We start from the raw sequence: 336166 nt of genomic DNA, 5'->3' as shown, positions 1-336166 counted from the left end.
ACTGCGACCGAGATCCGCGAGACGATCAGAAGCACGTACCTTCTCGCCGCTGATCGTCAGCCCTCACCCAAGACGGACCACTGACGCATTTTCTCTTGTCACCCATTTTGGGTAGTAGGAGTACGCATTCTTCCCGGGCCTGGCCGGACTCCACCTGACCTCGGGTGGCTGAGATGAAGGAGACCAGATGACGACATGGATCGAGCGACTGAGGACCCGTCGGCACCGCGAGCGCGGCGACGTCCCCGGGTGGGTGATGATCACGCTGATGACGGCCGGCGTCGTCGCGGGCCTGACGGTCATCGCGGGACCGCGGCTGACCTCGATGCTCAACCAGGCGCTGTCGTCCGTCGGCGGCTGACGGTGCGGGCGCGCGACGAGCACGGAGCGGCCGTCCCGGAGTTCGTGATGGTGCTCCTCGTGCTCGTGCCGCTCGTGTTCGGGATCGCGCAGGTCGCCCTCGTGATGCACGTCCGCAACACGATGACCGCCGCCGCGTCCGACGGAGCGCGGGCGGCGGCGGGTCTCGACGGCTCTGTCGACGATGCCCGCACCCGCGCACGCGACGTGCTCAGCACGACGCTGGCCGACCGCTACGCCGACGGGGTCACCGCCCGCGAGACGCGAGTCGACGGGATGAGCGTCGTCGAGGTGCGGGTCAGCGGATCGGTTCCGCCCCTCGGGCTGTGGGGTCCACGGGTCGAGGTCGATGCGGTCGGCCGCGCCGTTCGGCAGGAGGCGCCGTGAGGCGCGAGCGAGGGAGTGCCACCGTGGAGTTCACGTGGCTGACGCTGCTGCTGCTCGTGCCCCTGGTCTACATCGTCGTGGCGGTCTTCCAGACCCAGCGCGCAGCGTACGGCGTGGCCGCCGCGAGCGAGGCGGCGGCGCGGGCGTTCATGCAGGCGGACACTCCCGAGCAGGGGCGGGCACGCGCCGCTCTGGCAGCTCGCCTCGTGCTGGCCGACCACGACGTGGTCGGTGCCGTCGTGTCCACCGAGTGCCGGCCGACGTGCTTCGCGCCCGGCTCCACCGTGGTCGTCCGCGTGCGCTCCAGCCAGCGGCTGCCACTCGCCCCCGACCTCTTCGGTGATCCCCTCGCGGCATTCGACGTGGCGTCCACCCACACCGAGCCCTTCGGCCGCTACCGGGCGGCTCCATGAGATCCGAGCGTGGCAACGTCACCGTCCTGACCGTCGGGTTCCTCGCGATCCTCGGCCTGCTCGTCGTCGTGGTCGTCAACGCCTCGGCCGCCTTCCTCGAGCGGCGCGAGCTGATGAACCTCGCCGACCGCGTCGCCCTGCACGCGGCGGACGGACTCGATCGCGACCGCGTCTACCTGCGAGGCATCACCGACGAGGCGACACTCGACTCCGCCGACGCCCGGGCCCTCACCGCCGGGATCGTCCCCGACGACGTCAGCCTCAGGCTCATGACCAGCGACGACCGGGTCGAGGTCCGCGTCATGCGACAGACGCGGCTGCCCCTGGTCCCACCCGGCTTCCCGGACACCGCCACGGTCCGCGCCGAGGCGTCCGCCCGGCTGCAGATCGCGCCCTGAGACGTATCCGTCACGCTGCTCGGCGCTCACGGTGAGGGAGGGCGGGCACCGTGCCCGCGCGGAAGGAGGCCGACGATGAGACGCTCACACCTGGTTCCCGCGCTCTGCGGAGCCGCACTTCTGGTGGGCGGCGTGGCCGCACCGGCCTCGGCCCAGACGGTCGACCGGAACGACCCTGCCGGCGACGCCCCGGCGCGCATCGACATCACCAAGGTTCGCTACACGCACCTGTCCGACCGCGTGCGTGTCGCCGCGAAGATCCCTGACCTCGGCCCGTCCGGCACCGCTGACTTCCTGGTCTCCCGGCACGAGATCTTCGAGGCGGGCTACGTCGTGCGGATCCGCCAGCACCGGGGCCAGCCCGCCAAGGTCTCGCTGCTGTACTACGACCACTTCAGCCTGAGGAAGCGCACCTGCAAGGGCATCTCCGGCAGCTGGGGACCCGAGGTCGTCCGGTTGAAGGTGCCGCGGTCGTGCCTGAAGGGCCACGCCACGAAGCACGTCTTCGCGCAGTTCGTCATCGCGTTCGGCGCGGGCGGCGAGCAGTTCGACGAGGCCCCGGCGGTCACCCGGCTGCGCCGGTCCTGACCGGCGACCCGGCCCGGGGGGAGAGGAGCACGGCTGCCTAGGCTGGTGGGCGTGACCGAGACCTTCGACGACGAGCCGTCCCTGGGACGGCGCCTCGTGGCGCTGCTGATCGACTGGGTGATCGCCTCGCTCTCCGCCGTGGCGATGTTCGCCTGGGCCGGCGTGACCTTCCCGCCCGAGGGCATCCGCGACCAGCTGATCATCAACGCCGTGTTCATCGTGGAGGTCGCGATCCTCGTCGGCCTCACCGGCTTCTCGATCGGCAAGCGGATCATGGGCCTGCGGCTCATCAACCCCGACGGCATGCCCATCGGCATCCCACGCGCCCTGCTGCGCACCCTGCTGCTCAGCGTCGTCATCCCCGCGATCGTCATGACCGACGACAAGCGCGGCCTCCACGACCTCGCAGCGGGCAGCAAGGTCGTCAAGGCCTGACTGGCGCAGGAACGCCCGCCACTCGACGAGTGGCGGGCGTTCCTGCGCCACTCGCGGGGAGCGGGTGGCGGCGGCTGGGGCTGGGTCAGCCGCGCATCATCTTGCGGGCGCCCTTCATGCTCGTGGGCACCGGGCCGCGCGGCATAGGAGCGGCGGGGCGCATCGCGTCGAGCGCCTTGAGCTTGTAGAGCACGTCGGTCTGCTGGGCCGGCTTGATGGCCTTCTTCAGCTTCTTGACCCGCTTCACCAGGTCGGGCAGGGGCACCTCGCCCTCGCCGCGGCCCACGATCAGCGTGGTGATCGGGACGCCGTCGCCGACGATGCGGCGGTGCTTCTTCACCTCGGCGCCGAGCAGGTTCTTCACGCGCGCGTGCTGGCCCTCGCCCACGAGCACGACGCCCGGGCGGCCGACGAGGCGGTGGATGACGTCCTGCTGCTTCGTGAACGCCACGGCCGGCTTCACGTCCCAGCCGCGACGCAGCATCTGCAGCGCACCCGCGCCGGCGCCCAGCTGGCCCTCGGCCTGCTGGTACATCGACTTCTCGGCACGCTTGCCGAACACGATCATCGTCACCAGCAGCGCGGTGGTCAGCGCCAGGATGGCGGAGATGACGATGCCCAGCCACCAGACCCCGAGGATGAGCAGCGAGACGGTCGCCATGGCGGCAGCGGACAGCACGAACACGGCGACGAGGAGCAGACCGAGACGAGGCTGGGTCCGCTTCGTCATCGTGTACGCCGAGCGCAGCTGCGCGATGCGTCCGGTGGGTGCGGCGGGGGCGGGGCTGGACATGACCCCGATTCTACGTCAGGCCCGTGCGTCCATGGCCTGCTGGTAGAGCCTTCCGGCGCGGTACGACGAGCGGACCAGCGGGCCGGACATGACGCCGGAGAAGCCGATCTCGTCGGCCTCCTGCTGCAGCTCGACGAACTCCTCGGGCTTCACCCACCGCTCGACGGGGTGGTGACGCGCCGACGGACGCAGGTACTGCGTGATCGTGATGAGCTCGCAGCCCGCCTCGTGCAGGTCGCGCAGCGCCTGCGAGACCTCCTCGCGCGTCTCGCCCAGGCCCAGGATGAGGTTCGACTTCGTGACCAGGCCGAACTGGCGCGCCTGCGTCAGGACATCGAGCGAGCGCTCGTAGCGGAAGGCCGGACGGATGCGCTTGAAGATGCGCGGCACCGTCTCCACGTTGTGCGCGAGCACCTCGGGACGCGACTCGAAGACCTCGGTCAGCAGCTCGGGGATGCCGTTGAAGTCGGGGATGAGGTTCTCCACGCCGGTGCCCGGGTTGAGCTCGTGGATCTTGCGCACCGTCTCGGCGTAGAGCCAGGCGCCGCCGTCGGGCAGGTCGTCGCGCGCGACGCCGGTGATCGTGGCGTACTTGAGCTCCATCGTGCGGACGCTCTCGGCGACGCGGCGCGGCTCGTCACGGTCGAGGTCGGCGGGCTTGCCGGTGTCGATCTGGCAGAAGTCGCAGCGGCGCGTGCACTGCTCGCCACCGATGAGGAACGTGGCCTCGCGGTCCTCCCAGCACTCGAAGATGTTGGGGCAGCCGGCCTCCTGGCACACCGTGTGCAGGCCCTCGCCCTTCACGAGCTTCATGAGCTCCTGGTACTCGGGGCCCATCTTGGCGCGCGTCTTGATCCACGCCGGCTTCTTCTCGATGGGGGTCTCGGCGTTGCGGACCTCGAGCCGCAACATCTTGCGTCCTTCGGGAGCGATGGTCACGGTGACCACCCTACGCCGCGGGACCCACCGCGCCCGCTCGGGCGACGCCCTACGGCTGCAGCAGCGGGACCGAGGCGTGCTGCACGCGCTCGATGTCGGGCGAGGGCTCGTAGGTGCGCCAGGTCAGGAGGTCGTCGAGGTGCGTGATCGCGCTGGGCGCCACGTCCGAGGGACGGAGGTCGCGGCCGACCTCGCGGTCGAGCGACGTCACGCCCGCGTCGGCGATCCCGCACGGGACGAACCGGTCGTACCAGTCGAGGTCGACGTCACAGTTGAGGCTGAAGCCGTGCATCGCGACGCCGCGCGAGACGCGGATGCCGATCGCGGCGATCTTGCGCTCGGGGCGTCCGGCGGACTCCGGCAGCCACACGCCCGAGCGGCCGGGCACGCGGCCGGTGGCGAGGCCCTGGTCGGCGAGGGCGCGGATGAGCGCCTCCTCGATCCGGCGGACGTAGTCGACGACGAGCACGTGGCCGGGCAGCTTCACGATGGGGTAGCCCACCAGCTGGCCGGGACCGTGGAACGTGATCTTGCCGCCGCGGTCGACGTCGACGACGGGGGTGCCGTCCTGCGGGCGCTCGTGCGGCTCGGTGCGGCGGCCGGCGGTGTAGACCGGCGGGTGCTCGAGCAGCAGCACGGTGTCCCCGATGCGGTCGGCCACACGGTCGGCGTGCAGGTCGCGCTGCAGCTGCCACGCCTGCGTGTAGTCGAGGGCGGCGTCGCCGTACCAGTCCTGGAGGTAGCGCACGAGGATCAGCCTACGACGCGGCGCAGGATCGTCAGGTCGAGCCAGCGGTCGAACTTGCGGCCGACCTCGGCGAGGCGCCCCGTCTGCTCGAAGCCGAGGTCCTCGTGCAGCTCGATCGACACGGTGTTGCCGGACTCGATCAGTGCCAGCACCACGTGCACGTCGGGGTTGTCGCAGGCGTGCCCGAGGAGCGCGACCATCAGCTGGCGGGCGATCCCGCGGCGGCGGTGGTCGTGGTGCACGTAGACGGCGTTCTCGACCGTGTGGCGGTACGACTCGCGCGGCCGGAAGACGCCGTAGCTGGCGTAGCCGGCCACCTCGCCGTGCGCCTCGGCCACCAGCACGGGGTGGCCGGCCTCGATCCGGGTCTCGTACCAGCGGACGCGGTCGGCGAGATCGACCGGCGTCTCGTCCCAGATGGCCGTCGTGTTGACGATGGCCTCGTTGTGGATCTCGAGGATCGCGGGGAGGTCGGCGGGGGTCGCCGCGCGGATGGTCGCCACGGGTCCATCGTGGCAGGGCTGTGGACGACGAGTCGACACGGGCGCACCCCGGCCGCGAGGCTGCGGCCATGGGGGAGTGGATCGCGGCTCTCGTCGCCCTCGCCGTGCCGTCCACGGCGGGCTGCGACGCGCTGGCGGCCCTCGACGTGGTGCGGGCGCTCGCATGGACCTCGGGCGACCGGCGGCTGCTGGCGGCCGCCTACGCGCCCGGCTCGGGCGTCGACGACACCGACCGCCTGAGGGCCTGGAACGAGCGAGGGATCCGGGTGGAGGGAGCCCGCACGCTGCGGGCGTCGTGCCGGGACCGCGGGGCACACGAGGTCGAGGTCGTGGAGCGGCTGGGACCCACGGTGGCCGTGCTGCCCGACGGCTCGCGGCAGGCCCTGCCCACCGACGCCTGGGACCGCAGGGTCGTCGCGCTGGGCCACCGGGGCGGCTGGTGGCGGATCGAGCGTGTGCGCTGAATCAGGCGCCGCGACCGAGCGCCGTGCGCAGCACCCGGTCGATGCCGGGATCGGCGAAGGAGAACTTGTCGTCCATCAGCGCCTGCGGCCGCACGCGCAGCGAGCCGAGCAGGTCGTCGGCCAGACCGCCGAGCGCGAGCCGGATCGCGAACGCCGGGGCGGCCAGCACGGCCGGCCGGTGCACCGTGGTGGCGAGGGTCCGGGTGAAGTCGCGGTTGGTGACGTCGTCGGGGATGGCCAGGTTCACCGGACCGCTGAGCTCGCCCTCGAGGACGTGGGTGACCGCGGCGATCCAGTCGCGTCGCGAGATGGTGGAGAAGTACTGGTGGCCGTCACCGAGGCGTGCGCCGAGGCCCAGTCGGAACGGCAGCAGCATGAGCTTCAGCGCGCCGCCGGAGCGGTCCATGACGATCCCGGTGCGCAGCCAGGCCACGCGGGCGCCGGCGTCGACCGCCGGGGCGGCGGCCTCCTCCCAGCGCTGGGCCACCTCGGCGAGGAAGCCCGGACCGGCGGCGGTGTCCTCGGTCAGCTCCTCGTCACCGCGGTCGGTGCCGTACCAGCCGATCGCCGAGCCCGACAGGAAGGCCGGGGGAGTGGGAGCCGCCGCGATCGCCCGCGCCAGCGTGGACGTGGCGTCGAGGCGCGACGCGAGGATCTCTCGTTTGCGTGCGGGAGTGCGGGGCCACTGCGAGATCGGCGATCCCGAGAGGTTGACGACCGCGTCGGCCTCGTCGATCAGCGTCTGGTCGATGAGGCCCTCGGAGGGCTTCCACCACGACTCGCCCTGCCCGGCCGTGCGCCGCACGAGCGCCGTGACGTCGTGCCCGCGCTGGCGCAGGTGGACGACCAGGGGCGCGCCGAGAAACCCCGACGCGCCCCCGATCACCACACGCATGGTCAGCCCAGCTCGCCTTCGAAGGCGCCGGCCTGCAGGCGCTCCTTGATGGCGGTCAGGAAGCGACCGGCGTCGGCACCGTCGATGATCCGGTGGTCGTACGTCAGCGCGAGGTACGCCATCGAGCGGATCGCGATGGACTCCGAGCCGTTCGCGTCGGTGATGACGACCGGGCGCTTGACGATCGAGCCGACGCCGAGGATCGCGACCTGCGGCTGGTTGATGATCGGCGTGTCGAACAGGGCGCCGTTGCTGCCCAGGTTCGTGATCGAGAACGTACCGCCGGAGAGCTCGTCCGGAAGGATCTTGTTGTTCCGGGTGCGATCGGCGATGTCCGCGATCTTGCGGGCCAGTCCGGCGATGTTGAGATCGCCGGCATCCTTGATCGTGGGCGCCAGCAGGCCGCGCTCGGTGTCGACCGCGATCGAGAGGTGCTCGCCGTCGGGATAGGTGACGGTGCCGCCCTCGAGGTCGAGTGCCGCGTTGACCTGCGGGTACTGCTTGAGCGCCTCGATGGCCGCCTTCGCGAAGAACGGCAGGTACGTCAGCTTGACGCCCTCGCGCTCCAGGAACGCGTTCTTGTGCTGGGCGCGCAGGCGGACGACCTCGGTGACGTCGACCTCGTGCACCTGCGTGAGCTGGGCCGCGACCTGCAGCGACTCGACCATGCGGTTGGCGATGGTCTTGCGCAGGCGGGTGAGCTTGTCGGTGCGACCACGCAGCGGCGAGGCCTCGGCCGGCGCCGGCGCGGCGGCAGCGGGCTTCTCCTCGGCAGGCGCCTCGGACGCCTTGTTCTTCTCGGCGGCGTCGAGGATGTCCTGCTTGCGGATGCGGCCGCCGACGCCGGAGCCGGTGACGGTGGCCAGGTCGACGCCGTGCTGCTTCGCGAGCTTGCGCACGATCGGGGTCACGTAGCCCTCGGACGAGCCGGAGTCGGACGAGGCGGAGACCTCGACCTTCGGCTCCTCGGCCTGGGGCTCCTCCGCCTTCGGCTCCTCCTTCGGAGCCTCCTCCTGCTTCGGCTCCTCGGGCTCGGGCTCGGGCTCGGGCTCGGGCTCCGGCTCGGGCTCCTCGGCCTTCGGCTGCTCGGGCTCGGACGACTCGGCGGGCGCGGCGCCCTCCTCGCCGATGATGGCCAGCTCGGCGCCGACCTCGACGGTCTCGTCCTCGTCGACCTTGATCTCCAGCAGCGTGCCGGCGATCGGCGACGGGATCTCGGTGTCGACCTTGTCGGTGGAGATCTCCAGGAGTGGCTCGTCGACCTCGACGGTGTCGCCGACGGACTTGAGCCACTGCGTGACGGTGCCCTCGGTGACGGACTCGCCGAGCGCGGGCAGCGTGACGGCCTGGCCGCTCGTGCTGCCGGACGAGGCGGGCTTGGCCTCCGGCTCGGGGGCGGGCGCCTCCTCGTCGGGCTCGGTGGCGGGCTCCTCGGCCTCGCTGGGCGGGTCCTCGGGCTGCGGCTCGGGGTCGGCCGCCGGCGCGTCCTGGTTGGTGTCGCCGGCGCCGCTGTCGGAGCTGCTCTCGCCCTCGTCGCCGATGATCGCCAGGACGGCGCCCACCTCGACGGTGTCGTCCTCCTCGGCCTTGATCTCCAGGATCGTGCCGGCCACGGGGGAGGGGATCTCGGTGTCGACCTTGTCGGTGGAGATCTCCAGCAGCGGCTCGTCGACCTCGATCGTGTCGCCGACGGACTTCAGCCACTGCGTGACCGTGCCCTCCGTGACGGACTCGCCGAGCGCGGGAAGGGTGACTTCGGTTGCCATGTGGGTGTCCTGTTCCGTTCTCAGGCGTGCGAGTGCAGCGGCTTGCCGGCCAGGGCGAGAGCGGCCTCGCCGAGGGATTCGTTCTGGGTGGGGTGCGCGTGGATGAACTCGGCCACGTCGTCGGGGTAGGCCTCCCAGCCGACCCAGAGCGTCGCCTCGCCGATCTGCTCGCCCATGCGAGCGCCGAGCATGTGGACGCCCACGATGGGGCCGTCCTTCTCGCGCACGACCTTCACGACGCCGGCGGTCTGCAGGATCTGGCTCTTGCCGTTGCCGCCGAGGTTGTACTCGACGGTCTCGACCTCGCCGTGCTTCTCCTTGGCCTGGGCCTCGGTGAGGCCCACCGACGCGAGCTCGGGCTCGCAGTAGGTGACGCGCGGGATGTTGGAGTCGATGACGGGCTGCGGGCTCAGGCCCGCGATCTCCTCGGCGACGAAGATGCCGTGGGCGAAGCCGCGGTGCGCCAGCTGCAGGCCCGGGACCAGGTCGCCCACGGCGAAGACGCCGTCGACGTTGGTGCGCAGGCGCTCGTCGGTGGGCACCCAGCCGCGCTCGACGGTGACGCCGGCCTCCTCGAAGCCCAGGCCCGCCGAGCGGGGGCCGCGGCCCACGGCGACCAGGACCACGTCGGTCTCGATCGTGTCGCCGTTCTCGAGGGTGACGACGGCGCCGTTCTCGTTCTGCTCGACCCCGGTGAACTTCACCCCGGTCTTGAAGGCGATCTTGCGCTTGCGGAACGCGCGCTCGAGGCCCTTGCTGAGGATCGGGTCCTCCAGCGGCACGAGCGTGGGCAGCGCCTCGACGATCGTGACCTCGGCGCCGAAGTGGTTCCAGACGGAGGCGAACTCGACGCCGATGACCGAGCCGCCGATGATGACGGCGCGCTTCGGGACCTCGTCGAGCTGGAGGGCCTGGTCGCTGGTCATCACGCGGCCGCCGATCTCGATGCCCAGGGTGCGGGGCTCGGAGCCGGTGGCGAGGACGACGTTCGTGCCGGTGTAGCGCTGGCCGTCGACCTCGACGGTCTTGGCGTCGACCAGGCGGCCCTCGCCCTCGACGACGGTGATGCCGCCGGACTTCACCAGACCGGTGAGTCCCTTGTAGAGGCGGTCGATGACGCCCTGCTTGTAGGCGTTGACCTTCGTCATGTCGACGCCGTCGAAGCTGGTGTGGACGCCGATCGAGTCGCCCTCGCTGGCGACGTGGGCGACCTCGGCGGCGTGGAGCAGCGCCTTGGTCGGGATGCAGCCCTCGTGGAGGCACGTGCCGCCCACCTTGGCCTTCTCGATCATGGCGACGGTCTTGCCGAGCTGCACGGCGCGCAGGGCGCACGCGTAGCCTCCGCTGCCGGCTCCGAGAATGACGATGTCGAACGAATGGGGTGCGTCGTCGGGCACGATGTCCTCCGGGTAGGTGGTCTGCTGTCATCTTGTCACCTGTCCGGTGAGGGCTGCCACCGGGGAGGGCCCGTGTCGATGTGACTTCGGCGTAGGTTCCGCGAGGTTCCCGCGGGGAGTGGGCGCGGTCCGGCAGAATTGCCGCGTGGGACTGTTCAAGCGCCGTCGACGCACCGCTGCGGGTGCCGTCGTGTCCGATCGCGACGCCAGCAAGGCCGACCTGGCCGCGCTGCGCGAGTTCGCCACGTCGCGGTCGGGGGTCGAGGCGTACGTCGAGCCCAAGACCACCGTCACGCAGACCACGGTGGTGTTCGTGGCCGCCGACGGCGAGTGGACCCGGCGCCGCGTCGCCAACGAGAAGGTCGCCTCCGACCTCGCGCGCAGCCTCAAGATCCCGCTGTACGACGCGAACCGCGTCGGCTACCCCCAGCGGATGCGCGACTACAACGCCCGCGCCACGGCCAAGAAGACCAGCGTCGAGGTCGAGCGGGGCGACTACAGCCCGGCGCAGTTCGCCGCGATCATGACGCTCGAGACGATCGCCGGCACCGAGCCGCTGCCGCGCAACCCCTCGAGGTCCGACCTCGAGCGGGTGCTGCGCGCCGCGCGCAGCAAGGCGCACCCCGACCGCACGGGCGGTGACCGCGCCCGCTGGGACAAGGTCGAGGAGGCCGCGCGCAAGCTCGGTCTGTGAGCCCTGGCCGGGCGGTGGGCAGTCAACCGGATGGCGTGCCGATTCGGTTCATGACTCACCGCCCTCAATCGGGAAGGGTTGACTGCTCACCGCTCCCTCCTGCGGGGGCGTCAGTGCCAGCCGCGGGGATCCAGGCCGCCGGGGTGCTCGACCGTCGGGTCGTAGGGCTCGCGGCCGAGGACGAACGAGGCCAGGTCCAGCGCGCCGTCGGGTCGCACCACGAGACGCTCGCCCGCGAAGTACGTGTCGAGCCCGCGCCAGCCGTCGCCGTCGCGCACGAACCGCGAGCGCCGGTTCCCGTTGACGTCGCTCAGGTGGAAGCCGTCGGGCGTGGCCTCGAGCCGGTACGGCACCGCGCCCCAGAACCAGTCGCCGACGAGCGCGGCGACGTCGGGGGCGGGCTCGACCGTCTCGCGACGGGGCGAGGACGGGTGCAGGGCGCCGGCCGCGTCGAGCAGGCTCGTGGCGAGGTCGCCCAGGTGCAGCGTGTCGTTGGCCAGCACCACGATGCCCCAGCCGGTGGCGGGCTCGGCGATCACGGTGGCGAGGAAGCCGGGCATCGATCCACCGTGACCCACGCGGCGACCCGAGCCGCTGCCGGGCCAGACGCGCCAGCCGAGTGCCTGCGCCGTGGCCCACGGGGCGTCGGGGCGGTCGTCCACCGCGAGCGGCACGACCATCTCCTCCCACGTGGAGCGGGCGAGGACGTCGCCGGTGTCGCCTGCGGCGAACGCCGCCCAGCGCGCCAGGTCCTCGACGCCCGACCACAGCTGACCCGCGGGTGCCATCGCGCCGGCGTCGTGGTGCGGCTCGACGAGCAGCCGCCCGTCGCGCGGGTGCCGCGAAAGGCCGGTGGCCGCGCCCTCGCCGGGGTGCTCGGAGATCGCGCCGATGCCCAGCGGGTCGAGGATGCCCGTGCGGATCGCCTCGAACCACGAGGTCCCGCGCAGCACCGCGACGAGGCGGCCCAGCACGGCGAAGCCCACGTTGGAGTAGTGGAACCGCGTGCCCGGGGTGTGCACGAGCCGCAGGCCCGAGCCGACCAGCTGGTCCCAGTCGCCACCGGGGGTGCGCTCCCACCACGGGCCGTTGGTCTCGGCCTGCAGCCCCGAGGTGTGCGTGAGCAGCTGGGCGATCGTGACGTGCCCGAACGGCACGTCCGGCAGGTGCCGGTCGATCCGGTCGGCGAGGTCGAGCCGGCCCTCGTCGCGCAGGCGCAGGACCTCGACCGCGACGAACGTCTTGGTGATCGAGCCGATCCGGTAGGGGGTGGCCGTGGTGGCGGGCGCGCCGCCACGGCCGTCGAGCGTGCCCACGGCGCCGGACCAGTACAGGCTGCCGTCCCGCACCACCGCGGCGGCGACGGACGCGGAGCCCGACTCCTCGTGCTCGGCGCGCAGCAGGTCGTCGAACGCCGACATCGCGGTCAGCCCAGGTCTCGGGCGAGCGCGACGAGCGTGCGCACGCCGGCGCCGGTGCCGCCGACGGGCGTGTAGTCGAAGACGCCGGCCTCGTTGAACGCCGGGCCCGCGATGTCGAGGTGCGCCCACGAGGCGTCCTTCACGAACTCGCGCAGGAACGCCGCGGCGTAGAGCGTGCCGCCGTAGGGCTTCGGGTTGTGCTGGCGCAGGTCCGCGATCGACGACGTGGTGACTGCCGCGCCGATCTCCTCGGTGATGGGCAGGCGCCACATCGACTCGCCGGTGAGCTCGGCGGCGGCGAGCACGCGGTCCTGGAGCTCGTCGTCGTTGCCCAGCACGGCCGTGGTGCGGGTGCCGAGCGCCACCATGGCGGCGCCGGTCAGGGTGGCGACGTCGATGACGTGGTCGGCCTTCGACTCGACCGCGAGCGCCAGGCCGTCGGCCAGCACGAGGCGGCCCTCGGCGTCGGTGTTGTGGACCTCGACCGTGGCGCCCGAGCGCATGCGCAGGACGTCGCCGGGACGCGTGGCGGTGCCGCTGGGAAGGTTCTCGGCGATGCACGCGAAGGCCGTGACGCGGATCGGCAGGCCGAGGCGCGCGATCGCGTGGGTGGCGGCCACGATGGCGGCGGCGCCGCCCATGTCGCACTTCATCGTCATCATCGAGGCGCCGGGCTTGAGCGACAGGCCGCCCGAGTCGAACGTGATGCCCTTGCCCACCAGGGCGAGGTGGGTCTTCGCGCCGTCGGGGCTGTACTCGAGGCGGACCAGGCGCGGCGGGGCGTCCGAGCCGGCGCCGACGCCGACGATGCCGCCGCACCGCTCCTTGGCCAGGCGCTTCTCGTCCCAGACGGTGACGCGCACGCCCGTCGGGGCGGCGGCCTTGATCGCGTCGGCGAAGGCCGGCGGGCGCAGGTCGCCCGGGGGAGTGTTGACCCAGTCGCGGGCCACGCACGTCGCCTCGGCCACGACGACGGCCTCGTCGACGAGGCGCTTCGTCGCGGCCTTGCGGGCGTCGGGGCTCAGGATCGTGGCCGTCTCGACGACCGTGGTCTTCTGGCGGGCGTCGTCGCCCTTGTAGTCCAGGTACACGTACGAGGTCAGCACGACGGCCTCGGCGATCGCGGCGAGGTCGGCGCCGGCCACGCGGCTGGGATCGATGCCCACACGGGTGGCCTTGGGCACGGCTCGCAGGCCCTTGGCGACGGCACGACGCTGCTGCTCCGCCGTGGGCTCGGCGGCGGTGGCGACCCACGCCGTCAGCTGGGCGTCGCCGCTGGCCACGACGGCCACGTCGCCCGCCTCCCCGGTGAAGCCGAAGGCCGCCCAGGGGACGTCGTCGGGAAGGTCTGAGCCCGAGGGGATCAGCGCGACGATCGCATCGACGGTGGGCAGGGTGGCACGCAACTGGACCGTGGACATGCCGCCACTGTAGTCAGCGGTAGTTTGGCTCGCATGGACCTGCTGCTGTCGCCCCTGCACCAGCGCCACGAGGCGCTCGGCGCCAAGTTCTCCGAGTTCGGTGGCTGGTCGATGCCGCTGGAGTACGCCGGCGGCGGCGTACTGACCGAGCACAAGGCCGTCCGCGAGGCCGTCGGTCTGTTCGACGTCAGCCACCTGGGCAAGGCGCTCGTCCGCGGCACCGGAGCGGCCGGATTCGTGAACCGCTGCCTGACGAACGACCTCGGCCGCATCGCGCCCGGGAAGGCCCAGTACACGCTGTGCTGCTCCGAGGACGGCGGCACCGTCGACGACCTCATCGCCTACCTGCGCAGCGAGTTCGAGGTCTTCCTCATCCCCAACGCGGCCAACACCGCCGAGGTCGTGCGCCGGCTGCGCGCCGCCGCCCCCGAGGGCGTCGAGGTCGTCGACCAGCACCGCGACTACGCCGTGCTCGCGATCCAGGGCCCGCTGAGCGACGAGCTGCTCGAGGCGCTCGGCCTGCCGGCCGACCATGAGTACATGTCCTTCACGAAGGGCACGATCGACGGCGTCGAGCTGACGGTCTGCCGCACGGGCTACACCGGAGAGCGCGGCTACGAGCTCGTCGTCGCCGCCGAGGACGCCGTCCCGGTCTGGGACGCGGTCATGGCCGCCGGCGAGTCACTGGGCATCCGCGCATGCGGCCTCGGCGCCCGCGACACCCTGCGCACCGAGATGGGCTACCCGCTGCACGGCCACGAGCTGTCGGCCGAGGTCAGCCCCGTCATGGCACGCGCGGGCTGGGCGGTGGGCTGGTCCAAGCCCGAGTTCTGGGGCAAGGCGGCGCTCGAGCGCCAGCGCGAGGAGAAGACCGTGCGCACCCTGCGGGGCCTGCTGGCCGAGGGGCGCGGCATCCCGCGCCCGGGCATGGCCGTGCACGACGCCGACGGCCACGTGCTCGGCGAGATCACCTCGGGCACCTTCTCGCCCACGCTGCGCCAGGGGATCGGCCTCGCGCTGCTCGACCGCACCGTCGCCGACGGCGACACCGTCTCGGTCGACGTCCGCGGCCGCGTCCAGGCCTTCACGGTGACCAAGCCGCCGTTCGTCCAACCGTCGACCAAGGAGAGCTGACATGGGCTTCACGTGGCAGTACGAGAACAGCGCCGGCGAGGCCGTCGGCACGTCGGAGGAGTTCGACCAGCGAGGTGAGGCCGAGTCGTGGATCGGCACGGCCTTCGAGGACCTGCTGGAGGACGGCGTCGAGCAGGTCCGCCTGCTCGAGGACGGGGCCGAGGTCTACGGCCCGATGTCACTGCGCCCGGAGTGACCTCCGTCGTCAGTACTGCTCGCGCAGCGGCTGGCCGATCTCGATGGCCGGCTTCGGCAGGCGCATGCGACGCAGCTGCGTGCTGCGCAGCACCGCGTAGAGCACCGCGCCGCGGCTCTCGGCCTTGGTGAAGCGCTTCTTCAGCTCGCGCTTGATCGTGGCGACCAGCCAGATCTCGTCGAGGATCGTGGCGAAGATCGTGACCGTCCACAGCGAGAAGACGATCGACGCCATCGCGGGGAAGAAGCTGAGCACGAGGATCACGACGAGCAGGGGGAGCATGAACTCGGCGACGGTGCGACGACGGTCGACGGCGTCGCGGGCGAGAGCCTTCGCGGGCCCGCGGTCGCGGGGCGGCAGGTCGGCCGTGGAGCCCGTGCCCATGAGCGCCTCGCGCTGCTTGTCACGGGCGGCGGAGCGGCGACGGCGCTCGCGCTCGGCCTGCTCGCGGCGGGTCAGCGGCCGCTTCATCTGCTGCCGGCGAGCCGCTTCGGCCTCCTTGCGGCTGCGGGTCGGTCCACCCTTGCGCTGGGGGGTGCCTTCGGGTGCGTCGTTCACGCGAACGACCCTACAAGGCCGGGCCTCGTGCTGGTGTGCACGGCTAGGGTGGTGCCATGGCTGAGGGCGGGTTCTGGACACGGACGAAGCGGCTGTTCCGTTCGCACACCGCGAAGGACGCCGGAGCCGATCCCGAGGAGGTGCGCGAGCGCCTCGACGAGGCCTATCGCACCCAGTCGCGACTGCTGGCCCAGGTGCGCCGCGGCGTGGCCGACGTCGCCACCAGCCGCAAGCGCGTCGAGATCCAGCTGGCGTCGCTGCGCCGCGAGATCGAGTCCGCGGGTGCCGAGGCCAAGGCCGCGGTCGACCGCGGCGACGACGCCTCCGCCCGCCTGGCGCTGGAGCGTCAGGTCGCGCTGGAGAAGGCCGCCACCGAGCTCGACGACCGTCGCTCCCAGCTGCGCTCCGAGGAGCAGCAGCTGATCGGCTCGGCCGCGGGCATCGAGCGCCAGATCGAGGACTTCCGCGTCCGCAAGGACACGCTGGCCGCGCGGTACTCCGCGGCGCAGGCGCGCACCGAGATCCAGGGCGCCACGGCCGGCATCGGCGCCGCCGCGGGCGACGTCGGTCGCGTCATGGCCGACGCCGAGCGGCACACCCGCGAGCTCGAGGCCACGGCCGACGCCGTCGACGAGCTCATGAACGAAGGCATCCTCACCCGACCGGGTGAGTCGCAGGACGAGGCGCTGCTGCGGCGCTTCGACGAGGCCCTCGGCTCGATCGACTCCGAGCCGCGCGCCGTGGAGGGAGACGGACATGGCCCGCACCAGATTTCGCAGTGACCGCGGGCTGACCCTGCGCATGGGCGGGGTCGGCCTGGGACTGGTCCTGCTCTACGTGCTGTTCGGCGCGATGCTGATCTCGGTCGCCGGCAGCCTGTGGGTGGCCGTCATCATCACGCTCGGCATGGCGTGGGGTCAGTGGTACTTCTCCGACTCGCTCGCGCTGAAGTCGATGGGCGCGCACGTCGTCACGCCCGAGCAGGCCCCCGAGCTGCACGCGATGATCGACCGGCTCGTCGCCCTGGCCGACATGCCCAAGCCGCGCGTGGCCGTCGCGGTCACCGACATGCCCAACGCCTTCGCCACCGGGCGCTCGCCGAACCACTCGGCGGTGTGCGTCACCACCGGCATCATGCAGCGCCTCGACGCCGACGAGCTCGAGGGCGTGCTGGCCCACGAGCTCGCGCACGTGGCCAACCGCGACGTCTCGGTCATGACCGTCGCCTCGTCGCTCGGCCTGCTCGCCGGCTTCCTCACCCGCTGGGGCATGTGGTTCGGCGGCGGCAGCCGCGACAAGAACAGCGGCCCCGCGATGATCGTCGTGATCCTGGTCAGCCTCGTCGTCACGGCCGTCAGCTTCTTCCTGACGCGGGCGCTGTCGCGCTACCGCGAGCTGAGCGCCGACCGCTCGGGCTCCTACCTCACCGGCCGCCCGTCCAAGCTGGCCTCGGCGCTGGTCAAGATCTCGGGCGACATGGGCCGCATCCCCACGTCCGACCTGCGCGAGGCGCAGTCGATGAACGCCTTCTTCATCGCCCCGGCGCTCAAGGGCGACACGGCACAGGCGCTGTTCTCCACGCACCCGCCGCTGCAGACGCGCCTCGACCAGCTCGCCCGCATCGGCGCCGACCTCACCGAGCGGCGCTGAGCGTGGGGTTCCTCGACGGGATCCTCGGCCGCAGCAAGCCGCCGAAGGCCAACCTCGACGTCCTGTTCGCGGTGCCGCAGGCGGCGCTCACGCTCGAGGCCGAGGGCTTCGCGTTCAGCGGTCACGGCGCGGTCTGCTTCCGTGACGCCGAGGGGCGCGCCGACGACGAGGTCATCGCCTCGGCGCAGGAGATGATCCGCACCGACCCCACCGCCACGGTCGAGATGCACCACGACGAGTTCGGCTTCACGTGGCTCGAGGTGATCCGGCCGTCCGGTGACGTGTCGGGCCTGGTCACCGACCTGCACGCCGTGAACTCCACGATGGCCGCCCAGGGCTTCGACGCGTCGATGCTGTGCTCCACGGTGGTCTTCGAGCACGAGGGCCACCGGTCGGCGCTGGTCTACCTGTTCAAGCGCGGCACGTTCTACCCGTTCGTGCCCGACCCCTCCGCAGCGCGTCGCCGGGACAACCCCACCGAGCTGAGGATGCGCGCGCTCGTGGAGAACGACGTGCCGATCGAGGCCGACCTCGGCCGCTGGCTCGCGATCTGGGGCGCCCCGGGACTGTGACGGACTCGGTCTAGACTCAGCGCCCATGGGGGAGCTGAGCCGGGTGCTGCGCGACGCGATCGCCGTGGTGTGGCAGGGATTCCGGCTGGTCGGGGCGCACTGGCCGGTGCTGGCCACGATCTACCTGCTCGGCGCCGCCGGGCGGTGGGGGTTCCTGTGGCTCGCCGTCTTGCTCAGCGACGAGCACTCCACGCTCGCCGGCCTGATCGTTCCGCTGGCGCCGCTGTCCACCCTCGTGGCGATCATCGTCATGCTCCTGGTCGTCTCGTCGTCGGTCACCGGACTGGTCGCCGACACGTCGGCTCCGGAGCCCGGCACCGGACCCCGCACCGACGGCTGGCTCGGCGTGCTCGCCGGCGCCCTGCTGCCGTTCCTCACGGTCTACGCCGCGCAGGGACTGCTCAAGGAGGACGTGCGCGCGTACGTCAACGAGGCCACCTACGACGAGCTGTACGGCAGCGCGGGATCCTTCTACGGCGAGGCCGCCGACCTCGACCGCACCGCGATCGCCACGGGCTGGCTGCTCGTCGGGATCGTCCTGCTGGCGCTGGTGCTGCGGTTCCTGTTCGACCGCTTCAACCTCCCGGCGCGCAGCCGGGCGCTCGCGTTCGGAGCCGCCTACGTCGAGACGCTGTGGATCGTCACGCTCGGTGTCTCGTTCGCGGCCTACCAGGACCGCGTCTGGGCGTGGGTCGCCGATCGGCGCTTCGTGCACTGGGTCCAGGACACGTGGGCCGACCTCATCGCGTTCCTCGGCCCGATCGGCGACCCGGTCGCCACGGTCGTGGGCTGGATCGGCACGTTCATCGACAACGCCGACGACGTCGTGCTGGTGCCGCTCGCGTGGCTCACGGTGGCGGCCGTCGTCTTCGGCCGCAGCATCGCCCCGCCCGCGCCGCGCGAGCGCCCGTCCCGACTCTCCCGCGTGCGACCGCTGGCCGTCGTCGGCTCACGGACCCCGGCCGTCGTCAAGCGCTGGGCGGGAGAGGCGACCTCGGGCTTCCGGGGCCGGTTCAGCGGCCTGCGCGACGGGTTCCGGGTGCTGGCGCTCGGCGGGCTCGTCCCGATGGTGATGTTCTGCCTCGTCTTCGTCATCGCCGACCAGGCGAACGCCTTGGCGAGCGAGGTCTGGCGCGCGGTCCTCGGCCCCCGCGACCGGGACACCGCGCTGGCGTTCTCGCCGTGGCTCGACATCATCTCATCGGGCGTCGAGTACGTCGTCCTCGCCGGCCTGCTCGCCGCGGCGATCGGACGGATCCTGTCGAACCAGCGGCGCTGGACGCAGCCGGATCAGGCGGCCGAGCCGTCCACCGGCAGCTCCACGTAGCGCGGGAGGAAGTACCAGAGCCGCACCGCGGTGGGCTCGGCCTCCGCGGGCAGCACGAACAGGGTCTCGGTGGTGAACGAGGCCGGGCGCGGCTCGTCGCCCTCGCGCAGCCGGGGCTCCTCGGTGCTGCCGAGCTCCGCCTGCGGACCCGGCGTCGCGTTCGGGACGCAGCTGGAGAACCGGGCGCCGTCCAGCGGCAGGCCCGAGTCGGACTCGCCGTGCAGGTTGCCGGCGGCGTCCACCACCGCGACGGTGCAGCCGACGAGCGACACGTCGGGGTCGGCGCTCACGTCGAGCCGCAGTCGCCACGCGCGCACGCCGTCGGGGAGCGGATCCCCGCCGATCAGGGTCACGTCGTCCGCCGGCTCGAACGCGTTGACGGTGTACCGCGCCTCGATCGGGTAGCGCAGGTGACCGTCGTCGTACTCGTCGACGAGGTGCGCCTGCGAGGCCTCGACGGGCGCGGGTGAGTGGAACCCCTTCGCCCACCAGTAGTCCTGGAGCCGCGAGCTGCCCGCCGCCAGCGCCAGCACGAGAGCGAGAGGAAGAGCCACGAGTCCCCAGCGGTTGCGCTGCCACCACGTGCGGCGGTGCTCGATCGTGCTCGTCACGACGCCTCCGTCCGAATCAGCTCGCGCGGGGCCGGCAGCTCGAGCGGCTCCTCGCGCTCCTGCCAGCGCTCGACGTCGCTCGCGTCGACTCCGAGCTCGACCACGGCCATGGAGTCCCAGCGCTCGTCGAGGCCCAGGGGCGCCAGTGCCACCGAGGCGCCGGGGACGCTGCGCGGATCCGCCTCGACGACGGCGACGCACCGCGCGGGCCGGTCGACCATGAGGCCGGTGCACGAGACGGAGCTGCGGCCGCTGGTGCCGAAGAACGGCAGCACGCGTCCGGCGTTGTCCCGCAGGGCGGCGTAGGTGAGGTCGGAGGACTCGCCCCGCGGGGTCCAGGCGAGCTCGACCGCGACGAAGACGCCGGGGGAGACCATGGTCGCGCCGCCGGCGGGCGCCACCGAGCGCGCGCCGTCGACCGACAGCACCTCGAGGTCACCGCTGCGCAGCGCGGCCGTGCCGCCGACCGCGACCGGCTCCTCGAAGGGGCGTGAGGACTGGGCACGCTCCGGCAGTTGCTGGTGCAGCCACTGCCCGAGCACGAGGGCGAGCACGACGAGGACGCCGGCGGTCGCGGGAGGCCGTCGCAGGCCGAGCACGCTCATGACGCACGCCCCTGCGACACCGCGAGCGTGCCCGCGTGGGTGACCGTCGGGTCGAACCACATCAGCTGGTCGTCGAGCGAGCTGCGGCGCCAGGTCCAGGCCGAGACGGCCACGGTGGCCTCGGTCGGCAACGGCTCGGACGCCGCCTGCTCCCACACGAAGGCGACCTCGTACTCGAGCCCGGGCGCGACGGCACTGAGCGGGCTGGCGTCGGCCAGCACGAGCACCTGCGGCGCGGCGTCGTCGCTCGGCCCGGTCTCCTCGCCGAGCAGCCCCGTGTAGAAGCCGTCGAGGCCCTTCAAGCGCACGGAGTCGCGGATGGTGCTGGTGTAGACGGGGTGGTCGGACGTGTTCTCCACCGTCGCGACGGCCACGAGGTAGCGTCCGCGGACGTCCTCGTCGAGGCCCAGGTCGTCCGACCACCGCAGCCGCTCGACGGTGAGGTCGAAGGGCTCGGCGTGGAACGGCTCGCCGGCCACGATCTCGGTGGGTCCGGCCGTCCTCGCGGTGGCGAGCCCGCCGAACAGCCCCGAGGCCAGCACGACCACCGTGGCGCCCGCGGCGAGCACCTGGCGCAGCGTCATCGTGCGGCTCAGCTGGCGCAGCCACCGGCGCACGCGTCCGCCCTCGTCCCCCGTCATGGCCCTGATGGTAGGGCAGCCCGAGCGGGCCGCGATGCCGGAGCAGGCACGACCGTGCTGCGCGATACCTTGGGTCCGTGACCCTCGACTCCCTCTCCCGTGACCAGCTCGACGCCTTCCTGGCCGAGCAGCAGCAGGCCTATGCCGACCTCCAGCAGGCCGGCCTGAAGCTCGACATCACGCGCGGCAAGCCGTCCTCGGACCAGCTCGACCTCTCCGAGGGCCTGCTGACGACGCCGGTCGAGGCTCACGTGTCCGGCGGCGTCGACGTCCGCAACTACGGCGGCGGCACGGGCCTGACCGAGCTGCGCGAGATCTTCGCCGAGCTGCTCGGCGTCCCCGTGGGCCAGCTCCTCGCCGGCAACAACGCGAGCCTGTCGATGATGCACGACTCGATCGTGTTCGCGATGCTGCACGGCGTCCCCGGCGGATCGGCCCCGTGGAAGGACGGCCCGGTCAAGTTCCTGGCCCCCGCGCCCGGCTACGACCGCCACTTCGCGATCTGCGAGCACCTCGGCATCGAGATGATCCCGGTCGAGATGCGCGAGGACGGGCCCGACATGGAGGCCGTGCGCGCCCACGTCGCCGACCCCGCGGTCAAGGGCATCTGGATCGTGCCCACCTACTCCAACCCCACCGGTGCCGTCGTGAGCGAGCAGGTCGCCGCCGAGCTCGCCTCGCTGGAGACCGCCGCCGACGACTTCCGGATCTACTGGGACAACGCCTACGCGGTCCACGACCTCACCGAGGAGCACGCGAAGTCGGCCGACATCCTCGGCCTGTGCTCGGCAGCCGGGCACCCCGACCGCCCGCTGATGTTCGCGTCCACGTCGAAGATCACGCTGGCCGGATCGGGCGTCAGCTTCCTCGCGGGCTCGCCCGACAACATCGCCTGGTACCTGTCGCACACGGCGATCCGCACGATCGGCCCCGACAAGGTCAACCAGCTGCGCCACGCGCAGTTCCTCGGCAGCGCGCAGGGCGTGCTCGACCTCATGGCGCGCCACCGCGAGATCCTGGCGCCGAAGTTCGACACCGTGCTGCGGATCCTGTCCGAGCGCCTCGGCCCGCACGAGGTCGCCACCTGGACCACTCCGAAGGGCGGCTACTTCGTCAGCCTCGACGTCGTCGACGGCACCGCGTCGCGCGTCGTGCAGCTGGCGAAGGAGGCCGGCATCTCGCTCACGCCCGCCGGCGCCTCGTTCCCGTACGGCAAGGACCCGCGCGACCGCAACATCCGCATCGCGCCCTCGTTCCCGCCGCTGCAGGAGCTGACCCTCGCGATGGAGGGCCTGGCCACGTGCGTGCTGCTCGCCGCGGCCGAGAAGGCCGCCTCGGCCTGACGTGCGCATCGTCGTCGCCCCGGACAAGTTCGCCGGCACCCTGACCGCACCCCAGGCCGCGCGCGCCATCGCCGAGGGGTGGCGGCGCACCGCGCCCGGCGACGAGCTCGTCGAGGCACCCATGGCCGACGGTGGACCGGGCTTCCTCGACGCCCTGCAGGGCGCGTTCGGAGCCGACGCGCGCCTCGAGGTCGTCACCGTGCCCGGCCCGCTGGGCGAGCCGGCGCCGGTCGGGCTGCTGGTCGCCGGTGACACGGTCTACCTGGAGTCCGCGCAGGCGTGCGGGCTGCATCTGGTGTCCGAGCGGCGTCCGATGGACGCCACCACCGTCGGCGTCGGCCGGGCGATCGCCGCGGCCGTCGACGGGGGAGCGCGGCGCATCGTCGTGGGACTGGGCGGCAGCGCCACCAGCGACGGAGGAGCGGGACTGCTCGCGGCCCTCGGCGCCACGTCCGACGTCCCCCTGGACGCCGGCCCCTCGGGGCTGGACGGCGTCACCGAGGTCGACCTGGCCCCGGCACGTGCGCGGCTCGAGGGGATCGAGCTCGTGGTCGCGGCCGACGTCGAGACCACCCTGCTCGGGATGTTCGGCGCGGCGCGCACCTTCGGTCCCCAGAAGGGCCTCACGGACGAGCAGGTCATCACCGTCGACCACCGCCTCGACTGCTTCGTCGAGGCCGCGTGCGGCTCCACCCCGGCCGAGCGCCGCGTCGCCGACCAGAAGGGCGCCGGCGCCGCCGGCGGCCTCGGGTTCGCGCTGCTGGTCCTCGGCGCCGAGGTCACGTCGGGCATCGGCCTGGTCGCCCGCGAGGCCGGACTCGCCGACCTCGTGGCGGGCGCCGACCTCGTGATCTCGGGGGAGGGGGCGTTCGACTACTCCTCCCGCGCGGGCAAGGTCGTGCACGGCGTTGCCTCGATCGCCATGGAGCACGCCACGCCGTGCGTCGTCCTGGCCGGCCGCGTCGACGTCGGCAGCCGCGAGATGCGCGCCCTGGGCGTCGAGTCGGCCTACGGGATGGTCGACCGGGTGGGCGAGGAGGCCGCGCTGCGCGAGCCCGACCGGCACCTGGCCGACCTCGCCGAGCGCGTCGCCCGGTCCTGGTCGGCCTGATCCGGCGCGCGCGAGCGGCCCGCGCCGCTCGACGACTTCGATTCGCCGCGTACCATGGGAATCGAATCCGATCGCGCCGTGTTGCACCTGACGGCATGATCCATCCGTAGACCGAGGAGCCTCGATGACCGCCACGGACCAGACCACCACCGAGACCACGCCCGCCGACGGTGTGACCCTGAGCGACGGCGCGGCCGGCAAGGTCAAGAGCCTGCTGCAGCAGGAGGGCCGCGACGACCTCGCGCTGCGCATCGCCGTGCAGCCCGGTGGCTGCTCGGGCCTGCGCTACCAGCTGTTCTTCGACGAGCGCACGCTCGACGGCGACGAGATCCGCGAGTTCGACGGCGTCAACGTCGTCGTCGACCGCATGAGCCTGCCGTACCTCCACGGCGCCACGATCGACTTCGTCGACACCATCGAGAAGCAGGGCTTCACCATCGACAACCCGATGGCCACCGGCTCCTGCGCCTGCGGTGACTCCTTCCACTGAGTCGCCCAGCAGCCCACGTCGATCGGGGCACGCCACCGGGGTTTCCGGCGGCGTGCCCCGATCGCATATGGTGGCGGCCGTGCACCTCGCCATCGCCGGGTCGGTAGCCACCGACCACCTGCAGACCTTCGCCGGCAAGTTCTCCGACTCGCTCGTCCCCGACCAGCTGGACAAGCTGGCGGTCTCGTTCCTGGTCGAGGACCTCGACGTCCGCCGCGGCGGATGCGCCGCCAACATCGCCTTCGGGCTCGGCAGCCTCGGGCTGCACCCCACGCTCGTCGCCGCCGTGGGCCGCGACTTCGACCTCGGCTACCGCGAGTGGCTCCAGGAGTCGGGCGTCGACTGCTCGAGCGTCCTGGTGTCGCCCACGCTGCACACCGCGCTGTGCACCATCACGACCGACGAGGCGCACGCCCAGATCGTGACGTTCTACCCCGGCGCGATGGCCCAGGCGCGCGAGATCGACATCGCCGCGCTGCATGCCGAGCGCCCGATCGACCTGCTCCTCATCGGCCCCGACGACCCCGACGGCATGCTGCGGCACACGCGCACCGCCCGCGAGCTGGGCATCCCGTTCGCCGCCGATCCCTCCCAGCAGCTGGCCTGGGCCGGGGGAGAGCTGATCCGCGACCTGATCGACGGTGCCGCGTACCTGTTCAGCAACGACTACGAAGCGGCCCTGATCGCCAAGAAGACCGGCTGGAGCGACGCCGACATCGCCGAGCGCGTGGGCGTCCGCGTCGTCACGCACGGCAAGGACGGCTGCGTCGTCCACGAGGCCGACGGCACGCGCCACCGGATCGGGGCCATCGAGGGCGTCACCGCCGTCGACCCGACGGGCGTCGGCGACAGCTTCCGGGCGGGATTCATGGCCGGCGTCGCCGCCGGGCTCTCGCTCGACCGCGCGGCCCAGGTGGGCTGCACGATCGCGGCCAGCGTGGTCGAGACGATCGGCACCCAGGAGTACGTGCTGGAACGCTCGGCGTTCCTCGATCGAGTGCGCTCGACGTACGGCGACGAGGCCTGCGACGAGATCGGCACGGCGCTGTCGATCACCCATGACACGGTCGTCAAGTCAGGCTGACCTAACCCGCTGGGCGACCGGTCGCCTGCGTTACTGTTCATCAAAACCCTGTGTGGTCGAGATCTTCTGAGAAAGGCGCTCCGTGGGTCGAATGAAACTGGCGGCGTTGACCGCCCTGGCCGCTGTCATGCTTGGCGGCTGCTCGCCCTTGGACGAGTCGGACCTGAACCGACTCGCGCTCCCCGTGGCCGGATCTGACCGATCCATCTACATGTGGAACCTGTGGCTCGGTACGTGGATCGCAGTGCTCGTGGTGTTCCTGCTGGTGTTCGGCATGATCCTCTACGCGCCCATCCGCTACCGCCGCAAGAACGCCGATGATCCCGCGCCGGTCCAGGTGCGCTACAACCTCCCGCTGGAGGCGCTGTACACGATCGCCCCGGTCATCATCGTCGCGGTGTTCTTCTTCCACACGGTCGAGTCGCAGAACGCGCAGCTCGAGGAGGTCGAGAACCCCGATCACACGATCGAGGTCGTCGGCAGCAAGTGGCAGTGGACCTTCAACTACCTCGAGGGCGCCCCCGGTGGGGAGTCGGTCTTCGACCAGGGTGACACCGCGAACCTGCCCGAGCTGTGGCTGCCCAAGGGCGAGTCGGTGAAGTTCGAGCTCATCTCGCCGGACGTCATCCACTCCTTCTGGGTCCCCGAGTTCTACTTCAAGATGGACGTCGTCCCGGGCAACATCCCCGGCAAGGACGGCAACAACTCATTCACGATGACGCCGAACCGCGAGGGCACCTTCACCGGTCGCTGCGCCGAGCTCTGCGGCGTCTACCACACCCGCATGCTGTTCAAGGTCAAGGTCGTCTCCCCCGAGGAGTACCGCGCCCACCTCGCCGAGCTCGAGGCCGCCGGCCAGGTCGGCGATCCGAAGGGCTCGACCACAGCTGACACCGTCGCCGGGCTGGACGCCAGCGGCGAGAGCGAACCGGAGGACTGATGGCCACCGCAACCTTCGACGCGTCCGAACCGCGCCGACCCGTCAGGGAGCGCTCCCTCGGGACGAAGGCCTTCACGCTGCTGACGACCACCGACCACAAGGTCATCGGTCAGATGTACGCCGTGACGACGTTCTTCTTCTTCATCTTCGGTGGCATCCTGGCGCTCATCATCCGTGCCGAGCTCGCTCGCCCGGGTGGCCAGTTCGTCGGCGACGAGACGTACAACCAGCTGTTCACGATGCACGGCACGATCATGCTGCTGATGTTCGCGACGCCGCTGTTCTTCGCCTTCGGCAACATGATCATGCCGCTGCAGATCGGTGCTCCCGACGTCGCGTTCCCGCGCCTGAACATGTTCAGCTACTGGCTGTACCTGTTCGGCTCGCTGATCGCCGTCTCGGGCTTCATCGTCCCCGGCGGCGCCGCCAGCTTCGGCTGGTTCGCCTACCTGCCGCTGTCGGACTCGATCCACAGCCCCGGCGTCGGTGGCGACCTGTGGGTCATGGGCCTGTACATGTCGGGTCTGGGCACGATCCTGGGCGCGGTCAACTTCATCACCACGATCTTCTGCATGCGCGCTCCCGGCATGACGATGTTCCGGATGCCGATCTTCGTGTGGAACACGCTGGTCACCAGCATCCTGATCATCATCGTGTTCCCGGTGTTCGCCGCGGCGCTGCTCGCGCTGGGCGCCGACCGCATGCTCGGGGCGCACGTGTTCGACCCCTCCACGGGCGGACCGATCATGTACCAGCACCTGTTCTGGTTCTTCGGTCACCCCGAGGTCTACATCATCGCCCTGCCGTTCTTCGGCATCATCACCGAAGTCCTGCCGGTCTTCAGCCGCAAGCCGGTCTTCGGCTACGTCGGTCTGGTCGGCGCGACCCTGGCGATCGCGGTCCTCTCGGCCGCGGTGTGGGCCCACCACATGTTCGTCACCGGAGCGGTGAACCTGGCGTTCTTCAGCTTCATGACGTTGTTGATCGGCGTGCCGACAGGCGTGAAGTTCTTCAACTGGATCGGCACGATGTGGGGCGGGTCCGTCTCGTTCGACACACCCCTGCTGTTCTCGCTGGGCTTCCTCACGACCTTCCTCTTCGGTGGTCTGACCGGCATCGTCCTGGCCTCGCCGGCCCTGGACTTCCACCTCTCCGACACCTACTTCGTCGTGGCGCACTTCCACTACGTCGTGTTCGGCACGGTCGTGTTCGCGATGTTCGCCGGCTACTACTACTGGTGGCCGAAGATCACGGGCCGGATGCTCGACGAGAAGCTGGGCAAGATCCACTTCTGGCTGCTGTTCGTCGGCTTCCACCTGACGTTCCTGGTGCAGCACTGGCTGGGCGTCGAGGGCTTCCCGCGTCGCTACGCCGACTACCTGCCCGGCGACGGCTTCACCCGCCTGAACGAGATCTCCACGATCGGTGCGTTCCTGCTCGGTGCCTCCACGCTGCCGTTCATCTACAACGTGTGGAAGTCCCGCAAGTCGCCCCTGGTCCGCCAGGACGACCCGTGGGGCTGGGGCCGCACGCTCGAGTGGGCCACGTCCAGCCCGCCGCCGCGTCACAACTTCGTGTCGCTGCCGCGGATCCGCTCGGAGAGCCCGGCCTTCGACCTGCACCACCCCGACGTGGTGGAGCTGGAGATGGCCCAGAACCCCGACGCCAACGAGCCGCTGGCCGACACCCCCGACCTCGAGGGTCGTGGCGAGGCGCTCGGCGGCAAGAACCCCAAGGCTGGTGAGTGATCGATGCGCAAGGAATTCTGGCTGTTCTTCAGCTGCGCGATCTTCTTCGTGATCGTCACCCCGGTCTACTGGGCCGTGGCGCACGAGGTCACCGGCACGGTCGCGCTGATCATGGCGATGCTGCTGTTCTTCATGATCAGCTTCTACCTGTGGTTCGTGGCCAAGGCCATCCCCGAGCGTCCCGAGGACCGTCTCGACGGTGAGATCGCGGAGGGCGCCGGCGAGCTCGGCTTCTTCCCGCCCTTCTCCTGGTGGCCGCTGTTCGCCGCCATGTCGTTCGGCTTCCTGGTCCTGGGCGTCGTCTTCGGCTGGTGGATGTTCATCCTGGCCCTGCCGTTCGGCGCGATCTGCGTCTGCGGCTGGATCTTCGAGTACTACCGCGGGATCCACGCTCACTGAGCCCGATCCCCGCACCTCACGCCCCCGGTGTTCCGACACCGGGGGCGTTTCGCTGTCCGGGCCGTGGGGTGCGATTGCCTAGACTTCCAGGCGTGAGCAGGTGGGGAATGCGGGCCGTGGGTGCCCTGGTCGTGATGGTCCTGGCGTCGTCGTGCACGAGTGGCGGCGGCAGCGGTGACCCCGCCGAGCAGGAGAAGGCCAAGGATCCGCTGACGATCACCGCGAGCGTCGAGAACGGTGCCGCGGACGTCCCCGTCGACTCGGTGGTCACGGTCGACGGCTTCGACGGCCAGCTGGCCGACGTCACGCTCGCGAGCGCCGACGGCGCGACGACGATCCCCGGCGAGGTGCACGGTGTCCGCTGGACCGCCGGGCAGCTGCTCGAGCCCGCCACCACCTACGTGCTCACCGCCTCCGGAACGGGTGACGACGGCCGGCAGGTCACCGAGACCTCGCGGTTCACCACGCGAGCCCTGAGCCTCGACGAGCAGACGTACCCGGCCGTGGCCCCGCTCCAGGGCGAGACCGTCGGCGTCGGCATGCCCGTCATCGTCAGCTTCGACATCGCGGTCAAGGACCGGGCCGCCTTCGAGAAGCGGATGAAGGTCACCGCCCAGCCGGCCACCGACGGTGGCTGGTACTGGCTCAGCGACAACACCGCCCACTGGCGGCCGAAGAAGTTCTGGAAGCCCGGCACGAAGGTCACGGTCGACCTCGGCCTGAACAGCGTCCACGCCGGCAACGGCATCTACGGCCAGCAGGACCAGCACGTGGAGTTCACGGTGGGTCGCTCGGTCGTGAGCGTCGTCGACACGCGGCGCCACCGCATGACCGTGAAGATCGACGGCAAGACCCGGCGGACGATCCCGGTCTCCACCGGCGACGCCGACCACCGCAGCCGCAACGGCATCAAGGTGATCATGGAGAAGCACCGCTCGATCGACATGGACGCGGCCACGACGGGCGTGGACTCCGACGACCCGAACTACTACAACCTCAAGGGCGTCAAGTACGCGATGCGCGTGACGAACTCGGGAGAGTTCCTCCACGCTGCCCCGTGGTCCGCCGCCTCGCAGGGCAACGCCAACGTGAGCCACGGCTGCGTCGGCATGAGCACGAAGGACGCCGCGTGGGTGTTCGCGCAGAGCAAGCGCGGCGACATCGTCAGCTACGTCGGCAGCCCGCGTCGCCTCGAGCCCGCCAACGGGTGGACCGACTGGAACCGCTCGTGGGACGAGTGGCTCGAGGGCTCCGCGCTGGGCGCGGACGCCGAGGACGCCTGAGCCTCAGCGCGCCTTCGCCGCCTTCGCCGCCGCCTTCTGCTCGCGCTTGAACTCGCGCACCTTCGCCAGCGACTCGGGACTGGTGATGTCCGCGACGCTGCGGTGACCGGGCTGGCCGTAGTCGCCGGCGGCCTCGCGCCAGCCGGCGCCGTCGAAGCCGTACTGCTTGCCGAGCAGGGCCAGGAAGATCTTGGCCTTCTGCTCGCCGAAGCCGGGCAGCGCCTTGAGCCGCTTGAGCACCTCGCCGCCGTCGGGGGAGCCCTGGGTCCAGATCGCCGCGGCGTCGCCGCCCCACTCGTCGCGCACGGCGGCCGCGAGCGTCTGCACGCGCCCGGCCATCGAGCCGGGGTAGCGGTGCACGGCGGGCGTCTGCCGGAAGACGGCCTCGAAGCCCTCAGGATCCTGCGTGGCGATCTCGGCCGGGTCCAGCGTGCCGACGCGCTCGAGGATCTTCGCCGGCCCGGAGAAGGCCGCCTCCATCGCGATCTGCTGGTCGAGCAGCATGCCTACGAGGAGGGCGAAGGGGTCGTCCGTCAGCAGCTGGTCGGCGGTGGCATCACCGGTGATCGAGAGGCTCATGGCCCCATCGTCGCATCCCCACCGAGGTGCCTCCCAACGTTCATGCCGCGTTCATCGCAGGTGCTCATCTCTCCGCCGCAGCGTCCCTAGAGTCACAGCCGTCGTTGTTCGGGGTCGAGAGCTTGGAGGTCGTGTGACCACGGTCCTGCCCACCCGGGTGTCGTCCGACGCACCGGACGTCCCCCGCACGATCCGAGGCGGCCAGGCCGGCGCCGACCGGGTCTTCGCCGTCGCCATGAGGGCCACCGGGACGACCGTCCTGCTGATCACCGGCGGCATCGGCCTGTTCCTCGCGCTGCAGGCGGTGCCGACGCTGCGCCACTACGGTGCCTCGTTCTTCACCGAGACGCAGTGGGAGCCCGACGCGGACGTCGTCGGCATCGGTGCCGTGCTGGTCGGCACGTTCTCGGTCGCGGCCGTCGCGCTCGTCGTGGCGTTCCCGCTGGCGCTCGCCACGGCGCTGTACATCAGCGAGTACGCGCCGGCGCGGCTGCGCGGCCTGCTGGTGTCGATGGTCGACCTCATGGCGGCCGTGCCGAGCATCATCTACGGACTCTGGGGCTTCTTCCTGCTCCAGCCGCACGCGAGCGCGGTGGCCCGCTGGCTGCACGAGTACCTGGGCTTCCTGCCGTTCTTCGAGGTGCAGGCCGATCCGCAGGCCGCGATCTGGGAGCAGAGCCGCTACACCGCGTCGGCGTTCATCGCCGGCCTCGCCGTGGCCATGATGGTGATCCCGATGGCGTGCGCCGTGATGCGCCAAGTGTTCAGCCAGGCGCCGCTGGGGGAGCGGGAGGCCGCCTATGCCCTCGGCGCCACCCGCTGGGGGATGATCCGCTCGGTCGTCCTGCCCTTCGGGCGGGGCGGCATCATCGGTGGCACGATGCTCGGTCTCGGCCGCGCCCTCGGTGAGACCATCGCGGTCCTGCTGATCATCTCCCCGGCGTTCGAGCTCAAGCCCCGCGTGCTGGAGATCGGCACCAACACCGTCTCGGCGCTCATCGCCGGGCGGTTCGGCGAGGCCAGCGGCGGCCAGCTCCAGGCCCTGCTGACGGCGGGCTTCGTCCTGTTCGTCATCACGCTCGTCATCAACACGGCCGCCGCGGTCCTGGTCTCACGGAGCCGATCCGGAGCGGGGACCGAGGCATGAGCACCACCATCGCCCGGCCCGACCTGGCCACGCCCCAGCCGCCCACCGGCACCCGCCGCCTGTCCACCGTGACGTCCGAGGACCGGTTCGTCGAGATCGGCTCGTGGGTCGCCGGCTTCGCTCTGGCGTGGATCGTCAACGCGCGGCTGCTGCCGTGGACGGGCCTGCTGCCCCTCGTGCTCTCGACCGTCGTCGCGGGCCTCGCCGTGCTCGCGGTGGCCACCGCCATGACCGAGCCGCGGCCCGTCGTCGTCGACCGGGTCGTCGCGGCCCTCGTGCACGTCGCGGCGCTCACGGTCGCCGTCGCACTGCTCTCCACCGTGGCGTTCATCGTCTACCGCGGCGCGGAGGCACTGTTCCACCTCTCGCTGCTCACGCAGGACATGTCCGGGGTCGGCCCGCGGGACTCCTTCGACCGCGGCGGCATCCTGCACGCGATCGCCGGGTCGCTCATCCAGGTCGGCATCGCCGTGCTCGTCACGGTGCCGCTCGGCATCGGCACGGCCGTGTTCATGACCGAGGTGGGCGGGCGCTACGCGCGCATCGTCCGCACGGTCGTCGAGGCGATGACGGCGCTGCCCTCGATCGTGGCCGGCCTGTTCATCTACACGACGCTCATCGTGGCGCTCGGGATCGACCGGTCGGGCTTCGCGGCCGCCATGGCGCTCGGTGTCATGATGCTGCCGATCATCGCCCGTGCGGCCGACGTCGTGCTGCGGGTGGTGCCGGGCGGCCTGCGCGAGGCGAGCCTCGCCCTCGGCGCGTCACGGTGGCGGACGGTCTGGCACGTCGTCCTGCCCACGGCACGCCCCGGCCTGGCCACCGCGCTCATCCTCGGCGTCGCCCGCGGCATCGGCGAGACCTCGCCGGTGCTGCTGACCTCCGGCGCCGCCTCGTTCCTCGTGCTCGACCCCACCGACGGCGTGATGAACTCGCTGCCGCTGTTCATCTACTCGACCGTGCGCAGCGGCGAGCCGATGTACATCGAGCGCGCCTTCGCCGCCGCCACCGTCCTCCTCCTGCTGGTGCTCGTGCTGTTCGCCATCGCCCGCCGCCTCGCCCGTCCTCGAAAGGGATCCCGATGACCCTGTCCCCCCTGCGCACGCGGAACCGCCTGGTCCTCGTGCTGGCGGCGCTCACGATCGTGACGCTGTCGTCGATCCGCCCCGCCCACGCGGCGTACGCCCAGATCGAGGGCTCGGGCTCCACCTGGTCGGAGGTGATCGTCCAGCAGTGGATCGCCGACGTGAACGCCAACGGCATGAAGGTCACCTACAACGGCGGCGGCTCGTCCCAGGGTCGCAAGGCGTTCGCCCAGCACGTCACCGACTTCGGCATCACCGAGATCCCGTACCAGGGCAAGGACGAGAGCGGCAACGCCGACACCGCGGGCAGCCGCGAGTTCGCGTACATGCCGATCATCGCCGGCGGCACGGCGTTCTCCTACCAGATCCGCGTCGGCGGGAAGCTGGTCAAGAACCTGCGGCTGTCGGGCGACACGCTGGCCAAGATCTTCACGAATCAGATCACCAACTGGAACGACCCGGCGATCGCGAAGGACAACAACGGGCGCAAGCTCCCCTCGCTCAAGATCATCCCCGTGGTCCGCTCCGACGGCTCGGGCACCACGGCGCAGTTCACGCGCTGGATGGACGCCCAGCACCCCAAGGTCTGGCGCGGGTTCTTCGGCACGTCCGGTCTCACGTCGTACTACCCGCGCCGGGGCGACACGATCGCGGCGGCCGGCTCGGACCAGGTCATGAACACGATCGCCGGCGCCGCGGGCAACGGCACGATCGGCTACGTCGAGTACTCGTACCCGGTGAACAAGAAGTTCCCGGTCGTGAAGGTGCTCAACGAGGCGGGCTTCTTCGTCGAGCCCACCCAGTACAACGTGGCCGTGGCGCTGACCAAGGCGCGGATCAACACCGACAAGGGCTCGCAGGACTACCTGACCCAGATCCTCGACGGCGTCTACAACGCGAAGGACCCGCGAGCCTACCCGCTGAGCTCGTACTCCTACATGCTGCTGCCCACCGGCGCGTCGGACCGGCGGATGTCGACGACCAAGCGGCAGACGCTCGCGGACTTCATGTACTACTCGCTGTGCGAGGGCCAGTCGAAGGCCGGCGCGTACGGCTACTCGCCGCTGCCGCTCAACCTCGTGAAGGCGGGCTTCGACCAGCTCAAGCGCCTCAAGACCGCCGACCCCAGGGTGGAGATCGCGGGGCGCGACGTGAAGTCGTGCAACAACCCGACCTTCGTGGCCGGTGACCTGTCGAAGAACAAGCTCGCCGAGATCGCGCCCAAGCCCGCTGCGTGCGACAAGGTCGGCGCGGGCCCGTGCGACGGTGGCACCGGATCGGCTCCGACCACGCTCGAGGAGGCCCAGAAGTCCAGCACGGACAAGGCCGCCTCGGACACCCCGGCGGGCGCCGGGACCGACCCGTCGGGCGCGGTCGACACCGCGCCCGAGGGCGGTGCCGTGGACCCCGTCACGGGTGACGCGGTCCAGGCGTCCGGCCAGGTGGGAGGGAGCGCCCAGGCCGTGCCGGTCGAGCTGACCTCGTCGCGGCCCGGCGACTCGCGGGTCTTCGGGACCGTGGCGGTCCTGGAGCTGCTCGCGATCGTCCTGATCCCCGGCATCGTGGCGGCGCTCCTGCGCCGGCGAGGAGACCTCCGATGAAGCGCCTCATGCTGCTCCTGCCCGCCCTGCTGGTGCTGGCCGCCGGCCTGCCCGTCACCGCGGCACCTGACGCCGAGGCCGCCCCGAGCTCCGCGTTCACCCGGACGAAGGAGGTCGACCGCGCCTTCGAGGACGACGGCGACACGATCTCGGTGGAGAAGCGCCGCGTGACGGTCAGCGTCGACCACACCGAGAACCTGCGCGGCCGCGAGCGCGTGCGGGTCAGCTGGAAGGGAGCCCACCCCAGCGGCGGGCGCGCTGCCAGCCCGTTCGGTGCCGCCGGCCTGCGCCAGGAGTACCCCGTGGTCATCCTGCAGTGCCGTGGTCGCGACGACGCGGGCCTCCCGGCCGCCCGGCGGGTCTCGCCCGAGACGTGTTGGACCTCGACGGCCCAGCAGCGCTTCCGCTCCACGTCGGACCGCCAGGCCATCTGGCGGCGCGACCTGCATGCCAGGCCTGGCGACACCGAGCAGAAGAGCGGCATCGAGCCGTTCCCCACGAGCGGGTGCGACGACGTGCCGAGCTTCTCGGCGCACGCCGTGCCGTTCGTGGCGGCCAGCGGCAAGACGTACACGTCGTGCAGCGCCGAGACGATGGCTCCGGAGGCCGCCGTGGACGCGGCCCTCCCGGCCGCCGAGCAGGCCGCCTTCACCGACACCGACGGCACCGGCTCGGTGAGCTTCGAGGTCCGCACCGCGACCGAGAACGAGTCGCTGGGCTGCAGCGACACCGTGGCGTGCTCCATCGTCGTCATCCCGATCATGGGGCTGAGCTGCGTGGACGGCGACGACGAGTGCACCCGCACGGGACGGTTCGCGCCCGGCTCCAGCAACTTCGCCGGCGAGGGCGTCGACGACGCCGTGTCCGCCGGCTATTGGTGGGCCGGCTCGAACTGGCGCAACCGGATCACGGTCCCCGTCACGTTCGGCACCGCGCCGAACGTGTGCGACGTGCTCGACTCGCGCGCGCCCACGGCCTTCTACGGCTCCGAGCTGATGTCCCAGGCCGCGCTGCAGTGGGCGCCGGCCTACTGCCTGTCGAAGAAGCGCTTCAAGTTCCAGCACAACCGGATGTCCGACGAGGCCGCCTTCGCCCTCGTGGAGAAGAACGTCGCGCCCGCGGCGCTGGTGTCCGGTCGCCGAGAGCAGGAGGACGAGACGCCGGTGGCCTACGCGCCGACGGCCGTCACCGGGTTCGCGATCTCGTACGTCATCGACCGGCCGGACAACGCGGGGGAGTACGAGCGACTCCGCCTGACACCGCGCCTGCTGGTCAAGCTGCTCACGCAGTCGTACACGGGATCGGCCTACGGGGCCCAGCACCCCGGGATGGGGCGCAACCCCCAGTCGCTCAACCAGGATCCGGAGTTCATCGCCCTCAACCCCGGGCTCGACACCACGACGCGCGAGGCGGCCGCCACGGTGCTGTCGCTCTCGGAGTCCTCGGACGTGATGACGTCCCTGACGTCCTACATCGCGGCCGACGCGGACGCGCGCGCGTTCGTGAACGGCACCGCCGACCCGTGGGGCATGGTCGTCAACCCGAGCTACCGGCGGATCAGGCTGCCGGTGGCGGAGTGGCCGCTGCTCGACACGTTCGTGCCCGAGTACGACCTCGACTGCCAGCAGCAGCTGAGCACGCCGTACCTCACCCAGCTCGCGGCGCCGGTGTCGAGCCTGCGCACGATCGCGGAGGCCGTGCTCGACGCGTGGCCGAACGTCCAGACGAAGTGCGAGCGACCCTCGAGCTCCGACCCGTACAAGTTCGGTCGGGCGGACCGCCAGGGCGTCGGCGCGAGGTTCATGCTGGGCGTGGTGAGCCTCGGCGACGCCGAGCGACTCGGCCTGAGGACCGCGGCCGTGCGCACCTCCGCGAGCACGTGGGTCGCGCCGACGCCGTCGTCGATGGCCGCGGCCGTGGCGGCCGCCACCGAGGTGAAGGGCACCACCGGTGCCTTCGCCATCACGCCGAAGGCGCTGGCGAAGCGACCGAAGGCGTACCCAGGGACGATGATCGTCTACACCGTGGCGCGCACGCGCGGCCTGGCCGCGAAGGACGCGAAGCACGTGGCGCAGTTCATCCGCGTGGCCACCACCGAGGGCCAGCGTCCCGGGTCGGCGAACGGCACGCTGCCCGCGGGCTACGTCCCGATCGTCGCGACAGGCGTCACGAAGCGCCTGTACGACGCAGCACGGCACGCCGCCGACCTCATCGCGGCGCAGCGGCCGGAGAGGGCACCGAGCACGACCCCCAGCGCGTCTCCGCCGTCCGGCGGTGGAGGAGGGTCCTCCGATGCCCCTGTCTCCGCACCCGGAGGCGACGTCCCCGAGGAGCAGGTCAAGGCGTCCGGGGCGACCAAGGTGACCCTCGTCGAGACCGCGCCGACCGGGGCGATCACGTCGACCTCGGGCCGGATGCTGCTGCCGCTGCTGCTGTGCGTCGGGCTGGCGGCCGCCGCCGTCGGACCGGTGCTCCGCGGGATCGCGACGGCGAGGGCACGCCGGTGAGCGCCTGGAGCGTGCGCGTGCCGGGACGGCGCGCCAAGCCGCGGGTCGCCGCCCAGCCGGTCGCGCTGCCGGCCGAGATCGCGATGGTGACCGAGGCGCTGACCGTGGTCGCGGTCGTGTGCGCCTGGGTCGTGCTGCAGCTGCTCGTGCTGGGCGGCGTCGCGCACGACCGCGCCCAGCACGTGCTCTACGCGCAATTCCGCACGGACCTCGCCTCGGCCACCGCCCCGGTCGGGGGAGTGATCGAGCCGGGGACCGCGGTGTCCACCCTGACGGTGAAGCGGCACGGGATCAGCGAGGTCGTCGTCGAGGGCACCGCCTCGAGCCAGACGCTCGACGGACCGGGTCACCGGCGGGACACGGTCCTGCCGGGCCAGCCCGGCACCTCGGTGGTCTACGGCCGCAGCAGTACGTTCGGCGCGCCGTTCGGCGGGCTGGCGGACCTGCGGGTCGGCGACACGATCACCACGGTCACCGGACAGGGCCGTGCCGCCTACGAGGTGAGCGGGGTGAGGCGCGCGGGCGACCCGCTGCCCCAGCCGCTCGTCCCCGGGCAGGGACGCCTCGTCCTGGTGGGCGCCGAGGGTCAGGGCCGACTGGCCGCGCTGTCCCCGGGGGCCGTGATCTACGTGGACGCCGAGCTCGTCTCCACGCCCCACGAGGCCGGTCCGGCCCGGATGACGTCCGTGCCCGCGGCCGAGCAGCCGATGGGGCGCGACACGGCCGTGCTGCCGCTGCTGGCGCTCGTGCTGGCCGGTCTCGGGGTCTTGGCCGGCGTCGCGACGTACGCCCGAGCCCGGCTCGGGCGCGCCCGGGCGTGGGTCCTGCTGTCCGCCCCGGTCGTGGCCCTGGCCTGGATCGCAACCGATCTCGGCATGAGCCTGCTGCCGAACCTGGTGTGAGCGCCAGATGGCCCTCCGGGTTTCACCTGCCGTTCACCGCAAGCGCCCCGAGTCCGGGGCACTCACTCATAGCGTGCCGCACGAGACCCGGCAGATCGCCGGCTCGAGGAAAGGGAACCCCCGATGAAGCGAAACCGTGTATCGGCCATCACGGCCGGTGCGGCCCTCGTGGTCGGCTCGACGCTGACCCTCATGTCGCCCGCCGTCGCGGCCGACGTGAACCCCTTCGATCCGACCTTCGTCCCGAACACCACCGACGACCTGGTCGGTGTCGGCTCGGACACGACCCAGATCGTCACCCATGACCTGGCCGTCGCCTACAACGCCGGCCGCGCCTCGGGCCGGCTCGCGTCGTTCGCGGCCGACGGCGCACCCGCCACGGTCACGCTGCGCAGCGGCCTCGCCGCCATCACCCGCCCGAACGGCTCGGGCGCGGGCAAGAAGCTCCTCTACTCGCCGGACAACAACGCGAGTGTCTCGTTCGCCCGGTCCTCGTCGACGCTCAGCCCGGCCGAGATCACCGGCGGCCTCAAGCAGGCGGCCTTCGCCGTGGACGGCCTCCAGATGGCCGTGAGCGCGACCGCCACGAACGCCCCGGCGGACCTGACGATCGACCAGATCCTCAAGATCTACAAGGGCGAGGTCACGAACTGGAGCCAGGTCGGCGGCAGGCCGGGCACCATCAAGGCGCTCATCCCGCAGTCCGGCTCGGGCACGCTCAGCTTCTTCACCTCGCAGCTGACCGCGGCCAACGGCGGCATCCCGTTCACGCCGGTCGCGACCTCCACGCAGGAGCACAGCGACGCCGACGTGAAGGGCGACCCCAACGCCATCGCGCCGTTCTCCAGCGCCCGCGCCACGATCACCTCCACCGTCGACGCGCTCGGCGGCTGGAAGGCCACCCGCGCGGTGTACAACGTCGTGCGCACCGCCGATCTCGCGAACGCGACCGTGGGCGCGCGCCTCACCAACGTCTTCGGCGAGGACGGCTGGATCTGCGGACCCGACGGCCGTGCCGTGATCGAGAAGGCGGGCTTCGAGCAGCTGGCCTCGACGGAGGACGGCGGCGCCTGCGGCCAGTTCGTCACCGACCCGGTCTCCAACCTCAAGACCTCCGACCAGGCCGACGCCGTCGTCACCACCACGACGCTCGCGGCCTCGGCGCCGGGTCAGCGCACCGTGGGCCTGCGCGCCACGGTCGGCACGGGTGGCGGCGCGCCCGCGGCCGGCAAGGTCGAGTTCCGTGAGGGCGACGTCCTCGTCGGCACCGCGTTCACGTCCGGCGGGGTCGCGTCCCTGACGCTCACCGGCGTCTCGGTCGGCACGCACCAGTACACGGCCTCCTTCGTGCCGACGCGCGTGAACGACTTCGCCCCGTCGCAGTCCACGGTCCAGCAGGTCGTCGTCAAGACGCCCGCCGCCGTGAGCGTCACCGGCGTCTCTGCGCCGTACGGCAAGGCCAAGACGGTCACCGTGAAGGCGACCGTCGGTGGCGCCGCGGCCACCGGCACCGTCCGCGTCGCGGTCGGCGGCGGAGCGGCCCGGGCCTACACGCTGTCGCGCGGCACGGCCACCGTGCCGGTCGCGGCCGCCACGCCGGCCGGCAGCCTGCGCGTCACCGCCTCGCTGCCCGGATCGGCCTCGGTCGACGTCGCCAGCGGCTCGGCCACCCTCCGGATCGCCAAGGCGAGGGGCGCCGTGACCGCGAAGCTCGTGAAGGCGAAGGTCAAGGCCTCGCAGCGCGGCGTGCTGCGCGTGGCGGTCAAGCCTGCCGGCGTCCCGGTCACCGGCAAGGTCACGGTGAAGGTCGGCTCGAAGGTCGTCGGCCGTGGCGTCGTCCGCAACGGCAAGGTCACCGTGAAGCTGGCGAAGCTGAAGAAGGGGACGCACCGCCTGGTCGTCGCCTACGGCGGCAACGGCAACGTCACGGGCGCCAAGGCCAAGGTCCTGAAGATCAAGGTCACCCGCTAACAGCCCCTCACCGAGGCCGGGGCGGCGCTCCCACCAGCCCGTCCCGGCCCTCGGCACCCATCGAAGGAACTCCCTTGAGCGTCACCACCGACACCTCGGTCATCCCCCTCGCCGAGACCGAGACCACCGTCGTCCCGGCCGTCGACGGCCCCACGCCGGCCGGCCTCCACGCCGTCGGCGTCTCGGCCTGGTTCGGCCGGCACCACGTCCTCGACCGCGTCTCCCTGGACATGCCGGCGGGTCACGTCACCGCCCTGATCGGTCCGTCGGGCTGCGGGAAGTCCACCTTCCTGCGCACCCTGAACCGCATGCACGAGCTCGTCGACGGTGCCCAGTTCGCCGGCGAGGTCCGCCTCGACGGCGACGACGTCTACGACCCGCGCCGCAAGCTCATGGACGTCCGCCGCAGCATCGGCATGGTCTTCCAGAAGCCCAACCCGTTCCCGGCGATGTCGATCCGGGACAACGTGGTGGCCGGTCTGAGGCTCACGGGCACCCGCGCGAGCCGCTCGACGCGCGACGAGCTCGTCGAGTCCTGCCTGCGCCGCGGCGGCCTGTGGAACGAGGTGAAGGACCGCCTCGACGCCCCCGGCGGTGGTCTGTCCGGCGGCCAGCAGCAGCGCCTGTGCATCGCCCGCTCGCTCGCGATCCGTCCACGCGTCCTGCTGATGGACGAGCCCTGCTCCGCCCTCGACCCGACCTCCACCCGGGTCATCGAGGAGACGATGGTCGAGCTCGCCAAGGAGGTCACGATCGTGATCGTCACGCACAACATGCAGCAGGCCGCGCGCGTGTCGGACCAGTGCGCGTTCTTCCTCGCCGCCCAGGGCACGCCGGGCGTCATCGTCGAGCACGGCGACACGGCGTCGATGTTCGGCTCGCCGCAGGACCAGCGCACGCACGACTACGTCAACGGCCGCTTCGGATGAGGCGCGCCGCCCGGCTGCGGCTGGCCGTCACGGTCGTCGTGGCCGTGGCGGGCGCGTCCGCGGTGGCGGTCGTCGCCGCGGCGGCCCTGACCGGGGGAGTGGAGACGCTCGCCATCGCGGACGACCGGGTGCAGGACCTCTCGGCGGAGGTCGTGGAGCCGGCACCGTCCCCTGTCGCCGGTTCGTCCCGATCCTCCGGCGTCGACCCGGACTGGGTGCTGAGGAGCGCCGAGCGCACGGGCATCCCCGGGGTCGCCGTGCGCGCCTACGCCGATGCCGCCCTCACCCTCGCGTCCGAGCAGCCTGCGTGCCACGTGGGCTGGACGACGCTCGCCGGCATCGCCACCGTGGAGTCCGACCACGGGCGCCACGGCGGGGGAGACGTCGACGAGCACGGCCGCACCAGCGTCCCGATCGTCGGGCCCGCGCTCGACGGCTCCCCGGGACTCGCGGCCATCCCCGCCGACGCGGCCTCGACCGCCCGGCACGGCGACCCGGTCTGGGACCACGCGGTCGGGCCCTTCCAGTTCATCGGCTCCACGTGGGAGCGCTGGGGCACCGACGGGGACGGCGACGGGATCGAGGACCCGCACGACCTCGACGACGCCGCCCTGGCCGCTGCCCGCTACCTCTGCGCCTCGGGCGAGGACCTGCGCACGGGCCCCGGGTGGAGCCGGGCGATCCACTCCTACAACCACTCCGACGAGTACGTCCTCGCCGTCCTGGCGGCCGCGGAGTCGGTGGCGCGCTGAGGCCCGGGCTCAGGCCTGCACGTCCGTCAGGTCGGCGGCCAGGTCTCGCATCCGCGCGACCAGTGCGTCCAGCCACGTGCCGACGCTGGCGCGGGCGACGTGGGTGTCGGGGTAGCGGCAGCGCAGGTGGACGCCCGAGTCGTCGATGATGAACCACAGCATCACGCCGTGCGTGCGGATGGCGGCGCCGACGTACTGGGCGTCCAGGCCGGCCGCGTCGATCCGCACCGGCAGCCGGCGCAGGTCGAGCCACGAGACGGCGAACATGCCGGGCTGCTCGGGCATGCCGCCCCACGGCGCCATGAGGTCGGCGAGGGGCCACGAGCCGAGCCGGATCGCCTGCTTGACGGCGGCGGAGCACGCGCGCGGGTCGGTGTCGGCGGACTCGAGCACCGAGTTCGTGATGAACCAGCCCACCGAGTCGTGCCAGCGGTCCTGGTGGCGGCTGTGCACGGGGAACACGGTGCGCAGGGGAGTGCCGGCCAGCTCGAGGGTGATCGCGGTCATCGCCGACACCGCGAGTGCCAGCGTGGACACGCGCTCGGCCGACGCGCGCGCCGAGAAGTCGGCCAGCTCGCGCAGGTCGAGGACGTCGCGGATCACGACGCGCTCGGGCTGGGGGGTGGGGTCGCCCAGGGGGAGCGGGAAGCGGGGCATGGCGCCGCCCCCGGCCTCGATCACGTGGTCCCAGCGCTCGCGGATCTCGTCGGGCGCCGGGGGACGCTGCGCGAGCTCGACGGTGTGCTCGGCGAAGGTCGGCACGGCAGGCAGCGCGGGCGACTCGCCCTCGCCGATCCGCCCGAGCGCCGCCAGCAGGTCGCGCGCGATGACGAGCAACGACCACATGTCCACATGGGCGTGGTCGGCCGCGATCACCAGGGTCGGGCCGTCGGCGGTCTCGATCACGCAGAACCGGTGGGACGGCCGTGCGTACGGCCGGCAGGTCGCGTCGAGGACGTCGCGCAGCGCGTCGTTCATGGCCTGACCCGGCAGGACCTCGTGCTCGGTCCACCTCCCGGCCTCGACGGTCACCTCGTGCAGGGCGGGCGTCCCGTCGTCGTCCGGCACGAAGACCGAGCGCAGCGTGCCGTGCGCCTGGACGACGGCGCACCACGCCGCCGCCAGGTCGTCGCGCGGCACGGGGGAGGGCAGGCGCATCGCGAGCGCCATCCACGAGCCGGGACGGTCGCCGAAGCCCACGTGGCGGGCCTGGTCGAACGACACGGGCAGCCGGGCGCCCGGCTCGGACACGATCGGGTCGTGACTCAGCAGGGGCCCGAAGGGGAGGCGCAGGTGCGCGACGTGCGTCAGTCGCATGCCAGTAACCTATTGCCCTCGCCGCCATCACGACTCAGGAGCAGCCCGTGCACCGTTTCTCCGTGCCGGACGCCGAGCTCGCCTGGGCGTTCAGCGACGAGTCCGGTCACCCCGTCGTGCAGCTGCACGGCCTGACCTCCAGCCGCTCGCGTGACCGCCTGCTCGACCTCGACCTCGGTCGCGGACTGTCCGACACGCGCCTGCTGCGCTACGACGCGCGCGGCCACGGGCACTCGAGCGGCCGACCCGTGCCCGAGGACTACCGCTGGGCGAACCTCGCGGACGACCTGCTGCGACTGCTCGACTTCTGGTTCCCCGACGAGGCCGTGCACGGGGTGGGCCCGTCGATGGGCACCGCCACGCTGCTGCATGCCGCCGTGCGCGAGCCCGATCGCTTCAGCGGCTTCACCCTGCTGCTGCCTCCCACGGCGTGGGCCACCCGCACGGCGCGCGCCGACGACTACCGGCGGCTGGCCGACCTCGTCGAGACCGAGGGGGTCGAGCCGTTCCTCGCGCTCGACCGGGTGGCGCCCAAGCCGCCGGCCACCCTCGGGCATCCCGACACCGTGCCTCACGTGCGCGGCGAGCTGCTGCCTTCGGTGCTGCGTGGCGCCGCGCTCAGCGACCTGCCTGCTCCCGAGCTCCTGGAGCGGATCGACCTGCCGACCACGGTGCTCGCGTGGATCGACGACCCGGCCCACCCGCTCTCCACGGCCGAGGCCCTCGTCGACCTCCTGCCGCAGGCGAGCCTGCAGGTCGCCCACACGCCCGAGGACGTCCGGCGCTGGCCCGGCGTCCTGGCCGCGGACATCGCGCGCCACACCGCCTGAGCCGCCCCTCTCGTCCCACCGAGCGAGGTTTCCCGTCACCTTGCGGGGGAAGTTCTCCCCGCAGGGTGACGGATTCCCCGGTGAACAGGGGAATCCTCGACCCTCCCCGCCTACAGCACGAGGGCCCCGACCGAAGCGGTCGGGGCCCTCGTGGGTGAGGTGCGATCAGTGGACGCGCGGGACGCCGGTCTCGGAGACGCCCTGGAAGTCGTCGCCGAGCTCCACCGGGTGCTCGCCGCCGCCGGCCAGGTGCTCGGCCGCGTGGTCCATGTCGTGACGGGTCGGCTTGTCCACCGAGCCGTCGTAGTAGAAGCGGCGCAGCTTCGCCCGGAGCGACTGCTTGCGGTACTTGGGGTTCCGCACGCCGTACGCGTCCTGCTGGTGCACTTCCTCGATCTCGGGCAGACGCTCGCGCGACGACGTGAGCTGGTAAGCGGCCGAGTCCGGCAGCGGGGCGTGACGCTCCGCGTACCCACCGTCGGGGGAGCGGTCGATGACGCCCGTCTCCCAGCCGTGGGTCAGCGTCTCGTTGTCCTTGCGCTGCAGCGAGATGCAGATGCGCTTCGTGACGATGAACGCGATCACCGGGAACACGAAGATGCCGATGCGCAGGACCCACGTGATGGCGAAGATGTCCAGGCCGAACTTCAGCGCGATGATGTCGTTGCCGCCGGCGATCCAGCCGCAGGCGTAGGCGGTCATCGCGGCCACGCCGAGCGCGGTGCGGACCGGGGCGTTGCGCGGACGCTCGAGCAGGTGGTGCTCACGCTGGTCGCCGGTGATCCAGCGCTCGATGAACGGCCACAGGGCGAGCGACGTGAACAGGATGCCCAGGCCACCGACGCCGGGGAGGAAGACGCTCCACGTCCACGTGCGGTTGAACCACGTGGTCTCCAGCGGCGGCATGAGGCGCACGAGGCCCTCGGACAGACCCATGTACCAGTCGGGCTGCGAGCCGGCCGTGACCTCGGAGGGGTTGTACGGACCGTACGCCCACACCGGGTTGATCTGGATCAGCGCACCCATGAGGGCGGTGAAGCCGAACACGACGAAGAAGAAGCCACCGGCCTTGGCCATGTACACCGGGAGCATGGGGTAGCCCACGACGTTCTCCTGCGTGCGTCCTGCGCCCGGCCACTGCGTGTGCTTGTGGTAGACGAGCAGCAGCATGTGCGCACCGATGAGGCCCAGCAGGATCGCCGGGATGAGCAGGATGTGTGCCATGTAGAGGCGGGGGATGATGATCTCGCCGGGGAACTCGCCGCCGAAGATGAAGAACTCCAGGTAGGAGCCGACGAGCGGGATCGAGCGGATCAGACCGTCGACGAACCGCAGGCCCGTGCCCGACAGCAGGTCGTCGGGGAGCGAGTAGCCCGCGAAGCCCTCGACCATGCCCAGCGCGAGCAGGCCGACGCCGATGAGCCAGTTGATCTCACGCGGCTTGCGGTAGGCGCCCGTGAAGAACACGCGCAGCATGTGGGCCATCATCGCCGCCACGAACAGGGCAGCCGCCCAGTGGTGGATCTGGCGCATCAGCAGGCCGCCGCGGATGTCGAACGAGATGTCGAGCGTGGAGGCGTAGGCCTGCGACATCTCGATGCCGTAGAGCGGCGCGTAGGAGCCGCGGTACTCGACCTCGCCCATGCTGGGGACGAACCAAAGCGTGAGGAAGACGCCCGACAGCAGCAGGACGACGAAGCTCCACAGAGCGATCTCGCCGAGCATGAAGGACCAGTGCTCGGGGAAGACCTTGCGCAGGTTCTTCTTGCCTGCGGCGGCCAGACCGAGCCGGTCGTCGAACCAGCCGACCGGGCCGGCCAGCTTCTTGCCGGTCGAGGAGTCCTCGATCCGGGTGAAGGTGCTCTGGCTCATGCGTCATCACCGGACTTCTTGTCGAGGTTCTTCTGATCGCGGGCGAGTTCGGGGTAGCTCGGCGCGACGATCTCGGGGAAGTCGCTGACCGCGATGAGGTAGCCCTCGCCGTCGACCGCGAGCGGCAGCTGCGGCAGCGGGCGGTAGGCGGGGCCGAAGATCACCTTGCCGTTGTCCGCCAGGTCGAAGGTCGACTGGTGGCAGGGGCACAGCAGGTGGTGGGTCTGCTGTTCCCACAGGCTGATGGGGCAGCCGACGTGGGTGCAGATCTTGGAGTAGCACAGGATGCCGTCGACACCCCAGTTCTCGCGCCCCTTCTTGGGGGTGATGTCCTCGGGGCGCATGCGCACGACGATGACCGCGGCCTTGGCCTTGGCGGCCAGCAGGTCGTGACCGTGCAGGACCGGGTGGCCCTCGTCGTCGGTCTCGAAGAAGATCGCGGGCTCGGCGTTGACGAGCTGGCCGACCTCGAGGTCGGACGGCTTGATGGGGGCGCCCGAGACGTCGTTGACGACGCGCATGCCCTTCTTCCACACCGTCTCGTCCTGGCTGTGGGGGAGGGGGCCCAGGTCGCGCAGCAGCACGATCGCGGGCAGGCCCATCGCGCCGACGGCGCCGAGGAGGCTGTTGCGGATCAGGGGACGACGGCCGATGCCGCTCTCCTGGACGCCCGCGTTGAGGTCGGCCAGGACGGCCGCGCGGTCCTCGTCGCTGGAGCGCGCCGGGTGACGGAGCTCGACCATCTCCTGATCGCCCATGAGCTTCTTGGCCCACTGGATGATGCCGATGCCGATCAGCAGCAGGGCGCCGCCGAGGGTCGTGCCGAACGCGAAGTTCTGCGCCGACCAGCCGCCGAAGGCGTTGCCGCTGTTCGGGTCGCCGAACGCGAAGATGCGCGTGTCGGCGTCGACCGTGAAGTACGCGACGCAGAAGCCCAGCAGCAGCAGCGTGGCCACGCCGAACATGCCGGCGATCTGGCGCTCGGTGCGGCGCTCCTGGTCGACGTCGACGTCCTGCGGGCGGTACTGGTGGGGAGCCAGTCCCGGATCGGCGACGGGATCGCCGGTGGGTTCGATGTCCGTGCTCATCGCTTCTTCGACCTCGTTCCGTGCATGCCGATCCAGACCGCGAACGCGGTGAGCCCGCCGATGCCGATGATCCAGACGAACATGCCGTCGACCACGGGGCCCAGGCCGCCGCCACCGATGCCGCCGTCGTTGCCCTGCTGCTGCACGGTCTTGACGTAGGCGATGATGTTGCGCTTGTCCTCGGGGGTCAGCACGTCCTCGGAGAAGACGGGCATCTGCTGCGGGCCGGTGAGCATGGCCTCGTAGATGTGGATGGCGTCGACGCCCTTGAGCGTCGGCGCGTAGCGGCCACTGGGGAGGGCGCCGCCGGCGCCGACCGAGTTGTGGCACGCGGTGCAGTTGGTGCGGAAGAACTCGCCGCCCTCGGAGATGCCCTCCTTGTCGACGCTCTGCCAGTCGAGGTCCTCCTCGGACGGACGCGCGGGTCCGGGGGCGAGGGAGGCGACGTAGGCGGCGATCTGGTCGATCTCGTCCTGCGTGTACTCGATGTGCTTGCGCGGGGCCTGCGGCGCGGTCTGCGCCATCGGCATGCGGCCGGTCTCCATCTGGAAGCCGACGGCGGCCGCGCCGACGCCGATCAGGGAGGGGCCGTAGTTGCCCTTCTCGTCACCGTCGCCGGCGGTCGTGATGCCCTCGGCGTTGAGGCCGTGGCAGCTGGCGCAGCCGACGACGAAGAGCTGGCGGCCCGCCTCGATCTGCGAGACCGAGGAGGCGGACTCGGCGGTGGCCGGTTCCGGCGCGACCGTCGCGTATGCCGCGCCGGTCAGCAAGAGGGCCAGGGCCAGCAGCGCCAGGAGCGCCATGGGGTGCCGGCGGCGTGTCGACAGTTTCCGCACCGAGAGAACCTCGTTCCTGAGAATCTGAGAATCGGGACCGGAGGTGGGGTCGGCGTCGCGACTTCGTCCCATCTCCGAGGGCCCGTGCATTCGCCTCAGACTAGCGAGGCACGAGCTCAGCCTGTGTAGTTAGGTCCGCCTATCCCCGAGGGGTCAGCGGATGATGTAGATGGCCGCGAACAGGGCCACCCAGACGACGTCGACGAAGTGCCAGTAGTAGGACACGACGATCGCGGAGACCGCCTGCTCGTGGGTGAACTTGCGAGCCGCGTAGGTGCGGCCGATGACGAGCAGGAAGGCCAGCAGGCCGCCGATCACGTGCAGGCCGTGGAAGCCGGTGGCGAGGTAGAAGAGGGAGCCGTACGCGGAGCTCTGGATCGTCAGGCCCTCGTGGACCAGCTCGGCGTACTCGGTGGCCTGACCGCCGATGAACACGGCGCCCATGATGAAGCTGATGATGAACCACTTGCGCATGCCGGCCGCGTTGCCCTTGGCCGCGGCGTAGACGCCGAGCTGGCAGGTGACGGACGACAGCACCAGGATCGTGGTGTTGACCGTGGCGAACGGGATGTTCAGGAGCTCGGTCTCCTGGGCCCACAGCTCCGGCGCGACGCTGCGCACCGTGAAGTAGGCCGCGAACAGCGTCGCGAAGAACATCAGCTCACTGGACAGCCACACGATGGTGCCGACCGTCACGTAGGACGGACGGCCCTCGACGCCGTGGAGCCGGGACGCGGGGATCGCAGAAGTAGTTGCCACGCCCTCATTATGTACGATGCCATCGTGAGCCAGCACCAGCCCCTTCGTGTCCTGCTCTACAGCGATGACGTCAAGGTCCGAACGGCCGTCGTCGCAGCGCTGGGCACCAGGCCGCACCCCGATCTGCCGCCGTTGGAATTCGTCGAGTGCGCCACCGAGCCGGTGGTCTGGCAGCAGCTCGACGCCGGGGGCATCGCGCTGGCGATCCTCGACGGCGAGGCCGTCCCGGCCGGCGGCATGGGCATCGCCCGCCAGATGAAGGACGAGCTCTACCAGGGCCCGCCGAGCCTCGTGCTGACCGGTCGCCCGCAGGACGCGTGGCTGGCCACATGGTCGCGCGCGGACGCGGTGGTCCCGCAGCCGCTCGACCCGTTCCGCCTCGCCGAGTCGGTCATCGCGCTGCTGCGCGGTGCCGCCGTCCCGGCCGCGCGTCCTTGAGCGGCGACCCCGCGGCGCTGTCCTGGCCGCACGTCCTCACCGAGCTGCTCGCCGGGCACGACCTCGACGCCGACGCCACCGCGTGGGCGATGGGCGAGATCCTCTCCGGTGACGCCAGCGGCGCCCAGATCGCGGGCTTCGCGGTCGCGCTGCGCGCCAAGGGCGAGACGTCCGCCGAGCTGCAGGGCCTGGTCGACGCGATGTACGCCAAGGCCACCACGCTCGACCTCGACGACCGCGTCGTCGACATCGTGGGCACGGGCGGCGACATGGCCAAGACGGTCAACATCTCCTCGATGGCCGCCGTCACCACCGCCGGTGCCGGGGTCGGCGTCGTCAAGCACGGCAACCGCGCGGCCTCCAGCCAGTCGGGCACGGCCGACGTCTTCGAGCGCCTCGGCGTGCGCCTCACGGTGCCGGCCGAGCACGTTCTCGACGTCTACCGCGAGGCCGGCATCACCTTCTGCTTCGCGCCGGTCTTCCACGCCTCGATGCGGTTCGCCGGCCCGGCCCGACGCGAGCTCGGCGTGCCCACGTTCTTCAACTTCCTCGGCCCGCTGACCAACCCGGCCCGCCCGGCGGCGTCGGCGATCGGCTGCGCCGACCCGCGCATGGCGCCGCTCATGGCCGAGGTGCTGGCGCGCCGTGGCAGCGACGCCCTGGTGTTCCGCGGAGACGACGGCCTCGACGAGATCACGGTGACCACCACCACGCGGTTCTGGCTGCCCGGTCCGGACGGCATCGAGGAGCACGTGCTCGACTCGGCCGACCTCGGCTTCGACCACGCGCCGGCCGATGCGCTGCGCGGTGGTGAGCCCGACTACAACGCCGACGTGTTCCGCCGGGTGCTCGACGGCGAGACCGGTCCGGTGCGCGACGCGGTCGTGCTCAACGCGGGCGCCGCGATCGCCGCCCACACGGGCTCCGAGGGCCCGCTCGTCGAGCGACTGCGCGCCGGCGTGGCCCGTGCGACCGAGTCGATCGACTCCGGTGCCGCCCGCGCGGCCCTGGCCCGCTGGGTCGAGGCGACCTCGCGCCACGTCGCCTGACACCGGTCGTCCCGGCCGGCGATAGCGTGGCGGCATGAGCATCGCCGGCGACCTCACACTCCTGGCCACCGATCCCGACACCGGCACGTTCCGGCTGGCGAGCTCGAACCCGACCGCCGTGTTCGCCGGTGCGCACCTCATCGACCTCGTGCAGCTGGGTCGCGTGGACACCATCGGAGAGAGACGTCGCGCGAAGGTGCAGGTGCTCGACCGGACCCCGACGGGCCGACCCGACGTCGACCACGCGCTGTCGCGGCTCAAGGACAGGCCGGTCTCGATCTCCTCGGCCATCTCGCGGATGGGGCACCAAGGGCGTCAGCGGGCCTACGCCGCCCTGGAGCAGGAGCACCGGGTGCGCTCGCGCACCGAGCGGGTGCTGCTGTTCGAGGTCACCCGGCACGACGTCGTGGACACCGAGCGGCGTGTCCGGCTCGTGCGCGACGTCCGCGCCGTGCTGGTCGAGGGCGCCGAGCCGGACGCCACCACGGGCCCGCTGGTCTCGCTGCTGGCGGCGGTGAGCCAGCTGCGGCTCGTCGTGGAGCGGTCGGAGCACAGGGCCGCGAAGGCGCGCGCCAAGCAGGTCTCGGCGGAGGACTGGGCGAGCGAGGCGGTACGCCGCGCGGTGGCGGGTGCCGAGGCCGCCGTCACGGCGGCGATCATCGGCGCCACGACCGCGGCGGCCGCCGGCGCCTCGTGAGCCTCGGTCCAGGCCACGCGGTGAGTGGTCGACCCTTCCGCGCAGCTCGCGGTGACCTGTCAACGGAATGGGACTGGGGTTCGGTTGCTGGGGCACCGGCGATGAGCGGGAAGGGTTGACAGCTCACCGCCTCACCAGTGGGCGACTCAGTCGAGGCCGATGCTGAACGCGTCCTCGAGGTCGTGCCGGCTGAACGCGCGGAAGGCGATCTGCGTCTGGGTGGACAGCACCCCGGGCACCTTGTTGAGCCGGTCGGCCACGACCGACGCGATCTCGTCGTGGGTGCGCACGCGCACCATCGCGATGAGGTCGTGGTCGCCGGTGACGGAGTAGACCTCGCTGACCCCGGGGATGTCGGCGATCGCTGCGCCGGTCTCGGGGATGGAGGAGACCTCGGCCTGGACGAAGACGATGGCGGTGATCACCGGGTCAGCCTAGCCGCGCTGTCAGGCCAGGCGCGCGACCTCGAGGTCGACGTCGAAGCGGTCGAGGTGACGTGCGGCGGCCGGCCATGCCGAGGCCCACGAGCCGCGCACCATGCGCACGCCGGGCGACTCGAGCCAGCGCAGCAGCACCTCGGTCTCCTCGACGAGCGCGGCGGGCATCGGCCGGGGCGCGGGCTCGACGGTCTCGGCGGTGGTGAGCAGCGTGTCGACCCAGCCGGCCGTGGCGCCGCGCGTGGTGGCGACCTGGCGCGGCAGGATCGCCGCGGCGGCGAGCCGGCCGTGGCGGATGACGTGGACCTGCCAGCCGTCGTCGTGTGGTGCCGCCGCGATGACCTCGGGCTCGGAGGCCAGCGAGTCGAGCCGCTGCGTGCGCCGCACGGCGCGGATCAGGCTGGCCGCGCGGTCGCGCAGGACCGCGGCGTCCTCGAAGCGCTGGGACTCGGCCAGGTGCGCCATCCGCTGCTCGAGGTGGGTGACGACCTCGACCGGGTCGGCGGTCATCGCCGTGCGGACGCGCGACACCTCGTACAGGTAGTCGGTGGGCGTGACGGCGCCGTCGCAGGGGGAGAGGCACTGGCCCAGCTCGGCCAGCACGCACGCGGCCCGGCTGGGCCTGATCGGCAGCCGGCCGGAGCACTGGCGGATCCGGAACGCGTCGTGGAGCGTGGCCAGCGCGGCCTCGGCCTGGCGGCGGCTGCGGAACGGGCCGATGTGGGTCGCGGCCCCCTCGGTGACCGAGCGGACGAGCGAGATCCGCGGCCAGGGCTCGTCGGTGAGGCGCAGCCACGACACGCGCTCGGGGAACTTCGACCGCCGGTTGTACGGCGGACGGTGCCGGTCGATGAGGCGCAGCTCGCGCACGCGCGCCTCGGTGTCGGTGGCGCACACGACGGTGTCGACGCGCTCGGCCAGCGCGATCATCTCGCCCATGCGGGTGCGGGTCTCGGCCTTGGTGAAGTACGACCGCACGCGCGTGCGCAGCGAGCGGGAGGTGCCGACGTAGAGCACCTCGTCGCGGGCGTCGCGGAAGAGGTAGACGCCCGGGGCGTCGGGCACGCTGTCGGCGAGGTGGCGCTTGCGGCGCTGCTGCGGGGTGACCTTGGACGTGAAGGACGCGACGTCCTCGACCGTGGCCACGTTCCACGTGCCGAGCCGCTCGAACAGGGCGTGCAGGACGTCGACCGTGGCCCGCGCGTCGGTGAGGGCCCGGTGGTCGGGCCGGACGGGGGAGAAGCGCGCCGCGAGCGTGGCGAGCTTGACGTTGGGCACCTCGTCGCGCAGCAGCACGCGCCGCGCGAGGACGGCCGTGTCGACGACGTCGAAGCCGGGCCAGGCGATGTCGAGCTCGCGCGCAGCGTGCTTGAGGAAGCCGGTGTCGAACGGCGCGTTGTGCGCCACGAGCACGCTGCCGTGCGCGAACTCGAGGAAGGAGGGGAGCGCCTCGGCGATCCGGGGCGCCTCGACGACCATCTGGTCGGTGATCCCCGTGAGCACCGTGATGAACGCGGGAATGAGCTGGTCGGGGTTCACCAGCGTCTGGAACTCGCCCAGGATCTCGCCGCCGCGCACCTTCACCGCACCGATCTCGGTGATCTTCGAGCCCTTCGCCGGCGAGCCGCCCGTGGTCTCGAGGTCGACGACGCAGAACGTGGTGTCGTGGAGCGGACGGCCACCCCAGTCGATGCCGGGATCGTCGAAGGCGGGTTGGTGCGGTGCCATGGGTGTGACCGTAGGTCGCCGGTCCGACGAATCCGGGCAGGCGCCGCCGCGGACCGAAATTGTCGGATGTCACACCTAGCGTCGCGGCCATGAACGAGATGGAACCCACGGCACCGGTCGTCGTCGACTGCGACAGCTGCCTCGTCCGCTGCCCCGCGGTGTGCGGCGACTGCGTCGTCTCGGTCCTGCTCGGACCGCCCGACGACGTCGCCTTCGACGCCGACGAACGCGCCGCCCTCGACACGCTCGCCGCCACCGGCCTGGTGCCCCCGCTGCGCCTCGTCGTGGGCCTGTCCGATCCCCAGACACACCTCGACGCAGGTTGATCGGCTGGGACGGGCGAACTACTGTTGCGTCTTGTGTCGCCGACGGCGGCACCGCCAAATCGTCCGGCCGCTCGCGGCCGCCGAACCGGGGAAACAAGTACGTGGGGTGAATCGACCGGCCCGCCGGTCGTAGGGCAAGACCGAGGCCCGAATCCGTCAGCTCACCTGGTAGGCGTCGAGGTACAGCAGGAGATTCTTTCGTGCGCTTTCGCACCGCAGCGGCCTCCGTGGCCGCGTCGGCCTTCGTGGCCGGCACGTTCATCGCCGTCTCCCCGGCCAACGCCGATCCCGAGGTGACCGAGGCCGACGTCGAGAAGGCCTTCGACCGCGCCGAGGCCGCCAACGAGACGCTCAACCAGCTGACGGCCGACGCCGAGGACCTGGACGGGCGCATCGACGAGGTCGGCTCCGAGATCCGCACGATCCGCAAGGTCTACCGCGTCCAGCGCGACGAGCTGGGCGCCGACATCGTGCAGCAGCAGCTCGAGCAGCCGCTCGGCCCGACGGTCGGCCTGCTCGGCAGCCAGGACCCCGACCTGTTCATCGAGGGCCTCAGCGCCATCGACGCGCTCAACACCACCCGCGCCGACGCGCTCGAGTCGTTCACGCGCACCCGCGTCGAGCTGGAGAAGCGCCAGGCGCAGCTGGCCGAGCACCAGCGCGAGCTCGACGGCAAGCTGGAGAAGGCCGAGAAGACCAAGAAGAAGCTGACCGAGTCCTACCAGAAGGCCAAGTCCGACTTCGCCCTCCTGTCGGCCGCGCAGCAGTCGCAGATGAACGCCGGCGACGTCACCGCCGTCCGCAACGCCGGCGCCGGTGCGGCCAAGAAGGCCATCGCCTTCGCCATGAACCAGCTCGGCGACCCCTACGTCTACGGTGGCACGGGGCCGGACAGCTGGGACTGCTCGGGCCTCGTGCAGAAGGCCTACGCCGCCGCGGGCGTCTCGCTGCCGCGCGTCGTCGGCCCGCAGATGTCGGCCGGTCGCAAGATCTCGGCCGGTGAGCTGGCGCCCGGCGACCTCGTCGCCTACCCGAGCATGTCGCACATCGGCATCTACCTCGGCGACGGCAAGGTCATCCACGCGCCGCGCCCCGGCAAGAGCGTCGAGATCACCAGCCTCTCGTCCGGCTTCGGCGTCTACGCGCGCGTCTCCTGACCCAGGCTCCACGCAGAACGGCCCCCGGCGATGCCGGGGGCCGTTCTCGTGCTCGGGGTGATCAGCGCACGTAGAGCGCCTCGATCGTGTCGTGCAGGTCGCGCACCACCATGTGGCGCTTCACCTTGAACGAGGGCGTCAGGTAGCCGTTCTCCTCGGTCCAGTCGTCCTCGACGATCACGAACTTGCGGATCGCCTCGGCGCGCGAGACCTGCGCGTTGGCGTCGTCGATCGCCTTCTGGACCTCGGCGAGCAGCTCGGGGTCGTCCAGGTCGCCCTCCCACGCCTCGGTGTCGATCGTGACGAGTGCGGCGACGAAGGGCTTGGCCTCGCCGACGACCAGGCACTGGCTGACCAGCGGGTGCGCGCGGACGCGGTCCTCGAGGATCGCGGGGGAGACGTTCTTGCCGCCCGCGGTGACGATGAGCTCCTTCTTGCGGCCCGTGATGCGGACGAACCCGTCCTCGGTGACCTCGCCCAGGTCGCCGGTGGAGAACCAGCCGTCCTCGGTGAGCACGTCGCGCGTGGCGCCCTCGGCGTTCCAGTAGCCCTGGAACACCTGCGGGCCGCGGAACTGCAGCTCGCCGTCGTCGCCGGTGCGGACCTCGACGCCCGGCAGGGGCGGGCCGACGGTGCCGATGCGCTGGGCGCCGGGGTGGTTCACGGTGAGGGCCGCGGTGGTCTCGGTGAGGCCGTAGCCCTCGAACACGTTGAGGCCGACGCCGCGGTAGAAGTGGCCGAGACGGTCGCCGAGGGGCGCGCCGCCGGAGATCGCGTGCGTGGCGCGACCGCCCAGGGCGTCGCGCAGCTTGCCGTAGACGAGCTTGCTGTAGAGCCCGTGCTTGGCCCGCAGCGCGAGCGACGCCTTGCCGGACTCGGTGGCGCGGCTGTAGGCGATGGCGGTGCGGACGGCCGCGTCGAAGATCTTGCCCTTGCCCTCGGCGTACGCCTTCGTGCTGGCGCTGTTGAAGACCTTCTCGAACACGCGCGGGACGGCGAGCACGAACGTGGGCTTGAACTGGCCCAGGTGCTCGACGAGGTTGGCGATGTCGGCGGTGTGGCCCAGCACCGAGCCGTAGCGGATCGCGCCGACCTGGACGATGCGCGCGAACACGTGCGCGAGCGGCAGGAACAGCAGGGTGGCCGCGTCGTCGGGGGCGAACATCACCTCGAGGCGCTCGTTGGCGCCCCACAGCTCGGCGCGGAAGTTGGCGTGCGTGAGCTCGCAGCCCTTGGGGCGGCCGGTGGTGCCGGACGTGTAGATCAGCGTCGCGAGGTCACCCTCGACCACGGCGGCGCGGCGGGCCTCGAGCGTCTCGTCGTCGATCGCGGCGCCCTCGGCGGCGAGCAGCGTCAGCACGTCCTCGATGGGACGGCTGGAGACGAGCTCGGGCGCCTCGGGTCGGGCCTCGTCGATGCGGGCGCGGTGCTCGTCGTTCTCGTAGAAGATGTGGGTCGCGCCGGAGTCGGCGAGGATCCAGGCGATCTGCGGCGCGGACGAGGTCTCGTAGATCGGCACGGTGACGGCGCCGATCCACCAGTTGGCGTAGTCGAGGACGGTCCACTCGTAGCGCGTCTTGGCCAGCAGGGCCACGCGGTCGCCGTGGCCGACGCCACCGGCCAGCAGGCCCTTGGCCGCCGCGGTCACCTGCTCGTGGAACTGGCCCAGCGTGACGTCGATCCACTCGCCGTCGACGACGCGGCGCAGCGACACGCGGTCGCGCTGGGCGTCGAGGCGGTCCAGGACGTCGAGGCTCAGGGTGCCCCAGGAGGCAGGGACGGGGTTCGAATTCTCCGTGGTCACAGACAGCACCGTACCGTCCCGCCACGCGGTGCCTCTGCGCCGATAGGCTGGTCGCCAGTCGAGGAGGTGGACATGGCGCGCACGGTCAGCGACATCGTGATCGAGGCTCCGGCCGGGGATGTGATGTCGGTCATCGCCGCGTTCGACGACTACCCCGATTGGGCCACCGGAATGCGCGAGGTCACGGTGCTGGCCACCGACGACGCGGGGCGTCCGCTCGATGTCCGCTTCGTGGTGGACTCCGCCCCCATCCGCGACACGTTCACGCTGCGCTACGACTGGCGCGACGAGCGGCTCGTCACCTGGAGCCTGGTGCCCGCCGACGAGACGATGCTGTCGGGCATGGACGGCTCCTACTCGCTGGACTCGGTGGCCGACGACAAGACCCGCGTCACCTACCAGCTGGCGGTCGACCTGAAGCTGCCGCTGCTGGGCATGCTCAAGCGCAAGGCGGAGAAGGTCATCGTCGACACGGCGCTCAAGGGACTCAAGCGCCGCGTCGAGAGCCACGCCGGTGGCTGAGCGCCTCGCCGTCGGGATCGACGTCGGCGGCACGAAGATCGCCGGGGGCGTCGTCGACGAGGACGGCCGGATCCTGGCGCGGTCGCGTCGCGCCACTCCCAGCACCGACCCGTCCGCCGTGCTCGACGCGATCGCCGACCTGGTCGAGGAGTTCCGCGACCAGTACGTCGTCCGCGCCGTCGGCGTGGGCGCGGCCGGCTACGTCGACGTCACGGGCTCCACCGTCGTGTTCTCGCCGCACCTGGCGTGGCGCAACGAGCCGCTGCGCGACGCAGTGGTCCGCCGCACGGGCCTGCCGGTCCTGGTGGACAACGACGCGAACGCCGCCGGCTGGGCCGAGTGGCGCTTCGGCGCGGCGCAGAACCTGCCCGACGTCGTCCTGGTGAACCTCGGCACGGGCATCGGCGGCGCGATGGTGCTCGACGGCAAGCTCTACCGCGGCCACTCCGGCATGGCCGGCGAGTTCGGCCACCAGCGGGTCGTCGATGAAGGCCGCCCCTGCGAGTGCGGCAACCGGGGGTGCTGGGAGCAGTACGCCAGTGGCCGTGTCCTCGAGCGCCGGGCGCAGGCCGCGGTGGCCGAGGGATCGGACATCGGCCGGGCCCTGGTCGAGGCGGCCGGGGGAGCCGACCGCGTCGACGGCGCCACGGTCGGACGCCTGTCGTCCGACGGCCACGAGGAGGCCCAGGCCTGGGTCGGCGACGTCGGCCGCTGGCTGGGCATCGGGCTGGCCAACCTGGCGGCCTCGCTGGACCCCGCGATCTTCGTCATCGGCGGCGGCGTCAGCCAGACTGGCGAGACGCTGCTGCGGCCGGCCCGGTTCGCCTTCCACGACCACCTGACGGGACGCGGCTACCGTTCCGAGGCGCGCATCGTCGCGGCCCACCTGGGCAACGACGCCGGCCTCGTCGGGGCGGCCGACCTCGCCCGGCTCAGAGCGCGGCGCCGTCGTCCGGCCAGTCCGGGTTACTCGGTCCGCGGTCCGGCAGTCGCGCGATCAGGTAGGCGACGGCGCAGACCGCGGCGATGACCACGGCCGCCACGAGCACGGGCGGCGGGGTCATGTCGGCGAGGCGCGCCAGGATCAGCAGTGCCGGGCCGCCGATGATGACGAGCCAGGCCGTCTTGGTGCGCTTGTCGGTGGGCAGGTCCGCCGGACCGACGTCGCGGTAGAACTGGTCGTCCTGCTCCTCGGGCTCGGCGGCGCGCCGCTGCTCCTCCTCGAGCTCCTCGCGCTCGCGGGCCGCGGCGGCCCGCGCGGCCGAGCGGTCGAAGTCGTCGAGTCCGCTGAGGTCGAGCTCGAGGCCTTCGACGATCCGGTCGAAGTCGTCGCGCGGTGATGCGGGGTCGGTCATGGCGACCTCCTCGGGACGGTGGAGCGGCTCACGCGCCGGGCGCGTGGTCGGCGATGAACTGTGCCGACCTCTCCATGATGAACTCCGCATCGTGATCGAGCGTCGCGACGTGGAAGCTGTCGTTCAGCTCGACCAGCTCGCGCTCGCCGGAGGAGACGCCCTCCATGACCAGGCCGACGGTGGTCTCGTCGACCACGTGGTCGTCGGCGGACCGGAACACCAGCAGGGGAGCGGTGACGCGGTCGAGGTTCTCGCGCACGTCGCGCCACAGCTGCAGCTGCGAGGCGAGCGCCTTCAGCGGCGTGCGGCTGTAGGCGATCTCGTCCTGGCCCGGCTTCTTGATGTCGTTGGACACGCCGCCGATCGACGGCAGCACGCGGCTCAGCAGGGGCACCAGCTTGAGGTCGAGACGTTTGAGCGCGATCGCGGGGTTCACCAGCACGAGCGCGTCGACCTCGTCGGGTCGCTGCTCGGCCAGCCGCAGCGCCAGCGCGCCACCCATCGACAGCCCGCACACCGCCACCCAGTCGCACTGCTCGCGCAGGTCGGTCAGCGCGGTGTCGACCTCGCCGTACCAGTCACGCCACGTCGTCGTGTTCATCTCCTGCCACGTGGTGCCGTGCCCGGGCAGCCGCGGCACCGACACCGTGTGTCCGGCCTCGGCCAGCAGCCGGCCCCACGGCGTCATCGAGGCGGGCGAGCCGGTGAAGCCGTGGCTCAGCAGGACGCCCACACGGCCGCCGGGGGAGAAGAACGCTTCGGCACCGGGACGGACGGGTGACGTGCCGGGGGCGAGGGACTCGGACATGACGCCATGGTGCCCCATGTCACGTCCGGTCGGACAGCGGCGCGGTAATGTCTCGTGCGTGTTCTACTGGTTCCTCAAGTTCCTGGCTCTGGGTCCGGTGCTCAAGCTGATCTTCAGGCCGTGGGCCGAGGGCACCGAGAACGTCCCGCGCGAGGGCGCGGTGATCCTGGCCAGCAACCACCTGTCGTACAGCGACTGGCTGTTCATGCCGCTGGTGATCCCGCGCCGCGTCACCTTCGTGGCCAAGGCCGAGTACTTCGAGGGCACCGGTCTCAAGGGCTTCCTGCAGCGCTCCTTCTTCTCCGGCTCGGGCCAGGTACCGATCGACCGCAGCAGCGGCAGCGCCGCCGCCGGCGCGATCCGCACCCAGCTGCGCCTGCTCGCCGAGGGCGAGGTCTGCGGCATCTACCCCGAGGGCACCCGGTCGCACGACGGCAAGCTCTACCGCGGCCGCACCGGCGTGGCCCGCCTCGCCCTCGAGGCCAAGGTCCCGGTCATCCCCGTCGCCGTCATCAACACCGACGTCGTCGCGCCTCCCGGGAAGATCGTGGGGCGCTACGCCCGGCCCGGGGTGCGCTTCGGCAAGCCGCTGGACTTCAGCCGCTACGAGGGCATGCAGGACGACCGCTACATCCTGCGCGCGATCACCGACGAGATCCTCTACGAGATCATGAACCTCTCGGGCCAGGAGTACGTCGACCTCTACGCGCCCGACGCGAAGAAGCGCGACAAGGAGCTGGAGCGCCAGGCCGCCAAGGAGCGCGACCGCGCCGAGGCCGACGAGGTCTGGGAGGAGATCGCCGAGTAGGGCTGTCCCGTCCTGCATGCGGACGTCGTCGGGGGCGCGGGAACCGGTCGCGTATCCTTTCTTGGTGAGCATTCCCAGCCTTGAAGAACTGCGTGCGATCGGTGCTGCGCAGCAGCCCACGTACCCCGATCTCGATGCGCGCGACGCCGCCGTCGAGAAGCTGCGGAAGATGCCCCCGCTGGTCTTTGCGGGCGAGTGCGACTCGCTGCGCGACAAGATGGCGGCCGTGGCACGCGGCGAGGCCTTTCTGCTCCAGGGCGGCGACTGCGCCGAGACGTTCGAGGGCGTCACCGCCGAGAACGTGCGCAACAAGCTGCGCGTGCTGCTGTCGATGGCCGTCGTCCTGACCTACGCCGCGAGCGTCCCGGTCGTGAAGGTCGGCCGCCTGGCCGGCCAGTACGCCAAGCCGCGCTCGAGCGACACCGAGACGCGCGACGGCGTCACGCTGCCGGCCTACCGCGGCGACGCGGTCAACGGGTTCGACTTCACCCCCGAGGCGCGTCACCCCGATCCGCAGCGCCTGCTCGACGTCTACCACGCCTCGAGCGCCACGCTGAACCTCGCGCGCGCCTTCACCACCGGCGGCTACGCCGACCTGCGCCAGATGCACTCGTGGAACACGGACTTCGTGCGCAACAGCCCCGTGCGCGAGCGCTACGAGCGCATCGGCGACGAGATCGACCGCGCCCTGGCCTTCATGGAGGCCATCGGCGCCGATCCCGACGAGCTGCACACCGTGGACTTCTACTCCTCCCACGAGGCCCTCGTGCTGGAGTACGAGCACGCGCTGACGCGCATCGACTCGCGCACCGACCGCCCGTACGACGTCTCGGGCCACTTCGTGTGGATCGGCGAGCGCACGCGCCAGCTGGACGGCGCCCACGTCGAGCTGCTGAGCCGCATCGCCAACCCGATCGGCGTGAAGCTCGGTCCTACCAGCACGGCCGACGACGCGCTCGCGCTCTACGAGAAGCTCAACCCCGACCACGTGCCGGGCAAGATCACGTTCATCACCCGCTTCGGCGCCGAGAAGATCCGTGACCTGCTGCCCACGCTCGTGGAGAAGGTCACGGCCGCGGGCGCGCAGGTCGCGTGGGTCACCGATCCCATGCACGGCAACACGTTCGCCACCGACAACGGCTACAAGACGCGTGAGTTCGACGCCGTCATCGACGAGGTCCGGGGCTTCTTCGAGGTCCACCGCGCCCTCGGCACGTGGCCCGGCGGCCTGCACGTCGAGCTCACCGGCGACGACGTCACCGAGTGCCTCGGCGGCGGCATGCGCCTGTCGGCCCAGGACCTGGAGCACCGCTACGAGACGCTGTGCGACCCGCGCCTGAACCGGGCGCAGTCGCTGGAGCTGGCCTTCCTCGTCGCCGAGATGCTCGCCGGCCGCTCCTGATCCTCGCTCCTGACCTCGCGCCCCGGCGCGAGGTCAGGAGAGGAACACGGTGACGGTCGAGCCGGGCTTGACCTTCTTGCCCACGGTCGTCATCTGGTACTGGACGCGGGCGTCGTCGCCCGAGAACGGGTTCTTCGCGGCGTTCAGCTTCAGGCCGAGCGCGGTGACGGCCGCGCGGGCCTCGTCCTCGGTCATGCCGCGCAGGTCGGGCACCGCGACGAGCTCGGGTCCCTTGGAGACCGTGAGCGCAATCGTGTCGCCGCGCACCCCAGTGCCTGCCGACGGGGTCTGCGAGATGACCACGCCCTTCTTGACGCTGTCGCTGAACTGCTCGACCTCGCGGACGACGAAGCCGGCGTCCTCGAGGGCGGCGGAGGCGTCGTCGGCCGCCTGGCCGGTGTAGTCGGTGATCGTGATGGGCTTGGGGCCCTTGCTGACGACGAGGTCGACGGCGGTGTCGCGCTTCACCTGGTCGCCGACCTTGTGGCTCGAGGACTTGATGATCCCGTCGGTGGGGACCTTGTCGCTGAAGGCCTGGGTGACCTCGCCGACGCGCAGGTTCAGCGAGCCCAGGATGGTCTCGGCCTCGGACACGGAGCGGCCCTGGATGTTCGGGATCTCGTAGCGCTCCTTGCCCTTGCTGACGACGAGCGTGATGACGTCGTCGGGCAGGGCACGCGACCCGGCGTCGGGGTCGGACGAGACCACGGCGCCCTTCTCGACGACCTCGGAGAAGGCGGGCTCGCCCAGCTCGGTGGTGAAGCCGGCGGCCTCGGCGGTCTTGACGGCCTCGGCCTGGTCGAGCGAGACGAGGTTCGGCACGGTCTCGTAGCGGCCGATCGCCAGGTACCAGCCGAGCAGGGCGGTGGCGGCCAGCGCGGCGAGCGCCACGAGGAGCAGGACCGGACCGCGACGACGCCGGCCCGCCGGGGCGGGCTCGGCCTCGGAAGGACGGTCGACCGCGGCAGGCGCGACCGGACCGCCGAACGTGGTGGTGGGCTCGGTGACGGCGGTGGTGGGCTGGTCCTGGCCGACGTCCCACAGCGAGGTGACCGGCGCGGTCATCTCGACGTCCGCGGGTGGGCCGTCGAGGACGGGCGCGACGACCGGCGTGGGCCCCGAGCCCGGGAGCAGGTCCTGCGTCAGCTCGGGATCGTCGGCGAGACCGGCGGCCAGGGCGCGCTGGACCTGGCGCAGCTGGTGCAGCAGGACGCGGGCGTCGGGGGAGCGGCGCTCGCGGTCGCGCGTCATGGCGCGACGCACCAGAGCGTCGAGGTAGGGCGGGATGCCCGGCTGCAGCGTGGAGGGCGGCGCGACGTCCTCGTTGACGTGCTGGTGGGCCACGGCCAGCGGCGAGTCGCCCGTGTGGGGCTTGGAGCCCGTGAGCATCTCGAAGAGCATCGCGCCGCACGCGTAGACGTCGGTGCGGGCGTCGGCGCCCTGGTGGGTGATGACCTCGGGCGCCAGGTAGGACACGGTGCCGACGAGGACGCCGTCGAAGGTCGAGTCGTTGGAGATCGCGCGGGCCAGCCCGAAGTCGGCCAGCTTGACCTCGCCGGTGGTGGAGATCAGCACGTTCTCGGGCTTGATGTCGCGGTGGATCAGGCCGGCGTCGTGGGCCGCCGAGAGCGCCATCAGCACGGGCTCGAGGTAGGACAGCGCCCGCCGTGGCGCCATCGGCGCCTCCTCGCGCAGCACGTCGCGCAGGGTGCGACCCGGGACGTACTCCATGACGAGGTAGATCGTCTCGCCGTCGACACCCTGGTCGTAGACCGAGACGATGCCGCGGTGGTTGAGCTTCGCCGCCGACTGGGCCTCGCGCACGAACCGCTCGGGGGTGTCCTCGAGGTCGGTGTCGGGGTGCATGATCTTGACCGCGACGATCCGGTCGAGCCGCAGATCGGTGGCGCGGAAGACGCTCGCCATGCCGCCCCGGGCGATGCGCTCATGGATCACGTAACGCTGGTCGAGCGTGCGCCCGACCAGTGCGTCGTCGTCCGTGACCGTCATGCTCGCCTCCTGGGACACCTCGATTCTAAGGGCTGGGCCCCCAGCACCCGTGCTCCCTCGGATCAGCGGACGCGTCGGATGGCCGCGTCGACCAGCGGCTCGAGCACCGGACCGGCCGACGGGCCGATCCGGGCGATGGCGCGCAGCGACTGCTCGACGAGCCGGTCGATGTCGGCCTCGACCTGCTCGAGGGCCCCGCTGGACTCGATGAGGTCGTGCAGCTCGGCGACGCCCTCCTCGGTGCCGAGGAGCGCCAGGACGCGCTCGTGGCCGACCGCGTCAGCGGTGCGGGCGACCAGGACGGTGCGCTTGCCCTCGCGCAGGTCGTCGCCGATCGGCTTGCCGGTGTCGGCCGGGTCGCCGAAGACGCCCAGGACGTCGTCGCGCAGCTGGAATGCCTCGCCGAGCGGCAGCGCGACCTCGGTCAGCCGGCCCAGCAGGTCATCGTCGCCGCCGGCCAGCGCCGCGCCCACGTGGAGGGGCCGCTCGATCGTGTACTTGGCGGACTTGAAGCGGATCACGTGCATCGCGCTGGCGACGTCGAGCCGGTCGCGGGTCTGCGCGAGGACGTCGAGGAACTGGCCCGAGACGACCTCGGACTTGCACGCGTCCCACAGTCGCGCGGCGCGGGCGTCGGGCTGGGCTCGACGCAGGTGCTCGTCGGCCCACGACAGCATGAGGTCGCCGACGAGGATCGCCACGCGGGCCCCGTACTCGTGGGCCTCGCCGTGACCGCCGGCCGCGACGTGCCGCGCCTCGAAGTCGCGGTGCACGCTGGGGCGGCCGCGCCGGGTGTCGGAGCCGTCCATCAGGTCGTCGTGGACCAGCGCGCTGCCCTGGAGCCACTCGAACGCCGCGCCCGCCGCGGCGATGCGCTCGTCCGAGGGGGCGCCGCCGGCGAGGAGCCAGCCGGCGTGGCAGAAGGTGGGCCGGAGCAGCTTGCCACCGGCGGTGAAGTCGACGGCGGCGTCGACGAGGTCGCCCACCGCGGGATCGAGATCGGTCAGCAGTCGCCGCTGCTCGCCGACGAAGGAGTCCAGCTGTCGAGCGACAGCTGTCCGAAAGGTGGAATCGGCTGCCGGGCTGTTCACGTCCGTGACGATACCGTTGGGACCATGCCCGCTTCCCCCGACGCCGCGTCCCACGACCCGATCCTGCAGGCGCTCGCCTCGGACCGGCCGGCCGTGTCGTTCGAGTTCTTCCCGCCGAAGGACGACGAGGGCGAGGCGCAGCTGTGGCGCACGATCGACGACCTCTCGCCGCTCGAGCCGACGTTCGTCTCGGTCACCTACGGCGCCGGCGGCACCAGCCAGGACCGCACCGTGCGGATCACCGAGCGGATCGCCCGCGAGGCGTCGATGCCGCCCGTCGGTCACCTCACGCTCGTGGGGCAGAGCCGCGGCGAGATCGAGACGGTGCTCAAGCAGTACGTCGCGGCGGGCGTCCAGCACGTGCTGGCCCTGCGCGGCGATCCGGCCGGAGGCCCGCGCGCTCCGTGGGAGCCGCACCCCGACGGCATGAGCCACGCGATCGAGCTGGTCGACCTCGTGCGCGAGGTCGGCGGGCTCTCCGTCGGCGTGGCGGCGTTCCCCGAGGGTCACCCCGACTGTGGCGGCCTCGACGAGGACGCCGACGTGCTCGTGGCCAAGTCCCGCGCCGGCGCGTCCTTCGCGATCTCGCAGCTGTTCTTCCGCGCCGACGACTACTTCGGCCTCGTCCGCCGCGTGCGCGACCGCGGCTGCGACCTGCCGATCGTGCCGGGCATCATGCCGATCCTGAACTTCGGCCAGGTGGCCCGCATGGCCGAGCTCTCCGGCGCCGACATGCCGCGCGAGGTGCTCGACCAGATCGAGCCGATCGCCGACGACCGCGCCGCCGTGCGCGCCAAGGGCATCGAGCTGGCCACCCAGCTGTGCCGCGATCTGCTCGCCGGCGGCGCCCCCGGACTGCACTTCATGACGCTCAACCGCTCGCCCGCGACGCGCGAGATCTTCGAGCAGCTCCGCGCCGACGGCCTCGTCTGAGCCGACCGAGCGGGGTTTCCCGTCACGATGCGGGGGAAGTTCTCCCCGCAAGGTGACGGATTCCCCGGTTGACCGGGGAATCCACACCTAGCGCGGCACGGCGCCGAGGTGGGCCGCCAGGGCGGCGGTGCCCATGCCGGTGATCTCGAGGCCGGCGCCGGGCGCGGCCGCCGCGCCGACGAGCCACAGGCCCTCGCGCGGGCTGCGGGCCGGGAGGGGCAGGTCGGAGACGGCCGGGGGAGCGGGCACGCTCTCGCGCCGTGTCACGTGGGGACGCAGGTCGTGGCCGTGCCGGGCGAGCACCTCGAGCGGGTCCGTGCCGGTCGGCGCCTCGAGCACCCAGCCGTCGTCGCCCGAGCGCCAGCCGCGCACCACGTCGCGACCGTGCACGACGAGGTCGTCGGCCGCCACGGCCCCGTCGAGCCGCACGGCGGTGAGGGTGCGCGCGCCGGAGGTCTCGGAGCCGGCGGCCCACACGACCAGGTCGGCCTCGCGCACGGATCCGTCGGCGAGCACGACGCCGTCGACGACACCGGAGGCCGCCGCGGGCTCGACCACCTCGACGCCGGTCTCGACGGTGACCCGTCGCTCACCGAGCCGCTTCAGCAGCGCGGCCGCGAGTCCGGCGCTGCCGCCGTCGAACCGCCACCGGCCGAAGTTGCGCTCGACGTAGTGCCAGACCGCCAGCACCGACGGGCCCGATTGGTCGACCCACCCGAGCTCGGCACCCACGCGACGCAGCCGTGCGTCGCGCACGGGACGGACCAGCCGCTCGAGGGAGACGTCCGCGAGCGGCACCTCCGGGGCGGGCGCGCCGAACGGGTGCGCCACCTCGAACACGGTGCGGCGGACGGCGTCCCACGGGTCGGCGAGCTCGTCCACCCACGGTGACCAAAGGTCCGAGCCGAGCGCCGTGGTCACCGCGTCGTGCTGGGCGCCCCGGGTACCGAAGGGCAGGTCGAGCTCGAGGCCCCGGCCGGGCCAGCGGCCGGCCACGACGTGACGGCGCGGTCCCGCGGGGGAGATCGCGATGAGGGCGTCCATCGGTCGGCCGGACTTGCGGAAGAGATCGCGGAAGACGCCGGGCAGGGTCACGCCGTCGGGCCCGGCGGCCCACCGGGCGCCGCCGATCGGGCGGCCGAGCAGCAGCCCGCCCGCCTCGCCGTCGCGCTCGAGCACGGTGACCTGGTGCCGCAGCTTCGCCAGCCGGGCGGCGGCGGACAGTCCGGCGAAGCCGCTGCCGACGACGATGATCCGGGCCACGCTCAGCCCCTCCGCTCGCGCCGCCGGGCGCGGGAGCGCCTGATCGCGCGCCACAGCCACAGGAAGAGGGAGACGCCGAGGACCAGCGCGACCGCCGTGACGACGAGGGCGACCCACGGGTGCGCGAGCGCCAGCAGCACGACGGCCACGACGCTCAGGTCCTCGCCGGTGCTCAGCGCGGCGTTGGAGAACGGCTCGGGGGAGGTGTTCGCCGCCGCGCGCACGCCCGCCTTCACGCCGTGGGAGGCCAGCGCGGTGCCGCCACCGAGCGCCGCGAGCAGCGCCGGGTCGAGCGTGCCGCCGTGCTCGGCCAGCTTCCACGCCACGACCGCGCCGATCGCCGGACGGACGACCGTGGAGACGCCGTCCCAGGCCGAGTCGAGCCACGGCACCTTGTCCACGACAAACTCGATCGCGAACATGCCCAGGCTCAGCCCGATGACCCACCAGTCGCCGAATCCGGCCGGCACCCACTCCGAGCCGCCGGCGCGCGCCACGATCCCGAGCACCGCCACGGTGGCCCAGGCGTTGACGCCGCTGGCCCATCCCGTGGCGAAGACGAGGGCCGCCAGATCCATGCCGCGACCGTACCGCGAGGCGCTGCGCCACCTCCCCTGTGGGAAGGTGACGTCATGGGTCCGATCCGTGGCGTGCTGGCGTGGCAGTCCGTGCTCGACGCGCTGGTGCAGGCCGGCGCGGCCCCTGACGGCTCCGGATCCCTCGACGTGCTCGACCTCGGTGGCGGCACCGGCTCGGACGCCGTGCGCGTCGCCGCGCTCGGTCATCGCGTCGTCGTGGTCGATCCCAGCCCTGACGCCCTGGCCGCCTCCGCCCGCCGCGCAGCCGAGGCCGGCGTCGAGGTCGAGGGCCGACTCGGCGACTCCGCCGACCTGGCGGAGCACGTCGCGGCCGCCAGTGTCGACGTCGTGATCTGTCACGGCGTGCTGGAGCACGTCGACGATCCCGGCCAGGCCGTGGCCGCGGCGCGCGAGGTGCTGCGCCCCGGCGGCTGGCTGAGCGTGATCGTCCCCGGCCGCGTCGCGGCGGTCGCGGCGCGAGCCGCGGCGGGCGACTTCGCCGGTGCCACCGCCCTCGTCGAGGCCGCTCCCGACGCCTCGTGGGACCTCGCAGGGCTCGGCCCGCGACGCTGGTTCGCCGAGGAGCTCGAGGACCTGCTCGTCGACCACGGACTGACCCCGGTCCTGAGCCAGGGCGTGCGGGCCCTGAGCGACGACGTGCCGGGGGTCGTGGTCGACGGATCGGCCGGTGCCCGCGAGGAGCTCTTCGCCCTCGAGCGCTCGATCCGCCGGATTCCGCAGTTCGCTGGACGTTCGGCTGGTTTGCAGACCATGGCCCGCCTAGAATCGACCTCACACCCCTGACCAAGGAGTCACCGTGCCACTGTCGGACGAAGAGGCCCGGCTGCTCGCCCAGTTGGAGCAGTCGCTGGCCGCAGAGGATCCCGAGTTCGCGTCCACGCTGCGCGGCTCCAAGTTGATCGCGCACAACCGTCGTGTCGCGGCCATCTGTGTCGTGGGCTTCCTCGCCGGCATCGCCATGCTGCTGGGCGGAGCCGTGTCCAAGATGACCTGGGTCGGCGCACTCGGCTTCGTCGCCATGGTGGCGGCCGCCTACTTCTTCGTCCGTGCCTGGCGACGCGGGATCAGCGGCGCCCAGGAGCCCAGCGGCCCCGCGCCCAGCTCGCCGAAGGGCTCCGGCTCGTTCGTCGAGCGCATGGAGGAGCGCTGGCAGCGCCGTCAGGACGACGGCATCTGATCGCTCCACCGCGCCCCACCGTCCACGAGACCCCGCCGATCGGCGGGGTCTTCGTCGTTCTCGCCCCCCTTCGCTCCACCAGCGGCTGAATTCCCCCCACTTCCCTCCACCGACCCGCCATCGCTGAGATGGCGGGCCTTTTGCGCTCTCGTCCCACGCGACACGCCTGACTCTTGACGAAATCAGGGTGGATGGTGGAGCGTTGTGGGTTAAGGTGGGGCGTAGTGGTGGAAACACCGGACTTCGACCTCGAGGGAGAGCGACGTGGAGCAGGGAGGACGCGATGGCCGCACCGGCATCGACGCACTTCTTCGGCACGTTCACGCCTCGCCTCGACGAGAAGGGCAGGCTCTTCCTGCCGGCGAAGTTCCGACCGCTGCTGACGGACGGCGTGGTGCTGACGCGTGGTCAGGAGCACTGCATCTACGGCTGGACGCCCGAGGCCTTCGACGAGTTCTCCGAGCGGGCGCGGCAGGCGTCGTTCACGAACCGACAGGCGCGCAACTTCATCCGCATGCTCTTCGGCGGTGCGGCGCACGAGACGCCGGACAAGCAGGGACGCGTGCCCGTGTCGCAGCTGCTGCGCGACTGGGCCGGCCTGGACCGCGACTGCACGGTCGTGGGCACGGGCGAGCGGTTCGAGATCTGGGACTCGGCGAAGTGGAACGACTTCTCCGACGAGCACGAGGAGGGCTTCGCCGACCTGTCGGAGGAGATCTTCCCCGGGATCTTCTGAGCACTCCCGCGGTGGGGCGCGATGCCCGCCTGAGGGGTTCTGACGTCACTTCCCCGGCGTCAGAACTCTGCAGGCGGGGATCGGGCCCCATCGGCGCGCCGTCGGTGACCGGGACGCTGGCATGAGCGCGCGGCACGTCCCGGTGATGCTGGACCGCGTCGTGTCGGAGTTCACCCCCGTCGTGGAGGGACGTGACCGGCCGGTCGTCGTCGACACCACGCTCGGACTGGGCGGGCACACCGAGGCGCTCCTGACCCGCTACCCGAGCCTGCACGTCATCGGCATCGATCGTGACCCCGAGGCCCTGCGCCGTGCGGGGGAGCGACTGGCTCCGTTCGGTGACCGCTTCGAGGCCGCGCACGCGGTCTACGACGAGATCGCCGAGGTCGTGCACGACTCGGGCCGCACGAGCGTCGACGGGGTCCTGTTCGACCTCGGCGTCTCCTCGATGCAGCTCGACCTGGCGGACCGCGGCTTCGCCTACGCGCAGGACGCGCCGCTGGACATGCGGATGAACTCCGAGGACGACCTCACGGCGGCCGGCGTGCTCAACACCTACGCCGAGGACGACCTGGCGCGGATCCTGCGCGAGTACGGCGAGGAGAAGTTCGCCCGCCGCATCGCCAGGGAGATCGTCGCCGAGCGCGAGCAGCGTCCGTTCGAGCGCAGCGAGCAGCTCGTCGAGCTGATCCGCCGCTGCATCCCGGCCCCGGCGCGGCGCACGGGCGGCAACCCCGCCAAGCGCACGTTCCAGGCGCTGCGGATCGAGGTCAACGACGAACTCGGCGTCTACCGGCGGGCGCTGCCGGCGGCGCTGGACCTGCTCTCGGTCGGCGGGCGCGTCGTCGTCCTGTCGTACCACTCCCTGGAGGACCGGATCACCAAGCGCGTGTTCACCTCCGCCACCACGAGCACGGCTCCGCGGGACCTTCCCGTGGTGCCCGAGTCCATGCAGGCCCGCTTCCGCTCCCTGACCCGGGGAGCCGAGCTGGCCGGCGAGGACGAGATCACCGACAACCCCCGCGCGCGTTCGGTCCGGATGCGCGCTGTCGAACGGATCGCCGCATGAACGACGCCCAGCGAGAGACCCGATGAGCACCGCCACCTCCCCCCGTGCCCTCAGCCGCACGGCCGCCGCGCGATCGTCCGCGCTCGCGTCCGGCATCGCCGCGCGCGGTCGTGACGCGCGTGACGTCGGGCTGAAGCTGGTCGGCCCGGTCCGCGTCCGCGCGCGCCGGGCGCCGTTCGTCGTCGTCGTGCTGTCCGTCCTGGCCGCGGGCCTCGTCGGCCTGATCCTGCTGAGCACCGCCATGCAGGCCCAGTCGTTCAAGATCGACGACCTGCAGCAGCGCGCCACCCTCCTGCAGGCGCAGAAGGAGCAGCTCGCCGCCGAGGTGGACCGCATGCAGAGCCCGTCGGGCCTGGCCGACCGCGCCCTGAGCGAGGGCATGGTCCCCAACGCCAACCCCGTCTTCCTGCGCCTCGCCGACGGCAAGGTCATCGGCGAGCCGGTCCCGGCCGAGCCCGACACGAACGTCAGGAGGGCCGGCTGATGCCCGTCTCGGTCACCCGGAACCGGCTGCGGGTCCTCGTGGTCTGCGTGCTCGGCCTCTTCCTGCTCTTCGCCGGCCGCCTCTTCCAGATCCAGGCGGTCGACTCGAAGGCGTACGCGGCGATGGCCGTCGAGGCCGGCACGCGCAAGGCCGTCGTGCCCGCGCCCCGAGGCGACATCGTCGACCGCAACGGCGAGGAGCTGGTCACCAGCACCGACGGACTCACGATCACGGGCGATCCGTCGATGACGGCCGAGAAGGCCCCCGAGATCGCGCGCATCCTGCACGAGAAGCTCGGCGACGAGATCGACTACTTCGACACGATCCAGAAGCTGCGCACGCCGAAGTCGCGCTACGTCTTCCTCGCGAAGGACCTGCCGGCGTACGAGGCCCGCAAGGCGGTGAAGGCCGTCGCCGAGGCCGGCTACACCGGCGTGTTCACCGAGACGGAGAGCCTGCGCAGCTACCCGGGCGGCTCGCTCGCGGCGAACGTCCTGGGCATCACCGAGGAGAACGGCAAGGGCATCGCCGGCCTCGAGATGCAGTACGACCAGCAGCTCACCGGCAAGGACGGCTCGTCGACGTACGAGGTCTCCACGACCGGCCAGCGCATCCCGATGGCCGACTCCACGGTCGAGGAGATGGTGCCGGGCGCGAACGTCAACACCACGATCGACCGTGACCTGCAGTGGTACGCCGACCAGCGCCTGCGCGACGTCGTCAGCTCCGCCGGTGCCGACTACGGCCTGGCGATCACGATGGACGTCCGCACGTGCCAGATCGTGCAGCTCTCGCAGGCGCCCACGTTCAACCCCGACAGTCGCGCCGGCGTCAACGACGGCACGCTCGTCAACCGCGCGGTGTCGAACGTCTTCGAGCCCGGCTCGGTCATGAAGACGATCACCATGGCGGCGCTGGCCGACCAGGGCAAGGTCACCGCCGACACCAGGATCAAGGTGCCGTCGGGCATGGTCATCGACGGCTTCCCGATCGGCGACTACTGGCAGCACGGCGCGATCCGGCTGACGGCTGCGGGCGTCATCGCGAAGTCCTCGAACCTCGGCACGATCGTCGCGGCCGAGCAGATGTCGGACTCGACGTTCTACTCCTACCTGCGCAAGTTCGGCTTCGGCGCCCACAGCGGCATCGACCTGCCCGAGGAGTCGGTGGGCATCGTCTCCCCGGCGCGCGACTGGACGAAGGCCAAGCACGCCACGACCTCGTTCGGACAGGGCGTCTCGGTGAACGCGATCCAGATGATCCGCGCGGTCGGTGCGATCGCCAACGGCGGCGTCATGTGCACGCCGCGGGTCGTGGACTCGCTGACGAAGGCCGACGGCTCGGTCGAGAAGACCGATCCGGGCGAGTCGCGCCGGGTCGTCTCCCGCGAGGCCGCGTCCGAGGTCACCCGCATGATGGAGGCCGTCACGGCCGACGACGGCACGGCGCCCGCCGCGCAGATCGAGGGCTACCGCGTGGCCGGCAAGACCGGCACCGCCTGGCGCGTCAACCCCACCACCGGCAAGTACGTGCGGGGCCAGAACACGATCTCGTTCATGGGCTTCGCGCCGGCGGACAACCCGCGCTTCATCACCTACGTCGTGATCGACAAGCCCCCGCGCAACGCCGGTGGTGGCTCGATGGCCGGCCCGGTGTTCCACGACATCATGTCGATGGCCCTGGAGCGCTTCGGCGTGACGCCCACGGGCGCCAAGCCGCCCAAGATCAAGCAGGACTGGTAGCCGTCGTGCCGCCCGGTAGGTTGGGGCGGGTGGACGAGATGAGGGTCAGGCCGTTCGACACGCCCACGTGGTCCCTCGCCGAGGTGGCCGCGGCGTGGTCCGGGGCGACGGCCGAAGGCGATGCGAGCGTCACCGGGATCAGCCTCTCCACCCGCGACGTCGTGGCCGGCGACCTGTTCGCCGCGCTGCCCGGTGCCAGCACGCACGGCGCCCGGTTCGCGCCCCAGGCGCTCGAGGCCGGGGCCGTGGCGATCCTCACCGACGCCGAGGGCGCCGCGACGCTGCCGGGCGACGTCCCGCGGGTCGTCGTCGAGGAGCCGCGACGCGGCCTCGCCGCGTTCGCCGCGCGGTTCTACGACCGGCCCAGCAGCCGGTTCACCACCGTCGGCGTCACGGGCACGCAGGGCAAGACCACGACCACGTACCTCGCCGAGGCCGCGCTGGGGGAGTCGCGCTCGGCCGTCATCGGCACGATCGGCACCCGCATCGCGGGACGCCCGGCGGCCAGCAGCCTGACCACCCCCGAGGCCCCCGCCCTGCAGGCGCTGTTCGCCGTCATGGCCGAGGAGCAGGTCGCCGCGTGCGCGATGGAGGTCTCGAGCCACGCCATCGTGCAGGGACGCGTCGACGGCTTCGTGCTCGACGCCGCGGTGTTCCTCAACCTCGGTCGCGACCACCTGGACTTCCACCACGACCTCGAGTCGTACTTCGCCGCGAAGGCCGAGCTCTTCACGCCCGAGCACGCCCGCCGCGCCGTGATCAACCTCGACGACGCGCACGGGCGCCGGCTCGCGCAGCAGACCGTGCTCCCGGTCACGACCTTCTCCACCGAGGGGGCGCCCGCCGACTGGCGTGCGGTGAACGTGCGGTCGCACCGCCTCGGCAGCGACGTCACGCTGATCTCGTCCGACGGCACCGAGACCGAGCTGTCCGTGCCGCTGGCCGGCGCCTTCAACGTCTCCAACGCGGTCGCCGCGATCGTGGCGCTGGCGGGGGAGGGCCACGACCTGCGTGAGCTCGTCCGCGGCGTCGCCTCCGCGCGGGGCGTGCCGGGCCGGATGGAGCGCGTCGACGCGGGCCAGCCCTTCACGGCCGTCGTCGACTACGCCCACAAGCCCGAGGCGGTCGAGGCCGTCCTGGCCGCGCTGCGACCCGTCACCGCGGGTCGGCTGATCGTCGTGATCGGCGCCGGCGGCGACCGCGACCGCGGCAAGCGACCGCTGATGGGCGAGGTCGCGGCGCGGCTCGCCGACCTGGTGGTCGTCACCGACGACAACCCGCGCAGCGAGGAGCCGGCGCGGATCCGCGCCGAGGTCCTGGCCGGCGCCGAGCGGGGCACCGCCGAGGTGCTCGAGGTGGGCGACCGACGCGAGGCGATCGCGGTGGCCGTCGGACAGGCGCGCACCGGCGACACGGTCGTCGTCGCGGGCAAGGGCCACGAGCGCGGCCAGCAGGTCGGCGACGTGGTCCACCCGTTCGACGACCGCGAGGTCCTCGTCGAGCTGATCGGAGGCGCCTCGTGACCCCCACCACCCTGGCCCAGGTCGCCGTCGCCACCGACGGCCGCGTCGAGGGCGACGACGCGCTCTCGGTCGAGGGCCCCGTCGCCATCGACTCCCGCCGGGTGACGCCCGGCTGCCTCTTCGTGGCGATCCCGGGCGAGCACGTGGACGGGCACGACTACGTCGAGGCCGCCCTCGAGGGCGGAGCCGTGGCCACGCTCGCCACGCGCGCGGTGCCGGGTCCCCACGTGATCGTGGCCGACCCCGTCCGGGCGCTCGGCCGGCTCGCCGCCGACCGGCTCGCGTCGCTGAGGTCCGAGACCGACCTGCAGGTGGTGGCCATCACCGGCTCGCAGGGCAAGACCTCGGTCAAGGACCTCGTCGCGCACGTCCTCCGGACCGAGGGCGCCACGGTCGCGCCCGAGGGCTCGTTCAACAACGAGCTCGGCGTGCCGCTCACCGTGCTGCGCGCCGACGCCGGCACGCGCCACCTCGTGCTCGAGATGGGAGCCCGCGGGATCGGCCACATCGCCACGCTGTGCGAGATCGCGCCGCCCGACGTCTCCGTCGTCCTGAACGTCGGCACGGCCCACGCGGGCGAGTTCGGCGGTCTCGACCGCACGGCCCAGGCCAAGGGCGAGCTCGTCGAGGCGCTGGACGAGCACGGCACGGCCGTCCTCAACGCCGACGACGAGCGCGTCGCGGCGATGGCGTCGCGCACGCGCGGTCGCGTCCTGACCTTCGGGCGGGCCGGGCAGGTCCGCCTCGTCGGCGACGTCACCCTCGACGACGCCGGGCACCCGCGCTTCGTCGTCGAGGCCGACGGCCTCACGCTCGACGCCACGGTCCCGCAGCTGGGCGCGCACCACGCGATCAACGCCGTCGCGGCCGTCGCCGCGACCTCCGCCCTGGGCGTGCCCCTCGAGGCCGCCGTGCACGCGCTGACCACCGCGACGGCCACCTCGCCCATGCGGATGGAGCGCCACGAGACGGCCGGGGGAGTCGTCGTCGTCAACGACGCGTACAACGCCAACCCCGAGTCCATGGCGGCGGCCCTGCGCACCCTCGCAGGACTGGCCCCGGGACGCGGCGTCGCCGTGCTCGGTGAGATGCTTGAGCTGGGCGAGGACTCGCCCGCGCAGCACCACAGGATCGGCCGGCTCGCCGCCGACCTCGGCATCGCCCGGGTCATCGCGGTCGGTGCCGGAGCCGCCGAGATCGCCCGGGGAGCCGGGTCGGCGGGTCTCCAGGTGGACGATGTCGAGGCAGCGGTGGACGCACTCTCCGCGAGCCTGGATGCCGGTGACGTGGTGCTTGTGAAAGCATCGAGGGGCGCCCGCCTGGAGCGGGTCGTCGAAGCGCTGCTGCGCAACTGACACGCACGGAAGGAACGAACGGAAGCGATGCTGGCCGTACTGATCGCAGGGGTCGTGGGACTCGTCGGCACACTCGTCGGCACCCGTTTCGCGATCTCCGTGCTCGTGGCCAAGGGCTACGGACAGCTCATCCGCGACGACGGTCCGACCTCGCACCACGTCAAGCGCGGCACGCCCACCATGGGCGGCCTCGTCATCATCATCAGCACGGTGCTGGGCTACGCCATCGCCAAGCTGGTCACCGGCTACGAGCCCAGCGCCTCGGCGGTGCTGCTGCTCTTCCTGTTCGTCGGCCTCGGCGCCATCGGCTTCCTCGACGACTGGATCAAGGTCGCGAAGCAGCGCAACCTGGGTCTGCGCAGCAAGGCCAAGATGGTGGGCCAGATCCTCGTCGGCCTCGTGTTCGCCGTCCTGGCGATCGGCTGGGAGAACGACAACGGCCAGACCCCGATCACCCACGCGATCTCGTTCACGCGCGACCTGTCGTGGGAGCTGCCCACGGTGCTGCTGATCGTGTGGGTGCTGCTGATGATCGCGGGTGCCAGCAACGGCGTGAACCTCACCGACGGCCTCGACGGCCTGGCCACCGGCGCCGCCGTGATGGTCTTCGGTGCGTTCATCCTCATCAACGTCTGGCAGTCCAACCAGAGCTGCTTCATGCTCGACCCCGGCCCGAAGTGCTACGAGGTGCGCGACCCGCTCGACCTCGCGGTGGTCGCCTCGGCCGTCACCGGCGCGTGCTTCGGCTTCCTGTGGTGGAACGCCTCGCCCGCCAAGATCTTCATGGGCGACACCGGCTCGCTCTCGCTCGGCGGCCTCATGGCCGGCTTCGCGCTGATGACCCGTACCGAGCTGCTGCTCATCGTGCTGGGCGGCCTGTTCGTCATCATCACCTTCTCGGTGATCCTGCAGGTCGGGTACTTCAAGCTCTCCGGCGGCAAGCGCATCTTCCGGATGGCGCCGCTGCAGCACCACTTCGAGCTCAAGGGCTGGGCCGAGATCACGATCGTGGTCCGGTTCTGGATCATCAGCGGCATCTGCGTGATCTCCGGCATCGGCCTCTTCTACTGGGAATGGGTCGTCGGTGCCTTCTGAGCGCGACGTCTCGTCGCTGCACCGCGACTCCTCGTGGGAGGGCGTCCGCGCCGTCGTCGCCGGCTTCGGCGTCAGCGGCTTCGCGGCCGCCGACACGCTGAACCATCTCGGTGCGAGCGTCGTCGTGCTCGACGAGTCCGAGGGCGACGCCCACCGGCAGGAGCAGGCGCAGCTGCTCGAGGTCCTGGGTGCCGACGTGCGCCTGGGCCCCGGCACCACCGCCGAGCTGCCGCGGGACGTCGACCTCGTGATCACGTCACCCGGCTGGCGCCCCACCGTGCCGCTGCTGGCCGAGGCCGCCGGCCGGGGCATCCCGCTCTGGGGCGAGGTCGAGCTGGCCTGGCGCCTGCGGGGCGCCGATCCCGCGCCGTGGCTGGCCGTCACGGGCACCAACGGCAAGACCACCACGGTGCAGATGCTCGAGGCGATCCTGCAGGCGGCGGGGCTGCGCGCCCAGGCCGTCGGCAACGTCGGCACCCCGATCCTCGAGGCCGTCATGGACCCCGAGGGCCGCGACGTGCTGGCCGTCGAGCTCTCCAGCTTCCAGCTGCACTGGACGCAGTCGATGGCGGCCGAGTCCGCCGCCGTGCTGAACCTCGCACCCGACCACTACGACTGGCACGGCGGGGCGCAGGCCTACGCGGCCGCGAAGGGCAAGGTCTACGAGCAGGTCCGGCGCGCGTGCGTCTACAACGTGGCCGACGAGGCCACGAGGCACCTGGTCGAGGAGGCCGACGTGGTCGAGGGCGCCCGCGCCATCGGGTTCACCCTGGGCATCCCCGAGCCCGGCATGGTCGGCATCGTCGACGACCTGCTGGTCGATCGGGCCTTCGTGGACTCCCGCGCCACGAGCGCCGCCGAGATGGCCTCGATCTCCGACCTCGACGACGACTCGCCGCACAACGTGCAGAACGCGCTCGCGGCCGCCGCGCTCGCGCGGGCCCACGGGGTCGTCCCGGTCGCGGTCCGCGACGGTCTGCGCGCCTTCCGCCTCGGACCTCACCGGATCAGCACGGTCGCCGAGCGCGACGGCGTCCGCTGGGTGGACGACTCCAAGGCCACCAACCCGCACGCCGCTCGCGCCTCGCTGCGCGCCTTCGACCACGTGGTCTGGGTCGCCGGGGGACTGGCGAAGGGCGCCACGTACGGCGACCTGGTCCGCGACGTCCGCGAGCACCTGCGGGCCGCCGTGCTCATCGGCGCCGACCGCGACCTCATCGCCGCCGAGCTGGCCGCCCAGGCGCCCGACGTGCCGGTCGAGCTCGCCGACGGCGACGACGCCGACGCGCTGATGGACGCCGTCGCGACCGCCGCCCGGCGCCACGCCCGTCCGGGCGACACCGTCCTGCTCGCTCCCGCCGCCGCCTCGATGGACCAGTTCCGCGACTACGCCCACCGCGGCGACGCGTTCGCGCAGGCCGTCGACCGCCTCGGCTGACCCCGGTCCGCTCGGAGGCGGTGAGTGGTCAACCACTCCCGGTCACCGCCGGTGACCGGTCAACCCTTCGGGGCTCCGTTCAGGTTGAGGGCTCACCGCCCCACCCCGGGTTCGGTTCCCCGCTCACCGCTCCCGCGGCCGGACGCGGCGACACGCGCCCGGAGGTCCACGCGGCACGCCGTCCCACGGGCCACACTGGGGAGCAGTTTCCCTTTCTTCCCCGAAGGAACGCCATGAGTACCACCGCTTCTCGGCGGTCGTCGAGCACGCTCGAGACCGTGCGGAACCTGCTGGAGCGACCGCTCGCGTCGTATCAGCTCGTGCTCGGCACGACCGGCCTGCTGCTCGGGCTCGGCCTCATCATGGTCCTCAGCGCCAGCTCGGTGTTCGCGCTGCGCGTCTACGGCAACTCCTTCGAGATCTTCAGCCGCCAGGCGATCTTCGCGGTCGTCGGGCTCGTGGGCATGGTCATCGCGATGCGCATCCCGCTCGAGCGGGTTCGCCAGCTGTCGCGACCCGTCCTGCTCGTGGTCGTCGTGCTGATCGGGCTGACCTTCACGCCGCTGGGCATGGACATCAACGGCAACCGGAACTGGATCCCGCTGTTCGCCGGCTTCAACCTCCAGCCGTCCGAGTTCGCGAAGCTCGCGATCGTGATGTGGATCGCCGACCTCTACACCCGCCGACACCGACACCTCGGCACGCCGCGATTCGTCATCACGCCCGTCGTCCCGATCGCGGGAGCCGTCTCGGCGCTCGTCGTGTTCCAGAAGGATCTCGGCACCGCGGTCATCCTGTTCGCGATCATCGCGGGCATGCTGTGGGTCGCCGGCCTGCCGCTCAAGCCGATGCTGGGCTTCGGCGCCGGCCTCGTCGTGCTGCTGCTGTTCTTCGTGGCCACGGCGCAGCACCGCGTCGACCGCTTCATGTCGTTCCTCAACCCGATGGCCGATCCCGAGCAGTCGGGCTACCAGGCGATCAAGGCGATGATGGGCTTCGCCCGCGGGGGCTTCTGGGGCCTGGGCCTGGGCAGCAGTCGTCAGAAGTGGGGCGCCCTGCCCGAGGCGCACACCGACTTCATCCTCGCGGTCATCGGCGAGGAGCTCGGTTTGGCCGGCAGCCTCGTGATCCTGGCCCTGTTCGGCCTGCTGGCGTACACCGGCTTCCGCATCGCTCACCGCAGCCGCGACCGCTTCGCGCGCTACCTCGCCGCCGGCATCACGATCTGGCTCACGACGCAGGCGATCATCAACATCGGCATGGTGCTCGGCCTGCTGCCGGTCATCGGCGTGCCGCTTCCGCTCGTCTCGTACGGTGGTTCCAGCATGCTCGCCACACTCGCCGCGCTGGGCCTCCTGGCCAACTGCGCCACCACCGAACCCGGCGCCGCCCGCGCCCTGTCCGTCTCGCGTCGCGCGAAGGCGCGCAAGAAGCAGCGGGCGGGTCGCTGACGATGCGTGTCCTGCTCGCCGGTGGTGGTACCGCCGGTCACACGTCTCCGCTGCTCGCGACCGCCGCGGTCCTGGCCGACGCGGGCGACGACATCGTCTGCCTGGGCACTCCGCGCGGCCTCGAGGTCACGCTGATCCCGCAGGCCGGCCACGCGCTCGAGCTGGTGCCGCCGGTGCCGCTGCCGCGCCGCCCCAACGCCGACCTGGTGAAGCTGCCCGCCAACCTGCGCCGCTCGGTCTCGGCCACGCTCGAGGTCTTCGACCGGTTCCGTCCCGACGTCGTCGTCGGCTTCGGCGGCTACGTCTCGGTGCCGGCCTACCTCGCGGCCCGCAGGCGCAAGCTGCCCCTCGTCGTCCACGAGGGCAACGCGCTGCCCGGCATCGCGAACAAGCTCGGCGCGCGCCTCACCCGTCACGTGGCGACCAGCTTCCCCGACACCGAGCTGCGCCACGGCACCTACACGGGCCTGCCGATCCGTCGGCAGATCGCCGACCTCGACCGGCACGCCTCGCGGGCCGAAGGCCGCCGGCGCTTCGGCCTCGACCCCGATCGCCCGACGATCCTGGTCACCGGAGGCTCGCAGGGCGCCCGTCGCATCAACACCACGATGGCCGCCGCCGCGCGTGACCTCGCCGACGCCGGCATCCAAGTGCTGCACGCGGCCGGTCGTCCCGAGGAGGTCGAGCTCGACAGCCGTGCGGACGACCCGCCCTACGTCGTCGAGCAGTACATCGACCGGATCGACCTCGCCTACGCCGCCGCGGACCTGGTGGTGTGCCGCTCGGGCGCCAACACCGTCACCGAGGTCGCGGCCGTCGGCCTGCCGGCCGTCTTCGTCCCGCTGCCGATCGGCAACGGCGAGCAGGCCCTCAACGCCCACCCGGTGGTGGGTGCCGGCGGTGCGCTGCTGATCGAGGACGGCGCGTTCACGCCGGCGTGGGTCGACAGCGCGATCGTCTCGCTCGTCACCTCGCCCGAGCGCCTCGAGCGCATGTCGCAGGCCGCGTCCGGCATCGTCCGGCGCGACGCCGCCGAGCGTCTCGCGCAGATGGTGCACGAGGCGGGGGAGGCCGGCCGGTGAGGATCGACCTGCCGTCCGAGGTCCTGCCCGCCGACCGGCTCGGCCGCGTGCACCTCATCGGCATCGGCGGCGCGGGACTCTCGGCCATCGCCCTGCTGATGCACGAGGCCGGCGTCGACGTGAGCGGCAGCGACGGCAAGGACTCCGCCGTGCTCGACCGCCTGCGTGCCGCCGGCATCACGTGCCACGTCGGTCACGACGCCGCGCACCTGGCCGACCGGGACACGGTCATCGCGTCCACCGCGGTGCCCGAGGACAACCCCGAGGTCGTCGAGGCGCGCCGCCGCGGCCTGCGCCTGTGGCCGCGCTCGGCCGGCCTCATGTCGACGATGCTCGGTGACCGCCGGATCGCGATCGCGGGCACGCACGGCAAGACCACCACCACCGCGATGCTGACGTTCGCGCTGCGCGGCGCCGGCGCCGACCCGTCGTTCGCGATCGGGGCCGAGGTCGCGGGGCTGGGCACCAACGCCCGCCGCGGCACCGGTCCCGAGTTCGTCGTCGAGTCCGACGAGAGCGACGGCGCCTTCCTGCACTACCGGCCGCACGCCGCCGTCGTCACGAACATCGACGCCGACCACCTCGACACGTGGGGCACGGTCGAGGCGTACGAGCTCGCCTTCGCCCAGTTCGCCGCCACGGTCGACGAGGTCGTCGTGGTCTCGGCCGACGACCCCGGCTGCCGTCGCCTGCGCGACACCGTGAGCAGCCCGCGGATCCTCACCGCCGGGTTCGCCGAGGACGCGCACGTCCGCGGCACGGACGTCGAGGTCGCCGGCTCGACCACCCGCTTCGCCCTCCACGTGCCGGGCCTGGAGCCCACCGAGGTCGTCCTCGCCGTCCCCGGACGGCACTACGCCGCCGACGCCCTGCTCGCGCTGGCCATCGGCCTCGAGCTGGGGCACGACCTCGCCGGGATGGTCGAGGGCCTGGCGGGCTACACCGGGGCCGCGCGCCGCATGGAGCCCAAGGGCGAGGCCGGGGGAGTGCGCGTCGTCGACTCCTACGCGCACCACCCCACCGAGATCGCGGCCGATCTGGCTGCCGCCCGCGCGCTCGCCGGCGACGACCGTCTCGTCGTGGTCTTCCAGCCCCACCTGGTCAGCCGCACCCGCCTGTTCGGCGAGCGCATGGGCCAGGAGCTCGCCGCCGCCGACCTCGTCGTGGTGGCCGACCTCTATCTCGCGCGCGAGGCCGCCGATCCCGCGGTCACCTCGGCCCTCGTCGTCGACGCGGCCGGCCCGGACGCCCACCTGGGCGGTCCGGTCGAGGACGTGCCCGCGTTCCTGCAGCCGATGCTGCGCCCGGGCGACCTCGTGCTGACGCTCGGCGCCGGCGACGTCACCACCGTGGGCCCGGCGCTGCTGGACCTCCTGCGGGACTCCGGCGATGAGTGACCGCTTCAGCGAGAAGCTCCGGCTCAAGCGGCGCAGGTCGCGCTGGCGCATCGCGGGGATCGTGCTGCTCGTCCTCCTCGTCGCGGGCGCGGTCTGGGCGATCTGGTTCTCGAGCCTGTTCGAGACGCGCGAGACCACGGTCTCCGGCACCGAGCACGTCCCGGTCGAGCGCGTGGTGCGCGTCGCCCAGGTGCCGCTCGGCGAGCCGGTGCTGCGCGTGGACACCGACGCGATCGAGGAGCGGGTCGCCACGCTCAAGCCCGTCCGGTCGGTGCGCGTCGAGCGCGACCTCCCGCACACGATCCGCATCGTCGTCACCGAGCGCACGGCCGTGGCGTGGGTCGACCGCTCGGGCACGCCGTGGGCCGTCGACGCGACCGGCGTGGTCTACCGGCCGCTGAACTCGCGCCCGGGCCACCTGCCGCAGCTGGACGTCGACGCCGACGACCGCCGCGTCGTCGCGGCCACCGCCCGCGTGGCGGCCGACATCGCCGACGGCGACCGCGAGCTGCTCGCCGACACGAACGCCATCACGGCCGAGACGCGCGACTCGATCGAGCTCGCGCTGACGAAGGACCGCACCGTCGTGTGGGGGAGTGCGGAGGAGGCCGGGCCCAAGCTCGCCGTCCTGCGACCGCTGCTCCAGATCGAGGCCAGCAGCTACGACGTCAGCGCGCCCGAGCGCCCGACGACGCTCGAGTAGACGCGCGTCCCCCGAGTAGACGAACAACACGCCGCCGGCGCGGCGTGTCGTCCGAGATCGATCCGGCGTACCCACCTAGTGTCAAGACATCGACGAGGTTGACATAACTATAAGCCTCGACTTGAACGTTAAGGTTTCGAAGGGGAAGACGACATGGCGGTCCAGAACTACCTTGCGGTGATCAAGGTCGTCGGCATCGGCGGCGGTGGTGTCAACGCCGTCAACCGCATGATCGAGGCCGGGCTCAAGGGTGTGGAGTTCATCGCGATCAACACCGACGCCCAGGCGCTGCTGATGACCGATGCCGACGTGAAGCTCGACGTGGGGCGCGATTCCACGCGAGGCCTCGGCGCCGGCGCCGATCCCGAGATCGGCAAGAAGGCCGCCGAGGACCACGCCGAGGAGATCGAGGCGGCCCTCAAGGGCGCCGACATGGTCTTCGTCACGGCGGGCGAGGGCGGTGGCACGGGCACCGGCGGCGCTCCGGTGGTGGCGCGTATCGCGCGCTCGCTCGGCGCCCTCACCATCGGGGTCGTCACGCGACCCTTCAAGTTCGAGGGCCGCAACCGCGCGGCCCAGGCGGACGTGGGCGTGCAGCGACTCCGCGAGGAGGTCGACACCCTCATCGTCATCCCGAACGACCGACTGCTCTCGATCAGCGATCAGAACATCAGCCTGCTGGACGCGTTCCGCCAGGCCGACCAGGTGCTCTACCAGGGCGTCTCGGGCATCTCCGAGCTCATCACCACGCCCGGCCTGATCAACGTCGACTTCGCGGACGTGAAGTCGATCATGAGCGACGCCGGCTCGGCCCTCATGGGCATCGGCTCGGCGCGCGGCGAGCACCGTGCTGCCACGGCCGCCGAGCTGGCCGTCTCCAGCCCGCTGCTCGAGGCCTCCATCGAGGGCGCCCGCGGCGTGCTGCTGTCCATCGCGGGTGGCTCCGACCTCGGCCTGTTCGAGATCAACGAGGCCGCCGAGCTGGTCCAGGAGGCCGTCCACGACGACGCCAAGATCATCTTCGGCACGGTCATCGACGACTCACTCGGCGACGAGGTGCGCATCACGGTCATCGCCGCCGGCTTCGACGGCGGCGAGCCGAAGCAGCGCGACGCCGCCCAGCCCGCGCTGCGGGGTCGCGACCAGCAGGCGCCCGCGAAGGAGTCGGCCCCGGCCGCCCCGAGCAAGCCCGCCGAGCGCACCGAGGCCTCCGAGCAGCGTGTCGTGTCCGAGCCCGTCCCGGTGTCCCAGCCCGCGGGCCAGGAGTTCGGCGACGGCCTCGACATCCCGGACTTCCTGCGCTGACCGTGCCCGACAGCACGCCCGGCTCCTCTGCGCCGTTCTGGTTCCGGTCCGACCTCGGGGTCGCGTCGTTCGGCTTCACCGACGCGCGCACCGACCTGGGTCGGGGCCCGATCGACGGATCACCCGCGGAGGGCCCGGGCGTCGTGGCCGCGGCGCTCGGGGGCCAGCCGGCCCTGATGCGCCAGGTCCACGGTGCCGACGTGGCCGTCGCCGACCCTGACGCCCAGCCCGAGGCCGACGCGCTCGTGCTCGACCGGCCGGGCGTCGTCGCGATCGTCCGGGTCGCCGACTGCGTCCCGATCGTCATCGCGTCGCCCGACCGGCCGCTGGCGGCCGTCGTGCATGCGGGTCGCGTGGGCATGGCGTCCGGCGTGGTCCCCGCGGCCGTGGCCGCCCTGCGCGAGCGCGGCGCCGACCGGCTCGAGGCGTGGGTCGGACCCCGGGCCTGTGGCTCCTGCTACGAGGTGCCGCAAGCGATGGCCGACGAGGTCGCCGCGGCCGAGCCCGCCGCCCGGGCCACCACCCGGCAGGGCACGCCCGGCCTCGACATCGGCGCCGGCGTGCTGGCCCAGCTCGAGCGCGACGGCGTGGTCGCCCACGACCTCGGTGGCTGCACGATCGAGGACGAGCAGTTCTGGTCGCACCGGCGTCAGGGTGAGGCCGCAGGACGCTTCGGCGCCGCGGTCGTCCTGCGCGAGGGGAGTGCCGATGTCGCGCCGTGACGAGCTCGCGCAGAACCTCGCGGCCGTCCGCGAGCGGATCGCCCGCGCCTGCGAGCAGGCCGGCCGCGATCCCGGCGAGGTCACCCTCGTCGTCGTCACCAAGACCCACCCGGCGAGCGACGTCGAGCTCCTCGCCGACCTCGGCGTCACCGACGTCGGCGAGAACCGCCACCCCGAGGCCGCCGACAAGCAGGCCGAGGTCGCGGCGAGCGGGGCCTCGCTGCGCTGGCACTTCGTCGGAGGGCTCCAGACCAACAAGGCCGGCGCCGTCGCCCGCTACGCCGACGTCATCCACAGCGTCGATCGCGCGAAGCTCGCCCGGTCGCTCGACCGCGGGGCCGAGGCCGCCGGGCGCACGCTGCGCGTCCTCGTCCAGGTCGACTTCGACACCACCGACCCCGGCCGCGCGGGCGTCCCGCCGGCCGACGTGCAGGCGCTCGCCGACGTGATCGTGGGGGAGTGCCCGCACCTCGAGCTCGGGGGCGTCATGACCGTCGCGCCGCTCGGGCAGGACCCCGAGCCGAGCTTCGCGCACCTGCGCGAGATCAGCGCCGACCTGGTGCGCACCGTGCCGTCCGCGACCACGATCTCGGCCGGCATGAGCGAGGACTTCGAGGTCGCGATCCGGCACGGCGCGACACACGTGCGCGTGGGTCGTTCGGTGCTGGGGCAGCGACCTGTACTGCAGTAGTCTCAACAACGTCAAGACCGAAGATCGGGAGTGAGCATGGCTGGCGCAATGCGGAGGATGGGCGAGTACCTCGGACTCGTCGAGCAGGCCGAGTACGACGAGGCGCTGGAGTACGAGCCGGAGGCCCCGGCACGCACCGCCGCGCCGGTGCGTCAGGCTGCCCCCCAGTCGGTCGCGCCGCGCACCGTGACGGCCCTCGACGACCGCCGTCAGCCCGGCCTGTCCGTGGCCGACCTGGCGCGCATCGAGACCGTCACGCCCCGCACGTACAACGATGCCCGCACCATCGGCGAGTCGTTCCGCTCGGGCGTGCCGGTGATCATGAACCTCTCCGACATCGGCGACGACGACGCGAAGCGTCTCGTCGACTTCGCCGCCGGACTGGTCTTCGCCGTCCACGGCACGATCAACCGGATCACGGCGAAGGTCTTCCTGCTGTCGCCCGAGGGAGTGCAGGTGTCCGACGAGGACCGCGCCACCCTCGCCGCCGGCGGCTTCTACAACCAGAGCTGAGGCCCCGTGTCACCGATCGGGACCATTCTCTACAACCTCATCTACCTGGCGATCATCTTCGTGATCGCCAGGTTCGTCGTCGACTGGGTGCAGCTGCTCGCCCGCCAGTGGCAGCCCCGCGGCTTCATCGCGGTGCTGTGCGAGTTCATCTTCACCGTCACCGACCCGCCGCTGCGCGCCCTGCGCAAGGTCATCCCGCCGATCCGTCTGGGTGGCGTCATGCTCGACGTCTCGGCGATGGTCCTGTTGCTCCTGTTGTTCATCGCGCAGTCCCTGGTGGTCGTCATCTTTTAGGTGATCGTTGAGACTTGAGCACCGGCCCGCTGCCCGGTGCTTAGGATGAGGCGGTACCGTTGACGAGGCCCCGAATCTTTCCCCCGACAGACCCGACTCACACGCAGAGGTGACCAGATGGCGCTCACGCCCCAGGACATTCGCGACAAGCAGTTCACTGCCGTGCGCTTGCGCGACGGCTACGACATGGGTGAGGTCGAGCAGTTCCTCGATGAGGTCGAGGTCGAGTTCGAACGCCTCGTCAACGAGAACTCCGAGCTGAAGGCCAAGGTCGCCGAGCTCGAGGCCGCGCTCGAGGAGGCCTCCAAGGCCCAGCCCGCTCCCGCCGCCGCCAAGCCCGAGCCCGTCAAGGAGCCCGAGCCGGTCAAGGAGCCCGAGCCCACGCCGGCCCCCGCCGCTCCGGCCCCCGCCGCTCCGCAGGAGCTGCGCGTCACCTCCACCGCCGAGGCCTCCACGGCCGCCGCGCGCCTCCTCGAGATCGCGTCGGCCAACGCCGACCAGCTCATGGACGCCGCGAAGGAGGAGGCCGACACGATCATCGGTGAGGCCCGCGTCGAGGCCGAGCAGCTCTCGGCCGAGGCCCGTCGCAACGCCGACACGCTGCAGTACGAGTCGCGCAAGCGCGCCGAGCAGCTCGACGTCGAGACCGAGCAGCGCCGCAAGGAGGTCATCTCCAGCCTCGAGCGTGAGCGTCAGGAGCTCCAGGGCGAGATCGACCACCTGCGTGCCTACGAGCGCGAGTACCGCGCCCGCCTCAAGGCCTACTTCCAGGACCAGCTCGCGCAGCTCGAGGGCAGCTCGCCCGTCGCGCCGCAGCAGGGCTCCGCGCTGGACAGCAAGGACTGATCTCGCGGCACCGCGTCACTGAGTCGAACGACGGCGCCCGATCCCTCCGGGGATCGGGCGCCGTCGTCGTTCGTTGGGGCCTCGCGTCCGCCGTCGCCGCGGTCACTCCCGACTTTCGTGACACCTATGCCGACTTTGGTGACGGGAATCGGTCCCCCGCGGCCATTCCGCCCCCATCCCGTCACGAAAGTCGGAGCGAGGCGGCCCGCAGACGTCAGAGCGGGGCGGCCCCGGTGGGGCCGCCCCGCTCCGCACGGGCGGTTTGGCTCAGGCGCGCGCCAGGCTCACCGCGAGGCCGAGATCCTCGTCGTGCACGTCGTCGGCCTCGCCGGGCGCGAACGCGACCGCCAGGACCTCCTCGGCGATGCTGTCGCCGTGCTCGCGCAGCGCCTCGGCGGTCTCGCCCTCGGCGGCCCACGTGAGCGTGATGCGGTCGGTGATCTCCAGCCCGGCGGCCTTGCGCGCCTCCTGGATCACGCGCACGGCCTCACGGGCCAGGCCCGCGCGGCGCAGCTCGTCGTCGATGGCCAGGTCGAGCGCGACGGTCTCGCCCTGCTCGTTGACGACCGACCAGCCCTCGCGCGGACGCTCGGTGATGATGACGTCGTCGGCCTCGACCTGCCACGACTCGCCGCCAGCCGTGACGGTGGCCTCGCCGGACTCGAGCGCCCGGGCGAGCTCGCCCGCGTCGGTCGCGGCGATGGCCTGCGCGACCACCGGGGTCTGCTTGCCGTAGCGCTTGCCCAGCTGGCGGAAGTTGGCCTTGGCCGAGAACTCCACGAGGTCGGCGCCGGCGTCGGCCAGCGAGCCGAGCTCGACGATGTTGAGCTCCTCGCACACCTGCGCGCGCAGGTCCTCGCCGAGCGACTCGAAGTGGGCCGAGCCGATGAGCGCACGGCGCAGGGGCTGGCGCGTGCGGACCTTGGCCTCGGCGCGGGCGGCGCGACCGAGCTCGGTGACGCGTCGGGCCAGGCCCACGCGTGCGGCCAGGCCCTCGACGCGCAGCGACGCGTCGGTCTTGGGCCACGACGCGAGGTGCACCGACGGCGCGGCGTCGGGGTCGACGGGGACCACGAGGTCCTGCCAGACCCGCTCGGTGACGAACGGGACGAGCGGCGCCATGAGGCGTGTCAGCACGTCGAGGACCTCGTGCAGGGTGGCCAGGGCGGCCGCGTCGCCGCGCCAGAAGCGCTTGCGCGAGCGACGCACGTACCAGTTGGACAGGTCGTCGACGAAGGTCGCCAGGACCGCGCCGGCGCGCTGGGTGTCGAAGTCCTCCAGGGCCGACGTGACGTCGGTGACCAGGTCCTGCGTCTGCGACAGCAGCCACTGGTCGAGGACGCCGCGCTCGGCCACCGGGGGAGCGTCGGTGGCCGGGCTCCAGTCGGCGGCGCGGGCGTACAGGACGTGGAACGCCACGGTGTTCCAGTACGTCAGCAGCACCTTGCGCACGATCTCGGTGAGCGCGGTGGGGCCGATGCGGCGCGCCGACCACGGCGAGCCCGCGCACGCCATGAACCAGCGCAGCGCGTCGGCGCCGTGCTCGTCCATGAGCGGCATGGGCAGCAGGATGTTGCCCAGGTGCTTGCTCATCTTGCGGCCGTCCTCGGCCAGGATGTGGCCCAGGCACACGACGTTCTCGTAGCTGGACTCGTCGAACACGAGCGTGCCGACGGCCATGAGGGAGTAGAACCAGCCACGGGTCTGGTCGATGGCCTCGGAGATGTACTGCGCGGGGTAGGCGCGCTCGAACTTCTCCTTCGAGCCCTCCACGTGCGGGTAGCCCCACTGCGCGAACGGCATCGAGCCGGAGTCGAACCACGCGTCGATGACCTCGGGCACGCGACGGTACGTGCCGGGCTCGCCGTCGACCGTGAAGGTGACGTCGTCGATGTACGGTCGGTGGGGATCGAGGTCGGACTGGTCGGTGCCGGTCAGCTCGGACAGGTGGGCCAGCGACTCGACGCAGACGACCTTGCTCGGATCGGCGTCGTTGCGCCAGATCGGCAGGGGCGTGCCCCAGAAGCGGTTGCGCGAGAGCGACCAGTCGATGTTGTTCTGCAGCCAGTCGCCGTAGCGGCCGTGCTTGATGGTCTCGGGGTACCAGTTGGTCTTCTCGTTCTGCGCGAGCAGCTCGTCCTTGCGCGCCGTGGTGCGGATGTACCAGGCGGGCAGCGCGAAGTACATGAGCGGCGTGTGGCAGCGCCAGCAGTGCGGGTAGCTGTGCTCGTAGTCCAGCGCGCGGAACAGCAGGCCGCGCGACTCGAGGTCGGCTACCAGCGTGGGGTCGGCCTCCTTGAAGAAGGCGCCGCCGACGAGCGGGACGTCGGCCTCGAAGTGGCCGTCGGGCGCGATCGGGTTGACCACGGGCAGGCCGTACGCCTTGCAGACCGCCATGTCGTCCGCGCCGAACGCGGGGGACTGGTGCACCAGGCCGGTGCCGTCGTCGGTGGTGACGTAGTCGCCCAGGACGACGAAGTGCGCGTCGGGGATCTCGACGAGGTCGAAGGGGCGACGGTACGTCCAGCGCTCCATGTCACGGCCGGTGACGGTCTCGACGGTCTCCCAGCCCTCGCCGAGGGCGGAGGCGACCAGCGGCTCGGCCACGACGACGCGGTCGGTGCCGTTCGTGGCCACGACGTAGGTGACCTCGGGGTGCACGGCGACGGCCGTGTTCGACACGAGGGTCCACGGCGTGGTGGTCCAGACCAGCAGGTCGGTGCCCTCCCACGGGCCCGACGTCAGCGGGAAGCGCACGTAGACCGAGGGATCGACGACGGTCTCGTAGCCCTGCGCGAGCTCGTGGTCGGACAGCGTGGTGCCGCAGCGCGGGCAGTACGGCGCGACGCGGTAGTCCTCGACCAGCAGGCCCTTGCCGTGGATCTGCGCCAACGCCCACCACACGCTCTCGACGTACGAGGCGTCCATCGTGCGGTAGGGGTCGGACATGTCGGTCCAGTACGCCATGCGCTCGGTCATGGTCTCGAACTGGTCGACGTTGCGCAGGACGGACTCGCGGCACTTCGCGTTGAACTCCGCGATGCCGAAGGCCTCGATGTCGGGCTTGCCGTTGAAGCCGAGCTCCTTCTCGACGGCGATCTCCACGGGCAGGCCGTGGCAGTCCCAGCCGGCCTTGCGCTCGACGTGGAAGCCCTGCATGGTCTTGAAGCGCGGGAAGACGTCCTTGAAGACGCGGGCCTCCACGTGGTGGGTGCCGGGGACGCCGTTCGCGGTGGGCGGGCCCTCGTAGAAGGTCCAGCGCGGCGCGTCGGCGCGGGTGCTCAGGCTGGCGGCGAAGGTGCCCTGCTCGGCCCACAGGTCGAGGATCTCGCGCTCCATCACCGGCAGGTCGACGTGGGCCGGCACGGGCCGGTATCGCAGCGACTCAGCGGGGGTGGCGGAGGGACCGGATGCAGCCTGTGCTGCGGGGGCGTTCGGGGCGTCCTGACTCACTCGGCCAATCCTACGGTGGGGCGACTTGCACGCGTCCCGTGGTCGGTCTACTGTCCCGGGCATGCCCAAGACCACGTTGGCCGTCCGCGCGGACGAAGAGCCCTGGACCCCTGCGGAGGCCAAGGCCGTGCGCGAGGAGCTCGTCGGGGACCTCGCCCGCCTGAGGACCGAGCTCGACCACTCCGCCCGTGATCTGCAGGACATCCTGGCCGGAGGTGTCGACGGTGCGGGCAACGACCAGGCCGACGTCGGCTCGAACAGCCTCGAGCGCGATGCCGAGCTCTCGCTCGCCGCGAACCAGCGCGAGCTGCTGCTGCAGACCGAGAAGGCGCTGGCCCGTCTCGACGACGGCACCTACGGCGTCTGCGAGCAGTGCGGCGAGCCGATCGGCAAGCTGCGCCTCATGGCGTTCCCCCGCGCGACGCTGTGCATGGACTGCAAGCGTCGCGAGGAGCGTCGCTGACTCCCGTGACCCCGTCCTCGGACCCGTCGACCGAGCCGATCGGCCGTCGCCGGGTCGGCCTGTTCGCGTTCGTCGCGATCGCGGTCGTGGCGCTCGACCAGCTCACCAAGTGGTGGGCGGTCGCGCGGCTCGACGGCCGTGACGCCATCCCGCTGCTGGGCGACCTGCTGAGCCTGCGCTTCGTGCTCAATCCCGGCGCCGCGCTCGGCACCGCCGCGGGCTACACGATCGTGCTGAGCCTCGTCGCGATCGCCGTCACGGTCACCCTCATCGTCATCGCGCCCCGGCTGCGCGACCCGTGGTGGGCCGTGGGCCTGGGGCTGTTCCTCGGGGGCGCCGTGGGAAACTTGATCGACCGGCTCTTCCGTGAGCCGTCGTTCCTGCGGGGCCACGTCGTGGACTTCATCGACTACGCCGGCTTCTTCGTGGGGAACGTGGCCGACATCGCCCTGACGGTGGCGGCCGTGGTCATCATCTGGCGGTCGTGGCGAGGACATCGCTTCGACGGCACCCGGGAGGAATCGTGACCGACGACGCCACGCAGGTGCGCAGCGTCTACATCCCCGAGGGCCTGGCCGGCGAGCGCGTCGACGTCGCCCTGGCCCGGCTCTTCGGCGTCTCGCGCACGCGCGCCGGCGACCTCGTCGCCGAGGGGCTCGTGCTGCTCGACGGCAGCCAGCCGATCAAGTCCGAGCGCGTCGAGCCCGGCGCGCTGATCGAGGCCACCATCCCCGCACCCCGGCGCGCCGTGGTGGTGCCCACCGAGGTCGAGGGCATGTCGATCGTGCACGAGGACGACGACATCGTCGTGGTCGACAAGCCGATCGGCGTTGCGGCGCATCCCGGCGTGGGCTGGGACGGGCCCACCGTCTCGGGTCACCTGGCCGGCGTGGGCGTGCGGATCTCCACCAGCGGCGCGCCCGAGCGCCAGGGCATCGTGCAGCGCCTCGACGTCGGCACCAGCGGCCTCATGGTCGTGGCCAAGTCCGAGCGCGCCTACACCGTGCTGAAGCAGGCGTTCCGCGACCGCACGGTCGACAAGACCTACCACTCGCTCGTGCAGGGCCACCCCGACCCGCACACCGGCACGATCGACGCGCCGATCGCCCGGCACCCCAAGCACGACTTCAAGTTCACGGTCCGCGCCGACGGCCGCGCCTCGGTCACGCACTACGACACGCTCGAGGCGCACCGCTTCGCGTCGCTGCTGGAGATCAAGCTCGAGACCGGTCGCACCCACCAGATCCGCGTGCACATGGCCGCCATCAAGCACCCGTGCGTGGGCGACCCGCTGTACGGCGCCGACCCGGTGCTGGCCAAGCGCGTCGGCCTCGAGCGCCAGTGGCTCCACGCGGTGCGGCTCGGCTTCACCCACCCGGCGTCGGGGGAGTGGGTCGAGTACGAGAGCCCCTACCCCGACGACCTCCAGCGCGCGCTCGACGTCGTCCGCGAGCTGGACTGACCCGCAGTTTCCCCGGTTAACCGGGGAAACCGTCACTTCACGAGGTTCGCGAACCTCGCGAAGTGACAGGAAACCTCGTTCAGTCGCCGCCGGGAGTCGCGGCCGGGAGGTGGAGGGCGTCCGGCACAATGGGCGCATGAGTCCTGTCGTGCGCCAGTCGGAGAAGTTGAGGGATGTCCTGTACGACATCCGCGGCCCCGTCAGCGCGCGAGCTGCCCAGCTGGAGGCCGAGGGTCATCGGATCCTCAAGCTCAACATCGGCAACCCGCAGCCGTTCGGGTTCGACGCGCCCTCGGAGATCCTCCAGGACGTCATCGCCGGCCTGCCCACGGCGCAGGGCTACTCCGACTCGCGCGGCATCCAGTCCGCGCGGCGTGCGGTGGTGCACCACTACCAGCTGCAGGAGGGCTTCCCGGCCCTCGACATCGACGACGTCTGGCTCGGCAACGGCGTCAGCGAGCTGATCCAGATCGCCCTGCAGGCGCTGCTCGACAACGGCGACGAGGTGCTGATCCCCACGCCGGACTACCCGCTGTGGACCGCGGTGACGAACCTCGCCGGTGGGCGCCCCGTGCACTACCGGTGCGACGAGGACAACGACTGGAACCCCGACCTGGCCGACCTCGAGGCGAAGATCACCGATCGCACCAAGGTCATCGTCGTCATCAACCCGAACAACCCCACGGGCGCCGTCTACAGCCGTGAGACCCTCACCGCGATCGCCGATCTCGCGCGCAAGCACGACCTGATCCTCATGGCGGACGAGATCTACGACAAGATCCTCTACGACGACGCCGTCCACATCCCCTTGGCCAGCATCGCGCCCGACGTCCTGACGCTGACGTTCAACGGCCTCTCCAAGGCGTACCGCGTGTGCGGCTACCGTGCCGGCTGGCTCGTCGTCACCGGTCCGCTCGAGCGCGCCCAGGACTATCTCGAGGGCCTCACCCTGCTGGCGTCGATGCGGCTGTGCCCCAACGTGCCGGCACAGAACGCGATCCAGGTGGCGCTCGGCGGCTACCAGTCGATCAAGGAGCTGATCCTGCCCGGCGGCCGCCTGCTGGAGCAACGCGACACCGCGGTCAACGAGCTGCGCAAGATCCCCGGCGTCAGCGTCGTCGCGCCGCGCGGCGCCCTGTACGCGTTCCCGCGCCTCGACCCCGAGGTCTACCCGATCAAGGACGACCAGCAGTTCGTGCTGGACCTGCTGATGTCGGAGAAGATCCTGCTGACCCAGGGCACGGGCTTCAACTGGCCCGATCCCGACCACCTGCGCATCGTCACCCTGCCGTGGTCGCGCGACCTGGCGGAGGCGATCCAGCGCATGGGCCATTTCCTCAGCACCTACCGCCAGGACTGACGCAGCCTCCCCAGCCAGCCGGGGCGCCGCTCGGGCTCCGGCGGGGGCGGCGTCGCCGCCTGGTCGGCGAAGTCCTTCTTGCGCCACCGGTGCTTGAAGGCCGGGTCGGGCGTGCTCCAGCCCGGACCGTAGATCGTCTCGAGGTAGCCCACGGGGTCGGCCGGCAGCGGCACCGTCACGCCGAGGAACTCCCGCTCGCTGGTGGGGAACATGGTCGCGCGGTCGAGGGCACCGCGCGTGCCGGGGTACCAGGCGATCCGGTCACCCTCGAACAGCGCCGAGAACACGTCGACGTTCTTGCCGCCCCCGGCGGGCGCGACGTGCCGGTGGCCGAAGAAGTCGCCCTTGACCGTGAAGCCGCGCGCCCGCAGGAAGTCCTCGACCAGCGCGTGGGCCTCGGGCAGCGTGGCGGCCTCGTGCGGCTCGAACGCCACGATGAGGTCGAGGTCGTCGTCGTGCGGGATGAGGTCGCCGTCGCGCACCACGGCCAGCGCCGCGCCGTAGCCGAAGCACACGTGAGGCGTCAGGTCCCGGAGCGCGTCGGCCACCGCGACGGTGGAGCGGACGTAGTCCTGCTTCTCCTCGGCCGACCAGAACCGGAAGGACCGCGTGGGACCGTGCGCCGTCCAGTCGAGGGAGCGGTCGTGGAGCACGCCCTCGCTCACGGTGCGGACGAACTCGCGGCGCGCCTCGTCGCTGAGCTGCTTCGCCGCCGACTTCATGGCCGTGCGGGCCGGCTGGTAGTGCCCCGCGACGGTGAGCGCGAGGGGTCCGGCGAGCAGCTCGAACGTCGGCCGCAGGTCGTCGGGGACGTCGACCGTCCGGGCCCGGACCCAGGCCTGCAGCTCCTCGGCGCGGCCGGGCGCGTCGTAGACCGTGACCCAGGGGCCGCCGGGGGAGCCGATCAGCACGCGCACGTCGCGGCTCTCGATCGCGGCGCGGGCCGCGATGCCACGCAGGTGCAGGGCGGTGAGCTCGACCGGCTCGGCGAACGCGACCTCGGCCCACGGCAGAGCCTCGTGCTCGGTGCGGATCTGCACGCCGTGCGGGTGCTCCGCGTCGAGAAGACGCTCGGGATCGAACGTCTCGCGGAACCCGTCGGCGAAGCTGCTCGCCGTGATCGTGACGCGCCCGGCCAGCTCGACGGGGGAGAGCGCCGGCGTGGTGGACACGCCCAGGGACTGCAGCCGCAGGATGGACGGCGAGGCCAGCTCGACGCGCACGCGGTCGACCGTGGTCGGTGGGAGGGCGACGTGCAGCTGGCCGGCGGGCCGGACGAAGTCGAGGTCGGGGAAGGCGGCGCGGGCCGACCGGACCGTCTCGGTCAGGAGCTCGCCGAGCGTCTCCACCTCAACGCCTCGTGAGCAGCGCCCGCGCGACGTAGGCGTCGTCCTCGCGGTACTTCGCGAAGCCGTAGCCCTCCACCGCGTAGGTGACGTCGAAGCCGTGCAGGACGGCCTGGGCGTTGAACGAGGTGGGGTCGACGAAGCGGCGGTAGTGGCGGCCGGTGACCTTGGCGCCGATGGAGTCGCGCAGCGTGCGGTACTCGACGGCGAGCCGGTCGCCGGGCGAGGTGAGCTCGGCGACCAGGCGCAGGAACGCCGCCTGCTCGTCGTCGGTGATCGCGTGCACGAAGAAGCGTGCGTAGACGAGGGTGTTCCCGGGCTCGACGCGCAGCTGCGCGGCCAGCCCCTCTTGGTCGATCGAGGCACTGACGAACTCGACGTCGAGCCCCAGCTCCTCGGCCAGCTCGGAGCACGCCTCGACCGCGGCCTTCGAGCCGTCGACGCCGGTCACGTCGTGCCCGTGCGCGGCGAGGAAGAGCGAGTCGCGTCCCGAGCCGCTGCCGAACTCGAGGATCCGCGTGGGCCCGTCGAGCTCGCCGGCCACGAAGGCGGCGAACTGGGACGGGACGGGACGCCGGGCGACGCCGCCGTCCGCGTAGAACGCGTTCCAGTAGTCCGTGCGCTCCGCCGGCACCACGCCGGACGGCTCGTCGGATCGACTCATGGGTCACCCCCTGCTCAGCACGCCCCGTGCGTCACGAGGCGAAATTCCGCTCACCGTACCGGCTCGGCGGGCCGTTCCGCGAGGGAATCGGCGGTCCGGCGTGTCAGCCGTTGCGGAAGCTGCGCCGCACCTCGCGGGCGCCGCGCTCGTCGAGCTCGCGCAGCTCGCGGGCGATGTCGGCGCTGGCCTTGCGGGCGTGGTTCAGGTCCTCGCGCACCTCCTGCAGGTGCTCCTTCCAGGTGCGCTCGAAGCCGTTCATGCTGCCGATCCGCTCGTCCTCGGGGGTGAGACGGCCCTCGCGGATCGCGAGGCGGATCTCCTGCAGGCGCTCGGCGGCCGTGTCGAGGGCGCGCGCGCAGTCCTGCAGCTCCTCGCCGACGGAGGCGATGTCGTCGGGGCGCGACAGCCGTGTGGGATCGGGCGTGGACTGGTCGTCCCCGGACTTCACCGGCCCGGCGATCGCCTGCCGCTGCCGGGGGAGCTGCTCGACGAGCTGGTTGTCGAGGCGGTTCACCCCGCGCAGCGCCTCGACGAGCTCGTCGAAGATCGCCTGCACGGTCTGGCGGTAGCGCTCGGCGATCTGGTCGGCCTTGCCGTCGAGCATGATCGCGACGGACCCGTGCCGGTCGGTGAACTCGAGGCCGGCGAGGCGCCGCAGCGGGCCCTCGACCTGGTTCAGGACCTGCTGGTCCGCCATCGTGATCAGGTCGCTCGCCTCGGTGGGCGGCTCGGGCTCGCGGCGTTCGTGGTCGCGATCGGCGCCGCCGCCACCGCCGCCGCCGCCCTTGCGGTCCCTCTCGGCCCGCTCGCGCTCGCGACGCTCGGCCCGCTCGCGCTCGGCCTCGCGGTGCTCGCGGGCAGCCTGCTCGTTGAGGTCGCCCACCTGGTCGCGCAGGTCCTGGCGGGCCTGACGCCAGCGGCGACGGGTCTCGTCGAGGGTGCCCAGGGCGTCGGTCATGCGATCGGCCTGGCGACGGATCAGCTCGACGAGATCGGAGAGCTGATCGGCGTCGGCCTCCAGGACCTGGCCGAGCGTGCCGGCGACGCGCGACATCGCGCGGACGGTGGGTCCGCGCGTCTCCTGCGGCGCGTCGGCCTCGCGCAGGCGCTTGCCGACGTCGGTCAGCTCGGCCACGAGGTCCTGGAGCTTCTCGGCACCGTGACGCAGACGATCCGGATCGCCCGGGACGTCGAGTGCGTCGGGATGGAAACGGATGACCTGCTGCAGGTCGACAGCCATGATGAACCCCCCGAGTTCGAGTCAGTGCTGGGCAATTTCTACCACTGACGGAACGAGTCGGCAGCCAAGGGCTGATTTCTGTCGGGTGTGTGGCCCATGATCGAGGGATGAGCGACATGATCCGCGCGACCGGACTGGTCAAGCGCTATGGCGACGTCGAGGCCCTCGCCGGGCTCGACCTGGCGGTGCCCGAGGGCACCGTCCTGGGACTGCTCGGGCCCAACGGTGCGGGCAAGACCACGGCGGTCCGCATCCTCACCACCCTGCTCACGCCCGACGAGGGCCAGGCCACGGTGGCCGGGGTCGACGTCCGGGCCGATCCCGACGGCGTGCGCCGGCGCATCGGCCTGTCCGGGCAGTACGCGGCGGTCGACGAGTACCTGACGGGCTACGAGAACCTCGAGATGGTCGGGCGGCTGTACGGGATGAAGGCCAAGGACGCCGGCGCGCGCGCCCGCGACCTGCTCGCCCGGTTCGGCCTGTCCGACGCGGCCGACCGGCCCTCGAAGACCTACTCCGGCGGCATGCGTCGCCGGCTCGACCTCGCGGGCGCTCTGGTCGCCGAGCCGCCGGTGATCGTGCTGGACGAGCCCACCACGGGCCTCGACCCGCGCAGCCGCCAGCAGATGTGGGAGGTCATCTCCGACCTCGTCTCCTCCGGCGCGACGGTGCTGCTCACTACGCAGTACCTCGAGGAGGCCGACCTGCTGGCCGACAACATCATCGTGATCGACCGCGGGCGGTCGATCGCCGAGGGCACGGCCGACCAGCTGAAGTCCCAGGTCGGCGGCGAGCGGATCGAGGTCGTGGTGGACGACCCGGCCCACGCGTCGCGCGTCCGCGACTTCCTCGCCGAGGTCGCCAAGGGCGAGGTCACGGTGCGCGAGCGCTCCGTGGCCGCCGCGGTCAGCGGCTCCGGCGCCGACGACCTCATGCAGGTCCTGGGCAACATCCGCGGGGCGGGCATCGACGTGCTCGACATCGGCCTGCGGCGTCCCACCCTCGACGACGTGTTCCTGTCCTTGACCGGCCACGAGGCCGAGGACGCCACCATCGATCAGGAGGTCACGCGATGACCACCCTCACCCAGCGCAGCGGTCCGCTGCGCGTGCTCAGCGACGGCTGGGTCTGCGCCAAGCGCAACCTCATCAAGATCAAGCGCGTCCCCGAGATCATGGTCTTCGTCCTGATCTCGCCCATCATGTTCGTCCTGCTGTTCGCGTACGTGTTCGGCGGCGCGATCGACGCCGGTCCGGGCCTGGACTACAAGGAGTTCCTGATCGGCGGCATCTTCGCGCAGACCGTGGTGTTCGGCGCCACGTTCTCCGGCGCGGCGATGGCCGAGGACATGCAGAAGGGCTTCATCGACCGGTTCCGGTCGCTGCCGATGTCCCGCTCGGCGGTGCTCGTCGGGCGCACGGGCGCGGACGTCGTCTACAACGTGCTCTCGCTGATCATCATGGCGCTGACGGGCCTGCTCGTCGGCTGGCGCGCGCACAACGGCATCCCGAAGATGCTCGGCGCCTTCGCGCTGCTGCTCGTGTTCGCCTACGCGATCAGCTGGATCATGGCGTGGATCGGACTCATCGTGCCCAGCGTCGACGTGATCAACAACGCGTCGTTCATCGTGATCATGCCGCTGACGTTCGTCTCCAACGCGTTCGTGCCCACCGAGTCGTTCCCCGACTTCCTCAAGCCGTTCGTCGAGTGGAACCCGGTCTCGGCCGTCACCCAGGCGGTGCGCGAGCTGTTCGGCAACGTCCCGGACGGCGTGCCCGTGCCCGACGCCTGGAGCCTGCAGCACCCCGTGATCTACACGCTCCTGTGGACCCTGCTGATCGTCGCGGTGTTCGTGCCTCTGTCGGTCCGCGCCTACCAGCGCGCCGCGAGCAAGTAGCGCACCGGGGGAGGACTCCCGCGCGGGCGTGCCCTACCGACTCCGGTCGGGCGCTCACGTAGGCTGGAGTCCTTCCCCGATCCCCGCCGCCGACCCTGTCTGCGGCTTCGACCACTGTCCCCGGATCCGGGACCAGAACGACGTAGCGGAGGCCGACGGCGACCATGGCGAGTGACTCGAGCTTCGTGCACCTGCACGTCCACACGGAGTACTCGATGCTCGACGGACACTCGTTGCTGGACGGGCTGTTCGAGCGCACGGCGCAGCAGGAGATGCCGGCCATCGCGATGACCGACCACGGCAACGTGCACGGCGCCTACGACTTCTGGAACACCGCTCGCAAGCACGGCGTCAAGCCGATCATCGGCCTCGAGGCCTACCTCACTCCGGGTACGCACCGCAGTGAGAAGAAGCGCGTCCGCTGGGGCCGTGGCAACGCGGCCGAGGAGGGCGGCGACGACGTCGCCGGCGGTGGCGCGTACACCCACATGACGATGTGGGCCTCGTCCACCGAGGGCATGCACAACCTCTTCCGGCTGTCGTCCCTGTCCAGCCTCGAGGGCTACTACTACAAGCCGCGCGCCGACCGCGAGCTGCTCGAGCGCTACTCCACCGGACTCATCGCCACCACGGGCTGCCCGTCGGGCGCCGTCCAGACCCGGCTGCGGCTGGGCCAGTACGAGGAGGCCCGCCGCGAGGCCGCCGAGCTGCAGGAGATCTTCGGCAAGGAGAACCTCTTCCTCGAGCTGATGGACCACGACATCTCGGTCGAGCGCCGGGTCCGCGAGGACCTGCTGCGCCTCGGCCGCGAGCTCGGCATCCCGCCCGTGGCCACGAACGACTCGCACTACACGCACCCGCAGGACGCGGCCGCGCACGACGCGCTCATCTGCGTCGCGTCGGGCAAGCGCATCAGCGACGAGAAGCGCCTGCGCTTCGACGGCGGTGGCTACTACATCAAGTCCGCGGCCGAGATGCGGTCCCTGTGGGAGGACAAGCACGGGATGAAGGAGGCGTGCGACAACACGCTGCTCATCGCCGAGCGCTGCGACGTCGAGTTCACCGAGTCCACGGGCGGCTACATGGCCCGCGCCGACGTCCCCGACGGCGAGACCGAGGAGTCCTGGTTCCGCCAGGAGGTCTGGCGCGGCATCGAGGCCCGCTACGGGAAGGACTTCGGCGACGACGTCCGCGCCCGTACCGAGATGGAGCTCGCGGTCATCGCCCAGAAGGGGTACTGCGGCTACTACCTCGTGGTCGCCGACTTCATCAACTGGTCGAAGGACAACGGCATCCGCGTCGGACCCGGCCGTGGCTCGGGCGCCGGCTCGATCGCCGCCTACGCGCTGCGGATCACCGACCTGTGCCCGCTGCAGAACGGCCTGATCTTCGAGCGCTTCCTCAACCCCGAGCGCCCCTCGATGCCCGACTTCGACATCGACTTCGACGAGCGTCGTCGCGGCGAGGTCATCCAGTACGTCACGCGCAAGTACGGCACCGACAAGGTCGCCCAGATCGCCACGTTCGGCCGACTCAAGTCCAAGGCCGCGGTGAAGGACGCCAGCCGCATCCTGGACTACCCGTTCGCGATGGGCGACAAGATCACCAAGGCGATGCCCGCCGATGTGATGGGCAAGGGCGTCAAGCTCGGCGACATCTTCGACGAGTCGCACAGCCGCTACAACGACGGCAAGGACTTCCGCGACCTGCATGCGCAGGACCCCGACGTCCGCAAGGTCTACGACATCGCGCTCGGCCTCGAGGGCCAGATCCGCAACTGGGGCGTGCACGCCGCCGGCGTCATCATGAGCAGCGACCCGCTGCTGGACATCGTGCCGATCATGAAGCGCGAGGCCGACGGTTCGGTCATCACCCAGTTCGACTACCCGATGTGCGAGTCGCTCGGCCTGGTCAAGATGGACTTCCTGGGGCTGCGCAACCTCACGGTCCTCAACGACGCCATCGAGAACATCAAGGCCAATCGCGACGTCGACCTCGTGCTGGAGGACCTGGGCTTCGACGACCCCGAGGCCTACGCGCTGCTGTGCCGCGGCGACACCCTCGGCGTCTTCCAGCTCGACTCGCCGCCGATCCGCCAGTTGCTCAAGCAGATGCAGCCGGACAACTTCGAGGACATCAGCGCCGTCATCGCGCTGTACCGCCCCGGACCGATGGGCGCGGACAGCCACACGAACTATGCGAAGCGCAAGAACGGTCGCCAGGAGATCGACTACATCCATCCTGAGCTGACCGAGGCGCTGAAGCCGATCCTGGGCACCACCTACGGGCTGATCGTGTACCAGGAGCAGGTCATGGAGATCGCCCAGGTGCTGGCCGGGTACTCGCTCGGACAGGCCGACAACCTGCGTCGCGCGATGGGCAAGAAGAAGCGCGAGGTCCTGCAGCAGGAGTTCGTGGGCTTCGAGGCGGGCATGATCGAGCGCGGCTTCTCCAAGGCCGCGGTCAAGACGCTGTGGGAGATCCTCGTCCCCTTCGCCGACTACGCCTTCAACAAGGCGCACTCGGCCTCGTACGGCGTCATCAGCTACTGGACCGCCTATCTCAAGGCGCGCTATCCCGCCGAGTACATGGCGGCCCTGCTCACCAGCGTCAAGGACGACAAGGACAAGTCCGCGCTCTACCTGGCCGAGTGCCGGCGCCTGGGCATCAAGGTGCTGCCGCCCGACGTCAACGACTCGGTCGCGAACTTCGCGTCGGTCGGCCCCGACATCCGCTTCGGCCTCACCGCCGTGCGCAACGTCGGCGCCAACGTCGTGGCCGGCATCATCGAGGCCCGTGAGACCAAGGGCGCGTTCACGGACTTCGCCGACTTCCTCGACAAGGTGCCCACGCAGGTGTGCAACAAGCGCGTGCTCGACTCGCTCATCAAGGCGGGTGCGTTCGACTCCCTCGGCCACGGCCGGCGGGCGCTCGCGTCGATCGCCGAGGAGGCCGTCGACCAGTACATCGACATCAAGCGCAACGCCGCGATCGGCCAGGACTCGCTGTTCGGCGCGTTCGAGGAGGAGTTCGACGGACTCGGCATCACGGTCCCCGACATCGCCGACTGGGACAAGACCCAGAAGCTCGCCTTCGAGCGCGACATGCTCGGCCTCTACGTGTCCGACCACCCGCTCGGCGGGCTCGAGCACGTGCTGGCCGCCAACTCCGACTCCTCGATCGGCACCCTGCTCGACGGCGACCGTCCCGACGGCGACGTCCTCAAGCTGTGCGGCCTGGTCACCAACGTGCAGCGCCGCATGAGCAAGAAGGGCGACACCTGGGCCACGATCACGCTCGAGGACCTCGAGGGCTCGGTCGACATCGCCGTGTTCCCGGCCGCCTACAACCTCGCGTCGTCGGTGCTCACGCAGGACTCGCTCGTGGTGGCCAAGGTCCGCGTGCGGCGCAACGACGAGGGCATGGACCTGTCGGCCAACGAGGTCACCCGGCCCGCGATCGGCGAGGGCCGCACCGACCAGCCGCTCGTCGTCAGCCTGGCGGCGTCGCGCTGCACGATCGACACGATCAACGCGTTCAAGCAGGTGCTGGGCTCGCACCCGGGCGTCACCGAGGTGCACCTGCGGCTCACGGGCCAGGGCAAGACCACCACGATGCGCCTCGACAAGGGCCTGCGCGTCTCCACGACGTCGTCGCTGTTCGCCGACCTCAAGGAGCTGCTCGGCCCGGGGTGCCTCGCATGACCCGCACCACCAAGGTGCTGCTGGCCGTCGTCGCCTCGGGAGCTCCCGCGGCGTTCGCCTGGTGGGCGTTCGCGCGGCCGTCGCAGTGGCTGGCCACCGAGCGCGGCCTCGTCCTCACCGAGGGCAACGCCGCCGGCACGTTCCAGGTCGTGGCCGTGTTCACGCTCATCGGGATCGTGCTCGGCGTCGTGTCGGGCGTCGCGGTGCACCGCATCACCCGGGCCGTCCGCTGGGAGATCGTGCTCGGCCTCACGGCGGCGTCCACCGCCGCCGCGCTGCTGTGCTGGCGCCTCGGCATCTGGCTCGGCCCCGGCCCGCTCGAGGACGTCACGGGTCTGAAGGCAGGGGAGCAGGTGTCGGCCCCGCTCGCGGTCGACGCCCTCGTCCCGTTCCTGGTGTGGCCGCTCGTCTCGGTGCTGAGCTACACGCTCTCGCTCTACCTCAGCACCGACGGGACCGAGGACGACGAGGAGATCGACGACGTCAGCGCGCGATCCGAGCGGTGACCGCCCGGGTGTGCGCCACGAGGTCCTCGGGAGCCAGCTCGAGGTCGAGGCCGCGCCGGCCGCCCGAGACGAACACGGTCGGGTGCGTCAGCGCGCTGACGTCGACCACGGTGCGGTGCAGCTTGCGCTGGCCGAACGGGCTGATCCCGCCCAGGACGTAGCCGGTGGCCCGCTGGGCCGCCGCGGCGTCCGCCAGCTGGGCCCGCTTGCCGTTCAGCGCCGAGGCGGCGCGCTTGAGGTCGAGGCTTCCCGAGACCGGGACCACCGCGACCGCCAGGAGGCCGTCGACGTCGATCATCAGCGTCTTGAAGACCCGCGCGTGCTCGAGGCCGAGCGCGTCGGCCGCCTCGTGACCGTAGGACCGGGCGCGGGGGTCGTGCTCGTACGTGTGGGCGGTGACCTCGACGCCGGCACGGTGCAGTGCCGCAAGCGCGGGGGTCGCCTCGCCGACCTTCTTGTTGGCCACGAGCGAGAGGCTACCTCCGTCCGGGGTCAGATTTCCGGCGTTACGGACCATTTCCTCGGCCGGCGAATCGTCAGGGGCGCTCGAGGGTGGCGCGCACCGCGAGGCCCAGCAGCAGGGCCCAGAACGCGGCGCCGACCGACAGCAGCGAGATCCCCGAGGCGGCGAGCAGGAACGTCAGTCCCGCGCTCGTGCGGTGCCGAGGCTGCTCGAACGCGCCCTGCAGCGATCCGACGAGCGCGCCGATCAGCGCGAGTCCGGCGACCGCCTCGATGATTCCCGGGGGAGCGACCGCGGCCAGCGCGACGACGAGTCCCGCGGCCGCCGCGATGACGAGGTACCCCACGCCGGCCGACACGGCGGCGACCCAGCGGCGCTCCCGGGGGCCGGCCTCGTCCCCGGCCGCGAGCGCGGCCGACAGCGCGGCGAGATTCATCGCGTGACCGCCGAACGGGGCGACGAGCGCGGTGCCGACGCCCGTCGCGACCACCGACGAGCGCCACGGCACGGAGAAGCCGAAACTGCGCAGCACCGCTGCGCCGGGCAGGTTCTGCGAGGCCATCGTGACGATCGTCAGGGGCAGCGCGATGCCGACGATCGCGGGCCACGTCCACGTCGGGGTGGTCCACTCCAGCCGCGGGACCAGAGAGGCGGTGTCGAGCGACTGTCCGGAGCGGTTCGCGGCCACCGCGATCGCGCCGACGGCGACGAGCAGCGCCACCGGGACGGCCCAGCGCGGAGCCACGCGGCTCGTCACGAGCCACGCGAGGATCACCGGCAGGACGTACCCCGGCGAGTCCGCGAGGGCGAGGAACGGCGCGAGGCACAGCTGCAGCAGGATGCCGGCCAGCATCGCCTGGGCGATCTCGGTGGGGATCCGCGCCACGAGGTCGCCCAGCAGGGGGACCGCGCCGATCAGCGCGATGAGCACGCCCGTGACGACGAACGCGCCCACGGCGGCGGGCCAGCCGCCCTCGACGGCCCCCGTGGAGACCAGCAGTGCGGCGCCCGGCGTGGACCACGCGAGGGTCACCGGCACGCGGTGCACGAGCGCGAGCCCGACGATGAGCAGGCCGAAGCCCACGGTCAGCGCGAGCAGGCCGCTGGCCGCCTGCGACGGCGACGCCCCGACAGCGCGCAGGCCCGCCAGCACGACGGCGAACGACGACGTGAAGCCGACGAGGGCGGTGACGGCGCCGGCCGTGACGGGCTGCTGCCAGCGCACGGCGTCGGGGGAGCGGGACACGCTGCGAGGCTAGGCCATGGCGCGACCTAGACTTCACACGTGCTTCGACGACTCGACCTGAGAGACCAGACCGACGGCTACCGCGACGCGGTGCCCCGTGCCGAGGTCGACGTCGAGCATGCCCTCGCGGCCGTCGTCCCGATCTGCGACGACGTGCGCGATCGAGGCGCCGAGGCGGTGCTCGACGCGGGCGAGCGCTTCGACGGCGTGCGCCCCGAGCGGCTGCGCGTCTCGGCCGAGGACATCGAGAAGGCCCGCGCCGGACTCGACGCGGCCGTGCTCGACGCGATCGACGAGTCGATCCGCCGGCTGCGCGCCACCTGCGAGGCCGAGCTCGAGCGCACGGTCGAGATCGAGGTCGCGCCCGGCGCCACCGTCGAGCGGCGCATCGTGCCGATGCAGCGCGTCGGCCTCTACGTGCCCGGCGGCCTCGCGCCGCTGGTCAGCACCGTGATCATGAACGCCGTCCCCGCCCAGGTCGCGGGCGTCCCGGGCATCGCCCTGGCCAGCCCGCCACAGGCCGAGTTCGGCGGTCTCCCGCACCCCACGATCCTGGCCGCCTGCGCGCGACTGGGCATCGACGAGGTCTACGCCGCCGGTGGCGCGCAGGCGCTGGCGATGCTGGCGTACGGCACGCAGGAGAGCGAGCCGGTCAACCTCATCACCGGCCCGGGCAACATCTACGTCGCCGCCGCGAAGCGTCACCTGCAGGGCGTCGTCGCGATCGACTCCGAGGCCGGTCCCACCGAGATCGCCATCGTGGCCGACGCCACCGCCGATCCCGCGTTCGTCGCGGCGGACCTCATCAGCCAGGCCGAGCACGACCCGATGGCCGCCGCGGTGCTGATCACCGACTCGCTCGAGCTGGCCGACGCCGTCGACGCCGAGCTGGAGCGCCAGGTGCCCACCGCGCGCCACGAGGAGCGCATCCGCACCGCGCTCGCGGGCCAGCAGTCGGCGACCGTCCTGGTGCGCAACACCGGCCAGGGCGTCGACGTGGCGAACGCGTACGCCGCGGAGCACCTCGAGATCCAGACCGCCGACTCGGCGGCCGTGGCCGCCAGGATCGTCAACGCCGGCGCGGTCTTCGTCGGGTCGTTCGCGCCCGTGTCGCTGGGCGACTACGCCGCCGGCTCGAACCACGTGCTGCCCACCGCGGGCTGCGCGTGCCACTCGTCGGGCCTCTCGGTCCGCGCGTTCGTCAAGAACATGCACGTCGTGACCTACAGCGACGCCGCCCTGCGCGAGGTCGGACCGCAGGTGGTCACGCTCGCCGAGGCCGAGGACCTGCCCTCGCACGGCGCCGCCGTGACCGTCCGCCTGGAGCGCGAGGCGACGACGCGATGACGGTCCCCGCCTGGGTGCCCATCCGTGACGAGCTGCGCGACGAGGTGCCCTACGGCGCCCCGCAGATCGACGTCCCGGTGCGCCTCAACACGAACGAGAACCCGTACGGTCCCAGCCAGGAGGCCGCGGCCGACATCGCCGCGGCCGTGCAGGAGGCCGCGCTCGAGCTGAACCGCTACCCCGACCGCGAGGCGTGGGCGCTGCGCGAGGCCCTCGCCGGCTATCTCGGGCACGGCCTCACGGCCGAGCGCGTGTGGGCGGCCAACGGCTCCAACGAGGTCATGCAGCAGATCCTGCAGGCCTTCGGAGGCCCCGGCCGCACCGCCGTGTCCTTCGCGCCGACCTACTCGATGTACCCCGAGTACGCCCGCAACACCCACACCCGCTGGGTGGCCGGACGCCGGCGCGAGGACTTCGCGATCGACGTCGCCGCGGCGGTCGCGCTGATCGAGGCCGAGCAGCCCGAGGTCGTCTTCCTGACCTCGCCGAACAACCCCACGGGCACCGCGCTGGCGCCCGAGGAGCTGCGCGCCGTGCTCGACGTCGCTCCCGGCATCGTCGTGGTCGACGAGGCCTATGCGGAGTTCCGCCGCGCCGGCACGCCCACGGCACTCGAGCTGCTGGACGACCACCCGCGACTCATCGTCACGCGCACGATGAGCAAGGCGTTCGCGCTGGCCGGTGGCCGGCTCGGCTACCTCGCGGCCGACGCTGCGGTCGTCGACGCGCTGCGCATCGTGCGGCTGCCGTACCACCTGTCGGCCGTCACGCAGGCCACCGCGCTCGGCGCCCTGCGGCACACCGACGAGCTGCTCGCTCAGGTCGACGCGCTGCGCGAGACCCGCGACGAGACGACCGACTGGCTGTCCGGACGCGGGTACGACGTGGCCGCCTCCGACGCCAACTTCGTGCTGTTCGGGCATTTCGCCGATCGCCACGCGGTATGGGAGGGTTTGGTCGACCGAGGCGTCCTCATCCGCGAGGTGGGGCCCGAGGGCTGGCTGCGGGTGTCGATCGGCACCCCCGAGGAGATGCAGGCGTTCCGCGCCGCACTGATGGAGGTAGACCCCCGATGAGCGAGCGCAGGACCGCACGGATCGAGCGGAAGACCTCCGAGTCGCACGTCGTCGTCGAGCTCGACCTCGACGGCAGCGGCCGCACGGAGATCAGCACGGGCGTGGGCTTCTACGACCACATGCTCACGGCGCTGGGCCGCCACTCGCTGATGGACCTCACCGTCCGCTCCGAGGGTGACCTGCACATCGACGCCCACCACACGGTGGAGGACACCGCGATCTGCATCGGCCAGGCGATCCGCGAGGCGCTCGGCGACAAGGCCGGCATCCGCCGCTACGGCAACGCGATGGTGCCGCTCGACGAGGCCATCGCGCAGTGCGTGGTCGACGTCTCGGGCCGTCCCTACTTCGTGCACACCGGTGAGCCGGAGCGCCAGATCACCGCGATCATCGGCGGCTCCTACATCGGCTCGCTGACGTCGCACGTCTTCGAGTCGATCGCGCACCACGCCGGGATCACGATGCACATGAACCTGCTGGCCGGTCGCGACCCTCACCACATCGCCGAGTGCCAGTTCAAGGCGCTCGCCCGCGCCCTGCGCACCGCCGTCGAGCCCGACCCGCGTGAGACGGGCATCCCGTCCACGAAGGGCGCGCTGTGAGCGGAGCGGCCCAGTGACCACGGTCGCGGTCCTGGACTACGGCTCGGGCAACGTGCGCTCCGCGGTGCGCGCGGTCGAGCGTGCCGGCGAGGCCACCCAGGTGTCGGTCGTGCTGACCTCCGACCGCTCGGTCGCCGAGCAGGCCGACGGTCTGCTGGTGCCCGGCGTCGGCGCGTTCGCGGCGTGCATGCGCGGCCTGCGCGAGGTCGACGGCGAGCGGATCATCGAGCGCCGGCTCATCGCGGGCCGTCCCGTGCTGGGCATCTGCGTCGGCATGCAGATCCTGTTCGCGGAGGGCATCGAGCACGGCGTGCGGACCACCGGCTGCGGCGAGTGGCCGGGCACGGTGGAGCGCCTCCAGGCGCCGATCGTGCCCCACATGGGCTGGAACACGATCGAGCCTCCCGCCGAGTCGCGGATGTTCGCAGGCCTGGAGTCCGAGCGGTTCTACTTCGTGCACTCCTACGGCGTGCGCGACTGGCTCGTCGACGCCGAGGGCACCGCGTTCACGCCGCCCGGCGTCACGTGGACCGGGTACGGCGGCGACCGCTTCGTCTCGGCCGTCGAGCACGGCCCGCTGTGGGCCACGCAGTTCCACCCCGAGAAGTCGGGCGACGCGGGCCGCCGCCTGCTCGAGAACTGGATCGCGACCCTCTAGCCGACGAACGATGAGGCATTCGGGTACCCCAGCGGGGCCGCATGCCTCATCCTGCGTCCCTCAGGCCCGGTAGCGCTCGGGACGGTGGTTGAACGCCAGCACGATGTTGAGGATGACCGCGCCCATCGCGGACAGCAGCACGTTGTCCCACGGCACGACGAGGATCGCCGCCAGCACCACCAGCACGTCGAGCGCCATCTGCACGTAGCCGGCGCGCAGGCCCGCCTGCTCCTGCGCGATGAGCGCCAGGACGCTGAAGCCGCCGAGGCTCGAGCCGTGCCGGAAGAGGATGAGGATGCCCGTGCCGGCGAGCAGGTTGCCGGTGACGATGCCGTAGACCGGGGCGAGGTCGGGGGAGGGGATCATCTCGGCGTGGATCGCGGTGAAGAACGAGAGCAGCGCGACGGCGATCACCGACCGGACGGTGAACTGCAGGCCCTTCTTCCACAGCGCGAGCGCGAAGAACGGCACGTTCGCCACGAGCAGGACCACCGGGAGCGGCAGCGCCACGGCGTAGGTGATCAGCAGCGAGAGTCCCGCGGTGCCGCCCGTGACGGCGTGCGCCTCGTAGAGCAGGTGCAGGCCCAGCGAGGCCAGCCACGTGCCCGTCAGGACGCCCAGGACGTCCTCGGCGGGAGTGTGGGGCAGGGTGACGGCGGTCGGCTCGGTGGGGTCGTCGTCCTCGGGGGACGGATGCTCGGCGTGGCTGTCGTTCATGGCCCGCTCACTCTACGGAGGTGCCTCGATACGATCGCGGGGTGACTCTCGAACTCCTCCCCGCCGTCGACGTCGCCGAGGGACGGGCCGTGCGCCTCGTCCAGGGCGAGCTCGGCAGCGAGACGTCCTACGGCTCCCCGCTCGACGCGGCCCTGCAATGGCAGGCCGACGGCGCCGAGTGGATCCACCTGGTCGACCTCGACGCCGCGTTCGGGAAGGGCAGCAACCGCGAGCTGCTGGCCGAGGTCGTCGGCCGCCTCGACGTGAAGGTCGAGCTGTCGGGCGGGATCCGCGACGACGCGTCGCTCGACGCCGCGATGGCCACCGGCTGCCGCCGGGTCAACCTCGGCACCGCCGCGATCGAGGATCCCGACTGGTGCCGCTCGGCGATCGCCCGGTACGGCGACCGCATCGCCGTGGGCCTCGACGTCCGCGGCCGCACGCTGGCCGCCCGCGGCTGGGTCAAGGAGGGCGGCGACCTCTTCGAGACCCTGGCGCGGCTCGATGCCGACGGCTGCGCCCGCTACGTCGTCACCGACGTCACGAAGGACGGCACGCTGTCCGGCCCCAACCTCGACCTCCTGCGCCAGGTCTGCGAGCAGACCGACCAGCCCGTCGTCGCCTCCGGCGGCGTCTCCAGCCTCGACGACCTGCGCGCGATCGCCTCCCTCACGGGGATCGGCGTCGAGGGCGCGATCGTCGGCAAGGCGCTCTACGCGGGAGCGTTCACGCTGCCCGAGGCGCTCGACGCGGTCCGGGACTGACATGGGCGCGCAGGTCGACTGGAGCCGCTTCAGCGCCGACCCGCGCCGTCCCGAGGTCGCGGGCGTGCGCGCGTCCGACGCCGACCGCGAGACCGCGATCGAGTGCCTGCGCGAGGCGTACGCCGACGGCCGGCTCGACCGCATCGAGTTCGACCGGCGCTCCGCCGACGCGCTCGCTGCGACGCTGCTCGGCGAGTTCGCGCCGCTGCTGCAGGACCTCGAGCCGCAGCTGCCGCAGGAGTCGTCGGTCCACGAGCAGGCGGTGCGGCGCTACCGCCGCGAGGCGCGCGACGCTCGCAACGGATTCGTGGGCATCAGCGTCCTGACCACGGGCATCTGGGGCGCCACGAACTTCGGTGACATCCTCGCGGGGCAGGCCGGCTTCTTCTGGCCGGTCTTCCCGATCCTGGGAGTCGGCGCCGGCTGGCTGATGCAGGTCCTCAAGCGCAAGGACCGCATCGAGCACCACGAGCGCCGCATCGTGCGGCACCGCCGCGAGACGACGGAGGACTGAGGCTCAGCAGCCGTCGCGCATGAGGTCGGGACGCGTGCCCGTGGTGACCTCGAGCATCAGGACCTTGCTGGTCGGGCCGACCGCCTCGGTGTCCTCGGCGAACAGGAAGCCCAGCCACGCGTCGCCCTCGGTGACGAACACCCCGGTCTGGCCGTAGCCGGCCTCGGTCATCTCGGCGGTCTCGTAGACGCCGGTGACGTCCTTGAGCGTGCTGCCGACACCGAGGCCGTCGGCGGTGCGCGGCTGCTCGCCCCGCACGCCCAGCGACACGACGGTGCCGTCCTCCTTCGTCAGCACGTCGAGCGAGGAGGCGTACGCGGACTTCCAGCCCAGCGGCTCGGTGCGGCCGCACTCCTCGCCGGGCACCTCGACGTCGGCGTCGAACAGGCCGGTGGCGAGCGCCTCGTCCTTCGACATCCCGGTGGTGACGGGGCCGACGGCGCCGGGCACGACGGTGAGCTCCTCGATCGCCGGCAGCGGCGCGGGCGCCTCGGTGGTGGGCGACTCGGTGGTCGCGCTGGGCGAGGCCGAGGTCGTCGACCCGGTGGGATCGGGCGTCTCCTCGGGCGAGTCGGAGCACGCGGCGAGGGTCAGGGCAGCGACCGCGGCGACCACCCACAGGCGGCTCGTCGCGACGGCGGACCCACGGACTACGCTCATGGCCGTGAGCCTAGCCGTCCGTGTGATCCCCTGTTTGGACGTGGACGGCGGTCGCGTCGTCAAGGGCGTCAACTTCGTCGACCTGCGCGACGCGGGCGACCCGGTCGAGATGGCGCGCGTGTACGACGCCGAGGGCGCCGACGAGCTGACGTTCCTCGACATCACCGCCTCCAGCGGCGACCGCTCCACCACCTACGACATCGTCGGCCAGACCGCCGAGCAGGTCTTCATCCCGCTCACCGTCGGCGGGGGAGTGCGCACCGTCGACGACGTCGACCGGCTGCTGCGCGCGGGCGCCGACAAGGTCGGCATCAACACCGCCGCGATCGCCCGACCCGACGTGATCGGCGAGATCGCGCACCGCTTCGGGAATCAGGTGCTCGTGCTGAGCGTTGACGCTCGACGTGCAGATGATCAGCCCAGCGGGTTCGAGGTGACCACCCACGGCGGCCGGCGCTCCGCCGGCATCGACGCGATCGAGTGGGTGCGCCGCGGCTCCGAGCTCGGCGCGGGCGAGATCCTGCTCAACTCGATGGACGCCGACGGCACGCAGGCCGGGTTCGACCTCGAGATGATCCGTGCCGCCCGCGGCGTCACGGACGTCCCCCTCATCGCCAGCGGCGGCGCCGGTCGCCTCGAGCACTTCGCGCCCGCGGTCGACGCGGGCGCCGACGCCGTGCTCGCCGCCAGTGTCTTCCACTTCGGCACGCTGACGATCCCCGCGGTGAAGGAGACGCTGCGAGCCGCCGGACACGTGGTCCGGTGAGCGCCCCGGCTCTCGACACCCTCAGCGGCGGCGGCACCGACCGGCTGACCCGGCGCGGCTTCCGCGTCATGGGGCGCGGCATCGCGCGCCAGAAGGTCATGTTCACGTGGGCCGCGCTGGCCTCGCTGCTGTTCGGCGTCATGACCGTCGCCGACGCGTGGGTGCTGGGCTGGGCCACCGACCACGTCATCACACCATCGGTCGAGGCCGGCGCGATCGACTGGTCCACGCTGTGGACCGGCGTCGGGCTGTTCATCCTCGCGGCGCTGCTGCGCACCGTGGGCGTCGTCGGCCGTCGCCTGCTCGGCGGCGTCGTCTTCTACCGGCTCGTGCGCGACGACCGCCTGCGCGTCACCCGCCGCTACCTCCAGCTGCCGCTGCGCTGGCACCACCGCCACCCGGCCGGCCAGCTGCTCAGCAACGCCAACGCCGACGTCGAGGCCACGTGGTCGGTGTTCATGCCGCTGCCGATGGCCCTCGGCACGATCGCGATGCTCGTCGCGGCCATCGTCACGATGGTGCTGGCCGACCCGGTCCTCACGATCGTCGGCCTCGTCGTGATCCCGCTGCTGTTCGCCGCGAACGCGGTCTACCAGCGCTGGCAGGGGCCGCGGATCGCGCTGGCCCAGAGCCTGCGCGGCGACGTCTCCACCGTCGCCCACGAGTCCTTCGACGGCGCCCTCGTGGTGAAGTCGCTCGGTCGCGAGGGCGACGAGACCGCCCGCTTCCGCGCCGCCAGCGAGCGGCTGCGCGACGCCGCGATCGGCATCGGCCGCGTGCGCGCGATCTTCGACCCCGTGATCGAGGCGCTGCCCAACCTCGCCGTGCTCGCGGTCCTGGCGATCGGCGCCTGGCGGGTCGGCTCCGACGCCGCCGACGCGGGCGACGTCGTGCAGGTCGCCTACCTGTTCACCGTGATCGGCATGCAGATCCGCTCGTTCGGCTGGGTGCTCGGCGAGCTGCCCCGCGCCGTCGTCGGCTGGGACCGCGTCTCGCGCGTCATCGACGAGGACGACGCGATGGACTACGGCACCCAGGACGTCCCGGGCGCCGGTCCGGTCGACCTCACCGTCGACGGCCTCGACTACAGCCACCCCGACGAGCCCGACACGGCGGTCCTGCGCGACATCGCGTTCGAGGTCCCCGCGGGGAAGGTCACCGCGGTCGTCGGCGCCACCGGCAGCGGCAAGAGCACCCTGACCTCGCTCGTCACCCGCCTCGTCGACCCCGACCGGGGCGCCGTGCGCGTGGGCGGCACCGATGCCCGCGACCTCTCGCAGCTGGCGCTCACGCGCGCCGTGGCCCTCGTGCCCCAGTCCACGTTCCTGTTCGACGACACCGTGCGCGCCAACGTCGCGCTCGACCTCGACGTCCCCGACGAGCGGGTCTGGGAGGTGCTGCGCATCGTGCAGGCCGACCGCTTCGTCAGCGCCCTGCCCGACGGCCTCGACACCCAGCTGGGGGAGCGCGGCACGTCGCTCTCGGGCGGCCAGCGCCAGCGCCTGGCACTGGCCCGCGCGCTCGTGCGCGACCCGCGCGTGCTCGTGATGGACGACGCCACCAGCGCGCTCGACCCCGAGGTCGAGCAGCGCATCCTGCGCGCCCTGGCCGCCCGGGCCGGCTCGCCCACCACGGTGGTCGTCGCCTACCGCAAGGCCACGATCGCCCTCGCCGACGAGGTCGTCTTCCTCGCCGACGGACGCGTGGCCGACCGCGGCACCGACGCCGAGCTGCGCGCGCGGTCCGCGGCCTACCGCAACCTCGTCGACGCGTACGACCAGGCCCGGGAGGAGGTCGACCATGAGTGACCCGAAGCAGCGCGAGGGCGGCATCTCCGTCCTGGTGCGCGGCATGCGCCGCAACCCCGAGATCACCGAGGGCATCTGGGTGACCCTGCTGCTGGCGCTGATCAGCACCGCCGGCGGCTCGCTCGTGCCGATCGTGGTGCGCGCCGCGCTCGACGACGGCTTCGCGGCCGGAGACGTCGACACCGGCCTCGTCACCCGCTACGTCGCGATCGCCGCGGTCCTCATGGTGGGCATCGCGATCGCCGGCTACTGGTCCAAGGTGCGGATCTTCACGGCGAGCGAGCGGGGGCTGGCCAACCTGCGCGTCGCGGCCTTCCGCCACGTGCACGACCTGTCGATGCTCACTCAGAACACGCAGCGCCGCGGCTCGCTCGTCTCGCGGGTCACGTCCGACGTCGACCAGATCAGCCAGTTCCTGCAGTTCACCGGGATCATGATGATCATCAGCGTCGGGCAGATGATCGTCGCCACGATCGTCATGGCGTTCCTGTCCTGGCAGCTCACGCTCGTCGTCCTCATCAGCTTCGTGCCGCTCGCGCTGAGCCTGCGGTGGCTGGCCGGCGCGATGTCGCGCGCCTACGACCGCGTGCGGGCCAGCGTGGGCGAGATGCTCGCCGTCATCGCCGAGCCGGTCGTCGGCGCCTCCGTCGTGCGCTCGTACGGCATCGAGGACCGCACGCAGCAGCGCGTCGACGTCGCCGTCCGCGCCAACTACCGCAACAACATCCGCGCCCAGACGATCACCGCGGGCGCGTTCTCGGCCGCGATCCTGGTCGGCGGCATCGCGAACGCCGCGGTGCTGGCGATCGGCGTGTGGCTGGGCGTCCTGGGCGACCTGTCCGTCGGCACGATCGTCGCGTTCGTGTTCCTCGTCGGCCTGTTCACCGGCCCGGCGCAGATGGCCACGCAGGTGATCTCCGAGGCGCAGAACGCGATCTCGTCGTGGCGCCGCGTGCTCGACCTGCTCGACACCCCGGCCGACGTCGTCGATCCCGGCGCCGAGGCCGAGCCGCTGCCCGCCGGCGACCTCGAGGCCCGCTTCGAGAAGGTCTCGTTCGCCTACCCCGAGGGACCCACGGTCCTGGCGGGCGTCGATGTGACCATCGAGGCGCGCCAGCGCGTCGCGGTCGTCGGCGAGACCGGCTCGGGCAAGACCACGTTCGCGAAGCTGCTCACCCGACTGATGGATCCCGTCGAGGGACGGGTCGTGCTGGGCGGGGTCGACATCTCGCGCGTGGCCTTCGAGGACCTGCGTCGTCACGTGCTGATGGTGCCGCAGGAGGGCTTCCTGTTCGACGCCACGCTCGGCGAGAACCTGCGCTACGGGGCCCGCGACGCCACCGACGCCGACCTCGTCTCCGCCGTCGAGCGGCTGGGCCTGGCCGACTGGTTCGCGGCGCTGCCGCGCGGCCTGGAGACCCGCGTCGGCCAGCGCGGCGAGTCGCTCTCGGCGGGAGAGCGCCAGCTCGTCGCGCTCGTGCGGTCGGCGCTGGCCGATCCGGCGCTGCTCGTCCTCGACGAGGCGACGAGCGCGGTCGACCCGCAGACCGAGCTGCGCGCCACACGCGCCCTCGACCGCCTGCTCGAGGGCCGCACCAGCGTCACGATCGCGCACCGGCTCTCCACCGCCGAGAACGCCGACCGGGTCCTCGTCTTCGACCAGGGGCGGCTCGTCGAGGACGGCCACCACCGCGACCTCGTCTCCGCCGGCGGCGTCTACGCCCGCCTGCACGCCTCGTGGGTCGCGCAGGCCACCCTCGCCTGATGCCGGCCGCCGGGCGCGGCCTGAGAGAATGAGGGACGTGAGCTCTCTCGATGCGACGATCGCCGGCCGGCTGAAGCGCGACGACTCGGGCCTGGTCCCGGCGGTGGTGCAGGACGCGACGTCCCGCGCCGTCCTCATGGTCGGCTGGATGGACGACGAGGCGCTGCACCGCACGCTGACCACCGGCCGCTCCACGTTCTGGAGCCGCAGCCGCGGCGAGTACTGGGTCAAGGGCGAGACGTCGGGCCACACCCAGCACGTGCGCGAGGTCCGCCTCGACTGCGACGGCGACACGCTGCTCGTCGTCGTCGACCAGGTCGGTCCGGCGTGCCACACCGGCGCCACGACGTGCTTCGACGCGGACCTGCTGACGTGAGGCGCAACCTCCTCGGCCCGTCCGTCCTCCTGCTGCTGGCGCTGGGCGGCGGCACGCTGCTCGCCGTCCGCGCGGCGTGGGCCACGGCCACCGCGCAGGCCGCGGGACTGCCCGAGGTCGAGCTGAGCGTCTCGGGCGCCGACGCGGTGCCCGGCGCCGTCGGCCTCGCCGTGCTCGTGATGGCGGCCGGCCTCGGCGTGCTCGCGTCCGGCCCGCGGCTGCGCCGCGCGATCGGCACGCTCGTCGCGCTGGCCGGTGTCGTCGGCGTCGTGTTGACGGCCCGGGCCGGCGACGCGATCGCCACCGCCCAGCGCCGCGCGATCGACGAGGCGGCCGCCTCGGGCATCGACGTGCAGTGGAGCACCACCGCCGCGCAGCCCCTCGCGGTCGCCGGGTTCGCGCTCGTGGTCGTGGTCGGCGCCGCGGTCGCGTGGCTGGGTCCGCGGTGGGCCACGATGGGCCGCAAGTACGACGCCCCGGCCGCGCGCGAGCCCGACGCGAGCGACCTCTGGAAGGCGATGGACGACGGCGTCGATCCCACCGCCTGACGACCGAGTAGGCTGTCGTCCGAACCACCCCGAGCACCTCTAGGAGCACACCCCATGTCGCACGGATCGTCGCCGGCCGCCTGGACCGCCGTCCTCGTCAGCCTCGCCGGCTTCCTCGTCGGCGGGATCGGCCTGATCCCCGAGCCGAACTGGGTCATCTTCACGATCGGCGTCGTGCTCGCGGTGGGCGCCCTGCCGCTCGGCAAGGTCATGTCGCTCGCCGGCTACGGCACCAGCCGGGTGAAGGAGCACTGACCAGCCCGGTCATCCCGACGACCGCCTCGCGCGGTCACCTGCTGCGCGGCCCGCTGATCGCGGGTGCCGCCGGCGCCGCCGCGCTCGCGCTGCTGCACGTGCGCGACCCCCACGTCCAGGGCTCCTACGGGTTCTGTCCGTTCCTGGTGCTCACCGGGGAGCCGTGTCCCGGCTGCGGGGGCCTGCGCGCGGTCAACCTGCTGACCCGCGGCGACCTCGTCGCCGCCGTGTCGAGCAACCTGTTCGCCGTCAGCCTGGTGGCGATCGCCGTGGTGGCGTGGGCGGTGTGGCTCGCGCGCCGCGCGCGGGGGATCCCGGCGCGCTATCTCACCTGGTCGGCCCGCACCGTCACCGTGCTGGGAGTCGCCGCTGCCGTCTTCGGTCTCGCCCGCCTCACCCCGTGGGGCGCCTGGCTCGCTCCCTGACGTGCGCCAGATGTGTAGCGCTGGCCACCGAAAGTCCCTCGGATCCACCGAATTCCGGGGGATACTGCTACAGATCTCGCGTCCCGGAGGGGCGTGACGATCCGCGAGTCCGAAGGAGTGCCGTGACCGACAGGGGGACGCCCGCCGCCGCGGGGGCCGAGGTCGCCGGGTCGGGTCGCGGTCGCGTGCCGCGGGTGCACCGCGCGTGGCTGGTCGCCGGGGTCACGTTCCTCGTCCTGCTCGCCTCGGCCGCGTTCCGGTCGAGCCTGGGCGTCCTGCTGGTCCCGATCGAGGAGGACCTCGGCTGGAGCCGCACCGACACCTCGATCGCGGTCTCGATCAACCTCATCGTCTACGGCGTCGCCGCCCCGTTCGCGGCGGCGCTGCTCGAGCGCATCGGCGTCCGCCGCACCGCCGTCGTGGCGCTCCTGCTCATCTGCCTCGGCTGCCTGGCGTCCACCGTCATGACTGCTCCGTGGCAGCTGTCCGTCCTGTGGGGCGGCGTGATCGGCGTCGCCACCGGCTCGGTCGCCCTCGTCTTCGGCGCCATCGTCGTCAACCGCTGGTTCGTCGCGCGCCGTGGGCTCGTGCTGGGCATCTTGGGCGCCGCGTGGGCCACCGGTCAGTTGATCTTCCTGCCGCTGCTCGCCGCGACGGTCGACGCCTTCGGCTGGCGCGCCGCCGCCTACGTCATCGCCGGCTGCTGCGCCGTGCTGCTGCCGGTGGTCACCCTCGTGCTGCGCGACCGTCCGTCCGACGTCGGGCTGGAGCCCTACGGCGGCGTCGACGACGAGGTGGTCGTGGTCGCGCCGCCCACCGCGACGGCCGCCGTCGTCCATGCCGTCACCGTGCTGCGCGAGGTCGTCGCCACCCGCGCGTTCCTGTTGCTGGCCGGCACGTTCTTCGTCTGCGGCTGGACCACCAACGGCATCATCAGCAGCCACTTCGTGCCGGCCGCGCACGACCACGGGATGGCCGCGACCACGGCGGCAGGCCTGCTCGCGGTCGTGGGCGTCTTCGACATCGTCGGCACGATCGGCTCCGGCTGGCTCACCGACCGCTACGACCCGCGCGTCCTGCTGGCGGCCTACTACGGGCTGCGGGGCCTGGCACTGCTCGCCGTGCCGGCGCTGCTGGGACCGTCGGTGGAGCCGCCGCTGCTCGTCGTGATCGCGCTCTTCGGACTCGACTGGGTCGCCACGGTGCCGCCGACCGTGGTGCTGTGCCGCTCGGCCTTCGGCGCCGAGCGCGGCGGCATCGTCTTCGGCTGGGTGTTCGCCGCCCACATGATCGGCGCGGGCGTCGCCGCGGCGGCCAGCGGCGCGATGCGCGCGGCGTCGGGCGACTACACGTCCGCGTGGATCCTGGCCGGCGCGCTCGCGGTGGCGGCGGCGGTGGGGGCGCTGCTGCTGCCCCGCCGGGTCAGCTGAGTGTGGCCAGGTCGATGAAAGCGCTGCCCATCGAGGCGAGGGTGCCCAGCACGCCCAGCACGATGGCGGCGACACCCACCCAGAAGGCGGCCGTGACCATCGACGTGTCGGCGTAGGGCCCGCCCCACTGCTGCAGCCGGCTGCGCTCGGCGCGAGCCAGCACGACGGCCACGATGCCGCCGGCGACGCCGAGGAGCCCGCAGCAGCAGCCGGCCGGGATGCTCACGATGGCGATGACCAGCGCCCACACGCCCTGGTTGCCGCTGTCGCCGGGGACCGGCTGTCCGTAGACGTAGCCGTACGGGGGCTGGCCGCCCGGCGGCGGGGGATGGCTCGACACCGGTCGAGCATAGGACGGCGCGACCCGGCTGCTCGCCGGGCCGCGCCGTGGGGGTCGATCAGGCGGCGACGGGCTGGTCCTGGAACTTCTTGTAGGCGTAGGCCGAGGCGATCGCCACGACGGGATAGGCGAGGAACAGCAGCAGGCCGCACGGGCAGGCGCCGATGAGGATGACCACGAAGGACAGGAGCGCCAAGAGGATCGAATTCCCGAGGTTGGCCCGGACGAGATCGATGCTCGCCTTGAGCGAGTCGACGGGGGAGAGCCCACGATCCACCAGGAACGTCATCGCGAAGTAGGTCAGGAAGGTCAGCACGAAGCCGACCAGCGACAGGATCGCGCCGAGGAACCCCGGAAGGAGGCTGCCGAGGTTGCCGATCAGCGCCAGGATCACCGACAGGACGATGACCGGCGCGAGATCGATCCGGCCCAGCGCGTTGCCGAGGTCGAATGCCCTTCCCTCGGTGGCGTCGAGCGCACCGCGGACGGCGACCGCATTGAGGATGGACAGGGCCACCGTCAGCGCGAATCCCATGAGGAAGAAGACGAGGAGACCGCCGAAGGAGGATTCGTCACCCGCCAGCGCGACGCCCACGGAGGAGAAGAAGATCGCGATGAAGAAGATGGCCATGAGGGCCAGGGCGATCAGGCCCAGGACCAGCCAGGGCCCGAGGTTCGCGGTGAGCTTGCGCCAGCCGTAGCCGATCGCGTCCGGGGCGCTGAACGGCTCGACGAACCCGGAGCCGGCACCGGGCGGCGGCGGGTAGCCGCCGTAGCCACCACCGCCGGGCGGCGGCGGGTAGGCGCTGCCGCCGTAGCCGGGCGCGTCGCCGGGCGGGGGCGGGTAGGCCGGCCCGTCGGACGGCGGCGGCTGCGGGGGCGGCGGGGGCACGGGACCGTCCGGGCGCTCGGGGTCGGGGCCGAGGGGCGGTTCGTTCGTCGACATGCGCCGAGCATAGGGAGGATCGAGGAGGCCGTATACCGCCTCCGCCCCGTGTTGTCGTCCCGAAACGGAGGGCGCGTGCCACTTCCGGGCGTCCCGGGGCTACGCTGGAGGTCAGTTCGGAGCCGAGTCCCGACAGGGGAAGGGAGAGTGCGATGACCGTGCTCGACGACATCCTCGCGGGGGTGGCCGAGGACCGGGCCGAGCGCCAGGCCCGGGTGAGCCTGGACGATCTCAAGCGCCAGGCCGACAAGCAGCCGCCCGCGCTCGACCCGATGCCCGCCTTCCGGTCCGACGGCGTCTCGGTGATCGCCGAGGTGAAGCGGTCCAGCCCCAGCAAGGGCGCGCTCGCCGACATCAAGGACCCTGCCGCCCTGGCCGGCGACTACGCCGCCGGTGGCGCCTCGGCCATCAGCGTCCTGACCGAGCAGCGCCGCTTCGGCGGCTCGCTCGACGACCTGCGCGCCGTCCGCGCCGACGTCCACGTGCCGGTGCTGCGCAAGGACTTCATCACCACCTCGTACGAGCTGTGGGAGGCCCGGGCCGCGGGGGCCGACATGGCGCTGCTCATCGTCGCCGCGCTCGACCAGAACGCGCTCGAGTCGCTCATCGATCGCGCGCGCTCGATCGGCCTGACGCCGCTCGTGGAGGTCCACGACGAGGAGGAGGTGCGCCGCGCCGTCGCGGCCGACGCCGACCTCATCGGTGTGAACGCCCGCAACCTCAAGACGCTCGAGGTCGACCGCCAGACGTTCGAGCGCCTCGCGCCGCAGATCCCCGACTCGATCGTCAAGGTCGCCGAGTCCGGCGTCCGTGGACCCCACGACGTCATCGAGTACGCGCGCTTCGGCGCCAACGTCGTGCTCGTGGGCGAGACGCTCGTCAAGGGCGACGACCCGCGCGCCACCGTCGCCGACCTGGTCGCCGCCGGGCTTCACCCGGCCCTGCAGCATCGATGGCAGCCCAGCTGACTCCTCCAGCTCCCTGCCGACCCCTCACCCAGGACGACCATGACTGACATCTCCGGCCGATCGCCGTCGCGATCGGCGCTCCCTGACGGGCCCGGGCACTTCGGCCGCTTCGGCGGCCGCTTCATGCCCGAGGCCCTCATCGCCCCGCTCGACGAGATCACCCGCGAGTGGGAGGCCGCGCAGGCCGATCCCGCGTTCCGGAACGAGCTCGACCGGATGCTGCGCGAGTACGCCAACGTGCCGAGCCCGCTGTACGAGGCGCACCGCTTCAGCCGCGCCGTCGGCGCGCGGATCCTGCTCAAGCGCGAGGACCTCAACCACACCGGCGCGCACAAGATCCGCAACGTCATCGGCCAGGCGCTGCTGGCCAAGCGCATCGGCAAGCCGCGCTGCATCGCCGAGACGGGCGCGGGCCAGCACGGCGTCGCCTCGGCCACCGCGTGCGCCTACCTCGATCTCGAGTGCACCGTCTACATGGGCCAGGTCGACACCGAGCGCCAGGCGCTCAACGTCGCGCGCATGCAGATGCTGGGCGCCGAGGTCATCCCGGTCACCACCGGAAGCGCCACGCTCAAGGACGCGATCAACGAGGCGCTGCGCGACTGGGTCACCACGGTCGACACCACGCACTACCTGTTCGGCACCGCGGCCGGCCCGCACCCGTTCCCCACGATGGTGCGCGAGCTCACCCGCGGCATCGGCGACGAGGCCCGGGCCCAGGTGCTCGAGCTCGACGGCCGGCTGCCCGACGCCGCGGTCGCGTGCGTCGGCGGCGGCTCCAACGCGATCGGCCTGTTCACCGCCTTCGTGCCCGACGAGGGCGTGCGCCTCGTGGGCGTCGAGGCCGGGGGCGACGGCTTCGAGACCGGCCGCCATGCCGCCACGATCACGGCGGGCGAGGTCGGCGTGCTGCACGGCGCGCGCTCCTTCCTGCTGCAGGACGAGGACGGCCAGACCATCGAGTCGCACTCGATCAGCGCCGGCCTGGACTACCCGGGCGTCGGCCCCGAGCACGCCTACCTCGCCGACACCGGTCGTGCCGAGTACCGCCCGGCCACCGACGCGCAGGCCATGGCCGCGTTCGACCTGCTGTGCAAGACCGAGGGCATCATCCCGGCGATCGAGTCGGCCCACGCGCTGGCCGGCGCGATGACCCTGGCCGAGGAGCTGGGCCCCGACGCCACGATCCTGGTCAACCTCTCGGGGCGCGGCGACAAGGACGTGCACACGGCGGCGACGTACTTCGGCCTGCTGGACGAGAACGACCGGGCGGAGACCGACCGATGAGCGTCACGAGCCCGATCGACGAGCTGTTCGAGCGCACGCGCGCCGAGAACCGCGCCGCGCTGGTGGGCTACCTGCCGGCCGGGTTCCCCACGGTCGACGGCTCGATCCGCGCGATCGAGGCGATGGTCGAGGCCGGCGTCGACCTGGTCGAGGTCGGCCTGCCCTACAGCGACCCCGTGATGGACGGTCCCACGATCCAGGCCGCCGCCGAGGCCGCGCTGGTGAACGGCACCCGCGTCGACGACGTGTTCCGCGTCGTGGAGGCGGCCTCCGCCGCCGGGGCCGTGACGGTCGTCATGACCTACTGGAACCCGGTCGAGCGCCGCGGCGTCGACCGGTTCGCGGCCGACCTGGCCGCCGCCGGGGGAGCGGGCCTCATCACGCCCGACCTGATCCCCGACGAGGCCACCGAGTGGGACCGCGCCTCGCGCGCCCACGGCCTCGACCGCATCTTCCTCGTCTCGCCGTCCTCGTCCGACGAGCGGCTCGCGATGACGGCCGACGCGGCCAGCGGCTTCATCTACGCCACGGCCGTCATGGGCGTGACGGGTCAGCGCGAGCAGACCAGCAGCCTCGCTCCCGAGCTCGTGGGACGGCTGCGCAAGGTCACCGACAAGCCCGTGGGCGTCGGCCTCGGCGTCAGCAACGGCGCCCAGGCCCACGAGATCGCCGCGTTCTCCGACGCGGTCATCGTGGGCTCGGCGCTCGTGCGCTGCCTGCTCGACCAGCCCGACGAGGCGTCCAGCCTCGCCGCCATCCGCGAGCTCGCGGCCGACCTGCGCGCCGGCGTCGAACGGGACTGACATGACGATCGCCACCTTCATCCCGTCGCCGGAGCAGGCCGTCTGGCACCTCGGGCCGCTGCCGCTGCGCGCCTACGCCCTGTGCATCATCGCGGGCGTCGTCGCCGCGATCTGGATCGGCGAGAAGCGCTTCGTGGCCGCGGGCGGCCGCCCGGGCGCGATCGGCGACATCGCGATCTGGGCCGTGCCCTTCGGCATCATCGGCGGGCGGATCTACCACGTCCTCACCGATCCCGAGCTCTACTTCGGCGACGGCCGCGACCCCATCGACGCGCTGAAGATCTGGGAGGGCGGCCTGGGCATCTGGGGCGCCATCGCGTTCGGCGGTGTCGGCGCGTGGATCGCCTGCAAGCGGTACGACATCGACTTCCTGAAGATGGCCGACGCGCTGGCGCCCGGCCTGCTCGTCGCGCAGGCGATCGGACGTCTGGGCAACTACTTCAACCAGGAGCTCTTCGGACGCCCCACCACGGTGCCGTGGGCCCTGGAGATCTCCGAGCGTCACCGGCCCGACGGCTACGAGCAGTTCGCCACCTTCCACCCGACGTTCCTCTACGAGGCGCTGTGGAACCTCGCGGCGGCCGCGCTGCTGGTGTGGCTGGGCAAGCGGTTCGCGCTGACCCACGGCAGGGTGTTCGCGCTCTACGTGATGCTCTACACGCTGGGTCGCGGCTGGATCGAGGCCCTGCGCATCGACACCGTGAACCACCTCGGCCCGTTCCGGCTGAACATCTGGACCTCGATCGTGGTCTTCTGCCTCGCCCTCGCGTACTTCGTGTGGGCGGGCCGCCACTACCGCGAGCGCGCTGAGCGTGACGTCTCCGGGGCTGACACGCCGTAATCGGCCCGCCAACGTCACTCCCAGCGCTGCGTCAGGCCTTCGGCTCGTCGTCGAGGCGCTCGGCGGCCTCCTTGAGCTTCGCCGCGGCGTCGTCGATCTTCTCGGTGAACTTGCCATCGGTGGCGCGGTCGGCGAGGTCGGCCACCTTGTCGATCGCGGCGTCGACCTCCTCGTCGCGCTGCGCGACCTCCTCCTTGACCCGGGCCACCATCTGCTCCGCGTCCTTGCCCTTGAACTTGTCCAGGAAGCCCACGGGGTTCCCCTCTCGTGTGTTGCGGTCCCGCCGGTCGGGTCCCGGTCGTCACGGTACTGCGGTCGGGCGCGGGCGGCCTGAAAGACTGGCCCCATGAGCGCGCCCCGTCCCGTCGTCGCCGTGGTGGGCCCGACGGCCTCGGGCAAGACGCGGCTCTCGGTCGACCTCGCGCGCGCCGTGCACGGCGAGGTCGTGAACACCGACTCCGTGCAGCTCTACCGCGGGATGGACGTGGGCAGCGCCAAGGCGACTCCGGACGAGCGCGGGGGAGTCCCGCACCACCTCCTCGACGTGCTCGACCCCGTCCAGGAGGCCAGCGTCGCCGCGTTCCAGCGCGAGGCGCGGGCCGCGATCGAGCAGATCCGCGCACGCGACGCCGTCCCGATCCTCGTCGGCGGGTCCTCGCTGTACGTGCGGGCCGTCCTGGACCCGCTGGACTTCCCCGGCACCGATCCCGCCGTGCGGCGCCGCTGGACCGAGCGCCTCGACGAGGTCGGCCCCGAAGCGCTGCACGAGGAGCTGGCGCGGCGCGACCCGGCCGCGGCCGAGGCGATCCTGCCCACGAACGGGCGCCGCATCGTGCGCGCCCTGGAGGTCGGCGAGCTCACCGGAGAGCCCTTCGCGGCGACGATGCCCGCGTACGCGTCGATCTACCCCGAGGTCGTGATGATCGGCCTCGACGTGCCGCGCGACGTGCTGGACGCGCGCATCGACGCCCGGGTCGAGCAGATGTGGGCCGATGGCCTCGTCGACGAGGTGCGAGGACTGCCCGGACTCGCCGGCTCGCCCACCGCGTCGCGGGCGCTGGGCTACCAGCAGGTGCTCGCGATGCTCGCGGGCGACCTCACTGAGGGGGAGGCGAAGGAGGAGACGAAGTCCGGCACCCGTCGCTTCGCCCGCCGCCAGGACCGGATGATGCGCAAGGACCCCCGGATCCACTGGCTGCCCTTCGACGATCCCGACCTGCTCGCGCGTGCTGTGGCACTCGCCGGAGCCCCGTAGGCTGAGGACATGGAATTCACGTGGTTCAAGGGACACGGCACCGAGAACGACTTCGTGCTGCTGCCCGACCACGACGGCACCCTGCACGGTGATCTCGACCCCGCCTTCGTGGCCGCCCTGTGCGACCGTCGCCGCGGCATCGGCGCCGACGGCGTCATGCGGGTCGTGCGGTGCACCGCGCTCGGTCACAACTCGCCCGCCGAGTGGTTCATGGACTACCGCAACGCTGACGGCTCGCTGAGCCAGATGTGCGGCAACGGCATCCGCGTCTTCGCCCGGCACCTGCTGGAGGAGGGCCTCGTCGAGGGTCCCGAGTTCCCCATCGACACCCGCGACGGACTGAAGTTCCTCACCGTCGTCGGCGACGAGATCGCCGTCGACATGGGCGCGTTCACCACGGGCACCCACTCGAAGGTCTCGGCCGGCGGCCAGTCCTGGGAGGCGCTCGAGGTCCACACCGGCAACCCCCACGCCGTCGCGTTCGTCGACCGCGTGACCGACGCCGGCCCCCTGCTCGAGCAGCCCGGCTACGCCGAGTCCGTCTACCCCGAGGGCGTCAACATCGAGTTCGTCGAGCGCCGCGGCACGCACCACGTCGCGATGCGCGTGCACGAGCGCGGCTCGGGCGAGACCCGCTCCTGCGGCACCGGTGCCTGCGCCGTGGCGATCGCCACCGCGAAGGCCGACGGCGCCCCCGACCCCACCACCTACCGCGTCGACGTCCCCGGAGGCACCTTGCACGTCACCGTCTCACCCGATCGCACGATCCTGAGGGGCCCGGCGCGCATCGTCGCCGCGGGCACCATGGAGTGGCGCGGATGACCGAGGAGACCCGTCCCGACGTCGAGCTCCAGCCCGGCGAGATGGACCTGCAGGACCGGTCCTCGCTGCGCCGCGTCGCCGGCCTGTCCACCGAGCTCGAGGACATCACCGAGGTCGAGTACCGCCAGCTGCGGCTGGAGCGGGTCGTCCTCGTCGGCGTGTGGACCGAGGGCTCGGTGGAGGACGCCGAGAACTCGCTCACCGAGCTGAAGGCGCTCGCCGAGACGGCAGGCTCCGACGTGCTCGACGCGCTCATCCAGCGTCGTCAGAAGCCCGACCCGGCGACCTTCATCGGCCGCGGCAAGGTCGACGAGCTGCGCGACGCCGTGCAGGCCACCGGTGCCGACACCGTGATCTGCGACGGCGAGCTCGCGCCCAGCCAGCTGCGCAACCTCGAGGACCGCGTCAAGGTCAAGGTCGTCGACCGCGTCGCGCTGATCCTCGACATCTTCGCCCAGCACGCGAAGAGCGCCGAGGGCAAGGCCCAGGTCGAGCTGGCCCAGCTGCAGTACCAGACCCAGCGCCTGCGCGGCTGGGGCGGCAACCTGTCGCGCCAGGCCGGCGGCCGGGCGGCCGGCGGCGAGGGCATCGGCGGCCGCGGCCCCGGTGAGACCAAGCTCGAGACCGACCGTCGTCGCATCCAGGCCAAGATGGCCAAGCTGCGCCGTGAGCTCAAGGAGCTGCGCGGCACGCGCGAGACGAAGAAGGCCGAGCGCCGCCGCAACAAGATCCCGTCCGTGGCGATCGCGGGCTATACGAACGCCGGCAAGTCGAGCCTGCTCAACCGGCTCACGGGTGCGGGCGTGCTCGTCGAGGACGCGCTGTTCGCCACCCTCGACCCCACCACGCGTCGCGCCGAGACCTCGGACGGCCGCGTCTACACGCTGTCCGACACGGTCGGCTTCGTCCGGCACCTGCCCCACCAGCTGGTCGAGGCGTTCCGGTCCACGCTGGAGGAGGTGGCCGACGCCGACCTCGTGCTGCACGTGGTCGACGGCTCGCACCCCGATCCCGAGAGCCAGATCGCGGCGGTCCGCGAGGTGTTCGCGCAGATCGAGGCCTTCAAGGTCCCCGAGATCATCGTCATCAACAAGGCCGACCAGGCCGACCCGCTCGTGCTGAAGGCGCTGCTGGCGCGTGAGCCGCACGCCGTCGTCGTGAGCGCCCGCACGGGCGAGGGCATCGTCGAGCTGCTGAGCGCCATCGAGGCCGACCTGCCGGTGCCCGAGGTGCTGGTCGACGCGGTCGTCCCGTACTCGCGCGGCGACCTGGTCAACCAGCTGCACCTGCACGCCGAGATCGAGACGCTCGAGCACGTCGCCGAGGGCACCCACGTGGTCGCGCGGGTGCATCCCGAGCTCGCCAACGAGCTCGCCCCGTTCGCGCAGCAGCCCTGAGCGGCCTCGGGGGCGGTGAGTCCTCAACCCTTCGCCGGCTGTCCCGGTGGGTGATCAACCATATGGCCGGGGATGAGGTCGAAGGGTCACCGGAGCCGTGCGGGAGGGGTCGAGGACTCACCGCTCACCCCAGCCGGCCCCGTGACGGGGCGGGCTGTGGATCGGTGGTCGCTGCCGGGGGAGAGCCGGGTAGCGTTCTCGCATGCCCTCCCGACCCGGTGTGACCGACGTCCTGGGTGCCGCCGTCGCGGCGGTCGGCGGTGCCGAGCGCCCCGGACAGGTCGCGATGGCCGAGGCCGTCGCCCAGGCCCTCGCCGACGAGCGCCACCTGCTCGTGCAGGCGGGCACCGGCACCGGCAAGTCGCTCGGCTACCTGGTCCCGGCGCTGCTCCACGACAAGCGCGTCGTCGTCGCCACCGCCACGCTCAACCTCCAGCACCAGCTCGTCGAGCGCGACATCCCCGCGCTCAAGGAGGCGGCCCGCGACACCATGTCCACGGTGCCGCACCATGCCGTGCTGAAGGGTCGCGCGAACTACGCGTGCCTGCACCGCGTGCGCCAAGGCGCCCCCGACGACCAGGGCGTCCTCGTCGAGGTGCCCGAGGGGTCGCTGGGGGCCGAGGTCGTCCAGCTGCGCGAGTGGGCCGAGGAGCAGGCCGAGGGCGGCCACACCGGCGATCGCGACGGCGCCCCGTCCCACGGCGAGCGGGCCTGGCGCCAGGTCAGCGTGTCGTCGCGCGAGTGCCTGGGCGCCTCTCGCTGCGAGTACGCGGCCGAGTGCTTCGCCGAGCGGGCGAAGGAGGACGCCGCCAACGCCCACGTCGTCGTCACGAACCACGCGATGCTCGCGATCGACGCGATCGAGGGCGTGCCGATGCTGCCCGAGTTCGACGCCGTGGTGGTCGACGAGGCCCACGAGCTGGCCGCGCGCGTCACCCAGGCCTCCACCGACGAGCTCGATCCCGGCCTCGTCGAGCGGGCCGCCCGCCGGGCCCGTCCGTACCTCGACGACGGCGGCACGGCCGACGACCTCGGCGACGCCGCCGACGCGCTGGCCGACGCCCTCACCCACGTCCAGCCCGGCCGCATCGACGCGATCGACCCGGCCCTGGCCGGTGCGCTCGCGCTCGTGCGCGACAGCGCCCGCGCCTGCTTCTCGAACTTCACGAAGGAGAAGGGCGAGGAGGCCGACCCCGGTCGCCAGCAGGCCCGCAGCACGATCGACGACGTCCGCCAGGTCGCCGAGCGGATGGCCGCCGGCCGCGAGACCGAGGTGCTGTGGCTGGGCGAGGTCCGCAGCGGTCTGCACCTGCGCATCGCGCCGATCGACGTGTCGGGCGCCCTGCGCGAGAAGCTCTTCGGTGAGAAGACCGTCGTGCTCACCAGCGCCACGCTCACGCTCGGCGGCTCCTTCGCCCCCGTCGCCGCCTCGCTCGGCCTCGACCTCAAGGGGTCGGACTGGACCGGGCTCGACGTCGGCTCGCCGTTCGACTATCAGCGCCAGGGCATCCTCTACGTCGCGAAGCACCTGCCGGCACCCGGCCGCGACGGGCTCGAGGCCGAGCAGCTCGGCGAGATCACGGCCCTCATCAAGGCGGCCGGAGGCCGCACCCTCGGGCTCTTCTCGTCGCGTCGCGCGGCCGAGCGCGCCGCCCAGTACGTGCGCGAGTCGCTGCCCGAGCTCGAGATCCTCTGCCAGGGCGACGCCCAGCTGCCCGAGCTCGCGCGTCGGTTCGCCGACGAGCCCAGCGCGTGCCTGTTCGGCACCCTCAGCCTGTGGCAGGGCGTCGACCTCCCGGGCGACACCTGCACCCTCGTGCTCATCGACCGGATCCCGTTCCCGCGACCCGACGACCCGCTCAGCAGTGCGCGCCAGCGGCTGGTCGAGCGTCGCGGGGGCAACGGCTTCATGCAGGTCGCCGCCCAGCACGCCGCACTGCTGCTGGCGCAGGGCGTGGGCCGCCTGATCCGGCGCTCCACCGACCGCGGCGTGGTCGCGATCCTCGACCCGCGCATCGCCACCGCACGCTACGGCGGGTTCCTCGCGTCGTCCCTGCCGCCGCTGTGGCGCACCACCGACCGTCAGGTCGTGACCGCCGCACTGCGACGCCTCGACGAGTCGGCGAAGGCGGGGGATCCGGCCGCGGTTTGATACCGTGGCCCGGACTCATCGCTCAACCAGCTCGGGGATCCCATGCCGTTCCGTCTTCCCTCGCTCGCCGCTGCATGCCTGGCGCTCGTCGGATCTCTCTTCGTCACCGTCGCACCCGCGGAGGCCGCGGGCACGCTGTCGACCAAGACGTCCCTCGTCGCCATGACCAACGCCGGCTACGGCTCGGTCTGGGCGCGCTGCACCAAGAAGAAGGCCTGCAAGGGCACGATCTGGGTCGAGGGCGCCTCCGCGCAGAAGCGCAGCTTCAAGGTCAAGGCGAGGTCGGCCGGCTACGTCACCTTCCGCAACACGAACTGGCGCGCCAAGCCCAAGGCCGTGGTGCGCATGAGCGGCGCGTCCCCGCGCCCCATCACCCAGCAGGCCAAGGTCACCTACGGCACGATCGCCGGCACCGTCGCCCGCACGGGCGGCGCGGCCGCCACCGGCGTCAAGGTCGAGCTGTGGCGCATCGGCTCGCGCAACCGCAACGTGCTGGTCTCCACCGCCTCCGACGTCGAGCGCAACGCCGGTCGGTTCGCGTTCCGCGTCCGCATGGGCGCGAACAACTCGCCGTCGGCCACGTACAAGCTGCACGTCATCGGCACCTCCGGTGGCGAGCGTCGCTCCTGGTGGTGGCGCGGCAACGGCAAGGGCGCCTTCGTCGGCGGTGCGCGCGACATGGGCGCCGGCACCAAGATCAAGGTGACCCGCGGCCTCAATTACCGCTACGTGGCCAACGCCCGCTACTCCTCGATCCGCGGCCAGGTCGTCAACGGCTCCAAGGCCGTCTCCGGCACCGAGGTCACGGTCGTCGGCCGCCCGCCGTACTGGTCGAGGTCCTCGCGCGTGCTGCGTGACCTCGACTTCATGTCCTGCGGCAACGTCTACGGCCGTACCCGCACGAACTCCAGCGGCCGCTACGAGGTCGGCTTCCTGCCCACCTCGGCGAACCGCATCTACGCGGTCAAGCCCGCGGGCAGCCTGTGGTTCGGCTCGAACGACCGTGCCTGGGGCACGTGCCACGCCGTCGTGAACAACCGCGGCGAGTCGCGCTCCACCGCGCGCATGCTGCACCTGCCGAACGCCGGCCTGACCGGCCGTGTGCAGAACATCGGCCGCGGCCGCACCACGGTCAGCGTCGTCGCCGGGGGCTACCAGGGCAAGGCCAGCTCGGCCAAGGTCGACCGCTACCTCACCGTCCGTGAGTACGCGAAGGGCCGCAAGATCCTGGCCTCCGACGTCGTGCGCGCCGGCACCGGCCGCAAGGTCAGCCTCGGCGAGGGCTGGTACTGGTTCGAGATGGGCCGCCGCACCGGCTGCCACGCCTGGTACAAGAGCCGCTACAAGAACAACGACGGCTACTTCAACGGCCTCGACCGTGGCTTCGAGAAGTGGAAGGCCAAGAACTACCGGATGTACCGCCAGCACTGCCGTGCCTGGACCTCGGGCACCTACAAGCTGGTCTACGTCAAGGGCTCGTCGATGCGGGTCGGCCTGAAGAACTACAAGGGCGGCTCGGTCAGCGGCCGCGTGACGGCGGCGAAGGTCAAGCCCCGCACCGAGCTGATGATCCGCCTGACGTCCACCGACGGCAAGAAGGTCTACCGCACCGCGATGACCGACGGCGCCGGCAAGTTCAAGGTCACCGGCCTGGCGTCGGGTCGCTACCGGATCGTTGTGAACGCCGACTCGTGGCGCGGCATCTCGCGCGGCTTCTCCGGGGCCAAGACCGTCAAGGTCACCCGGGGCAAGAACAAGTCGGTCGGCACCCTGCGCTTCCGGCAGTAGTCCGGCGTCCTAGGCTGCCACCATGGCGATCCTGGTCACCGGCGGAGCCGGCTACATCGGCGCGCACGTGGTGCGGGCGCTCGAGCGGGCGGGTCTGGAGTCGGTCGTCGTCGACGACCTCTCCAGCGGCCACCGCGAGTTCGTCCGGCCAGGCGTCCCGTTCATCGACCTCAACGTCCTGCACGCGAAGCAGCTGGTCGACCAGCTCGCCGATCACCCGATCGAGGCAGTCATCCACCTGGCCGCGTTCAAGTACGCGGGTGTGTCGGTGGAGCAGCCGGTGCACACGTGGCGCCAGAACGTCGGCGGCACGCTGAGTCTGCTCCGAGCCATGGAGCGTCTCGACATCGGTGCGATCGTGTTCTCCAGCAGCGCCGCGGTCTACGGCACGCCCGACGTCGAGGTGGTCACCGAGGACACCGCGACCCATCCGGAGTCGCCGTACGGCGAGTCCAAGCTCGTGGGGGAGTGGATGATCCGCGATCAGGGGGTCGCCACCGGACTGCGTCACACCTCGCTGCGGTACTTCAACGTGGTCGGCTCGGGTGAGCCCGACCTGTACGACTCGAGCCCGCACAACCTCTTCCCGCTGGTGATCAAGGCGCTCTCGCAGGGACACCGACCGAGAATCTTCGGCGAGGACTATCCGACGCCCGACGGCACGTGCGTGCGTGACTACGTGCACGTGGCCGACCTCGCCGAGGCGCACGTCACCGCGGTGCGCCGACTGCTGGACGGCCGGGACCTCGAGCCGGTCTACAACCTCGGCAACGGCGACGGCGTGTCCGTGCGCCAGATCATGCAGGCGGTCTCGACCGCCACGGGCGTGGACTTCGAGCCCGAGGTCATGGGACGACGCCCCGGCGACCCGGCCCGCATCGTGGCCTCGGGGGAGCGGGCGGCGCGCGACCTGGACTGGAAGCTCACGCACACCCTCGACGACATGGTCGCCAGTGCGTGGCAGGCCCGACCGGTCGAGCCTGCCGACGACTGATCGTCAGACGCGACGCAGGACCGCGGTGACCTTGCCGATGATCTGCGCGTCGGTGCCGTCGATCGGCTCGTAGGCCGCGTTCTGGGGGAGCAGCCAGACCTGGCCATCCTTGCGGCTGAGCGTCTTCACCGTGGCCTCGCCGTCGATCATGGCGGCGACGATCTCGCCGTTCTCGGCGACCTGCTGCTGGCGGATCACGACGTAGTCGCCGTCGCAGATCGCCGCCTCGACCATCGAGTCGCCCTTGACCTCGAGCAGGAACAGGGTGCCGTCGCCGACGAGCGAGCGGGGCAGCGGCATGACCTCCTCGACGCGCTGCTCGGCCAGGATCGGGCCGCCGGCCGCGATGCGGCCCACCATCGGCACGTAGGCCGGCTGGGGGACCGCGTCGCCGCTGTCGGTCTCGTCGACCTCGACCGGACGGCTGCGCATCGCGGGCTTCGCGTCGGGCAGGAAGATCTCGAGCGCGCGCGGACGGTTCGGGTCGCGGCGGATGAAGCCCTTGCGCTCCAGCATCCGGAGCTGGTGAGAGACCGAGGAGGTGCTGGCCAGGTCGCACGCGGCGCCGACCTCGCGCATGCTCGGCGGGTAGCCGCGCGACTCGATGTGGTCCTTCAGGAAGACCAGGATGCGCCGCTGGCGCTTGGTCAGTCCCGTCAGGTCGACCGGCTCGTCCAGGTTCTCGCTCATGGCACGACCGTAGCCGCGGGGCGACCGCGGATCAAACACGTGTTCGATACGGCGTGTCCGGTGTCGGTGGCCTAGGGTGTGGGCGTGAGCTACGTGGTCGTGGGTACGCGCGAGGGTGACGGCTGGACGGTCGACGTGTCGGGGGTGGGTCGGTCCACGGCCGACGACCTGGCCGAGATCGAGGCGTCGGCCCGCGAGGTGCTGCGCGAGCACGGCGTCGCCGACCACGCCGCGGTCGACCTGCAGCTGCTGCTGCCCGACTTCGAGGTCGACCTGCAGCGTCGCGGCGTGCCCGACCACGGGCTGCGCCCGGTCGAGATCGTCAGCGGGGTCATCGCGCTGGTCGTGGTGGTCGGCGCGCTCGCCTTCCTCCTCGGCCGCCTGCTCGGCTGAGTCCTAGCGCCGGGTCTGGTCGTCGAGCTCGTCGGTGAAGCGGTCGAGACCCGCCGCGATCTCGGCCTCGTGGGAGCGCCGGCGTGCCAGCTCCTCATCCTCGCTGAGGGTCTCGCGCGTGACGATGTGCTCGCGGGCGGCCTCGACGCAGGCGCCCAGCAGGATCGCGTACATGCCGATCCAGAGCCACAGCAGCAGCACGACCACGCCGGCGAGCGCGCCGTAGGTCTTCGAGTAGTTGCCGAACAGGTCGACGTACAGCGAGAAGCCCACGGACACCAGCAGCCACAGCGCTGACGCCATCAGCACGCCCTTCGTGACGATGCTGCCCGTGGCCGGACGGTCGGGCGCCACCCGGTAGAGCACGCCGATCGCCACGACGATGCCGCCGGCCAGCAACACCCAGCGCAGCACGTTGGCCAGCAGCCTGATCCCCGGCACGACGTCGACGAGGTTGAGGACGGCGGGCACCACGGCCACGAGGGAGATCGCGACGAGGCCGAACACCACGCCGGCACCCGTCAGGCCGAGGGCGAGCGCCTTGCTCCTCACGAACGACCGTCCGTCCTGCACGCCGTACAGCTGGTTGATCGCGGTGACGAGGTTGCCGATGCCGCCCGACGCGGCGTAGACGGCGAGCACGATGGCGATCACGGCGCTGAGTCCCAGCGAGCCGGACGGGGCGGAGGTCAGCTGCTCGAGCTGGCCGTTGACGAGCGACGCCGCGTCGGCGGGCAGGGCGTCGGAGATCCGGGTGGTCTGCTCGGCCACCGTCTCGGGGTCGGCGACCAGGCCGTAGATCGAGACGGCGGCGATGAGCGCGGGAAAGAGCGACGTGAACAGGTAGAAGGCGACGCCCGCGGCCAGCAGTGGCGCCTGGCGGGCCGAGGCCTGACGCCACGCGGTGAGGAAGGTGCGCACGATCGACATGCCTCGACGCTAGCGGCGCGTGCGGCGGCCCGCACGACACGCCGATTCGAACAAAATTTCGACGATGCTCGATTCTGTCGGAGCCGACCCGTACAGTCGTTCGTGTGTTCGATAGAACACCTGATCGAATCGAACAGCACGACAGCCCGAACTTCCCCGGAGGCCATCATGAGCATCACCCTCGACCACACCCCGTTCCCGGCGCTCGACCTGCGTCGCCCCGCCGTGACCCGCACGACCTACGTGTCGGCCGCCGCGCAGCCCGCGGCCCCGCTGCGGCTCACGGGCCGTGGCCGCGCCGTGATCGTGGCCGTGGCGCTCGCCGTCATCACGACGCTCGCGATCGTCTTCGGCTCCGCGGTCGCGGCCACCGACTCGGCCTCCGAGCCGGGCATCGTCACCACGGTGACCGTCCAGCCCGGACAGACCCTGTGGAGCATCGCCGCCGAGGCGCGTCCCAACGCCGACATCCGCTCGACCGTCGACGAGATCGTCAAGCTGAACGCGCTCGAGGACGGCGCCTCGCTGCCGATCGGCTCCACCCTCGCGGTGCCGGTCCAGGACTGACCTCTCCGGTCGTCCGCCGCGCCAGCACACGGCGCCCATCGTTGCCTCGGGGAAGGGGCCGGTGGGCGCCGTGTGCGTCTGTTCTTCCGTCGTTCGACACGCCTTCGTGCGGTAGTGGTCCCGCCGGACGCCGGGGCGGCGTAGCGTGGACGAGGACAACGATGTCGAGGAGGTCGTCGCCATGGCCATCGTCGCCCACGGTCACCACATCCACGTGATGACGCGGTTCCGCGGACAGGTGCTCAGTCGCGCCGCGGTGCTGCTGCTCGCCAGCGCGGTCACCTGGCTCGTGCCCGACCGCGCCGGGGCGCACGGGATCGACGCGCCCGCCACCTGGCTCGGCAGTGCGCTCACCGAGATCCTCTGGCCCGCCGCGGCCGTCCTGCTCGTCGTCCTCGCGGTCGTCGGCTGGGCCTGGCAGCGCGGTCGTCCCGCCGACATGGGCGCGTTGGCCTGGGTCGTGGCCGGGGGAGCGCTCGGCTTCGTCTCCCTGGCCATCGTGCTCGTCAGCGGGCTGGGCGAGGGACCGGTCTACTGGTGGCTCGGCTCGGCCGTCGTCATCACGTCGATGACCCTGCAGGTCCTCGCCGCGCTGGCCGGCCACGGGATCGCCGTGCTGCAGGCCCGGCGCTCCGCGGTCGCCGCCGCCTGACGCCCTGCACGCAGAACGCCCCCGGTCCGACGGACCGGGGGCGTTCTCGAGTGGGGGGGAGTGTCAGCTCTTGAGCTCGCCGCCAGCGCTCTCGAGGTGCGCGCGGACGAACCAGTGGAACAGCTCCAGCGTCTTGATCTGACCGATGACCATGTCCTCGGTCACGGGATCGAGGTCGGCGACGGCGGCCTGGGCCTTGCGGTGGTCGTCGATGAGGCCGATGTAGACCTCGTCGAGTGCCTTGAGGTGCTCGGTCGTGGTCGCGCGGCCCAGCGGGTAGTCGTCCCACGAGCGGCCCTCCACGATCGCGGCGGGCGTGCCCAGCGGCACGGCGCCGAGGGTGGCGATGCGCTCCGCGGTCTCGTCGACCATGTCGCGCACCTCCACGACGTGGGGATCGATCATCTCGTGCACGGCGATGAAGTGGGGGCCCACGACGTTCCAGTGCACATGCTTCAGGGTCAGCATCAGGTCGTTGAGTGCGTTCAACCGGTCCTGCAGCGTCTTCGCGATGCTCTCGCCATCGGCGATGCTGAGACCGGGAACCGTGTACTTGGGTTTGGTGGCCATGCCTCCACCGTAGGGTGCTCGCAGCGGCTCGCAACCGCAGCGGATGTGACGTGACTAGCGCTCGACCTCGCCGCGCAGCCTCTGGTGCTCCGACGCGCTGCGCGCGCGTGCGATCGCTGCGGTCCATGCTCGGTCTGCCTCCTCGGCGCGGCCCATCCGGCGCAGCAGCTCGGCACGGGTGGCGTGGAAGAGGTGCGTGTCGACGCCCATGCGCTCGACCGACTCCAGCGCGGCCTCGGGGCCCGTCACCTCGGCCACCGCGCACGCCCGCCCGAGCGCGACGGCGTCGGAGGGTGCGAGCTCCATGAGGCGGTCGTACAGCGTCAGCAGGCGGGGCCAGTCGGTGTCGGACGCCTCGTGGGCCGTGACGTGCGCGGCCTGGATGGAGGCGCGGACCTGGTAGGGCCCGGTGCGCCCCTGGCGCTGGCTGCCCCGCAGCAGGAACAGCCCTTCCTCGATCTCGGCGTGGTGCCACAGGTCGCGGTCCTGGACCTCGAGCGCGCGCAGGGTGCCGTCGGACTCCTGACGTGCGTCGCGTCGCGCCCGGGTGAGCAGCATGAGCGCCAGCAGGGCGCGTGGCTCCTGCTCGCCATGGAAGAGCTCGATGAGCACCCGGGTGGTCTCGACCGCCTCCCACGGCAGGTCGACGGGCGCGTGGGGGTGCACGACGCCGTCGTCGAAGATCAGCATCAGGACGTCGAGCACACGACCGAGCTGCGCCGAGACGTCCTCCTCGGCGATCGGCTCGCCGAGGCTCGGTCGCACCCGCATCTCGGCCCAGGCGATCCGCTGGGCCATGACCGACTCGGGGGCGGCGAACACGTGCCCGATCTCATCGGTGGACAACCCAGCGGCCGCGCTGAGCACGAGCGCGATGCGTGCCGCTTCGGGCAGGGATCGATGAGCGCACGTCGCCAGCAGACGCAGGACGGGAGCGGTGTCGTCCGCGGGGACCCTGCCGGGAGGCCGCTCCAGCCCGGCGACCTCCCACGCCCGCGCCAGGATGGCGTCGGGCTCCCAGTCGTCAGCGCCTCGCGGCGGCGCGGCCAGCGCGGCGTCGAGCGCTGTGCGGGCTGGGGTGACGTCGCCCAGGCGGTCGGTCAGGACGGCCAGGGCGCGCAGGCGTGCGGAACGGAGCTCGCGAGGCAGGGACGTTGTCATCGGGTGACGGGCGACGCGGTGGCGGCGCGCGGGCTCCTCTCGATTCTCGGGGCGGCGATCGCGGGCGGGTGACCCCTCGATGGTGGCCGACACGCCGGGACTCCGCGACTCGAGAGACCGTCGCCCCCGTTCCCACCAGCGCAAACGCCGGGGTTGCAGGGGCGTCGACGCATTCTGTCGGACGTGTCTGCGAAGTTGTTGCTTACGGGCTCACTGGCACGTAGAGTGACCACTACATCTAGTAGTTACACGGATGTGATTCTCCACATATAGGTCCACAGCAATCCTGCTGTTGCCCACAGCCCGCGAGGATCTGTCCACAGCTCGTCCCCAGGCCCGTCCACGGGGACCCCGATCCGCCCGACGCGAGGAGGAAGCCATGCACTGCCCGTTCTGCCGGAACACCGACACCCGCGTGCTCGACTCCCGCGTCGCCGACGAGGGCGGCTCGATCCGTCGTCGTCGCGCGTGCTCGCAGTGCGAGAAGCGCTTCACCACGATCGAGCAGATGCAGCTCATGGTCGTGAAGCGCTCGGGCGCCACCGAGCCGTTCGTCCGCGAGAAGGCGGTCGCCGGCGTCGCCAAGGCCTGCAAGGGCCGCCCGGTCTCCACCGACGACCTCGCGTGCCTGGGCCAGCAGGTCGAGGACACCCTGCGGGCCTCGGGCCAGGCCGAGATCAACACGCAGGACATCGGACTGGCCATCCTCGAGCCGCTGCGCACCCTCGACGAGGTCGCGTACCTGCGGTTCGCCTCGGTCTACAAGTCCTTCGACTCCGCCGACGACTTCGTCGCCGAGATCGCCGGGCTGATGGCCGACCACGCCGACATCTCCACGCTGGACGAGGCCGAGCTCGACGCGGCCGACCCCGGACACGGGTCTTGACGGACCCCCACCAGACGCCACACCCAACCACGCAGCACCACCAGGACAGGAGCACCACATGACCGAGACGGTCGGCGGGAACTCGGGACCCGCCCCTCGCACCAGCCGCAAGTCCGCCTCCAAGGCCGGACTCAAGATCGAGCGCGTCCACACCACCGAAGGCGTGCACCCCTACGACGCGGTCACGTGGGAGCGTCGCGACGTCGTCCAGACCAACTGGAAGACCGGCGAGACCGTCTTCGAGCAGCGTGGCGTGGAGTTCCCGGACTTCTGGAGCCTCAACGCCTCCACCATCGTCACCACCAAGTACTTCCGCGGCGCCGTGGGCACGCCCGAGCGTGAGCAGAGCCTGCGCCAGCTGCTCGACCGCGTGGTGCTCACGTACGTCAAGGCCGGCAAGGACTTCGGCTACTTCTCCTCCGACGCCGACGCCGAGATCTTCGAGCACGAGCTGACGTACATGCTCCTGCACCAGGTCTTCAGCTTCAACAGCCCGGTGTGGTTCAACGTGGGCACGTCCAGCCCGCAGCAGGTCAGCGCGTGCTTCATCCTGGCGGTCGACGACTCGATGGACTCGATCCTGAACTGGTACCGCGAGGAGGGCCTGATCTTCAAGGGCGGCTCCGGTGCCGGCCTGAACCTGTCGCGCATCCGCTCGAGCAAGGAGCTGCTCCGCTCCTCCGGCGGCACCGCCTCGGGCCCGGTCTCCTTCATGCGTGGCGCCGACGCCTCCGCCGGCACGATCAAGTCCGGTGGCGCCACCCGTCGCGCCGCCAAGATGGTCGTGCTCGACGTCGACCACCCCGACATCGTCGAGTTCGTCGAGACCAAGGAGCGCGAGGAGGAGAAGATCCGCGTGCTGCGTGACGCGGGCTTCGACATGGACCTGGGTGGCTCCGACATCACCAGCGTCCAGTACCAGAACGCCAACAACTCGGTCCGCGTCAACGACGAGTTCATGGAGGCCGTCGAGGCCGGTACCGCCTTCGGCCTGCGTGCCCGCACCACCGGCGAGGTCATCGAGGAGATCGACGCCCGCGACCTGTGGGGCAAGATGGCCCAGGCCGCGTGGGCCTGCGCCGACCCGGGCATCCAGTACGACTCGACGATCAACGACTGGCACACCACGCCGGAGTCGGGCCGCATCACCGCCTCGAACCCGTGCAGCGAGTACATGCACCTGGACAACTCCAGCTGCAACCTGGCCAGCCTCAACCTGCTGAAGTTCCTCACCGACGAGGGCACCTTCGACACGCAGAAGTTCGTCAAGAGCGTCGAGTTCATCATCACCGCGATGGACATCTCGATCTGCTTCGCCGACTTCCCGACCGAGGCGATCGGCGACACCACCCGCAAGTTCCGCCAGCTCGGCATCGGCTACGCCAACCTCGGCGCCCTGCTGATGGCCTCGGGCCTGGCGTACGACTCCGAGGGCGGCCGCGCGCTCGCCGCGTCGATCACGTCGCTCATGACGGGCACGTCCTACCGTCGCAGCGCCGAGCTCGCGGGTGTCGTCGGCGCCTACGAGGGCTACGCGGCCAACGTCGACGGCCACCAGCGCGTCATGCGCAAGCACCAGGCGGCCAACGACGAGATCCGCTCCAAGCACGCGATGGACATCGCCGTGCAGAAGGAGGCCACCAAGCAGTGGGCGGCCAACCTGAAGATCGGTGAGAAGAACGGCTGGCGCAACTCGCAGGCCTCGGTCCTGGCGCCCACCGGCACGATCGGCTTCATGATGGACTGCGACACCACCGGCATCGAGCCGGACTTCTCGCTGGTCAAGTTCAAGAAGCTCGTCGGCGGCGGCTCGCTGCAGGTCGTCAACCAGACGATCCCCGTCGCGCTGGAGAAGCTGGGCTACACCGGCGAGACCATCGAGGCGATCGTGGAGTACATCGCCGAGAAGGGCCACGTCATCGACGCCCCGGGCCTGCGCCCCGAGCACTACGAGGTCTTCGACTGCGCGGTCGGCGAGCGTGCCATCAAGCCGATGGGCCACGTCCGGATGATGGCGGCCTGCCAGCCGTTCCTGTCCGGCGCCATCAGCAAGACGGTCAACATGCCCGAGACCTCCACGGTCGACGAGATCGCCGACGTCTACTTCCAGGGCTGGAAGCTCGGCCTGAAGGCGCTCGCGGTCTACCGCGACAACTGCAAGGTCGGCCAGCCGCTGTCCAGCCAGAAGGCCCAGGACGACAAGACCGACGCGCCGAAGGCCACCGAGGTCCAGGTCGTCGAGAAGATCGTCGAGAAGCCGATCCGTCGTCGCCTGCCGAAGTCGCGCGCGTCGATCACCACCAGCTTCAGCGTCGGCGGTGCCGAGGGCTACATGACCTCCGGCGCCCACGACGACGGCACGCTGGGCGAGATCTTCCTCAAGCTCGGCAAGCAGGGCTCGACCCTGGCCGGCGTGATGGACGCGTTCAGCATCGCGGTGTCGATCGGCCTGCAGTACGGCGTGCCGCTGGAGACCTTCGTCAGCAAGTTCACGAACCTCAAGTTCGAGCCCGCCGGTCTGACCGACGACCCGGACGTGCGGATGGCGCAGTCGATCATGGACTACGTGTTCCGCCGGGTGGCGCTGGACTACCTGGACTTCGACACCCGTTCGGCGATGTCCATCCACTCGGTCGAGGAGCGTCAGCGCTACCTGGACACGGGCTCGTACGAGCCGGTCAAGGGTGACGGCACGACGGCGGCCGAGCTGGTCTCCGAGGAGCCCGCGGGCGCCTCGAGCGAGGCCGCGGCCGAGCTGAAGGCCGAGGCGCAGGTCGCCGACGCCGCGGCGGTCGAGGTCCAGATCGAGACGGCGCGTCCGGCCTCCGGCCAGGCGCACACGTCGGCGGAGCTGCTGGAGGAGATCACGGGCGCGGCGGTCGACAGCCCGCTGTGCATGACCTGCGGCACGAAGATGCGGCCGGCCGGCTCCTGCCACGTCTGCGAGGGCTGCGGCAGCACCAGCGGCTGCAGCTGACCGTCACGAGCCGCGGCGCGGTCGACCCTGGGGAAGGGGTCGGCCGCGCCGCTCTCGTGTGTCCGGGGTCGCGCGCTCAGGACAGGAGCAGGACGGTGGCCAGCGCCAGGAGCGTGGAGTCGATCCGGTCCAGCAGCCCGCCGGCGCCGGCCATCATGGTGCCGGAGTCCTTCGCCCGCACGCCGCGCTTGACCAGGGACTCCAGGAGGTCGCCGGCCGGGGCGCCGACGGCGACCGCGATCGCGGTGGGCCACGTCGGCGCGCCGAGCAGCGCGAGCACGGCGATGCCCGCCGCGGCACCGACCAGCAGGCCGCTCCACCGCTTCGCCGGGGACAGGGGCGACAGCCGTGGTCCGCCGAGTCGGGGCCCGGCGAAGAACGCGACGATGTCGGCCACCGACACGGCGACGAACAGGGCCAGCGCGGTGCCCCCGAGCGTCACGAGCCCGGCGAGCGGAGCCAGCCAGGCGAGCCCCAGGAGCCCACCGCTGATCCGGCGCAGCCCCTCGTCCGCGTCGCCCTGCAGGAGCGGCGGCGCCACGACGAGCAGCGCCCCGGCGCCCAGCGCGTGCAGGACGAGGTCGGGCTCGAGCCAGGAGGTGCCCACGACGCCGACCAGGGCGACGCCGAGCACCACGACGTCCTCGCGGCGCAGCCCGAGCAGGATCCCGAGCTCGATCGCCGCGACGATGCCGGCCACCGAGGCGAGCAGGGCCGTCCCGGGCTCGCCCCACCAGAACAGGGCCACGACGACCGGCACGGCTCCGGCCCAGATGAGCCAGCGACGGATCAGCTCCCCGCGCCGGGACGCCAGGACCGCGACCCCGCCGATCACCAGGGCGCCGCCGATCCAGGGGACGAGCGACTCGACGGAGACCATCAGCGGCCCAGCACCTCGGCGCAGGCGGCGACGATGCGGTCGTTCTCCTCCACGTCACGCACCGCGACCCGTACGGTCCGGCCCTCGTAGGCGGGCGAGAGCGGCGACAAGTCGCGCAGGAAGACGTCGTGCTCGCGCAGCGCGGCGACGAAGGAGGCCGCGCTCGGCCCGCCGCGGGGGAGGGTGAGGCACAGGAAGTTCGCCTCGGAGTCCTCGACCTCGAGGCCTCCGATCGCGTCCAGCCGCTTCGCGAGGTCGCGGCGCAGCTCATGGGTCCGGTCCCAGGCGTCGCGGTAGTGGTCGGGATCGCGCAGCGCCGCGACGGCGGCGACCTGCGCCGGGAGACTGACCTGCCACGGCGGGGTGAGGCGGCGCATCGCGGTCGCGGTCTCGGGGCGCGCCACGAGGTAGGCGGCGCGCATCCCCGACAGTGCGTACATCTTCGACAGCGAGGTGCACACGACGAGGCGCGGGTCGGTGGCGGCCAGCCCGGCCAGGGACTCCCCGGGGCCGACGTAGCCCAGGTAGGCCTCGTCGACCCACCAGCGGGTCCCGTCCGGCGATGCGGTGATCGCACGACGGAGGTCCTCCGCGGGCGTCAGCCGACCCGTGGGGTTGTTCGGGTTCACCACCACGACGAGGTCGTACGCGCCCGCGGCCACCGTGGCCGCGAGGGCCCCGGTGTCGACGCGCCAGCCGTCCTCGCGCCGGAGGACGAACCGCTCGACGTGGCAGCCGACGACGCGCTCGGTGACGTGGGCGTACTCGCCGTACCCGGGGTCGACGAGCAGCACCCGGCTGGACGGCGTGAGCCAGGACGTGAAGGCGCGGAAGATGAGGTCGGAGGACCCGGACCCCACCGCGAGCGCGTCGACCGGCAGACCGCGGTGGGCGGCGATCTCGGCGAGCAGTCCCTCGGCGTCCGACGGCGGGGACGTGCGGGCGAGCCACCCCGGATCCTCGGCGAGCAGGGCGCGCGCGCCGGGCGCCGGCTCGAACCAGGCGTCGAGGACGTCGGCGGCGACGACCTCGGTGCGGCGCTCGAGCGTGCGGAAGGCGGTGCCGATCGCGCCGAACGACGCGCCGCCGTGCTCGCAGCCGTCGGGGCGGGTGGCGAACGGGGCGTCGAGCTCCCACGTGACGGTGCTCCGCCAGCGCTCGACGAGCTCCGCGAACGGACCGAGCGCGAGCGCCGTGAGAGCGGCGACGGACGTGCTCATGACCTCGAAGTCGACCGAGCCGCTGCTCACCGTGCGGCCGGTGGGCACGAGCCCGACGCCGCGGTAGAGGTCCATGACCTCGCTGCGTCCCATCGCGACGATCGTGCGACCGCCGCGGCTGGCCACCCAGCGCATCGCGGCGTACATCAGCAGCGTGGCGACGCCGGTGTGCCGCTGGTCGGGCCGCACCGTGAGGATGCGGACCTCGAACACGTCGGGCTCGTCGAGCAGCGGGAGCTCCGCGCGGGTGACGTACTTGTCGAGGCCGAACCGGCCCACCCACGGCGGCGTGACGCTCACGAAGCCGACCGGCTCGCCGTCGCGGGCCGCGACGAGGTAGACGTTGTCGCCGTCCAGCGTGTCGGTGAGGAGGCCGTCGGCGTTGGTCGGGTGCTGCCCGAGCTCCTCCGCATAGACGCGGTGCCGCAGGGCGAGAGCCCAGGACACGTCCTCCGGTGTTGCGGTACGAATCGTCAGGTCGTCGTTCACGTGGATCTCCTCGCGGGGCGGCCGAGTGGCCAACCTACGGCACCGCGGGGGTGCGTGGGGGCACATCGTCTCCGCGCGCGGGGTTGCGTCGCGGCCCGCGGGGCGGACGATGGGGGCATGGAGCGACTCGTGATCGTCGGAGGAGGACTGGCCGCCGCGAAGGCGGTCGAGCGACTGCGTGAGGAGGGGTACGAGGGATCGGTGACCGTCGTGGGCGCCGAGGGGAGCCCGCCGTACGAGCGGCCGCCGCTGTCGAAGGACCTGCTGCTCGGCAAGGACACCGACCCGACGGTGCTCGACGCCGACTGGTGGTCCGAGCACGACGTGCAGCTGATGACGGGCACGCGGGTCACCGCGCTCGACCGCGAGGCGCGGCGGGTCGAGCTGGAGTCGGGGGACCGGCTCGAGTACGACCTGCTGGTGCTGGCGACCGGCGCCGAGCCGCGGGTGCCCGACCTGCCGGGCGCCGACCGGGCGCTCTACCTGCGCACCCTCGAGGACAAGGACCGCATCCTGGCCACGCTGGAGTCCGGGAGCCGGCTCGTCATTGTCGGCGCGGGCTGGATCGGGCTGGAGGTGGCGGCCGCGGCGCGCAGCCACGACGTCCGAGTCACGGTGCTCGAGCGCGACGACCTGCCCCTGCAGCGGGTGCTCGGCGACGAGCTGGCCACGCACCTGGCCGCGTTGCACCGCTCCCACGGGGTCGACCTGCGCACCGGGGTCACGGTGGAGGAGATCGTGCTGGGGGACGACGGACCCGTCGGCGTCCGCGCGTCGGGGGAGACCATCGAGGCCGACCACGTCCTCGTCGCGATCGGTGCGGTGCCGGCGACGGCGCTGGCCGAGGCGTCCGGCCTCGAGGTGGACGACGGCATCGTCGTGGACGAGCGGTTCCAGACCGCCGACGAGCACGTCCTGGCGATCGGCGACGTCGCGGGAGCGTGGAACGTGACGCTCGAGGACCGGCTCCGCGTCGAGCACTGGGACAACGCGATCCGGCAGGGCCGCGCCGTGGCCGACGTGCTGCTGGGCCGCGACACGGTGCACGACTGGTACCCGTACTTCTACACCGACCAGTTCGAGTTCTCGATGGAGTACGTCGGGCGCCCCGGACCCAAGGACACGGTGGAGATCCGCGGCGACCTCGAGGCGAATGCCTTCATCGCCTACTGGATCGACGAGGAGTCGCGGCTGACCGCGGGCATGAACGTGGGGATCTGGGACGTGAACGACACGCTGCGCGAGATGGTCGGCACCCGAGTGGACCGCTCGGAGCTGACCGACTTGAGCTGAGCGGGCCGCCGCCGGGGTGGGGCCCCGGTCTGCACCACACCGCCCGGGGCCCCGTCCCGAGCTGCGGGGGCGTGCGCGGGACCCCTCGACCGTAGGTGACGAACGACACGGGGGCAACTCGCAGTTACCGTCGCTCTGCACTGGTGCAAGGTTTGCACGACTGCATAGAATGCAGTTGTGCAAACTGAAGTCGTCAGCCCTCTCGTGGCCGAGCGCCAGCGCCAGACGTGGACCGCCATCCACCATGCCGCGGCCACGGCCGCCCTCGAGCACGGTCCCGACGCCGTCACGGTCGCGCAGATCGCGGCCACCGCCGGCATCTCTCCGCGCACCTTCTTCAACTACTTCGAGTCCAAGGAGGACGCCATCGTCGGCGTCCGTCCGGCGCGGGTCACCGAGGAGACGCTGCAGGCGCTGCGCGACTCCGAGGGCCAACCCGCGCTCAAGCGCGTCAGCCTCCTGGTCCTGGAGGTCGCCTCCAGCACCATCGGTCCCGAGGTCGACCTCGCCCAGCGCCGCGCGCTGTCCGCGGCCAACCCGCGGCTGCGCTCGCGACTCACCCAGGTCTTCACCGACGCGCGCAAGCTCGTCGTCGCCCGCTTCGTCGAGGACGTCGAGACCCCGTGGCTCGGCATCGCCGGCCTCCCGGCCGACCTGCACGAGGCCCGCGCCCTGATCCTGCTGGCCGGATCGGTCGTCACGCTCGCGTGGACGAACGACCCCGACCAGCTCATGTCCCACCGCGACGACGCCCTCGACGCGGCCATCGCCACCTTCCGGAAGGTCACCTCCACCGCCCTATGACCACGACATCCCCCTCCACCACGACGCACGAGAAGCGCACCGTCACCCTCGTCTTCGCCGCGCTCATGCTCGTCATGCTGCTCGCCTCCCTGAGCCAGACGGTCCTGTCGACCGCGCTGCCGACGATCGTCGGCTCGCTCGACGGCGCCGACCACATCGCGTGGGTCATGACCGCCTACCTGCTGGGCATGACCGTCACGATGCCGATCTACGGCCGCCTCGGCGACCGCGTCGGCCGCAAGCCCATGCTGCTGATCGCGATCACCCTGTTCACGATCGGCTCGCTCGTGGGCGCCCTCGCCCAGGACATGACCGTCCTGATCGCCGGCCGCGCCGTCCAGGGCCTCGGCGGCGGCGGCCTCATGGTGCTGTCGCAGGCCGCCATCGCCGACGTGGTGCCGGCCCGCGACCGCGGCAAGTACATGGGCATCCTCGGTGCTGTGTTCGGCCTCTCCTCGGTCGCCGGCCCGCTGCTCGGCGGCTGGTTCACCGAGGGTCCCGGCTGGCGCTGGACCTTCTGGATCAACGTGCCGCTGGGCATCATCGCGGCCGTCGCCGTGGTCGCGCTGCTGCACAAGCCCACCACCGAGCGGGCCCGGACCCGGGTCGACTTCCTCGGCATGGCGCTGCTCGCCCTCGCGACGAGCTCGCTGATCCTCGCCGCGACGTGGGGCGGCCACCAGTACGACTGGAACAGCCCGCAGATCATCGGCCTCATCGTGACGACCATCGTCGGCGCGATCGCGTTCGTCGCGGTCGAGCGTCGCGCGGAGGAGCCCGTCATGCCGCTGGCGCTGTTCCGCGACCGGAACTTCAACCTCACGACGGTAGGCGTCATCATCCTCGGCGTCGCGATGTTCGGGTCGCTGTCGTACCTGCCCACCTACCTGCAGATGTCGGTCGGCGTCGACGCCACCCACGCGGGCCTCATGATGATCCCGATGATGGGCGGCATGCTCGTCACGTCCATCGTCGTGGGCCAGGCCGTCAGCCGCACGGGCAAGTACCGCTGGTACCCGATCGCCGGCGCGCTGGTCACGGGTCTCGGCCTGTTCCTGCTCTCCACGATCGAGATCGGCGACTCGCGCTGGCAGATCGAGGGCTCGCTGCTGGTGCTCGGCATCGGCATCGGCCTGGGCATGCAGATCCTGACGCTGATCGTGCAGAACTCGTTCTCGCACCGCATCGTCGGCACGGCCACCGCGGCGAACAACTACTTCCGCCAAGTGGGCGGCACGCTCGGTGCCGCGGCCGTGGGCTCGATCTTCACGTCGCGCCTGACCGAGTCGCTCGCGACCAGGCTGCCGTCGGCCGGCGAGGCGCACAGTGGGTCGTCCTCGCTGACGCCCGACTCGGTGGCCCACCTCCCGCAGGAGATCCACGACATCGTCGTGACCGCCTACAACGGCGCGCTGATGCCGATCTTCCTGTGGCTGGCGCCGCTGACGCTGGTCTCGGCCCTCGTGCTGTGGTTCGTGCACGAGAAGCCGCTGCGCCACACGATTGAGGCGTCCAAGCAGGAGGAGTCGCTCGGCGAGCAGACCCTCGACGCCACGGAGGCGATGACCGGCGCCGAGCGCTGACCTACCCCACCGCTGCTCGGGCGGCGAGTCGCTCCGCGATCCCACTGGATCGGGCGACTCGCCGCCCGATCGCCGTCCGGATGTCCTCGGGCGTGCCGATCACGGTCACCGCGGCGACCGAGCGGGTGATCGCCGTGTAGAGCAGCTCGCGCGTCATGGCGCGCGAGTCCGGACCCGGCAGCAGGACGGTGACGTGCTCGAACTCACTGCCCTGGCTGCGGTGGATCGTCATGGCGTAGCCGGTCTGGACGTCGGGCAGCCGCGACGTCGCCAGCTCGCGGACGGGATCGCCGTCGAGGACGACCTCGACGTGCCCGTCGCGCGCCACCACGACGCCGCCATCGCCGTTGAACACGCCCAGCGGCGCGTCGTTGCGGGTGACCAGCACGGGTCGGCCCGGGTACCAGTCGTCGTAGCCGACGTCGGGTCGCAGCCAGGCGGTGACGTGGTCGTTCCAGGTGGTGGCACCTGTGGGCCCGTCGCGGTGGGCGCACAGCAGGCGGTGCCCGCCGAGCCGTCGGAGCGCGGTGGCGGCGTCGCCGGCGCGACCGGCGGCGACGAGATCGCGGGCCAGGGGGAGCAGCGTGCCCTCGAGCTCGGCCTGGGCGCGGGCCGGGTCGACGAGACGGATGGTCGGATCGCCGGCCGTCAGCAGGGCGACGGCAGTGTCGGCGTCGCCGTCGCGGACGGCCTCGGCCAGGCGGCCGATGCCCGCCCCGAAGCGATGGCTGCGGATGAGCCGGACGACGTGCTGGTCGGACCAGCCGGCCACCACGTCGTGGAGCACCGCGCCGGCCTCGACCGAGGCGAGCTGGTCGGCGTCGCCGACGAGGATGAGCCGCGTGTCGGGCCGCAGCGCCTCGAGCAGCCGCGCGACGTTCTCCAGCGACGCCATCGACGTCTCGTCGACGACCACGACGTCGTGCGGCAGCCGCCGCGTGCGGTCGTGGCGGAACCGCGTGTGGTTGTCGTGGCGCCAGCCCAGCAGGCGGTGCATCGTCGAGGCGGGCAGCGCCGTGAGCCACTCGCGCTCGTCGGGGGTGAGGTCGAGCCGAGCGGCGGTGGCCGCGACGGCCTCGCGCATGCGGGCCGCGGCCTTGCCCGTGGGCGCCGTCAGCGCGACGCGCAGCGGACGGCCGAGGGTGGCCAGCGACTGCGCCTGCAGGATCGCCAGGACGCCCGCCACCGTGGTGGTCTTGCCCGTGCCCGGCCCACCGGTGAGCACGATCGTGCCGACCCGTGCGGCGCGCTCGGCAGCCGCGCGCTGGTCGACGTGGTCGGCGCCGGGGAACAGCCGGTCGAGGTCGGCGACGAGCCGTTCCTCGTCGAGCGCCGGCGGCGTGGCGGCGGCCCGGGCGGCGAGGTCGTCGCACAGCGCGACCTCGAGCTCGCGGTAGCGGTCGAGGTAGAGCAGGTCGTGCTCGACCAGGAGCACGCGCCCGAGCCGGCTGGAGCGGACGGCGTCGAGCCAGGCCCGCGGGTCGGGCCAGGCCAGGCCGGGGACCCCGGGGTCCTGGCGCGGGTCGAAGCACGTGGACCCGTGCCGGACGGCACGGACCGCGAACGCCAGCGCGAGCAGCGGCAGCGGCGCCGTCTCGCCGGTGAGCCGCGCGAGGCGCGCCGTCATGAGCGCGTCGCCGGTGGTGAGCTCCTCGGCGGCGACGAAGTCGTCGATCGTGGCGGGGGCGGTCACGAGGCCTCCTCGCGGGTGGTGCCGTCGAGCAGGTCGGACAGGGCGAGGACGAGCCCGGTGGGCGGCCGCCACGAGAAGACGCCGTAGGGCACGCCGTCGACCCGCGGCGCGTCGGCACCGACCATGCCGCGCACGTAGAGGTAGAGGACCCCGCCGAGGTGCTCGTGCGGGTCGTAGCCGCGTACCCGCCAGCGCAGGAAGCGGTGCAGGACGACCGCGTACAGCAGCGCCTGCAGCGGGTAGGTACCCGAGTTCATCGCGGTGGCGAGCGCGTCGGGTCGGTACCCGCCGATCGTGAGCGGCGCGTCGGGCGCGCCGAGCCAGTTCGTCTTGTGGTCGACCACGAGGAACCGTCCGGACGGCAGCCGGAGCGCGAGGTCGATCGAGCCGGTCAGGTACCCCCGCAGCGGCTGGTCGGCCAAAGCGGGAGCGCGGAGCCGGTCGGCGAACGGCCGCAGCGGGTCGTCGGCGGGCAGGTGCTGCTCGAGCAGGTCGGCCAGCTGGCCCAGCCGTCCGATCGTGGCCACCGGGTGGTCGCCGCCGCCCAGGGGCAGCTCGAAGTCGAGCTCCTTGAACTGTCGCTCCGCCAGGACCGTCGCGAGGTCGAGGTCGTCCGCCAGCGGACCGAGCGGCGTGGTGAGGATGGCCTCGAACGCGGCGACCGTGGCGTCGACGTCCAGCTCGACCGGCCACAGGGCGATCTGCTCGAGGACACGCTCCTCGAGCTCGGCGCGCAGGTCGGCCGCCGTGACGTCGACCTCCTCGAGGACGGCGTGCACGAGACTGCCGAACGTGGCGCCCTTGGGCAGGTCGGCCATGGGGGAGGGCCGCTCGTCGCGTTCGGTGGCCACGACCGGCAGGTCGATCTCGTCCGTGGTGCCCTCGGCGTCGGGCTCGGTGCCGACGTGCGGTGCGGCCTCCTGCTCGGCACGGATGAGCCCGGAGTAGGAGGTGCGCCGCCACGTGGTGTCGAGCTCGCGGTCGAAGGTGCGCACGGCGAGGTCGGCGGGCTCGTCGCCCGGGGCGGTGGCGGGCACGGTGCGCGGGTCGACCCGCTCGAGCTCGGGCCCGCCGCGCTCGTGCCAGCCGCGCAGCACCGACCACGCCGTGGGGTCGTCGGGCGCCGGGACCTCGTCGGGCACCTCGGGGCGCGCGGGATCGGGCCGGAACAGCAGGCGGTGCAGGCCGGAGTTGCGGGCGTCGCGCGTGGGCGCCCACCAGGCGACCAGCTGCGACTTGGCGCGGGTCATCGCGACGTAGGCCAGCCGCAGCACCTCGCCGGCGTCCTCGGTCTGGGCGGCGCGGGAGTGCGCGGCGAAGTCGGGCGAGCCCGGGCCGCCGACGTCGAGGATCCGGGCGCCCGACGCGTCGTGGAAGCGCGGTCGCTCATCGCGGTCGGGACGCCAGCGATTGAACAGGAACGGCAGGTGGACCATGGGGAACTCGAGGCCCTTGCTGGCGTGGATCGTGAGCACCTGGACGGCCTTCGCGTCGCTGTCGAGGCGACGGGTCAGCTCGGCCGACTCGCCGGTCTCGGCCCGCTTGCGCCGCAGCCACTGGACGAGGCCCGAGAGGCCGAGCCGCTCGCGCAGGGCGACCTCGTGCAGCAGGTGCGCGACGTGGCGCAGGTCGGTCATCCGCCGGTAGCCGTCGGGTCGGGCCAGGATGCGTGCGGCGAAGACCTCGTCGGTGAGGGACTCGACGACCGCGGCCACCCCGCGGGCGCCCAGCAGGTCGGCCAGGTCGCGGACCCGGGTGGCGAGCGCGTCGGTCAGCCGGTCGCCGCCGGCGACGAGCGTGGCCGCGTCGTGGCCGAGGAGGTCGGTGAGCCCCGCGGCGCGCACCAGCCCGGAGCGCTGCGGCGACTCCATCGCCTCGAGCAGGGTGAGCCAGTCGTCGGCGGCCTGGCTGACGAGCACGTTGCTGCCGCCGCCGAGGACCGCCGGGATGCCGTGCCGGGCGAAGGTGCGGCGCACGAGGTCGGCCTCGACACCCGTGGCGACGAGAACGGCGATGTCGCCGGCGGCCAGGGGTCGCACCTCGGAGCCGGAGTCGTAGGTGGCGCCGGACGCCAGCGCCTCGGCGACGTCGAGCGCCAGGTCCTCGACGATCCGCTCGCGCGCGGCCGCCACGGGCAGGTCGCGCTCGGGCTCGTCGGTGTCCTCGCGGTCGAGCACCCGCAGCCGGAACGCCGCGGGGTGCGGCAGGCCCGTCAGCCGGCTGCCCGCGTGCCGCGCCCGGACGGGACGCACCGCGATGTCGGGGTGGCCCAGCTGCGCGCCCGCGAAGGTGGCGCCGAGCGATTCGACCAGCGGCGCGTCGCTGCGCCAGTTGACGGGCAGGGTGCGCCGCTCGGTGGCCGTGGCCGCCGCGCGCAGGTAGGTGTGGACGTCGCCGCCCCGGAACGCGTAGATCGCCTGCTTCGGGTCGCCGATGAGTACGAGCGTGGCCGCGCCGCTGAAGGCGCGGTCGAGCACGTTCCACTGGACGGGGTCGGTGTCCTGGAACTCGTCGACGAGCACGACCCGCCAGCGCGACCGCATGAGCGCGCGGGCGGGCGAGTCGGGATCCTCCAGCACGGTCTCGAGCCGCTTCAGCAGGTCGTCGTAGTCGAGCAGGCCGAGCTCGCGCTTGCGCTGGTCGAGCCGTCGCCGGACGGCGTGGGCGAACCGGACGCGCACGCCCGCCGGGGAGTCCGGGTCGGCCTCGGCCGGCACGAGGGCGGCGTGCGGGTCGGAGACGACGGCCTGGGCCAGCGTGCGGGCCTGGCCGTGCGAGAGTGCGGGCCCGTCCTCGTTCGCGTACTTCGCGACGTAGAGGTCGTCGACGATCTGGTCGACCAGTTCGGTGAGGTCGTCGGTCAGCTCGGCCGAGCCGTCGGAGTCGCCGGCGGTGCCCAGGCTGCGCAGGACGGTCTGGCAGAACTGGTGGGTGGTCGCGATCGTCGCGCCGTCGAAGTCGGCCAGCGCCGCGCGGAGGCGGGCACGGCGGGCGGCGAGCTCGGCCTCGGGGACGTCGACCAGCAGCGCGAGCAGCGGGTCGTCGCCGTCGCGGTGCGCCGCCGGGTCGGCGAGCGCGGCCTCGGCCGCCACGAGCTGGTCGCGGACGCGCTCGCGCATCTCGCGGCTGGCGGCCCGGCCGAACGTGATGACGAGGAGCTCGGGCAGCGTGACGACGCCCTCGGCGACGTAACGGGAGACGAGCGCGCCGATGGTCCAGGTCTTGCCGGTGCCGGCGCTCGCCTCGAGCAGTGTCGTGCCGCTCGGCAGCGGATCGGCGATGTCGAACGGACGCAGGTCGGTGGGGCGGTCGTCCGCCGGGGAAGTGGTCACAGCGCGGCCTCCTGCTGGTGGTCGAGCGCGCCGTCCCACAGGCGCGCGGCGAGCGACGTGAACCCGTCGGCGACGAGCGCCGAGAACGGCGCCTTCGGACCCCACACGCGCACGATCTCCTCCGCGTCGCGGTCGGCGGGTGGGCCGTAGGCCTTGGGCTCGCGCTGCCATTCGCGCGCGGCGATGCGGGCCGCGGCCTGCGGGCCGCGGGCCCGCTGCTGGAACGCGAACAGCCGGGCCAGCTCGACCGGCAGCGGCAGCGGCCGCACGAGTCCCGCGTCGCGCAGCTCGACGAGATCGGCGAGCAGGCCGAGCGCCTCCTCACGCGAGTCGGGGGCGCGGGTGACGACCTGGGCCGTGCCACGACCGACCTTGCCGGCGAGGTGGGCGACCCACGGCACCTCAGGACGCTCGCACGCCAGCGCGAGCAAGCGCACCCAGTCCCGCAGGCGGTGCCGACCGTGCACCGTGGAGTAGGAGACCGTGACGAGACGGTCGTCGTGCACGCCCTCGACCGTGCCGGTGAGGCGCCGTCCGTCGGGCAGCGCGACGTCGACGTCGATCGTGGAGGCGTCGCCGGTGCGCAGTGCGGCGGTGCCCGCGACGAGGGTGGCCACGCGCGTGCCGACGTCGGTGCCCACGGCCTCGCCCAGCCGGCCCGGGGGCATCATCCCGGCGCGCCACACGGCCGACCAGGCGTCGGCCGGGGCGACGCCGCGCACGGCGTCGTCGAGCAGGCGCTGGCCGATGCGCCACCGTTCGAGCCCGTCGAGCGTGATGGGCAGGTCCTCGTCGAGCAGGTCCTCCTCGCCCCGCAGCAGCACGTCGAGCCGCTGCCGCCAGAACGCCCGGACCGGGTTCTGCACGAACCCGACGAGGTCGGCCAGCACGAGGTCCTCGCGGGCGGCCGCGGGCAGCGGCTCGGACAGGAACGGTGGGGGCTCGGTGCGCGGCCGCAGGCTGGCCCGGGCCCCGGCCAGCGCGGCGGGGTCGAAGCTGAAGGGACGCCCGTCGGCGGTGATCGCGCCGGGACGCAGGTTCCGCGGGTCGAACGGCTGCAGCGGGTGATGGGTGACGACGTCGACCTCGCCCGCCGTGCGCCGCACCTGGTCGAGCAGCTCGCCGAGCGGGACGGCCGGCGGACGCGGCTGGCCGCGGTGCTCGTCGGCGCCGGTGTAGGTGACGACGAGGGTCTCGGTGGCCGACATGACCGCGTCGAGCAGCAGCTGACGGTCCTCGGCCCGCGCGTCGCGCTCGCCCGTGAGCGGACGGCGGGCCAGCACGTCGTCGCCGTCGACGTGGGTGGCCCGCGGGAACGTGCCGTCGTCGAGGCCGACCAGGCACACGACCCGGTGGGGCACCGAGCGCATCGGCACCATCGTGCAGACGGTGAGGCTGCCGGTGCGGAAGCTGGCGCGCGACGGGCGGCCGGCCCAGCGGTCGCGGACCATCGAGAGGACCTCGCCCGGGCGGAGCACCGTGGACTCGTCGTCGAGGCGCTCCAGCTCGCGCTCGACCTGCTGGCGCTGCCACGCGTCGCGGTGCGGGACCTCGGCGAGGTCGTCGAGCATCGCCGCGATCCGCGCCGACCACTGCGCCATGGTGGCGTCGCGCCCGAACGCCTCGACCGCCTGCTCGAGGCCGTCGACGAACGTGACCAGTCGACCCGCGAGGTCGACGTCGCCGCTGGGGACGTCGTCGAGCGGCAGCACGTCGGCCACGGGCCGGCTGGGGTCCTCGGTGGCCACGACGCCGGCGACGAGGCGGTCGAGCCCCGCGCGCCAGGTGTTCTGCTCGACCCGCAGACCGAAGCGCCGTCGGTGCTCGGCATCGAACCCCCAGCGCACGCCGCTGGACTCGACCCAGCCGGCGATCCGCTCGATCGCGTCGTCGTCGAGGTCGAAGCGCTGCCGCACGGGCTCGGTGCCGAGCAGGTCGAGCACCTCGGCGTTGGTGGCGCGGCCGCGCCGGGCGAGCTCGAGCACCGAGACGGTCAGCCCGAGCAGGGGATTGGTGCGCGAGGCGGCACGGTCGGCGAGCATGACGCGCAGCCGGTGGCCGGGATGGTGGGGCGTGTCGCCGAGGACCTCGGACTGGCCGAAGGCCGCGTGGAACAGCGGGGCGTAGGCCTCGATGTCGGGCACCATGACGAGCACGTCGCGCGGCTCGAGCGTGGGGTCGTCCTCGAGCAGGCCGACGACGACGTCGCGCAGCACGTCGACCTGCCGCGCGCGACCGTGGCAGGCGTGCACCTGCACCGAGCGGTCGGACGCCGGCGGGACCGGTCCGCCGGCACCGGGCCGATCGGCGGCGACGTCGGCCTGCAGCCGCCCCAGCAGCGTGTCCGGGCGAGGCACGGGGAGCGACGGGTGCGTGACGGCTTCAGGGGCAACCGAGGCGAGCGACCGCTGGAGCTCGCGCACGTCGCGGCCGAGGGCGGCCAGCAGGGGATTCTCGACCCGCTCGGCGGTGTCGTCGTCGCCGCGCGGGACGATCGCGGCGACGTCGTCGAGGCGGTCCCAGGCGACGGAGGAGGCGTGCGGCAGCCACAGGTGCACGTCGCGCTGCGCGGCGAGCGCCGCCAGCACCTGCAGCTCGCCGAGCGGGAGGCGGCTGTGGCCGAAGAGGCTGACGCGGGCGGGGAGGTCGGCGGCGGCCGCGGACGCGCCGAGGTCGGCGATCGTGGCGGCGATGCGCTCGTCGGGCGAGGGCGCGTCGATCCGCGCCCGCACACGGCGCCACACCTCGGCCTGCCAGCGCACGTCGGCGGGCAGCGCGGCGCCGGTGCCGTCCTCGTCGCGGCCCTGCGACCACGCCCGCGTCATCGAGGGACGCTGGCGCGCGTAGGCGTGCAGCCGGGCGGCGACGCTCCGCGCGACGCCCAGCCGCCGGTCGAGACGCAGCTCGCGCTCGAGGCCGGAATGGCCCTCACCGACGTGGCGCGCGACGGGCGCCAGCCACGGCTCGCCGAGCGACGCGTCGAGCACCTCGAGCACCCGCCACACCAGGGCGTCGGGTCGCCACGGGTCCTGCTCGTCCTCGCCGAGCAGCTCGGCGACGATCGAGTGCGGCCGCGCGAACCGGACGCCGGCCGTGACCCCGTCGCCCCCGCCGGGGGACGCGCCCAGCCGGTGACTGAGCCGCTGCGACAGCCAGCGCTCGGTGCCCAGGGCCGCGACGACGACGAGCTCGGTGGCGAACGGGTCGTCGGTGGGCTCGGCCAGCAGGGCGGCGAGGCCGTCGGCGAGCACGTCGGTGCGCTCGGCGCGGTGCAGGTGGAAGGTCATGTCGAGCCTCAGTCTGCCGTGTCCCACCGACACGCGGAGCGGCCCCGGTGAACGGGTGAGACCTCGGTCTCACACAATTCCGCGAAACCGCGTCATGGCGCGCCGGGAGGCGCGTCTCACTGGCATGAGCAGAAGGACGGTGCGCAGCGTGGACCCGCTGTCGCGCCCCAGACTGACGGTCGTGCGCGGCGAGGCCGCCGCCGAACCCACCCCCGCACCTGAGCGCGCCGACGCCACCGACGTGCTCTCCACGATCCTGATCGACGCCTTCGGCGATCGGGTCCTGTTCCTGTTCCACCGTCGCATCCCCGGCCAGACGGGCGACCTGCCGGTCATCGCCGTGACGTCCACGGGCGTCCACCTGGTCGAGCCGCGCTCGTACCCGGGCAAGAAGGTCCGCGCGTGCCGCGACGGCAGCACGTTCGAGATCGACGGCGTGCGCCACACCCGGCTCTCGGAGCAGATGGCCGAGCACGCCGAGGCGCTGCAGGCGGCCGTCTCGACGGGCCCGCTGCCCGAGGCGCCGGTGCACACCAGCTACTGCTTCGTCGAGGGCGAGCTGCCGATGCGCCCGCTCGAGGTCGACGGCGTGCGGGTGCTCTCGGTCCGCTCCACCCTGCGCCGGCTGCGGGCCGGCGGACCCCTGGACGAGCGCGAGGTCGAGGCGCTGCACCGCGACCTCGCGCGCCGCCTCGTGCGCAGCTGACGCGCGAAGACGACGATGGGGCGGCCTCTCGGGGCCGCCCCATCGTCGCGTCTGTCAGGTGCTCGTCCTCAGTGGTCGAGCGCCTTGCCCTCCGCGCCCGCACCGGTGAGGGCGCGGACCTCCATCTCCGCGGCCTTGATCTCCAGGTGCTCCTTGCTGGTGAGCGTGCCGATGATGCCCAGCAGGAAGGAGGCCGGGATCGACACCAGGCCCGGGTTGGCCAGCGGGAACCACGACCAGTCCTGGTCGGGGAACATCGCCGTCTCGGAGCCCGACACCGCGGGGCTGAAGACGATCAGCCCGACCGTGATGATGAGGCCACCGTAGATGCTCCAGAGGCAGCCGCGGGTGTTGAACCGCTTCCAGAACAGCGAGTAGAGGATCGTCGGCAGGTTGGCCGAGGCCGCGACCGCGAACGCCAGCGCGACGAGGAACGCGATGTTCTGGCCGTTGGCCGCGATGCCACCGAAGATCGCCACGATGCCGATGACGATCGCCGCGATGCGGGCGACCTTGACCTCCTGGCCGTCCGGCGCCTTGCCGCGGTGGATCACGTTCGTGTAGATGTCGTGCGCGAACGAGGCCGACGCGGTGATGGTGAGGCCGGCGACGACCGCGAGGATCGTCGCGAACGCCACCGCCGACACGATGCCGAGCAGGAGGGTGCCTCCCAGCTCGTACGCCAGCAGCGGTGCCGCCGAGTTGGCCGCGCCGGGTGCCGCCGCGATCCGCTCCGGACCGACGAGCGCCGCGGCGCCGTAGCCGAGGGTCAGCGTGAACAGGTAGAACAGGCCGATCAGCCAGATGGCCCACACGACCGACTTCCGGGCCTCCTTGGCCGTGGGCACGGTGTAGAAGCGCATGAGGATGTGCGGCAGGCCCGCGGTGCCCAGCACCAGGGCGACCGACAGCGAGATGAAGTCGATCTTCGTGACGCCGTCGAGGCCGTACTTCTTGCCCGGCTCGAGCGCGGCACCGGCGGCGGCGCCGTCACCGAGCAGGTCGGAGAAGTTGAAGCCGTACTGCGCCAGGACCCACACGGTCATCAGCAGCGCGGCGCCGATCAGCAGGATCGCCTTGATGATCTGGACGTAGGTCGTGCCCTTCATGCCGCCGACGAGGACGTACACGATCATCAGCGCGCCGACTCCGGCGATGACCAGGGCCTGGCCGAAGGAGTCGTTGATGTTGAGCAGCAGGGCGACCAGGCCACCGGCGCCGGCCATCTGGGCCAGCAGGTAGAAGAAGGACACGACGAGCGTCGAGACGGCCGCGGCGGTGCGCACGGGACGCTCCTGCATGCGAAAGCTCAGCACGTCGGCCATCGTGAAGCGGCCGGTGTTGCGCAGCAGCTCGGCCACCAGCAGCAGGGCGATGACCCAGGCCACGAGGAAGCCGATGCTGTAGAGGAAGCCGTCGTAGCCGGTCAGCGCGATGGCGCCGGCGATGCCCAGGAACGAGGCGGCCGACAGGTAGTCGCCCGAGATGGCGAAGCCGTTCTGGCGACCCGTGAAGGACGCGCCGGCGGTGTACATCTGCGACGTGCTCTTGTTGGTGCGGCTCGCCCGGATCACGAAGACGAGGGTCAGCACCACGAAGGCCGCGAAGATCGCGATGTTCAGGGTGGTGTTGCCGACCTGCTCGGACTCGGCGGCCCGCGCGAGGGCGGGCAGGGAGGTGGTGATCATGCGAGGCCCTCGGCTTCCATCTCGTCGCGGATCTTGGCCGAGCGGGGATCGAGCTCACGGTCGGCGTAGCGGACGTACGCCATCGTCACCACGAAGGTCGCGACGAACTGCAGCAGCCCGAAGACGAGCCCGACGTTGATGTTGCCGAACAGCTTCTGGCTCATGAAGTCGACGGCGTACGTGGACGCGAGGACGTAGACGAAGTAGAAGACCAGGGCCGCGCCCGTGGCCGGCAGGACCCAGTTCCGGTGCTTGCGCTTCAGCTCCTGGAACTCCGGCGACGCGAGGACGGCGATGTACGCGGCCTCGCGCTCGGTCGGCGCCGGGGACGCCGAGTCGGATTCGGTCGACTTGCTCACAGCTTCACCTCCAGGGTGATGATCGGAGTGCGTGACCGGCATCACAGTGACGGCGGTCACATCCGACGCTAGGTGGGGTGGCTCTCCGGCGCCGTCCCGCCACGGCCCGCGTGCGACGAACGACCGGATTCTGCGACGAACGGTCGTGCCGGGAGCCTTCGTCGCCGCTCGGCGGCGCGCTCAGCCCGCCGCGGTGGAGCCCGTGATCTCGGCCTCGAGGGCGGGCAGGACGCCCGGACCGAGCCGCGCCACGTGGTGCCCGGCGTGCATCAGGAAGCGCGCTTGCCGGCGCAGCTCCGCCGGCATCGGCGGCAGGTCGCGCTCGGCCTCCCCGAGTGCGCCCGCCACCTCGGGCCCGATCCGGTCGGACGCGGGCGTCGTGCTGCGCGCGTCCACGAGCCCGAGTCCGGCGCCCGCCTGGGCGGCGCTGCGCAGCACGTCGACCACGTGGGGCAGGTCGTCGGGGGAGGCGTCGATCGGCAGCAGCGGCACGAGGTGCGCGGTCAGCAGGTCGGCGACCTCGTGCGCCTCGGGCGTGAACGCGGCGTCCAGCCCGAGCCGGTGGGTCGTGGACGCATCGAATCCCGTGCGGGCGCCGGGGTCGTCGGCCGGCCAGGTGCGGCCGTCGAGCGTCGGGGTCGCGAGGACGACCGCGCGCTCGCGTCGCCGACGACGTGTGAACCAGCCCACACTCGTAGGGTACGCGGGACAACCAGGGTGACTCGTGGAAGAAATGTGACGAGAGTTGCGTCATGGGGCGCGTGCCGCGCCGTCTCACCGTCGCAGGCGACAGGACCGAGCGGCGGACGAAGGGAGGCGGGACGGTGAAGGTCGAACGCATCTGGTGGCGCGAGATCAGCCCCGAGGACTACTACTCGATGGAGAAGTCCACGCGGGTGCTGCGCGGGAGGACGAGCGTGGAGATCCGCCAGGTCGCCGACCTGCTGGAGTTCGCCGGCCTCGACCGCTTCGCCTCGCCCGACGGCTGGCAGGACGTGCGCATCGTCCCGCACGTCGTCGGCGATCCCTCCGTCTCCGCGCCGCTCGTGTTCAAGGCCCACCGGCGTCACGGCGTCTACGAGCTGACCGGGCAGAACCGCCACGACGAGCGGCACGAGCGTCACCCCGCGTGGCTCCCGCTGCACGGCTGGCCCGACCTGCGCATCCCGACCTCGGTCGAGGACGCCAAGGCCGTCCTGGCCGAGCTCGGCGGCCTGCACGTCTACGTCGCGCGCACCGTCACGGGCCAGTATTTCGCCGGCCACACCACGGGGGCCTCGCTGCCGCCCGGCTGGCCGTCGTCGTGCCAGCCGCTGTTCACCGGCTCGGAGTCCGGCGTCATCAGCGTCGGCAGCGGCTCGGTGCAGAGCCTGACGCCGCTCGCGCGCAAGATCCTCGACGCCTTCCGCGACCGCAAGAACGTCCTCATCTACGGACCTCCGGCCACCGGCAAGACGCATGCCGTCGCGCAGGTCCGGCAGATCCTCGACGACAAGTGGACCGGTGGCGAGGCCATCGAGATCGACCCCCACCGTGTCGACCAGCCGTTCAGCTCGGGCTTCGAGGCGTCGCCGGTCGTGCCGCCCGTCATCACCGACTGGGTCACCTTCCACCAGGACTACGGCTACGAGGACTTCATCGTCGGCCTGCGTCCCACCGGCGAGGGCATCCGCCTGGCGCCGTTCGCCGGCCGCCTGCTCGACCTCGCGATCCGGCTCGACCGTCAGGGCCGCGGCTCGGCGCTGCTCGTCATCGACGAGATCAACCGTGGCAACGTGCCGAAGATCCTCGGCGACTTCATGACCTACATGGACACGTCCTACCGCCGCGGCCGCGACGGGAACACCCGCTCGGCCATCCCGGTGAACCTGCCGAAGGTCCAGCGCAGCCCCACGGGCGACCCCGTCACCGAGCCCATCTGGATGCTCTCGGGCGACTCGTACATGCTGCCGCAGCCGTGGACCTTCCCCCACGACGTGCACATCCTGGCCACGATGAACTCGGTCGACCGCGCGGTCGCGCCGCTGGACTCGGCGATCGGCCGGCGCTTCGAGCGCATCGACGCCTACGCCGACCTGGACTTCCTCGCCCAGCACCTCGGGGTCAGCCTCGAGGTCGCGACGGCGCCGGACATCGACGCCGAGCACTGGACGCCCCAGGCCGCGGCCGTCGCGCTGCTGGCCTACCTGAACGACGAGATCACCGAGCGGCTCGGGCAGGACTACGAGCTCGGGCACCTGTACTTCTGGAAGATCGCGACATGGGAGGACCTGCAGCGCGTGTGGGACCACGACATCTGGCCGCAGATCCGGGACCGCTTCGGCGCCCGACCCGATCAGCTGGCCGACCTGCTGCGCGTGAACTCGCGCAACGCTCCGGCGAACTACCCCTTCCGCACGCGGACGGTCACGGGCCGGGCCTTGGCCGTCGACAGCCTCATGGGACAGTCCCACGAGGACACCGCCATCACCCTGGACTTCCTGGTGCGCGGATGATCGGCGCGCAGACCCTCCTCGAGGGCGGCCCCGCCCAGCCGTTCACGGGCACCGCGTCGGACCTCGCCGAGCTGCGCCTGCGCTCGTCCGAGCTGGCCACCCGACTGGGCCTGGCCGAGGAGCCGTTCGTCATCGACGAGGCCGCGGGCACGGTCGAGGTGCGCGGCGTCGCGGGCTTCGTCTCGCTCGGCGACTCGACGATCGAGATCATGCCGCACTTCCTGCGCCACGACCCGGGCTGGCGCGTCTCGATGCTGACGATCCTGACCACCGTGCACCACCTCGAGTGGGTGCCGCGGGTCGACCGCGGCACGCGCCACGCGGGCCTGTCGGACCTGCTCGGCATGATCGTCGCCGGTGCCATGGGGCGCGCCTCGTCCGAGGGCGTGCCGCGCACCTACGTCGAGCGCACGGCCGTCACGGCCTCGATCCGCGGCCAGGTCGACGCGGGCCGGATGTGGCGCCGCGTCGTCGACCCGTACAGCGTCGACTGCCGCTTCTCCGAGTTCGTCGCCGACGGCCCGATCACCTCCGCGCTCAAGTGGGCGTGCACCGAGCTCGCGGGCGCCGTGCAGCAGCCGTGGCTGGAGTCCGAGCTGCGCGCCTACGCCGACCTGTTCCCCGAGGCCTCCCGCGACCTGCCGCCACCGGCGATCATGGACGGCCTCCGGCTGACGCCACAGTTCGGCTTCCTCGGCGAGGCGCTCGACGTCGCGCGGATGCTGGCGATGGGCCCGCAGAACGGCACCGGCGGTCGCGCCGACGGCCCGACGCGCGCGTTCCTGTGGAGCACCGAGCAGCTGTTCGGCGACTTCGTCCAGGTCGTGGCCGAGAGGGCCGCGAAGTCCGCCGGCTTCACCGCCTACCGTGGCGGCCGCTCGCGCCGCCTCAACGACGCCTCCGCCGCCGCGGGCACCGTCGACACGATCGTCGAGTCCGACGCCGAGCTCGTCGCCACGTCGGTGTGCGCCCGCGACTACACCGAGGACCTCGCCGACGAGATCGCGGCGGGACTGATCTCCGCCGGACGCGGTCTGGGCGCCTCGGACGTCGCGATCGTGTTCCCCGCGAGCATGGGCCTGCGCCCGGGCACGCAGATGCGCGTGCGCGAGGCCGGCGGGCCGTCGATGCTGCACCTGCTCACCGTCGACCCGTCGGGGCTGGGCGAGAGCGGCGGCATGGCCCGCGTCGTCAACGAGTTCGAGCTCGATCTGGGGATGGTGCTGACCATCGCGCAGCGCCGTCCGGTGGGATCGCGCCGCCGTCTCGGCGGCACCGCCTGACCGCGGCGCTCAGTAGCGCAGCTGGACCAGGACCTCGAGCTCGGCGTCGGTGAGCTCGGTGAGCGCGCCCTCGCCGGCGTTGACGACCGCGTCGGCCAGCGCGCGCTTGGCGCTGATCAGCTCGGCGATCGACTCCTCGATCGTGCCCTCGGCCACGAGGCGGTGCACCTGCACGTTCCTCGTCTGGCCGATGCGGTGGGCGCGGTCGGTGGCCTGGTCCTCGACGGCCGGGTTCCACCAGCGGTCGTAGTGCACGACGTGGTCGGCACGGGTGAGGTTGAGGCCCGTTCCAGCGGCCTTGAGCGACAGCACGAAGACGTCGGTCTGGCCGTCCTGGAACGCGCGCACCATCTGTTCGCGCCGGCTGACGGGCGTGCCGCCGTGCAGGAAGTCGTGACGCACCTTGCGCTCGCCGAGCCGCCGCGCGAGCAGCCGGCCCATCTGCGCGTACTGGGTGAACACGAGCGCGGCGCCGCCCTCGTCGACGATCTCCTCGACGAGCTCGTCGAATGCCTCGAGCTTGCCCGAGCGCCCGGGCAGCCGGGCCTCGGGCTCGTGCAGGAACTGCGCCGGGTGGTTGCAGATCTGCTTGAGCTGGGTGAGCAGCTTGACGACCAGACCCCGGCGGCGGATGCCGGTGGAGTCGGCGATCTCGGACATCGTGCGCTGGACGACCGCCTCGTAGAGCCCCACCTGCTCGCGGGTCAGCGGCACGCGGTGGTCGGTCTCGATCTTCGGCGGCAGCTCGGGCGCGATGCCGGGGTCGGACTTGCGGCGACGCAGCACGAACGGCCGGATCAGCTGCGACAGCTGGGCGGCGCGCTCGGTGTCGTGGTCGCGCTCGATCTGGCGTGACCACTCGCGGCGGAACTGCTCGCGCGTGCCCAGCAGGCCGGGCGTGGTCCAGTCGAGCAGCGCCCACAGCTCGCCGAGGTGGTTCTCGACCGGGGTGCCGGTGAGCGCCATGCGGGCCTCGGAGTCGATCCGGCGCAGGGCCTGCGCGGCGCCGCTGCCGGGGTTCTTCACGTGCTGGGCCTCGTCGGCGACGACCAGGTTCCAGCGGTGACGGCGCAGCTCCTCGACGCTCGACCGCATCGTGGCGTACGTGGTGACGACGAAGCCGGTCTTGGCGTCGTCGAGGGTGCGGCGCGGACCGTGGTACCGGTACACGGGCACGCCCGGCGCGAAGCGCGCGATCTCCCGCTCCCACGTGGCCAGCACCGACGCCGGGCACACGACCAGCGTGGGCTCGGGGGAGTCCAGGTGCAGGTGCAGCGAGATGAGCATGAGCGTCTTGCCCAGGCCCATGTCGTCGGCGAGGATGCCGCCGAGTCCGAGGTCGACGAGCTGGCTCATCCAGCGCAGGCCGCGCAGCTGGTACTCGCGCAGGCTGCCGTCCAGGCCGTCGGGCTGCACGGCGGGCGCGATGTCGGCGTCCTGCTCGGCCAGTCGGCGTCGCACGTCCTCGAGCCAGCCGACCGTGTCGACCTCGGTCTCGAGCCCGTCGATCTCCAGGCTGCCCGTGACGGCGGCGCGCAGGGCCTCGCCGGCGCCCAGGGTGCGGCCGTGGCCCTCCAGCACGCGGGCGACCTGGGCCTGGTCGACCATGACCCAGCGGTCGCGCAGGTGGAGCATGCCCGACTGCGACTCCGCGAGCTGCTCGACCTCGGCTCGCGTGAGGTGCTCGCCGCCGACCGAGACGCTCCAGTCGAAGCGGAACAGCTGGTCGGACGTGAAGGCGCGGGGCCGGTCGTGCTCGCGGTCGAGGCGGGGCTCCTCGCCGTCGACCCGGCTGACGACGCCGGTGGCCTGCACGTCGCGACGCAGCCCCTCGGGCCACGCGATCTCGATCCGGTTGGCCAGCGCGGCGATGAGCGGCTGTCCCTGGCCGAGCGCGCCGAGCTCCTCGGGGGTCACCCGGGCGCGGCCCTCGCGGGCGAGCTGGTCGGCGGGCGGCCAGCTGACGGCGAGGCGCTCGAGCATGGCGACGAGGGCGGGACGGGCGGCCTCGCCGAGGTGGTGGTCGTCGCGCGTCAGCACGGCGGGCGCGGGCACGGACGCGCGGTTCAGGGCCTGCGGGCGCACCTGCAGCTCGAGGTCGGCCATCGCGTCGGCGTCCTCGCTGAGCGTGATGTCGAGGCGGTACGAGAAGCTCGTGGGCCGCTCGATCGTGGGGCGCGGCTGCTCGGTCTCGCGGCGGCGCTGCGGGGTGGTGGCCACGGCGGGCGCGCCCGCGACGAGCGCGGCGAGGAAGGCGCGGATCGCGGCCTGGCCCTCGGCCGGCGTCGGGCCGACCGACCGGCCGGCGTCGAGCATCTGCTGCAGCTCCGAGGAGCCGGGGGAGGCGAGCGTGCCCGTGGCCATGAGGCGCAGCGCGACGATCGACGGGGTGGCCCACGCCCGGACGCTGGGGTCGGCCGTGAGGGCGCGGATGCCGCCGCTGAGCGGGCCGACGGCCTCGTTCGCGGTGGCCTCGAGGGGGCCGCTCGGGGTGTCGAAGACGAAGACCGACCGGGACGGGTCCTCCTGGTCCTGAACGAACCTGACCGGGTGCCGGAGTGCGATCTGCAACTCGGTCGGGGTGGCCATCCCTCCATTGTCGCGCACGCTCTCAAACGTCCCGTCGTCTGGTATAGTTGAATCATCAACTATCAGGAGTCGATGATGAACCTGCGACCCGAGACCGTGCCCACGCACTCGCTCTCCGACCTCACGAACCGGCTCGTCCCGAGCCCGCGGATGCCCGTGCTGTTCGTCGGTCACGGCAACCCGATGAACGCGCTCGCGGACAACACGTTCACCCGCGAGTGGGAGCGCGTCGGCGCCGGACTGCCGGACGCCCAGGCGATCGTGGTCATCAGCGCGCACTGGCTCACGCCCGGCGGCACGCACATCACCGACGCGCCGAGGAACCCGATCATCTACGACTTCGGCGGCTTCCCCGACGAGCTCTACCGCGTGAAGTACGAGTCGCACGGCGATGAGCAGGTCGCGCGCCTCCTGGCCGAGCACCTCGTGGAGTACGAGGCGCGCCTCGACAGCCAGTGGGGCCTCGACCACGGCACGTGGAGCGTCCTGAAGTTCCTCGCGCCGGCGCCTCAGGTGCCCGTGCTGCAGATCAGCATCGACTACTCGATGCCGCTGCCGCAGCTGTACGACCTGTTCGCGCGCCTGCGCGACCTGCGCCGCCGCGGCGTCGTGTTCATCGGCAGCGGCAACATCGTGCACGCGCTCGGCCGCGTCCGCTGGGGCGGCGGACCCGCCTGGGACTGGGCGCAGGAGTTCGACACCCAGACCGCCGAGGCGCTCGCCACGCGCGACGTGGCCAGGCTGGTGGATCCGTACCGGAGATGGTCGGCGGCCCGCATCGCGGTGCCCACCGACGACCACTACCGCCCGATGGTCGCCGCCCTGAGCCTGCTCGAGGCCGACGAGGAGATCGGCTTCTTCAACACCGAGATCGACCTCGGCTCGATCGGCATGCGCTCGTTCATCACGGCTGCCTGACGTCCCAGCCGCCGAGCACGGTGCCGGTGAACGAGTCGAACGTGAGGTCGTCCGGGCTGGCGGGCTTCGGACCCAGCCGGACGGCGACGAGGTCCTCCGACGGCACCACCGCGAGGAGCTGGTTGCCCCAGCCCAGCGCCCAGAAGGCGTCCTCCGGCGCGGACGGGGCCAGCCGGCCCTCGTACGGCTCGCGGTCGACGTCGAAGCCCGCGGCGCGGCGGACCTCCACGACCCGACCCTGCGCGTTCGTCCACCACAGCAGGCCGTAGGCGGCGTTCCGGTCGGACGAGGTGGTGGTCAGCTCGGACACGGCCGCGGGGGACAGGATCTGGCGCCCCTCGAACCGCCCGCCGTCGCGCATCATGACGCCGAGCCGGGCCAGGTCGGCGCACGAGGAGACGATCCCGGCGTAGGTCTTCACGTTCCCGGCGGCGTCGCGCTCCCACGAGGTGTCGGCGAGTCCGAGCGGTCCGAAGAGCCGCTCGCGCGCGTAGGCCTCGACGTCGCCCACGGCGGACTCCAGGACGGCCGAGAGCACCTGGCTGGCCAGGTTGTCGTACCGCCACTGCTCGCCCGCGGGGTCCTGCTGCCCGGTCGCGAGTGCGGCGGCGGTCTGGTCGCCCGTGCGGATCATCGCGGCGTCGAGCGCCTCGGTCCAGGCCCGACCCGACGTCATGGACATGAGATGGCGAATCGTCACGTCGGCGGACTCGTCGGGCCACTGCGGCACGTGGCGCGCGACGGGGTCGTCGAGGTCGAGCTCGCCCTCGGCCGCGGCGGCGGCCAGCAGCACCCCGGTGACCGACTTGGTGATCGAGTAGACCCGACGGGTCGCGTGGCGCGAGTCGGCGGGGTGCTCGTGGACGACCTCGTCGCCGCGCAGCACGAGCGTGCACGTGGACCCGGACGCGTCGACGAGCCGGTCGAGCGCCGCGAAGTCCGGCGGGGGAGTCGGCTCCGGGCTCGGGCTCGGCGAGGCGGACACGGTGGGCAGCGAGGCGTCGGACAAGTCGGTCCTTCCGGGAGCGTCGGTGGTGCAGGCGGCCAGGAGCAGCGCCGCGGCGGCGAGCACGGGCGTGGCTCGCGCCCGCGCCCTCATCGCGCCGCCCGACGCCGAGTGGCGGGCCGTTCTGCGCCACTCGCGGGGAGGGGGCGGAGGGTGGCGCGGGAGGCGGGGGCGGTCGGGCGGCGGATCACATGCGGCCGGTGTCGAGGTAGCGCTGGTGCCACGAGAGGGCCTCGTCCAGCAGGTGCGGGGTGTGGCGGGCGTCGGGGCGCTGCGCCAGCGCGCGCTCGAGGTAGTCGCGCAGCCGTGGCCGGAAGTCGGGGTGCGCGCAGTTCGCGATGATCCGCTCGGCCCGCGCCCGCGGCGACAGGCCACGCAGGTCGGCCAGGCCGTGCTCGGTGACGACGACGTGCACGTCGTGCTCGGTGTGGTCGACGTGGCTCACCATCGGCACGATCGTGGAGATCGCGCCGCCCTTCGCCGTCGACGGCGTCAGGAAGAAGTTGAGGTACGCGTTGCGCGCGAAGTCGCCGCTGCCGCCGATGCCGTTCATCACCGAGCTGCCCATCACGTGGGTCGAGTTCACGTTGCCGTAGATGTCGGCCTCGATCATCCCGTTCATCGCGATGACGCCGAGCCGGCGCACGACCTCGGGGTGGTTCGAGATCTCCTCGCTGCGCATGAGGATGCGGCCCTTGTACCCGTTGATCCCGGAGTGGAAGCGCTCCATGCCCTCGCGCGACAGGCCGAACGAGGCCGTGGACGCCGCCCGCAGCGTGCCCGAGTCGAGCAGGTCGAGCATGCCGTCCTGGAGCACCTCGGTGTACGCCACGAGACTGGTGAACTCGCTGTCGTCGAGTCCCTGCAGCACCGCGTTGGCGACGTTGCCGACGCCGGACTGCAGCGGCAGCAGCTCGGGCGGCATCCGGCCGGCGCCGACCTCGCCGCGCAGGAAGTCCAGCGCGTGACCGGCGATCGCCCGGGAGACGTCGTCGGGGGCGGAGAACGCGGCGCCGGCGTCGGGCTCGCGGGTCTCCACCACGGCGACCACCTTGGCGGGGTCGACCTTGAGGTAGGGCTCGCCGATGCGCTGCATCGGCTCGGTCAGCACGAGGGGTCGCCGGTGGGGCGGCAGCGCCGTGCCGGGGTAGATGTCGTGGAAGCCCTCGAGCTCGCGCGGCTGCCAGTGGTTGACCTCGAGGATCACGCGGTCGGCCTGGTCGAGCCAGGTCTTGTTGTTGCCCACCGAGCTGCCCGGCACGAGCAGCCCGTCGGGCAGGACGGCGGTGACCTCGATGACGGCCACGTCGAGCGGGCCGTAGAAGCCGAACCACATCTGCTGCGCCGAGTGGCTCAGGTGGGCGTCGACGTAGTCGACCTCACCGGCGTTGATCTGGCGCCGCAGCAGCGGGTCGGAGTTGTACGGGAGGCGCTTGGAGATTGCGTGCGCCTCGGCCAGGACGCCGTCGGCCTGCGGAGCGGTGGAGGCACCGGTCCACAGGCCGATCCGGAAGTCCTCGCCGGCGTCGTGAGCGGCGCGCGCCTTCGCGGCGAGCGCGGGCGGGATCGCCTTGGGGTAGCCCGCGCCGGTGAAGCCGCTCATCCCGACGTTGTCGCCGGGACGGATGAACTCGACCGCCTCCTCGGCGGTCATGATGCGCGAGGACACCTCGGGGCACGTCACACGACTCATGACCCCAGTATCCCAGCGCGGGGACTCAGTTCTGCGAGGCCTCCGAGACGTCGGGCGACTGGGCCTGCTCCTGCTCGGCGATCTCGCGGCGCACCTGGTCCATGTCGAGCGCGCGGACCTGGCCGATGATCTCGTCGAGGGCGTCGGCGGGCAGCGCCCCGGGCTGGGCGTACAGCAGCACGCCGTCGCGGAACGCCATCAGCGTGGGGATCGAGGAGATCTGCACGGCGGCGGACAGCTCCTGCTCGGCCTCGGTGTCGATCTTGGCGAAGGTGATGTCGGGGTGGCGGTCGCTGGCGGCCTCGTAGACCGGCGCGAACTGCATGCACGGCCCGCACCAGCCGGCCCACCAGTCCACCAGGGTGATGCCGTCCGAGGTCACGGTGTCCTGGAACGTGTCGGCGGTCAGGTTGATCGTGGTCATGATGGCCTTTCGTCGGTTACTGCTGTCAACGTCCTCGTCCACTGTGCCATTCCACGACTAGGGCGAGTCCGCTGGTTGCGGCATGATCGGGTCATGGATCGCAGGAGCGTCATCGTCGGCGGAGCCGCGCTGGGCGCCGCCTGGCTGGCCGGGTGCAGCGGCGACGATCCCGAGCCGCGTCCCAGCCGGTCCACGGGCGCGAGCCCCTCCGCCTCGCCGACCACCACCGCCACCACCACGACCACCCCGCCGGCTCCGCAGGCCGTCGACCCGCGGATCGACGGCACCGTGGCCACGGGCCTGAACGTGCCCTGGGCGATCGCGTTCCTCGCCGACGGCACGGCCCTGGTCACCCAGCGCGACGACGCCTCGATCGTGCGGGTCACCGCCGACGGCGACGTCTCGAGGGTGGGCGACGTGCCCGGCGTGGCGCCGGGGGGAGAGGGCGGTCTGCAGGGCCTCGCCGTCGCGCCCGACGAGTCGGCCCTCTACGTCTACCTCACCGGTCCGGAGGACAACCGGGTCGTGCGGCTGGCGTTCGACGGCGAGCGCATCGGTCGCGCCGAGCCGATCCTGACGGGCCTCGCGAAGGCCTTCAACCACCAGGGCGGAGCGCTGACCTTCGACCGTCGCGGCCACCTGTTCGTCGCCGTCGGCGACGCCGCCAACACCGGCACGCCGCAGGACCGCGACTCGCTCAACGGCAAGATCCTGCGCATCGACACCGAGGGGCGCGCGGTCGACGGCAACCCGTTCGGCAACGAGGTCTGGTCGTACGGCCACCGCAACGTCGAGGGCCTCGCCTGGGACGGCGAGGGCCGGCTGTGGGCCAGCGAGTTCGGTGACCGCAGCCAGGACGAGCTCAACCGGATCGTCAAGGGCGGCAACTACGGCTGGCCGATCGTCGAGGGCGACAGCGACGACGGCCGCTTCGTCCGTCCGAAGGTCACGTGGCCCACCGCCGACGCCTCTCCCGCGGGGCTCGCGATCAGCGGCGACCGCGCGTTCGTGGCGGCGTTGCGCGGAGAGCGCCTGTGGCAGGTGCCGCTCGAGGGCACGTCCACGGGGGAGCCGCGCGCCTTCTTCACGCGTGAGCTCGGCCGGCTGCGCGCCGTGGCCGCCGCGCCCGACGGCTCGCTGTGGCTCGGCACCTCCAACACCGACGGCCGCGGCCGTCCCCGTGACGGCGACGACCGGATCGTGCGCGTCGCGATATCCGCCTGAGATTTCACTGGCGTTTCGAGGTGCGGGTCGGTTATCGTCATCGGTGGGGGACGACTCGGCTCGCCGACGTCATGGGGAATGCAGCGCCTCTGGGCCACGGGCCCGCGCGGCTTTTCGAATCGTCCTTCCGTCACCCCTCGTGACTGCTTCGGAGACGCGAGCGGGTGGAGGCGGTTCGCCGCCCTGTGAGTCCGGCTCCCTCCCGGCACTGACAGCAAGAACCCCACCACCTCGCGGTGGTGGGGTTCTTGGCGTTCAGCGTTCAGGCTGTGCAGCCGTCAGGCAGTGAGTCCGTCTCAGAGGGGACGGATGTTCGCGGCCTGGAGGCCCTTCTGGCCCTGCTCGACGTCGAACTCGACCTTCTGGTTCTCGTTCAGCGAGCGGTAGCCGCTGGACTGGATCGCGCTGTAGTGCGCGAAGACGTCCTCGCCGCCGTCGTCGGGGGCGATGAATCCGAAGCCCTTGTCGGCGTTGAACCACTTGACGGTACCGGTGGCCATGGTCTTTCTCCTCTTGATCCTTCTGGCGATGGTCGGACGCGATGGTCACGGCCGACGGTCGCGACGCACATCCAACCGCGAGAGGAACCACGCCCCGGAGGGAACCGCATCCTTTTGCTGTCCAACGTCGTGCAACTGGCACCACCCTACGACACGGGAAGGGGTCGGGGCAGGCCCCTGAGACACCGCGTCGGAGTGAATGTCGCGTGAACGCGGCGCGCCGCGACACCCACCCGAGTGACTACGTCGGTATAGTCAGGAAGAACCACCCGCCAGGGGTGGTGCCCGCCGGTCCGCCGGAGGGCCGAGCGGGGGGCGTGCATCCGGGGGGACGGCGCGTCCCCCGCACCTGTTCCGGCCCCGCTCAGCGGCGGTCCGCCGTCTCGAAGTCGTCGATCGCGCCGGGCGCCCCGCCGAGCTCGTCGGCGACCTCTCCCGCCACCTCACCGGCCTCGCGATCGGCGTGCGCGTCCTCGTCCATCCCGGCGTCCGCACGGCGCAGGGCGGCGTGGTTCGTGGTCAGGACGGCGATGGCCGCGAGGCAGGCGAGCGAGGCGATCGCGAACGGCACGTGCAGGTTCGTGGCCTCGACCAGCTGGCCCGCCGCGAACGGCGCGAGCCCGCCGCCGATGAAGCGCACGAAGCCGTACGCTGCCGACGCCACCGGGCGCTCGACGGGCGAGATGACCATGACGGCCTGGGTGGTGAGCGTGTTGTTGATGCCGATGAAGACGCCCGACACGATCACGCAGGTCACCAGGACCGCGCGGTCCTCGGGGAAGGCCGCGATGCACGCCAGCACCACCGCGAAGCCGGCGAGTGCTCCGTACAGCGACACGGCCGTGCCGAAGCGGGCCTGCAGGCGCGGCGCGCCGACGACCGAGAAGATCGCGACCAGCACGCCCCAGCCGAAGAACACCCAGCCCAGCTGCATCGCCTCGAGCTCCATCGGGAACGGCGCGTAGCCCAGCATCGTGAAGAAGGCCCAGTTGTAGAGCAGAGCGGTGAGGCTCATGAGCAGCAGGCTGCGGTGGCGCAGGGCGCGCAGGGGAGCGGACAGCGAGGTCGGGGTGGCGGGCTTCGGGGTGGCCGGCAGCAGCAGCGTCGTCGCGACGAGGGCCAGCGACATGAGCAGCGCCACGCCGTAGAACGGGCCGCGCCAGCTGATGTCGCCCAGCACGCCACCGAGCAGCGGACCGGCGGCGATGCCCAGGCCGAGCGCCGCCTCGTAGAGGATGATCGCGCCGGCGAAGCCGCCCCGGGCGCTGGAGACGATGGCCGCGAGACTCGTCGCGATGAACAGGGCGTTGCCCAGGCCCCAGCCCGCACGGAAGGCGACGATGCCGCCGATGCTGTCGGCCGAGCCGGCCAGCGCGCTGAAGACCACGATGATCGCCAGTCCGACGAGCAGCGTGCGCTTGGCGCCGATGCGGCTGGACACCCAGCCGGTGACCAGCATCATCACCGCGGTGACGACGAGGTAGCTGGTGAACAGCAGCGTGACCTGGCTCGGCGTCGCGTCCAGCTCGGACGACAGCGCCGGCAGGATCGGGTCGACCAGGCCGATCCCCATGAAGGAGATGACGCAGGCGAAGGCGACGGCGTACACGGCCTTCGGCTGGCGGAACAGGTGCGGGGCTTCAGCGTGACTCATGCGACTCCGTGAAGTGGGTGAGGGCGGACAGGGCGGCGGCGATCGCGGCGCGGTCGTCGGGGGAGAGGCGCGCGACGGTCGCGGCGATGAGCTCGTCCTGCAGGCGCAGTCGCTCGTGCAGCACGGCGAGGCCCTCGGGCGTGATCGAGATGAGGCTGGCCCGCGCGTCGGCGGGGTCGGCGGCGCGCGTGACGAGGCCCTGGGCCTCGAGCCGCTGCACGAGGTTGGTCATCGCAGGCTGCGACACCGCCTCGCGCTCGGCCAGGGCGGTGATGCGCTGGGGACCCTCGGAGTCGAGGATGGCCAGGCTGCTCGCCGCCGCTCGGCTGGTCTCCAGCCGGGGCGTGCGGCGCGCGATCGTGTTGCTCAGCCGACGCAGCACGTCGGTGATGTCGGCGATCTCTTCCATAGTCCCGTTATATCACGAGGCTATGTATCTCGCGCTCAGCCGAGGTCGTAGTCGATCGTGAGCGGCGCGTGGTCGGACCAGCGCTCGCCCCAGCTGGCTGCCCGGTCGACCGTCGCGGCGCGGGCCGACTGCGCCAGCTCGGGGGTCGCGATCTGGTAGTCGATCCGCCAGCCGGTGTCGTTGTCGAAGGCCTGGCCGCGCATCGACCACCACGTGTACGGGCCCTCGACGGGTCCGGCGAGGTGACGGTGCACGTCGTACCAGCCCAGGTCGCCGAAGAACTGGTCGAAGTACGCCCGCTCCTCGGGCAGGAAGCCCGCCTTCTTGCGGTTGCCCTTCCAGTTCCGGATGTCCAGCTCGGTGTGGCCGACGTTGAGGTCGCCGGTGACGAGCGCGTGCCCGTCCATCCCGCCGAGCTCGGCCATCCGCTTGGTCATCTGGTCGAGGAAGCGGTACTTCTCCTCCTGGCGCGGCGTGCCGGCCTCGCCCGAGTGCACGTAGACGCTGACGACCGTGAGGACCGAGCCGTCGGCCAGGGTGAGGTCGGACTCGATCCAGCGTCCGGCGTCGTCGAAGAACGCGTCGCCGTTGCCGACGCGGTGGCTGGTGGGCTCGAGGCGGCTGATCACCGCGACGCCGGCGCGGCCCTTCGCCGCGGCCTCGGTGTGCACCACGTGGTAGCCGGTGCCCTCGAGGATCTCGTGCACGATCGCGTCGGGCGCGCGCACCTCCTGCAGGGTGATGATGTCGGCGTCGCGGCCCTCGAGCCACTCTTTCATCCCCTTGCGCCACGCGGCGCGGATGCCATTGACGTTGACGGTCGAGATCCTCAGCACCCCGCGAGGCTACCGGCCCCCACCCACCACTTTCGGAACGGGAGGCACGCTTCCGGGCGGCGAAAGCGTGCATCGCGTTCCAGAAAGTGCGGAGGGCGGGCGAACGTCAGTCGGAGAAGGGCGGGCGCTCGTCGAGGCGGATCGAGCGGCGGCCGGCCCAGCGCCAGACGCGCGCGGTGAGGTCGTGGTCCTCGTCGGTGACGAGGTTGCCCATGACGCGCAGGGCGATCGTCATGAGGGCGTGCGAGCGCATGCCGATCGGGCCGGCGGCCGGCAGCAGGTGCGGCACGGTGAGCAGGCCCGCGAGACGCCGTGCGATCGAGAAGGCGGGGCCGTAGTGCGCGGTCAGCATGGCCGGCCACGCCGCGGCGGGGGAGTCGCCCGTGGCGAGCAGCTCGGCGCCGATGCGTCCGGTCTCGAGCCCGTAGTCGATGCCCTCGCCGTTGAGCGGGTTGACGCAGCCGGCGGCGTCGCCGATGACGATCCAGTTGGGTCCGGCGACGCCGGACACGGCGCCGCCCATCGGCAGCAGTGCCGAGGTGGGCAGGTGTAGGTCGGCGCCGAGGTCCCAGTCCTCGCGGCGCAGGGTGGCGTAGTACTCCATGAGCGGGCGGATCTGGACCTTCGCCGGGCGCTTCGCGGTGGCCAGCGCGCCCACGCCGAGGTTCACGCGACCGTCGCCCAGCGGGAAGATCCAGCCGTAGCCGGGCAGCAGCTCGCCGCTCTCACCGCGCAGCTCGAGGTGCGACGAGATCCACGGGTCGTCGCCGCGTCCCGACTTGACGTAGCTGCGGCCCGCGACGCCGTACGCGGTCTCGCGGTGCCACTCGCGCCCGAGCACGCGGCCCAGCGGAGAGCGGACCCCGTCGGCCACGACGAGGCGACGGCACGCGATCGTGTGGCGGCCGGCGGCCGTGTCGAAGACGACGCCGGTGACCGAGCCGTCGGGACCGCGCTCGACGTCGACCGCACGGGCGCCGTCGATCCCGGTGGCGCCGGCGTCGATGGCGCGCTGCCGGATGCGGTCGTCGAGCTCGGTGCGGGGGACCGCCGAGCCGTGGTCGGGCAGCGAGCCGCCGGGCCACGGCAGCAGCAGCTCCTGGCCGAAGCCGGCCGCGCGCAGGCCGCGGTTCACGGTGTGGCCGCGCACCCAGTCACCGAGGTCGAGACGCTCGAGCTCGGCGATCGCGCGCGGGGTGAGTCCGTCGCCGCAGGTCTTGTCGCGCGGGAACGTGGCCGCGTCGGCCAGGACGGTGTCCAGCCCGAGTCGCGAGGTCCACGCGGCGGCCGAGGAGCCGGCGGGACCGGCGCCGACGACGAGGACGTCGGTGGTGGTCGGCAGGCTCATGTGACGATTCTCCCACCGGGCCCACGCCGGGTCGGCGCGGGGCGCGCCGTGGGAGGATGGCGGTCGTGTCCCACACGTCCACGCCGAGCCCCGACGTCGTCCGGTTCGCCTCCCGCGGCTCCACCCACTACGACGTCCTGATCGCGATGTTCTGCGTCGTGATCGTCGTGTCGAACATCGTCGCGAGCAAGGCCGTCGAGATCGGCTCCGGCCAGGTGATGCTGGGTCCGGTGCAGCTGTGGCCGCTCGTCGTCGACGGCGGCGTCGTGCTGTTCCCGCTGGCCTACGTGCTCGGCGACGTGATCTCCGAGGTCTACGGCCTGCGCGCCGCCCGCCGAGCGATCCTCACCGGCTTCGCGGCCGCCGCGCTGGCCACCGCCACGTTCTTCGTGGTCCAGCTGCTGCCCGGCGCGTCCTGGTACGAGAACCAGGCGGCGTACGAGGCCGTCCTCGGCCCGGTCGCGCAGATCGTGCTGGCCAGCCTGGCTGGCTACGTCGTCGGGCAGCTCCTCAACTCGTGGGTCCTGGTGCGGATGAAGCAGCGCTCGGCCGAGCGTCGCCTCGTCGCCCGACTCATCGGCTCCACCGGAGTGGGCGAGGTCGCCGACACCCTGATCTTCTGCGCGATCGCCGCCTCGGCGATCGGCGTCACCACGTTCGGCGCCTTCGTGAACTACTTCGTCCTGGGCGTCGTGCTGAAGGTCGGCGTCGAGCTGCTGGTCATGCCCGTCACGGTGCGGGTCATCGCGGGGCTCAAGCGGCGCGAGCCCAGCTACCTCGCGGCCTGACTCAGCGCCGGCCCGCCAGGTAGCGGCCCAGCCAGTCCTGCTTCAGCTCGGCGAAGTCGCCGTTCTCGATGGCCGCGCGCATCGCGTCGACGAGCCGCACGAAGAACCGCTCGTTGTGGATCGAGCACAGCGTCGCGGCGTTGTACTCGTTCGCCTTGAACAGGTGGTGCAGGTACGCCTTCGTGTAGTGCGTGCAGGTGTAGCAGTCGCAGCCGTCCTCGATGGGCCCGAAGTCGCGGCGCGAGGCCGCCACCATGAGGTTGTAGCGACCAGTGGCGCTGTAGACGCGCGACGAGCGCGCCACCCGGGTGGGCGTGACGCAGTCGAAGGTGTCGCAGCCGGCCTCGACGCCCTCGAAGAGGTCCTCGGGCTCGCCGATGCCGAGCAGGTGCCGCGGGCGGTCGTCGGGCAGCTCGTCGGTCACCCAGCGCACGATCGTGCCGAGGCTCTCCTTCTCGATCGCGCCGCCGACGCCGTAGCCGTCGAAGGCCAGCTCGGCCAGGCCGCGGGCCGCGCGGCGCCGCAGGTCCTCGTGCTGGGCGCCCTGCACGACGCCGTAGAGCGCCTGGCGCGGACGGTCGGGGTGCAGCGCGCGCAGCCGCTCGATCTCGTCGAGGCAGCGCCGCGCCCACGCCTGCGTGCGCGCGAGCGACTCCTCCTGGTACTCGCGGGAGTTCATCAGCGTGGTCAGCTCGTCGAACGCGAAGATGACGTCCGCGCCGAGCTGGTGCTGGATGCCCATCGAGACCTCGGGCGTGAAGCGGTGCCTCGAGCCGTCGAGGTGGCTCTTGAACGTGACGCCGTCGTCGTCCACGTGGGCGAGGCGGTCCTTGCCGGGGGCGATGACGTCGTCGGCCTCGGTGCCCACCGCGTCCATCGCGAGGGTCTTCTTGAAGCCGGCGCCCAGGCTCAGCACCTGGAAGCCACCCGAGTCGGTGAAGGTGGGACCGCGCCAGTTCATGAAGGCCCCGAGCCCACCGGCGTCCTCGACGATGTCGGCGCCGGGCTGCAGGTACAGGTGGTACGCGTTGGCCAGCACGGCCTGCCCGCCCAGCTCGGAGATCGACTCGGGCAGCACGGCCTTGACCGTGGCCTTCGTGCCCACGGGGACGAAGGCGGGGGTCCGGATCGAGCCGTGCGGGGTCTCGATGGTGCCCGATCTTCCGGGGGCGTCCGGCAGGGTGCTTCCGACGGTGAACACGGCCCCATCCAAACAGACGGGGCCGTGCTCGCGGTCAGTCGGCGGGGCGGTCGACCAGCTCGACGCGCGTGGCGTCGCGCGCGCTGGAGCCCATCGCGGCGGCGAGGCGGTGGTGCACCGCGCCCTCGCGGTGACGACTCTGCCGGTCGAGCGACAGGCCGAGCGCGGTCTGCGCCCAGGCGCTCGTGGGCTCGAGATCGACCAGCGTGCGGAACGCCTCCTCGGCCGGGCCCAGGTGGGCGGCGGCGAAGTGCGCACGTCCCAGCAGCTCCCACACGGCGGCATTGCGCGGCTCGGCCTCGGTGAGCGGCCGCAGCACGCGGGCGGCCTCACGCGGGAAGCGCGAGTCCAGCAGCTCCTCGGCGTAGCGGAACGCCGCCAAGGGCTCCATCGCCTCGATCTTCTCGTCGGTCAGCGTGGGCTTCATCCAGATGGTCATTCCGCTCTCCTCTCGTCACCGCTTCCAACGGCGGGAGGGTGCGGAATGTTCCCGGCTACTCCTGGGCCCCGGCCGTGGGCTCCGGCGTGGGCTCGACGGTGGGCGCGGTGGTCGGATCCGGCACCTGCGGCGCGGGCGCGGGTGCGGTCGTCGGGGCCGTCGTGGGCGCCGTCGTCGGAGCCGTGGTGGGGTCGGCGGTCGGGTCCGCGGTGGGCCGCGTCGACTCCGAGGGCGCCGGTTCGTCGTTCGACTCGCCGCCGCTGCCGCGGTCCTGCCACGGGCGGCTGATCGTGGGGTTGTCGGCCTTGCCGAACGAGGACCCGGTGGCCAGCTCGTACCCGCCGATGACCAGCAGCGCCGTGCCCAGGCCCAGCGCGGTCCAGGTCAGGACGCGCTTCCACGAGAAGGCTCGCTCGGAGTCCTCGACGGCCACGGTCGACTCGTGCTCGGTGACGAGGATCTCGCCCTCGTCGACTCCCTCCACCTCGCCGGCGGGCGCCGCGCGCGAGACCACGGTGCCGCTCTCGGTGATGAACGTCGTGCCGCGGTCGAGGCCGCGCACGTAGAGGGCGCTGGCGATCGACGCCACGAGGCTGCCGACCGCCGCGCCGATGATCGTGCCGGCCACGCCGAGGTACGACGCGACCCACGCAGAGGTCATCGCGGCGAGTGCACCGGCCACCAGTTGGAGCCAGGACAGACCGGTGGCAGGACCTTTGCGGGACATGACGTCGAGCCTAACGAACGGCTGAGCGCCGCCGTAGTGACTCGAGTCTCAGGCCAGAGCCTGCTCCAGGTCCTCCAGGAGGTCCTCGACGTCCTCGATCCCGACCGACAGGCGGACCAGGTCCTCGGGCACCTCGAGCTGCGACCCGGCCGTGGAGGCGTGGGTCATCGCACCGGGGTGCTCGATGAGCGACTCGACGCCGCCGAGGCTCTCGGCGAGCGTGAACACCTTCGTCCGCGAGCACAGGTCGAGCGCGGCCTCGCGACCGCCGGCCAGGCGCAGCGAGATCATGCCGCCGAAGCGGCGCATCTGGCGCGCGGCCACCTCGTGACCAGGGTGGTCGGGCAGGCCGGGGTAGCTCACGTGGCTGACGGCGTCGTGGTCGACGAGCATCCGCGCGATCGCCTCGGCGTTGTCGCAGTGGCGGTCCATGCGGACGGCGAGGGTCTTGATCCCGCGCATCGTCAGGTAGGCGTCGAACGGACCGGGCACGCCGCCCGCGCCGTTCTGCAGGAACGCGAACGCCTCGTCGAGCTCGGCGTCCGACGTGACCAGCGCGCCACCGACGACGTCACTGTGACCGCCCAGGTACTTCGTGGACGAGTGCAGCACGATGTCGGCGCCGAGGGCCAGCGGCTGCTGGAGGTACGGCGAGGCGAACGTGCTGTCGACGAGCAGCCGGGCGCCGGCGTCGCGCGCGATCGCCGAGACGGCCTCGATGTCGGCCACGTTCAGCAGCGGGTTCGTGGGCGTCTCGAGCCAGACCAGCTTCGTGCGATCGGTGATCGCCGCGGCGATGGCCTCGGGGTCGTTGACCGGCGCCGGCGTGTGCTCGATGCCCCAGTGCGAGAACACCTTGTCGATGAGCCGGAACGTGCCGCCGTACGCGTCGTCGGGGATCACGAGGTGGTCGCCCGGACGCAGGATCGCACGCAGGGCCGTGTCGGTGGCCGCCATGCCGGACGAGAACGCCCGGCCGTACGTCCCTCCCTCGAGCGCGGCGAGGTTGGCCTCGAGCGCCCGACGGGTGGGGTTGCCGGTGCGGGCGTACTCGAAGCCCTCGCGCATCCCGCCGACGCCGTCCTGCGCGAACGTGGAGCTGGCGTAGATCGGGATGTTGACCGCGCCGGTGCGCGGGTCCGGGTCCTGGCCGGCGTGGATCGCGCGGGTGGAGAAGCCGCCGCCGTTCTCGCTCATACGTGCACTCCCAACAGGTCGTGGCGGGTGAGGACGCCGAGTGGCTTGCCCTCGTCGACGACCATCAGCGCGTCGCTGCCCTTGAACGCGTCGAGGGCGGCGGCGAGGTCCTCGCCGGAGCCGATGATCGGCAGCGGCGGCTCCATGTGCTGGGCGACCGCGTCGGTCAGCTGGGCGCGGCCCTCGAAGACGGCGCTGACGAGCTCGCGCTCGCTCACGCTGCCGGCGACCTCGCCGATCACGACCGGCGGCTCGGGACCGACGACCGGCATCTGCGAGACGTTGTACTCGCGCAGGATCTCGATCGCGTCGCGCACCGTCTCGGACGGGTGCGTGTGCACCAGGGCCGGCATCGCGCCGCTCTTGCGACGCAGGATGTCGCTCACGTGCAGGTCGGCGGCGTGGCCGTCGAGCGGCGTCCGCAGGAAGCCGTAGGACGCCATCCAGTCGTCGTTGAAGATCTTCGACAGGTAGCCGCGGCCGCCGTCGGGCAGCAGCACGACGACGAGGTCGTCGGGGCCGAGTCGCTCGGCCACGCGCACGGCGGCGACGACCGCCATGCCGCACGAGCCGCCGACGAGCAGGCCCTCCTCGCGGGCGAGGCGGCGGGTCATGTCGAACGAGTCGGCGTCCGAGACGGCGATGATCTCGTCGGGGATCGCGGGGTCGTAGGCCGAGGGCCAGAAGTCCTCGCCGACGCCCTCGACGAGGTACGGGCGACCCGAGCCACCGGAGTAGACCGAGCCCTCGGGGTCGGCGCCGATGACCTTGAGGTCGGGGTTCTGCTGCTTGAGGTAGCGACCGGCTCCCGTGATGGTGCCGCCGGTGCCGACGCCCGCGACGAAGTGCGTGACGCGACCGTCGGTGTCACGCCAGATCTCCGGGCCCGTCGTCTCGAAGTGGCTGGCGGGACCGGCCGGGTTCGAGTACTGGTCGGGCTTCCAGGCGTTCGGGGTCTCGCGCACGAGCCGGTCGGAGACGTTGTAGTAGGAGTCCGGGTGGTCCGGCGGGACCGCCGTGGGGCACACCACGACCTGCGCGCCGTACGCCTTGAGCGTGTTGCGCTTGTCCTCGCTGACCTTGTCGGGGCACACGAAGATGCACGAGTAGCCGCGCTGCTGCGCGACGAGCGCGAGGCCGACCCCCGTGTTGCCCGAGGTGGGCTCGACGATGGTGCCGCCCGGCTTGAGCGCACCGGACGCCTCGGCCTCGTCGACCATCTTGACCGCGATGCGGTCCTTGGCGCTGCCTCCGGGGTTCAGATACTCGAGCTTGGCCACGACGGTGGCCGCGCCTTCGGGTACGACGGAGTTCAGCCGGACTAGGGGAGTGTCGCCGATGAGGTCGACCACGTGGTTCGCGATGGCCATGACCCCATCATCGCACCGTGTGTCACACGCGTCCGATCAGGACCTGAGCGGGCGCCCGTTCGCGTCCTTGGAGTCCGACACGAGGATCAGGATCCCGTCGATGAACGGCCACAGCGCACCGATGCCGCAGGTGACGAGGGTGACCACCAGCTGGGCGACGCCCATGCTCGTGTGTCCGGTGTAGAACCGGCCGATCCCCAGCGGGATGATCAGCTGGAGCAGGCCCGCGACGATCTTGGACTTGTCCGAGAACGGGATGCCGGTCTTCGGGTCGATCCCGTACGGCGCCCCCGGGACGCCCCAGCCCGGACCCTGCCCCGGAGGGGGCGGGGGCGGGAAGGACGCACCCGGAGGCGGCGGCGGAGGCGGGGGAGGCGGGGGCTGTGCCCCGCCGAACCGCACCGTCGGATCGTGGTCGCCCGCGTGCGGATCGGGATCCGGCTGCGGGTCGTTCGGCGGGGTCGTCATGACCCGAACGCTACCGCGCGATCAGACGATCGCGCCCTCGTCCGGCATGCCGCGCCCGTCGACGATGTGGGCGTACGGATCGACCTTGTTCCGCGGGTCCTTGTCCGGGTTGTACGGCCAGCGCTCCTCCAGCAGCAGGCCGAGCGTGGCCGCCGTGAACACGGTGGAGAAGTGGCCGAACAGCAGGCCCAACAGCACCGCGATCGAGAAGTCGCGCAGCGAATCGCCGCCGAGGAACATGAGCGCCGCGAGGATGAACGTGGCACCCATGGCGGTGTTGATCGTTCGTGGCAGCGTCGACAGGATCGCCTCGTTGACCATCTCGCGCAACGGGATGTCCCGGGTGCGCGTGCGTTCTCGGATGCGGTCGAGGACGACGATCGAGTCGTTGACCGCCAGGCCGATGATGGACAGGATCGCGGCGAGGAACACGCCGTCGATCGGCTTGCCCCACCAGGCGAACACGCCGACCACGGCCAGCACGACCGACGCCATCGAGACGATGGCGGCCGCGGCCCAGGTCCAGCGGAAGCGCCAGGCGAGGTAGGCCATCTGGGCCGCCACCGCGATGAGGAACGCCAGGATCGCCTTGTTGCGCAGCTCCTTGCCGAGCGTGGGGTCGATCGTGTCGGAGCGGACCTGGACGGTCTCGCCGCCGACCTCGGCGATCGAGGCACGGACCTGCTCGGCCTGGTCCTCGTCGATGTTGGGCAGGCGCACCGAGATGTTCTCGCCGCCGTCGCCCGAGGACGACTGGACCACGGCCTCGGGGAAGCCGGCGTCCGCGACCGCCTCGCGGGCCTGGTCAGGAGTGATCTCCTCGGCGGTCGTGTACTCGATCTGGCGACCGCCGGCGAACTCGACGCCGAGGTCGAGGCCGCGCACCACGATGCCACCGATGGCGACCGCGGCCACGGCCAGCGAGACCGCGACCCACATGCCCGCGCGACGCACGAGGTAGGGGCCGTGGTCGTTCAGCCAGCGACGCACGCTGGAGATGCCGGCGATGCCGCTGACCTGCGGGTGCTGGCGCACCCAGCCGCGCTTGACCAGCCACTCGGTCAGCCAGCGGGCCACGACGAGCGCGGAGAACATCGAGGCGATGACGCCGATGGTCAGCGTGATGCCGAAGCCCTTGACCGGTCCGGCGGACAGGAAGAACAGGAGCAGCGCCGCGAGGACGGTGGTGACGTTGGAGTCGATGATCGCGGACCAGGCCTTGGAGAAGCCGGTGGTCAGGGCCGAGAGCAGACCGGCCTTCGGATTCTCGTGATACTCCTCGCGCGCTCGTTCGTAGACCAGGACGTTGGCGTCGATGGCCAGACCGATCGCGAGCACGAAGCCGGCGAGGCCGGGCAGGGTCAGGGTGGCGCCCAGCAGGACCAGTGCGCCGTAGGAGATGAGGGCGTAGACGCACAGGGCGATCGTGGCCATCACGCCGGTGAGGCGGTAGATGAAGATGATGAAGAGGCCGGTGAGGGCCAGACCGATGATCGAGGCCTGGATGGAGGCGTCGATGGCTGCGGCGCCGAGCGTCGGGCCGACGGTGCGCTGGTCGATGATCTCGACCGGCACGGGCAGCGCGCCGCCCTTGATCAGCGCGGCGAGGTCCTCGGCGCTGGCCTGCGTGAAGTCGCCGGTGATGCTGGTGGAGCTGCCGCCGCCGGACTGGCACAGCTCGGGGACGATGCCGGGCGAGGAGATGACCTCGTTGTCCAGGATGATCGCGATGCGGTTGCCCGCGGCGGTGTTCTGGCAGGCCGAGGTGACCAGGTCGCGCCACGGCCCGCGGCCGGTGCCGTTGAACTCCACGTTGACGACCCAGTCGCCCAGGCCCTGCTGGGGGAGCGCGGCGTTGGCGTCGCTGATGCCGTTGCCGTCGAACGCGACGGGGCCCAGGAGCAGGCTCTGGCCGGACTCGTCGGGCAGGACGACCTCGCCCTTCGCGGGCTTGGTGCTCTCGTCGGCCGGAGCCTTGACCTCACGGAACTCCAGGCTGGCCGTCTGGCCGATGACCTCGGCGGCCTTCTTCGGGTCCTGGACGTTGGGGAGCTCGACGATGATCCGCTTGTCGCCCGAGCGCGCGAGCGTGGGCTCGGAGACGCCGAGGGCGTCGACGCGGCCGCGCAGGACCTCGAGGGCCCGGTCGGTGGACTCGGCGTCGGCCGTGACGCGATCGGTGGACTTCGTCTCGAGGGTGAGCTGCGTGCCGCCGCGCAGGTCGAGGCCCAGGTTGGGCTTCATGGTGAACGCGACGGCGATCGACCCGACGATGACGGCGAGGCAGATCAGCCCGCGCCAGAAGTTGGTCTTGGAGCGCATGGGTGACTTTCGATGGGGGCCGCGGGGCGCGGCGAGGAAGAACAGGGGTGGCGGGACGGACCGGGGATCCGGTCAGGCCAGCGGCGGGGCGCGGCCGGCGGGCGCCGGGACGGCCCGACCCACCTGCGCGACGACGAGTGCCACGGCCAGGGCCACGAGGCCGGCCGCCGTGAGGGTCAGCGCGGCGTCGATCGTGCCCGCGGGCAGGTCGACGGAGATCGCGTGATCGTCGGAGGTCGCCTTCGCGACCGTGACCCGGGGCTGCGCGGGACCGTCCTGGCCGGCCGACATCGTCGTGCCGCTGGCCCGACGGTCCGAGCCGGAGAAGCCGGCGACGGCACCCAGTCCCAGCATGCCGGCGAGCAGCACGGCGGCCAGGGCCGCGACGAGACGTCGCGCGGCGTGGGTGGTCCGGATCACCCGGCGAGTGTAACCGTCCTACGGTGGGGGCGTGAGCACTCGACACGTCCTGGGCACGAGCGGCATCGAGGTCGGACCGGTGGGGATCGGCTGCAACGCGTTCGGAGCGCGCATCGACGGCGACCAGGTGGCCGCCGTCGTCGACGCGGCCTTCGAGCACGGGGTGCGATTCTTCGACACGGCCGACACCTACTCCCTCGGCGAGAGCGAGACGCTCCTGGGCGCCGCGCTGCGCGGCCGGCGCGACGACGTGGTGATCGCGACGAAGTTCGGCATGGACATGCAGGGACGCAACGGCGACGACGGCGGACGCCGCGGCAGCGCGGCCTACGTGCGCCGCGCGGCCGAGGCGAGCCTGCGGCGGCTCGGCACCGACGTCATCGACCTCTACCAGCTGCACACGCCCGATCCGGGCACGCCGGTCGAGGAGACCCTCGGCGCGATGACCGAGCTCGTCGACGAGGGCAAGGTCCGCGCGATCGGCTGCTCGAACTTCACGGCCTGGCAGCTCGTCGACGCCGACTGGGTGTCGCGCACGGCCGACCTCGCGCACTTCGTGACGGCGCAGAACGAGTACTCGCTCTACAACCCGGCGGCCGAGGTCGAGCTGGTCCCGGCGTGCGTCGAGCTGGAGGTGGGGATCCTGCCGTACTTCCCGCTCGCCTACGGGCTGCTGACGGGCAAGTACTCGCGCGACGCCGAGCCCGAGGCGGGCACCCGCCTCGCAGGTCAGCGGGCGCGCTGGGAGGGCGCGGACTGGGAGCGGATCGACGCGCTCCAGGCGTTCGCCGACGAGCGCGGGATCAGCCTGCTCGAGCTCGCGATGGGCGGGCTCGCGTCGCGTCCCGCGGTGGCCTCGGTGATCGCGGGCGTCTCGCGCCCGGAGCAGGTGGCCGCGAACGCGCAGGCGGCGCAGTGGACCCCCACGGCGCAGGACTCCGAGGGGCTCGACGAGCTGATGGCGCCCGCGCACTCGTACACGACGTTCGCGCCCCGCTGAGGGCGTGGAGGGGGAGGGGCGCGCCGGGTCGGGAGCGCCTCACGGCGCGTGGCCGCTCGTAGCGGCTGATGTTGGGACCCGGGGCTACCTCGACCCGGCGCGGGAACCAGCCTAGACGACCGGGCCCAAACTCAGTGCAGCTCTCCGTGTCGCTCGGCCTCGGCCGCGGCGCGCAGGTGGCGCGCCGTGTCGACGAGGCGCGCGGCACTGGCCGGATCGCTGTCGTCGATCTGTCCGCGGCCCACGCCGACGATGTGCGCGAAGGCCGCGGCCCGGTCGAGGGCGACGTCGAAGTCGGCCGTGACGATGCCCCGCACGACGGTGTCCGCGAGCTCGATGACCTCGTTCGGCCCGGGCGGGTCGACGACTCCGGCCAGGACCTCCTGCACCGGCGCGTAGGCGCGTCCGGCCGCGAACTCGCGCGACGCCTGCACGGGGTTGTTGCGCACCCACGTGCGCAGGACGTAGAGCCGCCACAGGGCGCCCGCCACGGTCTCGGGCGGCGCCTTGGACCACAGCTCGGCGATGACGCCCATGCCCTCGGAGTCGGCCAGGTGCAGGACGCGGTCGATCAGGTCACGATCGCTCGGGTCGTGCGCGCCGCGCACCAGCAGGTTCGCGATGCGATGGCCCGCCGCCGTGCGCTCGGCCGGGTCGTCCCGGTCGGGCACCGCGTCGAACAGGGCGGCACCGGGCAACGACGGCTTGTGGAAGTCGGCCATGCGTTCGAGCGTAGACCCGCGGCGGTGAGGTGACGCGCAGGTTCGTTCGGATGCGGCTCAGGGGTCGACGAGCGCCGCGGCGATGGGCGCCGCGACCAGCTCGATCTGCCAGTTCCGGCTGCCGCGCTCGCGCAGCTCGGCCGCGATCGACTCGGGATCGAGGTCGGCCGGCGGCTGCCAGGCGAGGCCGCGGACGAGGGCGGGCCCCACGAGGTTCTCGGCCGGCAGGTTGTGCTCCTCGGCGATGCCGGCGACCACGGCGCGCACCCGCACGAGGCGGGCCGCGGCGACGGGGTCCTTGTCTGCCCAGGCGCGCGGGGGCGGCGGGCCCTCGGAGCGCTGGCCCGAGGTGGGCAGCTCGTCCTCGGGCAGGCCGAGCGCCGACTCGATCGCCGTGAACCAGTCGTCGAGGAACCGGCGCGGGCCGCGGCGACGCATCGTGGGGTCGTCCTTCAGCGCCGAGAGGCTGGTCGGCGCCTGCGTGGCGAGCGCGACGATCGACGCGTCGGGCAGGATCCGCCCGGGGGTGACGTCGCGGTCGGCGGCGATGGCGTCGCGGGCGTGCCACAGCGCGCGCACGATGGCCAGCGACCGGCGGCTGCGGATCTTGTGGATGCTCGAGGTGCGCCGCCACGGGTCCTTGCGCTCCGGCGGGCCGGTGAACGACAGCAGGGCGTCGAACTCCTCGCGCGCCCAGCCGTCCTTGCCGGCGGCCACCAGGTCGGCCAGCACGAGCTCGCGCAGCTCGAGCAGGACCTCGACGTCGAGGGCCGCGTACTCCAGCCACGGCTCGGGCAGGGGCCGCGTGGACCAGTCGGCCGCCGAGAACTCCTTGGCCAGGCTCATCCCGAGGTAGTGCTCGACGAGGGCCGCCAGGCCGACGCGCGGCAGGTTGAGCAGGCGCCCGGCGAGCTCGGTGTCGAACAGCGACGCGGGGCGCAGGCCGACCTCGGCCAGGCAGGGCAGGTCCTGGGTGGCGGCGTGCAGGATCCACTCGGCGTCGCCGAAGGCCAGGCCGAGCTCGGTGAGGTCGGGGAAGGCGATGGGGTCGATCAGCCACGAGCCGGAGCCCTCGCGACGCACCTGCACGAGGTACGCGCGCTGGGAGTAGCGGTAGCCGGACGCGCGCTCGGCGTCGAGGGCGATCGGGCCCTCGCCCAGCGAGATCTCGGCGCACGCGCGCGCCAGGGCGTCCTCGGTGTCGACGACCGGGGTCAGCGGCTCGCGGAGGCCGAGGCGGGGGAGGACGGGCTCGGGCGCCTCGTCGGGGATGATCTCTTCCGGTTCGTTCGTCAACGGGCCGAGCGCCTACGCGTGAGGGGGACGACGCCGGGCGCCATCGGGGGGAGGCCGGCCAGCTTGCCGAGCAGCTCCATCCACGCCGCGGCGTGCGGCTCGAGGTCACCGTGCGGCGTCCACGAGGCCCGGACCTCGATCTGGGCGTCGGTCTCGTCGTCGGCCATCGCGCCGAACCCCTCGGAGCGGACCACGGTGATGCTGCCGGCCGGGTTCGCGTGCTCGGCACCGGCGCCGTCGAGCGCATCGGTCAGCCAGCTCCAGCCGACCTGCGTGATGAGCGGGTCGGAGGCCATCTCCTGCTCGATGTCGGCCCGGGCGAACGTGACGCAGCGGAACGTGCCGTCCCAGGCCTCGTTGCCGGCCGGGTCGTGCAGCAGGATGAAGCGACCGGTGCCGAGGTCGGCGCCGGCGACGACGACGTCGGCGGTCATGGCGTGCGCGAAGGGCGCGATCCGCTGCGGGGCCGGCATCTCGCCGATCTCGAGCTCGGGGCGCGCGACGGCACGCTTGACCTCCTCGACAGCCCGCGTGAACGGTGCCGGGATGCCTTCAAGCTTGGTTCGGGCGCCCACACCGTGATCTTAGGCACGGATCGCGGGGGCCGGGGGCTCGACACGCAGGGCGTGACAGACTCGGGACGTGACCACCGACGCTCGCACCACCCCCCTCGACGATGCCATCACGAGCCCGTTCCTGCGGGCCTGCCGGGGTCTGGAGCCCTCGCACACGCCGGTGTGGTTCATGCGTCAGGCCGGTCGGTCCCTGCCGGAGTACCTCGCGATCCGCGAGGGCGTGCCGATGCTGGAGTCGTGCTTCCGCACCGACATGGTCGTCGAGATCACGATGCAGCCGGTCCGCCGTCACGGCGTGGACGCGGCGATCTTCTTCTCCGACATCGTGGTGCCGCTGAAGGCGATCGGCGTCGACCTGGACATCGTGCCGGGCACCGGGCCGGTCGTGGCCGAGCCGATCCGCTCGGCCGAGCAGGTGGGCGCGCTGCGCGACCTCGAGCCCGACGACGTCACCTCGATCACCGATGCCGTGCGCGGCCTCGTGCAGGAGCTCGACGGCACGCCGCTCATCGGCTTCGCGGGCGCGCCGTTCACGCTCGCGTCCTACCTCGTCGAGGGCGGACCGTCGCGCGACCACCGCCGTACGAAGGAGCTGATGTACGGCAGCCCCGACCTGTGGCACGCGCTGCTGGGGCGGATCGCGGCGATCGCGGGCCAGTTCCTGCGGCTGCAGGTCGAGGCCGGGGCCTCGGCGATCCAGCTGTTCGACTCGTGGGCGGGCGCGCTGTCGCCGGCGGACTACGACACCTACGTGCGGCCGCACTCGACCGCCGTGCTCGAGTCGGTGGCCGACCTCGATGTGCCGCGCATCCACTTCGGCGTCGGCACGGGCGAGCTGCTGTCGCGGATGGGCGACGCCGGTGCCGACGTCGTGGGCGTCGACTGGCGCGTGCCGCTGGCCGACGCGATCGGCCGGGTCGGCCCGAGGGCGGTGCAGGGCAACCTCGACCCCACGCTGCTCTTCGCCCCCACGGAGGTCGTCCACGCACGGGCCGCCGAGGTCATCGAGGCCGGACGCGCCGCGCGCGGCCACGTGTTCAACCTCGGCCACGGCGTGCTGCCCGCCACCGACCCCGACGCGCTGACGCGCCTGGTCGACTTCGTCCACTCCTACGAGCCGGAGGCCTGACGTGCGGGTCGCCGTCGTCGGCGGCGGGATCGCCGGGCTGTCCGCCGCGTTCCACCTCGCGGCCGCGGGCGTCGAGCCTGTCGTGCTCGAGGGCTCGCCCGAGATCGGCGGCAAGCTGCGCCAGGCGCGACTGGGCGACCTCACCGTGGACGTCGGGGCAGAGGCGATGCTGGCGCGGCGGCCCGAGGCGCTCGAGCTGGTCGCCGCGGCAGGCCTGTCCGGCGACGTCGTCGCGCCCGAGCCGATCCCGTCGATGGTGTGGAGTCACGGCGCGCTCCGGCCGCTGCCGCCCACGATCATGGGCGTGCCGACCGACCTGTCCGCGTTGGAGGCGTCCGGGATCCTCACCGATCCGGTGACGTCGGTGGCGGTGCCCGTGCCCGACGAGGACGTCTCCGTGGCGCAGTTCGTCGGCGACCGGCTGGGCCGCGACGTCGTCGACCGCCTCGTCGAGCCGCTGCTCGGCGGTGTGTACGCCGGTCACGCCGAGCGCCTCTCGCTGCGGGCTGCGGCGCCGGTGATCTCCGAGCTCGGTCCCGACCTGCTGGCTGGTGCCGCCGAGCGTGCTGCCCTGCCGAAGGCCTCGGGCCCGGCGCTGGTGGGCGTGCGCGGGGGAGTCGGGCGCGTGCCAGGAGCGGTCGTCGAGACCGGCGGCTTCGAGGTGCGCACCGGAGCCACCGTCCGCTCGGTCCGTCGCGACGGTGACGGCTGGGAGCTCGTGGTCGGGCCCACGACCGCTGCCGTCCGCGAGCGCTTCGACGCCGTCGTGATGGCCACGCCCGCGCCGGCTGCCGCGCGACTGCTGGCCGAGGCCGCGCCCCGGGCCGCGTTCGCGCTGGCGGGCGTCGACTACGCCTCGATGGTGGTGGTGTCGCTGCTGCTCGAGGGCGCCGAGCTGCCCGCGGGCACCGGCTTCCTCGTGCCGCCGGTCGAGCCGCTGGAGATCAAGGCGGCCACGTTCTCGTCGCGCAAGTGGGCCTGGCTGGCCGAGGAGACCGGCGGCGCCACGGTGCTGCGCGCCTCGATCGGCCGCGCCGGCGACACCGCCGTGCTCCAGCGCGATGACCCCGCGCTCGTGGACCTCGCCGTCACCGATCTGCGGTCCGTGCTGGCGTCGGCCGGCTCGCTCGGCACGGTGTCCGCGTCGGCGGTCCAGCGGTGGGGCGGTGGCCTCCCGCAGTACGAGGTCGGGCACCGCGAGCTCGTTCGCACCGTGCTCGACGACGTCGCGACCGTGCCGGGTCTCGAGGTGTGCGGCGCGGCCTACGAGGGCGTCGGGATCGCCGCGGTGGTGGCTTCGGGGAGGGCTGCTGCCGAGCGAACCATGGCCGGGTGAGAATGGACGTATGAGTTCGCACGAGGTCGACCCCGAACAGATCAACTCCACCATCCGGTACGCGATGTACTCGGTGTTCCGGGTCGAGCGTCCACTCGGCGACGGTGACCGGGCCGCGATGGCGGCCGAGGTCGACGCGCTGTTCGACAAGCTCGACGACGTGGTCGTGCGCGGCACCTACGACCTGAGTGGCATGCGCGCCGAGGCCGACCTGATGATCTGGTGGCACGCGGCCACGGCCGACGCGTTGCAGGACGCCTACAACGCCTTCCGCCGCACCGAGCTGGGCTCGCACCTGGCGCCCGTGTGGTCGAACGCGGGCCTGCACCGTCCGGCGGAGTTCAACCGTTCGCACGTCCCCAACTTCCTCGCCGACGAGAACACCCTGAAGTACATCTGCGTGTACCCGTTCGTCCGCTCGTACGAGTGGTACCTGCTGCCGGACGACGAGCGCCGCCACCTGCTGCGCGAGCACGGCGAGGCCGCCCGCGACTACGCCGACGTCCGCGCGAACACGATCGCCTCGTTCGCTCTGGGCGACTACGAGTGGCTGCTGGCCTTCGAGGCCGACGAGCTGCACCGCATCGTCGACCTCATGCGCGAGCTGCGCGCCACCGGCGCCCGCAACCACGTGCGCGAGGAGCTGCCCTTCTACACCGGCCGCGCCCTCTCGCTCCCCGAGCTCACCCAGCTCTGGCCCTGACCGCCGCGCCGCGGTCACGCGGTCCCCGCGCGCGAGATGTGTAGCGGTATCCACCCTTTTTCGGGCCTGACGGCCTGAAAGGCGTGGATGCCGCTACACATCTTTCGCTAGCGGGTGAGGACGGGTCTGGCTTCGCGGATGCGCAGGGTCGTGGCGGGGCCGGTGGCGGTGATGGTGGTGTCGAGCTGCTGCCAGTCGCCGTCGTCGATGCGGTAGGTCACGCGGTAGGTGACGTCGACGCGTGCGCTGGCTCGCCCTGGCTCGCGGTAGCGGTGGACGATGTCGAGGGCGGGGTAGGGGCGGCCCGGGCTGCTGGTGGTCTGGGTGGTGCCGTCGCCGTGGTGCCAGGTGTAGCCGGCGGGCGTGGCGCGCAGGTCGACGGTGGAGTCGAGGATGTCGACTGATCGTTCGAACGGCGTGGCGCTGGTGTGGAAGATCGTCTCGAGGTTCACGAGCGTCGACCCCGCGGGCTGGACCGCCACCTGGAGCCGGGGGAGCCCGACGCGCTCGATCGCCTCGACGACGTCGCCGGGCCTGACCTCGCGCTCCGGCCCCTCGGTCGGGTCCGCCGGCTCGGGCCGGGTGATGCAGTCATCGTTAGGGAACGGTGCCTCGGGACGGCAGTAGAACGGATCGGGGACGTGCTCGGTCGGCGGGGCCGAGATGGGCTGGCCTGGATCTCCGACTCGGACGGGTGCTGGATCCTCAGGAACGCGCGTCTCGCGGTCTCGCACGACGACGCCAGGCTTGAACTCGTCGTCCGTAACGTCCGGACTACTCGCGAGAAGAGACGCAAGTACAAGGGTCGTGGCGATCATCCGACATCCCCGATGCCGAACTGCGTGATCGTCCATCCGTCGATGTACAGGAGCGCAAAGCTAACTCGGTCTTTGGACTCGGGAACTTGCTTTTCCTCAACGTCCGCGCTTCGGCGGTTGATACCAGCAGTTACCCGAACGGTGGTGGTGGCGAAGGACTCATCGTCCCGGTTTCGGTCGAATCTCAGATCCATCGGACCTGCAGTCCAGTCACGTCCTTTGAGGTATCCGCCCGACGCGTAGGTATCACCGAACAGCTCGATGTAGTCCTGACACCCGCCGCAATCCGGATCCGATAAGCGGTTGAGCTCGCTGACGTCTCCGGTCTTCGATGCGAAGTCCATCACGCCGACGTAGTGGCGGACGAACGTCGCCGCGCCGTTGGGCGTGAACTCCTTCGCCACGTCCGGCATGGGCGGGAGCGTGGCGTCCGGGTTTGCCGGAGTGGTCGCCGTCGTGCTGGGTTCGGGTGGCGGCGGGTCGTCCCCGCCGCAGGCGCTCAGTGTGAGCGCGAGTGTCGCCATGACGGCAGACGTGACCAGCCGCATCGTTCCCCCTGACTCGATGGTGTGAACCCGAGTTGCAGGAACCCTAGCGACCAGGCGAGCTCCGCGGGAGCCTCCGTCTCAGCCCTGTGGACGACCGATCCGACGACCCCAGAAAATGTGTAGCGGTATCCACCGGAATTCCGGCCGATGGGCCGGAAAAGGGTGGATACCGCTACAGATCTCGCGCGCCGGAGGCGCGAAGCCCAGGTCAGTCGGCCTGGAGGTCCAGGGCGATGCCGTTGATGCAGTACCGCAGGTCGGTCGGCGTGGCGAAGCCCTCGCCGGCGAAGACGTGGCCGAGGTGGGAGCCGCAGTTGGCGCAGCGGACCTCGGTGCGCTTCATGCCGAGCGTGGAGTCCTCGATGTACTCGACGCGGTCCTCGGCCAGGGGGGAGTAGAACGACGGCCAGCCGCACTGGGCGTCGAACTTGGTCTCGCTGCGGAACAGCTCGGCTCCGCAGCCGCGACAGCGGTACACGCCGACCGTGGGGTCGTGCTCGTAGTCGCTGCTGAAGGGTCGCTCGGTTCCGGCCTGGCGCAGCACGTGGTACTCGGCGGCGCTGAGGTCCTCGCGCCACTGGTCGTCGCTGCGGTCGACCGCGTAGGTCTTGTCGGTGGGGTTGCTCACATCTCCGCCTGTTCGTCGAAGGTCAGGTGTTCCAACAGGTGCAACGTCGGGACGTCCAGTTTTCTTCTCGCGCGCGACGTCCAGTCGAGGTGAAGGAACTCACGCACGACGTGCGGCTCGGTGAGGATGATGACCTCGTCGCAGGACTGCTCCTTCACGAGGTCGACCAGCGCGTCGATCGGGTCGTACTCCACGAGCTTCGTGGTGACCTTCTGCCCGCGCTCGACGAGCAGGGCCGCGGACGCGTCGAGCTCCTGCTGACCGTCCGCGCGCAGCTCGTCCTCGATGCGCGTGTAGGAGGCGGGCTCCTCGAGCGGGACGAACTGGGCCCCGCCGAACGCCGTCATGGACGCGCTCAGTGCCGCCGGGGACGAGTCCACGGGCAGCAGCATGTGATAGGTGACCTCGTCGTCGACACCCTCGTGCAGGGCGAGGATCTGGTCGGCGTCGAGGTCGATGAGCTGGCGCTCCACCAGCAGGGCCACGTTGTACATGTCCCCAGCCTAGGCCGCGCGCCGATCACGGACCCAGCGTGTGAGCAGCACGCCGTCGTCGTCGATCGCATGACCCAGCCGCATCGGCAGCTCCACGGGTCGCGCGCCCTCGGTCATCCGCTTCGCGGCGCCTCCGAGGAGGTGCGGCGACACGGTCAGGCAGACCTCGTCGACGAGGTCGAGGTCGACCAGCGTCCCGTGCAGGTCGGGCCCGCCCTCGCACAGGATCCGGTCGAGGCCGCGGGCGGCGAACGCGTCGAGCACGGCCGGCCAGTCGACCTCGTGCTCGCCCGCGACGATCACCTCGACGGACTGCGACAGCTCCTGCCGCCGCTCGGCGTCGGAGGCGGCCGGCGTGATCACCATGAGCCCGGGCGTCAGGAGCGACTCCGGGATGTCGAGGTGGCGGGTGACGACGGCCAGCTGCGGCACGCGGGGACGGTCCTGGCGCAGCGTCTCGTGGATGGCGTCCGCGCCGATCGGGCGGTAGCCCTCGGCCCGCGCGGTGCCCGCGCCCACGACCACGACGTCGGCGAGGCTGCGCAGCACCTGGAACAGCCGGGCGTCCTGCTCGCCGCCGAGCGTGCCCGAGAGGCCCTGCGAGTTCTGCACCCCGCCGTCGACCGAGGCGACGAAGTTCGTGCGCAGCCACGGCTTGTGGGACTCGGGGTAGGCGTACAGGTCGGCGAGGTCATCCAGATCCGGCATGGCTCCACCGTAGGGCGACCTGAGGCATACTGCCGAGATGACGGACCTGCGCTCGACCCTCGCGACCACCGGACCGATCGACCTGGCCGCGCACCCCTCCGACGCGACCCCCGGATTCACGGGGACGAAGCGCGACGCGAAGCGCCTGCTGCCCGAGATCGGCGAGCGGCTGATGGACCTGCAGGAGCTGCTGTTCGCCAACGGTCGCGCGGGCACCACCGACCGGAAGGTGCTCCTGCTGCTGCAGGGCATGGACACGTCCGGCAAGGGCGGCACGCTGCGCCACGTCGCCGGTCTCGTCGACCCGCAGGGCCTGGCGATCACCGCGTTCAAGGCCCCCACCGACGAGGAGCGCGAGCACGACTTCCTCTGGCGGATCGGCCGGCGACTGCCCGAGCCCGGCATGATCGGCGTCTTCGACCGCTCGCAGTACGAGGACGTCCTGATCGGTCGCGTGCGCGAGCTCGCCCCGGCCGACGAGATCGAGCAGCGGTACGAGCAGATCAACGCGTTCGAGCGCGAGTTCACCGGCGGCGGGGGAGTCCTGCTGAAGTGCTTCCTGCACATCAGCCCCGCCGACCAGCGCGAGCGCCTCGCCGAGCGGCTCGAGGACCCCACGAAGTTCTGGAAGTACAACCCCGCCGACCTCGACGAGCGCAGCCTGTGGCCTCAGTACCAGCAGGCCTACGAGATCGTCCTCGAGCGCTGCTCCACCGAGTACGCCCCGTGGCACGTCGTCCCCGCCGGCCGCAAGTGGTACCGCAACTGGGCGATCGCCACGATGCTCGGCGAGACGCTGGCCGAGCTCGGCCTCGACTGGCCGGCCGCCGACTTCGACGTGGAGGAGCAGAAGAGGCGCCTGGCCACGATGTGACCCGACGCCTCCCTCCGCCCTCGGGCGGTTGCTCTCAGACGTCGGCGAAGAGCGCGTCCATCGGGACCAGGTCCACCGCGCCCACGGCGTAGCGGGCCAGGATCACCTCGGCGACCTCGTCGGCGACACCGAGCGGCTCGGCGACCGCCACGGCGCCGGCCTCGAGCGCGAGCTCCCTGGCGCGGTCGGGCAGGACGCCCGGCGCCAGGAACAGCATGCCCACGGCGATGTGACGTCGACCGTCCGCGCGGTGCGCGCGCACGGCCTCGCTGGCCGCCGGCGGGACGCTCGAGGCGAACGCGGCGATCGTGGGCAGCTTGTGGTGCGCACCCCACGCGCGGGCGGCGCGGGAGATCATCGCGTTGGCCATCGGGTCGGACGAGCCGGCGCCGGTCAGCACGAGCGCGTCGAGCTCACGCACGCGGTTCTCGCGCAGCGCCTCGCGCAGGCGACGGTCGAGGACGTTGAGGAACGTGCCCTCGATGCCCAGGACCTTCGTCACCTCGATGCGGACGTCGTGCTTCGCCGAGGCGGCCTTCGCGACCTCCGGGACGTCGACCTTGGCGTGGTACGCCTCGGTCAGCAGCAGCGGCACGACGACGATCTCGCCGAAGCCCTCCGCGGCCAACTGCTCGACGACCTCGTCGAAGCTCGGGCCGCACAGGTCCAGGAACGCCGTCTCCACGCGCAGGTCGGGGCGCATGCACGCCACCACCTCCGTGAGGGCGTTGATGGTCTCGGCCGATCGCGGATCGCGGCTGCCATGGGCCAGGGCGATCAGTGCGGGTGCGGTCATCGTGCATTCCTCCCTTCCTGCGGTGCTGTGCTGGTGATGTCGGTGCGGGCCAGGTGGCCCAGGAACTTGAGTCGGAACGCGCGCAGACAGCTGCGGCACTCCCACTCGCCGTGCGTCTCGCCGTGAGGACGCAGGTCCTCGTCGGCGCAGTACGGGCACGAATAGGGGACGAGGCGTTCACTCATCGCGACACCGCCTCGAAGAAGCAACGGTCCGGCGATGTCGCGACTCGTGATGCTGAACGGTTCGCTCGCTGGCGCTCGCTCATCGCAAGACCTCCTCGTCGGCCCGGGCGACCCACGCGGCGAAGGACTCGCCGTCCTCGCGGTTCGCCAGGTAGGTGCGCGAGAGCTTCTCGACGTAGTCGGGCAGCTCGTCGCCGGTGACCTTGTGGGCGCGCAGCTTGCGGCCGAACCCGGCGTCGAGGCCGAGCGCGCCGCCGAGGTGGACCTGGAAGCCCTCGACCTGCTGGCCGTCCTCGTTCAGGACGAGCTGGCCCTTGAGGCCGATGTCGGCGGTCTGGATCCGTGCGCAGGAGTTCGGGCAGCCGTTGACGTTGACCGTGATCGGCGTGTCGAGCTCGGGGACGCGCTGCTCCAGCTCGTCGATGAGCGCCGCGGCGCGGTCCTTGGTGTTGACGATCGCGAGCTTGCAGTACTCGATGCCGGTGCAGGCCATCGTGTGCTGGCGCCACTGCGACGGACGCGCGTGCAGGCCGAGCTCGGCGAGCGCCGCGACGAGCGACTCGACGCGGTCCTCCTCGACGTCGAGGACGACGATCTTCTGCATCGGCGTCAGCGCGACGCGGGCGGAGCCATGGGCCTCGACGACGTCGGCGAGCCGCTGGAGCAGCGGACCGGAGATGCGTCCCACCGTGGTGGCGGCGCCGACGTAGAAGCGTCCGTCGACCTGGCGGTGCACGCCCACGTGGTCGACCGGGGTGTCGGGGACCGGGGGAGCGTCCAGGTCGACCAGCGGGCGCTCGAGGTACTTCGTCTCGAGGACCTCGCGGAACTTCTCGATGCCCCAGTCCTGGACGAGGAACTTCAGTCGGGCACGCGAGCGCAGCCGGCGGTAGCCGTAGTCGCGGAAGATGCTGACGACGCCCTCCCACACCTCGGGAACCTCGTCGAGCGGCACCCACGCGCCCAGGCGCAGGGCCAGGTGCGGGTTGGTGGACAGGCCGCCGCCGACCCAGACGTCGAAGCCGGGCCCGTGCTCGGGGTGGACCGCGCCGACGAACGCGACGTCGTTGATCTGCGGGACGACGTCGTGGCCGGGGTGGCCGCTGATCGCGGTCTTGAACTTGCGGGGCAGGTTCGAGAAGGCCTGGTCGCCGATGTAGCGGCTCTCGATCGCGTCGATCGCGGGACGGCCGTCGATCAGCTCGTCGGCCGAGACGCCGGCGACCGGGCTGCCCATGATGACGCGGGGGCAGTCGCCGCAGGCCTCCTGGGTGGACAGGCCGACCGACTCGAGTCGCTGCCAGATCGTGGGGACGTCGCGGACGTCGATCCAGTGGAACTGGATGTTCTGGCGGTCGGTGACGTCGGCCGAGCCGCGGCCGAAGTCGACCGAGACGTCGGCGATCGCGCGCAGCTGCTCGAGCGAGAGCTGACCGCCGTCGATGCGCACGCGCATCATGAAGTAGGAGTCGTCGAGCTCCTCGGGCTCGAGCGTGGCGGTCTTGCCGCCGTCGATGCCGGCCTTGCGCTGGGTGTAGAGGCCCCACCAGCGGAACCGGCCGCGCAGGTCGCCGCCGTCGATGCTCTCGAAGCCCCGGTGCGCGTAGATGTTCTCGATGCGGGCGCGCACGTTGAGCGGGTTGTCGTCCTTCTTGGACTGCTCGTTGGCGTTGAGGGGCTCGCGGTAGCCCAGGGCCCACTGGCCCTCGCCCTTACGGCGGCGGGGACGTGCGGGTGCTGCGGGGGAGGAGGACATCGTTGCTCTCTGTCGCGGTGCGGGTGCGCGGGCGTCGTCGCCTCGGCGCTGAGGACTGCGGGGTGGGGCAGATCAACGACACATCATGGAGCGCGCACGACCGAGGTCGACGTGGAGTCGTTCCACGAGCCAGGTGGTCTGTGCGGCGAGCATGCAGACAGTCTGTCCAGTGAGACGGTGGTCCAACAAACGGACGTCTCAAATGATGGAACCATTGTCCGTATGGCGAGACTCGCGAAAGCGAAGCGCCGAATTTCCAGGCTGAATTGATGTCGCGATTCAGCCGAGCCTGCGCGTGACGCACGTCTCACTCCAGCCCACGGTACCGCGAGGCGGGCGCAAGGTGCTGAGCGAACATTGCACGGGTGCTATGGACAGGCATAGCACGCGTGCGATACGGTCCCGGCATGCGAGGACCGATCGAGCACGACGACTTCTACGAGGGCATCGCCCGGCAGGTGGTCGAGCAGCGCACCGTGCGCCGCCTGTCCCAGCGCGAGCTGGCCGACCTGTGCGGCACCACCCAGTCGGCGATCGCCCGCTTCGAGACCGGCTCACGGCCGCCGAAGCTCGACACCCTGCTGCGGATCGCCGCGGCCCTCGACTGCGAGCTGGACGTCACGTTCCGCCCGCGCACCCGTCCCATGAAGGAGTCCCGATGAGCACCCGCGTCAACACCGAGGAGATCGAGTCCACGCGCAGCGAGCGGCTGCTGGCGGTCCTGCTCGCGGCCTTCCTGCTGGTCGGCACGGTGTGGTTCTACGTGAAGGTCCCGGCGTGGGTCGACGACGCGATGCCGTCGGTCGACGACTCCGCGGTGGTCCGGGCCGAGGACCGGCAGCAGGAGACGGCCGACGCCCGCTGGGACGCCGAGACCGCCCGCGACGAGGCGCTCGTCCAGCTCGACCTCGAGCGTGAGGAGTACAAGGTCGCCCTGCAGGAAGGTGAGGGCGTGCAGGCCGCGCGTGCCGAGTACGAGCAGGCCCAGGGCGAGTACGAGCGCGCTGACGCCGCCCTGACGACGGCCACCGAGCAGGCGAGCACGGCCGAGAAGGCCGCCGTCGAGGCACGCGAGGACTACGACCGGGAGAACCGCTCCGGGCTCAAGGCGTGGCTGGTCGCGGGCATCCGCCTCGCGTTCGTCGCGGCCTGGACCGTCGGCGCCTACCAGCTGATGGCGCGGCTGCGGCGGCGCGACTCGCGCTATCTCACCCTGGCGTTCGCGGGCGCCGCCGTCGGCGCGGTGATGGCGCTGGTCTTCGCGATCGACTACGTCACCGACTACATCGACCCGCTCGATCTCGGGCCGTTCGTGCTGTCGGCCCTCGGCGTCGCGGCCACGGTGGTGGCGTTCCGTGTCCTGCAGAGGTACCTCGCGGCGCGGCTGCCCGGGCGGCGGGTGCGCAAGGGGGAGTGCCCGTTCTGCGGCTTCCCGCACCAGGACGCCGGGATGCCGGGCGCCCACTGTGCCGGCTGCGGCCGCGAGGTCGTGGGCGAGTGCTCCACGTGCGGGGCACCCCGCCGCGTCGGCTCGCCGCACTGCGTGTCGTGCGGGGCCGCCTGATCAGGCCAGGCGGCTCACGGTGACCCACGCGGAGGCGCCGGACAGGACCTCCAGCTCGGCAGGCGTCAGCTCGATCGCCGAGTCGGCGCTGCCGGCGGCGGGGAACACCGTGTCGAAGCGCTTCAACGACGTGTCGAGGAACACGGTGGCGCTCTCGGGGTTCGCGAACGGGCAGACGCCGCCCACGGGGTGACCCGTGAGCGCCTCGACCTCGTCGGCCTTGAGCATCGTGGCCTTGCGGCCGAAGCGGGCCTTGAACGCGGCGTTGTCGGTGCGGGCGTCCCCGGCCATCACGACCAGGATGCAGGTCTCGGGGGAGTCGCCGCGGAAGGACAGGGTCTTGGCGATCCGGGCCGGCTCGACGCCGAACGCCGCGGCGGCCTCGGCCACGGTGGCACTGGATCCGTCGGTGCGGCGGATGTCGCCGCCGCGGCCGTGCTCGCTCAGGAACTCCTGCACGCTCTCGATCGACATGGGTCGATCCTGCCCGACGGCGTCAGACGCGGGGGAAGCGGTCGGCGAGGTCGGAGTTCTGCAGGACCTGGTCGCGCAGGAAGCGGCTGCCGTCGTTGTTGGGGTGGATGCCGTCGGGTGCCTGGGCCAGGGTCAGGGACTCGGTGTCCACCCACGAGAAGCCGTAGCGCTCGGCCGCGGCCTGCACGATCGGGCGGATGATGCGGCCCTTACGCGCTTTCGTGGTGCCCCAGGGCGTCATGACGTAGACCTCGGCGCGGGGATGACCGAGCTCGTCCCAGACGCCGGCGAGCTCGGCGAAGAAGCCGTCGGTCGCCCGCTCGATCTCGGTGCGGGTGGCCTCCACGACGCGACCGTCGCGCGTGCAGCGGCGCCAGTCGTTGCGGCCGCCCTCGATCATGAGGATGCGCGGGTCGACGGCGCGCACCGTGTCGAGGCGGGCCTTGAAGCGGGTGTGCGCGCAGCTGCTGCTGCGCGAGAGGAAGCCGGTGCCGCCCATCGCGTCGAGCTGCGGCTCGAGGCCCAGGTCGGTGGCGAGCATGGCCCACCAGCCGGGATAGCGGCTGTGGCGGTCGCCGTAGTAGGAGGAGTACGAGTCGCCGATGACGAGCATCGTCTCGGGCTGCGCCGGCACGGAGACCGGGGCGACTGTCGGGCTGGCCGCGGGCGTCGTGGACGGCGAGGCCGCTCCGGCGCCGGTGACGAGGGCGATCAGGGTGCCGGCGATGGCCAGGGCCACGAGTCCGAGGCGCCGCCAGGGCAAGTGAGCACGGCTCGTCACGCCGGTTCCTCCGAGGGTTCGTTACTGCTGAGTCAGTAGAAGATAGCGCGCCCGCCGCGTCCGATCGTGCCTCGGCACGCGGGAGTGAGACGGCGTGTCGTCACTGGGGGGCCGGATCCGCGACGAGGTCGCGAAAGGGCCCCGGAGATTGTCACATGCCGGGGGCCCCGCCCCCGAATCGCGACGGGGTCAGTGCCAGCTGAACCGTTGCACCAGCACGTCGACCCGCGTGAGCCGTGACAGCGCCGTGAGGAGACCGAAGCCGAGCAGCGCTCCCGCGACGTTGAAGAGGAGGTCGTTCACGTCGGCGACGTGGCCGCCGTGGAAGAGGTGCGCCGCGACGTACTGGGACACCTCGATCGCGAGGCTGAACGCCGCTCCCACGACCAGGACGCGCCGCCAGGACGCACCCGCCACGAGCAGCGGGACGAGCACCCCGACCGGCAGGAACACGACGATGTTCATCACCGCGTCGGCGAGCTCGTAGTCCACGAGGGGCACGGTGGACAGCGACGCGTGCCAGGGGCGGTCGCCGCCGGGCATGTCCAGGTAGATCGGGAACACGGTGTTCGCCACGACTCCGGCGGCGTAGACGCAGAGCACGAGCGCGACCGACGCCCGCGGCGCCGTGAGCTGCTCCCGACGGTGCAGGACCCACAGCAGGACGAGGAGGACGACAGCCGCGAGGGGCACGACCACGGGCAGCACGGGGACCTCGCCGAACACTCGGTGTCGCTCCTCCCGTGGGGACCAGCCCTGAACATGCGAGAACCCCCGGTCTCCCGGGGGTTCTCAGTGGGTGGGCGATACTGGGTTTGAACCAGTGACCTCTTCCGTGTCAGGGAAGCGCGCTACCGCTGCGCCAATCGCCCGTGGTGATGCAGTTTTCAGCGAGGTGGGTACGGGATTTGAACCCGTGTAAACGGATTTGCAGTCCGTTGCCTCGCCTCTCGGCCAACCCACCGCAGATGGGTCCGGCGAGACCCTCTCCGAGCGGATGACGGGATTCGAACCCGCGACCCTCACCTTGGCAAGGTGATGCTCTACCACTGAGCCACATCCGCGCTGGCCGCGTTACCGGCCGAGAAGAAACATTAGCCGATGGTCGTGGCGCACTCAAAACCGGGTCGGCCTACAGTCGAGTCATGAAGGCGTGGATCAACGGCAAGGTGCTGGAATCACCGGACGAACCGGTCCTGAGTGTGCTCGATCACGGGCTCGTCGTGGGCGACGGAGTGTTCGAGACGGCCGCCGTGATCGACGGCGAGCCGTTCGCGATGACGCGTCACCTCGACCGCCTGGTGACGTCCGCCGAAGGTCTCGGGATCGGCCGACCCGACGTCGAGGCGCTCCGCGAGGGGATCACGGCGACGATCGACGGCCAGGAGCTCGCGTTCGGACGCATCCGCATCACGGTGACCTCGGGGAAGGGCCCGCTGGGCTCGCCGCGGGGGAGCAGTGGCCTCACGCACGTCGTGGTCACCGAGCCGGCCGAGCGCCCGCCCGCCGTCAGCCGGATCGCGACCGTGCCGTGGACGCGCAACGAGCGGAGCGCGCTGGCCGGACTCAAGACCTCGTCGTACGCCGAGAACGCCAAGATGGTCGAGTACGCGAAGGCGCGCGGCGCCTCGGAGGCCGTCATGGCGAACACGCGCGGCCACCTCTGCGAAGGCACCGGCTCGAACGTGATGTACGTGCTGGACGGGCAGGTCGTCACGCCGACCCTGCACTCGGGCTGTCTCGCCGGAATCACGCGTGCGCTGGCCATCGAGTGGCTCTCCGGCGAGCTGGACGTGGTCGAGCGCGACGCGCCGCTGGAGGTCCTCTTCGACGCCGACGAGGTGATGCTCGTGGGGACCACACGCACGATCCAGGCGATCAGTCAGGTGGACGACCGCGAACTGCCCGCGCCCGGCCCGATCACCCGGCGCGCGCAGGAGATCTGGCGTGCCCGGGAGGCCGAGTCGACCGACCCGTGACGACGCCCTGAGTCGGTGTCGGTGGTCGTCCCTAGTGTCGATTCCATGACCTCGACGACCGCCGGCGACGCCGTGATCGCACGCCTGCGCGACGCCGCGCAGACGCTGCGGTCGGTCTCGTCGTCCGCCCTCGACGAGGTGCGCGCGATGGTCGCGGCGCGCGATGCGCTCGACGCGGCGATCTCCGAGTCGCTGCTCGCGATCGAGGAGACGGGCGTCCACCGCGAGGAGGACGCGTCCACGGTGCAGACCTGGGCGCGACGCGAGGTGCGTCTCGACGCCGCCGAGACCCGCTCGCGGTTGCGCTCGGCGCGGGCGATGCGACGGCTGCCGGCGATGGCCGAGGCCCACCGTCAGGGCCGGATCTCGGCCGAACACGCCAAGGCGTTCGACTTCGCGCTGCGGCACGTGGGGGAGCCCGAGACGGTCGAGCTCGAGCCGGCACTGCTCGACGTGGCCCTCGTGGCCGAGCCCACCGAGCTGCGCCGGGTGGCACGCCGTTTCAAGGACGTCATGCACCCCGAGGCGCTCGACGAGGCCTGGCTGCGCGGTATGGACCGACGTGACCTGCAGCTGCACCGGTTCGAGGACGGCTGGCACGTGAACGGCTTCCTGCCGATCCAGACCGGTGCACGCCTCCAGGCCTTCCTCACGGCCGCCTCCGCGCCCGGAGAGGCCTGCGACGAGCGCACGGCCGCGCAGCGGCGCGTCGATGCGCTCGACGACCTCCTTGACCGTGTCCTCGCCGAGGGCCTGCCCACGGACGGCACCGTGGCGCCCCAGCTGCACGTCATCGTCGAGGCCGGGACGCTGCGCGAGGCGCTGGCTCCGGGCGCGCAATCGTCCTTCGAGGCCGGCGAGCCCGCCGTGCTGGTCGGCTTCGGGATGATCGGCCGGAACCTGCTGCGCCATCTCGCGTGCGGCGCCACCCTCACGCCCGTGCTCGTCGAGCGGATCGAGCCGAACCTGAAGATCCTTGACGTCGGCCGGGCCGAACGTCTCGCCACCCGGAAGCAGCGGCAGGCGATCTGGCTCCGGCAGGGCGGGGAGTGCGCCACCGAGGGGTGCCGGAACCCGATCGACCACGTCCACCACGAGATCCCGTGGTCGCTCGGCGGACCCACGGACCTCGGCGTCATGACCGGACGCTGCGCCGTCTGCCACACCCACGTTCACTCGCGCGACGGCACGATTCGGGCGGTGGCGTAGGGACGAGGGGCATCGGGGATGCCCCCGTTCGTGCTGCGCCGGGGGTGTGCGTTAGTCTGGTCGTCGCACTCGGGCGATTGGCGCAGTGGTAGCGCGCTTCGTTCACACCGAAGAGGTCACTGGTTCGAACCCAGTATCGCCCACCCGAGGAGAGCCCCGGAACCGCAACGGTTCCGGGGCTCTCGGCATTGCTGGGTCCTCACCTCGTGCTCGCACGTCCGATTCCTGAGAAAAAACCTATTCACGTTGCTTGCCACATGAATAAGTTACGTAGTACGGTCGGACTACTCACCGAGTTGTGCACCCAGCTCGCGTCAGTACGCACCCCTGGGGAAGGGGCAGTTCCATGGTCAACATCAAGAGGCTTCCGTCGCCCATCATCGAGTCCTACGAATGGCAGTGGGAGGGCGCCTGCATGGGTGCCGACTCCTCGGTCTTCTTCTCGCCCGAGGCCGAGCGTGGGATGAAGCGGCACCGCCGTGAGGAGAACGCCAAGGCCGTCTGCGCCACGTGCCCGGTCATCGACCGGTGCCGTGAGCACGCGCTCGCGGTCCAGGAGCCGTACGGCGTCTGGGGCGGTCTCACCGAGTCCGAGCGCACCGAGATCCTCGCGGGCCGTCAGGTGGCCGTCGGCTGAGACCGACCCGGGTGCGGGCGGCGTGACCGGCGCCCGCATGGCCCATCGGGGTCATCTCTGCTGAATCCGCGGTCACGGCACTTGTCGTGATGCGAGCATCCACGCATGAAAGACCTGGTCAAGCGGCTCGCGGCCTGGATGGCCGCGAGCTCGCAGGACGCATCGCTGGTGTGCGGCACCGAGGGCTGCAACGGTGATGCGCGGTACTCGCCTCCCAGTCGGGGTCACGTCAAGACCTGCCTGTGGGTGGGCGACTTCTGAGGCGCCGATCACCCGTGAAGCACGTCGTCGTCGCGATCGCCGCCGCGGTCGCTCTCTCGCTCCTGCCCGGCGTCGCCCACGCGGCCACCTCGGTCGAGGTGGCCCGCGGTGCGCCGCCCTGCGAGCCCGAGTCTCGCACCGCCCGACCGATGTCGAAGTCCGCTCCGGCGACCTACCGACGCGCCGGGGCCTGGACGTACGGCGACTCGATCACGTTTCAGTCGCGGCAGCACCTGCGGCGGATCGTCACCGTCCGCACCGCCGTCGACGCGCACTGGGGCCGTGACACCGAGAGCGCGGTCGACGCGCTGGCGGCCGACGTGCGCCGGCACGGCGCTCCTCCGGTCGTCGTCATGGCGGTCGGCACCAATGACCTGAAGGACGTTCGCGCCTTTCGCGCCCAGGTGGTCCGGACGCGCCAGCTGCTGCCGCGACGCACGCGCCTGGTGTGGGTGGACGTCTACGCCGACGCCGTGACGGGGCACGACGCGGCGAACCGCGCCCTGCGCAGCGTTCGGGGCATCGAGGTGCTCGAGTGGTCGCGACAGAACACCCGGCGGCTGCGCGACGGCCGGTCCCGCCTGCTCGGCGACGGCATCCACGTCAACGCGCGGGGCTGCGAGATCCGCAACGACCTGATCGGCACGGCGCTGACCCGGGCCGCGCGTCGTTGACGCCCCGCGGGGCTCAGGCCAGGACGCCGACGAGCAGCGCGACGATGCCGAGCACGGGAAGCGTGCCCTGGGTGATCGCGGCGCGGGCCTTGCTCCGGTCCGAGAGCAGCAGGACGAGCGCGGCGGCGGCCATGGAGCCGATGCCGGCGAGCACGAGCGCCACGCCGGCGTCGTCCTCGTTCGACAGGACGAGGGCGATGCCGATGCCCGTGACGATGGCGAGGAACAGGTTGTAGAAGCCTTGGTTGTAGGCCATCTGCTTCGTCGCCTCGGCCTCCTGGGCGCTGAGTCCGAACGTGGCGCGGGTCCGCGGACTCGTCCAGGTGACGGACTCCATCACGAAGATGTACACGTGCAGCAGGGCGGCGAGCCCCGCGAGGACCAGACCGATCGTGACCATGGCCCGATCCTGCCCTGCAAAGGGCCCGAGCGCACGCACCGGCGTGCCGCGGTTGGGGGCGGCGCTTAGACTCGCCTCACTCTGATGGACGACGCCGTCGTCCGCCGTCTACCCGAGAGAGACATGGACATACACAGTACGAGCCCCCTGCCTGCACCTGAGGAAGACGCGGACGGGGGGAATGAGAACTGATGTGGGCGCTGACACTGCTGCTCGGCGTCGTGGTGGTCCTGGCGATCACCGCCGTCACCGGGTACTTCGTGGCGCAGGAGTTCGCCTACATGGCGGTCGACCGCGCTCGGCTCGGCGCCCTGGCCGAGAAGGGTGACCAACGGGCCCGGCGTGCGCTGGCCGTGACGCGCCGCACGTCCTTCATGCTGTCGGGTGCCCAACTGGGCATCACCGTCACCGGACTGCTGGTCGGCTACGTCGCCGAGCCGCTGATCGGCGAGTCGCTCGGCACCGCCCTCGGAGGCGTGGACGTCCCCACGGGCGTCGGGATCGCGATCGGCACGGTCGTCGCGCTGCTGCTGTCGACGTTCGTCCAGATGGTCTTCGGCGAGCTGTTCCCGAAGAACCTCGCGATCGCGCGGCCGGAGCCGGTCTCGCTGTGGCTGGCCCGCTCGACGACGATCTACCTCGCAGCGTTCGGCTGGCTGATCACGCTGTTCGACGCCGCCTCGAACGCGCTCCTGCGTGCGCTGCGCATCGAGCCGGTGCACGACGTCGAGCACGCGGCCACGCCGCGCGACCTCGAGCACATCGTCGAGCAGTCCGAGCGCAGCGGCGATCTCCCGCACGAGCTGTCGACGCTGCTCGACCGCGTGCTCGACTTCCCGCAGGCCGACGTGGAGCACGCCATGATCCCGCGCTCGCGCGTCGACGTGCTGCGCCCCGACGCGGGGCTCGACGAGATCCGCACGGTCATGGCCGAGGGTCACTCGCGCTACCCGGTGCTGAGCGAGGACGACGAGGTGCTGGGCGTCGTCCAGCTCGCGGACGTGCTCGAGGCCGACGTCAGGTCGGCCGAGCCCACCGCGGCCGACCTGCTGCGACCAGCGCTCATCCTGCCCACGACGATGGCGCTGCCCGCGGCGCTCCAGGCCCTGACCGGCGAGCGGCAGCAGCTGGCCTGCGTGGTCGACGAGTACGGCGGATTCGCCGGTGTGCTCACCGTGGAGGACCTGGCCGAGGAGCTGGTCGGCGAGATCACCGATGAGCACGATCCCGACGACCCGACGGCCGAGCCACAGCCCGACGACGGCAGCTGGGTGATGGGCGGCGACGTCCACATCGACGAGGTGGAGCGCGCGATCGGTCACGAGCTGCCGCCCGGCGACTACGAGACCATCGCCGGCTTCGTCATCGCCCACCACGGCGCCCTGCCCGAGCTCGGCTCGACCGTCGAGGTCGAGCTGCCGCTGCGCCCGTCCGACCTCGTCGGCGCCGAGGACGTCGCGCCGCCGCTGCTGCGCGTGGAGGTGCTCGCGATCGAGCGGCACGTCCCGGCGCTCGTCCGCGTCACCACCCCCGTCGACGACCAGGCCGAGGAGGCCCTCCGATGAGCAACCCCTGGCTGATCGTCGGCGCCACCGTCGCGCTCATCACCCTCAGCGCGTTCTTCGTGGCCGTGGAGTTCGCGCTCCTGGCCGCCAAGCGGCACCGTCTCGAGGACGCCGCCAGCACGAGCCGCTCCGCCCGGGCGGCCCTGCGCAGCTCGAGCGAGCTGACCCTGCTGCTGGCGGGGTCCCAGCTGGGCATCACCGCCTGCACGCTGGCGCTCGGTGCCATCACGAAGCCGGCGGTCCACCACTGGCTGACTCCGTGGTTCGAGACCTGGGGGATGGCCCTGTGGGTCGCCGACGTCGCGGGCTTCGTCCTCGCGCTGATCATCGTCACGTTCCTGCACCTCGTGGTGGGCGAGATGGCGCCGAAGTCGTGGGCGATCGCTCACCCCGAGCTCTCGGCGACCGTCCTGGCGCTGCCGATGCGCGGCTTCATGTGGCTCACGCGTCCGCTGCTGCGGGGGCTGAACGAGCTGGCCAACCGGTGCCTGCGCCGCGTGGGCGTCGAGCCGACCAACGAGGTCGCCTCGGGGCAGACGAGCGACGACCTGCGTCACCTGGTCGCGCACTCCGCCACCGCGGGCACGCTCGATCCGGCCTACTCGAGCCAGCTCTCGGTGGCGCTCGAGCTCCAGTCGCTGACGGTGGCCGAGCTGCTCGCAGCGGACTCGGAGCCCGTGGGCGTGCCCGCGGACGCGACCGTGGCCGACGTGCGCCGGGCGGCGCAGGAGTCCGGGCACCTGCGGATCCTGCTCCACCAGGAGGACGCGACGCACGGCTTCGTGCACGTGCGCGACACCCTGCTGCACGAGCCGGACGCCCCCGTGCGTGCGCTCGTCCGGCCGGTGCTCGCGCTCGACCCGACCACCCCGGTGTTCAGCGCACTCGCGTCGATGCGGGAGTCGCGCAGCCACCTCGCCGTCGTCGGCGCGCCGGGCACGAACGGGGTCCACGGCGTCATCACGATGACCGACGTCCTGGACCGGTTGTTCCCCACGCCGACGCAGGCCGTCTAGGCCGGCGCGGCACTGGAGCGTCGGGAGACTGGGAGACTGGTTCGCGTGTACGTGAAGATCTGTGGACTCCGCACGGCCGAGCACGCGCGCGCGGCGGTGGACGCCGGCGCCGACGCGATCGGCGTCGTCATGAACGCGACGAGCCCGCGCCGGGCCACCGACGACGAGGCTCGCGCGGTGGTCGAGGCGTCGGGCGCCGCCGACACCGTGCTCGTGGTGAACGACCTCCCGTCGGCCGAGGCGGCGAGGACCGCGCAGCGGCTGGGCTTCGACGTCCTGCAGCTGCACGGGCGTGTCTACGGCGAGGCCGACTTCGCCGCGGCCCTCGCGGTCATCCCGCGCGTGTGGCGGGCCACCTCGCTCGACCTCGACCCGCCGCTCGAGGTCGGGGCGTGGGGCGAGGAGGCCTTGCTGCTCGACGCGCCGAAGCCCGGCTCGGGCGAGCGCTGGGACCTGTCGGAGCTCGCCGAGCGCGCGCCCGACGGCCGGTGGCTGCTGGCCGGCGGACTCTCGCCGGCCAACGTCGCCGAGGCCGTGTCGGCGGTCCGTCCCGGTGGGGTGGACGTCTCGAGCGGCGTCGAGGTCGCGCCGGGGGAGAAGTCCTCCGACCTCATCCGCGCGTTCGTCGCGGCGGCGCGTCGGGGCTGACCCGGGCGGTCGGCCGGACCATTGCGGCCACGACCGCCGCGAGGGCGGCCACGACGAAGGTCGTCCGCGCGTCCGAGGCCTCGTCGACCGCGCCGAGGGCCGACGAGCCCGCGGCCTGCCCGAGGGCGAGCACGAGGAACGCCCAGCCCACGCCTGCGGCGGGACTGCGGGGGTGCACGCGCGTGGCCCACACCAGCAGCAGGCCGGTGACGGCGATGTAGGCGGCGCCGAAGGAAGCGGCGGCCACCGAAGCGGTCGCGAGCCGGCCCGGCGCGACGGCCAGCAGTGCCGTGGCGCCGGCGAGGAGGAGCGTCGCACCGGACCACGCCGCGGGGATCCCGAGTCGTGCGGCGAGATCGCCGGCGCCGGCGCCCAGGACGCCCAGGGCGCCGAGCAGGATCCACGCGACGGTGGACCCCTGCTCGTCCAGCCCCTCGGCGACCATGAGGTCGCGACCGAACGTCCAGACGGCGGCGCTCGCGGCCCCGGCGAGGACTGCGGCCACCGTGAGGTGCAGGCTCCCCGGCGGGAAGAAGGGCCGCGGCAGCAGTCCGGTCGGCGGAGCGTCACCGCGGTCGCCCGGGACCCGGACGGCGGCCCAGAGCGTCGCGAGCGAGGCGAGGATCGCGAAGGACAGCCAGGCCTCGCGCCACTCGTCGCGGGTCAGCAGGGCGATCGGGCCGGCGATGGCGACCCCCACGCCGGTGCCGGCGTTGACGACCGTCTGGACGCGCCCTTGTCGCTCCGAGGCCACCCGGTGCGCCACCGCGTGGGCGAGAGCGGGGGACACCAGTCCGGTGCTCGCCCCGCCCAGCAGGACGCCGAGCACCAGCGCGGGTGTGCTGCCGGCGAGCGCGATCGTCAACGTGCCCGCCGTCGCGAAGGCGCCGGCGGTCACCGCCACCCCCCGGGCGCCGAGCCGCGGCGTGAGCACCGACGCGGCGAGCACCGCCACGCAGTAGACGACGTACCCGCCGGAGGCGATGACTCCGGTGGCGGTCGCGTCGAGGGAGAACTCGTCGCGGAACGAGGGCACGAACAGGCCGTACGCGAACCGGGCGAGCCCGTAGCAGGCACCGATCAGGCACAGGCCGGCTGCGCTCAGTGCCAGCTCCTCGCGACGGGTCATCGGGCTCCTCACTTCACAGATCTGTGAATACGTCTCGACGCTACTACACTGATCGGTGAACAGCAGGGGAGCGAGGATGGACGCGATGACCACCGACGAGGGCGAGCTGGTCCTGCCCGACCTCACGCCCGCGGCCGGGCGCATCCTCGACGCGGCCGCCGAGCTCTTCTACCTCCACGGGATCCACGCCGTGGGGGTCGACACGATCGCCGACGCGTCGGGTGTCACCAAGCGCACGCTCTACGACCGGTTCGGCTCCAAGGACGTGCTCGTGGCCACGTACCTGCGCGCCCGGCATGCCGCGTGGTGGGCACGTCTCGACGAGCGACTGGCGGAGGCACCGGAACCGCGCGCCCTGGCGGTCTTCGACGCTTACGCGCAGGACGCGCCGTCGGTCGAGCGAGGGTGTGCGTTCCTCAACGCCGCGGGCGAGCTGCCGGCGGGCCACCCGGCGCACGCCGTGATCCGTGCGCACAAGCACGCGGTGCGGGTGCGCCTGGAGGAGCTCGTGCGGGCCGATCGGCCGGACCTCGACGCGGCCGCGACGGCCGAGCACCTGTTCCTGCTCCTGGAGGGCGGCGTCGCGCAGCGCGGGATCGACGGCGACGCGCGCCTCATGCGCTCGGCGCGCGAGCTGGCGGCTCGTCTCCTGGGCTGACCGGAGGGAAGCCGCCGAGCCGCACGAGGTTCCCGTGTGGATCGATGACGTGGAACTCCGTGGCTCCCCACGGCTCGTTCCGTGGCTCGCTCAGGACCGACGGGGCGGTCACCTCCACCCCGCTCCAGGCCGCGTGACAGGCCCGAGCGGCGTCCGGATCGGCGAAGCGGACGTAGCAGGCCACGTCGTTCGTCCACCGGTCCACGGCGAGGTCGCGCCAGAAGTGCAGCTCGATCCCGAGGTCCTCGTGACGCAGGACGAGGTACTCGTCCCACCGGCCCCGCTCGACGAAGCCGAGGTCACGCCAGAACGTCGCGGTGGTGTCGAAGTCCGCGCTGGGCAGGATCGGGATGGTTTCCGGCATGGGTCGAGTATCGCCTTCGGGCTGCCTTGGTCGTCGATCCCGCTGGGAGGAGATCAGCGGTCCCTCCGCATCGTCCAGACGTTGTGGTCGCCCTCCCGGGCGTAGTCGAGGGAGTCGAGCGCCGCCCACGCGAGCGCGAGTCCGCGACCGGACTCGGACATGAGGTCGGGCATCACGGTGCTGAGGTCGCCCTCGTACTCCTGCCCGTCGTCGGACAGTACGCCCTCGAGCACCTCGGGCAGGACCCGCAGCTCGAACGACCACTGCACGCGACCCGACGGGCGGCCGTGCTCGACGACGTTGCCGGCGATCTCGATGACGGCCGTCTCGAGCATCATGAACGCCGCGCCCTCCACCTCGGAGTGCGCGCTGCGGGCGCGCTCGAAGAGGTCGTGCAGCTCCTCGAGACCGTCGGGGACGGCCCACCCGCGCAGCGAGAGGTCGCCGTCCGCGTCACCACTCACGGCGCGCCTCGTCGACGTCGGCGAAGGGGCGCAGCACCCGGTCGAGGTTCGTCAGGCGCAGCGCCGCGAGGGCCTGCTCGGGCGCCCCGGCGATGCGCAGGTCGCCGCCGGCGACGCGCGCCGACTTGAGCCCGTTCACGAGCGCACCGAGCCCGGACGAGTCCACGAACGTCGTGGCGGAGAGGTCGACGACGATCCGCCGGCCGCCCGTGGCGATGCTCTCCTCCACGGCGGTGCGCAGGTGCGGAGCCGCGACCATCGTCAGGCGTCCCTCGCAGCGCAGGACGGCGACGTCGTCGGTGAGGGTCTTCTCGATCTGCATCAGGACTCCAGTTCCTCGGCGGGTTCGTCGGGGCGGAACAGCGCCGCCTTGTAGATGATGCTCAGCACCAGCAGGTCGTACGCCACCCACACCACGTTGACCGCGGTGCCGATCACGCTGTCGGCGGCGCCGGTCCACAGTCGCACGACGCCGATCACGCACGCACCGACGAGCACGACGGTGGCCACGATCTGTGGCCAGATGAGCCGCCACGGGAAGCCGCCGCCGGCCTGGCGGGTCTTGGGGGTCACGACGAAGCCGAGCGGTCGGTTCAGGAAGACGTTCGCGGCGGCCGTGGTGCACGCCCGGATCCACAGGGGGAAGAGGGCGAGGCTGTACTGGTGGCCGCGCCATGTCTTCACGCCGTACCCGACGACGAAGAAGAGCAGCTGGTTGAGGATCACGTAGGGCAGGAAGCGGGCCAGGAACTCCATCCCGTACGCGTGCACGGGCAGCACGCCGAAGCACAGGTAGAACACCGGCGCGGCCATGAAGATCACCGCGGCGAAGCCCGACAGGTAGCTCCACATCGTGCCGAAGTACATGAGGCGCTGGGCCGCCGAGAGCCCTTTCTGCACGAGCGGGTTCTCGCGCAGCAGGACCTGCAGCGTGCCCTGGGCCCAGCGCAGGCGCTGCTGGAGCATCGTGCGCAGGTCCTCGGGAGCGAGGCCGTGGGCGAGGATCTCGTGGTGGTAGACCGATTTCCAGCCCAGCGAGTGCAGCCGCATGCACGTGGCCATGTCCTCGGTGACCGAGACGGTGGCCAGCGGCATCATCGGCTGCGCCTCGTCCTGACGGTCGACGTCCACCGCGCGGATCAGCGCGGCGACGGACTCGAGCGCGCCGATCGGCGACCACTCGCGGTCGGAGAGCCGGTCGAGCGCCTGCTCGTCGACGACGAGGGTGCCGATCTCGTCGTCGAGGTCGACGGGGGAGTAGCGCGCGATGACGGCCAGGTCCTCGCGCATGGCGGCCAGGTCGCGGTCGACGGCGCTGCGGCTGACCCGGTCGACCTCCTGCTGGAACGCGAAGGTCACCTCCGAGACGGGCGCGCCCGCACGCAGGTCGCGCGATGCCCGCTGGGCGACGGCGCGCAGGCCCTCGAGGCCGGCCGCGACGTCGGGGTGCTGGGTCCGCGTCGCCCGCGCGGCCTTCGCGAGGATCCGCTGCGAGGCCCGCAGGGCGGAGTCGACGGCCGTCTCGACCTCGCGGACGTAGCCGACGATGCCCAGCTGCATGAGGGCCTCGCGTCGCAGCACCGCGTTCGACCCGCAGAAGAAGGCGGCGTTCCAGCCGTCCTTGCCCTGCTGGATCGGACCGTAGAACAGCGGCGCCTGACTGCCGAGGGGATCGGAGTCGGTGACGTTCGTGAACCACTGGGGCGTCTGCACGAGCGCCACCGCGGGATCGCGGAACCAGCCGAGGGTGCGGTCGAGGATCGCCGGATCGGGCACCTGGTCGGCGTCGAGGATCAGCATGAACTCGCCGTCGGTGGCGAACAGCGCGTTGTTGAGGTTGCCGGCCTTGGCGTGCCGGGGACGGTCGGTCCAGTCGTCCGTGCGGGTCAGGTAGCCGATGCCGAGCTCGGCCGCGGCGGCGGCGAGGTCGGCACGGCTGCCGTCGTCGAGGATCCATGTGCGATGCGGGAACGTGATGTTCTGCGCGCCACGGGCGGTCTCCATCACCATCTCGATCGGCTCGTCGTACGTCGTGATGAACACGTCGACGGTCGCGCCCTCCGGAGGAGGAGGGGCCTCCCCGCGCACCTTGATGCGCCACATCGTCAGGCCGAAGAGGAACGAGTCGACCAGTGCGTACGTCTCGGCCATCACGAGCGGCACGGCGATCCACCAGTTGTCCCAGTTGACCGACCAGCCCCACCGCCACACGACGTACGACGTGCCGGTGAGGAGGGTCAGCACGACGAGGATGCGGACCAGCAGCTGGCGCCTCACGAGGGCAGCCTCCTGATCGCGACCGCGGTGAGGTCGTCCGCGAGCTCGTGCGTGCGGGCGTAGTGCTCGATCCGCCCGATCACCTCGGCGGGCCGCTCGACGGTGCGGACGAGGTCGGTCGCCACGGCGACCACGGCGTCCTCCTCGGGATAGATGTCCAGGACGCCGTCGCTGACCAGCAGCAGGGTCTCGCCGGGCTCGAGACGCTCGGCGCGGGCGGCCCACGTGTCGTCGGGGAGCGCGCCGAGCGGGAGATCGGTGGACTCCAGCCGGCGCGCCGGGCCCTCCGGCGGCACGATCAGCGTGAGGCCGTGGCCCGCGTCGACGTATTCCAGGGCACCGGTCCCGGGCGTGATCCGGCAGGCGAACAGCGTCGCGAACGTAGAGGTCTCGGTGAAGTCCTCGGTCATCCCCACGGCGGTGCGGCGCACGGCCTCGGCCAGCGGGTTGAACGGCGAGGCCACCCGCATCATCGAGCGGATGCCGGCGGCGAGGACGGCCGAGGTCATGCCCTTGCCCATGACGTCGGCCACGACGAACTGGAAGGAGTCGTCCACCAGGCTCCAGTCGTAGTAGTCGCCGCCGACGAGTCGCGCGGGGACGCAGCAGCCGGCGATCTCGTAACCGGGGACCTCGAGCGGCCGGTACGGCAGCAGCCGGCGCTGGACCTCGCGGGCCTGCACCTCGTCGGCGTCCATCGCCAGCTCGCGCTCGACCCAGCGACCGAGGTCGCCCAGCAGGTCCAGCTCGGTGGGCGACAGGTCGCGGGGATGGTCGTCCACGAGGCACAGGGCACCGACGAGCTCGCCGCCCGGTGCCGCGAGCGGCTGGCCGACGTAGAAGCGGATGTCGCCGGCCTCGACGCCGGGATGCTGGGCGAAGCGATGGTCGAGGCGGGCGTCGCGGACGACCAGCGGATTCGGGTCGGCGACCGCGCGCGAGCAGAAGGACTCGTCGAGCGGCGTGTCGCCGAGGTCGAACCCGACGGCCGCCTTCGTGAACTGGCGCCGGTCGTCGACCAGGTTCACCGCCACCTTCGGCACGTCGAACAGCCGCTGCGCGAGGCGCACGACCTGGTCGAACCGCTCCTCGGCGGGTGTGTCCAGCACGTTCAGGTCGCGCAGCGCGCTCACCCTGGCGCGCTCCCGAGATGCATCCACGAGATCAGCCTTCGTCGAGGCCCCGGCGGGGCCTGTTCCGAACATCGTAGGCACCATCAGCCCCGATGGCCTCGCGGCGACACGCCTCGTTGCCGGTGGACCCCACCGTTCGGGACAGTGAAGGAGGGCATCCTGCCCTGCAATCACGGGAGGCGTGACATGGCGGACGGCGGAGCCGGCGCGGCGGCCGGCGGTGGAGCGATCTACGGCCTCGGGATCTTCGGGGCCTGGGTGTGGTTCTGGACCGAGGCCGAGGGGTTCTGGGAGCACGCATACGCGATCTTCCAGGGCCTGTTCTGGCCGGCGTACATGATCTACGACGCCTTCGCGGCGCTCGCGCGCTGACGGCCGGCGGTGATCAGCGCGACTGCCACGCCTCCGTGTGCTCGGTGCGCTTGAGCACGGACGACGGCAGGTTGCCCTCGGCGAGCTGCTCGATCGTGACCGTCTCCAGCACCTCGCGCAGGGCGTCGCGCGCGGCGATCCACACGGGCTTGAGGCTCTCGGCGCGACCGTTGTACGTGACCGCCTCGGGACGGAGGCCGTAGATCGAGACGATCGGGCCGTCGACCGCGCGAATGACGTCGGCGATCGTCACGGCGTAGGCGGGTCGGGCGAGCCTCCAGCCGCCGGACTGGCCGCGCTGGGCGATGAGGACGCCGGCCTTGCGCAGGTCGCCGAGGATCGACTGGAGGAACCCGTGGGGGATGTCCTGGCGTCGTCCGAGCTCGTCGGCGGTCACCGGCTTGTCGCCCGGCTCGGCCGCCAGCTCGATCAGCGCGCGCAGCGCGTAGTCGGCCTTCGTCGAGACTCTCACCCGACCAGTGTCCCAAAGCGGGTCGCCGGTGGCGTGACTATCCTCCGAGAGTGACCCGCGCCGACTCCCCGAACGACGTCTCGACCCTCACCGCCGCCCCGCTCGCGCACGTGGTGCGCGGCGAGCTCGTCGAGTCGGTGCACCTGGGCCATCTCGTGGCGCTCGGCGCCGACGGCGAGCCGGTGCTGGAGCTCGGCGACCCGGGCGTGACGATGTGGCCGCGGTCCAGCGTCAAGCCGTTCCAGGCGGTCGCGATGGTGCGTCACGGGCTCGACCTACCCGATCGGCTGATGGCGCTCGCCGCCGCCAGCCACAACGGCGAGCCCGACCACGTCGCCGGCGCGCTCGCGATCCTGGCCTGCGCGGGCCTCGACGAGGGGGCCCTGCGCAACACGCCCGACCTGCCGTGGGGATCCACCGCGATGCGCGACTGGCTCGCCGCCGGGCAGGGTCCCGAGCGGATCAGCCAGAACTGCTCGGGCAAGCACGCGGCGATGCTGCTGACCTGCGTCACCGCGGGCTGGGACACCGAGACCTACCTGCAGCCCGACCACCCGCTCCAGCGGGCGATCCGCGAGACCGTCGGCGAGCTCACGGGCGTGCCCGTCACGACCGAGACGGTCGACGGCTGCGGAGCGCCGCTGTTCGCCACGACGGTCACGGGCCTCGCGCGGGGATTCGCCCGCGTGGCGGCCGCTCCGACGAGCGATCCGGAGTCCGCCGAGGCTCGCGTCGCGCGCGCCATGGCGGCCCATCCCGACATGGTCGCCGGCGGTCAGCGGCCCACCACCACGCTCATGCGCGCGGTCCCCGGGCTGGTCGCCAAGGACGGCGCTGACGGGATCTTCGCCGCGGGCCTGCCCGACGGCCGCGCCGTGGCGTTCAAGGTGCTCGACGGCGGCGAGCGTCCCCTGGCTCCCGTCCTCGTCACGGCCCTCGACGCGCTGGGCGCGTTCGACGGGGACGGCGTGGACCACGAGGCCGTCGCGTCGCTGCGCGAGCGTGACGTGCTGGGCGCCGGGCGCCCCGTCGGCGCGATCCGCGCCGCGTTCTGACCTCAGGGCTGTTCGCGCACCCAGTCGATGACGACGGGGTCGCTGGTCCGGAAGCGCTCGACCTCCTCGCCTCCGTCGCAACGGCACAGGACGACGTCGGCCTCGGCGCCGAGCTCGACGAGCTGGCACGTGCCGCCGTGGGCGACCCAGCGCTCGAGCCGCGCGATCGCGTCGCTCACGGGAGTCCCGCCCACGTGCGGAGCTGGCGGTGCACGCTCCACGCGCCCACCAGCACGGGGGAGTCGCCGAGCTCGGGCACGGGCTCGGTCAGGTCGGGGTCGACCTTCCAGCCGCGCGGGTGCACGAGCACCGCGTGGTTCTGCGGACCGCCGATGCCGCCGTGCGAGCCGACCTGCCCCTCGAACGCGTGGATGCCGCCGAGCTCGTCCACCGTGGAGATCACGACGAGGTCGCCGCAGTCCTGCAGGCCGTGCAGCCGGGCGAGGTCGGCCGCGGTACGCGAGGGGTAGGCCCGCAGCGGGTCCTCGCCCGTCACCGTGCCGTCCGCGCCGAGCGCGCGTGCGCCTGCGGGCCCGAACACGATCGGCTCGCCCGTGTCGTCGGTGCCCATCACGAGTCCGACGCCCGGACTGGCCAACAGGCCCGGCACGAGGTTCGGCCACGTGCCGTCGACCTGCGACAGCGCGGGCCGCTCCGCCAGGCGGGGGAACCACACCATGCCGAGGTTGCCACCGCCGGTGACGACGACCTCGGGATCCTCGGAGTCGGCCACGACCTTCTCGGGGCGTCGCTGGCCCTCGCCGACGACGCTGGAGACCAGGGCGTTGACGGGACCACGCTCCTCGCCACCCTCGGTGGTGGTGAGCAGCGACGCGTCGGACTGGTCGGTGCGCATCAGCGCCGCCACGTGCTCGGGGAACGAGACGCCGGCGAGGTCGGAGAACGGGGCGCCCAGGCTCTGGCCGTGGTCCGAGACCAGGACGAGGTCGTACCGCGTCGCCACCGTGCGCGCCACGCCCTCGAGCGCACCGAGGACCCCGTCGAGGCCCTCGATCGCGCGCATCGACTCGGGGCGCTCGGGACCGGCGTGGTGGGCGATCTCGTCGTAGTCCACGAAGTCCACAAAGATCAGCGGCGAGCCGTGCGCCATCTCCTCGGCGACGAGCGACAGGTTGAGCTTGCGCAGCAGCACGTTCGTCACACCGCGCAGCACGACGTAGCCGCCCTTGCGGGGGATGCGCGGCTGCACGTCGCGAGCGCGCTGGCGGTACCCCTGGTACAGCTCCTTGAGCACCTCGCCGACGGTCATGACGATCGCCCCGGGCAGCAGGAAGGGCCGGATGAAGAACGCGAGATACGTGGAGCCGGACCCCAGGTCGCGGACGCGGGTGGCCTTGCTGATCGTCAGGTACGCGCGCGACGAGCCGCCCGTGTAGGTCGTGCTGATGGCGCTCCCGTCGCGCAGCAGGCCCGAGTCGGGCGGGAACCGCGACTCGACCAAGCGCGAATCGGCCGGGTTGCCCGCAGCGAGCAGACGACCCGAGCGCCGGTCCCACCAGCGGAACGCGGGCACGTCGGGGCTGCCGTGCAGGAAGCCCGCCATGCTGGCCGGCGTGGTGCAGGGGATCGTGGCCCACCAGCCCGTCAGCGCGTGGCTCGAGCCGATCCAGCGGGCGATGTTGGGCGCCTGCCCGCCGGCGATCGCGCGGCGCAGCACGGGCAGGGCCAGTCCGTCGAGCTGGACGACCAGCACGCCGCGGCCGCCGGGGTCGGACCGCGCCCGCCCGAGGGCACGCGCGGTGCGCGCCGTCGCGGCGCCGACGACGTAGCCGCTGTCGGTCGCGCCGGAGAACCAGCGTCCGACGGCCATGACCGCCGACGCGACGAGCAGGACGACGAGCGTCTCGCCGACGTCGAGGTCGGCCCGGGCGCCGAGGCTGATCGCCGTACCCAGCACGACCACCTGCGCGCCGAGGCCGAGCGCCATCGCCAGCAGCACGCTGCCACGCGAGGCCAGCAGCCGCAGCGGACCGGCGAGGACGACGTCGACGAGGAACATCGCGACGATCACGAAGACGATCAGCTGCACCTTGTCGTCGACGGTCTCGCCGACGGACCACAGGCCGAGGGTGACCGCGGCGGTGGTGACGAGGACCGTCCACAGCGCCTGCATCACGTCGGCGACGCGCGGCACCCACCGAGAGCGCCGGACGGCGACGACGCGCTCCTCGGCCCAGCCGACGGGTGCGATCTGGCTCACATCGGCATCGTCCCACGCGGCAGGGGCGTCCGGACGCCCATCGGCGGCGCCACCACGTGGTCGGCCAGGCCGGCCTCGGCGGCGGCCTCGAGGAAGCGGCCGGCCGGCCGGGTGAACCACTCCTCGTGTGTCGGCCCCGAGGACCGCAGCACCACGGGCCAGTAGGTGCCGTGGTGGACCGGCACGATCCAGCGCGCGCCGACCTGCCGCACGGCCTCGACGGCCTGCACGGGGTCGAGGTGGCCGTGGCCGAGGGACGGGCCCCAGCCGCCGATCGGCACGAGCGCGAGGTCCACGGGGCGGACGGCGCGGAAGTCCATCACCCCGGTGTCGCCGGGGTACCAGCACGTCGTGCCGTCGCGACCGAACCGGTAGCCGACCGATGGCGCCTCGGCCGCACCGGGTCGCTTGTCGCGCCGGCCGTCGTGGCGGGCGGGGAGGACCTCGATGTCGACGCCCGCGACCTGGAGACGGTCGCCGGGGGACACCTCGATCGTGACGAGCCGCTCGAGCGGTCGCACGGCGGGCACCGCCCCGCGCGGGACGACGATCGGGACGGTGTCGTCGAACCGCCGCAGCGTCGGCACGTGCAGGTGGTCGTGGTGCAGGTGGGAGACCAGGACGAGGTCGGCGCGGGTCGCCGCCGACGGCGGCGGGGGCGAGGCGCGCCGCACGTGGAACAGGCGGCGCACCATGAGCGGGTCGGTCACGACGGTCGCTCCGGGCAGCTCGACCGTGGCGAACGAGTGCCCCCACCAGGTCACCGCCGTCATGGCGTCCGGTCCTCCATGACGTCAGTGTGGACCGCCGGCGGGTCGCGACGGCGCGATGGACCGAAGTGACAAGCCGGGCCGCCAACTTGTGCACGAGTGACAAGAGGCTGGGGTGTCGCACCCTGGTTTGTCCGCCGTGCACAATTCGCGCCCCGAAGTTCTGCCGAAACGCGCCTGTTTGCGGCATGCGCGACTGGCCTACCGTCCGGAACTGTGGCCCACATCACACATCCGGACCGGAGGAACGACGCGATGACCCTGCCGTATCTCAGCGAAGCACTCGCCCAGCAGCACGGCGACGCACCGGCCGTCGCCGACGACCGGACGGCCCTGACGTTCGCCGAGCTCGACGCCCGGGCGTCCGCCGTGGCGGGACGTCTGGCCGCCGAGGGGTTCGGACGCGGCGACGTCCTGGCCGTGATGCTGCCGAACCGCGTCGAGCTGGTGGTCTGCCTGTTCGCCGCGTGGCGGCTCGGCGGGACGGCCACGCCGGTCAACCCCGCGTTCACCGAGGTCGAGGCCACGCACCAGGTCGCCGACTCCGGAGCGACCCTGATCGTCGTCGAGAGCGACGACGCACCGACCGGCGGCGCCCGACCCCTCACCGTGGCTTCCCTCGCCACGGCCACCCCCACGGGCGCCGCCCCGGTCGATGTCTCGCCCGACGACCTGGCGCTGCTGGTCTACACGAGCGGCTCCACCGGCCGGCCGAAGGGCGTCATGCTGAGCCACGCGAACGTCGACGCGATGTCGGCGACCATGGCGCGGCACATGGAGCTGACGGCGGACGACCACTGCATGCTGATCCTGCCGCTGTTCCACGTCAACGCGGTCATGGTCTCCCTGCTCGCGCCGCTGCGGGTCGGCGGCCGGCTGACGATCATCGGGCGCTTCAGCCCCCAGACGTTCTTCGGCGAGGTCGAGCGGCTGCGCCCCACCTACTTCTCGGCCGTGCCGACGATCTACGCGCTGCTCGCGGCGTTGCCCGAGGAGGTCCGTCCCGACACGTCGTCGCTGCGGTTCGTCGTGTGCGGCGCGGCGCCGGTGTCGCAGGAGCTGCTGGCGGCCTGCGAGCGTCGGTTCGGCTTCGTGATGGTCGAGGGCTACGGCCTGACCGAGGGCACGTGCGCCTCGGCCTGCAACCCGGTCGGCCCCGACGCCGTGCGCAAGCTCGGCACCGTCGGCCCGGCGCTCCCGGGCCAGCGCATCGCCATCGCTGGACCGGACGGCGAGCACCTGCCCCCGGGCGAGACCGGCGAGGTCCTCATCGCCGGCCCCACCGTCATGCAGGGCTACCTGAACAAGCCCGAGGCCACCGCCGAGACGGTCGTCGACGGCTGGCTGCACACCGGCGACGTGGGCCGGCTCGACGAGGACGGCTACCTCCAGCTCGTCGACCGGATCAAGGACATGATCATCCGCGGCGGCGAGAACCTGTATCCCAAGGAGATCGAGAACGCGATCGCGCGCATCGAGGGCGTCCTCGAGGTGGCGGTCGTCGGCCGCCACGACGACGTCCTGGGCGAGGTTCCCGTCGCGTTCGTCGTCGCCTACCCCGGCGCGGTGCTGACCGAGGACGACGTCCTCGCGCACTGCCGGCGCGAGCTCACCCGGGTGAAGGTCCCGGCTGCCGTCGACGTCGTCGAGGCACTGCCGAAGAACCCGGTCGGAAAGATCGACAAGCCCACCCTGCGCCGACTCGTGCGCAGCGCCTGACACATCGAGAAAGGTCGAGGTTCATGGGATTCACGACAGCGGACATGCCACCGGTCGATCCGGAGCGGTTCGAGCAGATGCCGGTGATGGACCGGATGAGGCTGCTCGCGGTGCACTGGGCCGACTACGGCTTCGGCGGGCCCAAGCAGATGCACGCGATCTACCTGGTCAAGACGATCGCCTTCATCGTCGGCGGCTGGCTCGTCGTCGGGCTCACCACGCCCGGGCTGGGCTTGCTGTCCCTCGGCGACTGGTGGGGCGAGCTGATCGTCTACCAGAAGCTGATGGTCTGGATCGTGCTGTGGGAGATCACGGGGCACGCGGCCTCGTGGGGACCGCTCTCGTTCAAGTTCGGGCCGTTCACCGGCGGCTGGAAGTACTGGACGAAGGTCGGCACCCTGCGCTGCCCGCCCTACGGGGACACGATCCCCGGCACGGGCGGCGCGGCCCGGAGCGTCTTCGACGTCGCGCTCTACCTGGCCCTCGTGGCGATGCTCGTCGTCGCCCTGGTCCTGCCCGGGCAGCAGACCGACGCGGCCTACTCCGAGGTCGGCATGATCGCGTCCTGGCCGCTCGTCGCCTACTTCGTGGGCCTCGTGGTCATGGCGTTCCGCGACAAGGTCGTCTTCCTGGCCTCGCGTCCCGAGCAGTACGCGCTGTGCCTGCTGGCCTTCGCCACGCTTTCCTCGCACGTCGACATGGTGCTGGTCGCCAAGATCGCGATGGTCACGATCTGGCTCGGCGCCGGCGTCTCCAAGTTCGGCCACCACCTGACGTTCGTCGTCCAGGCGATGATGAGCAACACCCCGTGGCTGACCTCGAAGCGGTTCAAGCGCTCGCTCTACCGCGACGTCGAGAACGAGGACCTCATGCCCACGAGGATGGCGTTCGGGTGGGCGCACATCGGCGGCACCGTCGTGGAGCTCGTGCTGCCGCTCGTGCTGCTGTTCTCGACGAACGCGACGATCACGTGGCTCGCGATCGCCGGCATGATGGCGTTCCACCTGTTCATCTACTCCACCTACCCGCTCGCGGTGCCGCTGGAGTGGAACATCTTCTTCATCTTCGTGACGCCGTTCCTGTTCGGCGGTTTCATGGCCGGCGACGGCTACGGCATCGGCGACTTCTCCAGCCCGTGGCTGCTCGCGGCCGTGCTGGTCGGCTTCCTGACCGGCCCGATCCTGGGCAACCTCAAGCCCGAGTGGGTCTCGTTCCTCATCTCCATGCGCCAGTACGCCGGCAACTGGGCGTCGGGCACGATGGCGTTCCGGATGAACGGCGCCGAGGACAAGCTCGACGCGGGTCTGGTGAAGGGCATGAGGATCCAGCGCGAGCAGCTCGCCGCCCTGTACGGCTACGACGTGGCCGAGGTCTTCCTGCAGAAGTGCGTCGCGTTCCGCAGCATGCACAGCCACGGCCGGGTGCAGCTCGCACTCATGCAGCGACACGTCGACGCCCTCGAGAACTACCGGCTCCGTGAGGGCGAGGTCGTCTGCACGGTGCTGCTGGGCTGGCAGTTCGGCGACGGCCACTTGTTCGACGAGCGCACGATCGCGGCGGTGCAGCAGCGCTGCGGCTTCGAGCCCGGCGAGTGGGTCACCACGTTCACCGAGTCGCAGCCGATCCACACCACGAAGGTGCAGTACAAGGTGATCGACGCGGCCCTGGGTGTCGTCGAGCGCGGGTGGTACGACGTGCGCGATGCTGTGTCCGAGCAGCCCTGGATCCCGAACGGCGTCCAGCACACGGTCACGTGGCAGGCGCCCGGCTACCGTCCGGCGGGGGAGCTGTCCGGTGAGGAGAAGGTGACGACGTGACGACGGCGGTGGTGGTCGGCAGCGGTCCGAACGGGCTCGCTGCCGCCCTCACCCTCGCCGCCGCCGGCGTCGAGGTCGAGGTGCTCGAGGCCGCCGACGAGATCGGCGGCGGCACCCGCAGCGGCCACTACACGGTCGACGGGGTGCTGCACGACGAGTGCTCGGGGTTCCACCCGCTCGCGGTCGACACGGCCTTCAGTCGAGCGTTCGACCTGGCGGCGGAGGGCCTGGCCTGGCGGTGGCCCGAGGTGCAGTACGCGCACCCGCTCGACGGCGGCTCCGGCGCTGCGGTGTGGCGCGACGTCGACCGCACGGCGCAGGCGCTGGGGGAGTCCGGCGCGGCCTACCGGAGGCTGTTCGGCCCGCTGTCCGACCGGTTCGACAAGATCGCCACCGAGTTCCTCCAGCCGATGGTCCACGTGCCGCGGCACCCGATCGCCCTGGCCGGCTTCGGCGTGGCCAGCCTGCTGCCGGCCACGTGGCTCGGCCGGATGCTGCGGTCGCCGGAGTCGGCGGCGCTGTTCGCCGGCGTCGCGGCCCACGCGTTCCGGCCGCTGGGCTCGCCGCTGTCGTCCGCGATCGGCGTCGCCCTCGGCACGGCGGCCCACCGCTACGGGTGGCCCGTCGCCGAGGGCGGCACCGCGGCGATCTCGCGCGCCATGGAGCAGCTGCTGGCGGAGCACGGCGGGAAGGTCACCACGGGCGTCCGCGTGACCGGCCGCGACCAGCTCGCGCACGCCGACATCGTCATGCTCGACACCACGCCGGGAGCCGCCGCCGACATCCTCGGGGACGCCCTGCCGCCGCGCGTGGCCCGGGCCTACCGCCGCTACCGCTACGGACCCGGCGCGTTCCAGGTCGCGCTCGCGGTCGAGGGCGGGATCCCGTGGACCCACGAGCCCACGCGTGCCGCGGGCACGGTCCACCTGGGCGGCTCGATGGCGCAGATCGCCACGGCTGAGCGCGAGGTCTGGCGCGGCCGGATGCCCGAACGGCCCTTCGTCCTGCTGGGCCAGCAGTCGCAGGCCGACCCGGGCCGCCGCGCGGGGGACGTGCACCCGATCGACGCCTATGCGCACGTTCCGTCCGGGTACGACGGCGACGCCACCGAGGCGATCCTGGCCCAGATCGAGCGGTTCGCGCCGGGCGTGCGCGAGCGCGTCGTCGGCATGTCGGTGCGCTCCACCGAGCAGATCACCCGCGACAACGCGAACTACGTGGGAGGCGACATCGTGACCGGCGCGAACACGCCGCGGCAGCTGATCTTCCGTCCGCGGGTCGCGCTCGACCCGTACGCCACCGGCGTCCCCGGCACGTGGCTGTGCTCGGCGGCCACCCCTCCGGGCGCGGGCGCCCACGGGATGTGCGGCCATCTCGCCGCCCGCAGGGCCTTGCGCCGCGCGGGCATCGCCGGGACCATCGGGCCATGACGCAGCCGCTGACCGGGGCGGGACCCGACGCCGCCGAGGTCCGACGGCTCGTGGCGACGATGGGACAGCGGCTCGCCGAGCAGCAGCCCTACCTGACCCGCGTGCTCACCGACAACATCCGGTCGATCAGCGACCTCGACCTCGACCAGCCGCTCATCGACCTGCTGGACGCCAGCGTCGACAGCAACATCAACACGATCGTCCACCTGCTCATCAACGCGATCCCGGTGGAGCGGATCCAGGCGCCCACCGCGGCCGTCGAGTACGCGCTGCGGCTCGCGCAGCGCGGCGTCCCGTCGTACTCCCTCGTGCGGGCCTACCAGCTGGGCCAGGAGTACCTCATGACCGTGGTGCTGCAGGAGTTCGAGCAGGTCGACGCCGACCGCGCCCACACCCTGCGGGCGGTCCGCGTCATCGCCGACGCGGTCTACCAGTACATCGACTGGATCTGCCTGCACCTGCTGGATCGCTACGAGGACGAGCGGGGCCGCTGGGCGACCACCTCGGGCAACGTCGCCTCGGCGATGCTGCAGGGCCTGCTGCGCGGCGTGGACACGTCGGTGCACGACTTCGAGTCCGAGACCGGCTACCGGATGGACCAGCACCACGTCGGCCTCGTGCTGTGGTCGCGCGATCCCGGCGGCATCACCGACGCGCTGCTCACGATGGAGCGGATCAGCCGCGAGCTCGACGCGCGGATCGGCACCGGCACGCCGCCGTTGTTCTCCGCCATCGACCGCACCACCGGCTGGCTGTGGATGGGCCGGGGGCGTCACGCCGAGCCGATCGACCGCGTGGTGGCCGAGGTGCTGGCGAAGTTCCCGGATCTCGGTGCCGCCGTCGGCCTGCCCGAGCCGGGCATCGACGGCTTCCGGCGCACGCACGCGCAGGCGCGCGACACGTTCGAGCTGGCGCTCACGGCCGGAGACCGCATCGGCCAGGTGGTGGGGTTCGGCGACCGGGGCATCGCCCTGATCTCCCTGCTGCTGCAGCAGCCCGGAGGCCTGCAGCGCTGGGTGCGCGACGTGCTGGGGCCGCTCGGCGAGGTCTCGCCCGCGGCTGCCCGGGCACGGGCCACGCTCGGTGCGTGGCTCGACCACGACCGGAACTTCCAGGCGACGGCCGAGGCGCTGCAGGTACACCGGAACACGGTGAAGTACCGCATCGAGCGGATCACGGCCGACCTCGACGACCGCCTGGGCGACCGTCGGGTCGACCTCGAGCTCGCGCTGCTGGCCTGCCGGCTGCTCGGCGACGAGCTGCTCGTGGAGCCGGACGGCCACCGCCGGCCCGGCCAGGGCTGAGCCCCGGCCGGGACGCGGCTCAGCGCGCGGCGGCGAGCGCGGCGCGGGCGCCGCTCATCATCATGAGGTCCGAGTCGTCCTCGGCCATGATCAGCTCGCCGTTGGCGAACGTGGCGTACACGTCGATGTCCTGCTTGCCGCAGCCCTGGTAGGTGCGGTCCTCGAGGACCGTCACGCCCTTGGCCTGCAGAGCCTTCACCTCCGCGATGGCCTCGTCGATCAGGACGACGATCTCGGGCATCTCGTCACCGAGCAGCACCTTGAGCGCCTCGAGCTGCGCGATCAGCTTGTCGGGCGTGTACGACTCGCCCGAGCCGCGCGAGTGCAGCTTGCGGGCGGTGTTGGCGATGCTGTCGCCGATCACGTCGGGGGAGAAGGCCGGGTCGACCTTGAGGCTGCGCAGGTTCTGCACGGTGGCGCAGCGGCCCTGCTTGACGACGAGGCGCTGCTTCTTCACGGTGGCGCGCTTCTTGCCCTTGTACTTGTAGGTGACCTTCGTGGTCACGCGGTAGGTGCCGGGCTTGAGCTTCACGGCGGTGCGGTTCTTGCGCAGCACCTTCCCGCCCTGGTGGATCGTCATGGCCTTCTTGAGGACCTTGACCTTCTTGGCCTTCGTGAAGGACGGCTTCACCAGCGCGGTCCCGTACCAGTCGATGGACTTGTTCGAGATCGTCTTGATGGTGACCGGCTTGGCGGCGGCCTGGGCCGGTGCGGCGACGAGCGTGGTGCTCGCGGCGACGGCGACGGCGGCGACGAGGCCGAGGAGGGTGCGGCGCATGCGATGACGCCTTTCCGAGAACGGGGACAAAGTCCACCCAGCGTACGCGAGCGGGGACGGTCGCCGGGGCAGAACGACGACGTCGGTAGGGTGAGGCCAAGAGCGCTGCCCAGCCGTAGGGGCCGCCCAGTCACCGAGGGGATCTCATGAGCCTGTCCGTCACCGTCAACGGAGCCCAGCAGCAGGTCGATCCCGGGACGCGGGTGTGGCAGCTGTTCTCCGACGAGCCCGAGGTCATCGCCGCCCGGGTGGGCGACGCGCTGGTCGACCTCGCGCGCGAGCTGGCCGACGGCGACGTCGTCGAGCCCGTCGCGATCGACTCGCCCGACGGCCTCGACGTGCTGCGCCACTCCACGGCCCACGTCATGGCGCAGGCCGTGCAGGAGCTCTTCCCCGACGCGAAGCTCGGCATCGGCCCGCCGATCGCCGACGGCTTCTACTACGACTTCGACGTCGAGACGCCCTTCACTCCCGAGGATCTCCAGAAGATCGAGTCGCGGATGAGGAAGATCGTCAAGGAGGGCCAGAAGTTCAGCCGCCGCGAGATCAGCGACGACGACGCCCGCACGGAGCTGGCCGACGAGCCGTACAAGCTCGAGCTGATCGGCCTCAAGTCCTCCGCGAGCGATGCCGCGGAGGGCGCCAGCGTCGAGGTCGGCGAGGGCGGCCTGAGCATCTACGACAACCTCAAGCGCGACGGCTCGCTGGCGTGGAAGGACCTGTGCCGCGGCCCGCACCTGCCCACCACGAAGCGCATCCCGGCCTTCACGCTCATGCGCTCGGCGGCCGCCTACTGGCGCGGCGACGAGAAGAACAAGCAGCTGCAGCGCATCTACGGCACCGCGTGGCCCACCAAGGAGGACCTCGAGGCGCACCTGCACCGCATCGAGGAGGCTCAACGCCGCGACCACCGTCGACTGGGGACCGAGCTCGACCTCTACAGCTTCCCCGACGAGATCGGCTCGGGCCTGCCGGTGTTCCACCCCCGCGGTGGCGTGATCAAGCGTGAGATGGAGGACTACGTCCGCCGCCGGCACATCGAGGAGGGCTTCGAGTACGTCGGCACCCCGCACATCGCCAAGGAGGGCCTGTTCCACACCTCGGGCCACCTGCCGTACTACGGCGAGGGCATGTTCCCGGCACTCGAGGTCGACGGCGGCGACTACCGCCTCAAGGCGATGAACTGCCCGATGCACAACCTCATCTACCGGTCGCGCCAGCGTTCGTACCGCGAGCTGCCGCTGCGGCTGTTCGAGTTCGGCCACGTGTACCGCAACGAGAAGTCGGGCGTCATCCACGGCCTCACCCGCGTGCGCGGCTTCGCCCAGGACGACTCGCACTCCTACGTCACGCCCGAGCAGGCGCCCGCCGAGGTGGCCCACCTGCTGAACTTCATGCTGAGCCTGCTCGACGACTTCGGCATGGACGACTACTACCTCGAGCTGTCCACCCGCGACGCCTCGAAGGACAAGTTCATCGGCTCCGACGAGGACTGGGAGACCGCGACGAAGGTGCTGGAGGAGGTCGCCACCGCGACCGGTCTCGAGCTCGTGCCCGATCCGGGCGGCGCGGCATACTACGGCCCGAAGATCTCGGTCCAGGCGCGCGACGCGATCGGCCGCACGTGGCAGATGGGCACGGTGCAGTACGACTTCAACCAGCCGTCGGCCGACCGCTTCAACCTCGAGTACGTCGCCGCCGACGGCTCGCGCCAGCAGCCGGTCATGATCCACTCGGCCAAGTTCGGCTCGATCGAGCGGTTCATGGGCGTGCTGGTCGAGCACTACGCCGGCGCGTTCCCTCCGTGGCTCGCCCCGGTCCAGGCGGTGGGCATCCCCGTGGCCGAGCGCCACGTGGAGTACCTCGAGCGGCTCGCGGTGCGGCTGCGCGCCGAGGGGATCCGCTTCGAGGTCGACGACTCCGACGAGCGCATGCAGAAGAAGATCCGCAACGCCCAGACGCAGAAGGTGCCGTTCATGGTGCTGGTCGGCGACAAGGACGTCGAGGCCAGTGCGGTGTCGTTCCGCTTCCGCAACGGAGAGCAGGAGAACGGCGTCTCGCTCGACGACGCGGTCGCCAAGATCGTGGCCGCGGTGCGCGACCGGGTCCAGGTCTGATGCCGGATCCGGACGGCCTCGAGCGGCTGTGGGCGCCCTACCGGATGGCCTACGTCCGCGAGGCCGGGACCGACGCCGGCCACGACGACGGCTGCCCGTTCTGCGCGATGGTCGCGGGGGAGCGCCAGACCGACCTCATCGTCGTGCGCGGCGAGCACTGCTTCGTGGCGATGAACCTGTACCCGTACAACCCGGGCCACCTCATGGTGCTGCCGAACCGGCACGAGTCCGGCCTCACCGAGCTCACGCTCGAGGAGTCCACCGAGCTGACGCTGCTGACGCAGCAGGCGATCCGCGCGATCGGCGAGGTCAGCTCGCCGCACGGCTACAACGTCGGCCTCAACCTCGGGGCGTCCGCCGGCGGCTCGATCTCGCAGCACCTGCACCAGCACGTCGTGCCGCGGTGGGGTGGCGACGCCAACTTCATGACCGTCGTCGGGCGCACCAAGACGCTGCCCCAGACGATCGCCGAGTCCGCCGAGCTCCTGCGCGCCGCCTGGCCGCAGTCGACCAGTGAGCAGGTGACCTGATGCTCGAACGCTTCCGCGCCTTCTGGAACCGGCTGTTCTCGCCGGTCGCCGACGGCCTGATCAGGATCGGCGTCACTCCGAACATGGTCACCTGGGTCGGCACGATCGGCGTGTCCTTCGGAGCGCTGTTCTTCTTCCCGCAGGGGATCTTCTTCTGGGGCACGCTGTTCATCACCGCCTTCGTGTTCAGCGACATCATCGACGGCACGATGGCCCGCAAGCTTGGCCGCTCCTCGAAGTACGGGGCGTTCCTGGACTCCACGCTCGATCGCGTCGGCGATGCGGCGGTCTTCGGCGGCATCGCGCTCTGGTACGCGTGGGAGGGCGACTCCAAGGTCTACCTGTGCCTCGCGCTGGCCTGCCTCGTCCTGGGCGCGCTGACGTCGTACATCCGGGCCCGCGCCGAGTCGCTCGGCATGGAGGCCAAGGGCGGCATCGCCGAGCGGTCCGACCGCCTGGTCTCGATCCTGGTGATGACGGGCCTGTCGGGCCTGTTCGACCTGCCGATCCTGCAGCACGTCACGCTGTGGGCGCTGGCCGCCGCGAGCCTGGTCACCGTGGCCCAGCGCATGGCGATGGTCAGGCGCCAGGCCGACGCCGCCTGACCCTCGTCTCGTCGACGACCGGCCGGGACGGGAGCGATCAGCGGGCCTCGTAGACTTGACCCGTGAGTACCGAGATCCCCAGCAACGACCAGTCCACGACCGGCAGCGCCCGGGTCAAGCGCGGCATGGCCGAGATGCTGAAGGGCGGCGTCATCATGGACGTCGTCGACGCCGAGCAGGCCAAGATCGCCGAGGACGCCGGCGCCGTCGCCGTCATGGCGCTCGAGCGCGTGCCCGCGGACATCCGCTCCCAGGGCGGCGTCGCCCGCATGAGCGACCCCGACCTCATCGACGGCATCATCGAGGCCGTCTCGATCCCCGTCATGGCCAAGGCCCGCATCGGTCACTTCGCCGAGGCGCAGGTGTTGCAGAGCCTGGGCGTGGACTACATCGACGAGTCCGAGGTGCTGACCCCGGCCGACTACGCCAACCACATCGACAAGTGGGCCTTCACGGTCCCGTTCGTGTGCGGTGCCACCAACCTGGGCGAGGCGCTGCGCCGGATCACCGAGGGCGCGGCCATGATCCGCTCCAAGGGCGAGGCCGGCACCGGTGACGTCTCCAACGCCACGGGACACATGCGCAAGATTCGCGCCGAGATCGCGCGTCTGCAGAGCCTGCCGAAGGACGAGCTGTTCGTGGCGGCCAAGGAGCTCCAGGCCCCCTACGAGCTCGTCGCCGAGGTGGCCGAGGCGGGCAAGCTGCCGGTCGTGCTGTTCACCGCGGGCGGCATCGCCACCCCGGCCGACGCGGCCATGATGATGCAGCTGGGCGCCGAGGGCGTGTTCGTCGGCTCGGGCATCTTCAAGTCGGGCAACCCCGCGCAGCGCGCCGAGGCCATCGTCAAGGCCACGACCTTCTACGACGACCCCGACGTGATCGCCAAGGTCTCGCGAGGCCTGGGCGAGGCCATGGTCGGCATCAACGTCGACGAGATCCCCGAGCCGCACCGCCTGGAGACCCGCGGCTGGTGACCCGTACCACAGCTGACGAGCGAACGCCCCCGGTTTCGACCGGGGGCGTTCGTTCGTAGGGGGGTCCTTGGTCACAAAGGACGATGTCATGGTCACAAAGAACCATGACTCTAGTCATGAATCGTTCGTGACGTGTGACTCATTTTCGTTATTTCTTCGCTAAATGGCATCAGAGTGCCGGTATTTCGTCGTTACATGGTGGTAGCAGGTGCAACAGATGCACCAGTTACGGATGTGATCGATGGTCGATCAGCCTCATGACGTAGGAGAAGAAGATGAACAAGTCCACCAAGGGCGCCATCGCCGCCGGAGCCGCCGCCGTCCTCATGCTCGGCGGAGCGGGCTCGCTGGCGTACTGGAACGCCGAGGGCGACATCGCCGGTGGCTCCATCACGGCCGGCGAGCTGAAGCTGACCGACCCGACGCCCGGCGCCTGGACGCTCAACGGCAGCCCCGTCACCAGCCTGTCCTCCGTGCGCGTCGTCCCCGGCGACGAGCTCGAGTACACCGCCGGCTGGGACATCACCGCGACCGGTGACAACCTCAAGGCCGTCGTCGACGTGACCGGCTTCAACGCCTCGGGCTCGCTGGCCTCCGCGGTCACCCTCACCGACACCTACCTCGTCGGCGGCACGGCTCCTGCGGGCAACCAGATCACGAGCGCCGACGACGGCGAGACCCTCGCCGCCACCCTGAACGTCGACTTCCCGTTCGGCACCTCTGCTGACAACACGACGCAGACGCTGACGCTCGACCTGTCCGACGTGAAGGTCGCCCTCACGCAGGTGCAGTGACCCGGGACTGAGCGAACCGACCGACCATCGAACGAGGAAGGCCCACGAGGATGACGACCACCACGACCACCCGCACGCACCGCACGGTGCTGGGGTGGGCCGTCCAGGCCCTGGCCTGGGGCGTCATCCTCGTGGCCACCTCGGCGATCGCCGTCGGCGTGCTCGTCCCGCGGATCGGGGGCGCGACGCCCTACACGATCCTCACCAGCTCCATGGAGCCGTCCTACCCGCCCGGCACGCTCGTGGTGGTCCGGCCGACGCCCGCCGAGGAGATCGGCGTGGGCACGGTCGTCACCTACCAGCTCGAGTCGGGCCGCAGCGACGTCGTGACCCACCGGGTCGTCTCGGTCGCCTACGGGGCGGACGGCCAGCCCGAGTTCACGACGCAGGGCGACGCCAACGACGGTGTCGACGCCGAGCCGGTCCAGCCGGTCCAGCTCAAGGGCACCCTCTGGTACGCCGTGCCGAAGCTGGGATTCCTCAGCACGGCGATCGGGCACGACCAGCGCGACTCGGCCGTGTACGTCGTCGCGGGTGGCCTGGGCCTCTACGCCGCGTGGATGTTCGCCGGCGCGATCCGCGACCGCCGCCGGAGCGACTCCGACGCCGAGGCGGTGACCACGCGATGAAGTCCGTGCGCACCGCAGCGGGTGCACTCGGGGCAGCCGTCATGCTGGCCGTGATGGTGCCCCTGGGGTCCTCTGCGGCCTCGGCGCCCGCGGCCCGCCTCGGCCTGAGCGCCGACGGGGTCGGTCCGTGGACCTCGACGCTGACCGAGCCGGTCTTCGCCGACGACACCCGCTGGGTGCCCGGTGACGCCCAGACCGGAGAGTTCTGGGCCCGCAACCAATCCTCCGACGCCGCGGAGATCGAGCTGGTGATCCTGCCCCGGGACGGCGCCCTTCACGCGTCCGGCGACTTCGACGTGCAGATCCGGACCGATGGCGAGGCGTGGCAGCCCCTCTCCACCGCCTGGACCGCGCCTCGCCCTCTGGCGGCGGGCGCGACGGCACGGGTCCAGGTCCGCGCCGCGCTGTCCGAGACGGCGTCCAACGCCGACCAGGCCCAGCACTTCGCGTTCGACGTCCGGACCCGGCTGACCCAGGTCACCGGGACCGAGCCGACCACCGGGCCGACCGCGGAGCCGACCGCGAGGCCCACCGCGGCCTCGCCGACCAGCGCGGTCGCTCCCGGCGATCGAGCCGAGACCGCGCCCGCGCGCGACGGCTCGCTGCCGAGCACCGGCGCCGAGCTGCCCTCGTGGCTCCTGCCCGCGGGCATCGGCGCCTCCATCACCGGCCTGTGGCTCGCTCTGGGCGCCCGCCGGAACCGAGAAGAGAGTGACGTTTCATGACGCAGTCCACGACCTCGCGTCTCGTCCGCACCCTGCGGTCGACCCGCACGCGAGCGATCCTGAGCCTCGGCATGGTGCTGGGCCTGACCAGCGTCAGCACGCTGGCGTACTGGACCGACGAGGCCCAGCTGACCACGGGCACCATCCAGGCCGGATCGCTCGACCTGCTGATCCTCGACGGCCGGCTCGACGGCCAGGGCGGCTCGGTCACGAACGCGGCCATGTCGGCCACCGCGATGATCCCGGGGGAGAGCTTCGCGTTCACTGTGCCGGTGCAGCGCAAGGCCAACACCGCGGGCTTCGCGCTCACCGCGACCGGCACGGCGGCGGGCACCCTGTCGCCCCACGTCCAGTGGTCGGTCTACGAGGGCACCGCCGGGACCCAGACCACCAACGCGAACGGTGTCCGCTCCAACACCTGCTCAGGAACGCAGCTGTCCACGAACGTCACGCTCGACGGCACCGCCAAGCCGCTGATCCCCACGGCCACGCCCGTGAACCTCGGCGGCACGACGTTCAGCAAGAACCTGTGCTTCCGGGTGGCGATGCCGTCCACCACCGGCAACAGTGCGCAGGGAACGACGGGCACCGCGACGTTCTCCCTCACCGCCAGCCAGCTGCAGTGACCCCGACCCGACGAACGAGTGACCTGACATGAACCGCACGCTCCGCGAGACGATCCTGTGGATCGGCGCCGGCCTGGGCACGCTGTGCCTGGCCTGGACCGCCGCCATGCTCGCCTTCGGGCTCACGCCACTGGTGTTCACGTCGGGCTCGATGTCGCCGGCGATCGAGGCCGGCGACCTGGCCTTCGCCACCACGGTGCCGGCCGACGAGCTCGCCGAGGGCGACGTCGTCAGCGTGATCGACGACCGCGGCGTGCGCATCACGCACCGCGTCACCGGGATCGATCCTCAGGACGACGGGGGAGCGGTGCTGCAGCTCCAGGGCGACGCCAACGCCTCGCCGGACGAGCAGGCGTACAACGTCGACGAGGTCGAGCGCGTGAGCTTCTCCGTGCCGAAGGCCGGCTACGTGATCAACGCCGTGAACTCGCCGTTCGGCATGTTCGTCATCGGATTGCTCGTGGCCGCGATCCTGGTGATCGCGTTCCGTCGTGACGGCGGTGGCGGTCCGGACGCGTCGGCCGAGGACGACAGCGACGACGCCGCACCCGACGATCGGGGGCTCGTCCCCGATCACGGCGTGGGCCACCGCGTGCGGCGCGCCATCGGCGTGGGGGCCGGTGCGGGCGCGCTGCTCGTGGCCTCGGGACTCGGGCTCCAGCCCACCATGGCCGCCTTCGGCGACAGCCCGACGATCGTCTCCGGCGCTCTCGGTGCCGCGAGCGTGCAGGCGCCGGCCACCTTCACGTGCACCAATGTCGGCGGCAGTGGCGCGTCGGTCAATCTCACGTTCCCGCACCAGGACGCCCGCTACGACTACGTCGTCACGATCGTGAACGACCAGACCGGTGCGACCGTCGCGAACCGGGGCGGGACGATCACCGGAGCGGGGACCGTGGGCGCTGCCCAGACCGTCAACGTGGCGCGCAACTTCACCCCGTGGGGCCTCTTCGACGCCGGTGCCGTCCAGTACACGGCGCGCGTCAGCAGCCGGCTCAAGTCGTCGACGACGTGGACGTCCTCCGACGTCACGCTCAAGCTCTACGAGACGCGCGGGCTCTTCGAGTTCAGCTACCGCACGTACTGCGGGACGGCCTGAGCTCTCCACACCCCCGATGGCCCCATTCGTCACACGAGTTACTCTCGTCACATCGGCCGGCGCCTGAGCCGGGCCGAGACGACTCCAAGAGCGCGGGTCGGACGACACGAGGACGTCGTTCCCGTTCCCCACGGGGAGGAGCTCATGAAGACCTGGACCAAGGGCGCGGTCGCCGGGGCCTCGGCGCTCGTGCTGCTCGGCGGCGCGGCGTCGCTCGCGTACTGGAACGGTTCCGGATCCGTCGCCGGCGGCACCATCTCAGCAGGCCGACTCACGCTGACGGAGTCCACGCCCGGCGCCTGGACGCTCAACGGCTCTCCGCTCGCCGACGTCTCGGCCGTGCGTGCCGTTCCGGGTGACACCTTGCTGTTCACCGGCTCGTGGACGATATCGGCGACCGGCGACGACCTCGAGGCGACCGTCGATGTCACGGGCCTCGAGGGTCAGGGCGGCCTGGCCGACGACGTCTCGATCACGGAGACGTACACCGTCGACGGGACGCCTCTGGCGGGCCAGATCACGGACGACCACGACGGCGACGTGCTCGCCGCGGAGGTCGTGGTCGACTTCCCGTTCGGCACGGGCTTCGGCAACACGTCACAGGGCCATGTACTCGACCTGACCGACGTCAGGGTCGCCGTCGCCCAGGGTGACTAGACTTCCGGGGTGACTTCCATCGGTGTGTTCGCCCTCCAGGGCGACGTCCGCGAGCACCTGCACGCGCTGCAGCGGCTGGGCGTGGACGCGTTCACGGTCCGTCGCCCGGCCGAGCTCGAGCGGTGCGACGGGCTCATCGTGCCCGGCGGGGAGTCCACCACGATGTACAAGCTGGCGCGCACGTTCGATCTGCTCGAGCCGCTGCGCCGGCGCGTGAAGGACGGCATGCCCACCTTCGGCACCTGTGCCGGGATGATCATGCTCGCCGAGCGGATCCGCGACGGTGCGGCGGGGCAGGAGACCGTCGGCGGTCTCGACGTCACCGTGCGTCGCAACGCGTTCGGGCGTCAGGTCGACTCGTTCGAGACCGACCTGCAGATGGCGGGCGTCGCCGACCCGGTGCACGCCGTGTTCATCCGCGCCCCCTGGGTCGAGGAGGTCGGGCCCGGCGTCGAGGTGCTTGCCGAGGTCCCCTCGGGCGAGGCCGCCGGTAGGATCGTGGCGGTGCGGCAGGGGCCGCTCATGGCGACGTCCTTCCACCCCGAGGTCGGGGACGACGACCGTGTGCACGGACTCTTCGTCGATCTCGTGAAGCAGAGCTAGGACTACGCAAAGGAACGACATGTCGGGCCACTCCAAATGGGCAACCACCAAGCACAAGAAGGCCGCGATCGACGCGAAGCGCGGCAAGCTGTTCGCCAAGCTGATCAAGAACATCGAGGTCGCGGCGCGCACGGGTGGTCCCGACCCTGACGGCAACCCCACGCTCTACGACGCGATCCAGAAGGCCAAGAAGCAGTCGGTCCCCAACGACAACATCGACCGCGCCGTCAAGCGCGGCGGGGGAGCCGACGGCGGCGGCGCCGACTACACCACGATCATGTACGAGGGCTACGGCCCCAGCGGCGTCGCGTTCCTCATCGAGTGCCTCACCGACAACAAGAACCGGGCCGCCATGGAGGTCCGCACCGCGATGACCCGCAACGGCGGCACGATGGCCGACCCGGGCTCGGTGTCCTACATGTTCGGCCGCAAGGGCGTCATCATCGTCCCCGCCGAGCAGGAGGGCGGTGCCACGAACGAGGACGACGTCCTGATGGCGGTGCTCGACGCGGGCGCCGAGGAGGTCAACGACCTCGGTGGCAGCTTCGAGGTGCTGTGCGACCCCAGCGACCTCGTCACGGTCCGCACGGCACTGCAGGAGGCCGGCCTGGACTACGACTCGGCCGACGCCTCGTTCGTGCCCAGCGTGACCGTCGAGGTCGATGCCGACGGCGCGGCCAAGGTCGTCAAGCTGATCGACGCGCTCGAGGACTCCGACGACGTGCAGAACGTGTTCGCCAACTTCGACGCGCCCGACGAGGTCATGGCCGAGCTCTGAGCCGGCCTCGGCCATGATGTGGCCATGGACCGACGCGTGCGCACCCCCGACGGCGTCGGGTGGACCGTCCGTGTCGGTCGTCCCGCGCTGCGCGGACACGAGGGCGACCTCGTCGTCGGCGGCACGCCGACCGGTGGCGGCTTCGGCCCGCTGCTCGTCGTGGCGGGGCTCGTCCTGCTCGGCGTCCTGACGCCGGTCCTGCTGAAGTCGGATCGCGGCTGGGTGCTCGCGCTCGTCCCCGTGCTGCTCGTCGCCGGCTGGCTGTTGCTCGCGCGGTATCCCGTCGAGCTGCGCCGCGACGGCTCCGAGCGGCCGCTGCACCGCACGCTCGTGGCGGGACGGCTGAACGCGCGCCGCGTCGCCGGCGAGCTGGCCGAGGAGATCGAGCGCACCCCGGACGACCAGCTGACGGGCTGAGCCCGGCGCGCGGCGTGCCTCCGCGAGGCCGTCGCCGCCACCGCCTACAGTGTCGAACATGCGTTCCCTTCGTGTGCTCGGAGTCGACCCCGGCCTCACTCGGTGCGGCGTGGGCGTCGTCGAGGGGATGGTGGGCCGCCCGCTCGACCTGGTCGACGTCGGCGTCGTGCGCACCCCGGCCGACCTCGACCTCGCGAAGCGGCTGCTGCGTCTCGAGCGCGCGCTCGACGACCTCGTCGTCCGGCTGCGGCCCGACGTCGTCGCGGTCGAGCGCGTCTTCAGCCAGCAGAACGTCCGCTCGGTGATGGGCACGGCCCAGGCCAGCGGCATCGCGATGCTCGTCGCGGCGCGCCACGGCATCCCCGTCCAGCTGCACACCCCGTCGGAGGTCAAGGCCGCCGTCACCGGCAGCGGCCGGGCCGACAAGGCCCAGGTCACCGCGATGGTCACCCGGCTGCTGCGCCTCGACGCGCCGCCGAAGCCCGCCGATGCCGCCGACGCGCTCGCGCTCGCGATCTGCCACCTGTGGCGCGGCTCGGCGCAGAACCGCCTGGCCGCGGCCGTCGCCGCCGCGGGAGGCGCCCGGTGATCGCGCACCTGCGGGGCTCCGTGGCCACCGTCTCGCTCAACTCCGCCGTCCTCGACCTGCAAGGCGTCGGCTACCACGTGATGTGCACGCCCTCCACGATCGCCGACCTGCGGATCGGGCAGGAGGCCACGCTGTGGACCTCGATGGTCGTCCGCGAGGACTCGATGACCCTCTACGGCTTCGCCGACGCCGAGGAGCGCGACATGTTCGAGCTCGTCCAGACCGCCAGCGGCGTCGGCCCCAAGGTCGCCCAGGCGATGCTCGCGGTGCTGCCACCCGAGCGCCTGCGCAGCGCGATCGCGTCGGCCGACCACGCCACGCTCACCAAGGTCCCGGGCATCGGTCGCAAGGGGGCCGAGCGCATCGTCGTCGAGCTCAAGGACCGCGTCGGCGCCGTCGCCGCGTCGGCCGCCGCGCCCGCCCGTGCGGGGTGGCGCGACCAGGTGCACGAGGCCCTCGTCGGTCTCGGCTGGTCGGCCAAGGACGCCGACGCCGCGATCGACCGCGTGGCCGACGGCGTCGGCGACGACCCCGACGTCTCCACCGTCCTGCGCGACGCCCTGCGATCGATGGACCGGCGCCGATGAGCATGGACGAGTACGACGACTTCGAGTCGATCGTGGCCGAGGCCGCCGGACCGCAGGACACCGCGTTCGAGCAGGCGCTGCGGCCCCGCACGCTGGACGAGCTGATCGGCCAGGAGCGCGTCCGCGAGCAGCTGGCCCTCGTGCTGGACGCCGCCGTCGCGCGCGAGCGCACCCCCGACCACGTGCTGCTGTCGGGTCCTCCCGGACTCGGCAAGACCACGATCGCGATGATCATCGCGCACCAGCTCTCCGCCCCGCTGCGGCTCACCAGCGGCCCCGCCATCCAGCACGCCGGCGACCTCGCGGCGATCCTCTCGGGCATCAACGAGGGCGACGTGCTCTTCATCGACGAGATCCACCGCATGTCGCGCCCCGCCGAGGAGCTGCTCTACATGGCGATGGAGGACTTCCGGGTCGACGTCGTCGTGGGCAAGGGTCCGGGCGCCACGGCGATCCCGCTGCAGATCCCGCCGTTCACCGTCGTCGGCGCCACCACCCGCGCCGGCCTGCTGCCGGGCCCGCTGCGCGACCGCTTCGGCTTCACCGCCCAGCTCGACTACTACGAGCCCGCCGACCTCGACCGCATCGTGCGCCGCTCGGCCGATCTGCTCGACCTGGGCATCAGCGCCGAGGCCTCGGCCGAGATCGGCTCGCGCTCGCGCGGCACCCCGCGCATCGCGAACCGGCTGCTGCGCCGCGTGCGCGACTACGCCGAGGTCCGCGCCGACGGCTCGGTCGACCACGCCATCGCGCGGGCCGCGCTCGACCTGTACGAGGTCGACGACCTCGGCCTCGACCGGCTCGACCGGGCCGTGCTCGACGTCCTGTGCCGCAGCTTCGGCGGGGGACCGGTGGGCATCGCCACGCTCGCCGTGGCGGTGTCGGAGGAGCGCGAGACGGTCGAGGAGCTGGCCGAGCCGTTCCTCGTCCGGCTGGGCTTCCTGGCCCGCACGCCACGCGGCCGCATCGCCACCGCAGCGGCATGGCGGCACCTCGGCCTCACCCCGCCGGCCGTGCCCGACACGCTCGACTTCGACGGGTGAGCGCTCAGAGCAGGCTCGGGTAGGCCGCGAACAGCGCGGCGGCGAGGGCCGCGGCGCCAAGGCGCAGCGCGAAGGCCAGCAACCCCGCCATCCCGAAGCGCAGGCGGGTCAGCGCCCGCCACGTCAGCACCAGGGTCGCGAGCGGCATGAGGATCCAGGCGACGTCGGCCCACGAGCCGTAGAGGTCGGGCGTCGACAGGCCGTACGCGCGGGCGCCCGCCATGACCCCGGCCGCGTACCACGGGAAGGCGAGTACCGCGGATCCACGGATGGCGGCTCCCAGGGCGATGCCCAGCGCTCGGCGCGGCGCGTCCGCGAGGAGCCGGAAGTACGCCCTCCGTCCGATCGCGACGAACGCGACGGCGAGGACGACCGCCGCCCACCACCATGCGGACGCGGTGGACTCGTCCATGACGGGCGGCCGGTGTTCGACGGCGGGCGACAGCGACGTGCTCGCCCACACGAGTGTCGGGACGACTGCGACGACGCCGGCGCTGAGCGCGAGGGTCGCGAGCGTACGAGCCGTGCGCGTGGTCCAGGCGAGACCGGGCTCGCTCGGCGCCGGGGCCGGCTCGGGCGTCACGCGGGACGACGGGACGACGGCGGTGACCGTCGGACCCGCCTGGGCGGCCCCGATCGACTCGAAGGGGGCGAGCGCCGCGGCGAAGTCGGCGGCGCTCGCGTAGCGACGGTCGGGATCGATCGCCATGGCACGGTGCAGGACGTCCACGAGCCCTGCGGGGATCGCCGGATCGACCTCGCGCGGATCCGGCCGGTCGGCCGAGCGGTGCGCCATCAGCTGCACCGCCGGCGGGCCGGGGAACGGCGTGCGGCCGGTCAAGGTCTCGAACAGCAGGCACGCGACGGAGTACACGTCACTGCGCCGGTCGACCCGGCCCTCGTACTGCTCGGGGGACATGTAGTGCGGAGTGCCGGCGATCGTGGCCGTCAGGTCGGAGGCTGCGCGGGAGATGCCGAAGTCGACGAGGCGCACGTCGCCTGCCGCCGTCAGCAGGACGTTGGCGGGCTTGATGTCCAGGTGCAGGATGTCCGCCCGATGGCAGGCGTCGAGAGCGGCCAGCACGTGCCGGACGAGTCGCACGGACTCGATGCTCGGTCCGTGGTCGGTGAGCAGCTGCTTCACGCTCGTGCCGTCGACGAGCTCCATCACGAGGTGCGGAGACTCCTCGCCGTCGCCGTCGGGCAGCATCACCAGGTCGTGGATCGTGACGACGTACGGGTGACTCACGCGGGCGAGGGCGTTGACCTCCCGCCGGATGCGGTGCATCGCCCGCGGGTCGTCGGTCAGGACGTGCGCGAACCGCTTCACGGCCACGTCCCGGCGCAGCTGGTGGTCGTGCGCGCGGTAGACGACGCCGTGACTGCCCGCGCCGATCCGCTCGAGCATCTCGAAGCGGGGTGCCCGGTCGAGGGCACCGACGGTCACGACCATGGGCTCATTGTCCCCCGAGCAGCGGCACGGTCCCGAACGCGTCGGCGCGCACGGTGAGTCGGACGCCGGCGAGCTCGATCGTGGAGCCGGGGCCGAAGGGCTGCCACGCGTCGTTCGACAGGCGCTCGCCGTCGACCAGCGTCCCGTTCGTGCTGCCCAGGTCCCGGATCTCCCAGCCGCCGCCGCGGTGGCGCACGGCGGCATGGCGACCCGAGACCTCCGGGGCGGTGAGCCGCACGGGGGACTGGTCGCCCCGACCCAGCACGACGATCGACCCCTTCTCCACGTGGGCGGATCCGTCGGGCCCCACCAGCTCGATCCCGGACCGGCCGACGGCCACGGTGGCAGGCTCGCGAGTCTGGTCGATCTGGGCCGCGGTCCAGGTGGCGGTGATCGGACCGGTGTCGTCCGTGGCGAGCGACACCGACCGCGGGCTCGCGACCCGCGCCCAGGCGGCCGCCCGTTCGGCGTCGGTGCCGGTCGGGGCCGACGCGACCGGCTCGGGAGCGGTGGGGCGGCCGACCCCGCGCGCCGGCGGGATCCAGCCGGGACGGAGGACCGGGTCGATCTCGATGGCCACCTGCACGTCCGTGGGCACCTTCCACTGGTTGCGGGCGGCGTGCTTGAGGTACAGCTGGACGGCATCGCGCTCGAGCCCCGAGAGCTCGCCTTCGGGAGCGAGGCGCTCGGCGTCCTCCGGGGAGATCCGCACGACGAGGCGCGGGTGGGCGTGCCGCTCGCCGCTGGGCATGACGACGTGCTGACTCGTCACGGCGCGGGCGAACCGGCGCCGCAGGGCGCCGGGCGTCGCGGTCGGCAGCGACGTGAGACGAGCGGCCGCCTCGACGGCCGTCGACCGGATCGAGACCGTGCCGAACACCGAGCGGGCGACCAGCAGCGCCACGACCACGACGCCGAGGAACACCGCGAGCACGACTAGATTGGATCCGAGGGTCGTCAGCGAGTCGATCATGACGCCAGCGTGCGGCCCCCGGATCGGTGGTGTCGAGCCGCCGTGGAACACGTTCCGCGCGAGGGGACTCACATGCGCATCGCCTGGTCGACCGACGCCGGCCCGTCCGGCACGGCCGAGCTCGAGCCGGGGCAGCGGTGCGTCGTCGCCCGCCGGATGGACCTGCCCACGGACCGGCTGGTCGCGGCCACGGAGATCGACGGATCGTGCTTCGTCTTCGTGCGGCTGCCGTACGTCAGCGACCCGGCCCTCGTGCTCACGGCCTCGGCGGACCGCCCGGCGCTCTACCGAGGCCAGCGCGCGAACGGCGCGATCGTCGAGGTCAGGACCGGCACCGGCGAGATCACCGTCCCCGCGGCCGGCCAGCACCTGTCGTTGCCGCACGCACGCACCGAGGTGTCGTTGCGCTTCCCGGACCTGGTCATGACGCTCGACATCGAGACACCGCAGCAGGCGCCGACGGAGGGCTCCGGGACGGTGCAGCTGGGCGTCGCCGCGCTGGAGGGCGATGACGGGTGGCTCGTCGGAGCGCTCGCCGTGGCGCTCTCGCCGCCGCACGGTGTGGTCGCCCACGGGGACCTGAAGACGGCGTTCGCGACGTGGCGTGGCATCCCCGAGCCGAGTGACGGCGCCTTCGACCGCAACGTCCTGCGCCCGGCGCTGGCGCGGCGCTCGATCGACCTCCCCGGGCCGCGGCTGAACAAGATCGTCTACCTCGTCGAGCGGTGTCGCGCGACGACCGAGTTCCCTCCCCGGATACTCGACGAGATCCGCGCGGGGCTCGACCCCTAGAATCGATCGGGATGAGTCCCGCTGACCTGATTCCCCTCCTCCTTCTTGCCGTCGTCTTCTTCCTGCTGATCATCCGGCCGATGCGTGCGCGCCAGAAGCAGTACACCGAGCTGCGCCAGATGCAGGACGCCCTCCAGCCGGGCGCCCGCGTCATGATCAGCAGCGGCATCCACGGCACCGTGCAGAGCCTCGCCGACGAGACGATCGACCTCGAGGTCGCGCCCGGCGTCGTCATCACCGTCGCCCGCGCCGCGGTCGCCGAAGTGATCGACCCCCAGGCATGAGCGACTTCCCCGAGGTCGCCGCGCGCCTCGTGCGCGCCATCGAGGACTGGCCCGAGGCCGGCGTCACGTTCCGTGACATCACCCCGTTGCTCGCCGCCCCCGAGGGCCTGCGCGCCACCGTCGACGCTCTCGTCGACGCCGCGCGCGCATTCGGCCCGCTCGACGTCGTCGCCGGCGTCGAGGCCCGCGGCTTCCTGCTCGCGCCGCTGATCGCCGAGGCGCTCGGCATCGGCCTCGTGCCGGTCCGCAAGGCCGGCAAGCTGCCGGCGCGGACCCTCGCGGAGAACTACTCCCTCGAGTACGGCGAGGCGGTCGTGGAGATCCACGCCGACGCCGTCACCGAGGGTGCCCGCGTCCTCCTCGTCGACGACGTCCTCGCCACGGGCGGCACGCTGGCCGCCTCCCGGCGCCTGTTCGAGCGCGCCGGCGCCGAGGTCGCCGGCGGGCTCGTCCTCATCGAGCTGCCCGCCCTGGGCGGCCGCGACGCCCTCGGCGACCTCGCCCTGACCGCCCTCCTGGAGTACTGATGAGCCAGAACACCGTCCGCATCGTCGCCATCATCGCGATCGCCGCGCTCGTGCTCGGCGTGTTCGCGTCGGTGATCTCCGGCGCGCTCTGACCGGGCCTCCGTAGGATGGACTGAAGGAGGCACGCGTGGCTGAGCGGACCGAGGGATCCTCGACGAAGCCGGCCGAGTCCAGGACACCTGACTCGGCGCGGACGTCCTCGCGCGTGCGCAGCCGCCTCGCGCGGATCGGCGGCCGGTCCACCGGCGCCGGCAACCCGGTGCTCGACCCGCTCATCAAGGTCTACCGCGACACGCATCCCAAGGGCGACGTCACCGCGATCCAGAAGGCCTACGAGGTCGCCGCGGCGATGCACGAGGGTCAGAAGCGCAAGAGCGGCGACCCGTACATCACGCACCCGCTGGCCGTCGCCACGATCCTGGCCGAGCTCGGCATGACCGCGCCCACCCTGTGCGCCGCGCTGCTCCACGACACGGTCGAGGACACCTCGTACACGATCGAGCAGCTGCGCAAGGACTTCGGCGACGAGGTCGTGCACCTGGTCGACGGCGTCACGAAGCTCGACAAGGTCAAGTACGGCGACTCGGCCCAGTCCGAGACGATCCGCAAGATGGTCGTCGCGATGGCGCGCGACATCCGCGTGCTGGTCATCAAGCTCGCCGACCGCCTGCACAACATGCGCACCCTGCGCTACCTGCGCCAGGACAAGCAGGAGCGCATCGCCCGCGAGACGATCGAGATCTTCGCGCCCCTGGCCCACCGCCTGGGCATGAACACGATCAAGTGGGAGCTCGAGGACCTGTCGTTCGCGACCCTGCACCCCAAGGTCTACGACGAGATCGTGCGCCTGGTCGCCGAGCGCGCGCCGTCCCGCGAGGCGTTCCTGGAGCGCGTGATCCGCGACGTGAACTCCGACCTCGGGCACGCCAAGATCAAGGCGAAGATCACGGGCCGGCCGAAGCACTACTTCTCGATCTACCAGAAGATGCTCGTGCGCGGCCGCGACTTCTCCGACATCTTCGACCTCGTGGGCGTGCGCATCCTCGTCGACGACGTGGCCGACTGCTACGCCGTGCTGGGGGTCCTGCACGCGCGCTGGAACCCGATCCCGGGCCGTTTCAAGGACTACATCAGCGTCCCGAAGTTCAACATGTACCAGTCGCTGCACACCACCGTGATCGGCCCGCAGGGCAAGCCGGTCGAGCTGCAGATCCGCACGTACGCCATGCACCGTCGCGCCGAGTTCGGCGTCGCGGCGCACTGGAAGTACAAGGAGGAGTCGCTGGCGGCGGTCGGCGGCAAGGCGTCCAAGGGCGCCCCCGGCGGCAACGAGATGGTGTGGCTGCGCGAGCTCGTCGACTGGCAGTCCGAGACCGAGGACTCGAGCGACTTCCTGGACTCACTGCGCTTCGAGATGCAGAACGCCGGCGTCTACGCGTACACGCCGCGAGGCGATCTCATCCAGCTGCCCGCCGGGGCCACGCCCGTGGACTTCGCGTACGGCGTGCACACCGAGGTCGGTCACACGTGCGTCGGCGCCCGGGTCAACGGCCGCCTCGTCTCGTTGGAGTCCAAGCTCGAGAGCGGCGACGTCGTCGAGATCTTCACGTCGAAGTCGCCCACGGCCGGACCGAGCCGCGACTGGCTCGACTTCGTCAAGAGTCCCCGCGCCCGCAACAAGATCCGCCAGTGGTTCACGAAGGAGCGCCGCGAGGAGGCCATCGACCACGGCAAGGACCTCATTGCGAAGCAGATGCGCAAGGAGGGCCTCCCGATGCATCGCCTGTTCCGGCAGGCGAACCTCGACACGGTGGCCAAGGAGATGGGCCACGCCGACATCGCCGCGCTGTACGCGGCGGTGGGGGAGAGCAACGTCGGCGCGCAGAACGTCGTCGACCGCGTCATCGACCTCGCCGGCGGCCGTGAGGGCGCCGAGGAGGAGGCGGCCGAGGCCACGGCGATGCCGTTGCGCACGAGCCGCTCGGTCACGTCGGTCCGCGGCGACGCGGGCGTCGAGGTCGTGGGCGTGTCGGGCGACGTCATGGTCAAGCTGGCGCGCTGCTGCACGCCGGTGCCCGGTGACGCCATCCAGGGCTTCGTCACGCGCGGCTCGGGCATCTCGGTGCACCGCACCGACTGCGTGAACTTCACCGAGCTGGCCCACCAGACCGAGCGCGTCGTGGACGTGCGCTGGATCGCGAACGCGAAGACGACGTTCCTGGTGGCGATGCAGGTCGAGGGCCTCGACCGCCCGCACCTGCTCTCCGACATCACCAAGGTGATCTCCGACCAGCACGTCAACATCCTGTCGGCCACCCTCAGCACCGGGCGCGACCGCGTCGCGAAGAGCCGCTTCACCTTCGAGATGGCCGACGCCAAGCACCTCGGCGCCGTCCTCAAGGCCGTCGGCAACGTCCCCGGCGTCTTCGACGCCTACCGCGTCACCCAGTAGCCCGCGCCTCCGGCGCGCGAGATGTGTAGCGCTGTCCACCGTCTTACCGGCAGAACCGGCTGAAAAAGGTGGACAGCGCTACAGATCTGGAGCCCGAAGGGCTCGGAGCCTCAGCTGAAGTCGGAGGCGGTGCGGCGGGCGATGTCGAGGAAGGCCTGGCGGGACTCGAGGTTCTCGCGGAGCTTCGCGACCTTCTTCGTGTCGCCGGCGGCCTCGGCCTTGGCGATGTCGGCCTCGATGCCGGCGATGGCGTCCTCGAGCTTGGTGATCATGTCGTCCGCGCGGGCCGACTTCTCTGGGTCGGTGCGCTTCCACTCTTGGTCACCGGCGTCGCGGATCGCCTTCTCGACGGCGCGGATGCGACCCTCGAGCTCCTTGATCTGGTCGCGCGGGACCTTGCCCGCGGCCTCCCAGCGGTCGGCGATGTCGTGCCAGGCGCGACGCGTGGCCTCGAGGTCCTTGATCGGCAGCAGCGCCTCGGCCTCGACGAGGATCTCGCGCTTGACCGCGGCGTTCTCGGCGAACTCGGACTCCTGCGCGGCGTTCGCGGCCTCGCGAGCCTGGAAGAAGACGTCCTGGGCGGCGCGGAAGCGCTTCCACAGCTTGTCCTCGACGTTGCGCGGCGCGGAGCCGGCGGCCTTCCAGCGCTGCATGAGGTCGCGGTAGGCGCCGGAGGTCGGCCCCCACTCGGTGGAGCCGGAGAGGGCCTCGGCCTCCTCGATCAGCTTCTCCTTGATCTTCTTGGCCTCGTCTCGACGGACGCTCTGCTCGCCGAAGTGGGCCTTGCGCTTCTTCGTGTACGCGGTGCGGGCGCTGGAGAAGCGGTGCCACAGCTCGTCGTCGGCGGCCTTGCTGAGCCGGGGGAGTGCCTTCCACTCGTCGAGCAGCGCGCGCAGCCGGTCGGCGCCGTTGCGCCAGTCCTGTCCGGCGCCGATCTTCTCGGCCTCGGCGACGATGCGCGTCTTGGCCTCGGTGGCCTCGGCGGTGCGCTGCTCGCGCTCGGCCTTGCGCTTGGCCCGCAGCTCGCCCAGGGCCGGCTCGAGCTTGTCGAGCCGCGCGGACAGCGACGCGAGGTCGCCGATCGCCTGCGCGTCGACGAGCTGCTCGCGGATGGTCGCGATCGCCTTCGTGGCGTCGTCGGGCGAGACGGTGCCGGCCTCGATCCGCTTCTCCAGCAGATCGACCTCGGTCTCGAGGTTGTCGAAGCGTCGCGTGTAGAACGCGAGCGCCTCGTCGGCGTCGCCGCCGGTCACCCATTGTCCGATCAGACGCTCGCCGTCGCCCTCTTTGACGTAGACGTTGCCGTCCGCGTCGACGCGGCCCCAGTCACTCATGGCGGTCAGTCTAGGAGGTTCGCGGCGCTGGGTCCTCCTCGCGTACCCTGACAGGCGTGCTTCTCACCGCCTTCCCCGCCGGACCGCTGCAGGCGAACTGCTATTTCGTCGCCTCCGGACCCGGCCAGCCGTGCGCGATCGTCGACCCCGGGATGCAGTCCTTCGAGGGCGTCCGCGCCGTCGTCGCCGAGCACGACCTGACCCCGGCGGCCGTGCTGGTCACCCACGGCCACTTCGACCACATGTGGGACGCCGCGCAGGTCGCCGACGCCTACGGCTGCCCGCTGTGGATCCACCCGGCCGACCGGCACCTGCTCGCCGACCCGATGGCCGCGATCTCGAACGAGTCGGCGGCGATGCTGCGCCAGCAGCTCGGCGAGATCGACGAGTCCCAGTTCTCCGAGCCCGCCGACGTCCGCGACGCCGTCGACGGCGCCACGATCGAGGTCGGCGACCTGACGCTCACGGTCGACCACTGCCCGGGCCACACGCCGGGCACGGTCGCGTACCGCGTCGACTACACGGGCCCCGAGCCCGTCTCGCAGATCATGTTCTCCGGCGACTTCCTGTTCTACGGCTCGATCGGCCGCACCGACCTGGTCGGCGGCGTGCACGCCGAGATGCTGCGCAGCCTGCAGTCCAAGGTGCTGACGCTGCCCGACGACGTCGTCGTCCTGCCGGGCCACGGCCAGCAGACCTCGATCGGCCGCGAGAAGGCCACGAACCCGTTCCTCGCGGAGCTGACGGCATGATCGAGCGCCAGCGAGATCCATTCAGGCACCTCATGTCGGCGCGTCCGTACCGTGCTTCTTCGACGGAGGTGTCGTCATGAGCAGACTGAGCGGCTTCCCGGAGTTCCTGCCGGCGGAGCGGAACGTCGAGCTCGCCGTGCTGGACCACCTCGCGCGCGTCTTCGAACTGCACGGGTTCGGCAACATCGAGACCCGCGCCGTCGAGCCGCTCGAGACGCTGCTGCGCAAGGGCGAGATCGACAAGGAGGTCTACGCCGTCCGCCGCCTGCACGCCGACGAGTCCGAGGCCTCCGAGCTGGCCCTGCACTTCGACCTCACCGTGCCGTTCGCGCGCTACGTCGTGGAGAACGCCGGCCACCTGCAGTTCCCGTTCCGCCGCTACCAGATCCAGAAGGTCTGGCGCGGCGAGCGCCCGCAGGCCGGCCGCTTCCGTGAGTTCACGCAGGCCGACATCGACATCGTCGGCGACGGCACGCTGCCGTTCCACTTCGACGTCGAGGTCGCCCGCGTCATGGCGGAGGCGCTCGCGGGGCTGCCCATCCCGGGCCTGTCGCTGACACTGCAGGTCAGCAACCGCAAGGTCCTCGAGGGCTTCTACCTGGGTCTGGGCATCGCCGAGCCCACGGCCGTCATGCAGGTGATCGACAAGCTCGACAAGCTGCCGGCCGAGCGCATCGCCGAGCTGCTGACCGAGCAGGGCCTCACGCCCGACCAGGCCGAGGCGTGCCTGGCGCTGGCCGAGATCGTCACCACCGACACGTCGTTCGTGCAGCGCGTGCGCGACCTCGGCGTCGAGCACCCGATGCTCGACGAGGGGCTCACCGAGCTCGAGGCCGTGGTCGCGGGCTGCGCCACCGTCGAGGGCGTCACCGTCACGGCCGACCTGCGCATCGCGCGCGGCCTCGACTACTACACCGGCACCGTGTTCGAGACCCGCGTGGCCGAGCACCCGGCGCTGGGCTCGATCTGCTCGGGCGGCCGCTACGACCAGCTGGCCAGCGACGGCAAGCGCACGTACCCCGGCGTCGGCCTGTCGATCGGCGTCTCGCGCCTGCTGTCCACGCTCACGACGAGCGGCATCACCTCCTCGCGCTCGGTGCCGTCGGCGGTCCTCGTGGCCGTCAACGACGAGGACTCCCGACCCGGCAGCGATGCGATCGCGCAGCGCCTGCGCGCCCGCGGCATCGCGTGCGAGGTGGCCCCGGCCGCCCAGAAGTTCGGCAAGCAGATCCGCTTCGCCGAGCGCCGCGGCATCCCGTTCGTCTGGTTCGTCACCGAGGATGGCGACCAGGTGAAGGACATCCGAACCGGTGAGCAGGTGTCGGCCGATCCCGACGCCTGGACGCCCCCCGAGACCGACCTGCGACCGCAGGTGACCCACAAGGAGACGACAGCGTGATCCGCACCCATGACGCCGGAACCCTGACGGCCGCGAACATCGGCGAGAGCGTCACGCTCGCCGGGTGGGTCGCCCGTCGCCGCGACCACGGCGGCGTCGCCTTCATCGACCTGCGCGAGGCCAGTGGCGTCGCCCAGGTCGTCGTCCGCGAGGACGTCGCCCACCAGCTGCGCAGCGAGTTCTGCCTCAAGGTCACCGGCACGGTCCAGCGCCGTCCCGAGGGCAACGAGAACCCCGCGATCGCCACGGGCGAGATCGAGGTCATCGCCGACGACGTCGAGATCCTGTCGCGCTCCGAGCCGCTGCCGTTCCCGATCGACGAGCACGTGGAAGTGGGCGAGGAGGCGCGGCTCAAGCACCGCTACCTCGACCTGCGCCGGCCCGCCCCGGCCCACGCGATGCGGCTGCGCTCGAAGGTCAACGCGGCCGCCCGCGCCGTGCTGGAGCGCCACGACTTCGTCGAGGTCGAGACGCCCACGCTGACCCGCTCCACGCCCGAGGGCGCGCGCGACTTCCTCGTTCCGGCGCGCCTGCGTCCCGGCTCCTGGTACGCGCTGCCCCAGAGCCCCCAACTGTTCAAGCAGCTGCTCATGGTGGGCGGGCTCGAGCGGTACTACCAGATCGCGCGCTGCTACCGCGACGAGGACTTCCGCGCCGACCGTCAGCCCGAGTTCACCCAGCTGGACATCGAGATGAGCTTCGTCGACCCCGACGACGTCATGGCGCTGGCCGAGGAGATCTACGTCGCGCTGTGGAAGCTGATCGACGTCGACCTGCCGACGCCGTTCCCGCGGATCACGTACGCCGACGCGATGAGCAAGTACGGCTCGGACAAGCCCGACCTGCGCTTCGACCTCGAGCTCGTCGAGCTGACCGACTACTTCAAGGACACGCCGTTCCGCGTGTTCCAGGCGCCGTACGTCGGCGCGGTCGTGCACCCGGGCGGCGCCTCGCAGGCCCGCCGCACGCTCGACGGCTGGCAGGAGTGGGCCAAGCAGCGCGGCGCCCGAGGGCTCGCCTACGTGCTGGTCCAGGAGGACGGCACGCTCGGCGGACCGGTGGCCAAGAACCTGTCCGAGACCGAGCGCGAGGGCCTCGTCGAGGCCGTCGGTGCGAAGCCCGGCGACGCGGTCTACTTCTCGGCAGGCCCGGTCAAGAGCTCGCGCCAGCTGCTCGGCGCCGCGCGCATCGAGATCGCGAAGCGCGAGAACCTCATCGACGAGTCGAAGTGGGCCTTCGCGTTCGTCGTCGACTGGCCGATGTTCGAGGCCGTCAGCGAGCTCGACTCCGGCGACGTCGCGGTCGGTGGTGGCGAGTGGACCGCGGTGCACCACGCCTTCACCGCGCCCCAGGACCCCGAGACCCTGGCCACGCCGGGCGACTCGCTCGCGCAGGCCTATGACATCGTCTGCAACGGCAACGAGGTCGGTGGCGGCTCGATCCGCATCCACCGCGAGGACGTCCAGAAGCGCGTCTTCGAGATCATGGGCATCGGCGCCGAGGAGGCCCAGGAGAAGTTCGGCTTCCTGCTCGAGGCGTTCAAGTACGGCGCCCCGCCGCACGGCGGCATCGCGTTCGGCTGGGACCGCACGGTCGCGCTGCTCGCCGGGGCCGACTCGATCCGTGAGGTCATCGCGTTCCCGAAGTCCGGCGGCGGCTACGACCCGCTGACCGCGGCGCCCGCGCCGATCACGCCCGAGCAGCGTGCCGAGGCCGGTGTCGACGCCGAGCCCGAGGCGGACGACGAGAACGCCGACGAGGCGTGAGCTCCGTCGGCGAGAAGGCCACCTACGTCGAGTACCTGGCCCAGTACCGCCAGACGCTGCTGCGCAAGTGCGAGGACCTCTCGCCCGAGCAGCTCGCGCTGCGCAGCGTGCCGCCCAGCACGCTGTCGCTGCTCGGCCTCGTCCGTCACATGGCGTACGTCGAGCACACCTGGTTCGTGCGCGTCGGTCAGCAGTCGTCGGAGGCACCGCTGTTCCTGAAGGAGCAGGACAGCGACGCGGACTTCAACGACGCGGTCGGCACGCAGGAGTGCGTCGACGAGGCCTTCGCCGCGCTGCGCACCCAGGTGGAGCGGGCCGAGCAGTGGCTCGACGGCATCGACGAGGCCGACTTCGGCCGCGAGCTGCCCCATCACCGCTCCGGCACGGTCGAGATCCGCGACCTGCTGGTCCACATGATCGAGGAGTACGCGCGCCACTGCGGTCACGCCGACCTGCTGCGCGAGTGCATCGACGGTCGCACGGGAGAGTAGGCGCCACGCGGGAGTGACGCCGTAGGCTCGTGGGGTGACCGACGGACTCTTCGACCTTCCCGAGGCGCCCGACACGAGCCGGCGCGACTCCAGCGGCACGCTCGCCGGCAACGCCCACTCCAGCGCGCCGCTCGCGGTGCGGATGCGGCCGCAGTCGCTGGACGAGCTGGTGGGCCAGCAGCACCTTCTCGCGCCGGGCTCGCCGCTGCGCCGGATGATCGAGGGCAGCGCTCCGCTGACCGTGCTGCTGTGGGGGCCTCCCGGCACCGGCAAGACCACGCTCGCCAGCCTCATCAGCCACCAGACCGATCGACGCTTCGTGGAGGTCTCGGCGGTCAGCGCCGGCGTGAAGGAGGTCCGCGAGGTCATCGCGGGCGCCCGTCAGGCGCTGTCGCGCGGCAAGGAGACCGTCCTCTTCGTCGACGAGGTCCACCGCTTCAGCAAGGCCCAGCAGGACGCGCTGCTGCCCGGGGTCGAGAACCGCTGGGTCAGCCTCGTCGCGGCCACCACCGAGAACCCGCACTTCAGCGTCATCTCGCCGCTGCTGAGCCGCTCGCTGCTGCTCACCCTCCAGCCGCTGACCGACGACGACATCACGGTGCTGGTGGACCGGGCGATCGAGGACGAGCGCGGCTACGGCGGCGCGATCTCGATCAGCCAGGAGGCGCGGGAGCACCTCGTACGGCTGGCCGGCGGCGACGGCCGCCGCGTGCTGACCTACCTCGAGGCCGCGGCCGGTGCCGCCGCCGACCAGGGCCACGAGGAGATCACCCTCGACGACGCCGCGCTCGCGGTGGACAAGGCCGCCGTCCGCTACGACCGCCAGGGCGACCAGCACTACGACGTGACGAGCGCATTCATCAAGTCGATCCGCGGCTCCGACGTGGACGCCGCGCTGCACTACCTGGCGCGGATGATCGAGGCGGGGGAGGACCCGCGGTTCATCGCCCGCCGCCTGATGATCCATGCCAGCGAGGACATCGGCATGGCCGACCCCACCGCGCTGCCGCTGGCCACCGCGACGGCGCAGGCGGTCGCGATGATCGGCTTCCCCGAGGCCCGCATCCCGCTCGCGCAGGCCGTGATCCACCTGGCCACGGCGCCGAAGTCGAACTCGGTCATCCGCGCGATCGACGCGGCGATGGCCGACGTGCGGGCCGGCAAGGTGGGCGCCGTCCCGCCCGCACTGCGCGACGCGCACTACTCCGGCGCCAAGAAGCTGGGCCACGGGCATGACTACGTCTACGCCCACGACGACCCGCGCGGCGTCGTGTCGCAGCAGTACGCGCCCGACGACGTCGACGGCTCCGACTACTACCGGCCGGGGCCCCACGGCGCGGAAGGAGCGATCGCGGAGCGGCTCGCCCGAATCCGCGCGATCGTCCGAGACCGGTAACCTCGTTCCCATGTCCGTGCAGCTCGCGATGCTCGTCGCCACCGCCGTCCTGGCGGTCGTCGCGGTGGCCGCGGCCGTGGTCGCGGTGCGCGCGCTGCGCCAGGCGAAGGCGCTGGCCGACCGAGAGCCGGCGAGCGTGGGCGAGCCGGTGAGCACGGTGCTCGAGCCGGTCCTGGTGACCGAGCCCAAGGGCGAGGGCGAGCGCGAGCCGGAGCTCGAGGTCGTGCGCGTCGTCGAGGGCCGCGTGATCGTGCAGCCCACCCACGACCAGGTCGTGTCGGCGTCGATGACGCGTCCTGCCGTCCGGCTGAACATCGTCGCGGCGGGCGTCGCGCACGCGCTGCGTCCCGAGAGCCGCGACCGGATCCTGGGCCTCATGCGCCGTGAGTACCGCGCCCGGAAGCGAGCTCGTCAGCGGGCCGCCCGTGCGGCGGCCCGCGCCACCAACGGACCGCCCCCACCGCCCGGCGGCCGGGGCTGGGTGGGCTCATGAGCGCCCGCCTCGCCTGGTTCGTCGCCGGCGCCGCGGCGGGCGTCTACTCCAGCGTCAAGGCCAAGCGGGCGGCCTACCGGCTGTCCATGCCCGGCCTGATCGACCAGGCGGCCGCGCTCGGCTCCGGCGTCCGTGCCTTCCGTGCCGAGATGGCCGAGGGCATGTCCGCCCAGGAGCAGCACCTGCGCCAGCACCTGCTCGACCACGAACCCCGGCTCGCCCTGACCGAGCCCACCGAACCCTCCGAACCTAAGGACCCCCACTGATGGAGACCGCTGAGATCCGGCGCCGATTCCTGAACCACTTCGAGAACGCCGGCCACACGGTCGTGCCCTCGGCGCCGCTGCTGTTCGACGACCCGAACCTGCTGTTCGTCAACGCCGGCATGGTGCCGTTCAAGCCGTACTTCCTCGGCCAGGAGACGCCGCCGTTCGACCGCGCCACGAGCGTGCAGAAGTGCGTGCGCACCCTCGACATCGAGGAGGTCGGCAAGACCACCCGCCACGGCACGTTCTTCCAGATGAACGGCAACTTCAGCTTCGGCGACTACTTCAAGGAAGGCGCCATCACGCTCGCGTGGGAGCTGATCACGAAGTCGGTCGACGACGGGGGCCTGGGCTTCGACCCGGAGAAGATCTGGGTCACGGTCCTGCACACCGACACCGAGGCGCGCGAGATCTGGAAGAGGGTCGCGGGCCTGCCCGACGAGCGCATCCAGAACCGCGGCCTGCTGGACAACTACTGGCACATGGGCGTCGAGGGACCGGGCGGCCCCTGCTCGGAGATCTACGTCGACCGCGGCCCCGAGTACGGCCCCGACGGCGGCCCCGAGGCCGACGAGGACCGCTTCCTGGAGATCTGGAACCTGGTCTTCATGCAGGAGGAGATCACCAACGTCACCGCGAAGGACCAGTTCGACGTCGTCCAGCCGCTGCCGAAGCAGAACATCGACACCGGCATGGGGCTGGAGCGCGTCGCGTACCTGCTGCAGGGCAAGGAGAACCTCTACGAGATCGACGAGGTCTTCCCGGTCATCGAGCGTGCCTCCGAGCTCACGGGCCGCACGTACGGCGCCGACCACACCGACGACGTGCGCTTCCGTGTGGTCGCCGACCACGTCCGCAGCAGCCTCATGCTGATCGGCGACGGCGTCACGCCCGGCAACGAGAGCCGCGGCTACGTGCTGCGCCGGCTCCTGCGCCGCGCGGTCCGCTCGATGCGCCTGCTCGGCTACGAGGACCCCGCGCTGCCCCAACTGCTCCCGGTGAGCATGGAGCGGATGAAGGCCTCCTACCCCGAGCTGGAGACCGACTTCGCGCGCATCAGCCAGATCGCGTACGCCGAGGAGGAGGCGTTCCGCCAGACCCTCGGCAAGGGCACGCAGATCTTCGACGTCGCCGCGGGCGAGACGAAGAGGTCCGGCGGCACGGTGCTGGGCGGCCAGCAGGCGTTCCAGCTGCACGACACGTACGGCTTCCCGATCGACCTGACCCTGGAGATGGCCGAGGAGCAGGGCCTCTCGGTCGACCAGGAGGGCTTCCGCTCGCTCATGGCCGAGCAGAAGGCGCGCGCGAAGGCGGACGCGAAGTCCAAGAAGGGCCTGCACGCCGACACCACGGTCTACCGCGAGACGATCGACGCGTTCGGCCCCACCGACTGGGTCGCGTACACGAACCTCATCACCGAGTCGAAGGTGCTGGCGCTGCTGTCCGGCGGCCAGTCGGTGCCGGTGCTGTCCGAGGGCCAGGTCGGCGAGGTCGTGCTCGACCGCACCGGCTTCTACGCCGAGTCCGGTGGCCAGAACGCCGACGCCGGCGTGCTGCGCTGGGACGGCGGCCGGGCCGAGGTGCTCGACGTCCAGCGCCCGATCCGTGGCCTCGTCGTGCACCAGGTGCGCGTGGTCGAGGGCGAGCTGACCACGGGCTTCGAACTGTCGGCCGAGGTCGACCACGAGTGGCGCGTGGGCGCCCGCCAGGCGCACTCGGGCACGCACGTCGTGCACGCGGCGCTGCGCGAGGTGCTCGGCCCCACGGCCCTGCAGTCCGGCTCGTACAACCGGCCGGGCTACCTGCGCCTCGACTTCGGCTGGGGCAGCGCGCTCGATCCCGAGCAGTTCCACCAGGTCGAGCAGGTCTCCAACCGGGCGCTGCGCGAGGACCTGCAGGTCTCGCAGCACTGGATGACGCTGCCCGAGGCGAAGGAGTTCGGCGCGCTCGCGCTGTTCGGTGAGACGTACGGCGAGGAGGTCCGCGTCATCGAGATCGGCGGCCCCTGGTCGCGCGAGCTCTGCGGCGGCACGCATGTCGAGCGCTCCAGCCAGATCGGCACCGTCGTGCTGACCTCGGACACCTCGGTGGGTGCCGGCAACCGCCGCATCGAGGCGCTCACCGGCATCGAGGGCTTCCAGTACCTCGCCCGCGAGCGCGACCTCGTGCTGCAGCTGACCGACGTGCTGAAGGCCAAGCCCGAGGACCTGCCGCACCGCGTGCAGGACCTCGTCTCGCGCCTGAAGGGCACCGAGAAGGAGCTCGAGAAGATCCGCACCGCGCAGCTCCAGGGCGCGGCGGGCGACGTGGCCAAGGCCGCCGAGGACATCGACGGCGTCGCGTTCGTCGGCCACCGTGCCGAGGGCGTCGGCGGCGGCGACGTGCGTCAGCTGGCGCTGGACATCCGTGGCCGCATCACGGATCGTCCCGCGGTCGTCGTGGTGATCGGCACGGCCGGTGACAAGCCGTCCGCCGTCGTCGCGCTCAACCCCGCGGCGATCGACCGCGGCCTGTCGGCGCAGCAGCTCATCGCGACGGTGGGCGAGCGGATCGGCGGTCGCGGTGGCGGCAAGGCCGACGTCGCCCAGGGCGGCGGCACCGACCTGGCCGGCATCGATCCCGCGTTCGCGGCCGTCCGGGACGCCCTGCGCGGATGATCGGGCACCGATGACCTGGCGCAGGGGCCGCCGGCTCGGCGTCGACGTCGGCGACGCCCGGATCGGGGTCGCGTCGTGCGACCCCGACGGGCTGATCGCCACGCCGATCGAGACGGTGCCCGCCGGACCGGCGGCGATCGGCCGTCTCGTCGCCCTCGCCGACGAGTACGAGGCGCTCGAGGTCGTCGTCGGGCTGCCTCTGGGCCTGTCCGGTCGCGAGGGGCCCGCCGCGGTCAAGGTGCGGGCCTTCGCGGCGGCACTCGCCACCGCGCTTCCGCGGGTTTCGGTACGGTTGATCGATGAACGACTCTCGACGGTGGCGGGCCAGGCCCAGCTGCACGCGAGTGGACGCACGACGAAATCGTCACGATCGGTCATCGACCAGGCAGCAGCCGTGGTGATTCTGCAGTCGGCCATCGACGCCGAGAAGATGCGCGGAACCGCGCCCGGCGAGCTGGTCGTGACGACGGAAGGAAACGACGCATGAGCGAGAGTGACGGCGGTCTGGAGATCCTGACCGGCGAGGAGGAGCCGAGACGCGCGCGTCCCGGCTCGCGTCGCAGGGAGGAGCCCCCGAGGAAGAAGTCGGGGATCAAGAACGTGATCGCCCTGCTCGCGGTCATCGCCATCCTCATCGGCGGGTACGTCGTCGTCACCAACGTCATGGACCGCATGGGCGGCGCCGAGGACTACTCGGGCCAGGGCACCGGCACGGCCGAGGTCACGATCCCGTCCGGCGCGAACGGCGTCCAGATCGCCCGCCTGCTCGCCGAGCAGGACGTCGTGAAGTCGTCCGAGGCGTTCTACCAGCTCAGCCTCACCGACGCGCGCGCCCAGAAGATCCAGCCGGGCACCTACACGCTGCGCCAGCAGATGTCGGCCGAGGCCGCGCTGACCGCGCTCGTCGACCCGTCGGCGCGCGTCCAGGCCAAGTTCACCGTGCCCGAGGGCGCCCGCGTGGGCCAGATCGTCGAGATCATCTCGAAGAACACCGAGCTGGAGGCCAAGGACCTCGAGGCGGCGCTCGACGACCCGTCGACGATCGGCCTGCCCGACTACGCGAACGGCAACCCCGAGGGCTACCTCTACCCCGAGACGTACTTCGTCGAGCCGGGCGACGACGCGAAGGCCGTGCTGACGCGCATGGTCCAGCAGACGCTCAAGGTCGCGAAGGACCTCGACATCGGCTCGCGCGCGCCCGCGCTCGGCCTCAACGGCGAAGAGGTCCTGACCGTCGCCAGCATCCTGGAGTACGAGGGCCAGAAGCCCGAGGACTACGCCAAGATCGCGCGCGTGCTCTACAACCGCATCGACCAGGGCATGCCCCTGCAGCTCGACTCCACCGTCTCGTACGTGAGCGAGCGCAAGGGCGACGTCTGGACCACGGCCGAGGAGCGCGCCAACCCGTCGCTCTACAACACGTACCAGCACGCGGGCCTGCCCCCGGGCCCGATCGGCTCGCCCGGCCAGGCCTCGATCGAGGCGGCGCTGAACCCGGCGGACGGCGACTGGCTGTACTTCTTCGCCAAGAAGGACGGCTCGGTCGTCTACAACCAGGACTTCGGCAAGCACACCTCGGACTGCCAGGCCGAGTACGGCGCCGGTTCGTGCGGCGGCTGACATGAGGTGTGCCGTCCTCGGCTCGCCGATCGCGCACTCGCTGTCACCGGCGATGCACCGCGCGGCGTACCGGGTGCTCGGCCTCGACTGGAGCTACGGCGCGTTCGACGTGCAGGAGGGTGAGCTCACCGAGTTCGTCTCGGAGCACCGAGACGGCTGGCGGGGCTACTCCGTCACGGCGCCGCTCAAGCGCGAGGCCGCCGCGCTGGCGGCCCGGCGCGACGCCGTCGTCGAGGCGCTCGGCGTGGCGAACACGCTCGTGGCGGTCGACGGTGGCTGGGCCGCGTCGAACACCGACGTGCCCGGGGCGGCCAACGCCCTCCGCGAGGTCGGTGTCGGGTCGCTCGCGTCCGTGCGCATCGTCGGCGCGGGCGCGACGGCCGCCTCGGTCGCGCTCTCGTGCTCCCGGCTGGGAGCGCGCGAGGTCGAGCTGCGCGTTCGCGACACCGCGCGCGCCGCGGCCACGGCGAGCGTGATCGAGTCGCTGGGACTCGCGGTGTCGGTCGTGCCGCTGCACGTCGACGTGCTCGAGTCGGTCGACCTGCTGGTCTCCACGGTGCCCGGCGACGCCCTCGCGGGTCGCGAGCACGCGTTCATCGGCTCGGCCGCCGCGGTGTTCGACGTCGTCTACGACCCGTGGCCCACGGGCCTCATGCGCTCGGCCCAGGCCGAGGGCCTCCCGCTCGCCACCGGACTCGATCTGCTGGCTCACCAGGCGGTGCTCCAGGTCGACCTCATGACCGGGCGCACGGTCGAGCCGGGCGTCCTGGTGACGGCGGCCATGGAGGCGCTCGCCAGCCGTTAGGGTGCACCTCGTGCCCCTTCCCGTCGCCTCGGTCGTCGCGATCCTGCTGGCCGGACTGCTGGCCGCGCTCTCGCCCCGGATCCTGGCCCGGCTGCCCGAGCCGACCGGGGAGCCGGAGCCGGACATGCCGCCGAAGATCCCGTACGCCGAGCTCGCCGGCGCGCGCTGGCTCGGCCTGTGGCTCGCGCTGCCCGCGATGGTCCTCGCCGGGGTCGCCGCCGCGACGATCAGCGAGCCCGCGCTGCTGCCCGTGTGGGTGCCCATCGCCGCCGCGACGCCCGTGCTGGCGTGGGTGGACTGGAAGGTCCACCTCCTGCCGTACCTGATCGTCGCGCCGCTGTACGTCGTCACGTGGCTCCTGACCGGCCTCGGGGCGTTGCTGATGCGCGACGCCTCGGTGCTGCTGGGGGCGCTCATCGGCAACGTGCTGGTGTTCGGCTTCTACTTCGTCCTCGCCCTGATCGGGCCGATGGGCTACGGCGACGTGCGGCTGTCGGCGGTGGTGGGCGTGGGCCTCGGTCCGCTGGGTCTCGTGGCCACCTACTACGGCGTGTTCTTCGGTCTGTGCATCGGCGCCGTCGTCGGGCTGGTGCTCGTCCGCGGACGCCTCGGCCGGAACATCCCGATCGCGTTCGGTCCGTACCTGCTGCTCGGTGCGTTCGCCGCGGTGTGGGTCTGAGAGAATCGCCCCATGCTTCGTTGGTTGACCGCCGGTGAGTCACACGGCCCCGCACTCGTCGCGACCCTCGACGGCCTCCCGGCCGGTGTGGAGGTCACGAGCAAGGAGATCCAGGCGGCCCTCGCGCGCCGCCGCCTCGGCTACGGCCGCGGCGCCCGGATGGCCTTCGAGGCCGACGAGCTCGAGATCATCGGCGGCATCCGCCACGGGCGCACGCTCGGCAGCCCGATCGCGATGCGGATCGGCAACAGCGAGTGGCCCAAGTGGGAGCAGGTCATGGCGGCCGACCCGGTCGACCCCGAGACCCTCGCCGGTCTCAAGCGCAACGCCCCGCTGACGCGTCCGCGCCCCGGCCACGCCGACCTCGCGGGCATGCAGAAGTTCGACTTCGACGAGGCCCGCCCGATCCTCGAGCGCGCGAGCGCCCGCGAGACCGCGGCCCGCGTCGCGCTCGGCGAGATCGCCGCGCAGTTCATCGCGCAGACCACCGGCGCCCGCATCGTCAGCCACGTCGTCGAGCTGGGCACCGTGAAGGCGCCCGCCGGCGTGCTGCCGGGCCACGCCGACGTCGAGCGCCTCGACGCCGACCCGCTGCGCTGCTTCGACCCCGCCACGTCCGAGCTGATGGTGGCCGAGGTCGACGCCGCCCACAAGGACGGCGACACCCTCGGCGGCGTCGTCGAGGTCATCGTCGAGGGCCTGCCGCCGGGACTCGGCTCGCACACGCAGTGGGACCGCCGTCTCGACAGCCGCCTCGCGGCCGCGCTCATGGGCATCCAGGCCATCAAGGGCGTCGAGCTCGGCGACGGCTTCGAGCTGGCGCGCACGCGCGGCTCGCTGGCCCACGACGAGATCGTTCCGACGCCCGAGGGCATCCGGCGTGTCTCCGGCCGTGCCGGCGGCACCGAGGGCGGCATGACCACCGGCGAGCTGCTGCGCGTCCGCGCCGCGATGAAGCCCATCGCCACCGTCCCGCGTGCGCTGCGCACCGTCGACGTGCAGACCGGCGAGGAGACGCGAGCCCACCACCAGCGCTCCGACGTGTGCGCGGTCCCGGCGGCCGGCATCGTGGCCGAGGCCATGGTGGCGCTCGTCGTCGCCGACGCGCTGCTGGAGAAGTTCGGCGGCGACTCCGTCGGCGAGACCAGCCGCAACGTGCGCTCCTATCTCGACAACCTGAGCCACCGGTGACCGGCACGCGCCCGGTCGTCGTGGTCGTCGGTCCGCCCGGCGCCGGGAAGACCACGGTGGCCGGACTGCTGGCGGATCGACTCGGGGTGCAGGTCCGCGACACCGACCAGGACGTCGAGGCCGCCGAGGGCGAGAGCGTGCAGGACATCTTCGTCGGCCGTGGCGAGCCCGTCTTCCGCCGGCTCGAGGCCGCCGCGGTGGCCGAGGCGCTGCGCACGCACGACGGCGTGCTCGCACTGGGCGGGGGAGCGGTCATGGACGACGGCACCCGCGCGCTGCTGGCCGACCACGTCGTGGCCCACCTCGACGTGGGTCTGGCGCAGGCCGCCGCCCGCGTCGGCATGAACTCCGGCCGCCCGCTGCTGCTGGGCAACATCCGCGGGCAGCTCAAGGCCCTCATGGACTCGCGCCGCCCGCTCTACAACGAGGTCGCGACGTTCACCGTGGACACGAACGACCTCTCGCCCGACCAGGTCGTCGACCGCGTCCTCGCGGAGCTGGGCCGATGACCCGCCGCGTCGCGGTCGAGACCTCCCAGCCCTACGAGGTCGTGGTCGGGCACCACGTCATGGCCGAGCTCGAGACGCTCGTGCCCGACGACGCGCTGCGCGTCGCGATCGTCCACGCCGGACCCGTCACCGGCGTCGCCGAGGGTCTCGCGCAGCACCTGGCCGGCCGCGAGGTGCTGCTGATCGAGACGCCCGACGGCGAGCAGGCCAAGACCGTCGAGTTCCTGGCGCACTGCTGGGACCAGCTGGGCCTGCGCGGCTTCACCCGCTCCGACCTCGTGATCGGCGTCGGGGGAGGAGCCACCACCGACCTCGCCGGCTTCGTCGCGGCCAGCTGGCTGCGCGGCGTCCGGTTCGTCACGGTCCCCACGACCGTGCTCGGCATGGTCGACGCGGCCGTCGGCGGCAAGACCGGCATCAACGTCGCGGCCGGCAAGAACCTCGTGGGCGCGTTCCACGAGCCGATCGGCGTGCTGTGCGACCTCGCCACGCTCGCGGAGCTGCCCGAGCGTGAGCTGCGCGGGGGACTGGCCGAGGTCGTGAAGTGCGGCTTCATCGCCGACCCGTCCATCCTCACCGACGTCGAGGCCTCGCCCGAGCGGGCGCTCGACCCCACCGACGACCTCCTCGCCGACCTCGTCACCCGCGGCATCGCCGTGAAGGCGCGCACCGTCGCCACCGACCTGCACGAGCGCGGCGCCGACGGCTCGATCGGCCGCGAGGCGCTCAACTACGGCCACACGCTCGGCCACGCGATCGAGCGACACGAGCGGTACACCCTGCGCCACGGCGAGGCGATCAGCGTGGGCATGGTGTTCGTGGCCGAGCTCGCCCACCGCACCGGCCTGGTCGACGACGCGCTGCTGGCCCGTCACCGTGACACGCTGGGTCTCGTGGGCCTGCCGACCAGCTACGACGGAGCGACGTTCGAGGAGCTGCTCGCCGGGATGCGCCTCGACAAGAAGACGCGCGGCGACCAGCTGCGGTTCGTCGTGCTCGACGGCCTCGCGAGCCCGCGCATCCTCGCCGGTCCCGACGAGGACGTGCTCCGCGCCAGCTGGGAGGCCGTCCGTGGCTGATCCGAGCCGGCTCGAGCGCCTCCGCGGCCTGCTGGCCGAGGGCGGCCATGCCGCGATGTACGTCTCCGACCTGGTCAACCTGCGCTACCTGACCGGCTTCACGGGGTCGAACGGCGCCGCGCTGGTGCCCACCGAGGGCGAGCCGCTGTTCCTCACCGACGGGCGCTACCGCGACCAGGCCGCGGCCGAGCTCGACGCCGCCGGACTGGGCGACGTCGAGATCGTCATCACGCGCGACCTGATCGGCGTGGCCGCGGGTCGTGCGCCCGCCGACCTCGTCGCCGAGACCCACCTGCTCGACGTCGACTCGTGGCAGCGACTCGACCGTCCCGAGGCCTCCGGTCGGCTCGTGGAGCGGCTGCGCGAGGTCAAGGACGAGACCGAGGTCGCCGCGCTGCGTCGGGCCTGTGAGATCTCCTGCGAGGCACTCGAGGCCCTGCTGGTCGGTCCGCTCGTCGGCCGCACCGAGCGCGAGGTGGCCCGCGACCTCGAGTGGCGCATGCTCGAGCTCGGCGCCGAGGACAAGGCGTTCGACACGATCCTGGCCTCCGGCGAGCACACCGCGATCCCGCACCACTCGCCGACCGACCGTGAGCTGCGCGCCGGCGACCTGCTCAAGATCGACTTCGGCGCGCGGTTCGACGGCTACCACGCCGACTGCACCCGCACGGTCGTCCTCGGCCCCGCCGCCGACTGGCAGCGCGAGATCCACGCCGCCGTGCGCGAGTCCCAGGCGGCGGGTCTCGACCGCCTGCGACCGGACGTCCCGGTGGCCGACGCGAACACCGCGGCACGCGCGTCGCTGGAGGCCTCGGGCTGGATCGACGCCTTCACGACCGGTCTGGGCCACGGCGTCGGGCTGCAGATCCACGAGGACCCGTTCATCGGCTCCGCGCACCCCGGTAGACTGGTCAGCCGCACCGTCCTGACGATGGAGCCGGGGATCTACCTTCCGGGCCGTGGGGGCGTGCGCATCGAGGACACCGTCCTCGTCACCGACCCCGACCACGGCGGTGAGCCCGACGTGCTCACCGACCTCACCAAGGAACTCCTGGAGATCGACTGATGGCAACCACGAACGACCTCAAGAACGGCATGGTCCTCAAGATCGACGGAAAGCTGTTGGCCGTCACCGAGTTCCAGCACGTCAAGCCGGGCAAGGGCCCCGCCTTCGTCCGTACGAAGCTCAAGGACGTCGAGTCCGGCAAGACCCTCGACAAGACCTTCAACGCCGGCACCAAGGTCGAGACGGCAACGGTCGACAAGCGCGACATGCAGTACCTCTACAACGACGGCACGAACTACGTCTTCATGGACATCTCCACGTACGACCAGATCGAGGTCACGCCCGAGTCGATGGGCACCACGGTCGACTACCTGCTGGAGAACCAGAACGCCGTCGTCGCCACCAACGAGGGCCGCGTGCTCTACGTCGAGCTGCCGGCCTCGGTCGAGCTCGTCATCGAGCACACCGACCCGGGCCTGCAGGGCGACCGCTCCAGCGGCGGCACCAAGCCCGCCCGCCTGGAGACCGGCAAGGAGATCCAGGTGCCGCTGTTCATCGACTCCGGCGAGAAGGTCAAGGTCGACACGCGCGACGGCAGCTACCTCGGTCGTGTGAAGGCCTGATGGCTGCACGCACCAAGTACCGCAAGCGGGCCCTGGACATCCTCTTCGAGTCCGAGTCCCGCGGCCTGGCGGCCGACGGCACGCTGGCCGACCGCCTCGAGGTCAACGACCCGCCGGTGAATCCGTACACGGTCGGGCTCGTCGAGGGCGTCGCCGCGCACGCCGCGCAGATCGACGCCCTCCTCGAGGAGCACTCGCACGCGTGGTCGCTCGACCGGATGCCGGCCGTCGACCGCAACCTGCTGCGGATCGGCGTCTACGAGATCCTGTGGGCCGAGGACGTGCCCGATCCGGTGGCGATCAGCGAGGCCGTCGAGCTGGCCCGCGAGCTGTCCACCGACGAGTCGCCGAAGTTCATCAACGGCCTGCTGTCGAAGGTCGCCGAAGTGAAGCCGCAGGCGCTGCGCGCGGCCGAGCAGGCCTCAGCCGAAGAGCCCGTCGCCGACGGAGCCGCCGGGCCTGATGCCGCGGGGGATCGCGAAGACGGCTGAGCCGATGTGGCGGATGTACTCGTTGAGTGCATCCGTCGCGAGCGACCGCTGGATGTCGATGAACTGCTGCGGCGAGCGTCCGTAGGCCAGGAAGAACAGTCCCGCATTGAGCTGTCCGAGGTCGTTGTTGCCCTCGACGTAGTTGTAGCCGCGCCGCAGCAGGCGCGCCCCGCCGTTCTGGTCGGGGTGCGCCAGGCGCATGTGCGCGGTCATCGGGATCGCCGGACCGCCAGCCTGCGTGGAGACCACGTCGAAGTCGGGGTCGGTGAACTCGCGGCCGCCCGACAGGGGCGCGCCCTCGCCCTTGTCGCGACCGATGATCGCCTCCTGCTCCTCCAGCCGGACGCGGTCCCACGACTCGATGAGCATCGCGATCTTGCGGGCCACGAGGAACGAGCCGCCCGCCATCCACGGCTGGTCGGAGCCGTCGGACCACACCCACCGCTCGAGGTCGGCGGTGTCGGTGCCGAACACGTTGGCGGTGCCGTCCTTGAACCCGAAGAGGTTGCGCGGGGTGGCCTGCGCCTTCGTCGTGGTGGACGTGCGCCCGTAGCCCAGCTGGGTCCAGCGCACCTGCGCCCGGCCGAACGCGATGCGCGAGAGGTTGCGGATCGCGTGCACGGCGACCTGCGGGTCCTCGGCGCACGCCTGGATGCACAGGTCGCCGCCGCTGTAGCGGTCCTCCAGCAGGTCGAACGCGAACGACGGCAGCTCGACGAGCTCGCGCGGGCGCCGGTCGGCGAGGCCGAACCGGTCGTCGAAGAGACTGGGGCCGAAGCCGAACGTCACGGTCAGGGCGTGGGCCGAGAGGCCGAGCGCCTCGCCGGTGTCGTCCGGCGGCTTGTAGGGGCCACCGCCGGTGGCGCCCTCGGCCGTGACCTCCTCGCCGCGCGTCATTCGCGCGGCCGCGTCGGTCCAGTCGGCCAGCAGTGACCTCACGTCGTCGCGGTCGGCGGTGGACGTCAGGTCGAACGACGCGAAGTACAGGTGCTGCTGCACGGGCGTGGTGATGCCGGCCTGGTGCGGGCCGTGGAACGGCACCACACGGTCCTCGGTGGCCGGCGCGTCGTCGCGGGTGGCGCCGGCGGCGAACCCGCCGGTGACGCCCACGGCGCCCGCGACGCCGATCAGCCCGAGGGCCGACCGGCGCGACAGCCGCGAGCCGGTCATGACGAGGAGACCCCGAGGACGGTGTGCGTGAGCTGCGACAGCGGCTCGCTCAGGGCGTTGAGCTGCGCGCCGAGCTCGTTGCGCTGCGGCTGCTCCACGGTGTCGTACGAGACGAAGCCCTTGTCGTAGTCGCCGTGCGTCTCGAGCAGCGCGAACATCGAGCCGAACTGCTCGTCGAGGTCGGTGACCAGCTGAGCACCGTCCTCGCCCTTGCTCTCGGCGATGTCGCGCACGGACGTGTAGGCCACCTTGGCGCCCTCGACGTTGGCGTAGAAGTCGTAGAGGTCGGTGTGACTGAACTCGTCCTCCTCGCCCGGGAGCTTGCCGTCGGGCGCGGCGACCTCGTCGAGCAGGCCGATGGCGCCGTTCGTGATGTCGCCGATCGAGAGCACGAAGTCGTCGGAGTGGACCTTGTCGTACAGCGCCTGGATGTCGGTGACGAGCTGCTCACCGAGCTCCTTCCGCGCGGCCGCGTCGAGCGGGGCGATCTTCTCGTCGGGGTAGTTCTTGCGAGCCTCGTCGAGCCACAGGTCCATCTCGATCCGGTGGAAGCCGGTGAACGGCAGGCCCTCGGCCTCGGCGCCGGGCTTGCGGTAGTCGATCTTCGGGTCGAGGTCGCCGAACTGCTCGGCCGTGGGCTCGATCCGCTCGTAGTTGATGCGGGTGATCGGGAAGAGCTCGCGCGCCTTCGCGTCGTCGCCGGAGGCGTAGGCGGCCACGAACTGCTCGACGTTGCCGACGAGCTCGCCGACCTGGTCCTTGGTGTACGCGGTGTAGGAGTCGACGGCCGCGTCGATGGCCTCCTGCTCGTCCTCGTCGACCGCGACGTCGTCGCCGGTGACCGTGAAGGCCGCGTTCCCGACGCCGTCGCCGACCATGCCGGGCTTGCACTCGGTGAAGTAGTCGCCGGGCTGCGCCTGCACCGTGAGGTTGCGCGAGGTGCCCGGGGCGATGTTCTCGACCTCGCCGATGATCCGCAGCTTGTCGCTGTCGAGCAGGTAGAACTCGGTGATCTTGTCGCCGTCGTTCGTCACCTCGAACGTGATGGTGCCGCTGGCGGCCTTCGCCGCCGAGACCTCGCAGCCGTCGGCGGTGCTGGAGACCTCGATCGCGGCGTCGCCGGACTCGGAGTTCTTGACGCAGGCGCTCAGGCCGAGCGTCGCGGTGAGGGCGACGGCCAGCACGGTGGAGCGGGAGCGACGGTTCATGCACGGGTTCCTTCGTTCGAGGCGGCGCGGGCCGCACGGCGGGGTCGACCGACGACCCGCGCGTACGCGGTGCCGACGACGACGAGGTAGATCGCCCAGACGGCGATCTCGAGCTGGGTCATGTCCGGGGAGAACCCCACCGTGCCCTTGAGGAGGGCAGCGGGCAGACCCGTGGGGTCGATGGTGTCGCTGAGCTGGAACGCCCAGCCGGTGGTGCCGGTCCACGGACCGGGAAGCACCCCGGCCTCCTGGAGGTCGTGCACGCCGTAGGCGAGGATGCCGGCGGCGACGACGATCAGCAGTGCGCCGGTCCAGGTGAAGAACGTCCCGAGGTTGATCCGCACGATGCCGCGGTAGATCAGCCAGCCGATCGCCACGGCGGCGAGCAGGCCGAGGACGGCCCCGATCCAGGCCAGGGGAGCGTCACCGCTGGACCGGACGGCGCTCCAGAGGAACAGCGCGGTCTCCAGTCCCTCGCGGGCGACGGCGACGAAGCCGATCGCGACCAGTCCCCATCCGGGACCGTCGAGGCGCGCGTCGACCTGGTGCTCGAGCTCGCTCTTGAGACCGCGGGCCGTGCGGGCCATCCAGAAGATCATCCAGGTGACGAGCCCGACGGCGAGGATCGACAGGGTGCCGCCGATGATCTCCTGCGCCTCGAAGCTCAGCCCGTAGGTCCCGAAGGTCAGCAGGGCGCCGAGGCCGAGCGACAGCGCGACCGCGATCGCCACGCCGGCCCAGATGCGGGGGACGACGTCGTCGCGCCCGATCTTGCGGACGTAGGCGATGAGGATGCCGACGACGAGCGAGGCCTCGAGGCCCTCGCGCAGGCCGATCAGGAACGTTCCGAGCATGACTCACCTTTGGTTTCGAGCAGCCCGGCTTAGGGCAGCCTCAGCAAAGGTACTCCCGTCCGGGCTCGCCTCCGATGCACCCCGGGTGTAGCAAGCGTCACAGGACTCGGTAGCGCTCGTGGCGGCTCAGGGGCGCGTCGAGGTGGCGGTCGTGGAGGTGACCGTGGGACTTCATGTTGTGGTGCTTGCGGCACAAGCATCTGAGGTTGGTGCCGGAGGTGGATCCGCCGGAGTCGTAGGCCTTCGCGTGGTCGAGGTCGGTCTCGTGGACCGGTGCCCGGCAGCCGGCGACGCGACAGGTGCCGTCGCGCCAGTGGAGGGCTTGTCGTAGTGACTCGGGTGGCCGGTAGCTGAGGACTTCGGTGTCGAGGACCCGGCCGATCGGGTCGAGAACCAGCCGTCGGAGCACGGCATGCTCGCTGCTGGCGAGCTCGCGGACCCATGCGGCGCCGACGGGCTCGCCGTCGAGCGTGAGGCCGGGGCCGTTGGTGTAGCCGAGCAGGTCGGTGGCGCTGATGCTGATGGCGATCTCGGCACGGAGGTCGCCGACGGTCCCGGTGTTGGAGGTCAGCCAGTCCGCGACGAGGTCGGCCTGCTTCTGGTCGCGGGTGCGGCGGTCGCGCTCACCCGTGACGGGGTCGATCGTCGGGATCGCGCGGGCGGCCTTGCGCAGCCGTTCGCCGATCGCGATCGCCAGCCCGGTGGGCAGCAGCGCGTTGAACCACGACGTGCCGTCGTCGTTGTGGGTGATCGAGACGCGTCGCTGCTCGACCGCACGGTCGGCCTCGGCCTGCGTCTCCTCGGGCTCGAGCCGTGCCCGCAGCCGACGCAGCCACGACCGCAGCTCGGCCAGCGTGTGAGTGGCCGCGTACTCCGGAGCCGAGTGCTCCAGCGCCGCCCACGCCTCGCGGGTCTGGAGCCGCTCGGCCGTCGACGCGATCGCCGACGTGCGGTCGGCGTCGATGTCACCGGACCGGAACGACTCCCACACCCCCGGAGCCCGTGTGTGCAGCGTGTCGGCCTCGTGGACCATGCCCCACACCTGGTGCTCGGTGGTCCGCAAGGCCCTGGCCAGGTCGAGCGTGACCTCACGACGAGCCAGGTCCTTCGACAGCGGAATGTCATCGACCCGGTCGATCTCGGCCACCCGCATCGCATGGTGGGAGACCACGAACTCCCACTCCTCGAACTCCGCGACCGCACGCGCGCGACGCACCGCGTCACCCGTGACCACCGCTCGACTCAACTCCATGAAGCCCAACCTAGTGGGTGCCACCGACAGATTCCGAACGTGAGGTCGAAGCGTCAGCTGGAGGCAGCCTCGGCGAGGGCGGCCACCGCGGCGCCAACGGCCCCAGGGTCGATCAGCTGGTGCAGGTGGGCACCGTCGAGGCGCTGGACGGGCCAGCCCGAAGTCCGGGCGAGGTCGTACTCGGCCGCGTAGGTGTCGCCGAAGGCGAGGTAGGCGGCCGGTCGCTCGGTCCAACGCTCGGGCACGGGGACGGTGCGCGTGAAGTAGGCGAGCGGCACCCGTGGCTGCTCGCGCTCGACGGCGGCACGCGTGCCCGGGTCGGGGAAGAGGTGGTCGACGGCGGGCCACCACTGGGTCCAGGGCGGCAGCGTGCCGTCGGGGTCCTCGAGGTCGCGCAGGAAGCCGAGGAACGCCTGAGGGGCGAGCCGGGCCTCGGTCGCCGTGGGCTCGGGCAGTGCCGCGTCGACGTAGACGGTGCCCGTGACGGACAGGACGGTGCCCAGGTGTGCCGCGTACAGCCCCGCATTGCTGTGCGGGACGAGGACGACCGACCGGTCGCCGGCGGCCGCCCTCACGGACTCGACCACGCCCTCCGGCGTGCGCGGTCCGGACCCGAGGTCGACCGTGCTCGCCTCGTGCCCCTGCGCGAACAGCCAGTCCTCGACCGGTCGCCACGTGGCCGGGCCGAGCAGCGGACTGGGGACGAGCAGGAACACCGGGCTCACCGCCGCCGGGCGGGTGTCCTCGGCGGCAGCTCGTGGAGCCGGACGTCGCGCAGGGTCCCCGCGTCGGCGACCGCGGTCATGTACGTGCAGAACGGCTGGCGCCGGCGGTCGGTGGGGGACCCCGGGTTGAGCAGGCGCAGTCCCGACGCCGTCGTGGTGTCCCACGGGATGTGGCTGTGCCCGAAGACCAGCACGTCGGCGTCGGGGTACTCGGCACTGCAGCGCGCCTCGCGGCCCTTCGCGTCGCCGGTCTCGTGGACGACCGCGAACCGCATGCCCTCGATCTCGGAGTGGGCGACGAGCGGCAGCCGCTCGCGCAGGACGCCGTGGTCGTTGTTGCCGTACACCGCGAGCAGCCGCGCGGACCGGGCCTCGAGGGCGTCCAAGGTGCCCACGTCGACCCAGTCGCCCGCGTGAACGACGACGTCCGCCTCGTCGACGGCGGCCCAGACCTCGTCCGGCAGGTCCTTCGCGCGCTTGGGCAGGTGGGTGTCAGCGAGCAGGAGGAGTCGGGTGGCCATGGGGACAGTCAACCGTCTCACTCAGCCGAGCGCCGCCTCGATCTCGCGGCGCGCCGCGTCGTCGTAGCCGACCAGGAGGACGTGCTCGACGCCGAACGTGCCCGCGCGCACCGCACGGACGGCCGCTGCGACCGAGTCGGCCTTCGACCACCCGTAGACGCCGGCCCCGATGAGCGGGAACGCGACCTCACGGGCGCCGAGATCGTCGGCGACCTCCAGCGAACGCCGGTAGCAGGACTCGAGCAGGGCGACGTCGGTCTGACCGGCATGGCGGTTCGGCCCGACGGTGTGGATGATCCAGCGCGCGGGCAGGTCACCCGCAGTGGTCCAGCCGGCGTCACCGGTCGCGAGACCATCGGGGAACCGGGCGACGCAGTCGGCCAGCACGGCGGGGCCGCCCGCGGCGTGGATCGCGCCGTCGACGCCGCCACCGCCGCGCATGGCGTTGTTCGCGGCGTTGACGATCGCGTCGACCTCCAGCGTCGTGATGTCGGCATGGATCGCGCTGAGCCGGGTCATGTGCCGATCGTAGGTCGAGAGCGCAGGAATAGCCCGACGCCGGAACGCCTTGAACCACCCGTGGATGCGAAGTGGACGACGCCCCTGCTGACCGCGGTCGCACCCGTCGCGTGGGGATCGACGTACTACGTCACCGGCGCCTTCCTCCCGCCCGATCGTCCGCTGTTCGGGGCCCTGATGCGGGCGCTCCCGGTCGGGCTGCTGCTGCTCGCGCTGCGGCCGACCCTGCCCAGCGGCTCGTGGTGGTGGCGCGCCCTGCTGCTCGGCACGCTCAACATCGGCGCGTTCTTCGCCCTGATCTTCGTGGCGGCCTACCGGCTGCCCAGCGGGCTGGCGGCGACGCTGACGGCCACGGCGCCCATCGCGATGATGCTCGTGGCGTGGCTGCTGATCGCCGAGCGCCCACGGCTGGCCTCGCTCGGTGCGGCCGTCCTCGGCATCGCCGGGGTCGCCCTGCTCGTCCTGAGGGCCGGCTTCGCGGTCGACATGGTCGGGGTCGCCGCCTCGCTCGGCGCCGTGGTGATGTCGTCGTTCGGCTACGTGCTGCTCAAGCGGTGGACCGCCCCGGTCGACCTGCTCACCCTCACGGCCTGGCAGCTCGTCGCCGGCGGCCTGCTCCTGCTGCCCGTCGCGCTCGTCGTGGAGGGGCCGCCGCCCGCGCTGGACGCGCCGGCCGTGCTGGGCTTCCTCTACATCGGCCTCGTGGCCACGGGCCTGGCGAACTACCTGTGGTTCCGGGGCCTGCAGCGGATGCCGGCCGCGTCGGTGTCGCTCATCGGCCTGCTGAACCCGGTGGCCGGCACGGTGCTGGGCGTGGCCCTGGCGCACGAGATCTTCGGCCCCGTGCAGGCGATCGGCATGCTGCTGGTGCTGGCGGGCGTGCTGCTGGGCCAGGCGCCCGTGCAGGACGCGCTCGGACGCCTGCTGCGGCGCCGCGAGCGGGTGCCGGTGCGCTGACTCACTCCTTGCGTTCGACCCAGGCCTGGTTGCCGGGCTCGATCACCTCGAGCTCGACCGTGCCGAAGTCGCCGAGGACGAACGTGACCGGCTCGTCGCGGTCGACGCCCTCGGGCAGGTCGAACGTCGACGTGGTCGGCACGTAGTCCATCGTCGCCGGGCGGCCCTCGACCGCGCTCACCTGCACCGTGACGGTCTGGCCCTCGGCACTGGCCTGGCGGACGATCGCGGGATTCGTGCTGCTGCCGTACGTCACCACGTGGATGCGTCCCTCCTCGCCGACGACGACGCCCGCGGGGGAGTCGAGTCGCTCCTCGACGCCGGACGGCACGCCGCGGCTCGGGGCCGGCGTCGGCGAGTCTGAGCCGGGGGAGTCGTCCTCGCCACCGCACGCCGTGAGGGCGAGGGCCACCACCGCCAGCACCGCGACTCGGGACAGGATGCGCATGGCGGCTCCTCGATCAGACCGGCAGCAGGCGGGTGACGAAGTGCGTCAGCTGATCGACGTTCGCGCACTCGTGCATGGGGACGATCTCAGCGTAGGCCAGCGCCTCGGAGTCGCCCAGACCCCACCGCGTGTGGTGCTCGGGATTGAGCCAGTACGTCCGTCGCGACCGCATCGCGATCTCGTGGAGGGCGTCGAAGCGCGGGTTCTGGTTGTTGTTGCGCGCATCGCCCAGGATCAGCACCGCGGTGCGCGGGCCGACCGCGTCGAGGAAGAACTCCTGAAAGTCCAGGAAGGCCTCGCCGTAGTCGCTGCTCGTGTGCCACTTCGTGATCTTCGCCTCGGCACGGATGCGCGGCTCGATCTCGGCGCCACCGGAGACCGCGCCGTCGCGGACGATCTCGGTGACCTCGGCCATGGCGTTGACGAACGCGAAGACGCGGACCTTGCTGAACTGCGCGCTCAGTGCCTGCGTCAACAGCATCGTGAAGTTGGAGAAGCCCGCGACCGAGCCCGAGACGTCGCACAGCAGGACGAGCTCGGGGCGGCTGGGACGCGGCTTCTCGAACACGGGTCGCATCGGGACGCCGCCGGTGCCCATCGCGCGGCGCAGCGTGCGGCGCATGTCGATCTTCCCGCGGCGGCGACGCCGGCGACGGGCGGACAGGCGCGTGGCCAGCACGCGCGCGAGGGGCTGCACCGAGCGGCGCAGCTCCTCCAGCTGCTGGCGGTTCGCGCTGAGGAAGTCCACGCGGTCGCGTGACGAGCGCACGGCGTGGCGGGCGACGAGCTCGCGGCCACGCAGCTCGGCGGAGCGACGCCGGGCCTCGGCCTGCACCATCTCGCGGAAGGCCTCGACGCCCTGACGGACCTCGTCGCGGGCGAGGCGGTCGGTGAACTGCGTGCCGAGGCCCTGCCCGCCCTGGCCCGAACCGCCACCGGGACGCATCGCCATGGCGGCGGCGATGAGCGTCTGGGGCTGGAGCCGGTCGATGGTCTGGTAGGCCGACCAGCCGGCGGTCTCGGTGCCGGGCTGGCCCACCTCGCCGAGCACGTCGACGGCGATCTCCGCGATCTGAGCCAGCGTGCGCGGGTCGCGGTCGAGCAGCGCCATGAGCAGCAGCTCGCGGATCTGCTGGACGTCGAGGTCCTCGTCGGCGTCGCGGGCGGCCTCGGGACGGCCCACGCCGATCGGGAAGAACAGGTCGAAGGTCTGGTCGAAGACGTCGCGCTGACCGCCGCGGCGCACGAGCGCAGCGGCGAGGCCCTCGCGGAGCAGGTCGCGGTCGTCGAGGCCCAGCACGCGCATGACGTCGGCCGCGTCGATCGTCTCGCTGGGCCCGGCGTTGACGCCCTTGACGCGCAGCGCCTCGACGAACTCGACCAGCCGGGCGGCGACCTGGGTGCTCATGAGAGAACGGCGTCCAGGTCCAGCTTCGCGCGGGCCTTGTCGATGTCGTCGTTGTGCTTGAGCACGACGCCGAGGCTCTCCGAGACGACCTCGGAGGTCAGGGTGTCGGCGCCGAGGGCCACGAGGGTGCGCGCCCAGTCGAGCGTCTCGGAGACCGAGGGGGCCTTGCGCAGCGGCATCGCGCGCAGGGCGTTGACGACGCGGACCACCGAGTCGGCGAGCGCCTGGTCGAGGTCGGGCACCTTCAGGGCGACGATGTCGCGCTCCAGGTCGGCCGAGGGGAACTCGATGTGCAGGAACAGGCAGCGGCGGCGCAGCGCCTCGCTCAGCTCGCGGGTCGCGTTCGAGGTCAGCACGACGAAGGGGCGCTGGGTCGCCGTCACGGTGCCGAGCTCGGGGATCGTGATCTGGAAGTCGCCCAGGACCTCCAGCAGCAGACCCTCGATCTCGACGTCGGCCTTGTCGGTCTCGTCGATGAGCAGCACCGTGGGGCCCTCGTTGCGGATCGCCGAGAGCAGCGGGCGCGGCAGCAGGAACTCCTCGGAGAAGATGTCCGACTTCGCCTCGCTCCACGTCTCGTCCTGTCCGGCCGAGATGCGCAGCAGCTGCTTCGCGTGGTTCCACTCGTAGATCGCGCGCGACTCGTCGACGCCCTCGTAGCACTGGAGGCGGACGAGCTCGGCGCCGCAGGCCTGGGCGACCGCGCGCGAGAGCTCGGTCTTGCCGACGCCGGCGGGGCCCTCGACGAGCAGCGGCTTGCCCAGCTCGCTGGCGAGGAAGACGGTGGTGGCGACGGCGTCCGAGGCCAGGTAGCCGGCCGTGGCCAGGCGCGCCTTGACGTCGGCGACCGAGGAGAACGGCATGGTGCCCTTGTTGAACATGGATTCAACTCTACGCTGTCCGTATGGCCAAGACGGTAGTGAGGTACACGTCACACCACGACGTCGAGTCGGCGTTCGCCCGGGTGACCGACTGGGAGCGCCACCGCGTGCCCCTCACGACGATCACCACGCGGCCCGACGGCTTCACCGCCCGGACCGCGATCGGACCCGTCGGCTTCGACGACCCGATGGACGTGACGGCGTGGGAGCCGCCGCGCCGCGTCGACCTCGTGAAGCGGGGACGCGTCGTCCGGGGGAGGGCCTCGATCACCGTCGAGCCGCACGGCACGGGGTCGGTCGTCACGTGGGACGAGGACGTGAGTGTCATCGGCGTGCCGCGCCTCCTCGACCCGGTCACCCGGCGGCTGCTGGGCCTGATGGTCTCGACGGTCCTGCGGCGTCTGCTGGCCTGACTAGGCTGGACGCATGTCCGCCGCCGAGAACGAGGTCGTCGACCTCTGCCGTGACCTGATCCGGATCGACACGTCCAACTACGGTGACTCCTCGGGCCCGGGCGAGCGCGCCGCCGCCGAGTACGTCGCCGCCAGCCTCGCCGAGGTCGGCATCGAGTCGACCATCCTCGAGTCGGAGTCCGGACGCGCCTCGGTGCTGGCGCGGTGGGGCGACCAGACCTCCTCGCGCCCCGGGCTCGTGGTCCACGGCCACCTCGACGTGGTGCCGGCGCAGGCGTCGGACTGGTCGGTCGACCCGTTCGCCGCCGAGATCGTCGACGACTACGTCGTGGGCCGCGGCGCCGTGGACATGAAGGACTTCGACGCGATCCTGCTGGCCGTGGTGCGCGAGCGCCAGCGTGCCGGCCGCATCCCCGCCCGCCCGATCCTGCTGGTCTTCACGGCCGACGAGGAGGCCGGCGGACAGCTCGGCGCCCACTGGCTCGTGGCCGAGCACCCCGAGTGGTTCGAGGGCTGCACCGAGGCCGTCGGCGAGGTCGGCGGCTTCTCCACCGAGGTCGCCGGCAAGCGCCTCTACCTGCTGGAGTCGGGGGAGAAGGGCATCGCCTGGCTGCGCCTCACCGCCACCGGCACGGCCGGCCACGGCTCGATGGCCAACCCCGACAACGCGATCACCCACCTCGCCCGGGCGCTCGTCCGCATCGGCGAGCACGAGTGGCCCCTCGAGCCCGGCCCCTCGATGCGGCTGCTGCTGGACAAGGTGCGCGAGCTGAGCGGCACCGAGGGCACGCCCGACGAGCTCCTCGAGCACTTCGGCCCCGCCGTGCGGATGATCGGCTCCGGCCTGCGGAACTCGACCAACACGACGATGGCGCAGGCCGGGTACAAGCACAACGTCGTGCCGGGGGAGGCCGTCGCCTACGTCGACGGACGTCCGCTGCCCGGACACCACGAGACGTTCGTGTCGCGCGTGCAGGACATCGTCGGCGAGGGCGTCCGGGTCGAGCCGTACCACCAGGACATCCCGCTCGAGTACGGCTTCGAGGGCGACCTCGTCGACGCGATGACCGTGTCGCTGCTCAAGCACGACCCCGAGGCGCACGTCGCGCCCTTCCTCATGTCCGGTGGCACCGACGCGAAGGCGTGGCACAAGCTCGGCATGACGTCGTACGGGTTCGTGCCGCTGCGGCTCCCTGCCGACCTCGACTTCACCGCCCTGTTCCACGGCGTCGACGAGCGCGTGCCGGTCGACGCGCTGCAGTTCGGCACCCGGGTCTTCGACGAGTTCCTCGATCTGGCCTGACCCCGCATACCTCCGCAGGGGTGGGGTACTCCCTCGACGCAAGAGTCACAGTCGATCGAGTGGAGGTGGCCACCATGGCCCGAAAGCTGACGTTCCTCGTAGGTGCCGCGGCCGGATACGTCCTGGGCACGCGCTCGGGACGAGAGCGGTACGACCAGATCGTCCAGAAGGCGCAGAGCCTGTGGAAGGACCCGCGGGTCCAGGACGTGGCCGACAAGGCGCAGCACGCCGCCCAGGAGCACGTGCCGGGAATGGGCGGGAGCGACTCGGGCAGCGGCTCGAGCTCCGGCAGCAGCGGGTCCGGCTTCGGCGGCTCGGGCTCCGGCTCCGGCAGCACCGGGTCCAGCACCGGCGGCAGCAGCTTCGGCTCCGGCGCCGGCTCGACTCCGGGCGGCACCGGTAGCTCCGGCACGGGCGGCTCGGGCACGACCGGCGGCGGGACCGGAGCCGGTGGGCGATGAGTCACCACGAGCCCGGTGGTGAGGCCTCGACGGGCGAGCTCATCTCGCGCCTGACCGACGAGCTCAAGACGCTCGTCCGGGACGAGATGCGCCTCGCCCAGATCGAGGTCTCGAGCAAGGCCAAGCGGGCCGGCGTCGGCGCCGGCATCATCGGCGCCGGCGGCCTGATCGCGCTGTACGGCCTCGGCGCGCTGATCGCCGCGATCATCGCGGCGCTGTCGCTCGCCATGGACGTCTGGATCGCCGCCCTGATCGTCGCGGTGGTGCTGTTCGTCATCGCCGGCGTCGCCGCCCTGATGGGCAAGAACCGCGTGCAGGAGGCCGGCGCCCCCGTGCCCCAGGCGACGGTGGAGAGCGTCAAGGCCGACGTCGACGCCGTCCGTCACGCCCGCGATCACTGAACCGGAGGAACCCATGACCGAACCCCACGAATCCGAAGTGCTGCGCGAGGACGTCGAGCGCACCCGTGAGCAGCTCGCCGACACCGTCGACGAGCTGGCCGCGAAGTTCGACGTCAAGTCCAGGGCGAAGGAGTCCGCGCACGAGTTCACCGAGTCCGCGAAGACGCAGGTCGTCGACTCCGACGGCAAGCCGCGCCCGGAGGTGCTGGCACTCGCCGGCGGCCTCCTGTCGCTGTACCTCGCGAGCCTGGTGCTCCGCTCGCTGCGCCGGCGCCGCTGATGGCATCCGAACCCGGTCAGGCGCACGGCCCCGACTCCCCGAAGGAGCTCAAGAAGCGGCCGTGGATGTACGTGTTCCGCAAGACCGCTCGGGAGTTCTCCGAGGACCAGGGGACCGACCTGGCGGCCGCGCTGACGTACTACTCGGTGCTGGCCCTGTTCCCCGGTCTGCTGGCCGTGCTGTCGCTCGTCGGCCTGACGGGCCGCAGCGCGGACACGGTCGACGCGATGCTCCAGGTGCTGCGAGACATCGGGGCCTCCGGCGCCGCGGAGACGCTGGAGCCGACGCTGCGCCAGCTGGGTGAGAACCAGAACTCGGGTCTCGGGTTCGTCATCGGCCTCGCAGCGGCGCTGTGGTCGGCCTCGGCCTACGTCAACGCGTTCTCGCGGGGCATGAACCGCATCTACGAGATCGACGAGGGACGTCCGTTCTGGAAGCTGCGCCCGGTCATGCTGGTGCTGACGCTGGTGACGGTCCTGCTCACCGCGCTCGTGGGGCTGAGTCTCGTGCTCACCGGTCCCGCCGCGGAGGCGGTCGGCAACGCCCTCGGGATCGGCGAGACCGCCGTGACGGTCTGGAACATCGCCAAGTGGCCCGTGATGCTGTGCGTCGTGGTGCTCATCGTGGCGCTGCTCTACTACGTCACGCCGAACGTCAGGCAGCCCCGGTTCCGCTGGATCAGCGTGGGCGCCGTGGTCGCGATCGTGACGTGGCTGATCGCGTCGGCGCTGTTCGGCCTCTACGTGGCCAACTTCTCGAACTATGACCGCACGTACGGCTCCCTGGCCGGCGTCATCGTGTTCCTGCTGTGGCTGTGGATCACGAACCTCGCGCTGATCTTCGGCGCCGAGCTCGACGCCGAGCTCGAGCGGGGTCGTGAGCTGCAGGCCGGGCTGCCGGCCGAGGAGGAGATCCAGCTGCCTCCGCGCGACACCACGAAGATCGAGAAGGACCGCAAGAAGTACGAGGAGGACGTCCGTCGGGCCCGTGCGCTGCGGCGCAGCCGCGGCGAGACGGACGACGCCTGACCGTCAGACGGTGGCGCGCATCCGGATGACCTTGCGCCGCAGCCGCACCGTGCGGTGACCGGTGGGATCCTTGCGCAGGCGGTCGAGCTCCCAGCCCTGGAACTCGGCCGCCTGTGTCAGCCACTGGCACACGGCGTTGCGCGACTTGGTGCGCGAGATGGCGACGTCCCAGAACTCGTACTCGATCATCGGACTCCTTCGGACACGTCGCTCAGCGCGGCGACGATCTCGTGCGGCAGGTCGAGCAGCTCGGAGCCGAGGGACTCCTGGAGCTGGGCGGTGGTGCGGGCGCCGACGATCGCGGCGCCGACGTGCGGCTGGTCGCGCAGCCAGGCCAGCGCGACGTGGGAGATCGGCACGCCGAGTCCCTCGGCGGCTGCCGCGAGGGCATCGACCACACGGGCCTTGGACGGGGTCAGGTGAGGGGCGACGAACGCCTCCCAGCGGGCGTCGGCCGCCCGCGAGTCGGAAGGGACGCCGCCGCGGTACTTCCCGGTGAGGACGCCGCGGCCCAGCGGCGACCAGGCGAGGAGGCTCAGGCCCGCGTGCTGCGCGGCCGGGACGACCTCGATCTCGGGCTCGCGTCGCAGCAGCGAGTACTCGACCTGGGTGCTGACCAGCGGCACGCCTCCGCCGAGCCGGCTGAACGCGTGCTGGGCGGCCACGGTCTGCCAACCGGTGAAGTTGCTGATGCCGGCGTAGCGGACCTTGCCCGAGCGGATCGCCTGGTCGAGCGCGGCCATCGTCTCGTCGACGGGGACGGAGTCGTCCCAGCGGTGGACCTGCCACAGGTCGAGGTGGTCGGTGCCGAGGTCGGCGAGCGTCTGGTCCAGCTGGCGCAGCAGCGAGCGCAGGGAGCCGTCGGTGACGACCCGGCCGTCACGACGCGCGACCCCCGCCTTGCCGGCCAGCACGAGCTCGTCCCGGACGCCGTGCTTGTCGAGCAGCGCGCCGATGACGCGCTCGCACGATCCGTCGCCGTAGATGGGGGCGGTGTCGAGGAGGGTGCCGCCGGAGTCGAGGAACAGCCTCAGCTGCTCGTCGGCCGCGTACTCGTCGACGGCCGCACCCCAGGACATGGTCCCGAGAGCGAGTCGCGACACCTGGAGACCGGAACCGCCGAGTCGACGCACCTGCATGCGGATGAGGTTAGTCGGTGGCCTGAACTTTGCTGTGTAGGCTCGCACGGTGGATCTGCTGCGCTCCGTCATCCTGGGCATCGTCCAGGGCCTGACCGAATTCCTCCCGATCTCGAGCAGCGCGCACCTGGCGATCGTGCCGCAGCTGCTCGGCTGGGAGGACCCCGGCGCCGCGTACACCGCGGTGGTCCAGATCGGCACCGAGCTGGCGGTCGTCCTCTACTTCTGGCGTGACATCTGGACCATCGGGTCCGGCTGGGTGAAGGGCCTGTTCAGCGCCGACGCCCGTCGCCAGTCCGAGTGGCGGATGGGCTGGTTCATCATCATCGGCTCGACGCCGATCGTGATCCTGGGCCTGCTGCTGGAGGACCTGATCGACAGCGAGTTCCGCAACCTGTGGTTCATCGGCGCGATGCTCATCGGCATGGGCCTCGTGCTCGGCCTCGCGGAGAAGCTGGGGCGCAAGACCAAGCCGATCGCCGACCTCTCCACGCGCGACGCGATCCTGCTCGGCTTCGCGCAGTCGTGCGCACTGGTGCCGGGCGTGTCCCGCTCGGGCGCGACGATCTCGATGGGCCTGTTCCTGGGCTACGAGCGCCAGGCCGCCACCCGCTACGCGTTCCTGCTGGCGATCCCCGCCGTCGTGGGCGCCGGCGTCTACAAGCTCAAGGACATCCCGGGCGGTGAGAACGCCTACGGCACCGTGCCCACGCTCGTCGGCACGGCCGTCTCGTTCGTGGTCGGCCTCGCCGTGATCCACTGGCTGCTCAAGTACGTCAGCAACCATTCGTACAAGCCGTTCGTGATCTACCGCGTCGCCCTCGGCTCCCTCGTGCTCATCCTGCTCGCCGCCGGCGTCCTCACCGGCGCCGTCGCCGCCTGACGCCGCTGTGGGGCGCGGCCGGGACGAACGATGAGGCATTCGGGTATCGGAGCGGGGCCGAAGGCATCATCGTTCGTCAGCTGAGCGGGCCGACGGGTGATCTTGTGCGACCTGCGCCCGTATGTGGGCCTGAGCGCCACAAGATAGGCAGTGGGCGCGGTCATGGGACGAACAATGATGCATGTGGATACCGGAGGGGGGCCAAAGTCCTCATCGTTCGTCCCGCACGCCCGTCCCTGACGTCAGGCCGAGGCGATCAGCCAGTAGCCGACCAGCACCGCGAGGTAGAGCAGGCCGAGTGCGGCGCTCACGCCGACGATCCAGGGCCACGGCGACGGGTTCCGCGGTGTCGGCTGTTCCGGACGACCCGTCGCCGGGTACGGGGGCACGCCGAACCTGTCTTTCGTCCGTCCGTCCTCGTGGGCAGTCACGACGGGATCTCCGCTCGAACCCTCACAGCCAGCCCGACTTCTTGAATCGGCGGTAGACGTAGAAGCAGGCGGCGCCCATGGCGGCGAGGCAGATCGGGTAGCCGTAGGTCCAGGTGAGCTCGGGCATGTGCTCGAAGTTCATGCGAACAAGTTCCCGACGGCGCGAAGCATGACCTCACCTCTGCCCGCGGGCAGAGGTGAGGTGGCTCGCAGGCCCTCGGAGCGAGCCTTATCTGAAGACGGCGATGGGACGGATCATCACCGCCGGTGAAGTGAAGGTGATGTCGTCATCGCCAATGAAGACGCCAAGTCCCTCTGCACCCTCCTGCATGTGCTTGACGGCTTCGGTCATGGTGTCGATCTCCATGGGAGTCGCGGGCGAGTCCTTCAAGATGCGCACTGCTGAGACCTTGTCGTCCGGTCCGAGAAGTGAGTCCACTTGTCCGATCACGGTGAACCGACCTTCGGCGTTCTCAAGTCCGCCCACGATGTACGGAGCCTCGAGGGACCCGAGGATCCGAGGCTCCTCGGCGCCGTGAGGAGCCAGGTAGACCGGAAGCGTCCGCTGTCCTCCGGCTCCCGACATCCAGTTCTCCATCATGCGGGCGATGCCCTTGGCCTCTGCAAGCTCCTTGCCCTTGAGGTCGAACACGTTCCCGGGCTTAGTCGCACCTTCCACGAAGGAGGTGTAAGCGGTAAACATGCGGAAAATCGGCGAGAGCTTTACGTCAGCCACGAACTCGATCGTGTCTCCGACCTCGAGCTCGTCGCGAACACTCTGATCCCAGCCCTCGAACCGGCCGATGGCGTCAGCTTGATCCAGAGTCGAGTACCACGAGTCGAAAGCCGAGAAGCGTGTGCGCGTGCGTCGCAGCTCCGCCTCCATCGATGCCTGCTTCTTCTTCGAAGCACCAACCTTCGCGGGTCCCGCGCTGAGACCTCCCTCAAATCCGCCTTCGCCGGACTCGATGGACTTTTCAATGATCTCGTCGACCATCCCTGCTTCGAGTGCGGACAGGGAATTGATGACGGTGTCGTAGTTCAGATAAAGGAACTCGCGGTGCAGACGCTTCTTGGGCTTGATGTATTTCGCCATGCTTCCTCCTGCTGGTCGGAGGTTCGAAGATATAGGCGAGGAGAGACAGAGTGTCCCCATTCGATCGAAATTGCAGCCAGCCGAACTTTCGGAATGTCCTCCAGACCCGCCAACACGCGAGTCCGGTGAACTTCGTCACGATCCAGAGGTACGCCGGATCGCTTCCGGAACCTGGTTCCCGCAAGTTGATCGAATATTGTTCCGGACGACCAGGGCTAAAGGGATGACGGCACAGGCGGAGGAGCGCGAACACCGGACATTGGATGCCACAGGCTCGTACCCTCACTGTCATGAAGCCGCTCTCGCAGACCGAGCTGAGTTCTGCTGCCTACGACTTCCGTCAGACGGCGGCAGGCGAGTCGCTCGTCGCGAACCTGACTTCTAGTCCCGCCGAGCTTCCACTGGACTGTCGCGAAGCACAGAACGCTCCGCGTTCCGCTATCGAGTCGGCGGAAAGCGCGATCGCTCTTGGAACGATGGTAAATCGGTTGTGGAAGGTATCCGAGGGCAAAGAGGTAAAGGGGACGTGGGCCACGCCGGCTCAAGACTGCCTGCGCGCCAGCGTTCTCTTCGCGGGTGCCGGACTAGACCGCGCGTTGAAGCGCCTGGCGGATGATGCACTGCCTGCGCTCCTCGACTTCGATGACGAGGTGAACTCCAAGTTCACCGCGTTCGCGGAGCAAGCCATCGGGAACGGAGGTTCTGTGAACCCGAAGGAACTCGTGTCGTTGCTCCTCGGTCGAGGTGAGACGCCTCGCGACACGCTGAGCAACCGATGGCGGTACGAGTTGCAGAGCGCGAGCGCTCAGTCAGCCGAGCGCGTTGAACAGTTTGCTCTTGCACTGGGAGTAACGGACGCATCGCTCAGAAAGCGGATCAAGCCCACCCCCAAGAAGACGAGTCGGTTGGAGCGCGCCTTCTCTGCTCGAAACCAGATCGCTCACGAACTCGACGTAACTAAGCCGACAGAGGCGGTCCGTCAACGGCTCGAGAGGATCCGGCGCCAGCGAAGCGTCGGGGATGTCCGGGAATACGTCGTTGAGATGCTTGACGTCACGCAGTGTGTCATCAATGACGTAGCAGCAAGGCTGGTTGCAAATGGCGCGGTTTGACAGACGCGGCGATGGCGACACGCATTTCGGCGCGTTATAGCCATCCGGACTTTCGGAACGCTCTCCAAACCCACCAACACGCGAGTCCGGTGAACCCCATCACGATCCAAAAGTACGCGGGATTGCTTCCGGAACCTGGTAAGCGCAAGTTCATCCCGTAGATCCCGGCGACGGCCGTGGGGATGGCGAACAGCGTGGCGCCGGCGGTGAGCTTCCGCATGTCCTCGTTCTGCTGCACGCTCAGCTGGGCGAGGTGGGCATTGAGCGCGTTGGTCAGCAGCGAGTCGATCGAGTCGATGGCATCGAGGGCGCGCTGGAGGTGGTCGGCGATGTCGCGGAAGTACGGGCGCAGGTCCTCGGGGTCGGCCACCTGGGCGAAGCGCAGGATCGGGTCGCGCAGGGGAGCGACGGCGTGCCGGAACTCCAGCGTCTCGCGCTTGAGCCGGTAGATGCGGGCCGAGTCGCGGGTGCGGTCGGCCGAGAACACCGAGGTCTCGACCTCCTCGACGTCGGTCACGAGCTCGCCGGCGACGTCCTCGTAGCGGTCGACGATAGCGTCCACGACGGCGTGGACGGCCGCGATCGGGCCCTGCCTGAGCCGCTCGGGCACCCGTTCGGCGCGGTGGCGGGCCATCGACAGCTCGGGCCCGCCGTGGCGCACCGTCAGGACGTAGTGCCGTCCGAGACAGATGTTGACCTCGCTGGTGGTGATGTCGTCGTCGCTGTACGAGACGATCCGCAGCGACAGGAACAGGTGGTCGCTGAACCGGTCCACACGCGGCCGCTGGTGGGGTGCGAGCGTGTCCTCGATCGCCAGCGGGTGCAGTCCGAGGGCGCCGCCGAGGCGCTCCATCTCCTCGTGCGTGGGGTCGCTGACGCCGATCCAGAGGAAGTCCTGACCGCTCAGGTCGGCCAGCGTGTCGTCGAGCGTCTCGGGGTCGCGGTCGGTCTCCTCGCGCACTCCGTCGAGATACACCGCGCAATCCATGATCACCTGCTCATTGTGGACTTCAGGGTCCCGATAGGCTCGACGACATGCAGAGTTGGTCCCGCCCGCCGATCCCACGACTCTCGGACTCCGGGCTCGGTACGGGACCGCAGCTCCACGTCCATGACACGGCCCGCCGCACGGTGGTCCCGTCGGCGCCCGACGGCGCCGCGCGCCTCTACGTCTGCGGCATCACGCCCTACGACGCCACGCACCTCGGGCACGCGAACACGTACCTCGCGTTCGACCTGCTGCAGCGCCAGTGGCTCGACCAAGGCCTTGAGGTCCACTACACGCAGAACGTCACCGACGTCGACGACCCGCTGCTCGAGCGCGCGAACGCCACGGGCATCGACTGGGTCCAGCTCGCCGAGCGCGAGACGCAGCTGTTCCGCGAGGACATGACGGCCCTGCGCATCCTGCCGCCCGAGCACTACATCGGCGCGGTCGAGTCGATCCCGCTCGTGATCGACCTCGTGCGCCGCCTGGAGAAGACCGGCGGCGTCTACAAGGTCGATGACGACCTGTACTTCGAGGTCCGCTCGTCGGGGACGTTCGGCGAGGTCTCGGGCTTCGACACCGAGACGATGCTGAGGATCTTCCCCGAGCGCGGCGGCGACCCCGACCGCGCCGGCAAGCGCGACCCGCTCGACTGCCTCCTGTGGCAGGCCGAGCGTCCGGGCGAGCCCGCCTGGGACACCGAGCTCGGCCGCGGCCGTCCCGGCTGGCACATCGAGTGCGCCGCGATCGCACTGCACCACCTGGGCACGGCGTTCGACGTGCAGGGCGGCGGCTCCGACCTGGTCTTCCCGCACCACGAGATGTCGGCCGCCGAGGCCGAGGCCGCCACGGGCGAGCCGTTCGCGCGCGCCTACGTCCACGCCGGCATGGTCGGCTACGAGGGCGAGAAGATGAGCAAGTCCAAGGGCAACCTGGTGCTCGTCTCGAAGCTGCGCGCCGAGGGTCACGACCCGATGGCGATCCGGCTCGCGCTGCTGGCGCACCACTACCGCGAGGACTGGGAGTGGTTCGCCGAAGCGATCGACGCCGCCGAGCAGCGCCTCGCCACGTGGCGCGCCGCGGCCGACCGCTCGACCGGTCCCTCGGGCGAGGAGCTCGTCGAGCGGCTGCGCGCGGCGCTCGCGAACGACCTCGACGCGCCGGCCGCCCTCGCGGCGGTCGACGAGTGGGCCGCCACGCAGGGCACCGACGTGGACGGACCGCGCACCGTGCGCGCCGCGGTCGACGCGCTGCTCGGCGTCGCGCTCTGACCGCCGGGGAGCGGTGAGTGCTCAACCTCAAGCACCCCTCATGAGGTTGACCAGTCACCGCCCACCCGCGGGAAGGGTTGACTGCTCACCGCTCACGAAGGGGACCGGGCGTCAGGAGTCCTCGGTGGGGCGCCGGCGCAGGTAGCGCTCGAACTCCCGCGCGATCGCGTCGCCGGAGGCCTCGGGCGGCTCGCCGGCGTCGCGCTCGTTCTCCAGGGTGCGGACGTACTCGAGCAGGTCCTCGTCCTGCTCCATGAGGTCGTCGGCGCCGCGCTGCCAGGCGTCGGACATCTCGCGCAGCACGCCCTGGGGGAGTCCGACGCCGATCGCGTCCTCGAGCGCGCCCAGCAGGCCCAGCGTGGCCTTGTAGCAGGGCGGCTCGGCCACGTAGTGCGGCACGGCGGCCCAGATGCCGGCGGTGGCCAGTCCCGCGCGGGCGGCGACGTCGCTGAGCACGGTGGTGATGCCGATGGGGCCGCTGTAGCGCGACTGGTCGAGGGAGAGCCGCTCCATCAGCACGGGGTCGTTCGTGGATCCGGTGACGGGCACGGGCCGCGTGTGCGGCGTGTCGGCCAGCAGGGCGCCGAGGGTGATCAGCTCGTGCACGCCGGCGGCCTGCGCGAGATCCACCACGGTGGCGCAGAACGCCTGCCAGCGGTAGTTCGGCTCGACCGCGCGCAGGAGCAGGACGTCGCGATCCTGGCGCGGCGGATGGGCCAGGTACAGCGTGGGGGTGGGCCACACGATGTCGCGCGTGCCGTTCTCCGAGGGCGCGATGACCGGGCGGACCGCCTGGAAGTCGTAGAACTCCTGCGGGTCGAGCTCGGCGAAGATCTCGGCGTCCCACTCCTCGAGGAGATGGTCGACGGTGCTCGTGGCGGCGTCCGCCGCATCGTTCCAGCCCTCGAAGGCGGCCACCATCCAGGGGTTCCTCAGGCGGGCGATGTCGGCGTCGGTCACGCCTTCAGCCTACTCATCCTCGGTTCGATAGCCGAGGTTCGGCGACAGCCACCGCTCGGCCTCGGCGATCGTCCAGCCCTTGCGCTCAGCGTAGTCCTGCACCTGGTCGCGCCCGATCCGGCCGAGCACGAAGTACTGCGACTGCGGGTGCGAGAAGTACAGACCGCTCACCGAGGCGCCCGGCCACATCGCCATGCTCTCGGTCAGCTCGATGCCGGTGCGCGCCTCGACGTCGAGCAGCTCCCAGATGGTGCGCTTCTCGGTGTGCTCGGGGCACGCGGGGTAGCCCGGCGCAGGACGGATGCCGTCGTACTTCTCCTTGATGAGCTCGGTGTTCGAGAGCTTCTCGTCGGGGGAGTAGCCCCACAGCTCGGTGCGCACCCGCTCGTGCAGGCGCTCGGCGAACGCCTCGGCCAGCCGGTCGGCCAGCGCCTCGACCATGATCGCGGAGTAGTCGTCGAGCTCGGCCTTGAACGCCGTGACGCGCTCGGTGCTGCCGAGTCCGGCGGTGACCGCGAAGGCGCCCACGTAGTCGGGCAGGCCCGTCTCGGCCGGCGCGACGAAGTCGGCCAGGGAGCGGTGCGGGACGCCGGGGCGGTGCTCGGTCTGCTGGCGCAGGTGGTGCAGGCGCGTGAGCTCGGTCGTGCGCGACTCGTCGGCGTAGACGATCGTGCTGTCGCCTTCGCGCGCCGCGGGGAACAGACCGGCGATGCCGCGTGCGGTCAGCCAGTCCTCGGCGATGATGCGGTCGAGCATCTCGTTGGCGTCGTCGTAGAGCTTGCGCGCGGCCTCGCCGTGCGTGGGGGAGTTGAGGATGTCGGGGAACGAGCCCTTCATCTCCCAGGCGTTGAAGAACGGCTGCCAGTCGATGTACTCGCGCAGCTCGCCCAGCGGGTACGGGCCGAACTCGTGGATGCCGGGCTTCGCCGGGACCGGAGGCGTGTAGGCCGACCAGTCGAGCGGCGTCTGGCCCTCGCGCGCGGCCTCGAGCGGCAGGATCGTGCGCGCGTCGCCGCGGTTGGCGTGGCGCTCGCGCAGCGCGTCGTAGTCGGTCTTGATGTCGGCCATGAGCTTCGGGCGCTGCTCGTCCGAGAGCAGGGCGGCCACGACCGGCACCGAGCGTGAGGCGTCCTTGACCCACACGACGGGGCCGGGGTACTTGCGGTCGACCTTGACGGCGGTGTGGGCGCGCGACGTGGTGGCGCCGCCGATCAGCAGCGGGATGTCGAAGTCCTGGCGCGCCATCTCGGCGGCGAAGCTCTCCATCTCGTCGAGCGACGGCGTGATGAGGCCGGACAGGCCGATGACGTCGGCGTCGTGCTCGCGCGCGGCGTCCAGGATCTTCTGCGCCGGCACCATGACGCCGAGGTCGATGACGTCGTAGTTGTTGCACTGCAGCACGACCCCGACGATGTTCTTGCCGATGTCGTGCACGTCGCCCTTGACCGTGGCCATGACGACGGTGCCGTTGCTGTTGCCCACGTCGTCGGGCGACTTCTCGGCCTCGATGAACGGGATGAGGTACGCGACGGCCTTCTTCATGACCCGCGCTGACTTCACGACCTGGGGCAGGAACATCTTGCCGGCGCCGAACAGGTCGCCGACGACGTTCATGCCGTCCATCAGCGGGCCCTCGATGACCTCGATCGGGCGGCCGCCGCGATCGGAGATCAGCTGGCGCAGCTCCTCGGTGTCGGACTCGACGTGGGCGTCGATGCCCTTCACGAGGGCGTGGGTGATGCGCTCGCCGACGGGCAGGTCGCGCCACTCCTCGGTGGCGGCCTCGGCCTTCTCGCCGTCGCCGGCGTAGTCCGAGGCGATCTCGAGGAGGCGCTCCGTGGCGTCGTCGCGGCGGTTGAGGACGACGTCCTCGATGCGGTCGCGCAGCTCGGTGGGCACGGTGTCGTAGGGCACGAGCGCGCCCGCGTTCACGATGCCCATGTCCATGCCCGCGCCGATGGCGTGGAAGAGGAAGACGGCGTGGATCGCCTCGCGCACGGGGTTGTTGCCGCGGAACGAGAACGAGACGTTGGAGACGCCGCCCGAGACGAGCGCGCCGGGCAGGTTCTGCTTGATCCAGCGGGTGGCCTCGATGAAGTCCAGGCCGTACTCGGCGTGCTCCTCGATGCCCGTGGCGACGGCGAAGACGTTGGGGTCGAAGATGATGTCCTCGGCCGGGAAGCCGACCTCCTCGGTCAGGATCCGGTAGGCGCGCTCGCTGATCTGCTTGCGGCGCTCGAGGTTGTCGGCCTGGCCGTCCTCGTCGAAGCCCATGACCACGACGGCCGCACCGTACTTGCGGCACAGGCGCGCCTGCTCGACGAACTTCTCCTCGCCCTCCTTCAGGGAGATCGAGTTGACGATGCACTTGCCCTGGATGGCCTTGAGGCCGGTCTCGATGACCTCGAACTTGGACGAGTCGACCATGACCGGCACACGGCTGATGTCGGGCTCGGCCGCGATCAGCTTGCAGAAGCGGTCCATCGCGGCGACGCCGTCGATCATGCCCTCGTCCATGTTGATGTCGATGACCTGCGCGCCGTTCTCGACCTGCTGCAGCGCCACCGCGAGGGCCGCCGGGTAGTCCTCGGCCTTGATGAGGTTGCGGAAGCGGGCCGAGCCGGTGATGTTCGTGCGCTCGCCCACGTTGACGAACAGGGAGTCCTCGGTGACGGTGACGGGCTCGAGACCCGAGAGGCGCAGTGCCGGGGCGATCTCGGGCAGCTCGCGCGGGGGCAGGCCCTCGACGACCGAGGCGATGCGGCCGATGTGGGCCGGCGTGGTGCCGCAGCAGCCGCCGACGACGTTGAAGAAGCCGCTCTCGGCGAACTCGCGCAGGATCCCCGCGGTCTGGTCGGGCGACTCGTCGTACTCGCCGAACGCGTTCGGCAGACCGGCGTTGGGGTAGCAGGAGATGTGACAGTCGGCGATGCGCGAGAGCTCGGCGATGTAGGGGCGCATCTCGTCGGCGCCCAGGGCGCAGTTCAGGCCCACGAGCAGCGGGCGCACGTGGCGGACCGAGTGCCAGAAGGCCTCGACCGTCTGGCCCGAGAGCGTGCGGCCCGACGCGTCGGTGATCGTGCCCGAGATGACGACGGGCCAGCGGCGGCCGGTCTCCTCGAACAGCGTCTCGACGGCGAAGATCGCCGCCTTGGCGTTGAGGGTGTCGAAGATCGTCTCGATCATCAGCAGGTCGGCGCCGCCGTCGACCAGACCGCGCGCGGCGACGAGGTAGGCGTCGACGAGCTCGTCCCACGTGACGTTACGGGCGCCGGGGTCGTTGACGTCGGGGGAGATCGAGGCGGTGCGCGTGGTCGGGCCGAGCGCGCCGGCGACGTAGCGCGGGTGCTCGGGCGTGCCCACGGCGTCCGCGGCCTCGCGGGCGAGCCGCGCGGCGGCGTAGTTCAGCTCGTACGCGAGGTCGACCATGTCGTAGTCGCGCAGCGAGATCGCGTTCGCGTTGAACGTGTTCGTCTCGATGATGTCGGCGCCGGCCTCGAGGTACTCGCGGTGGATGCTCGCGATGATCTCGGGCTGGGTCAGCGTCAGGAGGTCGTTGTTGCCCTGGACGTCGCACGACCACTGCGCGAAGCGCTCGCCGCGGTAGCCGGCCTCGTCGGGCCGGTCGCGCTGGATGGCGGTGCCCATGGCGCCGTCGAGCACGAGGATCCGTCGCGCCATCGCCTCGGTGAGAGCGGCGGTGGCGTCGGGACGGAACTGCGGGACGAACTCGGTCATGGGTGAAGAATCCTCGGGGCATCGGCGAACGGATGCTGGGAACCTTCAGCCGGCGGCGGGCTCGCCTGGGCCTCGGGAAGGTTCCGAACGATGACGTTCACTCTACGGTAGTTCCCGGCCGGTAACCGGGAGCCGCCGCAGAGTGGAACGCCACGTTCGGAGGCGGGCGAACCCGCCCTCGTGTCAGTGCGCGGCGGGCTCGACGACCTCGGCCGTCTCGGTCTTCGTGCTCCGCACGAACAGCGCCACGACGACCGCGATCGCGGAGATCGCGCCGCCGTAGAACAGGGCGGCGTGGACGCCCGCGGCGGTGGCGTCGACGACCGATGCGCCGGCGTCCAGCTCGGCCACCGAGTGGCGCGTCATCACCGTCACGAACAGCGCGGTGCCGGCGGCGCCCGCGACCTGCTGCAGCGTCGAGACGGTGGCGCTGCCGTGGGAGTACAGGTGGTGCGGCAGTGAGCCGAGCGCCGAGGTGAGCAGCGGCGTGAACATCAGCGCGAGGCCGACGCTCATCGCGACGTGCACCGCGACGACGAGGCCCTGCGACGTGTCCGTGTCGAACATCGACATCGACCAGAGGGCGGCCGAGGTGATCGCGGCGCCCGGGGCGACCAGCGGGCGGGGGCCGTGCTGGTCGAACAGGCGGCCGACGAACGGCGCCAGCAGGCCCATGACCAGACCGCCGGGCAGCAGCACGAGCCCCGTGTCGAGCGTGCTGAGGCCGAGCACGGACTGGAGGTAGATCGGCAGCAGGATCAGCGTGCCGAACAGCGCCATCATGCTGACGGCGACGAGGACGACCGCGATCGAGAAGCTGCGATGAGCGAAGGTGCGCAGGTCCAGCAGGGCCCGCTCGCGCAGCGACAGCTGGCGCAGCACGAACACGACGAGCGCCAGGGCGCCCACGACGATCGGGATCCACGGCGACAGGGACACCTCGCCCGCGGCGGCCTCGCCGATGCTGCTGAGGCCGTAGATGAGGCCGCCGAACGCGAGGGCCGAGAGGACCACCGAGGGCACGTCGATGGGCACGTCGACCGGCTCGGTCACGTTCCGCACCCACGCCGCGCCCAGGACGAGCGCGACGAGCGCGATGGGGAGCACGAGCCAGAACATCCAGCGCCAGTCGAGCTGGTCGAGGACGAGGCCCGAGATCGTCGGGCCGATCGCGGGCGCGACGGAGATGACGATCGAGACCGTGCCCATCATGCGACCGCGGCGGTCGGCCGGCACCAGGTTGAGGATCGTCGTGATCAGCAGCGGCATCATCAGCGCGGTGCCGACGGCCTGGACCGCGCGAGCGGCCACGAGCACGCCGAAGGTGGGCGCCAACGCCGCGAGCAGCGTGCCGGCGGTGAACGAGATCATCGCCGCCATGAAGACCCGGCGCAGCGGGAAGCGCGTCAGCAGGAAGCCGGTGATCGGGATGACCACGGCCATGGTCAGCAGGAACGCCGTGGTCAGCCACTGCGCCGTCGTCGCCTGGACGTCGAACTCGCGCATCAGCTCGGGCAGCGCGACGCTCATGATCGTCTCGTTGAGGATCACGACGAAGGCCGAGCCGACCAGCAGCGCGATGAGGCGGCCGGAGTGGTCGGTGCTCGAGGTGGGCGGTGCCGAGGTGGCAGTGGTGGTCACAGTGCTCCTGTGCGGTCGTGCGGTGGGGGACGGGTCGCCCGAGGCGACAGTGGTCCTGAACGCGCCGCCGCGCGTCCTTGTTCCCATCCGTCACAGCCGTGACATGACTCACGCGGCGACGTACCCTCGCTGGAGGAGTCCGACAGGTCCGGGGGGATCGAGCATGCGGGGATGGGCAGCGGCCGTGGTGGCCGTCATGACGATGGTGCTGGCGGCGACGGCGATGCAGCCGGCGGTGGCCGAGGCACCCGCGACGCAGGTGACCGGCCGGATCGTCGACGATCTCGACCGCCCGGTGAAGGGCATGAAGGTCCGGCTCACGCCAGCCGGCGGCGGTGCCGCGATCGACCTGGTGACGTCGGCGACCGGCGAGTTCAGCACGACCGCCGCGGCGCCCGGCCAGTACACCTTGGTCGCGGAGGAGTACTTCACCGACAGCTTCTACTGGGAGCCGAACCCCGTGAAGTACACCTGGGTCGACCCCGTCACGGTGACGGTGCAGGAGGGCACGACCTCGCTCGGCACGTTCGAGGTGGCTCGAGGCAGCACGGTGCGCGCCACCGTCACGACGCCGTCCGGCCACCGTCTGCCGCGCTACCTCGTGGAGGCGAAGGGAGCGACCAGCCCGGTGTTCGGCGAGCGCTACTCGTTCACCGACGCCCGCGGCATCCTGACGCTGCGCGGCCTGCCGACCGGCACGTGGCCGTTGACGGGCCGGCAGGACTTCTCGGACAACATCCCGAAGGTGACGTTCCCGTCGCTGGTCAGGATCTCGAAGCCCGGCGAGGTCGTCCGCAACGTCAAGCTGGTGACCAAGGTGCACTGGTCGACGTTCCTGCGCGACCGCGGGTACGTGAGGAACGGGGTGCCGCTCGCGGGGCCCGGTGAGGTGCGGTTCGGGGTCCGGATCGGCAACACCTACCGCACGCGCGCCGAGTTCGACCTGTGGCGCGACAAGCCGCTGCGCCTCTCGCTCTACCGCGACGGGAAGCGCATCAAGTTCCTCTACGTGAAGCTCGGGAAGTCGAAGATCTACACGATCAAGCAGCCGAAGGGGACGCACACGTACAAGTGGATCTGGGGCGGCGATCAGGACACGTTCCGCATCGCGTCGAAGCCGCTCACGCTCACGGTGCGCTGAGGCTCCTTCGGAGCATTGTCGGGGCCGCACCGGCGGCGTACCTTGCGAAGATGGGCGCAGGTTCCCCGACGAGCCCGGACGCGCAGTTCCACGCCGGCATCGCGGAGGTCTACCAGCGGCTCCTCGTGCCGATGATCTTCGAGGAGCCGGCGGAGCACCTCGCCCGCGTCGTGGCGGAGACCACCCCGTCCGACATCCTCGAGACCGCCGCCGGCACCGGAGTGCTCACGAGGGCGCTGGCGCGCAGCTGTCCGGACGCCCGCCTCACCGCCACCGATCTGAGCGAGTCGATGCTCGACACGGCGAGAGCGCAGGACGCGGGCGACGTCCGGTGGCGGCAGGCCGATGCGCTCGACCTTCCGTACGGCGACGAGGAGTTCGACGTCGTCGTGTGCCAGTTCGGCGTCATGTTCCTGCCCGATCGCGTGCGGGGGCTCCGCGAGGCCCGGCGGGTGCTGCGTCCCGGCGGCACCCTCGCCTACACGGTCTGGGACCGCATCGAGACCAGCGAGGTCCCGTGGGTCGTCCACTCCGCCCTCGTCACGGCGACCCCGCACGAGCCGCTGGACTTCATGAGCCGCCTGCCGCACGGCTACTTCCACGTCCCGCACCTGCGCGACGACCTGGAGGAGGCCGGGATGCCGGACGCCACGATCAGGTCCCTCGCCGGGACGAGCCGCACCACGGCGGCCGAGGCCGCGGAGGCCTTCTGCCACGGCACGCCGCTGCGGCTGGCGATCGAGCGGCACTCGACCATGGAGCTCGAGGAGGCGACACAGGTCGCCGAGGACGCCCTGAGGCGTCACTTCGGACCCGATCCGATCGAGGCCCCCACCCGCTGGATCGAGGTCGTCGCCCGCCGACCCGCCTGACGAGGCTCAGGAGGTCGGAGCCAGCACGGCGGCGCGGCGGTCGTCCCGCTCGCGGCGCCACGCCCTGGCGGCGACGGTGCCGGTGGCGCCGACCGCGGCCAGGACCAGCAGGGCGTCGAGCCAGCTGGGGAGGCCGCCGAGGGCCGCGATGATCGTGACCCCGTTGACCAGGATGACCATGCCGCCGACCATCGTGCCCATCGGCGCGTGGGGGAGTCGGCCGGCGAGACGTGCCGCGATGGGAGCCATGACGGCACCGCCGAGCGCGAGACCGAGGACGGGCAGCCACGGGATCCCGTGCTGCGCGGCGCCGGTGAGGAAGCCGAACGAGACGGAGACGGCGACGAGGAACTCGGCGGCGTTGACGGTGCCCACCACCTGGCGCGGCTCGTGGCGGGTGACGGTCATCAGGCTGGGGGTGACGACCGGACCCCAGCCACCGCCCCCGGTCGCGTCGACGAAGCCGCCGAGCAGGCCGATGGGGGAGAGCCAGCGCGCAGTGTGGCCGTTCCTCGGCGTCGGGATCAGCCGGATCCCGAGGCCGAACCGGGCGAAGATCACGAAGCCGAAGAAGAGCAGCAGCCCCGACATCCAGCCCTTCGCCGAGGCGAGGCTGATGGTGGTGAGCACGACGGCGCCCAGGAACCCGCCCACCGCGCCCGGCAGCGCGACGCGCACCAGGACCGCGGTGTCGATGTTGCCTTCACGCCAGTGCGAGAGCCCGCTGATCAGCGTCGTCGGCAGCTTCGCGGCGTGGGTGGCGGCGCTCGCCGTGACGGGCGCGACGCCCATGAACAGCAGCACGGTGGCCGACGTGACGCCGAAGCCCATGCCCAGGGTGCCGTCGACGAGCTGAGCCAGTCCGCCCGCCAGCGCGAAGGCCACGACGATCCCCATGTCACCTCGCTCCGACGTCCGTAGTGGTCAAACACGAGTAGATTAGGTGACTTTGAGCTCAAGGCGAGGGGTGTCCGGAACGTGGGACGCCCGCTCGGGAGCGTGCCCTCCGGCACGCGCCGGGGCCCCGCGTGAGACGTTGGTCGTGAGTGCCCCCTCTCGAGAGACTGACCATGAACGCGCCTTCGCACCTCCCGGCCGCCGTCCTGTGGGACATGGACGGCACGATCGTCGACACCGAGCCGCTGTGGATCGGCGGCGAGTACGAGCTCGCGGCGCAGCACGACGCGGTCTGGACCGAGGAGGACGCGCTGTCCCTCGTGGGCAGCGACCTGCGGGAGGCCGCCGTCTACATCAAGCGCCGCATCGGCTCGGACATGGAGCCCGAGGAGATCACGGCCTGGCTCGGGGGCAAGGTCGCCGCGGGCCTGCGCGAGAAGCAGGACTGGCGCCCCGGAGCGGTCGAGCTGATCACGGCCCTGCGCGAGGCCGGTGTGCCGCAGGCGCTCGTCACCATGTCGTACGACTACATCGCGGAGCCGGTGGTGGAGATCCTCGGGTTCGACGCCGTCGTCACGGGCGACGCGGTCACGCACGGCAAGCCCCACCCCGAGCCCTACCTTCGCGCGGCGGAGCTGCTGGGCGTGCAGGCCGCCGACTGCGTGGCGATCGAGGACTCCCGCACGGGAGCGGCGTCCGCGAACGCCGCCGGATGCCACGTGGTGGCGGTCCCGCACGCGGTCAACGTGCCCGAGGCGCCGCGACGCACCATCATCACGAGCCTCACCCACCTCACCGTCGAGGACCTCGGGCGCCTCGCCGCTCTCTGACGCCGGAACTCGCGCTGCGCCACCGCCCCCAGAAGGCGAGCCGCCCGCGACGACGCCAGTACGTTGTACCCATGAGTGGCGGTTGGCGCATCGCGCGCATCGCGGGCGCGGACATCGTCGTGCGTCCCTCCCTGCTGGTGATGGGCGTCATCCTGGTGATCGTCTTCGCGCCGCAGTTCGAGTCGCTCGGTGCGGGCCCCGACCCGTACCTGACCGCGATCGTCTTCGTCCTGAGCCTGTACGTCTCGGTGCTGCTGCACGAGCTGGCGCACCTCGCCGCCGCTCTCTGGTTCGGCATGCGGGTGTCCGCGGTCGAGCTGCACCTGCTCGGCGGCGAGACCCGGATCGAGGGAGACTCGCGTCACCCCTGGCAGGAGCTCGTCACCTCGATCGTCGGACCGCTGAGCTCGTTCGTGCTCGGCATCGCGGCGCTGTGGGGCGCGACCGCGACGACGGGCGCGAGCCACTCGGTGCTGTGGTCGGTCGGCTTCATCAACCTGCTGATCGCCGTCTTCAACATGCTGCCCGGCCTGCCGCTCGACGGGGGCCGCGTGCTGCGCGCCCTCATCTGGGCGGTCACCGGCAGCGAGGCCAAGGGCGTGCGCGTCGCCGGCTGGATCGGCCGCGTCGCCGCCCTCGTCCTGGTCGCCTTCGCCGTCCCGATGATGTTCGGCGACGACACGTTCGCGATCGGCCGGGCCCTGCTGCTGCTCGCCGTCGCCCTCTTCCTCTGGCAGGGCGCGTCCTACGCCCTCAAGCAGGGCGTCGCGCTCGCCCGGATCGGTGCGCTGAGGGCCGAGAGGCTCATGCGTCCCGAGCCGCCGCCGACCGGCGCGGTGCCGATCTCGGTCGACCTCAAGGGCCGCGACCTGCTGGTCGCGATGGCGGAGAATCCCTCGAACGCGTACGCGCTGGTCGACGACCGGGGCACGGTCGTGGGGACCCTCTTCGCCTCCACCGTCGACCGCGCCTATCGTGAGGCCGGATGAACCACCAACGCACCGGCCCCTTCGTCGAGGGTGAGTGGATCCGACTCTCCGACCCCAAGGGCCGCAAACACAACATCCAGCTCGTCGCCGGCAAGGAGTTCAGCACCAAGAAGGGGCAGATCCGCCACGACGACATCATCGGCCGCCCCGAGGGCATCGTGGTCGAGACGTCGCTGGAGTTCCCGTACCAGGTGTTCCGCCCGCTGCTGTTCGAATACGTCGTCTCGATGCCGCGCGGCGCCGCGATCATCTACCCCAAGGACGCGGCCCAGATCCTCGTCCAGGCCGACATCTTCCCCGGCGCGCGCGTGATCGAGGCCGGCGCCGGATCGGGCAGCCTCAGCTCCTACCTGCTGCGCGCCATCGGGCCCGAGGGACACCTCGAGTCGCACGAGCTGCGCGAGGAGTTCGCCGAGACCGCCCGCAAGAACGTCGAGCAGGCGCTCGGCGGCGTTCCGGACACCTGGACCCTCACGGTCGGCGACCTCCGCGACGCGGCGGACGGCCCCGAGGTCGACCGCATCATCCTCGACATGGTCGATCCGTGGACCTGCATCCCGCTGGCACTCGAGCGCCTCGTGCCCGGCGGCATCGTGTGCGGCTACGTCGCCACCACCACGCAGCTGTCGCGCTTCGTCGAGTCGCTGCGCGAGTCGGCCGGGTTCACCGAGCCGCACGCGTGGGAGACCCTGGTGCGCGACTGGCACCTCGAGGGCCTGGCGGTGCGCCCTCACCACAAGATGAACGGGCACACGGCGTTCCTCGTCACCGCGCGGCGCCTGGCACCCGGCCAGAAGCCGATGCCGAAGACGCGGCGCCCCGCTCCCGGCGCCTACGGCCCCGACTACGTGGGACCGCGTCCGGCCGACGTGTGAGGCTCAGCCGAGGTCGGTCACGAGCGACTGCACCTCGAGCACCGGCACCGTGACCGTGTCGCTGGACTCCATCGTCAGCAGCTCGTCGTTGCCTGCCGGCACCGCGAACGGCGCGCCGTCCAGCTCGAAGCGGATGTCGTAGAGGATCCGCATCGTGGCGACGTGCGAGCCGCTGCGGCGGAAGGTCATCGAGCAGGCGTCCGACCGGGTCGTGACCACCGGACAGCTGATCGACTGCCCGGCGGCACTCACGGTCATCTCGCGCGGCTCGGCGATCGCCACGAGGCCGAGCGCCTCCGAGCCCACGATCGGGTTCGACGAGGCGCCCTCGGCCCACCACCACGTGTCGAGGTTGACCAGCGTGCGAGTCGGCGGGTTGTGGACGGGGGTCACGTCCGGGAGGACGATCCGGCCGTACGCGGCCAGCAGGCGGTCGCGCACCGAGACGGTCTCGAACTCGGTGTCCCAGTACCAGTTGCGGTACTCGGTGCCGTCGGGCCCGATGCAGCCGACGTAGATGATGTGGTCGGCGTCGTCGGGCTTGTCCGAGATCGAGTCGCCGCGCTCGCGGATCTCCTCGACGTCCTGGTAGACCGCGGGATCGTTCATGAAGCAGGCGCGATCGCCCATGCAGAAGTCGTCGTAGACGTCCTGGTAGGTGCACGAGGGGGTCGCGTTCCCGCCGCCGCCCCCGCCACCGCCGGAGTCGCCGCCGCCACCTTCCGACCACTGGATGCAGCCGTAGGTGGCGGAGCCGTCGGGCTGCTGGATGAGGCCCTCCTTCAGGCACACGCGGTCCGCGGCGGCGGGGGAGGCCATGAGGAACCCGCCCACGAGCACGAGGGTCAGGAGGGCGCCGAGGCGGCGTGCGAGGCCGGTCATGCGCCGCAGTCCTTCGCGGGCAGCTGGCTCTGGTCGATCGGCTCGGCGACGAGCCAGCGGTCGTCGACGCGGACCACCTTCATGCCGCGGGGACCCCAGCCGTTGTCGGGGTACTGGACCTCCTGGCCCTTCGGCTTGAAGCCCCAGCCGTCCTCGTTCTCGCAGACCACGAGCGTGGCGCTGTCGCCGGACAGGTCGACGACCTCGGGGTCCTTGACCTCGGACTGACCCACGCGGACGAGTCCGGACTCGGCGTACTGCCGCGCGAGCGCGCGCTCCTTCTCGATCCGGACGGGCGCGACGGTGGCCTCGTAGGCGTCCTCCGGCACCGTGCCCGAGTTCTCGATCGTGCGCTTCTCCTCGAGGAAGGCCGTGTACGCGGCGGCGACGGCGGTCTCCTCGTCGTCGACCGTGGGGGAGGCCGAGGCCGACGCACTGGGACGCGGACCCGCCGGGTCGTCGTCGCCACCGCAGCCGGCCAGTCCCAGGCTCAGCGTCAGGGCGCACGTCAGCGTCAGGAGAGTCCCTCGAGTCATGGCCCACATCGTAGTCAGGACACGCCGTGGGAGCCTGCCCGTGCACCGCGCAACACGATCGCAACACATCCGTCGCGAGATGGACTGGTGAGGACGTGCTCGGCGGGTAGGGTCGTAGCAATCCCTCCAGGAGGTGTCACATGACCGGTAGCGAGTACACCGACAGGTACGCCGAGGCCCGCCTCGCCGACGCCGAGGCGCGCCTGGCCAGCACGGCCGCGCAGAACGAGCGCCTGACCTCCACCCTGCGGGAGGCGCGCGACCAGATCGTCGCGCTCAAGGAGGAGGTCGACCGCCTCGCCCAGCCGCCCACGGGCTTCGGCACGTTCCTGCAGCGCAACGAGGACGACTCGGTCGACGTCATGACCGGCGGCCGCAAGCTGCGGGTGAACGTCAGCCCCGCCGTCGACAAGGACGCGCTGCGCAAGGGCCAGGAGGTCATCCTCAACGAGGCCATGAACGTGGTCGCGGCGTTGGCGTTCGAGCAGATCGGCGAGGTCGTGATGCTCAAGGAGCTCATGCCCGACGGCGAGCGCGCCCTCGTCCTCGGCAACGCCGACGAGGAGAAGGTCGTCCGGCTGGCCGACACCCTCGCGCAGGAGCGCCTGCGCGCGGGCGACTCCCTGCTGCTCGACAGCCGCGCCGGCTACGTCTACGAGCGCATCCCGAAGTCCGAGGTCGAGGAGCTGGTCCTCGAGGAGGTCCCGGACATCGACTACACCAGCATCGGCGGCCTGGGCAACCAGGTGGAGATCATCAAGGACGCCGTCGAGCTGCCCTACCTGTACCCCGAGGTGTTCGTCGAGCACGAGCTCAAGCCGCCGAAGGGCATCCTGCTCTACGGCCCGCCCGGCTGCGGCAAGACGATGATCGCCAAGGCGGTCGCGGCGAGCCTGGCCAAGAAGGTCAGCGAGCGCACGGGGGAGGAGGGTCGCTCCTACTTCCTCAACATCAAGGGTCCCGAGCTGCTGAACAAGTACGTCGGCGAGACCGAGCGCCACATCCGCCTGGTCTTCCAGCGGGCGCGCGAGAAGGCCGGCGAGGGCACCCCCGTCATCGTCTTCTTCGACGAGATGGACTCGCTGTTCCGCACCCGCGGCTCGGGCGTCTCGTCCGACGTCGAGAACACGATCGTCCCCCAGCTGCTCAGCGAGATCGACGGCGTCGAGGGACTGGAGAACGTGCTGGTCATCGGCGCCTCGAACCGCGAGGACATGATCGACCCGGCGATCCTGCGACCCGGTCGCCTCGACGTGAAGATCAAGATCGAGCGCCCCGACGCCGAGGCCGCACGCGACATCTTCAGCAAGTACTTGACCACGACGCTGCCGCTGCACGAGGACGACCTGCGCGAGTGGAACGGCGACCGTGAGGCGTGCGTGCACGGGATGATCCAGCGCACCGTCGAGCGGATGTACACCGAGAGCGAGGAGAACCAGTTCCTCGAGGTCACCTACGCCGGCGGCGACAAGGAGATCCTGTACTTCAAGGACTTCAACTCGGGCGCGATGATCCAGAACATCGTCGACCGCGCGAAGAAGATGGCGATCAAGGACTTCCTCGACCACCGCAGCAAGGGCCTCCGGGTCCAGCACATGCTGCAGGCGTGCGTCGACGAGTTCAAGGAGAACGAGGACCTGCCCAACACCACCAACCCCGACGACTGGGCGCGGATCTCGGGCAAGAAGGGCGAGCGGATCGTCTTCATCCGCACGCTCATCACGGGCAAGGGCGGCAACGAGCCGGGTCGGTCGATCGACACGGTCGCGAACACGGGACAGTACCTCTGACACTCGAACTGCGCGTGGTCCGCTACGACCACCCGGACGCCGTGAAGCTCACCGAGCTGGTCCAGGCCGAGTACGTCCGGCGCTACGCCAGCGAGGTGGGCGACTCCTCGCCGATGCACCCTGAGGAGTTCGACCACCCCAACGGGATCTTCTTCATCGGCTACGTCGACGAGGTGCCGGTCGCCATGGGCGGCTGGCGCCGCGGCGGCCCGGCGGGCGACACCGACGGCGAGATCAAGCGCATGTTCGTGCTCGACTCCCACCGCGGACAGGGCCTCTCGCGCCAGGTGCTGGAGGAGCTCGAGCGCAGCGCCGCCCGCCAGGGGATCCGCCGCCTCGTCCTCGAGACCGGCACCGAGCAGCCCGAGGCCATCGCGCTCTACCGCTCGGCCGGCTACGGCGACGTGCCGCCCTTCGGCTACTACGCCGAGTACGACGACTCCGTCCACCTCGGCAAGGTCCTCTGACCGGTCCCCGGCCCCAGATGTGTAGCGGTATCCACCCTCTTTCGGCCCATCGGCCGAAAAAACGGTGGACAGCGCTACACATCTCGCGCGCCGGACGGCGCGCGCGTAGCCCGGGCGGGGCTCGCGTGACGACGTAGGCTGGCCAGCGTGAGCGTCCGACGAGTCCAGGGGTCCGAGGTCGAGTACGGCATCGCCGTGCAGGGCCAGCCCCAGGCGAACCCGATGGTGGCCGCGACCCACGTGGTCAACTCCTACGCGGCCGCGAACGGCCTCACGCGCCGCGCCCGCTGGGACTACGAGGAGGAGAGCCCGCTGCGCGACGCGCGTGGCTTCGACCTCGGCCGTGACGCGGCCGATCCCTCCCAGCTCACCGACGAGGACATGGGCTTGGCCAACATCATCCTGACGAACGGCGCCCGCCTGTACGTCGACCACGCCCACCCCGAGTACTCCAGCCCCGAGGTCACCAGCCCCCTCGACGTCGTGCGCTGGGAGAAGGCCGGCGAGCTCGTGATGCTGCGCGGTGCCCGGCTGGCGGCACGGGTGCCCGGCGTCGCGCCGATCATGCTCTACAAGAACAACGTCGACAACAAGGGCGCCGCGTACGGCTCGCACGAGAACTACCTCATGCGTCGCGACGTGCCGTTCCTGTCGATCGTGCGCCAGCTGACGCCGTTCTTCGTCGGCCGCCAGATCATCACCGGCGCGGGCCGCGTCGGCCAGCACCAGGACGGCAGCGTCCACGCGTTCCAGATCAGCCAGCGCTCGGACTACTTCGAGGTCGAGGTCGGTCTCGAGACCACGCTGAAGCGGCCGATCATCAACACGCGCGACGAGCCGCACGCCGACCCGAAGAAGTACCGGCGCCTGCACGTCATCATCGGCGACGCGAACCTGTCGGAGACCTCCATCTACCTCAAGCACGGCACCACGTCGCTCGTGCTGGCGATGATCGAGGCCGACGCGCTGCCCGAGCCGCTCGAGCTGGCCGAGCCCGTCCGCGCGCTGCACCAGATCTCGTACGACCCCACCCTGCGCACCACCGTGCAGCTGGCCGACGGGCGCAGCATCACCGCGCTGGAGCTGCAGGAGCACTACCTCGAGCACGCCCGCAAGTTCGTCGAGAGCCAGGGCGACGACGACCCGCAGACGCTCGATGTCCTGGAGAGGTGGGAGTCGGTGCTCACCCGCCTCGCGGACGACCCGATGAGCCTCGTCCGCGAGCTCGACTGGGTGGCCAAGCTGGCGCTGCTGGAGCAGTACCGCGAGCGCGACGGCCTCGACTGGGACCACGCGAAGCTGCACCTGGTCGACCTGCAGTACCACGACATCCGCCCCGAGCGCGGGCTCTACCACCGGCTGGTGGCCGCCGGGCGCATGGAGCGGCTGCTCGAGGACGCCGCGATCGAGGAGGCGGTCACCGAGCCGCCGCACGACACCCGGGCCTACTTCCGCGGCCGCTGCCTGCAGCGGTTCTCCGGCGACATCGCCGCGGCGTCGTGGGACTCGGTGATCTTCGACCTGCCCGGACACGACTCGCTCCAGCGCGTGCCGACGATGGAGCCGCTCAAGGGCACCGCCGAGCACGTCGACGGACTGTTCCAGCGCGTCGGGAGCGCCGCAGAACTCTTCCGGGCCATCACGGGCCGCTAGTGGATAGGGTGGAGACATGGCCGAGCAACAGCAGAGGACGACGCGCAAGAGCGACGTCGACGAAGAGCAGGTCGAGACCACCGAGGTCGATGCCGAGCGCAAGGAGAAGCTCGACGACGACGTCGACTCCATCCTCGACGAGATCGACGACGTCCTCGAGGAGAACGCCGAGGAGTTCGTGCGCAGCTTCGTCCAGAAGGGCGGGCAGTGATGCTCGATGGAGGCTTCCGCGCCGTCGGATCCTCCTCGTTCGCCGAGTTCCTCGCCACCCAGGCTCCTGACCTGCTCCCGAGCGCCCCGGTCGGCACCGTGTCCGGCCTCGACGTGACCCACGGGACCACGATCGTCGCCGCCACGTTCGACGGCGGCGTCGTGATGGGCGGCGACCGCCGCGCCACGATGGGCAACGTCATCGCGCAGCGCGACATCCAGAAGGTCTTCCCGACCGACGAGTTCAGCTGCGTCGGCATCGCCGGCACCGCGGGCATCGCCGTGGAGATGACGCGACTGTTCCAGGTCGAGCTCGAGCACTACGAGAAGATCGAGGGCACCACGCTCTCCACCGACGGCAAGGCCAACCGGCTCGCGACGCTGATCCGCGGCAACCTCGGCATGGCCATGCAGGGACTCGCCGTGGTGCCGCTGTTCGCCGCCTACGACCTCGAGGCCGAGCAGGGCCGCATCTTCGCGTTCGACGTCACCGGCAACAAGAACGAGGAGCGCACCTTCCATTCGGTGGGCTCGGGCTCCACGTTCGCGCGCGGCTCGCTCAAGAAGCTCTACCGCTCCGGCATGACCGAGACCGATGCCGTCACGGCGGTCGTCCAGGCGCTGTACGACGCCGCCGACGACGACACCGCCACGGGCGGCCCCGACCTGACGCGCCGGATCTTCCCGCTCATCTCGGTGATCACCGCCGACGGCTACCGCGCGTGGGACGAGTCCAGGACCGCCGCGATCGCCGACTTGGTGATCGGCGGGCGCATGCAGTCGCCCGACGGCCCGTCCGCCCCGCTGACCTAGGAGCGCCATGACCACCCCCTTCTACGTCTCGCCCGAGCAGCTGATGAAGGACCGGGCGGACTTCGCCCGCAAGGGCATCGCCCGGGGCCGCAGCGTCGCGGTCGTCCGCTACGCCGACGGCATCGTCTTCGTCGCCGAGAACCCCTCGCGTGCGCTGCACAAGATCAGCGAGATCTACGACCGCATCGGCTTCGCCGCCGTGGGTCGTTACAACGAGTTCGAGAACCTGCGCATCGCCGGCGTCCGCCTGGCCGACATGCGCGGCTACTCCTACGACCGCAGCGACGTCACCGGCCGCGGCCTGGCCAACGCGTACGCGCAGACGCTGGGCACGATCTTCTCCAGCGGCGGAGAGAAGCCCTACGAGGTCGAGATCTTCGTCGCCGAGGTCGGCTCGAAGCCCTCCGCCGACCAGATCTACCGCCTGACCTACGACGGCTCGGTCGCCGACGTGCCGGGCTACGGCGTGATGGGCGGCCAGAGCGACAAGGTCGAGGAGTACCTCAGCACGCACTACCAAGCGGACCTGCCGCTGGCGGAGGCCCTGCGCCTGGCCCGGACGGCCCTGGGCAACGACGCCGAGCCCGCGCGCACGATCGCCCCGGCCGACCTCGAGGTCGCGGTGCTCGACCGCACCCGCAGCCAGCCGCGCAAGTTCAAGCGCCTCGGTCTGGCGCAGGTCGCCGAGCTCCTCGGCTGATCCTCTCGCAGCTGCACGCGAGGAGCGGGCGGATGGGCCAGGCCCACCCGCCCGCTCGTCTGCGTCACGGCACGGTCGGAGGAGTGATCCTCAGCAGTGCCGCCAGATTGCCCTTGAAGGCCTTCTCCACCTTCACGCCGGTGCCGAACCCGACCCCGTCGTCCGCGGGGTTGCCGGATCCGAGAGGCGTCACCAGGCCCACGTCCGTGCCGTAGAGGTCGGTGCGCGGGTTGCCGTTCTCGTCCACCACGCGGGTGCTGTAGGGCGCGTTGCCCACCGACGGGACCACGGTCGAGGCGTCGGCGTCGCGGTAGAAGAGGCTGTCGCCCCGCACCTCGATGCCCGGGTACCAGCCGCGGTCGTCGGTGAACGACCGCACTGCCCGCTGCGCCCCGAAGCGGTTGCACGCCTCGCCCGTGAAGTCCGGCTTCGTCGTGCACTCGCGGAAGGCGTACGTGCCGAAGAGGTTGAACGCCGCGTTCGACGACTGCGGCCTCGACGGCAGGTTCTTCAGCGTGCTGGTGTCGTTGGCCGCGTTCGCCCCGGTCCGCCGGAGCGGGTCGAAGTGGCTGTCGACGATCAGCAGGCCGCCCTTGGCGCCCTCACTCGGCAGGGACGTGAGGTTGTTGAGGACGTGGTTGGCATCGCCGTACGACGTGTCGCGGTACCAGACCAGCGCGCCGGGCGCGTTGTAGCGGATCTTCTCGACCTTCCACGCACCGTCCTCGCCGAGCTTCTGGTACGTCGTGTCGTAGGCGTACTTCAGGCCCTTGTCGAAGCCGTCGAGGTTGCGCCACTCCACCAGGTAGTACTGGGCGTTCGACGCGGTGCCGCTGTCGATGACCCAGCCGGCGCCGCGGGCCTCGCCCGCCACCCACGAGTCGATCGTCGCGGTCCAGCCGTTGGCCCCGCCCTCGACGTCATCGGTGAACGTGGTCGCCCCGCCGCCGGTGACCGAGAAGTCGTCGGCGAACCAGCCGCGCTCGGTGAACGCCGCGTCGGTGGACTGCATCAGCCTGACCTGGATCGTCTGGCCGGCCCAGGCGCTCAGGTCGACGTAGTCGTGGCGCCAGCCGCCGGAGGTCCCCGTCAGGCCGTACCGCCGGTTGCCGAACGTGGCCAGGTTGCCGTTCGGGTCGGGGTAGTCGTCCGGGGTCGTGACCTCGGTGCCACTCTCGTCGTACACCTTCTGCGGGGTCCACGTGGCGCCGCCGTCGGTCGAGACCTCGACGAAGCCGAAGTCCCAGTCCTGCTCGATGACGTAGTTGTTCCACATCCAGAACCGCGCGTCGGCCGCGTCGGGCACCTCGATCGAGCGGGACAGCGAGTTCATCGCCCAGTTCTGGTCGTTGTTGCCCCACCACATGTTCTCGCCGCTGTGCGGCTCGGCCCGGGTGACGACCTTGTCCGGCAGGTTGATCTTGATGCCGTCCTCGGTGCCCTTCGGCGTGCGGCTGGTCTGGCCCACCTTGACCATGCGCGACCGGTCGCCCGGATTGATCTCGAGCGGGTCGGCCCAGCCCAGCACCCACTTGTCCCAGATGCCCATGTGCGTCGGCATCGACTGGAAGATGGGGCCGGAGTGCGAGCCGGACGACATGAGGTCCCAGAAGTCGACGTCGGAGTCGCCGCCGCTGGCCGTGTCGTAGAGGTCCGGCAGGCCGAGGTCGTGCCCGTACTCGTGGGCGAAGACGCCGACGCCGGAGTCCTCGGGCTGCACGATGTAGTTCGACAGCCGCAGGTTCGTCCCCGGCACGGGGGCCCCGCCGGCCACGGCCGACGAGTGCGCCCAGATCGCGTACGGGCCCTCGGCGCCGCCGCCACCGGACTTGTCCTCGCCGGCGTGCACGAGGACCACGTGGTCGATGATGCCGTCGGGCTCGAGGAGGTTGCCGTCACCGTCGACGTCGCCCTGGTCCTCCAGGTCGTAGTCGGCCCACGGGAAGTTCGGCTGCGCCTCCGCCAGCGCCGCGACCGCGTCGATCGGCAGCTGGCCGGGGCCCAGCGGGTTGTCCGGGTGGCCCTGCATGTCCTGGACGGCGCCGTAGACCCACTCGCCGTTCTCGTCCTGGTGGCAGACCGTGGCGCCGTAGTAGGCCTCGGAGTGGTCCACGGTCACCCACGGGGTGGCGGTGCCGCCCACGGTGTAGGCGCCCTTGGACATCTCCTCGTACATGTTCTTCATCGTGTACCCGGAGATGTCGATGCCGCGGCGGCCGTCGGGACCGCGCAGGTCCGGGCGGACGCGCTGGGTGATGCCCTTCTTGGAGTAGAGCATCGCGTTGTAGTGCGCCGGCGAGAAGTCCTTGACCCACATCGAGTTGTTGTCGGGCAGGTCGCTGTTCGCCGGGTTCGGGATCTGGTTGTGCGTCGGCCCGTTCTGCACGGTGCCGGGCACGCACGTCTCGGCGCCGTAGCCATCGGGGACGTACTGGCCGGTGAAGTCGTCGTTCGCCTGCTCGTTGAACTCCACGAGGATCGTCAGCAGGCGCGCCTGCTGCGTGGACCTGGCCTTCTTGAACCGCTGGTCGCGCACCTCCTTGGGGCTCTTCCCGGTGCGCAGCGACTCGGCCTCCACGCGCGCCAGCTGGCGCGCCGCGACCGGGTTGCCCTGGCTGTGCTTGCGGTCGACCTGCTTCGCGCGCTCGAGCATGCGCTGCTGCTGCTGGGCCTTGCCCTTCGCGACGCGCCTGCCGTTGACGCGCAGCGCCTGGTCGGTGCCGGACGACTCCTCCGCGCGGGGTGCGACGTAGTTGATGTAGCCCGGCAGCGGCCGGGCGGCCGCATCGCCGGTCGGCGGGGGAGCGGCCCCCGCCGTGGTGCCCGAGCCGAGCGCGAGCCCGGTCGCCGTCAATGCCAGCGTCGACGCGCCGATGAGCCAGAGCCCAGCCGCGCGACGAGTTCGATGAGTGGTCATGCTGCTCCTCCCCGACCGGACCCGGGTCCGGTGTCCGTGCCCCCGTGGACGGACTCTTGCCATCCTGCGCCTCCGGCCGCCGGTTGGGAAGTCCCCCATGTGAGACGGGTCACACGCGCGTCACGGATCGGGACGGCCCGTCGAGATGCCGTGCGCGTGCGGCATGCGGGTCTAGGCTGGCGGCATGGACCGGCGGATCTTCGGGATCGAGAACGAGTACGGCGTCACCTGCTCGTTCCACGGACAGCGCCGCCTGTCGCCCGACGAGGTCGCCCGCTACCTGTTCCGACGCGTCGTCTCGTGGGGCCGCAGCAGCAACGTGTTCCTGCGCAACGGCGCCCGGCTCTACCTCGACGTGGGCAGCCACCCCGAGTACGCCACGCCCGAGTGCGACGACATCGTCGACCTCGTCACCCACGACCGGGCGGGGGAGCGGATCCTCGAGGGCCTCATGCTCGACGCGCAGCAGCGCCTGGCGGAGGACGGCGTCGAGGGCGACATCTACCTGTTCAAGAACAACACCGACTCCGCCGGCAACTCCTACGGCTGCCACGAGAACTACCTCGTCAGCCGCGGCGGCGAGTTCAGCCGGCTGGCCGACGTCCTGATCCCGTTCCTGGTCTCGCGCCAGATCATCTGCGGAGCGGGCAAGGTCCAGCAGACCCCGCGCGGCACGGTCTTCAGCGTCAGCCAGCGCGCCGAGCACATCTGGGAGGGCGTCTCGAGCGCCACGACACGCTCGCGCCCGATCATCAACACGCGCGACGAGCCGCACGCCGACGCCGAGCGCTTCCGCCGGCTGCACGTCATCGTGGGCGACTCGAACATGAGCGAGACCACGACGATGCTCAAGGTCGCCACCACCGACCTGGTGCTGCGGATGATCGAGAGCGGCGTCACGATGCGCGACCTCACGCTCGAGAACCCGATCCGGGCCATCCGCGAGATCTCGCACGACATGACCGGCCGCCGCAAGGTCCAGCTGGCCAACGGCCGCGAGCTGTCCGCGCTGGAGATCCAGGCCGAGTACTTCGCCAAGGCTGCCGAGTACATCGACCGCAACGGCCTCCACTCGCCCACGATCGATCGCACGATGGACCTGTGGGAGCGCACGCTCAAGGCCGTCGAGAGCGAGGACCTCACCCTCGTCGAGCGCGAGATCGACTGGGTCATCAAGTACCGGCTGCTCGACCGCTACCGCACGCAGCGCGGCCTCTCGTGGGCCGATCCGCGGATCGCGCAGCTCGACCTGGCCTACCACGACATCCGCCGCGACCGCGGCCTGTTCTACCTGCTCGAGAGCAAGGGGTCGGTCGCGCGCGTCACGAAGGACCTCGACGTCTTCACGGCCAAGTCGGTGCCGCCGCAGACCACGCGCGCGCGGCTGCGCGGCGACTTCATCGCCCGGGCGCAGGAGCGCCGGCGCGACTTCACGGTCGACTGGGTCCACCTGAAGCTGAACGACCAGGCCCAGCGCACGGTCCTGTGCAAGGACCCGTTCCGGTCACAGGACGACCGGGTGCAGCGCCTCATCGACTCGATGTGATCTCTCAGTCGATCCTTGGGATCAGCCGTTAGTGTGGCCACGGCATCGATCCCCAGGAGGAACATCACCGTGCGTCGTACTGCTCTCGTGGTCGCCATGGCCACTGCATCCCTCGTCCTCGCCGGCTGCGGCGGGGGCAACGACCTCGACGGGATCGAGGTCTCCAAGGGCAGTACCCCGAAGGTGAAGGTCGAGGCCGACTACACCACCGAGAAGACCGAGTCGCGTGTCGTCTCCGAGGGTGGCGGCGACGAGGTCGCCGACGGTGACACCATCAAGATCAACTACATCGCGATCAACGGCCGCACCGGCAAGGAGTTCGACAACTCCTACGAGAACGAGTCGCCGATGACGCTCACGCTCAACGAGAAGACGGCGCTGCCGGGCTTCTACAAGGGTCTCGTCGGCCAGGACATCGGCTCGCGCGTGCTGGTGTCGGTGCCCGCCAAGGACGGCGTCTCGCTGCTGCAGAGCGCGGAGTCGCTGGGCCTGGAGAAGGACGACACGATGGTCTTCCTGTTCGACCTCGTCTCCAAGGTGCCCACCGAGGCCAGCGGCACGGCGCAGAAGGCCCCGGCCACGCTGCCCAAGCTGACCTACGACAAGGACAAGCACCCCGAGAAGTTCGCCAAGACGAAGAAGACGGCGGACGAGGTCAGCAAGTCCAGCTCCGCCGTCCTCATCAAGGGCAAGGGCGAGAAGGTCGAGAAGGGCGCCGTCCTCAGCGTCCAGTACGTCGGCCAGCAGTACCCCGACGGCGAGGTGTTCGACGCCTCCTGGGCCACCGGCCCGCGTCAGATCTCGATCGCCGAGGGCTCGGCCATCCCGTGCTGGAGCGACCAGATCCCCGGTCACACGCTCGGCAGCCGCATCGTGGTCACGTGCTCGTCCGAGGACGCGTACGGCAAGGACGCCAAGAAGAACGGCCAGCCCGACGGGCCGCTGATCTTCGCGGTCGACCTGCTCGACGCCAGCTAGTCTGTCGCTCATGGCCCAGCGGAAGACCGAACGGTTGATGAACCTCGTCTTCACCCTCTTGGCCACCAGCCAGTACCTGACGAAGGAGCAGATCCGCTCCTCCATCGCGGAGTACCGCGAGGACACCGACGTGGCGTTCGAGCGCAAGTTCGAGCGCGACAAGCAGGAGCTGCGCGACCTCGGCCTCGAGATCGAGACGGGCACGTTCGACGCGCTCGGCGGCGTCACCGGCTACCGGCTGCTGCGCGCGGAGGTGGAGCTGCCCCAGATCGACCTCACGGTCGAGGAGGCCGCCGTGATCGGACTGGCGGGCCAACTGTGGGACCACGCCGGCATGGCCGCCGAGTCCACCACGGCGCTGGCGAAGCTCAAGGCGATCGGCAACGACTTCGACCCCTCGGTGCTGCGCATGACCGAGGCGCGGCTGCGCGCCGAGGAGCCCGCCTTCGACGCGGTCTTCGACGCCACGGGTCGCCGGATGCCGATCGCGTTCGAGTACCGCCGTCCCGGGGGTGAGACCTCGGTGCGCCACCTCGAGCCGTGGAGCATGACCTCGTTCCGCGAGCACTGGTACGTCGGCGGCTTCGACCGTGACCGCGACGGTCCGCGCCTGTTCCGGCTCTCGCGCATCGTCGGCGACGTGAAGCCCGACGGCGAGCCGGGGGAGTACGAGGTCCCCGACGAGGTCAACATGAAGAAGGTCGCGCGCGCCCTCCAGCCGCCGGTCCCCGACGAGTCCGCGGTCCTGCGGGTCACCGCGGGTCGCGGCCAGTCGCTGCGCCGTCACGCCGTGCGCATCGACCGGATCGACGAGGCCACCGACGAGGTCGAGGTCGCGTTCGCCGTCGTGGCGGACCTCGCCGCCGAGATCGCGTCCTACGGACCCGACGCCGTCGTCGTGTCGCCGCCCGCGCTGCGCGACGCCGTGATCGACCGGCTGCGCGCCGTCGCGGAGGTGCACGCATGAACCCGTCGCTGAAGCAGGTCGTGCGGATGCTGGCGATGGTCCCGTACCTGCAGAGCAACCAGGGCATTCCGCTGGCAGACCTCGCCCGCGAGTTCAAGATCAAGCCGGCCCAGGCCCAGCGTGAGCTGGAGATCATGATGCTCACCGGCTGGGGCGAGTACCACGGCGAGCTCATCGACTTCGACGTCACGGCGCTGCAGGACGAGGGCGTGGTCTACATCCGCGACGCCGAGTTCATGGCGCGGCCGCTGCGCATCTCGCGCAGCGAGGCCGCCGCGCTGATGGTGGCGCTGCGCACCCTGCGCCAGTCCGCCGCCGGCGACCAGGCCGCCGTGATCGACTCGGCGCTGGCCAAGCTCGGCGAGGCCGCCGGGACGCCCGTGGACACGCCCGTCGACGTCCTGCTGCCCGACGTCGACCCGGCCGTCCAGACGGCCGTGGCCGAGGCGCTCGCGGGCAAGCGACAGCTCCACATGGTCTACGCCACCGAGACGCGCGACGAGCAGACCGAACGAGTCGTCGACCCGCACCGCGCGTTCACGCAGGACGGTCACCGCTACCTCTCGGCCTGGTGCCACAAGGTCGAGGCCGACCGCCTCTTCCGCGTCGACCGGATCGTCGCGGCCACGGTCCTCGAGGCACCGGTGACCACCGACGCCGACGAGCGCACGCGGCTGGAGGACCTGTTCCCGCAGGGCCCCGACACGCCCTCGGTGCTCGTGGAGATCGCGCCCGACGCGGAGTGGCTGTTCGACCAGTACCGCATGGACGTGGTCGAGGAGCGGCCCGACGGATCGGTCCGGGCCCGCCTGTTCGGCAGCGATCCCACGTGGCTGCGGCGTGTCGTGATGCGGGCCGGCGGACGGATGCGCGTGGTCGAGCCGGGTGGCGTCGCGGACGACGTGAGGGGCTCCGCCCGGTCAGCACTGGCCGCGTACGATGAAGGAAGTCCCGACCAAGGAGTTTGACCATGCCCAACCTCGGCGCCACCGAGATCCTCATCATCCTGGGGATCGTGATTCTGTTGTTCGGCGGTCGCAAGCTCCCCGAACTCGCCCGCGGCTCCGGCCGTGCGCTGCGCATCTTCAAGTCCGAGCTGCGTGAGAGCGAGCAGGAGGAGAAGCAGGCCGGCGACGCGCCTCGCTCCATCGAGCGCACCACCGACCCGGCCGCCACCGACCGCCGCGACGACCCCACCCGCTGACCCGGGTGGCCCTCGGATTCGGTCGGGCCGGGCGCAAGCCCGGCCCCGGCGGCGAGATGCCGCTGATGGACCACCTGGCCGAGCTGCGCTCGCGCCTCATGAAGGCGCTCGCCGCGATCGTCCTCGGCGTCGTGGTCGCCTGGTACTTCTATCCCGAGATCCTCGACTGGCTCACCGCCCCGTACGAGCAGGTCCGTCCCGCCCTCGAGCAGGAGGGGATCGACACCGAGCTCGTCGTCACCGGCATCGGTGGCGCGTTCCAGTTCCAGCTCAAGACCAGCGTCGTCGCCGGTCTCGTGCTGTCGAGCCCGATCTGGATGTGGCAGATCTGGGCGTTCGTCCTGCCGGCGCTGCACCGCCACGAGAAGCGGGCCGCGCTGCTGCTGACCGCCACCTGCGTGCCGCTGTTCCTCGGCGGCGCCTGGATCGGCTACTGGACGTTCCCGAAGGCCATCGAGCTCCTCGTCGGCTTCGCGCCCGAGGGCTGGACCAACCTGCTGAACGGCGCCGACTACCTGAGCTTCGCCACCCGGATGATCCTGCTGTTCGGCGTGGGCGCGCAGATCCCCGTCGTGGTGGTGATCCTCAACCGCATGGGCGCGGTCAGCGGCGCCCAGCTGATCCACGCCCGGCCGTGGATCATCGTCGGCATCTTCTTCTTCGCGGCCATCGCGACGCCCACCGTGGACCCCGTGACGTTCCTGTTCCTGGCCATCCCGATGAGCTTCCTGTACTTCATCTCGGAGATCATCGCGCGCGTCACGGACCGCAAGCGGGGGCGGACGGCGCGGTCGCTCGACGACGACGAGGCGTCGACACTGGACGCTCCGAGGGGCCTCGACGACTGAGCCTCCGTAGGCTGGAGGCATGTCCACCCCGGCCGAGCAGTACGCCCGATTCCGCAAGGACCAGAAGCACCCGCACGTCGCGGCCTTCCGAGACCTCTACCCGTTCGGGCTGGACGACTTCCAGGTGCGCGCCTGCGAGGCGCTCGAGGACGGCCACGGCGTGCTCGTCGCGGCCCCCACCGGGTCGGGCAAGACCCTCGTCGGCGAGTTCGCGGTGCACCTGTCGCTGGCCACGGGCCGCAAGTGCTTCTACACCACGCCGATCAAGGCGCTGTCGAACCAGAAGTTCAGCGACTTCGCGGACCGGTACGGCCCCGAGAACGTCGGCCTGCTGACCGGTGACAACACGATCAACGGCGAGGCGCCGATCGTCGTCATGACCACCGAGGTCCTGCGCAACATGATCTACGCGGGCTCCTCCACGCTGAACAACCTCGGGCACGTGGTGATGGACGAGGTGCACTACCTCGCCGACCGCTTCCGCGGTGCGGTCTGGGAGGAGGTCATCATCGGCCTCCCGCCGTCGGTCTCGATCGTGTCGCTGTCGGCCACCGTGTCCAACGTCGAGGAGTTCGGCGCTTGGCTGCACGAGGTGCGCGGCGCGACCGAGACGATCGTGGAGGAGCGCCGGCCCGTGCCCCTGCACCAGCATGTGCTCGTCGGCCGCAAGATGTTCGACCTGTTCGAGCCGAACTCGACCGAGGTCAACCACACGCTGGAGCAGATGGCCCGCGACGACGCCCAGTGGAACCGTGCCTTCGCCAAGAACCGCTCGCGGCGCCCCGCGAAGGGCGGCAAGCGTCCCCGCAGCCGCCACCGCACGCCCGACCGCATCGACATCGTCCTCAAGCTGGAGTCCGAGGGCATGCTGCCGGCCATCGTCTTCATCTTCAGCCGGGCGGGCTGCGCCGCCGCCGTGGAGCAGTGCCTGGCGGCCCGCTTGATCCTGACCACGCAGGAGGAGCGCGAGGCAATCCACGAGCACGTCGACGCCGCGTGCGCGCACCTGCCGGACGACGACCTGGCCGTGCTGGGCTTCCACGAGTTCCGCGAGGGCATCGGCCGCGGCATCGCGGCGCACCACGCCGGCATGCTGCCCACGTTCAAGGAGTGCGTCGAGGACCTCTTCAGCGCCGGGCTCGTGAAGGTGGTCTTCGCCACCGAGACGCTGGCTCTCGGCATCAACATGCCGGCCCGCTCGGTCGTCGTCGACCGCCTCACGAAGTGGAACGGCGAGAACCACGTCGACGTCACGCCGGGGGAGTACACCCAGCTCACCGGCCGCGCCGGCCGCCGCGGGATCGACGTCGAGGGTCACGGCGTCGTGCTGTGGCAACCGGGACTGGACGCGCGGCACGTCGCCGGCCTGGCCTCCACGCGCACGTATCCGCTGAACTCGTCGTTCCGTCCGTCGTACAACATGGCGGTCAACCTCGTGCACCAGGTGGGACGCGAGCGCGCCCGCGAGCTGCTGGAGCAGTCGTTCGCGCAGTTCCAGGCCGACCGCGCCGTGGTGGGTCTCGCCCGCAAGGTCCGCAAGGCCGACGAGGCGATCGAGGGCTACCGCGAGTCCGTGCACTGCGAGCTCGGCGACTTCATGGAGTACATGCGGCTGCGTCGCCGGCTCAGCGACCTCGAGTCGGCCGGCTCCAAGTCCCGCCGTGCCGCGAAGCGCGAGGAGGCGCTCGAGTCGCTCACCCGGCTCAAGCGCGGCGACGTCATCAATGTGCCTGCCGGGAAGTTCTCCGGACTCGCCGTCGTGCTCGATCCCGACACCGGCAACCGCGAGGGCCCACGCCCGATGGTGCTGACCGCCAACCGTCACGCCCGGCGGCTGGCCGTCGTGGACTTCCCGACGCCGGTCGACTCGCTCATGCAGATGCGCATCCCCAAGTCGTTCAATCCCCGCGACGCGCAGTCGCGGCGCGACCTGGCCTCCTCGCTGCGGAACCGCGCCGGCCACCTGGCGGAGTACCCGACGGCCTACCGCGACGGACCGACCGCGGAGGATCCGCGGATCACCGAGCTGCGGCGCGAGCTGCGCGACCACCCCTGCCATGCGTGTCCCGACCGGGAGTCGCACGCACGGTGGGCCGAGCGCGCGTTCAAGCTCGAGCGCGAGACCGACAGCATGCGACGCCGCGTGGAGCAGCGCACCAACACCGTCGCCCGCCAGTTCGACCGCGTGTGCGAGGTGCTGGACACGCTCGGGTACCTCGACGGCGACGAGGTCACGCCCGAGGGCCGCCACCTCCAGCGGATCTACGGCGAGTCCGACCTCGTGGTGAGCGAGTCGCTGCGCCACGACGTGTGGGGCGGACTGTCCCCGTCGGAGTTCGCGGCCGTCGCCAGCGGCCTCACCTACGAGGCCCGCAACTCCGAGGAGGCGCCACCGGCGCGGTTCCCGACGAAGGCGGTGGCCCAGGCGGCCGAGTCGATGGGCCTGCTGTGGCTCCAGCTCGACCAGCTGGAGCGCGACCACCGGCTGTCGTTCCTGCGCAAGCCCGACTTCGGCTTCGCGTACGCGGTCTGGATGTGGTGCGAGGGCACGAGCCTCGACCTCGTGCTCGGCTCGGCCGACATGGCCGCGGGCGACTTCGTGCGCGCCATGAAGCAGCTGATCGACACGGTCGCGCAGATCGCCGACGCCGCCGGTGCCGGCCCGCTGCGCGACACCGCGCGCGCGGCGCTCGACGAGCTGCGGACGGGCGTGGTGGCCTACTCCAGCGTCACGTCGTGACGGACTGGAGCAGCCGGTCGACGGGACCCGCGACGTTCCACTGCTCGCCGAACGCGCGCAGGGCGGGCTCGTCGATCACCCCGGTCACGGGGTCGGCCAGGTCGAGGTCGGGGCGCACGGTGACCACGCGCACCGCCGCGTCGATGTACTCCGAGCTGTCCAGCAGCGACTGGCGGATCCGCGGCCGCAGCGAGGACGACGGATCGGCCGCCGCGGCCCGGATGCCGTCGAGGTCGGCGTACTCGTTCAGCAGCGTCGCGGCGGTCTTGTCGCCGATGCCCGGGACGCCCGGCAGGCCGTCCGACGCGTCGCCGCGCATCACGGCGAAGTCGACGTACTGGTGCGGCTCGATCCCGTACTTCTCGCGCACCCACGCCGCGTCCACTACGTCGTGCTTGCTGACGCCCCGTGCCGTGTAGAGCACGCGGACGTCGCGCTCGTCGTCGACCAGCTGGAACAGGTCGCGGTCGCCGGTGACGACGTCGATGCCGGTCTCCCAGCGGTGGACCAGCGTGCCGATCACGTCGTCGGCCTCTGCCTCCGGGGCGCCCACCACGGTGGCGCCGGCGAGGGTCAGCGCCTCGGCGATGAGCGGCACCTGGTGCGAGAGCAGGTCGGGCGTCTCCTCGGTGCCCGCCTCGGGATCGGCGAGCCGGTGCGTCTTGTAGGTGTCGAGCAGCTCGACGCGCCACGCCGGACGCCAGTCGTCGTCCCACGCCGCGACGACGGCGGCGGGATCGTAGCGGTCCTGGAGCGTGGCGAGGAAGTCGAGGATGCCGCGCACGGCGTTCACGGGGCGGCCGTCGGCGGCCTTGATCGAGTCGGGAACGCCGTAGAAGGCGCGGAAGTACAGGCTGGCGGTGTCGAGCAGGAGCAGTCGCGAAGAGCTCATGGGGTGGGTTCGCCCTCCTGGGCGTCTCGGGATCGTTGCTGCTCACGATAGGCCCGGCGCTGCTCCTCGGCCCGCTCGCGCAGGCTCCTCAGGAACGCCTCGTCGGCCTCGGGGTCGGCCGGGACGTGGCGACCGGGACGGTCGTACTCGGGGAAGCGCGAGGCCGCGACCGAGGCCGAGGTGTTGCCCTTGTAGGGCAGGTCGCGCGTGGTCGTGGCGGGCCGTCCGACGGCCAGCCAGGCGAGCGATCCGACGAGCGGGAGGAGGATCACGACGATGAGCCACAGGGTCTTGGGCAGATGCCGCACGGCGTACTCGTCGGAGGTGATGACGTCGACGAGGCAGAAGACCCAGAGGGCGAGAACGATCAGGCTCCCGACCGACCCGAAGAGGAACATGCACGCATGATGGCACGCTCGGGGCGGTGCGGGAGCCTGATCGACTCAGTTGTCAGCGGGTCTTGAGGTGACCGTGCTGGTGGTGGACGTGCGCCTTCCCCTTCGCCTGGGCCTTGCCCTGGGCGGCCTTGCGGCTGCCGTCGGGGTAGAGGCCCTTCTTGGAGAACGTCAGGGTGGCCACCGCGAAGGCCGCGGCGTCGCCCATCTCGTGCAGGGCCTTGACGCTGAGGTTCGTCATGTCGTCGCAGGCCTGGTGGTAGCACGGGTCGTACGCCACGCCGGCCGTGCCGCCGTACAGCGCCACCTGCTCGGGCGTCTTCACGCCCTCGGCGCCGGTGAACAGGCCGCCGGCCGGGATGCCGACCTCGATGAACGGACCGTAGTCCGAGCGGCCGTCGAAGGCCGTCGGCTCACTGGCCAGTCCCTGGCTGTCGAACCAGTCCGTGAAGACCTGCTCGATCTCGCCCGAGCCGGCGGGACCGGGGTCACCGTCGGAGCCGTCACCGTCGTACACGAACCGCGCGTAGTTCGGCGAGCCGATCATGTCGAAGTTCAGGTTGGCGTAGATCCGCGACAGCTCGTCCTCGGACAGGTTGGCCACGTAGTGCTCCGAGCCGAGCAGGCTCAGCTCCTCCGCGCCCCAGAAGGCGAAGCGGACCGGGCGCTGGAGGTTCTTGTAGAGCCCCGTGCTGCTCAGCTGCCGGGCGATCTCGAGGATGCCGGCCGAGCCGGACCCGTTGTCGTTGATGCCGGGACCCTCGGGAACGCTGTCGAGGTGGGCGCCCACGACGACGACCTGGTCCTTGTTCTTGATCTTCTTGAGCTCGGACGCCGGAACGTCCGCGAGCACGTTGTAGGTCGTGCGCTCGAGGTCGGACTCGACGTCGGTGGTCAGCGTGCCCGTGGGCGTGCCGGCCGCGACGAACTCCGCGCCCTGCTCGTAGCTGATGCCCGACACCGGCACGGACTTCGGGGCGCCGAGCGTGCCGGCGACCACATCGGTGCGTCCGGGCTGGCCCTCGTTGAAGACGAGCACCGCGTCGTAGCCGGCGGCCACGGCGTTGTCGACCTTCACGGCGAAGTCGCAGGTGCCGCGCTGGACGAGCGCGATCGCGTCCTCGGCGGGCGCCGGCGCGAAGTCGGCAGGCTCACAGCCGGAGTTGCTGCTCCCGGCCTCGGGACCCGGCGGGATCTGGACGTCGTTCGTGGGGATGATCGGGCCCGTGACGCTGCCGCTCGCGGAGTACGTGAACACCGCGTTCTCGATCTCCTTGCCGCCGACGGTGAGCGTGGCGGGAGTGAGCTCCTGGAAGAACGGGAACGTGAACTCCTGGACCGTGACCTTGTACCCGGACTTCTTGAGCTCGCGCGCCACGTACTCGACCGAGGCGTCGTAGCCGGGGAGGCCGGACGCCCGGTTCCCGCCGTTCGCGTTCGCGATGGCCTGGAACTGGCGCAGGTGCTTCAGGATGCCGTTGACGGTGACCGCCTTGGTCAGCTTGGTGGCCTGACCCTTCGGTGCCGTCGGGCCGGACTTCGCGACCGCGGGTGACGCGGTGACGAGTCCAGCGGTGAGGATTGCCGCCGATGCGGCGATGACTGCCTTCTTCATGGATCCCCCGATCCGTTGGGTGGTGCAGATAGTGCCTACGGTCACACAGGTTCGTCGGGAGCGCCAGATAGCCTTTCGCTGTGACTGAACGCCTCGACCGCGCCCGACTCCTCGCCGGACAGAACGGCATCGACGCCCTTCTCGTGACCCCGGGGGCCGACCTGCGCTACCTGACCGGCTACGCCGCCAAGCCCCTGGAACGGCTGACGTGTCTCGTCGTGACCCAGCGGGGATCGCACCTCGTCGTGCCCGGCCTCGAGCGTGCCGCGGCCGAGGCCGCGGGGGTGACGATGCCCATCGTCACGTGGTCCGAGCTCGACGACCCGTTCGCGCTCGTCGCCGAGCTGACCGGCAGCGCCTCGGTGGTGGCGGTCGACGACCAGATGTGGGCGTCACGGGTGTTCGCGCTGCAGGAGGCCATGCCCGAGGCCGGCTTCGTGCTCGGCGGTCAGCTCGTGTCGGCGCTGCGCACGGTGAAGGAGCCCGCGGAGGTCGACGCCCTGCGCGACGCCGGCGCGGCGATCGACCGCGTGCACGCGCGCATGGGGGAGTGGCTGCGTCCCGGCCGCACCGAGCGCGAGGTCGGCTCCGACATCGCCCGCGCGATCGTCGAGGAGGGCCACGAGCAGGTCGACTTCGTGATCGTCGGCTCCGGGCCCAACGGCGCCTCGCCGCACCACGAGGTCTCCGACCGGGTCATCGGCGCGGGCGAGCCGGTCGTCGTCGACATCGGCGGCACCAACGCCGCGGGCTACTGCTCGGACTCCACCCGCAACTACGTCGCCGGCGGCGAGCCCGACCCGGGCTACCTGGCGATGCTCGAGGTCCTGCAGCGCGCCCAGCAGGCCCAGCTCGAGTACGCCAGGCCGGGCGTCACGGCCGAGTCCGTCGACGCGGTCGGCCGCCGGATCATCGCCGACGCCGGCTACGGCGACCGCTTCATCCACCGCACCGGTCACGGCATCGGCCAGGAGACGCACGAGGAGCCCTACATCGTCGAGGGCAACGACCTCGAGCTCGAGCCGGGCATGGCGTTCTCGATCGAGCCGGGAATCTACGTCGAGGGCCAGTGGGGAGCCCGCATCGAGGACATCGTCGTGTGCACCGAGGATGGCGTCGAGGTCCTCAACAACACGCCGCATCATCTCGTCCGGCTGTGAGACAGGTCCTCGCGGCGGCGCTGCTCGGCGTCGTCTCCGCGGCCGCGTTCGAGCCGCTCGCCCTGCCGGGCGTCATGCTGCTGGCCGTCGCCGGCTACCTCTTCGTCGTCCGCACGCTGCGTGACGCGCCCGTCCGACGGGTGCTGCTCGTGGGACTCGTCTTCGGGCTCGCGTTCATGGGCCCGCTCATCTGGTGGATGAACGCGGTCGACCCGTGGGCATGGGTGGCGCTCGTCGCGATCGAGGCCCTGCTGATCTCGCTGATCACGTGGGTGCTGCGGGCCGCCGTCCAAGCTCCCTGGTGGCCCCTGTGGGCGGCCGCGGTCTGGACCGCGGGCGAGCAGCTCCGCGGCAGCTTCCCCCTCACCGGGTTCCCGTGGGGACGGCTGGCGCACACCGCGATCGACGCCCGCTTCGAGGGCTGGGTGCGCCTGGTCGCGCTGCCCGCGACCTCGTTCCTCATGGCGCTCACGGCGGGCCTGCTGGTCGTGGCGGTCACGCAGCGCCGCGTGCTCGTGCTGGCCGTCGCCGTCGCGATCCCGTCGATCGGGCTGCTCCTGCCGGTCGGCATCGCCGACGGGGGAGCGACGAGGACCGTCGCCGTGGTCCAGGGCAACACCCCGGGTCCGTTCCTGCAGTGGCCACGGGCCGAGATCTTCCGCCTCCACGTGGCCGAGACCGAGCGGATCGACCGGCCGGTCGACGCCGTGATCTGGCCCGAGAACGGCTCCGACCTCGACGTGCTGAACAACGCGTACGCGCGCGACGAGGTCACCCGGCTCTCGCGTGAGGTCGGCGCGCCGATCCTCGTGGGGGCGATCCTCGACGGTCCCAGCCCCGACACCGCGTACAACGCGTCGGTCCTGGTCGACGAGAACGGGCCGAAGCAGGACGTCTACCTCAAGCAGTACCCCGTGCCGTACGGCGAGTACGTGCCGTTCCGCGAGCAGCTCGGCTCGCTCGTGCCGCGGTTCGACCGCGACATCCCGCGCGACATCCTGGCCGGCGACGAGCCCGGCGCGATGAGCCTCGACGGGCTGACGATCGGCCTGACGATCTGCTGGGACATCGCGTACGACGGCGCGGTGCACGGTGCGGTCGATCTCGGCGCCGAGATGCTCGCCGTGCAGACCAGCAACGCCAGCTTCATGGACTTCGGCCAGGGCGTGCAGCCGCAGCAGCAGTGGGCGATCTCGCGGCTGCGGGCCATCGAGACCGGGCGGTGGGTCGCGGTCGCGTCCACCAACGGCATCTCGGGGATCGTGGACCCGGAGGGGCACGTCGTGGGTCGCGCCCCGGAGAAGGAGCCCGCCACCGTCATCGCCGACGTGCAGGCGGCCGAGGGCACCACGCCCGCCACGCGCTACGGATCGTGGTGGACCATGGTGATCTACGTCATGTCCGTGGCAGGATGGGTCCTCGGTAAACGCCAGTTACGAAGGAGCGGCCGTGAAGACGCTGGTCATCATCCCGACCTACAACGAGGCTGACAACGTCGGCTGGATCACCGACAGCGTCCTGACGGAGCAGCCCGAGGTCGAGATCCTCGTCGCGGACGACAACTCGCCCGACGGCACGGGCGACATCGCCGACAAGCTGGCCGAGGCCGACCCGCGCATCCACGTCCTGCACCGCGAGGGCAAGGAGGGCCTCGGCGCCGCCTACAAGGCCGGCTTCGCCTGGGGTCTCGAGCGCGACTACGACGTGCTCGTGGAGATGGACGCCGACGGATCGCATCGGCCGGAGGACCTCGGGCGGCTGCTCGACTCGGCGCGTACCGGCGTCCCGCTGACGCTCGGCTCGCGCTGGGTGCCCGGCGGCTCGGTCGTCAACTGGCCCAAGCGGCGCGAGGCGCTGTCGCGCGGGGCGTCGCTGTACGCCCGGCTCATGCTGAACCTCGGCGTCAAGGACGCCACCGCCGGCTTTCGCGCCTTCCGTCGCGAGACGCTCGAGGCGATCGATCTTGCGGCCGTCGAGTCGCAGGGCTACTGCTTCCAGATCGACATGACCCGGCAGACCCGCCTGGCGGGGCTCGAGGTGGCCGAGGTGCCCGTCACCTTCGTCGAGCGGGTGCACGGTCAGTCGAAGATGAGCCTCGACATCGTGAAAGAGGCCCTCACACGGGTGACCGTGTGGGGCCTCTTGCGGATGAATCCGTTCAGGCGCTGACGGACTTCTTCCGGGACTTGCTCTTGCGGTGCAGGTGCGGCGGGCCGATCTCGCCACCGCGCAGCATCTCCAGCCGCTCGGTGAGGATCTCCTCGAGCTCCTCCTCGGAGCGACGCTCCAGGAGCATGTCCCAGTGCGTGCGCACCGGCTTCTCCTCCTTGGCGTCCGGCTCGGCGCCGCCGACGCGGCGTCCCATCTGGCCGGTCTTCGGGTCTTCCCACTCGGCCGGAACCTCAGCCTCGTCCGACATCGTCACCGTGAACGTGTGGCCGTCGGCGCACACGTATTCGATCTGCTGACGCGGTGCCATCTCGACTCCGCGCTCGTCCTCGAAGCTCTGGGCTCCCAGCCGCGCTCCGCGCAAGGCTCGTTCTGCCATGGTCGGTCCCCCTTCTGGTGGTGTCCGTCCATTCCAACGTACGACAGATCCGTGAGATTCCCCTGAGAGCGACCTTTCAGCCCTCGGCGCTGTGACGACGCGCACGGTCCTCGACGTGCGCCGGCACGCGCAGGAGCAGCAGCAGGCCGAAGCCCAGAACCACCATGATCCCGGCGATTCCCCAGCGATCGGTCTCGGTGTCGAGCAGGAGGTTGCCGGCCCAGATGCTGATGGCGAAGAACAGGGGCGCCATGAACGACACGGCGCGGCCGGTCATGGCGTAGAGGCCGAAGTTCTGTCCCTCGCGGCCGGGCGTGGTGATGCGCGTGAGGTAGGTGCGCGAGGCCGACTGGGCGGGCCCGACGAACAGGCACAGGCCCAGGCCGAAGATCCAGAACATCCGCGGCCCGTCGACGAACAGCAGCACGAGGCCGCAGACCAGCATCGAGGCGAGCGAGAACACGATCACGGCACGCGGGCCGATCCTGTCGTCGTAGCGGCCGGCCAGCAGGGCGCCGGCGGCCGAGATCACGTTGGCGGCGACGCCGAACAGGATCACGTCGTCCTCGCGGATGGAGTAGACCGAGACGGCCAGGACGGCGCCGTAGGCGAAGACCCCGGCGAGCCCGTCGCGGAAGAACGCACTCGCGATGAGGAACTTCAGGGTGTCGCGGTCCTCGCGCCACATCGTGGTGACGTCGTTCCAGATGCCGCGGTAGGAGTCGGCGATGCTGACCTTCGGGGCGTCCGCGTTGGCCGTGGCCGGAAGCTCGGGGACCTTCAGGAACAGCGGGATCGCGAAGACCAGGAACCAGACGGCCGCCAGCAGCGCGATGAGGCGGATGTTCATCCCGTTCTCGGACGGAACGCCGAGGAAGCCGCGGGTGTCACCGTCGCCGGCCACGAAGCCGAAGTAGCAGATCAGCAGCAGCACGATGCCGCCGAAGTAGCCCATCGCCCAGCCGAAGCCGGACACGCGGCCGACGTCGTCGGGCGTGGAGACCTGGCGCAGCATCGCGAAGTACGGGACCTGGGTGAGCTCGAAGATCACCGAGCCGGCGGCCATCAGGGTGAGGCCGAGCCACAGGAAGTGCCAGTCGTTCTCGACGAAGAACAGCGACGCCGTGATGACGACGACCGCCATCGTGAGCCAGAACAGGCTCTTCTTGCGGGCACCGCCCGCGTCGGTGCGGCGGCCGAGCGCCGGGGCGATGATCGCGATGAGCACGGCTCCGGCCGCGCTCGACAGGCCCAGCCACGTGCTGGCGCGGAACGGCCCGGGGACGTCGTCGCCGACGCCCTCGACGAGGTAGACCGAGAAGATGAAGGTGACGATGACGGCGTTGAACGCCGCGGAGCCCCAGTCCCACAGCCCCCACGCGACCACGCGGCCGCGGTCGCGGCGGGTGGCGACGACCTCCTCGCTCATGGGGCCTCCGTCCACTGGCCGCGCTCCTGCAGCACCTGCTTGAGCAGGTCGGTGCGGTCGGTCATGATCCCGTCGACGCCGAGCTCGGCGAGACGGTGCATCTCGGCGGGCTCGTCGACGGTCCAGACGTGCACGTGCTTGCCGGCGCGGTGGGCCCGCCGCAGGAAGCGCGGCGTCATGACGCGGGCGCGGCCGTGCCGGACGGGCACCTGGAAGATCAGCGGGGCCGCCGGGACGCGCCCGGTCAGCACCATCTGGGCGACCTCGCGCGACGAGGCCGAGGTGACCACCCGGGGGAGTCGAGCGCGCATCCGGACGAGCCGCGCGTGCGAGAAGGAGGCCAGGCAGATCCGGTCGAGGATGCCGAGCCGCTCCACGAGGTCGGTCGTGGCGTCGACCGAGTCGTCGGCCTTCACGTCGATGTTCCAGCGCGCCTCGGGCAGGGCCTCGACCAGCGTCTGGAGCCGCACGATCGGCTCGCGGTCGCCGAGCAGGGCCTCGTCGATCTCGGCGGAGTCCAGGTCGGCGATCGCGGCGTCCCGTCCCAGCAGCCGGTCGAGCTTGGCGTCATGGCACGCGTACACGACGCCGTCGCGGCTGCAGCGCACGTCGGTCTCCATGTACCGGTAGCCCAGCTCGTAGGCATGGGTGAACGCGGCGAGCGAGTTCTCGATCCCGAGGTTGGCCTCGACGGTGGCGCCACCCCGGTGCGCGAACGCGATCGGCGGGGCGGGCTCGAGGTACGGCGGTGTCCTCACGCGACCAACCTAGGCCACCGCGAACGGGCGGTGGCGCAGGTCGGTCGAACGCGTCAGATGTCGCGGAACGTCTCGATCTCGGCGCCGAGCGCGTTGAGGCGCAGGGCCAGGTCCTCGTAGCCGCGGTTGATGACGTAGACGCTGCGCAGCACCGACGTGCCCTTCGCCGCGAGCATCGCGATGAGGATGACCACGGCGGGCCGCAGCGCGGGCGGGCAGACCAGCTCAGCGCCGCTCCAGTGCGTGGGTCCCTCGATCAGGACGCGGTGCGGGTCGAGCAGCTTGACCTGCGCGCCGAGCTTGTTGAGCTCGGTGAGGTAGATCGCGCGGTTCTCGTAGACCCAGTCGTGCAGCATCGTCTGGCCCTCGGCCTGCGCCGCGATGACGGCGAAGAACGGCAGGTTGTCGATGTTGAGTCCGGGGAACGGCATCGGGTGGATCTTGTCGATCGGCGCTCGCAGCGTTGACGGGTGCGTCGTGATGTCGACCAGGCGCGTGTGGCCGTTCTCGGCGAGGTACTCCTCGGAGCGCTCGTAGCGGAAGCCCATCTCCTCGAGCAGCGCGAGCTCGATCTCCATGAACTCGATCGGGACGCGGCGCACGGTGATCTGCGAGCTGGTGACGATGGCGGCGGTGATGAGGCTCATCGCCTCGATCGGGTCCTCGCTGGGCGCGTAGTCGACGTCGCCGCGGATGTCCTGCTTGCCGGTGACGCGCAGCGTGGTGGTGCCGATGCCCTCGATCCGGACGCCGAGGCGCTCCAGGAAGAAGCACAGGTCCTGGACCATGTAGTTCGGGCTGGCGTTGCGGATGACCGTGACGCCGTCGTGGCGGGCGGCGGCCAGCAGGGCGTTCTCGGTGACGGTGTCGCCTCGCTCGGTCAGCACGATGGGGCGCTCGGGCGCGACGCCGCGGGCGGCGGAGGCGTGATAGCTGCCGTCGGTGGCGACGACCTTGAGGCCGAAGGGACGCAGGGCCGTCATGTGCGGCTCGACCGTGCGGGTGCCGAGGTCGCAGCCGCCGGCGTAGGGCAGGTCAAAGGTGTCGACGCGGTGCATGAGGGGGCCGAGGAACATGATGATGCTGCGGGTGCGGCGGGCGGCCTCGGCGTCCATCTTCGCCAGGTCGAGGCGCTCGGGGACGACGAGCTCGAGGTCGTTCTGCTCGTTGAGCCACGTGGTGCGGACGCCGATCGACTCCAGCACCTCGAGCAGGCGGTTGACCTCCTCGATGCGGGCGACCTTGCGCAGCACGGTGGTGCCGGTGTTCAGCAGCGCGGCGCACAGCAGCGCGACCCCGGCGTTCTTGCTGGACTTGACGTCGATGCTGCCCGAGAGCGTGGTGCCGCCCTTGACACGCAGGTGGCTCGGGCCGGCCGCGGGGGCCACGCTCACGAGCTCGGAGTCGAGGGCCGATCCGATCCGCGCGAGGGTGTCCAGCGTGAGGTTCTGCTGGCCCTTCTCGATGCGGTTGATGGCGCTCTGGCTGGTCTTGAGCTCGGTGGCCAGCTGGGCCTGGGTGAGGCCGGAGTGCTGACGCGCGTCGCGGATCAGGGTGCCGATCCGGGCGAGGTAGGAGTCGCTCTGGGTCATGAACTCCAGCGTATATCAGTTGTGAGATAAAGCCAGTCTGCGCCCTGTGAGTGTCGCCACCGTCGAGCCCGCCTCGCGATCAGAGGGCGAGGACGCCGTCCTGGGGGAGTCGCTGGAGGTCGTCGACGCCGCCGTGGCCCTCCACGTGGGTCCAGTAGATCCCGTACGCGACCTCGGAGATCGTGCAGTCGTGGATCGGGAACGCGGTGCGCGGCGCGACGGCCTGCACGAACTCCACGGTCTCGCTGACCTTCGCCCACGGAGCGGAGAGCGGGAGCGCGAGGATGTCGACGCCGTCGGGCCGGTACTCGTAGGTGTCGCCGGGGTGGAACAGCGTGGGCTCGCCGTCGGCGGTGACGAGGACGCCGACGTTGCCGACGCGGGGGAGCGCCGGGAGGATCTCGGCGTGACGCGAGCCGACGCCGGTCACGGTCAGCCCTCCGACCTCGAACGTCAGGTCCGGGCCGGTGCGCTCCCAGTCGTCGAGGGTGGCCGCCGTCTCGGGCTCGGCCAGCAGCCGGGCGCCGGGGTTGGCCTCGACGAGCGAGCCGATCCGGTCGCGGTCGAGGTGGTCGGCGTGCTGGTGGGTCACGACGATCGCGTCGAGGCCGGTGAGGGCGAAGGTGGCGGGCGCGCTGAACGCGCCCGGATCGATCAGGATGCGGGTCCCGGCGGCCTCGACGAGGACGGCGGCGTGCCCGAAGCGGGTGACCTCCATGGTCGTCATCGTGCCACGATGGGCGCATGGACCACGAGCGCGAGATCCTCACCTGGGACACCTACGGCGTGGCGGTCCGCGAGCTCGCCCAGGCCGTGGCCGACTCGGGCTTCGAGCCCGACATCGTGCTCGGCATCGCCCGCGGCGGCCTGATCCCCGCCGGATCGGTCGCGTACGCGCTGGACTGCAAGCACCTCTTCACGATGAACGTCGAGTTCTACACGGGCGTCGGCACGACGCGCGACGAGCCCACCCTGCTGCCGCCGTTCCTCGACCTCGCCGAGCTCGACGACCTGTCGGTGCTCGTCGTGGACGACGTCGCCGACAGCGGCAAGACGCTCGAGCTCGTGGTCCGGGTGTGCTCCGAGCACGCCGGCGCGGTGCGCTCGGCGGTCATCTACGAGAAGCCCCGCACGCTGCTGACGCCCGACTACGCGTGGCGCCGCACCGACCAGTGGATCAACTTCCCCTGGTCCAGCGAGCCCGTCATCACGCCGCGCACCGGCGTCGTGGACGCCTGAGGCCCGCGGTGTCGGCCCCCGACGTGTCGCGGACGATGCGCGACGTGGCCTCGAGGATGGCCGTGTCCGGCGCCGTCTGGGCCACCGTCCGCGGCCCGCGTCAACAGGTGGAGATCGGCTCCGCGCGGCCGCTGGGCCCCGACACCATCTTCCGGATCGCCTCGATCACCAAGCCGATCGTCGCGGTCCTCGCGCTGCGACTCGTCGACGAGGGCCTGCTCGAGCTCGACGCCCCGATGGACCGGTGGCTGCCCGAGTTCGCCGACCGCCGCGTGCTCCGCACCCGCGGTGGGCCGCTCGACGACACCGTGCCCGCCGCGCGACCGACCACGCTGCGCGACGTCCTGGCGATGGGCTCGGGGCTGGGCTGGGACATGACGGCGGGACCGGACGATCCGCTGCTGGGCGAGTACCAGCGACTCGAGCTGGCCTCGGCGTGGCAGCCACCCGTGCTGCGACCCGACCGGTGGGCCGAGCTCGCGGGCTCGCTGCCGATGGCGCACCAGCCGGGGGAGGGCTGGCTCTACCAGTTCTCCTACGACGTGCTGGCGGTGCTGATCGAGCGGGCGACGCGCCGCCGCCTCGACCTCGTGCTGCGCGAGAAGGTGCTGGACCCCCTCGACATGCACGACACCGGCTACACGGTGGAGCTCACCGAGGTCGACCGCGTGCCGTCCTCGTGGTTCCCGAACCGGCGGGGCGAGTTCGTCGAGGTCGCCCCGTGGGGCGACCCGCGCCTGATGAACGTGCCTGTCTTCCGCTCGGGCGCCACGGGCCTGCTCTCGACGGCGGCCGACCTGGCGCGATTCGTGCAGATGCTGCTGCGCGGTGGACGCGGTCCGCGCGGTCCCGTGATCTCGGCGAGCTCGTTCGCCGCCCTCACCACCGACGCGGTGGGCGAGGCCGCCTCGGCGATGGCTCACGAGTTCCTGGAGCCGAACCGCACCTGGGGCCTGGGCGTCGGCATCGACCTCGACGCGCGCCACCCGGGCTCGCACCCCGGCCGCTTCGGCTGGGACGGCGGCACGGGAACCAGCCTGTGGGTCGACCCCGTGTCGGGCGTCGGTGGCGTCCTGCTGACGCGCCAGGGGATGGGCTCGCCGGAGCCGCCGGAGCACCTCGACGCCTTCTGGGACGCCGTCCACGCGTGACACGCCGGGGCCGGTTCGAACGCACGTTCGGTGAATCGGCGTAACGTGGGGCCATGTGGTTCCAAGGCTCACTGCTCGACGGTGACGCAGGCGTCCGTGTCGGCCCGCTCGACCGCGTGCAGCGTCACGAGCTGTCGCACGGGGCGTGGGTCGACACGCTGCCTGGCTGGGTGAGCGGCTCGGACGAGCTGTTCGAGACCCTGCGCACCGAGGTGCCGTGGCGCGAGGAGCGCCGCGAGATGTACGAGCGCGTCGTCGACGTGCCGCGGCTGCTGTGCTTCTACGGCCCTCGCCGTCCGCTGCCGCATCCCGCCCTGGAGGAGGCGCGCGACGCGCTGTCGGCGCACTACGCGGCCGAGCTCGGCGAGCCGTTCGTCACCGCGGGCCTGTGCTACTACCGCGACGGCAACGACTCGGTGGCCTGGCACGGCGACCGCATCGGCCGCAGCCGCACCGAGGACACGATGGTCGCGATCCTGTCGCTGGGCGCCGAGCGGCGGCTGAGCCTGAGGCCGGCCGGTGGTGGCCCGCAGACCGGCTTCAGCCTCGGGCACGGCGACCTCTCGGTCATGGGGGGCAGCTGCCAGCGCACGTGGGAGCACGCGATCCTCAAGACCGCGCGCCCGGTCGGTCCCAGGATCAGCGTGCAGTTCCGCGTCGCCGGCGTTCTCTGACCAGCTCCAGGGCATCGGTCGACCACAGCGCCCAGATCACGAGCACGGGCTGGAAGAACAGCCGGATCAGCCGAGCGCGGTCGCTGTTCAGCGTGAACGCGTCGACGCCGTTGACGTACTGCGAGACGTTCCCGGGAAACACCGCGACGAAGAAGGCCGCGGCGACGAGGCCGATCACACGGCGGTGACGCGGGATCGCCATGAGGGCCGCGCCGAGGGCGATCTCGACGATGCCCGACACCACCACGACGAGGTCCTCGTCGAGCGGGATGCTGTTCGGCACCTGCGCGTCGAACTCGTCGCGGGCGAACGTCAGGTGACCGACGCCCGCGAACGCGAGCACGGCGCCGAGCAGGAGGCGGGCGATCGTCTTCATGGCCACGACGCTAGGTCAGTCGCCGGCGATCCGCTCGTAGAGCACGTGGTCGTGCCAGGTCCCGGCGAGCCGCAGGTAGTCGCGCGCGACGCCGAACTGCGTGAAGCCGTTCTTCTCCAGCACGCGCTGGCTGGAGACGTTGTCGACGCGGGTGCCGGCCTCGATCCGGTGCAGTCCGAGGCGCACGAAGGCGAGCTGGACGATCTCGTCCACGGCCGTGCTGGCCAGCCCGCGGCCCTGGTGCGCCTCGTCGACGTAGTAGCCGAGGACGCCCTTCATCGACGGGCCGCGGACGATCTCGTTGAGGTTGATCCGGCCGACCACGGAGTCGTCGGGGCCGAGGATCACTCGCGGGAAGGAGACGCCCTCCTCGTAGCGGCGCAGCGCGTCCTGGATGATCGCGCGCTGGCCCTTGGTGGTGAAGTAGACCTCCGGCCGCCTCGGCTCGAGGCCGGCCCAGGCCTCGCGGTTGCGGCGCAGGACCCCCGCCAGGGCTTCCGCGTCGGTCGTGGCGACGAGACGGGTGACGGCCATGGCGTCAGTCTGGCAGGCGCGGCACCCGGGGGAGAGGACCTTGACCGGCATCACATATCGTGTTTCGATAACATCGAGAAACGATATGGAACGGAGCTCCCATGAAGGCACCTCTCGGCACCGCCACCCGCTCGGACCAGTGGCTCGTCATCGTCCTGTCCGCCATCGTGAGCGTGGCCACGGTCGTGACCGCCGCGCGGCGGGTCGTGGAGATCCTCCCGAACCAGGACGTTCCCGTGGAGGTGCAGTTCGACCCGACCACCCAGCCGATCACGATCGAGGGCGTCGGGACGGTCTCGGCCGAGATCGACCGCGCCACCGTGACGGTCCCGGACCTGCCGATCGTGAGCTGGCTGGCGGCCCTCGCCGGCGTCATCGTGCCCGCGCTGGCGATCGTGGCGATCATGGTCTGCGTCGCCTGGCTGTGCCGTCACCTGATGACCGGGGAGTTCTTCAGCCGGACCAACACGCGGCTGCTGACGTCGATCTCGATGCTGATCCTCGTCGGCTGGGTGGCCGACCTCGTGGGGAGGACGTTCGCCGGCAACTCCGCGCTGGCCCGTCTCGCCGAGGACGGCGAGGGATTCGCGCTGTCGACGACCTTGCCCCTGCAGTACCTGTTCGTCGCGATCGTCGTGGGCTGCATCGCCGCCGCGTTCCACGCGGGGGAGCGGATGCAGCGCGACGCCGAGGGGCTGGTCTGATGCCGCCGGAGGACGACGAGCACCGGGTGCACTGCCGGCTCGACGAGCTGCTCGCCGCGAGGGGGATGACGCTCACGCGGCTGGCCGAGATCGTCGGCGTCACCGTGGTGAACCTGTCGGTGCTGAAGAACGACCGCGCTCGGGCGATCCGCTTCACGACGCTCACGGCGATCTGCGACGCGCTCGACTGCGAGGTGGGCGACCTGCTCGTGGTGTCGGAATGATTCGCGGCGCGAGGCGTTGACGCAGACATGAAGAACATCGGCTTCCTGTCCTTCGGGCACTGGTCCGACTCGCCGCAGTCGGCCACGCGGAGCGCGTCGGACACGCTGCTGCAGTCCATCGACCTCGCGGTCGCGGCCGAGGAGCTGGGAGCCGACGGCGCCTACTTCCGCGTGCACCACTTCGCCCGCCAGCTGGCCTCGCCGTTCCCGCTGCTGGCCGCCGTCGGCGCGCGCACGTCACGCATCGAGATCGGCACCGGCGTGATCGACATGCGGTACGAGAACCCCCTCTCCTTCGCCGAGAACGCCGCGGCGGCCGACCTCATCTCCGGCGGCAGGCTGCAGCTGGGGATCAGCCGCGGATCACCGGAGCAGGTCATCTCCGGCTACCGCTACTTCGGGTTCGAGCCGCCCGAGGGCATGAGCGACGCCGACATGGCCCGAGGCCACACGCAGGTGCTGCTGGAGGTGCTCAAGGGCGAGGGCTTCGCCGAGCCGAACCCGAGGCCGATGTTCCCGAACCCGCCGGGCAAGCTGCGCATCGAGCCCCACTCCGAGGGTCTGCGCGACCGCATCTGGTGGGGTGCCGGCTCGCGCGCCACCGCCGAGTGGACCGCGGAGCAGGGGATGAACCTCATGAGCTCGACGCTGCTGACCGAGGACACCGGTGTGCCGTTCCATCAGCTGCAGGCCGAGCAGATCCAGCGCTTCCGCGATGCGTGGAAGGAGGCCGGCCACGAGCGCGAGCCGCGCGTGTCGGTGAGCCGCAGCATCTTCCCGATCGTCTCCGACCTCGACCGCGCCTACTTCGGCCACGAGTCGCGCAGCACCGACCAGGTGGGCTTCCTCGAGGGTGGCTCGGCGCGGTTCGGTCGCACCTACGCCGCCGAGCCCGACGTGCTGGCCCAGGAGCTCGCCGAGGACGAGGCGATCGCGGCGGCGGACACCCTGCTGCTCACGGTGCCGAACCAGCTGGGCGTCGACTACAACGCCCACGTCCTCGAGAGCCTGCTGACCCACGTCGCGCCCGCGCTGGGCTGGCGCTGATCGCGGGCGCGGTCGATGCTGGGCTCATGAGCACGCTCGACGTCCCGACGATCATCGCCGCGGGCCTGGACGACTGGCGCCCCCTCGTCCACAGCCTGCACACCCGGTACCGCACGGGGGACTTCGCCACGGGCCTGGAGTTCGTCGTCGACATCGGTGCGGCGGCAGAGGCCGCGAATCACCACCCCGACGTGAAGCTGACCTACACGCACGTGGACATCCAGCTGCTCAGCCACGACTCGGGCGGCATCACCGAGCGCGACCTCGAGCTCGCTCGCACCATCAGCGACCTCGCGGCCGAGCGGTCGCTCGAGGCCGACCCGAGCCGCCTGACCACGGTGGAGATCGCCCTGAACGCCGTGGACAAGGACGCCATCGGCCCCTTCTGGGCCGCGGTGCTGACCGGCGACCCGGGGGCCTACGCGAACGACGAGGTCACCGACCCCACGGGGCAGGTGCCGCTGCTGTGGTTCCAGCCGACCGAGTCGCGCACCGAGGTTCCGCCGATGTGCTTCCACCTCGACGTCTGGATCCCGGTGGGCCAGCTGCCCGCCCGGATCGAGGCCGGGGTCGCCGCCGGCGGCCGGATCTTCGACGACTCGGAGTCGCCGTCGTTCGTGGTGCTGGAGGACGCCGAGGGCAACAAGGCCTGCCTCTGCACCGTCATGGATCGCGACTGACCGACTTCAGGAGGGGGAGAGCTCGGCGGCGCGCTGCTCGAGCCAGGCCCGCTCCAGCTCGTTCCCCGCGAGCTCGGCGGCCGCAAGGAACTCGCCCCTCGCCTCGGCCGTGCGCCCGAGCCGCCTGAGCACGTCGGCGCGCGTGCTGGCCACGAGGTGGCTGCGGCCGAGTCCGCCGTCCGCGGCGATGCGGTCGATCTCCTCCAGTGCCGGCTCGAGTCCGTCCTCGGTCATCGACAGGGCCGCGGCGCGGTTGAGCCGCACGACCGGACCCGGGACGAGCGCGGACAGCGCGTCGTAGAGGACGAGGATCCGCTCCCAGTCCGTGCGATCGAACGACGGGGCGGTGGCATGACACGCCGCGATGGAGGCCTGGAGGGCGTACGGGCCGCGACCGCGACCGAGGGCGTCCACCTGCTCCAGCGCCGTGAGTCCTCGCGCGATCTGGCCGCGGTCCCACAGCCGCCGGTCCTGGTCGGCCAGGGTGACCGGCTCGCCGCGACGGTCGGTGCGTGCCGCGAACCGCGAGGACTGCAGCTCCATGAGCGCGACCAGTCCGTGCACCTCGGGCTCGCGGGGGAGCAGGCGCGCCAGGACGCGGCCGAGCCGCAGTGCCTCGTGCGCGAGGTCGCGGCGCACCCACCGGTCGCCGCCGCTGGGGGCGTAGCCCTCGGTGAAGAGCAGGTAGGTGACGGTGAGGACGGCGGCGAGCCGCGTCGGCCACTCGGTGTGGTCGGGGACCTCGAACGGGACGTGGGCCTCCGCGAGAGTGCGCTTCGCGCGGACGATCCGCTGCTGGACCGCGGGCACCGAGGTGACCAGCAGTCGGGCGATCTCGGTCGTGGAGAGACCGGCGACCACGCGCAGCGTGAGGGCCACCTGCGCCTCGCGCGCCAGCACGGGGTGACAGGCGGTGAAGACCAGTCGCAGCAGGTCGTCGTCGATCGGCTCCCACGCCAGGTCGTCCTCCTGCTCGAGCCGGTGGGCGATCGTCCGATGCCGCTCGTCGAGGGCCTCGCGCCGGCGCCAGCCGTCGATCGCGCGGCGCTTCGCCACCGTGGTCAGCCACGCCCCCGCGTTGCGGGGGACGCCCGACTCGGGCCACACCCGCAGCGCCTCGGCGACCGCGTCCTGGGCGAGGTCCTCGGCCTCGGACAGGTCGCCCGTCATGCGGGCGAGCGTCGCCACGACCCGCGGACCCTCGATGCGCCAGACGGCATCGAGGGTCGCGGTCAGGTCGTCCATCAGACGGTGCCGAGCTGCTCGCGCCAGCCGGCCTCCTTCTGCACGTACTCGTTGTCGGCGTAGTCCTCGAAGTCGGACTCGTCGGTGATCCGGCGCACCTCGAGCTTCGAGCCCGGGCCCACCGGGCAGCGCTTGGCCCACTCGACCGCCTCCTCGCGCGAGGCCACCTGCAGCACCCAGAAGCCGTTGAACAGCTCGTGGGTCTCGCCGTAGGGCCCGTCGGTGACGATCGGCTCCTCGGCCGAGAAGTCGACGACGAAGCCCTCCGACGGATCGGTCAGGCCGTCGCCGCCCGCCATCACGCCGGCGTCCATCAGCGCCTCATTGTAGGCGCCCATCCGGTTGATGATCTCCTCGAAGTCGACCTCCTTCGAGGCGGCCAGCGCCTCGTCGGTGGTGCGCATGATGAGCATGTACTTCTTCATGATCAGGTCCTCTCGGGTGGGCGCCTCGTGCGCCCTCACCATGACGTCGAACGGGACGGGAGCGGATCGACAGCCGTCGCGAAGTTTTTCTCACCGAGCCGAAGTGTCAGTGGTTCCGACCACGCTAGTGCCGGCGCTATCGTTCGAGAACCATCTGGGGAGGAACTTCCGCGTGAGCCATCCGGCCGACAGCCATGACCTGATCCGCGTGCACGGAGCCCGTGTCAACAACCTCAAGGACGTCAGCGTCGAGCTGCCCAAGCGGCGGCTCACGGTGTTCACCGGCGTCTCGGGGTCGGGCAAGAGCTCGCTCGTGTTCGGCACGATCGCCGCCGAGTCGCAGCGGCTCATCAACGAGACGTACAGCTCCTTCGTGCAGGGCTTCATGCCCACGATGGCGCGGCCCGAGGTCGACGTCCTGGACGGCCTCACCACCGCGATCCTCGTCGACCAGGAGCGGATGGGCGCCGACCCGCGCTCGACCGTCGGCACCGCCACGGACGCCAACGCCATGCTGCGCATCCTGTTCAGCCGGCTGGGCGAGCCGCACGTCGGCTCACCCCAGGCCTTCTCCTTCAACGTGGCGTCGATCAGCGGCGCCGGCGCGGTCTCGTTCGAGACGGGCGGGCGCACGGTCAAGGAGCGCCGCGAGTTCTCGGTCACCGGCGGCATGTGCCCGCGGTGCGAGGGCAGGGGAGCGGTGTCCGACTTCGACCTCACCGCCCTCTACGACGAGACGAAGTCCCTCGAGGACGGCGCCCTCACGATCCCGGGCTACTCGATGGACGGCTGGTATGGCCGGATCTTCCGCAACGGCGACTTCTTCCCGGCCGACAAGCCGATCAAGGACTTCACGAAGAAGCAGCTCGACGCACTGCTCTACAAGGAGCCCACCAAGATCAAGGTCGACGGGATCAACATCACCTACGAGGGGATCGTCCCGAAGATCCAGAAGTCGATGCTGTCGAAGGACCGCGAGGCGATGCAGCCGCACATCCGCGCCTTCGTCGACCGGGCCATCACGTTCCAGACCTGTCCCGAGTGCGACGGCACGCGGCTCAACGAGGGCGCACGGTCCTCGAAGATCAAGGGCATCTCCATCGCCGACGCCTGCGCCATGCAGATCACCGACCTCGCCGCGTGGGTGCGCGACCTCGACGAGCCGTCCGTGGCCCCGCTGCTGGCCGTGCTCGCGCAGACGCTCGAGTCCTTCGTGGACATCGGCCTGGGCTACCTGTCGCTCGACCGGCCGGCGGGCACGCTCTCGGGCGGCGAGGCGCAGCGCACGAAGATGATCCGCCACCTCGGCTCCTCGCTCACCGACGTCACGTACGTCTTCGACGAGCCCACGGTGGGCCTGCACCCGCACGACATCGACCGGATGAACGGTCTGCTGCTGCAGCTGCGCGACAAGGGCAACACCGTGCTCGTCGTCGAGCACAAGCCCGAGGCCATCGCGATCGCCGACCACGTCGTCGACCTCGGTCCCCGCGCCGGAAGCGGCGGCGGGCAGATCATGTTCGAGGGCACGGTCGAGGGCCTGCGCGCCAGCGACACGATCACCGGCCGCCACCTCGACGACCGCGCCTCGATCAAGGACGCCGTGCGCACGCCCACGGGTCGGCTCGAGGTCCGCGGAGCCGACGCGCACAACCTGCAGGACGTCGACGTCGACATCCCCCTCGGGGTCCTCGTCGTCGTCACCGGCGTCGCCGGCTCGGGCAAGAGCTCGCTGATCCACGGGTCCGTCGCGAGGAACGACGACGTCGTCGCGATCGACCAAGGTGCGATCCGCGGCTCGCGGCGCAGCAACCCGGCCACCTACACCGGTCTGCTCGACCCCATCCGCAAGGCCTTCGCGAAGGAGAACGGGGTCAAGCCCGCGCTGTTCTCGGCCAACTCCGAGGGCGCCTGCCCCAACTGCAACGGCGTCGGCGTCGTCTTCACCGATCTCGGCATCCTCGCCACGATGGAGTCGCCCTGCGAGGTCTGCGAGGGACGCCGCTTCGCCGACGCGGTGCTCGAGTACCAGCTCGGCGAGCGCGACATCAGCGAGGTGCTCGCGATGCCCGTGGCCGAGGCGCACGCGTTCTTCGGCAAGGAGGGTGTCAACGTCGCGGCCGCCGCGAAGATCCTGGCGCGGCTGGAGGACGTCGGCCTGGGCTACCTGACGCTCGGCCAGCCGCTGTCCACCCTGTCCGGAGGCGAGCGCCAGCGCATCAAGCTGGCCACGCACATGGGGGAGAAGGGCGGCACCTACGTCCTCGACGAGCCCACCTCCGGCCTGCACCTGGCCGACGTCGAGCAGCTGCTCGGCCTGCTCGACCGTCTGGTCGACTCGGGGAAGTCGGTCATCGTGATCGAGCACCACCAGGCCGTCATGGCACACGCCGACTGGATCATCGACCTCGGGCCCGGCGCGGGTCACGACGGCGGCCGGATCGTCTTCGAGGGCACCCCGGCCGACCTCGTGGCCGCGAAGTCGACGCTCACAGGGGAGCACCTCGCCGCCTACGTCGGCTCCTGAGCGGCGGCGCAGGGGAGTGGTGGGCCCTCCGGGGCGGATGTGACGTGACCTACACTCAGCGCATGATGACCGCCGTGGCCACCCGGTCCGGCGTCCGTCGTGCCACCGGCTTCGTCGTCGTCCTGGTGGCCCTGACGATCTTCATGATCGGCGCGAGTGCGCCGTCGCCGTTCTATCCCGTGCTGCAGGAGCGGATCGGGTTCTCGTCCGCCGCGATGACGCTGATCTTCGCCGTCTACGCGTTGTCGATGCTGGCCACGCTGCTGGTCGCGGGCTCGCTCTCGGACCATCTCGGTCGCCGGCCGGTCATCGCGCTCGGCCTGCTCGTGCTCGCGGGCAGCATGGTCGCGTTCTGGCACGCCGAGAGCGTGGCGGTGCTGATCGTCGCCCGGGTCGTGCAGGGGTTCGGCGCCGGGCTGCTGATGCCGTCGATGTCCGCGGCGATCGTGGACCTCGAGCCGCCGAGCCGTCCGGGCAGCGGCGCGATCGCGAACTCCGTCACGCCCTTCGCCGGTCTGGCTGTGGGCGGGCTCGTCTCCGGACTGGCGCTCGACCACGCCGGGGCCGAGCCGCTGACGGCCGTGTTCGGCTCGCTGGCGGTGCTGCTCGTCGTCATGGCGGTGGTCGTGTGGGCGGCGCCGGAGACCTCCACGCGCCGTCCGGGCGCGCTGGCGTCGCTGCGGCCCCGGATCGGCGTCCCGCCGCAGGCGCGTGCCGCCTTCTACCGCGCCGTGCCCGCGGTGATCGCCGGCTGGGCCACGAGCGGCTTCTATTTGTCGCTCGGCGCGCCGCTGATCGCGCAGGAGCTTGGGGGAGAGAGCCACGTGGCCCAGGGTCTCGTGGTGACCACGCTCAACGGCGCCGGCGCGGTGATGTGCTTCGTCGCGCGTCGCTGGAGCAGCCGCCGGATCACCCTCTACGGCACCACCACCCTCGCCGTCGGCACCGCGCTGACGCTGGTCGCGCTCGCCGCGGACAGCCTCCCGTGGTTCCTGGCGGCCACCGTGTTCGCGGGCACGGGATTCGGCGCGGCCTTCATGGGCATCATGCGCTCGATCACCCCGCTCGCGCCGCCCGAGCGCCGGGGCGAGCTCTTCGCCGCCGTGTTCGTCGCGAGCTACGTCGCGTTCGGCATCCCGGCCGTCATCGCCGGCTTCGCCGTCGGCTGGATCGGACTGTCGCAGACCGCGCTGGTCTACGGGGCGGTCGTGGTGGTGCTCGCCGGACTGGCCGCCGTGCTCCGCCTGCGCTCCGAGGACTGACGCGGCCTCACTCGGCGATGACGAGCTCGTCGGTGGTGCGCGTCATCGCCACGTAGCGATCGACCGCCGCCGCCACGT

339 protein-coding genes, 4 tRNA genes and 1 riboswitch (1 of these 344 running past the window's edge) are annotated in these 336166 nt (G+C 71.6%); of the genes, 209 read left to right on the top strand and 134 right to left on the bottom strand.

Annotated features, from left to right (window positions below; translation table 11 throughout):
- Positions 1–187 precede the first annotated feature (187 nt).
- The 6 genes from ACGWYL_RS15895 to ACGWYL_RS15870 all read left to right on the top strand — a co-directional run bounded on the left by ACGWYL_RS15895 (position 188) and on the right by ACGWYL_RS15870 (position 2581).
- The gene (locus ACGWYL_RS15895; protein ID WP_269302725.1) at positions 188–361 is read left to right on the top strand and encodes a hypothetical protein; all 174 of its coding nucleotides are present in this window, start codon (positions 188–190) and stop codon (positions 359–361) included.
- 2 nt (positions 362–363) lie between these two features.
- A complete protein-coding gene (locus tag ACGWYL_RS15890; RefSeq protein WP_269302723.1) occupies positions 364–747 on the top strand; it encodes a TadE/TadG family type IV pilus assembly protein in 384 nt (127 codons plus the stop codon).
- Positions 744–1160 (top strand): hypothetical protein, encoded by a 417-nt coding sequence (locus ACGWYL_RS15885; RefSeq protein WP_395487669.1) that lies wholly within the window; start codon positions 744–746, stop codon positions 1158–1160. The genes ACGWYL_RS15890 and ACGWYL_RS15885 overlap by 4 nt, the downstream gene beginning before the upstream one ends.
- A complete protein-coding gene (locus ACGWYL_RS15880) occupies positions 1157–1558 on the top strand; it encodes a pilus assembly protein TadG-related protein (RefSeq protein WP_269302719.1) in 402 nt (133 codons plus the stop codon). The genes ACGWYL_RS15885 and ACGWYL_RS15880 overlap by 4 nt, the downstream gene beginning before the upstream one ends.
- A 75-nt stretch (positions 1559–1633) precedes the next feature.
- Complete coding sequence (locus tag ACGWYL_RS15875) at positions 1634–2146, top strand: hypothetical protein (RefSeq protein WP_395487668.1); 513 nt, start codon at positions 1634–1636, stop codon at positions 2144–2146.
- 51 nt (positions 2147–2197) lie between these two features.
- Positions 2198–2581 (top strand): RDD family protein, encoded by a 384-nt coding sequence (locus ACGWYL_RS15870; protein WP_179424042.1) that lies wholly within the window; start codon positions 2198–2200, stop codon positions 2579–2581.
- Positions 2582–2666: 85 nt separating this feature from the next.
- Here the strand turns inward: ACGWYL_RS15870 and ACGWYL_RS15865 are convergent, their stop codons facing one another.
- From ACGWYL_RS15865 to ACGWYL_RS15850, 4 genes are all read right to left on the bottom strand, one after another.
- Positions 2667–3374 carry a DUF4191 domain-containing protein gene (locus ACGWYL_RS15865; RefSeq protein ID WP_179424043.1) on the bottom strand — a complete coding sequence of 236 codons (708 nt, stop codon included), beginning with the start codon at positions 3372–3374 and terminating at the stop codon, positions 2667–2669.
- 15 nt (positions 3375–3389) lie between these two features.
- Positions 3390–4286, bottom strand: a complete 897-nt coding sequence (gene lipA, locus ACGWYL_RS15860) for a lipoyl synthase (RefSeq protein ID WP_179428015.1) — start codon at positions 4284–4286, stop codon at positions 3390–3392.
- A gap of 76 nt (positions 4287–4362) precedes the next feature.
- Positions 4363–5070 (bottom strand): lipoyl(octanoyl) transferase LipB, encoded by a 708-nt coding sequence (gene lipB / locus ACGWYL_RS15855; RefSeq protein ID WP_395487676.1) that lies wholly within the window; start codon positions 5068–5070, stop codon positions 4363–4365.
- On the bottom strand, positions 5067–5564 hold the full coding sequence (locus ACGWYL_RS15850) for a GNAT family N-acetyltransferase (protein ID WP_269302713.1): 498 nt from the start codon (positions 5562–5564) through the stop codon (positions 5067–5069). The genes lipB and ACGWYL_RS15850 overlap by 4 nt, the downstream gene beginning before the upstream one ends.
- Positions 5565–5632: 68 nt before the next feature.
- Between ACGWYL_RS15850 and ACGWYL_RS15845 the strand changes: the two genes are divergently transcribed.
- Positions 5633–6028, top strand: coding sequence for a hypothetical protein (locus tag ACGWYL_RS15845; protein WP_269302712.1), 396 nt, complete (start codon positions 5633–5635; stop codon positions 6026–6028).
- A 1-nt stretch (position 6029) separates the two neighbouring features.
- Here the strand turns inward: ACGWYL_RS15845 and ACGWYL_RS15840 are convergent, their stop codons facing one another.
- Genes ACGWYL_RS15840 through lpdA form a run of 3 tightly spaced genes read right to left on the bottom strand, consistent with a single transcriptional unit; the run spans position 6030 to position 10086 of the window.
- Positions 6030–6923 carry a TIGR01777 family oxidoreductase gene (locus ACGWYL_RS15840; protein WP_269302710.1) on the bottom strand — a complete coding sequence of 298 codons (894 nt, stop codon included), beginning with the start codon at positions 6921–6923 and terminating at the stop codon, positions 6030–6032.
- Between the two features lie 2 nt (positions 6924–6925).
- Positions 6926–8689, bottom strand: a complete 1764-nt coding sequence (sucB, locus tag ACGWYL_RS15835) for a 2-oxoglutarate dehydrogenase, E2 component, dihydrolipoamide succinyltransferase (protein WP_395487667.1) — start codon at positions 8687–8689, stop codon at positions 6926–6928.
- A 20-nt stretch (positions 8690–8709) separates the two neighbouring features.
- Positions 8710–10086, bottom strand: a complete 1377-nt coding sequence (gene lpdA, locus ACGWYL_RS15830) for a dihydrolipoyl dehydrogenase (protein ID WP_179424047.1) — start codon at positions 10084–10086, stop codon at positions 8710–8712.
- Positions 10087–10231: 145 nt separating this feature from the next.
- Between lpdA and ACGWYL_RS15825 the strand changes: the two genes are divergently transcribed.
- Positions 10232–10780: a hypothetical protein gene (locus tag ACGWYL_RS15825; protein WP_218845736.1), complete on the top strand. Its 549-nt coding sequence runs from the start codon at positions 10232–10234 to the stop codon at positions 10778–10780.
- A gap of 110 nt (positions 10781–10890) precedes the next feature.
- Here ACGWYL_RS15825 and ACGWYL_RS15820 read toward each other — a convergent pair whose 3' ends face one another.
- Positions 10891–12201 carry a serine hydrolase domain-containing protein gene (locus ACGWYL_RS15820; protein ID WP_395487666.1) on the bottom strand — a complete coding sequence of 437 codons (1311 nt, stop codon included), beginning with the start codon at positions 12199–12201 and terminating at the stop codon, positions 10891–10893.
- A 5-nt stretch (positions 12202–12206) separates the two neighbouring features.
- A complete protein-coding gene (locus tag ACGWYL_RS15815; RefSeq protein WP_395487665.1) occupies positions 12207–13622 on the bottom strand; it encodes a leucyl aminopeptidase in 1416 nt (471 codons plus the stop codon).
- Between the two features lie 33 nt (positions 13623–13655).
- Between ACGWYL_RS15815 and gcvT the strand changes: the two genes are divergently transcribed.
- Both gcvT and ACGWYL_RS15805 read left to right on the top strand, forming a co-directional pair.
- Entirely contained in the window at positions 13656–14756 is a 1101-nt protein-coding gene (gene gcvT, locus ACGWYL_RS15810) for a glycine cleavage system aminomethyltransferase GcvT (protein WP_395487664.1), read from the top strand.
- A 1-nt stretch (position 14757) separates the two neighbouring features.
- On the top strand, positions 14758–14952 hold the full coding sequence (locus tag ACGWYL_RS15805; protein ID WP_179424051.1) for a hypothetical protein: 195 nt from the start codon (positions 14758–14760) through the stop codon (positions 14950–14952).
- Positions 14953–14961: 9 nt separating this feature from the next.
- Here ACGWYL_RS15805 and ACGWYL_RS15800 read toward each other — a convergent pair whose 3' ends face one another.
- Positions 14962–15510 (bottom strand): DUF3043 domain-containing protein, encoded by a 549-nt coding sequence (locus ACGWYL_RS15800; protein ID WP_179424052.1) that lies wholly within the window; start codon positions 15508–15510, stop codon positions 14962–14964.
- Between the two features lie 56 nt (positions 15511–15566).
- On the opposite strand from ACGWYL_RS15800, the gene ACGWYL_RS15795 reads away from it, so the two are divergent.
- The 4 genes from ACGWYL_RS15795 to ACGWYL_RS15780 are packed head-to-tail and all read left to right on the top strand — an operon-like array spanning position 15567 to position 19059.
- Positions 15567–16292, top strand: coding sequence for a PspA/IM30 family protein (locus ACGWYL_RS15795; protein ID WP_179424053.1), 726 nt, complete (start codon positions 15567–15569; stop codon positions 16290–16292).
- The gene (gene htpX / locus ACGWYL_RS15790) at positions 16267–17160 is read left to right on the top strand and encodes a zinc metalloprotease HtpX (RefSeq protein ID WP_179424054.1); all 894 of its coding nucleotides are present in this window, start codon (positions 16267–16269) and stop codon (positions 17158–17160) included. The genes ACGWYL_RS15795 and htpX overlap by 26 nt, the downstream gene beginning before the upstream one ends.
- Before the next feature lie 2 nt (positions 17161–17162).
- Positions 17163–17732: a hypothetical protein gene (locus tag ACGWYL_RS15785; RefSeq protein ID WP_179424055.1), complete on the top strand. Its 570-nt coding sequence runs from the start codon at positions 17163–17165 to the stop codon at positions 17730–17732.
- A gap of 25 nt (positions 17733–17757) precedes the next feature.
- The gene (locus ACGWYL_RS15780) at positions 17758–19059 is read left to right on the top strand and encodes a hypothetical protein (protein WP_395487663.1); all 1302 of its coding nucleotides are present in this window, start codon (positions 17758–17760) and stop codon (positions 19057–19059) included.
- Here the strand turns inward: ACGWYL_RS15780 and ACGWYL_RS15775 are convergent.
- Genes ACGWYL_RS15775 through ACGWYL_RS15765 form a run of 3 tightly spaced genes read right to left on the bottom strand, consistent with a single transcriptional unit; the run spans position 19023 to position 20916 of the window.
- Complete coding sequence (locus ACGWYL_RS15775; RefSeq protein ID WP_179424057.1) at positions 19023–19670, bottom strand: hypothetical protein; 648 nt, start codon at positions 19668–19670, stop codon at positions 19023–19025. The two genes, ACGWYL_RS15780 and ACGWYL_RS15775, sit on opposite strands and share 37 nt — an antisense overlap.
- Positions 19667–20275 (bottom strand): hypothetical protein, encoded by a 609-nt coding sequence (locus ACGWYL_RS15770; protein WP_179424058.1) that lies wholly within the window; start codon positions 20273–20275, stop codon positions 19667–19669. Before ACGWYL_RS15770 ends, ACGWYL_RS15775 begins: the two co-directional genes overlap by 4 nt.
- Positions 20272–20916, bottom strand: coding sequence for a hypothetical protein (locus ACGWYL_RS15765; protein WP_395487662.1), 645 nt, complete (start codon positions 20914–20916; stop codon positions 20272–20274). The genes ACGWYL_RS15770 and ACGWYL_RS15765 overlap by 4 nt, the downstream gene beginning before the upstream one ends.
- Positions 20917–20993: 77 nt before the next feature.
- Between ACGWYL_RS15765 and ACGWYL_RS15760 the strand changes: the two genes are divergently transcribed.
- The 8 genes from ACGWYL_RS15760 to ACGWYL_RS15725 all read left to right on the top strand — a co-directional run bounded on the left by ACGWYL_RS15760 (position 20994) and on the right by ACGWYL_RS15725 (position 29314).
- Positions 20994–22259 (top strand): aminotransferase class I/II-fold pyridoxal phosphate-dependent enzyme, encoded by a 1266-nt coding sequence (locus tag ACGWYL_RS15760; RefSeq protein ID WP_395487661.1) that lies wholly within the window; start codon positions 20994–20996, stop codon positions 22257–22259.
- A 1-nt stretch (position 22260) separates the two neighbouring features.
- On the top strand, positions 22261–23370 hold the full coding sequence (locus tag ACGWYL_RS15755; RefSeq protein ID WP_395487660.1) for a glycerate kinase: 1110 nt from the start codon (positions 22261–22263) through the stop codon (positions 23368–23370).
- Positions 23371–23494: 124 nt separating this feature from the next.
- Entirely contained in the window at positions 23495–23860 is a 366-nt protein-coding gene (locus ACGWYL_RS15750; RefSeq protein ID WP_179424062.1) for an iron-sulfur cluster assembly accessory protein, read from the top strand.
- A gap of 79 nt (positions 23861–23939) precedes the next feature.
- A complete protein-coding gene (locus ACGWYL_RS15745) occupies positions 23940–24944 on the top strand; it encodes a carbohydrate kinase family protein (RefSeq protein ID WP_269302687.1) in 1005 nt (334 codons plus the stop codon).
- Positions 24945–25128: 184 nt separating this feature from the next.
- Positions 25129–25884, top strand: coding sequence for a cytochrome c oxidase subunit II (gene coxB / locus ACGWYL_RS15740; RefSeq protein ID WP_395487659.1), 756 nt, complete (start codon positions 25129–25131; stop codon positions 25882–25884).
- Positions 25884–27632, top strand: a complete 1749-nt coding sequence (gene ctaD, locus ACGWYL_RS15735) for a cytochrome c oxidase subunit I (RefSeq protein WP_269302682.1) — start codon at positions 25884–25886, stop codon at positions 27630–27632. The genes coxB and ctaD overlap by 1 nt, the downstream gene beginning before the upstream one ends.
- Positions 27633–27635: 3 nt before the next feature.
- Entirely contained in the window at positions 27636–28031 is a 396-nt protein-coding gene (locus ACGWYL_RS15730; protein WP_179424065.1) for a cytochrome c oxidase subunit 4, read from the top strand.
- Between the two features lie 92 nt (positions 28032–28123).
- Complete coding sequence (locus ACGWYL_RS15725) at positions 28124–29314, top strand: Ig-like domain-containing protein (protein WP_395487658.1); 1191 nt, start codon at positions 28124–28126, stop codon at positions 29312–29314.
- Positions 29315–29317: 3 nt separating this feature from the next.
- On the opposite strand, the gene ACGWYL_RS15720 is transcribed toward ACGWYL_RS15725, so the two are convergent.
- Positions 29318–29893 carry an HhH-GPD-type base excision DNA repair protein gene (locus ACGWYL_RS15720; RefSeq protein WP_395487657.1) on the bottom strand — a complete coding sequence of 192 codons (576 nt, stop codon included), beginning with the start codon at positions 29891–29893 and terminating at the stop codon, positions 29318–29320.
- 133 nt (positions 29894–30026) lie between these two features.
- Here ACGWYL_RS15720 and pstC point away from each other — a divergent pair, with 133 nt between their 5' ends.
- The 8 genes from pstC to ACGWYL_RS15680 all read left to right on the top strand — a co-directional run bounded on the left by pstC (position 30027) and on the right by ACGWYL_RS15680 (position 40787).
- Complete coding sequence (pstC, locus tag ACGWYL_RS15715) at positions 30027–31040, top strand: phosphate ABC transporter permease subunit PstC (RefSeq protein WP_395487656.1); 1014 nt, start codon at positions 30027–30029, stop codon at positions 31038–31040.
- Positions 31037–32125 carry a phosphate ABC transporter permease PstA gene (gene pstA, locus ACGWYL_RS15710; protein ID WP_269302674.1) on the top strand — a complete coding sequence of 363 codons (1089 nt, stop codon included), beginning with the start codon at positions 31037–31039 and terminating at the stop codon, positions 32123–32125. Before pstC ends, pstA begins: the two co-directional genes overlap by 4 nt.
- On the top strand, positions 32122–33726 hold the full coding sequence (locus ACGWYL_RS15705) for a substrate-binding domain-containing protein (protein WP_269302672.1): 1605 nt from the start codon (positions 32122–32124) through the stop codon (positions 33724–33726). The genes pstA and ACGWYL_RS15705 overlap by 4 nt, the downstream gene beginning before the upstream one ends.
- Positions 33723–36233 (top strand): hypothetical protein, encoded by a 2511-nt coding sequence (locus ACGWYL_RS15700; protein ID WP_395487655.1) that lies wholly within the window; start codon positions 33723–33725, stop codon positions 36231–36233. Before ACGWYL_RS15705 ends, ACGWYL_RS15700 begins: the two co-directional genes overlap by 4 nt.
- Complete coding sequence (locus ACGWYL_RS15695; RefSeq protein ID WP_395487654.1) at positions 36230–37135, top strand: sortase domain-bontaining protein; 906 nt, start codon at positions 36230–36232, stop codon at positions 37133–37135. The genes ACGWYL_RS15700 and ACGWYL_RS15695 overlap by 4 nt, the downstream gene beginning before the upstream one ends.
- A gap of 123 nt (positions 37136–37258) precedes the next feature.
- Positions 37259–39106 (top strand): Ig-like domain repeat protein, encoded by a 1848-nt coding sequence (locus ACGWYL_RS15690; RefSeq protein WP_395487653.1) that lies wholly within the window; start codon positions 37259–37261, stop codon positions 39104–39106.
- Between the two features lie 74 nt (positions 39107–39180).
- The gene (locus ACGWYL_RS15685) at positions 39181–40035 is read left to right on the top strand and encodes a phosphate ABC transporter ATP-binding protein (RefSeq protein WP_395487652.1); all 855 of its coding nucleotides are present in this window, start codon (positions 39181–39183) and stop codon (positions 40033–40035) included.
- Entirely contained in the window at positions 40032–40787 is a 756-nt protein-coding gene (locus ACGWYL_RS15680) for a lytic transglycosylase domain-containing protein (RefSeq protein ID WP_395487651.1), read from the top strand. The genes ACGWYL_RS15685 and ACGWYL_RS15680 overlap by 4 nt, the downstream gene beginning before the upstream one ends.
- A gap of 9 nt (positions 40788–40796) precedes the next feature.
- On the opposite strand, the gene ACGWYL_RS15675 is transcribed toward ACGWYL_RS15680, so the two are convergent.
- On the bottom strand, positions 40797–42104 hold the full coding sequence (locus ACGWYL_RS15675) for a condensation domain-containing protein (protein ID WP_395487650.1): 1308 nt from the start codon (positions 42102–42104) through the stop codon (positions 40797–40799).
- A 47-nt stretch (positions 42105–42151) separates the two neighbouring features.
- On the opposite strand from ACGWYL_RS15675, the gene ACGWYL_RS15670 reads away from it, so the two are divergent.
- Complete coding sequence (locus ACGWYL_RS15670) at positions 42152–42934, top strand: alpha/beta fold hydrolase (RefSeq protein ID WP_269302660.1); 783 nt, start codon at positions 42152–42154, stop codon at positions 42932–42934.
- Between the two features lie 165 nt (positions 42935–43099).
- Here the strand turns inward: ACGWYL_RS15670 and ACGWYL_RS15665 are convergent, their stop codons facing one another.
- The 4 genes from ACGWYL_RS15665 to ACGWYL_RS15650 form a co-directional block, all read right to left on the bottom strand.
- Positions 43100–44806, bottom strand: coding sequence for a cytochrome b N-terminal domain-containing protein (locus tag ACGWYL_RS15665; RefSeq protein WP_395487649.1), 1707 nt, complete (start codon positions 44804–44806; stop codon positions 43100–43102).
- A complete protein-coding gene (locus ACGWYL_RS15660; protein ID WP_179424076.1) occupies positions 44803–45894 on the bottom strand; it encodes a ubiquinol-cytochrome c reductase iron-sulfur subunit in 1092 nt (363 codons plus the stop codon). The genes ACGWYL_RS15665 and ACGWYL_RS15660 overlap by 4 nt, the downstream gene beginning before the upstream one ends.
- Positions 45891–46730, bottom strand: coding sequence for a c-type cytochrome (locus tag ACGWYL_RS15655; RefSeq protein WP_179424077.1), 840 nt, complete (start codon positions 46728–46730; stop codon positions 45891–45893). The genes ACGWYL_RS15660 and ACGWYL_RS15655 overlap by 4 nt, the downstream gene beginning before the upstream one ends.
- Before the next feature lie 153 nt (positions 46731–46883).
- Positions 46884–47426: a heme-copper oxidase subunit III gene (locus tag ACGWYL_RS15650; protein WP_269307055.1), complete on the bottom strand. Its 543-nt coding sequence runs from the start codon at positions 47424–47426 to the stop codon at positions 46884–46886.
- Positions 47427–47513: 87 nt separating this feature from the next.
- On the opposite strand from ACGWYL_RS15650, the gene ACGWYL_RS15645 reads away from it, so the two are divergent.
- Genes ACGWYL_RS15645 through ACGWYL_RS15635 form a run of 3 tightly spaced genes read left to right on the top strand, consistent with a single transcriptional unit; the run spans position 47514 to position 49673 of the window.
- Positions 47514–47927, top strand: a complete 414-nt coding sequence (locus tag ACGWYL_RS15645; RefSeq protein ID WP_269302656.1) for a hypothetical protein — start codon at positions 47514–47516, stop codon at positions 47925–47927.
- A complete protein-coding gene (trpD, locus tag ACGWYL_RS15640) occupies positions 47924–48976 on the top strand; it encodes an anthranilate phosphoribosyltransferase (RefSeq protein WP_395487648.1) in 1053 nt (350 codons plus the stop codon). Before ACGWYL_RS15645 ends, trpD begins: the two co-directional genes overlap by 4 nt.
- Positions 48977–49010: 34 nt before the next feature.
- A complete protein-coding gene (locus ACGWYL_RS15635) occupies positions 49011–49673 on the top strand; it encodes a GPP34 family phosphoprotein (protein WP_395487647.1) in 663 nt (220 codons plus the stop codon).
- Positions 49674–49819: 146 nt separating this feature from the next.
- On the opposite strand, the gene ACGWYL_RS15630 is transcribed toward ACGWYL_RS15635, so the two are convergent.
- Together ACGWYL_RS15630 and ACGWYL_RS15625 are read right to left on the bottom strand one after the other, a co-directional pair.
- Positions 49820–50098: an Lrp/AsnC family transcriptional regulator gene (locus tag ACGWYL_RS15630; RefSeq protein WP_179424080.1), complete on the bottom strand. Its 279-nt coding sequence runs from the start codon at positions 50096–50098 to the stop codon at positions 49820–49822.
- A 21-nt stretch (positions 50099–50119) separates the two neighbouring features.
- On the bottom strand, positions 50120–51838 hold the full coding sequence (locus ACGWYL_RS15625; RefSeq protein ID WP_395487646.1) for a DEDD exonuclease domain-containing protein: 1719 nt from the start codon (positions 51836–51838) through the stop codon (positions 50120–50122).
- A gap of 89 nt (positions 51839–51927) precedes the next feature.
- Here ACGWYL_RS15625 and ACGWYL_RS15620 point away from each other — a divergent pair, with 89 nt between their 5' ends.
- Both ACGWYL_RS15620 and ACGWYL_RS15615 read left to right on the top strand, forming a co-directional pair.
- Entirely contained in the window at positions 51928–52164 is a 237-nt protein-coding gene (locus ACGWYL_RS15620; protein ID WP_179424082.1) for a hypothetical protein, read from the top strand.
- 42 nt (positions 52165–52206) lie between these two features.
- Positions 52207–52354: riboswitch (cyclic di-AMP (ydaO/yuaA leader) on the top strand.
- Between the two features lie 10 nt (positions 52355–52364).
- A complete protein-coding gene (locus ACGWYL_RS15615; RefSeq protein WP_395487645.1) occupies positions 52365–53321 on the top strand; it encodes an NlpC/P60 family protein in 957 nt (318 codons plus the stop codon).
- A 61-nt stretch (positions 53322–53382) separates the two neighbouring features.
- Here the strand turns inward: ACGWYL_RS15615 and ACGWYL_RS15610 are convergent, their stop codons facing one another.
- On the bottom strand, positions 53383–55125 hold the full coding sequence (locus ACGWYL_RS15610; RefSeq protein ID WP_395487644.1) for an AMP-dependent synthetase/ligase: 1743 nt from the start codon (positions 55123–55125) through the stop codon (positions 53383–53385).
- Between the two features lie 72 nt (positions 55126–55197).
- Between ACGWYL_RS15610 and ACGWYL_RS15605 the strand changes: the two genes are divergently transcribed.
- Together ACGWYL_RS15605 and ACGWYL_RS15600 are read left to right on the top strand one after the other, a co-directional pair.
- Positions 55198–55647 carry an SRPBCC family protein gene (locus ACGWYL_RS15605; protein ID WP_395487643.1) on the top strand — a complete coding sequence of 150 codons (450 nt, stop codon included), beginning with the start codon at positions 55198–55200 and terminating at the stop codon, positions 55645–55647.
- Positions 55640–56677: an ROK family glucokinase gene (locus ACGWYL_RS15600; protein ID WP_395487642.1), complete on the top strand. Its 1038-nt coding sequence runs from the start codon at positions 55640–55642 to the stop codon at positions 56675–56677. Before ACGWYL_RS15605 ends, ACGWYL_RS15600 begins: the two co-directional genes overlap by 8 nt.
- Here ACGWYL_RS15600 and ACGWYL_RS15595 read toward each other — a convergent pair.
- The gene (locus tag ACGWYL_RS15595; RefSeq protein WP_395487641.1) at positions 56580–57002 is read right to left on the bottom strand and encodes a hypothetical protein; all 423 of its coding nucleotides are present in this window, start codon (positions 57000–57002) and stop codon (positions 56580–56582) included. The two genes, ACGWYL_RS15600 and ACGWYL_RS15595, sit on opposite strands and share 98 nt — an antisense overlap.
- A 28-nt stretch (positions 57003–57030) precedes the next feature.
- Positions 57031–57810 (bottom strand): carboxylesterase, encoded by a 780-nt coding sequence (locus ACGWYL_RS15590; RefSeq protein WP_269302643.1) that lies wholly within the window; start codon positions 57808–57810, stop codon positions 57031–57033.
- Positions 57811–57826: 16 nt separating this feature from the next.
- On the opposite strand from ACGWYL_RS15590, the gene ACGWYL_RS15585 reads away from it, so the two are divergent.
- A complete protein-coding gene (locus tag ACGWYL_RS15585; protein ID WP_179424087.1) occupies positions 57827–58618 on the top strand; it encodes a 1-acyl-sn-glycerol-3-phosphate acyltransferase in 792 nt (263 codons plus the stop codon).
- A gap of 64 nt (positions 58619–58682) precedes the next feature.
- Positions 58683–60020 carry a class II 3-deoxy-7-phosphoheptulonate synthase gene (locus ACGWYL_RS15580; RefSeq protein ID WP_395487640.1) on the top strand — a complete coding sequence of 446 codons (1338 nt, stop codon included), beginning with the start codon at positions 58683–58685 and terminating at the stop codon, positions 60018–60020.
- A 33-nt stretch (positions 60021–60053) separates the two neighbouring features.
- Here the strand turns inward: ACGWYL_RS15580 and pknB are convergent, their stop codons facing one another.
- Together pknB and ACGWYL_RS15570 are read right to left on the bottom strand one after the other, a co-directional pair.
- A complete protein-coding gene (gene pknB / locus ACGWYL_RS15575) occupies positions 60054–62030 on the bottom strand; it encodes a Stk1 family PASTA domain-containing Ser/Thr kinase (protein WP_179424089.1) in 1977 nt (658 codons plus the stop codon).
- A 62-nt stretch (positions 62031–62092) separates the two neighbouring features.
- Positions 62093–63121 carry a polyprenyl synthetase family protein gene (locus tag ACGWYL_RS15570; protein WP_395487639.1) on the bottom strand — a complete coding sequence of 343 codons (1029 nt, stop codon included), beginning with the start codon at positions 63119–63121 and terminating at the stop codon, positions 62093–62095.
- Positions 63122–63145: 24 nt separating this feature from the next.
- Between ACGWYL_RS15570 and metF the strand changes: the two genes are divergently transcribed.
- Positions 63146–64054 (top strand): methylenetetrahydrofolate reductase [NAD(P)H], encoded by a 909-nt coding sequence (gene metF / locus ACGWYL_RS15565; RefSeq protein WP_179424091.1) that lies wholly within the window; start codon positions 63146–63148, stop codon positions 64052–64054.
- A gap of 87 nt (positions 64055–64141) precedes the next feature.
- Here metF and ACGWYL_RS15560 read toward each other — a convergent pair whose 3' ends face one another.
- Positions 64142–65317: an FAD-dependent oxidoreductase gene (locus ACGWYL_RS15560; protein ID WP_395487638.1), complete on the bottom strand. Its 1176-nt coding sequence runs from the start codon at positions 65315–65317 to the stop codon at positions 64142–64144.
- A gap of 2 nt (positions 65318–65319) precedes the next feature.
- Positions 65320–65895 carry a DUF4126 domain-containing protein gene (locus tag ACGWYL_RS15555; protein ID WP_179424093.1) on the bottom strand — a complete coding sequence of 192 codons (576 nt, stop codon included), beginning with the start codon at positions 65893–65895 and terminating at the stop codon, positions 65320–65322.
- Positions 65896–65949: 54 nt separating this feature from the next.
- On the opposite strand from ACGWYL_RS15555, the gene ACGWYL_RS15550 reads away from it, so the two are divergent.
- From ACGWYL_RS15550 to ACGWYL_RS15455, 20 genes are all read left to right on the top strand, one after another.
- A complete protein-coding gene (locus ACGWYL_RS15550) occupies positions 65950–66699 on the top strand; it encodes a bifunctional 2-polyprenyl-6-hydroxyphenol methylase/3-demethylubiquinol 3-O-methyltransferase UbiG (protein WP_179424094.1) in 750 nt (249 codons plus the stop codon).
- Between the two features lie 13 nt (positions 66700–66712).
- Entirely contained in the window at positions 66713–67093 is a 381-nt protein-coding gene (locus tag ACGWYL_RS15545; protein WP_179424095.1) for a DUF3040 domain-containing protein, read from the top strand.
- A 283-nt stretch (positions 67094–67376) separates the two neighbouring features.
- Positions 67377–67829 (top strand): division/cell wall cluster transcriptional repressor MraZ, encoded by a 453-nt coding sequence (gene mraZ, locus ACGWYL_RS15540; protein WP_179424096.1) that lies wholly within the window; start codon positions 67377–67379, stop codon positions 67827–67829.
- 121 nt (positions 67830–67950) lie between these two features.
- Complete coding sequence (gene rsmH / locus ACGWYL_RS15535) at positions 67951–68898, top strand: 16S rRNA (cytosine(1402)-N(4))-methyltransferase RsmH (RefSeq protein WP_395487637.1); 948 nt, start codon at positions 67951–67953, stop codon at positions 68896–68898.
- A 22-nt stretch (positions 68899–68920) separates the two neighbouring features.
- Positions 68921–69382 (top strand): hypothetical protein, encoded by a 462-nt coding sequence (locus ACGWYL_RS15530; protein ID WP_179424098.1) that lies wholly within the window; start codon positions 68921–68923, stop codon positions 69380–69382.
- On the top strand, positions 69382–71124 hold the full coding sequence (locus tag ACGWYL_RS15525; RefSeq protein WP_179424099.1) for a penicillin-binding protein 2: 1743 nt from the start codon (positions 69382–69384) through the stop codon (positions 71122–71124). Before ACGWYL_RS15530 ends, ACGWYL_RS15525 begins: the two co-directional genes overlap by 1 nt.
- A gap of 38 nt (positions 71125–71162) precedes the next feature.
- Positions 71163–72647, top strand: coding sequence for a UDP-N-acetylmuramoyl-L-alanyl-D-glutamate--2,6-diaminopimelate ligase (locus tag ACGWYL_RS15520; RefSeq protein ID WP_395487675.1), 1485 nt, complete (start codon positions 71163–71165; stop codon positions 72645–72647).
- Positions 72644–74002 (top strand): UDP-N-acetylmuramoyl-tripeptide--D-alanyl-D-alanine ligase, encoded by a 1359-nt coding sequence (murF, locus tag ACGWYL_RS15515; RefSeq protein WP_395487636.1) that lies wholly within the window; start codon positions 72644–72646, stop codon positions 74000–74002. The genes ACGWYL_RS15520 and murF overlap by 4 nt, the downstream gene beginning before the upstream one ends.
- A gap of 27 nt (positions 74003–74029) precedes the next feature.
- Positions 74030–75097, top strand: coding sequence for a phospho-N-acetylmuramoyl-pentapeptide-transferase (gene mraY, locus ACGWYL_RS15510; RefSeq protein ID WP_179424101.1), 1068 nt, complete (start codon positions 74030–74032; stop codon positions 75095–75097).
- Entirely contained in the window at positions 75087–76535 is a 1449-nt protein-coding gene (murD, locus tag ACGWYL_RS15505) for a UDP-N-acetylmuramoyl-L-alanine--D-glutamate ligase (protein ID WP_395487635.1), read from the top strand. The genes mraY and murD overlap by 11 nt, the downstream gene beginning before the upstream one ends.
- A 233-nt stretch (positions 76536–76768) precedes the next feature.
- Complete coding sequence (ftsW, locus tag ACGWYL_RS15500) at positions 76769–77986, top strand: putative lipid II flippase FtsW (protein WP_179424102.1); 1218 nt, start codon at positions 76769–76771, stop codon at positions 77984–77986.
- 2 nt (positions 77987–77988) lie between these two features.
- Positions 77989–79068: an undecaprenyldiphospho-muramoylpentapeptide beta-N-acetylglucosaminyltransferase gene (gene murG / locus ACGWYL_RS15495; protein ID WP_395487634.1), complete on the top strand. Its 1080-nt coding sequence runs from the start codon at positions 77989–77991 to the stop codon at positions 79066–79068.
- Positions 79065–80465 carry a UDP-N-acetylmuramate--L-alanine ligase gene (gene murC, locus ACGWYL_RS15490; RefSeq protein WP_395487633.1) on the top strand — a complete coding sequence of 467 codons (1401 nt, stop codon included), beginning with the start codon at positions 79065–79067 and terminating at the stop codon, positions 80463–80465. Before murG ends, murC begins: the two co-directional genes overlap by 4 nt.
- A complete protein-coding gene (locus tag ACGWYL_RS15485; protein WP_395487632.1) occupies positions 80458–81168 on the top strand; it encodes a cell division protein FtsQ/DivIB in 711 nt (236 codons plus the stop codon). The genes murC and ACGWYL_RS15485 overlap by 8 nt, the downstream gene beginning before the upstream one ends.
- Before the next feature lie 153 nt (positions 81169–81321).
- Positions 81322–82473 carry a cell division protein FtsZ gene (gene ftsZ, locus ACGWYL_RS15480; RefSeq protein WP_179424106.1) on the top strand — a complete coding sequence of 384 codons (1152 nt, stop codon included), beginning with the start codon at positions 81322–81324 and terminating at the stop codon, positions 82471–82473.
- Between the two features lie 2 nt (positions 82474–82475).
- Complete coding sequence (locus ACGWYL_RS15475) at positions 82476–83195, top strand: polyphenol oxidase family protein (RefSeq protein WP_395487631.1); 720 nt, start codon at positions 82476–82478, stop codon at positions 83193–83195.
- Complete coding sequence (locus ACGWYL_RS15470) at positions 83182–83886, top strand: YggS family pyridoxal phosphate-dependent enzyme (RefSeq protein ID WP_395487630.1); 705 nt, start codon at positions 83182–83184, stop codon at positions 83884–83886. Before ACGWYL_RS15475 ends, ACGWYL_RS15470 begins: the two co-directional genes overlap by 14 nt.
- Positions 83887–83922: 36 nt before the next feature.
- Positions 83923–84399 (top strand): cell division protein SepF, encoded by a 477-nt coding sequence (locus ACGWYL_RS15465; protein WP_179424109.1) that lies wholly within the window; start codon positions 83923–83925, stop codon positions 84397–84399.
- Positions 84400–84405: 6 nt separating this feature from the next.
- Positions 84406–84693, top strand: a complete 288-nt coding sequence (locus ACGWYL_RS15460; RefSeq protein ID WP_179424110.1) for a YggT family protein — start codon at positions 84406–84408, stop codon at positions 84691–84693.
- Between the two features lie 117 nt (positions 84694–84810).
- A complete protein-coding gene (locus ACGWYL_RS15455) occupies positions 84811–85539 on the top strand; it encodes a DivIVA domain-containing protein (protein WP_179424111.1) in 729 nt (242 codons plus the stop codon).
- A gap of 267 nt (positions 85540–85806) precedes the next feature.
- On the opposite strand, the gene ileS is transcribed toward ACGWYL_RS15455, so the two are convergent.
- Positions 85807–88992: an isoleucine--tRNA ligase gene (gene ileS / locus ACGWYL_RS15450; protein ID WP_395487629.1), complete on the bottom strand. Its 3186-nt coding sequence runs from the start codon at positions 88990–88992 to the stop codon at positions 85807–85809.
- A 61-nt stretch (positions 88993–89053) separates the two neighbouring features.
- Between ileS and ACGWYL_RS15445 the strand changes: the two genes are divergently transcribed.
- The 4 genes from ACGWYL_RS15445 to ACGWYL_RS15430 all read left to right on the top strand — a co-directional run bounded on the left by ACGWYL_RS15445 (position 89054) and on the right by ACGWYL_RS15430 (position 92277).
- Positions 89054–89455: a TraR/DksA family transcriptional regulator gene (locus ACGWYL_RS15445; protein WP_395487628.1), complete on the top strand. Its 402-nt coding sequence runs from the start codon at positions 89054–89056 to the stop codon at positions 89453–89455.
- Between the two features lie 5 nt (positions 89456–89460).
- Entirely contained in the window at positions 89461–89982 is a 522-nt protein-coding gene (gene lspA, locus ACGWYL_RS15440; protein ID WP_269302607.1) for a signal peptidase II, read from the top strand.
- Positions 89979–90917: an RluA family pseudouridine synthase gene (locus ACGWYL_RS15435; protein WP_395487627.1), complete on the top strand. Its 939-nt coding sequence runs from the start codon at positions 89979–89981 to the stop codon at positions 90915–90917. Before lspA ends, ACGWYL_RS15435 begins: the two co-directional genes overlap by 4 nt.
- 136 nt (positions 90918–91053) lie before the next feature.
- Positions 91054–92277 (top strand): pyridoxal phosphate-dependent aminotransferase, encoded by a 1224-nt coding sequence (locus ACGWYL_RS15430; protein ID WP_179424115.1) that lies wholly within the window; start codon positions 91054–91056, stop codon positions 92275–92277.
- Here the strand turns inward: ACGWYL_RS15430 and ACGWYL_RS15425 are convergent.
- From ACGWYL_RS15425 to ACGWYL_RS15415, 3 genes are all read right to left on the bottom strand, one after another.
- Positions 92262–93626: a hypothetical protein gene (locus ACGWYL_RS15425; protein WP_395487626.1), complete on the bottom strand. Its 1365-nt coding sequence runs from the start codon at positions 93624–93626 to the stop codon at positions 92262–92264. The two genes, ACGWYL_RS15430 and ACGWYL_RS15425, sit on opposite strands and share 16 nt — an antisense overlap.
- Position 93627: 1 nt before the next feature.
- A complete protein-coding gene (locus ACGWYL_RS15420) occupies positions 93628–94287 on the bottom strand; it encodes a class I SAM-dependent methyltransferase (RefSeq protein WP_395487625.1) in 660 nt (219 codons plus the stop codon).
- 103 nt (positions 94288–94390) lie between these two features.
- Positions 94391–95527 (bottom strand): hypothetical protein, encoded by a 1137-nt coding sequence (locus ACGWYL_RS15415; RefSeq protein WP_395487624.1) that lies wholly within the window; start codon positions 95525–95527, stop codon positions 94391–94393.
- Between the two features lie 107 nt (positions 95528–95634).
- Between ACGWYL_RS15415 and ACGWYL_RS15410 the strand changes: the two genes are divergently transcribed.
- The 4 genes from ACGWYL_RS15410 to ACGWYL_RS15395 all read left to right on the top strand — a co-directional run bounded on the left by ACGWYL_RS15410 (position 95635) and on the right by ACGWYL_RS15395 (position 101634).
- Positions 95635–96603 carry an ATP-binding cassette domain-containing protein gene (locus tag ACGWYL_RS15410; protein ID WP_395487623.1) on the top strand — a complete coding sequence of 323 codons (969 nt, stop codon included), beginning with the start codon at positions 95635–95637 and terminating at the stop codon, positions 96601–96603.
- Entirely contained in the window at positions 96600–97424 is an 825-nt protein-coding gene (locus ACGWYL_RS15405; RefSeq protein WP_395487622.1) for an ABC transporter permease, read from the top strand. Before ACGWYL_RS15410 ends, ACGWYL_RS15405 begins: the two co-directional genes overlap by 4 nt.
- A 164-nt stretch (positions 97425–97588) precedes the next feature.
- On the top strand, positions 97589–101128 hold the full coding sequence (gene dnaE, locus ACGWYL_RS15400) for a DNA polymerase III subunit alpha (protein ID WP_179424121.1): 3540 nt from the start codon (positions 97589–97591) through the stop codon (positions 101126–101128).
- Positions 101125–101634, top strand: a complete 510-nt coding sequence (locus ACGWYL_RS15395) for a hypothetical protein (RefSeq protein WP_395487621.1) — start codon at positions 101125–101127, stop codon at positions 101632–101634. The genes dnaE and ACGWYL_RS15395 overlap by 4 nt, the downstream gene beginning before the upstream one ends.
- Here the strand turns inward: ACGWYL_RS15395 and ybaK are convergent.
- The gene (gene ybaK / locus ACGWYL_RS15390) at positions 101612–102100 is read right to left on the bottom strand and encodes a Cys-tRNA(Pro) deacylase (RefSeq protein WP_269302596.1); all 489 of its coding nucleotides are present in this window, start codon (positions 102098–102100) and stop codon (positions 101612–101614) included. The two genes, ACGWYL_RS15395 and ybaK, sit on opposite strands and share 23 nt — an antisense overlap.
- 70 nt (positions 102101–102170) lie before the next feature.
- Positions 102171–103343, bottom strand: coding sequence for a benzoate/H(+) symporter BenE family transporter (locus ACGWYL_RS15385; protein WP_395487620.1), 1173 nt, complete (start codon positions 103341–103343; stop codon positions 102171–102173).
- 39 nt (positions 103344–103382) lie between these two features.
- On the opposite strand from ACGWYL_RS15385, the gene hisD reads away from it, so the two are divergent.
- The 4 genes from hisD to hisH are packed head-to-tail and all read left to right on the top strand — an operon-like array spanning position 103383 to position 107026.
- A complete protein-coding gene (hisD, locus tag ACGWYL_RS15380) occupies positions 103383–104690 on the top strand; it encodes a histidinol dehydrogenase (RefSeq protein ID WP_395487619.1) in 1308 nt (435 codons plus the stop codon).
- Positions 104687–105766 (top strand): histidinol-phosphate transaminase, encoded by a 1080-nt coding sequence (locus ACGWYL_RS15375; protein WP_395487618.1) that lies wholly within the window; start codon positions 104687–104689, stop codon positions 105764–105766. Before hisD ends, ACGWYL_RS15375 begins: the two co-directional genes overlap by 4 nt.
- The gene (hisB, locus tag ACGWYL_RS15370; protein ID WP_179424127.1) at positions 105763–106368 is read left to right on the top strand and encodes an imidazoleglycerol-phosphate dehydratase HisB; all 606 of its coding nucleotides are present in this window, start codon (positions 105763–105765) and stop codon (positions 106366–106368) included. Before ACGWYL_RS15375 ends, hisB begins: the two co-directional genes overlap by 4 nt.
- A gap of 13 nt (positions 106369–106381) precedes the next feature.
- Complete coding sequence (hisH, locus tag ACGWYL_RS15365; protein WP_179424128.1) at positions 106382–107026, top strand: imidazole glycerol phosphate synthase subunit HisH; 645 nt, start codon at positions 106382–106384, stop codon at positions 107024–107026.
- A 60-nt stretch (positions 107027–107086) separates the two neighbouring features.
- On the opposite strand, the gene ACGWYL_RS15360 is transcribed toward hisH, so the two are convergent.
- On the bottom strand, positions 107087–107743 hold the full coding sequence (locus ACGWYL_RS15360; protein WP_179424129.1) for a YitT family protein: 657 nt from the start codon (positions 107741–107743) through the stop codon (positions 107087–107089).
- 41 nt (positions 107744–107784) lie between these two features.
- Between ACGWYL_RS15360 and priA the strand changes: the two genes are divergently transcribed.
- Positions 107785–108507, top strand: a complete 723-nt coding sequence (gene priA, locus ACGWYL_RS15355; RefSeq protein ID WP_269302587.1) for a bifunctional 1-(5-phosphoribosyl)-5-((5-phosphoribosylamino)methylideneamino)imidazole-4-carboxamide isomerase/phosphoribosylanthranilate isomerase PriA — start codon at positions 107785–107787, stop codon at positions 108505–108507.
- A 1-nt stretch (position 108508) separates the two neighbouring features.
- Positions 108509–109021, top strand: a complete 513-nt coding sequence (locus ACGWYL_RS15350; protein WP_179424131.1) for a DUF1707 domain-containing protein — start codon at positions 108509–108511, stop codon at positions 109019–109021.
- Positions 109022–109024: 3 nt separating this feature from the next.
- Here the strand turns inward: ACGWYL_RS15350 and ACGWYL_RS15345 are convergent, their stop codons facing one another.
- On the bottom strand, positions 109025–109681 hold the full coding sequence (locus ACGWYL_RS15345) for a hypothetical protein (RefSeq protein WP_395487617.1): 657 nt from the start codon (positions 109679–109681) through the stop codon (positions 109025–109027).
- Between the two features lie 4 nt (positions 109682–109685).
- Between ACGWYL_RS15345 and hisF the strand changes: the two genes are divergently transcribed.
- From hisF to ACGWYL_RS15305, 8 genes are all read left to right on the top strand, one after another.
- Entirely contained in the window at positions 109686–110447 is a 762-nt protein-coding gene (gene hisF / locus ACGWYL_RS15340; RefSeq protein WP_269302582.1) for an imidazole glycerol phosphate synthase subunit HisF, read from the top strand.
- The gene (locus tag ACGWYL_RS15335) at positions 110444–112255 is read left to right on the top strand and encodes an ABC transporter ATP-binding protein (protein WP_395487616.1); all 1812 of its coding nucleotides are present in this window, start codon (positions 110444–110446) and stop codon (positions 112253–112255) included. The genes hisF and ACGWYL_RS15335 overlap by 4 nt, the downstream gene beginning before the upstream one ends.
- Complete coding sequence (locus tag ACGWYL_RS15330) at positions 112248–114020, top strand: ABC transporter ATP-binding protein (protein WP_395487615.1); 1773 nt, start codon at positions 112248–112250, stop codon at positions 114018–114020. Before ACGWYL_RS15335 ends, ACGWYL_RS15330 begins: the two co-directional genes overlap by 8 nt.
- 28 nt (positions 114021–114048) lie before the next feature.
- Positions 114049–114396 carry a phosphoribosyl-AMP cyclohydrolase gene (gene hisI, locus ACGWYL_RS15325; RefSeq protein WP_395487614.1) on the top strand — a complete coding sequence of 116 codons (348 nt, stop codon included), beginning with the start codon at positions 114049–114051 and terminating at the stop codon, positions 114394–114396.
- Positions 114393–114944, top strand: a complete 552-nt coding sequence (locus tag ACGWYL_RS15320) for a Trp biosynthesis-associated membrane protein (protein ID WP_395487613.1) — start codon at positions 114393–114395, stop codon at positions 114942–114944. Before hisI ends, ACGWYL_RS15320 begins: the two co-directional genes overlap by 4 nt.
- A 54-nt stretch (positions 114945–114998) precedes the next feature.
- Complete coding sequence (locus ACGWYL_RS15315; protein WP_179424137.1) at positions 114999–115199, top strand: HGxxPAAW family protein; 201 nt, start codon at positions 114999–115001, stop codon at positions 115197–115199.
- Between the two features lie 98 nt (positions 115200–115297).
- Positions 115298–115624: a DUF2752 domain-containing protein gene (locus tag ACGWYL_RS15310; protein WP_395487612.1), complete on the top strand. Its 327-nt coding sequence runs from the start codon at positions 115298–115300 to the stop codon at positions 115622–115624.
- A gap of 122 nt (positions 115625–115746) precedes the next feature.
- Positions 115747–117054 carry an MFS transporter gene (locus tag ACGWYL_RS15305; RefSeq protein ID WP_395487611.1) on the top strand — a complete coding sequence of 436 codons (1308 nt, stop codon included), beginning with the start codon at positions 115747–115749 and terminating at the stop codon, positions 117052–117054.
- Here the strand turns inward: ACGWYL_RS15305 and ACGWYL_RS15300 are convergent.
- Both ACGWYL_RS15300 and ACGWYL_RS15295 read right to left on the bottom strand, forming a co-directional pair.
- Entirely contained in the window at positions 117047–117394 is a 348-nt protein-coding gene (locus ACGWYL_RS15300) for a hypothetical protein (RefSeq protein WP_395487610.1), read from the bottom strand. The genes ACGWYL_RS15305 and ACGWYL_RS15300 overlap by 8 nt on opposite strands.
- 58 nt (positions 117395–117452) lie before the next feature.
- Positions 117453–118340: a hypothetical protein gene (locus ACGWYL_RS15295; protein ID WP_395487609.1), complete on the bottom strand. Its 888-nt coding sequence runs from the start codon at positions 118338–118340 to the stop codon at positions 117453–117455.
- A gap of 152 nt (positions 118341–118492) precedes the next feature.
- On the opposite strand from ACGWYL_RS15295, the gene trpC reads away from it, so the two are divergent.
- From trpC to lgt, 4 genes are read left to right on the top strand one after another with little or no spacing between them, the layout of a single operon-like run.
- Positions 118493–119308 (top strand): indole-3-glycerol phosphate synthase TrpC, encoded by an 816-nt coding sequence (gene trpC, locus ACGWYL_RS15290; RefSeq protein ID WP_179424140.1) that lies wholly within the window; start codon positions 118493–118495, stop codon positions 119306–119308.
- Between the two features lie 39 nt (positions 119309–119347).
- Positions 119348–120595, top strand: coding sequence for a tryptophan synthase subunit beta (gene trpB / locus ACGWYL_RS15285; protein ID WP_395487608.1), 1248 nt, complete (start codon positions 119348–119350; stop codon positions 120593–120595).
- Entirely contained in the window at positions 120592–121398 is an 807-nt protein-coding gene (gene trpA, locus ACGWYL_RS15280; protein WP_395487607.1) for a tryptophan synthase subunit alpha, read from the top strand. The genes trpB and trpA overlap by 4 nt, the downstream gene beginning before the upstream one ends.
- Before the next feature lies 1 nt (position 121399).
- Positions 121400–122239, top strand: coding sequence for a prolipoprotein diacylglyceryl transferase (lgt, locus tag ACGWYL_RS15275; protein ID WP_179424143.1), 840 nt, complete (start codon positions 121400–121402; stop codon positions 122237–122239).
- A gap of 31 nt (positions 122240–122270) precedes the next feature.
- Here the strand turns inward: lgt and ACGWYL_RS15270 are convergent, their stop codons facing one another.
- A complete protein-coding gene (locus tag ACGWYL_RS15270) occupies positions 122271–122492 on the bottom strand; it encodes an Rv0909 family putative TA system antitoxin (RefSeq protein WP_179424144.1) in 222 nt (73 codons plus the stop codon).
- Between the two features lie 93 nt (positions 122493–122585).
- On the opposite strand from ACGWYL_RS15270, the gene miaA reads away from it, so the two are divergent.
- The 6 genes from miaA (at position 122586) to galE (ending at position 130647) form a co-directional block, all read left to right on the top strand.
- Positions 122586–123494, top strand: coding sequence for a tRNA (adenosine(37)-N6)-dimethylallyltransferase MiaA (gene miaA / locus ACGWYL_RS15265; protein WP_395487606.1), 909 nt, complete (start codon positions 122586–122588; stop codon positions 123492–123494).
- A 9-nt stretch (positions 123495–123503) separates the two neighbouring features.
- On the top strand, positions 123504–124316 hold the full coding sequence (gene dapF, locus ACGWYL_RS15260) for a diaminopimelate epimerase (RefSeq protein WP_395487605.1): 813 nt from the start codon (positions 123504–123506) through the stop codon (positions 124314–124316).
- Positions 124313–125713, top strand: a complete 1401-nt coding sequence (hflX, locus tag ACGWYL_RS15255) for a GTPase HflX (RefSeq protein WP_395487604.1) — start codon at positions 124313–124315, stop codon at positions 125711–125713. Before dapF ends, hflX begins: the two co-directional genes overlap by 4 nt.
- Before the next feature lie 202 nt (positions 125714–125915).
- Positions 125916–127865 (top strand): ATP-dependent DNA helicase, encoded by a 1950-nt coding sequence (locus tag ACGWYL_RS15250; RefSeq protein WP_395487603.1) that lies wholly within the window; start codon positions 125916–125918, stop codon positions 127863–127865.
- Between the two features lie 42 nt (positions 127866–127907).
- Positions 127908–129653 (top strand): carboxypeptidase-like regulatory domain-containing protein, encoded by a 1746-nt coding sequence (locus ACGWYL_RS15245; protein ID WP_179424149.1) that lies wholly within the window; start codon positions 127908–127910, stop codon positions 129651–129653.
- A 22-nt stretch (positions 129654–129675) separates the two neighbouring features.
- Positions 129676–130647, top strand: a complete 972-nt coding sequence (gene galE, locus ACGWYL_RS15240; protein ID WP_269302557.1) for a UDP-glucose 4-epimerase GalE — start codon at positions 129676–129678, stop codon at positions 130645–130647.
- A 3-nt stretch (positions 130648–130650) separates the two neighbouring features.
- Here galE and lexA read toward each other — a convergent pair whose 3' ends face one another.
- Positions 130651–131337, bottom strand: coding sequence for a transcriptional repressor LexA (gene lexA, locus ACGWYL_RS15235; protein WP_269302555.1), 687 nt, complete (start codon positions 131335–131337; stop codon positions 130651–130653).
- Between the two features lie 84 nt (positions 131338–131421).
- Here lexA and ACGWYL_RS15230 point away from each other — a divergent pair, with 84 nt between their 5' ends.
- Complete coding sequence (locus tag ACGWYL_RS15230) at positions 131422–131730, top strand: hypothetical protein (RefSeq protein WP_395487602.1); 309 nt, start codon at positions 131422–131424, stop codon at positions 131728–131730.
- Between the two features lie 3 nt (positions 131731–131733).
- Here the strand turns inward: ACGWYL_RS15230 and ACGWYL_RS15225 are convergent, their stop codons facing one another.
- Positions 131734–132660 carry a YihY/virulence factor BrkB family protein gene (locus ACGWYL_RS15225; protein ID WP_179424152.1) on the bottom strand — a complete coding sequence of 309 codons (927 nt, stop codon included), beginning with the start codon at positions 132658–132660 and terminating at the stop codon, positions 131734–131736.
- 168 nt (positions 132661–132828) lie between these two features.
- On the opposite strand from ACGWYL_RS15225, the gene ACGWYL_RS15220 reads away from it, so the two are divergent.
- A complete protein-coding gene (locus ACGWYL_RS15220; protein WP_179424153.1) occupies positions 132829–133227 on the top strand; it encodes a LysM domain-containing protein in 399 nt (132 codons plus the stop codon).
- Positions 133228–133372: 145 nt separating this feature from the next.
- On the top strand, positions 133373–133879 hold the full coding sequence (locus ACGWYL_RS15215; protein WP_395487601.1) for a hypothetical protein: 507 nt from the start codon (positions 133373–133375) through the stop codon (positions 133877–133879).
- Between the two features lie 63 nt (positions 133880–133942).
- On the opposite strand, the gene ACGWYL_RS15210 is transcribed toward ACGWYL_RS15215, so the two are convergent.
- Together ACGWYL_RS15210 and ACGWYL_RS15205 are read right to left on the bottom strand one after the other, a co-directional pair.
- Positions 133943–134449, bottom strand: a complete 507-nt coding sequence (locus ACGWYL_RS15210) for a Dps family protein (RefSeq protein ID WP_179424155.1) — start codon at positions 134447–134449, stop codon at positions 133943–133945.
- A 54-nt stretch (positions 134450–134503) separates the two neighbouring features.
- A complete protein-coding gene (locus ACGWYL_RS15205) occupies positions 134504–135610 on the bottom strand; it encodes a DUF6596 domain-containing protein (RefSeq protein WP_395487600.1) in 1107 nt (368 codons plus the stop codon).
- 379 nt (positions 135611–135989) lie between these two features.
- Here ACGWYL_RS15205 and nrdR point away from each other — a divergent pair, with 379 nt between their 5' ends.
- On the top strand, positions 135990–136496 hold the full coding sequence (gene nrdR, locus ACGWYL_RS15200) for a transcriptional regulator NrdR (protein ID WP_179424157.1): 507 nt from the start codon (positions 135990–135992) through the stop codon (positions 136494–136496).
- 58 nt (positions 136497–136554) lie between these two features.
- Positions 136555–139473 (top strand): vitamin B12-dependent ribonucleotide reductase, encoded by a 2919-nt coding sequence (locus tag ACGWYL_RS15195; RefSeq protein ID WP_179424158.1) that lies wholly within the window; start codon positions 136555–136557, stop codon positions 139471–139473.
- Positions 139474–139549: 76 nt separating this feature from the next.
- Here the strand turns inward: ACGWYL_RS15195 and ACGWYL_RS15190 are convergent, their stop codons facing one another.
- A complete protein-coding gene (locus ACGWYL_RS15190; protein ID WP_395487599.1) occupies positions 139550–140353 on the bottom strand; it encodes a phosphatidate cytidylyltransferase in 804 nt (267 codons plus the stop codon).
- Positions 140353–142062 carry an aminotransferase class I/II-fold pyridoxal phosphate-dependent enzyme gene (locus tag ACGWYL_RS15185; RefSeq protein WP_395487598.1) on the bottom strand — a complete coding sequence of 570 codons (1710 nt, stop codon included), beginning with the start codon at positions 142060–142062 and terminating at the stop codon, positions 140353–140355. The genes ACGWYL_RS15190 and ACGWYL_RS15185 overlap by 1 nt, the downstream gene beginning before the upstream one ends.
- A 117-nt stretch (positions 142063–142179) precedes the next feature.
- Here ACGWYL_RS15185 and ACGWYL_RS15180 point away from each other — a divergent pair, with 117 nt between their 5' ends.
- From ACGWYL_RS15180 to ACGWYL_RS15170, 3 genes are all read left to right on the top strand, one after another.
- On the top strand, positions 142180–143355 hold the full coding sequence (locus tag ACGWYL_RS15180) for an NAD(P)/FAD-dependent oxidoreductase (protein ID WP_395487597.1): 1176 nt from the start codon (positions 142180–142182) through the stop codon (positions 143353–143355).
- Positions 143356–143532: 177 nt separating this feature from the next.
- Positions 143533–144159: a TetR/AcrR family transcriptional regulator gene (locus ACGWYL_RS15175; RefSeq protein ID WP_269302543.1), complete on the top strand. Its 627-nt coding sequence runs from the start codon at positions 143533–143535 to the stop codon at positions 144157–144159.
- The gene (locus ACGWYL_RS15170; RefSeq protein WP_179424162.1) at positions 144156–145742 is read left to right on the top strand and encodes an MDR family MFS transporter; all 1587 of its coding nucleotides are present in this window, start codon (positions 144156–144158) and stop codon (positions 145740–145742) included. The genes ACGWYL_RS15175 and ACGWYL_RS15170 overlap by 4 nt, the downstream gene beginning before the upstream one ends.
- Position 145743: 1 nt before the next feature.
- Here the strand turns inward: ACGWYL_RS15170 and recD are convergent, their stop codons facing one another.
- Genes recD through recC form a run of 3 tightly spaced genes read right to left on the bottom strand, consistent with a single transcriptional unit; the run spans position 145744 to position 154054 of the window.
- Complete coding sequence (gene recD, locus ACGWYL_RS15165) at positions 145744–147435, bottom strand: exodeoxyribonuclease V subunit alpha (protein ID WP_395487596.1); 1692 nt, start codon at positions 147433–147435, stop codon at positions 145744–145746.
- Positions 147432–150767, bottom strand: a complete 3336-nt coding sequence (locus tag ACGWYL_RS15160; protein ID WP_395487595.1) for a UvrD-helicase domain-containing protein — start codon at positions 150765–150767, stop codon at positions 147432–147434. The genes recD and ACGWYL_RS15160 overlap by 4 nt, the downstream gene beginning before the upstream one ends.
- A complete protein-coding gene (gene recC, locus ACGWYL_RS15155) occupies positions 150764–154054 on the bottom strand; it encodes an exodeoxyribonuclease V subunit gamma (RefSeq protein ID WP_395487594.1) in 3291 nt (1096 codons plus the stop codon). The genes ACGWYL_RS15160 and recC overlap by 4 nt, the downstream gene beginning before the upstream one ends.
- Positions 154055–154178: 124 nt before the next feature.
- Between recC and ACGWYL_RS15150 the strand changes: the two genes are divergently transcribed.
- Positions 154179–154760 (top strand): hypothetical protein, encoded by a 582-nt coding sequence (locus tag ACGWYL_RS15150; RefSeq protein ID WP_179424165.1) that lies wholly within the window; start codon positions 154179–154181, stop codon positions 154758–154760.
- 68 nt (positions 154761–154828) lie between these two features.
- Here the strand turns inward: ACGWYL_RS15150 and ACGWYL_RS15145 are convergent, their stop codons facing one another.
- From ACGWYL_RS15145 to ACGWYL_RS15135, 3 genes are all read right to left on the bottom strand, one after another.
- Entirely contained in the window at positions 154829–156448 is a 1620-nt protein-coding gene (locus tag ACGWYL_RS15145) for a cation acetate symporter (protein WP_269302531.1), read from the bottom strand.
- Entirely contained in the window at positions 156445–156807 is a 363-nt protein-coding gene (locus ACGWYL_RS15140) for a DUF485 domain-containing protein (RefSeq protein WP_269302529.1), read from the bottom strand. The genes ACGWYL_RS15145 and ACGWYL_RS15140 overlap by 4 nt, the downstream gene beginning before the upstream one ends.
- Positions 156808–156987: 180 nt before the next feature.
- Positions 156988–157497, bottom strand: coding sequence for a hypothetical protein (locus ACGWYL_RS15135; RefSeq protein ID WP_269302527.1), 510 nt, complete (start codon positions 157495–157497; stop codon positions 156988–156990).
- A 134-nt stretch (positions 157498–157631) separates the two neighbouring features.
- Between ACGWYL_RS15135 and ACGWYL_RS15130 the strand changes: the two genes are divergently transcribed.
- Both ACGWYL_RS15130 and ACGWYL_RS15125 read left to right on the top strand, forming a co-directional pair.
- The gene (locus ACGWYL_RS15130; protein WP_395487593.1) at positions 157632–159302 is read left to right on the top strand and encodes an AAA family ATPase; all 1671 of its coding nucleotides are present in this window, start codon (positions 157632–157634) and stop codon (positions 159300–159302) included.
- The gene (locus ACGWYL_RS15125; RefSeq protein ID WP_395487592.1) at positions 159299–160585 is read left to right on the top strand and encodes a hypothetical protein; all 1287 of its coding nucleotides are present in this window, start codon (positions 159299–159301) and stop codon (positions 160583–160585) included. The genes ACGWYL_RS15130 and ACGWYL_RS15125 overlap by 4 nt, the downstream gene beginning before the upstream one ends.
- 9 nt (positions 160586–160594) lie before the next feature.
- Here ACGWYL_RS15125 and ACGWYL_RS15120 read toward each other — a convergent pair whose 3' ends face one another.
- The gene (locus ACGWYL_RS15120) at positions 160595–163174 is read right to left on the bottom strand and encodes a DEAD/DEAH box helicase (protein ID WP_395487591.1); all 2580 of its coding nucleotides are present in this window, start codon (positions 163172–163174) and stop codon (positions 160595–160597) included.
- Between the two features lie 75 nt (positions 163175–163249).
- Between ACGWYL_RS15120 and ACGWYL_RS15115 the strand changes: the two genes are divergently transcribed.
- Positions 163250–164092, top strand: a complete 843-nt coding sequence (locus ACGWYL_RS15115) for a dioxygenase (protein WP_395487590.1) — start codon at positions 163250–163252, stop codon at positions 164090–164092.
- Here the strand turns inward: ACGWYL_RS15115 and ACGWYL_RS15110 are convergent.
- The 3 genes from ACGWYL_RS15110 to ACGWYL_RS15100 form a co-directional block, all read right to left on the bottom strand.
- Positions 164079–165191, bottom strand: coding sequence for a serine hydrolase domain-containing protein (locus ACGWYL_RS15110; RefSeq protein WP_395487589.1), 1113 nt, complete (start codon positions 165189–165191; stop codon positions 164079–164081). The genes ACGWYL_RS15115 and ACGWYL_RS15110 overlap by 14 nt on opposite strands.
- Positions 165192–165285: 94 nt before the next feature.
- Positions 165286–166791: an acetyl-CoA hydrolase/transferase family protein gene (locus ACGWYL_RS15105; protein ID WP_179424173.1), complete on the bottom strand. Its 1506-nt coding sequence runs from the start codon at positions 166789–166791 to the stop codon at positions 165286–165288.
- 25 nt (positions 166792–166816) lie between these two features.
- Positions 166817–167257, bottom strand: coding sequence for a thioredoxin family protein (locus ACGWYL_RS15100; RefSeq protein WP_331283435.1), 441 nt, complete (start codon positions 167255–167257; stop codon positions 166817–166819).
- Positions 167258–167308: 51 nt separating this feature from the next.
- Between ACGWYL_RS15100 and ACGWYL_RS15095 the strand changes: the two genes are divergently transcribed.
- Complete coding sequence (locus tag ACGWYL_RS15095) at positions 167309–168439, top strand: PQQ-dependent sugar dehydrogenase (protein WP_395487588.1); 1131 nt, start codon at positions 167309–167311, stop codon at positions 168437–168439.
- A 296-nt stretch (positions 168440–168735) separates the two neighbouring features.
- On the opposite strand, the gene ACGWYL_RS15090 is transcribed toward ACGWYL_RS15095, so the two are convergent.
- The 5 genes from ACGWYL_RS15090 to ACGWYL_RS15070 all read right to left on the bottom strand — a co-directional run bounded on the left by ACGWYL_RS15090 (position 168736) and on the right by ACGWYL_RS15070 (position 173186).
- A complete protein-coding gene (locus ACGWYL_RS15090) occupies positions 168736–168939 on the bottom strand; it encodes a cold-shock protein (RefSeq protein ID WP_179424176.1) in 204 nt (67 codons plus the stop codon).
- Between the two features lie 364 nt (positions 168940–169303).
- Positions 169304–170593 (bottom strand): MFS transporter, encoded by a 1290-nt coding sequence (locus tag ACGWYL_RS15085; RefSeq protein ID WP_395487587.1) that lies wholly within the window; start codon positions 170591–170593, stop codon positions 169304–169306.
- On the bottom strand, positions 170580–171002 hold the full coding sequence (locus ACGWYL_RS15080) for a MarR family winged helix-turn-helix transcriptional regulator (RefSeq protein WP_179424178.1): 423 nt from the start codon (positions 171000–171002) through the stop codon (positions 170580–170582). Before ACGWYL_RS15080 ends, ACGWYL_RS15085 begins: the two co-directional genes overlap by 14 nt.
- A gap of 35 nt (positions 171003–171037) precedes the next feature.
- Entirely contained in the window at positions 171038–171838 is an 801-nt protein-coding gene (locus ACGWYL_RS15075; protein ID WP_179424179.1) for an exodeoxyribonuclease III, read from the bottom strand.
- Positions 171839–171944: 106 nt separating this feature from the next.
- Positions 171945–173186 carry a geranylgeranyl reductase family protein gene (locus ACGWYL_RS15070; RefSeq protein ID WP_179424180.1) on the bottom strand — a complete coding sequence of 414 codons (1242 nt, stop codon included), beginning with the start codon at positions 173184–173186 and terminating at the stop codon, positions 171945–171947.
- A gap of 65 nt (positions 173187–173251) precedes the next feature.
- Between ACGWYL_RS15070 and ACGWYL_RS15065 the strand changes: the two genes are divergently transcribed.
- Positions 173252–173974 carry a queuosine precursor transporter gene (locus ACGWYL_RS15065; RefSeq protein WP_395487586.1) on the top strand — a complete coding sequence of 241 codons (723 nt, stop codon included), beginning with the start codon at positions 173252–173254 and terminating at the stop codon, positions 173972–173974.
- 1 nt (position 173975) lies between these two features.
- Here the strand turns inward: ACGWYL_RS15065 and tgt are convergent, their stop codons facing one another.
- Positions 173976–175175 carry a tRNA guanosine(34) transglycosylase Tgt gene (gene tgt / locus ACGWYL_RS15060; RefSeq protein ID WP_395487585.1) on the bottom strand — a complete coding sequence of 400 codons (1200 nt, stop codon included), beginning with the start codon at positions 175173–175175 and terminating at the stop codon, positions 173976–173978.
- Positions 175176–175209: 34 nt separating this feature from the next.
- Entirely contained in the window at positions 175210–175614 is a 405-nt protein-coding gene (locus ACGWYL_RS15055) for a tetratricopeptide repeat protein (RefSeq protein WP_179424183.1), read from the bottom strand.
- 38 nt (positions 175615–175652) lie between these two features.
- Here ACGWYL_RS15055 and ACGWYL_RS15050 point away from each other — a divergent pair, with 38 nt between their 5' ends.
- Positions 175653–176180: a glycine zipper domain-containing protein gene (locus ACGWYL_RS15050; RefSeq protein ID WP_395487584.1), complete on the top strand. Its 528-nt coding sequence runs from the start codon at positions 175653–175655 to the stop codon at positions 176178–176180.
- Between the two features lie 209 nt (positions 176181–176389).
- Here the strand turns inward: ACGWYL_RS15050 and ACGWYL_RS15045 are convergent, their stop codons facing one another.
- The 5 genes from ACGWYL_RS15045 to ACGWYL_RS15025 all read right to left on the bottom strand — a co-directional run bounded on the left by ACGWYL_RS15045 (position 176390) and on the right by ACGWYL_RS15025 (position 182118).
- Positions 176390–177538: a cystathionine gamma-synthase gene (locus ACGWYL_RS15045; protein WP_179424185.1), complete on the bottom strand. Its 1149-nt coding sequence runs from the start codon at positions 177536–177538 to the stop codon at positions 176390–176392.
- Positions 177535–178908: a cystathionine beta-synthase gene (locus ACGWYL_RS15040; RefSeq protein WP_179424186.1), complete on the bottom strand. Its 1374-nt coding sequence runs from the start codon at positions 178906–178908 to the stop codon at positions 177535–177537. The genes ACGWYL_RS15045 and ACGWYL_RS15040 overlap by 4 nt, the downstream gene beginning before the upstream one ends.
- 36 nt (positions 178909–178944) lie before the next feature.
- Positions 178945–179376 (bottom strand): TM2 domain-containing protein, encoded by a 432-nt coding sequence (locus ACGWYL_RS15035; RefSeq protein WP_179424187.1) that lies wholly within the window; start codon positions 179374–179376, stop codon positions 178945–178947.
- 21 nt (positions 179377–179397) lie between these two features.
- Complete coding sequence (gene secD, locus ACGWYL_RS15030) at positions 179398–181698, bottom strand: protein translocase subunit SecD (protein ID WP_179424188.1); 2301 nt, start codon at positions 181696–181698, stop codon at positions 179398–179400.
- Between the two features lie 72 nt (positions 181699–181770).
- The gene (locus ACGWYL_RS15025) at positions 181771–182118 is read right to left on the bottom strand and encodes a hypothetical protein (RefSeq protein WP_179424189.1); all 348 of its coding nucleotides are present in this window, start codon (positions 182116–182118) and stop codon (positions 181771–181773) included.
- A 31-nt stretch (positions 182119–182149) separates the two neighbouring features.
- On the opposite strand from ACGWYL_RS15025, the gene ACGWYL_RS15020 reads away from it, so the two are divergent.
- The gene (locus tag ACGWYL_RS15020) at positions 182150–183118 is read left to right on the top strand and encodes an aldo/keto reductase (protein WP_395487583.1); all 969 of its coding nucleotides are present in this window, start codon (positions 182150–182152) and stop codon (positions 183116–183118) included.
- A 131-nt stretch (positions 183119–183249) separates the two neighbouring features.
- On the opposite strand, the gene ACGWYL_RS15015 is transcribed toward ACGWYL_RS15020, so the two are convergent.
- Genes ACGWYL_RS15015 through ACGWYL_RS15005 form a run of 3 tightly spaced genes read right to left on the bottom strand, consistent with a single transcriptional unit; the run spans position 183250 to position 185711 of the window.
- Positions 183250–183840 carry a hypothetical protein gene (locus ACGWYL_RS15015; RefSeq protein ID WP_179424190.1) on the bottom strand — a complete coding sequence of 197 codons (591 nt, stop codon included), beginning with the start codon at positions 183838–183840 and terminating at the stop codon, positions 183250–183252.
- A gap of 57 nt (positions 183841–183897) precedes the next feature.
- The gene (locus ACGWYL_RS15010; RefSeq protein WP_179424191.1) at positions 183898–185136 is read right to left on the bottom strand and encodes an HRDC domain-containing protein; all 1239 of its coding nucleotides are present in this window, start codon (positions 185134–185136) and stop codon (positions 183898–183900) included.
- Positions 185133–185711 carry a DUF3000 domain-containing protein gene (locus ACGWYL_RS15005; protein WP_179424192.1) on the bottom strand — a complete coding sequence of 193 codons (579 nt, stop codon included), beginning with the start codon at positions 185709–185711 and terminating at the stop codon, positions 185133–185135. Before ACGWYL_RS15005 ends, ACGWYL_RS15010 begins: the two co-directional genes overlap by 4 nt.
- Before the next feature lie 67 nt (positions 185712–185778).
- Between ACGWYL_RS15005 and hemE the strand changes: the two genes are divergently transcribed.
- Genes hemE through hemQ form a run of 3 tightly spaced genes read left to right on the top strand, consistent with a single transcriptional unit; the run spans position 185779 to position 188879 of the window.
- Positions 185779–186840: a uroporphyrinogen decarboxylase gene (gene hemE, locus ACGWYL_RS15000; protein ID WP_395487582.1), complete on the top strand. Its 1062-nt coding sequence runs from the start codon at positions 185779–185781 to the stop codon at positions 186838–186840.
- A gap of 1 nt (position 186841) precedes the next feature.
- Positions 186842–188176, top strand: a complete 1335-nt coding sequence (hemG, locus tag ACGWYL_RS14995; RefSeq protein WP_395487581.1) for a protoporphyrinogen oxidase — start codon at positions 186842–186844, stop codon at positions 188174–188176.
- 10 nt (positions 188177–188186) lie between these two features.
- Positions 188187–188879, top strand: a complete 693-nt coding sequence (hemQ, locus tag ACGWYL_RS14990; RefSeq protein ID WP_179424195.1) for a hydrogen peroxide-dependent heme synthase — start codon at positions 188187–188189, stop codon at positions 188877–188879.
- A gap of 107 nt (positions 188880–188986) precedes the next feature.
- Here hemQ and ACGWYL_RS14985 read toward each other — a convergent pair whose 3' ends face one another.
- The 5 genes from ACGWYL_RS14985 to ACGWYL_RS14965 form a co-directional block, all read right to left on the bottom strand.
- Entirely contained in the window at positions 188987–189697 is a 711-nt protein-coding gene (locus ACGWYL_RS14985) for a hypothetical protein (protein ID WP_395487580.1), read from the bottom strand.
- Entirely contained in the window at positions 189694–190245 is a 552-nt protein-coding gene (locus ACGWYL_RS14980; protein ID WP_395487579.1) for a DUF6318 family protein, read from the bottom strand. The genes ACGWYL_RS14985 and ACGWYL_RS14980 overlap by 4 nt, the downstream gene beginning before the upstream one ends.
- 208 nt (positions 190246–190453) lie before the next feature.
- Positions 190454–190873, bottom strand: coding sequence for a peptide-methionine (R)-S-oxide reductase MsrB (gene msrB, locus ACGWYL_RS14975; RefSeq protein ID WP_179424198.1), 420 nt, complete (start codon positions 190871–190873; stop codon positions 190454–190456).
- Positions 190870–191367 (bottom strand): universal stress protein, encoded by a 498-nt coding sequence (locus tag ACGWYL_RS14970; RefSeq protein ID WP_179424199.1) that lies wholly within the window; start codon positions 191365–191367, stop codon positions 190870–190872. The genes msrB and ACGWYL_RS14970 overlap by 4 nt, the downstream gene beginning before the upstream one ends.
- A gap of 9 nt (positions 191368–191376) precedes the next feature.
- Positions 191377–192075, bottom strand: a complete 699-nt coding sequence (locus ACGWYL_RS14965) for a pyrimidine reductase family protein (protein WP_395487578.1) — start codon at positions 192073–192075, stop codon at positions 191377–191379.
- 37 nt (positions 192076–192112) lie between these two features.
- Between ACGWYL_RS14965 and ACGWYL_RS14960 the strand changes: the two genes are divergently transcribed.
- Positions 192113–192949 (top strand): PPK2 family polyphosphate kinase, encoded by an 837-nt coding sequence (locus tag ACGWYL_RS14960; RefSeq protein WP_395487577.1) that lies wholly within the window; start codon positions 192113–192115, stop codon positions 192947–192949.
- Between the two features lie 34 nt (positions 192950–192983).
- Here ACGWYL_RS14960 and ACGWYL_RS14955 read toward each other — a convergent pair whose 3' ends face one another.
- Together ACGWYL_RS14955 and ACGWYL_RS14950 are read right to left on the bottom strand one after the other, a co-directional pair.
- Complete coding sequence (locus ACGWYL_RS14955) at positions 192984–193745, bottom strand: sirohydrochlorin chelatase (protein ID WP_179424202.1); 762 nt, start codon at positions 193743–193745, stop codon at positions 192984–192986.
- Between the two features lie 264 nt (positions 193746–194009).
- Entirely contained in the window at positions 194010–195686 is a 1677-nt protein-coding gene (locus ACGWYL_RS14950) for a nitrite/sulfite reductase (protein WP_395487576.1), read from the bottom strand.
- 407 nt (positions 195687–196093) lie between these two features.
- On the opposite strand from ACGWYL_RS14950, the gene ACGWYL_RS14945 reads away from it, so the two are divergent.
- A complete protein-coding gene (locus tag ACGWYL_RS14945; protein WP_179424205.1) occupies positions 196094–196348 on the top strand; it encodes a helix-turn-helix domain-containing protein in 255 nt (84 codons plus the stop codon).
- The gene (locus ACGWYL_RS14940) at positions 196345–197250 is read left to right on the top strand and encodes a hypothetical protein (protein ID WP_269302480.1); all 906 of its coding nucleotides are present in this window, start codon (positions 196345–196347) and stop codon (positions 197248–197250) included. Before ACGWYL_RS14945 ends, ACGWYL_RS14940 begins: the two co-directional genes overlap by 4 nt.
- On the opposite strand, the gene ACGWYL_RS14935 is transcribed toward ACGWYL_RS14940, so the two are convergent.
- The 6 genes from ACGWYL_RS14935 to ACGWYL_RS14910 form a co-directional block, all read right to left on the bottom strand.
- Positions 197251–197724: a YbaK/EbsC family protein gene (locus ACGWYL_RS14935; protein ID WP_269302478.1), complete on the bottom strand. Its 474-nt coding sequence runs from the start codon at positions 197722–197724 to the stop codon at positions 197251–197253.
- 22 nt (positions 197725–197746) lie between these two features.
- Positions 197747–198505 (bottom strand): SGNH/GDSL hydrolase family protein, encoded by a 759-nt coding sequence (locus tag ACGWYL_RS14930; RefSeq protein ID WP_395487575.1) that lies wholly within the window; start codon positions 198503–198505, stop codon positions 197747–197749.
- A 189-nt stretch (positions 198506–198694) separates the two neighbouring features.
- Positions 198695–199231, bottom strand: coding sequence for a VanZ family protein (locus tag ACGWYL_RS14925; protein ID WP_179424209.1), 537 nt, complete (start codon positions 199229–199231; stop codon positions 198695–198697).
- Positions 199232–199305: 74 nt separating this feature from the next.
- Positions 199306–199377 (bottom strand) — tRNA-Val (locus ACGWYL_RS14920).
- A 21-nt stretch (positions 199378–199398) separates the two neighbouring features.
- Positions 199399–199469: transfer RNA gene (locus ACGWYL_RS14915), tRNA-Cys, on the bottom strand.
- A 28-nt stretch (positions 199470–199497) separates the two neighbouring features.
- Positions 199498–199569: transfer RNA gene (locus ACGWYL_RS14910), tRNA-Gly, on the bottom strand.
- 81 nt (positions 199570–199650) lie between these two features.
- On the opposite strand from ACGWYL_RS14910, the gene ACGWYL_RS14905 reads away from it, so the two are divergent.
- The 6 genes from ACGWYL_RS14905 (at position 199651) to ACGWYL_RS14880 (ending at position 203265) form a co-directional block, all read left to right on the top strand.
- Positions 199651–200484 carry an aminotransferase class IV gene (locus ACGWYL_RS14905; protein ID WP_395487574.1) on the top strand — a complete coding sequence of 278 codons (834 nt, stop codon included), beginning with the start codon at positions 199651–199653 and terminating at the stop codon, positions 200482–200484.
- A gap of 45 nt (positions 200485–200529) precedes the next feature.
- The gene (locus tag ACGWYL_RS14900) at positions 200530–201693 is read left to right on the top strand and encodes a DUF222 domain-containing protein (RefSeq protein WP_395487573.1); all 1164 of its coding nucleotides are present in this window, start codon (positions 200530–200532) and stop codon (positions 201691–201693) included.
- 71 nt (positions 201694–201764) lie between these two features.
- Positions 201765–201836: transfer RNA gene (locus tag ACGWYL_RS14895), tRNA-Val, on the top strand.
- Positions 201837–202039: 203 nt separating this feature from the next.
- Positions 202040–202330: a WhiB family transcriptional regulator gene (locus ACGWYL_RS14890; protein WP_179424212.1), complete on the top strand. Its 291-nt coding sequence runs from the start codon at positions 202040–202042 to the stop codon at positions 202328–202330.
- 105 nt (positions 202331–202435) lie between these two features.
- Positions 202436–202591, top strand: coding sequence for a hypothetical protein (locus tag ACGWYL_RS14885; protein ID WP_179424213.1), 156 nt, complete (start codon positions 202436–202438; stop codon positions 202589–202591).
- 14 nt (positions 202592–202605) lie between these two features.
- On the top strand, positions 202606–203265 hold the full coding sequence (locus ACGWYL_RS14880) for a hypothetical protein (RefSeq protein WP_179424214.1): 660 nt from the start codon (positions 202606–202608) through the stop codon (positions 203263–203265).
- 13 nt (positions 203266–203278) lie between these two features.
- On the opposite strand, the gene ACGWYL_RS14875 is transcribed toward ACGWYL_RS14880, so the two are convergent.
- Complete coding sequence (locus ACGWYL_RS14875) at positions 203279–203665, bottom strand: DUF1304 domain-containing protein (RefSeq protein ID WP_179424215.1); 387 nt, start codon at positions 203663–203665, stop codon at positions 203279–203281.
- Between the two features lie 191 nt (positions 203666–203856).
- Between ACGWYL_RS14875 and ACGWYL_RS14870 the strand changes: the two genes are divergently transcribed.
- The 3 genes from ACGWYL_RS14870 to ACGWYL_RS14860 are packed head-to-tail and all read left to right on the top strand — an operon-like array spanning position 203857 to position 206894.
- Positions 203857–205230: a hemolysin family protein gene (locus ACGWYL_RS14870; RefSeq protein WP_269302468.1), complete on the top strand. Its 1374-nt coding sequence runs from the start codon at positions 203857–203859 to the stop codon at positions 205228–205230.
- The gene (locus ACGWYL_RS14865) at positions 205227–206246 is read left to right on the top strand and encodes a hemolysin family protein (RefSeq protein WP_179424216.1); all 1020 of its coding nucleotides are present in this window, start codon (positions 205227–205229) and stop codon (positions 206244–206246) included. The genes ACGWYL_RS14870 and ACGWYL_RS14865 overlap by 4 nt, the downstream gene beginning before the upstream one ends.
- 45 nt (positions 206247–206291) lie before the next feature.
- Positions 206292–206894 (top strand): phosphoribosylanthranilate isomerase, encoded by a 603-nt coding sequence (locus ACGWYL_RS14860; protein WP_395487572.1) that lies wholly within the window; start codon positions 206292–206294, stop codon positions 206892–206894.
- Here the strand turns inward: ACGWYL_RS14860 and ACGWYL_RS14855 are convergent.
- Positions 206857–208023, bottom strand: coding sequence for an MFS transporter (locus ACGWYL_RS14855; RefSeq protein ID WP_395487571.1), 1167 nt, complete (start codon positions 208021–208023; stop codon positions 206857–206859). The genes ACGWYL_RS14860 and ACGWYL_RS14855 overlap by 38 nt on opposite strands.
- 85 nt (positions 208024–208108) lie before the next feature.
- On the opposite strand from ACGWYL_RS14855, the gene ACGWYL_RS14850 reads away from it, so the two are divergent.
- On the top strand, positions 208109–208681 hold the full coding sequence (locus tag ACGWYL_RS14850) for a TetR/AcrR family transcriptional regulator (RefSeq protein ID WP_395487570.1): 573 nt from the start codon (positions 208109–208111) through the stop codon (positions 208679–208681).
- Here the strand turns inward: ACGWYL_RS14850 and ACGWYL_RS14845 are convergent.
- From ACGWYL_RS14845 to ACGWYL_RS14825, 5 genes are read right to left on the bottom strand one after another with little or no spacing between them, the layout of a single operon-like run.
- Positions 208638–209045: a VOC family protein gene (locus ACGWYL_RS14845; protein ID WP_179424219.1), complete on the bottom strand. Its 408-nt coding sequence runs from the start codon at positions 209043–209045 to the stop codon at positions 208638–208640. The two genes, ACGWYL_RS14850 and ACGWYL_RS14845, sit on opposite strands and share 44 nt — an antisense overlap.
- Positions 209046–209098: 53 nt before the next feature.
- Complete coding sequence (locus ACGWYL_RS14840) at positions 209099–209509, bottom strand: ATP-binding protein (RefSeq protein ID WP_395487569.1); 411 nt, start codon at positions 209507–209509, stop codon at positions 209099–209101.
- Positions 209499–209831, bottom strand: a complete 333-nt coding sequence (locus ACGWYL_RS14835; protein ID WP_269302459.1) for an STAS domain-containing protein — start codon at positions 209829–209831, stop codon at positions 209499–209501. Before ACGWYL_RS14835 ends, ACGWYL_RS14840 begins: the two co-directional genes overlap by 11 nt.
- Positions 209831–211786: a glycosyltransferase family 2 protein gene (locus tag ACGWYL_RS14830; protein ID WP_269302457.1), complete on the bottom strand. Its 1956-nt coding sequence runs from the start codon at positions 211784–211786 to the stop codon at positions 209831–209833. The genes ACGWYL_RS14835 and ACGWYL_RS14830 overlap by 1 nt, the downstream gene beginning before the upstream one ends.
- Complete coding sequence (locus ACGWYL_RS14825) at positions 211783–212946, bottom strand: PP2C family protein-serine/threonine phosphatase (protein WP_395487568.1); 1164 nt, start codon at positions 212944–212946, stop codon at positions 211783–211785. The genes ACGWYL_RS14830 and ACGWYL_RS14825 overlap by 4 nt, the downstream gene beginning before the upstream one ends.
- 159 nt (positions 212947–213105) lie before the next feature.
- Between ACGWYL_RS14825 and ACGWYL_RS14820 the strand changes: the two genes are divergently transcribed.
- On the top strand, positions 213106–213291 hold the full coding sequence (locus tag ACGWYL_RS14820; RefSeq protein ID WP_179424220.1) for a hypothetical protein: 186 nt from the start codon (positions 213106–213108) through the stop codon (positions 213289–213291).
- Positions 213292–213304: 13 nt separating this feature from the next.
- On the opposite strand, the gene ACGWYL_RS14815 is transcribed toward ACGWYL_RS14820, so the two are convergent.
- On the bottom strand, positions 213305–213763 hold the full coding sequence (locus ACGWYL_RS14815) for an Rrf2 family transcriptional regulator (protein WP_179424221.1): 459 nt from the start codon (positions 213761–213763) through the stop codon (positions 213305–213307).
- Between the two features lie 50 nt (positions 213764–213813).
- Here ACGWYL_RS14815 and ACGWYL_RS14810 point away from each other — a divergent pair, with 50 nt between their 5' ends.
- Positions 213814–214818, top strand: a complete 1005-nt coding sequence (locus ACGWYL_RS14810; protein ID WP_179424222.1) for an asparaginase — start codon at positions 213814–213816, stop codon at positions 214816–214818.
- 2 nt (positions 214819–214820) lie between these two features.
- Here ACGWYL_RS14810 and ACGWYL_RS14805 read toward each other — a convergent pair whose 3' ends face one another.
- From ACGWYL_RS14805 to ACGWYL_RS14795, 3 genes are read right to left on the bottom strand one after another with little or no spacing between them, the layout of a single operon-like run.
- Complete coding sequence (locus tag ACGWYL_RS14805) at positions 214821–214997, bottom strand: hypothetical protein (protein WP_179424223.1); 177 nt, start codon at positions 214995–214997, stop codon at positions 214821–214823.
- Positions 214994–217039, bottom strand: coding sequence for an alkaline phosphatase family protein (locus tag ACGWYL_RS14800; protein ID WP_395487567.1), 2046 nt, complete (start codon positions 217037–217039; stop codon positions 214994–214996). Before ACGWYL_RS14800 ends, ACGWYL_RS14805 begins: the two co-directional genes overlap by 4 nt.
- Complete coding sequence (locus ACGWYL_RS14795; RefSeq protein WP_179424225.1) at positions 217036–217812, bottom strand: MBL fold metallo-hydrolase; 777 nt, start codon at positions 217810–217812, stop codon at positions 217036–217038. Before ACGWYL_RS14795 ends, ACGWYL_RS14800 begins: the two co-directional genes overlap by 4 nt.
- Positions 217813–218064: 252 nt before the next feature.
- Between ACGWYL_RS14795 and ACGWYL_RS14790 the strand changes: the two genes are divergently transcribed.
- The 4 genes from ACGWYL_RS14790 to ACGWYL_RS14775 are packed head-to-tail and all read left to right on the top strand — an operon-like array spanning position 218065 to position 224079.
- Positions 218065–219528 carry a class I adenylate-forming enzyme family protein gene (locus tag ACGWYL_RS14790; protein ID WP_395487566.1) on the top strand — a complete coding sequence of 488 codons (1464 nt, stop codon included), beginning with the start codon at positions 218065–218067 and terminating at the stop codon, positions 219526–219528.
- Positions 219529–219551: 23 nt separating this feature from the next.
- Positions 219552–221345, top strand: coding sequence for a DUF3556 domain-containing protein (locus ACGWYL_RS14785; RefSeq protein ID WP_395487565.1), 1794 nt, complete (start codon positions 219552–219554; stop codon positions 221343–221345).
- Entirely contained in the window at positions 221342–222775 is a 1434-nt protein-coding gene (locus ACGWYL_RS14780; RefSeq protein ID WP_395487564.1) for a phytoene desaturase family protein, read from the top strand. The genes ACGWYL_RS14785 and ACGWYL_RS14780 overlap by 4 nt, the downstream gene beginning before the upstream one ends.
- The gene (locus ACGWYL_RS14775) at positions 222772–224079 is read left to right on the top strand and encodes a CdaR family transcriptional regulator (RefSeq protein WP_179424229.1); all 1308 of its coding nucleotides are present in this window, start codon (positions 222772–222774) and stop codon (positions 224077–224079) included. The genes ACGWYL_RS14780 and ACGWYL_RS14775 overlap by 4 nt, the downstream gene beginning before the upstream one ends.
- 19 nt (positions 224080–224098) lie before the next feature.
- On the opposite strand, the gene ACGWYL_RS14770 is transcribed toward ACGWYL_RS14775, so the two are convergent.
- Positions 224099–224857 carry a hypothetical protein gene (locus ACGWYL_RS14770; protein ID WP_179424230.1) on the bottom strand — a complete coding sequence of 253 codons (759 nt, stop codon included), beginning with the start codon at positions 224855–224857 and terminating at the stop codon, positions 224099–224101.
- Positions 224858–225003: 146 nt separating this feature from the next.
- Between ACGWYL_RS14770 and thrS the strand changes: the two genes are divergently transcribed.
- The 16 genes from thrS to ruvB all read left to right on the top strand — a co-directional run bounded on the left by thrS (position 225004) and on the right by ruvB (position 237630).
- The gene (thrS, locus tag ACGWYL_RS14765; RefSeq protein ID WP_395487563.1) at positions 225004–226974 is read left to right on the top strand and encodes a threonine--tRNA ligase; all 1971 of its coding nucleotides are present in this window, start codon (positions 225004–225006) and stop codon (positions 226972–226974) included.
- Positions 226974–227504 carry an HIT domain-containing protein gene (locus tag ACGWYL_RS14760; protein WP_269302405.1) on the top strand — a complete coding sequence of 177 codons (531 nt, stop codon included), beginning with the start codon at positions 226974–226976 and terminating at the stop codon, positions 227502–227504. The genes thrS and ACGWYL_RS14760 overlap by 1 nt, the downstream gene beginning before the upstream one ends.
- Positions 227504–228109 (top strand): phosphatidylinositol phosphate synthase, encoded by a 606-nt coding sequence (gene pgsA, locus ACGWYL_RS14755; protein WP_179424233.1) that lies wholly within the window; start codon positions 227504–227506, stop codon positions 228107–228109. The genes ACGWYL_RS14760 and pgsA overlap by 1 nt, the downstream gene beginning before the upstream one ends.
- A gap of 62 nt (positions 228110–228171) precedes the next feature.
- The gene (gene pdxS, locus ACGWYL_RS14750; protein WP_179424234.1) at positions 228172–229083 is read left to right on the top strand and encodes a pyridoxal 5'-phosphate synthase lyase subunit PdxS; all 912 of its coding nucleotides are present in this window, start codon (positions 228172–228174) and stop codon (positions 229081–229083) included.
- Between the two features lie 275 nt (positions 229084–229358).
- Positions 229359–229877, top strand: coding sequence for an alternate-type signal peptide domain-containing protein (locus ACGWYL_RS14745; protein WP_179424235.1), 519 nt, complete (start codon positions 229359–229361; stop codon positions 229875–229877).
- Positions 229878–229927: 50 nt separating this feature from the next.
- The gene (locus ACGWYL_RS14740; protein ID WP_179424236.1) at positions 229928–230506 is read left to right on the top strand and encodes a signal peptidase I; all 579 of its coding nucleotides are present in this window, start codon (positions 229928–229930) and stop codon (positions 230504–230506) included.
- Positions 230503–231231, top strand: coding sequence for an LPXTG cell wall anchor domain-containing protein (locus ACGWYL_RS14735; protein ID WP_395487562.1), 729 nt, complete (start codon positions 230503–230505; stop codon positions 231229–231231). The genes ACGWYL_RS14740 and ACGWYL_RS14735 overlap by 4 nt, the downstream gene beginning before the upstream one ends.
- Positions 231228–231857: a SipW-dependent-type signal peptide-containing protein gene (locus ACGWYL_RS14730; protein WP_395487561.1), complete on the top strand. Its 630-nt coding sequence runs from the start codon at positions 231228–231230 to the stop codon at positions 231855–231857. The genes ACGWYL_RS14735 and ACGWYL_RS14730 overlap by 4 nt, the downstream gene beginning before the upstream one ends.
- Before the next feature lie 28 nt (positions 231858–231885).
- The gene (locus ACGWYL_RS14725; RefSeq protein ID WP_395487560.1) at positions 231886–232956 is read left to right on the top strand and encodes a signal peptidase I; all 1071 of its coding nucleotides are present in this window, start codon (positions 231886–231888) and stop codon (positions 232954–232956) included.
- Positions 232957–233100: 144 nt separating this feature from the next.
- The gene (locus tag ACGWYL_RS14720) at positions 233101–233613 is read left to right on the top strand and encodes an alternate-type signal peptide domain-containing protein (protein WP_395487559.1); all 513 of its coding nucleotides are present in this window, start codon (positions 233101–233103) and stop codon (positions 233611–233613) included.
- Between the two features lie 9 nt (positions 233614–233622).
- Complete coding sequence (pdxT, locus tag ACGWYL_RS14715) at positions 233623–234216, top strand: pyridoxal 5'-phosphate synthase glutaminase subunit PdxT (protein ID WP_269302393.1); 594 nt, start codon at positions 233623–233625, stop codon at positions 234214–234216.
- 19 nt (positions 234217–234235) lie between these two features.
- Complete coding sequence (locus tag ACGWYL_RS14710) at positions 234236–234994, top strand: YebC/PmpR family DNA-binding transcriptional regulator (protein WP_395487558.1); 759 nt, start codon at positions 234236–234238, stop codon at positions 234992–234994.
- Between the two features lie 24 nt (positions 234995–235018).
- A complete protein-coding gene (locus ACGWYL_RS14705) occupies positions 235019–235411 on the top strand; it encodes a hypothetical protein (RefSeq protein WP_179424243.1) in 393 nt (130 codons plus the stop codon).
- A 58-nt stretch (positions 235412–235469) separates the two neighbouring features.
- Positions 235470–236000 carry a crossover junction endodeoxyribonuclease RuvC gene (gene ruvC, locus ACGWYL_RS14700; protein WP_395487557.1) on the top strand — a complete coding sequence of 177 codons (531 nt, stop codon included), beginning with the start codon at positions 235470–235472 and terminating at the stop codon, positions 235998–236000.
- On the top strand, positions 235997–236587 hold the full coding sequence (gene ruvA / locus ACGWYL_RS14695; RefSeq protein ID WP_179424245.1) for a Holliday junction branch migration protein RuvA: 591 nt from the start codon (positions 235997–235999) through the stop codon (positions 236585–236587). Before ruvC ends, ruvA begins: the two co-directional genes overlap by 4 nt.
- Positions 236588–236589: 2 nt before the next feature.
- Complete coding sequence (ruvB, locus tag ACGWYL_RS14690) at positions 236590–237630, top strand: Holliday junction branch migration DNA helicase RuvB (RefSeq protein ID WP_179428047.1); 1041 nt, start codon at positions 236590–236592, stop codon at positions 237628–237630.
- Between the two features lie 4 nt (positions 237631–237634).
- Here the strand turns inward: ruvB and ACGWYL_RS14685 are convergent, their stop codons facing one another.
- Together ACGWYL_RS14685 and ACGWYL_RS14680 are read right to left on the bottom strand one after the other, a co-directional pair.
- Positions 237635–239083, bottom strand: a complete 1449-nt coding sequence (locus ACGWYL_RS14685; RefSeq protein WP_395487556.1) for a serine/threonine-protein kinase — start codon at positions 239081–239083, stop codon at positions 237635–237637.
- A gap of 4 nt (positions 239084–239087) precedes the next feature.
- Positions 239088–240056, bottom strand: coding sequence for an FhaA domain-containing protein (locus ACGWYL_RS14680; protein ID WP_395487555.1), 969 nt, complete (start codon positions 240054–240056; stop codon positions 239088–239090).
- Between the two features lie 72 nt (positions 240057–240128).
- Here ACGWYL_RS14680 and ACGWYL_RS14675 point away from each other — a divergent pair, with 72 nt between their 5' ends.
- From ACGWYL_RS14675 to ACGWYL_RS14660, 4 genes are all read left to right on the top strand, one after another.
- Positions 240129–240848 (top strand): hypothetical protein, encoded by a 720-nt coding sequence (locus ACGWYL_RS14675; RefSeq protein WP_269302381.1) that lies wholly within the window; start codon positions 240129–240131, stop codon positions 240846–240848.
- 11 nt (positions 240849–240859) lie between these two features.
- On the top strand, positions 240860–241132 hold the full coding sequence (gene yajC, locus ACGWYL_RS14670; protein ID WP_179424249.1) for a preprotein translocase subunit YajC: 273 nt from the start codon (positions 240860–240862) through the stop codon (positions 241130–241132).
- Positions 241129–241659, top strand: a complete 531-nt coding sequence (locus ACGWYL_RS14665; protein ID WP_179424250.1) for an adenine phosphoribosyltransferase — start codon at positions 241129–241131, stop codon at positions 241657–241659. The genes yajC and ACGWYL_RS14665 overlap by 4 nt, the downstream gene beginning before the upstream one ends.
- Positions 241660–241786: 127 nt before the next feature.
- A complete protein-coding gene (locus ACGWYL_RS14660; protein WP_395487554.1) occupies positions 241787–244111 on the top strand; it encodes a RelA/SpoT family protein in 2325 nt (774 codons plus the stop codon).
- A 110-nt stretch (positions 244112–244221) separates the two neighbouring features.
- Here the strand turns inward: ACGWYL_RS14660 and ACGWYL_RS14655 are convergent, their stop codons facing one another.
- Positions 244222–245445, bottom strand: coding sequence for a DUF349 domain-containing protein (locus ACGWYL_RS14655; RefSeq protein WP_179424251.1), 1224 nt, complete (start codon positions 245443–245445; stop codon positions 244222–244224).
- Between the two features lie 56 nt (positions 245446–245501).
- On the opposite strand from ACGWYL_RS14655, the gene ACGWYL_RS14650 reads away from it, so the two are divergent.
- The 18 genes from ACGWYL_RS14650 to nusB all read left to right on the top strand — a co-directional run bounded on the left by ACGWYL_RS14650 (position 245502) and on the right by nusB (position 262668).
- The gene (locus ACGWYL_RS14650; RefSeq protein ID WP_269302374.1) at positions 245502–246197 is read left to right on the top strand and encodes an MBL fold metallo-hydrolase; all 696 of its coding nucleotides are present in this window, start codon (positions 245502–245504) and stop codon (positions 246195–246197) included.
- Positions 246198–246273: 76 nt separating this feature from the next.
- Entirely contained in the window at positions 246274–247596 is a 1323-nt protein-coding gene (gene hisS / locus ACGWYL_RS14645) for a histidine--tRNA ligase (protein ID WP_395487553.1), read from the top strand.
- Entirely contained in the window at positions 247593–249362 is a 1770-nt protein-coding gene (gene aspS / locus ACGWYL_RS14640; RefSeq protein WP_395487552.1) for an aspartate--tRNA ligase, read from the top strand. Before hisS ends, aspS begins: the two co-directional genes overlap by 4 nt.
- On the top strand, positions 249359–249853 hold the full coding sequence (locus ACGWYL_RS14635) for a DinB family protein (protein WP_179424255.1): 495 nt from the start codon (positions 249359–249361) through the stop codon (positions 249851–249853). The genes aspS and ACGWYL_RS14635 overlap by 4 nt, the downstream gene beginning before the upstream one ends.
- A 34-nt stretch (positions 249854–249887) precedes the next feature.
- Positions 249888–251249: a replication-associated recombination protein A gene (locus ACGWYL_RS14630; protein ID WP_269302368.1), complete on the top strand. Its 1362-nt coding sequence runs from the start codon at positions 249888–249890 to the stop codon at positions 251247–251249.
- A gap of 10 nt (positions 251250–251259) precedes the next feature.
- Positions 251260–251742 (top strand): hypothetical protein, encoded by a 483-nt coding sequence (locus ACGWYL_RS14625; RefSeq protein ID WP_179424256.1) that lies wholly within the window; start codon positions 251260–251262, stop codon positions 251740–251742.
- Positions 251739–252008 (top strand): DUF6167 family protein, encoded by a 270-nt coding sequence (locus tag ACGWYL_RS14620; RefSeq protein WP_179424257.1) that lies wholly within the window; start codon positions 251739–251741, stop codon positions 252006–252008. Before ACGWYL_RS14625 ends, ACGWYL_RS14620 begins: the two co-directional genes overlap by 4 nt.
- Positions 252008–254665 carry an alanine--tRNA ligase gene (gene alaS / locus ACGWYL_RS14615; protein WP_395487551.1) on the top strand — a complete coding sequence of 886 codons (2658 nt, stop codon included), beginning with the start codon at positions 252008–252010 and terminating at the stop codon, positions 254663–254665. Before ACGWYL_RS14620 ends, alaS begins: the two co-directional genes overlap by 1 nt.
- Before the next feature lie 10 nt (positions 254666–254675).
- Positions 254676–255152, top strand: coding sequence for a Holliday junction resolvase RuvX (gene ruvX, locus ACGWYL_RS14610; protein ID WP_179424259.1), 477 nt, complete (start codon positions 254676–254678; stop codon positions 255150–255152).
- Complete coding sequence (gene mltG / locus ACGWYL_RS14605; protein ID WP_395487550.1) at positions 255149–256285, top strand: endolytic transglycosylase MltG; 1137 nt, start codon at positions 255149–255151, stop codon at positions 256283–256285. The genes ruvX and mltG overlap by 4 nt, the downstream gene beginning before the upstream one ends.
- Before the next feature lies 1 nt (position 256286).
- On the top strand, positions 256287–257090 hold the full coding sequence (locus tag ACGWYL_RS14600) for a shikimate dehydrogenase (RefSeq protein ID WP_179424261.1): 804 nt from the start codon (positions 256287–256289) through the stop codon (positions 257088–257090).
- Between the two features lie 10 nt (positions 257091–257100).
- Entirely contained in the window at positions 257101–257769 is a 669-nt protein-coding gene (locus ACGWYL_RS14595; RefSeq protein WP_395487549.1) for a prepilin peptidase, read from the top strand.
- Positions 257770–257781: 12 nt separating this feature from the next.
- Entirely contained in the window at positions 257782–258960 is a 1179-nt protein-coding gene (gene aroC / locus ACGWYL_RS14590; RefSeq protein ID WP_179424263.1) for a chorismate synthase, read from the top strand.
- Positions 258957–259469: a shikimate kinase gene (locus ACGWYL_RS14585; RefSeq protein ID WP_179424264.1), complete on the top strand. Its 513-nt coding sequence runs from the start codon at positions 258957–258959 to the stop codon at positions 259467–259469. Before aroC ends, ACGWYL_RS14585 begins: the two co-directional genes overlap by 4 nt.
- Positions 259466–260548, top strand: a complete 1083-nt coding sequence (gene aroB, locus ACGWYL_RS14580) for a 3-dehydroquinate synthase (protein WP_395487548.1) — start codon at positions 259466–259468, stop codon at positions 260546–260548. Before ACGWYL_RS14585 ends, aroB begins: the two co-directional genes overlap by 4 nt.
- Positions 260541–261614 (top strand): Xaa-Pro peptidase family protein, encoded by a 1074-nt coding sequence (locus ACGWYL_RS14575; protein WP_179424266.1) that lies wholly within the window; start codon positions 260541–260543, stop codon positions 261612–261614. Before aroB ends, ACGWYL_RS14575 begins: the two co-directional genes overlap by 8 nt.
- The gene (gene efp, locus ACGWYL_RS14570) at positions 261614–262177 is read left to right on the top strand and encodes an elongation factor P (RefSeq protein ID WP_179424267.1); all 564 of its coding nucleotides are present in this window, start codon (positions 261614–261616) and stop codon (positions 262175–262177) included. The genes ACGWYL_RS14575 and efp overlap by 1 nt, the downstream gene beginning before the upstream one ends.
- Positions 262177–262668 carry a transcription antitermination factor NusB gene (gene nusB / locus ACGWYL_RS14565; protein ID WP_179424268.1) on the top strand — a complete coding sequence of 164 codons (492 nt, stop codon included), beginning with the start codon at positions 262177–262179 and terminating at the stop codon, positions 262666–262668. Before efp ends, nusB begins: the two co-directional genes overlap by 1 nt.
- On the opposite strand, the gene efeB is transcribed toward nusB, so the two are convergent.
- From efeB to ACGWYL_RS14530, 7 genes are all read right to left on the bottom strand, one after another.
- The gene (gene efeB / locus ACGWYL_RS14560; RefSeq protein WP_395487547.1) at positions 262600–263838 is read right to left on the bottom strand and encodes an iron uptake transporter deferrochelatase/peroxidase subunit; all 1239 of its coding nucleotides are present in this window, start codon (positions 263836–263838) and stop codon (positions 262600–262602) included. The genes nusB and efeB overlap by 69 nt on opposite strands.
- Positions 263835–265046, bottom strand: a complete 1212-nt coding sequence (efeO, locus tag ACGWYL_RS14555) for an iron uptake system protein EfeO (RefSeq protein ID WP_395487546.1) — start codon at positions 265044–265046, stop codon at positions 263835–263837. The genes efeB and efeO overlap by 4 nt, the downstream gene beginning before the upstream one ends.
- Entirely contained in the window at positions 265043–265900 is an 858-nt protein-coding gene (efeU, locus tag ACGWYL_RS14550; RefSeq protein WP_179424271.1) for an iron uptake transporter permease EfeU, read from the bottom strand. The genes efeO and efeU overlap by 4 nt, the downstream gene beginning before the upstream one ends.
- 97 nt (positions 265901–265997) lie before the next feature.
- Positions 265998–267152: a DUF222 domain-containing protein gene (locus ACGWYL_RS14545; protein ID WP_395487545.1), complete on the bottom strand. Its 1155-nt coding sequence runs from the start codon at positions 267150–267152 to the stop codon at positions 265998–266000.
- Positions 267153–267205: 53 nt separating this feature from the next.
- Entirely contained in the window at positions 267206–267868 is a 663-nt protein-coding gene (locus tag ACGWYL_RS14540; protein ID WP_269302336.1) for a hypothetical protein, read from the bottom strand.
- A 5-nt stretch (positions 267869–267873) separates the two neighbouring features.
- A complete protein-coding gene (locus ACGWYL_RS14535) occupies positions 267874–268398 on the bottom strand; it encodes a metallophosphoesterase family protein (RefSeq protein ID WP_395487544.1) in 525 nt (174 codons plus the stop codon).
- 21 nt (positions 268399–268419) lie between these two features.
- Positions 268420–268917, bottom strand: coding sequence for a macro domain-containing protein (locus ACGWYL_RS14530; RefSeq protein ID WP_395487543.1), 498 nt, complete (start codon positions 268915–268917; stop codon positions 268420–268422).
- Positions 268918–268977: 60 nt separating this feature from the next.
- On the opposite strand from ACGWYL_RS14530, the gene ACGWYL_RS14525 reads away from it, so the two are divergent.
- On the top strand, positions 268978–269874 hold the full coding sequence (locus ACGWYL_RS14525; RefSeq protein WP_317628285.1) for an EamA family transporter: 897 nt from the start codon (positions 268978–268980) through the stop codon (positions 269872–269874).
- A 1-nt stretch (position 269875) separates the two neighbouring features.
- On the opposite strand, the gene ACGWYL_RS14520 is transcribed toward ACGWYL_RS14525, so the two are convergent.
- Genes ACGWYL_RS14520 through ACGWYL_RS14510 form a run of 3 tightly spaced genes read right to left on the bottom strand, consistent with a single transcriptional unit; the run spans position 269876 to position 272611 of the window.
- On the bottom strand, positions 269876–270322 hold the full coding sequence (locus tag ACGWYL_RS14520) for a hypothetical protein (RefSeq protein WP_395487542.1): 447 nt from the start codon (positions 270320–270322) through the stop codon (positions 269876–269878).
- A 13-nt stretch (positions 270323–270335) separates the two neighbouring features.
- Positions 270336–271730, bottom strand: coding sequence for a VWA domain-containing protein (locus ACGWYL_RS14515; RefSeq protein ID WP_269302329.1), 1395 nt, complete (start codon positions 271728–271730; stop codon positions 270336–270338).
- Positions 271727–272611 (bottom strand): MoxR family ATPase, encoded by an 885-nt coding sequence (locus tag ACGWYL_RS14510; RefSeq protein ID WP_218845746.1) that lies wholly within the window; start codon positions 272609–272611, stop codon positions 271727–271729. The genes ACGWYL_RS14515 and ACGWYL_RS14510 overlap by 4 nt, the downstream gene beginning before the upstream one ends.
- Before the next feature lie 23 nt (positions 272612–272634).
- On the opposite strand from ACGWYL_RS14510, the gene ACGWYL_RS14505 reads away from it, so the two are divergent.
- The 6 genes from ACGWYL_RS14505 (at position 272635) to ACGWYL_RS14480 (ending at position 276497) form a co-directional block, all read left to right on the top strand.
- On the top strand, positions 272635–273024 hold the full coding sequence (locus ACGWYL_RS14505) for an SRPBCC family protein (RefSeq protein WP_395487541.1): 390 nt from the start codon (positions 272635–272637) through the stop codon (positions 273022–273024).
- Positions 273025–273037: 13 nt separating this feature from the next.
- The gene (locus ACGWYL_RS14500; RefSeq protein ID WP_179424280.1) at positions 273038–274327 is read left to right on the top strand and encodes a M20/M25/M40 family metallo-hydrolase; all 1290 of its coding nucleotides are present in this window, start codon (positions 273038–273040) and stop codon (positions 274325–274327) included.
- Positions 274328–274401: 74 nt separating this feature from the next.
- Positions 274402–274788 (top strand): YtxH domain-containing protein, encoded by a 387-nt coding sequence (locus ACGWYL_RS14495; RefSeq protein ID WP_395487540.1) that lies wholly within the window; start codon positions 274402–274404, stop codon positions 274786–274788.
- On the top strand, positions 274785–275189 hold the full coding sequence (locus ACGWYL_RS14490; protein ID WP_269302326.1) for a phage holin family protein: 405 nt from the start codon (positions 274785–274787) through the stop codon (positions 275187–275189). The genes ACGWYL_RS14495 and ACGWYL_RS14490 overlap by 4 nt, the downstream gene beginning before the upstream one ends.
- 13 nt (positions 275190–275202) lie before the next feature.
- Positions 275203–275469, top strand: a complete 267-nt coding sequence (locus ACGWYL_RS14485) for a DUF3618 domain-containing protein (protein WP_179424283.1) — start codon at positions 275203–275205, stop codon at positions 275467–275469.
- Positions 275469–276497, top strand: coding sequence for a YihY/virulence factor BrkB family protein (locus ACGWYL_RS14480; RefSeq protein WP_395487539.1), 1029 nt, complete (start codon positions 275469–275471; stop codon positions 276495–276497). Before ACGWYL_RS14485 ends, ACGWYL_RS14480 begins: the two co-directional genes overlap by 1 nt.
- A gap of 3 nt (positions 276498–276500) precedes the next feature.
- Here the strand turns inward: ACGWYL_RS14480 and ACGWYL_RS14475 are convergent, their stop codons facing one another.
- Positions 276501–276686: a DUF5703 family protein gene (locus ACGWYL_RS14475; protein ID WP_179424285.1), complete on the bottom strand. Its 186-nt coding sequence runs from the start codon at positions 276684–276686 to the stop codon at positions 276501–276503.
- Positions 276683–277642, bottom strand: coding sequence for an aldo/keto reductase (locus ACGWYL_RS14470; protein ID WP_269307051.1), 960 nt, complete (start codon positions 277640–277642; stop codon positions 276683–276685). The genes ACGWYL_RS14475 and ACGWYL_RS14470 overlap by 4 nt, the downstream gene beginning before the upstream one ends.
- Before the next feature lie 43 nt (positions 277643–277685).
- Here ACGWYL_RS14470 and ACGWYL_RS14465 point away from each other — a divergent pair, with 43 nt between their 5' ends.
- Entirely contained in the window at positions 277686–278519 is an 834-nt protein-coding gene (locus tag ACGWYL_RS14465) for an undecaprenyl-diphosphate phosphatase (protein WP_179424287.1), read from the top strand.
- A gap of 242 nt (positions 278520–278761) precedes the next feature.
- On the opposite strand, the gene ACGWYL_RS14460 is transcribed toward ACGWYL_RS14465, so the two are convergent.
- From ACGWYL_RS14460 to ACGWYL_RS14450, 3 genes are all read right to left on the bottom strand, one after another.
- On the bottom strand, positions 278762–278908 hold the full coding sequence (locus ACGWYL_RS14460) for a hypothetical protein (RefSeq protein ID WP_179424288.1): 147 nt from the start codon (positions 278906–278908) through the stop codon (positions 278762–278764).
- Between the two features lie 64 nt (positions 278909–278972).
- A complete protein-coding gene (locus tag ACGWYL_RS14455) occupies positions 278973–279092 on the bottom strand; it encodes a CorA family divalent cation transporter (protein ID WP_395487538.1) in 120 nt (39 codons plus the stop codon).
- An 87-nt stretch (positions 279093–279179) separates the two neighbouring features.
- Positions 279180–280046, bottom strand: a complete 867-nt coding sequence (locus ACGWYL_RS14450; RefSeq protein ID WP_395487537.1) for a hypothetical protein — start codon at positions 280044–280046, stop codon at positions 279180–279182.
- A 290-nt stretch (positions 280047–280336) separates the two neighbouring features.
- On the opposite strand from ACGWYL_RS14450, the gene ACGWYL_RS14445 reads away from it, so the two are divergent.
- Positions 280337–281158, top strand: coding sequence for a hypothetical protein (locus tag ACGWYL_RS14445; protein WP_395487536.1), 822 nt, complete (start codon positions 280337–280339; stop codon positions 281156–281158).
- A 34-nt stretch (positions 281159–281192) separates the two neighbouring features.
- Here ACGWYL_RS14445 and ACGWYL_RS14440 read toward each other — a convergent pair whose 3' ends face one another.
- Positions 281193–282134 (bottom strand): magnesium and cobalt transport protein CorA, encoded by a 942-nt coding sequence (locus tag ACGWYL_RS14440; RefSeq protein ID WP_395487535.1) that lies wholly within the window; start codon positions 282132–282134, stop codon positions 281193–281195.
- A gap of 59 nt (positions 282135–282193) precedes the next feature.
- On the opposite strand from ACGWYL_RS14440, the gene mshC reads away from it, so the two are divergent.
- A complete protein-coding gene (mshC, locus tag ACGWYL_RS14435; protein WP_179424290.1) occupies positions 282194–283417 on the top strand; it encodes a cysteine--1-D-myo-inosityl 2-amino-2-deoxy-alpha-D-glucopyranoside ligase in 1224 nt (407 codons plus the stop codon).
- Between the two features lie 111 nt (positions 283418–283528).
- Here mshC and ACGWYL_RS14430 read toward each other — a convergent pair whose 3' ends face one another.
- The 3 genes from ACGWYL_RS14430 to ACGWYL_RS14420 form a co-directional block, all read right to left on the bottom strand.
- Positions 283529–284377: a PAC2 family protein gene (locus ACGWYL_RS14430; protein WP_269302320.1), complete on the bottom strand. Its 849-nt coding sequence runs from the start codon at positions 284375–284377 to the stop codon at positions 283529–283531.
- Positions 284378–284386: 9 nt separating this feature from the next.
- The gene (gene metH / locus ACGWYL_RS14425) at positions 284387–288115 is read right to left on the bottom strand and encodes a methionine synthase (RefSeq protein ID WP_179424291.1); all 3729 of its coding nucleotides are present in this window, start codon (positions 288113–288115) and stop codon (positions 284387–284389) included.
- A 183-nt stretch (positions 288116–288298) separates the two neighbouring features.
- Positions 288299–289756, bottom strand: coding sequence for an MDR family MFS transporter (locus tag ACGWYL_RS14420; protein ID WP_395487534.1), 1458 nt, complete (start codon positions 289754–289756; stop codon positions 288299–288301).
- A 163-nt stretch (positions 289757–289919) separates the two neighbouring features.
- On the opposite strand from ACGWYL_RS14420, the gene ACGWYL_RS14415 reads away from it, so the two are divergent.
- Both ACGWYL_RS14415 and ACGWYL_RS14410 read left to right on the top strand, forming a co-directional pair.
- Positions 289920–290897, top strand: coding sequence for a carboxypeptidase-like regulatory domain-containing protein (locus ACGWYL_RS14415; protein WP_269302314.1), 978 nt, complete (start codon positions 289920–289922; stop codon positions 290895–290897).
- A gap of 50 nt (positions 290898–290947) precedes the next feature.
- Positions 290948–291769 carry a class I SAM-dependent methyltransferase gene (locus ACGWYL_RS14410; RefSeq protein ID WP_395487533.1) on the top strand — a complete coding sequence of 274 codons (822 nt, stop codon included), beginning with the start codon at positions 290948–290950 and terminating at the stop codon, positions 291767–291769.
- 6 nt (positions 291770–291775) lie between these two features.
- Here ACGWYL_RS14410 and ACGWYL_RS14405 read toward each other — a convergent pair whose 3' ends face one another.
- Positions 291776–292666, bottom strand: coding sequence for a sulfite exporter TauE/SafE family protein (locus tag ACGWYL_RS14405; protein WP_269302310.1), 891 nt, complete (start codon positions 292664–292666; stop codon positions 291776–291778).
- Between the two features lie 173 nt (positions 292667–292839).
- Between ACGWYL_RS14405 and ACGWYL_RS14400 the strand changes: the two genes are divergently transcribed.
- From ACGWYL_RS14400 to ACGWYL_RS14390, 3 genes are all read left to right on the top strand, one after another.
- Complete coding sequence (locus ACGWYL_RS14400; RefSeq protein WP_269302308.1) at positions 292840–293496, top strand: HAD family phosphatase; 657 nt, start codon at positions 292840–292842, stop codon at positions 293494–293496.
- A gap of 71 nt (positions 293497–293567) precedes the next feature.
- Entirely contained in the window at positions 293568–294485 is a 918-nt protein-coding gene (locus ACGWYL_RS14395) for a M50 family metallopeptidase (protein ID WP_179424297.1), read from the top strand.
- Positions 294482–295360, top strand: coding sequence for a tRNA (adenine-N1)-methyltransferase (locus ACGWYL_RS14390; RefSeq protein WP_269302306.1), 879 nt, complete (start codon positions 294482–294484; stop codon positions 295358–295360). The genes ACGWYL_RS14395 and ACGWYL_RS14390 overlap by 4 nt, the downstream gene beginning before the upstream one ends.
- 3 nt (positions 295361–295363) lie before the next feature.
- Here ACGWYL_RS14390 and ACGWYL_RS14385 read toward each other — a convergent pair whose 3' ends face one another.
- Positions 295364–296242, bottom strand: coding sequence for a hypothetical protein (locus ACGWYL_RS14385; RefSeq protein ID WP_395487532.1), 879 nt, complete (start codon positions 296240–296242; stop codon positions 295364–295366).
- Positions 296239–296778 carry a hypothetical protein gene (locus ACGWYL_RS14380; RefSeq protein ID WP_395487531.1) on the bottom strand — a complete coding sequence of 180 codons (540 nt, stop codon included), beginning with the start codon at positions 296776–296778 and terminating at the stop codon, positions 296239–296241. The genes ACGWYL_RS14385 and ACGWYL_RS14380 overlap by 4 nt, the downstream gene beginning before the upstream one ends.
- Before the next feature lie 140 nt (positions 296779–296918).
- Here ACGWYL_RS14380 and arc point away from each other — a divergent pair, with 140 nt between their 5' ends.
- From arc to prcA, 6 genes are all read left to right on the top strand, one after another.
- Positions 296919–298568: a proteasome ATPase gene (arc, locus tag ACGWYL_RS14375; protein WP_179424301.1), complete on the top strand. Its 1650-nt coding sequence runs from the start codon at positions 296919–296921 to the stop codon at positions 298566–298568.
- Positions 298569–298582: 14 nt separating this feature from the next.
- Positions 298583–299035: a GNAT family N-acetyltransferase gene (locus tag ACGWYL_RS14370; RefSeq protein WP_269302300.1), complete on the top strand. Its 453-nt coding sequence runs from the start codon at positions 298583–298585 to the stop codon at positions 299033–299035.
- Positions 299036–299182: 147 nt separating this feature from the next.
- Positions 299183–300688 carry a depupylase/deamidase Dop gene (gene dop / locus ACGWYL_RS14365; protein WP_395487530.1) on the top strand — a complete coding sequence of 502 codons (1506 nt, stop codon included), beginning with the start codon at positions 299183–299185 and terminating at the stop codon, positions 300686–300688.
- Positions 300689–300704: 16 nt separating this feature from the next.
- Positions 300705–300899 (top strand): ubiquitin-like protein Pup, encoded by a 195-nt coding sequence (locus ACGWYL_RS14360; RefSeq protein ID WP_179424303.1) that lies wholly within the window; start codon positions 300705–300707, stop codon positions 300897–300899.
- Entirely contained in the window at positions 300899–301711 is an 813-nt protein-coding gene (prcB, locus tag ACGWYL_RS14355) for a proteasome subunit beta (RefSeq protein WP_179428060.1), read from the top strand. The genes ACGWYL_RS14360 and prcB overlap by 1 nt, the downstream gene beginning before the upstream one ends.
- 7 nt (positions 301712–301718) lie before the next feature.
- Positions 301719–302411: a proteasome subunit alpha gene (gene prcA, locus ACGWYL_RS14350; protein ID WP_179424304.1), complete on the top strand. Its 693-nt coding sequence runs from the start codon at positions 301719–301721 to the stop codon at positions 302409–302411.
- A 64-nt stretch (positions 302412–302475) separates the two neighbouring features.
- Here prcA and ACGWYL_RS14345 read toward each other — a convergent pair whose 3' ends face one another.
- Entirely contained in the window at positions 302476–305328 is a 2853-nt protein-coding gene (locus ACGWYL_RS14345; protein WP_395487529.1) for an immune inhibitor A domain-containing protein, read from the bottom strand.
- A 184-nt stretch (positions 305329–305512) separates the two neighbouring features.
- Here ACGWYL_RS14345 and pafA point away from each other — a divergent pair, with 184 nt between their 5' ends.
- The 7 genes from pafA (at position 305513) to ACGWYL_RS14310 (ending at position 313611) form a co-directional block, all read left to right on the top strand.
- Positions 305513–306874 (top strand): Pup--protein ligase, encoded by a 1362-nt coding sequence (gene pafA / locus ACGWYL_RS14340; protein WP_179424306.1) that lies wholly within the window; start codon positions 305513–305515, stop codon positions 306872–306874.
- A 96-nt stretch (positions 306875–306970) separates the two neighbouring features.
- Complete coding sequence (locus ACGWYL_RS14335; RefSeq protein ID WP_179424307.1) at positions 306971–307852, top strand: FKBP-type peptidyl-prolyl cis-trans isomerase; 882 nt, start codon at positions 306971–306973, stop codon at positions 307850–307852.
- Between the two features lie 10 nt (positions 307853–307862).
- Positions 307863–308819 carry a YafY family protein gene (locus tag ACGWYL_RS14330; RefSeq protein ID WP_179424308.1) on the top strand — a complete coding sequence of 319 codons (957 nt, stop codon included), beginning with the start codon at positions 307863–307865 and terminating at the stop codon, positions 308817–308819.
- Positions 308816–309787, top strand: a complete 972-nt coding sequence (locus ACGWYL_RS14325; RefSeq protein WP_395487528.1) for a helix-turn-helix transcriptional regulator — start codon at positions 308816–308818, stop codon at positions 309785–309787. Before ACGWYL_RS14330 ends, ACGWYL_RS14325 begins: the two co-directional genes overlap by 4 nt.
- Before the next feature lie 2 nt (positions 309788–309789).
- Positions 309790–310023 carry a twin-arginine translocase TatA/TatE family subunit gene (tatA, locus tag ACGWYL_RS14320; protein ID WP_179424310.1) on the top strand — a complete coding sequence of 78 codons (234 nt, stop codon included), beginning with the start codon at positions 309790–309792 and terminating at the stop codon, positions 310021–310023.
- A 5-nt stretch (positions 310024–310028) separates the two neighbouring features.
- Complete coding sequence (tatC, locus tag ACGWYL_RS14315) at positions 310029–310871, top strand: twin-arginine translocase subunit TatC (RefSeq protein WP_269302291.1); 843 nt, start codon at positions 310029–310031, stop codon at positions 310869–310871.
- A gap of 19 nt (positions 310872–310890) precedes the next feature.
- Positions 310891–313611, top strand: a complete 2721-nt coding sequence (locus ACGWYL_RS14310; RefSeq protein WP_395487527.1) for a DEAD/DEAH box helicase — start codon at positions 310891–310893, stop codon at positions 313609–313611.
- On the opposite strand, the gene ACGWYL_RS14305 is transcribed toward ACGWYL_RS14310, so the two are convergent.
- The 3 genes from ACGWYL_RS14305 to ACGWYL_RS14295 are packed head-to-tail and all read right to left on the bottom strand — an operon-like array spanning position 313601 to position 316513.
- A complete protein-coding gene (locus ACGWYL_RS14305) occupies positions 313601–314503 on the bottom strand; it encodes a 5'-3' exonuclease H3TH domain-containing protein (protein ID WP_395487526.1) in 903 nt (300 codons plus the stop codon). The two genes, ACGWYL_RS14310 and ACGWYL_RS14305, sit on opposite strands and share 11 nt — an antisense overlap.
- Positions 314500–314901 (bottom strand): PLD nuclease N-terminal domain-containing protein, encoded by a 402-nt coding sequence (locus ACGWYL_RS14300; RefSeq protein WP_179424313.1) that lies wholly within the window; start codon positions 314899–314901, stop codon positions 314500–314502. The genes ACGWYL_RS14305 and ACGWYL_RS14300 overlap by 4 nt, the downstream gene beginning before the upstream one ends.
- 52 nt (positions 314902–314953) lie before the next feature.
- Positions 314954–316513 (bottom strand): M28 family metallopeptidase, encoded by a 1560-nt coding sequence (locus ACGWYL_RS14295; protein ID WP_395487525.1) that lies wholly within the window; start codon positions 316511–316513, stop codon positions 314954–314956.
- Between the two features lie 80 nt (positions 316514–316593).
- Between ACGWYL_RS14295 and ACGWYL_RS14290 the strand changes: the two genes are divergently transcribed.
- Genes ACGWYL_RS14290 through ACGWYL_RS14280 form a run of 3 tightly spaced genes read left to right on the top strand, consistent with a single transcriptional unit; the run spans position 316594 to position 319842 of the window.
- Positions 316594–317673, top strand: a complete 1080-nt coding sequence (locus tag ACGWYL_RS14290) for a M24 family metallopeptidase (RefSeq protein WP_395487524.1) — start codon at positions 316594–316596, stop codon at positions 317671–317673.
- The gene (lnt, locus tag ACGWYL_RS14285; RefSeq protein ID WP_395487523.1) at positions 317670–319163 is read left to right on the top strand and encodes an apolipoprotein N-acyltransferase; all 1494 of its coding nucleotides are present in this window, start codon (positions 317670–317672) and stop codon (positions 319161–319163) included. The genes ACGWYL_RS14290 and lnt overlap by 4 nt, the downstream gene beginning before the upstream one ends.
- The gene (locus ACGWYL_RS14280) at positions 319123–319842 is read left to right on the top strand and encodes a polyprenol monophosphomannose synthase (RefSeq protein WP_269302279.1); all 720 of its coding nucleotides are present in this window, start codon (positions 319123–319125) and stop codon (positions 319840–319842) included. The genes lnt and ACGWYL_RS14280 overlap by 41 nt, the downstream gene beginning before the upstream one ends.
- Here the strand turns inward: ACGWYL_RS14280 and ACGWYL_RS14275 are convergent.
- From ACGWYL_RS14275 to ACGWYL_RS14255, 5 genes are all read right to left on the bottom strand, one after another.
- Positions 319832–320221 (bottom strand): RNA polymerase-binding protein RbpA, encoded by a 390-nt coding sequence (locus ACGWYL_RS14275; RefSeq protein ID WP_179424317.1) that lies wholly within the window; start codon positions 320219–320221, stop codon positions 319832–319834. The genes ACGWYL_RS14280 and ACGWYL_RS14275 overlap by 11 nt on opposite strands.
- A 76-nt stretch (positions 320222–320297) precedes the next feature.
- The gene (locus ACGWYL_RS14270; protein WP_179424318.1) at positions 320298–321650 is read right to left on the bottom strand and encodes an MFS transporter; all 1353 of its coding nucleotides are present in this window, start codon (positions 321648–321650) and stop codon (positions 320298–320300) included.
- A complete protein-coding gene (locus tag ACGWYL_RS14265) occupies positions 321647–322408 on the bottom strand; it encodes a glycerophosphodiester phosphodiesterase family protein (protein WP_395487522.1) in 762 nt (253 codons plus the stop codon). The genes ACGWYL_RS14270 and ACGWYL_RS14265 overlap by 4 nt, the downstream gene beginning before the upstream one ends.
- A gap of 53 nt (positions 322409–322461) precedes the next feature.
- Entirely contained in the window at positions 322462–324000 is a 1539-nt protein-coding gene (locus tag ACGWYL_RS14260) for a UDP-N-acetylglucosamine 1-carboxyvinyltransferase (RefSeq protein WP_179424320.1), read from the bottom strand.
- A gap of 79 nt (positions 324001–324079) precedes the next feature.
- Entirely contained in the window at positions 324080–324727 is a 648-nt protein-coding gene (locus ACGWYL_RS14255; RefSeq protein ID WP_395487521.1) for an MBL fold metallo-hydrolase, read from the bottom strand.
- Positions 324728–324744: 17 nt separating this feature from the next.
- On the opposite strand from ACGWYL_RS14255, the gene ACGWYL_RS14250 reads away from it, so the two are divergent.
- Genes ACGWYL_RS14250 through ACGWYL_RS14240 form a run of 3 tightly spaced genes read left to right on the top strand, consistent with a single transcriptional unit; the run spans position 324745 to position 327064 of the window.
- Entirely contained in the window at positions 324745–325239 is a 495-nt protein-coding gene (locus ACGWYL_RS14250) for a phosphoribosyltransferase (RefSeq protein ID WP_179424321.1), read from the top strand.
- Between the two features lie 44 nt (positions 325240–325283).
- Positions 325284–326390 (top strand): serine hydrolase domain-containing protein, encoded by a 1107-nt coding sequence (locus tag ACGWYL_RS14245; RefSeq protein ID WP_395487520.1) that lies wholly within the window; start codon positions 325284–325286, stop codon positions 326388–326390.
- 53 nt (positions 326391–326443) lie between these two features.
- Positions 326444–327064 (top strand): alpha-ketoglutarate-dependent dioxygenase AlkB, encoded by a 621-nt coding sequence (locus ACGWYL_RS14240; RefSeq protein WP_179424323.1) that lies wholly within the window; start codon positions 326444–326446, stop codon positions 327062–327064.
- On the opposite strand, the gene ACGWYL_RS14235 is transcribed toward ACGWYL_RS14240, so the two are convergent.
- On the bottom strand, positions 327030–327440 hold the full coding sequence (locus ACGWYL_RS14235; RefSeq protein WP_179424324.1) for a MauE/DoxX family redox-associated membrane protein: 411 nt from the start codon (positions 327438–327440) through the stop codon (positions 327030–327032). The two genes, ACGWYL_RS14240 and ACGWYL_RS14235, sit on opposite strands and share 35 nt — an antisense overlap.
- A gap of 15 nt (positions 327441–327455) precedes the next feature.
- Positions 327456–327974 (bottom strand): GNAT family N-acetyltransferase, encoded by a 519-nt coding sequence (locus ACGWYL_RS14230; protein ID WP_395487519.1) that lies wholly within the window; start codon positions 327972–327974, stop codon positions 327456–327458.
- Positions 327975–328075: 101 nt separating this feature from the next.
- On the opposite strand from ACGWYL_RS14230, the gene ACGWYL_RS14225 reads away from it, so the two are divergent.
- From ACGWYL_RS14225 to ACGWYL_RS14210, 4 genes are read left to right on the top strand one after another with little or no spacing between them, the layout of a single operon-like run.
- The gene (locus tag ACGWYL_RS14225; RefSeq protein ID WP_179424326.1) at positions 328076–328678 is read left to right on the top strand and encodes a DUF2975 domain-containing protein; all 603 of its coding nucleotides are present in this window, start codon (positions 328076–328078) and stop codon (positions 328676–328678) included.
- Entirely contained in the window at positions 328678–328902 is a 225-nt protein-coding gene (locus ACGWYL_RS14220) for a helix-turn-helix transcriptional regulator (protein ID WP_179424327.1), read from the top strand. The genes ACGWYL_RS14225 and ACGWYL_RS14220 overlap by 1 nt, the downstream gene beginning before the upstream one ends.
- Positions 328903–328929: 27 nt before the next feature.
- Entirely contained in the window at positions 328930–329949 is a 1020-nt protein-coding gene (locus ACGWYL_RS14215) for an LLM class flavin-dependent oxidoreductase (protein ID WP_269302264.1), read from the top strand.
- Positions 329950–329975: 26 nt separating this feature from the next.
- The gene (locus ACGWYL_RS14210) at positions 329976–330629 is read left to right on the top strand and encodes a 4a-hydroxytetrahydrobiopterin dehydratase (RefSeq protein WP_269302262.1); all 654 of its coding nucleotides are present in this window, start codon (positions 329976–329978) and stop codon (positions 330627–330629) included.
- A 6-nt stretch (positions 330630–330635) separates the two neighbouring features.
- Here ACGWYL_RS14210 and ACGWYL_RS14205 read toward each other — a convergent pair whose 3' ends face one another.
- Entirely contained in the window at positions 330636–331874 is a 1239-nt protein-coding gene (locus tag ACGWYL_RS14205; RefSeq protein WP_395487518.1) for an RNA polymerase sigma factor, read from the bottom strand.
- On the bottom strand, positions 331874–332299 hold the full coding sequence (locus tag ACGWYL_RS14200; RefSeq protein ID WP_395487517.1) for a YciI family protein: 426 nt from the start codon (positions 332297–332299) through the stop codon (positions 331874–331876). Before ACGWYL_RS14200 ends, ACGWYL_RS14205 begins: the two co-directional genes overlap by 1 nt.
- Before the next feature lie 172 nt (positions 332300–332471).
- Between ACGWYL_RS14200 and ACGWYL_RS14195 the strand changes: the two genes are divergently transcribed.
- Both ACGWYL_RS14195 and ACGWYL_RS14190 read left to right on the top strand, forming a co-directional pair.
- Positions 332472–334826 carry an ATP-binding cassette domain-containing protein gene (locus tag ACGWYL_RS14195; protein WP_395487516.1) on the top strand — a complete coding sequence of 785 codons (2355 nt, stop codon included), beginning with the start codon at positions 332472–332474 and terminating at the stop codon, positions 334824–334826.
- Between the two features lie 62 nt (positions 334827–334888).
- The gene (locus ACGWYL_RS14190) at positions 334889–336088 is read left to right on the top strand and encodes an MFS transporter (protein WP_395487515.1); all 1200 of its coding nucleotides are present in this window, start codon (positions 334889–334891) and stop codon (positions 336086–336088) included.
- Positions 336089–336095: 7 nt separating this feature from the next.
- Here ACGWYL_RS14190 and helR read toward each other — a convergent pair whose 3' ends face one another.
- Positions 336096–336166, bottom strand: partial view of an RNA polymerase recycling motor ATPase HelR gene (gene helR / locus ACGWYL_RS14185; protein ID WP_395487513.1) — the 3' portion only. The gene runs 2062 nt beyond the window's last position; 71 of the gene's 2133 nt are visible here — the last part of the coding sequence; its start codon lies off the right edge, out of view — the gene reads right to left on this strand; it ends in the stop codon at positions 336096–336098.

Origin of the sequence: Aeromicrobium sp. JJY06 (assembly GCF_044069275.1) — a bacterium.
Taxonomy (GTDB): Bacteria; Actinomycetota; Actinomycetes; order Propionibacteriales; family Nocardioidaceae; genus Aeromicrobium; species Aeromicrobium tamlense.
Note: the sequence above shows the minus strand (reverse complement) of the source record. Positions and strands in the feature narration are given on the sequence as shown.

What these genes read in the sequence shown, in the direction of transcription:
- hflX (WP_395487604.1), top strand. Translation starts at nt 124,313, where the DNA reads ATGACCGAGGAGACCCGTCCCGACGTCGAGCTCCAGCCCGGCGAGATG.
- ACGWYL_RS14495 (WP_395487540.1), top strand. Translation starts at nt 274,402, where the DNA reads ATGGCCCGAAAGCTGACGTTCCTCGTAGGTGCCGCGGCCGGATACGTC.
- ACGWYL_RS14720 (WP_395487559.1), top strand. Translation starts at nt 233,101, where the DNA reads ATGAAGACCTGGACCAAGGGCGCGGTCGCCGGGGCCTCGGCGCTCGTG.
- ACGWYL_RS15150 (WP_179424165.1), top strand. Translation starts at nt 154,179, where the DNA reads ATGAGCAGAAGGACGGTGCGCAGCGTGGACCCGCTGTCGCGCCCCAGA.
- ACGWYL_RS14775 (WP_179424229.1), top strand. Translation starts at nt 222,772, where the DNA reads ATGACGCAGCCGCTGACCGGGGCGGGACCCGACGCCGCCGAGGTCCGA.
- ACGWYL_RS15420 (WP_395487625.1), bottom strand. Translation starts at nt 94,287, where the DNA reads ATGAGTCGATCCGACGAGCCGTCCGGCGTGGTGCCGGCGGAGCGCACG.
- ACGWYL_RS15700 (WP_395487655.1), top strand. Translation starts at nt 33,723, where the DNA reads ATGAAGCGCCTCATGCTGCTCCTGCCCGCCCTGCTGGTGCTGGCCGCC.
- ACGWYL_RS15090 (WP_179424176.1), bottom strand. Translation starts at nt 168,939, where the DNA reads ATGGCCACCGGTACCGTCAAGTGGTTCAACGCCGACAAGGGCTTCGGA.
- ACGWYL_RS15470 (WP_395487630.1), top strand. Translation starts at nt 83,182, where the DNA reads ATGTCGCGCCGTGACGAGCTCGCGCAGAACCTCGCGGCCGTCCGCGAG.
- htpX (WP_179424054.1), top strand. Translation starts at nt 16,267, where the DNA reads ATGGCCCGCACCAGATTTCGCAGTGACCGCGGGCTGACCCTGCGCATG.
- ACGWYL_RS15590 (WP_269302643.1), bottom strand. Translation starts at nt 57,810, where the DNA reads ATGTCCGAGTCCCTCGCCCCCGGCACGTCACCCGTCCGTCCCGGTGCC.
- ACGWYL_RS14885 (WP_179424213.1), top strand. Translation starts at nt 202,436, where the DNA reads ATGAAAGACCTGGTCAAGCGGCTCGCGGCCTGGATGGCCGCGAGCTCG.
- ACGWYL_RS15015 (WP_179424190.1), bottom strand. Translation starts at nt 183,840, where the DNA reads ATGGCCGACTTCCACAAGCCGTCGTTGCCCGGTGCCGCCCTGTTCGAC.
- lipA (WP_179428015.1), bottom strand. Translation starts at nt 4,286, where the DNA reads ATGTTGCGGCTCGAGGTCCGCAACGCCGAGACCCCCATCGAGAAGAAG.
- ACGWYL_RS15410 (WP_395487623.1), top strand. Translation starts at nt 95,635, where the DNA reads ATGAGCGACATGATCCGCGCGACCGGACTGGTCAAGCGCTATGGCGAC.
- ACGWYL_RS15190 (WP_395487599.1), bottom strand. Translation starts at nt 140,353, where the DNA reads ATGGTCTCCGTCGAGTCGCTCGTCCCCTGGATCGGCGGCGCCCTGGTG.
- mraY (WP_179424101.1), top strand. Translation starts at nt 74,030, where the DNA reads ATGCTGGCCGTACTGATCGCAGGGGTCGTGGGACTCGTCGGCACACTC.
- ACGWYL_RS14795 (WP_179424225.1), bottom strand. Translation starts at nt 217,812, where the DNA reads ATGACGGCGGTGACCTGGTGGGGGCACTCGTTCGCCACGGTCGAGCTG.
- ACGWYL_RS15085 (WP_395487587.1), bottom strand. Translation starts at nt 170,593, where the DNA reads ATGAGTCACGCTGAAGCCCCGCACCTGTTCCGCCAGCCGAAGGCCGTG.
- dapF (WP_395487605.1), top strand. Translation starts at nt 123,504, where the DNA reads ATGGAATTCACGTGGTTCAAGGGACACGGCACCGAGAACGACTTCGTG.
- ACGWYL_RS15795 (WP_179424053.1), top strand. Translation starts at nt 15,567, where the DNA reads ATGGCTGAGGGCGGGTTCTGGACACGGACGAAGCGGCTGTTCCGTTCG.
- prcB (WP_179428060.1), top strand. Translation starts at nt 300,899, where the DNA reads ATGCTCGATGGAGGCTTCCGCGCCGTCGGATCCTCCTCGTTCGCCGAG.
- ACGWYL_RS14675 (WP_269302381.1), top strand. Translation starts at nt 240,129, where the DNA reads ATGCGCATCGCCTGGTCGACCGACGCCGGCCCGTCCGGCACGGCCGAG.
- ACGWYL_RS15750 (WP_179424062.1), top strand. Translation starts at nt 23,495, where the DNA reads ATGACCGCCACGGACCAGACCACCACCGAGACCACGCCCGCCGACGGT.
- ACGWYL_RS14395 (WP_179424297.1), top strand. Translation starts at nt 293,568, where the DNA reads ATGAGTGGCGGTTGGCGCATCGCGCGCATCGCGGGCGCGGACATCGTC.
- ACGWYL_RS15360 (WP_179424129.1), bottom strand. Translation starts at nt 107,743, where the DNA reads ATGAACGACAGCCACGCCGAGCATCCGTCCCCCGAGGACGACGACCCC.
- ACGWYL_RS14985 (WP_395487580.1), bottom strand. Translation starts at nt 189,697, where the DNA reads ATGATCGCCACGACCCTTGTACTTGCGTCTCTTCTCGCGAGTAGTCCG.
- pgsA (WP_179424233.1), top strand. Translation starts at nt 227,504, where the DNA reads ATGCTCGAACGCTTCCGCGCCTTCTGGAACCGGCTGTTCTCGCCGGTC.
- ACGWYL_RS14485 (WP_179424283.1), top strand. Translation starts at nt 275,203, where the DNA reads ATGACCGAACCCCACGAATCCGAAGTGCTGCGCGAGGACGTCGAGCGC.
- ACGWYL_RS14705 (WP_179424243.1), top strand. Translation starts at nt 235,019, where the DNA reads ATGGACCGACGCGTGCGCACCCCCGACGGCGTCGGGTGGACCGTCCGT.
- ACGWYL_RS15115 (WP_395487590.1), top strand. Translation starts at nt 163,250, where the DNA reads ATGAACCTGCGACCCGAGACCGTGCCCACGCACTCGCTCTCCGACCTC.
- ACGWYL_RS15720 (WP_395487657.1), bottom strand. Translation starts at nt 29,893, where the DNA reads ATGAGCCTCTCGATCACCGGTGATGCCACCGCCGACCAGCTGCTGACG.
- ACGWYL_RS14510 (WP_218845746.1), bottom strand. Translation starts at nt 272,611, where the DNA reads ATGTTCAACAAGGGCACCATGCCGTTCTCCTCGGTCGCCGACGTCAAG.
- rsmH (WP_395487637.1), top strand. Translation starts at nt 67,951, where the DNA reads ATGAGCGCGCGGCACGTCCCGGTGATGCTGGACCGCGTCGTGTCGGAG.
- ACGWYL_RS14685 (WP_395487556.1), bottom strand. Translation starts at nt 239,083, where the DNA reads ATGGTCGTGACCGTCGGTGCCCTCGACCGGGCACCCCGCTTCGAGATG.
- ACGWYL_RS14835 (WP_269302459.1), bottom strand. Translation starts at nt 209,831, where the DNA reads ATGCAGATCGAGAAGACCCTCACCGACGACGTCGCCGTCCTGCGCTGC.
- ACGWYL_RS14330 (WP_179424308.1), top strand. Translation starts at nt 307,863, where the DNA reads ATGGCCCAGCGGAAGACCGAACGGTTGATGAACCTCGTCTTCACCCTC.
- prcA (WP_179424304.1), top strand. Translation starts at nt 301,719, where the DNA reads ATGACCACCCCCTTCTACGTCTCGCCCGAGCAGCTGATGAAGGACCGG.
- ACGWYL_RS15210 (WP_179424155.1), bottom strand. Translation starts at nt 134,449, where the DNA reads ATGGCCACCAAACCCAAGTACACGGTTCCCGGTCTCAGCATCGCCGAT.
- ACGWYL_RS14745 (WP_179424235.1), top strand. Translation starts at nt 229,359, where the DNA reads ATGAACAAGTCCACCAAGGGCGCCATCGCCGCCGGAGCCGCCGCCGTC.
- ACGWYL_RS14845 (WP_179424219.1), bottom strand. Translation starts at nt 209,045, where the DNA reads ATGCCGGAAACCATCCCGATCCTGCCCAGCGCGGACTTCGACACCACC.
- ACGWYL_RS15520 (WP_395487675.1), top strand. Translation starts at nt 71,163, where the DNA reads ATGAGGGTCAGGCCGTTCGACACGCCCACGTGGTCCCTCGCCGAGGTG.
- ACGWYL_RS15315 (WP_179424137.1), top strand. Translation starts at nt 114,999, where the DNA reads ATGTCGCACGGATCGTCGCCGGCCGCCTGGACCGCCGTCCTCGTCAGC.
- ACGWYL_RS14760 (WP_269302405.1), top strand. Translation starts at nt 226,974, where the DNA reads ATGCCGGATCCGGACGGCCTCGAGCGGCTGTGGGCGCCCTACCGGATG.
- ACGWYL_RS14520 (WP_395487542.1), bottom strand. Translation starts at nt 270,322, where the DNA reads ATGCGCATCCTGTCCCGAGTCGCGGTGCTGGCGGTGGTGGCCCTCGCC.
- ACGWYL_RS14390 (WP_269302306.1), top strand. Translation starts at nt 294,482, where the DNA reads ATGAACCACCAACGCACCGGCCCCTTCGTCGAGGGTGAGTGGATCCGA.
- ACGWYL_RS14480 (WP_395487539.1), top strand. Translation starts at nt 275,469, where the DNA reads ATGGCATCCGAACCCGGTCAGGCGCACGGCCCCGACTCCCCGAAGGAG.
- ACGWYL_RS15680 (WP_395487651.1), top strand. Translation starts at nt 40,032, where the DNA reads ATGAGGCGCGCCGCCCGGCTGCGGCTGGCCGTCACGGTCGTCGTGGCC.
- ACGWYL_RS15605 (WP_395487643.1), top strand. Translation starts at nt 55,198, where the DNA reads ATGGCGCGCACGGTCAGCGACATCGTGATCGAGGCTCCGGCCGGGGAT.
- efeB (WP_395487547.1), bottom strand. Translation starts at nt 263,838, where the DNA reads ATGACCGGCTCGCGGCTGTCGCGCCGGTCGGCCCTCGGGCTGATCGGC.
- ACGWYL_RS15485 (WP_395487632.1), top strand. Translation starts at nt 80,458, where the DNA reads ATGAGTGACCGCTTCAGCGAGAAGCTCCGGCTCAAGCGGCGCAGGTCG.
- ACGWYL_RS15040 (WP_179424186.1), bottom strand. Translation starts at nt 178,908, where the DNA reads ATGGCCATCGCGAACCACGTGGTCGACCTCATCGGCGACACTCCCCTA.
- ACGWYL_RS14405 (WP_269302310.1), bottom strand. Translation starts at nt 292,666, where the DNA reads ATGGGGATCGTCGTGGCCTTCGCGCTGGCGGGCGGACTGGCTCAGCTC.
- ACGWYL_RS15665 (WP_395487649.1), bottom strand. Translation starts at nt 44,806, where the DNA reads ATGAGCCAGAGCACCTTCACCCGGATCGAGGACTCCTCGACCGGCAAG.
- ACGWYL_RS14230 (WP_395487519.1), bottom strand. Translation starts at nt 327,974, where the DNA reads ATGGCCGTCACCCGTCTCGTCGCCACGACCGACGCGGAAGCCCTGGCG.
- ACGWYL_RS14740 (WP_179424236.1), top strand. Translation starts at nt 229,928, where the DNA reads ATGACGACCACCACGACCACCCGCACGCACCGCACGGTGCTGGGGTGG.
- ACGWYL_RS15445 (WP_395487628.1), top strand. Translation starts at nt 89,054, where the DNA reads ATGCCCAAGACCACGTTGGCCGTCCGCGCGGACGAAGAGCCCTGGACC.
- ACGWYL_RS15350 (WP_179424131.1), top strand. Translation starts at nt 108,509, where the DNA reads ATGGGCGCGCAGGTCGACTGGAGCCGCTTCAGCGCCGACCCGCGCCGT.
- ACGWYL_RS14730 (WP_395487561.1), top strand. Translation starts at nt 231,228, where the DNA reads ATGACGCAGTCCACGACCTCGCGTCTCGTCCGCACCCTGCGGTCGACC.
- ACGWYL_RS14240 (WP_179424323.1), top strand. Translation starts at nt 326,444, where the DNA reads ATGTGGTTCCAAGGCTCACTGCTCGACGGTGACGCAGGCGTCCGTGTC.
- ACGWYL_RS14870 (WP_269302468.1), top strand. Translation starts at nt 203,857, where the DNA reads ATGTGGGCGCTGACACTGCTGCTCGGCGTCGTGGTGGTCCTGGCGATC.
- ACGWYL_RS15205 (WP_395487600.1), bottom strand. Translation starts at nt 135,610, where the DNA reads ATGACAACGTCCCTGCCTCGCGAGCTCCGTTCCGCACGCCTGCGCGCC.
- ACGWYL_RS15405 (WP_395487622.1), top strand. Translation starts at nt 96,600, where the DNA reads ATGACCACCCTCACCCAGCGCAGCGGTCCGCTGCGCGTGCTCAGCGAC.
- ACGWYL_RS15330 (WP_395487615.1), top strand. Translation starts at nt 112,248, where the DNA reads ATGAGTGACCCGAAGCAGCGCGAGGGCGGCATCTCCGTCCTGGTGCGC.
- ACGWYL_RS15125 (WP_395487592.1), top strand. Translation starts at nt 159,299, where the DNA reads ATGATCGGCGCGCAGACCCTCCTCGAGGGCGGCCCCGCCCAGCCGTTC.
- ACGWYL_RS14725 (WP_395487560.1), top strand. Translation starts at nt 231,886, where the DNA reads ATGAACCGCACGCTCCGCGAGACGATCCTGTGGATCGGCGCCGGCCTG.
- ACGWYL_RS15045 (WP_179424185.1), bottom strand. Translation starts at nt 177,538, where the DNA reads ATGAGCGAGAACGGCGGCGGCTTCTCCACCCGCGCGATCCACGCCGGC.
- ACGWYL_RS15690 (WP_395487653.1), top strand. Translation starts at nt 37,259, where the DNA reads ATGAAGCGAAACCGTGTATCGGCCATCACGGCCGGTGCGGCCCTCGTG.
- ACGWYL_RS14655 (WP_179424251.1), bottom strand. Translation starts at nt 245,445, where the DNA reads ATGAGTGACTGGGGCCGCGTCGACGCGGACGGCAACGTCTACGTCAAA.
- ACGWYL_RS15095 (WP_395487588.1), top strand. Translation starts at nt 167,309, where the DNA reads ATGGATCGCAGGAGCGTCATCGTCGGCGGAGCCGCGCTGGGCGCCGCC.
- ACGWYL_RS14890 (WP_179424212.1), top strand. Translation starts at nt 202,040, where the DNA reads ATGGTCAACATCAAGAGGCTTCCGTCGCCCATCATCGAGTCCTACGAA.
- ACGWYL_RS15035 (WP_179424187.1), bottom strand. Translation starts at nt 179,376, where the DNA reads ATGACGACCCCGCCGAACGACCCGCAGCCGGATCCCGATCCGCACGCG.
- ACGWYL_RS14255 (WP_395487521.1), bottom strand. Translation starts at nt 324,727, where the DNA reads ATGACGACCATGGAGGTCACCCGCTTCGGGCACGCCGCCGTCCTCGTC.
- ACGWYL_RS14505 (WP_395487541.1), top strand. Translation starts at nt 272,635, where the DNA reads ATGGCCAAGACGGTAGTGAGGTACACGTCACACCACGACGTCGAGTCG.
- trpB (WP_395487608.1), top strand. Translation starts at nt 119,348, where the DNA reads ATGACTGACATCTCCGGCCGATCGCCGTCGCGATCGGCGCTCCCTGAC.
- ACGWYL_RS14500 (WP_179424280.1), top strand. Translation starts at nt 273,038, where the DNA reads ATGTCCGCCGCCGAGAACGAGGTCGTCGACCTCTGCCGTGACCTGATC.
- ACGWYL_RS14770 (WP_179424230.1), bottom strand. Translation starts at nt 224,857, where the DNA reads ATGCGCCGCACCCTCCTCGGCCTCGTCGCCGCCGTCGCCGTCGCCGCG.
- ACGWYL_RS14970 (WP_179424199.1), bottom strand. Translation starts at nt 191,367, where the DNA reads ATGTACAACGTGGCCCTGCTGGTGGAGCGCCAGCTCATCGACCTCGAC.
- ACGWYL_RS14535 (WP_395487544.1), bottom strand. Translation starts at nt 268,398, where the DNA reads ATGGCCACCCGACTCCTCCTGCTCGCTGACACCCACCTGCCCAAGCGC.
- ACGWYL_RS15635 (WP_395487647.1), top strand. Translation starts at nt 49,011, where the DNA reads ATGAGCATCGCCGGCGACCTCACACTCCTGGCCACCGATCCCGACACC.
- ACGWYL_RS14620 (WP_179424257.1), top strand. Translation starts at nt 251,739, where the DNA reads ATGAGCGCCCGCCTCGCCTGGTTCGTCGCCGGCGCCGCGGCGGGCGTC.
- ACGWYL_RS15180 (WP_395487597.1), top strand. Translation starts at nt 142,180, where the DNA reads ATGGAGCGACTCGTGATCGTCGGAGGAGGACTGGCCGCCGCGAAGGCG.
- ACGWYL_RS15620 (WP_179424082.1), top strand. Translation starts at nt 51,928, where the DNA reads ATGAACGAGATGGAACCCACGGCACCGGTCGTCGTCGACTGCGACAGC.
- mshC (WP_179424290.1), top strand. Translation starts at nt 282,194, where the DNA reads ATGCAGAGTTGGTCCCGCCCGCCGATCCCACGACTCTCGGACTCCGGG.
- ACGWYL_RS15585 (WP_179424087.1), top strand. Translation starts at nt 57,827, where the DNA reads ATGTCACGTCCGGTCGGACAGCGGCGCGGTAATGTCTCGTGCGTGTTC.
- pstA (WP_269302674.1), top strand. Translation starts at nt 31,037, where the DNA reads ATGAGCACCACCATCGCCCGGCCCGACCTGGCCACGCCCCAGCCGCCC.
- ACGWYL_RS14445 (WP_395487536.1), top strand. Translation starts at nt 280,337, where the DNA reads ATGAAGCCGCTCTCGCAGACCGAGCTGAGTTCTGCTGCCTACGACTTC.
- ACGWYL_RS14415 (WP_269302314.1), top strand. Translation starts at nt 289,920, where the DNA reads ATGCGGGGATGGGCAGCGGCCGTGGTGGCCGTCATGACGATGGTGCTG.
- ACGWYL_RS15675 (WP_395487650.1), bottom strand. Translation starts at nt 42,104, where the DNA reads ATGCGACTGACGCACGTCGCGCACCTGCGCCTCCCCTTCGGGCCCCTG.
- ACGWYL_RS15525 (WP_179424099.1), top strand. Translation starts at nt 69,382, where the DNA reads ATGCCCGTCTCGGTCACCCGGAACCGGCTGCGGGTCCTCGTGGTCTGC.
- ACGWYL_RS14855 (WP_395487571.1), bottom strand. Translation starts at nt 208,023, where the DNA reads ATGACCCGTCGCGAGGAGCTGGCACTGAGCGCAGCCGGCCTGTGCCTG.
- pafA (WP_179424306.1), top strand. Translation starts at nt 305,513, where the DNA reads ATGGACCGGCGGATCTTCGGGATCGAGAACGAGTACGGCGTCACCTGC.
- ACGWYL_RS15375 (WP_395487618.1), top strand. Translation starts at nt 104,687, where the DNA reads ATGACGGTCCCCGCCTGGGTGCCCATCCGTGACGAGCTGCGCGACGAG.
- tatA (WP_179424310.1), top strand. Translation starts at nt 309,790, where the DNA reads ATGCCCAACCTCGGCGCCACCGAGATCCTCATCATCCTGGGGATCGTG.
- ACGWYL_RS14545 (WP_395487545.1), bottom strand. Translation starts at nt 267,152, where the DNA reads ATGGAGTTGAGTCGAGCGGTGGTCACGGGTGACGCGGTGCGTCGCGCG.
- ACGWYL_RS15055 (WP_179424183.1), bottom strand. Translation starts at nt 175,614, where the DNA reads ATGACCATCTGGATGAAGCCCACGCTGACCGACGAGAAGATCGAGGCG.
- ACGWYL_RS15195 (WP_179424158.1), top strand. Translation starts at nt 136,555, where the DNA reads ATGACCGAGACGGTCGGCGGGAACTCGGGACCCGCCCCTCGCACCAGC.
- galE (WP_269302557.1), top strand. Translation starts at nt 129,676, where the DNA reads ATGGCGATCCTGGTCACCGGCGGAGCCGGCTACATCGGCGCGCACGTG.
- ACGWYL_RS14275 (WP_179424317.1), bottom strand. Translation starts at nt 320,221, where the DNA reads ATGGCAGAACGAGCCTTGCGCGGAGCGCGGCTGGGAGCCCAGAGCTTC.
- ACGWYL_RS14260 (WP_179424320.1), bottom strand. Translation starts at nt 324,000, where the DNA reads ATGACCCAGAGCGACTCCTACCTCGCCCGGATCGGCACCCTGATCCGC.
- ACGWYL_RS14300 (WP_179424313.1), bottom strand. Translation starts at nt 314,901, where the DNA reads ATGTTCCTCTTCGGGTCGGTCGGGAGCCTGATCGTTCTCGCCCTCTGG.
- ACGWYL_RS14450 (WP_395487537.1), bottom strand. Translation starts at nt 280,046, where the DNA reads ATGGCGAAATACATCAAGCCCAAGAAGCGTCTGCACCGCGAGTTCCTT.
- ctaD (WP_269302682.1), top strand. Translation starts at nt 25,884, where the DNA reads ATGGCCACCGCAACCTTCGACGCGTCCGAACCGCGCCGACCCGTCAGG.
- ACGWYL_RS15875 (WP_395487668.1), top strand. Translation starts at nt 1,634, where the DNA reads ATGAGACGCTCACACCTGGTTCCCGCGCTCTGCGGAGCCGCACTTCTG.
- ACGWYL_RS14530 (WP_395487543.1), bottom strand. Translation starts at nt 268,917, where the DNA reads ATGACCCGGCTCAGCGCGATCCATGCCGACATCACGACGCTGGAGGTC.
- ACGWYL_RS14600 (WP_179424261.1), top strand. Translation starts at nt 256,287, where the DNA reads ATGAGGTGTGCCGTCCTCGGCTCGCCGATCGCGCACTCGCTGTCACCG.
- ACGWYL_RS14935 (WP_269302478.1), bottom strand. Translation starts at nt 197,724, where the DNA reads ATGTCGATCGAGAGCGTGCAGGAGTTCCTGAGCGAGCACGGCCGCGGC.
- alaS (WP_395487551.1), top strand. Translation starts at nt 252,008, where the DNA reads ATGGAGACCGCTGAGATCCGGCGCCGATTCCTGAACCACTTCGAGAAC.
- ACGWYL_RS14410 (WP_395487533.1), top strand. Translation starts at nt 290,948, where the DNA reads ATGGGCGCAGGTTCCCCGACGAGCCCGGACGCGCAGTTCCACGCCGGC.
- ACGWYL_RS14955 (WP_179424202.1), bottom strand. Translation starts at nt 193,745, where the DNA reads ATGACCGCACCCGCACTGATCGCCCTGGCCCATGGCAGCCGCGATCCG.
- murG (WP_395487634.1), top strand. Translation starts at nt 77,989, where the DNA reads ATGCGTGTCCTGCTCGCCGGTGGTGGTACCGCCGGTCACACGTCTCCG.
- sucB (WP_395487667.1), bottom strand. Translation starts at nt 8,689, where the DNA reads ATGGCAACCGAAGTCACCCTTCCCGCGCTCGGCGAGTCCGTCACGGAG.
- trpC (WP_179424140.1), top strand. Translation starts at nt 118,493, where the DNA reads ATGACCGTGCTCGACGACATCCTCGCGGGGGTGGCCGAGGACCGGGCC.
- ruvC (WP_395487557.1), top strand. Translation starts at nt 235,470, where the DNA reads ATGCGTTCCCTTCGTGTGCTCGGAGTCGACCCCGGCCTCACTCGGTGC.
- ACGWYL_RS14190 (WP_395487515.1), top strand. Translation starts at nt 334,889, where the DNA reads ATGATGACCGCCGTGGCCACCCGGTCCGGCGTCCGTCGTGCCACCGGC.
- recC (WP_395487594.1), bottom strand. Translation starts at nt 154,054, where the DNA reads ATGACCTTCCACCTGCACCGCGCCGAGCGCACCGACGTGCTCGCCGAC.
- ACGWYL_RS14200 (WP_395487517.1), bottom strand. Translation starts at nt 332,299, where the DNA reads ATGAAGAAGTACATGCTCATCATGCGCACCACCGACGAGGCGCTGGCC.
- ACGWYL_RS14310 (WP_395487527.1), top strand. Translation starts at nt 310,891, where the DNA reads ATGTCCACCCCGGCCGAGCAGTACGCCCGATTCCGCAAGGACCAGAAG.
- ACGWYL_RS14850 (WP_395487570.1), top strand. Translation starts at nt 208,109, where the DNA reads ATGACCACCGACGAGGGCGAGCTGGTCCTGCCCGACCTCACGCCCGCG.
- ACGWYL_RS14875 (WP_179424215.1), bottom strand. Translation starts at nt 203,665, where the DNA reads ATGGTCACGATCGGTCTGGTCCTCGCGGGGCTCGCCGCCCTGCTGCAC.
- thrS (WP_395487563.1), top strand. Translation starts at nt 225,004, where the DNA reads ATGAGCCTGTCCGTCACCGTCAACGGAGCCCAGCAGCAGGTCGATCCC.
- ACGWYL_RS14710 (WP_395487558.1), top strand. Translation starts at nt 234,236, where the DNA reads ATGTCGGGCCACTCCAAATGGGCAACCACCAAGCACAAGAAGGCCGCG.
- ACGWYL_RS14295 (WP_395487525.1), bottom strand. Translation starts at nt 316,513, where the DNA reads ATGAAGAAGGCAGTCATCGCCGCATCGGCGGCAATCCTCACCGCTGGA.
- ACGWYL_RS15110 (WP_395487589.1), bottom strand. Translation starts at nt 165,191, where the DNA reads ATGAGGGCGCGGGCGCGAGCCACGCCCGTGCTCGCCGCCGCGGCGCTG.
- nrdR (WP_179424157.1), top strand. Translation starts at nt 135,990, where the DNA reads ATGCACTGCCCGTTCTGCCGGAACACCGACACCCGCGTGCTCGACTCC.
- aroC (WP_179424263.1), top strand. Translation starts at nt 257,782, where the DNA reads ATGCTTCGTTGGTTGACCGCCGGTGAGTCACACGGCCCCGCACTCGTC.
- ACGWYL_RS14680 (WP_395487555.1), bottom strand. Translation starts at nt 240,056, where the DNA reads ATGATCGACTCGCTGACGACCCTCGGATCCAATCTAGTCGTGCTCGCG.
- ACGWYL_RS15555 (WP_179424093.1), bottom strand. Translation starts at nt 65,895, where the DNA reads ATGGATCTGGCGGCCCTCGTCTTCGCCACGGGATGGGCCAGCGGCGTC.
- ACGWYL_RS15805 (WP_179424051.1), top strand. Translation starts at nt 14,758, where the DNA reads ATGGGCTTCACGTGGCAGTACGAGAACAGCGCCGGCGAGGCCGTCGGC.
- ACGWYL_RS14950 (WP_395487576.1), bottom strand. Translation starts at nt 195,686, where the DNA reads ATGTCCTCCTCCCCCGCAGCACCCGCACGTCCCCGCCGCCGTAAGGGC.
- ACGWYL_RS15145 (WP_269302531.1), bottom strand. Translation starts at nt 156,448, where the DNA reads ATGATCACCACCTCCCTGCCCGCCCTCGCGCGGGCCGCCGAGTCCGAG.
- hisB (WP_179424127.1), top strand. Translation starts at nt 105,763, where the DNA reads ATGAGCGAGCGCAGGACCGCACGGATCGAGCGGAAGACCTCCGAGTCG.
- ACGWYL_RS15465 (WP_179424109.1), top strand. Translation starts at nt 83,923, where the DNA reads ATGGCTGGCGCAATGCGGAGGATGGGCGAGTACCTCGGACTCGTCGAG.
- ACGWYL_RS14235 (WP_179424324.1), bottom strand. Translation starts at nt 327,440, where the DNA reads ATGAAGACGATCGCCCGCCTCCTGCTCGGCGCCGTGCTCGCGTTCGCG.
- ACGWYL_RS15120 (WP_395487591.1), bottom strand. Translation starts at nt 163,174, where the DNA reads ATGGCCACCCCGACCGAGTTGCAGATCGCACTCCGGCACCCGGTCAGG.
- ACGWYL_RS14380 (WP_395487531.1), bottom strand. Translation starts at nt 296,778, where the DNA reads ATGACTCGAGGGACTCTCCTGACGCTGACGTGCGCCCTGACGCTGAGC.
- ACGWYL_RS14960 (WP_395487577.1), top strand. Translation starts at nt 192,113, where the DNA reads ATGACGGACCTGCGCTCGACCCTCGCGACCACCGGACCGATCGACCTG.
- ACGWYL_RS14215 (WP_269302264.1), top strand. Translation starts at nt 328,930, where the DNA reads ATGAAGAACATCGGCTTCCTGTCCTTCGGGCACTGGTCCGACTCGCCG.
- ACGWYL_RS14905 (WP_395487574.1), top strand. Translation starts at nt 199,651, where the DNA reads ATGAAGGCGTGGATCAACGGCAAGGTGCTGGAATCACCGGACGAACCG.
- ACGWYL_RS15660 (WP_179424076.1), bottom strand. Translation starts at nt 45,894, where the DNA reads ATGAGCACGGACATCGAACCCACCGGCGATCCCGTCGCCGATCCGGGA.
- ACGWYL_RS14225 (WP_179424326.1), top strand. Translation starts at nt 328,076, where the DNA reads ATGAAGGCACCTCTCGGCACCGCCACCCGCTCGGACCAGTGGCTCGTC.
- ACGWYL_RS14490 (WP_269302326.1), top strand. Translation starts at nt 274,785, where the DNA reads ATGAGTCACCACGAGCCCGGTGGTGAGGCCTCGACGGGCGAGCTCATC.
- ACGWYL_RS15595 (WP_395487641.1), bottom strand. Translation starts at nt 57,002, where the DNA reads ATGACCGACCCCGCATCACCGCGCGACGACTTCGACCGGATCGTCGAA.
- miaA (WP_395487606.1), top strand. Translation starts at nt 122,586, where the DNA reads ATGAGCGCGCCCCGTCCCGTCGTCGCCGTGGTGGGCCCGACGGCCTCG.
- ACGWYL_RS15415 (WP_395487624.1), bottom strand. Translation starts at nt 95,527, where the DNA reads ATGGCTGTCGACCTGCAGCAGGTCATCCGTTTCCATCCCGACGCACTC.
- ACGWYL_RS15780 (WP_395487663.1), top strand. Translation starts at nt 17,758, where the DNA reads ATGGGGGAGCTGAGCCGGGTGCTGCGCGACGCGATCGCCGTGGTGTGG.
- mraZ (WP_179424096.1), top strand. Translation starts at nt 67,377, where the DNA reads ATGGCCGCACCGGCATCGACGCACTTCTTCGGCACGTTCACGCCTCGC.
- hemQ (WP_179424195.1), top strand. Translation starts at nt 188,187, where the DNA reads ATGAGTTCGCACGAGGTCGACCCCGAACAGATCAACTCCACCATCCGG.
- ACGWYL_RS15430 (WP_179424115.1), top strand. Translation starts at nt 91,054, where the DNA reads ATGAGTCCTGTCGTGCGCCAGTCGGAGAAGTTGAGGGATGTCCTGTAC.
- ruvB (WP_179428047.1), top strand. Translation starts at nt 236,590, where the DNA reads ATGGACGAGTACGACGACTTCGAGTCGATCGTGGCCGAGGCCGCCGGA.
- lexA (WP_269302555.1), bottom strand. Translation starts at nt 131,337, where the DNA reads ATGAGCGAGAACCTGGACGAGCCGGTCGACCTGACGGGACTGACCAAG.
- ACGWYL_RS14325 (WP_395487528.1), top strand. Translation starts at nt 308,816, where the DNA reads ATGAACCCGTCGCTGAAGCAGGTCGTGCGGATGCTGGCGATGGTCCCG.
- ACGWYL_RS14735 (WP_395487562.1), top strand. Translation starts at nt 230,503, where the DNA reads ATGAAGTCCGTGCGCACCGCAGCGGGTGCACTCGGGGCAGCCGTCATG.
- hisI (WP_395487614.1), top strand. Translation starts at nt 114,049, where the DNA reads ATGAGGGACGTGAGCTCTCTCGATGCGACGATCGCCGGCCGGCTGAAG.
- hisS (WP_395487553.1), top strand. Translation starts at nt 246,274, where the DNA reads ATGAGCAGACTGAGCGGCTTCCCGGAGTTCCTGCCGGCGGAGCGGAAC.
- pknB (WP_179424089.1), bottom strand. Translation starts at nt 62,030, where the DNA reads ATGACGGTCACGGACGACGACGCACTGGTCGGGCGCACGCTCGACCAG.
- ACGWYL_RS15705 (WP_269302672.1), top strand. Translation starts at nt 32,122, where the DNA reads ATGACCCTGTCCCCCCTGCGCACGCGGAACCGCCTGGTCCTCGTGCTG.
- efp (WP_179424267.1), top strand. Translation starts at nt 261,614, where the DNA reads ATGGCAACCACGAACGACCTCAAGAACGGCATGGTCCTCAAGATCGAC.
- metF (WP_179424091.1), top strand. Translation starts at nt 63,146, where the DNA reads ATGCCCGCTTCCCCCGACGCCGCGTCCCACGACCCGATCCTGCAGGCG.
- arc (WP_179424301.1), top strand. Translation starts at nt 296,919, where the DNA reads ATGACCGGTAGCGAGTACACCGACAGGTACGCCGAGGCCCGCCTCGCC.
- aroB (WP_395487548.1), top strand. Translation starts at nt 259,466, where the DNA reads ATGACCCGCCGCGTCGCGGTCGAGACCTCCCAGCCCTACGAGGTCGTG.
- ACGWYL_RS15820 (WP_395487666.1), bottom strand. Translation starts at nt 12,201, where the DNA reads ATGTCGGCGTTCGACGACCTGCTGCGCGCCGAGCACGAGGAGTCGGGC.
- ACGWYL_RS15880 (WP_269302719.1), top strand. Translation starts at nt 1,157, where the DNA reads ATGAGATCCGAGCGTGGCAACGTCACCGTCCTGACCGTCGGGTTCCTC.
- ACGWYL_RS15770 (WP_179424058.1), bottom strand. Translation starts at nt 20,275, where the DNA reads ATGAGCGTGCTCGGCCTGCGACGGCCTCCCGCGACCGCCGGCGTCCTC.
- ACGWYL_RS15250 (WP_395487603.1), top strand. Translation starts at nt 125,916, where the DNA reads ATGCCCTCCCGACCCGGTGTGACCGACGTCCTGGGTGCCGCCGTCGCG.
- ACGWYL_RS14790 (WP_395487566.1), top strand. Translation starts at nt 218,065, where the DNA reads ATGACCCTGCCGTATCTCAGCGAAGCACTCGCCCAGCAGCACGGCGAC.
- ACGWYL_RS14785 (WP_395487565.1), top strand. Translation starts at nt 219,552, where the DNA reads ATGGGATTCACGACAGCGGACATGCCACCGGTCGATCCGGAGCGGTTC.
- dnaE (WP_179424121.1), top strand. Translation starts at nt 97,589, where the DNA reads ATGGCGAGTGACTCGAGCTTCGTGCACCTGCACGTCCACACGGAGTAC.
- ACGWYL_RS14515 (WP_269302329.1), bottom strand. Translation starts at nt 271,730, where the DNA reads ATGAGCACCCAGGTCGCCGCCCGGCTGGTCGAGTTCGTCGAGGCGCTG.
- gcvT (WP_395487664.1), top strand. Translation starts at nt 13,656, where the DNA reads ATGGACCTGCTGCTGTCGCCCCTGCACCAGCGCCACGAGGCGCTCGGC.
- ACGWYL_RS15395 (WP_395487621.1), top strand. Translation starts at nt 101,125, where the DNA reads ATGACCCGCACCACCAAGGTGCTGCTGGCCGTCGTCGCCTCGGGAGCT.
- ACGWYL_RS14210 (WP_269302262.1), top strand. Translation starts at nt 329,976, where the DNA reads ATGAGCACGCTCGACGTCCCGACGATCATCGCCGCGGGCCTGGACGAC.
- ACGWYL_RS14455 (WP_395487538.1), bottom strand. Translation starts at nt 279,092, where the DNA reads ATGAACTTCGAGCACATGCCCGAGCTCACCTGGACCTACGGCTACCCG.
- secD (WP_179424188.1), bottom strand. Translation starts at nt 181,698, where the DNA reads ATGCGCTCCAAGACCAACTTCTGGCGCGGGCTGATCTGCCTCGCCGTC.
- ACGWYL_RS14305 (WP_395487526.1), bottom strand. Translation starts at nt 314,503, where the DNA reads ATGAGCTCTTCGCGACTGCTCCTGCTCGACACCGCCAGCCTGTACTTC.
- ACGWYL_RS14270 (WP_179424318.1), bottom strand. Translation starts at nt 321,650, where the DNA reads ATGAGCGAGGAGGTCGTCGCCACCCGCCGCGACCGCGGCCGCGTGGTC.
- ACGWYL_RS15730 (WP_179424065.1), top strand. Translation starts at nt 27,636, where the DNA reads ATGCGCAAGGAATTCTGGCTGTTCTTCAGCTGCGCGATCTTCTTCGTG.
- ACGWYL_RS14940 (WP_269302480.1), top strand. Translation starts at nt 196,345, where the DNA reads ATGAGCACCCGCGTCAACACCGAGGAGATCGAGTCCACGCGCAGCGAG.
- ACGWYL_RS14965 (WP_395487578.1), bottom strand. Translation starts at nt 192,075, where the DNA reads ATGCCGGATCTGGATGACCTCGCCGACCTGTACGCCTACCCCGAGTCC.
- ACGWYL_RS15815 (WP_395487665.1), bottom strand. Translation starts at nt 13,622, where the DNA reads ATGTCCACGGTCCAGTTGCGTGCCACCCTGCCCACCGTCGATGCGATC.
- ACGWYL_RS14820 (WP_179424220.1), top strand. Translation starts at nt 213,106, where the DNA reads ATGGCGGACGGCGGAGCCGGCGCGGCGGCCGGCGGTGGAGCGATCTAC.
- ruvX (WP_179424259.1), top strand. Translation starts at nt 254,676, where the DNA reads ATGACCTGGCGCAGGGGCCGCCGGCTCGGCGTCGACGTCGGCGACGCC.
- ACGWYL_RS15295 (WP_395487609.1), bottom strand. Translation starts at nt 118,340, where the DNA reads ATGTCGACGAACGAACCGCCCCTCGGCCCCGACCCCGAGCGCCCGGAC.
- ACGWYL_RS14900 (WP_395487573.1), top strand. Translation starts at nt 200,530, where the DNA reads ATGACCTCGACGACCGCCGGCGACGCCGTGATCGCACGCCTGCGCGAC.
- ACGWYL_RS14345 (WP_395487529.1), bottom strand. Translation starts at nt 305,328, where the DNA reads ATGACCACTCATCGAACTCGTCGCGCGGCTGGGCTCTGGCTCATCGGC.
- ACGWYL_RS14865 (WP_179424216.1), top strand. Translation starts at nt 205,227, where the DNA reads ATGAGCAACCCCTGGCTGATCGTCGGCGCCACCGTCGCGCTCATCACC.
- ftsW (WP_179424102.1), top strand. Translation starts at nt 76,769, where the DNA reads ATGAGTACCACCGCTTCTCGGCGGTCGTCGAGCACGCTCGAGACCGTG.
- ACGWYL_RS14625 (WP_179424256.1), top strand. Translation starts at nt 251,260, where the DNA reads ATGTCCGTGCAGCTCGCGATGCTCGTCGCCACCGCCGTCCTGGCGGTC.
- ACGWYL_RS14360 (WP_179424303.1), top strand. Translation starts at nt 300,705, where the DNA reads ATGGCCGAGCAACAGCAGAGGACGACGCGCAAGAGCGACGTCGACGAA.
- ACGWYL_RS15625 (WP_395487646.1), bottom strand. Translation starts at nt 51,838, where the DNA reads ATGGCACCGCACCAACCCGCCTTCGACGATCCCGGCATCGACTGGGGT.
- efeO (WP_395487546.1), bottom strand. Translation starts at nt 265,046, where the DNA reads ATGAACCGTCGCTCCCGCTCCACCGTGCTGGCCGTCGCCCTCACCGCG.
- ACGWYL_RS15345 (WP_395487617.1), bottom strand. Translation starts at nt 109,681, where the DNA reads ATGAGCGTAGTCCGTGGGTCCGCCGTCGCGACGAGCCGCCTGTGGGTG.
- ACGWYL_RS14475 (WP_179424285.1), bottom strand. Translation starts at nt 276,686, where the DNA reads ATGATCGAGTACGAGTTCTGGGACGTCGCCATCTCGCGCACCAAGTCG.
- ACGWYL_RS14665 (WP_179424250.1), top strand. Translation starts at nt 241,129, where the DNA reads ATGAGCGACTTCCCCGAGGTCGCCGCGCGCCTCGTGCGCGCCATCGAG.
- ACGWYL_RS15105 (WP_179424173.1), bottom strand. Translation starts at nt 166,791, where the DNA reads ATGAGTCGTGTGACGTGCCCCGAGGTGTCCTCGCGCATCATGACCGCC.
- ftsZ (WP_179424106.1), top strand. Translation starts at nt 81,322, where the DNA reads ATGGCGGTCCAGAACTACCTTGCGGTGATCAAGGTCGTCGGCATCGGC.
- ACGWYL_RS14220 (WP_179424327.1), top strand. Translation starts at nt 328,678, where the DNA reads ATGCCGCCGGAGGACGACGAGCACCGGGTGCACTGCCGGCTCGACGAG.
- ACGWYL_RS15070 (WP_179424180.1), bottom strand. Translation starts at nt 173,186, where the DNA reads ATGAGCCTGCCGACCACCACCGACGTCCTCGTCGTCGGCGCCGGTCCC.
- ACGWYL_RS15840 (WP_269302710.1), bottom strand. Translation starts at nt 6,923, where the DNA reads ATGCGTGTGGTGATCGGGGGCGCGTCGGGGTTTCTCGGCGCGCCCCTG.
- ACGWYL_RS15225 (WP_179424152.1), bottom strand. Translation starts at nt 132,660, where the DNA reads ATGTCGATCGTGCGCACCTTCCTCACCGCGTGGCGTCAGGCCTCGGCC.
- ACGWYL_RS15865 (WP_179424043.1), bottom strand. Translation starts at nt 3,374, where the DNA reads ATGTCCAGCCCCGCCCCCGCCGCACCCACCGGACGCATCGCGCAGCTG.
- ACGWYL_RS15845 (WP_269302712.1), top strand. Translation starts at nt 5,633, where the DNA reads ATGGGGGAGTGGATCGCGGCTCTCGTCGCCCTCGCCGTGCCGTCCACG.
- ACGWYL_RS15550 (WP_179424094.1), top strand. Translation starts at nt 65,950, where the DNA reads ATGGGTCCGATCCGTGGCGTGCTGGCGTGGCAGTCCGTGCTCGACGCG.
- ACGWYL_RS15220 (WP_179424153.1), top strand. Translation starts at nt 132,829, where the DNA reads ATGAGCATCACCCTCGACCACACCCCGTTCCCGGCGCTCGACCTGCGT.
- ACGWYL_RS14205 (WP_395487518.1), bottom strand. Translation starts at nt 331,874, where the DNA reads ATGGACGACCTGACCGCGACCCTCGATGCCGTCTGGCGCATCGAGGGT.
- yajC (WP_179424249.1), top strand. Translation starts at nt 240,860, where the DNA reads ATGAGTCCCGCTGACCTGATTCCCCTCCTCCTTCTTGCCGTCGTCTTC.
- ACGWYL_RS15530 (WP_179424098.1), top strand. Translation starts at nt 68,921, where the DNA reads ATGAGCACCGCCACCTCCCCCCGTGCCCTCAGCCGCACGGCCGCCGCG.
- efeU (WP_179424271.1), bottom strand. Translation starts at nt 265,900, where the DNA reads ATGCTCGGAACGTTCCTGATCGGCCTGCGCGAGGGCCTCGAGGCCTCG.
- ACGWYL_RS14945 (WP_179424205.1), top strand. Translation starts at nt 196,094, where the DNA reads ATGCGAGGACCGATCGAGCACGACGACTTCTACGAGGGCATCGCCCGG.
- ACGWYL_RS15895 (WP_269302725.1), top strand. Translation starts at nt 188, where the DNA reads ATGACGACATGGATCGAGCGACTGAGGACCCGTCGGCACCGCGAGCGC.
- ACGWYL_RS15245 (WP_179424149.1), top strand. Translation starts at nt 127,908, where the DNA reads ATGCCGTTCCGTCTTCCCTCGCTCGCCGCTGCATGCCTGGCGCTCGTC.
- ACGWYL_RS14250 (WP_179424321.1), top strand. Translation starts at nt 324,745, where the DNA reads ATGGACCACGAGCGCGAGATCCTCACCTGGGACACCTACGGCGTGGCG.
- metH (WP_179424291.1), bottom strand. Translation starts at nt 288,115, where the DNA reads ATGACCGAGTTCGTCCCGCAGTTCCGTCCCGACGCCACCGCCGCTCTC.
- ACGWYL_RS14385 (WP_395487532.1), bottom strand. Translation starts at nt 296,242, where the DNA reads ATGACCGGCCTCGCACGCCGCCTCGGCGCCCTCCTGACCCTCGTGCTC.
- ACGWYL_RS15765 (WP_395487662.1), bottom strand. Translation starts at nt 20,916, where the DNA reads ATGACGGGGGACGAGGGCGGACGCGTGCGCCGGTGGCTGCGCCAGCTG.
- trpA (WP_395487607.1), top strand. Translation starts at nt 120,592, where the DNA reads ATGAGCGTCACGAGCCCGATCGACGAGCTGTTCGAGCGCACGCGCGCC.
- ACGWYL_RS14335 (WP_179424307.1), top strand. Translation starts at nt 306,971, where the DNA reads ATGGCCACTGCATCCCTCGTCCTCGCCGGCTGCGGCGGGGGCAACGAC.
- ACGWYL_RS15455 (WP_179424111.1), top strand. Translation starts at nt 84,811, where the DNA reads ATGGCGCTCACGCCCCAGGACATTCGCGACAAGCAGTTCACTGCCGTG.
- ACGWYL_RS14980 (WP_395487579.1), bottom strand. Translation starts at nt 190,245, where the DNA reads ATGCGGCTGGTCACGTCTGCCGTCATGGCGACACTCGCGCTCACACTG.
- ACGWYL_RS15080 (WP_179424178.1), bottom strand. Translation starts at nt 171,002, where the DNA reads ATGGAAGAGATCGCCGACATCACCGACGTGCTGCGTCGGCTGAGCAAC.
- lgt (WP_179424143.1), top strand. Translation starts at nt 121,400, where the DNA reads ATGACGATCGCCACCTTCATCCCGTCGCCGGAGCAGGCCGTCTGGCAC.
- nusB (WP_179424268.1), top strand. Translation starts at nt 262,177, where the DNA reads ATGGCTGCACGCACCAAGTACCGCAAGCGGGCCCTGGACATCCTCTTC.
- mltG (WP_395487550.1), top strand. Translation starts at nt 255,149, where the DNA reads ATGAGCGAGAGTGACGGCGGTCTGGAGATCCTGACCGGCGAGGAGGAG.
- ACGWYL_RS15170 (WP_179424162.1), top strand. Translation starts at nt 144,156, where the DNA reads ATGACCACGACATCCCCCTCCACCACGACGCACGAGAAGCGCACCGTC.
- ACGWYL_RS14400 (WP_269302308.1), top strand. Translation starts at nt 292,840, where the DNA reads ATGAACGCGCCTTCGCACCTCCCGGCCGCCGTCCTGTGGGACATGGAC.